The organism is Acinetobacter sp. WU_MDCI_Abxb74 (genome assembly GCF_025513915.1).
Classification (GTDB): Bacteria; Pseudomonadota; Gammaproteobacteria; order Pseudomonadales; family Moraxellaceae; genus Acinetobacter; species Acinetobacter calcoaceticus_C.
In genome coordinates this window covers 921,627-1,267,757 of sequence record NZ_JAHPRP010000001.1, presented here as the reverse complement: position 1 = coordinate 1,267,757, position 346,131 = coordinate 921,627, and the positions used below count along the sequence as shown (strand labels likewise).

Below are 346,131 nucleotides of genomic sequence, written 5' to 3'. Positions count from 1 at the left end.
GGCGAAATTGGTAGACGCACTGGATTTAGGTTCCAGCGCCGCAAGGTGTAAGAGTTCGAGTCTCTTCGCCCCCACCACTTTAAGTTAAATCTTAAAGTTTAATGTAGATGTTAATTCATCTATATTTTGGAAGAGGATTGGTGTAATGGTAGCATGACGGTCTCCAAAACCGTTCGTCAAGGTTCGAGTCCTTGATCCTCTGCCACATTTATTTTAAATAAATGTCCCAGATGGGGGCGTGGCGAAATTGGTAGACGCACTGGATTTAGGTTCCAGCGCCGCAAGGTGTAAGAGTTCGAGTCTCTTCGCCCCCACCATTAAAAGAAGCAAGACGATGTTCTTGCTTTTTTTATGATTAAATCATTAGCTATTTAATCGTACATATAGAGGATTGGTGTAATGGTAGCATGACGGTCTCCAAAACCGTTCGTCAAGGTTCGAGTCCTTGATCCTCTGCCAATGATTTAAAAAAAAGCTCCTTTTTAGGAGTTTTTTTATTGCCTAGATTTTTTAAAGCTCAAATTATTTCATGCCTTCGTTCATATTTTCATTCAGCCATTGAATAAGTTATGAGCGATTACCTTTCTGTTCCTTGATATTTTATCTAATCAGATCTAAGTCGTTGGTTAAGTAGAGAATATATTAATATTTTAGTTGCTCTATTAAGTTATTGTTTTTCTGTTTTTTATTATAATTTATAAAATTTTTTTAATAAAAAGCTTGAATAGAAATTTATTTCATGTATCATGCTCTTAACTAGAAAAAAGTCTTGTTAGTAAATCTTCTTTAAAGTATCGTAGTTTTAGTCATAATCCTTCGTTTTTTAAGATCTTAACTCAATTTGTTATTCTTTTTTCAAAGTTATGTTAGCGTCATTGTAAGATGATACTAAAATATTAGAAATCAGTAGGATATATCATGTCTAATACAGTAAGTGGTACAGTAAAATGGTTTAACGAAACTAAAGGTTTCGGTTTCATTCAACAAGATAATGGTCCAGATGTGTTTGCTCACTTCAAAGAAATTTCTGGCTCAGGTTTCAAAACTTTGCACGAAGGTCAACGTGTAACGTTTACTGTTACTCAAGGGCAAAAAGGCCCAAATGCTGTAAATATTATTCCACAATAATATTTCAGTAAGAAAAAAAGCACTATTTAGTGCTTTTTTTTATTTCAGTCTTTTAAAAGAAATTCTGTTGTTCTTTTAAATACTATAAAAGCCCTATTATAGAGGGCTTTTTTTATGTCTAATAGTTTGTATGTCTAATAAATCTTCGCGATCACTCATCGGTTGTTTTTAAAACATAGATTTAGTGTAGCTATAAAATATAAATGATCAGGAATAAATATGTGCTAGATTGAAAAATCTTTAGATAAAGAAATTTTATATTTCACGGAATTGTTAATGAACGTTAGACTGTGTTATGCCAGCCAACGAAACGAAAAAAATGAAGATTTATTACAAGATTTACGTGATATCCTGACAGAAGCTCGAAATTTCAATGATTTGAATCAAATTTGTGGTGTGCTCTATTATGCTGATGATGCTTTCTTTCAATGCCTAGAAGGTGAGCAAGAGTTAGTGGAACAATTATTTGAAAAAATTAAAAATGATCAAAGGCATTACAATGTTAAATGGCTGTGTACATATTCCATTGAGAAGAACTCTTTTCAACGTTGGTCAATGAAATATGTACAACGTAATACGAATATTGAATCTTTCTTTTTAAGTATGGGAGAAACTAGTTTTAATCCCATTCGTCTTGATGAGCAGAATTTAAAAATTTTCTTAAATGAATTATCAATTGCTGAGCAAAGCAAAATTAATACAGGTAAGAAAGTAGGTATGGTTAAGCGTGGGGTGAACCCTTTCTAGCTATCACCCCGATATGGATAGTCTTGAGTTTAGGAATCATTTTAGTCATAACAAGATATACAATGACTGAACTTGCGAGCATCCATATCACTTCTAAACTTTGGCTAATCACAAACATTGCCCAGTAAAAAAAGCTAAATAAAGCGAGACATAGTCCACTACCTTTGAAATACCAAGTAATAAATATTCCAAAAAGTGCTGAAGAGAGCAGAAGGTTGGTCGTCTCATTCATTCCTAAATAGTTAAAGAAAATAATCAGTAAGCATAAAGCTAACATTGATAGTAAATATACAAATATATTTTTTGCAATAAACATTTTTATATCCTATCTGATGATTAAAAAAATATCTTTCCTCTGCTTCCAGAGGAAAGATAGTACATATTAATTTTTTGAGATTCTTTTTCTATTATTAAGAATTTTTATATTAATAAAGATAATGTTACCGTTTCTCCAGATCTCTTCATTAATATTCAGCTTTCTATTTAATAGTAAAGAGTGCTTATATGTGCCGAAATTAATTATAAGAAAAACAATGAGTTAATTTGTAGGTTTTGACTTACATGGTTGTAAGAAATTGCCTACAATTGTATAAAATATAGACGAATTTTACAAAATAAAATTTACATTAAAACTTTATATATCAATTTGTTATTTGGTTTTATTGTTGAGATGGGTTTTACATAAATAACAAAAAGTAACATATGTTTTGAGCTATATATTTCTCAAAATAAAAAAGTATGAGTTCATTAAATGAATATTCAGTAAAAAGTTATTTTATGAAATTATCAGAATAAGTATTTATTAATATTAGAAAATTAATAATTAAAAGTTATATGCTCTAATTTATACATTAAAAATTAGATAGGATTGGTAACCATACAGAGATGAGTAGTGTTAGCGCCATCATTTTATTAAAAATATTCATATGCTTTGGTTTTGAAAATAATCGTTTGCTTAGCCTGCCAGCTAAAGCCCATGTGTAAAGACAAGGAATAGCTATAACTAAAAAAATGAAGGATAAAATTGAGATATTCACCCAGATATCTTGCCCCTGTTTTGTGTAGACACTAATCACTGCAAAAGCTATCATCCATGTTTTAGGATTAACTGCTTGCATAAAAAAGCCAGTAAGAAAACCAATCGGATCTTTTTCTTTGTCTTGCTCTAAATGAATAATAGGGTTGTAATTATATAATTTCCAAGCCAACGAGGTGAGCCAGATTAAACCAATGAGAGTCATAATTTTTTGAATAATTGGGTAAGCCAGAAGGGTTGAACCCAGCCCAATGCCAACGATGAGCACAAGTAGAGCAGCCCCGATGCAAGAACCTAAAATGACAGGAAATGTTTTAGAAATTTTATAACGGCTACTTAAATTTAAAATTATAAAATTAGTTGGGCCGGGAGTAATTGAGGCAACAATAGCAAATAATGAAAATGCAATAAGGTTTTCCATCTTGTCTGTTTTAGCGAATAGGGGGCTACAAGATGAAATAATTAAGATTTTTAATCTTGAAGATTTGTGCAAATTTTTCTATAGGCCGCAGGTGTTAAACCATAGCAGCGCTTAAACCACCGACTTAAATGACTTTGGTCAGCAAAGCATAAATCTGAAGCAACTTGTGCGGGAGATATGCTTCTGGCGAGTAAATCACGCGCTCGTGTAAGTCTAAGTTGAATGAGGTATTGATGAGGTGCCAAGTGAAAAGTTGCTTTAAAAATGCGGTGAATATGGTATCTGTCTAGGCCTATCATGCGAGCGATGTCTTCAAGTCCGATATCTTCAAATAGATGATCATGCAAAATATCTCGGATTTGGTATGCGATTCGAGGCGTGTGAGTATAAGACGATTGGTGAGCTTTTTTTAGCCATTTCCCTTGTGCGATATACTGAATAAGTAGGTCTAGACTATTATCTTTGACGATATTCATTTCTTTATAGTGCAGATGCTGGAATGCTTGAGAAGTAATAATAGCGAGTTGTTCATCTGATTTTAATGGTGCATCAATCACTAACTCGTAGTGATCAGGGCTATTATGAAATAAGCCTTGGATTCGTTGTTTTAACCAGTCTGGATGTAGGTATAGCATTTGATAGGTAAAGCCATCAGATGCAGGGGCATGTCCATCATGAACTTCTTCGGGTTCAAGCATAAAGACTTGCCCAGCATGACTATTAATTTGTTTTTTACGACAGTGAAACTGTTGAATTCCAGATTCAGTTACACCAATTAAATAACTCGAATGCCAGTGGGGATCATAAGCATGGCCAGTAAAATGGGCGCGGATTGTTTCAATACCTGTATTGGTATCTTTTGAAATGTCCACCCAGTTACCCATAACAATCTATCCATAAATTTTTAAGTTTAGCCCTTAGAACGGTACAAAAGAGGTAAGCGCAGTTCTAGAAGATTTGTGCAGAATCTTTAAGAAAGTCGAGCAATTTTTTGAACTCGATGCCATTTCATCTATGTATAAAATTTGCCAAGCAGGACACCAAACCAAATATCAAAGCACTCAGGCCAATAACTTGAAAGAAAGTTGATAAACTTGCATCAAAATATAGAACAGCGATACTTCCGAGAACAGCTGCAATAATCATTCTGATGGTACCAGCTAAGATAGGGCCTAATAATCGTTTTGAACCTTGGCCTGCAAAATAAAGAGCCATACCTATACCTATTGCTCCGTAAAAAGGCGCAACATGTTGCAAATAATTTGTTCCAGTCTGAAGAACAGATGGATCATAACTGAAAAAACCAAGCCAAATGGAAGGAAAAATACTAAAGAAAAGTCCTATTGAGCCAGTAATAAGAAATGTAATGAAAACCCCAACCCATGTGATATGGCGTGCTCTTTGAAATTGTCCAGCTCCATAATTAATACCTACCATGGTCATGATTGCTGAGCCGATACCGAACATAAGCGGAACTTGCACGTAGTCTAGTCGGGAAGCAATACCGTACCCAGCGATTGCATCAGAACCAAATTGACCAACTAAGGTTGTTATGATAACAACAGTTAAATTAAGTTGAATTATTCCAATAGCGGATAGTGAACCAATACCAAGAATATCTTTGAAGAACTGAAAATTAATAGGCGTGATCGATAATTTGATAATGCTATGCGTTGTTCGCATGTGCCTAATTAAGCATATGATGGCAAAAATATAATAACTTAAGACAGCGAGCCCAGCTCCAGCGACGCCAAATGCAGGAATGAATCCCCAACCAAAAATGAAAATAGGTGACAGGGGTAAAAGTAGTACTCCACCTAGAAGCGTTATGCGGGCCGGAGTTTTTGTATCACCTGCACCGCGTAATGCGGCTGAGAGTAGGGCTACAGCCCAGATGAGCGGTGAACCCATAAAAATAATATTGGAATATTTGAGGGCTGCATCTAAAGCTAAGCCACTAACGCCCATTAAGTGATATATCATCTGGGCTGAGGTAAGCATAACAATATTAAAAACTCCTCCCAAAATGCCAGCAAGAATTACACCATGCCAGACAAGGGATTGGGCATCTTCTGATCGACCCGCTCCAGAAGCCCGAGCAATTGCTGAAGCTAGTCCTCCACCAAATCCACCATTCGCTAGCATTTGCATGAGCATAAGAATTGGGAACACTACGGCTACGCCAGCTATTACATCCGTTCCTAGAGAGCTAACAAAATATGTTTCTAGTAATCCAATCAGGGTTTGTACAAGCAAAACAGTTATGGTGGGTAACGCCAGTTTTAGCATTACTTGGGGAATTGGTCCGTTTAAGATCGCATGATTTAAATCATGTGTATTTAACGGCTGGCGTACTGATTGTTCCCGCATAATAATTCTCGCTTTATAAACTGCTTGTCATAGAGGTAATAGGGTTCCTTCAAAATTTTTGAGGTTGCCAGCCGCTACCCAGTGATTTGTAAACTGCTACAGCAGCAAGGGCTGAATCAGTTTGTGCCTGTACTTTTCTATCTGAAAATTGCAAAGCCTTAGCTAAGACTGGTAAGACAACGAGAGTTTGAGACAACATATTTATTAAGTGGTTTGAACAATTGTTGGTTGTGACTATTTTGTCACATGGTCACAAATTGTCAGTAATAAATAGGTAGTTTTAAGCTGCCATTTTCAAAAAAAGGGCTAAATAAAAAAATATGAATCTGGATTTTTTAATTAGAAATTTATTGAGAAATAAGAAAGCAAAAAAGTATTACCTAAAGTAACGTGATAATGATTCAATTTTTTGATTTTAATATATAAAATATAATTTATGAAGCGCTCAAAGAAATTTTTATAGTGGTCAAACTTTATTTATATCCATTACTTTTACAGTAGAGACTTAAGCATCCACACTGATGTACTAATATTACTCTCTACTCTTGTGTTAAGAAGTTTGTCGCCTTAATGGGGGTGACTATTATTTAATTTGGTTACATTTTATTCGTTTCTTAAAAATTTACAAGGTGGGGATTTAATTATGCTTATGTCACCTTATTTCATTTACTGTAATATATTTAATCCTATTATTTTCGTTGATAAATTTAATAGACTGAGACCTGTGGGTTACAGAACTCAGTCTTTACAAGCCATTAAATCAAGCCAACTAACTTTGGGGTTTAGGCCATTTAAATATTTTTTTCAATATTAATAATTAGAACTTGTAGCCCATTTTTAAACCATATGCGATAGCGTAGTTATCTTTAAACTCTGCAACATAGTTTGTTGTATCGAATTGAGCGCTAGTCTGTAATTTAGCATCACCTAACCAGAAATATTTTACTCCACCAGAAATGAATGTTTGTGGTGTTGGGCTGAATTGAGCGCCTAAACCAAGATTCCAATAACCTTCTGTTGGTCCGAGTGCTGTCACAGGATTACCTGCACCAGAATCCCAACCTACTGAAATGTTCCCCATCCATTGATCATTTAATTTACGCCCTAAACCTACATTTGCGGACCATTGGTCATCACTATAGGCAGTTAGATCAAAGCCATTTGGTTTGCCAACGGACGGTCCTGCGATTTCTGAAGCTAAACCGAACGCATAAGGACGGATTGTAAAATCTTTCCAATTTACCCAGCGCATATTTGCAAATGCAATTGTATTTGCCATGATACCTGTTTGAAAATCTAGATTAACAGATTGGGGCGTAGTAATTTTTGTTTGCTCTAGCCCATTATTCATATTAATAAAAGTGCCAATATTTTGCCCTAATGTTGCAATGGAGCTTTCATTAATTGTCATTTTGTGATCAATTTCAGAGCGATAAGTAACAGATGCTTTTAATGCTATTTCTGGAATTTGATATGCAACGCCAGCCAGCCAACCGACGCCGCCAGTTTCTTTAATGTTGAGATTATATCCGCCAAAGCTGTTATTCCCACCGAAGGCTAAGCCACGAAATTTAGCATCGCCTTCAATTGTTTGGTAAACGGGACCTGCATAAAAATTAAAATTTTCAGTAGGTTGGTAGCCAAGCAACATTGAAATACTTTGTGTCTTTACTTCAACCTCAAGTGACTCTGTACCATTATGAAATAGTCCTAAGCCACCAGCCGCGATCGATGCAGTATCGGAAAGTGCGTAAGTAACATCGGCACCAAATGGTCTATCGTAAATTAAGCCAAAAGAGAAGTAGTCTGTTACTTGTAATTTTAGCGCAGCGCTAGGGAAGTAATAATCATCACCCATGTCGCTAATATTTGTATTTTGTAAACCAATAGTGCTTGGTGGTGTAGCATTTGGTGAATATCCATTACGTACTTTACCAGTAACGTTGGGATCTAATATCGAAATACCTGCTTCAAAGTAATTACCTGGTTGCAAGAATGAAGAGATAGACTGACCTGAACGATCTAGAGATGCAGCAAATGCCCCTGTCAGTGGTAAAGTTACTAAAATAATTGCTGTAGTTAATGTTTTTAATTTCATTTTACGTCTTTCCTTGAGGTGAAAATGTTTATGAGACATTTTGTGTTTATGTTTCCTAGAGCATTCGATTAACCGAAAATATTACTGTTGTAGGTATGAAGCTCATCCATTATTTAAGTTTCATCTCTGATCATCATTTAGTATGAGCACTAGCAATCAATAAGATGTGCAAACTCTAGCTAACTCTTGTTTAGGGCTATGAGTTAGCTAGCGAGGATTGGGTTGCAAAAAAAATGGAATAAATAGTTAGCCTGATGTGACTAAACCCCCATCACGGCAGCCATGATAGATTGATGTAACCAACGTGGAGTTGCCCAAGTCAGGATGGTAATTGCTTTATTGCCAAACCCTGGTACCACACTCATACGGCCTGCTTGAAGTGCTCGGATTCCCGCTTGAACCACAGGCTTGGGCTGCATCATGACCATTTTTAAGGCTGGCGTTAGCTTTTGTTTAGCTCCTGCCACAAATCCCGTATCTGACAGGCCGGGGCATAGTGCTGTAACGACGACGCCATCCTTTTTTAATTCTCGATGGAGTGCATCGGAAAACCTTAGTACATAGGCTTTAGCGGCGGAGTACACGGCAAAATTCTTAACGCCTTGATAAGAAAGCATACTGGCGACCATCAATATGCTTCCTTTTTTTCTGGCGCGCATGTCTTCGCCGAACAGGCGTGTCATTGCGGTCAAGCTACGGATGTCCAGATCGATCATTGCTAATGAATGATCAAGAGCCTCATCCAAGAATGGACCTTGCAATCCATGGCCTGCGTTGTTAATCAAAACGTCAACCACAATATCTCTTTCGCGTAGACGCTGATGTAACGCAGTAACTGCAGGAATAGAGGAAAGATCCACTTGTTCCACAATGACCTCAATATTGAAGTTCTGGCGTAACTCAGTAGCAAGGTTTTCAAGCTTATTTAGGGTGCGCGCTACTAGGATTAGTGATCTGCCTTGCTCAGCGTACTGCTTAGCGAACTCGACACCAAAACCGCTTGATGCACCAGTCACAAGGACCCAAGATTTACTTTTATCGGTCATCTCACTTACTCCGGTTTGCTATAACAATTTGAATTACTTTGCATTACTCTTCCTCATTTTGTGCTTTCAATCTGGATGACTAAATTTTAAAATCTTGAGGTTGCCAACCACCACCTAGTGATTTATAAACTGCTACAGCAGCAAGGGCTGAATCAGTTTGTGCCTGTACTTTTCTATCTGAAAATTGCAAAGCCTTTGAATCTGCTTGTAATACTTCTATTCGGCTGTTAATCCCTTTTTGATAGGCAATTAAAGCGATTTTTTGTGCATGCTTTAATGCATTTTCTCCATCTTGGAGAGCCATTAACTGTTCTTGCCGTTTAGACAAAGTTGATAATGAGTTTTCTACATCTTCCGCTGCATGTAAGACGGCTAATTGGTAGGCTGCGAGCTTTTCGGCTTCTTGGCCCTTGGCTAAGTGAATTTCTGCATTAATTCGACCAAAATCAAATAAGCGCCAACGTAAGCCTAATAAGCCAGCTGCCTGATTGGCACCACTTGAAAATAAGTTTCCACTTGCTGTGGTTGCACTACCTATCAAACCGCCTAAAGAGACCTTTGGGTAATATTCTGCAATCGCACTGCCAATGCGTGCATTTGATGCTGCCAGTTGTCTTTCAGCCATGATGAGATCTGGTCGTCTACGTAAAAGATCGCGAGGTGTTCCAGTTTCTGTAATCTGTGGAATAGCGGGAATTGGTTTTACTTCTGCTAGTTCTGCTCGGTGAGTTCCCGGTACGGTTCCAAGCATAACGTCGAGGGCATTCATGGCAATGTCTAGATTCATTCCAAGAACAGGAATAACAGCTTGAACTTGAGCAACATTCGCTTTAGCTTGTTTGACCTGAAATTCGGAAGCTAACCCTTTGCTGTATAAAAGATTAATCGTTGAAAGAAGTTGCTGTTGGGTTTTTAATTGTTGATGGACAATATCTAGTCGAGATTGTAAGCCACGAATATTAATATAGATATTTGCAGTTTGAGCTGCGACCATTAAACGGACGGCTGAGGCTCCTGCATTCGAAGCCTGATAGTTTGCTAGAGCACTTTCACGGTCTCTTCGAAGGCCTCCGAAAATATCTAATTCCCAAGTGGTACTGAGGTTTGCCTCATAAGAACTACCATGTCGGTCAAAATTAGGTATTGAATTTAAAACTTGCCCCAGTGGAGTTTCAACAGATTGGTAAACTTTAGCTGCTTGCGCGTCAACAGTACCTATTGGGCGTAAAGAAGCATTGGCTGCCGATAAGCCTGCTTGGGCTTGAGTTACACGGGTATATGCTTGGGTCAGATCAAGATTTTGTTTTAATGCTAATGTGACATATTGAGTAAGTTGAGGGTCATTAAAGCTCTTCCACCATACGGCAATATCAGCTTTGCTATTGTCATTTGATGAGTTTAAGGGGGCGCCAAGGTATTGCTCGGGTAGAGATATATGAGGGCGTTTATAATTAGGACCTACGGTACACGCAGTAAGAGTACTTACGATGATGGGTAGGAGAACGATAGATCTAGATAACATATTTCCCCCGAGGCGAGATTTTGAACAATAGTTTAATTGTGACTATAATACAATTTGGTCACTAGTTGTCAATATCATTTCGCAAGAGTTAAACTGCCACTTCCAGATAAAGGTTTAAATTGAAAATATGAGTAAAGAAAAGAGTAGTTATCCTGTTTCAAAGCGAGGACCAGAAGATCATGATGTAAGAGATCAAATTCTGAGTGCCGCTACAGAGCATTTCAGCCGATATGGGTATGAGAAAACTACAGTTTCTGATCTTGCAAAGTCTATAGGCTTTTCTAAAGCTTATATTTATAAATTTTTTGAATCTAAACAGGCAATTGGCGAAATGATATGTGCCAATTGTTTGCGTGAAATTGAAGATGAAGTTAATACAGCTATTAATGAAGCTGAATATCCAGCTGAAAAATTAAGAGTGTTATTTAAAGTAATTGTTGAAGCAAGCCTTCGTTTATTTTTTCAAGACCGCAAGCTCTATGAAATTGCCGTTTCTGCTGCTTCTGAGAAATGGGATGCTACAATCGCTTATGAAAATCGAATTCTTAAAGTAGTACAGAACATTATTCAAGAAGGTCGCCAATCAGGTGATTTTGAAAGAAAAACGCCAATTGATGAAGCAGTTAAGGCTATTTATTTAGTCATGAGACCTTACCTACACCCATTACTTTTACAACATAGCATTTCATATAACACGGATGCTCCAGTACTGCTTTCTAGTCTTGTACTGAGAAGTTTATCGCCATAATAAATTTGTGACTATTGACTAAATTGGTCACTTGATTAAAAATGAGTCTCCTGATTAATTTCTTCAAGGGGGGACTCTAATATGCGTTATCGTCGCCTTATTCCATTTGCTGCAATATATTTATTTCCTTTTTTCTTGCTAGGTTGTGCTGAAAATACACAATCTGACCCTCGTACTTCGGCACCCTTAGTACGAGTCGCAACTGTGCAAGAAGAAATTACTTCTGACTCAAGAGCATTTACAGGCACGATAGGCGCACGGGTAGAAAGTGATCTTGGTTTTCGTGTCTCTGGCAAAGTAATCAAACGGTTTGTTGAAGCTGGCCAGACTGTAAAACGCGGACAGTTACTGATGCGTATTGATCCGGCTGATTTGGAACTTGCTGCCAAAGCTCAGCAAGAAGCTGTAGGCGCAGCCAAAGCACGTGCTGAACAAGCAGAAAAAGATGAAGCTCGATATCGCGATTTGCGTGGAAGTGGAGCTATATCTGCTTCCGCCTATGATCAGATTAAGGCCGCAGCAGATACGGCGAGAGCACAGCTAAGTTCAACGCAAGCTCAAGCTAAAGTTGCATTAAATGCCAGTCACTATGCCGAATTAACAGCCGATGGTGATGGCACAATTATGGAAACACTGGTTGAACCGGGGCAAGTTGTAAGCGCGGGTCAAACAGTAATTCGTTTAGCTCATTCTGGTCAAAGAGAAGCGGTTATTCAGCTTCCTGAGACCTTACGCCCTGCAATAGGAGCTATTGGTCAAGCCACTCTCTTTGGTAAAGAAAATATAAGTGTCCCAGCTAAACTTAGACAGTTATCAAATACAGCAGATCAACTCACTCGTACTTTTGAAGCACGTTTTGTATTAGACGGAGATTTAGCAAATGCTCCTTTAGGTTCAACCGTTACTGTACGTATTGGAGCTCAAAATCAGAGTTCACAACATTTTTTACAAGTGCCCGTGGGTTCATTACTTGATAAAGGAAAGGGAGCTGGGGTATGGGTAATTAATGGAAAAACTCAGAAAGTAACATGGCGTTCTGTTGTTGTTAAACAGGTTGATGATGAATATGCCTATGTCACTGGCAATATTCAGAGTGGAGATCAAATTGTTGCTCTAGGTGCACATTTACTTCGAGAAGGCGAGTTAGTCCGTATTACATCACAGGCAAATAATCCTTCATTTGGGCATGAAGGAGGGCGCTCATGAGTGAGAAAGGTTTTAATCTGTCGGCTCTTGCTGTTCGGGAACGGGGTATCACGCTATTCCTGATTTTTCTGATTTCAATTGCAGGCATCGTTGCTTTTTTTAAGTTAGGTCGAGCTGAAGATCCAGCTTTTACAGTGAAGGTCATGACCATTGTGACTGCTTGGCCCGGTGCAACTGCCCAAGAAATGCAAGATCAAGTTGCTGAAAAAATCGAAAAACGGATGCAGGAGCTGCGTTGGTATGATCGAACAGAAACCTATACCAGACCAGGGCTGGCTTTTACCACACTGACCTTACTTGATAGTACGCCACCTTCTCAAGTTCAGGAGGAGTTTTATCAAGCGAGGAAGAAAGTAAATGATGAAATGAGCAATTTACCAGCTGGTGTAATTGGACCGCTGGTTAATGATGAATATGCAGATGTAACTTTTGCATTATTTGCTCTGAAGGCAAAAAATGAAGCACAAAGATTATTGGTGCGTGATGCAGAAACCATAAGACAGCAATTGCTCCATGTGCCTGGTGTAAAGAAGGTCAATATTATTGGTGAGCAATCTGAACGTATCTATATTGAATTTTCACATGAGCGCTTGGCAACATTAGGCGTAAATCCACAAGATGTATTTGCTGCACTTAATAATCAGAATGTACTTACTCCCGCGGGTTCCATTGAAACCAAAGGTCCTCAAGTTTTTGTCAGATTAGATGGTGCTTTCGACAAACTACAAAAGATTCGTGATACGCCGATAACTGCCCAAGGTCGTACTTTGAAATTGTCAGATATTGCGAGTGTTAAACGTGGTTCTGAAGATCCGGCAACTTTCATTATCCGCAATGGCGGTGAACCTACCTTACTGTTAGGGGTAGTCATGCGTGAAGGATGGAATGGATTAGATCTAGGTAAAGCCTTAGAGAACGAAGTTGGCTCAATCAATGAAGATTTACCTCTTGGCATTAGTTTGAATAAAGTCACTGATCAAGCGGTTAATATTAGCTCGTCAGTAGATGAGTTCATGCTTAAGTTCTTTGCAGCATTGCTTGTGGTAATGTTTGTAAGTTTTATCAGCATGGGATGGCGCGTTGGCGTTGTTGTTGCTATGGCTGTGCCACTTACATTAGCTATTGTTTTTGTGGTGATGTTGGCAACGGGTAAAAACTTTGACCGAATTACACTGGGCTCTCTTATTTTAGCCTTAGGACTCTTGGTTGATGACGCCATTATTGCCATTGAAATGATGGTCGTAAAAATGGAAGAGGGTTTTAGTCGTATCGCGGCGTCTGCTTATGCATGGAGCCACACGGCGGCACCAATGCTCTCTGGAACGCTGGTCACAGCGGTTGGATTTATGCCAAATGGCTTTGCTCGGTCTACGGCTGGTGAATATACCAGCAATATGTTTTGGATTGTCGGCATTGCACTTATTGCCTCATGGATTGTTGCTGTAGTTTTTACACCTTATTTGGGTGTGAAGATGTTACCTAATTTTAAAAAGGTCGAAGGTGGGCACAACGCAATTTATGACACTCCACGATATAACCGTTTCCGTCAAATTCTTGAACGTGTAATTGCTCGTAAATGGCTTGTTGCCGGCAGTGTTATCGGATTATTTATTTTGTCAGTAGGTGGAATGGCATTGGTGAAAAAACAATTTTTCCCAATCTCTGACCGTCCTGAAGTTCTTGTTGAAGTACAAATGCCTTATGGCACGTCCATTACACAGACTAGCGCTGCGACAGCCAAAGTTGAAGCTTGGTTAGCTAAGCAAAATGAAGCAAAGATTGTGACTTCGTATATTGGTCAAGGTGCACCTCGTTTTTATTTCTCAATGGGACCTGAGTTACCAGATCCATCTTTTGCCAAGGTTGTGATACGAACCGATACGCAAGAGGAACGTGAAGCCTTAAAACATCGTTTAAGACAAGCCATTTCGAATGGACTTGCTTCCGAAGCTCAGCTACGTGTCACACAACTTGTCTTTGGACCATATTCACCCTATCCAGTGGCTTACCGAGTTTCAGGTCCTGATCCAGAAAAATTACGTGTAATTGCAGCTCAGGTTCAGCATGTTATGAATGCCAGCCCAATGATGAGAACTGTAAATACCGACTGGGGAACACGTGTACCAGCACTTCATTTCACCTTGGAGCAAGACCGCTTACAAGCAGTTGGTCTGACATCAAGCTCAGTGGCACAGCAACTACAGTTTTTGTTAACAGGTATTCCGATTACCTCTGTGCGCGAAGATATTCGTACAGTACAAGTCGTTGCCCGTTCTGCAGGTGATATAAGACTGGATCCTGCAAAAATTGGTGATTTTACACTCACTGGGGCAAATGGGCAGCGTATTCCACTTGCACAAATTGGCAAGATCGAAGTACGGATGGAAGAACCTGTCATACGCCGTCGAGATCGGGTCCCAACCATTACTGTTCGGGGAGATATTGCTGAAGGGTTGCAACCACCAGATGTATCTACCGCAATTACCAAACAGCTTGAACCCGTTATGAAAAATCTACCGAAGGGTTATCGCATTATTGAAGCAGGTTCTATTGAAGAGTCGGGTAAAGCCACTAAAGCGATGCTTCCTATTTTCCCGATCATGTTGGCAATGACTCTGCTCATTATCATTCTTCAAGTGAGATCTATCGCTGCAATGATTATGGTGTTTCTCACCAGCCCGCTGGGATTAATCGGTGTGGTACCGACACTTCTTTTATTTCAGCAGCCATTTGGTATCAATGCATTGGTTGGGTTGATTGCATTGTCTGGAATTTTGATGCGCAACACACTCATTTTGATTGGGCAAATTCAACATAACAAACAATCTGGGCTAGATCCGTTTAATGCAGTTGTGGAGGCCACAGTACAACGTGCCAGACCCGTCATATTAACGGCCTTGGCTGCTATTTTGGCTTTCATTCCTCTGACTCATTCAGTGTTTTGGGGAACGCTGGCTTACACACTGATTGGTGGAACGCTTGCTGGAACGATTTTAACGTTAGTTTTCCTGCCGGCTATGTATTCAATCTGGTTCAAAATCGGAACTAAACCAGCGGTTTAATGATCAGATTTTTAAATTTAAAAATTATTGGAGTTCGTATGTCAAACTCACAAGTAGTGGTAATTACCGGTGTTTCATCAGGAATTGGTCAAGTCACAGCAGAAAAATTTGCTAAAAAAGGCCATAAAGTATTTGGAACAGTCAGAAATAAAGTAAAAGCCCAACCTATAGAAGGGGTTGAGCTCGTTGAAATGGATGTGTCTGATGAAGACTCTGTCCAGCTTGGGATTCATTCTATTATTGATAAGGCTGGGCGTATTGATATTTTAATTAATAATGCTGGAGCAAGCCTGATCGGTGCAGTAGAAGAAACCTCGATAAAAGAAGCAGAATTTTTATTTAATACGAATGTATTTAGTATTCTTCGTACCATACAAGCGGTATTGCCTTATATGCGAGTACAGCATTATGGAAGAATTATAAATATTAGTTCGGTATTGGGTTTTCTTCCTTCACCTTATATGGGGCTATATTCGGCAACCAAACATGCCGTTGAAGGGTTATCTGAATCTCTAGATCATGAACTTCGTCAATTTGGAATTCGCGTGACAGTTGTCCAACCTTCTTTCACTAAAACCAATCTGGATAAAAATGCGCCGTTGATAAGTGCAAAAATTCCTGAATATGACAATGAACGTAACTTAGCTACACAGGCCATATCGAATCAGATTAATCATGCCTCCCAACCGGATGGTGTTGCCGATACGATCGTTACAGCGGCACTGAATGATTGGCAAATGCGCCGTACACCATCTGGACAAGCATCTTTATTAACTAAGTTACGTCGCTTCATGCCAAGTGGCCCTGTTGATAAAAGCATTAGAAAAACTTTTGGTTTGAAATAACTTATTTTTATCTTATAAAAACTAAGCATAAATTTTATGCTTAGTTTTTATTATTTTGAGTCGCTATTTAATTTTTGATTTTTAAATTCTGCCCATTCAATAAGTGCTTCCATTGAAGGGCCTAGTGCTAACCCTATTTCAGTAAGTTCATATTCAACTTTAGGGGGGACTTGTGGATAGACGGTCCGTTTAATGATCCCATCCTGTTCTAATTGTTTAAGTTGCTGAATCAGCATTTTTTGATTAACGCCTTCGATAAGTTTTTCTAATGCAGAGAAACGTAGGGGTTGTTTTGCTGCAAAAAGTTGACAAAGGATAATTATTTTCCATTTTCCTTCAATAGCTTTAAGGGCTTCAGTGGTGATTTTTGCCCATACTAGCCGCTGTTGAGGATCTTCACAATTCCAGTCACGTTCTGCTTTCATACTTACCTTTTAGGAATATACTTACTTTTTTGTGTGTACTTCCTATTATCTCAGCTTGTCTTTAAACTTAAAAGTGTTAACTGTATTAAATTTCTAAAAAGGCTGATATATGAAAATAGGTATTATTGGTGTGGGTAATATTGGAAAGACCCTTGCACGTCTTTTAAAAGAAGCAGGCCATACTATATATGTTGCGAATTCTAGAGGTGTGGACGGTGTAAGAAAAATTGCGGATGAAATAAACGTAGAAGCAGTCGATATATATGGAGCTGTTAATTCTTCAGATGTTGTTATTTTATCAATTCCTCTCCCAGCTATAAAAGAATTGCCGGCAGATTTATTTTACTCAGCGCCTACAGATAAAATTATTATAGATACGAGTAATTATTATCCTGATTTCCGTGATCCGCATATTAAAGAAATTGATGATGGAATGACAGAAAGTGTTTGGGTATCTAAGCAGATTAATCGTCCTGTTATTAAAGCTTTTAATAATATTTTAGCTTATTCACTTGCAGAATTAGGCCAAGTTGAAGGAAGTAAAAATAGATTAGCGATAGCGGTTGCTGGAGATAGTGTACCTTCAAAAAATGTTGTTATGAGCCTTGTTAATGACATAGGTTTTGACCCTGTAGATGCAGGTAGTTTGGAGGATTCTTGGAGACAACAACCATGTACGCCAGCATATTGCTGTGATTATGATCAGCAAATGATGAGGAAAGGAGTCGCTATTGCTCAAAAAGGAGAGGCTCAAAAAAAACGTGATCGTTTACCTGAACTCTTCTCAAGCTTAGGGGCTAATCCAACGCATCAGGATATTGTGCAAATGAATCGAGACTTAAATCCAATAGTCGATTAAATTTTAAAGATTATGTTCTAAAACTTAATTTTAATAATATAAAGGCTTATTTTTTTATAATGATTAAATAAGCCTAATTTTTGGAATTAATAAAACTCCTTTATTTAATAGATTTGGTGGCAACTATCTAAGAATTAAAAACTTATTAGTCGTAAAGTTTTGAATAAATAAAGATTTTTTAAGAGGGCAGATTAATGCTTTTCGATTCATAATTCCATAAATTAAATAGACATATTCTTGCGATGAGCCAACTAATGCAAAAAGTTGATCTTGCTGATCAATACCAATAAGGATTTCATTGGTTAATTTTAACATATCAAAAGGTGAGGCATTCTTCTTGGCCTCAACAGATATATTGAAATTCTCAAATGTTTTCTTGATATCAAGTAAGGAATAATAAAAATTTTGCTGGTTTCGGTAAGCCTGTAAATAGATAGTAATATGTTCTATATCTATGGGTTTATTGTGCTTTGCAGCAATAGCTGAGGCAATAATAAAAGCAATATTTGAAGTATTTGAGTTTATTGAACTCATTTTTAATTTAGAAATAGAGTTCTGGATATTATTAGGTATATGTTTAACAGAAGCTGAGCACATATTTATTGACCTATAGACTGTAGTAGCTTGGGATGTATTCAGCCCTGCTAATAATGGTATAAAAATCATGAGTTGTTTTAATTTAAGCCTCATATTAAGCTTTATATGAAACTTTTTGCTTAACAAAATTTCAGGTTTCCGTAGCAGTTTTTAATACCTACCTGTCCAGAGTCAATAGGATTAATAATTAACTCTCTACCAACTAACCCTCCGAGTGCCTCCCCAAGTCCTACATCAATCCGCTGTTGTGTTTCGATATCCGTGAGTAAAACTTTAGGTAAGGAAAGCCACCATCCAGGTTGAGCGGCTACAGTATTGTCGAAAGTTCCTGTACTTATTTTTTGCCAACGGATGGCCTCTTTTTGTAAGGACAATGATGCGTCACTAGTAGGAATTGTTCCTGCTGCATCTTGGGCTAGTAAAATTTCATGGAAACCAGACAGAGGATAATCTTTTAATGTGGCATTACTGAGAGTTAAACCTAAAGGTAGATCTAAGATACCTAATACACTTAGTGGACCAGTTTTAGCTACTACATTATCCAGCGTTGCTGATGTAGCTCGGTTAAGAATAAGCTGTTTGTTATAATCATTAATATGTGCTTCTGTAGAGATCAATCCATTTGCAATCACTACATTCTTCAGAACAGTATTAGTAAGCGTTAAATTCAAATCACCAGATAAAGAGTTAATTCCTGCTGTGTCATCCGCTAATGTTGTTAAATCTGTATTTGATCCCAATCCAAGTTTGCCTAATATTCCTAATGCTCCAAGACGAAAGCCAACAATTTCTCGAGTAGAAGCACTGTTCGGCGATTTTATAGCAAACTCGATAAAAGGATTAGTAATAACGGCATCTGATCCTGCATAGCTACCATTTACGGGGAGGACACCTGCTAAACTAATATTTTCAATATCAATGTCACAACCCACTCCTTTAGTCCCACCGCAACCTAACTGTAAACGTTTAATATTTGCATTTAACTCTACTTGTGCTTCCATTCCGAGACGATAAAAACCTACATCTGTATTTGGATTACCATTTTGATTAGCTGCAATATTGGTTAGATTAAATAATGCTTGGCCCGTTACACCAGATAAACTTTTGTCATCTAAGCGATTAAGTTCGGCGTTTACAAGAGAACTGACCAACATCAATGGTATTGTAAATAACAAAGCCTGTTTTATACTTCTAAGATTGTTCATATCAGTTCCTTTGCTTAAAGATAATTAGGCTCAAGAGAAAAGTTAAAAATTTACTTTATGAGCCCAGTATCCTTTGCTTCACAGCCTTATTGTTTGAGTGTGATTCTAGGTAATTGTTTTGTTTAAGCATTCTTACTGAACAAAAATAGGATTTATCTTCTGGGGAGGATAAAACTACAGTAAAAGCATAATGTGTTCGGTGCACACATTATGCTTATAATATGTGCGCGGTGTCAACATGTCGTCTATACAATCTCAAAAGTCAAATTATCATCATGGAAATGTACGTGAAGAATTATTAAATGCAGGACTAGTTCACTTAAAAGATAATGATGCCGAGAGTCTTAGTTTTCGAGAAATGGCGAGACAAATTGGAGTAAGTGCCAATGCGGTATATCGGCATTTTGAAAACAAAGATAGCTTTCTGACAGCGCTGGCTGCAAAAGGGTTTCAGAGATTAGAAACGGAGCAAAGCCAAACGTTGCAATATGCTAATTCTCAGCCCGAGGCTTTGAAACTATTTGGTTTGGCCTATATCAACTTTGCAAAAAATAATCGAAACCTTTTCGCTTTGATGTTTAATCCTGAATTACAAAAGAATGAAGGACTTGAGTTAAAAGAAGCCGTAGATAGTACATATACTCAATTACATCAATTAACCGCTTCAATATTAGGTGTAGATGAAAATGATGCTCAAGTTGAAGTATTAGCAATGTTAAGTTGCAGCCTTGTGCATGGCCTGTCCCATCTTTTATTAGAAGGGCGCTTAGCTGAATCAGAAGAAAAAGCAAATAATTTAGTCTTATTAATTATGAATTTTGCGACGAGTTTGCTTGCTGAAGCTGGCGTGGATAAACATTAGAATATTGAATCTAAATTTATTTTTGTAGCCTAAAATTTCGTGGTGAGACGCCTTTCCAGCGTTTAAAAGCTCTGGAAAATGCTGAAACTTCAGAATAGCCCAATTGAATGGCCACTTCTTCAACGGTTAAATTGGTTGTTTTGAGTAGGTCTTCGGCTAAGTCTTTACGAATGTCGTCAATAAGCTGTTCATAGGTAATTCCTTCAATTGCAAGATGGCGTTGTAAGGTTCTAAGGTTGACCTTAAGATGTGCTGCCATTTCATCAATTTTAGGCATTTGAGAGGGTTGTAGGAGTAAAATATTCCTGACCTTTTGGCTGTAGCTGCCTAGAGAACTTCTTCGCGTCCAAAGCTGTTGGCATTCTTCTTCATATCGTGCACGAATAAATGGGTCTGCTTGAGGTAATGGTAAATCAAGCAAACGGCTTTCAAAAATAATGCAGCTACGCGGTTGATTAAATTGAATGGGATAACCTGCCAATTCGAGAAATTTATCGGCATACACAGGTGCAGGTAAAGCAACATTAATGCTCATTACAGGAAACTGGATAGGCAAGACATCTCGTTGAATTGATATAACAGTTATAAGATCTCTTTCAACCAGAAAACACGCTAAGTCATCAGGCAATTGACTATGGTCAAAAATCAGTAACGTATAGATACCTTCCTGAATAACTTCTAAATTGCAAAAAATGGAACTAAGTTGAAAGTATCGCATAGCAAAATATAAGGCTTCTTTCATGGTCTGACTGCTAAGAATGGCAAAACCCCACGCACCAAATGTCGTTGTATGGTGCCTTAGACCTGCTTCTATACTTAGAGGAAGTGTAGGGTCTAGCAATTTAAGTAAATTTCGAATCACTAAAAATTCTTGTTCTGCTTTTACCTCAAAGTGAGGTTGCGATAAATCATTTAAAGAAATATGTGTGTTTTCTATACAGACCTCAGGCGTTAGGCCATGTTGTTGACCCACCATAAGCAATATGCGAATAGCACTAAGACTACGAGGGAAATCCCAATATAATTGTATGGACATGCTTTAGGTGTCATCAAATGTCAAGTTTGTTAGTATAAAGTCATTCTGCTGATGTTCAAAACTTTATATCTTTTCGGATAAGGTCACATCCGATAGGGATATATAAAATGCTAAATGATAAAGATAGCAAACACGAAAGTTTAACGGCAGCCTTAAAAGCTTTATATGATCAAACTAAGGCAAAAGTTGGTGATGCAGACCTAGCACATATCAGAAATGTTGCCGCTTACTCTCAAGCTATTAAGGCGCGTAGTAATGAGTTGATCCAGCAAGGTGGAAAACCTAACGCCATAATGCGTGGCGCGATATTAGGTGCATTGCATACATTACTTGAGTTTTCTGAACTTGGTCATAACATCATGCATGGTAGTTATGATCATTTACCAAATGCAGGTTCTTTCCATTCTGAACGTTGGGTTTGGAATTTTATGGTGGATCCTTATGAATGGCGTGTGATGCACCATCAAAATCACCATCCTTTTACGAATATCGTTGGCATAGACCATGATTTGGGATACTCATTTTTACGTATTAAGCCAGGTCAGCCATGGTATGGACATCATACTCTGCAACTTCCACTGTTGTGGGGCTTATTATTAACAGCACCTAATCTTGTATTTTCTCTTTTTACTGGAGCATCAGCTGCTAAAACAGAAGGTCGTAAAGTATTTAGTCGAACAGCCATTGAACAAACTTTAAAACTGACAAAAAAATATATTGCCCAGCATTTTTGGAAAGATCCTCTTTCGGTCTCTCCTCATCGGATATTGCCGACATTTTTTGGTAATTATCTGAGTACAGTTTTGGGCTATGATTTGACGGTTGCAGTCTTATTTTTGGAACACCATTCACCCAATGTTGAATTATTTAGTGACCCGGGATTGAGTGAAACAGAAGAAGAATATTTTCGCCGTCAAATTTTAGCGACAAGTAATTTTACGCCTTATGCCCAACTTGATCATTATTTTAAAACATTGTTGGAAGAGGAGGTTGAATTTGATAATCCACCTGCATTTGATGTGTTTTATGGTGGATTGGACACGCACTTAGAGCATCATTTGTTTCCAGATTTACCATGTAATCGTCAACGAGAAATCCAGCCCTTTGTTAAAGAAATCTGTTTGCAGCATGGCTTGCCTTACAATGTTATGTCTCTTGAAGATGTTGTGCCAGAGATGATGGTCAATGTGCTCAAATTGGCGAGTCCTGTAGGCGAGCAAGAAAATGGAAATTTTTTAAAAATACTAAAAAATCCTAAGGAATTATTACGTCGAGTCGTATATGGAGCCCAATATAAACTGCCAGATAACATGACGTATTTAACTAAACCTCAGTTTTACAATGTACCTGTTAAGGTTTTAGCTGCGTTTCCGCAAGCAGGAAATCAGGCATTAATGATACGTTTTGAAAAACCTCAAGGATGGGAGAGCGTAACTTGGGAAGCTGGTGCATTTATTTCTGTACGGGTTGAAGTCGATGGTGCAAGTCTGGTTCGACAATATAGTTTGTTAAGAGATAGTCACGAGGCTGATCATTGTTTGGAAATTGCCGTCAAACGTGTAGAGGCGGGACGTGTTTCAAATTATATCAATGATCATATTAAGAAAAATTCACATATGATTTTGGTAGGAGTACCGCAGGCCTCTCCCGATTTTATAATGAAAGAAGTACCTAAACAGATCGTTTTTCTTGCGGGCGGTGTGGGTATTACACCAATTTTGAGTATGTTACGTAAGGCACGACGTGAAGCTCCACATAGTCAAGTTAAGTTACTTTATTTTAACCGTAATGAGAGATCTATTATTTTTGAACATGAATTACGTGAAGTTGCCAAGTTATCTGGTTTTGACGTGCATTTTATATGTAATGAGATAGACCCTAATTATCCGATTTCAGGGCAGATGTATCAGGCGAAACTAAGTACTGAATTACTAGCTAAAGTTGTTCCAGACATAACAGCACATGAAGTGTATGTTTGTGCTCCACCAAGATTTATTGCTGCCTCAAAATCTATGTTACTGGATTTAGGATTACCTGAAATCAAATTTCATACAGAGAGTTTTACCCCTCCCGTAGTTGAGAACCCAACGGATGGTAAAGATCATGTTATCCACTTTGCGCGGAGTGGTATTGATATTGTGGTTGATGGAGGAACGACGTTATTAGAAGCTGCACGTTTGGCTGGTGTTAATATTCCATCGGGATGTGAAAGAGGGTTATGCCGTGCTTGTGTCTGTAATAAGCTACAAGGCGTTACTACTTTAGATCAATACAAGGCACAACCAGATTTACGAATTACCACCTGTAACAGTTTGCCTCGTTCGGATAAGTTGGTTCTGGATATTTAACATCTTTGAATATGGAATTATTAATTTAAAGTTTAAGAGTTAATCACCTCAATAATAAAAACCAGCGTATGGCTTGCTACGCTGGTCTTCAATATTATTTAAACGAACTAAACTGAACGTTCACCTAACCAATGACTCATTTCTGGCCAGACTGAAGTAGGTGCTTGGCTTCCGGAAACAACACCCATGTGACCACCAGGCACGACTTTAAATGTTTTGTCTTGGCTGCTAATTAAATCCATGAGAGGTTTAACCGCTTCAGTGGTCACAATAATATCAGTACTACCACCCAGCGCTAACACCGAACATTTAATATCTTTTAGATAGGCTGTAAGTTCACCAAATTTCACTACACCATTCGATAGTTCATTATCAATCCAGAAACGAAGGATGATGTCACGCATGACTCCACCTGGATACGCCAGCATGTTATCGATAAATGAACTTGCGGTTGCATGGTCGACAATAAATTCTCGGTTATCGAGATTTTTAAAAAGTTCCCAATACGTTTTTAGATTTCCAATTGGATCGGTTAATTTAAAGCCTAGAGTGTTTTGCCATCCATGAATATGAAACGCCTTACTTGGCACATGGTGGCGAATACGAAACGGCGTATGTTTGCGAACCCATTGTGCAGGTTTGGTTAAGCTGCCATAGAGTTTACCCATATAACCAGCTTTATGTGTATCAATAGGGGAAGCTAAAATAATTAAGTTTTTAATATCTTTGTCTTTAAATAATGCGGTATAGCAGAGCGAAAGTGCACCACCCAAACTCCAACCATGTAAAGAAAGCTGTTGTTGACCACTGTGCGCGCGGACCTCTTTTAACATTTCAGGCATAAAGACTTTAATGTAGGTGCCGAAATTGTATTTTGCTTGATGTCGGGTGGGAATGCCCCAGTCAATTAAATAGACATCAAACCCTTGCTCCAAAAAGAATCGGACAAAACTACGCGTAGGAAACAAATCATAAATGAGCATGTTGACTGCTAACGGCGGAACAATAACTAGTGGTACGCGATGTTTTTGCGCAGAAGTATTCGTCTCATTTCTATAATGTCTTAAGCTAATAATTTCATGCTGATGAATCACATCAAATGGCGTTTTTCCTGACAAGGCAATTTGAGGACCTCTAAAAAATAGATCTGATGCATTGATCAGCATGTGAGGTATTTTTTGACCAGCACCTGTCTGAAGAGATTTTTTAATGGACTGTAGCTGTGGAACGTTCTTTCGAACTTTAAGCAATAAACTCATTGAATATAAAACCTATAAAGATGTTGCCCAGAGCAATAACGAGCTGGTCTTTTAAGGATATTAAATGGAATGACAGCTAAGTTCAGTGACTTAAAAGACAGGATTTTCTGTTTAAGGTATCAAGGGGTAATTATTTCTAATTAAGAATATTTAAGGTTAAATATTTGAAATTAATAATTAAATTAATTTTAGTGAATCATTTTATATAAAATATTTAAAAAATTAAGCTTTTTAAAAGAATGGTGAAAATTTATTGGTAGAGTAATTTTGTAAAGTTTGTTTGTGTTTTTTTTACATATTAAAAAATAAAATATAATTATTTTACAATCCTTTGGGAATGTAATTGGAAAGTAGTATATATGGAATTTGTATTTAATGGTTTTTATACACTAATTTCCGCGGTCATTGTCCTTTTATTGGGCCGCTTCCTTGTTAATCGAATTGATTTTTTAAAACGCTACAATATTCCAGAACCTGTAGCAGGCGGTTTAGTTGCTGCGGTCGTCTCGCTACTTGTCCATACCATATGGGGATATAGCATTGTTTTTAGTAGCGAATTACAAACCAGTTTTATGCTCGTATTCTTTGCTTCTATTGGCTTAAGTGCCAATTTTATGAAGCTTAAAGAAGGCGGCATGGCTTTGGTTATCTTCTTAGTCTGTGTAGCATCCTTCATTGTTGTGCAAAATGCGGTAGGCATGAGTCTTGCGACTTTGCTTGGCCTTGACCCACTTATTGGCTTGATTGCAGGTTCAATTACTTTAACAGGTGGTCATGGTACAGCAGGAGCTTGGGGTGAAATTTTAGAAACTCAGCATGGTATTCAGGGTGCTCTGGCTTTAGGTATGGCGAGTGCGACTTTTGGTTTGATTATTGGTGGTGTAATTGGTGGCCCATTAGCGAAATTACTCATTAATCGTTATAGCCTTGCACAACCAAAAACCAATGCTGAAATTCAACAGCGTGATGGTCATGTTGAGCAAAACTCTGATGACCTTGCTCCGTTTGAAAACCCACATCAAGTTCGTTTAATTACAGCCGACAATGCGATTACTACACTAGGTATGTTTGCAGCGTGTTTGGCATTTGCTGAATTTATGACAGGCTTTAGTAAGGGAACTTGGTTTGAGTTACCAACCTTTGTCTGGGCGCTGGGTGGCGGGGTAATTTTAAGAAACATCTTAGAAAGCGTGCTGAAAGTTGATATTTTCGACCGTGCGATTGATGTATTTGGTAACGCTTCATTGTCACTTTATTTAGCAATGGCATTGCTTTCATTAAAGCTTTGGCAGCTTGCAGATTTGGCTGGGCCTCTTGTTGTAATTTTGGGTGCTCAAACCATTACAATGGCGTTATATGCAGCATTTGTGACGTTCCGTGTAATGGGCAAAAACTATGATGCAGCGGTGTTGTCAGCAGGGCATTGTGGTTTTGGTATGGGGGCAACACCAACGGCGGTTGCAAATATGCAAGCCATTACTAACATGTATGGACCGTCACATAAGGCGTTTTTAATTGTTCCGCTTTGTGGTGCATTCTTTGTCGATTTAATTAATGCGACAGTCATTCAGCTGATGTTGAAATTCGTTGTTTAATCAAAAAAAGCCCGTAAGGGCTTTTTTTACGAGTGTTTATTTATGAATATTAAGATAAAGAGATATCTCGTTCATACATATAGGATCAATTTTTATTTTTAGGATGCTTTTTCTCAAAACTAATAATCGCCCTTAAACATGGTTTCACATAGAATAAATTGCAGATAAATAAAATGAGAAATGTATGAGCTCAGAAGCGCATTCAATTAGCTTGGTTGCTCCCGTGGTTTTATTGGCGGCTGCTGTAATTGCAGTTCCTATTTTTAAACGTATTGGTTTAGGTTCGGTATTAGGTTATTTAATTGCAGGCCTAATTATTGGCCCATTCGGTTTTGCTTTTTTTCAAGATTCTGCCGCAATTTTACATATTGCCGAGTTGGGAATTGTGATGTACCTATTTCTGATTGGTTTGGAAATGCAACCATCACATTTATGGAGCCTTAGACGCGAAATTTTTGGCCTTGGCACACTACAGATCATCATTTGCGCACTGGCTTTGACTGGCGTCGGACTGTTATTTGGTTTTACATGGCAAGTTGCTTTTATTGGTGCAGCAGGATTTGTATTAACGTCGACTGCTATTGTGATGCAGTTATTGGGCGATCGAGGTGACTTGACTCAACCTCGTGGGCAAAAAATTGTAGCCATCTTATTATTTGAAGATTTACTGATTGTACCATTGCTCGCTATTGTCGCTTTTATGGCGCCTAACCATGTTGTCGAAAGCACATCTGTACGTTTAGAAAATATAGGAATTGGTTTAATCGCAATTGCAGGTCTTATTGCGGCAGGTTATTGGTTACTTAATCCATTATTTAGGCTCTTGGCTGCGGCTAAAGCCCGAGAAGTCATGACTGCTGCCGCATTATTGGTGGTGTTGGGCGCGGCATTACTCATGCAAGTCAGCGGTTTGTCTATGGCGATGGGTGCATTCTTAGCGGGTGTGCTTTTATCTGAATCAACCTTTAGACATCAAATTGAAGCTGATATTGAACCATTCCGAGGAATCTTGTTGGGCCTGTTTTTCCTTGGGGTTGGCATGTCATTGGATTTATCAGTGGTTGCTCAAAACTGGCAGCTCATTGTCAGTGGTGTAGTTGCCCTAATGTTTGCCAAAGCGCTCATGATTTATATTGTCGCCCGAATAACGAAAAGCCCTCATACTGAAGCGTTGGACCGCGCCTTACTCATGGCTCAAGGTGGAGAATTTGCGTTTGTACTTTTCTCTGCCGCGCTAAGTGCTCAAGTTATTGACAGTACTATTAAATCTAACTTAACCGCTATTGTTGTGCTTTCAATGGTGTTGACTCCAATTGTCGGTATTATTTTTAAACGGTTTACTCAATTTAAAGCGAATGTTTCATTAGAAAACGTCAATATTGCCGAGGGTTTAAGCGGTAGCGTTTTAATGATTGGATTTGGGCGCTTTGGACAGGTCACCAGTCAATTATTATTGGCAAGAGGGGTAGATGTCACCATTATTGATAATAATACGGACATGATTCAAAACGCGGAAAAATTTGGTTTTAAAATTTATTATGGCGATGGCTGTCGTTTAGATATTTTGCATGCTTCTGGGGCTGCAACAGCACAAGCGATTGTGGTGTGTGTAGATAGTAAGGAAACGACCAATAGAATTGTAGAACTCGTCACTCATGAATTTCCTTTAGCGAAATTATTAGTCCGTTCATATGACCGCGAGCACTCACTGCATTTAGTCAAACAAAAAGTAGACTTTATGATCCGTGAAACATTTGAATCTGCGATTAAGTTTGGTGGTGTTATTTTACAAGAACTTGGTGTGGATGAAGACGAAGTAGAAAGAATTACCGAAGAAATTCGAGATCTTGATAATGAGCGCTTTGAAACTGAAATCGCAGCAGATGACGTAAATGCGGGAGTCGGTATGCAATATACACATACGCATCCCCGACCAACAGCGCCATTGATTCGCCCAAAACGGGAAGGGCAGATTTTAAATAAAAAAGATCGCTCAGATAACGATTCTTGATGAGTATAAAAATATCTATAAAAGTTCTGTTTAGAAGAACTTTTATAGAACAATAAACCCGATTCGACTACCAATAAACCATCTTAACTGAGTGAGATTAGATTTTTAGTCACATTATAAGCCCGACTACAAATGCTCTAAAGCTGTGCCTTTAACGGGGTTTCTACGCCAGTAATAAGGTTGTAAAAATCTAAGAAAAAGCTTCCACGGCGTGATCCAAGCGATGCGTCGGTTGGCTTTTTTATTTTGAATCATTTGTTTTGCTAAATAACTACAAACAATTTCTGGCGGGTCAATCACAAAGAAAAATAACCGTTTCATCTTTTTCCAGTTTTGGATATTTCCATTGGTCCACGACGAAACTAAAAGGTCTGTTGCAACCATGCCCGGGCTGAGTGTGCCAGTTAAAATGGGCGTCGATTTTGTTTCTTTATAAAGCGCTTTACTGAAATAACTTACAGCTCGTTTTGTAGTTGCATAAGGCGTCATGCCTGCACTCCATTCGCCGTTGCTTCCCCAACCTTCCATATTAAAGATTTGGCCATAACCTTGTTTAAGCATTCCCTTTAGAGCCACTTGTGAGCCCAACATCGTGCCTAAAATATTGGTTGAAACAGCCGCGTTTAACTCTTCTGGCTGAAGGTCAACAAAGTCTTTGGTTGGGTGGCAGCTTCCTGCATTATTCACCCAGACATTCACGTACCCAAAATGCTCAATTGCACCATCCCATAGGGTTTGCACATCAGAAATTTGAGTTACATCGCAACACAGACCAATGAATTTTTCTTTATTGAAATGAGTTCCTAAATGAGAAAGAGCATGGTTAAGATGCTCTGGATTTCGTCCAGCAATGACAACAGAACATCCAAGATCTAAAAAAGCATGGGCAAGGGCTAAACCTATACCTTTTGTACTGCCTGTAATGACCACACTGCAAACTTCAGTTTTGGGTAAACTCATTGCGCTCTCTATATAAAATCTTTAAAAATAGTTACATGAATGGCTGTAAGTTAATTTTGCTCACTTAATAAGATGAGATAGACAATAGATAAACTTATCATCGAAAGATTCATTACGATAGGGTTGTAGGGCAAGATCAGGGTAGAGGGTATTAAAAAACCAATTAAAAGAAGCAGTCCAAGCAAACCCAAAATACTTAAATAGTGAATATATTTATGTGCAGTAAAGAGAAAACATAAACCAAAAATAATTTCAGCTATTCCACTCGCATGGCCTGCAAGTTTTGCGTTTTCAAGTGATAGTCCTAGCCATTGCCATACAAAAATTTCATCAGAATTAAGAAATAGAAATTTTGGAACGAGACCTTGATAAAACCATAAAAAGGCCAGCACAAGGTTTATAAATTTGAAGATATTAATATTTTTCATGGAAATGAATTTAAGATTTTAAAATTTTCTTTAGATTAGGTTTGACCTATTATCTTTAGGTTTATTTATTTGTTCAAGCTATATGGATGAAATCAGCTAACTTAGGACTTTTGATCAATCTTGATATATTACGGAGTCAAGGAAAATAATTAACACGTAATATGTCTAAAATTTAGGGGCAAAAATGAAAAGAAAAAATACAAAAATTGGAGATGTATTTGCTGTTAAATTAGATAATGGATGTAAAAAATATTTTCAATTAGTAGGTTTTGACTTAACTCAATTAAATAGTGATGTAATTCGAGTATTTAAAACGGAATATTCTGCAAATACAGTCCCAGTTTTAACTGAAGTTATTAATAATGAGGTAGATTTCTATGCACATTGTATAACTGTTTTTGGTATTAAATTAGGTTTCTGGGAGAAAGTTGGGAACATGCCAGACGTTGGAAATATTGATGTGTTATTTCGTAGTAGCAGCGATAGTCCAAAAACAAAAATATCTAATAATTGGTGGATTTGGAAAGTTAATGAGCCACAGCAATATGTAGGAAAATTAGAAGGGGAAAACAAATTTGCAGAAATTGGGAGTGTTATACCACCAGATAGTATTGTTTATAGGATAAAAACAGATAGGTATGATTTCGTATATCCTGAATTTGAATAAAAAATGTACAATTTGTATTGTATTGATTTAAATTTTATTTTCATCTGGAAGGGCAAACATGACTGATTTTGAAAAGGATATTGAAGGTTGTTATTTGGGGGTAATTCCCATAAATATTTTAAAAGGACGATTAAACTTTAGAGATATTAGTGACTATCTATTCGCAAAAGAACTACTAAACATCGCAGAAAAATCAAAAAATAGCGATGCTGTACATGTTGCATTTCTTATATTTGATGAATATGAACTACAAGAAGATGATTTCGGCCTATTAGATATCTTTTTTCAGATTGGCATGATGCTCATGAAGATATCGTTTTTACAGTTAGTAGAATTAGAAATTGTAAGCTAGTGGAGTTTTTTAAAAACGCTATTAATTTTGTTCCAAGTTATATGATGGAAGATAACTTAAGGGTACTTGCTCGGAAAGCATTTTTTGGCTTAGGTACAAATATAAAATGTCCTAGGTCTCTGGAATATTTAAACCAGTATATTAACTCATCAGATACTATATTAAAAAAATTTGCTGAAGAGCAGCTTGTAATATTTTATAAAAATAATGGATTTTGATTGTCTAATTAAATGAAAAACAATAATTATTTAACCAATTTCTAGCCAATATCACATTGACACTCTAAACCCTGCCGATTATCCTTTGCCTGCTGGTCACATTGCCAGTGGGTTTTAGCAGACCCTTTATACACAAGAGTACTGAAGAGCTTGCTTTTTAGTACTGGATCCTCACGTCCCCCTTTTTCGCTATGGTAGGACGGAGGGGGACGCGCTTGCGCGTGCTGGGTCCTTGTGTACCAGTCTGCTAACCCCTTTCGTTCTGCCACCATTATTTAGCAGTAATCGTGGTAGTTCTTCTTTAATACACAAGGAGTCCGCCATGCGTACTATTTCTTCTTATTTTTTGGCCTTTGCCAAGCTCTCTCTATTCATACCGCTTAACTGGTCTTTAAAACGGTTTAAACATTTATAGGTTTAGCTTTTAGATCGTTACGACTAAAAAATCATATCAACAATAAAGCTTGAGATAGGTTAGCGCATCCTTTTTGTGCAGCTTTCGCATGCCTGTTTTTAGCACTCATTTTAAGAGTGACGGCATTTCTATCTCTTTTATATACAACAAAAATTTATCTTTGAGCAGAATGTTTATGCCAAATTTAGAAAATTCATTTAGAGCATTAAGAGTGCTCCACGCGGCAAGAGATCTATTTAATCAACATGGCTTTCATAAGGTCGGTGTCGACCGAATTATTGCTGAAGCCAGAATTTCAAAATCCACTTTTTATAATGATTTTCACTCTAAAGAAAGACTGATTGAAATGTGTTTGTTGGTTCAAAAAGAGCACTTAAAAGAAAAAGTGAGAGCGGTAAGGGAATCTCGTCAATATCCAGATTTGTCTCTTAAGCTTAGACAAATTTACCTTTTACATGCGGACTTAAAAGGTGCGTATTATCTGTTGTTTAAAGCGATTTTTGAAATTAAAAAGCTTTATCCAAACGCCTATCAAACCGCAATTCGCTATAGGCGATGGCTTAAAAATGAAATTTTCTGGGTTCTGCGAGAATCTAAAAAAAGGGCTACATATGAAGAATCGGATATTTTTGTATTTATGATTGATGGTGCGATTTTTGGTCTTTTAGGTTCAAGTCAAAATGAAGAACCTGATCAGTTGCTAGATTACTTTTTAAAGGTAAATGCTTAATAAGCTATTAAAACCCAAGCTATTTAGTTTGGCTTTTAACTAATTGAGTAACAATAAAAATATTCTAAACACCGAGTAATGTAATGCCATCATATTCATTCTCAGCTTTCTCAAGGAATTTTGTAATTTCTATAATCATGTTTAGTGCTTGTGGCTTAAAAAAACTGAAGTTACTTGCAAACAATTCTGTTTCTTCTTTGAAAATTAGCTTTAATGTTTTATCGTATGTATCTAACTGATTTATAAATGAATGAAGTTCATGTAAATCTTTTATAATATCTTTGAGGTTTTCAGAATTAATAAAAGTAATTCCCCAATGGAAAAACTTTTCTTTATCTCGATTAAAGAAATTTTCAACTAGTGAAAAAGCCACTTCATCAATAGCTATAGAGCCTACACAATCATTATTTCTTCTTAGATCCAAAGGTATAATTTGAATATTTAAAGAGCCTATTAAACCAGAAACGAATTTAACATCGAAATTAATTTTCATATTAAATGAGTGAATAATCTAAGTTTTATGTTTCTAAGATTAAACTATTTATATTCAAGAATTCTAGTTGATTAGATAAATATATTGAATGTAAAGCTGCACTGTAATTTTTTTAAAATTGAAAAGCTTTATCCAACCGCCCATAAGGTTGTAATTGACTATCGAAATTGGCTAATTCAAGAAATTTATAAACTACTTTTAACGCTAAAAGTTACGGCTTCAATTGAAGATGCTCACCTGTTTTTATTTGTGATTGATGGCGCTATGATTCAACTTTTAGGGGAAAAATCAGCTAGATGACCGAGATAGATTATTAAACTATTTTTTAACCATGATTAATTAAGAATTGGCGAATGAAAAGCTCCTTATTTAAGGCGCTTTTTTATGTCTTTTCTCTTATTTATATAATTTAATAAAGTAAATCGAAGAAATCGTATTTAATTTTCTCTTGAAGAAATGAGATTAGTTTGGCACATTGCTTAGAAGTAGAATTCTATGCAAGCGTTGTAGCAAGCAGTTCTGACACAGTAAAAATTATAAATTTCAGAGTATAACTATGCGGCTTAATAAATTAGCAGGTTGTGAGGAGTGCGATACAGTCTATCGTAGAACCCCGCTTGCTTATGGAAAAAGAGCTTATTGCGTATGCTGCGGTGCTGAACTCTATCGGCACACCAAACCTTTTTCAACATTGTTAGCTTTGATTTTAACTGCCTTAATCGTATTTATTATTGCCAATAGCTTTCCTATCGTAAAAATTGAATTACAGGGAAATACCTCTGAAACCACCTTACTTGGTGCGGTGTGGGTGATGTTTCATTATGATCGGGCTTTCGTGGGCTTACTCATCTTAATCACTACTTTTATTGTGCCGCTTTCTTATCTTTTATTACTTACCTATGTGTTGGGTACGGTGAGTATATTGAAGAAAAGGCCAACGTTTTTGGTGATGGCATTGCGGACACTTTTCTTTATGAGAGTGTGGGGAATGGTTGAGGTGTTCTTAATCGGAATTTTGGTCACACTTGTAAAGTTAGTGGGAATGGTATTGGTGATTCCCGAGATTGCTTTGTGGGCATTCGCAGTCTTAAGCATATTATTGGTCTATATTACTTCCATAAAGGTGAGCGATATATGGAACGAAATTGATAGGTCACTGCCATGAAAACAATAAAAAATGTGACCCAAGCAAAAAGCTCGCAACACGGATTGGGGGTTAAGCCATATCCACGAGCTAAAGATCTCTCATTAATTGTGTGTCATTGCTGTGGTGTCGTAAATTCTGCTCAAAATGAAAAAAGACGACGAGATAAAAGCCATCAAGTATTACGTTGTATTCGGTGTAATAGCGTGCTGCATTCACGCAAACCAGCAAGTTTAAATCGAACCTTTGCTTTGGTAGTGGCTGCAACCATCCTTTATATTCCAGCCAATGTACTTCCAATGACGGTGACTGACTCACTTTTAGGTAGTCAGCAAGATACGATCATGAGTGGGGTAATTTACTTCTGGCAAAGTGGAGACTATTTGGTTTCAGTGGTCATTTTCATGGCTAGTATTTTTATTCCAATGTTAAAGCTACTGATTTTGTATTTTTTATTATTTGCGGTATATCTACAGAAATCGGCAGGTTGGAAATTTTTACCCGAGCAATGCGTTAAGTTATATCGAATTGTCGAGTTTATCGGGCGCTGGTCAATGATTGATGTTTTTGTGGTGGCACTTTTAACAGCCCTCATTCAGATTCAATCGCTTGCTACAATTTTAGCAGGGCCGGGTTCGATTGCTTTTGGTGCGGTTGTGGTGTTAACCATGTTCGCATCTTTAAGTTTTGACCCACGTATTATTTGGGATAACTTCTACACATCTCAGAGTACAAACAAACCGTCTTCTGTTGCTTCTGAAAAAACAACAATTATTCAGGCAGAACATCCGCCGTTGAATAATGATTCTATTAATCCCAGTCAATAAAAGAACAATGAGTATGTCTGAAAATGAAATAACCACTGGTAACTCAGATCATCGTGATACAGATGTTGAACTGGATAGCATGAATGATTTGCCAGAACCCCAAGAAAAGAAAAGCCGGTGGAAGCCTTTATTAATTTGGCTTATTCCATTGATCGCGCTTTTAATCGCGCTGTCATTAGCTGTAAAAGCGCTATTGTCTCATGGCCCTACAATTGATGTGTCTTTTCGGACAGCCGAAGGGCTAGTCGCTGGTAAAACCACAGTTCGCTATAAACAGGTGGATATTGGTGTAGTACGGCAGATTGATCTTTCAGATGACCGTTCACACGTTATTGCCAGAATTGATTTGCGCAAAGGTGCGAGTAATTTTGCAGCGAAAGATTCACGATTTTGGGTGGTGCGACCGCGTATTGGGACGAGTGGGGTTTCAGGAATAGACACCTTATTGTCAGGTTCATATATTGAAGTGGATGGGGGGAAATCAGAAGAGGATAAGTTTGAATTTACTGGATTAGAAGTGCCGCCAGTCATATCCTCAGACGTTCCCGGAAAAGTATTTTTCTTAAATGCAGATGATCTTGGTTCGTTAGATATAGGTTCTCCAATTTATTATCGTCGAATTAATGTGGGGCAAATTACAGCTTATAAATTGTCTGATGACGGTAAAAATGTTGAACTACAAACGTTTATCCGCGCGCCGTATGACAAGTTTGTAACCACCGATGCACGTTTTTGGCAGGCGAGTGGGATTGATGTGACCTTAAATGCTTCAGGCTTTAATTTAGACACTCAATCTCTGGCAAGTATTGTCGCAGGTGGTATTGCTTTTGGATTCCCTGAAGGCTCGCATGCTACGATGGCAGCAAATCAGAGTCACTTTAATCTTTGGGACTCAAAATCTGATGCATTAAAAGAACCGGATGGTCAAGCTCGTGGTGTGATTATGTATTTTGATCATTCATTACGTGGGCTTACGGTCGGTGCACCAATTGATTTCATGGGTATTGAAATTGGTAATGTTAAATCAATAAATGCCGAGTTTTATGACCACTATAAACAGATTCGTATGCGTGTTGAGGCGGTCATTTATCCTTCACGTGTTGAAAATGGTCAGGCGCTTAATCCAAACAGTGAAATTTTTAAAGATTTTGTTGAACATGGATGGCGTGCTCAAATGAGAACCGGAAACCTTCTAACGGGTCAAAACTATATTGCGCTAGACAGGTTCCCTAAAGCCAAACCAGCCACATTACAAATCTTAGGTGATAACCGTGTGGTGATTCCGACAACGCCAACCGAACTGAGTGGCTTACAAGCACAAGTTTCTCAAATTGCAGATAAATTAACGAAATTCCCGTTAGTTGAAATTGGGCAAGATGTGCGTAAAACGCTTAACAATATGAACACAGCGATTGAGTCTACCGACAAGCTGGTTAAACAGTTAGACGGCAAAGTTGCACCTGGTTTACAAGCAACTTTAGACGATGTGCGTAAAACTGTACGGTCATCTGAATCTATTTTGTCGAGCGATGCGCCGTTGCAACAAGACGTACGCAAAGCATTGCAGCAAATGACACGTGCCGCTGCCTCTTTACAGTTAATGTCAGACTATATTGAACAACACCCTGAATCAATTATTCGTGGTAAGACACCAGAGACCGATGATGAAAAATAAAAACCATCTATCTTTTCAACTTCCTAAAGCAGCCAAATGGCTGCTTGGGAGTGGCTTGTTTTTAACGGCAGTTGCCATGACAGCATGTTCGAGTTCGCCAACGCCAAACTATTATACGATGTCCCCTAAAGTTACTCCGGTCACCAGCTCAACTGTGCAGGTGATTGAAGTATTGCCAGTTGGGATTCCAGACCGATTAGACCGTGCACCTTTGGTGCTACAAGACAGTAGCGGTAAGTCTACGGTGTTAAATAATGAGCGCTGGACATCGACCATGGGTACGCAATTACGCGATACCATGTCGGCAGGTTTACAACAAAAGCTAGGGGCAATTGACAGTTATAGCAGTGGGCTTGCTGGAAACAATCAACCGTTATATCGCGTTTCTACAGACTTTTCTCATTTTGATATTATAGATCACAACAATATTAATATTGCTGTGTCTTGGGTTGTGAAGCGTCAGATACCTCCAACTCAATTAGAGTCAACTAATGCAAAAGTAATCACTAATAGAGGAGCTCAGCTCAATTGTAGAATTGCTTTTAAACAGCCGATTGATCAAAAAGCTAAAAAAATGGAAGCCATTGTAAGTGCTTCAAGTGAGGCCATGAGCCAAATTATTAATATTGTTTCTTCTTCGATCGTGGCGCTAGATTCAAACAAAAAAGCGGTTATTAGCAATGGTGTTTGTTCGTAAAACGACTCGCTTTTAACCAACCCCTTTATTTGTGCAAAACAGATAAAGGGGTTTTTTATTTTAATTGCCTCGATAGGTTGAATAACCATAAGGGCTGAGTAGTAACGGAATATGGTAGTGATTTACACTTCCATCCACTTTAAAAATCACAGGGACTTCGGCAAAAAAAGTTTGTTGTTTGTTCTTTTTAAACCAGTCTTCAGTTTTAAAGGTAACTTTATAAACACCTTGCTCTAGTTTTTTATTTTCTGGATAGAGTGCACTAATACGGCCATTTGAGTCGGTCACTTGTTGGTTAAGTTTAATCCACTGGTTATTTGTGTTTTTTTCTAAAACCACTTCAACCTGAGAAGATGGCAAACCAGTTTCTAAATTTAAAACATGCACACTGAGTGGATTACTCTGTGCAAATGTAGCCGAAGCAATAAATAAAGAAGATAAGGCAATAAATGATTTAGACATGATGAATCCTTATGAATGAAAAATGGTTTCAATGGCTTTACTTGCACATAGATTGTCATTTTGAGCACCACCAGCACCCGCAACGCCAATCGCCCCGATCACTTGGTTCTCAAAACGAACAGGTATGCCACCTCCTAACAACAGTAAATTTGCCAGTGTGGTTAAATTTTTTGCATCGGGATTTTGGTTACTGTTTTGGCTTAAAACCAAGGTCGATGTTTTGGTAGATAGCGCCGTATAGGCCTTTTTCTCGGCAGCCATTAAATTATGTGGACCAACCAACTCATGCCGTTCGGCAGTTAAAGGGTTACCACCACGGTCAACAATAACGACTGCAATGTTTTGATTTAATTTTTTACATGCCTCTTTAGCACTGTCAGCTAGCATTCGTGCAGTTTTAAGATCTAATGAATAGACTTGATTCAAAGCAGGGGGCTGTGCAAAAGTACTATTACCCAATACCGCGGCTGTTAGCATCAGCCAGTTCAATTTGTTCATGATGATTGCCTCTATGTCGCTTTGAAAATCTTAAACAAATTGAATAATTCCAAGCATGACAATCACATTACAAAGTTGTCATCTTTCAAAAGAGTCTCTACAAAATGCGTATCCTTGTTATTGAAGACGAAATCAAAATCGCCACTTATTTGGTTAAAGGATTAAAAGAATCTGGATATCAAGCGGAGTGTGTTCATTTAGGGCTTCAAGGTTTAGAAATGCTAAAGAGAGATCAATATGACTTGCTTATTCTTGACGTGATGTTGCCTGACATAGACGGCTGGAGCGTATTACAAGTACTGCGCCAGTTCTCCAAAATTCCGGTTATTTTCTTAACGGCAAAAGATCAGGTGATGGATAGAGTCAAAGGTTTGGAATTGGGTGCGGATGATTACTTGGCTAAACCCTTTTCTTATATTGAACTATTAGCGCGTATTAAAAGCCTATTAAGAAGACAACAATATTTGCAGGAAAATGAACTGTCTATTAGTGATTTAAAAATGGACTTGGTCAGTCATAAAGTATGGCGTAATGGAAACCTGATTGAGCTGAGCAAAACTGAATTTAATTTGTTGCGTTACCTGTTACTCAATAAAGAGCAAATCGTGACGCGCAGACAAATTGGTTCCGAAGTCTGGAATATTAACTTTGATACCGATACTAATTTTATTGATGTGGCAGTACGCCGTTTACGAAGCAAAATTGATGAAGGGTATGAATTAAAGCTTATTCATACCATCCGTGGCTTGGGCTATAAAATTTCGGTTAGCTTATGAACTTTAAATTTCTACGTTCGCTTGAAGTCCGTATTACATTACTGGTCACGCTCTGTTCTGCCTTAATTTTATGTTCAGTCGGCTTTATGACCTATTTAGGTATTAACCAAATTTTATTAAAGCAGCAAGATAAAGCTTTAGCAGACAGAATTAATCGCTTGGAAATTTTGCTACAAGATAGCGAAAATGTAGAGCAAATCATTGCGCGGCCTAAGCTTTATCAAAACATGCTCGGCAACCAAGACAATTTGTTTCTGCTCATTCATAAAGATAAAACCTTAATTAATATCAATCCGCTCCATATTCAGTTACCTCAATTTGCAGAGCGTACAAGTCTCCAATTCCAAGACTTAGCTAGCAATGAATATCCAACGCGAATTGCGTGGAAAACCATAAAAATTAATAACGAGCCTTATCAGCTCATTGCAGGTAAACAATGGTCTGAGCGGATTAATATTATTTTACCTTTTCAAAAGAACCTTTTGATGTATGTGATAGGAGGTGTATTTGCAATCTTTGTGCTTTGTATTTTAGCGTGTCATCTGGGTTTAAGGTCGCTACAACAGCTTCGCAAGCAAACACACTCTATTAACGTAAATCAGCTCCAGAAAAGATTAAATCTCTTAAATTCACCTTTAGAAGTTGAGCTGCTTTCAAAAGATATAAATCACATGCTTGAGCGTATTGAAAAGGGCTATACCCAGCTCAACCGTTTTTCTGAAGATATTGCTCATGAGTTCCGTACGCCTTTAAATAATCTGATTGGGCAAACTGAAATTGCTTTAACTGGCGAACGCTCAGTTGAGCAATATGAAGATTTGCTGGTGTCTCATTTGGATGATTACCACAGATTAAAACGTATGATTGATAGCATGCTTTTTTTAGCAAGAGCCGATCAGAAAATGGTTCTTGTAAACAAACAAGAAATAAACGTCCAAGATGTTATAGATGGGCTATGCCAGATTTTTGAATATCAGGCCGAGGAACAAGAGTGTCATTTTAGTTTCAACTTAGAAGTCCAAAAGTTATTTGCAGATCCAGAGCTATTTCAAAGAGCAGTCTACAACCTTATTTTAAATGCGCTCGTACATGGTGGTGATAAGCGATCTATTTATATCGCCACTAGACATAAAATGACTGAGCATACGCAATGGGTGAGTCTGACTGTGGTAACGGGTGGTATTTCAATTGCTGATCATCAACTTGAGCATCTTTTTGAAAGATTCTACCAATGCCACTCAAGTCGAAGTGATGAGAACCAGACAGGTGGATTAGGTTTATCGATTGTCGCTTCAATTATGGATCTACATCATGGTCTATATCGGGTCTATAACACGCTCGAAGGGGTATATTTTGAGCTTGATTTTCCAATTGCAGGTGCCCCAAATAAATACAATTAAATCCTTATTAATGTTCCTTAATTTTTAAAATTCACACTTTGTTCACAACCCTCTGGCGTATGTTTAAACATATGAAATAAATAGAAGAGGGTCGTTATGAAATTATTATTTAAGTCACTTGTCATCAGTAGCAGTCTTGCAGCGGTTAGCTTAATGCTTCCTTTGAGCACCTTTGCTGACACAAATACGAAACCAGTGGCTGTTGAATCTATTGATATTAATAAATACGCAGGTAAGTGGTATGAGATTGCACATTTACCTATGTTTTTTCAGCGTAATTGTGTAGCCAATACAACTGCAAACTATTCCATTAACGCAGACAAAACCGTTGGTGTTTTAAATAGTTGTACCAACAAAGATGGCAAAATGATTTCATCTGAAGGTGTGGCCTATTCGCAAAATGAGGGCAACAGTAAATTAAAAGTGAGCTTTTTGCCTTCTGGTCTAAGATGGATTCCTTTTACAAAAGGCGATTACTGGGTACTAAGAGTTGACCAAGATTATCAGGTCGCTTTAGTCGGTGGTCCAAGCCAGAAATATTTATGGATTCTTTCTCGTAGTCCTCAAATTGATGAGGCGACATATCAGTCTTATCTGCAAACCGCAAAAAGCTATGGCTACGACGTTTCTAAACTCGTTAAGACAACACAGTCTAAATAGCGAAGCTACTGATTAGGAAGATTCTTATATTTATCTCTTAATCGAGTGAACTTCACATAAAATTCATTGCGCATTTTCTAAATTAGAACCAAAAGAAATGCTTTAGATCAGGAAGAATCAATGTCTAAATTTTTTCTGCGCTGGATCGATAGCTGGTCAGATTCAGAAAATGCGCAAGTGGGTACTTCTAGCGAATATGTCATTGAAAAGAAAATTCAATGGTTAAGAATAATTCCTTTTATTTTATTGCATATCGCTTGTTTAGCTATGTTTTGGGTGGGCGTATCTTGGTTTGCAGTTGTCTTCATGCTGGGTTTTTACTTTCTTCGCATGTTTGCAATTACTGCTTTTTTCCACCGCTATCTTTCACATAAAACTTTTCAAACATCACGTATTGTCCAGTTCATTTTTATACTGATCGGAACTATGAGTGCACAGCGTGGACCGTTATGGTGGGCAGCGCATCACCGTTATCACCATTACTTTACCGACACCGATCAGGATCCACATTCAGCGAAAGCAGGCTTTTGGTATTCCCATATAGGCTGGTTTTTAAATGAGCAGAATTTTGCTATTCGAAAAAAAGTGATTAAAGACTGGTTGAAATATCCTGAGCTGATTTGGCTTGACCGATTTAGTTTGCCTATTGTGATTTTTACAGCTTTGGCAATTTATGGTTTTGGTTCGTGGCTTGCGCAACATTTCCCTGAGTTCGGAACTAATGGCTTACAGCTTTTGGTGTGGGGATTTGTGATTTCTACCGTTCTCTTAACGCATGCAACCTTATGTATTAACTCACTCGCGCATCGTTATGGTTCACGAGAGTTTAATACCCCAGATGACAGCCGTAATAACTTTTTACTTTCTTTAATTACCTTAGGTGAGGGATGGCACAACAACCATCACTTTTACGCGGGTAGTGTGCGTCAAGGTTTTTATTGGTGGCAGATTGATATCACCTTTTATGTGCTCAAACTGATGTCTTTATTTGGTTTGGTGTGGGGACTAAAGCCAGTACCAGCGAAGGTCTATCAATATAAAAAGATTAAAGATCTACCGATAGAAAAAATTGAAAATGGGGAAGTGTTATGAAAATTGCCATTATTGGTTCGGGTATATCGGGACTTTATGCTGCATGGAAATTGTCAAAACAACATCAAGTTACCGTATATGAAAAAAATAGCTATTTAGGTGGTCATACTGACACTCATGAGCTGGATATAGAGGGCGCTAAAGTTGCGGTAGATAGTGGTTTTATTGTGTTTAATGACTACAACTATCCGTTATTTACCGACATGCTTAAAAATTTGGGAGTTGAAACTCAAAGCAGTGACATGAGTTTTTCGGTGAATAATCTGGTCAGTGGGCTTCAATATAACCCCTCAAAAAAATGGTCGCTCTTTGCCCGTCCGCAGAACTTTCTAAACCGTAAATTTCTACAAATGCTCTCAGATTTGCTGCGTTTTTATGATGATAATAAAAATATTGATGTAGCAGATTTTGACCCTAATTTATCTATTGAAGGCTATTTAGACCTACACAAATATAGCCATGAGTTCCGTTATGAGCATCTTTATCCGATGTGCGGGGCATTATGGTCGGCTCCGGTTGAGCAGGTAGGTCAGATCCCATATCGATTTGTCGTGAGCTTTTTTCAGCATCACCGCATGCTACAGCTAAAAGAGCGGCCACAATGGCAAACAGTCAAACACGGTTCAGCAAGTTATATACATGCTATTCAACAAAACTGTCCATCCATTGAGTGGAAATTTGCAGAAGTAAAAGGTGTGAGCCGTTCACAAGAAACTGTGTTTATCGAAACAACTGAAGGGCAAGCAGAATATGACTGGGTGATTTTCGCAAGCCATGCCGACGATAGCCTAAGTTTAATTAAAGATGCTTCATCTCTTGAACGAGAAATACTAAGTCAATTTAGCTATCAAGATAATCACATGGTGGTTCACCGTGACACTTCAATTATGCCTAAAAGTCGTTTGCAGTGGGCAAGTTGGCATGTACATGTAACACCAACATCGCAAGTTCAAAGCAATGAGTCTGACATACATTATGGTTTTACCTACTGGATGAATAATTTGCAGAATTTACCCTGCAATACTCAAGTTTTTTCTACTTTAAATCCGAATATGAAAATTAAAGCCGAAGACATCTTGGTTGAACGCCAATATCGTCATCCTGTATTTGATACTAAAGCGATTCAAACTCAATCTCGTTGGCAAGAAATTAACGGACAAAACAGAACTTCATTTTGTGGAGCGTATTGGGGCTGGGGTTTCCATGAGGATGGTGCCCGTAGTGCAGCACGTGTTGTAGAGCAAATTTTACACTTTTAAAAATAGGTAAGGAGCTTTTCAAATGTTATTAAATAAACTTGCTATAGCTCCTACAATTATTCGTCACCGACGCTATAGCCCCAAACAGCATCAATTCACATCGACCTTAAATTACTTATGGTTCGATCCAGATCAATTAAATGAGATTGCAAAAGATTGCTCACTTTGGTCAACCAATCATTGGAATGTCTTAGAACTATCCAAAAATGATTTTTTAAATATGTATCACGGGTCTATAAAGGAAAAAGTAGAAAAAGCGATACTGCAAAATAACAACTTACATATTAGACCAGACTGGCAAATCAGAGTATTGGCTTTACCTCGTTGTTTGGGTTTTCGGTTTAATTCGGTCGTATTTTATTTTGTTTTAAATAAAGCCGGAAAACCCGTATTTATTGTCAGTGAAATTACTAATACCCCATGGAATGAACGAAAAGTTTATATACATGACTGCTCAAAACAACAAAGAAATATGAGTGATTATCAGAGTTTCGATTTTCATTTTGAAAAATCATTTCATGTTTCGCCGTTTATGCCCATGCAGTTGACTTACCGCTGGCGATTTAGTTTTTCAGACCAGCAAAATGTCATTCACATGCAGCTCTTTGAAGAACAAAAACAAGTGTTTGATGCAACTATGCGGTTTGAACTTGTGCCCATCACATTTCCTTCACAGCAGTATCGATATGCTCTTATGAACAGCCTAGCCCCTTTTAAAATGTTGTTTTCAATATATTTAGAAGCATTTAAGTTGTGGCGAAAAAAAGTTCCATTTTATCGTCATCCTAAAAAGATCAAGGTAGATAAGACATGATAAAAACATTTCTTTATGGTGAAGATGACTCACTACCGTTACTGCTCAAGAGTCTTCTCAAACTACGTCATGGACAGATCACTTTTCAGGGCGCGTGGAGTGGTACGGTTGGCGAGGTTTCAGACTTACATGCTGTGATTGAAGTTCGCAATCCTTTGCTGATGGATCTCATTTTAAAAAATGGTGTTTTAGGAGCAGCTGAAGGCTATATCCGTGGTGATTGGAGCAGCGAACAACTTGTAGAGTTGGTTCAGATACTGGCACGTAATCGAGATGTATTAGACCAGTTTAACCAGAATGTTATTGCACAGGCGAGCCAGTTTTTTCTGAAGGGTTGGTATAAAAATAGAAAAAACTCTATAAGCGGGAGCCGTAAAAATATTGCTGAGCACTATGACTTAAGTAATGACTTTTTTAAATTATTTTTAGACCCGTCGTTAATGTATTCGAGCGCCGTTTTTGAAAGTGAAAACATGTCACTCGAAGACGCATCTGATTTTAAAAAAGAGCTCATCTGTAAAAAGTTAGATTTAAAACCAATGGATCATTTGGTTGAAATTGGAAGCGGTTGGGGCGGTTTTGCCATTTATGCAGCCCAACATTATGGCTGTAGAGTGACCACCATTACCATTTCACAAGCTCAATACGATGAAGCCGTTACTCGTGTAAGTGAAGCTGGGTTGGCACATCGAATTGATGTGCAATTAAAAGACTATCGCTTGCTCGAAGGAAAGTTCGATAAGTTAGTTTCAATTGAAATGGTTGAGGCCGTTGGCGCGCAATATTTATCAACATATTTTGATCAGTGCAAAGCGCTGTTAAAACCGAAAGGTTTGGCATTTATTCAAGCCATTACCATTGAAGATTTTCGTTATAAAAAAGCATTAAATACAGTCGATTATATTAAGCGTTATATTTTTCCTGGTAGCTTTATTCCTAGCGTGAGTGTATTGACTCAAACCGCCTCTGAAAGTGGTTTAAGGCTAAAGTATTTAAATGACATCGGTTTAAGTTATGCAAAAACAATTCATCACTGGCGAGCACGGTTTTTAATCGCACGGGAGGAAGTATTGGCTCTGGGTTTCGATGAAAACTTCATTCGCATGTGGGATTTCTATTTATGTTATTGCGAGGGTGGTTTTAAAGAAGGCGTGATAAGCAATGTTCACTTGTTGTTTGAAAGTAGCAATTACTAACTCGAACACATCAAGCAAGGAGACTGCTCATGTTTTGGAATTTACTGATTCTAGATTTAATGATCATGTTGCTGAGCTGGCTACTTGCCACTGCAAATGGTCGAGCTGGAATTGTAGATGCCGCATGGAGTTTCTGTCTGGCAGTAAACATTATTGTGTCTTCTTTACTCATTTCAGTTGCTCCAGTTGAAGTGCGACTTTTTGTCGGTATTTTTAGCGGCTTATGGTTTTTAAGATTATTTTGGCATCTTTTAAGACGTTATCAATCTGAACAAAAAGAAGATGGTCGTTACGCGAACATGCGTAAGTCGATGGGTAAGTTCCAGCACTTTGGCTTCTTCTTATTTTTTATCTTTCAAACCCTTTTGGTGCTTTTGTTCTTTTTTCCGATGTGGACGCTACTCAATGTAGAGGCAACTACATGGAGTGGCGGATATAAAATCGCTTTAGTGATTGCTGCTGTCATCATGGTGATTGCCTTTATTGGAGAGCAGCTCGCTGATCAGCAGTTATACCGATTTAAATTAAATCCAGAACATCATGGCAAAACGATGGATCAGGGTTTATGGCGTTATTCACGTCACCCAAATTATTTTTTTGAATGGTTACACTGGTTTGCCTATCCAATCATTGGTTTAGCTGCGGGCCAGTATTTATTGTGGATTTATCCGTTACTGATGTGGCTATTTTTATACTACGTCACGGGTATTCCATTTAGTGAAAAACAAGCAATTAAAAGCCGCGGTCAAAATTATCTTGATTATCAACAAAAAACATCAATGTTTATTCCGCGAAAACCCAAAAAATAGGTGCGCATATGGATTTTATTGTTCATCAGTCTTTAAAAATTGTTGAAAGTGGTGTGATTCCAGATCATGCAATTCGGGCAGCAATCCGTGCTTTAAGCAAAAAGCGCTTAATTCAAGAAGGGCGTTATGACCCTGAACAAGGGGCACAGCGCTATATGGATGTGCTTAATATGCTGAAACGGAGCGAAATCGCCGTTGAAACGGACAAGGCAAATGAGCAGCACTATGAATTGCCGACTGAGTTTTTTCAGGCAGTGCTTGGAAAAAGACTCAAATATAGTGCTTGCTATTTTCCGACTAAAACAACAACTTTAGATCAGGCAGAAGAGCTTGCACTTCAGCTTTACTGTGAAAGAGCACAACTTAAAAACGGCCAACATATTTTAGAGTTAGGCTGTGGATGGGGTTCTCTAACATTATGGATGGCAGAAAACTATCCGCGCTCACAGATTACTGCTGTTTCAAACTCTGCAACCCAGAAAAAGCATATTCTTGGGCAAGCTAAGTTGAAGGATTTAACGAATCTTGAAGTGCTCACATGTGATGTGAATGTGCTCGAATTAGACCAAGATCAATTTGATCGGGTTGTATCGGTTGAAATGTTTGAACACGTTCGTAACTATCAACGTCTTTTTGAGAAAATTCAGGGATGGTTGAAGGCAGATGGGCTACTTTGGTGTCATATTTTTTGCCATCGCTTTTTACATTATCCTTTTGAAGTAAAATCAGATTATGATTGGATGTCCAAGTATTTCTTTACTGGCGGTTTAATGCCTGCGACGTCAACTTTTTTGCATTTCCAAGAGCATTTAGAATTGGCTCAACAGTGGCAGTGGTCGGGTGAGCACTATATGAGAACCGCAAATGCTTGGCTTGATAATATGGATAATCAAGAAGTTGAATTGAAGCCTCTGTTTAAAAAAATCTATGGAAAAGATGCTAATATTTGGTGGCAACGTTGGCGTATTTTCTTCATGGCTTGTGCTGAGCTGTTTGGTTTTGAGCAAGGACAAGAATGGGTCATTGGTCACTTTTTATTTAGAAAGAGATCATTGTAATTTCTAGAGCCTACCTCGGCGATAAAGATATGATAAGAACTCGACATGATGGCAAATCTAGTCATCCATTAGCCAAAATGTTCAATCGATATTATTGGTTGCAGATTGGTCTGATTGCATTATCGATCGTGGTCGGGTTGGCTTGTAGTGCATGGGTCATTAAAGGCTCTTTACTTAAAACAGCTTTAGAACAGGAAATGGAGCATTACTGGTTACGCATAGAACGTGACCCAAATGCAGATTTACCGGATACGAAAAATTTATATGGATATCGGTGGAATACACAGGTCGCACCTCAACCATTTCGGGGCATGCATTTAGAGAGTGGGGTACATCGAATCTTTGTTGATGGTAAAGAGCGTATGACGGTCTATGGTGAGCGTAATGGTCAGCATGTTCTGTTGGTATTTGGCGAGAGCAATGTCAATAAGCTGATCTGGTTATTTGGATTGGCTCCGCTCATGTTTAGTTTGTCTGTGCTATATAGCTTTTTATGGTGGTCAAATCGAAAAGCCAGACGCTATTTTTCCCCAATTACACGTTTGGCAAATGCTTTGGAAAATATCGATTGGGCACATCAAGATACCCAAGCATCTCCTTTTAAAGATATTAATACCAATGGCAACATGGAAGCAGAATATCTCAAGCAAGCCTTGGAAAAATATCATCAAGTTTTAAGTGATTTTATTCGACGCGAAAGGGAGTTTACGGGAGATGTGAGCCATGAGCTGCGTACTCCACTCACTATTTTGAAGGGTAATGTGCAACTTTGTCAGGCTAGATATGGAGATGATAAAGCCTTAGTTCGTCTTCATAATACGATTGAGGATATGCAGTTATTAGTCGATACCTTATTGGCGATTGCACGTAATACAGTAAAAAGCTTACCGTCTGAGAAGAATTTTTTATCTAGAATTGTGAAGGATTTAGTCGAAAGTTTACAAGCAGTGAGTGAGAGTAAGGGAATACATATTCATATTCAACCCGACCTTTCTGAACAGCCGCGCTGGTTATATCCTTCTATGACTAAAATGGTTTTAAGCAATATTTTACGTAATGCATTGAACTATTCTCAAGGCTCACAAATCGATATTATTCAACAAAAAAACAGCCTGATTATTGCGGATAATGGAATTGGAATTTCTTTACCTAACGATGTTAAGGTTCAAGAGCTCAGCGATTCACAACTCTCTTTAAAGGCTAAAGGCCATGGAATTGGTTTGCAATTGGTGCAAAAGCTTTGCAAACAATTAGGATGGCGAGTGGAGTTGTTTGATCGGCAGTACTATTTAGCTACTCATCCTGAGTTGGACTTAGAACAGGCAACAGGTTTAATTGTTGTGGTCTATTTGAGCTAACTTACAGAACTGTCTAAAGCAATTTTTAAACCGACGCCTGCCACTGTATGTAATAGCTTAGGGTCAAAAGGTTTATCAACCATTTTTCTTAAGTTATATATGTGACTGCGTAATGCATCACTTTCAGGTTCTTCATCGCCCCATAACTCCATCATCAGTTCTTGTTTGGTCACCACTTTTGGAGATTGACGCATCAAAATTTTTAATAATTTAAATTGAATAGGCGGCAATTCGATATTATTTCCGGCACGAATAACTGTTTGGGTTGCGCTATCAAGAATTAAGTCATGAATCTGAATTTTATGATGAGTGACTTCGCCAGCTGCTCTTTTAATTAATGCACGAATCCGCATGACTAATTCATTAAAATCAAAGGGTTTAACCAAATAATCATCTGTTCCAGCGGTAAAACCTTTAAGCTTGTCATCTAAAGTATCTCTTGCTGTCAGCATAAGGACAGGAATATCAACACCTTGTTGGGTGCGGAGCCAGTTACATAGGTCATAACCTGAGCCGTCCGGTAAGTTTATATCGAGCAGCAAAAGATGATAATGCTGCGATTTGAGAAAAGTCCGTGCAGCATCTAAATTACGCGCATGATCGATGATATAACCATGCACTTCAAGAAATTCGCAGACGGTTGCTGCAAGTTCAAAATGGTCCTCAACCATGAGGATAAAATGATTACCCATAAGATTTTATTAAGCCATTAATTTAATAATTGTTGTTTCAATTTAGCATTAAATGGTTCGCTACCAAACCAGATTTTAAAATATTGATTTGCATTCGGATTGTTTAAAGAACCGAGTAGCTCCTGGTTTAATTTTAGTTCCAGTTTTTGATTTTCTTGCTGGTAATACAAACTATATAAGTCTCCATTTTTGATGGGTCTATAAAGTTCATTAATATGATTAAGCGGAGATTTTGCATCAAATCCACTAATATTCTTTTTCAAATAATGGGTTGCTGCACGTTTAAAAGCCCACTCGGGAATATCGCGGTTATAGCTAAAGTCCATTTTGATGCTTTGACTTTGCCAATTTTTTAAGCAATCTTCAGCAAAGTAACTGACATTTCCCACTTTTTTACTCGTGACCATCAAAGGTGCTGAACTGCATTTTTTCAGTTCAGCCGCATTCGCTTGAGATACGATCAAGATTCCCAGAAATATTAAGACTCGACTTTTTTGAACGGCAATATCCATTTATAGACTCCTCCAAAGATTGGTAAAGAACGGTAGAGACCATTCGCCGGATCCCAATAATCTTGCTGGAAAATAATTTTTTGCTGATCATTAATCTTAATTTGACTAATTCCATAAGAAGCCATGGTTTTTGAACGACCTAACATTTTAAAGTCATAGGTCATGTACCAATGGATATAGGCTGTATCTTGATGGTGAGTTGCACTAATGAGTTTTACAGTGACATTACTTACTCTGGCATTCATGCCTTCAAAATGTTTGATCAGATCTGTTTTCTGAGAGAACTGCGAGAGTGTGTCGTTAATATAAAGCTGATCAGCGTAGAGACTACCTGCATTGTTTACAAAAGAAGGAGTACCAAGTGTATTAAATGCGGCAACAAAACGATTGCCGATATCTAACGCCTGCTCGTCATTTAATGTTATTCCATTAATTTTTTGTTCAGCTTTGCCGTAGTCACCTGAGTAGCTAGGCACACTTTTACACGCTGTTAAACCTACCAAGGTAATCAGCCCGAGGGCTGTGGTTATAATTTTCATGTCTATATCCGAGCCAACTTTATAAGATTAAATTAAAGAGCTGGTCGTGAAGTTTGCGTGAATTCTTATGTTTTTAGATTGACGTTTAGAGGCTGGTTTTTTAGAAAGGGTTAGATATCATCTCTCTCAAAATATTTTTGAAATAATGCTTTAAAAATTTACAGTTCTTTCCTGAAAAAGATAACATCCATATTTAAGAAGTTAGACGAATTCACTTTTATAAAACCGAGTTTATTTAATAGGTTGTGGGCGGGCAAATTATTTTCTTCTGAGAAAGCGATAACATGCTTAAAGTTTCGATTTTTCATGTCTTCTAGTAACTTAAGTGAAGCTTCAACAATATAGCCTTTATTTCGTTCACTTTTAATAAGCCTAAAACCTAGTTCAGCTTCCGTTTGACCATTAACTTCACACGTTTCAAAACCACAATAACCAATAATTCTGTGTGTTTCTTTTAAGATGATAGCCATTTTGCCAAAATTGTAATTTTTATAATGTTCTAAAATTTCTAAAAATCGACGAGTTGCAGCTTCAGTAGACAAAGCACCGTAAGGCGAAAAGGCCATAAAATCTTTGTTTTGAAACATCTCAATCATGATGGATAAGTCTTTATCGAGGAATGGTTTTAAAATTAAGCGATCTGTCTCTAACATAGCGTTCTTATTAAATGGTTTGAAAAGTATTTTTATCTATAAAGATTTTTTTGGATAGCTCAAATGCTATTTTTGAAGGTTCTTCATTTGTTAAAAACCTTTGGCATTTTAAGTTTATATATAAAGGAAATCTGTTTCTAATTTTTTTTTCTTCACTCCATGAAGAGCAATTTAAATATTCTCTTTGTAGTTGTCTTCTTACAATTTCCTTCACGCAAATTTCAAGCTCGAAAGAAGGTAAAAGTAAAAAGGTCAAAGAACTTTCTTCAATCTGAGCTTTGATCTCATGATAACTATCCATAAGTTCATTTGGGTAAGTCATAAATCCTGATGAACATATAATTATGTTTATAAGATCAGGGTTTATAGTTGTTATTAGACTTCTATATAACTCAATGTTTTTAATAGCATATTCTTTATAACTATATTTAGTTATAAATTGAGAAATATCTCCTATTTTAAGCATAAAGTGCTCATCTAAATCATAATAAATAGCACCGAAATCTATAGCAAATTGTTTAGCAAGACTTGTTTTTCCAGCTCCACCTGGACCAATGAAATGTATAAGCAAGAGGCAACTTCCTTTATTAATTCAGCCTTATTTCACCAATAAATATAGTTTATGTTTTCACCAGAAATCTGTCTCATAGCCGCGATGAGCAATCTTTCAATTATCTTATCAAGAGCTAGATAATTTGGAGGAAAACTCTCTAACGTAATAACATCGGTACTTATTTCCCATAAGTTTTCTTTAACTCTCATACTCTTTTTTATTTGAATAGAATTTGTTTTTTGTTGAAGTAAATCAATACAATCATTTATTGGAGCTTCTACAAATCCTACGATCTCATTATCTTTCGGCTTGAGCTCGGATAAATCAATATTTAAAGGCAATAAAAAGATATGTTGAAATTCATTCGCAATGTAATTTTCTGCTATATGGCAAGCCGTTTGCCGAATTCAAATAGAAATTAATTGATTAAATCTCACATCAATTCCTAATTCTTCTTGGCATTCTCTTATGCCATCTTCAATGGTTTCACCTGCCTCATAGTGGCCGCCCAGAGATATCAAGAAAACTTTTTCTGTCGAAAGTATAGTTATCAGAATTTTTTAGCTGAAAATAAACATATTGAGTTGATGGGTTGTATACAAGGCAAGTAAAAACCCTATGCCATAGTCCCAATTGATGGGCTAATTTTTTATCAATAACGCCCATGTATTCGTAATTATCATTAAATATATCAATATCCATGCTATTTTTTAATCAACTATAAATTTTCAGAACATATTTTATGTGGTTTATAAGATAGAAATTAAAAGAAAGCAATTTTATTCTAGCTGCGCTTTACTCATAAGAGATATAGATAAGTTTTGAATAAATAGAAGGGTTAAATAATGAAAACAATTGGTTTATTAGGTGGAATGAGTTGGGAATCTACAGCGCTTTATTATCAACAAATTAACAAAATGGTTCACGGTAAATTAGGAAAATTACATTCTGCTAAGGTCATTATTAATAGTGTGGATTTTGAAGAAATCGCAGCCTTGCAAGCGAAGGGTTTATGGCAAGAAGCTGGCGCATATTTAGCTGAGCAAGCACAAAATTTAGAAAAAGCAGGGGCAGAGTGTATTTTGGTGTGTACGAACACCATGCATAAAATTGCATCGCAGATTGAGGATGCTATTACGGTTCCTTTCTTACACATCGCTGATGCAACGGCAAAAGAAATTGTGAGTCAAGACATTGGTAAAGTCGCACTGTTGGGAACAGCTTTTACAATGGAGCAAGATTTTTATAAAGCTCGATTACAGGAGCATGGAATTGACGTGATGATTCCAAATGAAGCCGACCGAAAGATAGTACATCGTATTATTTATGAAGAACTTTGTTTAGGTGTGATTAACCCAGATTCAAGGCAAAAATACGAGACTATTGTAGAGGCGCTTATAGCTGAAGGCGCAGAAGGAATTATCTTGGGTTGTACCGAAATTTGTATGTTGATTGGTGAGCTTAAATTCTCGGTTCCTTTATTTGATACAACTACCATTCATGCAAAAGAGGCAGTGAGTTTTAGCTTAAACGAAAATAAAAAGTCTAAAAGCGCCAATCTACGCATGACTGCTGGGAATATTCTTTAGCAATATTTCAAATATCCTTTGTCATTAATCGTTAAGCCTGTGTCGTCAAATGTAAAGTGGCACATATCCTACTTATTGTAGTTTGAGTTATTGCTGTTATAGGCACTTAATAAAAAACCAAAATATGGGATAGGACATGACGTTGACGAAAGCTATACGTTTCTATGGAACAGGAACGCCTGAAGTAATGCGCTATGAAGATGTAGAAGTAGGAGACCCAAAAGCTGGAGAAGTACGCCTACGCCATGTGGCAGTCGGTTTAAATTATGCCGATACATATTTTCGTAATGGAATATATAAAATTCCAATGCCTAATGGCATGGGTGTCGAGGCTTCTGGTGTTGTCGAAGCTTTAGGTGAAGGGGTCACTCAGCTTAAAGTGGGTGATCGGGTCACTTATACAGGTTTTTTAAATACTTTAGGTGCATATAGCACCCACCGTTTAATTTCAGCAGATGCGCTGATTAAATTACCCGAAGAAATTTCTTGTGAAACAGCGGCAGCCATGACCATGAGAGGATTGACCGCTGCTTATCTAATGCGCCGTATTTATGACTTTAAAGCTGGCGATTCAATTTTATTGCATGCAGCTGCAGGCGGTGTTGGGTTGATTGTTTCTCAGTGGGCTAAATTACTTGGCTTGACTGTTATTGGCACAACCTCTTCAGAAGAAAAAGCTGCCGTAGCTCGAGCTCATGGTTGTGATCATGTCATTAATTATAGCCATGAAAATGTTGCCGAACGTGTACGCGAGTTAACAGGTGGCGTTGGTGTAAATGTCGTTTTCGATAGTGTCGGTCAAGCCACTTTCATGAGCTCATTAGACTCCCTAAAACGCCGTGGTTTGCTGGTCTGCGTAGGTACGGCTTCGGGTCCAATTCCCGCTTTTGATCCGGTATTACTTGCCGTGAAAGGTTCGCTATTTGTGACACGTCCGGCTTTAGCCGATTACATTGTAGATCCTGCCGAGAAAAAAGAACTGGCAAATGAATTATTTGATCATGTTCGACATAGACGAATCAAAATTGAAATTAATCAGCGCTATGAGCTAAAGGATGCCGTGCAAGCTCATCGTGATTTAGAAGCACGTAAAACAATAGGTTCATCAATTTTTGTAATTTGAAGGGATTTCTTATGCAAATTGAACAGCTAACTTGCAATATTGGTGCAGAGTTAAGTGGCATAAAACTGTCTGATGCAATTTACGACGATGGTTTATTTTCTGAAATTCGTACCCAACTGCTTAAACATCGTGTTTTGTTTTTACGAGATCAGCATTTAACCCGTCAGGATCATGTCGCATTTGCAGAAAAATTCGGGCAATTAGAAGCTCATCCAGCGGTCAGGAGCCATCCTGATCATCCTGGTTTATTGCAGATTTATAAAAGCCCCGAAAGTCCAGTTGATCGTTATGAAAATTCTTGGCATAGCGATGCAAGCTGGCGCAAGGCCCCACCTATGGGATGTGTGCTGCATTGTGTTGAATGTCCACCTGTAGGTGGCGATACAATGTGGACAAATATGGTCATGGCCTATGAGTTTTTACCCAACGATATCAAGGATAAGATTGCAGACTTACGTGCGTACCACAGCATAGAAGCGAGTTTTGGCGCTGCGTTGCCACTTGAGAAGCGTTTGGAATTAAAAGAAAAGTTTCCCGATGCAGAGCATCCAGTGGTACGTACTCATCCTGAAACGGGCGAGAAAATTTTATACGTCAACGCGTTTACCACCCATTTCAGTAACTATCACACCAAAGAGCGAGTCAGATTTGGACAAGATGCCAATCCGGGCGCAGCTGAACTACTATGTTACTTAATTTCTCAAGCCTATATTCCAGAGTTTCAAGTGCGCTGGCGTTGGAAGCCTAACAGTATTGCAATCTGGGATAACCGCAGTACACAACACTATGCCGTGATGGACTATCCGCCATGTCATCGGAAAATGGAACGGGCCGGCATTATTGGTGACGTAACCTATTAAATCTACAGATTAAAAAATTCTATCTGATTGAAAATTCATAAAATATATAAGGAGATGCACATGCAATTCTTTGACGATTCTTTGCACCCAGAAAATATGGAAAAAGTGGTAATCACGGTTGCGCCGTATGGACCGGAATGGATGCCTGAAGACTTTCCCGAAGATATTCCTGTGACCATGGATGAGCAAATACAAAAAGCGGTCGAGTGTTATGAAGCGGGTGCTACGGTGCTGCATTTACATGTCCGTGAGCTTGATGGCAAAGGCTCTAAACGTCTCTCAAAATTTAATGAACTCATCGCAGGTGTTCGTGAAGCTGTGCCTGACATGATTATTCAGGTGGGTGGTTCGATTTCATTTGCACCAGAGAGTGAAGGTGAGGCGGCACTATGGCTAAGTGATGACACTCGACATATGTTGGCTGAACTTACACCAAAACCTGATCAGGTCACGGTAGCTATTAACACCACCCAAATGAATATTATGGAATTGCTCTATCCTGAATATTTAGAAGGGACTTCATTGGAACATCCAGCGACTCAGGCAGCCTATGCTGAGATGACCGTGCCAGCTGGTCCAGCATGGGTAACTGAACATATTAAGCGCTTGTGTAAAAACAATATTCAGCCACACTTTCAGTTAACGGGAATGCATGGTCTTGAAACCCTAGAACGTATGGTGCGTAAAGGGTTGTATATGGGGCCGTTAAACTTAACTTGGATTGGAATTGGTGGTGGTTTTGATGGTCCAAACCCATTTAATTTCTTTAATTTTATTCATCGCGTACCTGATGGGTGTACTTTGACATCCGAATCTCTGCTCAAAAATGTATTACCTTTTAACACCATGTCGATGGCAATGGGGTTACATGCTCGTGTAGGTAACGAAGATACGATTATTGATCATCACGGACGCCGTTTTTCCTCTGTAGAGCAAATTAAGCAAACCGTTCGGATTGCCCATGAATTAGGTCGTGAAATTGCATCAGGAAAAGAAGCTCGTGAAATTTACCGCATTGGGGTGCAATACAACAGTATCGAAGAAACCCTAATCGCAAATGGTATGGCACCCAACCGTAAAGCAGGGCACAAAGGCGTTCCTCAGCGTAACTAATGTAACAAGGTCTAATGGAATTTAGACCTTAATTGTAGTGCAGCTTATTTGTTTTGATTTTAAAGAAACAATGCTGCACTCGCTAAATAGAAATTATAAAAAATACAAGGAGGTCTTATGAATGCGCATCAGTATTCAGATCAGATGAGCGATGTTGATACGTCAATCAGTATACCTCGTCGTTATGCATGGCTTGTTTTTGCTTTAACTTTTGGTTTACTCATTTCAGATTACATGTCACGGCAAGTATTAAACGCAGTCTTTCCGTTGCTCAAAACTGAATGGTTACTCAGTGACAGCCAGCTAGGTTTGCTCAGTGGCATTGTCGCCTTAATGGTAGGTTTACTGACTCTGCCGTTATCTTTATTAGCAGACCGTTTTGGACGAGTTAAAAGCTTGGCCATTATGGCGGCATTATGGAGTTTGGCGACTTTAGGGTGTGCACTTGCTGAAAACTATGAGCAAATGTTTATTGCTCGTTTTATGGTTGGTGTAGGTGAGGCGGCCTATGGCAGTGTTGGTATTGCAGTGGTTGTAGCTGTTTTTCCAAGGGAAATGCGTGCAACACTTGCTAGTGCTTTTATGGCTGGCGGTGTATTCGGTTCATTTTTGGGTATGGCCTTAGGTGGTGTTCTCGCTCAGCACTTTGGCTGGCGTTGGGCTTTTGGCGCTATTGCTTTATTTGGCCTCATTTTAGCTTTTCTATATCCAGTTCTAGTCAAAGAAAAAAGAATAGCTTCTTCACATCAAAATAAGAATCGTAGCAAAACCAAGCACATTCAAAGTCCTTTAAAAACTTTATATTCAAGTCGTTCAGTCATTGCCACTTACATTGGTAGTGGGTTGCAACTATTTGTTGGTGGCACGGTGATTGTCTGGATGCCGAGTTATCTCAATCGCTATTACGGCATGAGTACTGACAAAGCAGGTGTAATGGCAGCAGTGATTGTACTCTGTAGTGCTGTAGGTACAATTCTATGCGGTATGTTATGTGATTATTTGGGCCGTAATTGTCCTGATCGTAAGGTTAGTTTAGCCATTACATACTGCTTGGTCAGTTGTGTGCTTTTATTAATTGCTTTTGCTGTGCCTGCGGGGCGCAGCCAGTTACTTCTAATTTGCCTTGGAATGTTTATTGCCCTAGGAACCAATGGTCCATCCAGTGCCATGGTAGCCAATCTCACACATAACTCAGTTCATGGCTCTGCGTTTGCAACGCTCACCTTAGCTAATAATTTTCTGGGTTTAGCGCTTGGTCCTTTGGTCGTTGGCAAAGTATCTGATGTGATCGGTTTACACAGCGCATTTCAGCTGATGCCATTGGTCAGTATTGCAGCCGCTGCCGTATTTTTTTATGCCAAACGCCATTATCACAAAGATATTGCACGCTTTGAACAGCAAGGAATGACTGAACTTAAAAATCATTCAGATAACCAAATACAAAAATGTAGGATGAATAATAAATGATGATTCGGCAATTACACATTGATGTATTTTTTGACTTTATTTGTCCTTGGTGTTTGATCGGAAAACGTCAGTTACTGATCGCTATAAATAGATTTTATCAGCTTCACCCTAGCGTCAAAGTTGTCGTGCATTGGCGAGGTGTTCAGCTCATACCAGACTTGGCAGTTGAAGGAGTGCCTTTTCAAACATTCTATTTGAAAAGATTAGGTAGCTTGACAGCAGTTCACATGAGACAGGAACAAGTCAATAAAGCCGCAAATAAAATTGGCCTCAAAATCGATTTTGAACAAATTAAACGCATGCCAAACACGGCTAAGGCTCATCGCTTATTTGATAAAGCTTTAAAGATCGGTACTCCTGAGCAGTGCAATATGCTGTTAGAACAGCTCTTTGCCGCATACTTTTATGATGGCTTAGACATCGGAAATACCACCACTTTATACAAAATCGCGAAACGTTGTGGCTTCCCACCTGAGCTAATCAAAAATTTACTTATTCAAGATCATCAAGATTTTATCTCTGCAAGTACAGGAGGTAATGGTGTGCCTTACTTTATTTTTGATCGGGCCTCTGCATTAGTTGGAGCGCAATCAGCAGATGCATTTTATCAAGCGATGCATGAGGCACTTGTTGTTCAGGGAGAATTAATGTGACTACTCGATTTGAAGTACCTCTAGACAAAATACCGAATTTAGGCGAACGGGCTTTTTTTAAAGTCGGAGATAAAACTCTTGCGCTATTTAATATTGCGACTCAATTTTATGCAATCGATGACAGTTGTCCTCATCAGGGCGCATCGCTATTTAGCGGACGTTTAGAAGGACGAGTAATTCAGTGCTGTGCCCATGGTCTACGCTTTGATTTAACAAATGGCTGTTTAGTTAATTCTTCTCAGCTCAAAGTTGCAACCTATCCCGTAGAAGTGATTGAGGAAAAAGTATTTATTGTGATGGGTTCTGGAGAAAATCATGGCTAGCTTAGTTTTGAAAAATTTTACCCAGCGCACACGAGAATTAGCACCGGGTTTTGTGGTCAGTTCAGTCGTTGCTGCGGCTGCCTGTTTTTTATCTGAGCACTATGGTGCCCCAGTCATGTTATTTGCCTTACTGCTAGGTATGAGTCTAAATTTTTTAGCAGCCGAAAGTAAATGTAAGGCTGGTATCGAATTCACCGCACGTACTGTGCTTCGAATGGGTATTGCCTTACTCGGCATGCGTATAACTTTAGGACAAATCACTGCACTAGGGTGGCAGCCTGTAGCCTTAGTCATAACTCTAGTTATTGTAACAATCGCCGTTTCAGTGATTGCTGCTAAAATTTTAGGTTTCCAAAGACTATTTGGTATGTTGACCGGTGGATCAACCGCAATTTGTGGTGCTTCAGCTGCGCTAGCATTGTCAGCTGCCTTTCCGAATCATCCCCAAAAAGAAAAAGCGACCTTGTTTACAGTCATTGGGGTCTCTGCACTTTCAACATTAGCAATGATTGTCTATCCAATGATTGCGAAGTGGTTAGAGTTATCGCCACAAGCTGCGGGTGTGTTTCTTGGCGCTACCATTCATGATGTAGCGCAAGTGGTGGGAGCTGGTTATAGCATGTCTACCGAAACAGGTGATACTGCGACTGTAGTTAAACTGATGCGTGTAGCAATGTTACTTCCAGTGATTGTTTGTGCAGCAATGATTACCCGCATGCAAGGTGCAGATACAATGGGGGAGCGTCCACCATTACTACCTTGGTTTGCAGTTGGCTTTTTAATACTCGCTTGTATTAACAGTACAGGATGGGTGCCAGTAATGATTCAAAATGGAATAAACGATTTATCACGCTGGTTTTTAGTCATCGCAATTAGTGCTTTGGGTATGAAAACTCAGTTGAAAGAATTGGCATCTGTCGGGATTAAACCAATTCTTCTCATGGTCGGTGAAAGCATATTTTTAGTGGTATTAGTTTTAGCCTTAATGCACTTTTGGTTTTAAGTTAATTTTAAATCTTTAGAGGAGGTTCTGGGTTATTCACAAAACTTCTTCTTTTATTTAAAGCTGTTTTGAATCAGTTCATCTTCTTTACTCTAAATACACCCGTGTTTAATTCAGTAGCGATTTGTTATGACTACGCCACATATTCGGTGACATCCCAAATTGATTAATGAACCAACGCGTAAAAGAGCTCGGCATCGAATAACCTAAAATATCAGACACTTGAGCGAGTGAATAATTTAGATTTTTTAAATAGCGCAATACGAGGTCTTTACGTACTTCATTGATTAAATCACTAAAACTCGTCTGTGCTTCTTCTAAGCGACGCTGTAAGGTCCGGACATGAAGACCATGTGTTTGAGCGACTTGATCAATCGTAGCGCGACCCATTGGTAAAAGAAGATAAATACTTTTACGAATATCAAAAATCATGGTTGATTCATTACTATTCTGTAAAATATCTAAATAACGCTGTGCATGGTTGGCCATAGCCAGATTTGCTTGAGGATTTGTTGTATCAAGTTCGGCCGCGGTACAAACAATGCCATTAAAGTCACTTCCAAATTCTAAGGCACAGCCAAAAATCCGTCGATGCAGGGTTAAATCGCTTGGTGGATTATGGGTGAAGTGAACACTTAATGGTCGCCATTTTTGCATCAGTAACGCTGCACAAAAACGATGGGTAATTCCTAAAGCAAGTTCAGTGGCTTGACGACTATATCCGCAAGTTGTGGTCACAACTTCTTCTCGAATAACCACCGTATCATCAATTTCTTCAATATATATTTCAAGTGAATTATTGAGTAAATTCCTATAACGAACAATCGTTTGTAAGGCATCTCGTAAAGTATGCTGATAATTTAGTAAAAGGCTAATTTCACCAAAATCTGCAATTTCGCGTTGCTCTGCCATATGTAAACCGAAAACATCGCAGCTACTCATTTGGGCTGAGTTCTCAAGCAAGGTAATGGCTTTATCTACAGGAATGCGTTGTTTAAGATCATTCAATTGAGCTTGACTAAGCCCAACACGTGATAATAAATGGTAGGGGTTTAGATCTAATTGTTGAGCAACTGCCAAATAATTTTTTAAAGAGGCGGTATGCGCAAGAGGTACCATTTTATTATCTCCTTGTTCTTAATCAGCCATATTCCTTACAGCTCATATCTAGTTATAACCAAAATATACACATTACAAAAGCTTTTATTTAAGAGCTTAATTGTTAAGTACGCATAATTTGAAACTTCTTCTCTTAAGTTAATTGTAATTACAAAAATTATTTTAATGAATTTAAGAAATTTTAAAAAGATGTGTCGTCAAATGAAAAGTCCGTGACGCCTTATGTACACCATTAACTGAAATGAGCCTTTATTGTGAATGGAGTTTTATAAAAATTCTTGTGCATCCTAGATGGCAAAATTCACAGGCGTCAAAATGGAAAAAATACAAACCAGAGCAACGACTTTAATTATTCCGGGGTTACGTGATCATGTTCCCGACCATTGGCAAACGATTTTAGAGACAAGACTAGCGAAGGTCCGCTCCGTACCACCTGCACAAACCAATAAACTCAATTGTGAAAATAGAGTTGCTGCTATACAAAAACAACTCGAACAAATACAAGGACCTGTCATTTTGGTTGCACACAGTGCGGGTGTTCTGATGACTATACACTGGGCTGCCAAATATCAACGACCAATTCAAGGTGCTCTATTTGTTGCTCCACCTGACTTAAACGAAAGTTGGCCTGAAAATTATCCGAGCCCAGCCGTACTTCATCAAGAAGGATGGAGCCCTTTACCTCAGCAAAAGTTACCTTTCCCTAGCATTTTGGTTGCAAGCACCAATGACCATTTAGCTCGCTATGAAGCTGTAAGTGATATGGCAGAAAAGTGGGGTAGTCAACTCGTAAATTTAGGTGAAGTGGGACATTTAAACCCTGCATCAGGTTTTGGTTATTGGCCTTTAGCTGAGCAATTTATTCAACAGTTAGATCAGGTGGAACAACCTGCGTAGTACGAAAAAACATCTGCTTATATAAACCATTTAAAAGCCAATGGATGGCTTTGAGTAATAAGCAATAAATAAGAAAAATCATATTTATAGGGAGATAATATGATGGGTCATTACGTTTATTTAAATCAAACAAACCAACATATTTTATATATTCAAAAAATAGGCATTTCATTAAGTCTGATTTTATTTATGTCTAAAGCGAATGCAGCTAGTTTTGATATTGATAAAGATTGGAAGTTCGATACAAAAACGACATTAAGCCTTGGTGCCAGTTGGAGTACACAAGATCCATCCGTTTCATTACTTTATCGGCCTGACGCAAACAAAATTGGTAAAGAAGGCTCAAGCATTGATGTGAATGGTGATGATGGGCGCATGAATTTTAGTAAATATGATGCCATTTCACAGATCATTAGAGGCATAACAGAAGTTAAGCTAAATGGAAAACAGCAGGGTGCGGTCATCAGTACTAAATACTGGTATGACCATGCCTATGAGACAGGAGAAGGAGACTTTAAACCCTTTAATGATTCAGCGTGGCCAAGGCTCTCAAAGTTCAAAGGAATTGATTTATGGAATGCCTATATATGGAAAGATTTTGAACTTAACGATGGACGAACCATAAATTTAAAATTAGGCAAACAGACTTTAAATTGGGGGAAATCTCAGTTTTTCCAAAATGGTTTAAATTCGGTGAGTGCATTTGATTTTGCTGCAATCAACCGACCGGCTGGTGATGCAAAAGAAAGAATCATTCCAACTGAAATGTTTTCATTCGATACAAGCATTAATAAAAATCTGAAAATAGAAGGATTCTATCAATTTAAATTTAGGCCTTCAGTTGTTGATGGCAGCGGGACTTTCTTTGAGATTTCAGACTTTGTTCCCGAAAACGCGGGACCAGTTCTGATTGCTGGAGGGGGTGATAAGTTATCTGATACGGCAGTGCGTTTAGGTAGTTATATTCCACGTGCAGAAAGTAGAAAAGCAAAGGACAATGGCCAATATGGTATTGCTTTAAAACAGACATTACCAAGTTTAAATAATGCTGAGTTAGGTATTTACTATGCGAACTACCATAGCCGTAATGCAAACTTTGATGGAACGGCAGTAACAGCGCGGGGGCCAGAGCATTTTAATACCGCAAGTTATTTTTCTATCTATCCTGAAAATATAAAAATGTTTGGATTAAGTCTGACTGGTAAAGTTGGCACAACAACAGTTTTCAGTGAATTAACACATAAGCCAAATCAACCTTTGCAATTAAACGGTACCGACATTGTCTATGCTCAAGTGTTATCGGATGGCACACCATTTTCCCCTCCAGGGGAAACTGTTGAATTAGGCCAATATATTCAAGGATATGTACGTTTACCTGTAACACAATTTTCGGTCGGAGCAACTGACAGCATATTTAATATTTTGGGCGCAAATTCGATGACATGGTCTACAGAGTTTGCCTTAAATCATATCGCAGATATTGGTAATCATCGGATTGGCCGGACAGGCGCATTTGGTCGTAGTGAGCTTTCAACAGGTGCTTATAATCCTGAAACAGGCCACTTTAAATGTACGCCGTATGGTACAGCTCATCTTACAAATGCAGAGATTGACAACTTAAATGAACGTTTTTGTAATAAAAATGGATTTTTTAATGAATGGTCATTTGGATATCGTTTACGTGGAGCATTAAGTTATCAAGATATTTTACCTTCTACAGTTATTACTCCAAGTCTTAGTTTCCGACATGACGTTTATGGTTTTAGTCAAAACTTTCAAGAAGGTCAAATGAGTGTAAGTGCGGCGTTATCTATAACTTACCAGCAAAAATATATAACAGAGATTGCCTATAATAACTTTTTTGGTTCTAATGAGTTTAGTACTATAGATGATCGAGATTTTATATCTTTAATATTTAGAGCTAATTTTTAGTTTAATTGTTTTCTTAAAAATTATAGAAAGCCCCTTTATAAATGAGATTTTAGAATGGAGAATAACTTTTGAAATTTAGATCAAAAATTGATTGGTGGCTTTTATTAATATTTATTGTTACTACTGCCATCATCGTTATGAAAATTTATGAAGCAAATCATAATTATTCTTTAGCTTCAAATTTTCCGCATTTCATTATTTATAGTTTAATTATTTTTATCATTTGGCTTCCAATTTTTAACACTTATTATGTCGTAGAAAACGACACATTAATTATTAAGAGCTTGGTATTTCGATGGAAAATTAATATTAATAATATTACCCAAATAGAACCTACTCATAATCCACTTTCATCTCCAGCGCTCTCATTAGATCGACTCAAAATTTATTATATGAAAAATGGAGAAATTACTTCAGTGATGATTTCACCAAAAGATAAAGAAGGTTTTTTTCAAGCAATAAACAAAAGACCTAATTAAAGCTTCTTGTTTAATTGCAGACATGAATTACGCTATTTCTTATTACGATAAAAATTAAATGGAGAAAAAAATGCTTTCCCGTTTTTTATTGCCAACTTTGGGCACGACTGTTGTAGTCGTACTTACAGGGTGTGCTTCATCGTCTCAATATCCAATAACTGATAGTTACGGTCCTGAACCAAAACTCCCAGAGCCGAAATCAAGTTTATTACCTACTGTAAATATAGCGCCAGCAAAAGGCTGGTCAGAAGGAGAGATGCCAACTCCTGCTCAAGGATTAAAAGTAAAAGCATTTGCTAAGGGGCTTGAGCACCCAAGGTGGATGCATGTTTTACCGAATGGTGATGTATTGGTAGCTGAAACTGATGCACCGCCTAAGCCCGATGATAGTAAAGGCATTAAAGGAAAAATTATGACCTTCGTGATGAGACGTGCAGGATCATCTCATCCAAGTGCTAACCGTATTAGTTTGCTTCGAGACACCAATGGAGACGGAGTAGCTGATCAAAAAACCGTATTTCTCAAAGATTTGAATTCCCCATTTGGTATGGCACTGGTAGGTAACAACCTGTACGTCGCCAATACCGATTCACTTATGCGTTTTCCTTATCAAGAGGACGAAACTCAAATTACAGCAAGTGGAACCAAAGTATTGGACCTACCGGGAGGACCTTTAAATCACCACTGGACCAAAAATATAATTGCTAACCCAGCAGGTACAAAGCTTTATATTACCGTCGGTTCTAACAGTAATGTTGCTGAAAATGGGCTAGACCAAGAAAAAGGTCGAGCACAAATTATGGAGTTTGATATTGCAAGTGGTCAGTCACGTCCATTTGCAACGGGACTGCGTAATCCAAATGGTATGGCTTGGCAACCTCAAAGCGGAAAACTCTGGACGGTTGTTAATGAGCGCGATGAAATTGGCAGTGATTTAGTCCCTGACTATATGACGTCAGTTCAAGATGGTGCTTTTTATGGTTGGCCTTATAGCTACTATGGTCAACATGTAGATGTACGAGTAAAACCACAAAATCCTGAAATGTTTGCGCGTGCAATTAAACCTGATTATGCACTGGGTAACCATACCGCTTCTTTAGGCCTTACATTTTACGCAGCCGAACTCATGCCACAATTTCGTGGTGGTGCATTGATTGGTCAGCATGGTTCATGGAACCGTAAACCGCATAGTGGTTATAAAGTAGTGTATGTGCCATTTAGAAGTGGTCAACCATCTGGGCCGCCTCAAGATATTTTGACTGGATTCCTCAGTGATAAAGATAAAGCTTATGGGCGGCCTGTTGGTGTAGAAATAGATTTCTCTGGCGCTATTTTAGTCGCAGATGATGTGGGCAATACGATTTGGCGCGTTTCACCAGTTGCTGAGACGACTTATGAGAGTCCAACCAAACAGCCAGTTAATAACACATTAGCTCACCCTTAAACTTAAGATTGCTTAAACATGGGTTTATTTTATGCAAATATTACGGTTATCTGATCACCCTCAGTATAAAGAAAAGGTTGCCCATTGGTTTTCCGAGAAGTGGCAAATACCTGCGGAGGCCTATCTTGACAGTATTCAGATTTCTATTAAGCAAAAGCATGTTATTCCACAATGGTATGCCGTTTTAGACGAAAATAATCGTTTAATAGCTGGTGCAGGAGTTATTGATAATGACTTCCATGAGCGTAAGGATTTAACACCAAATTTATGTGCTTTATTCGTGGAAGAAAAGTATAGAAATCAAAGTATTGCAAAGAAAATTCTAGATTTTGTACGTCAAGACTTAAGTAATTACGGCATCAAAAAACTTTATTTAATAACAGACCATACTGAATTTTATGAAAAATGTGGTTGGCAGTTTCTAACTATGGTGAAGGATGATGATGGAGAGATGTTACGTATGTATGTAGCAGATACTTTGCAATAGAATTCCAATATTTTTTAAGAGAAGCTTTCATATTGAAGGCTTTTCTATCTTTAAAAATGCTTTTACTACTTAACGTTTGAAATGCTAAGAGGTAAATATTATTGGACTTTAATGATTAACTTTTTAAAGTAAGACATAAAAATGATTAAATTCTATAAAACCATTAATATCTGTGTTGAAAGTTAGATTTAAAATTCAATTTTCAGATTATTGGGTTTGATCTCAGAAGTTAAAGTTCTTTCCAATTTATTATTAAATTTTGATAGCATTCGCGGCATACACAATAAGAACTGTTGATACGAATTATGACCGATCAATTAAGAGCAAAATTTGAAAATTTAGAACTTAACGCAGGTTTAGGGAAAATCAGCGCCTTTATTTCAATGTCATTAAGCTTGCTTTGCTTATTTGGTGCTTTATGTTTTTTGTTTCCCAGTGTATTAACGACACCAGAACTTCGTCCTCTTTACGCAAAGCACTATAATCTTTTCTATTATGGTCTGATCACTGGCATTGTGATTAGTGCTGGTTTTGGTGCATTTAGCGCGATTGTTCGTCAAAACCGATATGGGTTCTACGGGCTATGTTTTTCACTTGTGGCAGCAGTTTTGGGTTGCGGCGTAATTGAAGCACCCGTTTTACCAAGTGTACCGTTTTATGCAGGTATCGATTATTTTGTACTAACCCTATTCATTTTAGCGTTCATTTTTATTCCGCTTGAAGGCTTTTTTGCTAAAAATCCTGAACAAAAAATATTAAGAGTTGGCTGGGTGACCGATATGAAATATTTCATGGTCAGCCATGTTGGGATTCAACTATTCAGCTTTTTAACGGTTATGCCAATTCAATATTGGATTACGCACCTGCCTGATAACCCGATTGTACCTTATGTACAAGCTCAACCAATTTGGCTGCAATTTATTGAGCTACTAATTGTGGTTGATTTTACAGTGTATTGGTTGCACCGTGCTATGCATGAAGTTAATTTCTTATGGCGCTTTCATGCGATTCATCATTCGACTGAATATATGGATTGGTTAGCATCTTCTCGTTTGCATGTCATAGAAGTACTGATGACTCGCTTTATTGCGACTTTACCGATTTTCCTATTGGGTTTTCATACTTCAGCTGTTTTTGCTTATTTAGTTTTTATTTCGTTTCACGCTATTTTTATTCATTCCAATGTACGTTTTCGCTTTCCATATTTACGCTGGATTATTGCAACACCAGAATTCCACCATTGGCATCATTCTTCAGAAAAACCAGCTATTGATAAAAATTATGCTGCTTTTATCCCCCTCTATGATGTTATTTTTAAAACAGTCTATATGCCTAAACATTTGGCAAGTGTATATGGAACGGTTGGTTATAAAATCCCAAATAGTTTTGTAAAACAGTTTACTTGGCCTTTTAAAAAGTATGTAAAGCGGTTCTTAAAACCTTGGCGTGATCAGTAAAGTTAAAAAGCCTCAATAGAGGCTTTTTTGAAATCATTATTTGTTTTTAATATTTTTAAAAATCATTACAAGTGCAATCAGAGCAAGGCTAATAATTAAACTCATATAAATATTAGCACTGTTCATAAGTCCGATTTTACCCACAAAGTAGCCTGCAAGAATTGCCGGAATACTAAAAGCCAAATAGCTTTCAACAAAAAATGCAGCCATCAGACCAGCACGTTCTTCTGGTAACGCTAGAGGCATTACTGTGCGAATAGCACCCATAAAAGCGGTACCAAAACCCACTCCAGTAATAATAGAACCTAAAAATAAAACTACTGCGTTTGTAAAATTAATCGCTAAAAATAAAACGGTTGCCCCAATAATGATGGATAAGGTACCCGTCAGCAAAATACGAAAATTTGTAGATTTTCTAAGTGTCAAAATGCCTGCTGCACCTGAGAGTGCAAGCGCCATAAACATAATCCCGTTTAACCATGGAGAAGAGGTTTGAAAAATTTTTGCCAGCAAAGAGGGCATAAGTGATAAGAAAAAACCACTGACCATCCAAAGTGCAATGTTAATCGGACTAATACTTAATAAAGCACTTCTCGCTTGGTGAGGAATAGCCATGTTGGGTTTTAAAGAAGCAAGTGCGCCCGATCTTTTTTGTGCAGTTTCAGGGTTAAAAAAACTTAAAATGAGCTGAAATATAAAGAGGACACATAAAAGCTCAAAAACGAGCTGCAAAGGTTGAGCTGAGAATTGCAAAATAATACAAGTGATAAAGATACCAGCTGCCATACCGACCATTGGAGCAATACTATTAATCAGAGACCCTTGATGCTTACTGAAATCTAAAATGGCGGCGCCTATAGCAGAAACGGCAAGTCCGGTCGCGATACCTTGCAGACCACGAGCAATAAATAGCATAGAAACATCTGAGGCAAACAGGAAAAAGCTCATTGAAACAATTTGCAGAAAAATCGCCGAAAGAATGACAGGCCGACGTCCAATATAATCAGATAAAGAACCAATAATGAGTAAAGAGGCAAGTAAGGTAAATGCGTAGGTTGCAAAAATTAAGGTTAATGTGACAGGCGAGAATTGCCAAGCTTGCTGATACAAGCGATATAGAGGAGTGGGAGAGCTGGATGCGGCCATAAAGGTCATGAGTGTGACGGTGTTTAAGGTCAACGCAATTTTTGAATCTAGTCGAAAAACAGATCTAGACACTTTCGAACTTGAATTGTTCATATAAGATGAATAACATAAAAGCGAATATTTAGCTTTTATACATTATTTTTACACTAAAGCAAATCCTTAGCTTTAGTGTATTTTGTATATACAAATAATATTTTAATTATTTTTTTATTGAAGTAGAGCTGATTAATGGCAAAAGTTGTTACTGGGTTACGACCAGGTGGCCGTAGTGAAAGAATTCAAACTGCGGTACACCAAGCAGTCAAAGAGCTTCAAAAAACATTGGAGCAAAGCCAAATCACCATACCCATGATCGCTCATGAGGCAGGAGTAACACCTTCAACAATTTATCGCCGTTGGGGAGACATTAATCAGTTATTTTCAGATGTTGCTCTAAATGAACTCAAACCTGATATGGAGCCAAAAGATTTAGGTTCATTTCAACTTGATGTTACCGCATGGGTCGAACAGTATTTTGAAGAGTATTCTTCTGAAGTAGGACAGGTCTTACTACGTGATGTGTTATATGCAGCTGAATCTTCGAATGCCCGACAATGCGAAACCTTAATTATTCAACAACTCGATATTATTCAAGCTCGAGCAAGATTACGTCATGAACCAACCATTTCGAATCAAGAAATTATTGAAGCAGTCATTGCCCCTATGCTATTTCGAATCTTATTCACCGATCGTGCATTAGGCTTAGATTATGTCCATATTTTATTAGAGCGTTTATTTAAGAACTATCCCAATTTTAATTAATTTATAGCAACCTACTAGTCTAAATATTTAATAAGAAATAGTCGTTTTTCTTATAAAAAACTATATATCAATTTTTCTTATTATTTTTAAAATAAATTTTCATAATTTATAATTCATATGTTTTATATAAAATCATTTATTTAATAAATGGTTGGCTTGAGGTGGATAAATAAGTACTCATGGCGAGTTTTATCACTTTTTATGGTATGAAATTTTAATATAAATAATGACTTATTTAAAAAATTAACTATTTTTTCGATATTTAAAACTTAAAAATAAAAAGTATTCTATACAATTTAACGCATGATTTTTGAATTTGACATTTTTTAAATTTATAACACAGGGTGTTTTTTATTCTTTACAATGGCTTTTCCTTGTTAAAGCAGCTTGTGGTGCTTGCTTTATATTTTATTTTTTTATCCCCATCGAAAAGGTATTTAGATAATGGATTTCAATACCCTTGACCAAGAAACGGTACAGAAAAAACAGAAATTTCACCAAATTTTGTATGTACAGGTCATTTTTGCAATTATTTTGGGCATTTTAATTGGTCATTTTTACCCAGAACTTGGCGAGAGTTTAAAACCACTTGGTGATGCATTCATCAAGATTGTTAAGATGATTATTGCTCCCGTCATCTTTCTAACTGTTGTTACCGGTATTGCCAGTATGACAAACATGAGCCGAGTTGGCCGTGTGACTGGTAAGGCTATGCTCTATTTTCTGACCTTCTCAAGCTTGGCTCTTGTAGTTGGTATGATCGTGGCAAATATTATCCAACCAGGTAAAGGCCTTAACATTGATCCTGCTACCTTAGTCAACGACAAAGTAAATACTTATGTTGAAAAGGCGCACGCAACAAATATTACCGACTTCTTCATGAATATTATCCCGCAAACATTGGTCAGTCCTCTGGCTGGTGGCGAGATTTTACAGGTGTTATTTGTAGCGGTGCTATTTGGTATTTCTTTGGCTGCTCTGGGTGACCGAGCACGTCCAATTACAGATTTTTTAAATAACTTAACAGCTCCAGTCTTCTACTTGGTTGGTATGTTAATGAAGCTTGCCCCAATCGGTGCTTTTGGTGCAATGGCTTTCACGATCGGCGCATATGGAATTGAATCAATTGGTAATTTATTACTGTTAATCATGACGTTCTACATTACTGCTGTGTTATTTATTCTAGTAATTTTAGGTGCAGTAGCTCGTTATAACGGTTTTTCAATTATTCATTTAATTCGTTATATCAAAGATGAACTTTGGTTGGTTTTGGGAACAAGTTCTTCTGAAGCAGCTTTGCCATCTTTAATGGACAAAATGCAAAAAGCAGGTTGTGAAAAATCAGTTGTAGGTTTAGTCATTCCAACAGGTTATTCATTTAACCTTGATGGTACAAATATCTATATGACTATGGCGGCTCTATTTATTGCACAGGCCTGTAATGTAGATTTATCTATTAGTGAACAAGTTGCGTTACTTTTAGTCGCAATGGTAAGTTCTAAAGGAGCGGCAGGGGTAACGGGTGCAGGTTTTATTACTTTAGCTGCAACTTTATCGGTTGTACCAGCAGTTCCTGTTGCAGGTATGGCTTTAATTCTTGGTATTGACCGTTTTATGTCAGAGTGCCGTGCTTTAACAAACCTAATTGGTAATGCATGTGCGACAATTGTTGTGGCACGTTGGGATAAGGCTTTAGATAAAGATCTTCTTGATAAAGCATTAAAGAACCCTAAAGCAGATTAACCTTATAAAAAAATCTGTAGCTAAGGGCAATTTGGGAGAATAGCCCTGCTACAGATTTTTTGTTTAATGTCTAAAAATATATTTTAATTAAGCCATTCTAAAGTTCTACAACATTACTTATCTTTTAAGAAAGACAATATTGTAATTAAAATCAAGTCGTGAAAAATTATGCTTTTAAGTGATCCTCAAACTCTTCACCTAATTGCATCGCTAATGAATTACCTGCTAACTCACAGGTTACTAAACCATATTCTTTTTTAAAACTAAAAGTAAAACCTTTCCCGTCAGCAAGATTTTTAACTGAATACCCTAACTTTTCTAACCAAATACGAAACGCAATCAAATTTTTAGCTTTAACAACCTTTTTCACGTGAGAACTCCTTCTATCCGTGGCATTACATCTTATTTATTAATAGGGTTTTAATTAGATTTTTTAAAGGGGTAAAACTTTTTTTTATTTTGCAACTTGTAAAAAAAGTAAGATAAAGAAATAAAAGATTTCATTTTTACAAAATTATGAGCATGTTATATATCTAAAAAATAATAACTTTTTTGTTTAAAGTACTGTCTTTGTGAGTGTTTTGAAAAATTATAAATTTGATAATTTTTTAAAATAATAAACAAATAAAAAATAGAGTAAATGTAAAAAATAATTACAAGCAACATGTAATAAGCAAAAAGATACAGTTCTTAAAATGAAACTGTATCTTCTTTGAAAGCTTAATTTTAGAAATTATCTTTAAGCGCACGCAGGTGAGCGAAGTCTTCAACACTTTCTGCGCGAAGAAAGGGGTTGGTTGCTAATTCAAGTTCAATCGTGCTTGGTAATGTGATTAATTTTTGTTTACGTAGCTCACGGACTTCTTCAGCTCGTTCTGATAGGGCATGGTTGTGAGGTTCTACTGTTAAGGCAAATTCAGCATTTGAAAGCGTGTATTCGTGCGTGCAATAAACTTTTGTGGGGGTTGGTAAAGCTGCCAGACGACTCAGTGAGTGAAACATTTGTTCGGCTGTGCCTTCAAATAATCGACCACATCCCATTGCAAATAAGGTATCACCACAAAATACAGCCTCTAATTCTTCAATAAAATAGACAATGTGCCCTAAGGTATGGCCTGGGGTTGCAATAATCTCTACTTTTAAATCATTAAATTTTAGATGATCATCATGCTGTAAAGGGTGAGTAATTCCCGGAATTTTGGTGAGCTCATCACGTGGGCCATACACAGTAATATTTTGGGCAGCTGTTAAATCAGCAACACCACCAATATGGTCTTTATGCCAATGAGTAAGCCAGATTTGTTTTAAATTTAACTGATGATTTTGACAAAATTGAATTACCAGCTGTGCTTCTGTTGGATCGACTGCTACAGCTTCTTGGGTTTCAGTATCTTCTAAAATCCAGATATAGTTTTGGAGGGCATTCTGCACATCAATAAAATGAATTCTATAACGCATTGTTTTATCCTGAAACTAAATCCAAAGAGTAAATGAATAATTCTGATCATACCAGAAAATGGAATTGAGCCATGCACTCAACTGTTTTTAATAAAAGGGTTATATAAAACAAAAAAAAGCCCCCTAAAAGAGAGCTTTTTTGTATGGATGACTTAACGGAGCTTAGCGAGCCAGTTCCCTAGCGTTTGTACAATCTGTACTAATAACAGTAGGATAATCACTGTTAAAATCACAACGCTGGTATCAAAACGTTGATAACCATATGAAATCGCTAAATCACCAATTCCACCTGCACCAACTGCGCCAGCCATGGCGGTTGCACCAATAAGACTGATTGTTGCTGTGGTAAGGTTTAAAATCAGTGAGCTGCGTGCTTCAGGCAAAATAAAACGAGAGATAATTTGCCAAGGTGTAGCACCCATCGCTTGAGCGGATTCAATAATTCCTTCATTTACTTCAAGCAATGAAGTTTCAATCAGACGTCCCATATAAGGGCCAACATAAATAGTCAATGGAACAATAGCTGCCCATGTACCAATTGAAGTACCGACTAATAGCTTAGTAAGAGGAATTACTGCAATGAGTAAAATAATAAAAGGAAGAGAGCGTAAAGCATTTACAATTGGATTAAGTAAATGATAAATCACTTTATTGGGTAAAATGCCTTCTGGACGGGTAACTAATAAAATAATTCCCTGAATAAATCCCCAAATGCCGCCAAACAAAAGTGCGAAGAAAACCATATGAAAGGTTTCTTGCAAAGCTGTAACGAACTGATCAATAGAAAGGGAACTGTGCCAGAAAGGTTGAGTGAGTTCAGTTAACCACTGTACGATTAAATCTCTCATACTTGATCTCCTGATTGAACTACACCTACTTCATTTTGTTCTAAAAACTCAATAGCCTGCTTAATGAGCTGAGGATCACCTAAAAGCTGTACAAACATTTGACCAATGACTGTGCCATTAATTTCAGTCATGTTGGCAAATAAAATATTTAAGCTAATATCGAATTTTTTAATCAGTGACTGAATTACAGGTTCTTGAGCAGAACGCCCTAAAAACTGTAAACAGTAAATACTATGATGATGCTGGTTTTCGAGCTGATTTAAAATATTCACAGGCAACTGTTGATGTAAAACAGTTTGAATGAAGTTTTTAGTGGTTGGATGTTGAGGTTTACTAAAGATATCAATCGTTGAACCTTGTTCAATGACTTTACCTGCCTCCATCACAGCTACATGATCACAAATAGTTTCAATGACATCCATTTCATGGGTCACCATAACAATCGTGATTTTTTGCTCTTGATTAATTTTTTTGAGTAGCTCTAAAACTGACTTGGTTGTTTGCGGATCAAGGGCAGAGGTTGCCTCATCACACAAAAGAATTTTTGGATGATTTGCTAAAGCACGGGCAATACCGACACGTTGCTTTTGTCCGCCAGAAAGTTCATCTGGATAAGCATCTTTTTTATGCTTAAGATCAATGAACTCCAATAACTCATTTAAGCGCTTTTCACGTTCTACTTTATTGTAATTCAGTAGACGCATTGGCATTTCAATGTTTTCAGCAACCGTCTTGGTTTGTAGTAGATTGAAGTGCTGAAAAATCATGCCAATACTGGCACGTTCCTGACGTAATGAGCGTGCATCCAAAGCGGTGAAATCTTTCTGATTAATAATGATTTGACCTTCTGTTGGTCGCTCAAGTAGGTTGATCAGGCGGATTAAGGTACTTTTACCTGCACCACTATAGCCAATGATGCCAAAAATACTGCCCTCTGGAATCTCTAAATTGATTTGGTCGAGTGCGCGTATGGTTTGACTTTTGAGCTGATAGTGCTTTGAAATGTTTTTAAATTGAATCATATCGTCAGAAGCTATGCTGGAAAGAAAAAACAGGCAAAGAGAATTTGCCTGTTTCACGTTTCGGCTATTATATTACTATTTAGCTTCTGAGAGATAGCTGATTGGTTGATCTACGTCAACTTTTGTTCCACCAAAACGCTCTGTTACATACTTTTTAGCTGCTGCACTATGATATAGCTGTCCAACTTTTTGCAAAACAGCATCATTTTTACGTGAATCAGCAGTTGCAAGAACGTTGACATTAAGTCGTGTGCTTTGATCAACAGGCTCATAGAAAATAGAATCTTTGAGTGCGTTCAAACCACCTTCCATTGCTAAGGTGTTACCTAATACAACGGCATCAACTTCATCTTTAATACGTAATGCTGTTGCCATTTGGATTGGTTTGATATCGATCTTTTTACTATTTTCGATGATATCGTTTGGACTGCCTTGAGCCGGGTTAAAATCAGCTTTAAGTTTGATTAAGCCAGCTGTTTGTAATAAAAGTAAAGCACGAGCTTCGTTGGCAGCATCATTTGGGATTGCAATAATTGCACCCTCTGCGAGCTCATCAATTTTTTTGTGTTTACTTGAGTAAATACCCATTGGCTCAAGATATGTGGTAGAAACTGGCGCAATCTTATCTTGGTTTGATTTATTAAATGCAACAAGATATGAATAAGATTGGAAAGCATTCAGATCTACTTCTTTGTTTGCAATGGCTGCATTCATAGAAACATAGTCTGTAAAGTTTTTCACTTCTAACTTTAAGCCAGCAGCTTGGGTTTCAGGTAAAGTTGCGATATAGCGCCAAATATCAGCATCTGAACCTGTAGAGGCAATCACTACCGTTTGTACTTGGGAGCTATCATTGTTTTGTTGTGTCTGTGGAGAACCTTCTTGTTTACCACACGCTGCCAATAGTACTACTGACATACTTAAAAAAAGACTGATCAGCTTTTTCATTTAAAAAAGTCCTGATTGAAGAGATATAGAAAAATAAGTATTGATCTATATCTATATGAAATGGGAGGAGTTGGAATTACAACAGGTTTAAACTCTGATATCTTTTTCAGGGGTTCCATAATTTGCTTGCATACTTTGGTGGTAAGTGAGGGTAATTGTTTTATAAACAAAAAACTGTTTCCCCAAACAGTTAATCCCAAACAATAGCCAAATGAGTGTTCATAAATTTAGAACATTAGAAAAACTCTCTACAGTTATAATGTGTAGAGCAAGTCGCTATGAAAATTATTAAAACAGCAGTGTTTATTGACAGTTCCAACGTTATGCCAATCATATCAATAAAAGGGTGGTTGATATAGGGTGCTTCTTTTCTATTTATTGATATCTTTAAAAATATAATAAAGATTTATACGATTTTTTATATGGTTTCACATAATAGAAAAGCCTCTATATAGAGACTTTTCTATTAGAATTTTAAACTTGAAAGTTTTTAAGCTTTTTCACGTGCAATTGCGCGGTAGCCAATGTCGTTACGATATTGCATACCCGTAAAGGTAACTTGACCACATACTTCTAGTGCATTAATTTGTGCTTCAAGAACGCTATCGCCCAATGCCGTTACACAAAGAACTCGACCGCCAGAAGTCACGATATGACCATCTTCACGAGTTGCTGTGCCAGCATGGAAAATTTTAGTATCTTCAGGTGAGTGTCCGATACCTGAAATTACATCGCCTTTGCGTACGCTATCAGGATAGCCTTCTGCTGCGAGTACGATACCAATTGACTTGCGTTCATCCCATTCAGCTTCTTTTGGCAAATTACCAGCAATACCAGCTTCTACCAATTCAACAAGAGATGACTTTAAACGCATCATGATTGGTTGAGTTTCAGGGTCACCAAAACGACAGTTAAACTCGATCACACGTGGTTGACCTTGCTCGTCAATCATTAGACCGGCATATAAGAAACCAGTGTAAACATGTCCGTCAGCAGCCATACCTTCTACAGTTGGGTGCATGATTTCAGCCATAACGCGTTCAAAAATGTCAGAAGTTACAACTGGAGCAGGAGAGTAGGCACCCATACCGCCAGTGTTAGGACCTTGATCGCCTTCAAAAATACGCTTGTGGTCTTGTGAAGTTGCCATTGGTAAAATATTTTTACCATCAATCATACAAATGAAAGAAGCTTCTTCACCTGCAAGGAACTGTTCAATCACAACGCGTGAACCAGCATCACCAAATTTGTTGCCTGCAAGCATGTCATCAATTGCTGCAAAAGCTTCTTCGTTGGTCATTGCAACGATTACACCTTTACCAGCAGCAAGACCATCAGCTTTAATTACAATTGGTGCGCCATTTTTTTCAACATAAGCTTTAGCTGCATCTACTTCAGTGAAAACATCATAGAAAGCAGTTGGAATGTTGTGACGCTTTAAAAAGTGCTTAGCAAATGCTTTTGAACCTTCAAGCTGCGCTGCATATTGAGTAGGTCCCCAAATTTTTAAACCTGCTTCACGTGCAGCATCAACCACACCATTAACTAATGGTGCTTCTGGACCAACAATAATAAGATCAACATTATTTTCTTTAGCAAAAGCAATAATTGCTGAGTTGTCTAAAATATCAAGTTGAACATTAATACATTTATCTTCTGTTGCAGTTCCAGCATTACCTGGTGCAACAAAAACTTGAGTAACATTGGTATCTTGCGCAATTTTCCATGCCAAAGCATGTTCACGACCACCACTACCTAAAACTAAAATATTCATTTTTAATTTGTTCCTTAACTTTAATCCTTTTCATCCCCCTCTATCCCTCAAGGTGGAGAGTTAGCTCCATTATTGTGGAAAACCCTCCTGAATGAAAGGAGGGTTAGGGAGGACTAAATTTAAATTAGTGGCGGAAGTGGCGCATACCAGTGAAGACCATTGCAATACCAGCTTCATCAGCTGCTGCGATTACTTCTTCATCACGCATAGAACCACCTGGCTGAATAATGCATTTAATGCCAGCTTTAGCCGCATTATCAATTCCGTCACGGAACGGGAAGAATGCATCAGATGCCATTACAGCGCCTTCAACAACCAAACCAGCATGTTCAGCTTTAATGCCAGCAATACGAGCTGAGTTAACACGGCTCATTTGTCCTGCACCAACACCAATAGTTTGGCGGTTTTTTGCATAAACAATTGCATTTGATTTTACATATTTCGCAACTTTCCAAGCAAAGATGAGGTCATCAATTTCTTGTTCAGTTGGTGCGCATTTGGTTACTACTTTAAGATCATCTTTAGTAATCATACCTAAATCTTGATCTTGAACTAATAAACCACCATTAACACGTTTGTAGTCAAGTTGTGGTGCACGCGCGTCTATTGCAGGTAATTCACCACATACTAGAACACGTACGTTTTTCTTCGCGCCAGTAATTTCAAGCACGCCATCAGCAATACTTGGAGCAATAATTACTTCAACGAATTGACGCTCTACAATTGCTTGAGCAGTTGCAACATCTAACTCACGGTTAAACGCAATAATGCCGCCAAAAGCAGATTCTGGGTCAGTCGCATAAGCTAAATCGTAAGCAGCTTTAATGCCGTCTAAAGAAACAGCAACACCACAAGGGTTAGCATGTTTTACAATTACACAAGCAGGTTTCGCAAATGATTTAACACATTCAAGTGCGGCATCTGTGTCTGCAATGTTGTTATAAGACAATTCTTTGCCTTGTAACTGTTTTGCCGTAGAAACTGATGCTTCTTTTGCATTTTCTTCAACGTAAAATGCAGCAGATTGATGTGGGTTTTCACCGTAACGTAAATCTTGTGCTTTGTTCAATTGAGTATTGAACGTACGAGGGAATAAATCAGCTTCGCCTTCGGTCTTACCAACGCGAGCGCCTAGGTAAGAAGCGATCATGCCGTCATATTGGGCAGTATGTTCAAATGCTTTAACAGCTAAATCAAAACGTGTTTCATAAGAAAGTGAACCAGCAACTTTTAATTCAGTAATAACTGTATCGTAATCTGAAGCATTTACAACAATACCGACTGAAGCGTGGTTTTTAGCAGCAGCACGAACCATTGTTGGACCGCCGATGTCGATATTCTCGATAGCATCAGCAAGTGAACAGTCAGGTTTTGCAACTGTTGCAGCGAATGGATAAAGGTTCACAACAACAAGATCAATCGGATCGATGTTGTGTTCTTCCATTACTGCTTCGTCTAAACCGCGACGAGCGAGAATACCGCCATGAATTTTTGGATGTAATGTCTTAACACGACCATCCATCATTTCAGGGAAGCCAGTATGTTCAGATACTTCAACAACAGCGATATTATTATCTTTAAGCAACTTGTATGTGCCGCCTGTAGATAATAGTTCTACCCCTAAAGCTGCAAGGTTTTGAGCAAATTCGACAATTCCTGTCTTATCAGATACAGAAATCAAAGCACGTTTAATAGTCATGATGTTTAATTCAACAATTTCAAGTCTACGGATTAAAACCAATAAGCATAAAAAAATGCCCACGACGTCGTGAGCATTTTATCATTTATTCACTCATTAAACCGTGAGCTTTTAACTTTTTGCGTAAAGTGCCACGGTTGAGTCCAAGAATCTCGGCAGCACGGGTTTGATTACCACGTGTATATTCAAGAACTACAGATAAAAGAGGTTTCTCCATTTCTGCTAGCACCATGTCATATACCTGAGATGGTTGCTCACCTTGCAATTGTGCAAAATAATGGCGAACTGCGCGATCAACGTGGATGCGAAGAGCAACATCAGATTGTGCAGTAAAAATAGGAGATTTGCTATTCATGCGAGTTAATCCGAAAATCAAATACTAGCTTGGATAAAGTAGTATATAAATGTGGTCTAAAAATACGGAGTCCTGTTTTAGATCCTAAAACAGTGACTCTAAAACATAAGAACAATTAGCTTGCCATATTTCTTCGTATTGAATAAAAAATAAGCGTAACAATAGTTAAATATTTGTTACAGCCCCCTCAAAAACAAAAAAAGTTAGGCTATGTGCTTAAAGTAGAAAAGCACACATGCTTAACAGTATTTTTTTTGGATTGAGAGCGAGGAGTATATGAGTCAAAGCTTTCGTGGCGCGTATCATACCATTGTCTAGGAAAAAGTGAGCAAATTAACTGCATTTTTTTTTATTTTTTTTTCACTTTTTTTACATTTTAGGGGTGGACAATTTCTAATCGATAATTTAGTAAGCTTTTTTTGCTTCTGTTTAGCTCAAATTGGAATCGGAAAGGGGTGTTAGAGGGAATACGTTGAATACCCCGTAAGTTTTCAACAAGATATTGTTGAGGAGTCAATATAACTTCTTCTGTTTTTTTTGAGTCTGTTGCAAAACTCAACTTTAGGTTGGGAAGTTCAATACTTTTATCATTCTGATTAAGCAATATGCCTGAAAATTGCGTATGACTTGTGTCAACTTTGCGGAGTTTTAACTTTTCTATATAAATAAGTTGATATTGTTCGGCTGACTTATTGCAGTGCAGTGTTTCGCAAACATAATTAAATGCATGGCTGACGGTTGGGCTTGCATGCATGAGCTTAGGGTTAAACCAGAGAATTTGAAAAGTAAAAACTAAAATCAAAATAAGGTTAGCAGAGCTCCAGAGCGTGTAGTACAGCCAACTATGCTTTTTATTATTGTCTTGTTCTTGTGCGGATGTTTGTTCAGCTAAATTAAGATTGGGTAGTGCGTTAATAGGTTCGTTGTGAAAATAATTTAAATTGTTGAGATAAGTTAAAAGATCAATATTTGAGTTTTCAACTTTTTGATCAAAGATATCTAACACATGAGAATGCGTCATATATCTTGCTTGCATAGAACCATTGGCTAATGTAGATGAGTTAACCATGACTGGTTGTTCAATATTAACCAAATGGGTGAGGGCATTAAAATTAAAGTCACATTTAGGACAACAAACCATACCCTGAGCAACAGTCAATTGAGTAAGGGATACTTTATAAACTGTTAAGCACTTAGGGCAGCGGGTTTGTTTTTCATTCATGAGTTAAAATATTCTCAGTTTATTGTTTTGCGTTTTCCTGAAATGCGACACCAATTTTCTTCGCGTTTTTCGATATCTAATATATCAAAAAATTCAGAATAAACATCTGAAACATCAGCAACTTGCTCTTCAATCACACCAGCAAGCGCGAATTCACCATCAGATTTAAGCAATTTTGCAAACTCTGGTGCAAGTGCCATTAACGGACCTGCTAAAATATTTGCAACCAGAACATCTGCTTGTTGAGATCCGAATTCTTGATTAAATTCTTCAGGAAGGCCAACATATAGACGATCTAATACGCCATTAAGTTCAGCATTTTGTTTTGTTGCTAAAACAGCCTGAGGGTCAATATCAGTGGCATATACTTTTTTAGCGCCTAATAATAAAGCTGCTACACCTAAAATGCCTGAACCACAGCCATAATCAATAACGATTTTATCTTTAACGTCAGCTTTACCTAACCACTGTAAACATAAGAATGTACTTGCATGGTTACCTGTACCAAACGCAAGGCCTGGGTCTAACTTAATATTAGTTGCATCAGCTTCTGGTGGCTCTAGCCATTCAGGTACGATCCAGAACTTTTCCCCAATTTGAATTGGCTCGTAATAGTCCATCCATGAGCGTTCCCACACTTGATCTTCAAGCTCGGCATGGCGCATAGGGACATTTGGTAGCTGAGCTTTTAAGAAAGCTTCTAAAGTGTCGACATCAATAGGGTCTTGTTCGTCTTGTTGATAAATGCCGGTCACAATCACTTTATTCCATAAAGGTGTTTCACCTGGTAATGGTTCAAGTAAAGCCTGATCTTCAGCATCATCCAGAGTTACGCTTACCGCACCTAGAGACATTAAAAGTGTTTCTGTGAACTCAACTTGTGCTTGATCAACGGTAATGTGTATTTGTAACCACTTCACGAAAAGGACCTAAAAATTTTATTTAAAGGCGTATTGTAGCTGACTAGACGGTTTTAAAAAAGAAAGCGGCCCATCTTTAATGGGCCGACTTTAAAAATACTGAGAAGGTATAGCGGAAAATAAATTGCTTCTTCTATACCTTATGCCGAAACAAATTAAGGAGCAGGGGCTTTAAATTGTAACTTACCGTTTTCATTCGGTTGGCAAGTACCATTAAAAGTTACGCCATTATGGCTGTAAGATACCCATTCGCCTTGCTGCTTTTTAGCACATGCTCTAACTTGTTTTTGAGTTTCGGCTTTGCTCATGTCTGCAGCATGTGTAAAAGTTACGCCTGAAAAACAAAGTAGAGATGCAGTTAAGATTTTTAACATGGTCGATTTCATTTTGTATTCCTTCTTGTCGCGTTAATTTTAAAGTCATAGAAGTGCTGTACATTTTTTATTCTAAGATGAATTTGTTTTAATAACATTCACTTTGTATTGAATTCATGAAACAAAATGTCAAATCTTGTGGCGTACCGTAAATTATGTGAAGACGATTTTGTAATTATGTACATCAATAAGCAGATAATTTTGCTATAATGTTCCGTCTTTTTTTTTCTGGTGTTTTGTACTCATGCACTACCCTAAAGTTTATGATGTTATCGTTATCGGTGGCGGTCACGCAGGTACGGAAGCGGCCCTTGCTGCTGCGCGTATGGGACGACAGACTTTGCTTTTGACCCATAACATTGAGACTTTGGGTCAAATGAGTTGTAACCCAGCAATCGGTGGTATTGGTAAGTCACATTTAGTACGTGAAATTGATGCACTTGGCGGAGCAATGGCTTTAGCTGCCGATAAAGGTGGTATTCAGTTCCGTATTTTAAATTCACGTAAAGGTGCGGCAGTACGTGCAACACGTGCTCAAGCTGACCGCGTTCGCTATAAAGCTGCCATTCGTGAAACATTAGAAAATCAAGCAAATCTTGATATTTTCCAGCAAGCAGCTGATGACCTGATTGTTGAAGGCGATACTGTTAAAGGTGTTGTTACTCAAATGGGCGTTCGCTTTGACGCTAAAACAGTGGTGTTGACTACTGGTACATTCTTGGGTGGTGTAATCCACGTTGGTTTAGAAAAATCAAGCGGTGGTCGTGCGGGTGATCCACCTTCTATTGCACTTGCTCAGCGTTTACGTGAATTAAAATTACCTGTAGGTCGCTTAAAAACTGGTACACCACCACGTATTGATGCACGTTCGGTTGATTTTTCAGTCATGATTCCGCAGCCGGGTGATTTCCCATCTCCGGTTATGTCATTCATGGGTGATGCCTCTATGCACCCTGAACAAGTAAATTGTTATATCACGCATACCAATGAAAAAACTCATGACATTATTCGTGGCGGTTTAGACCGTTCACCAATGTATACCGGTGTTATTGAGGGTGTTGGTCCGCGTTATTGCCCTTCAATTGAAGACAAGATTCATCGTTTTGCAGATAAAGATTCACATCAGGTGTTTTTGGAACCAGAAGGTTTAGATACACACGAGCTTTATCCAAATGGTATTTCGACTTCGCTTCCATTTGATGTGCAGTTTGAGCTTGTTCGCTCTATTCGTGGTATGGAAAATGCCCATATTTTGCGTCCAGGCTACGCGATTGAATACGATTATTTCAATCCACAAGCTTTGAAATTTACTCTAGAAACTAAAGCTATTAGTGGTCTATATTTTGCTGGCCAAATTAATGGTACGACCGGTTATGAAGAGGCTGGTGCTCAAGGTTTACTTGCTGGTTTAAATGCTGCGCGCCGTGCGTGGGAGCAAGAAGAGTGGACACCTAAGCGTGACCAAGCTTATATGGGCGTATTGGTTGATGACCTCATCACTTTAGGTACTAAAGAACCATACCGTATGTTTACCTCACGTGCTGAATACCGTTTAATGTTACGTGAAGACAATGCGGATCAACGTTTAACTCCTGTTGGTCGTGAACTTGGGTTGGTTGATGACGTACGCTGGGCTGCTTATTGTGAAAAAATGGAAGCAGTTGAGCGTGAAACCTCTCGTTTACAGCATTTATGGGCTGCGCCGAATAACCCTATGGGTAAAAAGTTTGTTGAAATGACTGGCGCTGATTTGAGTAAAGAGTGTAGTGCAATTGATTTACTCAAACGCCCTAACATTAACTTTAGTCAAATTGCGGAACTTACTGGTTCTGAAGTGTCTGAACACGTTGGTGAGCAAATCGAGATTGCTGTGAAATATGAAGGTTATATTAACCGTCAGCATGAAGATGTGGCACAGTTAAAGCGTCTTGAAGAAACTAAAATTCCTACTGATTTTAATTATGATGTAGTGTCTGGTTTATCGCGTGAAATTACTCAGAAATTAAAAACGGTTCTTCCGGAAACATTAGCTCAAGCGAGCCGTATTCCTGGTGTTACACCAGCAGCAGTTCAACTTGTGATGATCACAATTCGTAAAAATAATATGATTAAGAAAACAGCTTAATCTTATAAATGTAAAAAAAGCCCAGTTAAGACTGGGCTTTTTTATTTTCTGTTCAAAAAATATATGGAAACTTCCTAAGGAAGAAAACAGATTTCACTTCCTTTTTTTCTTATTTCACATATTTCAAGCAGCCAGTTATATTGAATTCACGTTCAAACAAAGAGGGCTTTAACCATGACAATGAAATCAATTCGCTACAATGGATATGAAATGGCATGCCAATGCTTATGTTCAAAATAGCGCAAAAGAAAGAGCAGGTCAGTTTTGTAGGGGGAGAACACATTGATCTGAAAACAACTATAAATATAAGAGCCAATATAAAATTAAGAAAATTATAATTCAAAATCTAAAGAGAACCTTATGGTTCTCTTTTTTATATCTATTTATTCTCAAATTCAATTTCTCGTACAGCGTTGTGTACTTGAATTGGTTCGATATGCAGTAATTTCTTGCCAAAACTACGCAACCACCACACCAGTTGAGATGTAAAAGGTACGGTCGCTGTAACTTCTACAATATTTTCTTCAAGTGGGACTATCGTTTGGTCCTTACTTAACTGACTTTCATAGAAAGTTCTAGCAGTTTGCTCTGTCATGGTTAATGTGAGCTGAATTGACTCAGTTGGCTGTTTGTAGTCCACTCTAAAGCCTAAAGCGCCTGAATCAATATAATGATCAATATCAAAATTGACTGGATGCAGTGCTCGACTATCTAAGACTTTTGCTGATTTAAAACGGTGCAAGGCAAAAGTTTGAACTTCAGTTTTGTCATGTCGTGTGCAAATTAAATAAATTACTGCACCTTTTTGTACCAAAGCCAAAGGATTTAAAATATAAGTTTTATCCTCGCCCTGATTGACTCGTGCTCGATAAATACATTCTATTTGTTTGTCTTGGAGTAGACCTTCATAAATTGCCTGTTGAGCATTTCGGTCAACTACAGGCGGAATGAGAGGTTGGCTTGCTGGTACGATGCGTACTCGGTTAATCCATTGTCTAACATTATTTTGTGTAGAGAGGCTGCGTTTGGCTAAATCAAACCAAGGTCCCATCTCATCAAGCAGACTGGGTGGAAGTAAATGTTTAAGATGCTCCTCAACCATCATAAATGTGACTGCCTGAGAGCTAGTCATGTGCGGTAAGCTCTGAATAGGCGCATCGGATTGCCACCGCCAGCCCTGAGGTACAGCTTTATTACTTTCAATTGGAAAACGCTGAGCAATTTGATTTAAGTCACGTTGAATAGTCCTTAAACTGATATCAATACCTTCACGTTCAAGCATTTCCTGTAATTCTCTTGTTCCAATCCACTTGCCGGTAGGAAGTCGAGATAAGATCTGCCATTGGCGATATAAACTATTTGAAGTTTCTTTTTCTATTACAGACATAAGCGTAATACATCTATATCCAATTGCTTTGGTGTCAACACAATAAAAAATCTTTACAGATTTAGCAAGTTTGTCAGAATCGGTTTATAGGTCCTTTTCCAATTGATGTTAAGATTTAGACTAAGAAAGTTATAACAATGACTCCTATAAATATTACAGATATATAAGTGGCACTGAAATTGCTTATTTAAAAATGAAATATAGATAAATGATAAGACGAGGTGGTTATGTCAGAACAAGAGCATGAATTACATATAGATAATGATTTTTTTATACAAGAGCAGACAGCTACGACACTTATTACCCCAACCTCTTTTTTAGAACATATTTCTGTGCAGACGAACCTATTTGAGCAACTAAAATCACAGTTTTTTAATGAGATGCTGGATGATGTAACAGCTAATGGTGCGGCTTCTAAAAAAATTGAACAATGGTTGAGTATTCGTACTTTAGATGAGTTAAAAGAGTTAAATGTTCAAGCAAAACAGCATTTTCTTTATCATGGGATTACTTTTAATGTATATGGTGATAAAGAAGGTACAGAGCGAACAATTCCTTTTGACTTAATTCCAAGGGTGATTGAAAAAAAACAGTGGGAGAAAATAGCTTCGGGCTGTGCACAGCGCGTCAAAGCCTTAAATTACTTCCTAGATGATATTTATCATGGACAACATATTTTAAAAGAACAGCTTATTCCCGAAGAGCAAATCATGGGGAATGATGCTTTTCAGCCCCATATGCTTAAACACTCTCTGAAAGGTAAAATTTATTCACAAATTAGCGGAATTGATATTATCCGTGATGATGAAGGAGAATTTTTTGTATTGGAGGATAATTTAAGAACACCTTCTGGTGTGTCTTATATGATAGAAAGCCGAAATATTAGCCAAAAATTAATGCCGGAGCTATGCGCGGCCAATAATTTACAGGGAATTGAACATTACCCAAAACTTTTAAAAGAAATATTGCAGGAGAATTCACCTGCGGACCAACCTTTTGTCGTGGTACTAACACCAGGGCGTTTTAACAGTGCTTTTTATGAGCATGCTTTTCTAGCACGTGAAATGGATGTGCCACTGGTTACAAATCGGGATTTATTTGTAGAAAATGATCAAGTTTTTGTTAAAACGATTCGTGGCCGACAAAAAGTAGATGTTATTTATCGTCGACTAGATGATGATTTTCTAGATCCTTTAGCATTTAAGCCTGATAGTGCTTTAGGTGTGGCAGGTCTTATGTCTGCCTATTTGCAAAAAAATGTTGTTATTGCAAATGCGCCTGGAACAGGTGTGGCTGATGATAAATCTATTTATCCTTATGTGGATCAAATGATCCAATATTATTTAGGTGAAACACCAATTCTAAAAAACGTACCTACTTATCAATGCCGTAAAGATGAACACTTAGATTATGTACTTTCTAATCTGGATCAATTAGTCGTTAAAGAAGCACAGGGGTCAGGGGGCTATGGCATGCTAATTGGACCTCAAGCAAGTTCGTGTGAAATTGATGACTTTAGAAAAAAATTGATCGCCACACCTCATATGTACATTGCACAACCCACATTAGCCTTATCTGTGGCTCCAACTTTAACTACAGCAGGGGTGGCTGAACGTCACATTGACTTACGTCCATTTGTATTGAGTTCCCCTTATCGTACAGAAATAGTGCCGGGTGGCTTAACGCGAGTGGCCATGCAGGCTGGCTCTTTGGTCGTAAATTCTTCCCAAGGTGGTGGCATAAAAGATACATGGGTTGTCGAAACATTACATTCCTAATTGTGGGTTAAAGAGGAACTTTATGGTTTTACTCAATTCGAGTGCGCATCAAATATATTGGTTGGGTCGATATTTAATGCGAGTTAAATTTGCTGCCTCTCACTTACCCTTTACACAAGATGAGAAAGCAACAAAATTTGCAACAGCATTTGGTTTGGTAATAGAAAATGCTGAATTACTAAATCACTATATGTTAGACAAGAAGCAAACATTTTCGTTACTGAACCAATTCGTTATTGCTAAAGATAATGTTCAGGAACTAAGAGGTATATTGTCATCAAATGCTTATGCAGAATTAAATAATGTTATTAACACGCTTCAAGCCCAACCTGAGGCTTTGAGAAAAGCTGTTGAACAATGTACTCAAATATTAGAAGCAGAGAGTGAAGATGTTTGTTTATTTCTGCATTCAGGTCAAAAAATAGAGCAATTCGATATAGAGCTACGTTTTGGGCAAGATTTATCAGCCCTTGTGTCTGAGTTGGATGTCGTGGTGCAACGGCTTGCTGGCTTAGATTGGGAAAACATAGATCAAAATTGGCAGGTACTAAAGCATCAGCAAACGTGGGACGCTTATTATACTTTTACACAGCAGTTGGAAAATATGTTTGAGGTCTGATTATGAAATTGATGGTGAATCATCAAACGCATTATAGCTATACTGAAACAGCTCAGAACAGTATCCAGTATATTAAAATGATGCCTCAAACATCGCCGCATCAACATGTTATGAACTGGGCAATTAGCGTGCCAGGTGACAAAACGATAAAAAGGGACATATTCAACAACGTATGGATGACGGCTAGTCAGCGTTATCAATACCAACATCTTACGTTTATGGCCCAAGGAATCGTTGAACTTCAAAATGTAGAGCTGGGTTGTGTAAATTTATCTACACCTACAAATTTGTTTTTGCAGATGACAAGTGCAACCCGATGTGATTCAGAAATGTTGGACTTTGCCAAAAATATTGTGGTGGTCAAAGACCGACAGCATATTGCGTTATTAAGTGAATACATTTTGCAGAAAATACTCTATCAGCCTGAAAGTACTTCGGTTCAGACAACTGCAACTGAAGCATTTCACGCTGGGCAGGGTGTATGCCAAGATCATGCCCATGTTTTAATTGCGATGTGTCGTGCGCTACAATTACCAGCACGCTATGTCTCTGGTTATCTATTTGATCAAAACTATCCGCACCTTGCCAGTCACGCTTGGGCAGAAGTATTTTTAGAAAATCAGTGGTATTGTTTTGATGTAAGCAATCAGTTGTTTACACCCAAACATCATATCTACCTTGCAGTTGGACGTGATTATCTCGATGTTGCGCCTATTCGTGGTGTAAGAGAGCAAGGAGGAGTTGAGAACATGATGTCTGTGGTTCAAGTGTTGGCCTGTTGAATGTAAAGAGAATGAAATGACCTATTGTTGTGCGCTAAGATTGGAACAAGGTTTAGTGTTTATTAGTGACACTAGAACTAATGCAGGAGTTGATCATATTTCTGTGTTCCGAAAATTGCATACTTTCGGCGTTACTGGAGAGCGTTTCATGGCCTTGCAAACAGCAGGTAATTTAGCGACGACACAAGCTGTTATAGGTCATTTGCAAAATGCGCTCACTTTGCAGCAAGAGCCTAATTTATATAGTGTTAATACTATGTTTGAGGCAGCTGAATTAATTGGTAAAACCTTGAAAACTGTTCTAGAAGATATTAGTACAGATACTCAAGAACAAATGAATTATGCCTGTAGTATTTTGGTGGGTGGACAGATTAAAGGTGGCGACATGCAGCTTTATAATGTCTACCCGCAAGGTAATTTTATTTGCGCAACTACAGATACACCTTACTTTCAAATAGGTGAGAGTAAATATGGCAAACCTATTTTGGACCGTGCTTTATATTATGCAATGCCATTAGATGATGCATTACGTTGTAGCCTAATTTCTTTTGACTCAACCTTGCGCTCAAATGTTTCTGTTGGCTTGCCGCTCGATGCATTAGTTTATAATAAAGATAGTTTTGTTATTCCAGTCGGTAAACGAATTACTGAAGATGATCCGTATTTTTCACAGATTAGTAAACAATGGTCAGATACTTTGCGTCGCGGTTTACAGGAAATGCCAAAACCCACTGATGATTACTGGCGATAAAATTCTTAAAAGTTAATATAAAATCCAAGCATGCTTGGATTTTATATATATTTTATTTTTTAACTGCTTTTTCGAGTAGGGCGATTACTTAAGCGGCAGAGCAATTCATATCCTATTGTTCCATTTGCATCAGCAACATCATCCACTAGGCGGTGCTCACCCCAAAGTTCTACTTGAGTGCCTAATTTTACCTGCTTGCCTGTCACATCAATTGCAAGCATGTCCATACTAACTCGGCCTACAACTGCACAGAGCTGTTTATCAATAGTGACATAGTTTTGTTTAATATAAGCTCTTGGGTATCCGTCACCATAGCCAATAGAAACTATTGCAATATCCATTTTTTGTTGTGCACAGAAGGTTGAACCATAACCAACATGTTCTCCAGCTTGAATATGATTCAATGCAATCACTTCTGTTGAAAAAGTCATAACTGGTTTTAGGTCAAGATCATGGACTGTTTTATCTGCAAAAGGCGAAGCGCCGTAAAGCATAATGCCGGGACGAACATAGTCAAAATGTAATTCTGGCCATTTATAAATAGCAGCCGAATTACAGCAAGACGCTAAAACTGGGTCACAAGCTTGCTTAACCTGTAAAAATTGTTGTTTTTGTTGCTCATTGAGGGGATGATCCACATCTGCATTTGCGAAATGCATCGCCAATACACAAGTAAAGCCTTCAGCTTTTAAAGTTTTAATAACTTCAATAATTTCAGTAACTTTAAAACCTAAACGGTTCATACCACTATTGAGCTTAACCCAGACTTTTAAACCTTGAGCGATGTATTCTTGCTTATGTTTAATTAGCCATTCAAACTGCTGTTGATGGTGAATCACACATTCAAATTTTTGTTCAATTGCAATAGGCATTTCATCTTCAGAAAATGCCCCTTCAATTAAAGTAACAGGTTGCTGAAATCCAAGTTTACGAATTTCTAAGCCTTCTTGTAGGCAGGCGACACCAAAGGCATCTGAGGCATTTAAGGCTGCTAAACAGTCTTTGATTCCATGTCCGTAAGCATTAGCTTTCACCATACTTACAATTTTTGAATTTGCTGCGAGTTGTTTGACACGGTTTAAATTATATTGAAGCGCTTGGCGATCAATATAAACTGTTGCTTGGCGCACCCTCATTTACTCCTTTGGGCTAGAGATAGAGTTTATTCTTCATCATCGTATTGGCTGTAATACTCAGGAGAGAGATTACTAAATCGGGTATATTGACCTTCAAAGGCAAGGCGAACTGAACCAATTGGACCGTTACGCTGTTTACCAATAATAATTTCTGCGGTACCAGCTTCTTTCGACTCTTTGTTATAAACCTCATCACGGTAAATAAACATAATCAAGTCGGCATCCTGCTCGATCGCACCAGATTCACGTAAGTCTGACATTACTGGGCGCTTATTTGGTCGGTTTTCTAGACTTCGGTTGAGCTGGGAAAGTGCGATAACAGGACAGTGCATTTCTTTTGCTAATGCTTTCAAGCTACGTGAAATTTCTGAAATCTCGCCCACACGGTTATCACCCATGCCTGGAACTTTCATGAGCTGTAAATAATCGACCATGATACAGCCGATTTTACCATCATGCATTTTGGCAATGCGTCGAGCACGGGCACGAAGTTCCGTTGGAGGTAGAGCAGATGAGTCATCAATATACAAATGCATTTGTTGAAGCTGCAAAATTGTGCCAGTAACTTTGGTCCATTCATCAGCATCTAAGTTCCCCGAACGTAAATGTCCTTGGTGAACTTTACCCATTGCAGAAATAAGACGCATCGCAATTGAGTCCGCTGGCATCTCCATTGAGAATACCAGAGCGGGTAGTTTGTTATATTGTAGAACGCTTTCAACCAAATTCATGGCGAAAGTGGTTTTACCCATAGATGGACGTGCAGCAACAATAATTAAGTCACCAGCTTGCATACCTGAAGTTTTATTATCAAGCTCTAAGAAACCTGTGGTTAAACCTGTAATATTGCCATCTAGTTTTGATAATTCATCAAGTTTACTAATTACATCTGCGGTGACAGAGCTAATAGATTTAGGACCTGCATCTTTTTTATTGTTATTGTGCTGTTCGGCTAGAGAGAAAATATTAGTTTCTGCTAGATCTAGAATTTCACTAACACCTCGACCTTTTGTGTCATAAGCATTTTGTAAAATTTCAGTACTAACTTTAATCATACTACGAAGCGTAGAGAACTCTTTAATTTTAGTGGCATACGTTTCTAAGTTGTAGAAACTTGATGGGGAATCAGCCATAAGCTGCATTAAATATTCTTCGCCACCAATAGCATCAAGTAAATTTTGTTTTAAAAGCCAATCATTCACCAAGACAGCATCATAAGGTGAATTTTCTTGCGCTAATTTTTCGATTGCACGGTAAATATATTTATGACGGGTCGCATAAAAATCATTTTCTTTTAACATATCACTAACTTGCTCGAACGATTCGGCAACTGTCATTAGTGCAGCAAGTACAGCTTGCTCAATGGCTAAATTGTGAGGGGGAGTGCGAAACTCTTTAAGTTGCCCTGATTCACTCGTTTTATTTTCTGTTCGAGATGAAAGAGTTAAAGAAGTGGCATTCGCCTGAGACATAATTAGACCTGATGATAAAGAAAGGTGTATGCAAATAGCCTGTAAGGCCGAAGACTATCTTAAAACAAAACTAAATAAACTACCTAATTAAAAAACCAATTAAACTAAAGAACTGATCAGGAATTAATATATCTTATTTTAAAAATAGGGCACATAAAAAAAGAGCATGCAAAAGCATGCTCTTTTTTTGATGAGAAATTACTCAGATACGATAGTAACGAGAACTTCTGCAACAACATCATGATGCAATTGGATTGCGATGTTGAATTCACCAGTGTGACGAAGCGCGCCATTCGGTAAACGAACTTCTGCACGGTCAACTGTAAGACCAGCATTCGTTAAAGCGTCAGCGATGTCACGAGTACCGATAGAACCGAAGAGTTTACCTTCGTCACCAGCTTTAGCAGTGATAACGATGTTAACTTCATTCAATTGTTCAGCACGTGCTTGAGCAGCAGCTAAAATTTCAGCTTCTTGCTTTTCAAGTTCAGCGCGACGAGCTTCGAAAGCAGCAGTGTTAGCTTCAGTAGCTGCAACTGCTTTACCTTGAGGGATAAGGAAGTTACGGCCATAACCAGCTTTAACTGAAACTTTATCGCCTAATTTACCAAGGTTCTTAATGCGTTGTAATAAGATAACGTCCACAGATCACCTCACTTATGGTTGTCAGTGTACGGAATCAAAGACAAATAGCGAGCTTGTTTGATAGCAAGTGCTAATTGACGTTGATAACGAGCTTTAGTACCAGTGATACGGCTAGGAACAATTTTGCCGTTTTCAGTGATGTACTGTTTTAAAGTATCGATATCTTTGTAGTCGATGTACACAACATTCTCAGCTGTAAAGCGGCAGAACTTGCGACGACGGTAAAAACGTGCCATTGATGTTCTCCTTATTCAGCTTCTTGAGCAACTTGCTGTGCTTCTTCACGTTGAGCTTTACGCGCACGCTTTTCTTCAGCACTTTTAGCAAGCAATGACTCTTCAGTGATTGCGTGTTCACGACGGATGATAAGGCTACGAATGATCGCGTCATTATAACGGAATAATTCTTCTAGCTCATCAAGCGTAGTTTGACCACATTCAACATTCATAAGAATGTAGTGTGCTTTATGAATTTTGTTAATTGGGTAAGCCAATTGACGACGGCCCCAATCTTCTAAACGGTGAATTTGACCTTCAGCTTCTTTGATCTGAGAGATATAGCGTTCAACCATACCTACAACTTGATCGCTTTGATCTGGGTGTACTAAAAGTACGATTTCGTAATGACGCATTGTCAGCTCCTTACGGTTTAAACAGCCCCTAATAAATAAAAAATTAGAAGCAAGGAGTCATAACTTAAAAGTTATGTCGCAAAAATTGCGAAGGCTGAATTATAGGTAAAAGTTCGACTAAAAACAAATCTTTTGATGAGAAAAGTAAAATTTCTTTACTATTAATGAGGAAATCCTCCCTTATTTAAAAGAGAGGAAGATTTGGAGCAGGAGATTGATAGGTGAAACTAAAGCTTAAACTTAACAGGGTTATTAATATGACCGAGTAGAGGAAAAAACGTTTAGCCCAAAGTTGGTCATTTTCAGCTTTAAATCCAATAATTGATAAATAGAACCAATATGCTGTTAATGCATTAAAGGTTACTAGAAAGAATATATTGGTATAGCCAAAACAATACAAACCATTCAATACGGCTGCAAACAACAAGATATAAATGACACACTCTACTTTCGTGCGATAAATAGAACGTGCAACTGGCAGAATGGGGATTCCCGCATTTTTGTAATCGTCAAAACGATAAATAGCAATTGCCCATGAATGTGGCATTTGCCATAGCGCATAAGCCAAAAACAAAAGTAAGGCGGCTACATCAAAATGATGAGTTACTGCTGTATAACCAATAACAGGAGGACTCGCTCCGGAAATACTACCAATTACGGTTTGATGGATTGAGGTACGTTTTGTCCACAAACTATAAAAACCGACATAGACAATAAAACCAATTATTGCAAACAAAAAAGCGTAAGCATTTACACCGAACCACAAAATACTAAAACCGATAAGTCCCAGAACAAATGCATATATAAGTGCAACAGTGGGAGAGATAGTTTTTGTGACCAACGCACGATTTTGTGTACGCTGCATTTTGATATCGATGTCTTGGTCTATAACATTATTTACAACACAACCAGAAGCTACAACTAAAGTTGTTCCAATTAAGGTGAGTAGTAATAATAAGATGTCTATAGAGCCTTGGGCGGCTAAGAAAAAGCCGCCCAAGGTGGTAATGAAATTACCGAAGAGAATTCCTGGTTTAGTCAGGAATAGATATTTTTTCAACATGACAATCAGTTTAGATCATCATATTGTAGTGAAGGTAATTCATAATCCACACAGAACCGATTAAAAGCACCGCGATACATAAGATTGTGTAGATAAATGCGATCATATTCCAGCGTTGTTCAGATGATGTATTCATGTGTAGGAAATACACAAGTTGTACAAGAACCTGAGCAACAGCAGTGATGGCAATTACTGTAACTAAGATGCCACGACTGAAACCACCCGCCATCACCATCCCGAACGGGATGATGGTGAGGATAACAGACAGGACAAATCCAACAGTGTATTGCTTAAAGTTACCGTGTGACGCACCTGCGGCATTATGGTCATGACTACTCATTAGAGAACTCCCATTAAGTAAACGACGCTGAATACACAGATCCAAACGATGTCAAGGAAGTGCCAGAACAAGCTTAAGCAAGCTAGACGACGTGTATTCGGTAATGTCAAACCTTTAGTTTTGATTTGATACATCAACACCAACATCCACACTAAACCAGAAGTTACATGGATACCGTGTGTACCAACCAAAGTAAAGAACGATGATAAGAATGCACTGTGAGTTGGACCATGGCCTTCATGTACAAGGTGATGGAACTCATAGATTTCCATCCCGATGAACGTTGCACCAAAAAGGAATGTAATGAATAACCAAGTGATCACTTGATTTACATTCTTTTTATAAGATGCAAGTACAGCAAAACCGAAAGTTACCGATGAAATCAATAAGGCAAATGTTTCAGTTAACACATAGCCTAATGAGTCATGGAATAGGTCATATGCACTTGGAGTTCCTGGTGGAATATGACTGCTTAATACAGCGAACGCAATGAAGAGTGATCCGAAAAGAATCAAGTCACTCATCAAGTATGTCCAGAAACCAAAGACCGTTAAATCAGTATCATCATGTTCATGATGACCATCGTGGCCGTGGTTGTCGTGATGAAGTACTTCAGCCATTTCCTTAGTCCTTCTTCAAGTGTTTTTCAAGTAAAGCATAGCGTTCGTTTTCAATACGCTCAACTTCAGCAGCTGGAACGTAGTAATCAACATTCTTAGTGAATGAGCTTACGATCAAGCTAACAACAGCTGAAACGAATGAAACAACAACAAGCCACCAAATATGCCAGATGAGAGCAAAGCCAAGGATCGTAATGAACATTGCAATGACAAAACCAGCAGCACGATCAGTCGGCATGTGGATGTCTTCATATTTAGTGTTGCGTGCGTATGCTACGCCATTTTCTTTGTCAGTCCAGAAACGGTCAATACCGCTTGCATCTGGTTCATGCGCAAAGTTATAGAACGGAGCAGGGGAAGAGGTTGCCCATTCAAGCGTACGACCATCCCATGGATCACCTGTAAGGTCCATGTTGTCTTTACGTTGTAAGAAACCAACAATGATTTGCATTAAGAAACATGCAATACCAATCGCAACAAGAACAGCACCAAATAATGCAATTGCAAGGTAAGGATCCCATTCAGGGTTGTCATACGTATTCAAACGACGAGTCATACCCATGAAACCAAGGATATAAAGTGGCATGAATGCAAAATAGAAACCGAAGAACCAGAACCAGAACGCAGCTTTACCCCATGCTTCATTGAGCTTCCAACCAAACATTTTTGGCCAGTAGTAAATGATGCCGGCAAACATACCAAACACCACACCACCGATAATTACGTTATGGAAGTGAGCGATCAAGAATAATGAGTTGTGTACCAAGAAGTCCGCAGGTGGAACAGCCATAAGTACACCAGTTAAACCACCGATACCGAATGTTACAAGGAAGCCAAGAGTCCATAACATTGGAGTAGTAAAGGTGATGCGACCTTTATACATGGTGAATAACCAAGAGAAGATTTTCACACCAGTAGGAATCGCAATAACCATGGTCATGATACCGAAGAACGCGTTAACGTTCGCACCAGCACCCATGGTAAAGAAGTGGTGAAGCCATACAACGAACGCAAGAACAGTAATCGCGATAGTTGCATACACCATAGACTTATAACCGAACAACGCTTTACGAGAGAAGGTTGCAACGATTTCTGAGTATAGACCAAATGCTGGTAATACCAAGATGTATACTTCAGGGTGACCCCATGTCCAGATCAAGTTCACATAAAGCATTGGGCTACCGCCAAGCTCATTTGTGAAGAAATGGAAGCCGAAGTAACGGTCTAGAGTTAACATTGCAAGTGTGCCTGTTAATACAGGGAACGAAGCAATGATTAATACAGCCGTACAAAGTGAAGTCCACGTAAAAATAGGCATATCCATCAATTTCATGCCAGGTGCACGCATTTTGATGATGGTAACGAAGAAGTTAACACCAGATAAAAGCGTACCTAGACCAGAAACCTGAAGTGCCCAGATATAGTAGTCAACACCTACACCAGGAGAATATTGAATGCCAGACAGAGGAGGGTAAGCCATCCAGCCAGTCGCAGCAAACTCACCTAATACAAGTGAAAGCATCATCAAACCAGCAGCACCAGCGAATAACCAGAAGCTTAAAGAGTTCAATAATGGGAAAGCAACGTCACGAGCACCAATCTGTAAAGGTACAGAAATGTTCATCATACCAACAACGAGACCCATAGCTACGAAGAAGATCATAATTACACCGTGTGCGGTGAAGATCTGGTCGTAATGGTCTGGATGTAGATAACCTTCGCCGCCGCCTTTAGCGAGGAAAAGTTGTAGACGCATCATAATTGCATCGGCGAAACCACGCAAAAGCATGACCACAGATACAAGAATGTACATGATACCAATTTTTTTATGGTCTACCGTAATAAACCACTCATTCCACAAATATCCCCATTTTTTGAAATAGGTGATACCGCCAAGCACAACAATTGCACCAAGTGCCATAAGGACCATGGTGACAAGCACGATTGGCTCTGTCGGGATAGAGTCCCAACCCAGTTTACCAAAAATCATATCCATGTCTTATTCCCCTTGAGCAGCGTGTTCAGCTGTTGCATGCGCAGCAGAGTGGTCAACACCATGATAGTTACTCATATAATGGTTGATAATTGTTTCAAACAATTTTGGTTCAACTGAAGAGTAATAAGTCACAGGGTGTGGCTTAGTCGGGAACGGTTTCATAGCTTCAGCTTTAGCAAACGCTTCTTCATCACCAGCAGCTTTAGCACGATTTGCTAAATGCTCGATCTGATGCTTAGAGCGGTTACCATCACGTAAGGTTGCTAATTCAGCTTGGTCAAGCGTAGTTTTTTGAACTGCTTCTGGATTAATAGTAGAACCATTACCTGCTTTTACAGCTGCTACCCATTCGTTGAACTGTTGCTCTGTAACACTATGCGCCTTGAAACGCATTTGAGAGAAACCGTAACCTGAGTAGTTAGAAGAGAAACCACGATATACGCCAGTTTCATTTGCTAACAAATGAAGGTGAGTTTGCATACCTGCCATTGCATAAATCTGCCCGCCTAACTGTGGAATGAAGAATGAGTTCATTGTAAAGTTAGAGGTGATTTTAAAGCTTAACGGAGTTTTTTCAGGGAAACGTACTTCGTTAACAGTTGCAATGTTTTGTTCAGGATAAATGAAGATCCACTTAAACTGTTCTGCAACAACTTGAATGGTTAAAGGAGCTTTATCTGATTCTAAAGGACGGTATGGGTCATACTTGTGGGAACCCCACCAAGTTAACCAAGCTAAAATACCAATAATAATGACAGGGATACCCCATACTACAACTTCAATTGTAGTTGAGTGTGCCCATGTAGGTTTATAGTCTGCATCTTTATTTGACGCGCGATATTTCCAACCAAACCATAATGCCATGATGATTGAAGGAATCACCACAAGTAACATTAAATAGATCGCAGTCATCATAAGGTCACTTTGACCTTGACCAACTGGACCTTTAGAGTTTAGAAGTACCATATCACCACCACACCCAGTCAAAAGTGCGGCAAGCGTTGATAAAGACAATACAGCTAAAATCGTTTGTCTCATTTTACAACCTCGGTGAAGAGTCCCATTCCCTAATTAAATATGGGATAGCGATTAAAGTGTCGCATGATTGAGAACGCTAATCCTTAAATTTAGACTTCTCAATTATATGACACCGCTACGTTGTAGGGCATTATGCCTCATATCGACAAACTAAGCTATACATAAAGCAGGCTGAAATAATTGTTTTAAAACCCGATTTTTTTTGTAGGGTATCTATTTTATATAAAGCTTTTATTTAAATATCAACTCTCTATAGGAAAAAGGAGGCGGGGTGCCTCCTTTTTTTTTAGACCTTAAATGAATGAGTCATTCGCTATCATTTGATCACTTTTGTTCTTGCAATTTTGTCATGTAGCGCTTGTCGCTTTTGCCCTAATGCAAAAGCATAGTCAATAATTGTACTAATAGGCATAAACAGCAAGTTTAGTATGATGAAAACAATGCTTCTTAATAAGAAGATGCGAGTTAGATTAACTTTACCATTGCTCTCGGCATCTACAATTTTAATTCCAACAATTTTCTTACCTATACTCTGCCCAAACTTTGTTAAAAGAAAGGCTTGAATTGCAAGCATGATTACTACGTAAATAAGCATAGAATGCCAAGCTTCTATAGGAATTAAAGTGAAAAGCTGGTGTTGTAGTTCTGCTGCTTTAGTTGAAGCAACTTCAGTTGATTGCATTTGTTTTTGCAATTCAAATAATTGCTTATATTGAGATTCATTAAAGAAAAAAGAAGGAATTGCAGCTATTGGTAACCAAAGCAATAAATCAATAATTTTTGCCAAAGCTCGAGATGGAATAGAGGCAAGTTCGTGAATCTTAGGCTCTACACGAATTTGACGAATAGTTTCATTAGGGGAGCTGTTCGTGTTTATGACAGGTGCAGAATAACCGATAGGTTGATATACAAGTTTACCTTGGGTTAATTCTCCTAAAGCTTTCCACTCTGTCATGCCTTCATGCCAAGCTAAATCAGTTAACAAAATTTGTTGGCTAGCCAACATTTGATTTACTTGTTCTAAGGTGTAAGGCCCAGCTTGTTGATTATTACGTGCCAAGTAAATTTGCATAAATAAAAATTCTCTGTTCTAAAGATGAAAAAAGACCCACGGATGGGCCTTTTTTTATAACATATTAGATTTGCTTGATTTTTTCTTCAGCAAGGAAGAACCATGTATCTAAAACTGAGTCAGGGTTAAGAGAGACAGACTCAATACCTTGTTCCATTAACCATTTTGCAAGATCGGGATGGTCTGAAGGACCTTGACCACAGATACCTACATATTTACCCGCTTTACGGCAGGCATGGATCGCCATTGAAAGAAGCGCTTTAACTGCTGCATCACGTTCATCAAATAGGTGTGAAACAATACCTGAGTCACGGTCAAGACCTAGTGTTAACTGAGTTAAATCATTCGAACCGATAGAGAAACCATCGAAATGCTCGAGGAATTGTTCAGCTAATAGGGCGTTAGTTGGTAATTCACACATCATGATTACTTTTAAGCCGTTCTCACCGCGTCTCAAGCCATTTTGTGCTAGTAACTCAATAACGCGTTTTGCTTCAGATACAGTACGTACAAAAGGAATCATGATTTGAATATTGGTTAGACCCATTTCATCACGAGCTTTCTTAAGCGCACGGCATTCTAATTCGAAACAGTCACGGAAGTTCTCAGATACATAACGGCTTGCACCACGGAAACCGAGCATTGGGTTTTCTTCTTCAGGCTCGTATAACTTACCGCCAATCAAGTTTGCATATTCATTTGATTTGAAGTCAGACATACGAACAATAACAGGCTTGTCACCGAATGCAGCAGCAAGAGTCGCAATACCTTCAACCAATTTTTCAACATAGAAATCTACAGGTGAAGCATAACCCGCAGTACGAGTCAGAACCGCAGCACGAGTTTCACGAGGTAGACTATCAATATTGAGCAGGGCTTTAGGGTGCACGCCGATCATACGGTTAATAATGAACTCAAGACGAGCAAGACCAATACCTTCATTTGGAATTTGAGCAAAGTCAAACGCGCGGTCTGGGTTACCTACGTTCATCATAATTTTGAACGAAAGCTTAGGCATAGATTCAATTGAGTTACGTTGAACTTCAAAATCTAAAGCGCCTTCGTAAATGAAGCCAGTGTCACCTTCAGCACAAGAAACAGTTACTTCTTGACCATCAGTCAATACTTCTGTTGCGTTACCACAGCCTACAATAGCGGGTACACCAAGTTCACGTGCGATAATTGCCGCGTGACATGTACGACCACCACGGTTAGTAATAATTGCTGCAGCACGCTTCATTACCGGTTCCCAATCAGGGTCGGTCATATCTGATACAAGAACGTCGCCTTCTTGAACTTTGTCCATTTCTTTAATTGAGCTAATAATGCGGACTTTACCAGAACCAATACGTTGACCAATTGAACGACCTTCACAAAGAACAGTACCTCTTTGTTTAAGAAGATAGCGTTCCATTGTGCCTACATTTTGACGGCTTTTTACCGTTTCAGGACGAGCTTGAACAATATAGATTTGACCATCATCGCCATCTTTTGCCCATTCGATATCCATTGGCGCACCGTAGTGCTGCTCAATAATAAGCGCTTGTTTAGCTAGCTCTTGTAACTCATGATCATTTAAAGCAAATTGTTGACGCTCTTGTTTTTCAACATCAACAACGACAACCGATTTACCAGCAGAACCTTCTTCGCCATAAATCATTTTCTGGTGTTTTGATCCAAGGTTACGGCGTAAAACTGAATGTCTACCCGCATTTAATAATGGTTTAGATAAGTAAAATTCATCTGGGTTCACGGCACCCTGCACAACCATTTCACCTAAACCATAAGATGCTGTAATAAATACAACTTCACGGAAACCAGACTCGGTATCAAGGGTAAACATTACACCCGCAGCGCCAGTTTCAGAACGAACCATACGCTGAACGCCTGCAGAAAGTGCAACGACGTCATGGTCAAAACCTTGATGTACACGGTAAGAAATCGCACGGTCATTATATAAAGAAGCAAATACTTCTTTAATCGCAATAAGAACGTTATCAATACCGCGAATATTCAAGAAAGTTTCTTGCTGACCTGCGAATGAAGCATCTGGTAAATCTTCAGCAGTTGCAGATGAACGAACGGCAACCGCGATTTCTGGGTTGCCGTTAGAAAGTGTTGTAAAAGCGGCGCGAATTTCTTGTTCTAGGGTTGCAGTGAGTGGAGTCTCTACAATCCATTGACGAATTTTAGCACCTGTTTCTGCAAGAGCATTTACGTCATCAACATTGAGTTGAGCAAGTTCTGCTTGAATTCGAGCGTTAAGACCGCTTTGATCTAAGAACTCACGATAGGCATCAGCAGTAGTTGCAAAACCGCCAGGTACCGATACACCAGCATTTGATAAATGGCTGATCATTTCACCCAAAGATGAGTTTTTCCCACCTACGAGTTCGACATCGTGTTTCCCTAATTTTTCTAGACCGATTACGCGCGCTTCCAAAGTTTTCACTCCACTTTTGCAGTATTAATGTCTATCTTGGCATGAAATTATAAAAATAAAGTGCTTAGTTGAGAATTATACTAAGCGACAGTCATGTAAGATCAGTTTACTATAAAGATTATATAGTACTAAGACAAATGTTTAAGGAGAATTTTAATGTCAGAAAGTAAACAATTTAAGCGAAGCGTTTTTTTTATTTCTGATGGAACTGCAATTACTGCAGAGACTCTTGGACATTCGTTATTAGCACAATTTCCCAATGTAGATTTTGATATCCATATCATGCCGTATATTGCAACCGAAGAGGCGGCAATGGAGATTGTGGTTGAGATTAATCGATGCCAAACCAAAGATGGTTGTTTGCCTTTAGTATTTGATACTTTAGTTGATCCGCATGTACGAGAAATCATTAATACGGCTAAAGCAGTTAATCTTGATGTATTTGAAGGGCTAATCAGTAAGCTTGAGCAAGAGTTAGGAATCCCGCCGACAACTTTGGTTGGACAGACTCATGCGGTAACCGATTCTGAATCTTATAAAGCCCGTATTGATGCTGTTCATTTTGCGCTTGATAATGATGATGGAGCACGTACTCGTCATTATGATAAGGCGGATTTAATCTTAATTGGAGTTTCTCGTTCGGGTAAAACGCCGACCTCTATTTACTTATCGCTTCAATTCGGTATTCGTGTTGCAAACTATCCATTAACAGAAGAAGATTTGGACGATAACCGTTTGCCAGCAGTACTAAGACCACATCGTAGTAAATTGTTTGGTTTAATGATTGATGCTGAGCGATTAGTTGCGATTCGTAGTGAGCGTAAAGCTAATAGTCGTTATGCAAGTTTTAGCCAATGCCAAATGGAACTTAGAGCAATTGAAGGAATCTATATTTCAGAAGGCATTAAATATTTAAACGTGACTGAAATGTCGATTGAAGAAATTTCAACACGTGTTTTACAAATGACAGGATTAAAACGTCGTATTGGTTAATTTAATCAATTGCTTATTTTAACCATTCAATTTGTGTATATTAGTTTATAAATAAGTTGAATGGTTTTTTAAATATAAAATACAATAAAAATAAAAGTTTTAAATATAAAACTAAACATTATTAAATGTTTTTTATTGGTTATAAACCTGTAGTTCTTTTGCAACTCATTTGTAAATTTAAATAACACTATTGAAAAGAAGTGTATGTATTTTATTGTGCTGAAAAATAGTAATTATTTAATTTTACTAAATATTTTAAAAAAACAATCAAAAAAAATCCACATTTCAAAAATGTTAACTAGGTCACACTATTTTGATGTTGTGTGATTATTTATTTGTTTTTAATTATACTTTCCCACCTCGATATGGGACTATCCGATTATCAAAATGCTAAAAAAATGTGTTTTTTCATTGGTATACATCTTACCTCTCAATTTATATGCTGCTCAAGTGGACGAATTGAGAGAGCAGGCTATTCACACTTATAAAGCTGGACAAACTCACCAAGCAATATTTCAACTGGATCAATTGCTAAAAACTTATCCGCATGATCAAAAGTTGTTAGCTGATTATTTAGTTGTAATGTCAAATGAAAAAAAAGATCTATTAACTTTTTCTCAGCATTTAGCCAATATTAATTCGGTTACTTTTCCAGAATATGGACAGTTACCTTTAATACGTAATTTTCGTGATTTTAAACACTTTAAAAATGCGATTGATTGGTCGAATAAATTTAATATTCAAAAAACGCTTGATGGGCAGATTTTGTTAGCAGTTTTATATGCTGAAGCTCAAGATGCTGTAAATGCCAAAGCACAGTTAGCAAAAATTAATAGTAAAAATCTGAAGACTGATCAACTTGTGCAAATAGCCTATGCATATCGTCTTATCAATTTACCTGTAGATGCTTTATCTGCAATTGAGCAAGCATATAAGCAGCAGCCTAAGTCTTTTGCAGTTTTACAAGAATACAGTTATGACTTAGCGGCTGTGGGGGCTTATAACAAGGCTCAGCAGTTATTGCTTACCAGTGATAAAAATACACAAATAGAATCGTTACAACACTGGCTACAAGTCAGTGAGTATTCTCAACGTGTAAATAACGCTATTGCTCGTTATAAATATTTGAATCGGGAAGGAATGTCGGATAGTGAAGGCTTTGCTGAGCTTGATGCTGTGTTGAAGCAAGGTGAGCAAATGCAACCTTTGATTCAACCGTCAGACCCTAATTATTTAAGATTCCATTATGACTATATATATGCGTTAGATTTCCGTGGGCGTACTCGTACAGTACTGGATCAATTTACTAAACTAAATGTACCTTTAGAAAAACTACCTGCCTATATTCGTCATGCCATAGCTGATAGTTATTTGGCTGAAAGACAGCCACAACAAGCTGAGCTTGCTTTTAAAACCTTGCTTACTGAAAAAAACTATCCAGATATGACGGTATATACTGGACTGTACTACTCATATATTGAACAAGAAAAATATAAAGAAGCTGAACAATTTTTGGGTGAAGTTGATCGACTTGTTCCGATGTATAAATACAGTCAGGCAAAAGGGGTAGACAAAACAAGTCATCCCGACCGTGATGACTATATTACTTTACAGGGTATGCACTTAGCTTATGCAAATCATCTTGATCAAGCAGAAAAGCATTTTCAGAAACAAGTAGATTTGGCTCCTGCCAATGAAGGTTTAATTAATAATTTGGCTCGTGTCGAGCGTTGGAGAGATAAACCTCTACAGTCTAAGCAAACTATTTCTCGTTTAAATGGTTTAACACCAGTTTCCAAAGATACTCGAATTAACCAGATGCAAAATGCTCAGGCTTTAGGGGATATTCCAGAGTGGCGTAAAAATACTGAAAGTCTTTTGGAATATTATCCTGAAGATGGTGGGGTAATTAAAAGTCGAAAAGAGTTAGATGACCGCAATAGACCGACAATTTCTCACTCAACCACTTGGGGCCAAAGTAAGGCAGCCGATAGTAGCGATTCTGTAAGTGGGCAAAATGGTTTAAAAGACCGAGAAATGGAAACTCGTCTTAATAGCCCTTGGATTAAAGATAATTATCGTTTATTTGCTTGGCATCAAGATCGTTTCGGAGAGTACCGTTTTGGCGATGTACATGACCAGCGTTATGGTGTCGGTGCTGAGTGGCAAGCGAACCGTAAGGCGTTGTCAGCGATTTTATCGCAAAGTACAGATGGCGGGCAAGCAGGTGTTCGTCTTGATTGGTCTCAATGGTTAAACGACCACTGGCAATACCAATTGCAATATGACAGCCAAGCTAATATTCCATTACAAGCAATTGATGCTGGTGAGGATGGGCAAGCTTACCGTGCTGCTTTGACATGGCAAAAAGATGAGTCACGCCAAATTGGGGCGAGTTATGGCCTAGCGGATATTAGTGATGGTAATACACAACAAGAATTTTCAACTTTTTGGCGTGAACGATTATTTGATGCGCCGCACCATATTACTTACGGGACCGTTCGTGGATTTTATGGCAGCAATAGTCAAGATCAGACCGCTTACTTTAGTCCCAGCAATCATTACAGTGCTGAGTTGAATTTAAGCCATGACTGGGTAACTTGGCGAGAATATGAACGCTCATTTAAGCAGCATTTTGAGGCTGGAGTCGGACTTTATAAACAAGCAGATTATTCAGCTAGACCAACATACTCTTTGCAATATCAACATCAATGGCAGCTCTCACGGACTTGGCAGCTCAATTATGGAATTGGTTGGCAATACCATCCATATGATGGTCATGATGAACAACATACCTACGGTATTTTCGGATTTGAAGGGCGTTTTTAATGAATAATATGATGTCAAAAATGTTGAGCTGTGTGTTTGCTTCAATATTATTACCCGTACAATTTTCTCATGCCCGAATTGAAACTGAATTACCAAAAAATCATACGGTTTCTTTAACTTTCCATGATGTACGAGATGATGTGTTAAAGGAAGGTGACCGTGATGTTTATGCGATTCAGACCAATAATCTGGCACAGTTTTTAGATTGGCTTAGTCAATCTGACTGGAAGCCGATTCGTTTAAAAGACATTGAGGAGGCCCGCCGACAAGGTAAGGAGTTGCCGCATAACTCTATTCTACTTACTTTCGATGATGGGGCCTTGAGTAGTTATAGCCGAGTATTTCCATTACTTAAGCAATATGATATTCCGGCAGTTTTTGCTCTTCCAACCAGTTGGATGAATGGCAATACGCAGGCAGGTTATGAAGCCTATGGTCAAGGTAACTTGGTGAACTGGGCTCAAGTTCGTGAAATGCAAGCATCAGGGTTAGCTGAATTTGCAAGCCATAGTGACGATTTGCATCATGGCATATTAGCCAATCCTCAAGGTAATGAGCAGCCCGCTGCGACCTCGTATGCATATTTAAAATCTCAATCACGTTATGAAACGGATGCAGAATATCAACAACGTATTTTGCAAGATTTGAAGAAATCCTACGCCATTTTGAAAAAAGAAGTCGGTGTTAATCCCAAAGCAATTATTTGGCCTTATGGCGCTGTAAATGAGCAACTGGAAAAACTAGCGCAGCAAGCAGGCTTTGAGTTTTCTTTCAGTTTGGGTCGTGACGGTATGAATCGGGTGGGTGATTCAACATTTAAACGAAGCTTGGTAATAAATAACCCTACAGCTGAACAGCTCACTGAAGGCATGTTAAATATTTTGAACTTTGAAGAGTCGGATTTATTTAAACAGCCTCGTCACTTTGTGACTATGGATTTAAAGCAGTTAGCAGCTCCACAAAATACCCAAACAGATGAAAAATTAGGGCAGCTATTATCAAAACTGTATAGCTTAAAAAACAATGCTTTAATCTTAAAACCTTTGGAAGATAAAAATGGCGATGGGCAATATGATGTTGCTTATTTCCCTACAGATAAAATGCCTGTTCAACAAGATATTTTAAACCGTAGTTTATGGCAGGCTCAAACTCGTGCAGGCCAAGCGGTAATATTAGAGTTGCCGGCTTACCCTCAGAAAGATAAGCCATTTTTAGCAGTAGGTTTGGCAAAAGATATTGCACGCTTAAATAGTAATTTAAGTGGTATTCAGCTTAATGCGGGAACAGCTTTAAATTGCGAAATGCAAAAAGTAACTGTGCAAGAGGGTAGTTGTATTGAACAATCAAAACATCTAGCCCAACTTAGCCAACTTACCAAAAATGCTGTAAAGCCGTATTTAAATATGAGTAACCAAGGGCAATTTATTTTATTGCTTACTCCTGATTTAGATCATGTAGAAAACTTACCAGCGCTTTTAAAAACACTTTTATCACAACATGATTTGGTCAATTTAAAGTTCAATATGATTGGCAAGAAAAAACAATTTAATCAATTGTTAGCCCTATTAAATACGCTTAATGAAAAAGATAAGCAAAGAATAATGATGACTTTAGTATTGCCGGAAAACTCTCAAAAGACCAGTTGGGAAGAAGTACAGCAAGGGCTGTTTTCGATTCAGCGCATAGGAATTCAGAAATTTGGTATTGATGGCTATAATTTTGAAAAATCAAAAGATGTACATCAATATTTATATAATCCGATTAGTCTAAATGCTAGCCCTGTCATGTATCAGCCTTTTGCTGGATTAGTAGAGGGGAAAAAGTAATGAGAGTATTACTCGATATTCTATTTGCTTTTGCCTTTTTATATCCTTTACTCATGGCTTGGACATGGATGGTAGGGGGGCTTTGGTTTTTCTTTAAAAGGGAATACCGTGAACAAACACTCCCTGAGCCAACCAGTGAGGGGTGCAGTATTATTATTCCGTGTTTTAACGAAGAAGCCCAAGTGCGACAAACAATTCGTTATGCACTGCAAACAAAATATCCTAATTTTGAAGTGATCGCTGTCAATGATGGAAGTAGTGACAGGACCGCCGAAATCCTTGATGAATTGTCAGCGCAAGATTCACGACTTCGGGTTGTACACTTAGCAGAAAATCAGGGTAAGGCTGTAGCTTTAAGATCGGGGGTGCTGGTCAGTAAATACGAATATCTTGTTTGTATTGATGGGGATGCATTGTTACATCCACATGCAGTACTTTGGTTAATGCAGCCATTTATTAATTTCCCGCGAATTGGTGCTGTAACGGGGAATCCACGAATTTTAAACCGATCAAGTATTTTAGGAAAATTACAGGTTGGCGAATTTTCTTCGATTATTGGTTTAATTAAACGTGCACAGCGTACATATGGTCGTATTTTTACAGTGTCTGGTGTGATTGCCGCGTTTCGTAAAACAGCGCTCGTTCGCGTCGGTTTTTGGTCAGACGATAAAATTACCGAAGATATTGATATTTCTTGGAAGCTACAGCTGGACCATTGGGATATTCAGTATATTCCACAAGCGCTTTGTTATATCTATATGCCCGAGACATTTACAGGTCTATGGAAACAGCGCATTCGCTGGGCACAAGGTGGGGTAGAGGTTCTTTTAGAATATATTCCACAAATGTTTAAGTTACGCGTACGCCGTATGTGGCCAGTGATGATTGAAGCTCTAGTTAGCATTATTTGGTCTTATGTGATGATTCTGATATTCATTCTGTTTTTTACAGGGTTATTTATTGAATTACCTTTGCAATGGCAGATCAAAACACTGATGCCACAGTGGTATGGCGTGATATTAGGCGGCACATGTCTGATACAGTTTTTGGTGAGTTTGTGGATTGACCAGCGTTATGACCGTGGTCGCTTCTTTAGAAACTATTTCTGGGTTATTTGGTACCCGTTATTTTTCTGGTTACTTACTTTATTTACAAGCGTTGTTGCCGTACCAAAAACTTTATTTAACACTAAAAAACGTGCTCGCTGGGTCAGCCCAGACCGAGGCTTCCGTGGAGATAACCCATGAAACCTGAGGAAAACAAAGATATAGAAGAGTTAGATATTCCTGAATATATTGACCAGCCGGAATATGTGAAAAATAAAACAGCAAACTATACATTGCAAACTGTTGGGTGGTTTTGCTTAATGTGGTTACTTTTCCCATTGGTTTCACTGTTCTTATGGGTTTTTGAAGGCCACCTAATTTATGATTATGTCTGGGTCGATCATTTATCCGAAGTTAAGACCTTACTTCATTTAGCATTACTCATTGGGATTAGTGCCCTCATTTTGATTTTGTGGGCGAGTTATAACTGGATTAGATTTAGTGGTGAGGACCGACGGATGAAAGCGGCAAATAGTTCTGTTGAACTGTTAGCAGCTCAATTTTCAGTTAGTCCTGAGATCTTAAGTGAGTTGCAAAAGAAACAACGCATCATTTTACATTACGATGATCATGGCAATTTTCAAAAATATGAGTAAGTGATAAAAAAGCATGGCCTAAAAACCATGCTTTTTATTTTTATGCAGTTATTCTAATAATGATGTCGACAGGTTGTTCTATACCATCCATGCTGTGAATTGATGTATTGTTAACTTTAACAATGGGCCAAGTTTGTAACTTACAATTGGGTTTTTGGAGTGCAGCATAATAACTATCAGATTTAAAAAATACTTTTTTAGTCGTTGCAGTATTGGGTGTTAAAAGGCGCTTAAGCCATGTTTCACTAACTTGAGTGTCAAGAAAACGTAAGGCCAAAAGACTTTTTACTCGATTGTTAAATAATCTTCGATTTTTAATAATGAGTGGATGAGTAATTAATTTATTTGTGCCCATTTGACTGTGGGGCAAAATAAAATGAGGTGTAATTTGAAATACGGTCACAAATTTTGCTTGTTGGCAAATTTTTTCAAGATGGGTCACGGTATCTTGATTTGTACCAATAATAGCGACAGATGAATGTGAAAAATCAAATTCTTTAATTGAGGTAGATGGAATAACTTGACCAGCAAAGTCTTCAAAATCTTGAGACGTATTTTGAAAAATTACTGATTTTGAAGCGTTATTTTTAATATTAATACTCATTTTCCAAAAGTCCTTTTGGTTTTTCAATCATGATGTTTTTATCGTTTTAATATAAATAACCAAGCAGGAAGTTGGGGTAAAGTCTTTTCAGATAGATGGTCATCTCACACTTGAAATCAATTCAAGCGTGAGAAAGAGAAGCGGAGTTTTAATGTTCTGTTTTTACATTCATGAGTTGCGTAAAACTCTCTAGACGTTTTGTTGTGTCGTATATATCACAGGTAAAAATAAACTCATCAACATCGTATGTCGCTAAAAGCTTTTGTAAACCAGTGCGGACAGTCTCAACCGAGCCTATTTGTGCCATTGCATAGAAGTTTTCAACAGAAAGCTGTTCTGCTGTATTCCATAGTCCCTGCATTGATTCAACTGGCGGTTTAAGCTTTAAGCTTTCGCCACGAATTAAGCCTAATACACGTTGGTATGCACTTGTTGCTAAAAACTGTGCTTCTTCATCAGTATTTGCGACTACAACAGGTACACCCATAGACACGTAAGGTTTATCTAAATAAGCAGAAGGCTCAAAGTTCTCACGATAGAGTTGAATGGCTTGGCCTAGCATACGTGGTGCAAAATGCGATGCAAATGAGTAGGGTAGACCAAGTTTTGCAGCCAATTGTGCACTAAAAAGACTAGATCCAAGTAACCAAACAGGAACATGAGTATTTTGCCCTGGCGTTGCAATAATCTTTTGTCCTGCTTGAGGTGCATCAAAATATTTTAGAATTTCGACAACATCTTTTGGAAATTGATCTTCTGTTTCTTGATGCCCACGACGTAAAGCTCGCATGGTGAGTTGATCTGTACCCGGAGCACGACCTAAGCCAAGTTCAATACGATCTGGATATAAAGTAGCAAGTGTTCCAAATTGTTCTGCGACAACTAAAGGAGCGTGGTTAGGAAGCATAATGCCGCCTGAACCTAAACGAATATGTTGTGTATGTGCGGCAATAAAACCTAGCAATACTGCTGTAGCAGAACTCGCAATTCCATCCATGTTGTGATGTTCTGCAAGCCAGAAACGTTCATAACCTAGTTTCTCTGCATGTTGTGCTAATTCTAATGCGTGACGTAATGAAAATTCGATGGTTTTATCATTACGAATAGGAGCAAGTTCCAAAATTGAAAACTTGGTATCTTGAAGTGATCGCATGCGATATTCTCGAATAAGGATATATCGAAATACTACGATATATAAGGGTTAATGTATATCGTTTTTTTTCGATATTAGATTTTGTCTCTCAATAAAAAAGCACCCGAAGGTGCTTTTTATGCATGTACAAATTAGCGATTTTTATACCAGCCACGATGTAAACCATTGTCATGACGACGGTTACCACCTTTATAGTGACGACGGTCGCCATCGTCATATCTACGATCATCTCGATCATAACGACTACCACGGTCATAGCGATCATTGTAGTCACGATCTTCAGAAACTTTACGGCCTAGTGCTGAACCACCCGCCGCACCTACCGCCGCACCGATGTAGCCACCGTTGGTACCGCCCATGTTCTTACCGACTGTATAACCAGCACCGCCACCTAAAGCACCACCAAGGGCAGCTTCAGTACGATTACGACGGTCACTAGCCGCCGCCGCACCACCAGCACCACCTAAAGCAGCACCAATTGTTGCGCCTGTTGTACCACCCATGCTTTTACCAATTGCTGTACCAACAACACTACCTAACGCAGAGGTTGCAGCAACACGTGTACCATTATCTGCATGTGCAACCGTCACCATAGACGATGTTGCAATTAATGCACTAGCTAACCAAATATTCATTTTCATCTTGCAGCTCCATGCCCTTTTTACTGAGAAGGACAGTATTTTTATCTTGAGATAAATGTAATCAAAAATTTCGTGATAATTATGGAGAACCCCGAAGGCGATACGATAGTTTTGTGTCTGTTTGTATTGTTTGTATTAATCTATGGATAAATCATGAGCAAAAGAGAAAAGATGAATATTTATTGGTCCTAATAAAAAAGCACCCGAAGGTGCTTAGAATTATTTCATCAAATTTGATTAGTGATGACGACGGTGTTTTTTCTTCCAATGTTTAGAAGATCTGTCAGCATCGCGGTCTTTAGAAATCTTATTACCTAGAGCAGAACCACCCGCAGCACCTAAAGCAGCGCCAACGTAACCACCATTTGTACCGCCCATGCTTCTACCAACGGTATAACCAGCACCACCACCTAAACCACCGCCAATTGCAGATTCTGTACGGTGACGGCGGTCACTTGCAACTGCTGCACCACCAGCACCACCTAAAGCAGCACCAATTGTTGCGCCAGATGTACCACCCATGCTTTTACCAATTGCAGTACCAGCAACACTACCTAAAGCGGAAGCAGCTGCTACATGTGTTGTGTTATCAGCATGCGCTACAGTAACCATAGAAGTTGCTAAAACAGCGCTACATAACCAAGCATTTAATTTCATTTTTTACTCCGTGTCCTTAGCAGCAGGACCCTATATCTTTTGTTACGGCAAATGTAACAAAACACGTTTCTTAAAATATGGAGAACCATCAATTCATTATTGTAGTTTAGTGTCTGGTTTGTATGTTTTCTATTAAAATAGAATGTTTAATACTCATATAGATAAATATGAATCTCATTTAGTTTTATGAGTTTTTTACTGGCGATCTGAACATAGAAAGTTGATCAAAGCTCTTTTGGCAGAAGACATATGTTTATGTTGTGCGTACAGTAAAGAGAAGGGACGTGTGTGACCTGCATAAGCCTCAAGTAAAGGTTGTAATTTTCCTTGCCGAATTTTTTCATTAACGATAAATTCGTAACTCTGGCATATCCCTAATCCACTTTCAGCTAGAGAAACTACGCCTAAAATATCTTCTTTTACCAAAATCCGATTTGTTGGTGTCCACTGGATTTCGTGATCGCCATCTTTAAAGAACCATGGCGTTATCTTGCCACTACTTGGTAATTCAAAGGCAATACATTGGTGATGATTTAATTCTTCCAAGGTTTGAGGCACACCCACGCGTTTTAAATAATTAGGGGAGGCAACGAGTTGAAGAGGGGCAAGTTCCAGCGGTCTGGCCACAAGAGAGCTATTAGGGAGATGCCCTTGACGAATGGCTAAATCAAAACCTTCAGCAATTAAATCAACATTTCGGTTAGAGATGCTGATCTCAATTTGAATGTCCGGATATTGCAAAAGAAATTTTTCTAATAAGGGCGGTAAACGATAATGCCCATAAGTTGTGGGAACGCTTAATTTAATTTTTCCAGAAATTTGAAGTTGTTCACCTTGAATCACACGCTCTGCATGGTCGATTAGCTGAAAGGCGTGCTGCATTTTCTCATAATAAAGTTGACCTGCTTCGGTCAGGCTCAAATGACGAGTGGTCCTTCTAAAAAACTGGATACCCAACTTTTTCTCCAGCCGCGTAATTGTTCTACTAATAACTGAAGGCGTCGTGGACAAATAAATTGCAGCTGCACTAATAGAAAGCTTTTCAGCCACAATTAAAAACACTTCAACATCGGCAAGATGGTCAAATTGACGAGACATTTTGTCCTCAAACGCAAAAAAGATTTTCAAATGTGGTTGTTTATCTACCCCATTGGCAAAAATAGAATATATCCATCCAAAATATAAATCCAGCAAATGGTTGGAATGAAGGTTAAATGATGAAATCTCTAAATAAAATAATGCTTGCAATAGTTACCGCTTCAGCAGCATTAAGTGCAAATGCTGCCCATGTATTGATTGTATTGTCTGATGAAGGGCAGCTAGAGCTAAAAAATGGTCATATTTTTAAAACTGGTTTTTATTTAAATGAGTTAATGCAACCTACAAAAATGCTTTTAGATGCAGGGCACACAGTGACTTTCGCTACACCAAAAGGCAAAGCACCAACACTAGATGAGTCATCAAATAGTGTGATGTACTTTAACCAAGATGAAAAAGCACTAAAGCAGTACGTAGGCTTATTGCATGACCTTAAGTTAACGTCCCCTCAAGATTCTCCAATTTTGAGTCTATCTCGTATTGAGCAAATTGGTATTGATCAGTTTGATGCTATTTATATTCCAGGTGGACATGCACCTATGCAAGATTTGTTAAAAGATAAACAACTTGGGAAAGTTTTGACAGCTTTTCATAAAGCTAAAAAACCTACAGCTCTGGTTTGCCATGGTCCTATTGCGTTGATGTCAACGTTACCGAATGCTTCGGAAGTCGTTCAGCAACTTGAGCAAGGCAAAACCGTAAAAACTGGAGAGTGGATTTATAAAAATTATCGGATGACTGTAATTAGTAACCAAGAAGAAGAACAAGCGAAGGCTTTGTTAAAAGGTGGTGAAATGAAGTTCTATCCACAAACCGCATTACAGTCAATTGGTGGTAAATATCAAATTAATACGAATGCTTGGTCTCCAAATGTAGTGGTGGATCGTGAACTTATTACGGGACAAAATCCGGCCTCGGCTGTTCTGGTGGGTAAAACATTATTAGAAAAATTAAAATAAATAGTCAGGTAAAGAGGTTTTATGAATAAAGCCTCTATTGCCCGATTGGGAGAAAAAGGTGATGTATTATTTTTTATAGAAAAAGCTAAATTATAGGCTGGTAACAAATCCCATCTGAAATCATTATATTTATAAGTTGCCACTTACTGTGAAAGTTGATGAATTGGCTGATTATATATGTCATTTAAGCGGCATAATCTGTAAACTATGCGCTATTTTTACGATTTTGCTTATCTTCTATACTTACATAGCCATAGCATTTGATAAGCCTTTTGGACTTTTGAGATATTTCCTCTTATGAAAGCGTCACTCCGTTTACGACTTGATCAACTCTGTGATCGACATGAAGAACTTACCGCATTGCTTGCAGATGTGGAAGTGATCTCCGATAACAAACGTTTCCGTAAATTGTCTCGTGAACATAGTGATTTATCTGAAATTACAGAAGTTTGGGGCAAATACCGTCAAGCAGAAGAAGATATTGAAACTGCTGAAATGATGAAGTCTGACCCTGACTTTAAAGATATGGCAGAAGAAGAAATTCAAGCGAATAAAGAATTGCTTGGAGAATTAGAAAGCCAGCTCAATATTTTGATGATTCCAAAAGATCCAAATGATTCTAATGCAGCTTATTTAGAAATTCGCGCCGGAACGGGTGGTGATGAGGCTGCAATTTTCTCTGGTGACTTATTCCGCATGTACAGTAAATATGCCGAGACACAAAATTGGCGTATAGAAGTACTTTCTGAAAATGAAGGTGAGCATGGTGGCTTTAAAGAAGTCATTTGCCGTGTGGACGGTGATGGAGTATATGGTCGCTTGAAGTTTGAAAGTGGTGCACATCGTGTACAACGTGTGCCAGCAACTGAGTCACAAGGTCGTGTTCATACATCTGCTTGTACAGTTGCGATCTTGCCTGAAATTGATGTCGATACAAATGTCGAGATTAACCCAGCAGATTTGCGTATTGATACTTACCGTGCATCTGGTGCAGGTGGTCAGCACATTAATAAAACCGATTCAGCGGTACGTATTACTCACCTTCCAACAGGTACAGTTGTTGAATGTCAGGAAGAACGTTCACAGCATAAAAACAAAGCCAAAGCGATGGCATTATTAGTTTCTCGTTTAGAAAATGCGAAACGTGCAGCGGCTGATGCAGCAACGTCTGAAATGCGCCGTGATTTAGTGGGGTCTGGTGACCGTTCTGAACGTATCCGTACTTATAACTACCCACAAGGTCGTATGACTGATCACCGTATTAATCTAACTTTATATAAGTTAGATGCCATTATGGAAGGCGATTTAACTGAATTGCTTGATAGCTTACATCGTGAATATCAGGCAGATCAGCTTGCAATGCTTGCGCAGGAAAATGGCGGATAATGAATATTGCTCAAGCGCTTGCAATTCGTGGTGAGCCTGACAGTTATGAACGACAAGAAAATGCTTGGTTACTTGAGCATTTTCTAAAAATCAATTCACTTGAATTAAAGTTTAAACTTGACCAAGAGTTAACAGTTCAACAAGAGCAAGACTACTTGGCTGGGCTTGAGCGTATTAAAAATGGTGAACCTTTAGCTTATGTGACAGGTTCACAACCATTTTGGACACTCGATTTAAAAGTAACGTCTGATACCTTAGTGCCACGACCTGATACTGAGGTTTTAGTTGAAACCGTTTTAAATCTAAATTTGCCAAATAATGCAAATATTGTTGATTTGGGAACGGGGACAGGTGCAATTGCACTCGCTTTAGCAAGCGAACGCCCAGATTGGCAAGTAACGGCAACTGATATTTATGCGCCTACCTTAGAGGTCGCAAAAGAAAATGCGCAAATCCATGGATTAAAACAAGTGAATTTTGCTTGTGGTGCTTGGTTTGAAGCACTTGAGCCACAAAAGTTTGATTTAATCGTTTCCAATCCGCCATATATTGACCCTGAAGATGAACACATGCAGGCACTGGCAACAGAACCACGCCGTGCATTGGTTGCAGATCAGCAGGGTCTAGCTGATATTGAAATTATTATTGCCCAAGGAAAAAACTGGTTAAAACCACAAGGCTGGATTGCTCTGGAACATGGTTATGGTCAGGGACAGGCTGTTCGTACTATTTTTGCTGAGCATGGTTTTAGTGAAATTAAAACTATTCAGGACTACGGCCAAAATGATCGAGTCACTTTGGCTTGTTGGATTTAAAGTTATTTCTGTAGTGTATCACGCCAACGTAATAACCAGTTTTCTAGAAGTTTCATTAAGGTATCGGTTACTTTACCCAATAGGGCCAATAAAATAATGGCAATAATAACAATATCGGGACGGGATGTTTCTCGACCATCACTGAGTAAATAACCGATTCCTTGAGTGGCTGCAATCAATTCAGCTGCAATCATAAACATCCAAGATAAACTTAAGCTGTTACGTAAACCGGTTAAAATACCGGGAGATGCTGCTGGCAAAATAATAGATCATCCTCGCATGGGTTCGATTCTTTCTAAACTTAGTTATTTTGATTTATAAATCAGGTTGAAAGATAAAAGTTTAGAAGAAATTCTAAATAACTGTTTTTATAGTGATTATTGAATTTGAAGTAATGTGCTTATCTGAAATATTGAAGTTAAAAGATATAAATATCATAAGCTTAAGTATTAAAATTTTAAGCTTTGGTTCGATATATACATTATTGCTTGTGTGCAGTTAAATTATTTCGGTACGCACCTGGGCTGACGCCAGTCCATTTTTTAAAGGCACGGTGAAATGCGCTTGGGTCTTGGAAGCTTAAATCTCCACTAATATCTTGAATTGAATCGTTAGTTTTACTTAAACGTTCAACCGCAATATCACAGCGGATTTCATTTTTAATTTGCTGGTAACTGACGCCTTCATGTTTCAGTCGGCGTTGAACGGTTGCTTCAGAAATATTGAGCTGTTGTGCAACATCTTTAAGTTCGGGCCATTGTGCAGGATGAAGTTTCAATAAATGACGACGAATAAGAAGACTTAATGCATTTTCATTTTTAAAGCGAACTAAAAGATTTTGCGGAGTTTGCTCTAAGAAATCATAAAGTGCTTTTTTATCTTTTTTAATTTTAATATCTAAATAGTGAGCATCAAATTCAATTCGGTTTATCTCGGCATTAAATTGAATATCTCCACCAAAACGGATTAGATAGTCTTGAATATCTTGAGGTTGAGTACAACGTACTGAAATCTTGTTTAAGCCAATTCGTTGATCTACCAACCAGCACATAAGTCCATGCACCAATATTAAAAAAGTCGCATAGGTAAACATACGTTTGGGTTGTTCACGATCACGAATGACCAAATAGGCTTTTTGCTGATCCCGAATTAATTCACCCTGTAGATCATCTAGAATAAAGTTAAAAAACTTCAATATATCGTAAAGCGCCTTTTCTAAAGTTTCCGCCGTACTGACAAGTTTAGTCAATAATTTATAGCTACCTCGACGCATAGGGTGGCTGTCCATACCAAAAAACTCATCGTTCATGGCATTGGCAAGTTCTATCCATAGTTGCGCATATGTCGTAACGGGCACACGTGCCTTGGGAGACATCAGTAATTCGGCAGGAATTCCCGCTTTATTTAGAATTATTTGAGTATTTAGCCCTTTGGCATAAGCAGCACCCAGTGCTTCATGTACCAGTGCAATCGAAATAGTTCCTTTACTTAAAGAAGATTGGACAACCATGTCAAAGACTCATATTTTCTTCATATATTTCAAGTGAAATATTTCATATTTAAAATTTGGATTGATCAAAAGCTGCAAACATTTTGAGGCTTTTTGAAATTGTATCGGAAAACAACAACTTTTACTCTCACTACTAAGTTTAAAGAACATTTCTATAGGACATTACATAATGAAAATTCAAGGGAAGCATTTCGTGATTACAGGTGGTGGCTCTGGCTTAGGGGCTGCAACAGCTGAATATTTGGTGCAACAAGGTGCTTCAGTCACATTGGTAGACATGAATGTAGAAGCTGGTGAGCAGCAAATAAAAAAATTAGGATCAAAAGCTGACTTTGTAAAACTTGATGTAACCGATGAAGCTGCTGCTGAACAGTTCTTTAAGGATGTATTAGTAAAACATGGCAGTTTGCATGGTTTAGTTAACTGTGCGGGTATTGGCCCTTCTGCAAAAGTGATTGGCCGTGAAGGTGTACATGATTTAGGGTTATTTGCAAAGACTCTACAAATTAATGTTACAGGTACATTTAACATGCTGCGTTTTGCAGCGGATGCGATGAGTAAAAACACAGTTGAAGCAGGCGAAGAAGACCGCGGCGTAATTGTAAACACAGCCTCAGTTGCAGCATTTGATGGTCAAATTGGTCAGGCAGCGTATTCCGCATCTAAAGGTGCTATTGTGGCTATGACATTGCCAATTGCTCGTGAGCTTGCTCGCCATGCGATTCGCATTATGACCATTGCGCCGGGGATTATGGAAACCCCAATGCTTAAGGGCATGCCACAAAATGTTCAAGATGCTTTAGGACAAATGGTGCCATATCCATCTCGTTTAGGAAAACCAGAGGAATTTGCCCGTTTAGTTGGGCATATTGCTGAAAACTCATATTTAAATGGTGAGGTTATTCGTTTGGACGGCGCAATTCGTATGGCGGCAAAATAATAAAAATAAGGGTGTCTAAATATTAATTTTTTAAATAATAAATTTTGACAACAAAAAACCGCAATTGCTCTGCGGTTTTTTGCAATTGAAACGAAATCAACTTTTTGATGATTAAAGCTGAGCTTTCACTTGTTCGCCAATTAAATAAAAGGTACCACCCGCAATATAGTGCAGGCTTCGAAGTTCTTTCGGTGCGTCTTGAAAGTACCAATGTCCATCTTTAAAAACGCGGCTATCTGCCCAAGCACCCACAACAGAACCAATAAATAAATCATGAGCTGACTGATTGTGAGGTTCTGGAATAAGTTTACACACGAGCCATGCAATGCAACCTGATACAAGCGGGCTTGTAAGACCTTCTTGATAAAATAACTCAACCCCACAATGCTCAAGTTTTTGCGGGTCATCTAATTTACTAATTGTACCAAGTTGATGCGTCATATCGAGCTGCGCATAGCAGGGAACTTGTAGGGTGAAATAACCGCTTTGTTCAACAAGCTGACGAGTTTTAGTACTTTTATCGAGAACAACGGTTACTTTGGCTGGGGTGAGTTCTAATGCACATGCCCAAGCGGCTGCCATGACATTTCGGTCATCTCCATGTTGAGCAGAGACAAGTACAGTTGGGCCATGATTTAACAAACGATACGCTTTTTCTAACTCTACAGGTGCAATATATGATTGGGACATATTTAGCCTAAGTAATAAAGAAAATAGATATTTCTATTGTTGCAGAAAGCTTAAAAGAAGTAATGCGTTGGATAAAAGTTTAAAGAATAAAACGCTGTTTCTATTTTATGGCTTTCTTAATGCCCGACTTAATCATAAAATCATTTAGCCTCTAAGTGAAAGGATCAGTGCGTGACAGAGCTTCAAGATATCGATTTTGTAGAGTTAAGTGATGAAGAAATGCATCTCTATAGCCGTCAGATTTTACTTGATGGATGGGATATAGAAGCTCAGGAAAAACTCAAACTTGCCAATGTGCTGATTGTCGGGGCTGGTGGAATAGGTTGTAGCAGTGCAGAGCTACTAGCGCGAGCAGGGGTTGGGAAAATCACACTCATTGATGCAGATACTATTGAGATAAGTAATCTACAACGTCAAATTGCATTTGGTCATGAGGATATCGGGCGTTATAAAGCTGAAATTTTGGCTAAACGTTTACAGAAAATTAACCCTTATATCTGTGTTGAATACTATAACGAACGTTTAGACGCACATAACATTGATAGACTTGTTGAACACCAAGATGTGGTTTTAGATGGATGTGATAATTTTACAACCCGCTATTTAGTAAATGCAGCTTGTAAGAAGCATCAGGTCGCATTAATTAGTGCTTCAGCAATTGGTTTTCAGGCACAAATATTTATGGTTGAAGGAGATTCAGCGTGTTATGAATGTCTTTTTCCAAAAGAACAGCATAGCAACGAAGGCCTACGCTGTGCAGAGTCAGGCGTACTTGCTACTACTCCTGTAATGATAGCGTCATTACAAGCACATCACACTTTGTTGTATTTAGGGTTAAATCGTGTACCTTTAAAACAGAAACTTTTACTGTGGGATGGCTTGAACATGACACAACGTATTGTGAGTTTTGATAAAGATGTAAATTGCCCACTTTGTCAGGCAAGCTAATCAGTAAATGAGATAAAATTTGCTACACTCAACCTGAATGATTTGGTTTTGAAGAAATATGAAAAAAAATATTTTGTTTGATGGGTTACGTTCCGTTGCCCGCATTGGTGAAACAGCAGTGGTTGCGGCCAAAGCTGGAATTAAATATGCAACTGAAAAACCAAGTAATGCCAAACTCATGAGAGAGACCTTTGAGTCACTTGGCTCAACTTATATTAAGCTTGGTCAGTTTATTGCGAGTACACCATCGCTTTTCCCTCGTGAATATGTAGAAGAGTTTCAAGGTTGTTTAGACCAAACACCAACACTGCCATTTAGTTATGTTCAAGGTGTGCTTGCATCTGAGTTTGAAGGGCGCGATTTAAATCAGATTTTTAGCTATATCGATGAAAAACCATTAGCTTCTGCATCAATTGCTCAGGTTCATGCAGCTAAACTCACTACAGGCGAAGATGTTGTTATTAAAGTACAAAAGCCTGGTGTTGAAACCATTTTATATACTGACTTAAATGTGGTGCATTGGGCTGCCAAGCTGCTTGAACGTGTAGTACCTAAAATCAAATTTGCTGCACTTTCTGAAATTGTCGATGAAATTAAAAGCCGTATGGTTCGGGAAGTTGATTTCATTGAAGAAGCACAAAACTTAGATGATTTTGTTGAATATCTTAATATTTCGCAAAACCATGCTGCGACTGCGCCTAAAGTTTATCATCAGTTTTCTACACGCCGTGTTTTAACCATGCAGCGTTTATATGGTGTGTCTTTGACAGATTTTAGTGTTGTAAAACAATACGCCAAAGATCCATCACAAGTACTTATTACGGCAATGAATACGTGGTTCGGTAGTTTGATGTTATGTAAGAGTTTCCATGCAGACTTACATGCCGGAAACCTAATGTTGCTCGAAGATGGTCGAATTGGTTTTATTGACTTTGGTATTGTAGGGCAGCTAAACCCAGAAGTCTGGACAGCATGTATGGCCTTTATGGATGCATTGCAAAAAACAGATTATCAGGCCATGGCTGAAAACATGCTGAAAATGGGCATGACACATAACAAAGTTGATGTTGAAGTATTGGCACAAGATTTAGAGCGCTTATTTAACGGCGTATTAATGTCTGATCCTCAGCAAATTTTGGCATCCAATCCTGCCGATTTAAACGACATTATGATGGATATGGTAGGGGTTGGAGAACGCCACGGCATTAAATTCCCTCGAGATTTTGCTCTGTTATTTAAGCAAATGCTTTATTTCGATCGTTTTATGCGCGTACTCGCACCATATACCGATATTTATGCAGACCAGCGTTTGAAAATGGTTCAAAATATGGAACCTGCTTCGTTGTTAAAGCACTAAGGTCAGTTTAAATTTATGGATGCCATTATTATTGAAGGGTTAAAGGTTGAAACAGTCATTGGTTGTTTCAACTGGGAAAGACAAATCATTCAACCTTTAATGTTGGATTTAACCATCCATAATGATTTGAGCCGAGCTGCACAGTCTGACAAACTTGAAGATACTCTCAACTATGCACAGATTTGTGAAATATCGGCTCAGACCATTCAGCAAGCGAAACCTGAGTTAATCGAACATGCGGCTCAGCTTGTTTTAGAGTGCTTGTTTAATACTTTTCCAACGATTGAGTCAATTACTATTACTATTCGTAAACCTGCCATTATTGCAGAAGCTAATGCAGTAGGAATCCGTCTTGAACGTACCCGAAACAATTTTTGCGCTCGCGTTAGCGAGTAATCTAGACTCAGAACAACACTTTACTTTTGCTTATACGCAATTGGCAACATTGGGGAAAGTGCAGTTTTCATCGGTTTATCAAATTCCATGCCGAGATGGCATTGGAGATGATTACTGGAATTCGGCATGTCTATTAAAAAGTTCTTTAAATTCTTCACAAATCGAAGCTTTTTTAAAAAAACTTGAATTAGATTCAGGTCGTGTTCGCCCATCTCATCATATTTCACTCGATGTGGATTTGATTGCATGGGGAAGCGACCTAGACCATATGCAATTTAATTCTAAAAAATTACCATTGGCACTAGATGTAAAAATTCCTTTATATGAGCTTTGGCATTGTGAAAATTTGAAGACTGATGGAACGTTTTATCCAATCGTCAATTTTAAAGTTTAATATCTTTCAATTTAGATTTTACGCAAATTTTACGCGGGCTTTGAGTTCCTCAATAGAGAATTTACGAGCATTTTACCGATACTGAAATTCACTAAATTAGTGTTATTTCAGGACAATAAAGATGCTTATAAATTCTCAAATGCGCATCTTGCATCAGTCTGGCATTGTCTTATGCGGACTTAAAAAAAATGATATTTCTTCATTTCTCCTTATTTCCAGTTTGGCAAGTCAGGCCATGGGACATAGAGGAGAGTAATCATGCTAGAACTTATACTTGTTTTATTTATCGCTATTTTTCTAGCATGGTGTCTCAGTAAATATCTATCCAAAGTAATGGCAAATCAGCCGATATGGGGTGATGGATTATTTCGTTGGATTGAAAATCCTGTTTATCGCTTGTTAGGTGTATCTCCACAACAACAAATGAACTGGAAACAATATTCTCTAGCATTTGTTGTTAGCTGTATTTTTCTTGCAGTGGCTATCCTTGCTATTTTTATGACGCAAGCATGGCTACCCTTAAATCCTAACCATGCACCAAATATGAGTTGGGACTTAGCGTTACACACTGTTATTTCATTTTTAACAAACACCAACCAACAGCATTATTCTGGCCAAGCTCAATTATCTTATTTGTCGCAAATGACAGGTATTGTGGGCCTGCAAGTCATTACTCCAATGATGGGGCTGGCTTTGGTTGTCGCGACTTTAAGAGCGTTCTTTTATCAGCGTCCAAGCCATATTGCTGCGGACGTTGCCGAGCAGCCACATCAAATTTTAATTGGTAACTATTGGGCAGATGTAATTCGTCCTACAGTACGCTTTTTGCTTCCACTCTGTTTTGTCTGGTCATTATTGCTCAATAGCCAAGGTGTCCCGGCAACTTTTCAGGGTGGGCCAGAAGTACAACTTATTGATAAAGCCAACACTGTAGAAACTCAAAAAATTCCTTTGGGGCCAGTTGCACCGATGGTGGCTATTAAGCAATTGGGTAGTAACGGTGGTGGATGGTACGGTCCAAATAGTTCTGTGCCTTTAGAAAATCCAACACCACTTTCTAATCTGCTAGAAATGATTGCAATTTTACTCATTCCAATCACAGTAATTTTTATGGTTGGGCATTTTACTCAGCGTAAAAAGTTTGCTTACTTTGTCTTTGGTAGCATGCTTTTTATGTCGGTTATTTCAGGTGCAGCGGCTGTCTGGTCTGAGAGTATGTCATCTACAGCATCTCAACTTGCCGTAATGGAAGGTAAAGAACAACGATTTGGACCAGCCGCATCAGCAGTTTGGGCAGCTGTCACAACTCAAGTAAATAACGGTTCGGTCAATATGATGCATGATTCTTCTGCGCCGCTTACTGGTCTGGTTGAACTCATTAACATGCTGATTAATGCCATTTGGGGCGGTGTGGGCTGTGGTCTGCAACAGTTTATGATTTATCTATTACTTGCGGTATTTATTGCCGGTTTAATGACAGGCCGTACCCCTGAGTTGTTTGGGCGCAAGATTGAAGCTGCTGAAATTAAGTTACTCGCGATTATTATCTTGATTCAACCTCTCGTTATTCTTGCCTTTACTGCATTAACCCTCAGCATTCCGGGTCTATCAGGCATCAGCAATCCGGGACCGCATGGCATTAGCCAAGTGTTCTATGAATATATCTCTGCATTTGCCAACAACGGTTCAGGTTTTGAAGGCCTTGGAGATAACACCTTATGGTGGAACGTCACTTGTAGTATTGCCTTACTTTTAGGACGTTTCCCGACCTTAATTTTACCCTTAATGATTGCTACACGCTTAGCTGCAAAAAGAAAAGCACCTGAAACAGCAGGTAGTCTTCAGGTTGAAACTCCAACCTTTGCTTTAACGCTGATTACGATTGTTGTTCTGCTTACCTTATTACAATTTATGCCAGTTCTTGTCCTTGGGCCAATTGCCGATCAACTTTTGTTGGTTAAAGGTTAAGGAGGCGAGTGAAAATGAATACACAAACTCATGTAAATAATCATAAAAAAACCATGGCAGTACCAAATTTTGAAGTTTGGAAAAATGCATTTGTGAAATTGCTACCACAACATGCAATTAAAAATCCTGTCATGGCAATTGTATGGCTTGGGACAGTGGTTACTGCAATTAGTACGATTTTGGGTTACACCACACTGTTATTTGGTTTGGCAGTAACAGCTATCCTGTTCATTACCATTTTATTTGCCAACTATGCCGAAGCTGTTGCAGAGGCTAGAGGTCGTGGTCAGGCATCTTCATTACGTGCAGCAAGAGAAAACTTAACTGCTCGAAGACTCAATTCTTTGACCGACCGTCAAGCGACTCAAGTTGCAGCAACTGAACTTCATTTAAATGATTTTATTGAAGTTTATGCAGGTGAGCTTGTTCCAGCTGACGGTGAGATTGTAGAAGGTTTTGCCACCATTAATGAATCAGCAGTTACAGGTGAGTCTGCGCCTGTGTTACGTGAAGCTGGAACTGACCGTTCAGGTGTTATTGGAGGGACCAAGGTACTTACAGATCATATTATCGTTCAGGTTACTGCTGAGTCTGGCCAAAGTTTCTTGGACCGTATGATTGCTTTGGTTGAAGGTTCAAATCGTCAAAAAACACCGAATGAGATTGCACTTGGCTTTTTGTTAATGGTGATGACACTCACGTTTTTAATTGTCGTGATTAGCCTACCGTTTATTGCTAACTATTTGCATGTTGAACTTGATCCAGTGGTGCTCGTGGCGTTATTGGTCTGTCTAATTCCAACAACCATTGGGGGCTTATTGCCTGCGATTGGGATTGCGGGTATGAATCGTGCACTCAAAGCCAATGTCTTGGCAAAATCGGGTAAAGCTGTAGAAGTTGCTGGTGATATCGATGTGCTTTTACTCGATAAAACCGGAACCATTACCTATGGCGACCGTCAAGCGACATCATTTTATCCTTTAACTTCGGTAACTGAGTCGGAGTTGAGAGCTGCTGCTTGGGTAAGTTCACTTGCCGACCCGACACCAGAAGGGAAATCGATTATTAAGTTAGCAAAAGAGCAAGGCTTAAAACAGCAAGAACCTGAACAGGCTGAATTTATTTCTTTTAGTGCATCAACCCGAATTTCTGGTGTGAATTTGCCTCATGGTGATCAAATTCGTAAAGGTGCGTTAGATGCCATTTTGAAATTTGTCGATGAAGATTATTCTCAAGATTTAGAGTTAAAAGCACGTGTTGAACAAGTTGCCAAAAAAGGTGCAACACCATTGGTTGTGGCAAATCAACATCATGTATTGGGCGTGATTGAACTCTCAGATGTGATTAAACACGGCATTAAAGATCGTTTTGCTCGTTTAAGAGAAATGGGTATCAAAACCGTAATGGTCACAGGGGATAACCCGTTAACTGCTGCTGCGATTGCTGCTGAAGCTGGTGTAGATGACTATATTGCCGAAGCAAAACCTGAAGACAAATTGGCTTGTATTCGTACTGAACAACAGCAAGGCCGTTTAGTTGCGATGGTTGGTGATGGAACCAACGATGCACCTGCATTAGCTCAGGCTGATATTGGTTTAGCCATGAACTCTGGTACACAAGCTGCGAAAGAAGCAGGCAATATGGTTGATCTAGATTCAGACCCGACCAAACTGCTAGCTGTGGTTGAAATTGGGAAACAGCAGTTGATTACTCGTGGTGCTTTAACAACGTTTTCTTTAGCAAATGACGTGTCGAAATACTTTGCAATTTTGCCTGCATTATTCGCTGCAGCGATCCCACAAATGCAGGTTTTAAATGTGATGCATTTGGCGAGCCCAAGCAGTGCGATTTTATCGGCATTAATCTTTAACGCGATTATTATCCCGCTATTAATTCCAATTGCACTCCGAGGCGTGAAATTTAAACCTTCAACTGCAACTCAATTATTACGTCGAAATATGTTGATTTATGGTGTGGGTGGTGTGGTTCTACCATTTATTGCCATTAAAGCGATTGATGTTGTGATTGTTCAACTATTTGGTTTGTAATCTGGAGTTTGAAATGAAAACTTATGTACAAAATTCAGAAGCAAATTTGGGTCAGACCTTAAGAGCATCTTTAGGATTATTAATTTTTACCTTAGTCGGTTGTGGTGCTATTTATAGTACTATCGCTACTGGCGCTGGGCAGGTTTTATTCAACAATCAGGCCAATGGTAGTTTGATTGAAATAGATCACAAAGTTGTTGGGTCAACTTTAGTGGCTCAGCCATTTGTCGGGAATGAATATTTTCATCCACGTCCTTCGGCAGCCAATTACGATCCCATGGCAATGGCGGGTACAAACTTAGCTCGTACTAATCCTGAGTTACAAAAGCAAATTGACGCTCAGATACTCGCAGTGAAAAAGCAAGATCATACAGGCAATGCACCTATTCCAAGTGATTTGGTGACTAAATCGGGTAGTGGTATCGATCCACATATTAGCCCTGAATCTACTCAGTTACAGGTTCATCGAGTAGCTCAAGCGCGCCATTTAGACCCTAAAGTTGTGGAAGGGCTTTTGCAAAAACATATTGAACCTATGCAATTTGGTGTATTGGGACAAGCTCGTGTTAATGTATTAGAGCTCAATATTGCTTTAGATCAATTACAATCTACACATTAACTTAAAAATAAAATTGTTAGTTTACCGGATGATATCAAGTGCAAAGCAATCGCGAAAATCAGGCTGAAGCCTTATTAAACCACGTTAATAGATATCAAGCCGGTCGACTAACGGTCTTTTTAGGTGCGGCGCCTGGTGTTGGAAAAACCTATGCCATGCTTGCTCGTGCCAAAGAGCTGTTTCAACAAGGTACAGATGTTGTTGTGGGTATTGTTGAAACCCATGGAAGAATAGAAACTCTAAAAATTTTGGAAGGTTTGCCTCAGATTGCTAGAAAGGAAATGCAATATCAGGGGCATACTTTAGAAGAAATGGACTTAGATGCTATTTTACTTAGGCATCCCGAAATCGTTTTAGTTGATGAGTTAGCTCATCGAAACATACCAAATAGTCGTCATGAACGGCGTTGGCAAGATGTCAATGAATTATTAGATGCAGGTATTGACGTATTCACCACCATGAATATTCAGCATTTAGAAAGCCTAAATGATGTGGTGTACCAGATTACTGGCATTAGAGTAAATGAAACTGTACCAGATAGGGTATTTGATCGTATTCGAGACATACGTTTAATTGATTTGCCAGTCAGTGAACTTATTGAACGGCTCCATCAAGGAAAAGTCTATGTGCCCGATCAAGCAAATCTGGCTCTACAAGGTTTTTTTAGCGTTTCAAATTTAACAGCACTACGTGAACTAGCAATGCAATGTGTTGCTGAGCATGTCGATTCAGATTTAAAAGGGAGTTATGCTTCTAAAGGTTTGAAGTCTATATCGTTGCAAAATGAATTAATGATTGCGATAGATGGGCAAGGTTCTTCTGAGTATTTAGTACGGGCGGGTTGTCGTTTAGCAGAACGTTATGGTGCCGTTTGGACAGTAGTCAATGTTGCTAAAAGTTTAGGCACTCAGCAGACTTTAACAAACTCTGAAAGCTCATATAAGAAAGAATATATTGAAATTGATCGGGCGTTTGAACTAGCTCGGCAACTGGGTGGTCGGACAGAAGTTTTATACGGTCATCAAGTAGCATCAGTATTAATGGACGCTGCGGTAGATCGGGGAATCTCAAATCTGGTGATTGGCAAAAGTATTTCGCCGTGGTGGTTAAAGTTATTTAAGAAAAATTTAGCTCAACAATTATTGAATCAAAAAAACTCAATTGGTTTAACCATTTTGCATCCAGAACAGGGCACCAAAAAGACAACTCAGCTTGAAAAGCCGTCTTTTCTATCTTTAAAAGAAAGTATTTTTGTTTTAGCCGTTACCTGTGTCAGTATTTTTATAGCGCACTTTGCTGAAGTTTTATTAGGTATTGAAGACTTTTCTGTCATTTTCATTATTTCAGTTTTAATTGTCGCCACTAAAACCAGAATGCTCGCTGCGGTAGTGGCGGCTCTCATCTGTTTCTTGGCTTATAATTTTTTCTTTATTGCACCGCGTTTTACTTTTCAGATTTCAGCGCATCAAGGTGTAGTTACCGTTGTTGCTTTTTTTGCAGCAGCTTTAATTGCTGGGCGCTTGGCTTCTCAATTACGTCAGCAGGTTTTATCGTTAAAAGCTGCAAATGCTTATACGATGGTTATGCAAGACTTGGCGCGTAAACTTTCTCGTGCCGTTAACCTTGAAGAAGTTATGCAAACAGGACGTATGACCTTAGAAACACAACTTCAAACTAAAGTATGGATTTCTATTCAAGATAGAGTGATTTCATCTGACATAGAACTAAATGATAAAGAAAAAGTGGCAGCAGATTGGTGTTTGAAGCATCAACAACCATGTGGGCGTTTTACCGATACGCTTAGTCAATCAAACTGGTGGTTTTTACCACTTTTAGAACAAAAAAATAGCCTAGGTATTGTGGGAATTTACTTTAAAGATGAGGTGATTTCTTTAAATTTTGAGCAAAAGAAGCTGACTGAAAGCGTAATTGAATATATTGCGCAGGCAGCACTTCGAACCCAATTGGTTAATGAGCTTGAACAAGCAAAAGTAACCAGTGAAACAGAGCGCTTACGTTCTGCTTTATTATCTTCGGTATCGCATGATTTACGCTCACCACTTGCTTCTATTATTGGAGCCGCTGATACGCTTGCTCATTTTAAAGCTGATATGTCAGAGCAAGATCAACAAGATTTACTCGAAACCATTCATTTAGAAGGCGAGCGCTTAGACCGTTATATTCAAAATTTGCTTGATATGACACGTTTGGGGCATGAAGGCTTATCTCTAAAAAGAGACTGGATTGGTGTAGATGAATTAATTGGTTCGGCAACCCGCCGTTTGAAGCGTTATAAACCAGATACTCAAGTGTTGGTCGAATTACCTGAACAAGTAATTAGTTTGTATGTTCATCCAGCACTGGTAGAGCAAGCCATTTTTAATATTTTAGAAAATGCTGCAAACTTTTCACCTCCAGATGAACAAGTCATGATTCGGGCTTCTCTTTTGTTTGAAGATGAAGTGAAAATAGAAATTGAAGATAGGGGAACAGGCATTCCTGAAGAAGAAAGAAACCGCATTTTTGATATGTTTTATACTATGGAACGTGGAGACCGCGGAAAATTCGGTACAGGTTTAGGACTGACAATTGTGAAAGCGATTATTGGTGCTCATATGGGTACAATAGAAGCATTTTCAGGTCGCCAAAATAAAGGTACTTTAATTCAAATCAAACTACCCATTCATCCAGTAAAAGAATAAGTTGTAAAGTCATGATAAGTTCAGAAACATCGCCTGTAGAAACACGTATTGTGATTATTGATGATGAGCCGCAAATTCGTAAATTTTTAGACATTGCCTTAAGAACACAAAAATATAAAACCACTCTTTGTGAGACTGGTTACAAAGGTTTGGAGGCTTTGGCAACACAAGGTGCTGATTTAGTTATTTTAGATTTGGGTTTGCCAGATTTAGACGGTAAAGAAGTGCTTCAAGAGTTACGTAGTTGGTCGAATGTTCCTGTGATTGTGTTATCTGTACGCGCCGATGAATATGAAAAAGTTGCCTTGCTAGATGCGGGTGCAAATGACTACATGACCAAGCCCTTTAGTGTGCAAGAGCTGTTGGCGCGCATACGTGTCATTTTAAGAAGCCAACCCATTCAGCAAGAAGCTCATGTTTATGATGATGGCTACCTTAAAGTTGATATTACGCAGCGTTTAGTGTGGATTGAACAACAACCAATTACTTTAACTCGAAAAGAATTTCAACTGTTGACGCTGTTAATGCGCTATCAAGGACAGCTTTTAACACAGCCACAACTTTTAAAAGAATTATGGGGACCGACCCATCAGGAAGATACTCATTATTTACGTATTTTAGTGGGTAAGTTGCGCGGTAAACTTGGAGATAATGCAATTCAACCACGCTATATTGCTACTGAACCTGGTGTTGGATTACGTTTTTTAGCTCAACAGAAAAATCATTAGTTAGATATAAAAAAACCTTAGGGTATTTCTCCCTAAGGGTTTGCAAAGTGGTTTATAGTTTTTTTGCTTTTTTATTTATATATCCCAATGTTGTTCTGCTTCAGTCATTTGACTATAAATATTTTGATATTCAGCCTGTTTAACCGTGTACCAATGCTCTACAAAGTCTGCTCCTAAATATCCTTTTAAAATAAGACTTCCTTTAAATACTTTTAAGGCTTCTGGCTGATTATTGGCTAATAAAATGTGCTCATCTGGAAATTTTAAAAGATGTGCAGGTTTTGGTAGTGGTAATTTATGAGATAAGCCATAAGACACACCCGCTAAAATCGTAGCTGTAATTAAATAGGGGTTACAGTCGGCTCCAGCAACCCGATATTCTAAGCGTTGATTTTTTAAATCTGAGCATGGAATTCGAATTGCGACATTACGATTATTGGTACCCCAATTTGCTTCTAATGGCACATGGTGCCCAATTTTAAAACGTCTATAAGAATTAATATTAGGTGCTAAAATCGCCATAGATGCAGGCATTAATTCAATTAGGCCACTAATCGCGCTGAGTAATTTGGCGGGAAGCTCATCTTTTTCTACTTCTGAACTAAATATATTTTCATGGTACTGATTGAGCATGCTCATATGAAAATGCATGCCACTACCAGCCTTTGCCAAGTTGGGCTTTGCCATGAAACAGGCAGTTAAGTCATGTTTTCTTGCGACTTGTTTTACAATTCTTTTTAAGGCATTAATTTGATCGCAGAGCTTTAAAATATCATGAGTGTGTTGAAGGTTTAGTTCGTATTGTCCAGGTGATGACTCTGCAACAATAGCGGTAATTTCAATAGATTGTAGTAGCGCGGCTTTTTCAACTTCTTCTAAGACTTTTTGATAGTTATTTGGCGCATCTATGTCAAAACATTGGTTTTCCAAACATGTTTCAGTGTGATGGTTGGGTGAGAAAAGATAAAACTCCAGTTCAGCAGCCATAACAGGGAAATAATTGTTAGCATGTAACTGATTTAATAATTTTTTTAATATATTGCGTGGTTCATACCGACAATCTGAGCCAGCTTCTTCTTGCATTGTGAGGAAAAGCTGAGCATTCAATTCAGGGGATAAGGCACTTGGTTGTAAGCTGCCTAAAATGGGCAGACAAAGTCTGTCTGGTTCACCAATATATTTTCCTAGGCCTGTCTCTTCAATAACTTTTCCATCAAGACTCATTGCATAAACAGAAAGTGGAAAATAACATCCGTTGGAGAGATTTCTCAAACTTTTAACATCAATTCGTTTGCCACGAATATGTCCATTTAAATCATGTAGGCAAATATCAATATGTTGAGTATGAGGATATGAGTTTAAATATTCATCGACTTCTTTCAAAAATAAATCGGGTTGGAAAGTACCGGCTTGTGTTGGTGGAGTAAAATCGTCTGATATTTTAAAAGCCTTAAGGTGAGAGTCTTGTAAGTTTAAGTTTGGATAAATATGCGTACTCATTATAAAAACCTTGGTGGTTATTTAGCTAAAATCCTACCGCAAGCTGTGAGGTTAATAGCATAAAAAAAGAGTAAAATGATTAAAGAATGATTTTTAGAATATTTAGATTTTTTGTATGAATAATCAATTATTTGAGTCTAATTTTTATAATTAAAAATTTAAGTAAAATTAGCGTATAAGGGCAGTCTAAGAGTTAGCAAATTTCTTAGAATTTTATTTTTAAATTAAACAATATTAGTAATTATGACCTTTCAATTTGGTGAGATGGTCAAACTGATTTAAACTTAAAGTCTTATCCAGTGGGTCACTTTTTTTGAAGTCTTGAATAGAGCAAGGCCTTTTAGGGTATTTACTGGAATTTTATTTTTGCGTTTTTTTAAATTTATTTTTTGAGTTCTCTTAATATGAAAAATATCGGTTTAGCCATTCTAGCAATCAGCCTTTCAGGTTGTGCTGCAATGAGCGTAGAAGAATGTAAGACTGCGAATTGGTCATTAGTGGGTGAGAAAGATGGTTCAAAAGGTTCGTCGCCACGTTTAGATCAATATTACAAAGCATGTGGAAAAGCCAATATTGTTCCAGATCAAAAGTCATATGAACGTGGGTATAAAGAAGGTCTAGGATATTATTGCCAGCCAACAAATATTTTTTATAACGCTTTAGAGGGTAGTGGCAATATCAATGTGTGCCCAGTTGAGCAGCGTAATCGTTTAAGACCTTATTATCAGGCAGCTTCCGATTACTATAATGCAAAAAATGAGTATGACCGTTATGACGAAAAGTTTAAGCAATATTCTGACAGTGCTTACAACGAAAAATTGAAACCAGAAGAGCGCGAACGTTATCGTAAACTTTTAAGAGAATTACAAGTTGATCGTGACCGTATTAATCGAAACTATTGGAACTCAATTCGAGATATCGAGCGTTTCAAATATGATCATGGCTTAAAATAATATTTGAAAAGGATTGATCTGAACCAGATCAATCCTTTATTTTTTAAAGATAATAACTGGTTTTTGTCATGAGTTTTGAAATGGCTGTCATGGTAATTTTTACAGCATAAGGTAATTCAACGCCGCCTGCTTCCAGTGCAGTATGTCGATGATGTAATTCATCTTCATTCATTTGCTCTAAAATTTTACGAGAGCGTTCATCTTGAGCGGGTAACTGATTTAAATGATCCTGTAAATGAAGACTAACCTGACGTTCAGTTTCGGCCACAAAACCTAAACTATATTTATCACCTGCAATACCGGCAAGAGCACCCATACCATAAGAAAGACCATACCAAATTGGGTTTAATAAACTGGTATGACTATTTAGCTCTTTTAAACGAACTTCACACCAAGCTAAATGATCTTGTTCTTCAACTGCCGCTTGTTGCATTTCTTGACGTACATTCGGCAATTTCGCCGTTAATGCCTGACCATGATAAAGGGCTTGAGCACAGACTTCACCACTATGATTAACACGCATTAAACCCGCTACATGGCGAGCATCTTCTACCTCTAGTTTTGCTTCAACTGTTTCGGCTGGATTTTGGCGCTGCGCTGCTGTTGCACCCGGAACAAGACTACGTAATGCCTGATCAAAAGAGTTAATAAGTCGATCGATGCCTGTATATTGGCGCATAAATTAGTCCTCTAAAGAAAGGTGGGCTGTGGCAAGCATTGGTTTTAGTCGAGCTAGAAGCCAAATACTAAAGATTGCACTAAGTACAGCTGTAATAATAAAAAGTATTTTAATATCAATTTTTAAAACACTTAAGATTAAGATTGAAAAAATTGCAGAAGAAACCATAAAAACGGCATTTAAAATGTTATTCGCTGCTACAACACGAGCACGATGTGAACGTGGTGAATAAGCCTGCATCATGGCATAAAGAGGGACAATATAAAAACCGCCACTAATTCCCAGTAAAGTCACTGCTAACATGACATGATAGTAAACCCAGCCTTGGGTAAAAATATCTTTTAAAGTGAGTAATGCCCCAGTTCTTTCAGGTACAAAAGCTAAGCTAGCAGCAAGATATAATGCAAAAACAGTAAGACCTATTGCACCAATCGGTACCATTTTAATATTAATTTCTGAACCCCCAATTTTACGGCAAAGAAGAGATCCGACACCAATACCAACCGAAAAGAAAGTCAGCAAAAGGCTAACGACATTTTCTGAAGCGTGAAGGTTCTGTTGAGTGAGCTGTGGAATTTGCGTTAAATAAGTAGCGCCATAAAACCAGTACCATGAGTTACCTAATAAAATAGTGAATACTAAAGGTAAGCTTTTGGCATATTTAATTGTTTGAAAACTCGTACGAATAAAATTCCAGTCTATTTTTAAATCTGGTGCAGCAACTTTTTGCGGTAAGACAAATCGACTACACAAATAGCCTAAGCCAGCAATAATCACAACTGTAAGACTAATCCACAATAAATTTCCGTGTGATGATGCAATCACCGCACCACCTAAAATCATCCCAAATAAGATTGCCATTGAAGTGCCCGACTGAAACAGAGCATTACCGGACATCAACTCATGTGGTTTTAAAATTTCAGGCAAAATTGCATATTTGATAGGACCAAAAAATGTTGAATGTGTACCCATTAAGAATAAAGCAAGCAGAAGCAACCATAAGTGTCCCAATAAAAAACCGGCAGAGCCGATGAGCATAATGATGATTTCTAAAATTTTTATGCCGCGGACGAGTTGTGAACGCTCATATTTATCTGCAATTTGTCCGGCAGTGGCCGAAAAAAAGAAATAGGGCAAAATAAACAAGAGAGCCGCTAAATTATTAAGAGTACTAACAGGGGCAGATTGCTGCTGAATCAAACCATAAGTAATCACTAATAATAAAGATTGCTTAAAAACGTTATCATTTAATGCCCCGAAAAACTGGGTAAAAAACATCGGTACGAACCGACGTGATGTCATCAGGTGCTCATCTTGTTTCATCATGTGCAAACTTCATTGTGTTTTATAAAAAAATGTGACCGAGTGTTAATTTGCATCGAAAACCATGTATGATATTTTTAACGCTTGATTAAATGAAAAATCAATGGTTTTGAGTGAGTTTTACACTTACCTTGGTGCGTTTTATTAAAAATAAGTCTAGAGTTTTCTATGCCTTCTAAAATTAAGTTTAAACAGTCAACTCTCTCTCATTCTATGCATTTAATTTTAAAAATGCAGGGGATTCCTAAACTTATTTGTAGCAGCTTGTTGTTAACCGTTTGTGTAACGCCAAGTTTTGCTCAAACTTCTGTTGAGAGTAACTCTTCAACTTTAAATCAGACGATGTCTGATGCGTCAACTGAACAATTAGCGTCAGTGGATCAGCAAAATAATGTTCCAATAACAGATATTGCTACCCTTGTGACTCAAGCTCAGCAACAACAAGATAGCTTGGCTATATTGCAACAACAAGAACAATTTCCAAATCAAATTGACGAATTTAAGCCAATTACACTTGATAATCTTGAGGATTTGCCTGATTTGCCTGTCGATCAAAACATGGCAAATGAAATTTATAAAGTTGCTGAAGAAGCTAAAAGTGAAGCGCAAAACTTCCAAAATGGGACTCAAAAGCTACCTGAAGTAACGGTAAGTGATGCAACACAGTCTGAAATACAGGAAATTAAACAAGCACCTGTAAATATTGATCAGCTTATGCAAGAGATTAAATCTGATAGCCAGATTGTAGTCGAAGCCAATGAAACTGGAAAAACCTTACCAGAGTTAACTCCAGAGACCGATGCCCCGCCTGAACAAGCTGGTTTCTTTAAACGTATTTTAAATAAAGTGCGTCCGCCACGTGCAATTCCAATGGAACAAGTACCGCGTATTAGTGCAGAAGTAAGCGGTGCTTCAGATGTGCTGGCTAAAAACATTAAAGGTAAGTTATCGACATTCACCCAAGAATCATTCGAAGATTTTAATGCAGCTTTACCTCAACTCAGAACATTAAGTAATCAGGCTGCTCAAGCGGTTGGTTATTATAATGCTGAGTTTAAATTTGAAAAATTAAGCCCGAGTCGGGTTCGTGTTAACGTTACACCAAATGAACCAGTACGAATTAATGAACAAAATATTGAATTTACTGGTGCGGGTGAAAAACAACCCCAGTTTCAAGTTATTCGCTTAGTTCCTGATCAGGATGTAGGCGATATTTTTAACCATGGTTTATATGAAACTACGAAAACCCGAATTGTCAACGCAGCATCAGACAATGGTTATTTTGATGCTTTTTGGCGCTTACATGATGTAAAAGTAAGTCAGCCAGAAAATAAGGCTGATATTAACTTACGCTATGAAACAGGTGAGCGATACAAATTAGATAAGGTTGAGTTTCGTATGAGTGATCCATCGAAACCTTTACCGTTAAATTTGAATGTTTTAGAAAGTATGGCGCCTTGGAAAGATGGCGATGATTATGCTTTTTGGCGTGTCAATGTTTTAGCGAATAATCTAACCAACTCGCGTTATTTTAATTACACCTTAGTTGACTCAATCAAACCTGATCCAATTGAAAAACCACTTGAGTTACCACCAGATTTACAGGCTTTAGTTGACGAACAAAATATTGATGTTGATGAATCTAATTTACTTTCACCAGAAGAAAGACAACTTGCGAAAGCACGTCAATTAGCGACATCTAATAAAGAAGTGACACAAAATGTAATAGATGAAAAACAGTTTGCAGGAACACAAAATGTAAAAGGTGCAGAGGCTAAAATAGCGACTTTGCAAAGTGCTTCAGTTCAGCAAAATGAACAAGAAACTGAACAAGACCGCCTGCAAGCACAAGCACGTGAAACAAAAAGAATTCCAGTCATCGTGACCTTAAATGCAGACAGGCTAAATAGTTTAGAAACTGGTGTCGGTTACGGGACCGATACAGGCGCACGTTTACGTAGTCAGTATCGCCGTTCTATTGTGAATAAATATGGTCATTCTTTTGATGCCAACTTGGAAGTTTCTCAAATTCGTCAATCGATTGATGGGCGATATAGTATTCCTTATAAACACCCATTAAATGACTATTTTAATATCGTGGGCGGATATGAGCGTGAAACCCGTGATGATATTGGTCCAGATGTAAGTTTGTTAACCGAATCTGCTGTTGTTGGTGGTGAGCGTGTAATTAAACGCCCGTTAGGAAACTGGCAACATACCATTGGTGTTCGCTATCGTTTAGACCGTTTGACCCAACAGGGTGATGTTGATATTTCTGAATTACCAGATGCTTTTAAAACGGCTGCATCTGAGCAAGAAGCCTTATTATTTAGTTATGAAACGTCTAAAACCTCTAGTAATACACGTTTAAACCCAACGAAAGCTTTTAAACAAACCTATAAAGTAGAATTAGGTAGCGAGAGTTTACTGTCCGATGCCAATATGGCAATTGCAAGTGCAGGTTGGAGATTTATTTATTCTCTTGGTGAAAATGACGATCATCAATTCGTTGGAAGATCTGATCTTAGCTACATTTTTACCGATGATTTTGACAAAGTTCCGTACAATCTTAGATTCTTTACGGGTGGTGACCAAACCATTCGTGGCTTTGATTATAAGAGTCTTTCCCCAGAAGTAGATGGATATAAAATTGGGGGACAAGCTTTGGCTGTCGGTTCTTTAGAATATAACTATCAGTTTAAAGATGGTTGGCGAGCCGCCGTTTTCTCTGACTTTGGTAATGCCTATGATAAAGACTTTAGTAACCCAGCAGCTTATAGCGTTGGGGTCGGAATTCGCTGGAAATCTCCAATCGGACCAATCCGTTTAGATGTCGCTTCGGGTATTTCAGATGAAAACCATCCGATTCGTTTACATTTCTTTATAGGCCCACAACTTTAAAAATAAAATTTTATTAGGTTTATTTTATGGCGGATGTAGAACAGCAGCCAACTTCGGCACCTAGTTCACCTAAGAAGCGGCGCATTTTGCGTAGTTTCATGCTGACGATATTGATCATATTTTTATTATTAGCATCTTCGCTAGTGATCATGATGTCAACAGATCGCGGAAGTCGTTTTTTATTAGATCGGGTTTTAGAGGCTCAGAAAATAATTAAATATGAATATGAAGGCGGTAACTTACTGCGCGGAATTATTCTTAAGAATGTTTTGGTGCAATTAAAGGACGTTGATGTTTCATTAGATAGAGCTGACGTAGGTTTAGGGTGGCGCTCTTTATTATTAGAAAAAGAAGTACATTTAAGTCATGCAGATGTACGTAATTTACGTATTATTAATAAAACTCCGCCGTCTGGTAAAGCGTTTGAATTTAAGCCGATTAAGTTACCATTTGTTCTACGCGTTGATGAAGCCGATGTTGATCATTTAGAGATTAAGTTAGCGACCTCAGATGTAGATTTTCATGATGTTCATTTACAAGATGCGCTTTGGTCAGAGACCAAACTGGAATTTGAAAAATCTAGTATGGATATGGGCTATCTTTCTGTCCACAACGCAACAGGAAAAATGGACTTTAGTGGTAAATATCCATTAAATGCGACAGCAGATTTAAGAATCCCATCTCTAAAAAGTTTAAATATTCAAAATATTAAAGTCGCAGCTCGCGGAAGTTTAGATACTTTAAAAGCTGGTGTTGCAACAACAACTCCAGATTTGTTAACGGGTTGGGTGGTGTTACATCCTGTTCGTGATGAAGTTCCAATGCAAGGTGAGTTATTACTCAAAAATTATCACTTACCTTTATTGGTTGAACAAAAATTATTTGCAAAAAATGGTGTGATCAAGTTTCAAGGTGATATTAAACAACTTAATCTAGCGCTTGATACCGACTTAAAAGGTGAGAATTTACCTGAAGGTCAATACAACGCTTTAATGAATACTGACTTGGTTGATCAACTTAACATTACCGATTTTAATGGTCAGGTAATGAAAGGTGCTGTGAACCTTAAAGGTTTAGTGAACTGGAAAGACCATGTTACTTGGGATGTCAAAGGTCGTTTAGACCATATTAATCCTAAAGACAAAGCCATTCCTCAGGTTGTTCAAGACTTTTTACCGCCAAGTTTAGATGCTGCTGTTGCTTCAACCGGCTCTTTGGAAAAAGGTACTGAAGTATTTGCTAATGTTGATTTTGACCGTTACGAATCTTGGAAACTCAAGTTTAATCAGGCTCCAGAGAAAAATAATAAACCTCAACCAATGCTTATGAATGTAGCTTGGACGAAAATAGACCGTGCAATGCCTTATATTGGATGGTTAAGCAGTGATAATGGTCAGGTTGATTTAACATTACGTGATGGTCAGCAAGATATTAAAGTTGCTACAAAAGTATATCAGCATGAAAAAACCTTATTGCCAGCAGGGCAATATCTAGCCCATCTGAATGTTAAAGATAATGTTTTAAATGTTCCAAATTTTAGTTTTACTGCTGAAAAAGGTAGCTTAACTGGGCAGGCTAAAGTGTTGCTTCCTACTGAAAAACGTCAGTTGGTTTGGAACGCTTTGTTAAATGCAAAAGATTTTAATCCACAAAGTATTCATGCGGCAGCACCTGTTAATCTTTTAAATGGTTCGATTAAAGCAAATGGTTTTGCTAAACCAAACCAGCAGATCATTCAATTTGAGAAAATTGACTTAACTGGTCGACTGGCTCAAGCAGGTCAAGAGACGATAAGTTTGGGTGGAAAGAGTACAGCAGCATTATTATTTCATGATGTGAAAGCTGGTGGTGGTTTTAAAGGTTTTGCAGTTAATTATGATGGATCTTTAAAAGCCTTAAAACAGGCAAATGGTTTATTGAAGTTTTCTATAGCGGGCACACCAGATTTTATTCGAATTAACCAGTTACAACATGATGGGATAGCTGGAAAAATCTATGCCACAGGTTCTGTAAATTTAAAAGATCGCATTGCATGGGATATTAATAGTTCATTGGTACGTTTTAAACCCCAATATTTTACCTCAGCTGTAAAAGGCGAAATTTCAGGGAATCTGAAAACTCAAGGGGTTTGGTCAGACCATTTGAAACGAATTAATATTCAACAATTGAATCTTGCAGGCTTTTTAAATAATAAGCCTGTTCGAGGTAAGGGTAATTTATCTTTATTGATGGATTCTAATCAAAAAGGCTTTTTACCTCAGCAATTTGAAGCAAATAATTTATTTTTAGTGTATGGCCAGAATCAGCTACAAGCGACAGGTAATGCCCAAAATCTAAAAATCAAGCTCAATGCGCCCGCACTTTACGAGTTATATCCGGGTCTACGCGGTCGAGCTTATGGCGACCTGAATGTACAATCACAGCCACGTTTAAAAGCAACAGCAAATATCGCAGTAGATGATTTTGCTTTTAATACTTTAGTCAGCGTGAAGAGATTGAGTATTCAGGGTGAACTTCCAACATCGGAAACAACACCGACTCAATTAACCGCAAAATTAGATAATTTGCGTAGTGGAAATAGACAAATTCAGTCTGCCGAATTGAATTTAACCGGAACAAGAAAAGCGCATTTATTGAAAGTACTCGGCAATAATAGTATTTCCAAATTCTATGTTCAGTTGGCAGGTGGGTTTAACCAAAATAATGATTGGTTAGGCCAGATTCAGAAAGGAAGTTTTGATTCAAGACGCATTCGTTTGGCACAAAATCAAAATGCTCCAGTGATTTTTTCTTCTGCACGGTCTGAGCTATATGTAGGTCAACACTGCTGGCAAAGTGCGAATAGCCAGCTCTGTTTTGACCAGCCGGTACGGGTAAGTAAAGCACGCGGTAATATCTCGTTTGTAACTCAAAACATGGATTTAAGTGACTTCGCGGCATTTATGCCAGAAGGTTTAGCGATAACTGGGCAATTAAATGGTTATGCCAAGGCATCGTGGGTAAATGGAGGTAATCCAAAACTTGACGCACGTTTAATTACACGCAAAGGTGAAATTGGTTTAGCTGCTGAAGATCCACAAGACCCAGCAACCACTCTGGCTTATGATGAGTTGGGTGTTATTGCAAAAAGTGTATCTGAAGGACTTTTATTCCGTGTTGATGTGAAAACACCTGATATTGGTACGGGTTATGCGAACGTTATTATCAACCCATTCCAACCATCAATGCCAATGCATGGTGAGGTCGCTTTTAATGATGTTCAATTAAAAGTCTTGAAACCATTTATTCAAGATGTCCGCAAACTGAGTGGGACTTTAGCTTTGGCTGGTAAAGTCAACGGTACATTAACTCAGCCACAATTTACTGGTGAAATGCGTCTGAAAAATGGTGCAATCAGTATGATTTCGCTGCCAGTTAATTTAACGAATGTTCAGGTTTATTCGTCAATTCGTCAGGACATGGCAACAATTGATGGCGCGTTTAACAGCGGTCAAGGTGTAGGACTTTTAAAAGGTAGTTTTGAATGGAAAGATGCACCACGTCTTCAATTAAACCTCAAAGGTGATAATTTACTTGTACGTCAGGCCCCATTAATTACTGCAATTGCCAATCCAAACCTTACACTTGATATGTATCCTTTCGATAAGCGTTTAAGCTTAAAAGGGTCGGTAGATGTTCCTCGTGCACGTATTTCAATGCCGGAAACAACGACTCCAGTCATTAATACCTCATCAGATGTCCGCATAGTTCGCCAAGGCCAAGACCCGCTTGCAATTTTACGTGCTGCTAAACCTTGGGATATTCGAGCGGATATTGCTGTTAATATTGGAAACCAAGTGATATTCCAAGGCTTTAACAGTAATATTCCATTAGTTGGTCGTTTAAATTTAAGCCAACGTGGTTACGAGACTGCAATGAGAGCTAATGGAGCAATTGGTGTCAGTCAAAAAGTGAAAATTGAAGCTTATGGACAAAGTCTAGATTTGAACCGAGCGATTGCACGTTTTAATGGTCCTTTGGCAAATCCAACTTTAGATATAGATGCAAACAAAAATGTTCAGGGTAGTATGGTTGGAGTACGTGTTACAGGTACTGCGACATCTCCAAACATTCAGGTTTATAACGATGCAGGTCTATCTGAGCAAGAAGCATTGAACGCGCTCGTTACTGGGCGTATTAATGAAGGTTCGAGCGGTTTAAGTAATGCAGAAGGCTTTAAGTCTGATGTAAATAACACCATTGCCGCTGCGGGTATCAGTATGGGCTTGGGTGGTACACGAGCTTTAACTAACCAGATTGGACGTACTTTTGGTTTAAGTGGACTAGCTTTAGATGCACAAGGTACAGGGGATGATACGCAAGTAAGTTTAACGGGCTATATCACACCGGATCTGTTTATTCGTTATGGTGTCGGTGTGTTTACGCCAGTGAACAAGCTTACGTTGCGTTATCAAATGAACCGCCGTTTATATCTAGAAGCAAGTCAGTCTTTAGAAAGAGCGATCGATCTTTTCTATAACTGGCGCTTCTAAATGTATGAATTAAAAGCTCACTCCAAGTGGGCTTTTAATTTAATAACACCTTCATAAGATTTAAAAAATTGAATATTTATTATATGAACCATGGTTTGTTTTCAAAGGAACCAAATCTTGAATATGGTTCTGATTAAAGAAAATTCACTTGAAAATTGCTGTTTTATAAATTAGTTTTCAGAAACATTAAATGAAATTAGATTGATAATACCTTGTTGATAAGTGCAAATAAGGTGAATTTTTCAAGGAAATAAACGTGAAAATAGATACTTATATTGAAATAAAATATGGCAAGGACAACGATACAAATATTAAATATCGTGGGCTAATTCAAAAATTAACAGCAACATTGTCGTTGACGCTTTTATCATTTGGATGGTGCTCCACTGTAAATGCTGCACAGCAACAAATCGCTTTAGTAGGGACATGGACATCGATTCCTGATGCACCGCTTGTGCAAAAACCAAAACAAGCCAGTGAAGGTTTGTACCAGCTTCAAGTTAATAGCGATGGGACTTTAACTCCTGTTAAGGTGTTGAAAATGAAAAGTCCTTCTTGGATTGTGAAATCTAAAGATGGCCGTTTTGCATATACCACTAATGAAGAAAATGATGGAGCGGTAACTGCGTTATCAATTCAAAACGGAAAGGTGAAGGTGTTGAACACAGTGAATAGCCATGGTGGACATCCAACACACGCATCAATCAGTTTAGATGGTAAATTCCTGTTTGTGTCGAACTATTCGGCATTCGATAAAGGTCGTGGTGGGGTGGCTGTTGTGCCAATTTTGCCAAATGGCCATTTGGGTGAAATGGTTCAAAATATTGTTTTTAGCGAAGGTTCTGGTCATGTTAAAGGTCGTCAAGAGAGTGGTCATGCACATTCGACAACTTTCAGCCCAGATGGCAAGTATTTATATGCGAGCGATCTTGGAAATGACAAAGTCTATACCTTTCGTTATAACCCGAATAAGCCTCAACCACTCGAAGCGGATAGTAGTCGAGATGTGACCTTTACGCACGGTTCTGGCCCGCGCCATATGGTCTTTTCACCAAATGGCAAATATGCCTACATTACCGCAGAAATGCGAAGTGAAATTGTGACATTTAACGTACAAGATGGTCATTTGAAAAAAGTAGCTGAGCTAAAACTAATTCATGAGGACAAAACACCTGAATTTAAGAGTGCGAGTGGAATTATCCTCGGTCCAAATGGCAAATATGTGATTGCTGCCAATCGTGGTACAGACAACAAACTTTTGGTATTTAAAATTCAACAAAATGGATTGCTAGGTAAACCAACAGTTTATAAAGCGAATGGTATTGAACCACGGGCTTTCTCATTCGATGCATCTGGTAAATACCTATATGTGACAAACGTTTTTAGTAATAACATTAGTTTATTTCGCTTTGATGCAAAAAATGGCACCTTAAAACCTGCTGGTGATGCAGCAAAAATACCAACACCTACGGATATTAAATTTTTTAATTAACCCGAAACATTAAACTGACATTTCTAATGCTTGATATAAAAAGACCGAGGGTTTTCTATCTCGGTTTTTTTTATGGCAATTTTTGCAAAAATGATGATTTTCCGTATGATATCAACAGCAATAATTAGTGTAGTGAAATGATGAAAAAGATTTTATTGATTGCAATGAGTTTGTTCTTTGTCGGTTGTTCAGAAAAGAAGCCATTAACACCCGAAGAGCAGTGGCATGGCTTTTGTACTAGCGTAGGAAATGCGGCTAGAAGTATTGTTTTTGATCGCCAGCAAGCAATTGAAAAAGCTCAAGCAGTTGAGCATGCAAATAAAATTGAAGATGATGTTACGAAAAAGTTCATTCTTAATGTTATTGAAAAAGTTTATGCAATTCCAAAAGAAGAACTGACAAAAGATTCTCAAGCACTCCAAGAAAAAGTTAGAAAGCAAGCGATGGATGAGTGTTTGGCAACACCTCATGACAAAATGCCAAAATATAAATCGTTCTAATTGGGTAAGGTTATTGAATTTCCTCTCATCTGAGGCTATTCCGCTTAAAAATAGCCCAGATTTGGCTAATATGCTTATTATTTGTACATGGGTATTTAGATACAAAATAATGGGCATCACGGAGAAACACCCCGTTTTCATTAACTTTTACCTTGAACTCTAGTAAACTTTTGTAGTCCATATTACTTGTGAAGCTTTTTAAGAAAGCTGGAATTTGCAAGTAATTTTTCAAAAAAAGAGGAATGAACACCGTGCTAGAAGCTTACCGCCAACACGTTGAAGAACGTGCCGCACTCGGAGTCCCACCGAAGCCACTTGATGATGCTCAAACAGCTCAGCTTGTTGAACTATTAAAAAATCCACCAGCAGGCGAAGAAGCGTTTTTGGTTGATTTGCTTGAAAACCGTGTTCCTGCAGGTGTTGACCAAGCAGCTTACGTAAAGGCAGCGTTCTTGGCAGCGATTGCAAAAGGCGAAGCAACTTCATCACTCGTTTCTAAAGAGCGTGCAGTTTACTTACTTGGCACAATGCTTGGTGGTTATAACGTAGCACCACTCGTTGAGCTTCTTGACAATGCTGAACTTGCAGGCCTAGCTGCTGAAGCGTTAAAGAAAACACTTCTTGTATTTGATGCATTCCATGACGTAGCAGATAAAGCAAAAGCGGGTAATGCCAATGCTAAAGCTGTTTTACAATCTTGGGCAGACGCAGAATGGTTCACAAGCCGTCCTGACGTTCCAGAAGAAATTAAAATCACTGTGTTCAAAGTAACTGGTGAGACAAATACTGATGACTTGTCTCCAGCACAAGATGCTTGGAGCCGTCCAGATATCCCACTACACGCCAATGCAATGTTGAAAAACGAGCGTGATGGTATCAATCCTGAAAAACCAGGTGAAGTTGGCCCGTTAAACCAAATCAAAGAACTCATCGCGAAAGGCAACCAAGTTGCTTATGTGGGTGACGTTGTTGGTACAGGTTCTTCACGTAAATCTGCAACTAACTCTGTACTTTGGTTCTTCGGTGACGAACTTCCACACATTCCAAACAAAAAAGATGGTGGTGTGTGCTTAGGTTCTAAAATCGCTCCAATTTTCTTTAATACAATGGAAGACGCAGGTGCATTACCTGTAGAAATCGACGTTGCTAACATGAACATGGGCGACGAAGTAGTATTGAAAATTGACCATGCTGCTGCAAAAGTTACTGCTTTTAAAGATGGCGTACAAATTTCAGAAGCAGAACTTAAAACTCCAGTACTTTTAGACGAAGTACGTGCTGGTGGTCGTATTAACTTGATCATTGGTCGTGGTTTAACAACTAAAGCACGTGAAGAATTAGGTCTTGAACCTTCTACATTGTTCCGTACACCTGTACAACCTGCTGACACTGGCAAAGGCTTCACACAAGCTCAGAAAATGGTTGGCCGTGCATGTGGTTTAGCTGAAGGTCAAGGTATCCGTCCGGGTACTTACTGTGAACCTAAGATGACTACAGTGGGTTCTCAAGATACAACTGGTCCAATGACTCGTGACGAGTTAAAAGACTTAGCTTGCTTGGGCTTCTCTGCTGACTTGGTAATGCAGTCTTTCTGTCATACTGCTGCATATCCAAAACCAGTTGACGTAACTACTCACCATACATTACCTGACTTCATCATGAACCGTGGTGGTGTATCTTTACGTCCAGGTGACGGTATTATCCATTCGTGGTTAAACCGTATGTTACTTCCAGATACAGTAGGTACTGGCGGTGACTCACATACACGTTTCCCAATCGGTATTTCATTCCCAGCGGGTTCTGGCCTAGTTGCGTTCGCAGCTGCAACTGGTGTTATGCCACTTGATATGCCAGAGTCTGTACTTGTTAAGTTCAAAGGTAAAATGCAACCTGGTATCACTTTACGTGACCTTGTACATGCAATTCCTTACTACGCGATTCAAGCGGGTGACTTAACTGTAGAGAAGAAAGGTAAGAAAAACATCTTCTCTGGTCGTATCCTTGAGATCGATTTATCAGAAATGGAAAATGACTTGACTGTTGAGCAAGCATTCGAACTTTCTGATGCATCTGCTGAACGTTCTGCTGCTGGCTGTTCAATCACACTTTCTGAAGAGAAAGTGGCTGAATACTTACGTTCTAACATTACTATGTTGAAGTGGATGATTTCTGAAGGTTATGGCGATGCTCGTACTATGGCGCGCCGTGCTGAAAACATGCAGAAGTGGTTAGAAAACCCAAGCTTGTTAAAAGCTGATGCTGATGCTGAATACTTAAAAGTTTACGAAATCGATCTTGCTGACATTAAAGAACCAATTCTTTGCTGCCCGAACGATCCAGATGATGCGAAACTTCTTTCTGACGTTCAAGGCGACAAAATTGATGAAGTATTCATCGGTTCTTGTATGACTAACATTGGTCATTTCCGTGCAGCGGGTCAGTTACTTGACAAAGTACCAAGTGGTTCATTAACTACTCGTTTATGGTTGGCTCCACCAACACGTATGGACGAGCACCAATTAATGGAAGAAGGCTTGTATAACATCTATGGTCGTGCTGGTGCGCGTACAGAGATGCCAGGCTGTTCACTTTGTATGGGTAACCAAGCACGTGTAGCGCCGAACACAACATGTGTATCGACTTCTACTCGTAACTTCCCGAACCGTTTAGGTCAAGGTGCAAATGTTTACTTAGCTTCTGCTGAACTTGCATCTGTAGCTGCGGTTCTTGGTAAATTACCAAGCCCAGAAGAATATCAACAGTATGCGTCGCAAATCGACAGCGCATCTGCTGACATCTACAAATACTTAAACTTCGACAAGATGAGCGAATATACTAAAGAAGCTGATCAAGTTGATACTAAGAAAATTTCTGCTGCTCAATTGACTTAATGAGCTAGGAACAAGAAAAGCCCATCAGCTTTTCCCTAGCGCAAGAGCAAAGCTATGCTTTGCTTGAGCAAAAAGATAAAATAAGGGCTGATTAATCAGCCCTTATTTTTATAATAATGAAAAGCATTGTAAATATAGAAGATAATATTCTTGATTTAGAAAAAATTCTTTATAAAGAACAAAATCTTGAAGAGTTAAATAGCTTAATTCAAAAATTATTTTCTAGGATATTAAAAGCGTATCCTTATATAAAATTGCCAATGTTTTCTATAATTCCAACAAAGGATCTAGAATTTACTGTTTGGTATCAAAATCCAAATGCTATTACTGAGACCTTATTAATTAAGCAGAATAATTTCGAAGCATATATATGGAAAAGTTCTGATCAGAAATGGTATTTAGATGATTTGTATTCTGAACCGCATCAAATTGCCAAAAAAATAATAGAACGTATTCCTATGTTTCATTCTATTCCTGAAAATCCTAGAGAGGTAAAGTATCTATTGGAAATAGGGATAATACATTTTGATCCTAAATTCTTTCCAAAATTTTCTGAAATAAAACTTGAAGATACCCATGAGATTCTGACATGGGATGATCGTTTCTTATTGATAGGCACCCGACTCAATAACCTTAAAATCTATAGTCATGAAGAGTGGAAAGATTTGATTTATAGAGAAAACTACTATTTAGAGTAAGAGAATATTTTATGGCACTTGAACATAATTTTGTTTTATTAAATAAGAATAAGTACTCTTACGATGAATTTTGTGAGCTTGCTGGTAAGATTTATTATTTAAGTTTAGAGGAACACTCCTATTCGTAAGAAATGTCCCTCAACTTTAAGTCACCAATAACCCAATACTTTCCACCAAAGTCCGCCAATTACTACAAAAATAATGATATTAACCACGCCCATGACAAAGCCAGCTTTCCACCATTCACCAAGTGGGGTGTAGCCTGAGCCAAACACAACAGGGGAAGTTTCAGTCGCATAATGGGTTAATGTCATGAGGTTACTGCTATCATTAAAGCAAACAATATTGGCAGTGAACCGAGTGAAAGTTTCGCCGTACAAAGGACTGCAAACATTGCGGTAATATGTGCAGTTGTGCTAGCAAATATATAATGATTCAAAAATTCAAAATAACGAGTGGTTAGTACGAGTTTTCATTTCCAGGAAAAAGACGATTCTTTTAAAGTTAAGTATCTCTTAATTCAAGTGAAGATTGTTAAGTTTTATTTTAAAATTGTGGCTTTGAAAATGATATCAGAATTATAAATTCTCTATTATAGGTATCAGAGTAATAAATAGTATTTAGTATCGTTAATTTTAAAAAATTTCATAAATATATTTATTTAAATTAATATATCCTCATATTATTTTTTAGAAAATTTTAAAGATCAAAAAATAAATTATATATCTAGATTAAGCTATAAGTGGTATATAAATTATTAAATAAAATAATTTATATACATTGTTGGGTAAAAAATAGTCTTTCTGAGTTTTAATTTTTATTAAAAGTGTGAGTTGGTTCATAAGTTTATTTAAAAGTACTACATATATCATTTTTTAATTTGATCTATATAAAATTAAATATAGTACTAGAAGTTAACTGATGTTTTGTTTTAAAATAATTAAACGAACTTAAAAATAATTAAAAAAAATATAAGTATTTTATATAGGGAATTTGAGAATGTTAAAGACGGTAGTAGAATTTAAATTTAATGATTATCAACCAAATGAGCAAAAAATACACTCCAATGAAGGAGGTGTCTTAGTTCAAAAAACTGAAGATATTGCACAATATATTTTTAGTATATTGAAAAATAGATATCATTTAAATATCGAGCTATATAGTGAAAACTGGGGGTGGCAAATTGAGATTCCTTTGCCTGAAATAACCATGTATCTTGGAATCCGTGTCTATGAAGAATATAGCAATGGATTTACAATTTTTATTTCTCCAAATACACCTATTTTAAGAAAGTTTTTATTTAGAAAACTTGATATTACCCATCATATTATGGTACTGCAAAATTATATAAATATTATCTTAAAATCACACCCAGGGATCTATGATGTGTTGTGGTGGCAAGAAAATGAATTTCGATGTCTAGCAGCGATTTGAAGTGGGAAAAGTGAAAAATTTTAAATATTGAAGTGAGTGAAGGAAAATTTATTAAAGACTATATTGGTGAATAGAGGGCGAGAGCTTACTATATCTTCAATATCAAGTGGTCAGATCAATATGCAAAATTCAGCTTGGAAGGAATTGCGTAAGTTCTTCTATAATAATCTTCATAATCATGATTATGAAACTACGATAAGTAGATGTATTAATTATTTTTTAGTTGTTTTAATTGTTGGTAATGTCGCCGCTGTTCTATTAGAAACAGTAAATGATTTGTACACAAGTTATCATGCTTGGTTCGACTATTTTGAAGTTATTTCAATTGCAGTTTTTAGTATTGAATATTTATTAAGATTGTGGAGTGTTGCAGATAGGGATACGACACAATCTGCATGGAAAATTCGCTTGAACTGGATGAAAAGCGGGGAAGCAATTATTGATTTGATGGCAATTTTACCTGCTTATCTCAATTTCTTTGTACGAATTGATCTTCGTATGCTCAGAATATTACGGTTACTTCGCTTATTAAAATTGACACGGTATTTTATCTCCCTACAGATATTGTTATGTGTGATTAAACGTGAGAAAGGGTCTTTTCAGGCAGTTATCTTTATTTTAATTATTATGATTATTATGACTGCTTCAGGCATTTATGTGGTTGAAAATAAAGCTCAACCAGAAGCTTTTAGTTCAATCCCTAAATCTATGTGGTGGGCAGTGGTTACTTTAACTACAGTAGGTTATGGCGATGTGACCCCAGTCACCAGTTTAGGAAAGTTACTAGGCGCACTCATTACCATTTTGGGTGTTGGTATTGCAGCGTTACCTGCCGGTATTTTAGCATCTGGGCTTGCAAATGAACTTAATCAGCGTAATCAAAGACTAGAGCAAGAATTCCGTGAGTTACTTCAGGTACGAGGTATTGATATTTTACATGATGAAGTTGAAATTGAGCGGATCCGCCAAAAAGTAGGCCTGCCAAAAGAACAGGCGCATAATCTGATTATTCAAATTATGCGAGAAAAAGTATTAGAGCAAGAAGAGTCGGTTAGAGAGCAAAAATGTTATTGTCCTCACTGTGGCGGTAAGCTAACTGATTAGAAATAATAAGTTAGTATCTTCTTTGATTAAATTTTCTTACTTGCTTCCTCTACTGCAAATGCAATAAGTAAAATGATAAGACCACCGAGACTCAAAACAAAACCCACCCAGATTGGAGCGATCCAACCCATTTGATGACTGAGTACCCATCCACCTAGAAATGCACCTAATGCATTGGCCATATTAAAGGCAGAGTGATTGAGAGATGCTGCTAATGTTTGAGCATCTCCTGCTACATCCATTAGACGAGTTTGCAAAGCTCCGCCTAACCCCATTACAGTGAGACCAATCAAAAATAATGAGGCAATAGCAGTATAGATATTGCTCATTAAGAAACTGGCAACAACAAAAGCGATAGCTGAGCTAATGAGTACGCCTACAATCGTTTTGTTCAGGTTTTTATCTGCAAGCCATCCAGCTGCTAAGCCACCAATAACCATACCAGTACCCCAAATAGCTAAAGCGATAGGGACAATTTGGATATTCACTTGTGTATATTCAGTCAAAATAGGTGAGACATAGCTGTAAACAGAAAACATGCCTCCAAAACCGATGGCGCCTACCGCTAGTGTTAACCACATGTTGATATTTTTAAGGCCAGCTAATTCTGTTTTTATACTTGCTTTTGCTTGGACTGGGATATTAGGTACAAAGAAGCCAACAGCAATTAAAGTAAGAAAAGCAATGGTTGCTGAAAACTCAAAACCAGCTCTCCAGCCAAAATTTTGACCTAACCAAGTTGCCAGAGGTACACCAATCACAGTTGCAACTGTAAGACCCATCATCATTTGGGCAACAGCAGATGCTCTTCGCGATGGACCCGCTAGTTCAGCTGCAATTAATGCTCCGACTCCAAAATAAGCTCCGTGTGGTAAACCAGCAATGAAACGCGAGATTAAAACAGTTTCGGGGGTATGAGCTAAAGCGGTACAGGCATTTGCAATGCCATAAAAAAGCATTAAGCCGAGTAATAAATTTTTTCTAGGAACTTTGGCTCCAAGTATAGCGATGATGGGAGCACCAATCACTACCCCTAAAGCGTAGGCACTAATAAAGTGGCCAGCTTCTGGTACTGTAATTTTTAAGTTATTGGCAATTTCCTGAATCAGTCCCATTGCGACGAATTCGGTGGTTCCAATACAAAAACCACCTACAGCCAGTGAGAAAATTGCTAAAAAGAGTGAATAATGTTGATGTGCAGATAGAGGAGATTGCGGGGACGCCATAATAAATTAAGAAGAGACTCAAAAAAGGAAGTATAAGGGAAAAGAGTGCAGAATAATAAAAACAAAAATTAAGATCGCCGAGGCTAAGTACAAAAACAACCAGATAAGGGCGATCCAAACCATTTGGTTAAGAACTCAACCACTTTCTTTTTGAATAAAAGATCAGAGAATTTTAAACTTGAATATTAAATGGTAATAATAATGATTTTTATTTATGTATACTGTAGCTGCTATCTTTTGTCTGAAAACTTTCACCGTTGTGTACAACAGGATTTTGTAATAATGAATAAATTTTTAATACTTTCTCTTGCATTCGCATGTAGCTATAGCTTTGCTCATGAACCTTATGTAGCACCGTTAGCTTATAAAACTGAACAGACTCAAGTACCCGTAATTGCAGGTTATGCCGAAGAAGCATTAAATAGTGAATATGCTTTAAAGGATGCCAACCTTACCGTAATTACTCCTAAAAATGAGCTTAAGACCGTTAAGCCAGAAGCTTTACACAAGTCTGTAACTGTTTTTGATGTCGATTTGCCAGACGAGGGAACGTATATTCTTCAAACTCAAGCAAGTTATCCTTTAAGCTATGTGTATGACCAAAAAACATGGCATTTATTTTTTGATATGCCAGCTGATAAAGCCCCACCAAAAACAGAACGTGAATATTTGATCCCAGCTGACCTTAAAACAAAAACAATTAAAACAGAGCAAGTAACACGAGAGTGGACATTGCAAAGTTATCTTTCTAAAGGAAAAGTTTCAGATATTCAGCTTCCGAATACACCAATAAAAGTTAATTTTTCTGTACACCCAAACCTGATAAAAGCTGCTCAATCGATTAAGTTATCTGTAACTGAAAAAGGACAGCCTTTAGCTTATGCTGAAGTTAATTTAAGAGAAAAAGGCACAACCGATAAACAAGCACAGCCATTTAAGGCAGATAATAAAGGGCAAGTTGAGCTCAAATTTCCAAAAGCTGGTGAGTATTTATTGGAAGTAACAACACCCGTAGATTTAAAACTAAAGCCTAAAAATCAAAACTATACAATTGTTAGCTTAAATGTGTTGGCCCAATAACTTTTAGCGTTAATTAAAATTAGATCCAATACGGGTCTAATTTTAATTAGGGAGCAGAAATATATTCAATAACATAGGGAAGGGTTCTATCTCAATTTTAAAAATATAAGAATTCAACTAATAAAAAATAGTAAAATAAAATTCATGTTGAAGCTGACTAATTAATTTTGTGATAAGATGAATAGTATTCATTAGTAAGAATTTATCTAAAGTTGATCGATTTTTTGAAAAATAAAGATGAGATTAGAGCATTTATAGATAAATCTATTTTTCAAGCGTGGAACCATGTTAGAAATTCGTCATCTTAAAACCTTAGTTGCCTTGCGTGAACATGGTTCATTGGTCTCGGCAGCAAATGACCTTTGCTTAACGCCTTCTGCTATTTCTCATCAGTTAAAAGAATTAGACCATTGGTATGGGGTAGAGGTTGTTAATCGTCGTAGCAGACCTGTTAGTTTTTCTAATGTAGGGCAGCGCTTACTCAAGTTAGCCGATGACGTTTTGCCACAAATTCAGATTACTCACAGTGATATCACGCGTATTGTCCATGGGCAGACTGGCAGAATTATTTTTTCATCGGAATGCCACAGTTGTTTTGACTGGTTAATGCCGTTATTAAATCAATATCGACAGCAATATCCAGATGTTGACTTAGATTTTGCTTCAGGTTTTGAAGCAAATCCGCATGAACTTTTACAAAATGCAGAATTTGATTTGCTCATTACAGCAGATCCAATTGCATTAAAAGGAATTGAATATTTCCCAATTTTTGAATATGAATCACGTTTGGTATTATCAAACACGCATCCATTGGTACGTGCTGAAAATATTACAGTTCAAGAGTTAGCGGAAGAAGTTTTAATTACTTATCCAGTTGATAAGCATCGTTTAGATATTATGTCCAAACTTTTCATTCCTGCGAATATTCAGCCTAAACAAATAAGAACAACAGATTTAACTCAAATGCTTATTCAGCTTGTAGCAAGTGGTCGAGGCATTGCTGCATTGCCTGATTGGGTAGTGAATGAATATGAACAAAAGGGATGGGTCACAAGCCGCCGTTTAGATTGTGTTTCATCTACAGGCTTAAGACGAACTTTATATGCGGGCTATCGAACTGAAGAAAAAGAAAAAAGTTATTTTGAAGGTTTCTTGAAGCAATTGGAAAAGTTCTCTTTAAAACGAAACTCCTATTATTCTGGTTAAAGTAAATAATTTAGCCTAAGTATAAAAAGGTGCTTAATTGCACCTTTTTTAATATCGACACTTTATTTACCAATAAATAAGGAAAGTAAACCCGCTGCAATAAGAGGTCCGACTGGTACACCACGAAGTAAGGCCACGCCTGCAACTGTACCAATGAGTAAGCCTGCAACAACATCAGGCTGGCTTGACATCAGTTTTACTCCACGGCCGCCTAGCCAAGCGACTAACAAACCAATTGCGATAGCAACCAGCGATTTAATACTAATAAATGATTTTAAAATAGTCTCCCCACTGAGCTTTCCACTCGCAATGGGAGTGAGTACACCAATCGTTAAAATAAGAATTCCTAAATTAAGACCATGGGCTTGAATGTAAGGGAAGAACTCACTTAAAGGCGTGATTTTAACGACAATCAGTACACCCGCTGCAATGGTTACAGCCGCATTTTGACTTAATAAACCGCAGACGAGCAGAACTAGTAAAACAACTAAATTAACATCAAATTGGGCAAGCATGAGAAGCAGAAATGAAAGTAAATAAAATGGAATTGTATAATATTTAAGAGCCGTAATGTGAAAGCTTTAAAAGATACAGTCGATTTCAGATAGTATTTTTAATAAAAATTCATTGTATATCTCTCAATGATAAAGAGTTTTAGTTCTTGGTTACGCTTGGAAACAATGTTATATAAATTAACAAGTTAAAAGTTATGGTTTTAAAAAAATATGATATAAAAATAATCATTACTCATGAGTACAGGACATTTTTATGGATATTATAGATATCAAAATTAAAGATCAGTTTGATCAGATACATAATGCAAAAGCTCAACTAAAGAAAAATTTAGTTGAACATGAAAATGAATCTTTAAAATTAAGTCAGCGTATTGAGCATATTATTGTTGATAATGAAATTATTTTACCTACTACAGAATTGTTATTTGAAAGTGAGCAGAATGAAAATATTTATCGGGTCGTTGAAGAGTAGGGTGTGAATTGAATGAAGTAAATGCAAAGAGCTGCTCGTAGCGTTTAGTAAAAAGTGGAAACTACGTTAAAATGACGGCTTAGTTCTAATGAGAAAACTTCATGCTGCTGGAAAAAATTTTACAATCTCAAGGGTTTGGTTCACGTAAATATTGTCAGCAGTTAATAAAAAACGGATCTGTAAGTGTTGATGGAGAGGTTGCTGATGATCTAAAGAAGCAATTCTCTCCTGAAAATTTAGAGTTTTCTCTTTTTGGACAAACTTATCAATATAGAGAAAAAGTTTATATTGCTTTAAAAAAACCAAAAGGCTTTGAATGCTCACACCAACCTCAGCATCATCAAAGTGTTTTTAGTCTTTTACCTGACATTATGATTCATCGAGGTGTGCAGGCGATTGGTCGTTTAGATCAAGATACAACTGGTTTACTCTTAATTACCGATGATGGTAAATATCTTCAAGCTTTAACTCATCCTCGTAAACATGTTCCAAAGGTTTATCATGTTACGACTATAGACCCGGTCACGCCTGAGCAAATTGAAATGTTAGCTCAAGGGGTGAGCTTACATCAGGAAAAAGGTATTTTTGCTGCAACTGATGTAGAAATATTGGAAACTCATCAATTAACGATGACCATTCATCAAGGCGTTTATCACCAAGTCAAAAGAATGATTGCCGCTGTAGGAAACAAAGTAGAAGCGTTGCATCGCCATCAAATAGGGCAATTGGCTATACCTGAAATTGCAGAGGGAGAATGGATTTATTTATCTGAAGAGCAAAAACATCTCGCCCAAAATATTACTTAAGAAAGCAATGAAATGTTTGGAATTCACTGTCCCGAATAAAGCCCATTTGTTCATATAGGCGATGAGACTCATGGTTATTACTTTGAGTTTCTAAACTAATTCGCAAAGCATTTTCTTGTTTTGCAAATAAAATTGCTGTATCGATTAGCTGTTTAGCCGAACCTTGACGACGGAAAACGGGTGTAACATATACATCATCTAAAATATAGTAAGTTGAGCAAGCAACTGAAGAAAAACCTAAATAGAGTAAAATAAAACCTGTGATTTTATCGTCTTTAATATGAATGAAAAACACACTTTCTCTATTCTCAAAACGCTGCTTGAGAAAGTGAAGTGATTCTTTGAAATTAGAAGAGGCCCCATAAAATTGGCGGTATTCATCAAATAAAACGGCGAGTTGCTCTAAATCTTCAAAAGTCGCTCGTCTAACGATCATTTGGCACTCCTTGTAACTTATCATTATGTTTTTACAAAGAGAGCATAACGAAAAAAAGAGCTTTTTGACGTTAAAACTTGTTTATAAATGCAACAGTGTTAAATTTTGTCGCTTTCACCCAGAAGAGCATTTAGTTCTTCAAATAAATCTTCATGATCATCATCTTCAACTGAAGTTGATGAATTTTGGTTTAATGATGATACTTTCGCTTTTCTCAGCTTTAATAATTGTTCCATATTAATCGTCTGATTTTCAATTGCAAACGGAATGGATTTAGTTAATACGACCTGTTTAAAAAAAAGTCGTACCGCTTGGGCAGGGGTAATTCCCAATTGTTTAAAAACAGCAAACGCCTGTTTTTTCTCTTGGGAGTCCAGTCGAACCTGATAAACTTCTGTTTTTCGCATGAATAACAAAACCAAATGATTTTTAATTTTTAGAAATTTATTTTAAACCATTGCAATGTAATTTCAATGTTTTTCGGCATAAAATACAATCTTTTTGTCATTACGCTTACATTACAATGTCAGTTCAAACATGGAATTAAAAGACATTTCCTCTTTTGTTAGCGGATCTATAAATAAAATATGCTTAGCCAGAAGCTGCAATGGTTCTGAGAAATCATCTTCAGACTTGTGCTGAACCGTGGGATAAAATGGATCATTTTTAATCGGAATTTCTAAATAATTAAGATGTACACGAAGCTGGTGTTGCTTACCCGTAGTTGGCGTTAAACGGTATTTAGCCCAAGTCTGGTTGTGCTCAATAAGCTCAATATATGTTTGGCTATTTGCTTTAGCATTAGCCACAACTTGCATGGTGTAAAAAGGAGTACCTTTATCTAAATGCAAACATAGTGTTTGGGGGAGTTTTAATTCTTTTTTATAAGGAGCGATAGCGTGGTAAGTTTTATTGACTTGACGCTCTGCAAATAATTGTTGGTAAGCACCACGAGATTCAACCCGTTTGCAAAATAGAACAACCCCAGCAGTTTCACGGTCTAGTCTGTGTATGGGCGTTAAAAACTCATTACCTGTCTGTTTTTTAAGTCGAACTAATAATGTTTCTTGCACATATTGTCCAGTTGGACTAATTGTTAAAAAATGAGGTTTATCGACCACCAGTAAGTCATCATTTTCAAATAAAATTCGATGTTCGAAAGGAACATGGGGCTCATAGGCAAGAAATCGATAATAAAAAATATGCGTATTGCTTTGATATGGACTATCTAGTGTTAATTTTTGTCCATTTGCCTCATAAATAAGCCCATCTTGAAATCGTTGTTGCCACTCTTGTACTTTAATATGTTGAAAATGTTGGCATAGATACTCATAAATAGTTTGAGTATTTGTTTGTGCAGGAAGATAGACTTGGCTTGCGCTCACCCCATCAATCATGGGCGGTAGAAATTCGTTTGGACTAGACATAAAAAATGTAAATATGTAAGAGAATTGATATAAAAAAAGCCAACTTCTAGGGCTTGAGTAGGCTTTTAAGGCAGGGCAATGTTATCATATCGATTATTTTGAATCATGTTATGTGTGCTATGTCGTATTCATTGAAATTGGTCTTAAATCATGAAGAAGATACTGGGCGTCTAGCTCAAGCGTTGGCGCAACATGTTCAGTCGGGTGTGATTTATTTAATTGGAGATTTAGGTGCGGGTAAAACCACACTTACGCGCTATTTCTTACAGGCTTTAGGTCATAAAGGCTCGGTTAAAAGTCCAACCTATACGCTGGTTGAGCCGTATAAAATCAATGACAAAGAAATTTTTCATTTTGACTTATATCGTTTGAATGACCCTTATGAACTTGAATTAATGGGAATCCGTGATTATTTAGATGTCACAGACGCATTATTTTTATTTGAATGGCCATCAAAAGGTGGTGATGAAATTCCTCAGGCCGATATCATCATCGATATTCAAAAGTCAGAGGATGAGTTGAGTCGTTTTGTAACTTTAACTTTACCCACAGAACATTTGTATCAGACTTTGCAGGAACAGCTTCATGACTGATGAAAAGCTAACACAACGTCGTATCCATACACTAGACGCAGCGTTAGCCAACCAGATTGCTGCTGGTGAGGTGATTGAGCGTCCTTCATCTGTTGTTAAAGAATTATTAGAAAACTCTATTGATGCTGGTGCAACTGAGCTCATTGTACGGATCGCTCAAGGTGGTTCGACCCTCATAGAAATTATTGATAATGGGCATGGTATTCATTCTGAAGATTTGGCATTGGCCGTCATGCGCCATGCGACAAGTAAAATTAAAACTGCAGAAGATTTACACGCGATTGTAAGTTTGGGATTTCGCGGGGAGGCACTTGCTTCGATTGCCGCAGTTTCAAGATTGACATTGACCAGTAGCCAAGATGAAAGTGGTATTGGCCATCAGGTTGAAGTCAATGGCACAGCCTTTGATCATCAAGAAGTACAAGCTGTTGCTGCTCAAAAGGGAACTCACATACGTGTTCAGGACTTATTTTTTAATGTACCGGCACGCCGTAAATTTTTAAAGAAACCAACGACTGAATTTGGTCATATTGAAGAGATTGTTCGTCGTCTGGCTTTAACACATTTCGATATACGTTTTGTGCTTGAACATAATGATAATATTAGAATTAATTTACCTATAGCAGATAGCGGTGAATTACGTTTTCAGCGAGTACAGCAATTATTAGGTTCGCAATTTGTACAAAATGCATATTGGATGGATGCCGAAAGTATTAGCATGCGTTTATCGGGTTGGCTTGGCCATCCTTCAGATGCACGTGCGCAGGCTGATATGCAATATGTCTATGTAAATGGACGTATCGTCAAAGATAAAACGATTTCACATGCGCTACGTATGGCATATGACGGTATTTTACATGGACATCAACATTCATCTTATTTACTGTTTTTAGAAGTTGATCCTGAAAATATTGATGTGAATGTTCATCCTACAAAACATGAAATTCGGTTTTTAAATCAGAGAGAAGTGCATGAGTTTGTAAGGCATTATGCAAAAGAAACTCTGTCGCAATTTCAGACAGCGAACGCTGATTTAGCTCAAGCGATGAAAGTGGATGAAACCTCAGATTATTCTGTACAGCCTCAACCTAAATATCAGGAACAATTTACGCTGCATCGTGCAAATGAAGCTTTAAATCCAGATAATGAAGCGCGAGCTCAGAATGCACCGACAGAGCTATTAACTGATTTTAATGCTAGCCGCCCACAAACTGTTCATTATGCCGATCAAACGCCAAAATATAATGGATCTCCTCAGCTAAATAATGCGTTAAAGACATACTTGGCGCCACTGCGTGATCAGCCCGCTAACTTTTCCGTGAATGAAAATATTGAGCCAGTAACTAAGGTCGATGAATTTCCATTAGGCATCGCAATTGCCCAACTTCATGGAATTTATGTTTTAGCGCAAAATACAGAAGGGCTAATTATTGTTGATATGCATGCAGCGCATGAGCGAATTTTATTACAACAAATGAAAAATGCTTGGGACAAACCAGAGTTTTGGACGTCTCAGCAGTTGCTTATCCCTAAAGTCATTTCTATTAGCCGTATGCAGGCAGTGCGGGTGGAAGAGTTGAAACCTCAACTTGAGCGCTTAGGACTGGAAATTGATTTATATGGAGATGAGCAGATTATTGTTCGGGGAGTGCCAGCCATATTACAAAAAGCTGACTTTGAAAATCTTATTCCTGAACTTTTAAACGATTTAGATCCAAATGATGAAGCACAAGGATTACTTCAAAAAAGAGACGAGTTATTAGCTGGAATGGCATGCCATGGGGCAGTGCGTGCACATCGACAACTCAGTCTGTCTGAAATGAATGCTTTACTTCGCCAAATGGAACAAACCGAATTTGCCAGCCAATGTAACCATGGAAGGCCAACTTGGCGTGCATTTCCATTATCTCAATTAGATAAATTATTTGCTCGAGGAGAGTAGTTTTACATGTCAAATCAATTGCCCGTCATCAATTTAATGGGACCAACTGCGAGCGGGAAAACCGCTTTGGCATGTGAATTATATGAACGTGGAAATTTTGAGCTGATCTCTGTTGATTCTGCACTCGTTTATAAAGATATGGATATTGGTACTGCTAAGCCAACTCGTGAAGAACAAGCGCTATATCCTCATCATTTAATTGATATTATTACTCCTCTTGAAGTTTATTCAGCTGCTCAGTTTGTTGAAGATGCATGTAAGTTGATTGATGACATGCATTCACGTGGGAAAACTCCTATCTTAGTGGGAGGCACAATGTTGTACTTTAAGTCATTATTAGAAGGCCTATCGAGTAATTTACCAAGTGCAGATGCCCAAGTTAGAGCAGCAATTGAAGAAAAAGGTTTAAATGAAGGGTGGCAGGCTGTTTATGATGAGTTAGCTTCCGTTGATCCTGCTGCAGCTATAAAATTTAATGTGACTGATAAGCAAAGAATTATTCGAGCACTAGAGGTTTATAAGCTTACGGGTGAGCCAATTACTAAATTACAGGCTGAACAACCAAAAAACGTACCATATCGATACATATTTCATAATTATGCTTTACTTCCAGATCGGGTAGAATTACATCAACGCATTGAGCAAAGATTAAGCAAAATGTGGGAAATCGGTTTTTTGAGTGAAGTTGAAGCTCTAATTGAAAAATACGATTTAGATGAAAATTTACCCTCAATGCGTTCAGTGGGTTATCGACAAGCACTAGAATTTCTATTAAAAAGTGATATAAGTCTCAAAAGTAAACGTGAAATGGAGGATAAAGCTTTATTTGCAACACGACAACTTGCCAAACGTCAATATACGTGGTTACGTTCTTTGCAAGAAATACACGATTTTAAAACTTACTTGACGATAAAGCAGGCGAAAGAAGACTTGCGAAACTCTTATGGATAAAGCAAAATTTGCACACTGTCTTTTTATAATTTTTAGTTGAAAAATAAAGATAGTTTTTTTGCGCTGATTTAAAAAATTTTTTTGGAGTTAAAAATGTCTAAAGGTCAAACTTTACAAGATCCGTTCTTAAATTCTCTCCGTAAAGAACGTATCCCTGTTTCTATTTTCCTTGTGAACGGTATTAAATTACAGGGTCATATTGAATCATTTGACCAATATGTTGTTTTATTAAAAAATACTGTAAGTCAAATGGTATACAAACACGCGATTTCAACTGTTGTTCCAGCGCGTAACCCACGCCCAGCAGGCGCACAAGGTACCGGCTTCCCAGCACAAGGCGGCACTCAAGGTGGCTTTGGTGGTCAACCTACTGGTGGCTTCGGTGGCGGCGCTCAAGGCGGCTTCGGTGGCGCTCAAGGTGGCTTCGGTGGCGCTCAAGGCGGTTTCGGTGGTCAAGGCGGCTTCGGTGGTGCTCAAGGTGGCGGCTTCGGCGGTCAAGGCGGCTTCGGTGGTGCTCAAGGTGGCGGTTTCGGCGGTCAAGGCGGCTTCGGTGGTCATCAAGGTGGTTTTGACAACGACACTAAATTTGAAGATGGTCAAGAAGACGAAAATAATCGTTAATTGAAATCTAAAAAGAAACCAGTCAGATAATGACTGGTTTTTTTATGTTTATTTATAGGTGAATTCAAAATATTAAACTCATCAAAGGTCATGATTTGATCGTGGTGAATCATATATTTAAATAGATAGAGTTGTAAGTCATGTTATTGATATTGGCGGCTGCTTTAAGCAGCGTCTTGGTGTCTATTCTATTAAAAAATTTAAAGAAAAAAGGGTATCAACCACTACAGATGATTGCATGGAACTATGCAAGTGCAAGTCTATTTTGCTTTTGGTGGTTTAAACCTAATATTCAACAGGTTTCTATACAACATACACCTTGGTGGTTAATTGTTGCTTTAGGGGTAATTTTACCTTGTATATTCTTGTGTCTTGCTAAATCATTGGAGTATGCAGGAATTGTTAAAACGGAAATCGCACAACGTCTTTCTGTAGTACTTTCTTTATTAGCCGCTTATTTCTTTTTTCAAGAACAATTTAATACGTTAAAACTATGGGGTATAGGATTAGGTATTTTTGCAGTTTTACTGGTTTTATTTGGACAGCTAAGTTCCGCTTCAGGTCATCAATCTCGGAAATCAATTTTTGCTTTATTGAGCGTTTGGGTTGGCTATGCAGCAGTAGATATTTTATTAAAATACACAAGTAGTTTAGGTCTTCAATTTACACTTACTCTGAATCTTATTTTTATTACAGCTTTTATATTATCAATTTCATATTTATTTGTGCAGAAAACCCAAAAATGGCAGTTTAAAAGTGCTATAGCTGGGTTGGTGTTGGGGGTACTGAATTTCTCAAATATTGCTTTATATGTGAAAGCTCATATTCTTTTAAAGGATTCGCCCGCAATTGTTTTTGCAAGTATGAACATTCTTGTTGTGCTATTAGGAATTGCAAGTGGAATAATTTTATATAAAGAAAAATTAAAATGGCCTACCACCTTAGGTATTTTATTTGGGATAAGTGGCGTGATTTGTTTAGCTAAGGCAATGGCTTTATAGTTCAAGAGAGTTGAATCTCTTGAACTATTCTAATTTTATAAATAGGTAAAAATAACTTCATCTGGTAGGCGTGATTTAGGTAGTTTGGCATTAAAATCGTTTTCACTGCGATAACCTAGGGAAACAATGACTGAACTACGTAAGCCTTTCTCAGTTAAACCTAACTCAGTATTTAAAATCTCTTCATCAAAGCCACCCATGGGGGTTGCATCAATTCCTTCTAAACCCGCAGCAAAAAGAAGTTGCCCAAGAGCAATGAATGTTTGATTTTCCATCCATCCAAATAAATTTTTCTGCTCATTTCGATAGAACTCAACATACCCATGGCGAGTATCTTTTTGGCCTAATTTAGCTTTTTCATCTTTAAAACGACCACTTAAGTCATCTTGCTCAAGTAATTGATTTAAGTATTCAGATGAAATATCTGTTTTTGTGCAAAATACAAGTGTGTGTGATGACTCAAGTACTTTAGGACCATTGTAAGCATATTTACCTGTTAAGGCTTTCGCTATTCTTTCTTTAGCTGCAAGGTTATCCGCAACGAAAAAGTGCCAAGGCTGTATATTCACTGAAGAAGGTGAAAAACGTAAAATTTCTAATAATTTATTAATTTTTTCTTGAGGAATTTTCTTTTCAGAATCATACGCTTTTGTTGTATAGCGACTTTTAACAGAATTCAATAGGTCCATAGGTCTACTCCATATCAATCTTATGGCAATTGAGAGAATTTAATCTTTGTCATCATACGCTATTTTATTCAAAAACATTTCCTATGTAATTTGATAAAGAAATATAATGCTCATATAAAGTTTTAGTAATCTATTGAAAATGATTGATTTAATGCCACCTGAGGCAAAGAGTAAGTTGCGAGAAACTAGAATTGTTAAAGCCTTTATCATTCTTATATTTGTATTGAGTCTGCTTATTTTATATATTGAGTATCACGATCATGCACATATAAGCTGGAAATTTATATTTATTGCCAGCATGTGTGTGATTTACGATTCTGATTTAAATAAAAAAATTAAAGAATTGAAAGTTCAAATAAAAAGTGTCTAATTTCTAGCTAATAATTCCAGACAATCAATTCGAGCTGTTGCGTATTTGAAGATGGATCAATTTCTAAAATATAAGCCTGATCTTCACGCCAATCGCCAAGTACAATTCGTTGTTTAGCTTGCACCTGATGAATCGAGGGGCGGTGAGTATGCCCATGAATCAGTGTTTCTACATTTGCTAAAGCGGAAATAACGGCTTGCTCATTCACATCCATAATTTCATAGCTTTTTTGCTGTTTATCAGCGGAGCTTCTTTTGCGGAAGCCATTAACCAACTTAGTGCGAAAACTCAGTGGGGTACGGCGTAAAAGAGCAACTAAGAGAGGATTTCGGATAATCTTTTTAAATCTTTGATAGGAAACGTCATCTGTACATAATGCATCGCCGTGTTCTAGACGATATTGATGTCCTGCAATATTGAAGAAATAAATGTCAGGTAGTAAGACGCCATTAAATTTATTGAGGAAAACTTGATTAAGCGCAAAATCACGGTTACCGACTTGAAAGTAAACCCGATTCCCTTTTTGGTTAAAGACTTTTAAAGCTTCAACAATTTCATCAAGCCATGGTGCTGAATAGTCATCTCCAATCCAGGCATTAAACCAATCGCCTAAGATGTAGAGTTGAGTATTTCTATCTTGGTAATGCACCAATAAGTCTAAAAACCCTCGAACGAGTCGAGGGTGTTCAGGTGACAAATGTAAATCTGAGATAAACAGATAAGTCACAGCTTTATCCTAAAATTATTCAGAAATAATTTTAGCAGATTCGATTACAACGTTTTCTAAAGGAACATCAGCGTGATAACCGCGGTTACCAGTACGAACACCTTTGATCGCTTCAACAATGTCTAAACCTTCAACAACTTTACCAAATACAGCATAACCCCAACCTTGAGCAGTTTTAGAGGTATGGTTCAAGAAAGAGTTATTTTTCACGTTGATAAAGAATTGAGCAGACGCTGAGTGAGGAGCTTGAGTACGTGCCATTGCAATCGTACCTTCGTCGTTGCTTAAACCGTTATCAGCTTCATTTTCAATTGAATCACGTGTTGCTTTTTCTTTGAAGTTTTCATCCATACCGCCACCTTGGATCATGAAACCATCAATGACGCGGTGGAAAATAACGCCGTCATAAAAACCGTCACGTACATATTCTAAAAAATTTGCTACTGTTTTAGGTGCTTTTTCAGCATTCAATTCAAGAACAATACGACCTTTATTGGTGTTTAATTCGACTTGAGGAAAACTCATTACATTAATCTCCTAAACATGGGCTTATGACCATGGGTTTTTGGTTGAGAGAAGCATAAGCAAACTGTAAACTACAAGGCAAGTAAAAAACGTTAAAATCTTTGTTAAAAATGAAGATAGCGTTTAAATTTTTCGAAATTTTATCTACAAAGAAGTGATTGATACACTATGAAGCCTAATGATGTTGTCTCGAGCCTGCCAAATAACCCGACACCGAATACTCATGCCTCTGTCGATTCTGCGCAGCAAGAACAACAGGCTGGCTTAGATTTTGTTCGCCAAGTCATTACTGAAGACTTGGCTGCTGGTCGCGCAAAGCAAATCGTAACGCGTTTTCCACCAGAACCAAATGGCTATTTACATATTGGTCATGTAAAAGCGATTTGCCTAAACTTTGGTGTGGCTGAAGAGTTTGATGGTTTATGTAATTTACGTTTTGACGATACAAACCCTGATGCTGAAGAACAAGAGTATGTAGACGGTATTGCAAATGATGTGAAATGGCTTGGTTTTAACTGGAATGGTGAGCCTCGCTATGCATCAGGTTATTTTGATCAATTATATGCATGGGCTGTTCAATTGATTGAGCAAGGCGATGCTTATGTTGATTTACAGTCTCCAGAAGAAATTAAGTTAAACCGCGGTAGTTTTGTTGAACCTGGTAAAAATTCACCATACCGTGATGCATCTGTTGAAGAGAATCTCGCGCGTTTTGAAAAAATGCGCAGTGGTGAATTTAAAGAAGGTGAAGCTGTTCTGCGTGCCAAGATTGATATGGCAAGCCCAAATGTACATATGCGTGACCCAATTTTATATCGCGTATTGCATTCAGAGCATCACCAAACAGGTGACAAGTGGAAAATCTATCCAATGTATGACTACGCTCATCCATTGTCTGATGCTATTGAGGGGATTACTCACTCGCTTTGTACATTAGAGTTCCAAGATCACCGCCCGTTTTATGACTGGATTGTAGAAAAAGTAAAATCTGAAGCGGTTCCACATCAGTATGAATCTTCACGTTTAAATGTGGACTACACCATTACATCAAAACGTAAATTACGTAAATTGGTGGAAGGTGGTCATGTGAATGGTTGGGATGACCCACGTATGCCAACTGTAGTCGGTATGCGTCGTCGTGGCTTTACTGCTGAAGGTTTGCGTGAATTCTGTAAGCGCGTAGGTGTGTCAAAAACTGACGGTATTGTAGATGTTGCAATGCTTGAGTTCTGTATCCGTCAATCTTTGGAAAATACAGCTGCGCGTGGTATGGCTGTTTTAAGTCCACTTAAAGTGACTTTAACCAATTTACCGGAAGATATGGATCTTAAGCATGCTCGCCATCCAAACGTGGATATGGGTGATCGTGTAATTCCTTTAACCAAGGAAATCTATATTGACCGTAAAGACTTTGAGGAAGTTCCACCAAAGGGCTTCAAGCGCTTAATTCCTGATGGTGAAGTACGTTTACGTCATGCTTACGTGATTAAATGTGATGAAGTCATTAAGGATGCTAATGGTGAAGTGGTTGAGTTGAAATGTTCAATTGACCCTGAAACCTTAGGTAAAAACCCTGAAGGCCGTAAAGTAAAAGGCGTAATTCACTGGGTATCTGCGACTAAAGGCATTCCTGCTGAAGTACGTATTTACGATCGTTTGTTCACAGAAGCAGACCCTGAAACAGGTGATGATTTCTTGGCAAACCTAAATCCGGATTCGATGAAAGTGTTAGAAGCTGTCATTGAACCCGCTTTAGCACAAGCGAGTCCTGAAGATCGTTTCCAGTTTGAACGTGAAGGTTATTTCGTTGCTGATCAACATGATCATTCACCTGAAAAACCAGTGTTTAACCGTATTCTCGATTTGAAAGATAGCTTTAAGCCCGAGAAAAAGTAAGCCGAGTAACATGTTTTTGAGTAAATAGCAGATATAAAAAAGCCCAACTCAGTTGGGCTTTTTTATATTTATTTTCTTACCTATATTATTCTTTATTATGCTTTGGCAAATAAGCTAAGCTGGATTAACCACATAAAAATAAAGAACAATAATGATAAGAAGAATAAATGCTAGCGATAAATAAGTATTCACCGTGTTAAAGCTTTTAATAAATTTCAGGATTTCCATAGTAAATCAGCGTTTATTTTATGTTACAAAATGAATAAATTAATAATACACGGAAATTAATTATAAAGGGTCCCAAAGATAGATTAATAATCCATCTTTGGGTAAAAATTAAGCATTTGGTTTTATGGATATAATTTAATTAATATATTGAATTGAAGATTAATCACTATATCCAATTCGTTTAAGAAATTTTTGAATAACATCAAAAGCTGCTTGTTCGAGACTCTGAGCATATTGCTGATTTTGTTCGCGAAGTTTTGGAATTGAAATATTTGCATGGCGAAGTTCACATGTATGACCAATTAACCATTTTTCAAAATGTTCTTCAGTACTTTCAATGTGAAACTGTAAGGCAAGAATATTATTACCGACTTCAAATGCCTGATTGGTGTAAATATCAGAGCTTGCTAAGAGCACTGCATTTTCAGGAAGGTCGAAAGTATCGCCGTGCCAATGTAGAACATGAACATTATTAAGCAAACCAGATAAAACCTGATTAGCGCGTAGGCTTAAGCTCAGTGGACCCCAGCCAATTTCTTTTTGATGTCCTGCATATACTTTTGCACCAAGTGCATGAGCAATAAGCTGTGCACCTAGACAAATACCCAGAGTAGGTTTATCAGCTGCTAAACGTTGTTTGAGTAAAGCGATTTCATCTTTTAAGAATGGATAATCGTCAGTTTCATAAACGCCGATTGGGCCACCTAAAATAATGGTTAAACCTTCATGTACAAAAGCAGGGGTTAAATCATCAACACCCGCCTCAAAATAACGGACACGAAATCCAAGTTGATAAAAGACATCTTCTAATGAACCTAAGTCTTCGAAAGCAAGATGCTGAATGGCATAAATAGTTTTTGGGAAGGCGTTTGTTGTGCTCATACAAATGATTCATAGAAGATCAATATGTGGAGTATAGCGATAAATATAAAGAAGAGAATATCTGTATAAATCGCTAATACCCAGGAATTGATATTTTTCGTTGAAATAATGTTGTTATGCAAAGGATTATCTATTTATCAATAAATCCCTATACATATTCTATTGTTTAAAATAATAGCTTTTGAGTTGTCTCAAGGCCTATGTTTGAAAGTTGGTGTTCATCTTTTAAATTAACGCCTGAAAAGCCGAGCTGTTTTGATTTTTTCATTAATGCCATTAAACGTTGTACCGCAACAGGAATGCTTAATCCCGCCGAGCGAACATTGGAAATACAGTTGCGTTTGGCATCCAAACAGCCTGCATAGGCATTCCATGTGTAGTAAATACCCATACTATCGGGTGAGCTTAAACCTGGGCGTTCTCCAATAAGCATCACAAGCATAGATGCTTTAAAGATTTCAGCAACTTCATCACCTAAAGCAACCCGACTGCCTGTCGCAAGTGTAATTGGCGCAAGACTCCAGTTTTCTTGCTGAACTTGTTCACTCAGCGCTGTAATAAATCCCACAGCATTCGCTTCAATTGCTCTTGCAGAGAGTCCGTCACCTACAACAATACAAACATCGTACTGTTGTGGGTTTTCTGCATATTCCTTAATTAAGACATCTTTTGATTGGCTTGAAAGCTGACGCCCTAAATCTGGACGCTTAAGGTAAATTTCTTTATTAGCGGCATTACTTTGAACATGAAGACTTCTGAGCTGCTTTTGCTGTAACTGTTCAGATAAATATGAAACATCTAGATTTTGATAAACCGCATCTTTTGCTTGTGCATGGGACAACTGAAACTCAAGTAAGGCTCGTGTTGGAATACTACAACCTGCACGGCCCAGAGCAATACGGGCATCGGTAAACTGTTTGAGTTTTTCCCACTGATCTTGATGGGTAGAAGAGGGATATTGAATATCGCGATTAAGTTTCATGACGTTCTCCCTAGTTCATGAGCAGACGAGAGAATTGGTCAGGCATGTGATCTGCCCAACAAATTTGTGAATTCTGCTGTTTAAAAATACCTTGTTGTTCAAGCCAAGCAGAAAACTCAGGGGCTGGCTTTAATCCTAAAAGTTGTCTTAAGTAGAGGGCATCATGGAATGACGTCGTTTGATAGTTGAGCATGACATCGTCTGAACCCGGAATACCCATAATAAAGTTGATGCCCGCGGCGCCAAATAGGGTAAGCAGAACATCCATATCATTCTGGTCGGCATCGGCATGGTTGGTGTAACAAATGTCGCAGCCCATTGGCACACCAAGCAATTTACCGCAGAAGTGATCTTCTAGACCTGCGCGTATAATTTGTTTGCCGTTAAAAAGGTACTCTGGGCCAATAAAACCGACTACTGTATTTACTAAAAGCGGGTTATATTTTCGGGCTACGGCATAGGCACGAGTTTCCAATGTTTGCTGGTCAACGCCGTGATGTGCATTGCTTGATAAGGCGCTGCCTTGACCAGTTTCAAAGTACATAACATTTTGCCCAATGGTCCCGCGTTTGAGTGCGAGCGTGGCTTCATATCCTTCTTGTAGTAAGTCGAGCGATATTCCAAAACCCTCGTTGGCTTGTTGAGTGCCAGCAATTGACTGAAACATTAAATCAATCGGCACATTTTTTTCAGCGAGTTGAATACCTGAACTGATATGCGTGAGCACACAAGATTGGGTTGGAATTTGGTATTCCTGAATCACATGATCAAGCAATTTCAGTAGCTCTGACAAATTATGTAAGTTATCTGTCGCTGGGTTAATGCCAATCACGGCGTCACCATTGCCATACATCAAGCCATCTAAAATACTGGCGGAAATACCAAGAACATCGTCGGTAGGGTGATTGGGTTGCAAACGGGTAGAAAGATGTCCTTTTAAACCAATAGTGTTACGAAACTGGGTAATCACTTCACATTTGCTGGCTACATAAATCAAATCTTGATTGCGCATAATTTTGCTAACAGCAGCCACCATTTCTGGAGTTAAACCTGATGTTAATACTTTTAAGCTTTGTGCAGTTGCTTCTTCTCCAAGTAACCAATTCCGAAAATCGCCTACTGTAAAGTGTGAAATAGGGGCAAAGGCCGCCAGATCATGTTCATCAATAATTAGACGGGTAATTTCATCTGTTTCGTAATCGACAACAACTTCATTTAAGAAGGTCTTAAGGGGCACGTCGGCAAGTGCCATTTGTGCCGCAACATGTTCAGTTGCATCTCTGGCAGCTACACCAGCTAATTCGTCGCCTGAACGTAATGGCGTTGCTTTTGCCATTAAAGTTTTTAGGTCAGCAAAGTGATATTGCTGATTGGCGACAATATTGCGATAACTCATGATTGCATCCTTATCTGGTTTTATAGCTCTTGTTCAGCAGCTTTAATATTTGCAAACTCTTCTTCTGGTGTTCCTTTCACTAAATGATAGCGGCTGTAGAATAAAAAGTAAGCAATAAACACGATGTAAATAGCAGCAGCAATGAACCAGACTTTCGGGTTTACCACAAAACCTGCAATCACCGCAGCCGCTGCTAAAACTAATGCAATGCTTGAGGTGATAATGCCACCCAGTGTTTTATAGGGACGGGGCATGTCGGGTTTAGATAGGCGTAATTTGATGTGAGATAAGAGAATCAACACATAAGAAATGGTTGCCCCAAAAACGGCAATTAAAATCAGTGAATCGCCTTCTTTAGTAAGTGAAAGCAAGAACCCAATAATGCCCGGAATAATAATCGCAAGATAAGGTGCTTTATTTTTATTGGTTAATGAGAGTGAAGTCGGTAAATAGCCAGCTCGTGACAGTGCAAAAATTTGACGCGAATAGGCATAGATAATTGAAAAGAAACTTGCGATTAAACCTGCTAAACCCACAAAGTTTACAAAGGTCGCTAGCCATGTATTAGCTCCATAAACTTTAACCAGAGCATCTACGAGAGGAGCGCCTGAGTTTTGCAAAGTACTTGCACCAGCTGCGCCTGCACCCAAGAATAAAATAAGCATAGCAAACGCCGTTAATATGAGCATCGCACCTATTAAACCGCGTGGTAGAGACTTGGCTGGATCTTTCGCTTCTTCGGCTGCTAAAGGAACTCCCTCAACTGCAAGAAAAAACCAGATTGCAAAAGGAACCGCTGCCCATATACCTAAGTAACCATGAGGTAAAAAACGACTTGCGCCTACCCCTGTACCAACTGGAATATCTAACAGGTTTTGTGTATTAAAATGCGGAATCATTGCTGCAATAAAAACTACAAGAGCAACTGCTGCGACAAGCGTAATTGCAAACATGATTTTTAAGGCTTCACCAGCACCTTTCAGATGTATACCCATAAAAATGGCATAGCAGGCGAGGTAAATCATCCAGCCATTAATGCCAAATAAAGATTCACAATAACCACCAATAAATACGGCAATCGCCGCAGGAGCAATTGCATATTCAATTAAAATAGCTGTTCCTGTTAAATAGCCACCAAAAGGACCAAAAGCTGCGCGGGCAAAACTATAACCACCGCCCGCCGTAGGCATCATAGTGGACATTTCTGACATAGAAAGGCATAGGCACAGGTACATAAGCGCAGCAAGTGCAGTGGCAATAAACATACCACCCCAACCACCTTGGGCAATGCCAAAGTTCCAACCTGCAAAATCACCGGATATCACATAAGCTACGCCTAAACCAATCAGGAGTAACCAACCGACCGTGCCTTGTTTGAGTTGGCGTTGTGCAAAATATTCTGCTGATGAGACTTCAGTGCTGGAAGAAATGACCGAAGCTGTTTCTGGTTGATTCATACAATACTCCTTGGAGTTGGTTTGTATGAATCAATGCAAAAGCAATGCCTAAATGAAGCGATTTAAAGGTTTGATGATGGTTTTTTATTCCAAATGATAAAAACTCATGGTTTAACGAGATAAATAAAGAAGCCAGCAATCTAAATTACTGGCTTCTTACATAATTAATGATCTTACTTCTTTCTAGTGTTGATAGTCTGGTATCAACTTGGTGCGAAACTTAGAAGAAGCCCATAGGTTTAGTTGAATAACTCACCAACAAGTTTTTAGTTTGTTGATAATGATCTAACATCATCTTGTGGTTTTCACGGCCAATACCTGACTTTTTGTAGCCACCAAATGCAGCGTGAGCAGGGTAGATGTTATAGCAGTTTGTCCAGACACGACCAGCTTCAATCGCACGACCAGCACGATAAGAAATGTGTGCTGAACGTGACCAAACGCCTGCACCTAAACCATACATGGTGTCATTGGCAATTTTGATTGCATCGTCAAAGTCTTTGAATGTTGTCACAGCAAGCACAGGTCCAAAAATTTCTTCTTGGAAAATTTGCATGCTGTTGTGACCTTTAAAAATAGTCGGATCAACATAGAAACCATCGCCTACTTCTTTACGGCCACTACCGCCAAGTAAGAGTTCTGCACCTTCTTCACGGCCCGTATTAATACAACTTAAGATTTTCTCTTGTTGTTGTAGAGACGCTTGAGCACCAATCATGGTTTCAGTATCAAGTGGGTGACCCGTTTTAATACGTTTTACACGCTCGACAGCCATTTCCAAGAACTGATCAGCAATGCTCTCTTGTACTAAAGCACGAGAAGGGCAAGTACATACTTCACCTTGGTTCAAGGCAAACATTGCAAAACCTTCAAGCGTTTTTTCTAAGAAATCATCTTCTTTGTCCATGATATCTTCAAAGAAAAGATTTGGTGACTTACCGCCAAGTTCTAATGTCACTGGAATAATATTTTCGGTCGCATATTGCATGACCATTTGCCCAGTTTGGGTTGAACCTGTAAATGCAATTTTGGCAATACGTGGATTTGTGGCTAACGGGCGGCCAACTTCTGCACCGAAACCATTCACAATATTAAGCACACCCGGCGGTAAGATATCTTGGATGAGTTCAGCAACCAGCAAAATTCCTACTGGTGTTTGCTCTGCCGGTTTAATCACAACACAGTTACCCGCAGCTAAAGCAGGAGCAAGCTTCCATGCTGCCATTAAAATAGGGAAGTTCCATGGAATGATTTGACCCACGACACCTAGCGGTTCATGGAAGTGGTAAGCAATCGTATCTTCATCAATTTCAGAGATGCCGCCTTCTTGAGCGCGAATACATCCAGCGAAATAACGGAAATGGTCGATTGCAAGTGGAATGTCTGCTGCTAAAGTTTCACGTACTGCTTTACCGTTATCCCAAGTTTCTGCTACTGCTAACATTTCAAGATTTGCTTCTAAACGATCAGCAATTTTTAAAAGTATATTAGAGCGGACCGTTGGCGAGGCTTTATTCCATGTTGCTTTGGCTTTATGTGCTGCATCTAGAGCGAGTTCGATATCTTCGGCACTAGAGCGTGGAATACGGGTAAAAACTTTTCCATCAACAGGAGATACATTGTCAAAATAAGCACCTTTTACAGGTGCAACCCATTCACCGCCAATAAAATTTTCATATTGTGATTTGAATTGAACTTTTGAGCCCGATTGATTTGGATCGATATAGCGCATATAAATATTCCTTTGCTTTTTAGGACTAAAGACTAACAAGAACCCTGTCAGTAGGTACTTTCGTACTTTGTTTAATTAGGATATAAAGAAGAAGGTTGGAGAAAGGTTGGAATAGAAATGTGGATATATAAGGAACTTACAAATGTTCACAAAAAAGGATTTATTGCAGCAACGGACGTTGATTGATCAACTGCGTACGCAAAATAGTCTCTCTCCTCAAAATGCTGCCAAACTGGGTCAAAGTATTGCAAGTTCATGGGAACGGTCAGCCTCTGCTGCGATTCCTAAAGAGCGTTTTGCTGCCCCATTAGTCGAGAAAAAATCTGCTTCACAAAATGCTTTAGATATGGCCTTAACGCAATGTGCTGATGATTTACGCCATATTGCTGAGCAATCTTCAATGGTAATAGCCGTGGGGGATATTGGTAGTACGATCATTTGGACGGCAACAAGTGCGCAAATGCAAAGTGCTGCTGAGCGTGTTCACTTTGTGCAGGGCGGGCAATGGCGTGAAGAATTTGTTGGCACCAATGCATTGGCTTTGTCTTTAAAAACTCAACAATCAAGCTGTGTTTTTTCCAATGAACACTATATGGAATCAATTCATGATTGGGTGTGTTATGCCGCGCCAATTATCGATCCTTATTCAAAACAAACTCTAGGTGTCGTTGATTTATCGACGACTTGGAAAAATCATAATAGTTTGGGAATATTGGCTGCTGAACGTTGTGCTTCAATTATTCAATCTGCCTTGCTAGAGCAGCAGCGTCAACAATTAAATATTCGGGCATTTTCGACGCCACAAGTTAAATTTAATGGCAAAAGTTTGTTATTAACACCGCGTCAAATTGAGATTTTAACTATATTGGCCTTATGTCCGCATGGTTTAACTTTAGAGCATCTTTATCAGGCGCTCTATGGCGAACGTAAAGTCAGTATGGGTACGCTTAAAGCTGAAATGTCTCAACTTCGAGATATTTTGGGGGGCTTGCTTGGTTCACGTCCATATCGTTTGCTTGTTCATGTAGAAGCCGATTTTTTGCAAGCTGAACAAGCACTGGATGCAGGATATGCAGCCTCAGCTTTGCAGCTTTACACAGGTGTTTTTCTGGCAAAAACTGAAAGTCCGTTTTTATGTGCATGGCGTGACTGCCTCGAATCACGCCTAAGCGATGCAATTTTTAAAACCCAAGAAACAGATTTATTACTTAAGCATTTAGCTCATTTCCCCGAAGCAATTGATGCGGTAGAACGCCTTATGGAGTTAGTGCCGAGCGAACATCCTGCGCATCAACTGCTGGTGAAATACCTTGACTCGCCTAAGCTCAGTTAAGTGATTTTTTGATCCAGCCACTGGAATAATTGTTGATAGACTTGTTCCCGTACTGGCTGGGCCGAAAGGACTAAATCATGCAATCCATTGTGAATAGAGACAACGGAGACATCGCCTTTGATTTTTTTACCATGTTTTGCAATGTCTTTAACATCTAAAATTACATCACTTTGAGCCGCATCTACTCCCCATTTTTTAGGGTTTTTGGTTTGATGGGAATGCATAATCAGTGCGGGAACATTCAGTTTAACCCCGCGATGTATTTCTTTTTGTGCCGTATGAATTGCATGTAGAAAGCTGAGTTGAACAGTAGACGCAGACGTTGGTTTCCAGTCCAGATTAAAGTCCCATTCGCCTTTAAGTTCTTTATGAAGGCTCGCGGTGTACCATTTGTTCAGTTGGCTTGGGAATTTAACTTTTGGCAGATATTTTCCTACTCGGCTGAGCATTGGAATACCAAACTTTTTTTCGACCAAGCTTAAATTAAAGTCGTAAAACGGGCTGTTTGCCCACAGCGCTTTAATAAGAGGGTGGCTTGGGTTATGGGCAGCATAAAGCGTTGCTGTCAGACCGCCAGTTGAATGTCCTGCGAGCAAAACTTGTGTGTGCTTTTCTTTGGCAATGATATCTAATGCTTGAGTAATTTCGGCATCGTATTCATTTAAATCAAGCACATTATAGAAAATTTGATGGGGTAGCTTTGAACGGCCGTATTTTCTTAAATCTAGTGCGTAGAAGTCATAACCATGTGCATTGAATTGTTCAGCCATTTCAGTTTGAAAGAAATAATCTAAAAACCCATGAATATAAAGCACAGCTTTTTGAGTCGGTTGAGCAGCTTTCTTACGAACTAGGGTTGCTACAACTTTACCTTCATAATCATCAGGAAAGTTGAGTGTGAGCTGTTCGTAGCCAGTTCCTAAAATATCTGGGGCATATGTTTGAGTAGCTGAGGATGTATTCATTTTTATCGAGCTATTGTAATTAAGACATGCTGAGTATCCTTCAATGAAATGGGCGAATTGTCAATCAGGTTTAGAGGTTGGTTTGGAATAGAGGTTTTAAAAAAAGGGGAATACCGCTGGAGCTAAGTATTCCCCAAAAAGTAAGTCAATGGTTGGAGGGGTTTGACTTACTAGAGGGACATGCCATTACATCAGTATTAAAGTGCTGCTTTAAATATCTCCACAACTTGCGCATGATTTGCTTTACGAGGGTTGGTCAGCATACATGCATCTTTTTGAGCGTTATCGGCCATGACTGTAAGGTCTTCAGTTTTTACGCCTAACTCTGTTAAACCAGATGGAATGCCGATGGATGAAGACAGTTTACGGATGGCATCAATTGCAGCATACGCAGCTTCCATCACAGTCAGCCCATGAGTTTTTACACCCATTAACTCAGCGATTTTTGCGTAGCGATCTGGGCAGGCAATTAAGTTAAATTCGCACACGTGTGGTAATAAAATTGCATTACATACACCGTGAGGTAAGTTATAGAAACCGCCTAATTGATGCGCCATCGCGTGAACATAACCTAAAGATGCATTGTTAAATGCCATGCCTGCCAAGTACTGTGCGTAGCTCATGGCATCACGAGCTTCGATATTTTCACCATTTGCGACAGCAGGTTGTAGCCACTGACTAATCATGGTAATCGCTTTTTCTGCACAAGCATCGGTAATTGGGTTGGCCGCCGTAGACACATATGCTTCAACAGCATGAGTTAAAGCATCCATACCCGTTGCAGCTGTTAAACCAGCAGGTTTCGCAATCATGAGTTTCGGGTCATCAATTGCAATAAGTGGAGTACAACGCCAGTCGACAATTGCCATTTTTACGTGAGTGTCTGTATTGGTAATAATGCAGAAACGAGTCATTTCAGATGCAGTACCAGCTGTGGTGTTGATCGCAATCAGCGGCGTCATTGGCACCTTACTTTTATCGATACCTTCATAGTCACGAATATGACCACCACCAGCAGTAACTAAGCCAATCCCTTTTGCACAGTCATGAGACGAACCACCACCTAGCGAGACAATAAAGTCACAGCCATTGTCGTTATAGGCATTTACACCATTATGAACATTGACGTCTGTTGGGTTTGGTTCAGCACCCGAGAATATATGGCTAGCAACGCCTGCTTCAGTTAAATAGTTTGCAATAAGATCTGCGACACCAAATTTAAATAAGCCTTCATCGGTCACAATTAATGCTTTTTTTGCGCCGAGGTTTTGTGCCTTTGTACCAATTTCTTTAGCGCATCCTGGACCAAAGAGTGATACACAGGGAATATAAAAACCGTTTGTTTGATCTGCAATATTTTTAAAAGCCATGGAGTGATTCCTTCTTCCATAAATCCATTGTTTGTTATTACAGGTGAGCCTCACCATGGCCTTAGTATTGAGATCTAAAGATCATTTTCCTACCTACCAAAAACCTACCAAATATTATTTTGCTATTAATTATTGATTTATATTGGTTTTATAGAATTTTTTTCACATTCATTTAATTTTTTCGGGAAAATCGTTAAGCTATGGGCTGTTGAAGATGTACTTACGAGATTATGAAACAGGAAACTGCGCTTAAACTGCTTAAAGCAGGGGAAAATGTCTTTTTAACCGGCTCGGCTGGTGCAGGGAAAACTTATACACTCAATCAGTACATTCAATATTTAAAAGCACGTAAAGTGCCTGTGGCTATTACGGCGTCTACAGGTATTGCTGCAACACATATGAACGGTATGACCATTCATACATGGGCAGGCATCGGCATTAAAGATCAGTTAACTGACGATGACCTGAAACGTATGAAAGAGCGTAAATATCTCAAGGAACACCTTGAAAATGCGCAAGTTCTCGTCATCGATGAAATCTCGATGTTGCATGCAAAACAGCTTAATCTAGTGAATCAGGTTTTAAAATATTTTAAAGAAAGCGATGAAGCTTTTGGTGGTATTCAAGTCATTGTGGCCGGAGATTTCTTTCAGTTACCGCCAGTTGGACGTAATAGTGAAGCCAACCGTGACAAGTTCTGTTTTATGTCGGATGCATGGGTCGAAGCCAAATTTCGCGTATGTTATTTAACAGAACAACACCGTCAAGATGATGAAATTCTTAACCAGATTTTAAATGCCATTCGTGCGCAAAATATTCAATCAGATCATTTATACGCGTTACGTCAATCACGCTCGCATGATATTGGTGAGACCTTTACTCGTCTCTATACGCACAATATGGATGTCGATAATATCAATTATCAGCATTTAAATGAAATTGATAATGAAGGGCATCAGTTTAATGCAGTTTTAGATGGTAATGAAAAACTGGTAGAAACTTTAAAATCTTCAGTTCGTGCACCAGAAGAACTTACCTTAAAGAAACATGCAAAAGTCATGTTTGTAAAAAACAACTTTGATATGGGATATATCAACGGGAGTTTAGGTGAAGTCATTGGTTTTGAAGAAGATGATGAAAACGGTTTGCTACCAAAGGTAAAACTAACCGATGGCACGACATTGCTTGTTGCGCCTGAAACTTGGTCAGTTGAAAACGATGCAGGTAAAGTGATTGCCAGTTTCCAGCAAATTCCACTTCGTTTGGCATGGGCAATTACTATTCATAAAAGCCAAGGGATGACCTTAGAAGCTGCTGAAATTAACCTCATGAACACCTTTGAAAAAGGTCAGGGCTATGTGGCATTGTCGCGTTTAAAATCTTTGACCGGTTTGAAATTATTGGGTATTAACGAGCAAGCTTTAGAGTTAGACAGTTTGGCTGTAAAAGCCGATCGCCGTTTCCAAGAGCTTTCTAAAGAAGCGGAAGTTAATTTTTCTGATGTAGATTTAACGCCACAACACAAAGCCTTTATTCGTCACTGTGGCGGAACCTTAAATGAAACAGAAATTTCTCGTAATGAGAAAAAACTCTCAAAAGGTGCGAAACAAAATTACGCCTCGGCAACGTTAGATGAAACACGTGCCTTGTTTGAAGAAGGCTATGAAATTGAAGATATCGCCCATGAACGTGGCCTTACCCCAGCAACCATCATTAATCATTTGGCCCGACTTCATAAAGAGCAAAAACTGGATATTTCTGTTGCTCATCCTGGTGAAGAAGTGGTTGAAGAAATCCGTAAAATTTATAAGAAACTGAAAAAACGACAAAATCCAGATCATTTTTCTGATGACGGTTCGATCAAACTAAGACCAATCGTTGAAGCAACCAGTCCTCGAATGGGATATGATCAAGTTCGATTAGCTTTATTATTTATTGAGTAAAGTTTAATTACTTATTACATAAATTGAGGTGGCTATGCCGCACGTTGTAGTTGATTATTCAGATAACTTAACTGGATTAAATGCAAAACAATTACTTGAAGAAATTAATACCACGCTCATTGAAACAGAGTTGTTTAGCCAAGAAGATATTAAAAGCCGTGCACGTAAAGATGAAGTTTTTCTGATTGGCCAAGGGATTGATCAAGCTTATATTCATGTAAAAGCCTATATTTTGTCGGGAAGAAATGCAGAGCAAAAACAGCTGATAGGTGATCAGTTATTAACGGCACTCAGTAATAAAAATTATCTACAGCAAGGATTTAATAAAGAAATTCAATTGTGTGTTGAACTCATTGATATGCCAAGAGAAGATTACTTCAAGCAAGTTATATAATCTTAAAAAAAGCAATTTCGATCAAGAATAGAGATCAGCACTATGTAAAAGTAGTGCTATCGAATGAACAGACATAAATGTATGGCTGTATATACACAAAAGCTGCAACTGGTTTGCGATTATATTCAAAAACATTTAGATGAAGATTTAGATGTCGATCGATTGAGCCAGATTGCAGCCTTATCTAAGTTTCATTTTCATCGTATTTTTGCCATTCATATTGGTTTAAATGTGATGAAGTTTATTCAACTTTCTCGTTTAAAACGAGCCTCTTTTCAACTGGCTTTTGAACCCGATCTCAAGATTATTGATATTGCATTGCAAGCAGGGTTTGATAGTCCAGAGGCATTTACTCGTGCATTTAAGCGCTCATTTGATCAAACTCCTCGCGCTTTTAGAGATAAACCAGACTGGGAATCTTGGCACCAGAAGTTTATTTTTACACTTCCGAAAAGTGAGCTAAAAATGAATGTAAATATTGTTGAGCGACCTGCTGAAAAGATTGCCTATCTGTCCCATTTAGGAAGTCCAGATAAAGTTTTTGAAACTGCTGCACGTTTTATTGCTTGGCGTAAAGAAACAGGGTTATCACCTGTGGCGAAGTCTAGAACTTATGGTATTCCGTTTGCTGACCCTGAACAGACACCGTCTGATGAGTTTCGGTTTGATATCGCGGGTTCAATTGAAAAAATTGTGCCTGAAAATATTTACGGCGTACAAACAGGGGAAATTCCTGCGGGTCGTTATGCGACCATAAGACATTTGGGTAGCCATGACCAGATCAAAGAAAGTGTGTATTACATCTTTAAAAACTGGTTACCTGAGCAACCCGAAGAAGCAGGGGATTATCCAGTTTTCTTTCACTATCATAACTTTGTGCATGATGTGAAAGAATGTGATCTTATTACAGATATTTATTTACTTTTAAGATAATTCTTTACCATGGAAGGCATAACTTGCGGTTATGCCTTTAAACCTAACAGCTTTATATTTGCATATTGCTCAATCAGGTTGGCATCTAACATATGGATATAATCCATAAAAATGTTACTAAAACTTCCCATAGTTTGTGCCTGATTCGCTGCAAGTTTACCCGCGATTGCAAAATGCACATGGGCTGAAAGTGCTGCAATGGTTGGAGCCGTTACTGCACTATATGCAGCGATTAATGCGCCCAAAGCACAGCCAGTTGCTGTAATTTTAGGTTGTAAGGGGCTGCCGCCGTTAATTTGAATAACGACATCTAGTTCTTTAGATAAAATGTAATCTGACTCGCCTGAAATTGCGATACAGTCTGTATGTACTAATAGCGCGTAGGCCTGTCGATAGGCATCATCACTACTTAGGGTACTATCTACACCTTTAGATTGAACTTGATTTCCTGCAAGTGTACTGATTTCTGAAGCGTTACCACGAATTACGCTAGGCTTAAACTGTAAAAGTTCATCTGTCATTTGACTGCGCCAAGCTAAAATTGGTCCATAGCCCACTGGATCAAGCACCCATGGAATATCATTTAGCTGAGCTGTTTTAGCTGAGATCTGCATGGCTTGCATTTGCTCAGTGGTGGGCGTACCTAGGTTAATGCTCAAGGCTGATGAAATTTTGGTAAAACTTTCTGCTTCATAAGGGTTATCAATCATCGCAGGTGATGCGCCAGAGGCTAGTAATACATTGGCCGTATAGTTTGCAGCAACGCTATTGGTAATACATTGCACAAGAGGTGTTCTTGCCTGCATATTCTGCCAAGCTTCAATGACCTGTTCAATCAATCTAGATGTTGATGTCATATTATTATCCCTATTAAGCCAAAGTGATTATAAATTTAGTGGGTAAAATAGTGATCTTGATGCTTACATTTCTGGCAAATCAATGAAACATAATCTGCTGCATCATAGTCAACGCTTAAATCATTTGAACCACAATACATACAACGTTTGACAGAATAAAAATTTAAACGTGGTTCAATTCTTCGCCATGCTTTCCATACTGGCTGTACAAATATCTGTTCGTCGTAACCTAAGAAACGGTTAAGCAGAATGTGGCTCATTTTACTATAGGGAATATTGTGCGGACGAGGCAGCATTGACGTTTCCCACTTTTCGGTCACGGCTCTTTCGCGATATTGTTCTAAAGTCTTCTTTAATAGATTGGTATTAATAAATTTATCATTGCGAGTTTGCAAGGCTTTTTGCTTATAAAGATATTCAAGTGCAGTTTGTACAAGATAATAAATTTGTCCAATTGCCAATGAATCCATTAAACGATAACAAAAGCTTTGAAAATTTGAATTTCCAGCAATCTGGATGCCCCAAGTTCGACAATAGAATTGCATAAACTGAATAATTTCTTGATAGAGCACCTGAAAAAGTACGTCTTTCACTTCATCTGCACTACGAAAAGGAATACCAAAGCTTAAATTTTCATAAAACCAATTACGTAACTGTTGAGCCAAACTAAATAAACTTGGATCGCTGTAGCCATCTAAACGAATATTTAAATGAAAACATTGTGGGTCATCAGTTTGGTCATTTGCATTCAAAATGCCATCTTTATGCAACTGTTTAATTAAATAGCTCTGAAACATCCAGTTAGGCGTGATGTGATGGTATTTAATCTTATCCCAATGAATATATTCATCATGTGCGATGTCTTCACGGGCATATTCGTCTAAAAGACTTAGCAAGAACAGTTTATGTAAAAAGCTGAGCTGTTCCAGACTGCGTTGTGGCTGCTCTTTTGATTTGAATTGGCGTTGTTCTTGTAAGCGTGTTTGTTGTAAAAGCTTTTTCCGTTGTTTTGTACACGTTTCACAGTGGCAAGTCATTCTTTCATCTTTAAATATGCGGTGCTGACAATGACTGCATTCATGAAATTGAATGTCTTGTTCAAATTGCTCGGCATCTACCCAGTACATTGAAGCTTGGCAGAGAGGACAATGGCTACTTTCATCCAGTTGTTTCTGTAGAATTTGTAAGGCCATTTTGCTCCGAACATAAAATAAAAATGATGGGGCTATTATACACAGGCGCACTGTAGATGGCTGAGATTGCTAGTTTCGTTTGTTATTAAAATAAAAAGACCTAAAATTTATGTAGAGATTTTAGGTCTTTATTGAGAGTTAAATAGTTAATTAAACAGGGCACGGCAAGTTCTCATCGTTCTGTCCAAGTTTTTTGGCATTAATAAGTGCCTGCACTTTTTTACTTGGTAATTTTACTTTACCTAGTGCATCGTAGGTATTCACAATTGTCGTAACCTCCTGAGTCGTCATAGAAATACCTTCCGCAGATAAGAACACGGCAATCACATGGTGATCGAGTCCTGCTGAAGATAGATCATGAATAGCTTTAATATTTTCTAAACGATGAAAATGTGCTTTTAATTCCATGTTGACACCTCTTGCTCTTATTGAAATACCCATATTGGTCTAGTTGATTAGGCAAGAACCATGCCCAAAATGTAAGCTGACTCTAAAAAATGTTAAAAGCTAAAGGTGTTTTATTTTTATTGTATAGATTGCTTATATAAACAACGATTATCGTAAATTTGGTCTAATCTGTGCTAATAAAACAAGATTCTAATTTGAAATGTATAAATGAAGTCCCATTAATTTCATAAAGGTAATTAAATACAGTATGTATGACTTGGCGTATGATATTTCATGGCGACTCATACTACCGTTTAGACGAGTATATAAGGAATAAAGATGAATATTGCGGCGCAGCCTCCAGTTCAGGCAGATCAAACAGTTTATTTAAAAGATTATCAAAAACCTGCCTTCTTGGTTGAATCAATTAATCTAGATATTCAAGTATATGATGACAAAACAGTTGTTGATTCAACACTGGTCATGAAGCGCCAAACTGAGGGTGATCTGGTTTTGCTAGGCCGTGATCTTGAGCTGCAATCTGTTCAGCTAAATGGTCAAATTCTTACTTCTGCACAATATTCACTCGATAGTGAGCAACTGGTGATCACTGATGCACCAGATGAAGTCATTTTACAAATACAAGTCATTATTCATCCTGAAACGAATACTCAATTAGAAGGCTTATATAAAGCAGATGACTTGTTTGTGACACAGAACGAACCTGAAGGTTTCCGCAAAATCACATTCTATCCAGACCGTCCAGACGTACTTTCTGTATTTACTACACGTGTAGAAGCAGACAAAAAATATCCAGTGTTACTTGCCAATGGTAATTTGCTTGAAACGGGTGAGGTAGGTGAAAACCGCCACTTTGCAATCTGGCAAGACCCAACCAAAAAGCCAAGCTATTTGTTCGCTTGTGTCATTGGTGATTTAGCAGTTCTTAAAGATCGCTATACGACTTCTGAAGGGCGCGATGTTGCTTTAGAAATTTATGCAATTGAGAAAGACATTCCAAAATGCCATATCGCAATGGAAGCATTAAAGCATTCTATGCGTTGGGATGAAGAACACTATGGCCGCGCCTACGACCTCGACAACTATATGATTGTTGCGGTAAGTCAGTTCAATATGGGCGCAATGGAAAATAAAGGTTTAAATATCTTTAATACTTCATGCGTGCTTGCAGATGAAGAATACACAACTGATGCTGCAATTATGCGCGTACAGTCTGTGATTGCCCATGAATATTTCCATAACTGGACAGGTAACCGTATTACTTGCCGTGACTGGTTTCAGCTTTGCTTAAAAGAAGGCTTAACCGTATTCCGTGATCAGTCTTTCTCGGAAGATTTACAATCTGCTGCTGTTCAACGTATTGATGATGTAGCTGTACTTAAATCACATCAGTTCCCTGAAGATGCAGGTCCATTGTCGCACCCACCACGTCCAGATCACTTTGTCGAAATTAATAACTTCTATACAGCTACTGTTTATGAAAAAGGTGCGGAAATTAACCGCATGATGTCGACTTTGTTAGGTAAAGAAAAATACCGTCAGGGAACCGATGAATATTTCCGCCGTCATGATGGACAAGCCGTGACTGTAGAAGATTGGGTTGCCGCTTTAACTGCTGGCTCAGGTGTCGATTTATCTGCCTTTTTAACTTGGTATAACCAGCCAGGAACACCAAAGCTTGAAGCAAAAGGTGAATATGATGCAGCCGCTCAAACGTATCGTTTAAGCTTTAAACAGAGTTTAAAAGCGCATCCTAAATATCCAAATTTAAAAGCTGTGCCAATTCCTGTGGCGTTGGCACTGTTTAATGTTAAAACAGGTGAGCAATATACATTGCATAGCGAAAGCCTATTTGTAAACGATGTTAAAGATGGCGTGTATTTGTTTGACCAAGATGAGGCAACCATTGAGTTTACAGGCGTGACTGAACAACCAGTTGTGTCGCTACTCCGTAATTTCTCTGCACCAGTCAATCTTGTGTTTAATTATACTGATGACGAGTTAGCTTTCTTAATTCAGCATGAAACAAATGGCTTTAACCAATGGCAAGCAACGCAAACTTTGCTTGAACGTATTTTGTTAGAAGACCATTCTGCTGATGCTTATATTCAAGCTATTCAAAGCACTTTGCCAGAGCTGGTTAGTCGAGATCCGCTTTTAGCATCGCGTTTGTTTGATGTACCAAGCGAAGGTTATTTAGGTAGTCGTATAGACCAGAACTATGCACCATCCGATATTCATGTAAAACGTGAAGCCTTACTCAATCGTTTAGCTCAAGACTTGGGTTCATTCTGGAAAGATACATACCTCATACTTGACCCAGACCTGCAAAAAGAATTTTCTTTGGCCATGGGTGTGCGTGCGTTAAAGAATATTATGATGATGATGATGGCTCGTCAGGGGGATCAAACTGCATTTGAACTCGCACATGTGCAATACCAAAACACAGGTAATATGTCTGAACGCTTAGGAGCGTTACGTGTATTGGTTTGGCAAAATGCGCCTCAAGCTCAAGATGCGCTTGCTGATTTTTATGACCGTTTTAAAGATGAAGCTTTATCTTTAGATCAGTGGTTCATGATTCAGGCAGCAAACCCGAATGCAACAACAGAAACAATTGAGTACCTCACTCAACATACGGACTATGATTTAACAACTCCAAATCGCATTCGTGCGGTGAGTGGAGGGTTGTCAAATAACCCTGAAAACACGTGGGGTTTTGGTGTAGCTCACTTCATTAATCTTGCACAATATCTTGATGAAAAGAATCCGATTTTAGGGTCTCGTTTACTACAGGTATTGTCTCGTTGGTATACATTGGCAGAACCTCAGCGGACTCAAGTGCAACAGGCTTTGCAAGCATTACAGCCTAAAGTGAAGTCGAAAAACGTCTCTGAAACTTTAAATAGTATGTTGAGCATTTAATTAGGCTTAAATATAAAAATAAAGGTCTCGTAGGAGGCCTTTATTTTTATATATCTCTATAGAGATATTAAACTTAAAATAAATAAAAGTTTCCTTATAAATGGTTCCTCTCTAGCGCTAATGCTCATCATTTTATTTTTACTTAATTTATAATCTTTAATAGCGTATTTAAAATATATCTTTAAATGAGATAGGTAAAATTAAAAATTAGGTAGAATGACAATGTAAAAAATAACTAATGAACTTTGTAATTAGCCGTACTTTTATAAAATTAGCTAAATTTTTGACATATTTACTTAAATTTTACTTAATAAATTTTGTAAAGGGTTTATTTAAGTTATTAAAATCAAATGATTGGATTTTTTTAATGTTGGTTTTTGTAGTCATGAGGTTAATTTGAGTAATTATATTCTATTAATTGGAAATTAAAATAATAATAAGATCATACATTTTCATTGTTTTTATGTATGATGTTTAAAAATAGGGTAAAAAATAAACTTTAAAAGGAGCAGTCAAATAAAAATGATTGTAAGAATAAGTACCAAATTTTTATATCTATTAATTTTAACAATTTAATTTAAAAGGTTTTGACTATGAAAAAGATTTTTTTTCATTTATCAGTAATTGCTGTAGGACTATTTTCTCTCAATACAGCAAATGCTGCGACAGCAACAGGTACATTAACTGTTAGAGCTACAGTAACCAATAGTTGTGTCCTCAATACTTCCGCAACAGGCACCACGACAAATGCTGTTCTAGACTTTGGTACTTTAAGTTCTATTGCGAGTAATGTGGATGCTGATACGACAACGACTGGCGGCACACCAATCACAGTGTTATGTAATAACACTGTGCCATGGGCATTGTCATTCGATGGCGGCCAAAATGTTCTATCGACTCAACGCCGTATGATTGGCGGTGCCACAACTACTGAATACATTCCCTATAACCTTTTTTCTGACACAGGTCGATCAACAGCGATTGGCATCGCGACGACAGCTTACAGTGGAACGGGTGCAGGTAACGTTCAGACCGTGAATGTTTATGGCCGTATTCCTGCTGGGACGACTTTACCAAGTGCCGGTAGTTATGTTGATACAGTTACAGTGACAGTAACTTATTAACTTTTATAAATTAAATATGTTGTTAGCCCTTTTTGAAGGGCTAATATATTAAAAATAGAAATTCGAGTAAAACATGAAAAAAAATATCTTTATTATTGCAGGCTTAGTCTTGTCTTTATCTAGCACGGTTGATGCAGCTACAATTCGCCTTTCACCTGTAACTGTGGAACTTTTAAGTAATCAAAATGCATCTTCTTTAAGTCTTTATAATCAATCGAGTGAAAGTACTGATTTACAGGTACGTGTATTTGAATGGAATCAAAAGAATGGACAAGACCAACTCATACCTACCGATGAGATTGCTGTCAGCCCGCCATTTTTAAAATTAAAGCCTAATGATTCTTATAATCTACGTGTAGTCAGAATTAACCCTAAACCTGTTTCTGGCGAAAAAACCTACCGTATTATTATTGATGAGTTACCTAAGCCTGTAGATAGCCGTAAAGCTGATCAAGGTATAAATGTATTGCTACGTTCGTCATTACCTGTGTTTGTGGTGAATAAGGATGCAATAACCAAATTAAGTTGGAAAATTGATGCAAATCAAAAAGCACCATCTTTAAATATGAGTAATATCGGAAATCGACATGCACTTTTAAATAATTTAACGCTTGTAGATGCAACAGAAAATAAAAGTTATCCCATTCAAGTAAATACAGTAAATGGTTATATTCTTGCGGAACAGACACGCAGCTACACTATTAATAATTTTACATATCAGCCAAATCATAAATACAGTGTTTCTCTAACAGTGAATGGTAAGAAAATCACACTTTAAGAGGCTTATATGAAATATATTATAGGTGTCTTATGTGTTGCATATTTTCCTGTCCATTCTTTTGCTGAACAATTACAAGATAGTACAAATACTTCAGTTGCCAGTATTCCTAACTCTATAGGTAGCAAAAATAAAAATGCACAGGTAAACATGAATGATCTAGAGCCAGTTAATAATTTCACTCAGCTTTTTCTCAATGTTTCTATTAATGCTAATACTTTTGAAGATTTAGTTGTTGTAAAGCAATCTAAGGATGGGAAATTATATATCCGGCCCAATGAATTAAAAAAATTAAGAGTTAAAGTGGATGAGAATATTGCTGATACCCAGTGGGTAAGTCTTAATGAACTTAAAGGTGTTCAGTTTAAATATCTGGAAAATGAGCAGTCTCTAAACTTACAAGTTCCGTCGAATATGTTGACGGATTATTCAGTTGACTTAAATGGTCAACAGCTCACAAGCCCTCATTTACTCAAAATGAAACCCTTAAACGCTGCCATTCTGAACTATAGCCTCTATCACACCCTGACCAATGACGAGAATGTCTTCTCTGGTTCGGCAGAAGGGATCTTTAATAGCGCAATCGGTAACTTTTCATCAGGTGTTTTATATAACGGTAGTAATGAAAATAGTTATAGCCATGAAAAGTGGGTACGTCTGGAAAGTAAGTGGCAATATGTCGACCCTGAAAAGATCAGGATATATACCTTAGGAGACTTTATTTCCAATAGTTCGGATTGGGGAAATAGCGTACGTCTGGCAGGTTTTCAGTGGTCGAGTGCCTACACTCAACGAGGTGATATTGTCACCTCGGCATTACCGCAATTTTCTGGCTCGGCTACACTACCTTCGACTTTAGATTTATATGTCAACCAGCAAAAGATTTATTCAGGATTAGTGCCTTCAGGCCCGTTTGACGTTAAACAGCTCCCGTTTATTTCCGGAAATGAAGTCACACTTGTGACCACCGATGCAACAGGCCAGCAGAGCATTACCAAACAGGCTTACTATTTTTCATCTAAAATTTTAGCCAAAGGTATTAATGAATTTTCAGTAGATGTCGGGGTTCCACGCTATAACTTTGGGCTGTATTCAAACGATTATGATGATGCCACCTTCGCTTCGGGCGCGATTCGATACGGTTATAGTAACTCACTGACCTTAAGCGGTGGTGCAGAGGCTTCAACAGATGGGCTATCAAATCTGGGCACTGGCTTTGCCAAGAACCTGTTTGGTATTGGGGTAGTCAATGCTGATATTGCAGCGAGCCAGTATAAAGATGAAAACGGCTATTCTGCCTTAGTCGGTTTAGAAGGGCGTATTAGTAAGAATATTTCGTTTAATACCAGTTACCGCAAGGTATTCGATAACTACTTTGACCTTGCCCGTGTATCTCAAATTCGATATTTAAAAGACAACCAGACCGATGCTGAACCCAAAAACTATCTGAGCTACAGCGCACTGGCAGATGAGATTTTTAGAGCAGGGATTAACTATAATTTTTATGCAGGCTATGGGGCTTATCTAGGTTATAACCAGATTAAATTTAGTGATAACTCTTATAAGTTATTGTCTGCCAATTTAAGCGGAAGCCTGAACAAGAACTGGGGATTTTATACCTCAGCGTATAAAGATTATGAAAACCACAAAGACTATGGCATTTATTTTGCGCTGCGTTATACACCGTCTACCCGAGTTAATGCGATTACAAGTGTTTCTAGTGATAGCGGCAGGTTGAGTTATCGCCAAGAAATATTTGGTTTATCAGAACCACAAATCGGTGCATTTGGATGGGGTGGTTATGTTGAGCGTGATCAGGATGCCAATCAAAACAATGCATCGGTGTATGCCTCTTACCGTGCCCGTGCTGCTTACCTGACAGGGCGATATAACCGAATTGGAGAAAACGACCAAGTTGCAGTTTCAGCGACGGGATCGTTGGTTGCGGCAGCAGGACGGATTTTTGCGGCCAATGAAATTGGAGACGGCTACGCGGTCGTGACCAATGCTGGACCGCAAAGCCAAATTATAAATGGCGGAGTCAATTTAGGTATAACTGATAAGTCTGGAAGATTTCTGATTCCTAGTTTAATGCCATATAAAGAGAATCATATTTATTTAGATCCGTCGTATCTTCCTTTAAATTGGAGCGTTAAATCTACAGATCAAAAAACGGTGGTAGGTTATCGCCAAGGCACTCTGGTTGACTTTGGTGCTCATCAGGTCATTTCAGGATTAGTGAAACTTGTTGATCAGAACAACTCACCTTTATTGCCGGGTTATACAGTTCGAATTAATGGCCAAGAAGATGGTGTACTGGGTTACGACGGTGAAGTATTTATTCCAAACCTATTAAAGCAAAACAAACTTGAAGTCGATCTTCTGGATCATGGTTCATGCCAAGTTGACTTCACCTATAACAGTAATCAGTACTCAACTAAAAAATTGGGACCTTACGTATGTCGCTAAATATTATGAATAAGGCTCAAATAGAGAGCTACAAGAAATTTTCATTATTTTTAAAATACTTCATAGGTATGAGCTTATTTTATTTTGTTTATGCACTTTTTAGTCCTGCACAAGCCGCTTGTACAGTAAGCGGAACAACCAATAATACTTTTACCTACACGGCAGCAAATATTAATAATGATGCAACCGTAAACCTTTCAGGCACAATTACTTGCACGAATTTAGGACTTCCCCAGATTTCTAATTTCATGTGTATGAAAACCGTATTTACTGGAACCACAAATGCTCATAATAGTGTTTCATTACCTTATACCGTCACTGCAACTGTGGGTGGGGCTGGGTCTTCTAGCACAAACCAAACTTCGAATGTCTGGTACGGCCCAGTGAGAACCGTCGCTTCAAATAATATTATTAGTTACTCGGTGAATGTAAAAGTACCAGCACGAACGGGGTCGCTCATTGCATATCCTCAAGGGACATATACGGCTTCGGTTCGGTTGTATTGGGATATGGATCTTTTGGGTTTATCATGTGGTGATTTAATTGGTGGCTGGGATTCAGGCGATACGTTACTAACAGCAAACTTTGTGGTACCAAGTTTGTGTCAATTAAACTCAACTTCAACTGTAGATTTTGGCAATATTAATGATATTAGTACGACTAAGCGTGATTACACTGCGCAAGGGGCTGTAAATTCGACCTGTAATTATGGAACGCCATATAGCATTTATTTAGGAGATGGCAATAACCGTATAAGCGGTGGATTTAGGCGTATGACCAATGCTAATAATGAATATATTCCCTATCAGTTATATAAAGATTCTAACTATAGTACGGTGTGGGATGCTACAGGCGGTGTAACCGCAATTGGAGGTTCTGGAGGTGTTTCTAAAACAGGAACAGGTAGCGCTCAAACCACCACCGTTTATGGAAAGATTCCGCAAGGTACTTCCATCGCAAGTACACCAGGAAACTATTCGGATAGTGTTGTTGTTACAGTAACTTATTAATTTATCGAGTCTATACACGGTTCTATTTTTATAACATGGTTCCGTGTAATTTTAATTATATTCAGTGAAATTAGCCGAGCATAAAAAGATATAAATCAAATGATTTTAGTTTTTTGAAACTTGTTCGTCATTAAAAATAGTTTGACTTAAAAATGCATACTGTATATTTATTGATTGGTTCTAAAAAAGAACTAGTAAGTAAAATAGGCAATTAAAATAAAGGTAAAGAAATGTCGGATATTATTTTGCATCAATGGGAGATTTCCCCATTTTGTCAAAAAGTTTCAAGAATTTTGAAATTTAAAGGAATTTCATTTGAAATAGTTAACTATAACGGCATTTTAGGGGCTAAAGTTCCTTTACTCAGTAAAGTAGGTAAGGTCCCTGTAATTGACCATAATGGACAGCGGATACAAGACAGTACTCAAATTGCCCGTTACCTAGAAGAAACCTACCCAAACACCCCTCGACTTTATCCGGCAGATCCAAATCAAAAGGCACTTGCAGAGTTGTGGGAGGACTGGGCAGATGAATCTCTTTATTTTTATGAAGTCTATTTACGTGTAAATGATCCAGAAGCGTTAGATGAAGCAATTCGTATTAGCAGTATCGGTCGCCCAGCATATGAAAAGCCTATGGTAAAAGGATTTATTTTAGCTGAATTAAAAACACAGCTTTTCTTTCAGGGCCTTGGCCGAATGAAAGCTGAACATGTTGAAGCAGAGTTTAGAAGACACTTAGGCCGTATTGAACAAGTTTTATCACAAAGTGAATGGTTAGTTGGAGATTCACAGACAATTGCAGACATTGCTGTTGTCGCTCAACTCGGTGAAGTGATTCGTACAAGCAAAAAATTTCGTAAAGAAATTTTGGATCGTCCGTTTATTGCATTATGGTATAAAAAACAAACAGGGTGAAACGACTATGACTTTAGCAACACCAGATAAAAAATTAGATTGTGTAGTTGTTATTGGCGTTGGGGCATCACAAGGTATTGGTGCAGCCGTGAGCCATCGTTTTGCAAAAGAAGGTCTAAAAGTTTATGTCGCTGGGCGTACTTTCCAGAAAATTGAAACAGTGGCTGCCGAAATCCATTCGAAAGGTGGTAATGCTGTCGCATTTCGTTTGGATGCAGAGGATGTAAAGCAAGTACAAGCGTTGTTTGACACAATCACCAGTCAAAATGAGCGTATTACCGCTGTCATTCATAATGTGGGAGGGAATATTCCCTCAATTTTTTTACGTAGTCCGCTGTCATTTTTTACTCAAATGTGGCAATCCACTTTTTTATCAGCTTATTTAGTTTCTCAAAGCTGTCTAAAAATCTTTAAAGATCAAAACCACGGTACGCTTATTTTTACTGGGGCGAGTGCATCTTTGCGCGGGAAACCTTTTTTTGCAGCCTTTACGATGGGTAAATCTGCCTTAAGAGCTTATGCACTAAATTTAGCTCAAATCTATAAATCACAAGGCATACATATTGCTCATGTGATTATTGATGGAATGGTCGATGGCGATAGAGTGAATAAAGCATTATTTGGTTTGGGGCGTTTAGCCCGCCTTACACGTGGTACGGGTGGTCTCAATATTGAGGCAATTGCCGAAAACTATTGGATGCTTTACCAACAAATGCCTGAGCTTTGGACACATGAGTTAGATTTACGCCCTTATCAAGAAAAATTTTGAGAGACTAAAATGCTAAAAAAAATATATCAAAGGTTTCAAAAAAAGCAGGGCTGTGTGGTCATTGCTGGTCATGATTTACACCTGATTGAGCGTGACTTTGTAATTCTAGATAAAAATGCACAATTTCCATTACATCTTTATCAAGTTGTGAATGATTCAGCCGTAAAAAATATGCAAGTCCATTCTATAAATGATGGCGTGACAGCAGTTCATTTGAACTTGGTAAATACTGATCATTTCAAAAGTTTGATGCGTTATATTTCCAGCCAAAGACACACAATTGAACTCTGTGTGTTTCAGCCGAACTTTTCATCTTCGCCAAATATTGAGGCTTTATCTTTAGAAGAGATTGAACACCATTGGCAAACCACAGGTTTGAGTGCGGTGAGTGTCGCGCAAGCTGTGATTAAGCCAATGTTAAAACAACAGAGGGGCACGGTTATTTTTCTTGGAGCGCCATTTAGCAACTCGACTCATTATGATGTATTAAGCCAAAGCATGTTTGCGGGCGTTCGCGCTTTATCTCAGTCATTAGCAAGAGAGTTTCACCCTAAAGGCATTCATATCACCTATTGCATGGTTGAAAAATGGGATGGACAAAACCAGCACTTTATTTCATCTGTAAAACAAGTGTGCCAACACATCTATCACCAACCTGATTCGGCATGGAGCCAAGAACTTAGCCTATCTTGAAATTTTACTTTCGCATATTCTTAAAATACAGTACTGATCTGGAATGATGACAGAACAATAATTTCGATAGGTATTTACATGGCAAAAATTAAGAGCGCTCGGCAAGCGGTTAAAGTGGTTTGTACGTTGGCAGCTTTCATGAGTTTTTCTTCATTAGCGCAAGCATATCAATATGATCAAACTGCCCATTTAATTAACGAGCGTTTATCTTATATGAAGGATGTAGCGGGTTATAAAGCAGAGCAGCATTTGCCGATTGAAGATTTAATTCAAGAAAAGAAAGTTCTTGATCAATCTGTTTCCGAAGCTGAATCTTTTGGTTTAAATAGCGAAACAGTGAAGCCATTTATTGTGACTCAAATGAATGTTGCTAAGGCAATTCAGTACCGATATCGAGCAGACTGGTTGTCGAGTCCGGAAACCAATTGGAAGCCTCAGGATTTACCAGAAGTACGTCTAAAAATTAGTACGTTAAACACTGAACTTCTAAAGAATATTGCCGATCAACTTAAAAAAAATAATAACAAAGCACCTCATAGCTGTGGCTACATGTGGTCTGTTCAGCATCCTCAACTTAAAGAAGCGGATAAGAAGGCTTTATGTGTGGCATTAAATAAAATTAAGTTAAAAGAATGAATTTCATAAGGTTCATTAGAAATTGATTATTCAAGCAATATTTTGGGCTGAGCAACCCTGCATGTTTCTATATATCAAACTTTTCTGAATAGGAGTTTTGATGGATTAAAGAGCATTGTTTTAGTAAGTATGGTTAAACAGTGCTCTTTGCGGATCCAATAAGGGATTAACTTAAGAAAGCAGTAAAACTCTTGCATTTGAAACTTAAGTTATCATCTTCCACTTGTCTGATTTCATAATTAACATTTTCCCACTGATTTTTGTGCTTTTCGATAAGTAACGTCGGGAATTGTTGAAAATTATTTCTAAAACTATCATTCAGACTTAAATCTGAAATATGGTTAAAGCATACATTAAATTTAGGGGATGAAGGATCATGTAAATCCTTAGATAGAATCAAAACAAGGTTGTAGCAATTCATTATAGGATTATGTTCTAGCTTGAATGTATCTACATGATCAAAATTAAAAAAATTCCCATTCATTTCGTCTAGATCTAACATAATTATTCTTATTTTAAAGTATTTGATGAAATATATTATTAAGTAGTGGTTCATATTAACTAAAGATGAGCTAATAATGAGTTTTTAACTAAGTAATTAAATACTCTAATCTAATGAAAAACAATAATTATTTAACTGTTTTCTAGCCAATATCACATTGACACCTAAAACCTCTCCGATTATCCTTTGCCTGCTGGCCACATTGCCAGTCGGTTTTAGCAGACCGTTTTCATCTAGGACATCAAAAAAGCAATTTTTTGGTGTCGAACTCGTTCGTCTCCCTTCGTAGCGGTAGGACGGAGGAGGGACGCCTTCGGGCGTGCCGGTTCCTAGATGACTGGTCTGCTAACCCTTCTTCGTTCTGCCACCATAATCATTTAGCAGTGATTTGGTAGAACTTCTATTTCATCTAGGAGTCCGCCATGCGTACTAATTCTTCTTATTTCTTGGCCTTTGCCAAATTCTCTCTATTCATACCATTTAAACAGTTTTTAAAACGGTTTAATCGACTATAGGTTTTCTACACCTTTAGATCATTACGACTAAAAAATCATAGCAACAATAAAACCTGAGATAGGCGAACACACCACTTTTGTGTCGTTTTCACATGCCTGTTTTTAGCGCTCAATTTAAGAGTGACGGCATTCCTGTCTCTTTTACATACAACAAAAAATTATTTTAAACGGTATATCTATGCCAAATTTAGAAGCTTCATTTAGAGCACTACAAGTGCTCCACGCAGCAAAAGATTTATTTAATCAACATGGGTTTTACATCGGGATAGATCGAATTATTGAGGAAGCCAAAATCCCTAAAGCCACTTTTTATAATTACTTTCACTCTAAAGAAAAATTGGTTGAGATGTCTCTGACTTTTCAAAAAGACGCATTAAAACATGAGGTGTTTTCTATTATTCATTCGTACCAAGAACTTATGGTTTTCGATAAGTTAAAGAAAATCTACTTCTTACATGCAGATTTAGAAGGCTTTTATCGTTTGCTATTTAAAGCGATTTTTGAAATTGAAAAGCTTTATCCAGCGGCCTATAAACACGTCATTGACTACCGTAATTGGTTCATTAACGAAATTTATAAGCTGCTTTTAACCGTAAAAGTTACAGCCACAGTTGAAGATGCTTACATGTTTTTATTTGTGATTGATGGGGCAATGGTTCAGCTTTTAAGTGCAAACAAGATCGATGAAAGAGATAAGTTATTAGAATATTTTATGTCGATGTTCGTTTAGATTAATTAATACTCTAGTGTTTAATACCTATAAAAAAGCCCTCCGAAGAGGGCTTTTTTTTCAATTAAATTTAGCTTTAAAAGTCAAAAGATGTTTGTAGATAGAAAGTACGTGGCAGTCCTACATATTTACCGCCCGTAGAGTCTGTTGAGCGAGTAAAGTATTGCTTATCAAAGACGTTCTTGATTCCGCCAGCAATTTTTAAACCTTTAACTTGTGAACTTAAGTCATAAGAGGTACGTAGAGCAAAAGTGGTATAACCTGGAATGTCTCCGTATTTACCGTCCGCAGTTTCTTCTGTTTGATAGAAATCACTATCAGGAACATCTGGTGAATGCTGCTTAGACTGTGCAAACATATCAGCATTTAAAGACCATTTATCCATGGTATAACCTAACCCAACATTACCGACATGACGCGAGTAAAATGGTAGGTCTTTATCTTTAAACTGACCTGCTTCAGCTACTGCTTTGGTAAAAGTATAGTTGCTATATACTTTTAAGCCTTCTAGTGCATCGGATAATTGACCAAAATCGTAACTAATACCTGTTTCAATACCCTTATGGCTAGTCGCACCTAAATCTGTCCAGATTCCGTTATTGCCAGCATCACGTACCAATGAAAGCTCTTTATCAAAATCTAGATAGAACACGGTAAATTCGGCATTTAAACCGTTACCTAAATATTTGGTTCCAATTTCGTAGTTGTTAGACTTCTCTGGGTGTAAACCTTCAGTTGTAGCAGTTGCAGTCGTTCCTTCAAGACGAGCCAACTGGCTGTACTGTTGTGGACCAAACGATACGCCAGCATTAGCAAATATATTCCAGTTTTCATTTGCTGAGTACACGACAGACAAACTTGGTAAAAACTCATCTGAATCAATTTTTGGATAAACTGCGTTCGCTAGACCATTTTTATCATATCCAGTGAAACTATTATGGGTTTCAATTGATTCAAAGCGGACGCCGGGTGTGATCGTCCAACGACCGAGTTCTATACGGTTATCAACATATACCGCATGCGCTTTAGTACCACCCTCACTACTGCTACGTGGAGCAAAATCTGGAACTGCTGCACCTGAACCATAAGATGCGGTACGTCCGGCAAACTCAGAACTTTCTTCTTTTAAGTAGCGATAGCCAACTGTTACTTCATTTTGAGTATTACCAAGTTGATAAATACGTGAGTAACGCGGTTCAATTGCATAGACCTTGTAATCACGCGGAGCAGAATCAAGACGTTTTTGGCCATTCGCTAATACGGTCTCAAGATTACTTGTACGGAAAGAGTCAATGTAATAACTCAGAACTTCAAAATTATTTTTTTCATCTTTATGGCTATAACGTAAAGAGACATCTGTACGTCGACCTGCAAAATAGTTTTTTTCACCAGAAGACTGATAAGGGTTTTCAGCATACTGAGCCTGAGTTAAACCCTCTGGCATTTCGCCTCGACCTTCATAATGATGAAGATTTAAAGCAACTGAATCTTTATCATTAAATTGATAAGCTGACTTTAACATTACATCGTCAATATCAATCTTGTTGTTAGCTTCTCGATATCCATTTCCTTTAGTCCCTGAATATAAGAGAGCAAGGCCTAAACCGTTGTCTAGAGTTCCCCCAACAAAGAGATTAGGGCTAAGTTTTACTTGGTCCGTACCAGATGCATATTCTGAAGTTAAGCTAACAGTTCCACTAAAATCTTGTGGAATTGATCGAGTGGCAAAGTTAATAATTCCGCCTACGTTTTGAGGCCCAAAACGAACTGACCCAGCACCACGTACTACGTCAACTGATTCAATATTACCTATTGAAACGGGTGCTAAAGATAATTGTGGTTGTCCATAAGGAGCAAACGAAAGAGGAATACCATCGACAAGAACTGTTGAGCGTGGTGAAAGACGTGATGCTAAACCACGCACACCAATATTCAATGAAACGTCACTACCACCAGTTCCACTACTATCTTGTGCTTGAACTCCAGGAATTTGCTTTAGGGCTTCTCGAATTGAAGTCGCAGCCGTTTCATCTAAACGTTTGCGGTCAACAATAGTTCGAGCACCAGGGTGTTTGTGAACTGTTTCAGCATTTGCTTCTTCTAACCAGTTACCTTGCGCCTTAATAGTGATGGTTGGTAATGCGCTGGTAGCTGTATCTTCGGCATGTGCTGGAATTGCTAGATAAGTACAAGCAAGTCCGATCGCATAGCTAAGAGTAGAAACTTTGAACTTAAAATTTGGTTGTGAAAGAGCAGATGAGCGTTCCATGTTGATGTATCGAAGTCCTAAACGATAATTATAATCATTATAGCGAAAAAGTAACAAAATTTTATGAAAAGGTTTAATTTTTTCCTTGGAATTTTAAACAATTTCTAAAAAATGAGATTTGATATTAATTTAAAAAGTATGCTTATAATTTTTTATATAAAGAAAAAATTTTAGCAAGATTCAGGTGAACTGTATTTATGTAAAGCTTGCAGAGAGCTCATTGATATGCATACAACCCTCATTCTTAAAGACATTAGAAGTATAAAAGGGTTGGGGTACTTAAAATTAGGTTTTTCTAATAGTTGTAGGAAAAAATCAGCAATAAGTTGAGTTTGAAAGCTATTTGTGTGAAATTGAAAATAATTTAATAAATATTTTTAATAAAAATCAAAAGATTATTAATTTTTTTTGAACAATTGTTATAGTATTTTTATATTAAATTATTGTTTTAATAATCAATAATCATTATTATTCGCGCTAATATTTACATGAAGACACAAAATACATATGGAATTTATTAAGTCTCGCAAGAAGATTGCTAAATCAGCAATAGCCTCTTCATTATCAATTGTAGCTACAACTGCAATGGCTGCGCCAGAAAATTCTGTACCACTTCCATTAATTCATGTTCAAGCAGATGCAGAAGTTGCACAGAGCCTTAAAGTTGATAAATCGGCTAATTCTAAGTTCGTAGCACCTTTATTAAATACACCAAAATCAGTTTCGGTAATTTCTAAACAACTTATTGAAGATACGAAAGTAAATACATTAAGTGATGCACTTCGTACTGTACCAGGCATTACCTTAGGTGCTGGTGAAGGCGGTAACCCGAATGGTGATCGACCGTTTATTCGTGGTTATAACTCAGAAAGTTCAATGTATGTTGATGGTATTCGTAATGCATCATCACAAAACCGTGAAATGTTTGCGATTGAGCAAGTTGAAGTGACTAAAGGTTCTGCTTCTTCTATGGGCGGTGCAGGTTCTGTTGGTGGTAGCATCAATATGATTTCTAAAGTTGCTAAAAAAGGTGACTCTTTAGAAGGCTCTGTGCAAGCAGGTACCGATAACTACCAACGTATCACCTTAGATGGTAATAAAGACTTTGGTAATGGTACTGCTGCTCGCGTTGTCTTAATGGGACACAAAAATGAGAAAGCTGGGCAGAGTGATGGCGCTGAATACAAACGCGTAGGTATCGCGCCTAGTATTACATTTGGATTAGATACACCAACACGTGCGACCTTAAGTTACTACTATCTAAGATCAGATGACACTCCAGATTCAGGTGTTCCATATAATTATGATGCCTCTAAAAAAGCCACTGTTGGCAAGCCAGTAGATGTTAAACAAGGTATTTACTATGGTTTAAAAGGTCGTGATTTCCAAAAACAAGAAAATCACATTGGTACTTTTAAAGTAGAGCATGATTTAAATGAAAATCTTACTCTTGCTAACACCTTACTCTATAGCAAATCAAAAAATGATTACCTTTGGACTCAACCAGATGATTCAAAAGGTAATGTAGCAAACGGCAAAGTTTGGCGTCGTATCAACTCTCGAATTACAGACACTGATGTTTTCACTGACCAATTATCTTTAAGAGGTAAGTTTAATACTGGAGCTATCAAGCATAGTTTCAATATTGGCGCAGAATATAGTGATCAAGAGTCAGATAAAGGTAGCTACTCAACAACATATCCAGGTTATGCAGGCTCTACAACAGGCGGTTTTAATAGTGACTGTGCTATTAATGATGCATGGTGTACTTCATTAACTAATCCTAATTCTAAAGATGTGTGGTTAGGTGGCCGTATCGCCAATAAAGCAACAACGACAACGACTACAAAAAATACTTCTGTTTATCTATTGGATAATATTGAGTTTAATCCTCAATGGTTACTTGATTTAGGGGTTCGTTGGGATAAGTTTGATACTGAACAGGTTACAAATGCCACTGGAGCAAAAATTGAAAGTAATAAAGATTTTGTTACTTACAATACAGGCATAACTTTTAAACCTACTGAAAACGGTAGTATCTATGCAAGTTATGCAACTTCTGCCAACCCTGTAGGTGTTGATGGTGGGGACGGTTCTGAGTCAATTGGCCAAGCTTATATGGACCTTAAACCAGAAGAAAGCCAAACAATTGAACTTGGTACAAAGTGGAACGTTTTAAACGAAAAACTTAATTTGACTGCTGCCATTTTCCGTACAGAAAAACAAAATACTCGTATTCAAATTGATTCAAGCACTTATACCAATGGTGGTGATAGTAAAGTTGACGGTATTGAACTTTCAGCAAATGGTAATATCACTGATAAATGGGCTGTTAGTGCAGGGTATACGTACTTGGACAGTGAAAATACTGATCCAGGGCCAAGTTGTAGCCGTGCTGGTGTATGTACTCCTGAAAATGCAGCTAAAGGCAAGCAACTTCCAAACGTACCTAAAAACTCAGCATCATTGTGGACTACATATAAAGTCTTACCACAATTTACTTTAGGTGCTGGGGCTTTCTATGCTGACAAAGTATATGGTGATGCAGCTAATACAAAATGGGCTCCATCATATGTTCGCTATGACGCGATGGCTCGTTATGACGTTAACAAGAATGTTAACTTGCAACTTAACTTAAATAACTTATCTGATAAGCATTACTTTACTAAAGCGTATGCTTCACACTATGCAACTGAAGCAGAAGGACGTAGTGCAGTAGTATCAGTTAACTTCAAATACTAATAAGTTTAAAAAATTATTAGTCTTAAGAAGTAACCTAAAATAGCCTCAATTTGAGGCTATTTTATTAATTAGAGCTATTTTTAGAGGTATCGCCGTGATTCACCATATTCCTAATGTACTTAGTAAAGAACAAGTCCAGTTTTTCCGTCAAGAAATGGACAAAGTAGAATGGGTGAATGGAAAAGTCACTGCTGGTACACTTTCGGCTACGGTAAAACATAATCAGCAATTGCCTGAAGATCATCCTCTAACTCATCAATTGAGTAATATCATCCTTGATGCTTTAGGAAAACATCCATTATTCCTATCTGCTGCAATTCCACTAAATATCATACCGCCTTTATTTAATCGCTATGAAAATCATGAGTCGTTCGGTTTTCATGTAGATAATTCAATACGGCTAATACGTGGTAGTAATCAGCGTTTAAGAACAGATTTGTCTTGTACTATTTTTTTAAGCGAGCCTGAGGAATATGAAGGTGGCGAGTTAGTTGTTGAAGATACATATGGTTATCATGAAATTAAATTGCCTGCTGGTGACATGATTTTGTATCCATCTACTAGTCTACATGAAGTGACAGCTATTACTTCAGGCTGTCGTATAGCATCTTTTTTCTGGGTACAAAGTATGATTCGTGATGATGCAGAGCGACATATGTTATTTAATCTAGATCAAACTATTCAAAACTTACGTATGCAACTAGGTGATGATCACAAAGAAGTTTTGAACTTAACAAACACTTATCACAACTTAATCCGTAAGTGGGCTGATGTTTAAACAAGCAAGAAGAGTAGCTAAGTAGCGTAAATTATTTAATATGCTACTTATAGACATTTACTTCAATATTTAATGCTTTTTCATCAATTTTTTTCAACAAACATTCTAATAGTTCTTCTACTTTGTCATCATATTCGAAAGGATGAGATTTGCCAGTTTTTGTATTAATAAGATTTAAACTAATTTTATTAGAAGCTGGTCTATAAATTCCTCTATTACTTTTACCCAAAACAACTCTTTTAATTAATTTTCTATGTTCAAGTTCCGCTAAAGTACGATATGTAGTAGCTAGACTTATTTTTAGGTTTTTCTTTTGGGATAACAGATATATTTCTTCTGCGGTTATTCCTTTATCGTTCTCATGTAAAAAACGAAAAATAGCAACTCGCGAAGGCGTAGCTGATAAACCATTTTCAATTAACTCTTGATGATAATCCATTTAGTTCCTCTGCTAATGGCTTATTTGCATTTAAATTGATTACTAAGGCTTTTTTAGTAGTGGGTAAAAAAATCTATTTGAAAACCAATGATATTAATCTTTATTGTAAACCATTTGGTATAAAAAGTATTATGAGAAAAAGTAAAAATGCTGAATTCAAATGATAAAAGTTAGAAGCCGATTCTTTTTCGAAGAAAGCCATACCTAACATTAAATCTGAAACAGTATTTTTAGGGTTTTGGTACCAGAGGGATAATGGAGCGGGAGCCAGATTGATCGCTAATGCTTCATTGGTATTTTTTTGATCAACTAATGAGGGCAGTAAATTGATGAGTACTGATAAGCCAGCAGTGTAGGTTTGCAGATTAAATTGTTTTAAACATTTAATTAGTTCATCACGCCGAGCACTATAGGTTCTCTTTGTTCGTCTTGAATGTCTTAAAAAATGACCTGAATGCATAAACTCTTGAATTGAAAGTTGTAAATATAGTGATGGAGCTTATATTCCTCATATTCATGTGAAATCACCTTTTATATGCCTATGTGGTTGAGGATAATATTGAGTGTAAAGTGAATAGGGAGAAGCCAAAAATTTATCAGGCAGGTCAGAGCTGGTTTAGCTTGGGCTGAGTCAGTAACTAAAGTCTCGATAACCGGAGTGCCTGATGACGTATATCAGCTTGTCTATTCTGTATTTGATGAAAAAGAACTTGTAGATTTAACTATCGTTATTAGTCTTAGAAATCCGCCTCAAGCTGCAAAGTAATAGTTAGGTGAATATTAAACTAAATAAAAAGTCCTCTAGTGAGGGCTTCTAACTTATCTAAAAGAAGGTTGGCTTAAGATTTTGTAGACCTTTTCTTTGTATACATCATTGGAAATGGCACCTTTATCTCGCTGTTGTTTTAGTGATCTAAATTGCTGGCCACGAATTTCTCTTTGAATATTCACATTATCATGATTTCTAATGTAGTAAAGACTACGCTCATGATCACTCATATTGACTGTTTCTTCAGTAGAGTAGGACGGCTTAGCTTCATTTTCTTGATACTGTTTTGCAATTTCAAAAAAATCTACATTTTGATTATTGGTGGCAGAATTAGAAAAATCTTTCGGTTGCCCATTAAACTGATGGTTTTGAGAACTCACGTTCACTTCAAGAATGCTTTTATGCTTATTAAATTGAGGGTAATTATATTCTTGTTTCATTTGAAACGTATTTGTGTCAGAAAATACTGCGGGAGAAAAAAGACTAATATTTAAAAATAAAAAAGTTAATAACAATCTATTCATTTCTTTTGAAGTCCAATTGAAATTGAGTAAATCACTGTATTGTAACATTAAAGTTGGATTTTTAAAGGTTTAATTTTCAGAGTATTTGATCATTTGGTCAATAATATGATGAATGGACTGATTTGTGTGGAGTTCTATTGAGAGTTCCGCTCAAAAAAACTTTATATAAGATGAGATCTAATATTTTTAATTTTAGGATATTAGCTATTATCTAATTTTAATATCTGTCCCGTAACAGATTCTGCTTTTCATAATACTTCTTTTAAATTAATTGTTAAGTATTACTAAATAGTTTTGGTGTGACAACTACGATTCAATTTGTTAAATTGTGTGGTTTTTATAACAGTGGGCGAAATTTATGAAGACGTTTTTAGTTATATCTTTATTGGGTTTTGGGCTGATTGGCTGTGCTTCATCTACATATAATTCTCAAGAAAATTATTTAAATAAACCTCCAATTGTTCCAGAAAATAAAGCTTTTAATAGTTTTAAAACACCTGATCATGGAGTTTTTACAGATCAAGATATCTATAATATGCCAGAAAATTCAAACATGAATATCCGTTATGAAGCCCCTTTTTAAAGAAAAATAAATCATTAATCGAAGCAAAGGTAGATAAGGACGACTTACTACCTTTGCTGACTAGAGATAATCAATGATTAATGCCTCCTTCGGGTGGTTTTTTAAATTTTAAACTGTTAAATTTTAATTATTGAAAAAAGGTATTTTAAATGAAAAACTTCAGTATTATTGCTTCTTTATTTTTATTAGTTGGGTGTACGACTGGTCACAAACAGGTCATTCCTGTTCAAGTGACTGATAATAAAATTACTTCAGAGGCTGAGACATATAAAAAGCAATACCAAAAGAAAATTTATAAAATATGGGATATTCCAAAGTCTTCTACTGGCATGAGTGCAAGCGTTAAAGTATTTTTAACTGACAGTGGTGAAATTGAGCAAATCATCTTTTTAGATAAAGAAGAACAGAAATTTAAAACAAGTATTGAAAAAGCGATCTGGCGTGCAAGCCCCTTTGCTTTGCCTTCAAATCCTGAAGTAAGAAAACAAGCAAGAAAATTCAATATGAAATTTCAGGCGAAATAAATAAGTTCTTCTTAAGCATGAGGGGGGTGAATTTAGAATTGTTTAAGTATATAAATTTGTTCTCTAGCTTTATGAATACCGAAACTAGTTAGTTTAATCGCTATTAATATTTCCTTTAAAAGAAAAAGTAATCCCATTTTAGAGGGGTAAATGTATCTTAAAGTGTCAGTTACACAAATGATGATTGTTTGGTATTGAATGTATCCGTGAATTATTTAAGCATGGAGTGACACAAGTTAAGTAAAGGATGAATCTCATGATAGATGAAGAAAAACCCTTAAATTTTGACGATGATGAAGAGCCTCTTGAATTTGCTGATGAAGAATTTATCGATGATAAAAAAGAGGATGAATTATATAACAGTATTACAAAAGATGGCTCAAGTGTAGATCCCGCAGATGATGGCGAGCGGCACATTCGTCCTGAAGATGGGGATCCCATAGAAGTTGAAGAATAATTCAAAGCCCAATTCAATATTGGGCATTTTTAATAGGTTTGACTTTTATCTGAATAGTAGATATGCCCGAGGTTAATTAATCATTATCATTAATGACTCGAAAAATTAAGAACTACGCAATGAGTGTAGAGATGTATATTACGTTTTGAGTTATAGATAAAAACTAAGATCATAGGGCATTAAATGCAAAAAATATTGGATTATCTCCGCAAATTTTTTACTGCCAAGTCTCAGCAAGATGCAGCAACGGGTCACCTCATTGCTACGGCAACTGATAATAGCGATGAATTGATAGGCGTCGCCGTTGATGAGATGTCTCTTAGTTTAGGAGGAATAGATCTGATCTGTAATTTTGAAGGGTTAAAACTCAGAGCTTATGATGATGGTAATGGCGTATGGACTATTGGATATGGCACGACACGATATCCTAATGGTAAGCGTGTAAGTGAAGGAGATAGATGTACGCTTGAACAGGCTAAAGCTTATATGCAGCATGATTTAAAGATATTTGAACGTGCCGTAAATAGTTTTGTAAAAGTGCCTTTAAAACAGAATCAATTTGATGCATTAGTATCTCTAACTTATAACATTGGGGTAGATGCCTTTAAAAACTCGACTTTACTCAAAAAATTAAATTTAGGTGATTACAAAGAAGCTGCAAACCAGTTTGATGTCTGGGTAAATGCAGGCGGTAAGCGTTTGCAAGGACTGGTTAATCGCCGTGCAATCGAAAAGAAATTATTTTTATCATCAAAATAGTTGTCTCAATTTTTTATTAAACTTATCAAAAAGACATGAAAAAGCCTCGGATAGTCTGGGCTTTTTCATATATAAATTATTTGGATTAACTTTTATCGCCTAAAGTAATTCGGAGCCTGTTTAATGCTCCCATGAGTGAAATGCTGGTCGTTAACTCTACAATCTCTCTTTCACTAAAGTATTCGGTTAATTGAATTTTTACAGTTTCAATTTTTTCAGATAGAAAAGTGACGGCTTCTGCAAGTTCAAGAGTGAGAAGCTGCTTCTTTGAAAAGACATTCGAATGTTTATAGCCCGGAATTTTATCAATGACTTCTTGGCTTAGTCCCATATCCCTTAACTCCTGAGCATGAAAAGCGCAGCAGTAAGCACAGCCGTTGATTTGTGACACATATAACTCAGCTAAAGCAATTATTTGAGGATCAATGCCTGAGGTACGAATAGATGCATGTGCTGAGTACAAATGGTTAATCGTTTTTTTAGCAATTTCTTTATATTCCATAATATAGGCCAGTCTTTTTAAGATAAAAAACTATTATTTACTACGAAGTATAGATTGTAAATTAGGCACTATTTTGTTATATAGGTATATTTTTTATACTTAATTAATCAATGAAAGATAATATTTCTGGCTGTTCTGTAGAAGAGGCAATGACAGTATTAGGTGGTCGCTGGAGAATGTTAATTATTTCATTTCTCATCGAAAGACCTATGCGCTTTAATGAGCTAAGACGCGCAATACCTAATATTTCACAAAGAATGTTAACTTTAGAATTACGTTTTCTTGAAGAAGAAGGGTTTATTAACAGAGAAGTTTTTGCGGAAGTTCCTGTTAAGGTTGAGTATTCATTGACGGAAGATGGCAAGAAATTAAACAGTTTAGTTGATGTGCTAAAAGATGTTGGTTCTTGGCTAAAAATAAGATAATGCGGTTTATTTTATAGTTTTATTTAGGTTTTAGGTCAGGCCGAGATCATATGTCATTATTTTAACAGGATCATTTATACAAATTTTAGGCGTAAAAAAGCCTGATGCTACGAATCAGGCTTCAGTATTCATCAACAATAGGAGTTAATGAACAAGACCAATCTAACAGACCTGCGCTATAAAGGCAAACTAATGGTCGACCGGACAGTTCATATGAGCATAATTTTTCTCAAATTATAGGCATTAAAAAAGCCCTTGCTCGAAAGCGAAGGGCTTAGTCGTTCATTGATCTAGCAATGAACTATATAAGGCTCATCTCATACTAAGTTCAGTATATCTGAAATTAAAGCTACAAAGAAGAAAACTTTCTAACTATCTTCTTCATTCTATTTAAACTCAATTTATTCGTTCTTATTGCAACTTACATCTTTGATAAGTCAATACACAAAATTTGCACTTTGGTTTTTTGAGGGTGTGGTATTTGTGGGTGGGCTCAGATTAGATTGGCTTAGCAAGTAAAACCATAGCTCTCTGTAAATTATTCAAGATAAATTTCTGTACGAATCTATTGAAGAATGAGGGGGCTAGAGGTAGGCAAGGAAGTAGAGATGAATTTAATTAGATTAGAAGAACTTTCAATGGTGAGTAATGCTGTTTTGACACCCCAATTAAACAATTGGCCGTCTGTACTATCTACAAACGTGGGCGATGCTTCCTGTAAAAAGCATAAAGACAATTTTTTGGAACCGTCTGATAAAAAATTTTATAAAGAATGGCTGAAACAACAAAAGAAAATACTTAAAAGTATTCCGAGTAATGCTGTTTTACTCAGCATGAAAGATCCTATTTAGCTTAGACATTAGTTACGTTTTAAAATTTGCATTACAAGGATGAGCATTTAGCTAAATAACTTTACGTAGGTATGCTTGTTAGTCATAACTTGTTCTAGAGATACTGAAAATATAAATGAAAGCAAATGACATAAGGTGAAATAGGCAAATACAAAATAATAAAAAAGCATTTCCGTAGAGGTAAATTTTTATGGCTAATCTTCAGCAGAAAACACTTTTTGATATCTTGACTCAACATCAGGCTTATCTATATCGGGCATCTTCAAGATCAGTCAATGAACTTCTCAATTTATTTAATTCTGAAACGGTTAACATGCTTACTAAGTTAGGCAATTTGTTAGATGAGCTAAATGAAAAGGAAAAAGCCGCATTGGCTGGTGGAGTTTATTCAACCGCTAATTTAAGAAAGACACGTGCACTTATTTCTCAATGGTTTAATTTGATTAATGAAGCTGTTACTGACACTTTTACAATATCTGCTGTGGCATTGGCTTTCTATGAAGCTAGATATATGTCAAAAATTTTTGGGGGAAAACATAAAGAATTAAAAGGTGAGCAGCTCTATAAAGCTGCTAAACGTGTTCCTTTAGCAGGTGGAGCATTAGTTGATGAGTTACTCTCTAAAATTGCTGAGGTTGCTCGTCAAAGAGTTGAATATGCGATTCGGGATGGTCTTAACAATGCTGCTACAACCCCGCAAATTGTTCAGCGTATTCATGGAACCAAACGCCTTAAATATGAAGATGGGCTACTAAATAGTACCAAAGCTGATATTGAGCGAACTGTGCGTACGATTCGAAGCCATATATCTAATCAAGCATATTTAAACAGCTATAAACAATTAAAGTTTGAATATGTCAGATTTGTAAGTGTTCTTGACGGTAGAACATCGAAAACATGCGCTGCACTTGATGGTACGGTATGGCAGCTTGATGATCCGACAAAAAAAGTTCCTCCTTTGCATCCGCATTGCCGCAGTATTTTAGTTCCAACTCACGAGGATGGTCAGCTTATTGGAAGTCGAGTTTTCATTATGGATGAAAGAAAATTTAAGGATATTCCTAAAGATGAGCGTGAACAATTAACTGGTCAGCTAGATGCAAATACTTCTTTTAAAGAGTTTTTTAAGCTGACAGATAATTTCTTTCAAAAAGAATGGTTAGGGCCTAAAAGGTATCAACTATATAAAGAAGGACAATTCGACTTTGATAAGTTCTTTGATCCAGAAGGGCGGTTATATACGCTTGAGGAGCTTAAAGAACTTGATGAGCGAGCTTTTAAAGTGTTGGGATTGTGAGTTAGAGCACAAACATTTGGAAATAAGATTTTTATTTTTAATAAATTCTAGTTTTAACTAAACATACACACTTAAACAATTAGTTGAGAAAAGTTTCAGTAATTTCATCACATAGCATGTTAAGTTTTTCTCAATCATAAAAATTTAAAAGGGATGAAAAAATGAAATTTTCCTACCAAGATCTTGCTGGAAATAATGTTGAAGTAGAGTGTGAAAGTTATATTCATATACCCTCAGGAACAGCAATGAAATCTACAGAAGTTGGTAATTATCACCCTACTGAAAACTTCAATTTCTTTAAGAAAACTGAAGCTGATTCTGTACCCATCTATCGATTTGCTATTGACCGCAATTCTAATGTTTTTAATAGTGATGAACTTCCAGCATTAGCTCAAATTGGTAAAAACTGGAAAAATTTAGATTAAATTTATTACTTAAAATAAAGCCTTCAGTCGAGGGCTTTATTTTTTTTGAATACAAGCATTAAGCCTAGCAAAATTGCAATCATTCCTATTAAGCCTGCCAGCGGTAACTTATTTTTTAAAATTAAAAAATCTAAAATTGCAGTAACAATAGGAACCAGATAGAACAGGCTTGTCACATTTACAATATTGCCCTGATTTAAAAGCCGATAAAGTAAAAGCTGGGCTACTACAGAAATTAAGATTCCAAGAAATAAAATAGAAATAATCAGTTGTGAATTCCAATGTACTTCAAAATGTTCAAAAGGAACCAAAAACAGGCAGACTACCAGACTGACTATATATTGTAGCGGTAAGACATCTGTAGGGGCTTGTTGAATGTTCTTTTGCATGATGGCCCCAAAAGTCATACATAGGAGGGCAGTCAAGGCAAATAGCATTCCAATTGGGGCAATAAATGACATTGACAGGCTTTTCCACACTAAAAGTATGAGTCCGGCCAATGAAATGCATAAGCCCAAAAGTTTTTCTTTTGGCCAACTCTTTTCAATAAGACAAAGCGTTAAGATTGGCTGTATTCCCATAATTGTAGCCATTAAGCCAGGTGTGACCCCATACGCCATGGCTTTAAAGTAGCATATCGAATAACCAGCAATAATAAGAAGGCCAGTAAGCAGAACTTGTTTTCGAGTTCCATGTTTGGGTAAAAGTCTTTTTCTAAAAAGAGCAAGTACAAACAGAATAATTAAAGCAGTAGAAAAGCGCAGAATTAATAATGCTATGGGTGAGGCATTATCAAGGCCCCATCGAGTAAAAATTGCGGCACTACCCCAGAGTAAAACAAAAGCGGATGTTGCACTTTGTGATGCAAGCATCTGTTTATTTAGGCGCATAAAACCTTCTCCTAGTGCGTAATACCTAAGAAATACGAAATGATGAAATTGTTAGTAGGTGTTGCTATTACCGTGTGATTTAGACATTAATCAATTCACAGATAGTTTCTTTAACAAAAGTGAATTGTTTTACCTTTTTCTAAATTCAGTATGGAAGAGAGAATAAATAAAGAAAAGCGCATAATTCTTTTATATACTATTTGAAAATCGAATAGATACATTGTAATGAATATAAAAAACTTACAAATTGATTGGCTAAAGTGTTTTGTCACAGTAGTAGATACTGGTTCATTATCAAACGCGGCGCCTGAGTTATATCGTTCACAATCTGCTGTTAGCATGCAGTTAAAAAAATTAGAAGAAGCACTACATTGCCAACTTTTAATACGAACGCACAGACAAATTGAATTAACCTCTCAAGGGCAACTACTTTTAGGCTATGCACGCCGTATTCTCGATTTGCATGCAGAAGCACAAATGGCATTTCATGGAGATGAATTAACGGGTCGTATACGCCTTGGAGTGCCCGATGATTATGCTTCTAAATATTTAACACCCGTACTTAAGCGTTTTGCGCCGCGTTATGGAGGTGTTGAAATCGAGTTGATCTGTGAGCAATCGACTTCATTAATTCCACGAGTAGAGAGTGGTGATATAGATTTGGCTTTAATTTCGAGAGATAACGCTCGTCAAGGAACACTTTTATTTCATGAACCAATGGTATGGGTAGGCTCTCCACAATTTGAACTCTGGCGAGAAGACCCACTCCCAATTGCAGTTTATGAAAGTACGAGCCAAGCCAAAAAGAGTGCTATTCATTCTTTAGCATTACAAGGACGCCGTTATCGTGCTGTATACAATAGTTCAAGTTTAGCAGGTCAAATCGCAGCAGTTGAAAGTGGTTTAGCAATCGCCGTGTTCACGCAGTGTAGTGCACCTGAACACTTAACCATATTAGGTGCTGATCATGGCCTAGGACCTTTAGAGCCTATGGAGACTGCTGTTTATCGAAGTCGGTCATCCTTAGAGTCAAAAGCTGTAGATCACTTATATGAATTACTCATTAAAACGCTCAGACATTCTGTTAATGTTTAATCGCCAAATATTAAGTTGATATTTAAAAATAAAACGAAAGAGCTTTACATTTTTGCGTTAAATCTACAAAAAAGCCTAGAAACGTATGCTGAACGTAAAACTAATAAAAAGTATTTATTAACTCACTATCTGAATAATTTATGAGGTGAAATATGAAAAAAATTATGGCTACCTTAAGTTTAGCTGCCATTATTTCTTTAAGTGTGAGTGCTTGCCAAGGTGAAAATGATACAAAACAGCAAGATAAAACGACCACCCCTCATTCAATGGACAATGATTCATAACCCAGATGAATACCGAAGCCCATCGTAAGATGGGCTTTTTTATATCTTTTTATTATCATCTGAAAATGTGATTTGTAACTCACAATATTTATTTTTAATGGCACTGTTCAAAATATGTTGACTAGTATGGTTGGTTTTAAATATATTTATATTCAACACGGATCATTTTAAATATAACCCTATATTTAAAATAAATTGATTCAAATGCCATCAGATCAGAAATTTAACCTTTAAATTTGATTATAAAAATATTAATTAATCAAGGAGGTGGGTATGGATGCTAAATTTCATTCTGAAAATGAATATGGTTTTATTCTAGACATATTGAATACTTATGTTGTGGTAAAGAAGACATTAAAAAATGATCATTATCCTTATGATTCATTTGGTTATCTTCTTGCTCTTTATCAACCCCTAAAAGTCTATATTCCTCAGCTTCCACATCCGAAAATTTATATTGAGATTGGTGGAATTTCATATGATCGAATGATTGTTATGCAAACAACAGACGAGACAGAAGCCATGAATGTTTTATTGGATTTAGGACAACTCGTCGTTTAACAATTAAGAGATATTTTTAGTAGTCAGTTTAATTTACTTAAGGAAAACTCTTTCTTAAGTAAATTAACGACACAATAATACGCTATAAAATAGTTATCGGAAGAGAAAATTTAAAGAAATTATTTGGTATTTTTATTCATCCTCATTAAACAAAGACTCTAATAAGATACAAAAAATCACAAAAGCTAAATCTATAACTTTAAAAGAATTTGTTTATATAACTTATATAACTAAGAACACTAAAAGTAGGTCATGGTAATGAAAAAAATATTCTTAGCAACACTCACTGGGTTGGCTTTATTGAGTAGTAATGCGGTATTGGCTAAACCAGATACTGCTTTGTTAAAAGAAGCGACAAAAAATGTAGTCACGGTGTCTAAAGCAAAAACTTTAGCTGATGAGTCCGGTGTTACGTTAACAGGCACCATCGTAAAGCATATTGCTGGTGATCATTTTGAGTTTAAAGATGCTACGGGTTCAATTGTAATTGATATTGATGATGACTTGTGGAAGCCTCTACAATTAAAAGCTGGAGATAAAGTACGTGTTGTAGGAGAGGTGGATACACATAGAGTTAAGCCTACCGATATTGAAGTTTTTCAGATTGAGCGTGTTAAATAAAGCCAGATTATTTATATAAATATTGCTCAGCTCAAATAAAAAAGAAAACTCCTGTTCTGAGGAGTTTTCTTTTTAAAGATTAAAATTTTTAATTATTGTGTTGCATTAAATGCCTCATGATAGCTGACATACCCTTTAGCAATATTGCCCGAAAAGCTTAAGGCTTGGAAATACTCACTTGGCACATCAGGCAAAATGAGTTCGGGATAGGTTCTAAAACCAAATCGGCTGTAATATTTGGGGTCACCGAGTAAAACACATCCTTTTGCATCTAAGTTTTTTAATTTTTCTAGTGATTTATTCATCAAAAGTGAGCCAATACCAAGCCCTTGTTTATTTGGATGAACCGAAATAGGCCCTAAACCATACCATCCCATTTCCCCTGAACTTATTTGAACTGGAGAAATAGTAACATGCCCAACAATAGCGCTATCTTCAATCGCAACTAGTGAGACTGTAAGTTGTCCGTGGTTTCTTAAACTATTCACAATAAAATGCTCGGTATGACTCGTGTGCTCAGCATTTTGAAAAGCTGCTTCTGTTAGTTTTTCTATTGCTTCAATATCCTCATTTCGTTCATCACGAATCGTAATATTCATTCAAGATTCTTCCTTATTTATTGAACAATCATACGCTTTAATTTTTTAAATAAGTAAAACTATAATTTAGATTTCTAAGATACCTTATTTGTTACTAATTATAAAAAAACAACTACTACTTATGAAACTCATACATAAATTAAAATTTTATAAAAATTATTTTTAATATAATAATTTAAAAATATTTTGAGAGTTAGAAATTGAAAAAAATCATTAAAACTTTATTATTATCTACACTCATTTCAACTACATCCTTCACTATTTTAGCAAAAAATGTTGAGCAAAAAGTTAATTTTTTACAAGGTTCAACACATACCACATTAACTGGAAAATTTCAGGGTTATGATGATGTGAGATATAGGATTTATGCAAAGAATGGGCAAATATTGAAATTTAATATTAATAGTCTTAGTAATTTAGCCTATGTCAATATTTTTGCATCAGGCAAAAAACCGGATAAAGATAATGCATTATTAATTGGCTCAACTGTAGGATCAAAAGGAGAGCTTACTTTGCCAGTTGATGGCGATTATATTATTCAAGTTTATCAAATGCGTAATAGTGCTCGTAAAAATAAAACTGTGAAATATAGTCTAGATGTCGAAATATTAAATAAAGTAAAAAAATAATAGTTGATAAAATTTACTAGCTTTCACATGAGAGCTAGTAAATTTTAAAAATGGTATAGATACTCATTATTCGGTTAAAGAAAAGGACTCATGAATGCCACAACTTTCCACAAATGTTTGATCATGTGAAATGAGTAATACAGCACCTTCATAACTCTGAATAGCACTAGCTAATAATTCTCTAGATTCAATATCTAAATGATTTTCGGGTTCATCTAATAACAGGAGTTCAGGGGTAGGATGTATCTGGCTAAGTGCCAATAAAGCTACTTTGAGTTTTTCTCCACCACTTAGTTGTGATAAGAGATAAGTACTTTTATCACCGCGAATTCGAAGTTGACCTAATAAATTTCTCCATTCTAATTCTGAAAGCTCCTTATTCATGCGAGTTAAATTCTCAATAACAGTCATCTCATCACATAAAAAGCTAAAGTTTTGATCGAGATAAAAGCACTCTACAAATAATTGAATGCTGTCACAGGACTGATTCTTCTGTGCATTAATTGCTTTAAGTAGTGTTGATTTTCCAATACCATTTGGACCCGTTATGTGGATTTTTTGGGCTGCCTGTACAGCTAAATCTATGGGTTTGTGAGTTCCATATTTTAGTTTGAGTTTTTTAATTCGAAGAATTTCGCCAGTTTTTTTATGGAAAGTAGGGAAAACAAACTGTTGCGGCTTAACGGTTTCAAGACGCATTTTTTTGTCTTTTAAATCATTTTGACTATTTGAAATTTGTCGTTGGTGCTGAGATTGTATAGCCGCAATACTTTGACCTGCTTGTTCCTTTTTAAAATCGAGCAGAATTTTGGCTTGAGAATTTGATTCGCGTAATTTATTCCCAGCACGTTCACGTTTTTGAGCTTTCATTAATACTTCATGTTGCTTTTGCTTCATGTGTTTAACGTCGCGTTGGTTTTGTTGAATAGATTGCTCTAAAGCTGCTACATGGGTTTGATATTGCTCATCAAATTTCTCATAGTTTCCTGTTGTGTGATGTAAACCATGTTCATTTAAATGATAAATATGATCTACTTCATTCAACAAAGTTCGGTCATGACTAATGATAAGCGCACCTGCGGGGTGTTTCTTCAACTGATCAATTAACCATTTTCTAGATTCCTGATCTAGATGATTACTGGGTTCATCAAGCAGTAAATAATGATCTGATTTTAAAAATAAACAACTTAATGCCAATTTAGTTTTTTGACCTTCGCTTAGATTTTTAACTGGAAAGTCTAAATCAGTGGGCAAATGAGCAGACTCTAATAAGTTATTCCATAAGATGGGTAAATCCCATTTGCTTTCCAATAAATCATAATCATTGAAGCTGGCAACGCCTTGCTCAACTCTTTTAAAAGCTTGATAAATGTCTACGATATCTAATGCTTCGGCTATGGTCAGTCCTGTTAACCGATGCAATTGAGGTAAATATGCATGTTTTATATGCCACGATATTTGCCCAGATGTAAGAATTGAATCTAAGCTAAGCGTCTGATTTAACATTTGTATAAGCAAAGATTTGCCTTGCCCATTACGGCCAATTAAAGCCGCTATCTGGTTCGATTCAAGACTAAAATTTAATTGTTTAAACATAACTTTAGATGAAAATTCTAAAGTAAGTTGTGATATTACACATGCCTGCTGAGTCATAGAAAACCTCATAAATACAGGATGTACAAAATAGGAAAAAGTAGTTTTAAGCAGAGACGTTAAATCACAAAAAAAGTCTATTTTGCACATCAAAGAAAGAAAAAATGATGAGAAAAAAAGACTTACTTCATTGGCGTGACTCACGAAATTGGAAGAATAAGAAACTATTCTATCTGGGTTTTTAGCTAGTGTAAAATTTATACAATAGGTTTTATTAAAAAACCCAATCGTTGGATTGGGTCTTGTGCATCTAAAAAAGTTTATTCTTTTACAACCAATACCTGAATTTTGGTACTGTTTAAAACATCTTGAGCAAAACTACCCAAAATAAGCTTTTGGAAGCCTTTGCGTCCATGAGAACCAATCACGATCAAATCGGAACCTAAGCCTTCTACTGCTTTAAGGATGCCATCTGAAGAAATCTCACCTTGGATAATTTGAGTTTCAGCATCAACACCTTCTTCGGCACATAAAGCTTTTACTTTTGCGAGAGTTTTTTCTGCATTTGCGCGTGCTTCAACAAAATAATCTTTTACAACAGGTGAGATGTAATAAAAATCTACACCGCTAAAAGGATCTACCGCAACTAAGCTAATAGCAGTCAATTTACTTCCAAAAGCCTTTGCAATATGAGCTGCTTGTCTTGCTGCTGCTAATGAAATTTCAGAACCATCGACAGGTACAATAATATGTTGGTAATTCATAATGTTATTCCTCTTATTTACAGTTGTTATATGTATGAAGCATTTATTAATTAAAGATTAACATATTTCATTCTGGGTAGACATCTATTCGATTACAAGAAAGGAAAATTAAATAAAATTATTTTAAATCATATATTTGTATTTATTTTTCTATTGGTTGTGATGGTGTTTAAGCGGCATTGCTAAATAATCGATAATATTTACATGAAAATTACAAAAAATTATCGTTCATATTTCTGTCATATAGAAAACGTATAACAAAATAGTAAATTAAGGGGAGAGAGGAAGATGGCTGATTTAACAGCAAAGAAAGTTAATAAACTCATTGAAGAGTTTCGTCAAACAGGTAAAGAACCCGAAAAGTTAGTGATTGGCTATAAAACCTATGCCAGACTGATGACCGAAGATAAATTTGCAGAAAAAATTGTCCCTTCACTGGAAGACTCAAAAGAACGGTTATATAAAAATCTAAAAATTAAACTTATAACTGAAAAACATTACTTTGAAGTTAAATAAAATTTATGTGAAATGCATCACTTGTTATTAAAGTAAAGTAACACTTAAATAAGTTTAATAACATGTTCAATGTATAATGATACAAATTAATAGTGTAGCAAACATTTGAAAACAGCAATCGTTTATAAACTCGATAGAATAAAGTGCTTTTATTTTTAAGTAGTGGAATAAATTGAAATGCCAACAATTAGTGTAATTATATTTTATGTTTTAGCTATATTAGGCAGTATAGCTGTTATTTGTGGATTATTCAGTTTAAGTGTTTTTTTAGTTATTATTGGATTAGCTCTATTATTTGCAGCATTATTATTAAAAAAAGAATTTAAATTAGATATTTTATTCTGGAACTAGATATAATATGTATCCATATTTTTAGTTGTCTATAAAATTATTTCAATAGAACTGAAACGAAAAATTTCAGTTCTAAATAATTAAATTAGTTTTTATGATGAATATTGATGCAATAACGTTTTTTTGATCGAAATTATTACAATAAAATATAAAAGTAGAAAATTTTAAATTTATTTAAGTATTTAAAAATAAAAAAGTTTCATTTAGGATGAAAGTAAAATTGTAAAAGCGTTTGTAGCGATTAAACAATAACAAAGCGAGGTGAGCATGACTTATAAGTATGAGTATGCAGGGTTCTGGTTAAGATTTGGTGCAATGATTATTGATACTCTTATTCTTTTTTTGGCGGTTATTCCTGCGGCATGGATTTTTTATCAGGGGGATTATGATTTAGTCTTTGCCACAGGCTTAAGTATTAAGCCTCAAAATTATTGGTTCGATTTAATCGTGAACTATATATTTCCTTTATTGTATTCAATTTTATGTTGGCTGTATTTTGCAGGTACTCCAGGTAAACGATTGATGCGATTAAAAGTTTTAGATGAAAAAACAGGTAATAAGCTCACAGTCATGCAGAGTATTATTCGATATATTGGCTATATTCCATCAATTTTAGTCTTTGGTATTGGTCTTTTTTGGGTCGCATTTGATGCAAAAAAACAAGGATGGCATGACAAAATGGCAAAATCAGTGGTTGTAAGAGAGTTATAGGAAATAGACGAAAAGCGTTCATAGCATTGAAAATAGGGGCTATGAACGCTTTTTTATTAACTTTTTTTGACTTTAAGTTTTAAAATAAAATATACAACTACACCTACAATAAGTCCCCAAAAGGCTGAGCCAATACCGAAAAATTGAATGCCTGAAGCACTACATAAGAAGGTAAATAATGCAGCTTCACGGTCTTCAACTTGAGCGAAGGCAATTGCAATGTTGTGGCTGATCGTACCAAATAATGCAATACCTGCTAAAGCTACAATAAAAATATGTGGAAAAGATATCAGCAAACTTGTCAGTGTTGCAGCAAACAGGCCCATTAAAATATAGAAAAAACCACAACTCATGCCTGCAATATATCGTTTACTTGGGTCTGGGTGGACTTGATCGTCTAAGCTTACCGCTGCACTAATCGCAGCAATATTTACGCTATAACAACCAAAAGGTGCCAGTACAACTTGGGTTAAACCTGTCCAGCCAATCAGTTGATTAACATGCGGTTTATAGCCATAACTTTTGATCATGGCAATTCCGGGTAAATATTGCGAAGCCATGCTAATCACAAAAAGTGGCAGAGCTAATCCCAAAAGTGCTGACCAGCTAAAATCAGGACTAATCCAAACAGGTTTAGCCAAAGACCACTGAAGTGTAGGCATATGAAATTCTAAAAAGACAAGGCATAGGGCAATACCCGCAAGTGCCGTGAATACAATGCTATAGCGGGGCCATAATTTTTTTGTTATTACATAAATAACGAGCAAAGATAAAACGAATTCCCAATCATTTTGCAAACTGGCGAACAGGGAAATACCAAATTTGAGTAAAACACCTGCAAGCATGGCACTGGTTAAACTTTGAGGAATATATGAAAGTGCTTTTTGAAATATACCTGAAAAGCCTAAAATAGCAGTCAGTAAACCACCTATTAAAAAAGCACCAATCGCTTCATTTATGCTATAGCCACTACCTGTTGCCATAATTAAAGCGAGGCCAGCAGTTGACCAGGCTGTCGCTACAGGATATTTAAATTTCCAAGAAAGTATGAATCCTGATAAACCAATACCTAAGCCTAAAGCCCAAAACCATGAGGTGATTTGCTCGGGTGAAGCACCTAAAGCTTGAGCCGCCTGAATCACTAAAATGGCCGAAACACTAATACCGATTAAAAAAGTGATAAAACCAGCAAATACGGCTGGAATAGAGAAATCTTGAAGAATCTTTTGCATAGCTAAATGTTCTAAATCCCTGAAAAATTAATATGTTTCTGTCTTTGCTTTCAGCTAGGTAAATCTAACAATTTTTTTAAAGAAGGTGCTTTCTATTTTTGATTTGAAATAGAAATAATATTTTCGAAATATTGAATAATGCTATTATTCCTTTCATAAGTGATACTAAATTTGGGATATTGTTTTATGGAAGAGCAGACTGAAAATTTGACAGTGCTTGAACTTAAGATTATGCGCGCTTTACAAGAGAATGGACGTTTAAGTAATGCTGAACTGGCCAAACTTGTAGGCATAAGCACTTCATCTTGTTGGAATCATACACAGCGTCTTTTTAAAATAGGAGCAATTTTAGATGTGCGCGCTCGGATCAATCCGAGTATGGTGCAGCGTGATACGGTAGTACTAGTAGGCGTAGTTTTAGACCGCTCAACCCCTGATAGTTTTCAGGCATTTGAACAGGCGGCAGGTGATTTGGAGAATGTTCTAGAATGCTATCTGGTTGCCGGAGAAGTCGATTATTTTCTAAAAATTCGTGTTAAAGATTTAGCAGCTTTCAATCGATTTCATAGTGAAAAAATTATTGCCTTACCGGGAGTAAGGCAAGTCAGAACATTTTTTGTGCTCAATGAAGTTAAAACAGATGGCATGCTGGCGTTTTAGCAATTCATTATGTTTTAATTTTTATGGTTAAAAATTTATAGATTAAAGATTACTAGATTGTTGAGGTTGCCAGTTTTAAACCGAATCCAAAAAATAGAATCCCGACTAAAAAAATACTACTTGCTGCAATTTTATGGTTCTGTTTGAAAAAGGCTGAAAGTTTAATTCCAGAGAAGATTAATGCAGTTAAATAACTAAAGCTAATCACCTGTAAAATAATCGCTAAAATTAAAAAACTTAGTGCCGGATAGGCATAGTCGGGTTCAACAAATTGAACAAAGAAAGATAAGAAAAATAAAATCGCTTTAGGGTTGAGTAAACTAATACTTAATGCTGTTTTATAAGGATGAATTTTATCTAAAGCGGGTAAATCAGCCATTTCTGGTTGTGGTTGATTACGTTGTTTCCAGCGTTGAATACTACCTTGTAAGAGCTTAAAGCCTAAATAAGATAGATAAAGTGCACCTGTTAATTTAAGAATAACAAATATCCATGGGAATGCTTTTAATAAAGAAGCTGCCCCTAGTACGGTACATAGCATTAAAATAAGATCACCGGTAAAAATACCTAATGCACCCATATATCCAGTTTTAATGCCGTAACGTGAAGCAATTGACATTACATAAAGAGAATTGGGCCCCGGCAATAACACAATTAGGAACGTACCGATAATATATGTTGTTAAATCTGTTATACCGAACACGAGAAACCCAATAAAAAACCGATTTTTGCCATGATAACAAAAATCGGTGATTTTGTATGAAAAGTGCAGTTTTTTAAGGTTTAATTTCCGTATCAATTCCAAAAGATTGACGTAATAAAAAACTTAATTGGTCACGAGCTTTAATAAAGCCATCAACACCACCTTGTAAAAGCTGGAATGCCATTAAGTCATGATTAAGTTCGTCTTTAAAACTTTGTTCATCTTGAGCTGGTCTAGCAATAGCTTCTGCTTGCTTTGATTTGGTTGCATCAAGAGCTGCATCGACAGTCCGTGTATCCTGCTCGAGCTGGGTAAGTAAGCCTGGAGAGATCGTCAGTAAATCACAACCCGCCAATCCAAGAACCTGATCGACACTACGGAAGCTCGCACCCATCACTTGAGTTGGGATATTTTGTTGTTTGTAGTAGGTATAGATTTTTTTAACTGAAACCACGCCTGGGTCTTTTTCAATTGGGTAAGAATCGACACCTTCAGCCTTTTTGTACCAGTCTAGAATACGGCCTACAAATGGTGAAATTAAAGTTACTTTTGCATCTGCACAGGCTTGAGCTTGATGTAAACCGAAAAGCAGAGTGAGGTTACAAGCAATCCCTTCCGCTTCAAGAACTTTAGCAGCTTGAATACCTTCCCAAGTCGACGCGATTTTAATAAGAATACGTGACTGGTCAATTCCATAACCTTTGTAAAGTTCACATAATTCATGCGCTTTCTGAATGGTTGCTTCAGTGTTATATGAAAGAGCAGCATCAACTTCGGTAGAAACACGGCCTTCAATAAGCTTTAAAATTTCTACGCCAAACTTTACGGTTAAAATATCAATGGTTCGTTCAATCAGCTCATCGTTGCTATAGCCTTCTTCTTTGGCTTGATAATAAGCATCTTCAATGAGTTCTTTACTTTCTGGTTGTTCTGCTGCTGCTGTAATCAACGAAGGATTGGTCGTCGCATCTAGAGGGCGAAATTTACGAATTGCATCAAGGTCACTACTATCGGCAACAACGGTCGTTAATGTTTTTAATTGGTCAAGTGCTGTATGAGTCATTGATATTCAACATCTTCAATAAAAAATCTTATGTTTTCTTTATAGCACAAAGTATATTCATGCTGTCGATATATCAATTGTTATATTTCAAATAAAAACGTTTAGGTTATGCATCTAAATTTAAACAATATTAAGGTGCATGTTGTGTTCGTTGCTTTCGGATATATTCAATAAGAAATCTGGCTGCTGCACCAAGTTCACTTTCGCGGCTCCAGACCAAGTCGACATAATATTCAAATCTTGGAGTGAAATCTAATAAATCCAATACTTTAAGCTTGTTTTTTAATTCAGGATTTTCTTTAAACATTTCTTGCGGAAGAACTCCCCAACCTAGATTACGTAAAATCATTAAGCAAGCAGAGTGGTGGTTGTCTGTACGCCAGTAATGTTTTGAAAACAGTAATTCAGGTTTTAACGTCTCATCTCGACTTGCCACCACAATTTGCCGTGTGGTAAGGATTTGTTCGTAAGAAACCTGATTTTGGGTTGCAAGTGGGTGATTTTTTGCAATAACTGGAATTAAAGCCTCGCGTTTGAGCTCAACAAATTGTTCTCGGTTGTCCAGATGTTCACGTTCAAACATGAGTGCAAGTTGGGCTGAACCATCTAGTAACATTTGTAAAGCGTCTTCTTGAGGTGCCGAAACAATATTAATTTGGAGGTCAGGAAAACGACTCTCTAGCAGGCAAATATAGTCGGTCCAGTTAGTGTGTAGTAATTCAGAGACGATCACAATGGTTAAGTTAGCTTCTAAACCTGTGCTTAACGCATGGGCATGTTGTTTCCACTGGTTCATCTCAATTAAAAGCTGAGAAGTCTTTTCATATAAGACCCGTGCTTGATCAGTAGGAACGGGTTCACGGCCCTTACGATCAAATAAGGTTAAGTTCAGATCAATTTCTAAGTTGGCAATAGACATGCTTACAGCCGAAGGAACTTTTCCAAGTTTACGCGCTGCTGCTGAAAAGGAGCCTGTTTCAATCACTGCTTGAAACATGAGTAGTTGTTCTTGATTAATATTCATCTGTCAAAAAAACTGAAAGAACCTGATTGGATTAATCAACATTATAAAAATAAAATACGTCTTATCCAAGTATTATTGAGTATTTAAAAATGTTGATTTCCAAGAGAAGGCTCATTCATGCAATCAGTTATGAAGGAATTTTATTGGTCATCATTGCGATTGCATTAAGTTTTATTTTTGATATGCCTATGGACGTCACCGGCACACTCGGTGTGTTTATGGCAGTGGTTTCAGTTTTCTGGAATATGATTTTTAACCACTATTTTGAGAAAGTAGAGCATAAATATAATTGGGAAAGAACAATCCCTGTAAGGATTTTGCATGCGGTTGGTTTTGAAGGCGGTTTGCTGATTGCAACAGTGCCGATGATTGCTTATATGCTACAAATGAATGTCATTGATGCGCTTATTTTAGATATTGGTTTAACCTTATGTATTTTGGTCTATACCTTCATTTTCCAATGGTGTTATGACCATATCGAAGATAAGTTTTTCCCTGAAGCAAAAGCTGCCTCACTACACTAAATTTATAAATCCTAAAATGAAATAAGCACCCATTTGGGTGCTTATTTTTTGTAGTTAGATGTAGAAATTATTTCTCTACAATTGCAACTACACCTTCACCGCCAGCAGTACAGATAGAGATTAATGCGCGGCCTGAACCTTTTTGATTAATCAATTTAGCAGCAGTTGCTAAGATACGACCACCAGTTGCAGCAAATGGGTGACCTGCACCTAAAGATGAACCATTTACGTTCAGTTTAGAGCGGTCAATTGAACCTAAAGGTGCATCTAAGCCAAGACGTTCTTTACAGAATTTTTCGTCTTCCCATGCTTTAAGTGTCGACAATACTTGAGAGGCAAAGGCTTCATGAATTTCGTAGAAATCAAAATCTTGAAGTTTAAGGTTAGCGCGCTTAAGCATACGAGGTACTGCATAAGCAGGAGCCATCAATAAGCCTTCTTTAGGACCATTTTTACCAATGAAGTCCACAGCAGCGGTTTCAGAGAAAGAAAGGTAAGCTAAAACTTCATGACCGTTTTCTTTTGCCCATTCTTCAGAAGCAAGTAATACAACAGATGCGCCATCAGTTAACGGTGTTGAGTTACCCGCTGTCATGGTTGCAGTTTCGCCCTTACCGAAAACTGGCTTTAACTTAGCAAGTTTTTCAACTGTGCTGTCTGCACGTAAGTTGTTATCACGGTTTAGACCTAAGAATGGAGTGATTAAGTCGTCAAAGAAACCACGCTCATAAGCAGCAGCAAGTTTTTGATGGCTGCTTGCAGCGAGTTCGTCTTGAGCTTCGCGAGTAATACCCCATTCTAATGCAGTAATTGCTTGGTGTTCACCCATTGAAAGGCCAGTACGTGGTTCACCATTGCTTGGTGCATCAAGAAGCTTTTTAAAATCAATTTTTGTTAATGCTTTAAGACGGTCTTTACCAGTTTTCGCAACATTGAGCTCAAGCAAAACTTTACGTAGGCCATCACCAACAGCGATTGGGGCATCAGAAGTGGTGTCTACACCGCCTGCAATACCGACATCAATTTGACCAAGCGCAATTTTGTTTGCCACAACAAAAGCAGCTTGTAAACCTGTACCACAAGCAATTTGGATGTCATAAGCTGGTGTTTCAGGTGCAAGATCTGTGCTTAATACAACTTCACGAGTCATGTTGAAGTCACGGCTATGTTTTAAAACAGCACCAGCAACGACTTCGCCAATACGCTTACCTTGTAAGTTAAAGCGCTCAACCAGACCATTTAATGCTGCTGTCAACATGTCTGAATTTGACGCCTTAAAATAAGCGGTATTTGAACGTGCAAATGGAATTCGGTTGCCACCAATAATTGCAACGCGGCGAACAGTGTTTTGGCTCATGGTTTTATCCTGTGGAACAGAAGTTTTGGTTTTTGTTGCTTTTGGTGCTGCAGCTACATTATTAGAAGATGTAGAAGGGGGTGCAGAAGCTGCGCTCTTATTACGAGGGCTTCGTGCAGGTGCAGTCGTTGAACGAGTACGTGTCGTTTTTGGAGTATTAGTTGCTGCTTTAGGAGTTGTGCTGTTACGCTTAGCCGTGTTAGAAGCCGACTTTGATGTATTTGACACTTTTTCCTGAGCAGAATTCTCGACTGCTGGATTTTCTTGAGTTGTTTTGCTCATAAGGCTTTTCCAAGCATATTAACGATATTCTTATACGCTACCTTAACACAATTCAAATAGACCTGTATTGACTAGAATGACATTGTAGATAGCATTCAGGTCAAGACATCAAAAGATCAACTCAAGTATGATTTGGGATGACTCTAATGAACGACTGCTTTCATATTGTTTCTCCGCATTTCCTAACATAATGAAGCCTGTCGTAGAAAATCATTTTTTTGAGAGATAATAATCATGACTGATCAATACCAAGCATTTACACAATCTCCAATTGGTAAATTCGTTGTTAAAAATTTGGGTTTACCATCACCTGTAGCCTTAGAGCGTTTTGAAAATGCTCAGCCGGTAGTGAATGGGGCAGTATTGGTTGGCGCGGCGCCGTCAAGTGTATTGTCTGGTGCGATTGCACAAGTACTTAGCAATATTCATGCAGACAGCTATGTAGGCAATAATGTTGCATTACAACAAGAAGCTGCAAAAGTCGGTTTAAATTTACGTCCATTTAATGCGGGCGATAAAGAATCAAAATTCAAAGCAGTTGTATTTGATGCGTCTGGAATTCAAAACTCAGAACAGTTAAATGAGCTTTATAAATTCTTTAACCCGATCGCACGTCAAGTTGCAACTTCTGGCCGTGTGATTGTGATTGGTACAACACCAGAAACTGCAAAAACTGTAAAACAGGCAATTGCCCAACGTGCACTTGAAGGTTTTATCAAATCTGTAGGTAAAGAATTTAAAAAGGGTATTACTGCTCAAGTTGTCTATGTAGATGAAGGCGCTGCTGCGAACCTTGAGTCAACTTTACGCTTCTTACTTTCTCCGCGTTCTGCTTATGTGTCTGGTCAAGTTATTCGCGTTTCTAAAGCAGATGCTGTTGATGTAGATTGGGCAAAACCACTTGCAGGTAAAACTGCGTTGGTAACAGGTGCAAGCCGTGGTATTGGTGAAGCAATTGCGCATGTATTAGCACGTGATGGCGCACATGTCATTTGTTTAGATGTACCCCAACAACAAGCGGACCTTGATCGCGTAGCTGCTGACATTGGTGGTTCTACATTGGCAATTGATATTACAGCTGCTGATGCTGGTGAAAAAATTAAAACTGCTGCGGCAAAACAAGGCGGTTTAGATATTATCGTCCACAACGCGGGTATTACTCGTGACAAGACTTTGGCTAATATGAAGCCAGAGCTTTGGGATTTAGTAATTAACATTAACTTGTCTGCTGCTGAACGTGTAAATGACTACTTGCTAGAAAACGATGGTCTAAATGCAAATGGCCGTATTGTTTGCGTATCATCAATTAGTGGTATTGCTGGTAATCTTGGTCAAACAAACTATGCTGCGTCTAAAGCAGGTGTAATTGGCTTGGTGAAATTTACTGCACCTATCTTAAAAGATGGTATTACCATTAATGCGGTAGCGCCTGGTTTTATCGAAACACAAATGACCGCTGCGATTCCTTTTGCAATTCGTGAAGCTGGTCGCCGTATGAACTCAATGCAACAAGGCGGTTTACCTGTTGATGTAGCAGAAACGATTGCATGGTTTGCATCAACTGCTTCTACAGGCGTAAATGGCAACGTGGTTCGTGTATGTGGCCAAAGCTTGTTAGGCGCTTAAGCACTCTTAGTTAAAAACAGGGGGTGCTTGGGCATCCCTTTTTTATTCAAGAATCTATAAATTATAAAAGGTTAGGTATGAATACTCGTCATTTTAGCCAGCTACCAAAAGCGGCATTGGCTTATCCAAAAGTTGTGCAAGGTTTAATCTTTAAAAAGCCTAAAGGTCCCAAAATCTTGCCACAAGTTGAATACGTGGTAGATAGCCTTGAAATTTATCAGCCACATTTAAAAGCTTATAACGAAGTATGTGGCTTTAAAAATAATGGCTTTGTACCAGCAATTTATTTGGCTGTGCTGTCGCAAAGTTTGCAAATGCACATGATGACGGCAGAAGCATTCCCATTTCCAATTTTAGGCTTAGTCCATATTCGTAACCAGATTAAACAAACCAGACCGATTGGTATAATAGAAAAACTCACATTGTCATGCAAATTTGGGGAACTAAAACCGCATGATAAAGGTGTTCAGTTTGACTTTATTACCACGGCAAAAGTTGGAAATGAAGTTGTAATGGAAGGCGTGACAACCTATTTATCTCGTCAAAAGGTTGAGAAAAGAGCCAGCGAGAAAGCCAAAGAAGAGCAAACCCCAGCTTATGTACCTAAGGCAGAGTGGGAGATTTTAGAAAACACAGGCCGTCGCTATGCGAAAGTGTCGGGTGATTTCAACTTAATTCATATTCATGCCATTACTGCGAAAGCTTTTGGCTTTAAACAAGCAATTGCACATGGTATGTGGAGCAAAGCTAAAGCATTAGCGAATCTTGAACTACCAAATGCTTATGAAGCAGATGTGTGGTTTAAACTACCAATGTTCTTACCCTCAAAAGTTGAGTTTTTAACTGCAAATGCAGATAAAAAGACTGATTTCTTGATTCGTAATGTGAAATCTCAGAAACCGCATGTTGCAGGAACTGTAAAAGCATTATAAAAATATCAGCAGCTTCAACAAACGTTTAGGCTGCTTTAAGCAAAATAACAAAAAATGCAAGGAAACTCATGTGATTAAAGACATTTTATTGGCCGATACCCAGAACTATCACGGTATTTTAGATGAACGTTTTATTGATTTAGCTCACCAGTTCAGCCGCTTTCAAGATGCGCGAACAGATCAAGGGGGAGCTGCATTAGCAGTTTATTTTAGAGGCCAAAAAGTTGTCGATATTTACACGGGTCTTCAATCACAAACTGAAGCTTGGCAGCCAGAAACACTAGCAGTTAGTTACTCTACAGGGAAAGGTGTACTTGCTACTTTAGCGCATATTGTTGTAAGTGAAGGGTTCTTAGATTACGACAAACCGATTGCGAACTACTGGCCCGAATTTGCACAAAATGGTAAAGAGCAAATGACATTACGTCATATACTTAGCCATCAAAGCGGTATGTTTGATATTCGAAATACCATCGAAAGTGCGAGAGAAATGCTCGACTGGCCACATATGTTAGATATGGTCGTGGCTGTTAAACCAAGATTTGTCGCGGGAGAGGGTAATGCTTATCAGGCATTAACATTTGGTTGGCTTGTTGGTGGGGTGCTTGAAAAAGCAACTGGTCAGTCTTTAGCTCAACTCATGCAAAAATATCTGGTTGAACCATTGGATTTAGATGGGGCATATTTTGGTGTACCAGCAAGCGAATTAGATCGTGTAGCACGTTTAATTATTCAATCGAAACCAGAAACTAAACCTGTATCTGCGTCATCTGAGAAGAAGAAAAGCTTTAAACCACGTAAAAGTTCACTTTCAGAAAAAATGATTACATGGACGGGACAAAACCCTCAAGATTTTCAAGATGCCATGATTCCTAAAGGCATGAAGCATTTTAGCTTTTTTAGTGATGAAGGGTTGCAAACCGTTATTCCGGCAGCAAATGGCGCTTTCACTGCAAATAGTCTGGCAAAAATTTATGGAATGCTTGCAAACCAAGGGGAATGGGATGGGCAACAACTGATTCGTCCAGAGATATTTAAAGAATTGAGTACCATCCAAAGTTACGCACGTGATCGGGTTATGCCGATTCCAATGAATTGGCGTTTAGGTTATCACCGTATTATTACCATGGGTAAGCGTGCTAAAAATGGCTTTGGACATATTGGCTACAATGGTTCAGGTGCGTGGTGTGATCCTGAACGTGATCTTAGTTTTGCTTATACCCATAACTTTCAGATTGGTTCAATAACGGGTGACTATCGTTTGTGGGGGCTTACTCAAGAAGCTTTACGTTGCACCGACCAAATTTTAAAAGGTCGAAAAGGCTGGTTCTAAATTCTGTACTTTCAAACAGGCTGGTATTTCTAATAAATGCCAGCCAGTCTATCTAAAAAAGTTCTAGGCGAATGATAGTCTCGGTATGACGTTTAAAATCTTCTTCAGCTAAACCTTGTAATCCCAGTTTATAAATTCCTTCTAATCCACACACAAAAGCGATAAGCCGCCAAGCAATATCTGTCGAATTAGATATGTCTTTAAATTCGCCGTCCTTTTTTCCACTTTCAATTGCTTGAACAATCGTTTGATGCCAACTTTGCATAGCCAAATTATAAGCTTTTTGTATTTCTACATCTTGTTCAATCAAGAGTTCAGCTTCATTCCATAATCGTAAGTAGGGCTGAAGTTTATCTATATTTTCTGCACCTAATAAAATGAAGAGTCTTTGAAATTGACTATTTGTTTGTAAGGTTTGTTCAATTTCATCAAGCTGTTCCATAAGCTTTAAAAAAGCTTCAGCTTTTAAGTGAGATCCCGAAGAAAAGTGATGATGAACTTGTCCGGTAGACGTTTGTGCTTCTGTTGCGATTCTACGTACTGTCATGGCGGTAAAACCTTCAGCCAAAGCAACTTGCATGGCAGCTTGCAGAATCATTTCTCTGCGTTGATCGCGACTAAGATAAGCCATGTTTCTATCACCTGACTGAATTCGAGACAAACTACATTAAAACTTAAAGTTGGACAAGTGTCCAATTGTGTATATAATAACCGTGATTTGAACACATGTCCAAGTTTTGGATATCGAAGAGCGTTATGCAAAAGAAATGGTTAATCCTGACAATTATTGTCCTTATATATTTACCCGTCACAATTGATGCAACAGTTATGCATGTTGCGACTCCATCTTTAAGCGCAGCATTGAATTTAACTGCCAATCAGCTTTTATGGATCATTGATATTTATTCACTGATTATGGCGGGTTTGATTTTGCCGATGGGTGCACTCGGTGACCGTATTGGCTTTAAAAAATTATTATTCATTGGAACTGCAATTTTTGGAGTTGGTTCACTGGCAGCTGCTTTTTCACCAACAGCCTATGCCTTAATTGCTTCCCGTGCTCTTTTAGGGCTAGGGGCAGCCATGCTTATTCCTGCAACTTTATCGGGAATTCGAAATGCTTTTACCGAAGAAAAGCAAAGGAATTTTGCACTTGGCCTTTGGTCTACAGTAGGGGGCGGTGGTGCCGCTTTTGGTCCATTAGTTGGCGGTTTTTTACTAGAGCATTTCCATTGGGGAGCAGTATTCCTCATCAACATCCCAATTATTTTGGTTGTTCTGGTCATGATTGTCATAATCATTCCTAAGCAGGAAGAGAAAACCGATCAACCAATTAACTTAGGCCAAGCTTTAGTGCTGGTTGTGGCGATTTTAAGTCTGATCTATTCGATCAAATCGGCCATGTACAACTTCTCGGTACTCACAGTCGTGATGTTTGTGGTTGGGGTAAGTGCTTTAATTCACTTCATTCGTAGCCAAAAAAGAAGCACGACTCCAATGATTGATTTGGAGTTGTTTAAACATCCAGTTATTTCTACCAGTATTGTCATGGCCGTTGTTTCAATGATTGCTTTGGTTGGTTTTGAATTACTCTTGTCTCAAGAGTTGCAATTTGTGCATGGTTTTTCTCCCTTGCAAGCTGCTATGTTTATTATTCCATTTATGATTGCAATTAGTTTAGGTGGTCCATTAGCAGGAATCTGTTTAAATAAATGGGGACTTAGACTTGTATCTACTGTTGGGATTTTAATAAGTGGCTTTAGTCTTTGGGGACTTGCCCAGCTTAACTTTTCGACCGATCACTTTTTAGCATGGACGTGTATGGTCTTTTTAGGTTTTAGCATTGAGATTGCCTTACTCGCTTCGACTGCTGCGATTATGTCTTCTGTACCACCAAACAAAGCAAGTGCAGCAGGTGCGATTGAAGGTATGGCCTATGAGCTCGGTGCTGGTTTAGGTGTCGCTATTTTTGGTCTAATGTTGTCTTGGTTTTATAGTCGCTCAATTATTTTGCCAGAAGAACTCCCGATGAACTTAATTGAAAAAGCGAGTATTTCGATTGGTGAAACCATGCAATTAGCTTCTAAGCTTGAAAACCCTTTAGGAGAGCAATTAATTGCAGTTGCTCAGCAAGCTTTTAGCTATGCACATAGTTGGGTGCTTACAATTTCCGCTGTTTGTTTCTTCCTTTTAACTGTATTTGTCTGGTTTAGTTTTCCAAAGAAAGTGAGTTAATGATCTAAACAAGTTTAACAGTTGCGGAAAAAGAGAGAAAAATTTCTCTCTTTTTCTTGTTATAAATATAATTTTTAAATACACATAAATTGATAGAACTTTCCTTATCTCAATATTTTTAGTTATGTAATTCTCATAAAAAAATTATTGTTTAATAGGTTTCATATTTTTATTTCAAAATGATTTATTTTTCATATTATTGAAATTTAATAAAAAAATAATTGATCAAAAATTGACTGTAAAAAAATGGTTTGTTAATCTGCTATTCGAAAAATCTAAAAACAAATAAAAGAGGCTACTGTGAATTTAAAATTAAAAACATCACTCATTATCGGAGCAATTGTTGCATCTTCACTTGTATATGCCGCAACTGTACTTTCACCCAATCAGAATAATAATAGTGGATCAATTCCATCTGGTTATTCAGATTTAGAATTTTCTTTAGCAAATGGAAATTGGGTCAAAAATCTCTCTTTACCAGCAAGTGCTAATAATTTAGACAAAATTACGATTCGTTCTAGTGCGGCTTATAGCAGTTATTTAGATACTTCTAATACGAATATTCCGTTAGAAGTGTTGAAGATAAATAGCGGGGATGTTTACCAATTCATCTTTAATACTGCTCAAAATAAATGGATTGCTCAGTTAGCGACAGTGAGCCCTACCAATGGTACTAACTATGAAGTTGTACCATTAACAACTGCATCCATACAAAAAGTACTTATTCAAAATGACAAATGGGCACAAACCATTGCATTACCAAGTGATGTGCGCGATGGTACAACCGTACAAATTGTTTCCACAGCCAGTGCTGACTCCAATATAGATAAAGCAAATTTACTATTTCCAAGCAGTTTTTTATTAAAAAATGGGTCTGAATATTGGTTTAAATATTATTCTGCTTTAGGGAAATGGGTCCCAGAATATATAAAACCGCAGAAGTTAAATGTTCAGCAAATTGGAACATCTTTAGCAGCTGTAAATAGTCCACTTACAGAAGTTTCATTTGGCGATGCGAACTGGGTATCCAATTTTACTCTTCCTGCGACTGCAAATGATCGCGATAGAATTGTTATTAAATCTACGGCGACTTGGTCTGCAAAAATTAATAATACCAATATTAATAGCCAAGCAACTTTAACGCTAAAAACAGGCGATCAATATGAGTTTATGTATGTCAGTGATAAAGGGTATTGGCAGCTGATCTCTTCACCAACGAAGGTGATTGATTCATCGGCAACAATTCCTGCAATTTTACCGAATATGACTCAACCCGCTTTAAAGGTAAAACTTTCTACCACAAATTGGCAGCCAACCTTACAATTACCAGTTAAAGCTCAAGTCGGGGATAAGGTGGTTATTGCGTCAAATGCATCGGCTGATACCTATATTAATGCTGCCAATGGTTTGTCTTCGACCATTAAAAAGGGTGAAAATCGCCGTTTTATTTACATGGCTCAAGGCTGGTCAGTAGATAGTTATACGATTGATATGTTGTTGGTTTCTAGTCCAGAAGTAAATTCAATTTTAGGTGAAAGTGCTGCAAAACTTAGAATGATTGAAGGTGTCAATTTAACGAATTTAACTGCTGAAAATTCGAATGCACGTTTTTACTTAAGAGATGTGGGCTATTTAACTTATAAAATCCCTGCTGCAACTTTAAAAGAAGCTATTTCTTTTGGACGCGATGACACGACCGTACAAAATGAACGCAAACGCGTATTGGCTGATGGCGTTTATTATCAAGGCAATGAACCAGGCGATGGCGGTTGTGGCTGGGCATGGATTAATGCATCTTCATATAACATGATTGGTGCAAATGATATTGCTGGTTGTTCTTTTGCTGCGATGCGTCATGAGGTGGGACATAATCTTGGCCTATACCATAATGGTTCAACCAATATTGGTTCAGGCTTTGCTCATCCTTTAGGGAGTACTGCGATGGGAGGCAACAATATTAATTTTTACTCTAACCCGTATCTATATAACCCTAAATATGGTGTTCGTTTGGGTGAGGAAGGAAAAATTGATGCGGTCAGTGTCATTAACCTAAATGCACAGAAAATTTCTTTATATAACTAATCTCTATTTTTAGCCGTAAATAATGAAAAAAAATAAATTGTTAATAGGAACTGCTATCGCTTGTTTAGCGCTAGCAGTTCTCATCTGGCTCGCATTTTCACAGCAAAGTTCTTCTGCTTTAACGTCATCTGCAGATAACCAGAAAGGTGAAGTTAGCTTAAAGCGAGTTGAAAGTCAGAATGGTTTTACTCGTCAAAATACAATGAATTTGAGTCCGTCAGAGAAAGAAAGATTATCTAAGCAACAAATTGTTTTTAATGAAATAGAAAAGGATCAGCTGCCTTCTAATGTTAATTTTCCATTGATTAAAAATGGACAAGGTATGGTGATTAAGTATGATCCAAACGTGATTGAACTCAAAAAAGTAGGTGATACGGTTAAGTTTCAAATGTTGGAATATGGCATTAACCGCACAGGGAAAATTGTAGAGATCGAGCCTGTTGACCAAGATATTGTTCGGTGGACTGGGAAATTTGATCAGGGAGATCCAAATCAGAATTTCTTTACCATCACCCAAAGTCAAAAAGACCACTATACGATCATGCAAATTTTTACCGAAAAAGGAAATTATTCGGCTGAAATTAAAGATGGGGTTGGGCTGGTACAAACGATGGATGACGGAGTCACTGATCAGGAGTTACATCATGATCACCCTTAGTCAAATAAATGGTTTGGATGGGAAAAGAGTATAGTTCGCAGTTTATCTGTACGGATATGAGCTTTATGCGTTCACTCTCTTTTAAAAACAAAGTATGCTTATGCCTGTAACAAGGAGCATACATGTATCAAGTACTTGCTAGAAAATACCGTCCACGTAATTTCAATGAGTTAGTGGGGCAAAACCATGTTTCTCGTGCATTAAGCAGTGCATTGGAACGCGGTCGTCTACACCATGCTTATTTATTTACAGGAACGCGTGGTGTGGGGAAGACCACAATTGCACGTATTTTAGCCAAGTGTTTAAACTGTGAAACAGGTGTGACCTCTACACCATGTGAAGTCTGTGCAACTTGTAAGGCGGTAAATGAAGGCCGTTTTATTGACCTGATTGAAATTGATGCTGCTTCAAGAACAAAAGTAGAAGATACGCGTGAACTTTTAGATAACGTTCCTTATGCGCCAACGCAAGGGCGATTTAAAGTTTACCTGATTGACGAAGTACATATGTTATCTACGCATTCCTTTAATGCGCTATTAAAAACATTAGAAGAACCACCGGAACACGTTAAATTTTTATTTGCAACCACTGACCCACAAAAGCTACCAATTACGGTCATTTCACGTTGTTTGCAATTTACATTACGCCCTTTAGCTGTTGATGAAATTACAAAGCATCTTGGCGCAATTCTTGAAAAAGAACAGATTGTTACTGATCAAGATGCAATTTGGCAAATTGCCGAATCTGCTCAAGGTTCATTACGTGATGCATTATCTTTAACCGATCAGGCAATTGCCTATGGTCAGGGTGCTGTACAGCATCAAGATGTTAAAGAAATGCTTGGTCTAATTGACCGCACCATTATTTATGATTTGATTTTAGCGATTCATCAGAACCAACGTGAAAAAGTTAGTCAGCTTTTATTGCAATTTAGACATCAAGCGCTCGATGTTTCACTTGTGCTTGATCAGTTGATTTCAACATTGCATGAATTGGCAATTTTGCAATATCTGCCTGATTTGAGTTTGAAATATAGCGATGAAATCAATCGCAAAATCATGCAACTGTCCAAGCTGATTTCTGCTCAGGATTTACAACTGTATTATCAAATTGCATGTAAAGGGCGGTCTGACCTCCAACTTGCCGTGACGCAAGAACAAGGTTTTGAAATGTGCATTTTACGCTTATTGGCATTCCGTCCTTTAGCGCCAAATGAAATTATGGTTTCAGAGCCTGTTCAACAAAATCAGCAAGTTGTGTTGAATCCCCAAGTTCAACAAACAGCCCAAGATATTGCTCCTGTAAGTGCTGTTCAGCCAGTTGAAGTTATTAGTCAACCCGCTATAGTTGAACCTGAACCTGAACCTGAACCTGAACCTGAACCTGAACCTGAACCTGAACCTGAACCTGAACCTGAACCTGAACCTAATCAGGATTTAATGGTATTTGATCCAAGTCATCATGAGTTAATCGGATTTGAGTCAGCATCTGTTCAAGAAACAAGTAATGTTTTGGAGGAAGATTTTATTCCTGTACCAGAACAAAAGTCAGTACAAGTTCAGGCTGAAACCATCGCTAAAAATATTGAACCTGAACCAGCTTTTACTGCTGAGCCTATAGGTTTATTTGAAGCGCCTAGCACTGATTTTTCAATTACCCAAGATACGCCCGTTACTGATGATTTAGCCTTAGAATCTGTTGTCGAGCAACCGTTACTGGTGGAAACCTCAGATGCGATTGAGAAGGTTGCAGTTGTAAAAGAAATTAGTGCAACTGATAACGGGCAGCTTATGCCTCAAGACATTTTGAAGCTAACCACGCAAACCTTAGAAGGCGAGTGGACACTAGAAAAATGGGAATATTGGTTTAGAACTAGTCAACTTTCTCCAGCTGTTCAAGAGCTTGCTCAGCATGGCGTGATGACAGGTCAAATTGGTGGCAATACAGTTTTCCATATTCCTCAAGAATATGAAAATATGTTGACTCAATTACAACAAGGCCTTATTGATGCATTAAATGAGCAATGGCCTGATACCCAATTTACAGTTGAATATGGTGCTGTAAATACGGCTACACCATATATCATTCAAAGTGCGCGTAAAGAAAAAGCCTTTCAAAGAGCAGCTGAGTTATTACAACAGCAGCCAGTTATTAAAAGCCTCATAGAGACCTTTGATGGTGAATTACAAAATATTCAATTAAAGCCTTAACTTTTTAGTCCTGTGATGAGCTTGGAAATTATACAATTCTATGCTTTTTCACGGGATTGAAACATTCAGGTCACGTCACTGTCATTGTACTTTTCTATGTTAGCCATTTTAGATTCTAAATGGATTGAACATAGACATGAAAAAGCAGGGTGCAGGGGCTATTCCCTTTAAATATTCATATTTTTTATTGATCAGTGCACTTTTGCTGAGTGGTTGTAACGACTCAGCAAATGATAATTCAAATGCACCAGACACAGGTAAAAAGCCTGTAATGCGCTGTGCTCCATAAACTTAAATAATAAAAAGAACCTGATCATGATTACACGTCGTAAATTTTTAAATTACTCTTTAAATATGGGTTTTGGTGCTGCGGCATTGGCTGCTTTCCCATCTAGTATTCAAAAAGCTTTGGCAATTCCTGCAAACAATAAAACAGGCACAATTCAAGACGTCGAACACGTTATTATTTTAATGCAGGAAAACCGATCTTTTGACCATTATTTTGGTACGTTAAAAGGCATTCGAGGTTTTGCTGATCGTTTTACGATTCCTTTGCCAAGTGGCCGCCATGTCTGGGAGCAGCTTAGAAGTAATGGACAAGTTTTAACGCCATTTCATTTAGATGGCACAGCCAATAATGCACAGCGAGCAGATGGCACGCCTCATACGTGGAATGACAGTCAGTTGGCTTGGGACAATGGGCGTATGGCGAATTGGCCAGCCCATAAAACCGATATATCAATGGGCTATTTTAAAGAAAAAGAAATTCCATATCAGTTTGCGCTTGCAAATGCCTTTACGATTTGTGATGCCTATCATTGCTCTATGCACACTGGAACAGATGCGAACCGTTCTTATCATTTAACTGGTACAAATGGGGCAACACCTACCAAGCGTTCATTTGTAAATAATGAATGGGACTGGATTGATGGTAACCCAGCTACGACAGATCGTGGTTATACGTGGAAGACTTATGCAGAACGTTTGGAAGAAGCCGGTGTAAACTGGATTTGTTATCAAAATATGCCAGATGAATGGGGCGATAATATGCTTGGTGCATTCCGCTCATTTAGAAAGGCAAATATCGCATCTGGTTATCCGGTTGCAAGTGGTGGTGAACCAAACAAACCGTATGCCGATACAGGTCAAAAGTTACCATATAAAGCTTATGATGCTGCGACTGATAATGCCAAAAATCCATTATATAAGGGCATCGCAAATACTTTACCGGGCAATAAACCAGAAGAATATCTCGACGCTTTTAAACGAGACATTCATGAAGGGAAATTGCCACAAGTCTCTTGGATTAATGCGCCGTCAATTTACTGTGAACATCCAGACCCTTCAAGCCCAGTTCAAGGGGCGTGGTTTATTCAAGAAATTATTGATGCATTAACTGCTGTACCAGAAGTTTGGAGTAAAACAGCACTGATTATCAATTTTGATGAAAATGATGGCTATTTTGACCACGTACCATCCCCATCTGCACCATCACGACTTAAAAGCGGTCAATACGCAGGCAAGTCGACATTAAGCAGTGCCGATATGCAGGATGAATATTTTGATCATGCTGCACCAGAGGGAAGCCATTCTCAGCCTACACCTGATGGACAAGTTTATGGTCCGGGTCCTCGTGTACCGTTATATGTGATTTCTCCATGGAGCCGCGGTGGTTGGGTCAACTCGCAAGTTTTTGACCATACGTCCGTGCTGATGTTTTTAGAAAAACGATTTGGTGTAAAAGAGCCGAATATTAGTCCATACCGCCGTGCAGTGTGTGGTGATTTAACCAGCGCATTTAATTTTAAAACACCAAATGCAGATGTTCTACCACAGCTGAATGGAAAACAAACACGTTTACAAGCAGATGAGTTAAGAGAGCATCAAGAAGCCTTGCCTGCTGTTCCAGTACCAACAGATAGCAAATTACCGATTCAGCAAAGTGGTATACGTCTGTCACGCGCATTGCCTTATGAGCTGCATACGAGTGCACGTTGTAAAGCGGATGGTAAGGTGCAATTGATTTTCTCTAATACGGGGCAGCAAGCGGCGGTTTTTCATGTATATGACAAGCTCAATCTCGACCGTATTCCAAAGCGTTATATTGTCGAGCCGAATAAAACCTTAGATGATGAATGGGATGCTTTAAAAGATAACTTAGGTCGTTATGATTTATGGGTGTTAGGCCCAAATGGTTATCATCGTCACTTTAAAGGAGATACTCAACGTATTGTCGATAGTGGAATTAAACCTGAAATTCGAGTGTGTTATGACATCGCCAATGGTGATGTTTATGTAGAGCTGATGAATGATGGGACTAAGGATGCAATATTGACGGTAAAACCATGCGCATATCGACAGGATGCTCCATTACAACTGACCGTAAAAGCGGGTCAAATCGTTAAACAACACTGGGCTTTGGCTGAGGTTGGACATTGGTATGATTTTGAAATCACGAGTCAGAGTGATCCATATTATTACCGACGTTTTGCTGGCCGAGTTGAAACGGGTGAAGACTCTTTTAGTGATCCCGCAATGATGTAAGTTTAGGTGGGCAAAAAGAGCAGCTTATTTTCTTTTTGCCTCATTTTTTATAATAAAAATTTCTCTAAAACGTCACGAGTAGACTCAGAAATTGGAATCGTTTTTCGGGTTTCACGGTCAACAAACACATGTAAAAAATGTCCTTGGGCTGAAGCTTGTTGTTGACCTTGTTTAAAGATTGCCAATTCATAACGCAGTGAAGTGTTACCGATTTTACCAATCGCAACGCCTACTTGAATAATTTCTGGGAATGACAATTCTTGAAGAAAACTACAAGCTGAATCGACCACTAAGCCAATTGATTGTGATTGATGAATATCAAAACCTGTTTCTTGAATGAGTAAAGCATTTGCTGCTGTATCAAAATAGCTATAGTAAGTCACATTATTCACATGACCGTAGATATCGTTATCTGCCCATCGAGTTTGAATATCTAAAAAGAACTTAAATTGATCACGGGTTTTTAAAACGGGTTTAGTCATCAATGAATCGCCTGATAAATTGCCAAAGCAGCAGCTTCTGTCATGTCACGTGGGTTATTTTGCAGTAAGCGGGTTTGTAGCATGGCATCTTGCGCAAGCCTAGGTAAACTGGACTCTTCAATACCCAAATCTCTAAGTTTTAAAGTCAAACCACTGCGGTCTAAGTGGTTTTGCATATGATCAATAAACAAGTCACATAAACCGTCAGTGCTACCATTACTATATGGGTCTAGCCATTGCATAAGCTCTGCATAATATTGTTTGGCATTTGGCGTATTAAATTTTAAGACTTCAACCAATACTAAGGCATTGGTATGCCCATGCGATAAATGAAAATGCCCACCGAGTGGATAAGCCAAAGCATGCACAGCGGCAACTGGAGAATTAGCAAATGCCTGACCTGCAAGCATAGAACCGAAAAGCATGTTTTGTCGCGCTTCGAGGTCATTTCCATTCTTAAGCACTTTAGGCAAATTATGGTTCAGTAATTTCAAAGCATGTTTGGCTAAAATATCAGTATAAATATTCTTTTTATGTTTAGAGGTATATGCCTCAATGGCATGCACCATCGCATCAATACCCGTTGCAGCAGTAATATGAGCGGGTAAATTTTGAGTAAAGGTCGCGTCAAGAATTGCTGTATCGGCATAAAGCACTGGAGAGACAATTCCCATTTTAGTGGTTTCACCCGTTGTGACAATCGAAATTGGAGTGACTTCCGAGCCTGTACCCGCTGTAGTTGGAATTAAAATGAGCGGAAGACGAGTAGTTTTTATTTGATTTACGCCATACATGTCTTGCAAACTTTGAGTTTGGTCGGGGTGTGCCAACAAAGCAATTACTTTTGCAACATCTAAAGAACTACCACCACCAAAACCAATAATGGCATCTACATTTTGTTGTTTTGCATAATTGGCTGCATCTAATACCACTTGTTCCGGTGGGTCAGCCTGAACATCGGCATAAACGACATAATCAAGATTAAGCGTATCTAAAATTTGAAGAATGGGTAGGTGTAGCTGATTTTTGATCATTCCTGCATCGGTCACCAGTAATAATTTGCCGTAACCTTTTTGTGCTAAAACATTCTGTAATTCTTGTATAGAGCCTAAGCCTGAGATGATATTTGGAACGGTTTGCAATTGAAAATGGCTCATATACATTATTCCCTTATTTTTGAACATTATTGTTGAACGGTTCTATAAGACTCAATCTTTAAATAACTTAGCATAAGACACTCTAAAATAAAGTAGTTCTGAAGTGATTATATTTTATGTTGTACGAGCTAATCACTATTTTTACGGGGTTGGATTGGGATGGTAGGGGGCGATCACGCAAGATGTTTAAAAGCTCATCGGAAGGTGGGCTTTTTGTTATTTATACTGTTCGGTAGATTTTCCTGAAGGCTACTAATTCATATAATGCCCTAACAATTTATAATTTTATTTGGTTCAAAAAGTGAAAATTTCTAAAACTTTACTTAATCTTATTGGATGTACTTGTTTAATGCTGAGCTCCGCAGCAATGGCGAAAACTAGCTCTAGCGTCTATTCACCTAAAAAGGGTGTCATTTGTGACAAATATATCTGTGCTGACAAGAAGGGTGTATCTAAAAAACTTACAGCCAAATATTTAGGAACTAACAAAGCGAACAAAGCATTCTCTCAAGGCGATTTTGATACCTCAGCATTTACACTCTCAAACGGCGTATTCTGTGATACAAAAACAAAACTATGTCATGTCGACCGATACTTTGAAAATGGGCATCGTAGTAAAGTTGATAGAAAAATGACGGATAAACTTTTTAAATAAATAATTCTTGTCTTAGTTTTAAAAAAAAGCCCTTAATGATTGGACTTTTTTCTAGATGAATATTTTAAATTGAATTTTAATAAAACGATTATTAAATATTAAAAATGAATCTAAAAAGTTAGGTGATGAAAAAAATCTAATAAATTGTCTGATTACTTTTAGTGTTACTGGGTGTGTTTCCAATTAGCCTAAAGGTTACTTCATTAGAAGTAAAACCTAAAGATATTTATTTCATCCAGATGAGCCTAAAAGCTCAAAGGATAACCATTCATTTTATTATAGTGAAAATTAAATATTGATATTCCATAATAGAAGCTTTTTTAAAATTACCGCTTATCATTTTTTAATCAATGTTTATAAATGCTTAGCTATACTATTTGCTCAAATAAAAAAGGAAGATTACATGAATAAAATTATTTTGGGTTTATTAATCTGCAGTGGATTTTCAGTAAATATTTATGCTACCTGTACTTATAATTTTGATGCAACTCAAGCATCAAGTTGATGCGGTAAATGTAGCAGGAGGGAGACCGATTAAATTAATGTCTCCGATCAGTATTTCTGAGCAAAAAGGTACGGCAACAATTGGTTATATAGGAAGTACACCAGCTGACTAGATTGTAGCTTTAGGTAAAATGATAAGCCTACCTTCTATACAGACTACTTTAGTTGATAAGTCAGTAATAGGAACAAATATTGTTGCTGCAGAATTTATATTTGATGTTTTCAATATTAAAAACATTACATTAGGAGATAGCCATGAAGTTCAATAGTTAGCTTTTAATGTATCGGGAGCTTCTAATTTAAAGAATGAAATTAGTTTAGATCTTGATTATGGATTAATTAATAAAGATGCAAATTATGTTGATGGAAGCTATGTGACTCTCACGGGAGCAAGTACTAAAAGAGATACTTCTGGCTCAGTAGTTGCAAAGGAGCTTGATCGAAAGGTAATTCTTGTTACGGTACCAACAGATGGCAAAGTTAGGGTTGGACTTTATTTTAATCAGGTTAGTAAACAAATAGGTTATATCATCAATGGTACTAATTATGGATACCTTAACTTACTTGCTGAAAACTCTTTAAAAAGTATTGGATTTAAAGGGACAGGAATACAATCATCAAATGTCAACTCTAAATTTCTTGGTAAAATTATTGATAAAGCAAATATACAGTTTACCTATCCAACAGGTACCACTGATATTTGTGGCAGTACCATTTAAGAATTTTATTAAATTAGAAACCACTCATTTTAGTGGTTTTTTATGGGAGAAATTTATGGGGGGAAAGAAAAAAACGACTAGTTTTAGTTTTGATGTAGCTAAACAGGCAGAAGACAAAGTTAAGAAAATTACCATGAAAACTATATAATTATAGAAGTTAGTGATGCCAATAGTCACTTTTTAGGAGACGGGCTTCATATAAATTTAGCAGGTCTCGACAAGTTATGAAGAATTTCTATTTTATTCAAATCATTCAACGAATAATTTATTGATATAAAAGGCCCTGCAATTTGCAGGGTCTTTTTTAGAATCTGTTCTTTAAACTTAGAGCTGGTTTTTCTATTAGTTTCCAGCTTAATATAGCTAAAATTATTGTGACTATGAATGTAAGAAATATATAGATTGGTTCATGCAACAACCCAATGGTCACAAGAGTATTTACAACAAGCATATGATAAATATATATCCCATAAGAAATGTCATTGTGTTTTAACAACTTATCACTGAGATTTTTATGAGAAAATGCAAATGATAGAGTGACCAAAGAAAGCAAAGCTGTTGTAATTATTTGGAAAATGTTACTCATCTCATAAGCATGTGTCTCTTTACCTAAATACACTCCGAATATTAAAAAATAAACTACATAGATCGTGAACCAAACAATAAACTTATTCTCAATAAATTTAGATAATTTTGTCCAAAAAATATAGAAAGATGAACCGATCAAAAAATTAAAAAGATAAGGAATGATAGATACAAAACTTAATTTTTTAATAATATTTTCATCGAGCCCAGCAAAATAGAAGTTTGCAATAAGGGATAATATAAAAAGAAGAAGTAAAACAAATGCTCCTTTTAGTTTTTTCATAAGAAAAAATATAATGGGAACAAGAATGTAAAATTGAACTTCAACTGTAATTGTCCATAAAGCTCCATTGGGTGTACCTACACCCCAGAATTTTAAAATTTCTGGTGTATAAAACTGTAAAATTGTTAATTGACCAATTAACCATATATAAAAACTTGTATGTGTAAGTAGAGAAAATGAAGAGAAAAAAATGAGAAGTAAAACTGTAATAAATAAGCATACGTATAGAGCAGGATAAAGCCTTAATATTCGATTAATACTGTATTTTTTAATATCATGATTACGATCAAATGCCCAAAAGATAAGAAATCCACTGACAGTAAAGAATATTGGAACACCAGGAAAATATTGGAAAAATTTATCAAAAAATTCACGTAATAAACCATTTATTTTCAGGTGATTTAGACTATGCATATATACGACTTGACAGGCTGCTAGAAGTCGAATGAGGTCGAAATTATTAGTCCGGGGAATTGATAAGAGCATATCCGTATTGACTGTTGTTATTAAAATCGAAAGCAATTCTACAGGGCAGCTAAATCTTAGTCGTTGAGTTTTTTTATGTTTATGTTTTTGTTTGTATCAAAATATGTTTTCTTAAATTCATAATTAAGTCAGTTTAAGTATTTGTAATTTAAATATTAAGAAAAGAATATTATGCAAGATGTTCCTCTAAAATTTAGCTACTATTAAAGAAGCTTTAAAGTGCTTGGTACTGCTTGCTAACTATCACCAAGGCGATGTAAAAGGCGTTATCTTGTAAGACCATTGCTACATTGAAATCTGTGAACAAAAAAACTAATCAAGAACAATTTTTCTATAGTTGAATTGTTAACCAGATTACATTGTGAAGGCGTTAGTTCTTTTATTAAAAAATATGCTCATATGATTAATAACAATGTTAATTTGAGTGTTTGCCTTTAAGTCCTTTGAAGGGGCATTAACCTAATAAAAAAATAATATAAAAAAGTTATTCCTTTATGTAAAAGCCTTCTGATGAGGGCTTTATTATTTTCCTGAAAATTAGAAGATCAGCTACTTTGTCGACTGATTTATCAACTTTTAATCTATTGATAAACATTATTTTCCTTTTCAAGCCATGTGAGTTTTGACAAAATGCATCACGTCACAATGGTCAATTCAATTCTGACAATAATTTATAGTTTTGTTAGGATTTTGCATGCACCATATTTATTTCTATGTAATTCAAATATTTGGAAGTAATTTCTAATGGAAACACAATATAAGGTGTTATGTGTCTGTTTAGGAAATATTTGCCGTTCTCCCACGGCTGAAGTGGTTTTTAGACATTATTGTGATGCACATCAACTCAATATACTTGTCGATTCTGCTGGAACGAGTAATTATCATCCAAATAAAGCACCAGATCAGCGTAGTCAGCTGCACGCTAAAAAAAGAGGTTATGACTTATCTTCATTGCGTGCAAGACAGCTTTCAACTCAAGACTTTTTAGAGTTTGATTTAATTTTGGCAATGGATCATCAAAACTTTGATGATATTCATGACATGCTACAAAGTGCGGTTTCTCAGTTTGGTACACATCAAATTCGTGCAAAAGTAGCGTTAATGAGCGAGCATGATCCCCAATATCCACAACAAGCCTTGCCTGACCCTTATTATGGTGGCGCTGAGGGCTTTGAACGTGTACTCAATCAATGCGAGTCCAGTAGTTTGGCGTGGATAAATATTTTAAAAAAACAATTGAATGTTTAAGAATAGGTTTTTCAATACGATGCAAATTCAAAATCAGGTACAGCTTAAGCCATTCAATACTTTAAGTTTAGATGTAATAGTTTCTCACTATACCAAAGTTCAATCTATTGAAGATATTGAAGAAGCTTTATATTTTGCTGAGCAGCATCAGCTAAATGTACTTGTATTATCGGGCGGTAGTAACATGTTGTTGCCACAGCAGCTCAATGCGTTGGTTATTCATCTTGATATTCAAGGAATTGAAGTTTTATCGAACGATGATGATTTTGTTAGAGTTAATGTTGGTGCTGGCCAAGTCTGGCATGATTTCGTTTTATACAGCACTCAGCAAAATTGGTTTGGCTTACAAAATCTCGCACTTATTCCCGGATTAGTCGGTGCTTCGCCTGTACAAAATATTGGTGCTTATGGGGTAGAGGTGGGTGAGTTTATTGAGTCAGTACAAGTGTATGACCGTAAATTAAAAGAAACTCAGACAATTTTAGCGGCAGACTGCCATTTCGCCTATCGTCATAGCATTTTTAAAGATGATCCGAACCGTTACATTATCACGCATGTCACTTTTAAATTACTTAAACAGCCACATTTAAAACTTAACTATGGTGATTTGAAGCAAGCAGTTGGAGACAATCAGACTGCCGAGAACTTACAAAATCAAGTCATTCATATTCGTCAAAGTAAGTTACCTGATCCAAAAGAATATCCAAATGTGGGCAGTTTCTTTAAAAATCCGATTGTAAATCCGCAAGAGTTTGAGCGCTTAGTCACACAATTCTCAACAATTCCACATTATCCTCAAGCCAGTGGAAACGTTAAAATTGCAGCAGGCTGGTTAATTGATCAGGTGGGTTGGAAAGGTAAACAACTCGATATGGTGGGGATGTTTCATAAACAAGCGTTGGTTTTGGTCAATTATGCCAATGCATCTCTCACGGATGTAAAGAAAACTTATCAGGCTGTACAACATGATGTTGATCAGCGTTTCCATATTATGTTAGAACCAGAACCTGTGCTTTATAACAGTTTAGGTTTAATTGAAAATCATACGGAATAGTTTTATGCCACAAGTACACTTAATGGTACGTTTAGTACAAGTAGTCACAGCGCTATTTTTACTATTAGGCTGTTTCGTGGTTTTTTTATATTCGCCGTTTTATTCAAAATTAATTGTAGCTGGACTTAATTATTTTGTACCGGTTGATGTTAATCAAGTCGCCGCTGAAAGCCAGAGACAGGCTGCATTAAGTGAGCATGACAATTTAGAACCAGGTTCAAATCTATGGATTGCTCGTCAAGCATATTTAAAGCTGACTGAAAAAGCATTACGTGAAAAAAAGACAACTGATCTGACCTATATTCAAGAGAACTATAAAGCCTTGCAGCAAATTATTCTCTTAGAAGAAAAGGAACAAGATTTAGAGAAGGAAACAGCAACTGTAACTGTTCCTTTGGTCGTAAAAAAATCAGAAATTGATGCGGCAGATGAAGCAAGTAGCCCAGTTGACGAGTCATTTTTGATTAATAGCTCTGAAAATAAGGCACTTACAGAACAATATACAGAGTTCTTGGCAAGAAAGCCTGAAGTACCAGAGCATCAACAAGCTGTTAGTGAGCCTGAACAGAAAATTGAGTATGTCCGTAAAAACCCGATACCTATCCAGCCTAAAAAATTATCAGAACCTTATGCAATTGTTGTATTGGGTGGCGGATTAACCTTAGATAAAAATGGAAAAGATATTGTAGTTAATGGTTATACACGCTTGAGACTGGAAAAAACCTTAGAAGTTGAAAAACAAAATCAGCTTCCTATTGTACTGAGTGGTGTTGAAGCCCCTTATATGCAAACTTGGTTAAAAGAGCGTGGTGTTGATGCAAAATTACTAGAAAATCGAAGTATGAATACCTGTGAAAATACACGATTTAGTTCTTTATTGCTTCAGAAAAAAGGTGGAGCACCTACGGTCATGTTGGTGACAGATGAATACCATATGCCACGTACACGTCGACTATTTGCTTTAAATGGTATAGAAACGATTCCTGTTGTAGCTCCGATGCCAACACCACTTACACGCTGGCAACCAAGTGTACAAAATTACGATCATAGCCGCCGTGCGAATTATGAATTACTTGCGACAATTCGCGACATGTTGTTTGGTTCAAGCGATTGTCGAGAGGTACCTTAATGTCAGATATCCCGTTTCTCAATCCTGCTGTATTAAAACAATTAGATTTACCGGTCCCGAACCGTGATCTCACACCACAGGTTTTAAGTCCACTTAATTTAAATACACTAGAAGAACCATCTCGAGATTTACTGGCCTATCGCAAGTTGTATGGCCTACATTTACTTGAATGTGACCATTGGCAAGGCTATGTTCAAATGCCACTATTTCGCTTACATGTGCAAGTTTTCAAACCTAAAGTAGAAAAAATACAAGGTACTGTTTGCTTATTGCATGGCTATCTTGAGCATAGTGGTATTTATCAGCCCATCATCCGTGAAATTCTTGAACAAGGCTTTAGTGTTATTACCTATGATTTACCGGGGCATGGTTTGAGCAATGGTTCACCCGCAAGTATTCAAAATTTTGATCATTATCAACAAGTACTGATGGCGGTTTACCAATATGTCAAAAATGCAGATCAGTTGCCTAAACCTTGGGTGGGAATTGGTCAAAGTACGGGTGGGGCAATTTGGATGCATCATTTATTAGAATATGCTGAAAAACGCCAAGATCCGATTGTAGATAGAGTCTTATTACTTTCTCCTTTGATTCGTCCTGCAAAAACAGCATGGTGGCATAACCCAGTCGGGTTAGGCATTATTCGTCGTATTAAAAGACAGGTTCCGAGACACTTTAGACGCAATAATCATAATCCTGAATTTTTGCGTTTTATTCGTTTAAAAGATCCTTTACAGCCTCGAATGATGGGTATGGACTGGATTTTGGCAATGTCAAAATGGATGCAAGAAATGGAAGAGCGACCTGCTTGCCGTATTCCTGTCTGGCTTGCTCAAGGCGCTCTCGATCAGACTGTTGATTGGCGTTACAACATTGAATTTATTCGCCGTAAATTTAGGCTTCAAACACTATTAATGCTTGAAGAAGGTTCTCATCAATTAATTAATGAACGTGCCGATATACGTGCGGCTTTAACAGGGTTGATTCCGGCCTTTTTACATGCGAAGCCAAAGCATTTTTATTATTAAAAAAAATAATGCATCTATCCAATAATTCTGGATAGATGCATGACTTAATCTTTGTCGCTTTATTTTGAATTTTGATAAAGCTGCATAAAGTTTTTATAAACTGAAGATTGTTTTTGTGGACTATACATATTGCGTTCAATCGTTCCTTTATCTGTTTTGATTAAAACGTTTACATTTTGAGCATCTTTAAACTCTTGCAAGAATTTGCTTGGAATAATAAAGAATGTAGTTGAATGTTTAGGAACTAATCGGCTTACATTCGCTTTTTCAGTGGCTTGAGCGGGTTGATAATTAAATCGTTTCCCATCGATATCAAATATTAACTCGTTAATATCATAAAAGTTATAACTACTACTTAAATGAACATCTACGCGAAGCTGATCTTTTTGATTCTCGTTCCATTTAACGAGCATGCTAGGACATAATTCAGTTGGTAAACAGTTGAGCTGACCAGCTGTCTTTACTACTGTAGGAGCGGTTGCTTTATCTGTACCAAATTGTGTGGTGCTACAAGCCGTTGTCAGTAGACAAGAACTCAATAAGAGTAGAGATTTCTTCATCATATAAATTCCAAGACAGTATGTTTAATATTATTTATGTTAATGCCAATAAATTTTGGCATAAATTAACGAGTAGTTGGGCTTAAAAATAAAAAAGGTTTGGCAACTTTAAAGGAAGAAGTAGCATCACCTGCATAGATATGACTTTGATCGGGCCCTAAATCAAGTCTACGTGTTTTACCATCTTTAAAGTTAATCTTTTTTAAGTCGATCCAAAATACATTTGGGGATAGGGCAGATTCGAAAAAATAGAGCATCTGTTTATGATCGGCTACAGTTCGCCAACGAGTCGAAGAGATATTAGGTTCTTCTTGAGTATTTAGCCCATAGGGAACAGATGCATTTCGAATCACACTAAATACAGAGGCTTGAGCCTGTTTACTATCATCATTTTTAGGAATTGCATTAATATAAAATGATGCGCGTGCAAAGCGATCAGATGCTCGGTTTGTATCAGGAAGCATGATCGTTCCACCAATTTGTTTCCAATATTCGGCAAGTGCGAGTTGCTTATCGAAAGTAGGTGAGTTAGTCATGACTTGATAGTTACGACTATGGTGAATAGTCTGCTTTCCGTCAATATATTCAATAATTGCGCTATCACCTGTTTTGTCAGAAATAGATAAATGCAGAGTAGTAAGCCTTGATTCGCCTGGAACATTGTCGGTAACAATGGTGTAAGGTTCTTTTTCTAAGGCTTTGACAGCCTCATCTACAGTTGCAAAATTATCGAGTACATATTGTGCCCAAGCAGCAATGCTTAGTAATGGTTTATTAGTTTTTTTTACATCTGGATATTGAGATTCTACTAACCATAAAATATTGGCAACCAATCCAGCTTCATTCATGCCATCTGTTGTGGAAACTTCATAACCTGTAGCAATCACACTTCCATATTTAGATGTCCATTTTATTGAATTGGAACCTGCACTACCATCACGGGTAACCCCGCTTGGCATAATCCATAAATTTGTACCCGTATCAACTTTCCAGTCCATCGAACGAGCCGTAATAATATGTTGATTATTACCTAAATATACAGCACGTGTACAAGCAACAGTATAGCTACTTAAGCCTACCGCCAGTGCAACAAAAGAAGAGATGAATGTTTTTTTCAACATGATGGAATACCTTCTTGTTATAAGCATTAAAAATTTTTTATTAAATAAAATTAAAGTGTGTACGTTATTTATACTTTTATATTAGGTGAAAAATCTATTAAATACAAATCAAAAGGAGAGTAAAATTTAATCAAAAAATCACAAATTAGTTTTAAAGATGGAAGAGCATCACACTATAAATGTAATGCTCAAATGATAGGATTAATATAAATTAGAAATGATTAGCATCAGCCATATTCCACATACGATAATAGAAATTATCATCGTCATTATTAAGTTCAGATTGTAAAAGTTCACCTTCTTTTAAGAAAAAATGCAATTGAGCATAGTTCTTAATTTCACGATCATTTACTCGCTGAGCCAAATGATGGGCCTTAATATCCGAAGGATGGCGTAAACCAGCCGCAGCAATCATTTCTGACAAAGCATGCAAGGTATTTTTATGAAAGTTAAATACCCGTTCTGATTTGGTTGGTACATCAATTGCTTTTTGGCGGTCTTTATCTTGGGTTGCAACACCTACAGGGCATTGGTTAGTGTGACAGCTTTGTGCCTGAATACATCCAACAGCAAACATGAAACCACGTGCTGAGTTAACCCAATCTGCACCTAGTGCAAAAGTACTGGCAATATCAAATGCACTAATGATTTTACCACTAGCACCAATCTTAACTTGATCTCTTAGCCCTGCACCGACAAGTGTGTTATGGACAAAGCGTAAGCCTTCACGTAATGGTGTACCAATATTATCGCTAAACTCAATTGGCGCTGCACCTGTACCGCCTTCAGAACCGTCAACCACAATAAAGTCAGGAACAATTTTTGTTTCAAGCATTGCTTTAACAATACTCATAAATTGCCAAGGCTGACCAATACACAGTTTAAAACCAACTGGTTTACCGCCAGATAATGTGCGCAACTTCTGTAAGAAATGCATCATTTCAATTGGGGTAGAAAAACTAGAGTGCTTTGCAGGAGAAATACAGTCATGATCGCGCGAAACGCCGCGGATTTCGGCAATTTCTGCGGTAATTTTATGTTTAGGTAAAATACCGCCATGGCCCGGTTTTGCACCTTGGGAAAGCTTCAGTTCAATCATTTTGATCTGTGGTAATTGGGATTGTTTGGCAAACTTTTGCTCGTCAAATTTCCCATCTACGGTACGGCATCCAAAATAACCACTGGCAATTTGCCAAACAATATCACCGCCATTTTCTAGATGATAAGGGCTTAAACTACCTTCGCCAGTATCATGATAAAACCCACCTAACTGCGCACCTTTATTTAATGCGCGGATTGCATTTGCACTTAAACTACCAAAGCTCATGGCAGAAATGTTCATGATTGATGCGCTATAAGGTTGAAGGCATTGTGCATTACCAACCTGAATACGAAAGCTCTTTGGATCTGCTGGCGGGCAAGGGCTTATTGAGTGGACAATAAAGCGATAGTTTTCTTGATAAACGTCAATGATTGAACCAAAAGGCTTATCTGCATTTTCATTCTTAGCGCGTTGATAAACTAGACTTCTTTGCATACGCGAAAAAGGTAGGGCATCTTGATCCGCTTCAATAAAGTATTGACGAATTTCTGGGCGTATATCTTCAAACAAAAAACGGAAATGCCCCATAATTGGGTAGTTTCTTAAAATTGAATGTTTATTCTGCAAAACATCATAAAGGCCTAATAAGCTTAGTGCACCCGTGAGTACCCATAAACCGTTAAGTAGAGTATCTGAAATAAAATAATAGATACTATGAGGGGTATATACAGTGCGAAACCATGTAATGCTGAGTGCAGTAAAAATACATAAGAACCAGAGAGAATGGCGTGAAAAAAATGTATTGAGAAATTTATATCGAATGATTTGTGCTGGACTCGCCATATTGGAACAAATTCCTAATGTTTTACTGGCACATACCTTGCCAAGAAGCGAGTAAAACTACAAGTATGGAATTGTTAGTTTTAGGGGACAAGAAAGAGTACATTTAAAGGCTCGCTTGATTTAAAAATATATTTTTAAATAGAAAGTATTTTGACTATAAATAATATTTAATCTGAAGATTTTAGCATTAAGATAAATTATAAAATTAATGGATTTTATAAATGTTTAGTTGTACTGAAAAATATATTTTGTTAAATCAATTTATAAAAAACTATATATAAACTAAATGTAAATTTAGATTTATTTAAAAATAAGAGAATTATTTGAATGTTATTTTGTGTTTTGGAATACTTAATACTGCGCTATTTAATTGTTGTTTGCTAATATAAATAAATTGAAATAATATTTTTTATAGACATTACTACAACTATATAAGATTCTAAAAATTATTTAAGGACTGAAATGAATTGGAAATTATTAATATGCTCTATTCTTCTAACGGGAGTCTTTTTCTTAACTTTAATGTTCTATTTAGGTTTTGATTTAGATACTTTTAAAAAAGTCGTTCTAATACAAAGTTTGTTAGTAGCTGCGGCTATCATCTTAGTAGCTGCGGCTATCATCTTTGACTCTATGGAACGAAAGGATAATCCTATCTTTCCAAGATATATCATTTATCCCTTACTGGGTATTTTATTTGTTTTAGGGGTTACGCCTATTCTAGATTTTTTTGCTGAAAGATCCAAAGGATTTCATAGTTGGGATATTAGAAATATGTTTGTGATCAACTCTGGCAGTGCAGACTATCATTTTAGGAAACTGGCTTGGTATGGCAAAGCCTATATACAATTAGGTTTTGCTATAGTGGGTGGATTTCTCGGCTTGTTTTTTCATTTAATTTTTAGAAATAGTTAAGCTAATGCTACCTTCTTATGGTAGGTGAAAAGTTGTTTTAATTACTGAAAATTCTTAAAAAATCCTAGAACTGTTATAAGTTACTTAGATTTCTTATTCATAAAATATTGTTTTCTTATTCATTTAAAATATATAGAACAATCAGTAGTTTAGTTTTTGTTCTTGTTTTTTTGACCAAAGGTTAAAAAATTATAAATTACTAAAAGTGATGGTAAATTTTAACTAATGAAAAGCTATAATTTTTTTAGTAAAACTAATAAAAACTGAATAAAAGTATCGAAAATTCATATAAAAAGTGTAATAAACCATAAAAATTTTTCTAATTGAGAAATTCATCAGAAGTTGAACTATTAATTGATATTTAAAATGAAACTTATGTTAGTGTTTTTGTTGTTTTTTTGTATTATGCGCGGTCAGTAGAGTAAAAAAATAATGCTTTGAAAAAACAATCAGAAAAGCTAGTGATTGTGTTGGGGAAGGCTAGTTTTTACATCTATTAATTTTATTGGCGTAATGTAAAAAAGGTTTTTAACCATGAAAAAGTCTCTCATTTGTTTATCAGCAATTGCTATGGGTTTAATGTCTATCAATGCCGCAAATGCTGCAACTGCAACAGGCACCTTGACTGTTAAAGCAACAATTACGAATAGTTGTGTATTGAATACTTCAGCTACAGGTACAACAGCAAATGCAGTTTTAGATTTCGGTACTTTAAGTTCTCTTGCTAGCAACGTGGATGCAGACACCACAACAACGGGTGGTACTGCAATTAAAGTTTTATGTAACAACACTGTGCCATGGACTTTGGCTTTTGATGCTGGCAAAAATGCTCAAACGACTCAACGTCGTATGATTGGTGGCGCAACAAGCAACGAATATATCCCTTACAACCTCTTCTCTGACACTAATCGTGCAACAGCGATTGGTATTGCAACAACTGCATATAGCGGTACTGGTACTGGTGCGCCACAAGCAGTTAACGTATATGGCCGTATCCCTGCTGGGACGACTTTACCAAGCGCAGGTAGCTATGTTGACACCGTAACTGTAACAGTGACTTATTAATTTTTAATAAGTTTTATTGTGTCATTGCTAGCTCTTGATTGAGAGAGCTAGCCTAATTTGAGAAAAGTAGTTCTGGGCAAATCATGAGAAAAAATATCTTTGTTATTACAAGTTTATTGTTATTTTTGCCTAGTATGCTGAACGCTGCATCAATTCGTCTTTCGCCTGTAAGTGTTGAAATATTAAATGATCAATCGGCGTCCTCAATTAGCCTATATAACCAGTCAAATGAAAGCACTGATTTGCAGGTACGTGTATTTGAATGGCGCCAAAATGCTGGGCAAGATCAACTCATACCTACAGATGAGATTGCGGTTAGCCCCCCGTTTTTAAAATTACAACCTAATGATTCTTATAACTTACGTGTAGTTAGAATTAATCCAGCACCAGTTTCTGGTGAGCAAACATACCGTATTATTATTGATGAACTACCGAAACCGATTGATAACCGTAAAGCTGATCAAGGGATTAACGTACTACTACGTTCGTCATTGCCTTTATTTGTCGTAAATAAAGATGCAATTACTAAACTTACGTGGTCAATACAACAAGAACAAAATAATTCTTCTCTTATGATTAGCAATGTTGGCAATCGACACGCACTTTTAAATAATTTAACACTTGTTGATGTAACAGAAAATAAAAGCTATGCCATTAAAGTAAATACGGTGAATGGTTATATTCTTGCTGGCAAAGCAAAAAATTTTAATATTAGCCCTGATTTTAAATTTCAAGCGGATCATAAATATAATATTTCATTGAATATTAACGGTAAGCAAACATCTCTTTAAAGAGGCACATATGAAATATCTCGTAAGTGCCTTATGTGTTATGTACTTGCCGATTCATGCTTTTGCTGAATCATTGCAAGATAACACCAATATTGCTTTACCAAGTATTCCGGAAGTTACAAGCTCTTCTCATCAGGTGTTTAGTTCTGATAAGGCATATACACAGCTTTTCTTAAAGATTTCTATTAACTCGGATATTTCAACAGATTTAATATCGGTACGCCAAGATCAAGATGGAAAGCTATATATTCGTGCTCGTGACTTAAAAGTTTTAAGGGTAAAAATGGATGAACACACTCCAGATAGCCAATGGGTGTGTATTAATGAGCTAAAAGGAATCCAGTTTAGATATCTAGAGAATGAACAATCTCTAAACTTACAAGTTCCTTCAAGCATGTTGACGGATTATTCAGTTGACTTAAATGGTCAACAGCTCACAAGCCCTCATTTACTCAAAATGAAACCCTTAAACGCTGCCATTCTGAACTATAGCCTCTACCACACCCTGACCAATGACGAGAATGTCTTCTCTGGTTCGGCAGAAGGGATCTTTAATAGCGCAATCGGTAACTTTTCATCAGGCATTTTATACAACGGCAGTAATGAAAATAGTTATAGCCATGAAAAGTGGGTACGTCTGGAAAGTAAGTGGCAATATGTCGACCCTGAAAAGGTCAGGATATATACCTTAGGAGACTTTATTTCCAATAGTTCGGATTGGGGAAATAGCGTACGTCTGGCAGGTTTTCAGTGGTCGAGTGCCTACACTCAACGAGGTGATATTGTCACTTCGGCACTACCGCAATTTTCTGGCTCGGCTGCATTACCTTCGACTTTAGATTTATATGTCAACCAGCAAAAAATTTATTCAGGATTAGTGCCTTCAGGGCCGTTTGACGTTAAACAGCTCCCGTTTATTTCCGGAAATGAAGTCACACTTGTGACCACCGATGCAACGGGTCAGCAGAGCATTACCAAACAGGCTTACTATTTTTCATCTAAAATTTTAGCCAAAGGCATCAATGAATTTTCAGTAGATGTCGGGGTTCCACGTTATAACTTTGGACTGTATTCAAACGATTATGATGATGCCACCTTCGCTTCGGGTGCGATTCGATACGGTTATAGTAACTCACTGACCTTAAGCGGTGGTGCAGAAGCTTCAACGGATGGGCTATCAAATCTGGGCACTGGCTTTGCCAAGAATCTGTTTGGTATTGGGGTGGTCAATGCTGACATTGCAGCGAGCCAGTATAAAGATGAAAACGGCTATTCTGCCTTAATTGGTGTAGAGGGGCGGATTAGCAAGAATATTTCGTTTAATACCAGTTACCGCAAGGTATTTGATAACTACTTTGACCTTGCCCGTGTATCTCAAATTCGATATTTAAAAGACAACCAGACCGACGCTGAACCCAAAAACTATCTGAGCTACAGTGCGTTGGCAGATGAGATTTTTAGGGCTGGAATTAACTATAATTTTTATGAGGGGTATGGGGCTTATCTGGGCTATAACCAGATCAAATTTAGCGACAATTCTTATAAGTTATTGTCTGCCAATTTAAGTGGAAGCCTGAACAAGAACTGGGGATTTTATACCTCAGCGTATAAAGATTATGAAAACCACAAAGACTATGGTATTTACTTTGCGCTGCGTTATACACCATCTACCCGGGTTAATGCGATTACAAGTGTATCTAGTGAAAGTGGAAAAACAACGTATAGACAAGAAATAAATGGATTTAGTGACCCACAAATCGGTGCATTTGGATGGGGAGGTTATGTTGAGCGCGATCAGGATGCCAATCAAAACAATGCATCGGTGTATGCCTCTTACCGTGCCCGTGCTGCTTACCTGACAGGGCGATATAACCGAATTGGAGATAACGACCAAGTTGCAGTTTCAGCGACGGGATCATTGGTTGCGGCAGCTGGACGAATTTTTGCGGCCAATGAAATTGGAGATGGCTATGCGATCGTGACTAATGCTGGACCGCAAAGCCAAATTCTAAATGGTGGAGTCAATTTAGGAGCGACTGATCGAACTGGTCGATTCTTAATTTCAAATTTAAGACCCTATCAGCTTCATCATATCTATCTTGATCCATCATATTTACCTTTAGAATGGGATGTTACATCAACTAACCAAACAGCATTTGTAGGTTATCGCCAAGGCACTCTGGTTGACTTTGGTGCTCATCAAGTCATTTCTGGACTGGTAAAACTTGTTGATCAGAACAACTCATCTTTATTGCCGGGTTATACAGTTCGAATTAATGGCCAAGAAGATGGAGTACTGGGTTACGACGGTGAAGTATTTATTGCAAATCTATTAAAACAAAACAAACTTGAAGTCGATCTTCTGGATCATGGTTCATGCCAAGTTAATTTTGCGTATGAAAATAATCAATACAGTGCTAAAAAATTGGGGCCTTATGTATGTCAATAACTACTGCGAGCCATAGTTTTTGGATGAATAGTAAAAAGTTTTCATTGGCCATAAAGTATATTTTAGCACCTGTTCTGTTTTTTATATTATATGCATTTTTTAGCTCTGCACATGCGGCTTGTACGGTAACTGGAACCACTAATAGTACGTATACCTATACGGCTGCCACCATTAATAGTGATGCAAACATCAACTTTTCTGGCACGATTAGCTGTCTTGGTGGACGTACTACTCCTGAAATTTCAGCTTATATGTGTATGAAAACCGTATTTACGGGAACCACAAACACCAATAACAGTGTTTCATTGCCTTATACGGTCACTGCAACTGTAGGTGGCGCAGGTTCTTCTAGCACAAATCAGACCTCAAATGTTTGGTCTGGACCAGTGAGAACAGTCGCTTCAAATAATATTATTAATTACTCTGTAAATGTAAAAGTTCCAGCCCGCACTGGTTCTCTTATTGCGTACCCTAAAGGTACATATACTGGTACGGTTCAGCTTTTCTGGGATATGCAGGCAAGCTCTAGCACTGTTTGTGAAGGAAATAGTGGAGGCGGGTGGGACTCAGGTAATGCCACTATAACTGCTAATTATGTTATGCCAAGTTTGTGTCAATTAGATTCAACTTCAAATGTAGATTTCGGCAATATTAATGATATTGGCACAGCCACTCGTGATTACACAGCACAAGGCGCAGTGAATACGACTTGTAACAATGGAACACCATATAGCATTTATTTGGGGGATGGAAATAACCGTATTGTTGGCAGTTTTAGACGTATGACAAATGGTAGTAGTCAATACATTCCTTATCAGCTATATCAGAACTCGACTTATAGTACGGTATGGAACACAACTGGTGGTGTAACCGCAATTGGAGGCGCTGGGGGCGTATCTAAGACGGGATCGGGGAATGCTCAAAGTACAAATGTCTATGGAAAAATTCCGCAGGGTACAACTATTTCAACGACTCCAGGTAACTACTCAGACACTATAGTTGTTACAGTCACTTATTAATGATCTCTTGGAAGTTGATATTGAGTAAGTTTCTGGAGTTGGATTGGTAATGCAAATACCCAAGAGTTTTAGATTTGATATTTAAGCTAAGCTTAATTTGAACATTTAAAGAAAAGATAGATGTAAAAAGGTGATTAACGGTAATGTTGTTTTAGAATAAGTAAAAACAGAAAAAGACAAATTAAAAAAATAAGAAAAAACATCTGATGAATAAATACCTTATGAATATTAAATGTATTTTTACACAAGTTAACACATTGTACAAATTAAATTACAGTTCTCTTATCTTTATTTAATCTTTCTTATCAATAAAAAAAGATTTTAAGGGCAAAACTGGTTATTAATAAATTATTTATTTGTATTGGAAAACAAAGTGTTAAAATTGTAGGGTTAGGGTGTTTTGATATATACAACTATCTCGAATTTTAACCTATTGAAAATACCAAGGTTTACAACTTGTTCCAACCACTTACAATCCAAACTAGACTCGGTGGATTCTACTTCTTCTGCTATTGCTGAAGAACTTTTAGATACCGATGGGAACTGTGATACTGGCTTTACAACACCACTTTTATAACGTGCTTTAAATTTACTGAATAACTAAGGTAAAGCAGGTTGGCGAAATCTTGCAGTAGATGGGATTCATGGATCAGCAACAATAAATGCCCTTAAAGTGTACTTGTCCAAACGTGGTAAAGAGGGTGAGAAAGATTCTGGTACGTGTTTAATATCATGCAAGGTCAACGCTATATTGAAATTTGTGAGCATAATCCACGACAAGAACAATTCTTCTATGGCTGGACCGCTGCTAACCGAGTTTCCTTATGAAGGTTCTAGTCTTACTGTGTATTCTGCTTTGAGAATGTACATTTCAAGGTAAAGATAGAGACATGATAAGTAAGTAATGAGTCCTGCGGGAAATAGGACTCATATAATACAGAAGATTTTAATATTTTTTATCTAAACTTATTTCTTGGTGGCTATTGCTGCTAAGAGAAGTCCTCCAGTTAAAGCAATATGTTCTAAAACAATTTGGAAATCTTGAGTTCTCTGTGGTTCAGCTAATTCCCAAAAGGGGTGTCCAACAGGAATACAAAGTAAAGTGAAAACGGCAAGTATTCCTGCACCTAACCATGTAAGTCCTGCAAAATTTGAAATAAGTAGAATTGATCCTACAAGTTGAACGGCTATAGTTGCAAAAGCAAATAATTGAGGAAGCGGTAGATTCGCTCCAATCATTTCATTAACAACAGCATCAAAGTTAAAAACACCAAAAATACCAGCAATTAAAAAAAATGAAGATAAAACTATTCTTCCAATAACTAATGCGTAATTACTTGCTAAAGCATTTTGAATTAAGGATGCCATAAGAAGGTAATTCCTGTTCAGGGTTGATGGTAATGATCGTTACCATCATACTTTTGTACATGGTAATGTCAATAGCCATGGCACGCCTTTTATTTTGTAGGAAAGAATTGTGATAAGTGAAAGTAGCAAAACCAAGCAAATTGATAATAAAAATCGCCTTATAATTCAGACAGTAGGTGATATGTTTCTGGAGCATGGTTATTCAAGAGTCTCTATTAATGCAATTATTTCTAAGATAGGCGGATCTAAAAGGGACCTATATGCTCAGTTTGGAGATAAAGAAGGGCTTTTTAGGAGTGTGATTGCTGATGTATGCCAGCAAGTACTTGATCCACTAAAAGCTTTGCCTATAGAAGGTGGTTCTATTGAGCAAGCTCTCACTTCTTTTGGAAGAATATTTTTATCAGTACTTTTATCTTCACGCGTAATTGCTTTACAGAAACTGGTACTTTCCGAAGCGACTCGTTATCCCGAGTTTGCAAAGACATTCGTACAATTAGGCCCAGTTAGCGCATATACTTTAGCCGCAGATCTTTTAATGAGAAGAGCTGAAGTTGGGGAGATAAAAGTTTCAAAACCGAAAGTCATGGGTGCTTTATTTTGCGATATGCTCATCTCAGATCTACAATTCAAAATTATATCTGGTGAAATAGTTTCTGATAGCCAAATAGATGAACGTGTTGAGATGGCGGTTTCAACTTTTCTAAATGGTATAAAAAACTAAAGCTCTCTTTAGAGGGTTTTTCTTATTTCTGTCAACAATAATTCATTTACGTTCTAATCGAAATGATAGAATTGCGACGATCAGTAATTTGATGAGTAGTTTCTGCTTAAAAAGCATGCAGTCTACAAATTTTTTTAAATTGATTGGAAATTAAATTTGTAGACTGATTTGTAGATTAGTGAAGTGCAAAATACAGCATATCAGTACAAATGGATGCAACTTTAATTATAATTAACTATTTGAAAATGCAAGATAAAGCAACTTAATGCAACCACTTACAATCCAGACTAGACTCGGCGGATTCTACTTTTTCTATTATTCCATTGTTGGCACATTCATGCCTTATTGGAATTTATATCTTCAAGATCAGGGGTTTAACTATCAAGAAATTGGTGTTTTATCATCAATTGCCATTGTAACGCGTTTTTTTGCGCCTTTAGTTTGGGGATGGATTGCTGACAAATCTGGTAAAAGAATGCTACTAGTACGTTTGGCGACTTGGATGGAATCATGTATATGGTTGGCTATTTTTATAGTTCCAAATACCTTTCAATCTATTGCTTTACTCATGCTTATTTTTAGCTTCTTTCAAAATGCTATTTTAGCTCAATTTGAAGGAGTTACTTTATTTTGGTTGGGTGATCAAAAAGCTAAACTCTATGGCAAAATTCGTAAGTGGGGATCTGTTGGATTCATTGTAGGCGTTTTCGTTATTGGTGCACTTCTAGAAATAGTACCTATTTCGATGCTTCCGATTTTATTATTAATTATTGCTTCATTGGCATTTATTTGGTCTTTCACAATTCGAGAACCGGATGGTGCACCTACCTCACAAAAGCAGTTGGAGCCTTTACTTCCTGTACTTAAACGCCCGACAGTAGCTGCATTTTTTATAATTGAATTTATTTTACTTTTTTCACATGCACCTTTTTATAGTTTTTATAGTAATTTTCTAAAATCTTTGAATTTTAGTACGACTGAAATTGGATTTTTATGGGCTATGGGTGTTTTTGCAGAAATTTTTATGTTTTCAATTGCTCCAAAGGTTTTTCAACGTTTTTCATGGCGTAGTTTGGTGATTGTATGTTTGCTAGTGACGAGTATACGTTGGATGTTAGTTGCACTATTTTCGCATTACTTTGTTGGTCAAATTTTTGCGCAGTGTTTGCATGCTTTTAGTTTTGGTCTATTTCACTTAATTGCAATGCGAGTTATTTTTCAAAATTTCTCGGCTGGACAACAAGGGCGTGGACAAGCTCTTTACAGCACCATGTGGGGGTTGGGTGTGGCTTTTGGTAGTGTTCTGGCTGGGCATTTTTGGAAAATTTTTTCCGGTGAGCTCATCTTTATGTGTGCCAGCTTGGTTGTGCTCTTAGGTTTATGCTTTGTAATGTGGCTTCCTAAACACATCGATTCTTCAACGGCATAAGCTTGAGATAATGTAAAACAAGGCATTTATATTGAAAAAAGCAAGTAAATATAAAATTGTTTGATGACTTGTTGTAGCACGTTACAGTTGAAAAATATTGTTTTTATATGGTTATGAACCCGTGATTTTGTCAAAAAATATGCTAACTTAACTTCATGCGTTTAATGATTAATAAATCTATGAAAAATATTTATATTATTGGATTATTGTGGGCTTGTTCTGGTTTAGCTGTGGCAGAAACGGCTACTCAACAGCCAGCCGAACAACCCGTTCGGACTGCAAGTAATCCTAATGCTATACGTATTGTTACGCGTCCTGAAATTATGGGATTATGGGGAATGGAAATTCCAAATAATAAGAAATGTGTGGAGTATTATAACTTCCGTAGTAGTAATGATGTAGTGATCAAAAGTGGTCAAGAATGGTCATATGGCTTATATGAATATCAACCGTCCGATGATCCTAAAGAGCAGTTAGCTGCTTTAGTGATGCAAATAAAATTTGATAATAATAAAATGGATTGTTCTGGTCAGAAACAAGATCAAACAGGTGATGTTTCTCAGTATTTTGTACAATGGAAAAATGATCATACGATCAACTTCTGTTCAACCGCTAAGGGTGAGCAGTGTTTTGCGACTTTGCGTAGAGTACTACCATAAAGTAATAGATATAAAAAAAGCCTCTTATTTATAAGAGGCTTTTTTATTATGCAGTTTCAGCTTTCTTCTTTTCTTCCAATTGCTTTAGCAAGTGTTTTTCAAGGTAATGGATGTCCATTGCTTGAGAGCAGAAGCTCTTATCTTGCAAAATAAGATCTTTATGCAGAGGAATATTGGTTTTAATTCCTGTAAGGATCATTTCATCTAAAGCTTGACGCATACGTGCAATTGACGTTTCACGGTCTTTACCATGAGAAATCAGTTTGGCAATCATAGAGTCATAGTAAGGTGGAATGCTATATTCTGGATAGATATGAGAGTCTAAACGAATACCAGCACCGCCTGGTGCATAGAAACTTTCGATTTTACCTGGTGAAGGTAAGAAAGTTGTTGGGTCTTCAGCATTGATACGACATTCGATTGCATGTCCTTGAACTTTGATATCTTCTTGTTGAAGTTCTAGTCCTAGGCCGCCTGCAATACGTAGCTGTTGTTCAATAATGTCAACACCAGTCACCATTTCAGTAACAGGGTGCTCTACCTGAACACGAGTGTTCATTTCGATAAAGAAGAATTCACCGTCTTCAAATAAAAATTCAAACGTACCAGCACCGCGATATTGCATTAACTGACATGCATGAACACATGCTTCTAGAATATCAGCTCGAGCTTGTTCTGGTAGATTTGGTGCAGGCGCTTCTTCTAGCACTTTTTGATGACGACGTTGTAATGAACAGTCGCGGTCATATAAATGAATCGCATGGCCATTACCATCACCAAGAATTTGAACTTCGACATGGCGAGGTTTCTGTAAAAAACGCTCCATGTAAACTGTATCGTCACCAAACCACATTTCTGCATCGCGTTGTGCTGCTTGAACTGATTCAAGTAGTGTATCTACACGCTCAACAATACGCATACCACGTCCGCCACCACCAGATGCCGCTTTAACAATAAGCGGGAAGCCGATTTCTTTAGCTTCTGCCAAGGCATTGTGGATGGTCACAGCATGGTCGCAACCAGGTACAGTAGGTACACCAGCTTTTTTCATGGCAACAATCGCAGAAACTTTATTCCCCATAAGGCGAATATGTTCTGGGCGAGGGCCAATAAAAGTAAAACCTGAACTTTCTACAATTTCAGCAAATTCAGCATTTTCTGAAAGAAAACCATAGCCGGGATGAATAGCATCGGCACCGGTAATTTCTGCAGCAGTAATAATTGCCGGGATATTTAAATAGCTATCACTACTTGCACCCGGACCAATACATACTGCTTCATCAACAAAACGTAAATGCATCAAGTCCTTATCGGCATCTGAATAGATCCCAACAGTCTTGATTCCTAATGTTTTGCAAGCCCGGGTAATTCGTAAAGCGATTTCACCACGGTTTGCAATTAAAACTTTTTGCAACATAGACGTCCCCGAGGTAATTACGCGCGATAACGGAATAAAGGTTGACCGAATTGGATAACATCACCATTTTTCACTAAAATTTCTTCAACCACGCCACTTTGAGTTGCTTCAATTGGGTTCATGATTTTCATTGCTTCAATAATACCCAAAGTTTCACCAGCAGATACAGTTTGGCCTACTTTAACAAATGGTGCTTCACCTGGGCTTGGAGCAGCGTAGAACACACCAACCATTGGAGAAGGTTCAACTGCTCCACGTGGTGTTTTTGCTACTGGTGCTTCTGCAACAGAAGCTGCCGGAAGTGCTACACCAGCCGCAGCAACGACTGGATTACGGCGAGTTAAAGCGATTGATTGATCACCTTCTTTAACTTCAATCGCTTGCAAGTCAGACTCAATCATTAAATCGATGAGTTTCTTAATTTTGCGGATATCCATGGGCGACTATTCCTAAACTAGTTTGGGTTAGATGGTTGAATTTTTTCAATAGCGTAATCGAGTGCAAAGCTATAGCCTTTTGCACCTAGACCACAAATCACGCCAATTGCTTTATCAGATAAATATGAATGATGTCTGAATGCTTCTCTTGCATGAACATTCGACAAATGTACTTCAATAAATGGAATGGCAACGCCGAGTAGGGCATCGCGTAGGGCAACGGAAGTATGGGTGAGGGCCGCAGGATTAATAATAATAAGTTTTACGCCTTCGGTTTGTGCCTGATGAATACGGTCAACAATGGCACCTTCCCAATTGCTTTGAAAAGTATCTAATGTAATTGAAGCGTTTTGAGCTTGGATAACGAGTTGTTGGTTAATATCACCTAATGTAAGATGACCATATACTTCTGGTTCGCGTTTTCCCAGCAAATTCAAATTCGGTCCATGAATCACCAAAATGGTCGAACTCATTCAGATTGCTCCAGCTCTAAAGTTGCAAATATCCTTTGCAAGATGTCTGCAAAGTTTGCTTATTATGGCATAGGTTTCTACAATTTTTTTATAATTTGTTTTAATTGTCGCAGAAAGGGTATACCAAATTCGGCTTATATATTGTGAATTTTGCGATGATTTAGCAATGTTAAAAAATGACAAAATTTCAAGTAATTTAATGAAGCTTATTTTAAACTGAATTGACAAAAACAGTTCATGTATTTTGTGTAACGGTCATAGAATTCTCTCCAATTAAAAGTAGCTCATTCCATCGGGTTAGATAGTTTTTTGAACGGTGACATTGTTTCATATGCCAAGATGGGCTACGTGAATGATAGCCCACTTGTAAATAGTGACTACCGAATCGATTACGGACTGTACTTAGTGTTTTCATGAGTTGTTGTCTTTGCTGAATCAACTCAAGAGGTTGCCATAAATCATCAATGTGATGTTGACGGGCATGCAAACCACAAAATAAAACTCCAATCTTAATGTATTTTTTATTTTCTTTATATAAAACATCAATTTGTTGCATTGCTGCTTTAGTTATTATGCATAGATCATCTGTTGCATAATTTAAGCCAATCGCTTGAGATGAGGCTTTTTTATAAGGTGATTTATCTATTTTTTCATAAAGCATGACTTGAATGCAGGCACAGAGTTGCTCTTGTTTCATTAAACGGCGGTGAGCACGGTTGAGATGAAAGATAAGCGCTTGTTTAATAATCTCAAGGCTGGATAAAGCTTGAGCAAAACTGCGTGATGCTAAAATTCGTTTTGTTGAAATAGCGGGATCATCAAGTTGAATACAGGATTGGCCTTTTAGCTCACGAATGGTACGTGCCATAACCACAGAAAAAGCTTTTGCTAGATGATGTTCATTGGCAAAAGTTAAGTCTAGGCATGAATAAATTTCATAGCTTCGTAATTGTTTGACCAATTGGTAGCCAACTCCCCAAACTTCTTTGACCGAAGTGTGTTGCATGAGGTCTTCAAGAAGTAAGGGATCTAAGGTGGTAAAATTACAAATCCCATTAAAGCTTTTAATTTTTTTTGCATAGTGATTGGCTAACTTAGCTTGAGTTTTTGAATAGCCGATGCCAATACAGCAAGGTAAGCTTAACCATTTTTCTAAGGTTTTCACGACTTTGGCGCAATAAGAATGGATATCTAGAGATTGAAGATAAGGGGTCAGACGGATAAAGCATTCATCAATAGAATAAGCTTCTAAATCATCAGGGGAAAAAAATTCACCTAAAACTGAAAAAAAGCGACGTGACATTTCGGCATATAAAGTGTAGTTGCTTGAATAGACGTGTACGCCTGCTTGCAGAGCTTCTTTTTCAATTTGATACCATGGGATTGCCATTTTTATACCCAAGTCTTTTGCTTCTTCGCTGCGTGATACAACGCATCCATCGTTATTAGAAAGTACTACAACAGGCAAACCAATAAGTTTGGGGTTGAATAGTCGCTCACAGCTGACATAACAATTATTAATGTCTACAAGCGCATAAATTTCTCGATGTGAGATTTCCATTATGATTTCCCCTTAAAAATATTGGTAAAGCTACATGCATAAATTGAGTTTCACAGACACGATGTTGAAAAGTGTTGGTAGAAAGTTATATTTTGAATATGTAACAAAATCAAGTTAACAAAATTTCTGCTAGAAAGCTAGGGTAGTCCCGACAGTCGGCTTCAAGCCAATAAAGAAAAGAAGGTAAGACTTAAATAATTTTTAAATAAAAAAAGGAGACCGTAATAGATCTCCTTTTTTGTGACACATACTATGTAATTTTAATTACCATTTATGGCTATAAGAAACTTTAAGCGTTGCCCCATTTGCCACTAAATGGCTAGTGTTATCGCTAGTTCTTAATAATTGACTATAGAGAGGGTAGTACTTACGATTAAACATGTTTTCTAAACCAATCGTCACAGTGTCTTTCTTGTTAAGCGCAAAGCTACTGATTAAATCGGCTGTTGTGTAAGACTTCACATCATAGCGACCAAAACCATTTACACCATTTAAGCGGTAATCTTCTGAACCGAAGTAAGTTGCTTGTAGGCGGTTGGTCCAAGTTTCTGTTGGACTATAAGAAACGTAAGCTGTGAGTTTTAAAGGCGGTATACGGAAGCCCGTCATATCACGGTCTGTATCACTGCCTTGAGGTGTTTCGCGCCCCTTCATCCACGTTACACTACCACCAGTTCCCCAAACATTTGCATCATTAAGATAGTCAACAGTTGCTTCAACACCAGTTACTTTTTCTTTTGTTCTAGCAAGCACCAGACCATTGTTGAAAGATTGCACAGCCCCAAGATCAGATGTTGAGTGGAATACCGCTAAACTTGATGAGAAGTTATTGAAATTACCTTTCCAGCCCAGTTCGTAGTTATCAACTTTTACAGGTTCTAAAAATGATGAGCCAAGGTTAAAACCTTCACCAGCATTACGGATAATTAAACCTACATCAGGCAACTGAAAACCTTGGTTAAACGATGCATAGATCGAGTTTTGATCATTTGGAGAAAAGGTCACATTAGCATTGTATAACCATGCATCAGCTTTCACTTTTCCGCCTGGAACAGTGTAAGGGTTGGTCTTACCTAATTGTGATAATGGAACAAAACTATCAATTTGCGCATAGCTGTCTTCATAGCGTGTACCTGCTTCAGCTGACCATTGGTCATTAAAGCGGTGTTTTAACTGTATAAAACCGCCAACACTTTGCGTGGTGAGTTCGGGTAAATAAATGAGCTTGCCAGTTTTTACAAATTCTAGACCACCTGATTGATCATAAATTTGAGGGTCAAAAATATCTAAAGGCATTTCGCTTTTTTCACGGCTGAAGTCACCACCCCAAACCAATGATGTATCGCCTAAAAACTCAAGTGGTGTTGTAACAGTTAAGCGGCTACCGAGTACATTATTTTCTTGATAAATCTGGTCGACTTGTTTGCCACGGTTCGCATTTCCACGAGCATCAAATGGTGAAAAACGGGTAAAGAAGTCGCGGTAATAAATTTGAGCATCAACCTTATTACCCAATAAGTCTTTATTGGTATAGGTTAAATTGTATATTTGGTTTTCATTTTTATTTTGGTCTTTAAGCTTTAATCCTTTGATGGCTTTCGCTGGCACAGTTCCAGCTGGAGCTTTTTTTACACTTGGGTCAGATGCATAATCTGAGTCTTGCTCGGCATTATAGTAGTTTGCTGCGAATTGTAGGTATTGATTGTCATCAATGTGATAACCAAGCTTACCGCCTACGCTGTAGCCATCGGAATCATAAAGGTCGCCCTGACTTGGTTCAGGTGCAACACGATCACCACTTGCATCGTACGGACTACCAATACGTTGATAACCAAAGTCGAGTGCATAATCAAAAGCGTTAAAGCTGCCTGTGAAATATTGATGAATATCTCCGCTTAGGGCATTAGAACGGAAATTTGTTAAAGGTGTTTGAAGTCCAACTACAGTTTTTGCTGTAGGTTCGCCACCCGCAGCTTTCGTGGTAATTGAAATAATACCGCCGGCAGCACCGCCGCCATAAATTGCATTACTGCCTCGAATGACTTCAATGTTGGCAATACTTTCTGGGTCAATTGAGGAAAGTCCGCGTGAAGTATCTCGTGTTAAGTTCATCGGCACGCCATCAACCAAGATGAGGGCATTACGACCACGCAAAGTTTGACCGTAATCGGTAATAGTACGGCTTGAGTCAGACAGCCCCGGCACAGCTTTAGCTAAAACAGTCGCAATACTTCCAGATGAACCATTTCTTAAAAGTTCAATTTGTTTTTCATCTAGCTTAGTGACTTGCTTAGCAGAAGTAGAGAGCTCATCTGCACGTGAAGCGGAAATTGTAATTGTAGGGAGTGCTTCAGGCTTCTTTTCAACATCTGTTGTCTCAGAGGCTGAGGCTGCAAAAGCTGAATTTGAGAGAAAGATGGCTCCGCCAAGTGAGAGAAGTGGAATGATATTTTTTACTTCAGACTTTCTTGTAAAAAGTTTATTACTTTTTATCTTATTTCCCATTTTCTCGCCCTGAGAGTGATTTTAAATTGAGCGAATTATAAATGAGAATCATTGTAATTAACAACATTATTAATTGCTGAAAAAATAATATATTTGAAATTTATTCAATGAATTAGGGGAATAAGTATTTATTCCCCCAAAAAATTGAATAGTGATCAGATTTCTTTGAAGGCATTTAAGTGATTTTGATGGGCACGGCGAATAATGCTTCGGTCATCACCGAGTACAAAAAGCTGAACAGATTGTTGTTTCCAAGCTGTTATATCTTCTGGCTTTCGGGGAATTGCGCAGAAATGCTTATTGCTCATTTTAGTCTTTGCATACATCTCTTGGACTTTTTCTTTGACTTGAGGATGGCTGGTTTCCCACGGCATTCCCATAGACTGAGAAAGGTCAGCTGCACCTTCAAGAATAATATCAATGCCGTCAACTTTTAAAATCTCATCAAGATGTTCTAGGCCTTCCAAGCTTTCAATCATGGCAACTACAATGGTGTCATTTCTTGCCTGTTGAACAAAACTGGCTAAATCATCAATGCCATATCTATTTAATCTTGTCGAGTTAAGACCTCTTTGACCAAGCGGCATATAGTGGCAATAATTCACAGCTTCTCGTGCCTGCTGGGCATTTTCAATACGCGGAAAAACAATGCCTGTTACCCCTGCATCGAGCAGAGGTAGAACTAAATGGTTGGCATTTAAAGGAACTCTGACAAAAACATCAAGACTTATGGCTCTAGCGGCTAAAATCATGGTCTCGACTTGGGACGTACTAAATAAGGTATGTTCCAAGTCGATAATAATAAAATCATAGCCAGCCAAGGCCATTTGTTCGACATTAACTGGAGAAGCTACGGAACAAAATATTCCGTAGAGTGTCTCACCATTTTCTATTCGTTTCTTAAGAGAAATCGAATATTTATTCATATTCAATTTCCTTAATGAGGCTTAGTGGGTTTGGTGTGGTTTGCACTCTTAAGCGAATTTCCGGAAGGAAGCGGCGGCTTGCTAATTGTTCAATATCAATGGTGTCATCTGTAAAGTTGAACAATTCATATCGCTCGGCAAACTCTGGGTGAGCTTCTTTATACTGATTGATGATGGTTCTTAACATGGTCCAGAATTTAATTTCATCGAAGTCATAATGTTCATTTAAGAAAATCGCTAACTCTGCCAAATTTACAAACCAAAGCGCATCTTGAGTAAAGTCTCTTAACTCATTTGGAGAGTGGGTTTCCAAAAACGAGTTCGGGTTAATTTTTGCATGTTCTTTTGGCGCATCTTGTAAATTTGGTAGAAGGTCTGGCTCACGTAAAAGATGACGGCTAAAACGAATCCCATCGTGGAAATCTTTCAAGGCCGCTTTAACGGGTAAACCATTTTTATGAATCAGAACCATGTTCTGTGCATGTGACTCTAAAGCGAGGCCATGGCACCACAAAATATGCATGATAGGTAAATAAGCATTGGTGAGTAACTTTTCTAACCAGAACTCGATACCGTATTCTTGAATCCATTCATCAATTAGAGGCTTTTGGTCAATGTCGACTTGCATGAGGCCAGTTACAGGCGTAGCCGATTCACCTTCTTTTAAGTAGCTGTAAATACTTTCGCGCCAAATGCAGGCGAGTGCGCCGTATTGAATAGGTAAAGCAATCTGCTGGTTAACCGAAAGACCGCCAATCTCTCTTAGAATGACAGGCTTGCGATGCTTTTCTAAAATATGGTCTTGCTCGACAATGTTATAAAGCCAGTCACTCATTTTTGCCGCATTTTGAACGGTATGCGGTGCCAATACACGAGATGTAGAGGTATTGACCAAATTCATTGCCAACTTGAGAGAAAGCGCTGAGATATCACTAATATTCGATAAAGTTCTGATCGATTGCTGTGGTAAATAAGTTGGACCTTCAATATCTAACGGGATGATGAGTTGGTTGCTAATTGCATCTTGATAATATAATTCAATAATTTTATCCCACTGCCACGGATGAATTGGGGTGAGGATATATTCCTGAAAATCTACATTGTTATCTTTTAATTGATCACTAATTGCTTGTAGATCTTTTTCTGAAAAATGCTGTTTATAAAGCTGCTCTAAGTTAATCGTTTCGCTTAAAACTAATTTACACAGACTGTTATGAGTCGCGACCCATTTGACTGGAAAGCCTTCAGAAAGCTCAGGTGCATATTTTTGGTTTTCTTTTAAATCGAAGCCGATACGAGACTTAAAACTCGGATGATATAGGTGTGCATTGGTAATTCGTGCTTCTTGTTCTAGGTAAGGCAGGGTTCTTAAAGGTTGAGCAGGTGCTTGGCTTAAAGTCTGCGCATGTTTAACGTAAGTTAAATTGAGTTCATCATTAAAGTTTTGCCATTTAACTGGGTCAGCTTCAATAATATTTTTTAGATCGGCAAGTAGCATTTTTAAGTTAGGGCGAGTTTCAGCGCCCAAAGTAATATCAGAACGGACTAGGCTTAAAGGATCTAACTTAATTCGTTTAAAGCTGAAATGTCGTTTAGCGGCGCATGTATAGAAAACTGTATCTGAAATATAAAACTTGATCTGACCTTTAGAAAGTTCATATTTAAAGGTATTTTCAAAAATGAGCGCTTCTAATAATTGGCTCATCACGCGATTTTCTGCAAGAGTCTTATAGTTGGCTTGCTGTGTCGGCTGAAGAGGGCAAAGGGCTTCTGCGCCGCGATATTTATAAATAGGGTTTTCAACTTCAATCCAGATTGGATTGCCACCACTGTGGTAGAGCGTATTTAACATATTTGCCTTGATTGGTAGTGTGGGTGAATTAATTAATAAATCGCGGTAGTGCGGGCCTTTGGCGGTAAATTTTTCTTGTGTGAGCGTAAGGCGTGTGGCTTCCCAAAGTTCAGATTCTTCAATCACCGTAACTCGCGCAATTGCACTGATGAGATGCGCAATGTGATTGATCACGAGGTAATATTTTAAAAAGGTCCAAGCATCTTTTTGAGAGAACCAAACGGTACTATCTTCAGAAATAGATGAGTCATCTTCTATCATTTCTGGAACAATACTAATGCCTTCCATATCTCGAAGAATGAGGCGATGTGGATAGCCATTTTTAAATTCCATTAAACTGTTTTGCATATGGGCTTCTACGCTAATGCCTTTATTTGCAAACAGCTCAACTAATGGAATAAGCGAAACTTTAATGTATTGTTTCCACCAAAAAGTAATAAAGTCTTTAGCATCGTTCGATTGTAGATTTTGATTCGGTGCCGCTTGCTGAATAAAGCTTAAAAGCGGGATTTCATGGTTCTCATTTTCTTCGACCAAGCCACCGAGCATTCTGGTATTTTCTAGTACATCAGATGTAAGTCCAGCTCTATAAATAATGCCAAATGAACTCTCAAGCTCTGGAATTTTGACTGTTTTTGCCTCTAATTCCGGCAGAATCACAAGGTCTGGATATTGCTCATTAATCTTGTGATTAATAATAATTTTGCTTGCATCAATTGCTCGTTCCATTTCATCCATTGGATTATTACGAATGAAACTGGTAATTCGCACATCAATTGAGAGCTTTAAGAATAGGTTCGATTGAGGTAACCACACCGTGCGAACGGAGGAGGTTGGCCATACGGTTTGGCCTAATGCACCCAGATGTATGATTTCTTGACTGTCTAAATGTTTCTTTAAAGACGAGTGTTGAAGCAAGAAATTGGCTTGCCACGGGTGAGTCGGCATGAGCTCATAATTTGCTAAGTTCTCTTGCAAACGCTCTTTTGCAGTTTCTAAAACTTCGTTTTCAATACGATTAGATGGCTGCTCTTCGCTTACAAGCTTTTCGATTAAAGAAGAATGAACTGCAAAGTAGTGGAGTTGAAAACTTGTGCCTAACTCTGGGCTATACTTTTTCATGTCTTCTTTCGAAAAACCTAAATTGGCTTTCGAGGTCACATGAAAAGGGTGTCCATATAACATGCCTTGTTCAGTAGCTTGAAAACCACTCAGCTCTTTAGATGTTGTTAGGGATGGTTTATTTTCTAAAAAGAATTTTGTGTTCTCGATACTATTGGCAATATCGGAATAAAGGTTCTTGTTTTGGTTTTTGTCTTTGAATAGGTTATTTAACTCATCTGTAATGAGCTTCACTAACTTTTTAGGATCAGTTAGAGAGTCAAATGTATTGTCGCTTAAGTTTTGCAGAGCAAAGCCACGCTGATACCGATGATAGCCAGTGGTGGAGAAGTGTTGAACTGCTCCGTAAACAATCGTATTTGACGCATTAAATGTGTAAGAAAAATAGATTGAGTTAGGCTGCTCTGCATCTTGTGTGAATAAAGGAGAATCTTGAGCTGAGATAATGTGCTCTTCAAGATCTACTTTAAGTTCACGAAAGAAAGTATTCAGGTACTGTTCGAAAAGTTTATAAGACCATGCATTGGTTGTAATAATTGAGTTCATTCTTGTGCCTCTTCTAAAATTGTATCCATTAAGAATCTGTTCAAAATCACCACTAAGCCCGCACCGATAAAAAATAAAGAGGTGCAGATTAATGCGGCTGTAATATTGAAAAATGAGTAGGTAAGCGTGATGGTAATCGGACCAAAAAGTTGGCCTAAGACAAAAGCACTGTTAGAAATGCCAATCACTTTTCCTTGACTTTGAGTGCCAGCTTTTAGAGAAATCGTGTGTAAGATCGAAGGAATAAGCGCTGCAAAGCAAAAACCTTGTATGAGTCGTAATACGAGAATGAGCCAGAGATTGGACACCCATACCAACGCGAAAATCGTGATGCCACAAATTAAGGATGCATAAACGAAGTTATTAAAAGAATCTCCTTTATCATCATTTCTTTTTCCCCAATAGGTTGCCGCAATAAAAGCCGCTCCCCATGAAAGCGCATGGATTGTGCCCGTTAAGCTTGCAGCAGATAACGATGAGTGAATATTTTGGCTTATTTCACTAATGTATAAAACGAAGCAAGACACCAAACCAAACCCACCGGCTTGCACTAAGATGCCGGCACTTAGCCAAGAAAAAATTGTTCTATCAAAAAAGTCTGGAATTTTAGATTTTTCTTTGGTTTTTACAGCCTCAGTTTTAACTGGATTGGCTAATAAAAAGGATGCGATAACAATTAATGTAACTACAATAAATGCAGTAGCGTTGAGTAATAATTCAACTCGCCAGTGGTCCATAAATATACCGCCGAGTACCGGACCACACAGGCAAGCTAGCGCAACACTACTTTGTAGTTGTCCAAAAGCGGCACCTCGTTGTTGTTCATTAGAAAGATATGAAACATAGGCATTTAAAATGACTGAAAGACCGCAAAAACCGAGTAAGATCCGCGCAAAAATAAATACAAATAAATGCTGTGCGCTCGCCATGAGCAGTATTGAAATACAAAAACCAGCCAGTGAAAGTAACAAGGCTTTTTTATGGCCAAACGTATCCGCTAAATGACCAACAATTGGTGCTGTAAATAAACTGCCAATAGCCGGAGCTGCGAGTGCCAAACCTGCCCAGATAGTGGGAGCACTCATATGCGCCGTCAGTTTTTCCATATAAAGCGGCATGATCGGAATCAGCACCATGAGCCCGAAAGTGGAAAAAAACTGGCAGAGCAAAATAATGAAATGATCTAGGCGAGATGAGCGCATGATTTAGATATCCATGGTCTCATAGCTAGAAACAGATAAGCTGTGATAAGGGTTTGGCGTGGTTCCTATTTTGCTTGGCATTCCTGTTGAGTCGCTTTCTTGAGCGAGTAAAGGCGTAAGTAGCTGTTTGAATGGCCAAGTTTTATTGTCGAAAAGATAGGTTTGAATTTGGGATTTTGTGTGTTCTGAAATAGGCTGTGTTTCTACAAAATCATGAATAATGTCTTGAACCATTTCCCAGAAATCGCTTTCTGTACGATCTGTATATTTCAAGGTAGCTAAAGCAATTGGGTAGAGGTTAATTTGAATCCCTAATGTGATGAAGTAATTAAATAAGTCTTCATTTCTAGTAAAGATAAGATTGTTCGGCGTACTCGTGTCGATGGTATAGGTTGGAGGTGTAAAACCACTTTCTTCAATGGCTGTGGTACATATTCTTAAGGTATCGTGGTCACGTAAAATAAAGCATTTCAACTTATTATTTTCATAACACACCATGGTGTTTTGCCCGTGGCATTCAGGCATGATTCCTTTTGCCCAAAGTGTTAAGAATGTTTGAATAAAATGAACACTTAAGTCTTTTAGTAATGACCATTTATCACCTTCAACACCTAAAGTTTCCCAAGGGTCAACATACGTACAGCTTAAAGCTGACATGGTAATTGGGGTGACGTTTTTATCTTGGCAAAAGTCGGGTAGGTGCCTTACTTGGCAACCGATTACACCTAAATTTTTTACAATGTGCTCTTGTTTACCCAGTACCCACCAGTGAGTTTCATTACTCAAAAAGAGGTGATTTTTTAATAAAGGCGTTTCATTAATGACTTCATTTAAAAAATCATATGCTCTATGCCCATTCATTAAATAACGTCCGGGCATAGAACGGATCGCACCTAATGTTTTGGCATTCGTTGATAGTTTTAAATGCAGATTAGGGTTTGAGTTGTGAATAAGCGTTCTTAAAGATGAAGTCGGTAAACCAATTGTCGTGACATGGTTTAGGTCAATACCGCTATACTTATTTTCTTCAAATTTTAAATAGTGATGTTGAGTCTCTAATAAAGGAAGGGCTAAGTAGTCATCTGAAAGCTCGGCCATTTTTTCAGTAATATGTTTGTCCTCAGCTTCTGATAATAGAAGCTCTTTATGAGGAATCGAATCCATATTGTTGATCACGTCATCTTTCTTAAAAGCCCACCAATACACTTCAATTTCTTTTTGAGTTGTGAGTGGTGCGAGTTCACCTTTTGAGTGAGCGAACGGATGAAATGGACGATCAGCAACAAGAGAGAGCAATTCACTTTTAATTAAAGGCGAAGAAAATGAGAGTGCTGACTGTAAAATTTGAGGGATTTTTTCAGCCGTTACTAAGTTATCGAGCCAATAGTCAATTGCCTTTTGATGATGAGGTGAGGGCCACCAAGATGCTTTTGTTAAATAAGTAAAAACTTCAGAAATAGAAATTTTAGAAGTCATATTACTCAAGAGGTTGTGAAGCAAAACTTCGGGTTGAGTAACGCAGAAAGGATTTACACCATCTACTTTTAAACAGCTGAAATAGAGTTCCGATGCATGATTTAGAGTAATTGCCAAATAAGGCTTTTTATAGGAAATATGATCTCTAAAATTTCCATAATTCTCCATGTAAAGGGCATCTATCGTTTTTTGTAGTTGAGCTGTGTAAATCCGATCTAACATTTTAGTTATTCCTATTCTTATAAAAGTGGTAGAACCGTGCCAACGTTTTGTTCTTGTGCGGCATTGAAGAACCACTTAGCGCAAACAATATCGTCAATCGCCATGCCCATTGGGTTCAGCAAAATGATTTCATCTTCATGTTCGCGACCATTTTTATGGCCAATAATGATGTCGCCAAGTTCGGCATGCAGTTTTTCACGGCTGAATAAGCCATCTTCAACCAGTACGTTGATGACTTTCTTTTCTCGGTTTGATTGGTCCCAGTCATCTACAATCACTTTGTCAACTTTTAAGAACACTTCAGGTTCAATATCCATAATTGAAATATTGGAAACAAAGCAGCCCTTTTTAAGCCACTCAAACGGGATGTAAGGCTTATCTGAAACGGTACAGGTAATCAGCACATCTGCTTGCTGAATCGCAGACTTGGCACTGTCATGAATTTCAATTTCTAGATGTGGATATTCTGATAAGAACAATGCTTTGAGTTTTTCGGCAGCTTCAGGGTTCACATCAAATAAATGTATTTTTTTCACTTGAGCGTATTGTTCAAGTACAGTCTTAATCTGCATTTGAGCAATTGGTCCGCAGCCAATCACGGTAATGTCTGAAAAGTCTTTTTTCGCTAGATATTTAATCGAAACACCAGTAATTGCAGCAGTTCGCATTGCGCTAATTAAGCTGCCTTCCATCACTGCGACTGGGTAATTTGTTTCTGAATCATTCAGAACAATAAGCGCGCTGGCACGTGGAATATTGAATTTTTTAGGGTTATGTTGTCTTGAGCCAATCCATTTGATTCCAGCAATCGGGTCATTGCCGCCTAAATAACAAGGCATTGCAATAATACGGTCAGCAATATGATCTGCACCTTGCCAGCGGAGGTAAGGTTTTAAGGGTTGTACAAACTGTTTATTTGCATGCAGGGTTAAACCTTCGGTAATCGCTTCAATAAATGAATTGCTATGATTTGCGCCAAGATTTAATAAATCTGATTGACTCAGGTAACGAAGGGTAGCCAAATTGCTCATGAATATTTCCTAAGGAGAGGGTTAAACAACATTTTGTAAAGTAAGGTTTTCTTGACGTCGTAAGTTTCGATTGAAGTGACGTTTTTTGATCATTTCGAACCACTCATCTGCATAAACGAGATCTAGATAACGATCGCCGCGATCAGGCAGCAGCGTTAAGACACATGAACCTTCAGGAATGGTTGGAATGAGTTTTTTTATGGCTGAAATAGATGAGCCGCTTGAGCCGCCTGCAAAGATTCCTTCATGTTCAAGAAGTTCTCTGCAACCGACTGCCGATTCATAGTCATCCACATAAATGACATCATCAATTTCATCGGGAGAGAGTAGAGGGGGAACAGTACTTGCACCAATGCCCGGAATCTCGCGTGGACCAGAGGTACCACCAAACAAGACAGAGCCGACAATATCGACTGCAATCACTTTTAATTCGGGGAACTTTTCTTTAAGGCGGCGGGATACGCCCATAATCGTGCCAGAGGTACTTGCTCCAATCACGAGGTAATCAATTTTGCGATCTATTTGATTTATGATTTCTTCTGCTTCACCAAAATAGTGGCTTTTCCAGTTGTTTGGATTTGCGTATTGATTAATCCATACAGCATTTGGTAATTGTTCACATAGTCGCTTTACAGTATCAATTCTGGTTTTTAAATAGCCTCCATTTTGGTCTTTCTCAGAGACCATATGGATATTGGCTTTGTAGAGCTTCAACATTTGTAAGTTTGCTGAAGCAATTTTAGGGTCAATAACGGCAGTAAATTTTAACCCATATATTTTGCATGCCATTGCGAGTGCGATGGCCAAGTTCCCTGAAGAACTTTCAACAATATGACTATCTTTATTAATTGCTCCAGATTTTAGACCTTCCTGTAACATGAATAATGCTGGACGGTCTTTAATACTTCCTCCTGGGTTTAACAATTCCATTTTCGCAATCACTGAGATCGATTGATGCGTGAATAGCCTTGATAATTGTAATAGTGGCGTTTTACCTATGCAGTCGAGAATATTTTCATGGATCATGGTAGATCTTCTCAGGTTTTTATGTGATGTGAATGATAATGATTATTAATTAAATTATCATTACTATTTGTGACAAGATTGTTGCGGTTTGTAATATGAAATTGAGGGTATTTATAGGATTTTTCACTAATTTTTTTTAAGTAATTATTTGAATCGTAATGTTTATATTTTATAGATGAGTTAATTAATAAACTTTTTAAATATAAGTAGATAGGCAGGAAATTACTTTTTGCTAAAAAAATAATTTAATGAGCATATGGTTTTGCAAACTAAAAGTGTTTTAAAAAATTAAAGTGGAAACCTATTCTGATTAACCTAATTTGAATGCTTTTTTTTCTGTGTCTATTAAGATTTTTATAGGAAGGAATGATAGGCAGAAAGTGCAATTTGCACTGCTTGTTTAAATTATAAGAATGGTAGAACGAAATTGATCAAGTGGCAGTTATTGATATGAAAATGTCTGAAAATGATAAGTTTAGATGGCTATGATGAGTTCTATAAGCGCTATATTTTGAATGGATCAATTGAGTCTAGAAAGTATAGTAATGTGTGTTTCGCATTTTGTCTTATGGGTCTTTCAAGCTGTCTTTTTTATAAAAGACAGCTTTTTTTATGACTGATTAATTGAAAATGCTAGAAGTTATAATCGTTGTCTAGCTTGATTATAAGCCTCAAGGTTAATACATTGATGACTCAATGTATTGATTTGAGCTTGCTCTAACTGAAGGTCATCCCACTTTTGCATTTGTTGGAAGAGCCAATAAAAATCTTCTACTTTTGGAAGTGCGCTTTCTTTTACCAAATGACGCACAATATCTTGAATCATGTAGTATTTGTCGACATGCACCTCTTCTGAGCAATGAAAACGAACAATTCCAGACTCGACCAATAATTTTAAAATTGGAGCAAAGTCTTCTAGTTCACTCAATTCTTGTTGAGCTTTCATAATTGCAGCAGTGAGTGCAATTAATGTTTGTGGATGTTGTTCAGCCCATTCCTGTGTTACGGCTAAAACTTTATCAGCCACAGTAGGAATAACGTTCTGACTTGAACAGATCATTTTGCTTAAACCAAGAAGCTCGCCTTGAGTATTCCAAGGTTCACCTACACAAAAACCATCTATCACATGTTTATCTAGTGCTTCGACCATATACGGTGGTGGTAAGGTTTTGAGCTGGATTGATTGAGCGAGTTTTGGGTTTGCTAGAGCTAACCATTCTCTTAAACAATAATGATGAATGGAGTGTTTAAACACATGAGCTAAAGAAATGGAACGATCTTGTTCAAGATAATCCGCTACTTTTTGAGCCGTTACTTGAGCCGTATCATTTTCTTGAAGTTTAAGTTGATGCGTTAATTTCTGGCTTAAGCTGATAAATGCACGATTTTCACTCAAAACAAGTGAAGTTTGTAGCGGCGTACCAATTTGATCTGACCCGACTGCGGCTGCAGGTAACATTGCAGATAAGCAGTGGGCTGCATCTAATAAACCAAAAGCAAGACGGTCGCGAAGACTTGCCCAAGATGCTTCTTTAACTAATGTAACGTCTAAACCTACATCTTCAAAGAAACCTTGTTGTTTAGCCCAAAGCAACGCAAGACAATCAAGCAAAGGAATATAGCCGAGTTGTAATTGAGTCTTTTCTAATGTGCTCATTTATTCATCCTTTAGTTGATTGCCAAGTAATTTTTGGGCGTCAAGTAAACGCCGTGCCATTTCTCCAATCGTAATACGGTGGCTCATAGCATTTTTTCTGAGGAGCTGAAATGCTGTATCTTCAGGAAGGCCATGGAGTTGCATCAGTAAAACTTTGGCTTTTTCAACATCTTTGCGGTCAGCGAGTTTGGTTTGAGCTTCTTTTAAGTCACCTTCGAGTTTTTTGTGTTTTTTATATTGCTCAATTGAGATTTCTAAAATGGTATGTAAGCGGGCAGGATCGATGCCATCGACAATATAAGCAGTTACTCCTGCATCTATGGCTTGTTTAATTGTGTCTTTATCTGAATTTTTGGTGAACAGTACGGTAGGCAGATCATAACTACTGACACAGCTTTCGATAATGTCACGGTGAGGATGATCCATATCAAGCAAGATCACATCAGCTTGTAAATGTTCTATGCGAAAGATATTCAAATGGTCCAAAGTAAGGCAGGCGACCACTTCAAAATCATTTTCAAGCAGACTTTTTCTTATATAGTCGGCTCGCGCATGATCATCATCAATAAGGGCTATTTTGAGTTTTGGCATAAGTTCAGAAAATCAGGCTAAGAAAATGCGCCAATACGACGCGTTTTTGTTATCAGTTTTTTAAGCAAGATTAATGCCATCAAAAACTAAAGAAAAAATCAATATTTAATGGCACTTTAGCATGTTAAATGATCGGTCTGATCAATCTTGGTGCAAAAATACGGTTCATTTTGTAGCAAGGCGTATTTTTATTTAAACCATATAAGTGTGCAGTGATAGAGCAGGCGAAATCAGGTTTGTTTCTTTACTTACCTATTGAAAATTTATATCTATATGAAATTAAATATAAAAAATATTATTAGCTTAAATATTTAAAATATTGGCATGAAAAGTGCTTACTTAATTACAGGTCGAAGACGACCATGAGTTTTAAAGACGGCCAACGATGTCCGTTCTGATCGAGTTTGTGAGTGCAACCGTACACACAAAGAAGTTACGTTCAGTCGGAGTGAAGGTCATGTCTTTATTTTTATTGCATAAAAAAGTTACATCTGAATTATTTAATTTTTCAGTTTCAGCGATGCGAGCCTTCTCTATGAGGGGGCTCGCTTTTTTTATTTCTTTTTATGACTTTGCTGTGCATTGGGTGTCGTCAACGAGTGAAAAAAATTGGTTTCAAGCAGCTATACGCTTTGTGAGCTTGATTCGCTTCTCGGTAGAGCACAAAGCAAAAGAACAACGTCTATTTGAGAACGGAATAACGCAGCTTAAAAGCAACGTGATTTGAGGAGAAACACTATGAAATTGGTAATGATTGGTCATGGTATGGTGGGCCACAAATTCATCGAAGCCATTTTAGAAAAAGCAGATGATGAACTAGAAATCACTATCCTCGCGGAAGAACCTCGTATCGCGTATGACCGCGTACATTTAACTGAATATTTCTCAGGGAAATCGGCAAAAGATTTATCTTTGGCGCGTTTTGACTTTGCCGATGCACATGGCATTGACTTACGTCTAAATACAAAAGCAACTGCAATTGATACGGCTGCACAAACCGTAACAACCAACCATGGCGATGTGATTAGCTATGACAAATTGGTGTTGGCAACGGGTTCTTATGCCTTTGTTCCACCCATTCTGGGTAATGACCGTGAAAACTGTTTTGTTTACCGTACCATTGAAGACTTAGATGCGATTCGTGCAGCGAGTCTAAATGCAAAAACTGGTGTAGTCATCGGTGGTGGTTTGCTTGGTCTTGAAGCAGCTAAAGCATTACGTGACCTAGATTTGGAAACACACGTTGTTGAGTTTGCGCCACGTTTGATGGCCGTTCAAATTGATGACTTGGGTGGTAAAGTTCTACGCCGTAAAATTGAAGATTTGGGTGTAAAAGTTCACACGCAAAAAGCGACTCAATGCATTGAATGCGGCGATAATACGACACATGTCATGAAGTTTGCTGATGGTAGTGAACTTGAAGCAGATATCATTTTATTTTCGGCAGGCATTCGCCCACGTGATGAACTCGCACGTAACAGTGGGCTGGCAATTGGTGAACGTGGCGGTATCGTGATTAATGATTACTGTCAAACCTCAGATAACAACATTTACGCAATTGGTGAATGTGCGCTTTGGCAAAACAAAATCTATGGCTTGGTTGCACCGGGCTATGACATGGCACGTATTGCAGCAAAGCACATCTCAGATGAAGAATGTAACACTTTCGCTGGCGCGGACATGAGCACCAAGTTGAAGTTGATGGGTGTTGATGTTGCCTCTGTTGGTGATGCACATGCCATGACTCCAGGCGCATTAAGCTACTTCTATGCAGATGAGCATGCACTGGTTTATAAAAAGATTGTTGTAAATGCGGACAAAACTAAATTGCTTGGTGCAGTTTTGGTCGGCGATGCCAAAGAATATAACGACCTTTTACAAATGATGCTGAATGGTCTGGCGTTACCAGAAGTACCTGAAAGTTTAATCATGCCGGGCTTTGAACAATCAGCAGGTAAATCTGGTGGTAGCGGTGTAGATTTACTGCCAGACAGCGCAACCATCTGTTCATGTAACAACGTATCAAAAGCGGACATCTGCCAAGCAATTAGTGATGGTTCGACTTCTTTAGGTGCATTAAAGAAATGCACCAAAGCAGCAACTGCATGTGGTGGTTGTGCACCATTAGTGACTCAGGTTTTAAAGTCAGAGTTACAACGTCAAGGTGTAACCGTTAACAACCACATTTGCGAACATTTCCCGTACTCTCGTCAAGAGTTACATCACTTGGTTCGTGTTAATGAAATCAAAACTTTTGATGATTTGATTCACCAGCATGGCCACGGTTTGGGTTGTGATATTTGTAAACCGACTGCGGCAAATATTTTGGCATCTTGCTGGAATGATTTCGTACTTGAACCAAGTCATGCCGGTCTGCAAGACAGTAACGACTACTACTTGGGTAACATCCAAAAAGATGGTTCTTACTCGGTTGTACCACGTATGGCAGGCGGTGAAGTGACTCCTGATGGTTTGATTGCCATTGGTCAAATCGCGAAAAAATATAACCTTTATACCAAAATTACTGGCGGTCAACGTGTTGACATGTTCGGTGCGCAAGTTCACGAGCTTCCATTTATTTGGGAAGAGTTGAATGCTGCGGGTTTTGAGTCGGGTCATGCCTACGGTAAGTCATTACGTACTGTGAAATCTTGTGTCGGTAGCACTTGGTGCCGTTACGGTGTAGACAACTCTGTTGGTTTAGCGATTGAGCTTGAAAATCGCTACAAAGGTTTACGTTCACCACATAAATTAAAAATGGCGGTATCTGGCTGTACACGTGAGTGTGCCGAAGCACAAGGTAAAGACGTTGGTATTATCGCGACTGAAAAAGGTTGGAACCTTTACGTGTGTGGTAATGGTGGTATGAAACCGCGTCATGCAGAATTGCTTGCATCTGACCTCGATAAAACAACACTTATCCGTTATATCGACCGTTTCTATATGTTCTACATCCAAACCGCAGACCGTTTACAACGTACCAGTGTGTGGCGTGACAACATGGAAGGTGGGTTAGATTACCTTAAATCTGTGGTTGTTGATGACTCTCTTGGTTTAGCTGCTGAGCTTGAGCGCCGTATGGAACACATCATTGGAACCTACCAAGACGAATGGCGTACTGCGGTAGAAAATCCTGAAGTCCGTAAACGCTTCCAAACTTATATCAATGCAAGTGCCAATGAACAGGCCGATCCACACATCCAATTTACCACTGAACGTGGTCAAATCCGTCCATTATCAGACGTTGAGCGTTCAGAAGACCGTATTCCAATGGTTGAAGCATAAGAAGGAGAATTTCTATGAATATTGTACAAGACAAAAATATGCTTCCTGATGATCAATGGATTGATGTGTGTGCACTAGATGATTTAACCCCAAACACTGGCGCGGGCGCGCTAGTGGGTGATCAAGCAGTTGCAATCTTTAGAGTTGGACATGAAAAACGCGTTTATGTGTTAAGCAATAAAGATCCGTTTAGCCAAGCAAATGTCATGAGCCGCGGCATTATTGGTGATTTACAAGGCGAACGTGTGATTGCATCACCGATTTATAAACAACACTTTAGTTTGGCAACTGGTCGCTGTTTAGAAGATAAAGATCAAAAACTTTCAGTTTATCCAAGCAAAATTGTTGATGGTCGTGTTTTGATCAACCCCGTGCCACAAAAAACTTATATTACCAATACAGGTATCTCTCAAGACAAACTGAAATTGGTACTGATTGGCAATGGCTTAGCAGGTATGCGTTGCCTAGAAGATTTACTCGACATGGCGCCAGATCGTTATGAAGTCACGGTCATTGGTGAAGAACCTTGGGGTAACTACAACCGTATTATGTTATCTCCGGTTTTATCGGGTGAAAAAACCATTGAAGACATTATGCTGCACCCACCAAAGTGGTATAGCGACAAAGGCATCAAGTTTATTGCTGGTGACAAAGCTGTAAAAATTGATCGCCCACGTAAAGTGGTTTACACCGAAAAGGAACAAACAGTTGATTATGACCGTTTGATCCTGGCAACCGGTTCAGCGCCATTTATTCCACCAGTTCAAGGTGTCGATTTAAAAGGTGTTTTAACTTTCCGTGATATTTATGATGTTAACACCATGATTGAATACTGCGGTTCAAAAACCAATGCAGTGGTGATTGGTGGTGGTTTACTCGGTTTAGAAGCAGCTTACGGTTTAAAACAACGCGGTATGAATGTGACCGTGCTGCATTTAATGGACCGTATTATGGAGCGTCAACTCGACGGCCGTGCGAGTCAGTTACTACGTCACAGCATTGAACAAAAGGGCATTAATATTATTACCGAAGCCAATACAGAAGCATTGGTGGGTGATGAAAATGGTCATGTAAAACAAATTCGACTAAAAGACGGTACTGTTTTAGAGGCAGATCTTGTGGTCTTTGCAGTGGGAATCAGACCAAATATTAGCTTGGCGCAAAGTGCAGGTTTACGTTGTAACCGCGGCGTATTGGTGAATGACACCATGCAAACCTTTGACCCAAGTATTTACGCAGTTGGTGAGTGTATTGAACACCGTGGACAGACCTTTGGTTTGGTTGAACCATTATGGGGCCAAGCTTTTATCTGTGCGACACACTTGGCTGAGCACGGTAGCTTGACCTTTAAGGCGCCGACTGTACCGACTCAGTTAAAAGTCAGTGGTGTCGATGTATTCTCTGCGGGTAATTTTGAACCTAAAGATGATTATGAAGATATTATCCTGAACGATGAAAAACGCCAGATTTACAAACGCATTATTATTCAAAGCGATAAAGTGATTGGTGCAGTTTTGTTTGGTGATACTGAAGATGGCATGTGGTATGCAGAGTTAATTGCAGATCAAACCCCTGTTTCGTTATTCAGAAATAAACTGTTGTTTGGTCGAGATTTTGCATTAAAAAATGCAGGCTAAATAGGGAAAGGAGCAGTTATGAACAATATTCCAAGCGTTGAAATCGATAGCTCCGATCATGTTGCAAAAACAACCAAAACAACATGTCCATATTGTGGCGTTGGTTGCGGTGTCAGTGTACACGTTCAACAAAAACCTCAAGGGCCTGTAGTTCAAGTTGAGGGGGATGCAGAGCATCCTTCCAATTTTGGACGCTTATGCATTAAAGGTAGCCGTCTTGCGGACACATTAGGGTTAGAAACACGTGTTTTACAGCCAATGATGGGGCGTAAGTCTAATCGGACTGTAACTACATGGGATGAAGCAATTGATAAAATTGCCGATAAATTTCAGTCGTGTATCGACAAATACGGTCGTGACAGCATCGCCTTTTATGTTTCAGGACAGTTGCTTACCGAAGACTATTATGTTGTTAACAAGTTTGTAAAAGGCTATTTAGGTACAGCGAACATCGACACCAACTCAAGGTTATGTATGTCATCAGCAGTAGCTGGACATAAACGTAGCTTTGGTGAAGATCTTGTACCAGCAAGCTATGAAGATTTTGAACATGCAGATATGGTGGTATTGGTGGGTTCCAATACTGCATGGTGTCATCCGGTACTTTATCAACGGATTATGCAGGCAAAGAGCCAAAACCCAGATATGTTTGTGGTGGTGATTGACCCACGCTTTACCAGTACCTGTGAACAAGCCGATTTGCACTTGCCGATTTTACCGGGCCAAGATGTAGCCTTGTTTAATGGTCTATTTCAATACCTATATCAAAATGGTCATGTCGATCAAGCTTTTGTCGATGCTTACACCGAAGGCTTACAAGAAGTTTTGGCAAGCAGTCAACCAGAAATGGATATTGCATACGTTGCAAAACGTAGCGGCATCTCTTTAGACAAATTGCAGCAGTTCTTTGAGAAATTCGCTCAAACTGAAAAAGTGGTAACACTATTTTCAATGGGTGTAAATCAGTCAAGTCAGGGCGTAAATAAAGCCAATAGTATTATTAACTGTCATTTACTCACTGGAAAAATTGGCAAACTGGGCGCAGCACCATTTTCAATGACAGGGCAACCCAATGCGATGGGTGGTCGTGAAGTGGGCGGCTTGGCAAATATGCTGGCAGCTCACATGGACTTAGATAACCCACTGCATCAAAAAGTCGTGCAAACCTTTTGGGATAGCCCATTTATTGCGACCCAAGCGGGTTTAAAAGCAGTTGATTTGTTCCGTGCTGTTGAAGCTGGAAAAATTAAAGCAATCTGGATTATGGCAACTAATCCTGTTGTGAGTTTGCCTGATGCAGACCAAGTAAAACGTGCATTAGAAAAATGCGAGCTAGTCGTGGTGTCAGATATTTGTGCCGATACAGATACGACAGCATATGCTGATATTTTACTTCCTGCTTTGGGTTGGGGAGAAAAAGACGGTACTGTAACTAACTCTGAACGCCGTATTTCACGTCAACGAGCTTTTTTACCTGCTCCGGGTGAAGCAAAAGCAGACTGGTGGTCAGTCAGCCAAGTTGCGAAAAAATTAGGCTTTAATGGTTTTGACTTTGCGGGTGCAGGTGACATTTTTAATGAGCATGCCGCACTATCTGCACAAGATAATGTAGATATTGATGCACGTGAAGAAAGTAATACATTCCGTTATTTCAATCTGAAAGGTTTAACAGACCTAAGGGTAGCCGAATATGATGCTTTAGAACCGATTCAATGGCCAGTATGGAACAAAAACCAAGACATTAAAAAGGTTCAACAACTGTTTAGTAAGGGCCAGTTTAGCCATAAAAATGCAAAGGCAAAACTGATTCCAACCGTTGCTATTGATCCAGTTCATGCAGTTTCAGAAGACTATCCACTCATTTTGAATACGGGGCGTATTCGTGATCAGTGGCACACCATGACCCGTACTGGTTTGTCAGCAAACTTGACGAGTCACCGTGCGGAACCATTCTGTGAGATACATCCGAGTGATGCATTAAAGTTTGGTGTACGTGATCAAGGCTTGGTTGAAGTTCGTTCGAAATGGGGCAGTTGTGTTCTGCGTGTGACATTCTCATCGGGTGTACGTCGTGGGCAAATTTTCGCACCTATTCACTGGACTGAACAAGTTGCCTCCGATGCCCGTATTGGTAAAGTCGTTAACCCTGAAGTTGATGCAATTTCGGGCGAGCCTGAATTTAAGCATACACCTGTCACCATTCAACCGTTTTATACAGCATGGCAAGGCGTGTTATATATCCGTGAAGGTTTCGACTCTCATATTCAAGAATCGCTACATCACTGTGCATGGTGGACCAAGGTCAAAATGGTAAAAACCAACCGCTATGAACTTGCAGATCGCCAAACTTTTAATGATACTCAAAAGAACCTGAAAAGCTTTTTACCATTTGCAGATGAAACTTTTGAATGGTTAAGCATAGAAGATATTTCTTCTCAACTCAGCCACAGCATTATTTTGAAAGATGGCATTGTAATTGCAAGCTTATATATTGCACCGCCAGATTTATTGCCAGACCGTGACTGGGTGGCTAGTCTGTTTAAACGTGAACGTTTAAGTGCCTTACACCGCAAAGCTTTGCTAGCGGGTATGCCGATGTCGGCTACTAATAATGATGGGCCTTTAGTGTGTAGTTGTTTTAAAGTAGGTAAGAATAAAATTATTGAAGCGATAAAAACACAAAACATTACCCATGAAAAACAGGTCACTGCTTGTTTAAAAGCAGGTGGAAACTGTGGTTCATGTTTACCTGAAATCCGTGGCCTGATTAAAGCTTGTCAACAGGAGGTGGAAGTGTGAATAAGGGATATCCCGTAACTGATCTAGTCATTCTGGCGGGTGGACAAGCCCGCCGTATGAACGGTTTAAATAAGTTGTTGCAGCAATTTGATGGTGAAACACAACTTTTTAAAATTCACCAAAAATTAAAATTATCGGTGTCTGAAATTTGGGTTAACAGTCATCGTGACTATTCAATTTATCAGAGTATCGTGCCTGATATTCGTTGTTATCAAGATGATGCATCAGGTTTTTTAGGCCCGCTTATGGGGATGAAAAGTGCATGGTCGAATGTTGAGGCAGATTATGTTTTGTTCATTCCTTGTGATGTGACTTATGTGCCTACGCAAGTTGTTGCAAAATTACATCATGCGATACGCAAAAATAAACAAGCTCAAGCGGCCTATGTTTCAATCAATGGGGATGCGCTGTATCCATTTTGTTTATTAAAACGCGAAAGTCTGGCAACCATAGTTCAGCAAATTGAAAAACAACAATTGAGTTTGAAGGAATGCTTTAAATTATTGCATGCACAAGTTGCCGTATTTCAGAAACAAAACTTATTTTTTCATAGCATTAATTCGTTGGATGAACTCCAACAATATAAGCAAATCAAAGCATTTAAAGAGATTTTTACAACGAGTTAAGTGTTTATCATAAATTTAAAATTCATATTGATCGCATGGAATAACTGTTTTTTGATTTCTTGACTATTTGTTGGATAAGTTCTATTTTGGAACTTGATATTTCATTCCAGTGAAATATATAAAAATAAAGGAGTCAATAGGAATGGTAGAAGCACTGAAGCAAAATACAACAGATGTTACCGCATGTATTTTGTGTTCAAGAAATTGCGGGTTAAGTGTCGAAATTAAGGATAATCAGTTTACCAAAATCAAAGGCAATCCTGAGCATCCTTTCTCTCAAGGCTACATTTGTCAAAAGGCAGCAAGATTACAACACTATCAGCAGCATGCAGACCGCTTGACTACGCCGTTAAAACGTCAGCCAGATGGTTCTTTTCAAGAAATTAGTTGGGACAATGCTATACAAGAAATTGCCGAGCGCTTAGTTCATATTCGAGATAATTTTGGCGGGACTGCTTTTGCTTCCGTAGGCGGCGGTGGCCAAGGTAACCATCTCGGTGCAGCTTATGGGCGTCAACTTTTACTAGCCATGAAAAGTTATTACGTATACAACTCTCTTGCCCAAGAAAAAACGGGTGATTTCTGGCTGAATGGACGTTTATTTGGAAGTCAGGCCTGCCATACCACCGAAGATGTTGAATACGCTGACTACGTTCTGTTCATTGGTACAAATCCATTTCAAGCACATGGGATTCCAAATGCACGAGACACGCTAAAGCATATTAAAAAAGACCCTAACCGGACTATGGTGGTATTTGACCCGCGCGTTACCGAAACAGCCAAACAAGCAGATATCCATGTGCAATTAAAGCCTGGAACGGATGCTTTTTTAATGTCGGCCATGATTGCCATTATTATTAAAGAACAACTTTATGATGTGCAGTTTATTGAGCAGCATACGCATGGCTTTGAAGAGGTAAAAACAGCTTTTAACCGTGTCCCGATTGAAGAATATATTGCCAAAGCAGATGTACCAGTCGATTTGATTTATCAAGTGACTAGAGATTTTGCCAAGGCTAAAAGAGGCTGTCTGCGTATCGATTTAGGTATTCAGCATACTTTAAATACAACATTAAACGGATATTTAGAAAAACTACTGTATTTAGTGACTGGTCACTTTGGAAAACAAGGTACCAATAATTTGCATACCATGTTTATTCCAATTTTAAGTGATACCGATGAAAGAAAGCCGAAATATCGACGTAGTGTTTACCATAAAATGTTCCCGATTTCCGGATTTTTCCCACCAAATATTTTGCCGGATGAAGTATTAAAAGCAGGTGAAAAACGAATTCGCGCAATTTTTGTAGATAGCTGTAATCCTTTAATAACTTACCCCGATACACCTGCCTATGAAAAGGCATTTAAGGCGTTAGATTTATTGGTCGTGGTCGATGTTGCCATGACGGAAACGGCTAGGTTGGCAGATTATATTTTGCCTGCACATACTCAGTTTGAAAAATGGGAATTTACAGGTTTTAATCTTGAGTTTCCTAAAAATGGTTTTCATTTAAGACATCCTGTATTCACGGCTCAAAGCAATACTTTACCCGAAGCGGAAATTTACACGCGGTTGCTTGAGGCTATGCAGGTTATTCCTAAAAGCTTTCCATTGTTAGAAAAAATAGCTGCAATCGACTCGAAAAAAACAGCATATTTACCTTATCTGTCGGCTTTAGGCGTGACCTTCGCTCGGCATAAAAAATATATTCCTTTTGCAGCTTCAATCCTCTATCGCACTTTAGGTAAACATTTAGAAAACTCAGCTGCTTCAGTTGCATTTTTATTACCTCTGTCTATTCAATACGCTGTTTTACATACAAAAGCTGTTCGCCGTGCGGGCTATAAAGGTAATCCTTTAACCTTAGGTGTTCGCTTGTTTGATCAAATATTAAAGCAGAGGTCAGGCGTGGTGTTGTCGCAACATGAATATGAAGAAGTTTGGAAGCTCGTTGCCTATAAAGACAAAAAAATACGTCTGGCTATTCCCGAAATGTTAAATGAGTTGGCAAATTTAAAAAATCATCAATTTAGTATTGAAGAGTTTCCTTTCATCCTGTTGTCAGGTGAACGTCGTAGTTATAACGCCAATCAAATTTACCGCGACCCTGCATGGCGAAAAGTAGATGCAGAAGGGGCTTTGCGAATTCATCCTGAAGATGCGACAAACTTGAATGTAGCAGTAGGAGATCAACTCAAATGTATCTCACAACACGGAGAAATTCAGGTCACCGTAGATTTTGATGAAGGTATGAGAAAAGGTGTTGTTTCTCTTCCACATGGCTATGGCATGCGCTTTCAAGGTGGAGAGCCGATAGGACCACAATTAAATCTTCTGGTGTCTGCTGAACATTGTGATCCGTTGTCTAAAACCCCGTACCATAAATATGTACCCATCCGTTTAGAAAAATGCTAGAAATAATGTAGGGCATTTCAGAGATTAACGCCGCACTCATTTGATACAGCTTTAAAATTTAAGTTGAAAATAGTACGGCGATTAATCTAGCTGATGCCCAAAAAGTTATGGATGATAATTAGAATTGGAACAAATTTTGCATAAACAGCAGAGCACTATTGAAGAGCAATTTATTATTTTAATCGCCCATAAAAAGTGCCCGCAATATTTGAACTGTTCTCGACATGAGTGCAAATGATGAAACAATATCACTCTGAAACTGCGCCAATGCTTCTGCAAGATCAATATGGGCGCATCAAGCGGAAGTTACGTATTTCGGTAACGGATCGCTGCAATTTTAAGTGTGTATATTGCATGCCTGAACATCCTGAATGGCTAAACAAACAAGACCTGCTTAGTTTTGAAGCACTTTTTCAATTTTGCCATTTTATGGTGCAGCAAGGTATTGAAAGTATCCGTATTACGGGTGGCGAACCATTAATGCGTCAAGGTATTGTTCACTTTGTTCGTGATTTACAAGCTTTGAAAGTGTTAGGTTTAAAGCGGGTTTCAATGACCACCAATGGACACTATTTGGCTAAATATGCTCAGCAGTTAAAAGACGCGGGTTTAGATGATTTAAATATTAGTTTAGATAGTATTGATGCTATTCAGTTTAAAGAACTCACCAAGAAAAAATTAGAACCTGTTCTAGAGGGTATCCAAGCTGCTAAAGATGCTGGATTACCTTTTAAAATTAACTGTGTATTAATGAAAAATAAAAACAACGATCAGATATTACCGATGGTGAAGTGGTCAATTGCCAATCATATTCCTTTACGCTTTATTGAGTTTATGCCTCTTGATGGCGATGCACTTTGGTCGAGTAAAGATGTGGTGAGTGAAGCTGAAATATTACAAGTTTTGCAACCTCACTATTCAGTACAGGTCGTCGAACAAGAGCATGAACCAGCACGCCAATATTTGATTAACAATAGCTACGCTCTCGGAATTATTTCCACAATCACTCATTCATTTTGCCATCAATGTGACCGGATACGACTAACGGCGCAAGGTGAGTTATACAACTGTTTATTTGCACCGCAGGGGCTAAATATTAAACCCCAGCTTCAATCATTATTACGTGCAAATGACTCATCCGATCATGCGCTGCATATTCAACAGTTAACAGATATGGTTATGCCGTATATCTGGCATAAAGCTAAAGGTTTTTACGCCTTACAACATCAACAAGCCCGTAAAATCAGCATGCATATGCTTGGGGGATAAATGCAACAATCTATTCAAATTAAAATCGAAACGTTTGGTGCAATTGAAAAATTGCTTCCTCAAAATCTTTCGGTAGTTTTTCCTAGCCAGATTTTGGTTAAAGATGTATTAGATGAAATTGTTTCATTACATCCGGAATGTACACAAGCCATGGAAAAATGTGCATGTGCAATTGGTGATAATGTCATAACGCGTCAATCTGCTTTAAGTGAACCATGTACTTTGGTTTTATTATCGCCAGTTGCTGGAGGTTAAGTCATGCAAGATTTTGCACGTATACAAGAGCAGGCTTTAAGTTTAGATACTTTTGATCCTATCCAATCATTTCCTGAATGTGGTGGAATCGATATTTTTATAGGTACGGTTCGTAATCACCATGAGGGTAAAGCTGTTAAGGCGTTGAAATATACGTCATATAAGCCACTTTCTGAAAAAATGATACGTGAAATTGAACTGGAAATTGAGAAAAAGTATCAGGTATCTTATGTGCGGGTTATTCATCGGATTGGATATTTGGATGTAGGTGAAACAGCCATTATTGCGATTGCTTATGCAGCTCATCGCCGTGAAGCGTTTCAGGCATGTGAGGAAGCGGTTGAGCGGGTGAAACATGAAGTACCAGTTTTTAAAGAAGAGTTCTTTACAGATGGTACAAGTCACTACGTAGAAGGCTGCTGTATTCGCAAAGATGCACCGCAAGAACACAAGCATCACCATCATACCGGCCATGAACACCAACACTGAATATGCACGACTAGGATAAAAAATGAAAAACGTAGGAATGAAGCCGGAAAGTTATCGTGTTGCTGAAGCACAGGCAATTTTATATGCGCCACCACATTGTATTGAGCTATTAAGACAAGGGAATACTGAAAAGGGTGATGCATTAAAAACCGCACGTGTTGCAGGAATCTTGGCAGCCAAACGCACCGATGAGCTAATTCCTTTATGCCACCCGTTACCGATTTATCGTGCAGACGTTGAATATGAATTAGAGCATGATTTCGTAAAGATTATTACCGTAGTTGAGACCATTGGCCCTACTGGGGTTGAAATGGAAGCCTTAACGGCTGCAAGCCTTGCAGGTTTAACGATTTATGACATGTTAAAACCACATTGTGAGCCAGAAGAACTCTGGATGGATCAATGTAAACTGCTTAAGAAAAAGGGTGGAAAATCGCACTTTAAACGTGTACTTCGTCAACCCGTTTCGGCAGCGGTCATTGTGTTATCCGACACCGTTGCAGCCGGTAGAAAACCCGATACAGCCGGAAAATCTGTGGTTGAAACTTTAACTGAGGCAGGATTCGATCCGATTCATTACCAAATTTTGCCTGATGAAGCAGAAACTCTAAAAGATTTAGTGCTTGAGTTGAGCAAATCATATGCTTGCATTATGACGGTTGGTGGGACTGGAATTGGTAAGCGTGATATTACAGTCGATACATTAGAGCCACTTTTAGAACGTAAATTAGACGGCTTAATGGAAGCAGCGCGATCTTTTGGACAAAAACGCACGCCATATGCAGCAATGTCACGTGGAGTAGCAGGTTTTATTGACCGTTCTTTAGTGGTGACTTTACCGGGAAGCCGTGGTGGAGCAAGCGAATCAATGGCTGCTATTTTACCCGCCCTTGTTCATATTTTTGATGTTTGCCGTGATTTACCGCATCCAGGAGGTTATGAATAATGTCAGGTTGTGGTACAGAGGGTGGTTTAATTAGGGTAGATGAAGCACTTGAGCTAATTATTAAGCAACCAAAAAAGTTGGGTTCGATTAACCAAGTTCTTCAAAATAGCCTAAGTAGATATCTCGCTAAAGAAATTTATTCAGAAATTAATCTGCCAAGTTTTTCTCAAAGTGCGGTAGATGGTTATGCACTTTGTAGCCATGCTGAAGATTTGCAACAACAAAAATTTCAGGTTACAGGTGAGATTCGTGCGGGAAGCGAAAGCCATGACACCCTTAAAGAGGGTCAGGCTATTCGTATATTCACAGGCGGTAAAATTCCAGAAGGAACAACCCATGTTGCTCGGCAGGAAGTCGTATCGGTTCTTGCAGCACAGGAAATTTGCTTAACTGAGCATATACGTCCTCAAGCTGATATACGTTTTACCGGAGAGGAAATTCAAAAAGGTCAATTGCTTGCCCAAATTGGACAGTTTCTAAATATTGGAAGTTTGGCCGCCTTAAGTATGGCTGGTGTGCGAAAAGTTAAAATTTACCGTGCGCCGAAAGTTGTTGTTTTAGTGACTGGAGATGAAGTCGCCGAAACCGCAGAAGATCTTATCGATGGCAAAATTTTTGATGCAAATGGACCATTACTAAAAGCTTGGTTTGAAGATTATGGCTTAGATGTTGAATTGATTCATGTGGCAGATGAGGCAGAGCAAGTCATGCATTACTTTAATCAGTGCAAAGACAGTCATGATGTTATTATAACGACAGGTGGAGTCTCTGTTGGTGATTATGACTTTGTACGACCATGTGCTTTTGAGGTTGGTTTTGAACAAATCTTTTGGAAAGTAAAACAGAAGCCGGGAAAACCTCTATTTTTTGCTGAATATTCCCAGCCAGAAAGAGGCCATCATTGTTACTTGTTAGGCTTACCGGGTAATCCTGCTGCTGTATATGTGGCTATGCAGATATATGGTAAAGCCTTGTTAGATAGCTTGCAGGGGAATCAGGCGGGGCCAGAGTGGTTTAGTGCGATTTTGGAGCATGACTTAAAAGAAGATGCACGTGAACGTTTTTTGCGCATGTATGCTTATTTTGAAAATGGACAGCTTAAAATAAAAAGTCTGGCAAAACAGCAATCACATATGCTGAGTAACTTAATGCAGGCCAACTGTCTTGTTCGAATTCCAGCGGGTGTAAAACTAGAAGCGGGTTATATATTAAAAGGTATATTTATTTCAAATTAAGTATAAAGAAAGAGAAATATGGCTCATTACGCCGTGAATGAGTCATATTTATTCAGCAATTTTATATTTTCTATAATGAATAATTTTTATAAAAGTTAATAAGCATTTATTTTTTTAGAATCAATCTTGCATATATTGTGACAAGTGGTTTAGGGTATAAACTATAGAGCCATTGGGCTAAATAATATCGAGGAATGCATAAAGATGAAATGGGACGACATCGGTGATCAGCCTTGTTCGGTTGCTCGTATGCTATCAGTAATTGGCGATCGATGGACGATGCTAATACTACGTAATGCTTTTATGGGAATACGACGTTTTGATGACTTCCAGAAATCATTAGGTGTAACTCGTCATGTTCTTTCAGATCGTTTAAAACGCTTAGTTGAATATGAAATTTTAGTCAAAGCACCTTATTTTGATAGACAAGAGCGTTTTGAATATCGACTAACTGATAAAGGCTTTGAGCTTTATCCAATTATTCTGTCTATGGCGAATTGGGGCGATAAATGGATGGATCAAGGTTTGGGTAAGCCATTAGAATATCGTCATAAAACCTGTGGGCATAAATTTGAACCAGTTATGGTGTGTTCGGTGTGCCGTGAGCCTTTACATGCTAAGCAAGTACAAGTGTCAGCAGGACCGGGTTATTTTGCGTATATTCAACAAAAACAGAAACAAGCCTAATATTTTGCTCTATAAACTATGAAAACTCTTGCTGAATGGCATTGGTGAGAGTTTTATAGATGTGTTCGTGGTTTGACTGTGCCACATTAAAACGTATGAATTGACCAGCATTAGGTGCTTGGCTAAAAGCATTGCCTGGGGCAAGAATAACATTATGATTAATACAATATTTCGCAATTTTTGAAGCTTCTAAACCTTCAGGTAAATGACACCATACAAAAATTCCAGCTTGTGGCTTAATCCATGGTCTTATGCCAAGAGGTTCAAGTTTTGTGATGGTTTCATGCATGGCTTTTGCTAGACGTACTTTTAATAACTCTAAATGCTTGCGATAAGAGCCGTCTGTCAAGGCAGAGAGTAAAACCTCTGCGGAAACGCCGTTATGCGAGAAATTGGTGGCAATTTTTAAATCGGTGAGCTGATCAATCCATTCTGGTTTAGCAATAATATAACCACAACGAATAGACGCAGATAATGTTTTAGAGAAGCTTCCAATAAAAATGACGCGTGAAAGATTATCTAAAGCTGCAAGTCTAGGAGCGGGAGTATATTCAAAATCTGAGAAAATATCGTCTTCAACTACAATCAGATTAGATTGTTCAATCAGCTTTAACAATTGGTGTGCCGTAGATAGAGAAAGTGTGGCACCAGTTGGGTTGTGAATGCCTGAATTGGTGATATAGAGCCGAGGATTATATTTCTCTATGGTCTCTTTAAATGCTTCTAAATCTGGGCCATTTACGGTGTAGGGTACTCCAACCAATTTAACTTGATGAACTTTAAGCAAGGCATGAAAATTAAAATAACACGGGTCATCAATGATCACGACATCATCAGGCTTTAATAAAAACCGAAAAACCAAATCAATCGATTGCGTTCCCGAATCTGTTAAAAGTACTTGATTTAGATTTGCATCTATTCCTTTCGATTGAGCACGTCTTGCTAATAAATCGCGTAAAGCTGGTAATCCTAACGGGGTTGAATAACCCATTAAACAAGCGTCTGTCCCTCTTGCAGCAGCTCTTAATCCTTTGCGAATACTCTCTAAGGGCATCCAGTCATCGGGTAGCCAACCGCATCCAGGTTTAAAAACATCAGCTTTTGCTTCTAAAGATTGACGAGAGATCCATAACGGGTCTACGGAACGTTCTAATTGAGGGCTTAATTCACTTAAAGCTAGAGGTGCAAGTGGGCCAACAATATAAAAGCCTGAGCCAGTTCGCGATTCAATTTTTCCAAGCGCAATTAGTCTTTCATAGGCTTCAACAACTGTTGAAACAGAAAAGCCAAGATCCTTGGCTAACTTACGAACAGAAGGTAAGCGTGCTCCAGGCATCAAAGATCGGTTTTTTATTTGTTGTTCAATCTCTGAAATGACAATTTCAATTTTTGTTTTTGCCTGATTCACTTGTTTGTAATCCTAACTGTACTGGTCATAGATACATAACAGTTCTTTTAAATTGTACTGCTTTGTATCTGGTTTTATCACCTTAGCACAGCTTAAATTCTTCGTATAGTGATGGAGAAAATTATGAATAGGTTTATGAATGGCTGGGTGAATGGATTTATTGGGGTAGCTATTTTTGCCGGGTCTCTACCAGCAACACGTGTTGCTGTAATGGGATTTGAACCTGGGTTTTTAACGGCAGCACGTGCAGCAATTGCTGGTATTTTGGGGCTTATTCTTATTTTAGTTTTAAAACAAAAAAAGCCAGCCAAGCAAGATTGGTGGCCACTTGCCATTGTTGCTATAGGCGTAGTGATCGGGTTTCCTTTATTTACAGCGCTTGCCTTGCAATATATGAATGCAGCCCATTCAATTGTCTTTGTTAGTCTTTTGCCACTTGCAACTGCAATCTTTGCTGTGCTGAGAGGTGGAGAAAAACCGAATCAATTTTTCTGGATATTTGCAGTCTTGGGGAGTGCAGTTGTTTTCGCTTATATGTTTTTCCTTTCTGGTGATACATCACTTGGAATAGGGGACTTTTACATGTTGATGGCGATTATTTTCTGTGGTTTTGGCTATGCAGAAGGTGGTGTACTTTCAAGAAAAATCGGTGGGTGGCAAGTCATTTGTTGGGCGCTCATTCTGTCATTACCCTTCATGCTGTTCTTTACTATTTTTTATATGCCAGCTTCATTTCAGAGTGTGTCTACATCAGCTCTAGTCGGTCTTATGTATGTGTCTTTGTTTAGTATGCTGATTGGTTTCTTCTTTTGGTACAAAGGACTTGCCCAAGGCGGAATTGCTGCCATAAGCCAACTACAACTCTTACAGCCTTTAATGGGTCTAGCCATTGCGGCAATTTTATTGCACGAACATGTGAGCTGGTCCATGTTAGGAGTAACAGCAGCCACTATTTTATGTGTCGCTGCTGCTAAAAAGTTTGCTTAATTTTATAAACAATTTGCTGGTTTAGGAATGCCTGCCAAACGACTCAAATGACGGGCAACTAAACCAGTATTAAATTGTTGCTGTAAAACAGCATTATTAATGTCTGGACTTATGGTTTTCATAAGATATTTGATAAGTGGGCGAGTTGCTGGAGAATGCCCAAACTGTTGGTAAAACTGACGAACAGCAGCTAAAACTTCAAAATGCCAATCAGTTAATTCAAGATCAAGTGACTTAGCGAGTTCTTGTGCAACTTCAGGATTCCAGATCGTATAATCAACCAAATGACCATCTTGGTCTAATTCTAAATTCATGAAACTAGCCTAAATATATTATTTAAGAGAAATACAGCGATTAAATGTTAAAGCAAGATCTGCAAATTGAGCATAGTCGAGTACATTTATCTGAGTTAAATTATCTGTATCGAGTAAACCTTTTTCGACACTTAAGCACGAAACAGATTCAAACTGTTGAATAACCTGAGCTGAAAGCTGAGCAACAGAGTCGCCCATAAAAACAATCTGATCACCTACCTGATAAATATCACGCAATTCATCAATAATTTTAGGGGTATTGTGATAAGAAGACTGCACTAGATAAAGTGTTGATGGATTCATTAAATTTACACCTTCATCTACCAATATAGAACATGATCAAAAGATTGAATGAACTCAGTATTTAGCTGGACGAACTCAAGCTCTTGTTCAGTGTTGCGAACAAAAGGATGCTGCTGATTTTTGCTTTCAATAAGAATTGGGCTCAAATCATAAAACTCAAAGCTTTCGACCATATTTGAAGCCACTTTGAAGGCATGATGAAACTGGTTAAAGCTTAGATCATTTTGCAAAAGACTAAGAGCAGCATCTTTCAATAATACTTTGACTGGTGAGCCAAAGGTTGCTAAAACCATAGTAGCAGAAAGGCTTTCATTGATTTGAAGACTAGTTAAGTTGGCTTGGCTTAAAATAACGAGTACAGATTTCACACAATATACCTTTTAAAAGCAACAATCTAAGCAAACAAAGTAACTTAAAATTGAATAAGACGAGATGCTGACTGTACTGCATCAGCAAGTTCACCTAACCCGACGAGTTCAAAGTCTTTGGCAAGGTTGTGATGAGTCAGGTGATGGCGACTGGCATTTTCTGCATCGGTAATACCGCGAGCGAGGGCAGCACTCACACAAACAGGAAGTCGAATCGAGAGCTTTTGCCATTCATGCGTTAAATTACGCTGGTCGTCAGGAACCCATTGAAAATCATTAGCAACCTGCACGCCATCTTGGTAAAAGAATACACGAAAGTCTTCATTTTTACTTTTGAGTGCCTGAGCAAGTCCTAAAGCATGCCAAGCATGGATGGAAGTAGGAGCAGAGGTAATTAGTAGTAATGTACTCATTAAGAATTCACTATGGTCATACGTCTAAATGGGCGTAGATACATTAAGAGAAAGGTAAGTATACAATGATTTTAGTGACAGGTGGTTTAGGCTTTATCGGTTCACACATTGCTTTGAGTCTAATGGCTCAAGGGCAAGAGGTGGTAATCGTCGATAATTTGGCTAATTCGACCCTGCAAACGTTGGAACGGCTAGAGTTTATTTCTGGCATGTATGTTCCGTTTGTTAAACTTGATGTACGTAATACGCCCGCACTCAATAAGGTCTTCGAACAATATTCAATTGATGCGGTTATTCATACTGCAGGGTTTAAATCAATTGAAGAATCCAATCTTAAACCACTTGAATATTATAATGATAATGTCAGTTGCATCATGAGTTTGCTCCGTGCCATGCAACGTACGGGTGTTCGTCACTTTATTCAGCTGTCAAGCCTTGCTGCCTATGGAAAATCTGGTCTGCAATTAAGCGAAACAGACGAATTCAATTATGCTTACCCTAATCCTTACATTAAGTCTCAACAGATGATTGAAGAAATCATTCGTGATACTTATAAAATTGATCATGAGTGGAAAATTGCGATCTTGCGCTTATCTAACATTGTAGGTGCGTTTGAACATGGCGTACTCGGAGAATATGTCGCGCAGCTTCCCAAAAATATTGTGCCGCTTGCCATGCAAGTTGCAGCCATGCAACGTGATTTAATCGAATTACAAGACCAAGCAACCACTTCAGATCATACGACTGAGCGTAGTTTTCTACACGTTTTAGATGTGTGTGATGCTGTAAGTGCAAGCTTACATTGGCTGCGTAACCAAACGCATTGTTGTGAGGCATTTAACATTGCCCATGATCAAGTTCACTCTATTCGTCAATTATTAGATGAAATTTCACAGGTAACCCAAGCTGAAATTGCGACTCAACCTGCGATTTATAAGCATGTCGAGTTAGAGCAAGTTGGGGCAAATATAGAGAAAGCAAAAACATTATTGCAATGGGCGCCTAAACGATCATTAAAGCAAATGATTGAAGATGAATGGCGGTTCTATCAAAATACATTAAATGGAAGATGAGATAATGATTCTTATTTACAATAATGGAATGCTTGAGTACGATACTCATATTAACTAGCCAGAGCAAAACTTGCTTCAGCCCGTGAGTTCTTTTACCAGATAACTGAGGTTTCTATGCAAACACGAATTGAACATGACACTATGGGTGAGATTGAAGTTCCAAATGAAGCATTGTGGGGAGCACAGACTCAACGCAGCTTACAGAACTTTAAAATCGGGCAAGAACGATTACCACGTGCCATGATTCGAGCAATGGGGCTAGTAAAAAAGGCTGCTGCAATAACCAACGCTGAACTTGAACAGTTACCGCAAGATTTGAGCCAATATATTGTGGGCGCGGCTGAAGAAGTGATTGCAGGCAAGTGGGATTCTCAATTTCCTTTAGTTGTTTGGCAGACGGGTTCTGGTACGCAAAGTAACATGAACTGTAACGAAGTGATTGCAAATATTGCAAACCAGAAATTAGGTCAAGCGTTGGGTGCTCAGAAACCAGTACATCCCAATGATCATGTCAACCGTGCTCAATCAACAAACGATTCATTTCCAACGGCCATTCACGTGGCGGCAAGTTTGCAAATTAATGAATTACTCATTCCGGCAGTAGAACAACTTAAAGCGACTTTGCAAAAAAAATCTGATAAGTTTCAATCTATTGTTAAAATTGGCCGTACCCATTTACAAGATGCAACGCCATTAACATTGGGTCAAGAATTTAGTGGTTATGTCTCTCAGCTTGAGCATGGGATCGTACGCTTACAACAGGCATTAACTGGCTTATATGAATTACCATTGGGTGGCACTGCGGTCGGTACAGGGCTAAATGCACATCCTGACTATGCAGTGAAATCAGCTGCACAACTTGCCTTGCTTACAGGCTTACCGTTTGTGACTGCTCCAAATAAATTTGAAGCACTTGCGGGACGTGATGCTGCTGTTTTTGCATCTGGTGCCTTAAAAACGCTTGCAGTCAGTTTAAATAAGATTGCCAATGATATTCGATGGTTAGCAAGTGGGCCACGTTGTGGTTTCGGTGAAATCCGTATTCCAGAAAATGAACCTGGTTCAAGCATTATGCCGGGCAAAGTAAACCCGACACAAAGTGAAGCAATGACCATGGTCGTTGCGCAAGTGCTTGGAAATGATACGACTATTAATGTGGCCGGTGCTTCAGGTAACTTTGAATTAAACGTATTTATGCCTGTAATTGCTTACAACCTATTGCAGTCTATTCAATTGCTTGGTGATGCTTGTAATAGTTTTAATGATCACTGTGCGGTGGGAATTGAACCTAATCAGGATAAAATTGATCACTTCTTGCATAACTCTCTCATGTTGGTTACTGCTTTAAATCCAGTGATCGGTTATGAAAATTCTGCAAAAGTTGCAAAGACTGCTTATAAAGAAAATAAGACTTTAAAGCAGGTCGCTGTTGAGCTTGGTTTAGTTACGGCAGAGCAATTTGATGAAGTGGTTAAACCTGAAAAAATGGTTTCACCAAATAGTAAATAATCTCTTCTGATAGACTTTTTTATTTTCAAATACTTCTGTAATATTCGTAAGTTGCTAAGTACAACAAAAGTCCTGAATGATCAGCGCAAAAAATCATAAGGGGAAGGCCCGCTTGAAAAAGTGGGCTTTTTTTATATCTTGAAATACTAATGTCATATCTAGACTTTAGTTTTGCTACGTTATTTTATTTTAAGTCTAAGTAAATGAAAAAGACTAAATCAATAGTTGTTTTAGCAATCACAGCTTGTACGTTGTCTGGTTGTCTACAAATGTTTCCACCTTCTGTAGTGGAGGTGAATCCTGGTGTTTACCAACTTCATGCTCAAAGTAATGCATTTGGTTCAAGAGAAGCCTTGAGGTCAAAGTTAATCGGGAAAGCAGAAGAAATATGTAAAGACAAAGGGTTTGATGAGTTGGATAGCAATAACAAAATCGTAAATCATCATACTGTCTACAATTCAGGACTGCTAATTCCAGTAAATACCAAAGCAGCCGTTTTGAAAGTTAAATGTAAAGATTAATTTAAATAGAAGTTAGCCATGTGAGAGTTAGTTCTGCCAGACATATAACGGTATAAGAAACCCGACTAAGTATCGACTAATGGCGGGGTTTTTTATTATTAAGTATTTCTGTAATATTTATATATTAGTTTGGCGCTGAACGATTAGTGCTAGAAATCAAAAGAAGGGCGGATCTTTTTTCGCTAGCTTCATTTCTGCTTGAGAAGAGGAAGAGAGCTTTTTTATTATTTAAGAAAAAACATAATTTTTTAGATGGAATTTAAATAGTGATGTACACAATTAGATATGTTCATCGGAACAATATTTACTATATTGCTTCGAATATTGAAGGAAATTTTATTATTCTTGAGTCACTTGATTCAGAATTTCGTATGGGCCATCAAATTTCTTATGATGGTGAGCAGGTATTTAACCTTACTTTGAATGATGAAACTGATGCAGTCATTAAACTACAGAGTGATGAAAAAACAGCATACGAATACTTACTTTCGGTTAAATAAATTAGCTTTTGAGTATGAAGTATTTCTGTAAGAACTAATTAAGAGTAGAAGGTACTCTACAAAATAAAAAAGTTAAAAAGCTTTGTTTCTTTTGAAAAAGCTATGGTATGGTTAATCACACTTTAATTATGGTAGTTAAAACAAATGAACTGTTTATTGAATAAAATCACGACAACCACCACGACCTTTAAGGAAGGCTGCGTGTGATTTTTTATTAAAGTGACTTAATAAGATGACCAAACCCAGCCAATAATGGCTGGGTTAATTTTTCTCTGTTCATTATTGGTTTTACAGAGAAAGATTATGAAAAAATTCAGTAGTAACTCAAAATCGGCTTTACTCGTCATTGATATGCAAAATGGCCTATTTAATAGCCAGTCTAAGCCACATAATGCTCAACTTGTACTTTCAAATATTGTTAGCCTTATTGAATATTGCCGCTTGAATGATAGACCAATTATCTTTATTCGGCATGTCGGTGAGAGAGGCACACCATTAGATCCAAACGGCCCGAACACTCAACTGATCACAGACTTACCTTTTAATCCACATAAAGATACAGTCATTGAAAAAATGTACCCGAGCAGCTTTAAAAATACTGTTTTAAAAGAAGTGTTAGAGAAACTTGATGTTGATGAAATCATAATTACTGGAATGAAAACTGAGTATTGTATTGATACTACTGTTAGGACTGCTTCAGAGAATGGATATAAAGTGATATTAATCTCAGATGCACACACCACAACTGATTCAGTCGCTTTAAATGCTCTGCAAATAATTGATCATCATAACCAAGTTTTAAGCAATGCTTTTGCTCAGTTAAAGACGACAGCACAGTTTATTTCTTAAATTTAATTTAGACATAAAGTGAACAACTTTATTCAAAAAGTCTTATTAGCTGTATATCTATTACGGCATAAGAAGCCTTGCTAAAGACGAGTTGTTGGTAGAGTTTATAGCGATGGTAGGAATTGAACCTGTAGTAACAAAGAGCCCTTTTCGGAGGGCTTTTTATCAAGAGGGTGTAAGTTTCACTAATTAATGGCGAATTAGCGTTGAATAAGCTGTCATAATTGTTAAAATGCGCACCTTGTCCTGTTTTTATATTGTTTATTGTTTTGCATCCATTTTGCAAAATTAAATATAAAGTAATTGAAAACAGAAACTTAGCTAAGGATTTTTGAATGCTCTCTATTTATTTAACAGATACCGAACAACATGTGCAATTTAATGATTATCCCGGTGATCAGCCTGTTAAGTTTCTGTTAAATCTTAAAAAGATTTTCCCAAGTACAGGTGATCTGTTGTTGCCGGTTTTACCTGATGATAACGATCTAGAAAATGTAACGTGGGAATCAACTTCTGAAGATTTTGATGTCTTTAAAAAGCTATTAGCTGGATGGGGTGTTATTGAACTCCGTTTAAATGCAATTACGGCTTATAAAGATAAAAATTTTGCGAATGAGTTAGTGAAGCAAGCTCAAGCGAAACGTAAGAAAACAGCACAAAAAAATCATGAACTCTCTTTGGTTGCACTTGATTATATTTTTATGCACGAAGTTCACGCATTGATTGATTCAGAATTGGTCACGATTGGTGAGAAATTTTATTTACCAACCTTGCGTGAGCAATGGAAAGGTACAGTTTCAGACCCAGTGCTCAACGGAAAATTCTAATTAAACACAAAAGGTGAATTTATAAAGATTCACCTTTTTTATTTTTATAATTAAATTAATGGTTTATAACTTGATAATTACTGGTACAAAAGTTTACAAGAAAAGAATGCGTTTTTTTTAAAGTGGCAGATACATTGCTTATATAAATACAAAATTATTGCGGGAGAGAGGTTCGTAAGAACCCGCCGAAGGAGCAACAAGCCCGGAAACTCTCAGGCAGAAGGACTGTAATAATTAAAAAATCTGGAGAGAAGCTTAGATTTATAAGAATTGAAAATAATAACTTATAAATTATAAACTCACCGAAGGGGAAGATCTAAACGTTAAAAGGTAACGTTGGGGTCGAAACTCTCAGGTACCAATGACAGATGGGCTGTACTGATGAAATGTTTTGCATTTCTGAGGAGTCTGTTATGCCACATGTTATTGTGATAGGTGCGGGAATCACAGGGGTTACCTCTGCCTATGAATTATCGCAACTAGGTTATCAAGTCACAGTGATTGATCGACATTTATATCCTGCAATGGAAACATCATTTGCCAATGGAGGGCAATTATCGGCTTGTAATGCCGAAGTATGGAACCAAAAAGCCACTGTGGTTAAGGGCTTTAAATGGATGAGACAAAAAGATGCACCGCTATTGCTGAATCCTTCATTTAGTTTGCATAAGTATAGTTGGTTGGTTGAGTTCTTATCCCATATTAAAAATTATGAAGCTAATACGATCGAGACGGTCCGATTGGCATTGCTCGCCCGTAAGCGCTTGTTCGAAGTTGCAGAAAAAGAGCAACTTGACTTTGATTTGGAGAAACGTGGCATTCTTCACATGTATCATAGTAAGGCCGATTACGAGATTGCTAAACAAGTCAATAATGTATTGAACAAAGGTACATTGGAGCGCTATTCGGTTTCATCTGATGAAATGAAAACAATAGAGCCATCGTTAACGGGTGACTATTTTGGTGGCTATTACACGCCAAGTGATGCAACGGGAGATATTCATAAATATTCAACCTCTTTGGCTGAAAAGACTAAACAATATGGCGTTCAGTATAAATTTGGTCTGGAAGTCACAGATATTAAGTGTCATACAGACAAAGTGATCGTAAGTTGTCAGCCAAGTGCAGAGCATCCATATCTTGTTGAATCCGATAGCATCCAGATCGAAGGTGATGTGCTTGTGGTTTGTGGTGGTGTAGGGAGCTATCAACTTGCCGATATGATTGGTGAGCGTGTAAATGTTTATCCAGTAAAAGGCTATTCAATTACCGTGCAATTAAAAGATGAGCAAAGTGTGCAGAATGCACCGTGGGTCAGCTTACTAGATGAAAGTGCAAAAATCGTGACTTCTCGTTTAGGTAAAGATCGACTGCGTGTGGCGGGTACTGCGGAATTTAATGGTTACAACCGTGACATACGGGCTGATCGTATTCAACCATTAGTGAATTGGGTAAACCGTAATTTTGATATTTCAACTGAGCATGTGGTGCCTTGGGCGGGGCTAAGACCTATGATGCCAAATATGTTGCCTGTGGTGAAGCAGTCTAAACAACCTCGTATTTTCTATAATACCGGACATGGGCACTTAGGTTGGACTTTGTCTGCGGCAACTGCAGTTTTAGTCGGTCAGGATATTGCCCAGAAATATCCAGTCTAGAAAGTAAAAAGCCAGTGTTTAAACACTGGCTTTTATTTAACGTATTAATCATATAATCGGTAGATTCCGCTAAAACGCTCACAGCCTTTTTGTTGTGTTTTCACATTAAGTAAAGCTTTTTGAAAATTAAACTGATATTTACAGTTATGTTCATTGTCTAAAATTTCACTTTTTTGTTCAGGTGAACTATAGGCCATCAAAGAAATCGTTTGAGTTTCTTTGCGGTTATTTGGATTGCGATATGCGATTCCTTCAATCTTGATTTTATCCTTTGCAAGCTGATGGACCTGAATGTGAACAGGTTGTGTAGCTATACGTCCATTTTCAAACTTAAGATAATGTTGAGTAAGTGTTTGCTTAAGTGACGCATAAAAATTTAGGTCATCAGTACGTAAATCAAACTGTTGCTGAACGCATGTATTACTCTTGCATTGCTGAGTATGTTTAGACCATAACTTTTGTGTATCCTGTAAAAGCTGTAAGGGGGCATCAGTAACTAAATATGCAGAAAGATATTTATTATTGAGTTGCTTTCTCGATTCACTAAATGTTTTTGAGCAGATTTTAAGCTCAGTTCCAGAATTGGAGCAGTCTATTGATTCTGCAAAGACAAGAGATGAACATAAACAACTCAGTGTCACGGCAAAACTTAATCTTTTCAAATGATTCATATCAGTATTAGACAGCATGATCGCTTATACTTTCAGTCTACTTTGCTAGGTGTACTATAGCGAAACAGAAAGGCTGAATACAAGATTTCTTAAGTTTTTATGGAAGGTAATAGTTATATGGTTGCTCAAATTCGTATTGGACAGGGAATGGATGTGCATGCCTTTGAAGCAGGGGACTTCGTTACATTGGCTGGCATTCAAATTCCACATACACATGGCTTGAAAGCACACTCTGATGGTGATGTGGTACTTCATGCCCTATGTGATGCTTTGTTGGGCGCTTTGGCACTCGGAGATATTGGACAACATTTTCCTGACACTGACCCAGAATACAAAGGCGCAGACAGTCGAGTATTGTTAAAGCATGTTTACCAACTAATATTGGATCGTGGTTATCAGTTAAATAATGCTGATATTACGGTGGCGTGTGAGCGTCCCAAATTAGCTAAGCATAATTTGGAAATGCGTCAAAGCATTGCTGATGTTTTAAATGTAGATGTTAATCAAATCAGTATTAAAGCAACGACGACCGAAAAACTAGGGTTTACCGGTCGTCAAGAAGGTATTTTAGCTACAGCAACTGTTTTAGTCTCTCATCACACCAAGTGATCGGCCTGTTGTAAAGATTGTTGAAGCTCAATAGTTGCCTTACGTCCTTGTAGTTGTAAGGTAATACTATGAATAAGCCCTGTCCAAGTTTCATTAGGTTCCCAAGTTTCGTGGAGTAAATCTTGAGAAGTAGGCATGTCCATATTCATATAAAACTGTCTGTAAACATACATAAGGCAACTAGAGCGATCATTTTTAGTACAGTGAATCCAGACAATTTCATTCTGGACCAAATGATCAATGAGATCGAGTACCAATAAACATTGCTCTGCAGATGGCGTTTCCCAATCAATTGGAATGTGGATGTAATTTAAACCAATATCTAGGCAAATACGATCTTCATTCTCAATGTGGTTTGGTGCATTACTTAAAGCAAGGTTAATGACTATGCTACAACCATATTCTTTAATCAGTTTTAGTTGTTCGATTGATGGTTGAGCCGAACTAAATAAGTGCTCATGAATAACGGAAAAATTAGGGATTTGAGCTAATGATTGTTCAATAGTTGTCATGGTCGTACTCGGCAAGAGTAAGTTTGGCTTGTTGTGTTGAATGTTATACACGATTATATCTAAGAGATAAAATACAGCTTGCTTATATATTCATCAGCCTCAACAAGAATATTAAAAAAATTATAATAAATAAAAGAAGTCATTTAGAAAATAAAAAAACAGCACAATAAAAGTGCTGTTTTTTAGAAAGAAATTAAGCTTATTTCAGACGTTCATTTAATAAGAATTCCATCAAAGCTTTTTGTGCATGTAAACGGTTTTCCGCTTCATCCCAGACTACTGCATTTTTATGGTCGAGCATGGTTTCAGAAATTTCTTCGCCACGATGTGCAGGTAAACAATGCATGAATAAACATTCAGGATGAGCAAGTCCCATTAATTTCTCATTAACTTGAAAAGCAGCAAAGGCTCTTTCGCGAAGCTTCTGTTCTTCTTCTTGTCCCATGCTTGCCCATACATCTGTCACAATGAGGTCAGCATTTACGGCAGCATCTTCTGCATTGTCAAAAACTTCAACACAATGACCAAACTCTGCTAAAAATTCAGGTTTAGGCTCATATCCTTTCGGCGATGCAATTTTGAGTTTAAAGCCCATCATGTGTGCAGCTTCAATATATGAGTTACACATATTATTGCCATCACCAATCCAAGCAACGGTTTTGCCTTTAATGCTACCGCGGTGTTCAATATAAGTCTGTAAATCTGCAAGTAACTGGCAAGGATGATGGTCATCTGTTAAACCGTTAATAACAGGAACTTTTGAATATGATGCAAAACGTTCAATAATGTCATGACCGAAAGTACGAATCATCACAATATCAAGCATACTTGAAATTACACGTGCTGAGTCTTCAATTGGTTCACCACGACCTAATTGTGTGTCGCGAGGCGATAAGAAAATCGCACTACCACCAAATTGATTAATGCCTGCTTCAAAAGAGATACGTGTACGCGTGCTTGATTTCTCAAAAATCATTCCCAATACTTTACCAACAAAAGGTTGATATACCTGATTGTTATGCTGCATTTTTTTAAGCTCGCTTGCGCGTTCTAAAATGCGATTAAGTTCTAGAGTGGATAGATCACGTAAAGTCAGGAAATGTCTTAGAGCCATGTAGCTACTCCATAATAATTGTTATGAAATACAACAATTATCTGTTGTTGGCTGGGTGGATGTGGAAAAAAAGAAGTCTACTATACTATAAGCATTTTAAAATGCAAAAGAATTAGACTTTATGATGGCCTCTTAAGAAAACATCAACACAATAGTTAATATAATCAATTACTTCTTTTTCATTTGGTGGGAGTGGCATCCCCATAATCATGCGCCATTCAATATCACGTAAAACTCCAAAATACATTAATGAAGAATGGTCGGGAGATGTACAATGAATCTCGCCAGATTGATGGGAAATTAAAAGTGCTTGTGCAATCGTATTTTGTACATCTTGAGCACATTTTTCATATAGATATTGGCTTAAAGTGGCATTGCATTGAGTTTGTTCAATCACTAGGCGTAAAAAGGCAATATGTTCAGGCTGGATAATGTGAGTGTAGAAGCGAATGAGTGTGTGAATTAAATAGTCGCGTAATGAACTTTGAGAGGGGTGAAATGCTAGACAAATATCTTTAAAAAACATTTCACGGCGATAATCGCAAATTGCGGTAAATAAGCCATCTTTATTACCGAAATATTTATAGATAGAAGTTTTTGAACCTCCAGCATGATTAACAATGTCATCAAGAGAAACGGCATCATATCCTTTATCCAAAAACAGCTCGGTTGCACTTAGCAATAGAGCTAAGCGACGTTCTATACCTCTGCGTGTTTGGGGTTTTTCACATACTGAATGATGTGACTCAAGGACGGAATCGTGCATAAAATTTCATAACAACGGTTAACTTTGCTTGTTTAGTATAGCAAAACTATCTTTAAGGGTGGTCATCACTATTTTTTTAGATCATCTGCTGAACAGTAATCACTTTATTTAAAAAATAAATGAATAGAAAATATAAACTTAGAGTGAATTTTGAAAATATTTAATGATGTAACCTGATGTTCATTTTTAAATTTAATAAAAAATAAAGCGGCTAAGAATGTTTTAGCCGCTTTTAATTTAGGTACTAAGCTTTTTAGGCTTCAGTTTGGGTAACCTTATGTTCATCTTCTTCATCATCGTCAGCAGAATCCATTCCAAGTTCTTTTAACTTGCGAGTTAAGGTATTACGGCCCCAACCCAGTAATTCTGCTGCGTGGCGTTTACGCCCGCGAGTTTGCAGTAAGGCTGCATTAATTAAGGTGCGCTCAAACATTGGGGTCGCAATATCCAGAATCTTCATTTCACCATTTTTAAGTTTTTGAATCGCCCATTGGTTAAGTAGTTCATCCCAATGATGTAGTGAAATGCGCTCAAAAGAAGGTGCAGGTTGCCCTGATTCACTATTTTTTTGTAGTGGAACTTGTTTGAGTTCAGAAGGTAAATCTTCTGGATAAACTTCACGTCCGGTGATCATTACAGTTAACCAGCGACACGTGTTTTCAAGTTGTCGAACATTGCCGGGCCATGGCAACTGTTGCATATAATCTGTTGTCTCGGTACGTAAGATTTTTGGGCTCACGCCAAGTTCTTTACCTGCGCGTGCAAGAAAATGCTGAGCAAGCATTGGAATATCTTCGCTACGGTGCGCAAGTTTAGGAATGTGAATACGAATCACATTTAAGCGGTGATATAAGTCTTCACGGAATCGACCTTCATTCACCAGTTTTTCTAAATCCTGATGCGTTGCCGCAACGATTCGAACATCCACTTTAACTGGGATATGCCCACCTACACGATAAAATTCACCGTCGGCGAGCACACGAAGTAATCGAGTCTGTGTTTCAAATGGCATATCACCAATTTCATCAAGGAATAGTGTTCCGCCATTTGCTTGTTCAAAACGGCCTTGATGCTGAGTATTTGCACCTGTAAATGCACCTTTTTCATGACCAAATAACTCGGTTTCAATCAAGTCTTTTGGAATTGCTGCCATATTTAAAGCAATAAAAGGCTTGGCACGGCGAGGAGAATGCTTGTGTAAAGCATGCGCGACTAACTCTTTACCTGTACCTGATTCACCATTAATTAAAACAGTAATATGAGATTGAGATAAACGGCCGATAGCGCGGAAAACCTCCTGCATTGCAGGAGATTCACCAATAATTTCTGTTGATTGAAGAGGCGTAGCTGTTTTTGTCGCTTCTTGCTGTTGTAATTTGTTGATATGCAGGATTGCACGATTAACCAAGGCTAAGGCTTCATCAATATCAAATGGCTTTGGTAAATATTCAAAGGCGCCTGTTTGATAGCTTGAAACAGCAGACTCTAAATCGGAGTGTGCAGTCATAATAATGACAGGTAAATCTGGATGAGAGTTTTTGACTTTAGATAAGAAAGTTAAACCATCAATTCCAGGCATTCGAATGTCGGTTAAAATGACATCGGGCGCATCATGGTGTAAACGTTCAAGTGCAGTTTGAGCTTCTTCAAAATTAGTGACATCAAAACCTTCTTCTTTAAAGGTCTTTTCTAATACCCATCGCATGGCGCGATCATCATCAATAACCCATATTTTATTTCGCGACACGGTCTGACTCCCAAGGTAAATATAAGCTAAAAATAGTTTTTCCAGGAACAGATTGGCATTCAATCATTCCATTATGTTGATGCATAATATTCTGTGCAATACTCAGGCCAAGCCCAGTACCTTTTGCTCGTCCAGTAACCAATGGATAGAATACTGACTCTAAAATACTCTCCGGTATACCTGGTCCATTATCCTCAATATCGACCCGCACAGTAGATCGGTTCAGCACACCATTAATCGTGACAAGACGTTGTATGCGGGTACGTAGAATTAGCTCTGGTTCCTGATCTGTGAAAAATGACTTATTTTCCGTGATGGCTTGAATCGCATTTACACTAATGTTGAGCATCACCTGTATGAGTTGATCTCGATCAGCATGAACATCGGGTAAAGACAAATCGTAATCACGAATAATTTTAATTTTTTTCTTGGTTTGATTTGCAATAAGAGACCGTACCCGTTCTAACGGCTCATGCACATTAACATTCTCATAACTTGGCAGTTGTCTAGAACCTAACATGGTATCAGCTAAGTTGGTTAAACGATCTACTTCATTAATAATGACATCGGTGAATTCCGCATAAGTCTTATCATTTAAGCTGCGAGCGAGTAACTGGGTTGCTCCCCGAATACCTGCAAGTGGATTTTTAATTTCATGGGCAACGCCACGTACGAGCTGTCTAGCGACCTGATGTTGTTGAACAAGATTTTCTTCTTTTGAAATCTTTAACATGCGATCGATTGGATTGAGTTCGATCAACAATAATGGATGGTAGCTTTTACCTGCATTTAATTGAGAAACTGTGTAATCCACATGCAGGTCTTTAAAGTTGACATTAATGACAGCTTCTCGGCGCGTATAAGGTTGTCCGGTTTTTATGGTGTTCAATAAAGCTTCATGCGTATTAAAAGTATCGTCAGGGGCATGAAGTAAGTTTAAAACTGGTTGCCCTGAAGCACGCAGTAAACTTATATCAAATAGTGCTTCGCAAGCTGAATTTAAGTAAAAAATATTCAAATTACTGTCGATTAATAAAATCGCAGTAGTTAAATTGTCTACCAAGAGGCGATAGTCGATAGGGTTGTGTTGATCCATTAGCGAATCGTTCCTGTCTTAAAATAGCGCAATGGCATCTTCATTGGTTATCGGATTTTCACCGTTATAGAACATGAATGATGCAAAATATACGCCAACTTTGTTTATGGGTTATTTTAAAGTTTTAAGGTACTTAAAAACGCGCTGAAATCGCTCTTTATATCTTTTGATCAAAACAGATAGCTCAAATCTAGATAATAACATGATCTAAATTGGTGCAAAGGTGAGTTTTGGTGCAAATGTTGGTTGTATTTTGGTGCATTACACAAAGAGTAGGCTTTCCACCTATGCTTGAGACAAGAAAAGACATACAATACGCGCATTCAAGTGGAGCGCAGATTCATGAAGACCCCCAAAGTCGGTTTTGTTTCTTTAGGTTGTCCTAAGGCATTGGTAGATTCTGAACGAATTTTAACTCAGTTAAAGACTGAAGGTTATCAAGTAGCATCAGATTATGATGGTGCTGATTTAGTAGTTGTTAATACCTGTGGTTTTATTGAATCTGCGGTACAAGAGTCGCTAGATGCAATTGGCGAGGCCATTAGTGAAAATGGTCGAGTGATCGTTACTGGGTGTTTAGGTAAAGATGAAGATAAAATTCGTCAAATGCATCCAAACGTTTTAAAGGTTACTGGTGCAGCAGCTTATCAAGATGTGATGGAAGCTGTACATGAATATGTACCAGCACCACCTAAACATAATCCGTTTATTGATTTGGTTCCTGAACAGGGAATTCGCTTAACACCAAAGCATTATGCCTACTTAAAAATATCTGAAGGATGTAACCATCGTTGTACCTTCTGTATTATTCCAAGTATGCGTGGTGACTTGGTTTCTCGTCCAGTTGGTAGTGTATTAGAAGAAGCTGCGGCACTTAAAAGAGCGGGTGTTAAAGAAATCTTGGTTATTTCCCAAGATACATCAGCTTATGGCGTAGACACCAAGTACAAACTTGACTTCTGGAATGGTCAACCGGTTAAGACAAAATTCTTCGATATGTGTGAAGCACTAGGCCAATTAGGTATCTGGGTGCGTCTACACTATGTTTACCCATATCCACATGTGGATGCGGTAATTGATTTAATGGCACAAGGTAAAATCCTGCCATATCTAGATATTCCATTCCAACACGCAAGCCCACGTATTCTTAAGTTAATGAAGCGTCCGGCTCATAGTGAAAATACATTAGAAAAAATTAAATTATGGCGTGAAAAATGTCCTGATCTTGTGATCCGTTCTACTTTTGTGGTGGGTTTCCCAGGTGAAACTGAAGAGGACTTCCAGATTTTGCTAGATTGGTTAGTTGAAGCTCAACTTGATCGTGTAGGTTGCTTTACCTATTCACCAGTCGAAGGCGCAACGGCAAATGATTTGCCAGATCATGTGCCAGAAGAAATTAAACAAGAGCGTTACGAGCGTTTTATGCAAGTCCAGCAACAAATTTCTGCTGCCAGATTGCAAAAACGTATTGGTCAAACGATGACTGTATTAGTCGATAGTTTAGAAGATGAATATCCTGTTGCCGTTGCACGTTCTTATGCTGATGCTCCGGAAATTGACGGTAATGTGTTCGTAGAAGATATCGATAAGAACACTATTCAACCGGGCGATATGTTGGAAGTCGAAATTACCGATGCGGATGAATACGATTTATTTGCAAAGTTAATTAAAATTAAATCGGTTTAATCGAAATATATTTAAAGAGCATTCAGTTTAAGAGGTTTTGGAGCAAAGTCATGGCGGAAACAATTAGCCCTCGTTATTCACGTATTCTATTAAAATTATCTGGTGAGGCATTGTCAGGTAATAAAGATATGGGTATTGATGCCCAAGTTTTAGATCATATGTCCCTTTCAATTGCACACTTGGTTGGCTTAGGTGTACAAGTGGGTATTGTTGTGGGCGGCGGTAATTTGTACCGTGGTAGTCAGTTGCAAAAAGATGGCCTAGTTGGTCGTGTAACAGGCGATCAAATGGGTATGCTTGCAACTGTGATGAATGGCTTAGCTATGCGTGATGCTCTAGTTCGTCGTAATATCAGAACTCGTCTTATGTCTGCATTGCCAATTGGTACAGTGGTAGAGTCTTATTCAAGTCGTGATGCTATCCGTCATTTGAGTCAAGGTGAAGTTTGTGTTTTCGTTGCGGGTACAGGAAATCCATTTTTCACAACGGATACAGCAGCATGTTTACGCGGAATTGAAATTGAAGCGAATTTGATTTTAAAAGCGACTAAAGTAGATGGCGTTTATAATAAAGATCCAAGTAAATTTGAAGATGCTGTTAAATACGATCATTTAACCTTTGATCAGGTGTTAGATGAAAAACTTGGTGTTATGGATTTGACGGCTATTTGTTTATGTCGCGACCATAATGTGCCACTGCAAGTTTTTGATATGAATAAATCAGGTGCGTTATTGTCAGTAGTAATGGGTGAAAAAGAAGGGACGCGCGTTACTAAATAATGTACGTGTTACCGAAAGCTCTTTATACTAGCGCTAAATTAAATTTGTTAAATATATCTTTGAATAAATAAGTAAGGTAGATCATATGATTAACGATCTGAAAAAAGACAGCGAACAGCGTATGTTAAAAACTCTAGAGTCTTTGGAGCTAGGGTTTGCTAAAGTTCGAACTGGCCGTGCACACCCATCAATCTTAAATGGTGTGATGGTTCCTTACTACGGTTCTGATGTGCCTTTAAATCAAGTAGCAAACGTGGGTATCGAAGACTCACGTACACTTGTTGTTCAGCCATTTGAGCGTACAATGGTTTCAGCTATTGATAAGGCAATCCGTGAAAGTGATCTTGGTTTAAACCCAATTACAGCAGATGCAATTCGTGTACCTTTACCAGCATTAACTGAAGAAACACGCCGTGATATGCAAAAAGTTGCGCGTAATGAAGCAGAAAATGCAAAAGTTGCGATTCGTAATATCCGTCGTGATGTATTAGGTGATATTAAATCATTGCTAAAAGAAAAAGAAATTTCTGAAGATGACGAACGCCGTGCAGGTGATGATATTCAGAAAATTACTGACAAATATGTTGCAGAAGTGGACAAACGTCTTGCAGCGAAAGAAGCAGAATTGATGAAGGTCTAATTTTATGACCGATTCTGAAGAGTATCATCTTCCCAAGCATGTTGCCATCATCATGGATGGCAACAACCGCTTTGCAAAAAAAAATCAAATGCAAAAAGGTGATGGGCATCGGGAAGGTAAAAATGTTCTTGATCCTATTGTTGAACATTGTAAAAAAACTGGTATTCGTGCTCTAACTGTTTTCGCATTTTCAAGCGAAAATTGGAATCGACCGCAGTATGAAGTCGATCTGCTTATGAAACTTCTGGAAGAAAGTATTCATGAGCAAATACCTCGCATGAAGAAATTTAATATTGCTTTGCGTTTTATTGGTGATCGTTCTCGATTATCGTCACACTTAGTTGCCTTAATGGAAGATGCAGAGCAACAGACAGCACACCATGACACTATGACCCTAACCATTGCGATAAGCTATGGTGGGATGTGGGACATTGCAAATGCAGCAAAACAGGTTGCTCAAGCAGTTTCCCGTGGTGAGTTTGATGCTGATCAAATAAATGTTGATTTGTTCGAAAAATATGTCAGTCTAAACGATCTGCCAGCTGTGGACCTATTAATCCGCACAGGCGGAGATTATCGCATATCTAATTTCTTGTTATGGCAAGCAGCTTATGCGGAACTGTATTTTACGGAAGCTTTATGGCCAGAATTTACAGTAAAAGAGTTCGATCATGCATTGAATGTTTTTTCAGGGCGTGAACGTCGTTTTGGTAAAACATCTGAACAAATTCAGCAAGAGAAAATAGAGAATTTATAATGTTAGAGCGGATTGTTACCGCATTGGTACTTGTTGCAGTTGTTTTAGGCTGTATGTTTGCTACGCAATCACATTATCCAATGTTGGTTCTTATGATTGTTGCAGCAGGGGTTGCGGGGTATGAGTGGTATAAATTAATGCCTCGCGAAACTACAAATGCTGTAAAACCTAAAGCTTGGTGCTACGGTCTGCTTGTTGCATTTGTTTCAGGTGTTGCCCTGTTTTTCCACGATATTGCATTACTTTTGTGGTCTGCTTCAATTTTGACTTGGATTGTAAGTGTATATTGGGTCAAGTCATTTCCTGAATTTGATGGCTGGTATAACGCGACCTTATATGTGATTGGCATAATTTTAGTCTGCGCTGCGGTAACGTCAATTTTTGTAGTATGGCAAAGCTCACCATGGTGGCTAATGTATCTGTTCTTGCTCGTATGGGGTGCAGATAGTGGTGCTTACTTTGTGGGTCGAAAATTTGGGAAAAGAAAGTTAGCTCCGACTGTAAGTCCTAATAAATCAGTAGAAGGTTTGTACGGTGGTATTATTACGACTGTAATAATAATGGTAGTTGTGCAATATCATTATCTAAATTTAACTTTAATTCAGCAAATTCTGTTTCTTATATTGTCATTAATTACAGTATTTGGTTCAGTTTTAGGTGACTTATTTGAATCAATGATTAAACGTCGTGCCGGTATTAAAGATTCTGGTCGTGTTCTACCCGGTCATGGTGGTGTTTTAGATCGTATTGATTCTTTACTTGCTGCAGCCCCGATCTTTGCAACGGGAATGTATATATTAAAACTTATTGGTGTAGATTTATAGATGACACAATCTGTTTGCATATTAGGTGTAACCGGTTCCATTGGTCAAAGTACCTTAAAAATTTTAAATCAACATCCTGATAAGTATTCAGTGTTTGCAGTTTCAGCTCATACCCGAATTTCTGAGTTAGTTGAAATTTGTAAAGAGTTCCAACCAAAAGTAGTGGTTGTTCCTGAGCAAAAAGTTGCCGAATTAACAGCTCTATTTGCACATAATAAATTACAAAATATTGAAATTTTGGTTGATCAGCAAGGTCTGGTAAGCATTGCTTCACATCCAGATGTGGATGTTGTTATGGCTGCAATTGTTGGAGCGGCAGGGTTGTTGCCCACTTTAGCTGCTGTGAAAGCTGGTAAACGTGTATTATTAGCGAATAAAGAAGCTTTGGTTATGTCTGGTGAAATCATGATGCAAGCAGCACGTGATCATCAGGCATTGTTATTGCCAGTAGACTCCGAACACAATGCTATTTTTCAGTCATTACCTCATAATTATTTAGAAGCTGAAAGAAATGGACAACCACAGCAGGGCGTATCTAGAATTTTATTAACAGCCTCTGGCGGTCCTTTTTTAAACCATTCTTTAGAGCAATTAAAAGAAGTTACTCCTCAGCAAGCCTGTAAACATCCTAATTGGTCTATGGGACAAAAAATCTCAGTTGACTCAGCTACTCTTATGAACAAAGGACTAGAGTTGATTGAGGCATGCCATTTGTTTTCAATATCTGAACATTTTGTTACAGTTGTTGTCCACCCACAAAGTATTATTCATTCTATGGTGCAATATGTGGATGGTTCAACATTGGCGCAAATGGGTAATCCAGATATGTGTACGCCAATTGCACATGCTTTAGCATGGCCTGAGCGTTTACAGACGAGTGTTCCTGCTTTAAATTTATTTGAATATTCTCAGCTTAATTTTCAAGCTCCAGATATTCAAAAATTTCCAGCACTTAATTTGGCTCGTCAAGCAATGCGTGCGGGAGGTTTAGCACCTACTATTTTAAATGCTGCAAATGAAGTTGCTGTTGCTGCATTTTTAAAGCAACAGATCGGATTTACAAATATTCCACAAGTGGTAGAACATACTTTGCAAAAATTGGAAAATTCAGTTGCTGAAAACATTGAGTGTATTTTAGAGAAAGATGAAATAGCACGACATGTAGCACAGCAATATATATCAAGTATAGGAGGCTGAAATGAGCGCATTATTTATGATTGCAGCGGCGGCTCTTTTACTTGGTCCTTTAATTGCAATCCATGAGTTCGGCCATTATTGGGTTGCACGAAAATTAGGTGTTAAAGTTTTAGTATATTCCATTGGTTTTGGACCTACATTACTCAAATGGACATCAAAGAAATCCGGAATCAAATATCAACTTTCAGCTTTACCGTTGGGTGGCTATGTAAAAATGCTCGATGAGCGTGAAGGTAATGTTGCAGAGCAAGACTTGCCTTATGCATTTAACCGTCAAAAACCATGGAAACGTATAGCAATTGTTGCAGCTGGTCCTTTAATTAACTTAATTTTTGCTGTCTTACTTTTCTGGATTCTATTTTTACCTGCACAAGAACAACTAAACACTAGAGTAGGTAAAGTCATCCCAAACTCACCAGCAGCAGCTGCACAAATGCAAGTAGGTGACAAGGTTATTGCAGTTGATGGAAAAGAAACGCAAACTTGGGAAAAGCTTAACTTTGCTTTGATTGATCGTGTAGGTGAAACCGGCAATGTAAATATTGATGTAGACCGTGCTGGTACTGAGACAAATATTGTTTTACCAATTAAAGATTTCTTAAAAAATCAGAATGAATCGGCTTTAGATACATTAGGTTTTTTACCATATCGTCCCGTTATTCCAGCTGTTGTGACTGAATTGACTCAAGATGGAGCTGCAATTCGTCAAGGAATGAAAGTAGGTGACCGTATTGCTTCAATTAATGGTCAAGCAATGAAAGACTGGTTTGATGTTGTAGAAGTAGTACAACATTCTCCAGAGAAATTACTCAATATTGATGTGTTACGTAATGGTCAAGTGGTTCATTTGCAAGTCATGCCTCAAGGAAAACGGGACAACATGGGGCAAGTGAGCGGTGTTTTGGGCGTGAAAAGTGATGCAGGAAAAATTACAATTCCTGACGAATATAAGCAAACAATTCAATATACTCCAATAAAAGCTTTCGAGATGTCACTAGATAAAACTGGTCAAATCTCTAGCATGATATTGAGTTCAATAGTAAAAATGGTTAAGGGTTTAATTGGTTTAGAAAATTTATCTGGACCAATTACAATCGCAAAAGTAGCGGGACAAAGTGCAGAAATGGGATGGCAGACTTTTATCTCATTTATGGCTTTAATGAGTGTAAGTCTTGGAATTTTAAACTTATTACCAATTCCAATGCTAGATGGTGGACATCTGGTTTATTACATTATTGAAGCTATTCGTGGGAAGCCTGTTTCTGAACAAATACAAATGTTTGGTCTAAAAATTGGTATGGTACTGCTCGGTAGTATGATGCTTTTGGCTCTATTTAACGATTTTATGCGTTTGTAAACGTATATGGATTTATAACTTACTGGAAAAAACTGGCATGCGGCACACACATTTTTTAATGCCTTTGGCACTTGTTAGCGCTATGGCAGCGGTACAACAAGCATATGCAGCTGATGATTTCGTTGTTCGAGATATTCGCATAGATGGCTTAGTCCGTCTTACTCCTGCAAATGTTTATACCATGTTGCCAATCAACAGTGGCGATCGCGTTAATGAACCGATGATCGCAGAAGCAATTCGAACATTGTATGCCACTGGACTTTTTGACGATATTAAAGCATCAAAAGATAACGATACTTTAGTTTTTAATGTCGTAGAGCGCCCAATTATTTCAAAGCTTGAATTTAAGGGTAATAAACTTATTCCTAAAGAGGCATTGGAACAAGGCCTCAAAAAAATGGGAATTGCTGAAGGCGAAGTTTTCAAGAAATCGGCTTTACAAACAATTGAAACTGAATTAGAGCAGCAATATACCCAGCAGGGTCGTTACGATGCTGATGTAACCGTTGACACAATAGCTCGTCCAAATAACCGTGTTGAACTTAAATTAAATTTTAATGAAGGCACAGCCGCTAAAGTTTTTAATATCAATATTATTGGTAATACTGTTTTTAAAGACAGTGAAATTAAACAAGCCTTTGCAGTTAAAGAAAGTGGTTGGGCTTCTGTTGTAACGCGTAATGACCGTTATGCTAGAGAAAAAATGGCAGCGAGCCTTGAAGCTTTGCGCGCTATGTACCTTAATAAAGGTTATATTAATTTCCATATTAATAACTCACAGCTTAATATTAGTGAAGATAAAAAGAATATCTTTATTGAAGTTGCTGTAGATGAAGGCAGTCAATTTAAATTTGGACAAACCAAATTTTTGGGTGATGCACTTTATAAGCCGGAAGAATTACAAGCTTTAAAAATTTATAAAGATGGCGATACTTATTCTCAAGAAAAAGTAAATGCTGTTAAGCAGTTGTTATTGCGTAAATATGGTAATGCTGGTTATTACTTTGCAGATGTGAATATTGTTCCGCAAATTAATAACGATACAGGTGTTGTTGACTTAAATTACTATGTAAACCCAGGTCAGCAAGTCACTGTACGTCGTATTAACTTTACAGGTAATAGTAAAACTGCCGATGAAGTATTACGTCGCGAAATGCGTCAAATGGAAGGCGCTTTAGCCAGTAATGAAAAAATTGATCTGTCTAAAGTTCGTTTAGAACGTACGGGATTCTTTAAGACGGTTGATGTTAAACCCGTGCGTATTCCAAACTCACCAGATCAGGTGGATTTAAACGTAAATGTTGAAGAACAACACTCGGGAACTACAACATTAGCTGTAGGTTACTCACAAAGTGGGGGTATCACATTCCAAGCAGGTTTGAGTCAAACTAACTTTATGGGAACGGGTAACCGTGTTTCAATCGATTTGTCTCGTTCTGAAACTCAAGATTACTATAACTTAAGTGTTACCGATCCTTACTTTACAATTGACGGTGTAAGCCGCGGTTATAACGTTTATTATCGTAAAACCAAACTAAATGATGACTATAACGTTAATAACTACGTTACCGATAGTTTTGGTGGTAGTCTAAGTTTTGGTTATCCAATTGACGAAAACCAAAGTTTAAGTGCTTCTTTAGGTGTTGATAATACTAAAGTAACCACAGGTGCATATGTATCGACATATGTACGTGACTACTTGTTAAAAAATGGTGGAAAAACCACTTCAACAAATACTTACTGTCTCGTTGATCTTGTGAAAGATCCAGAAACAGGTTTATTAAAATGCCCAGATGATCAAATCTCTAAACCTTATGGAAATGCATTTGAGGGTGAATTCTTTACATACAACTTAAATTTGGGTTGGTCATATAACACATTAAACCGCCCAATTTTCCCAACTTCAGGTATGTCGCATCGTGTAGGTCTGGAAATTGGTTTACCTGGTAGTGATGTTGACTATCAAAAAGCAACTTATGATGCTCAGGCATTCTTCCCTATCGGTACTACAGGTTTTGTACTTCGTGGCTATGGTAAGCTGGGCTATGGTAATGATTTACCATTTTATAAAAACTTCTATGCTGGTGGTTATGGCTCTGTTCGTGGTTATGATAACAGTACCTTGGGTCCGAAATATTCAAGTGTAAATTTACAAGAAGAAGGTAAAGATGACTCTTCTCCGGAAGAAGTGGGTGGTAATGGTCTTGTACAATTTGGTACGGAGCTCGCTTTACCATTACCTTTCAAAGGAGATTGGACGCGTCAAGTGAGACCAGTTATTTTTGCTGAAGGTGGTCAGGTATTCGATACCAAGTGCGATGTTGGTTCTTATTCTATGCTTATGAATGGGCAGAAAATAGCTGATGCTAAAAAATACTGTGAAGATAACTATGGTTTCGATTTAGGTAATATGCGTTATAGCGTAGGTGTTGGCTTCACATGGATTACCATGATCGGACCATTATCTCTTAGCTATGCATTCCCTTTAAATGATAAGCCTGGTGATGAAACTAAAGAGATCCAGTTTGAAATCGGTCGTACTTTCTAAGTGCGACTTGACTAAACATGAAATAAGGACACAAATTTAAATGAAAAAATTAAATATATTAATGTTAGGACTAGGTCTGACAGTTTCGGCTATGACTAACGCTGCGGGCTATGGTGTTATTGATCTTGCTAAAGTTGTTGAAAGCAGTGCTTATTTGAAACAACAAAACGCAAGTTTAAATCAATCAGTTAAGCCAACCACAACTCGTCTTGAGCAATTAGGTAAAGAATTAGAAGGTCTTCAACGTCAAGCCCAAACTCAAGGGCAAAAAATGAAAGAAGATGATATTAAAAAGCTTCAGGCACAATATCAGACAAAACTCAATGAATTTAATTCGACTCAACAAGGTTTGCAGTCTAAAGTTCAAACTAGTTTGCAAGGAATGAATTCAACTTTTGAGAGTCGTGTGAAGCAAGCAGCTGAACAATTACGAAAAGAAAATAATCTTGACTTCATTTTGAATAAAAATTCAACTGTTGCCTATGACGCTAAGTATGATTTAACTGATAAAATGATACAAAAGGTTAATTCAATGAAATAAATTAATGAAAGTGCAACATTATCGTTTAGATGAACTGGCTCACTTAGTAAATGGTGAGCTAGTAGGTGCGGGTAGCCTTCAGTTTATAAACTTAGCAAGTTTAGAAAATGCTGAAACTCATCAGATTGCTTTCGTGAATGGCGAAAAGTATATAGATCAAGCAAAGACTAGCCGTGCAGGTGCGTACATTGTTACAAGCCTTATTAAAGAACAGCTTCCTGATAAACAAAATTTTATTATTGTTGATAATCCTTATTTAGCTTTTGCTATCCTTACCCATGTTTTTGATAAAAAAATTACATCGGTAGGTATAGAAAGTACGGCTCAAATTCATCCTTCTGCGATTGTTTCTGAAACAGCATATATTGGTCATTACGTCGTAATTGGCGAAAATTGTGTGGTCGGTGATAACACGATTATTCAGTCTCATACTCGACTGGATGATAATGTGGAAATTGGAAAAGATTGTTTTATTGATGCTCATGTCACTATTACTGGTGAATCTAAATTATTTGATCGTGTGCGAGTTCACGCAAGTACTGTAATTGGTAGTGAAGGCTTTGGCTTTGCACCATATCAAGGAAAGTGGCATCGCATTGCTCAATTGGGTTCAGTTATTATTGGTAATGATGTTCGCATTGGTTCAAATTGTAGTATTGATCGAGGTGCATTGGACAACACAATTTTGGAAGATGGGGTAATTATTGATAACCTTGTGCAAATCGCGCATAACGTTCATATTGGTTCAAATACAGCTATTGCTGCTAAATGTGGAATTGCTGGTAGTGTTAAAATTGGCAAAAACTGTATTCTAGCAGGGGCTTGCGGTGTATCAGGACACCTTTCTATTGCCGATAATGTGACTTTGACTGGAATGTCAATGGTCACAAAAAATATTTCTGAAGCTGGAACTTACTCTTCAGGAATTGGATTGTTTGAAAATAGTCATTGGAAAAAGACAATTGTACGTTTGCGACAATTAGCAGATGTGCCATTGACTCAAATCACTAAACGACTTGATCATATACAAGCTCAAATAGAGTCTCTTGAATCAACCTTTAATTTGCGTAAATAGAATATTATGACCGAGTCAACTACACCTAAATTTGCCATCCCTGAATTACCAATGCAGATTCAAACGATTCGTCAATATTTGCCGCATCGTTACCCATTCTTATTGGTTGATCGTGTGACTGAAGTTACTGACAATAGTATTGTTGGTTATAAGAATGTTTCTATCAATGAAGAGTTCTTACAGGGACATTTCCCAGAATATCCAATTATGCCTGGTGTTCTAATTGTTGAAGCATTAGCTCAGGTTTCAGGCGTTCTAGGTTTTATTATGAACAATGAAACGCCAAAACCAGGTTCTTTATTCCTGTTTGCTGGTGCGGAAAGAGTTAGATTTAAAAAACAAGTAGTTGCTGGCGACCAACTTGTATTAAAATCTGAATTAGTAATGCAAAAACGCGGTATCTACAAATATAATTGTACGGCTACCGTTGACGGTATTGTAGCAACAACCGCTGAAATTATGATTTCACACCAAAAAACAGAGCAGGCATGAGCAATCACGACTTAATTCATTCTACGGCCATTATTGATCCATCTGCAGTGATTGCTCCAGATGTCCAGATAGGACCTTATTGCGTTATCGGTCCAAATGTGACGATTGGTGCGGGTACTAAGCTACATTCACATGTGGTAGTGGGTGGTTTTACCAAAATTGGTCAAAATAATGAGATTTTCCAGTTCGCAAGTGTTGGTGAAGTTTGCCAAGACTTGAAATATCAAGGTGAAGAAACTTGGTTGGAGATTGGTGATCATAATTTAATTCGTGAGCATTGCAGTTTACATAGAGGAACTGTGCAAGATAATGCTTTAACTAAAATAGGAAGTCATAACCTATTGATGGTTAACACACATATTGCACATGATTGTATTATTGGTGACCATAATATTTTCGCCAATAATGTTGGTGTTGCTGGACACGTACACATAGGTGATCACATCATTATTGGTGGTAATTCTGGCATTCATCAATTCTGTAAAATCGATTCTTACAGTATGGTGGGTGGAGCATCACTAATCCTAAAGGATGTACCAGCTTACGTTATGGCTTCTGGTAATCCAGCCCATGCATTTGGTATAAATGTCGAAGGAATGCGCAGGAAGGGTTGGTCTAAAAATACAATTCAAGGTCTTCGAGAGGCTTATAAGTTAATTTTTAAATCAGGACTTACCTCTGTTCAAGCTGTTGAGCAGATTAAAAGTGATATTCTTCCAAACGTTCCAGAAGCTCAATTATTAATTGACTCTGTTGAACAGTCAGAACGTGGTATTGTTCGCTAAGAAAATATATTAAAAAAAGACACTGCATATTGCGGTGTCTTTTTTTCTTAAAATTATTATTTATTAAAAAACTTGGCTTCATCAGATTTTGGATACTGACTTAAGATTTTAGTTTTATATTGGTTTGCTGAAGCTGTATTTTTATCGACATCTTTAGCAATACTATAGAGTTGATAAAGAGCACGAGGAGCTTTACTAGAGTTTGGATATCGAGTTGCTACTACATCGTAGTTCTTTTTTGCGTCATTATAGTTTACCGGATCAGTTGCTAAATTAAATTCAGCTAACCAAAAATAAGCATTTCCCGTATAAACACTATTTGGGTGATTTTTGATAAAATTTTGCATTGGAGCGATAGCTTTTTTTGCGCCACCTTGCTTATAGGCGTCTAAAGCTACAGTGTAAGCTGCCTTTTCAAGTTCTACTGAGTTTGATTGATTTTGTGAAGGTGGTTGAGACGCTTCTGGTTGGGGTGGAGGTGTGGTGGAAGGGCTGCTTGTAGGGGTAGCATTTACCACTTTGTTATCTACTGTAGAGGCTTCTGTGTTTGCCGGAGCTGGAGTATCACTGTTTGCAGGATTATCTGATGGAACACTTTCTGGATCGACCTTCTGATTAAGTAGTTCTAAGCGTTGATCTAGGTCAGTATAACGATTAGATAAATCTTTTTTCAATTGTTCGATATCGTTTGATTGTTCTTCTAATTGCCCACGCAAGGTACGTACATCATTCTCTAATTGTTGGTTTTTTTGCATTAATTCCCAGTTTAAATTACCAGGTACTGAAACATTATTAGAAGAAGTGTTAGTTGAGCTACCACCGCTTTGGCTTAAACCGCGAGACTCGATTGGAATGTTGGCATAGAGAGAGGTAGTGCTCATTAAGGCAATAAATAATAAAGAATGCTTCATCAATCGCATGAGTATAAGTCCATAATTTTATGTAAAAGCCAACTTGAGAAAGGAATATATAAACTATTCACTTAACTATCTAAGATTTTAATTGGTCAATGCAATTAAAACAGCTAACAATATAAATGCAAGAATAGTTTACAATCTTCAAGCATATTTTATCCAAAATAAGATACAAGAAAGAATGTGTGAGAAAGATTTATAGAAATTTATGAATTTTTGCTGATGAATTAATCAATTGAAACAGAAACTTGCTTAAAACTGGGAAGAAGGCTTGCAACTCTTTTAAAAATCTCTATACTTTGTCTGGCAATGGTAGCCCCGCTGGTGGCTTCGCAATTGTACTCTGTGAACCCCGCCAGGACCGGAAGGTAGCAACGGTAGCAGATCTATGATGTGCCGAAGTTTTGCTAGTGGGGCTGCCACCATTGCTCTTAGTCCACTCTCCGTTGGACTGCTTTTATAATTACATCTAAATCAAATCCTCTATATTGTAAGAATCTAATCTGTTTTGCTTTAAGCTTTGGATCTTTTTCTACTTCTTCGCCAAATTTTTTCACTTTCAGTTGATACGCTTGTTCTATCCAATCAATATTGTGAATATCCTCTGCAATTAAATCATTTTCGATTTGTTTTGTTTTTAAAGCTTGCTTAATACGATTTGGCCCTTTGCCTTTCCGAATCTGGCTAGCAAGCATTTGTTCAGCAACACGTTGATCACTTTGATAATTCTTTTCAGATAATTCCTCAACAAGTTGTTTAACCTCTTCGGGATTTTGTGCATAACGAGTTAATTTTTCAGTAAGTTCTGCTTTGGAATAATCTCGACGAGTCAATAAAGCAAAAGCATAAGAGCGCAAACGTTGACCTGTAAGTAAAGCTCGTTGTTGAGACTGTTCTTCAGTTCTTTTGAACATAGTATTAGGATTCCCTTGTAAAAAAACGCCCCGAAGGGCGTTTTAAAGCTCATGAATAATTAAGATTCTAATAAAACATCAGCTTCTTCTTCATCTTCAACTTGAGCAGCATTAGTACCTGTTGTTAACAGTTGTTCACGGATATTACGTTCAATTTCTCCAGCCATTTGAGGATTCTCTTCAAAGTGGCGAATAACATTGTTCTTACCTTGACCAATTTTATTACCTTGATATGAATACCAAGCACCTGCTTTTTGTACGATATCTTGCTGTACAGCTAAATCTACAAGTTCGCCTAACTGGTTTGTGCCTTTACCATATAGGATTTGGAAAAGAGCTTCTCTGAAAGGAGGAGCCATTTTGTTTTTAACAACTTTAACTCGAGTTTCAGAGCCGACGATTTCATCGCCTTCTTTTACTTGACCAATACGGCGGATATCTAAACGTACAGAAGCATAGAACTTCAATGCGTTACCACCAGTCGTGGTCTCAGGGCTACCAAACATTACCCCAATCTTCATACGGATCTGGTTAATGAAAATAACCATACAGTTTGAGCGTTTGGCATTACCAGTAATTTTACGAAGTGCCTGACTCATTAGACGAGCTTGTAAGCCCATATGAGAGTCACCCATTTCGCCTTCAATTTCTGCTTTAGGGGTAAGTGCAGCAACTGAATCGACAACAATCATATCAATTGCGCCAGAGCGAACTAACATATCTGCAATTTCGAGAGCTTGTTCACCGTTATCAGGCTGTGATACAAGCAGGTTGTCAATGTCCACACCAAGTTTACGTGCATATTGTGGATCTAATGCATGCTCTGCATCGATAAATGCACAAGTACCGCCAGCTTTTTGACATTGTGCAATCGCTTGTAGAGTCATTGTGGTTTTACCAGAAGATTCTGGACCATAAATCTCGACAATACGGCCTTTTGGTAAACCACCAATCCCCAATGCAATATCTAAAGTCAAAGAGCCTGTAGATACAGCTTCAACAGCTTGAACAGTGTTGTCACCGAGACGCATCACCGTATTTTTGCCAAATTGTTTCTCAATTTGACTTAGCGCGGCTTGTAATGCTTTGCTTTTATTCTCATCCATCTCAAAAACCTCAATACTCTATGTTCATCACGTTTAACCCAAGTGGATGCATTGAATCTCAACTTGTTTCACTGGGTTAATAGTGACAGATTTTTTCTATAGCTTCTATGTGTTGTATGTGTGTGTGCGACACAACTCGACGTTTTTATTTATCATCGTATGACCAATTTTGATCATTCTCCTGTTTAAACCGAATAATTTGTCGACGATCCTTTTTAACCGGTCTGTGATCAGGTCGAGCTAGATTATGCAATTTTCGTTGGGATGCAATCAACTCCCGTCTAGCAATACTCACTTCGGTTTCTTCATAAAGTTGCTGTGCGACCGGAGCTGGACCACGTGTGTTTGAAAGGGCTTTTATCACAACTGTTTTTTTATCAAAACCTTGCTGAATAATAAGTTCCATTCCCACTCGAATTTCTTTGGAAACTTTTACACGCTCATTATTGTGATGTACTTTACCTCCTTCGATCGCCGCTTTAGCAATTGAACGAGTTTTAAAAAAACGAGCAACCCATAGCCACTTGTCGACACGCATGGTCTCTACAGCATCGTTTTCACGCAATTTTGACATCATTATCCTTTCTATCAATTTGATTCAATATAGACAGCAAATCTGTAAGCTGATCTAGTGCTTTATAGTCTAAATCTTGATGCTGTCTTATATCTTTTAGACTTGAGGGCTGTGAGATAGTAAACAAGTGTTTAATACCAAATTTTTCTGCCGTTTTTAATACGGGAGCCGTATCGTCAATAAAAATCGTGTCATCTGGATTGAAGAAGTGTAATTGTTGGAGCTCTTGCCAAAAATTAATATCTTCTTTGGCATAACCAACTTGTTCACTTGATATGATTACATCAAAGAAATGTTCAATTGCAATATTGTCGAGCTTTAAACGTAAGCTAGCGCGGTCAGCATTAGTCACCAGCCAACACGTGTATCCTTGTTCTTTAAGTTGTTGCAGAAGCTCAGTACAGCCAGAACGAGCTTGGATTTTAGATTGAAATTCTTGTTGTAATTTAAGTACATCAACTCCTACAGTTTTAGTCCAATAGGTTGATGAATACCAAACAAGAGTGTGCCTATGTGTTTGATAAAATTGATATAGCTTTTTTTGGCTCTCGGCAAGGGGGAGTTGATGTCTTTTCGCATGTCGTTCAGGAAGACATTCATTCCAAATGAAATCATCAAAAGCGAGATCTAAGAGGGTACCATCCATATCAAACATTATGATTTTAGACATATTTTTAAATATCTCCAAAATCATTTAAAACAAAATTTCTAAGACACATCAACCATATATCCTTTTAAAATCATAAATTAAACAAACTTATAAACACTCAAATTAATTTAAAGCTCTATTCATTAATTTTCTAAAATTTGTACAGATTAATAGGATGGAGAGGGAAGATAAAGGGTTTGAAATTATAACGCGGAAGTTTGCAAAACAAAAAATAATAATGAAACAGTTTTAGTAGAAAATTCTTTCGTTGGTTGGGCTAAAAAACATCACCATAATCTTATAAATTGGAAATATAAAAATTTATTTAAGGTTTTGCTTTATTATGGTTAAGTTCGCTTACATAGTATACGTATTGACAAACATTTTATAAATTGAAGAATACTTGTTTAAAGTTATATTTAAAAATATGTCTATAAGAACTTAGGGAAAACAATGAAAATTGGATTTATTGGCGGAACCAATGACGGTATCGTAATCAATGCTGCCGATGGCCTTGATACTTATAAACTTGACTGGCACTACAAAGCAGAAAAACACTGTGAATCACAATTTACATTAGGGCTTAATGGACCTGAGTATGATTATTACAATTTATTAATTCTAAGAAAAAATAAAGAGGCTAAACTTTTTTATGTGCTTACTACTATGGAGAAAGAGGAAATAGCCAATAAAATCCATGAATATTGGGAATGCTCGACCTGTGTTGGTTACGACTTTGATGAGTAAGCATTCCTGATTTCATATAGCACATGTGCTCTTAATTCATGGTCGAGAGGAACCTTAGGATGGTTAAAGCTCTTCACTTTCTGCATTCCCAGCCTTTCCATTACAGCTTGAGATGGTCTATTAAGAGTAGATGTGAATGACACGACCTTATCTAAATTGAGTACATTAAAAGCATAGTCTAAAACAGCTTTTGCTCCTTCAGTTGCATAACCTTGCTTCCAAAATTCTTTTGCAAGTCGCCAACCAATTTCCACGCATGGAGAGAAATCAAATTGTTCAGGTTGGTTGTGCAAACCAATAAATCCGATAAATTGATGGCTTTCTTTTAATTCTACTGCCCAAAACCCCCAACCATTTTCATCAATGAGAAGTGAAATTTTTTGTATTAAGTTAAGACTTTCTTGGGGTGTTAGAAGGTTTGGGAAAAATTGCATGACGTCTTGATCTAGGCCCATTTTGATAAAAGGCTCATAATCATTTTCTTTCCACTGTCTTAAAATTAAACGTTTAGTTTCGATCATAGGGTTGCTCTTGGATGGAAAATTTGAGATTAAAGTGGTTTTTGCACAATCTTCTGTAAAATGATTTTAGAGTTGATGCTGACTACACCTTTAATTTTATTTAAAGTATTAATAACAAAATGCGAAAAAGAATTTAGATCTTTAGTCGCAACGTGTAAAACATAATTAGATTCGCCCGTAATAATATAGGCATTAATCACTTCATCAAAATTTTTGATCTGACTTAAAAAAAAGTTGTGATCATTTTCTGTTAGTTGGGCAAGTTTAATTTCAACAATTGCCTCAATTTTTATGCCTAATTTTTCATAGTTAACTTTTGCCTGATATTTTTCAATCACTCCATTTGTCTCTAAAATTTTGACACGTCGATGACAAGCTGATGTTGAAAGATTAACGAGATCGGCGAGTTCTTGGTTACTTAATCGAGCGTTATCTTGCAAATGCCTTAAGATTTTTAGATCGGTTGCATCTATATTCATTTTCGAATTTCATCCGTATATTTTCGTTTTAATTAGAATTTTATACGGAAATTAAAGAATTTAATCAAATATTATCGAATAAATCGTAAGAATTGCCATGATAAAATTCAAACACAAAGGAAATGTTGAAATAGGTGAAATAACAAATGATTACTCATGAACAGTGCCTCTATTGGGATCGGGAAGATGAACTCAAAAAATTTAAAGATGAATTTGCGCTTCCAAAAGAAGTGATTTATTTAGATGGTAATTCTTTAGGCGCAAGACCAAAGAAATCATTAGATGTCGCTCAGCATATTATTTCCCAAGAATGGGGAGAGGATTTGATTAATAGCTGGAACAAAGCAGATTGGTGGGGATTGCCAACGAGATTAGGCGATAAAGTTGCAAGGCTAATTGGTGCGGAGCAGGGTGAAGTTGTCATTTCAGACTCAACCACCTTGAATTTATTTAAAGTCTTATCAGCAGCGGTAAAAATTCAAGCCGAAAAATTTCCAGAACGTAAAATTATTGTGGCGGAAAAAGATGCCTTCCCAACAGATATTTATATTATTGAGGGTTTCATTGATTTAATTCACCAAGGTTATCAAGTTGAATTGATTGATGGCCCAGATGATTTGTCACGTGTGTTAGAAAAAGATGTAGCAGTAGTTGTACTTTCTCATGTGAATTATCGAACTGGATATTTCTATGACATGGCATCTATTAATCAACAAATTCACGCTAAAGATGCTTTGATTATTTGGGATTTATGTCACTCAGTTGGTGCAGTTCCTATGGACTTAAATCAGAGTAATAGCGATTTTGCGATTGGTTGTACTTATAAATATTTAAATGGTGGTCCGGGTTCTCCAGCTTTGTTGTGGGTAAATCAAAAGCATCGTGACCAGTTCTGGCAGCCGTTATCGGGTTGGTGGAGTCACAAGAAACCATTTGATATGGCTCAGCACTATGAGCCAGCAAATAGTATTCGTCGTTACTTATGTGGAACTCAGCCCATCATTTCTATGAGTCTAATCGAATGTGGTGTCGATATTTTCTTGCAAGTGGATATGCAAAAAATACGTGAGAAATCTCTTAAATTGACTGACTTATTTATTCAACTCATCCAACAAGAATGTGCTCAGTTTGGTTTTGAGCTCATTACTCCTGTAAATCATCAATATCGTGGCAGCCATGTGAGTTATCGTCATGAATATGGCTATGAAATTATTCAGGCACTCATTGCCCGAGGCGTGATCGGTGATTATCGAGAGCCAGAAGTATTACGTTTTGGAATTACTCCGTTATATCTGGGTTTTGAAGATATCTGGAATGCCGTGCAGCATCTTAAGCAGATCATGCTGAATAGCGAATGGAAAAATGAGCGCTATTTGGTTAGATGCGAAGTGACCTGATATTTGGGAAGCAAAATCAGAAAAATGGCTAGGAGGGCCTATGAGCAGTTTTGATGAAATACAAAATAGAGAAGCAGGCTTACATAAGAAATTATCTGCAAAGCAAATGGGAATGATCGCAATTGGTGGAGCGATTGGTACTGGACTGTTTATGGGAAGCAAGTTTGCAATCAGCTTTGCTGGCCCAGCCGTTATTGTTAGTTATGCGATTGGTGGCCTAATTGCATTTGCTATCATGGCTTGTTTAGCTGAAATGACAGTTCAGCATCCAACTTCGGGTTCCTTCGGCGCCTATGCAGAACATTATATTAGTCCACTTGCAGGGTTTTTAGTCCGTTATTGCTATTGGGCATGCATTGTATTAGCAGTGGGCACAGAGATTACAGCAGTTGCTGACTATATGAAATTATGGTTCCCACATGTCGGTTCTTGGATCTGGATTGCTTTTTTCTCGGTTACCTTGCTGGTTGTAAATGCCTATAGCGTTAAGGCTTTTGGATTGGTTGAATATTGGTTTTCGACCATTAAAGTCTTCGCCATTATTGTATTTATTCTTTTGTCTATTGGCATATTGACTCAGAGTCATGAAGGAACAGGACAAGTCATTTCCAATTTAACTGAGCATGGCGGCTTTTTCCCCCATGGTTTTAGTGGGGTTTGGATTGGAGTCATTATTTCAATATTTAGCTATTTAAGTATCGAAATGATCGCTGTTGCGGCAGGTGAGGCTAAAGATCCGGAGCGAGCTGTTAAAACTGCCTTTAAAAGTACTGCAATTCGCTTAATCCTATTTTATTTACTGTCTTTATTTTTAATTGTGGCACTTGTTCCATGGACGGATTTAATTGGTACTGAAACGACTAGCCCTTTTGTAATGGTAATGAAAATTGTAGGTATTCCATATGCAGACAGTATTTTAAATTTCATTGTAATTGTCGCAGCTCTATCAGCTATGAACAGCATGCTCTATATCTCAACACGTATGTTGTTTAGCTTGTCGCGGGCTGGTGATGCCCCAAAGCTATTTGGACGTATTAGTAGCAATGGTGTGCCAGTTAACGCGCTGCTCTTATCTGCTGTTGGTATTGGTATTGCGAGCATCGTCTATACGATTAACCCAGCTTCAGCTTTTCCCATCATGATTGCGCTATCTATGTTTGGAGCATTATTTACGTGGGGTAGTATCTTTGTTACGCATATGTTTTTTAGAAGAAATATGACGCAACAAGGTTTGCAATTAAAGTTTAAAGTTCCAGCTAGTCGGTTTATTTCGTTGTTGGGATTAATCGCGATTTTAAGTATCACTATTACGACTTGGTTTACCAATGAATTTAAGTCAACTCTACAATTCGGTGTTCCTTTAATTGTTGTTCTTACGTTTTTCTATTATTTAAAACGCTCATCAGCCAAGCTTTCTTTGAGTGCTCATGAAGAATCGTTGAAGTGAGAAGCATATGAAACAATATGATAATTCGATTACTGTAGCTAATGAAGATGAGATACTGACTAGCTTTCAAATAAGAAGTTTAGTCAGCTATCAAGAATATAGACACATTCGAGATATTCAATATGGTGCTCATCCCCGATCTACGTTAGATTTATTTCCTGTAGAACAGACGAATAAAACCATTATTTTTATCCATGGTGGATATTGGCAGTGGTGTGAGAAATCAGATTTTGCTTTTATTGCGCCGTATATTTTAGAACAAAGAGCTCAATGTATTCTTCTAGAATATAACTTAGCTCCACAGAGTAAAATTGCAGATATTGTAACTCAAGTTTATCAAGCTCTCGATTTCATTGCAGGGCAAGATTGGATAACCGATGAGGTTGTGTTGGTTGGACACTCGGCAGGAGCCCATCTCGGCGCATTAACTTTAGACCATCCGCTCATATCTGAGATAGTCTTATTAAGTGGAATTTATGATTTAGAGCCAATACAAAAGACCCATTTAAATCATGCGCTAAATTTGACAAAAGAAGATATTTTGAAATATAGCCCTATTTATCATAAAGAGAGAATTCATATCCCTTGTAAAATCTTATGTGGAGAACTGGAACTCGAAGAATTGAAATGGCAAAGTCAGATCTATTTTGAAAGTAAAAGTAGCCAAGATCTGGATTTGGTTCAGTTTAAGCTTATTCCAGAGGTCAATCATTATTCAATTCTAGATTATTATTTTAAGTCGGAATTTATATAAGTAATTGAAAAATATATTATATAACCTCTATCTGTATAAAAAGGATTATATTCAAAATTTAATTGCCACCAAAATGTGAGCTCAATCACAACTAATCCTATTTTTTGCAGAAAGTACTAGTTGTTGTTGACCTGACTATTAAACTTAATTAGATTAAAAAGATAGTGCTTTCTCACTAGACGACAAAATGTTTAGCTGTTGTTTGGATGAGTTTCAAGTCCGTAGCTTCCCAAGATACGGACTTTTTTATTTTTTAATTATAAGTAAAATATAATAACTATTTATTATGATTTTTGATCATCTTAGAAGGTATTAAACTTTAATAGTTTTTATAAATTTTTAATGAATATTGTAAATATAAATTTAGAACTTACTGGCTGTAAATTTAGACTTATAAAATAAGTTTATAATATAATTTAAAAACAACTTCATAAATTTGTCATATTTTTTAGCTAAATTAAAGTTATAAAAACAAAAAACTATAACAAATACTGTTCTTTAATTTTAAATCCAGCCGACTCCTATGGGGTGGCTTTTTTATTTGAAAAAGAAGGAGCCTTTATGAAAGTACAATATTTTGAAGGTGGGATGTATGAACATATGTGTCCAGCTTGTGGGCATCTCCACTATATTCCGGTAGAGTATCCCTTTTCTAATGGACACCAGTGTACCTTTAATGGCAGCTTTGAGAAGCCAACATTTAATCCGGACATAAGTATTGTTGGTCGTTGTCATTATTTTATTAAAGAAGGGTTTATTGAATACGCTACGCATAGTAAACATCATTTAGCTGGACAAAGAGTAGAACTACCTGAACTGGAAAATAGATAAATGTTTTAATTATATAATATTTTTATTTATTTTTTTGAAGTAATATTTTTTTACGTATTTGATACTGAAGTTTTATAGTTAAAAAGTGTAAATCTCTTCTAGTTGCTGATTTATTTAAATTCTGAAATAATTTTATAAATAATTGTTTTATTGTGTGTTTATGGATGTTTGGAAATTTTTGCGAAGCTTCAATACTGTTGGAATATATCTTTCGATTTCTACTTTTATATTAGTGGTACTGATTATATATTTCTATATTTTAAATCCCTCATAAAATTTTATGCTGAAAAGCATGAGTCAAATTTTAATATTAAAGTTCTATATTTTTAGTTTATTTGAATTGGTTCACATTTTTGATTAAAAAAATATACTAGCGTTGTGAAAAATAAGATTTTGTGAAAATATAATTTGGTTTTACTACAGGAGAGTATAAGAAAAATTTCTTTCAAAAATATTTAAACCTTAAAGATAGTACAGATCATAACAAAAATGCCTGAAATAAAAGATATGGAGATTTTTCATGAAGTTTTGCCAAGTATCGGCTGTTTTCTTAACAATGGCCGCCGTCAATTTTGTCTATGCCGCAACCCCCACATCAAGCTCTATCTTAGATTCTTCGCAAATAAAAGGAATTATTAAAAACCAATATATTGTTATTCTTAATAAAGATGCTGGCCTACCTACAGTTTTTGCCCAGAATATTGCTAAGCAACATGGAGGCAAGATTCTACAGTCGTACGACACTGTACTTAAGGGTTTTGCAATTTATTTGCCAGATACAGCGGCTACTGCTTTTGTCGAAGCAATGAAAAAAAATCCACAAGTAATTTCTGTAGAAAACGATACAGTCATGAAAATTGATGCAACTACTCAGAGTAATCCGGATTGGGGGCTAGATCGGGTAGATCAAAAAGCTTTGCCTTTAAATTCTACATATTCTTATTCACAAACAGGTTCTGGCACGACAGCTTATATTGTTGATACAGGTATCTTGTCTAGCCATCAACAATTTTCTGGACGTGTACAAGCAGGTTATACGGCGATATCTGATGGGAAGGGCACAACTGACTGTAACGGGCATGGGACTCATGTCGCTGGTACGGTGGGGGGAAGTGCGTATGGAATTGCGAAGAATGTAAGTTTAGTTCCAGTTCGAATTTTAGGTTGTGATGGTTCTGGTGCCTCTAGTAACGTGATTGCTGGTTTAGATTGGATATTAAAAAATGGTAAAAAACCCGCTGTTGTAAATATGTCGTTAGGTGGAGATGCAAGTGCATCTTTAGACAGTGCAGTTGAAAATCTATTTAATAATGGTTATGTCATGGTGGTGGCAGCAGGAAACTCAAATACGGATGCATGTAACTCTTCGCCAGCAAGAGTGAGTAAGGCAATTACAGTCGCAGCTACAGATAATACTGATACACGGGCAAGTTATTCCAATTATGGCAGTTGTGTTGATATTTTCGCCCCAGGAAGTCAGATCAATTCTGCATGGATTGGTAGTAATACAGCAACTAAAGTGCTAAATGGAACTTCAATGGCTACTCCACATGTTGCTGGCGTGGTTGCTGAAATGTTGCAAAGTGCACCTACTGCAACACCTCAAACAATTTCAACTAATCTTGTAAATCAGGCGAGTAGTAATGTGGTAAAAAATCCATCTGGTAGTCCAAATCGTTTGTTATATAAGGCTCCTTAATAAAAAATGTAATCAGTAGATCGTAAAAAGGTCCCGAAGGACCTTTTTTAAATTTTAGCGTGAGTACCATATTTATCAATCATGATTGAACTGGCTTCATTTAAGCCGCGTACAGTAACTTTTATGCCATTTTTTTGAAATTTATTAACAACTGAATCAAGCATTGCTACTGAGGTCACATCCCAAATATGTGAGTGAGTTAAATCTATAATAACGTCTTGGATTTCTTCATTAAAGTTAAAACTTTGTAGAAACTTTTCAGAAGAACTAAAGAAAATCTGACCTCTTAAATCATATAAACGGGCTTCACCTTCAAAAGAAGCATTTACATGGATGTTATTTTCAAGTTTATTTGCTAAGAATAATGCCGAAAGTAATACACCAGTCAATACACCTAGCGCTAAGTTATGTGTGGCAACCACCACAGCAACAGTTGCGATCATAACGATATTGCTACTTTTAGGATTAGTTTTAAAGTGAGTTAGAGAACTCCACTCGAAAGTACTAATTGACACCATAATCATGACAGCCACAAGAGCAGCCATTGGAATAACCTTTAGCCAATCACTTAAAAATACAACTAAAATCAGTAAAAATATACCTGCACAGAAAGTAGATAAACGCGTACGACCACCTGATTTTACATTAATCATTGATTGGCCAATCATCGCACAACCCGCCATTCCCCCCATAAAACCTGTGGCAATATTCGCTATACCTTGACCTTTGCACTCTTGAAATTTATCGCTTGGAGTGTCCGTCATTTCGTCAACGATTGTTGCAGTCATCATTGATTCAAGTAAACCCACCGCAGCAAGGGCTAAAGAATAAGGAAGAATAATAAGGAGTGTTTCTAAATTAAAAGGAATATCCGGAATTAAAAAAATAGGTAAAGTATCTGGTAATGACCCCATATCACCAACCGTTCGAACATCCATACCTAGAAAAATGGCGAGTAGCGTGATAATAACAATACAAATAAGTGGGGAAGGAAAGAATTTTCCAATTTTGGGAATATAGGGGAATAAATAGATAATTCCTAAGCCGATTGCTACTAATAAGTAAACATGCCAAGTCACGTTTACTAACTCTGGTAATTGAGCCATAAAAATGAGGATGGCGAGGGCATTAACAAACCCAATAACAACCGATTTGGAAACAAAACGCATGAGTTTAGCGAGTTTAAAATATCCAGCTAAAATCTGTATGGCGCCGGTTAAAACTGTTGCTGCAAATAGGTATTGAAGTCCATGGTCTTTTACAAGTGTCGTCATGACTAGGGCCATGGCACCTGTAGCTGCCGAAATCATAGCGGGACGACCGCCAACAAATGAAATAATAACGGCAATACAAAAAGATGCGTATAAACCGACTTTTGGATCTACACCTGCAATAATTGAAAATGCGATTGCTTCGGGAATTAAAGCAAGACCAACAACAAGACCTGAAAGAATATCTGCACGGACATTAGAGAACCATTGTTCTCGGACATTCGATAACATGAGGGAATAGCCTATAGTTCTAAATTTTGAAAAGGCTAGTGATGTGATATATCAACACAAGCGATTACACCACATCACTAAACAATGATGAGTTATTTACAATGATAAGGGTAAATAAACTTAAGGTGGCGTAAGTGTCATGATGATAGAGAATTTGAGGCTTTTAAAAGTGGCGAAAGAATAACATAGGTTGTTAAAGTTGACTAACTTGAGCTTATTAAATCGGGTCGATAAAAGGGTTAATCGTAATTTTTCATTTCCGCTTTGGGCATCGAAGTAAATTCATTTAATGGCATGTCTAAGAAGAAGTCATGTGCTTCAGTATGCTTACAGGTCAACCAATCATTTCTAAGATGATCCGGTATTACAATAATTGAGCGTTTTTCATCATCAGGTTTATGAAATTGTTTCATGAAAGGATGTTGATCGGCATTAATGGTTAATAGCGACATCGATCTCACTTTCTGCTCATCAATTATCGTTTCTTCATAGATCGCAGCAAGTGTAAAAGGTTGCCCATCTTGACGGAATATGCCATACCAGTGCGCTTTTCCATTAATATATTTTGGTTCATAAATAGCTTCAACAGGAATAAGGGCAAATTGGTCATTTGACCACGCATGTTTAAACGAACGTTTTTGCTCTACAGTCTCCGTTCTTGCATTATAAGTTGCATACTTGAAAGAAATTTCTTTTGCATAGGGCGGAAGCATTCCAAATTTAGCTTTTCGCCATTCAACTTCATTTTGATGAGATAAAATGAGAGGGCAATCATCGCTAGGATAGACATCCATCTTATATTCAAAAGTTGGTTCAAATAAGTTTAATTGATTGGCATGAGTTTTCTTTATGGGTTTAAAATTTGCGCACATAAGGTATCCTTATATATAAAATATTCTTCAATTACAGCTTCTAACTTTTAACTTCTTTAGATGTATATTTTTATAATTAGAATTGTCTTTTTAGGTATTAATTTTTATCTATCAATTACTTCGTTAATAAATGTTTATTTAAAATTATGTTCATTTTAGAAAGTATTAAGATATAAAATTAATAGAGTAAGTATAAAAAAAGATCGACCTTAAGTTTAAGTTACTCATCTTAAAGGTAACCTTGTGTGAGTGTTCATCCATTTTGAATAGCTACTTTTATGCAACAGAGCCTTTCAGAAATTTAGATTTTAATAGATTCGTTATTCGTCATAATACAAATCATATAGAGAACTCATACAAACCCTTTATTAGAGGTTTGAAAATTCTCGGAAAATTTTGACAATTTATAAGGTGGACACATGAATAAACATTTATTGGCTAAAATTACTTTATTAGGTGCCGCTCAGCTACTTACACTCAACTCTGCATTTGCTGATATTCCTCTTACTCCATCTCAGTTTGCTAAAGCGAAAACAGAAAATTTTGACAAGAAAGTTATTCTCTCTAATTTAAATAAGCCACATGCTTTGTTGTGGGGGCCTGATAATCAAATTTGGTTAACTGAGCGGGCAACAGGCAAGATTCTAAGAGTTAATCCAGAGTCGGGTAGTGTAAAAACAGTTTTTCAAGTTCCTGAAATTGTAAATGATGCGGATGGACAAAATGGTTTATTAGGTTTTGCCTTCCATCCTGACTTTAAACATAATCCTTATATCTATGTTTCAGGCACATTTAAAAATCCGAAATCTACAGATAAAGAATTACCGAATCAAACGATTATTCGTCGATATACCTATAACAAGGCAACAGATAGTTTTGAAAAGCCTGTAGATTTATTAGCTGGATTACCTTCATCGAAAGACCATCAGTCGGGCCGTCTTGTCATTGGTCCAGACCAAAAGATTTACTATACGATTGGTGATCAGGGGCGTAACCAGCTTGCTTATTTATTCTTGCCAAACCAAGCACAACATACGCCGACTCAACAGGAACTGAGCGGCAAAGACTATCATGCCTATATGGGTAAAGTATTACGCTTAAATCTGGATGGAAGTATTCCAAAAGATAATCCAAGTTTTAATGGTGTAGTTAGTCATATTTATACGCTCGGTCATCGTAACCCACAGGGCTTAGCATTTACTCCAAATGGAAAACTACTGCAATCTGAACAGGGCCCAAACTCTGACGATGAAATTAATCTCATTGTTAAAGGTGGTAACTATGGTTGGCCAAATGTAGCGGGTTATAAAGATGACAGCGGTTATGCGTATGCAAATTATTCGGCAGCAACCAATAAAGCACAAATTAAAGATTTAGGACAAAATGGTTTAAAAGTAGCAGCAGGTGTTCCTGTGACTAAAGAGTCTGAATGGACTGGTAAAAACTTTGTGCCGCCGCTAAAAACCTTATATACCGTCCAAGATACCTATAACTATAATGACCCAACCTGTGGAGAGATGACCTACATTTGCTGGCCAACGGTTGCGCCGTCATCTGCTTATGTCTATAAGGGCGGCAAAAAAGCAATTTCTGGTTGGGAAAATACCTTATTGGTTCCATCTTTAAAGCGCGGTGTTATTTTCCGTATTAAGCTAGATCCAACCTATAGTGCGACTTATGATGATGCTGTACCGATGTTTAAGAGCAACAACCGTTATCGTGACGTGATTGCAAGTCCAGATGGGAATGTTTTATACGTGTTAACTGATACTGCCGGAAATGTCCAAAAAGATGATGGCTCTGTAACGAATACTCTAGAAAACCCAGGATCTCTGATTAGATTTACATATAAAGCTCAATAAAACAGGCTATTAAAAAACCGATCTACATAAGATCGGTTTTTTTCAGTTTAAGAAAAACTATTCAGTTACGACTAATACCGGTAAATGAATTTCTCCTAAAAGGGCTTGAGTCACACTTCCTAAAAAGAATTTTTTAAACCCTTTTCGACCATGAGAACCAATGACTAACAAGTCTGCTTTGAGTTCGGTAGCTGCTTTAATAATTTCTGTATGAATTGTTTGACCCTCAACAATTTTTGTTTCAACAGAAATTCCATGTTGGCTAAATTGCTCTTTTGCTTGGTCTAAAATACCCTGAATAGATGCTTTAGCTTTATTAAAATAATCCTGTGCTAATTCTGTACTATCAATGAATTCTACAGAAATAAAAGGATCTATCGTAAGCGCATATACTAGAGTCACTTTACTACCAAAGGCCTTAGCAAGACTTGCAGCGTGATTTACAGCAATGAGTGAAGTAGGAGAACCATCGACTGGAACCAAAATATGGTGGTAACTCATATATTGCTCCTTATTGTCTTTTGACAATGTTTATCTTAGAAGAAATTAAGTTTGTTATCGTTATGGTTATATTATCGCCAATTTTTATAATTTTATTGTTTATTTTTAGTGTGAATAAGTGAGCCGTAAATTCTCTTAAGCATTTATCTTAAGACATGATAATGACTTTCTAAATAAGGCTGATTTTGCTTAAGTATAGAGATAACTTGGTTAGCATCAACAGCAGATTCAAACAAAAATCCTTGGCCTATGTTGTATCCAAATTGACGAAGTAATTCTTCTTGTTCTGGGGTTTCGATGCCCTCTGCAATGAGCCCAAGTGACAGATTAGGGGCGAGTAACCCAATCGCTTGTACAATGGCATAGATAGATGGGTCATGTTGCATCTTTTGTATAAAACTACAATCCACTTTTAAACTGTCAATTGGATAGTCACGAATATGGGTAAGCGATGAAAAACCTGTACCAAAGTCGTCTAGTGCAATACGTACACCATGTTGTTTTAATTTATTGAGCGCTCGGATCACATAATCTGAACCTCGGTCACCCAGCATATGTTCAGTGACTTCTACTTCAATATAATGTGTTGGAATTTGAAATTGATTGATCTTTTTCAAAAGCCGTTCAGCATAGTTGTCTCTTAAGAACTCAACTGGTGCGGCATTGAGCGAAACAGGAAGAGGTTTAATATCTAGATCTATCCATTTTGCGATGTCACGTAAAACTTGATGCTGCATAGTTTCACCGATTTTACTCGCCAAGTTATAATCTTTAAAAGCCTCTGCGATTTGTGATGGATAACCTCTTTGAGCTGAAGTTGTATGCCATCGTAATAAAGCTTCAAAACCTACAACACGATGGGTTCTTAAGTCGACTTTGGGTTGATAGTAGGGCTGGATTGTATGATGGCGAATAAGCTGTCGCGCTAAATTAAGTTGAGATGCGACTGTTTCGGTCATTTGCATCATGCATGGATCATACATGCGAATACCGCCACGACCACGAGCTTTTAAGTCATGCAATGCCATATCTGCACAACTTAGTAGACCTGACTGATCTATAGCATCTTGGGGATAGATCGCACAACCAATACTCATACCGCCATTTAGAGCATTACCTAAATAGGTAATAGGCAGATTTAGCTGCTGAAGTAAAATGGCTGCTAGGTCGCGTACATCATTTTCAGATTTAAGGTTATTAATAATAACTGCAAACTCATCTCCACCCAGTCGTGCAACAAAACATCTTTCATCATCAACACAATGACTAAACCGTTTGGATAAGACTTTTAAAAGATGATCGCCTGCGCTATGTCCTAAAGTGTCATTAATATGCTTAAAATGATCAAGATCAATTAATAGTAAACCAACACTTGTTTGATTATCTTTTGAATATGCAAGAGTGCGTTTAAGCTGAAATTTAAATGAGCGCCGATTACATAATCCGGTCAGCTCATCTCGCTCACTCATATTTCTAAGCTGATTTTCTGTCAAATGCTGTTGAGTAACGTTACGTGATACACAAAGTATTTGTATGATTTCACCATTTTCCCGATGAATCGGGGTAAGCATATTATCCCAATATTCGGGGTCCTGATCTGGTAAACAGCTCATTCCAGCAAATCTGGCAACTTTGCCCTGAAGCGCTTTTTTTAAAGCGACGCGTCCACGTTTACGAATATGAGGTGGCAAAAGCTCAAGCCATTTCATACCAAATTTTGTTTCATCAACAGGAACACCCAAAGCGAGGCATCCTGATTTGTTCATATGAGAAACTGTGCCGTCTACATTTAATACTTTAATGCAATCCACACTGATATCTAACATTTGATTTTGTATTTCAATATTCTTTTGCAAGTTTTGTTGTTCTTGAATATCGTGATCAATATCTAAAAAGCTGACATACCATTCACTGACTAGAGAAGAGGCGCGATATTTGGATGTTTGAATAGAGAGCTTGCACCATCTATATTGATTACCACTTTGTAAAAGTCGGCATTTTAATTCTATTCTTTTTTGCAGGCGTATTGCTTCGAGCCATCTATTTTTGACTTCATCTAAATCGACAGGAGATATAAAATCCAACCATTGCTGAGGTAATGGAGAAAAAGTATCCTGCCAATATTCTGTACACTCTATATTGCAATATAATATCAAGCCATTTTCATCACTTACCCAAGTCGGTAGTGGAATTTGCTCAACAATAAAATGCTTTTGGGTGTTGTTCGACATTGAAGTCATAACATGCCTAGAAAGATTGTATGGGCGGGTAATCTATTTATCAGTCATTATTGTAATCTTTCTGTAGTAACCAAAACAGTAATAAATAAATCTCACCTGTCTTTTTTTTGTACTGAAAATGAGATGTTAAATAAATTATATACTTAATATTTAATTTATGTTTTTGTTATTTATTGATTTTTATTTGTGATAAGTTAAAAAAATATTTATGCTTATTTTTGTAAAAAACTTATTAAAACAGAAGCTTATAATTGACTTTAAAGACTTATTTTAATAAAACCAATGAAAATAAATTATAAAAATGATATGAAGTAATTTGCAATAACTAAAATTTTAATAAAACAAAATTTAACCATAATATATAAAGAGGGTAAGGTTTTAAAAATTCTGATTAAATACAATAACCATCATTAAGTTTACAAAAGTAATATAAAATAAAGGCTTATATTATCGTAAAATTGTTTTCATCAAGAAGGATATATATTTCCTTTTTGTGCATTTTATAGCCTACATTTTCCCCAAGATGTAGGTTTTTTTTATTCTTAATTTTTGTGTTTATAATCTCTAACTATTAAAAATAAAAAAAAGCCAAATGGCTTTTTTATACAGTTTCAGGTTTCTTCAATTCTTGTTGAATATAAAGATTCATATAATATTGTTCAATATAATCATCAGCATAGTTGTTTGCTAAGGTTTTTGTTGCCACTTGTTCATGTTTTAAATAGCAGTTTGATTCGAGGTCTTTTTCAAGTACCCACCATTGACGGTTAATACGACGTACTTGAAACTTGTCACTTTTGTATTTTCTTTTAGCCATTTTCAAAAATTTGCTATTCAGTTGTTGAAAGAGAATTTCTACTGGACTTAGAGGCTCAAGTCAACAGATGAGAAGTTAATTGATTATTTTATGTAGGGGAGTTGTTTCTATTAAGACCTAGATGAAGCATTAAAATAGAAAAAGCTCTCGTAAAGAGAGCTTAATTATTAGTATAAAACATCTGTTTCTCTTTTAACGAGAAAGATTCTTTAAAAGTAATTTTAAACTTTCCATCATTTTTTCTAATTGTAACGGAGTGATACCTTCGAAAGATTGTTCGAGTACCACGCTGGTTAGATCATTAATCTTATTGATCATTTCAGTACCTTTTTCTGTAAGTACTACGCGGGTGATTCGACCATCGGTCTGACAAGAATAAGTTTCAACCAAACCTTCATCTTTTAAACGATAAACAATCTTAGTAGTCGTCGACATTTTTGAAATAATCATATCTGAAAGTTCAGAAACACTCGCATGGGGCTTACTGCTTAAAGCCAACATAATGCGTCGACGTGAGTTATCTAAACCATATTTTTTTAAAGCATTATCAATATTTTGTACATACTGAGCATGTACTTGAGTAATCCAATAATATGGAAAATCTTCAAGAGTAAAAGATTCTGTTGTAGGTAAAAAACGCGCATACTTCTTTGTCATTGACTTTTCCCCATACCTTGGTGGATCGCATTTCTGGTGAACTATCTTTAATAGTTGAAAAATATAGTTTCATCAAGCAAGTTATATCAGGACTTTACTTGGTGAGCAAAATTTATATAGTTAAATTTAACAATGACATGGTTTAACGGTCCTTATCTTGATAAACATTTCTATACTTTGCATAA

The 346,131-nt window shown here is 37.6% G+C and carries 322 protein-coding genes, 3 tRNA genes, 1 other RNA gene, 8 pseudogenes and 1 riboswitch; of the genes and pseudogenes, 195 read left to right on the top strand and 139 right to left on the bottom strand.

What is annotated here, in order from left to right; all coding sequences use genetic code 11:
* Positions 1-131: 131 nt before the first annotated feature.
* From KTH84_RS06100 to KTH84_RS06080, 5 genes are all read left to right on the top strand, one after another.
* A tRNA-Trp gene (locus tag KTH84_RS06100) sits at positions 132-205 on the top strand.
* A 27-nt stretch (positions 206-232) separates the two neighbouring features.
* Positions 233-317, top strand: a tRNA-Leu gene (locus KTH84_RS06095).
* A 68-nt stretch (positions 318-385) separates the two neighbouring features.
* Positions 386-459 (top strand) — tRNA-Trp (locus KTH84_RS06090).
* Between the two features lie 459 nt (positions 460-918).
* Positions 919-1,128, top strand: a complete 210-nt coding sequence (locus KTH84_RS06085; RefSeq protein WP_003650775.1) for a cold-shock protein — start codon at positions 919-921, stop codon at positions 1,126-1,128.
* A 276-nt stretch (positions 1,129-1,404) separates the two neighbouring features.
* Positions 1,405-1,875 (top strand): AnBLUF65 family BLUF photoreceptors, encoded by a 471-nt coding sequence (locus KTH84_RS06080; RefSeq protein WP_133972593.1) that lies wholly within the window; start codon positions 1,405-1,407, stop codon positions 1,873-1,875.
* On the opposite strand, the gene KTH84_RS06075 is transcribed toward KTH84_RS06080, so the two are convergent.
* The 7 genes from KTH84_RS06075 to KTH84_RS06045 form a co-directional block, all read right to left on the bottom strand.
* Positions 1,850-2,191: a hypothetical protein gene (locus KTH84_RS06075; protein ID WP_042897118.1), complete on the bottom strand. Its 342-nt coding sequence runs from the start codon at positions 2,189-2,191 to the stop codon at positions 1,850-1,852. The two genes, KTH84_RS06080 and KTH84_RS06075, sit on opposite strands and share 26 nt — an antisense overlap.
* A 535-nt stretch (positions 2,192-2,726) precedes the next feature.
* The gene (locus KTH84_RS06070) at positions 2,727-3,332 is read right to left on the bottom strand and encodes a LysE family translocator (protein ID WP_262472460.1); all 606 of its coding nucleotides are present in this window, start codon (positions 3,330-3,332) and stop codon (positions 2,727-2,729) included.
* Between the two features lie 50 nt (positions 3,333-3,382).
* Positions 3,383-4,216, bottom strand: coding sequence for an AraC family transcriptional regulator (locus tag KTH84_RS06065; protein ID WP_262472459.1), 834 nt, complete (start codon positions 4,214-4,216; stop codon positions 3,383-3,385).
* 124 nt (positions 4,217-4,340) lie between these two features.
* A complete protein-coding gene (locus KTH84_RS06060) occupies positions 4,341-5,702 on the bottom strand; it encodes an MATE family efflux transporter (RefSeq protein ID WP_262472458.1) in 1,362 nt (453 codons plus the stop codon).
* An 817-nt stretch (positions 5,703-6,519) separates the two neighbouring features.
* Positions 6,520-7,800, bottom strand: a complete 1,281-nt coding sequence (locus KTH84_RS06055) for an OmpP1/FadL family transporter (RefSeq protein ID WP_262472457.1) — start codon at positions 7,798-7,800, stop codon at positions 6,520-6,522.
* 260 nt (positions 7,801-8,060) lie between these two features.
* On the bottom strand, positions 8,061-8,846 hold the full coding sequence (locus KTH84_RS06050) for an SDR family NAD(P)-dependent oxidoreductase (protein ID WP_016144885.1): 786 nt from the start codon (positions 8,844-8,846) through the stop codon (positions 8,061-8,063).
* A gap of 79 nt (positions 8,847-8,925) precedes the next feature.
* A complete protein-coding gene (locus KTH84_RS06045; RefSeq protein WP_262472454.1) occupies positions 8,926-10,368 on the bottom strand; it encodes an efflux transporter outer membrane subunit in 1,443 nt (480 codons plus the stop codon).
* A 127-nt stretch (positions 10,369-10,495) separates the two neighbouring features.
* Here KTH84_RS06045 and KTH84_RS06040 point away from each other — a divergent pair, with 127 nt between their 5' ends.
* The 4 genes from KTH84_RS06040 (at position 10,496) to KTH84_RS06025 (ending at position 16,229) form a co-directional block, all read left to right on the top strand.
* Positions 10,496-11,116, top strand: coding sequence for a TetR/AcrR family transcriptional regulator (locus tag KTH84_RS06040; RefSeq protein ID WP_202741607.1), 621 nt, complete (start codon positions 10,496-10,498; stop codon positions 11,114-11,116).
* A gap of 81 nt (positions 11,117-11,197) precedes the next feature.
* Positions 11,198-12,322: an efflux RND transporter periplasmic adaptor subunit gene (locus tag KTH84_RS06035; protein WP_262472453.1), complete on the top strand. Its 1,125-nt coding sequence runs from the start codon at positions 11,198-11,200 to the stop codon at positions 12,320-12,322.
* Complete coding sequence (locus KTH84_RS06030) at positions 12,319-15,384, top strand: efflux RND transporter permease subunit (protein WP_262472451.1); 3,066 nt, start codon at positions 12,319-12,321, stop codon at positions 15,382-15,384. The genes KTH84_RS06035 and KTH84_RS06030 overlap by 4 nt, the downstream gene beginning before the upstream one ends.
* 38 nt (positions 15,385-15,422) lie before the next feature.
* Positions 15,423-16,229: an oxidoreductase gene (locus KTH84_RS06025; RefSeq protein WP_262472449.1), complete on the top strand. Its 807-nt coding sequence runs from the start codon at positions 15,423-15,425 to the stop codon at positions 16,227-16,229.
* A 50-nt stretch (positions 16,230-16,279) separates the two neighbouring features.
* Here KTH84_RS06025 and KTH84_RS06020 read toward each other — a convergent pair whose 3' ends face one another.
* A complete protein-coding gene (locus KTH84_RS06020; protein WP_262472447.1) occupies positions 16,280-16,654 on the bottom strand; it encodes a winged helix-turn-helix transcriptional regulator in 375 nt (124 codons plus the stop codon).
* Between the two features lie 109 nt (positions 16,655-16,763).
* On the opposite strand from KTH84_RS06020, the gene KTH84_RS06015 reads away from it, so the two are divergent.
* The gene (locus KTH84_RS06015; protein ID WP_262472445.1) at positions 16,764-17,513 is read left to right on the top strand and encodes an NADPH-dependent F420 reductase; all 750 of its coding nucleotides are present in this window, start codon (positions 16,764-16,766) and stop codon (positions 17,511-17,513) included.
* A gap of 123 nt (positions 17,514-17,636) precedes the next feature.
* Here KTH84_RS06015 and KTH84_RS06010 read toward each other — a convergent pair whose 3' ends face one another.
* Together KTH84_RS06010 and KTH84_RS06005 are read right to left on the bottom strand one after the other, a co-directional pair.
* Positions 17,637-18,110 (bottom strand): hypothetical protein, encoded by a 474-nt coding sequence (locus KTH84_RS06010; RefSeq protein ID WP_262472443.1) that lies wholly within the window; start codon positions 18,108-18,110, stop codon positions 17,637-17,639.
* A gap of 119 nt (positions 18,111-18,229) precedes the next feature.
* A complete protein-coding gene (locus KTH84_RS06005; RefSeq protein ID WP_262472441.1) occupies positions 18,230-19,315 on the bottom strand; it encodes a hypothetical protein in 1,086 nt (361 codons plus the stop codon).
* A gap of 238 nt (positions 19,316-19,553) precedes the next feature.
* Here KTH84_RS06005 and KTH84_RS06000 point away from each other — a divergent pair, with 238 nt between their 5' ends.
* Positions 19,554-20,177: a TetR/AcrR family transcriptional regulator gene (locus tag KTH84_RS06000; RefSeq protein ID WP_042897102.1), complete on the top strand. Its 624-nt coding sequence runs from the start codon at positions 19,554-19,556 to the stop codon at positions 20,175-20,177.
* A 16-nt stretch (positions 20,178-20,193) separates the two neighbouring features.
* Here the strand turns inward: KTH84_RS06000 and KTH84_RS05995 are convergent, their stop codons facing one another.
* On the bottom strand, positions 20,194-21,213 hold the full coding sequence (locus KTH84_RS05995) for an AraC family transcriptional regulator (protein WP_262472440.1): 1,020 nt from the start codon (positions 21,211-21,213) through the stop codon (positions 20,194-20,196).
* Between the two features lie 107 nt (positions 21,214-21,320).
* On the opposite strand from KTH84_RS05995, the gene KTH84_RS05990 reads away from it, so the two are divergent.
* Complete coding sequence (locus KTH84_RS05990; protein WP_262472438.1) at positions 21,321-23,561, top strand: fatty acid desaturase; 2,241 nt, start codon at positions 21,321-21,323, stop codon at positions 23,559-23,561.
* A 107-nt stretch (positions 23,562-23,668) separates the two neighbouring features.
* On the opposite strand, the gene KTH84_RS05985 is transcribed toward KTH84_RS05990, so the two are convergent.
* Positions 23,669-24,820, bottom strand: a complete 1,152-nt coding sequence (locus tag KTH84_RS05985; protein ID WP_262472436.1) for an alpha/beta fold hydrolase — start codon at positions 24,818-24,820, stop codon at positions 23,669-23,671.
* Positions 24,821-25,179: 359 nt separating this feature from the next.
* Between KTH84_RS05985 and gltS the strand changes: the two genes are divergently transcribed.
* Entirely contained in the window at positions 25,180-26,415 is a 1,236-nt protein-coding gene (gene gltS / locus KTH84_RS05980) for a sodium/glutamate symporter (protein ID WP_133972622.1), read from the top strand.
* Between the two features lie 184 nt (positions 26,416-26,599).
* The gene (locus KTH84_RS05975) at positions 26,600-28,426 is read left to right on the top strand and encodes a monovalent cation:proton antiporter-2 (CPA2) family protein (protein ID WP_262472435.1); all 1,827 of its coding nucleotides are present in this window, start codon (positions 26,600-26,602) and stop codon (positions 28,424-28,426) included.
* A 126-nt stretch (positions 28,427-28,552) separates the two neighbouring features.
* Here KTH84_RS05975 and KTH84_RS05970 read toward each other — a convergent pair whose 3' ends face one another.
* Both KTH84_RS05970 and KTH84_RS05965 read right to left on the bottom strand, forming a co-directional pair.
* Entirely contained in the window at positions 28,553-29,386 is an 834-nt protein-coding gene (locus tag KTH84_RS05970) for an SDR family NAD(P)-dependent oxidoreductase (RefSeq protein WP_262472434.1), read from the bottom strand.
* 50 nt (positions 29,387-29,436) lie between these two features.
* Positions 29,437-29,814 (bottom strand): DoxX-like family protein, encoded by a 378-nt coding sequence (locus KTH84_RS05965; protein WP_127492474.1) that lies wholly within the window; start codon positions 29,812-29,814, stop codon positions 29,437-29,439.
* Positions 29,815-29,998: 184 nt separating this feature from the next.
* Here KTH84_RS05965 and KTH84_RS05960 point away from each other — a divergent pair, with 184 nt between their 5' ends.
* The 3 genes and pseudogenes from KTH84_RS05960 (at position 29,999) to KTH84_RS05950 (ending at position 32,196) form a co-directional block, all read left to right on the top strand.
* Positions 29,999-30,481 carry a hypothetical protein gene (locus KTH84_RS05960; protein ID WP_262472432.1) on the top strand — a complete coding sequence of 161 codons (483 nt, stop codon included), beginning with the start codon at positions 29,999-30,001 and terminating at the stop codon, positions 30,479-30,481.
* A 58-nt stretch (positions 30,482-30,539) separates the two neighbouring features.
* A pseudogene (locus KTH84_RS19005) lies at positions 30,540-31,051 on the top strand (hypothetical protein).
* A gap of 590 nt (positions 31,052-31,641) precedes the next feature.
* Positions 31,642-32,196, top strand: a complete 555-nt coding sequence (locus KTH84_RS05950) for a TetR/AcrR family transcriptional regulator (protein ID WP_262472429.1) — start codon at positions 31,642-31,644, stop codon at positions 32,194-32,196.
* A 64-nt stretch (positions 32,197-32,260) separates the two neighbouring features.
* Here KTH84_RS05950 and KTH84_RS05945 read toward each other — a convergent pair whose 3' ends face one another.
* A complete protein-coding gene (locus KTH84_RS05945) occupies positions 32,261-32,689 on the bottom strand; it encodes a hypothetical protein (protein ID WP_262472428.1) in 429 nt (142 codons plus the stop codon).
* A gap of 111 nt (positions 32,690-32,800) precedes the next feature.
* Between KTH84_RS05945 and KTH84_RS05940 the strand changes: the two are divergent.
* The 5 genes and pseudogenes from KTH84_RS05940 to KTH84_RS05920 all read left to right on the top strand — a co-directional run.
* A pseudogene (locus tag KTH84_RS05940) lies at positions 32,801-33,032 on the top strand (TetR family transcriptional regulator); the annotation flags it as partial.
* 213 nt (positions 33,033-33,245) lie between these two features.
* On the top strand, positions 33,246-33,854 hold the full coding sequence (locus tag KTH84_RS05935) for a paraquat-inducible protein A (RefSeq protein WP_262472426.1): 609 nt from the start codon (positions 33,246-33,248) through the stop codon (positions 33,852-33,854).
* Positions 33,851-34,660, top strand: a complete 810-nt coding sequence (locus KTH84_RS05930; RefSeq protein ID WP_262472424.1) for a paraquat-inducible protein A — start codon at positions 33,851-33,853, stop codon at positions 34,658-34,660. The genes KTH84_RS05935 and KTH84_RS05930 overlap by 4 nt, the downstream gene beginning before the upstream one ends.
* Before the next feature lie 7 nt (positions 34,661-34,667).
* On the top strand, positions 34,668-36,335 hold the full coding sequence (locus tag KTH84_RS05925) for an intermembrane transport protein PqiB (protein ID WP_262472423.1): 1,668 nt from the start codon (positions 34,668-34,670) through the stop codon (positions 36,333-36,335).
* Entirely contained in the window at positions 36,325-37,032 is a 708-nt protein-coding gene (locus KTH84_RS05920; RefSeq protein WP_262472422.1) for a membrane integrity-associated transporter subunit PqiC, read from the top strand. The genes KTH84_RS05925 and KTH84_RS05920 overlap by 11 nt, the downstream gene beginning before the upstream one ends.
* 60 nt (positions 37,033-37,092) lie before the next feature.
* Here the strand turns inward: KTH84_RS05920 and uraH are convergent, their stop codons facing one another.
* Together uraH and KTH84_RS05910 are read right to left on the bottom strand one after the other, a co-directional pair.
* The gene (gene uraH / locus KTH84_RS05915) at positions 37,093-37,494 is read right to left on the bottom strand and encodes a hydroxyisourate hydrolase (protein WP_133972642.1); all 402 of its coding nucleotides are present in this window, start codon (positions 37,492-37,494) and stop codon (positions 37,093-37,095) included.
* 9 nt (positions 37,495-37,503) lie between these two features.
* On the bottom strand, positions 37,504-37,971 hold the full coding sequence (locus tag KTH84_RS05910) for a GlcG/HbpS family heme-binding protein (protein WP_262472490.1): 468 nt from the start codon (positions 37,969-37,971) through the stop codon (positions 37,504-37,506).
* A gap of 125 nt (positions 37,972-38,096) precedes the next feature.
* Here KTH84_RS05910 and KTH84_RS05905 point away from each other — a divergent pair, with 125 nt between their 5' ends.
* The 10 genes from KTH84_RS05905 (at position 38,097) to KTH84_RS05860 (ending at position 48,414) form a co-directional block, all read left to right on the top strand.
* Complete coding sequence (locus tag KTH84_RS05905) at positions 38,097-38,768, top strand: heavy metal response regulator transcription factor (protein ID WP_133972644.1); 672 nt, start codon at positions 38,097-38,099, stop codon at positions 38,766-38,768.
* Positions 38,765-40,168: a heavy metal sensor histidine kinase gene (locus KTH84_RS05900; protein WP_262472420.1), complete on the top strand. Its 1,404-nt coding sequence runs from the start codon at positions 38,765-38,767 to the stop codon at positions 40,166-40,168. The genes KTH84_RS05905 and KTH84_RS05900 overlap by 4 nt, the downstream gene beginning before the upstream one ends.
* A gap of 96 nt (positions 40,169-40,264) precedes the next feature.
* Positions 40,265-40,828 carry a lipocalin family protein gene (locus tag KTH84_RS05895; protein WP_262472418.1) on the top strand — a complete coding sequence of 188 codons (564 nt, stop codon included), beginning with the start codon at positions 40,265-40,267 and terminating at the stop codon, positions 40,826-40,828.
* A 120-nt stretch (positions 40,829-40,948) separates the two neighbouring features.
* Positions 40,949-41,920: an acyl-CoA desaturase gene (locus KTH84_RS05890; RefSeq protein ID WP_262472417.1), complete on the top strand. Its 972-nt coding sequence runs from the start codon at positions 40,949-40,951 to the stop codon at positions 41,918-41,920.
* The gene (locus tag KTH84_RS05885; RefSeq protein WP_262472416.1) at positions 41,917-43,179 is read left to right on the top strand and encodes an NAD(P)/FAD-dependent oxidoreductase; all 1,263 of its coding nucleotides are present in this window, start codon (positions 41,917-41,919) and stop codon (positions 43,177-43,179) included. The genes KTH84_RS05890 and KTH84_RS05885 overlap by 4 nt, the downstream gene beginning before the upstream one ends.
* 22 nt (positions 43,180-43,201) lie before the next feature.
* A complete protein-coding gene (locus KTH84_RS05880; protein WP_262472415.1) occupies positions 43,202-43,993 on the top strand; it encodes a DUF1365 domain-containing protein in 792 nt (263 codons plus the stop codon).
* Positions 43,990-45,189, top strand: a complete 1,200-nt coding sequence (locus KTH84_RS05875) for an SAM-dependent methyltransferase (protein ID WP_262472414.1) — start codon at positions 43,990-43,992, stop codon at positions 45,187-45,189. The genes KTH84_RS05880 and KTH84_RS05875 overlap by 4 nt, the downstream gene beginning before the upstream one ends.
* A gap of 29 nt (positions 45,190-45,218) precedes the next feature.
* The gene (locus KTH84_RS05870) at positions 45,219-45,998 is read left to right on the top strand and encodes a DUF1295 domain-containing protein (RefSeq protein ID WP_262472413.1); all 780 of its coding nucleotides are present in this window, start codon (positions 45,219-45,221) and stop codon (positions 45,996-45,998) included.
* 8 nt (positions 45,999-46,006) lie between these two features.
* Positions 46,007-47,056, top strand: a complete 1,050-nt coding sequence (locus KTH84_RS05865) for an SAM-dependent methyltransferase (RefSeq protein ID WP_262472412.1) — start codon at positions 46,007-46,009, stop codon at positions 47,054-47,056.
* Between the two features lie 29 nt (positions 47,057-47,085).
* Entirely contained in the window at positions 47,086-48,414 is a 1,329-nt protein-coding gene (locus tag KTH84_RS05860) for a sensor histidine kinase (protein WP_262472411.1), read from the top strand.
* Here the strand turns inward: KTH84_RS05860 and KTH84_RS05855 are convergent.
* The 6 genes from KTH84_RS05855 to KTH84_RS19050 form a co-directional block, all read right to left on the bottom strand.
* Positions 48,411-49,106 (bottom strand): response regulator transcription factor, encoded by a 696-nt coding sequence (locus KTH84_RS05855; protein WP_262472410.1) that lies wholly within the window; start codon positions 49,104-49,106, stop codon positions 48,411-48,413. The genes KTH84_RS05860 and KTH84_RS05855 overlap by 4 nt on opposite strands.
* Positions 49,107-49,123: 17 nt before the next feature.
* Complete coding sequence (locus KTH84_RS05850; RefSeq protein ID WP_262472409.1) at positions 49,124-49,618, bottom strand: chalcone isomerase family protein; 495 nt, start codon at positions 49,616-49,618, stop codon at positions 49,124-49,126.
* Positions 49,585-50,157 (bottom strand): nuclear transport factor 2 family protein, encoded by a 573-nt coding sequence (locus tag KTH84_RS05845; RefSeq protein ID WP_262472408.1) that lies wholly within the window; start codon positions 50,155-50,157, stop codon positions 49,585-49,587. The genes KTH84_RS05850 and KTH84_RS05845 overlap by 34 nt, the downstream gene beginning before the upstream one ends.
* 158 nt (positions 50,158-50,315) lie before the next feature.
* Entirely contained in the window at positions 50,316-50,810 is a 495-nt protein-coding gene (locus KTH84_RS05840) for a GNAT family N-acetyltransferase (protein ID WP_133972668.1), read from the bottom strand.
* Positions 50,811-50,820: 10 nt separating this feature from the next.
* Positions 50,821-51,381: a shikimate kinase gene (locus KTH84_RS05835; RefSeq protein WP_262472407.1), complete on the bottom strand. Its 561-nt coding sequence runs from the start codon at positions 51,379-51,381 to the stop codon at positions 50,821-50,823.
* A 389-nt stretch (positions 51,382-51,770) separates the two neighbouring features.
* A complete protein-coding gene (locus tag KTH84_RS19050) occupies positions 51,771-51,884 on the bottom strand; it encodes an NUDIX domain-containing protein (RefSeq protein WP_336038603.1) in 114 nt (37 codons plus the stop codon).
* Positions 51,885-52,208: 324 nt separating this feature from the next.
* Here KTH84_RS19050 and KTH84_RS05830 point away from each other — a divergent pair, with 324 nt between their 5' ends.
* From KTH84_RS05830 to KTH84_RS05795, 8 genes are all read left to right on the top strand, one after another.
* Complete coding sequence (locus KTH84_RS05830) at positions 52,209-52,952, top strand: aspartate/glutamate racemase family protein (protein ID WP_262472405.1); 744 nt, start codon at positions 52,209-52,211, stop codon at positions 52,950-52,952.
* Positions 52,953-53,088: 136 nt separating this feature from the next.
* Positions 53,089-54,075 carry a quinone oxidoreductase family protein gene (locus KTH84_RS05825; RefSeq protein ID WP_262472403.1) on the top strand — a complete coding sequence of 329 codons (987 nt, stop codon included), beginning with the start codon at positions 53,089-53,091 and terminating at the stop codon, positions 54,073-54,075.
* An 11-nt stretch (positions 54,076-54,086) separates the two neighbouring features.
* Positions 54,087-54,935, top strand: a complete 849-nt coding sequence (locus KTH84_RS05820) for a TauD/TfdA dioxygenase family protein (protein ID WP_262472402.1) — start codon at positions 54,087-54,089, stop codon at positions 54,933-54,935.
* 60 nt (positions 54,936-54,995) lie between these two features.
* Positions 54,996-56,048, top strand: a complete 1,053-nt coding sequence (locus KTH84_RS05815) for a 3-keto-5-aminohexanoate cleavage protein (protein ID WP_262472401.1) — start codon at positions 54,996-54,998, stop codon at positions 56,046-56,048.
* A 117-nt stretch (positions 56,049-56,165) separates the two neighbouring features.
* Positions 56,166-57,515: an MFS transporter gene (locus KTH84_RS05810; protein WP_133972682.1), complete on the top strand. Its 1,350-nt coding sequence runs from the start codon at positions 56,166-56,168 to the stop codon at positions 57,513-57,515.
* Positions 57,512-58,168, top strand: a complete 657-nt coding sequence (locus KTH84_RS05805; RefSeq protein ID WP_262472400.1) for a DsbA family oxidoreductase — start codon at positions 57,512-57,514, stop codon at positions 58,166-58,168. Before KTH84_RS05810 ends, KTH84_RS05805 begins: the two co-directional genes overlap by 4 nt.
* Positions 58,165-58,491: a Rieske (2Fe-2S) protein gene (locus tag KTH84_RS05800; RefSeq protein ID WP_262472399.1), complete on the top strand. Its 327-nt coding sequence runs from the start codon at positions 58,165-58,167 to the stop codon at positions 58,489-58,491. The genes KTH84_RS05805 and KTH84_RS05800 overlap by 4 nt, the downstream gene beginning before the upstream one ends.
* On the top strand, positions 58,484-59,494 hold the full coding sequence (locus tag KTH84_RS05795; RefSeq protein ID WP_133972688.1) for a YeiH family protein: 1,011 nt from the start codon (positions 58,484-58,486) through the stop codon (positions 59,492-59,494). Before KTH84_RS05800 ends, KTH84_RS05795 begins: the two co-directional genes overlap by 8 nt.
* Positions 59,495-59,602: 108 nt before the next feature.
* On the opposite strand, the gene KTH84_RS05790 is transcribed toward KTH84_RS05795, so the two are convergent.
* On the bottom strand, positions 59,603-60,613 hold the full coding sequence (locus KTH84_RS05790) for an AraC family transcriptional regulator (protein ID WP_262472397.1): 1,011 nt from the start codon (positions 60,611-60,613) through the stop codon (positions 59,603-59,605).
* Between the two features lie 291 nt (positions 60,614-60,904).
* Between KTH84_RS05790 and KTH84_RS05785 the strand changes: the two genes are divergently transcribed.
* From KTH84_RS05785 to KTH84_RS05760, 6 genes are all read left to right on the top strand, one after another.
* Positions 60,905-61,510 (top strand): RBBP9/YdeN family alpha/beta hydrolase, encoded by a 606-nt coding sequence (locus KTH84_RS05785; RefSeq protein ID WP_262472396.1) that lies wholly within the window; start codon positions 60,905-60,907, stop codon positions 61,508-61,510.
* Positions 61,511-61,612: 102 nt separating this feature from the next.
* Positions 61,613-63,442 (top strand): DUF1302 domain-containing protein, encoded by a 1,830-nt coding sequence (locus KTH84_RS05780; RefSeq protein ID WP_262472489.1) that lies wholly within the window; start codon positions 61,613-61,615, stop codon positions 63,440-63,442.
* A gap of 68 nt (positions 63,443-63,510) precedes the next feature.
* Positions 63,511-63,921 (top strand): PH domain-containing protein, encoded by a 411-nt coding sequence (locus KTH84_RS05775; RefSeq protein WP_262472395.1) that lies wholly within the window; start codon positions 63,511-63,513, stop codon positions 63,919-63,921.
* A 70-nt stretch (positions 63,922-63,991) separates the two neighbouring features.
* Complete coding sequence (locus KTH84_RS05770; RefSeq protein WP_262472393.1) at positions 63,992-65,365, top strand: PQQ-dependent sugar dehydrogenase; 1,374 nt, start codon at positions 63,992-63,994, stop codon at positions 65,363-65,365.
* Positions 65,366-65,396: 31 nt separating this feature from the next.
* On the top strand, positions 65,397-65,852 hold the full coding sequence (locus KTH84_RS05765) for a GNAT family N-acetyltransferase (protein ID WP_262472392.1): 456 nt from the start codon (positions 65,397-65,399) through the stop codon (positions 65,850-65,852).
* Positions 65,853-66,157: 305 nt separating this feature from the next.
* Positions 66,158-67,309, top strand: coding sequence for a sterol desaturase family protein (locus tag KTH84_RS05760; RefSeq protein ID WP_080027417.1), 1,152 nt, complete (start codon positions 66,158-66,160; stop codon positions 67,307-67,309).
* Between the two features lie 36 nt (positions 67,310-67,345).
* Here the strand turns inward: KTH84_RS05760 and KTH84_RS05755 are convergent, their stop codons facing one another.
* On the bottom strand, positions 67,346-68,548 hold the full coding sequence (locus tag KTH84_RS05755) for an MFS transporter (RefSeq protein ID WP_262472390.1): 1,203 nt from the start codon (positions 68,546-68,548) through the stop codon (positions 67,346-67,348).
* Positions 68,549-68,683: 135 nt separating this feature from the next.
* Here KTH84_RS05755 and KTH84_RS05750 point away from each other — a divergent pair, with 135 nt between their 5' ends.
* Positions 68,684-69,256, top strand: a complete 573-nt coding sequence (locus tag KTH84_RS05750; protein WP_133972702.1) for a TetR/AcrR family transcriptional regulator — start codon at positions 68,684-68,686, stop codon at positions 69,254-69,256.
* A gap of 444 nt (positions 69,257-69,700) precedes the next feature.
* Positions 69,701-70,999: a dicarboxylate/amino acid:cation symporter gene (locus KTH84_RS05745; protein WP_262472389.1), complete on the top strand. Its 1,299-nt coding sequence runs from the start codon at positions 69,701-69,703 to the stop codon at positions 70,997-70,999.
* A 166-nt stretch (positions 71,000-71,165) separates the two neighbouring features.
* On the opposite strand, the gene KTH84_RS05740 is transcribed toward KTH84_RS05745, so the two are convergent.
* The 11 genes from KTH84_RS05740 to KTH84_RS05690 form a co-directional block, all read right to left on the bottom strand.
* Complete coding sequence (locus KTH84_RS05740; protein ID WP_003652518.1) at positions 71,166-71,369, bottom strand: hypothetical protein; 204 nt, start codon at positions 71,367-71,369, stop codon at positions 71,166-71,168.
* Between the two features lie 356 nt (positions 71,370-71,725).
* Entirely contained in the window at positions 71,726-72,457 is a 732-nt protein-coding gene (gene gloB, locus KTH84_RS05735; protein WP_133972706.1) for a hydroxyacylglutathione hydrolase, read from the bottom strand.
* Between the two features lie 152 nt (positions 72,458-72,609).
* Complete coding sequence (locus KTH84_RS05730) at positions 72,610-73,305, bottom strand: methionine ABC transporter permease (RefSeq protein WP_003652516.1); 696 nt, start codon at positions 73,303-73,305, stop codon at positions 72,610-72,612.
* Positions 73,302-74,327, bottom strand: coding sequence for a methionine ABC transporter ATP-binding protein (locus KTH84_RS05725; RefSeq protein WP_003652515.1), 1,026 nt, complete (start codon positions 74,325-74,327; stop codon positions 73,302-73,304). Before KTH84_RS05725 ends, KTH84_RS05730 begins: the two co-directional genes overlap by 4 nt.
* Before the next feature lie 75 nt (positions 74,328-74,402).
* Positions 74,403-75,275 carry a MetQ/NlpA family ABC transporter substrate-binding protein gene (locus KTH84_RS05720; RefSeq protein ID WP_133972708.1) on the bottom strand — a complete coding sequence of 291 codons (873 nt, stop codon included), beginning with the start codon at positions 75,273-75,275 and terminating at the stop codon, positions 74,403-74,405.
* Positions 75,276-75,765: 490 nt separating this feature from the next.
* The gene (gene purD, locus KTH84_RS05715; protein WP_262472388.1) at positions 75,766-77,049 is read right to left on the bottom strand and encodes a phosphoribosylamine--glycine ligase; all 1,284 of its coding nucleotides are present in this window, start codon (positions 77,047-77,049) and stop codon (positions 75,766-75,768) included.
* Between the two features lie 124 nt (positions 77,050-77,173).
* A complete protein-coding gene (gene purH / locus KTH84_RS05710; RefSeq protein WP_133972714.1) occupies positions 77,174-78,748 on the bottom strand; it encodes a bifunctional phosphoribosylaminoimidazolecarboxamide formyltransferase/IMP cyclohydrolase in 1,575 nt (524 codons plus the stop codon).
* An 85-nt stretch (positions 78,749-78,833) separates the two neighbouring features.
* Positions 78,834-79,103, bottom strand: a complete 270-nt coding sequence (gene fis, locus KTH84_RS05705; protein WP_001086304.1) for a DNA-binding transcriptional regulator Fis — start codon at positions 79,101-79,103, stop codon at positions 78,834-78,836.
* Positions 79,104-79,479: 376 nt separating this feature from the next.
* Entirely contained in the window at positions 79,480-80,325 is an 846-nt protein-coding gene (locus tag KTH84_RS05700) for a zinc-ribbon and DUF3426 domain-containing protein (RefSeq protein ID WP_202741642.1), read from the bottom strand.
* Positions 80,326-80,339: 14 nt separating this feature from the next.
* On the bottom strand, positions 80,340-81,245 hold the full coding sequence (gene prmA, locus KTH84_RS05695; protein ID WP_262472386.1) for a 50S ribosomal protein L11 methyltransferase: 906 nt from the start codon (positions 81,243-81,245) through the stop codon (positions 80,340-80,342).
* Between the two features lie 155 nt (positions 81,246-81,400).
* Entirely contained in the window at positions 81,401-81,631 is a 231-nt protein-coding gene (locus KTH84_RS05690; protein ID WP_133972720.1) for a hypothetical protein, read from the bottom strand.
* A 232-nt stretch (positions 81,632-81,863) separates the two neighbouring features.
* On the opposite strand from KTH84_RS05690, the gene mnmG reads away from it, so the two are divergent.
* Positions 81,864-83,744, top strand: coding sequence for a tRNA uridine-5-carboxymethylaminomethyl(34) synthesis enzyme MnmG (mnmG, locus tag KTH84_RS05685; RefSeq protein ID WP_262472384.1), 1,881 nt, complete (start codon positions 81,864-81,866; stop codon positions 83,742-83,744).
* A 379-nt stretch (positions 83,745-84,123) separates the two neighbouring features.
* Here the strand turns inward: mnmG and KTH84_RS05680 are convergent, their stop codons facing one another.
* Positions 84,124-85,131: a helix-turn-helix transcriptional regulator gene (locus tag KTH84_RS05680; protein WP_262472382.1), complete on the bottom strand. Its 1,008-nt coding sequence runs from the start codon at positions 85,129-85,131 to the stop codon at positions 84,124-84,126.
* 227 nt (positions 85,132-85,358) lie between these two features.
* Here KTH84_RS05680 and KTH84_RS05675 point away from each other — a divergent pair, with 227 nt between their 5' ends.
* Genes KTH84_RS05675 through KTH84_RS05660 form a run of 4 tightly spaced genes read left to right on the top strand, consistent with a single transcriptional unit; the run spans position 85,359 to position 89,061 of the window.
* On the top strand, positions 85,359-86,909 hold the full coding sequence (locus tag KTH84_RS05675; RefSeq protein WP_262472380.1) for a circularly permuted type 2 ATP-grasp protein: 1,551 nt from the start codon (positions 85,359-85,361) through the stop codon (positions 86,907-86,909).
* A 22-nt stretch (positions 86,910-86,931) separates the two neighbouring features.
* Positions 86,932-87,528 carry an alpha-E domain-containing protein gene (locus KTH84_RS05670; RefSeq protein WP_262472378.1) on the top strand — a complete coding sequence of 199 codons (597 nt, stop codon included), beginning with the start codon at positions 86,932-86,934 and terminating at the stop codon, positions 87,526-87,528.
* Between the two features lie 2 nt (positions 87,529-87,530).
* On the top strand, positions 87,531-88,310 hold the full coding sequence (locus KTH84_RS05665) for a transglutaminase domain-containing protein (protein WP_133972728.1): 780 nt from the start codon (positions 87,531-87,533) through the stop codon (positions 88,308-88,310).
* 16 nt (positions 88,311-88,326) lie between these two features.
* The gene (locus KTH84_RS05660) at positions 88,327-89,061 is read left to right on the top strand and encodes a proteasome-type protease (RefSeq protein ID WP_042897064.1); all 735 of its coding nucleotides are present in this window, start codon (positions 88,327-88,329) and stop codon (positions 89,059-89,061) included.
* A 59-nt stretch (positions 89,062-89,120) separates the two neighbouring features.
* Here KTH84_RS05660 and alr read toward each other — a convergent pair whose 3' ends face one another.
* The 12 genes from alr to ppsA all read right to left on the bottom strand — a co-directional run bounded on the left by alr (position 89,121) and on the right by ppsA (position 101,526).
* A complete protein-coding gene (alr, locus tag KTH84_RS05655; RefSeq protein WP_262472376.1) occupies positions 89,121-90,191 on the bottom strand; it encodes an alanine racemase in 1,071 nt (356 codons plus the stop codon).
* Positions 90,192-90,223: 32 nt separating this feature from the next.
* The gene (dnaB, locus tag KTH84_RS05650) at positions 90,224-91,669 is read right to left on the bottom strand and encodes a replicative DNA helicase (RefSeq protein ID WP_042897061.1); all 1,446 of its coding nucleotides are present in this window, start codon (positions 91,667-91,669) and stop codon (positions 90,224-90,226) included.
* Between the two features lie 198 nt (positions 91,670-91,867).
* A complete protein-coding gene (gene rplI, locus KTH84_RS05645) occupies positions 91,868-92,314 on the bottom strand; it encodes a 50S ribosomal protein L9 (RefSeq protein WP_004700828.1) in 447 nt (148 codons plus the stop codon).
* A gap of 8 nt (positions 92,315-92,322) precedes the next feature.
* On the bottom strand, positions 92,323-92,550 hold the full coding sequence (gene rpsR, locus KTH84_RS05640; protein WP_004791454.1) for a 30S ribosomal protein S18: 228 nt from the start codon (positions 92,548-92,550) through the stop codon (positions 92,323-92,325).
* An 11-nt stretch (positions 92,551-92,561) separates the two neighbouring features.
* On the bottom strand, positions 92,562-92,945 hold the full coding sequence (gene rpsF / locus KTH84_RS05635; protein WP_042897058.1) for a 30S ribosomal protein S6: 384 nt from the start codon (positions 92,943-92,945) through the stop codon (positions 92,562-92,564).
* Between the two features lie 184 nt (positions 92,946-93,129).
* Entirely contained in the window at positions 93,130-94,008 is an 879-nt protein-coding gene (gene cyoE, locus KTH84_RS05630; protein ID WP_202741662.1) for a heme o synthase, read from the bottom strand.
* Positions 94,009-94,018: 10 nt separating this feature from the next.
* A complete protein-coding gene (locus KTH84_RS05625) occupies positions 94,019-94,348 on the bottom strand; it encodes a cytochrome o ubiquinol oxidase subunit IV (protein WP_133972736.1) in 330 nt (109 codons plus the stop codon).
* Complete coding sequence (cyoC, locus tag KTH84_RS05620) at positions 94,348-94,968, bottom strand: cytochrome o ubiquinol oxidase subunit III (protein WP_016145819.1); 621 nt, start codon at positions 94,966-94,968, stop codon at positions 94,348-94,350. Before cyoC ends, KTH84_RS05625 begins: the two co-directional genes overlap by 1 nt.
* Positions 94,969-94,972: 4 nt before the next feature.
* A complete protein-coding gene (gene cyoB / locus KTH84_RS05615; RefSeq protein WP_133972738.1) occupies positions 94,973-96,964 on the bottom strand; it encodes a cytochrome o ubiquinol oxidase subunit I in 1,992 nt (663 codons plus the stop codon).
* Between the two features lie 3 nt (positions 96,965-96,967).
* Positions 96,968-98,002, bottom strand: a complete 1,035-nt coding sequence (gene cyoA, locus KTH84_RS05610) for a ubiquinol oxidase subunit II (protein WP_133972740.1) — start codon at positions 98,000-98,002, stop codon at positions 96,968-96,970.
* 316 nt (positions 98,003-98,318) lie between these two features.
* On the bottom strand, positions 98,319-99,074 hold the full coding sequence (locus KTH84_RS05605; protein WP_133972742.1) for an RDD family protein: 756 nt from the start codon (positions 99,072-99,074) through the stop codon (positions 98,319-98,321).
* Positions 99,075-99,138: 64 nt separating this feature from the next.
* Complete coding sequence (ppsA, locus tag KTH84_RS05600) at positions 99,139-101,526, bottom strand: phosphoenolpyruvate synthase (protein ID WP_171253681.1); 2,388 nt, start codon at positions 101,524-101,526, stop codon at positions 99,139-99,141.
* Between the two features lie 147 nt (positions 101,527-101,673).
* On the opposite strand from ppsA, the gene KTH84_RS05595 reads away from it, so the two are divergent.
* From KTH84_RS05595 to pgaD, 5 genes are all read left to right on the top strand, one after another.
* Positions 101,674-102,510, top strand: coding sequence for a pyruvate, water dikinase regulatory protein (locus tag KTH84_RS05595; RefSeq protein WP_133972744.1), 837 nt, complete (start codon positions 101,674-101,676; stop codon positions 102,508-102,510).
* 387 nt (positions 102,511-102,897) lie between these two features.
* Positions 102,898-105,339 carry a poly-beta-1,6 N-acetyl-D-glucosamine export porin PgaA gene (gene pgaA / locus KTH84_RS05590; RefSeq protein WP_262472372.1) on the top strand — a complete coding sequence of 814 codons (2,442 nt, stop codon included), beginning with the start codon at positions 102,898-102,900 and terminating at the stop codon, positions 105,337-105,339.
* Complete coding sequence (gene pgaB, locus KTH84_RS05585) at positions 105,339-107,165, top strand: poly-beta-1,6-N-acetyl-D-glucosamine N-deacetylase PgaB (RefSeq protein ID WP_262472371.1); 1,827 nt, start codon at positions 105,339-105,341, stop codon at positions 107,163-107,165. Before pgaA ends, pgaB begins: the two co-directional genes overlap by 1 nt.
* Positions 107,165-108,412, top strand: coding sequence for a poly-beta-1,6-N-acetyl-D-glucosamine synthase (gene pgaC, locus KTH84_RS05580; RefSeq protein WP_262472370.1), 1,248 nt, complete (start codon positions 107,165-107,167; stop codon positions 108,410-108,412). The genes pgaB and pgaC overlap by 1 nt, the downstream gene beginning before the upstream one ends.
* Positions 108,409-108,867: a poly-beta-1,6-N-acetyl-D-glucosamine biosynthesis protein PgaD gene (pgaD, locus tag KTH84_RS05575; RefSeq protein ID WP_133972752.1), complete on the top strand. Its 459-nt coding sequence runs from the start codon at positions 108,409-108,411 to the stop codon at positions 108,865-108,867. Before pgaC ends, pgaD begins: the two co-directional genes overlap by 4 nt.
* 40 nt (positions 108,868-108,907) lie before the next feature.
* Here pgaD and KTH84_RS05570 read toward each other — a convergent pair whose 3' ends face one another.
* The 5 genes from KTH84_RS05570 to KTH84_RS05550 form a co-directional block, all read right to left on the bottom strand.
* The gene (locus tag KTH84_RS05570) at positions 108,908-109,471 is read right to left on the bottom strand and encodes a flavoprotein (protein WP_133972754.1); all 564 of its coding nucleotides are present in this window, start codon (positions 109,469-109,471) and stop codon (positions 108,908-108,910) included.
* Between the two features lie 148 nt (positions 109,472-109,619).
* Complete coding sequence (locus KTH84_RS05565; protein WP_133972756.1) at positions 109,620-110,624, bottom strand: LLM class flavin-dependent oxidoreductase; 1,005 nt, start codon at positions 110,622-110,624, stop codon at positions 109,620-109,622.
* A gap of 131 nt (positions 110,625-110,755) precedes the next feature.
* Positions 110,756-111,265, bottom strand: coding sequence for a hypothetical protein (locus KTH84_RS05560; protein ID WP_133972758.1), 510 nt, complete (start codon positions 111,263-111,265; stop codon positions 110,756-110,758).
* A gap of 237 nt (positions 111,266-111,502) precedes the next feature.
* Positions 111,503-111,922, bottom strand: coding sequence for a glycine zipper domain-containing protein (locus KTH84_RS05555; RefSeq protein ID WP_005039626.1), 420 nt, complete (start codon positions 111,920-111,922; stop codon positions 111,503-111,505).
* Between the two features lie 195 nt (positions 111,923-112,117).
* The gene (locus KTH84_RS05550) at positions 112,118-113,020 is read right to left on the bottom strand and encodes a LysR family transcriptional regulator (protein ID WP_262472369.1); all 903 of its coding nucleotides are present in this window, start codon (positions 113,018-113,020) and stop codon (positions 112,118-112,120) included.
* Positions 113,021-113,139: 119 nt separating this feature from the next.
* Between KTH84_RS05550 and KTH84_RS05545 the strand changes: the two genes are divergently transcribed.
* The 3 genes from KTH84_RS05545 to prmC all read left to right on the top strand — a co-directional run bounded on the left by KTH84_RS05545 (position 113,140) and on the right by prmC (position 116,180).
* A complete protein-coding gene (locus KTH84_RS05545; protein WP_262472368.1) occupies positions 113,140-113,979 on the top strand; it encodes a type 1 glutamine amidotransferase domain-containing protein in 840 nt (279 codons plus the stop codon).
* 297 nt (positions 113,980-114,276) lie between these two features.
* The gene (prfA, locus tag KTH84_RS05540) at positions 114,277-115,365 is read left to right on the top strand and encodes a peptide chain release factor 1 (RefSeq protein WP_042897038.1); all 1,089 of its coding nucleotides are present in this window, start codon (positions 114,277-114,279) and stop codon (positions 115,363-115,365) included.
* On the top strand, positions 115,365-116,180 hold the full coding sequence (gene prmC, locus KTH84_RS05535) for a peptide chain release factor N(5)-glutamine methyltransferase (RefSeq protein ID WP_262472366.1): 816 nt from the start codon (positions 115,365-115,367) through the stop codon (positions 116,178-116,180). Before prfA ends, prmC begins: the two co-directional genes overlap by 1 nt.
* Positions 116,181-116,182: 2 nt before the next feature.
* Here the strand turns inward: prmC and KTH84_RS05530 are convergent.
* Both KTH84_RS05530 and KTH84_RS05525 read right to left on the bottom strand, forming a co-directional pair.
* Positions 116,183-116,449, bottom strand: a pseudogene (locus KTH84_RS05530) (ABC transporter permease); the annotation flags it as partial.
* Between the two features lie 212 nt (positions 116,450-116,661).
* Positions 116,662-117,690 (bottom strand): AraC family transcriptional regulator, encoded by a 1,029-nt coding sequence (locus KTH84_RS05525; RefSeq protein WP_262472365.1) that lies wholly within the window; start codon positions 117,688-117,690, stop codon positions 116,662-116,664.
* 169 nt (positions 117,691-117,859) lie between these two features.
* Between KTH84_RS05525 and KTH84_RS05520 the strand changes: the two genes are divergently transcribed.
* Positions 117,860-118,630, top strand: coding sequence for a 3-hydroxyacyl-CoA dehydrogenase (locus KTH84_RS05520; RefSeq protein WP_202741676.1), 771 nt, complete (start codon positions 117,860-117,862; stop codon positions 118,628-118,630).
* 111 nt (positions 118,631-118,741) lie between these two features.
* On the opposite strand, the gene KTH84_RS05515 is transcribed toward KTH84_RS05520, so the two are convergent.
* Positions 118,742-119,320 (bottom strand): flavin reductase family protein, encoded by a 579-nt coding sequence (locus KTH84_RS05515; protein WP_202741678.1) that lies wholly within the window; start codon positions 119,318-119,320, stop codon positions 118,742-118,744.
* Positions 119,321-119,491: 171 nt separating this feature from the next.
* On the opposite strand from KTH84_RS05515, the gene KTH84_RS05510 reads away from it, so the two are divergent.
* From KTH84_RS05510 to KTH84_RS05470, 9 genes are all read left to right on the top strand, one after another.
* Positions 119,492-120,268: a HesA/MoeB/ThiF family protein gene (locus tag KTH84_RS05510; RefSeq protein ID WP_262472364.1), complete on the top strand. Its 777-nt coding sequence runs from the start codon at positions 119,492-119,494 to the stop codon at positions 120,266-120,268.
* Between the two features lie 58 nt (positions 120,269-120,326).
* On the top strand, positions 120,327-121,625 hold the full coding sequence (locus tag KTH84_RS05505) for an ABC1 kinase family protein (protein WP_133972778.1): 1,299 nt from the start codon (positions 120,327-120,329) through the stop codon (positions 121,623-121,625).
* 15 nt (positions 121,626-121,640) lie between these two features.
* Complete coding sequence (folB, locus tag KTH84_RS05500) at positions 121,641-122,021, top strand: dihydroneopterin aldolase (RefSeq protein WP_133972780.1); 381 nt, start codon at positions 121,641-121,643, stop codon at positions 122,019-122,021.
* Positions 121,978-122,415 carry a 2-amino-4-hydroxy-6-hydroxymethyldihydropteridine diphosphokinase gene (locus KTH84_RS05495; protein ID WP_262472363.1) on the top strand — a complete coding sequence of 146 codons (438 nt, stop codon included), beginning with the start codon at positions 121,978-121,980 and terminating at the stop codon, positions 122,413-122,415. Before folB ends, KTH84_RS05495 begins: the two co-directional genes overlap by 44 nt.
* A 258-nt stretch (positions 122,416-122,673) precedes the next feature.
* Positions 122,674-124,383 carry a potassium-transporting ATPase subunit KdpA gene (kdpA, locus tag KTH84_RS05490; RefSeq protein ID WP_262472362.1) on the top strand — a complete coding sequence of 570 codons (1,710 nt, stop codon included), beginning with the start codon at positions 122,674-122,676 and terminating at the stop codon, positions 124,381-124,383.
* A gap of 8 nt (positions 124,384-124,391) precedes the next feature.
* Positions 124,392-126,431 (top strand): potassium-transporting ATPase subunit KdpB, encoded by a 2,040-nt coding sequence (gene kdpB, locus KTH84_RS05485; RefSeq protein ID WP_262472361.1) that lies wholly within the window; start codon positions 124,392-124,394, stop codon positions 126,429-126,431.
* Positions 126,432-126,444: 13 nt separating this feature from the next.
* Positions 126,445-127,050: a potassium-transporting ATPase subunit KdpC gene (gene kdpC, locus KTH84_RS05480; protein WP_262472360.1), complete on the top strand. Its 606-nt coding sequence runs from the start codon at positions 126,445-126,447 to the stop codon at positions 127,048-127,050.
* Between the two features lie 38 nt (positions 127,051-127,088).
* Positions 127,089-129,752, top strand: coding sequence for a sensor histidine kinase (locus tag KTH84_RS05475; RefSeq protein WP_262472359.1), 2,664 nt, complete (start codon positions 127,089-127,091; stop codon positions 129,750-129,752).
* 11 nt (positions 129,753-129,763) lie between these two features.
* Complete coding sequence (locus KTH84_RS05470) at positions 129,764-130,480, top strand: response regulator (RefSeq protein ID WP_262472358.1); 717 nt, start codon at positions 129,764-129,766, stop codon at positions 130,478-130,480.
* Positions 130,481-130,555: 75 nt separating this feature from the next.
* On the opposite strand, the gene KTH84_RS05465 is transcribed toward KTH84_RS05470, so the two are convergent.
* Positions 130,556-131,980 (bottom strand): glutamine synthetase family protein, encoded by a 1,425-nt coding sequence (locus tag KTH84_RS05465; protein ID WP_262472357.1) that lies wholly within the window; start codon positions 131,978-131,980, stop codon positions 130,556-130,558.
* Between the two features lie 404 nt (positions 131,981-132,384).
* On the opposite strand from KTH84_RS05465, the gene KTH84_RS05460 reads away from it, so the two are divergent.
* Positions 132,385-132,933 (top strand): DUF2799 domain-containing protein, encoded by a 549-nt coding sequence (locus tag KTH84_RS05460; protein ID WP_262472356.1) that lies wholly within the window; start codon positions 132,385-132,387, stop codon positions 132,931-132,933.
* A 43-nt stretch (positions 132,934-132,976) separates the two neighbouring features.
* On the opposite strand, the gene coq7 is transcribed toward KTH84_RS05460, so the two are convergent.
* Together coq7 and KTH84_RS05450 are read right to left on the bottom strand one after the other, a co-directional pair.
* Positions 132,977-133,612: a 2-polyprenyl-3-methyl-6-methoxy-1,4-benzoquinone monooxygenase gene (coq7, locus tag KTH84_RS05455; RefSeq protein WP_262472355.1), complete on the bottom strand. Its 636-nt coding sequence runs from the start codon at positions 133,610-133,612 to the stop codon at positions 132,977-132,979.
* Positions 133,613-133,615: 3 nt separating this feature from the next.
* On the bottom strand, positions 133,616-134,938 hold the full coding sequence (locus KTH84_RS05450; RefSeq protein ID WP_133972800.1) for an MFS transporter: 1,323 nt from the start codon (positions 134,936-134,938) through the stop codon (positions 133,616-133,618).
* 165 nt (positions 134,939-135,103) lie between these two features.
* Between KTH84_RS05450 and KTH84_RS19045 the strand changes: the two are divergent.
* From KTH84_RS19045 to KTH84_RS05420, 7 genes and pseudogenes are all read left to right on the top strand, one after another.
* Positions 135,104-136,685, top strand: a pseudogene (locus KTH84_RS19045) (POTRA domain-containing protein); the annotation flags it as partial.
* An 89-nt stretch (positions 136,686-136,774) separates the two neighbouring features.
* A pseudogene (locus KTH84_RS19040) lies at positions 136,775-137,836 on the top strand (autotransporter assembly complex protein TamA); the annotation flags it as partial.
* Positions 137,837-137,862: 26 nt separating this feature from the next.
* Complete coding sequence (locus KTH84_RS05440) at positions 137,863-142,368, top strand: translocation/assembly module TamB domain-containing protein (RefSeq protein WP_262472352.1); 4,506 nt, start codon at positions 137,863-137,865, stop codon at positions 142,366-142,368.
* Between the two features lie 256 nt (positions 142,369-142,624).
* Positions 142,625-143,860, top strand: coding sequence for a lactonase family protein (locus KTH84_RS05435; RefSeq protein WP_262472351.1), 1,236 nt, complete (start codon positions 142,625-142,627; stop codon positions 143,858-143,860).
* A gap of 137 nt (positions 143,861-143,997) precedes the next feature.
* Entirely contained in the window at positions 143,998-144,360 is a 363-nt protein-coding gene (locus KTH84_RS05430) for a hypothetical protein (protein WP_133972806.1), read from the top strand.
* A 251-nt stretch (positions 144,361-144,611) separates the two neighbouring features.
* Positions 144,612-147,251: a bifunctional aconitate hydratase 2/2-methylisocitrate dehydratase gene (locus tag KTH84_RS05425; RefSeq protein WP_042897255.1), complete on the top strand. Its 2,640-nt coding sequence runs from the start codon at positions 144,612-144,614 to the stop codon at positions 147,249-147,251.
* Positions 147,252-147,367: 116 nt separating this feature from the next.
* Positions 147,368-147,949 carry a hypothetical protein gene (locus KTH84_RS05420; RefSeq protein ID WP_262472350.1) on the top strand — a complete coding sequence of 194 codons (582 nt, stop codon included), beginning with the start codon at positions 147,368-147,370 and terminating at the stop codon, positions 147,947-147,949.
* 149 nt (positions 147,950-148,098) lie between these two features.
* Here the strand turns inward: KTH84_RS05420 and KTH84_RS05415 are convergent.
* Positions 148,099-148,382, bottom strand: a pseudogene (locus KTH84_RS05415) (anion permease); the annotation flags it as partial.
* 566 nt (positions 148,383-148,948) lie between these two features.
* Between KTH84_RS05415 and KTH84_RS05410 the strand changes: the two are divergent.
* Complete coding sequence (locus tag KTH84_RS05410; RefSeq protein ID WP_262472349.1) at positions 148,949-149,383, top strand: hypothetical protein; 435 nt, start codon at positions 148,949-148,951, stop codon at positions 149,381-149,383.
* 120 nt (positions 149,384-149,503) lie between these two features.
* A complete protein-coding gene (locus KTH84_RS05405) occupies positions 149,504-150,487 on the top strand; it encodes an ion transporter (protein WP_262472348.1) in 984 nt (327 codons plus the stop codon).
* 26 nt (positions 150,488-150,513) lie between these two features.
* On the opposite strand, the gene KTH84_RS05400 is transcribed toward KTH84_RS05405, so the two are convergent.
* Entirely contained in the window at positions 150,514-151,713 is a 1,200-nt protein-coding gene (locus KTH84_RS05400; protein WP_262472347.1) for an MFS transporter, read from the bottom strand.
* Between the two features lie 282 nt (positions 151,714-151,995).
* Between KTH84_RS05400 and KTH84_RS05395 the strand changes: the two genes are divergently transcribed.
* Both KTH84_RS05395 and KTH84_RS05390 read left to right on the top strand, forming a co-directional pair.
* Positions 151,996-152,793 (top strand): DUF4198 domain-containing protein, encoded by a 798-nt coding sequence (locus KTH84_RS05395; protein WP_262472346.1) that lies wholly within the window; start codon positions 151,996-151,998, stop codon positions 152,791-152,793.
* A gap of 285 nt (positions 152,794-153,078) precedes the next feature.
* Positions 153,079-153,999, top strand: coding sequence for a LysR family transcriptional regulator (locus KTH84_RS05390; RefSeq protein ID WP_042897004.1), 921 nt, complete (start codon positions 153,079-153,081; stop codon positions 153,997-153,999).
* A gap of 62 nt (positions 154,000-154,061) precedes the next feature.
* On the opposite strand, the gene KTH84_RS05385 is transcribed toward KTH84_RS05390, so the two are convergent.
* Complete coding sequence (locus tag KTH84_RS05385) at positions 154,062-154,514, bottom strand: DUF441 domain-containing protein (protein WP_042897001.1); 453 nt, start codon at positions 154,512-154,514, stop codon at positions 154,062-154,064.
* A gap of 253 nt (positions 154,515-154,767) precedes the next feature.
* On the opposite strand from KTH84_RS05385, the gene KTH84_RS05380 reads away from it, so the two are divergent.
* Together KTH84_RS05380 and KTH84_RS05375 are read left to right on the top strand one after the other, a co-directional pair.
* Entirely contained in the window at positions 154,768-154,986 is a 219-nt protein-coding gene (locus KTH84_RS05380; protein WP_202741727.1) for a hypothetical protein, read from the top strand.
* Positions 154,987-155,087: 101 nt separating this feature from the next.
* Positions 155,088-155,792 carry a pseudouridine synthase gene (locus tag KTH84_RS05375; RefSeq protein WP_262472344.1) on the top strand — a complete coding sequence of 235 codons (705 nt, stop codon included), beginning with the start codon at positions 155,088-155,090 and terminating at the stop codon, positions 155,790-155,792.
* Here KTH84_RS05375 and KTH84_RS05370 read toward each other — a convergent pair.
* The 3 genes from KTH84_RS05370 to KTH84_RS05360 form a co-directional block, all read right to left on the bottom strand.
* Entirely contained in the window at positions 155,785-156,228 is a 444-nt protein-coding gene (locus KTH84_RS05370) for a GNAT family N-acetyltransferase (RefSeq protein ID WP_042896999.1), read from the bottom strand. The genes KTH84_RS05375 and KTH84_RS05370 overlap by 8 nt on opposite strands.
* 98 nt (positions 156,229-156,326) lie before the next feature.
* Positions 156,327-156,635, bottom strand: coding sequence for a type II toxin-antitoxin system RelB/DinJ family antitoxin (locus KTH84_RS05365; protein ID WP_262472342.1), 309 nt, complete (start codon positions 156,633-156,635; stop codon positions 156,327-156,329).
* Between the two features lie 111 nt (positions 156,636-156,746).
* On the bottom strand, positions 156,747-157,655 hold the full coding sequence (locus KTH84_RS05360; RefSeq protein WP_262472340.1) for a pseudouridine synthase: 909 nt from the start codon (positions 157,653-157,655) through the stop codon (positions 156,747-156,749).
* 119 nt (positions 157,656-157,774) lie between these two features.
* Here KTH84_RS05360 and tsaE point away from each other — a divergent pair, with 119 nt between their 5' ends.
* The 5 genes from tsaE to KTH84_RS05335 all read left to right on the top strand — a co-directional run bounded on the left by tsaE (position 157,775) and on the right by KTH84_RS05335 (position 162,763).
* Positions 157,775-158,248: a tRNA (adenosine(37)-N6)-threonylcarbamoyltransferase complex ATPase subunit type 1 TsaE gene (tsaE, locus tag KTH84_RS05355; protein WP_133972824.1), complete on the top strand. Its 474-nt coding sequence runs from the start codon at positions 157,775-157,777 to the stop codon at positions 158,246-158,248.
* Positions 158,241-160,190: a DNA mismatch repair endonuclease MutL gene (mutL, locus tag KTH84_RS05350; RefSeq protein WP_262472338.1), complete on the top strand. Its 1,950-nt coding sequence runs from the start codon at positions 158,241-158,243 to the stop codon at positions 160,188-160,190. Before tsaE ends, mutL begins: the two co-directional genes overlap by 8 nt.
* Before the next feature lie 6 nt (positions 160,191-160,196).
* Entirely contained in the window at positions 160,197-161,141 is a 945-nt protein-coding gene (gene miaA, locus KTH84_RS05345) for a tRNA (adenosine(37)-N6)-dimethylallyltransferase MiaA (protein WP_262472337.1), read from the top strand.
* A 93-nt stretch (positions 161,142-161,234) separates the two neighbouring features.
* On the top strand, positions 161,235-161,762 hold the full coding sequence (gene hfq, locus KTH84_RS05340; RefSeq protein WP_197730998.1) for an RNA chaperone Hfq: 528 nt from the start codon (positions 161,235-161,237) through the stop codon (positions 161,760-161,762).
* 140 nt (positions 161,763-161,902) lie between these two features.
* On the top strand, positions 161,903-162,763 hold the full coding sequence (locus KTH84_RS05335) for a DMT family transporter (RefSeq protein ID WP_262472336.1): 861 nt from the start codon (positions 161,903-161,905) through the stop codon (positions 162,761-162,763).
* Positions 162,764-162,798: 35 nt separating this feature from the next.
* Here KTH84_RS05335 and nfsB read toward each other — a convergent pair whose 3' ends face one another.
* A complete protein-coding gene (nfsB, locus tag KTH84_RS05330; protein ID WP_202741737.1) occupies positions 162,799-163,452 on the bottom strand; it encodes an oxygen-insensitive NAD(P)H nitroreductase in 654 nt (217 codons plus the stop codon).
* 139 nt (positions 163,453-163,591) lie between these two features.
* Here nfsB and KTH84_RS05325 point away from each other — a divergent pair, with 139 nt between their 5' ends.
* The gene (locus KTH84_RS05325) at positions 163,592-163,822 is read left to right on the top strand and encodes a hypothetical protein (protein ID WP_227574822.1); all 231 of its coding nucleotides are present in this window, start codon (positions 163,592-163,594) and stop codon (positions 163,820-163,822) included.
* Between the two features lie 7 nt (positions 163,823-163,829).
* On the opposite strand, the gene KTH84_RS05320 is transcribed toward KTH84_RS05325, so the two are convergent.
* On the bottom strand, positions 163,830-164,549 hold the full coding sequence (locus tag KTH84_RS05320) for a UDP-2,3-diacylglucosamine diphosphatase (protein WP_262472333.1): 720 nt from the start codon (positions 164,547-164,549) through the stop codon (positions 163,830-163,832).
* A 15-nt stretch (positions 164,550-164,564) separates the two neighbouring features.
* Positions 164,565-165,074, bottom strand: coding sequence for a peptidylprolyl isomerase (locus tag KTH84_RS05315; RefSeq protein ID WP_003652397.1), 510 nt, complete (start codon positions 165,072-165,074; stop codon positions 164,565-164,567).
* 168 nt (positions 165,075-165,242) lie between these two features.
* On the opposite strand from KTH84_RS05315, the gene KTH84_RS05310 reads away from it, so the two are divergent.
* The gene (locus KTH84_RS05310; protein ID WP_262472332.1) at positions 165,243-166,970 is read left to right on the top strand and encodes a glutamine--tRNA ligase/YqeY domain fusion protein; all 1,728 of its coding nucleotides are present in this window, start codon (positions 165,243-165,245) and stop codon (positions 166,968-166,970) included.
* A gap of 114 nt (positions 166,971-167,084) precedes the next feature.
* On the opposite strand, the gene KTH84_RS05305 is transcribed toward KTH84_RS05310, so the two are convergent.
* The 6 genes from KTH84_RS05305 to KTH84_RS05280 form a co-directional block, all read right to left on the bottom strand.
* Positions 167,085-167,198, bottom strand: a complete 114-nt coding sequence (locus KTH84_RS05305; protein WP_080592263.1) for a hypothetical protein — start codon at positions 167,196-167,198, stop codon at positions 167,085-167,087.
* Between the two features lie 159 nt (positions 167,199-167,357).
* Positions 167,358-168,080, bottom strand: a complete 723-nt coding sequence (locus KTH84_RS05300) for a glutamine amidotransferase (protein WP_262472331.1) — start codon at positions 168,078-168,080, stop codon at positions 167,358-167,360.
* A 166-nt stretch (positions 168,081-168,246) separates the two neighbouring features.
* Positions 168,247-169,062, bottom strand: a complete 816-nt coding sequence (gene eutC, locus KTH84_RS05295; RefSeq protein WP_262472330.1) for an ethanolamine ammonia-lyase subunit EutC — start codon at positions 169,060-169,062, stop codon at positions 168,247-168,249.
* 10 nt (positions 169,063-169,072) lie between these two features.
* On the bottom strand, positions 169,073-170,458 hold the full coding sequence (locus KTH84_RS05290) for an ethanolamine ammonia-lyase subunit EutB (protein WP_262472328.1): 1,386 nt from the start codon (positions 170,456-170,458) through the stop codon (positions 169,073-169,075).
* A 20-nt stretch (positions 170,459-170,478) separates the two neighbouring features.
* Positions 170,479-171,915: an ethanolamine permease gene (gene eat / locus KTH84_RS05285; RefSeq protein ID WP_262472327.1), complete on the bottom strand. Its 1,437-nt coding sequence runs from the start codon at positions 171,913-171,915 to the stop codon at positions 170,479-170,481.
* Positions 171,916-172,135: 220 nt separating this feature from the next.
* Positions 172,136-173,647 (bottom strand): aldehyde dehydrogenase family protein, encoded by a 1,512-nt coding sequence (locus KTH84_RS05280; protein ID WP_262472326.1) that lies wholly within the window; start codon positions 173,645-173,647, stop codon positions 172,136-172,138.
* Positions 173,648-173,789: 142 nt separating this feature from the next.
* On the opposite strand from KTH84_RS05280, the gene KTH84_RS05275 reads away from it, so the two are divergent.
* Positions 173,790-174,980 (top strand): helix-turn-helix domain-containing protein, encoded by a 1,191-nt coding sequence (locus KTH84_RS05275; RefSeq protein ID WP_133972852.1) that lies wholly within the window; start codon positions 173,790-173,792, stop codon positions 174,978-174,980.
* Here KTH84_RS05275 and KTH84_RS05270 read toward each other — a convergent pair.
* Both KTH84_RS05270 and KTH84_RS05265 read right to left on the bottom strand, forming a co-directional pair.
* Positions 174,977-175,945: an alpha/beta hydrolase gene (locus KTH84_RS05270; RefSeq protein WP_262472324.1), complete on the bottom strand. Its 969-nt coding sequence runs from the start codon at positions 175,943-175,945 to the stop codon at positions 174,977-174,979. The genes KTH84_RS05275 and KTH84_RS05270 overlap by 4 nt on opposite strands.
* Before the next feature lie 197 nt (positions 175,946-176,142).
* Complete coding sequence (locus KTH84_RS05265) at positions 176,143-177,315, bottom strand: iron-containing alcohol dehydrogenase (protein WP_262472323.1); 1,173 nt, start codon at positions 177,313-177,315, stop codon at positions 176,143-176,145.
* A gap of 230 nt (positions 177,316-177,545) precedes the next feature.
* Here KTH84_RS05265 and KTH84_RS05260 point away from each other — a divergent pair, with 230 nt between their 5' ends.
* The 3 genes from KTH84_RS05260 (at position 177,546) to KTH84_RS05250 (ending at position 180,585) form a co-directional block, all read left to right on the top strand.
* On the top strand, positions 177,546-179,258 hold the full coding sequence (locus KTH84_RS05260; RefSeq protein WP_262472322.1) for an AAA family ATPase: 1,713 nt from the start codon (positions 177,546-177,548) through the stop codon (positions 179,256-179,258).
* A 34-nt stretch (positions 179,259-179,292) separates the two neighbouring features.
* Positions 179,293-179,652, top strand: a complete 360-nt coding sequence (locus KTH84_RS05255; RefSeq protein ID WP_262472321.1) for a 5-carboxymethyl-2-hydroxymuconate Delta-isomerase — start codon at positions 179,293-179,295, stop codon at positions 179,650-179,652.
* A gap of 81 nt (positions 179,653-179,733) precedes the next feature.
* On the top strand, positions 179,734-180,585 hold the full coding sequence (locus KTH84_RS05250; RefSeq protein ID WP_262472488.1) for a GyrI-like domain-containing protein: 852 nt from the start codon (positions 179,734-179,736) through the stop codon (positions 180,583-180,585).
* Between the two features lie 29 nt (positions 180,586-180,614).
* Here KTH84_RS05250 and thiM read toward each other — a convergent pair whose 3' ends face one another.
* From thiM to KTH84_RS05235, 3 genes are all read right to left on the bottom strand, one after another.
* Entirely contained in the window at positions 180,615-181,442 is an 828-nt protein-coding gene (gene thiM, locus KTH84_RS05245) for a hydroxyethylthiazole kinase (RefSeq protein WP_042896976.1), read from the bottom strand.
* Between the two features lie 35 nt (positions 181,443-181,477).
* Complete coding sequence (locus KTH84_RS05240; RefSeq protein WP_262472320.1) at positions 181,478-182,635, bottom strand: hypothetical protein; 1,158 nt, start codon at positions 182,633-182,635, stop codon at positions 181,478-181,480.
* A gap of 150 nt (positions 182,636-182,785) precedes the next feature.
* The gene (locus tag KTH84_RS05235; RefSeq protein WP_042896973.1) at positions 182,786-183,043 is read right to left on the bottom strand and encodes a hypothetical protein; all 258 of its coding nucleotides are present in this window, start codon (positions 183,041-183,043) and stop codon (positions 182,786-182,788) included.
* Between the two features lie 318 nt (positions 183,044-183,361).
* On the opposite strand from KTH84_RS05235, the gene pepN reads away from it, so the two are divergent.
* From pepN to KTH84_RS05185, 10 genes are all read left to right on the top strand, one after another.
* Positions 183,362-185,968, top strand: a complete 2,607-nt coding sequence (gene pepN, locus KTH84_RS05230) for an aminopeptidase N (protein WP_262472319.1) — start codon at positions 183,362-183,364, stop codon at positions 185,966-185,968.
* A 587-nt stretch (positions 185,969-186,555) separates the two neighbouring features.
* On the top strand, positions 186,556-187,092 hold the full coding sequence (locus KTH84_RS05225) for a spore coat U domain-containing protein (RefSeq protein WP_262472318.1): 537 nt from the start codon (positions 186,556-186,558) through the stop codon (positions 187,090-187,092).
* A gap of 73 nt (positions 187,093-187,165) precedes the next feature.
* Positions 187,166-187,870 (top strand): molecular chaperone, encoded by a 705-nt coding sequence (locus KTH84_RS05220; protein WP_262472317.1) that lies wholly within the window; start codon positions 187,166-187,168, stop codon positions 187,868-187,870.
* Between the two features lie 9 nt (positions 187,871-187,879).
* Entirely contained in the window at positions 187,880-190,339 is a 2,460-nt protein-coding gene (locus KTH84_RS05215) for a fimbria/pilus outer membrane usher protein (protein WP_262472316.1), read from the top strand.
* Positions 190,330-191,349 (top strand): spore coat U domain-containing protein, encoded by a 1,020-nt coding sequence (locus KTH84_RS05210; RefSeq protein ID WP_202741754.1) that lies wholly within the window; start codon positions 190,330-190,332, stop codon positions 191,347-191,349. Before KTH84_RS05215 ends, KTH84_RS05210 begins: the two co-directional genes overlap by 10 nt.
* Positions 191,350-191,579: 230 nt before the next feature.
* Positions 191,580-192,266 carry a glutathione S-transferase family protein gene (locus KTH84_RS05205; RefSeq protein ID WP_262472314.1) on the top strand — a complete coding sequence of 229 codons (687 nt, stop codon included), beginning with the start codon at positions 191,580-191,582 and terminating at the stop codon, positions 192,264-192,266.
* A gap of 7 nt (positions 192,267-192,273) precedes the next feature.
* A complete protein-coding gene (locus KTH84_RS05200; protein ID WP_262472313.1) occupies positions 192,274-193,035 on the top strand; it encodes an SDR family NAD(P)-dependent oxidoreductase in 762 nt (253 codons plus the stop codon).
* 9 nt (positions 193,036-193,044) lie between these two features.
* Positions 193,045-193,728 (top strand): SDR family NAD(P)-dependent oxidoreductase, encoded by a 684-nt coding sequence (locus KTH84_RS05195; protein ID WP_262472312.1) that lies wholly within the window; start codon positions 193,045-193,047, stop codon positions 193,726-193,728.
* 78 nt (positions 193,729-193,806) lie between these two features.
* Entirely contained in the window at positions 193,807-194,364 is a 558-nt protein-coding gene (locus tag KTH84_RS05190; protein WP_262472311.1) for a chorismate mutase, read from the top strand.
* 1,195 nt (positions 194,365-195,559) lie between these two features.
* Positions 195,560-196,111, top strand: coding sequence for a TetR/AcrR family transcriptional regulator (locus tag KTH84_RS05185; protein ID WP_133972887.1), 552 nt, complete (start codon positions 195,560-195,562; stop codon positions 196,109-196,111).
* Between the two features lie 76 nt (positions 196,112-196,187).
* Here KTH84_RS05185 and KTH84_RS05180 read toward each other — a convergent pair whose 3' ends face one another.
* Positions 196,188-198,380, bottom strand: coding sequence for a TonB-dependent receptor family protein (locus KTH84_RS05180; protein ID WP_133972888.1), 2,193 nt, complete (start codon positions 198,378-198,380; stop codon positions 196,188-196,190).
* A 507-nt stretch (positions 198,381-198,887) separates the two neighbouring features.
* Between KTH84_RS05180 and KTH84_RS05175 the strand changes: the two genes are divergently transcribed.
* Both KTH84_RS05175 and KTH84_RS05170 read left to right on the top strand, forming a co-directional pair.
* A complete protein-coding gene (locus KTH84_RS05175; RefSeq protein ID WP_262472310.1) occupies positions 198,888-201,122 on the top strand; it encodes a TonB-dependent receptor in 2,235 nt (744 codons plus the stop codon).
* Positions 201,123-201,216: 94 nt separating this feature from the next.
* Positions 201,217-201,900 carry a Fe2+-dependent dioxygenase gene (locus KTH84_RS05170; RefSeq protein WP_262472308.1) on the top strand — a complete coding sequence of 228 codons (684 nt, stop codon included), beginning with the start codon at positions 201,217-201,219 and terminating at the stop codon, positions 201,898-201,900.
* 43 nt (positions 201,901-201,943) lie between these two features.
* Here the strand turns inward: KTH84_RS05170 and KTH84_RS05165 are convergent, their stop codons facing one another.
* From KTH84_RS05165 to KTH84_RS05155, 3 genes are all read right to left on the bottom strand, one after another.
* Positions 201,944-202,339, bottom strand: coding sequence for a Fur family transcriptional regulator (locus KTH84_RS05165; RefSeq protein ID WP_133972893.1), 396 nt, complete (start codon positions 202,337-202,339; stop codon positions 201,944-201,946).
* 100 nt (positions 202,340-202,439) lie between these two features.
* Positions 202,440-202,799 carry a hypothetical protein gene (locus KTH84_RS05160; RefSeq protein ID WP_262472307.1) on the bottom strand — a complete coding sequence of 120 codons (360 nt, stop codon included), beginning with the start codon at positions 202,797-202,799 and terminating at the stop codon, positions 202,440-202,442.
* Positions 202,800-203,158: 359 nt separating this feature from the next.
* A complete protein-coding gene (locus KTH84_RS05155; RefSeq protein ID WP_262472306.1) occupies positions 203,159-203,680 on the bottom strand; it encodes a hypothetical protein in 522 nt (173 codons plus the stop codon).
* Between the two features lie 310 nt (positions 203,681-203,990).
* On the opposite strand from KTH84_RS05155, the gene KTH84_RS05150 reads away from it, so the two are divergent.
* From KTH84_RS05150 to KTH84_RS05135, 4 genes are all read left to right on the top strand, one after another.
* Positions 203,991-204,215, top strand: a complete 225-nt coding sequence (locus tag KTH84_RS05150) for a hypothetical protein (protein WP_262472305.1) — start codon at positions 203,991-203,993, stop codon at positions 204,213-204,215.
* 149 nt (positions 204,216-204,364) lie between these two features.
* Complete coding sequence (locus tag KTH84_RS05145) at positions 204,365-204,739, top strand: TonB C-terminal domain-containing protein (protein ID WP_133972899.1); 375 nt, start codon at positions 204,365-204,367, stop codon at positions 204,737-204,739.
* Positions 204,740-204,995: 256 nt separating this feature from the next.
* Positions 204,996-205,196 (top strand): hypothetical protein, encoded by a 201-nt coding sequence (locus KTH84_RS05140; protein WP_042896955.1) that lies wholly within the window; start codon positions 204,996-204,998, stop codon positions 205,194-205,196.
* A gap of 183 nt (positions 205,197-205,379) precedes the next feature.
* Positions 205,380-205,955: a lysozyme gene (locus KTH84_RS05135; protein ID WP_262472304.1), complete on the top strand. Its 576-nt coding sequence runs from the start codon at positions 205,380-205,382 to the stop codon at positions 205,953-205,955.
* A gap of 85 nt (positions 205,956-206,040) precedes the next feature.
* On the opposite strand, the gene KTH84_RS05130 is transcribed toward KTH84_RS05135, so the two are convergent.
* On the bottom strand, positions 206,041-206,457 hold the full coding sequence (locus KTH84_RS05130; RefSeq protein ID WP_262472303.1) for a carboxymuconolactone decarboxylase family protein: 417 nt from the start codon (positions 206,455-206,457) through the stop codon (positions 206,041-206,043).
* A 110-nt stretch (positions 206,458-206,567) separates the two neighbouring features.
* Between KTH84_RS05130 and KTH84_RS05125 the strand changes: the two genes are divergently transcribed.
* The 4 genes from KTH84_RS05125 (at position 206,568) to KTH84_RS05110 (ending at position 209,455) form a co-directional block, all read left to right on the top strand.
* Entirely contained in the window at positions 206,568-206,882 is a 315-nt protein-coding gene (locus KTH84_RS05125) for a winged helix-turn-helix transcriptional regulator (RefSeq protein WP_262472302.1), read from the top strand.
* 608 nt (positions 206,883-207,490) lie between these two features.
* Positions 207,491-207,733, top strand: coding sequence for a hypothetical protein (locus tag KTH84_RS05120; protein ID WP_262472301.1), 243 nt, complete (start codon positions 207,491-207,493; stop codon positions 207,731-207,733).
* A gap of 190 nt (positions 207,734-207,923) precedes the next feature.
* Positions 207,924-209,030 (top strand): minor capsid protein, encoded by a 1,107-nt coding sequence (locus KTH84_RS05115; protein WP_262472300.1) that lies wholly within the window; start codon positions 207,924-207,926, stop codon positions 209,028-209,030.
* Between the two features lie 161 nt (positions 209,031-209,191).
* A complete protein-coding gene (locus tag KTH84_RS05110) occupies positions 209,192-209,455 on the top strand; it encodes a hypothetical protein (RefSeq protein ID WP_042896951.1) in 264 nt (87 codons plus the stop codon).
* Between the two features lie 23 nt (positions 209,456-209,478).
* Here KTH84_RS05110 and KTH84_RS05105 read toward each other — a convergent pair whose 3' ends face one another.
* Positions 209,479-210,345 (bottom strand): DMT family transporter, encoded by an 867-nt coding sequence (locus KTH84_RS05105; RefSeq protein WP_133972909.1) that lies wholly within the window; start codon positions 210,343-210,345, stop codon positions 209,479-209,481.
* A 225-nt stretch (positions 210,346-210,570) separates the two neighbouring features.
* Here KTH84_RS05105 and KTH84_RS05100 point away from each other — a divergent pair, with 225 nt between their 5' ends.
* The 4 genes from KTH84_RS05100 (at position 210,571) to KTH84_RS05085 (ending at position 212,906) form a co-directional block, all read left to right on the top strand.
* Positions 210,571-211,440: a LysR family transcriptional regulator gene (locus KTH84_RS05100; RefSeq protein ID WP_133972911.1), complete on the top strand. Its 870-nt coding sequence runs from the start codon at positions 210,571-210,573 to the stop codon at positions 211,438-211,440.
* A gap of 152 nt (positions 211,441-211,592) precedes the next feature.
* Positions 211,593-211,724, top strand: a complete 132-nt coding sequence (locus tag KTH84_RS05095; RefSeq protein WP_133972913.1) for a hypothetical protein — start codon at positions 211,593-211,595, stop codon at positions 211,722-211,724.
* Between the two features lie 273 nt (positions 211,725-211,997).
* Positions 211,998-212,285: a hypothetical protein gene (locus KTH84_RS05090; protein WP_005039828.1), complete on the top strand. Its 288-nt coding sequence runs from the start codon at positions 211,998-212,000 to the stop codon at positions 212,283-212,285.
* A 258-nt stretch (positions 212,286-212,543) separates the two neighbouring features.
* Positions 212,544-212,906 carry a NirD/YgiW/YdeI family stress tolerance protein gene (locus tag KTH84_RS05085; protein WP_133972915.1) on the top strand — a complete coding sequence of 121 codons (363 nt, stop codon included), beginning with the start codon at positions 212,544-212,546 and terminating at the stop codon, positions 212,904-212,906.
* A gap of 92 nt (positions 212,907-212,998) precedes the next feature.
* Here KTH84_RS05085 and KTH84_RS05080 read toward each other — a convergent pair whose 3' ends face one another.
* On the bottom strand, positions 212,999-213,505 hold the full coding sequence (locus KTH84_RS05080) for a GNAT family N-acetyltransferase (protein WP_202741769.1): 507 nt from the start codon (positions 213,503-213,505) through the stop codon (positions 212,999-213,001).
* Positions 213,506-213,583: 78 nt separating this feature from the next.
* Between KTH84_RS05080 and KTH84_RS05075 the strand changes: the two are divergent.
* Positions 213,584-213,671 (top strand): annotated as a pseudogene (locus KTH84_RS05075) (hypothetical protein); the annotation flags it as partial.
* 34 nt (positions 213,672-213,705) lie between these two features.
* Positions 213,706-214,134: a DNA breaking-rejoining protein gene (locus KTH84_RS05070; RefSeq protein WP_262472298.1), complete on the top strand. Its 429-nt coding sequence runs from the start codon at positions 213,706-213,708 to the stop codon at positions 214,132-214,134.
* A gap of 66 nt (positions 214,135-214,200) precedes the next feature.
* Here KTH84_RS05070 and KTH84_RS05065 read toward each other — a convergent pair whose 3' ends face one another.
* On the bottom strand, positions 214,201-215,787 hold the full coding sequence (locus tag KTH84_RS05065; RefSeq protein ID WP_262472297.1) for an ATP-binding cassette domain-containing protein: 1,587 nt from the start codon (positions 215,785-215,787) through the stop codon (positions 214,201-214,203).
* 260 nt (positions 215,788-216,047) lie between these two features.
* Positions 216,048-216,491, bottom strand: a complete 444-nt coding sequence (locus KTH84_RS05060; RefSeq protein WP_202741771.1) for a universal stress protein — start codon at positions 216,489-216,491, stop codon at positions 216,048-216,050.
* Positions 216,492-216,779: 288 nt separating this feature from the next.
* Here KTH84_RS05060 and KTH84_RS05055 point away from each other — a divergent pair, with 288 nt between their 5' ends.
* From KTH84_RS05055 to KTH84_RS05045, 3 genes are all read left to right on the top strand, one after another.
* A complete protein-coding gene (locus KTH84_RS05055; protein WP_262472295.1) occupies positions 216,780-217,007 on the top strand; it encodes a hypothetical protein in 228 nt (75 codons plus the stop codon).
* A 177-nt stretch (positions 217,008-217,184) separates the two neighbouring features.
* Positions 217,185-217,358 (top strand): hypothetical protein, encoded by a 174-nt coding sequence (locus KTH84_RS05050; RefSeq protein WP_262472294.1) that lies wholly within the window; start codon positions 217,185-217,187, stop codon positions 217,356-217,358.
* Between the two features lie 267 nt (positions 217,359-217,625).
* Positions 217,626-218,069, top strand: coding sequence for an RDD family protein (locus tag KTH84_RS05045; RefSeq protein ID WP_262472292.1), 444 nt, complete (start codon positions 217,626-217,628; stop codon positions 218,067-218,069).
* A 56-nt stretch (positions 218,070-218,125) separates the two neighbouring features.
* On the opposite strand, the gene KTH84_RS05040 is transcribed toward KTH84_RS05045, so the two are convergent.
* The gene (locus KTH84_RS05040) at positions 218,126-219,301 is read right to left on the bottom strand and encodes a benzoate/H(+) symporter BenE family transporter (protein WP_262472290.1); all 1,176 of its coding nucleotides are present in this window, start codon (positions 219,299-219,301) and stop codon (positions 218,126-218,128) included.
* Positions 219,302-219,487: 186 nt separating this feature from the next.
* On the opposite strand from KTH84_RS05040, the gene KTH84_RS05035 reads away from it, so the two are divergent.
* A complete protein-coding gene (locus KTH84_RS05035) occupies positions 219,488-219,961 on the top strand; it encodes an Lrp/AsnC family transcriptional regulator (RefSeq protein ID WP_004643202.1) in 474 nt (157 codons plus the stop codon).
* 52 nt (positions 219,962-220,013) lie between these two features.
* On the opposite strand, the gene leuE is transcribed toward KTH84_RS05035, so the two are convergent.
* The 3 genes from leuE to KTH84_RS05020 all read right to left on the bottom strand — a co-directional run bounded on the left by leuE (position 220,014) and on the right by KTH84_RS05020 (position 222,751).
* Complete coding sequence (gene leuE / locus KTH84_RS05030; RefSeq protein WP_262472288.1) at positions 220,014-220,664, bottom strand: leucine efflux protein LeuE; 651 nt, start codon at positions 220,662-220,664, stop codon at positions 220,014-220,016.
* Positions 220,665-220,737: 73 nt separating this feature from the next.
* Positions 220,738-221,727 carry a transaldolase gene (gene tal, locus KTH84_RS05025; RefSeq protein WP_262472287.1) on the bottom strand — a complete coding sequence of 330 codons (990 nt, stop codon included), beginning with the start codon at positions 221,725-221,727 and terminating at the stop codon, positions 220,738-220,740.
* Positions 221,728-221,857: 130 nt separating this feature from the next.
* Positions 221,858-222,751 (bottom strand): LysR family transcriptional regulator, encoded by an 894-nt coding sequence (locus KTH84_RS05020; protein ID WP_262472285.1) that lies wholly within the window; start codon positions 222,749-222,751, stop codon positions 221,858-221,860.
* An 89-nt stretch (positions 222,752-222,840) separates the two neighbouring features.
* Between KTH84_RS05020 and aceI the strand changes: the two genes are divergently transcribed.
* Entirely contained in the window at positions 222,841-223,275 is a 435-nt protein-coding gene (aceI, locus tag KTH84_RS05015) for a chlorhexidine efflux PACE transporter AceI (protein ID WP_026057096.1), read from the top strand.
* 67 nt (positions 223,276-223,342) lie between these two features.
* Here the strand turns inward: aceI and KTH84_RS05010 are convergent, their stop codons facing one another.
* Positions 223,343-224,914 carry an acetyl-CoA C-acetyltransferase gene (locus KTH84_RS05010; protein ID WP_042896925.1) on the bottom strand — a complete coding sequence of 524 codons (1,572 nt, stop codon included), beginning with the start codon at positions 224,912-224,914 and terminating at the stop codon, positions 223,343-223,345.
* 234 nt (positions 224,915-225,148) lie between these two features.
* Between KTH84_RS05010 and KTH84_RS05005 the strand changes: the two genes are divergently transcribed.
* From KTH84_RS05005 to KTH84_RS04995, 3 genes are all read left to right on the top strand, one after another.
* The gene (locus tag KTH84_RS05005; RefSeq protein WP_262472282.1) at positions 225,149-226,540 is read left to right on the top strand and encodes a 3-oxoacyl-ACP reductase; all 1,392 of its coding nucleotides are present in this window, start codon (positions 225,149-225,151) and stop codon (positions 226,538-226,540) included.
* A 77-nt stretch (positions 226,541-226,617) separates the two neighbouring features.
* Entirely contained in the window at positions 226,618-227,472 is an 855-nt protein-coding gene (locus KTH84_RS05000) for a MaoC family dehydratase (protein ID WP_262472280.1), read from the top strand.
* 70 nt (positions 227,473-227,542) lie between these two features.
* Positions 227,543-228,805 carry a serine hydrolase domain-containing protein gene (locus KTH84_RS04995; protein WP_262472278.1) on the top strand — a complete coding sequence of 421 codons (1,263 nt, stop codon included), beginning with the start codon at positions 227,543-227,545 and terminating at the stop codon, positions 228,803-228,805.
* Between the two features lie 52 nt (positions 228,806-228,857).
* Here the strand turns inward: KTH84_RS04995 and KTH84_RS04990 are convergent, their stop codons facing one another.
* Complete coding sequence (locus tag KTH84_RS04990) at positions 228,858-229,436, bottom strand: TetR family transcriptional regulator (RefSeq protein WP_262472276.1); 579 nt, start codon at positions 229,434-229,436, stop codon at positions 228,858-228,860.
* 125 nt (positions 229,437-229,561) lie between these two features.
* Here KTH84_RS04990 and amvA point away from each other — a divergent pair, with 125 nt between their 5' ends.
* The 6 genes from amvA (at position 229,562) to KTH84_RS04960 (ending at position 238,534) form a co-directional block, all read left to right on the top strand.
* A complete protein-coding gene (gene amvA, locus KTH84_RS04985) occupies positions 229,562-231,040 on the top strand; it encodes a multidrug efflux MFS transporter AmvA (RefSeq protein ID WP_262472274.1) in 1,479 nt (492 codons plus the stop codon).
* Positions 231,041-231,340: 300 nt separating this feature from the next.
* Positions 231,341-233,122: a metalloendopeptidase CpaA gene (gene cpaA / locus KTH84_RS04980; protein WP_262472272.1), complete on the top strand. Its 1,782-nt coding sequence runs from the start codon at positions 231,341-231,343 to the stop codon at positions 233,120-233,122.
* Positions 233,123-233,144: 22 nt separating this feature from the next.
* Positions 233,145-233,780, top strand: coding sequence for a metalloprotease secretion chaperone CpaB (cpaB, locus tag KTH84_RS04975; protein ID WP_133972944.1), 636 nt, complete (start codon positions 233,145-233,147; stop codon positions 233,778-233,780).
* Between the two features lie 122 nt (positions 233,781-233,902).
* Entirely contained in the window at positions 233,903-235,990 is a 2,088-nt protein-coding gene (locus KTH84_RS04970; protein ID WP_262472270.1) for a DNA polymerase III subunit gamma/tau, read from the top strand.
* A 136-nt stretch (positions 235,991-236,126) separates the two neighbouring features.
* The gene (locus tag KTH84_RS04965) at positions 236,127-236,279 is read left to right on the top strand and encodes a hypothetical protein (RefSeq protein WP_262472268.1); all 153 of its coding nucleotides are present in this window, start codon (positions 236,127-236,129) and stop codon (positions 236,277-236,279) included.
* 26 nt (positions 236,280-236,305) lie between these two features.
* The gene (locus KTH84_RS04960) at positions 236,306-238,534 is read left to right on the top strand and encodes a phosphocholine-specific phospholipase C (protein WP_262472266.1); all 2,229 of its coding nucleotides are present in this window, start codon (positions 236,306-236,308) and stop codon (positions 238,532-238,534) included.
* 47 nt (positions 238,535-238,581) lie between these two features.
* On the opposite strand, the gene KTH84_RS04955 is transcribed toward KTH84_RS04960, so the two are convergent.
* Entirely contained in the window at positions 238,582-239,016 is a 435-nt protein-coding gene (locus KTH84_RS04955) for an acyl-CoA thioesterase (RefSeq protein ID WP_133972950.1), read from the bottom strand.
* On the bottom strand, positions 239,016-240,173 hold the full coding sequence (locus tag KTH84_RS04950; RefSeq protein ID WP_262472264.1) for an iron-containing alcohol dehydrogenase: 1,158 nt from the start codon (positions 240,171-240,173) through the stop codon (positions 239,016-239,018). The genes KTH84_RS04955 and KTH84_RS04950 overlap by 1 nt, the downstream gene beginning before the upstream one ends.
* 349 nt (positions 240,174-240,522) lie before the next feature.
* On the opposite strand from KTH84_RS04950, the gene KTH84_RS04945 reads away from it, so the two are divergent.
* The 3 genes from KTH84_RS04945 to KTH84_RS04935 all read left to right on the top strand — a co-directional run bounded on the left by KTH84_RS04945 (position 240,523) and on the right by KTH84_RS04935 (position 242,051).
* Positions 240,523-240,828, top strand: coding sequence for a YcgJ family protein (locus KTH84_RS04945; protein ID WP_133972954.1), 306 nt, complete (start codon positions 240,523-240,525; stop codon positions 240,826-240,828).
* Positions 240,829-241,286: 458 nt separating this feature from the next.
* On the top strand, positions 241,287-241,445 hold the full coding sequence (locus KTH84_RS04940; protein ID WP_227549236.1) for a hypothetical protein: 159 nt from the start codon (positions 241,287-241,289) through the stop codon (positions 241,443-241,445).
* A gap of 261 nt (positions 241,446-241,706) precedes the next feature.
* Positions 241,707-242,051, top strand: coding sequence for a DUF4882 family protein (locus KTH84_RS04935; RefSeq protein WP_227549237.1), 345 nt, complete (start codon positions 241,707-241,709; stop codon positions 242,049-242,051).
* Positions 242,052-242,355: 304 nt separating this feature from the next.
* Here KTH84_RS04935 and KTH84_RS04930 read toward each other — a convergent pair whose 3' ends face one another.
* A complete protein-coding gene (locus tag KTH84_RS04930) occupies positions 242,356-243,405 on the bottom strand; it encodes an acyltransferase family protein (protein ID WP_133972956.1) in 1,050 nt (349 codons plus the stop codon).
* Positions 243,406-244,149: 744 nt separating this feature from the next.
* Between KTH84_RS04930 and KTH84_RS04925 the strand changes: the two genes are divergently transcribed.
* The 4 genes from KTH84_RS04925 to KTH84_RS04910 are packed head-to-tail and all read left to right on the top strand — an operon-like array spanning position 244,150 to position 247,864.
* On the top strand, positions 244,150-244,653 hold the full coding sequence (locus tag KTH84_RS04925; RefSeq protein WP_262472255.1) for a low molecular weight protein-tyrosine-phosphatase: 504 nt from the start codon (positions 244,150-244,152) through the stop codon (positions 244,651-244,653).
* 19 nt (positions 244,654-244,672) lie between these two features.
* A complete protein-coding gene (gene murB, locus KTH84_RS04920) occupies positions 244,673-245,707 on the top strand; it encodes a UDP-N-acetylmuramate dehydrogenase (protein ID WP_262472254.1) in 1,035 nt (344 codons plus the stop codon).
* A 4-nt stretch (positions 245,708-245,711) separates the two neighbouring features.
* Complete coding sequence (locus tag KTH84_RS04915; protein WP_202741793.1) at positions 245,712-246,836, top strand: YdcF family protein; 1,125 nt, start codon at positions 245,712-245,714, stop codon at positions 246,834-246,836.
* Complete coding sequence (locus KTH84_RS04910; protein ID WP_202741794.1) at positions 246,836-247,864, top strand: alpha/beta hydrolase; 1,029 nt, start codon at positions 246,836-246,838, stop codon at positions 247,862-247,864. Before KTH84_RS04915 ends, KTH84_RS04910 begins: the two co-directional genes overlap by 1 nt.
* A gap of 59 nt (positions 247,865-247,923) precedes the next feature.
* On the opposite strand, the gene KTH84_RS04905 is transcribed toward KTH84_RS04910, so the two are convergent.
* From KTH84_RS04905 to KTH84_RS04895, 3 genes are all read right to left on the bottom strand, one after another.
* On the bottom strand, positions 247,924-248,427 hold the full coding sequence (locus KTH84_RS04905; protein WP_133972966.1) for a hypothetical protein: 504 nt from the start codon (positions 248,425-248,427) through the stop codon (positions 247,924-247,926).
* 62 nt (positions 248,428-248,489) lie between these two features.
* Positions 248,490-249,545, bottom strand: a complete 1,056-nt coding sequence (locus tag KTH84_RS04900; protein WP_262472251.1) for a linear amide C-N hydrolase — start codon at positions 249,543-249,545, stop codon at positions 248,490-248,492.
* 211 nt (positions 249,546-249,756) lie between these two features.
* Positions 249,757-251,430 carry an FMN-binding glutamate synthase family protein gene (locus tag KTH84_RS04895; protein WP_262472249.1) on the bottom strand — a complete coding sequence of 558 codons (1,674 nt, stop codon included), beginning with the start codon at positions 251,428-251,430 and terminating at the stop codon, positions 249,757-249,759.
* A gap of 462 nt (positions 251,431-251,892) precedes the next feature.
* Between KTH84_RS04895 and KTH84_RS04890 the strand changes: the two genes are divergently transcribed.
* The 6 genes and pseudogenes from KTH84_RS04890 to KTH84_RS04865 all read left to right on the top strand — a co-directional run.
* Positions 251,893-252,345 (top strand): hypothetical protein, encoded by a 453-nt coding sequence (locus KTH84_RS04890; RefSeq protein ID WP_262472247.1) that lies wholly within the window; start codon positions 251,893-251,895, stop codon positions 252,343-252,345.
* A 534-nt stretch (positions 252,346-252,879) separates the two neighbouring features.
* A complete protein-coding gene (locus KTH84_RS04885) occupies positions 252,880-253,410 on the top strand; it encodes a spore coat U domain-containing protein (protein WP_202741797.1) in 531 nt (176 codons plus the stop codon).
* Positions 253,411-253,493: 83 nt separating this feature from the next.
* A complete protein-coding gene (locus tag KTH84_RS04880; protein ID WP_262472245.1) occupies positions 253,494-254,201 on the top strand; it encodes a molecular chaperone in 708 nt (235 codons plus the stop codon).
* Positions 254,202-254,241: 40 nt separating this feature from the next.
* The gene (locus tag KTH84_RS04875) at positions 254,242-256,650 is read left to right on the top strand and encodes a fimbria/pilus outer membrane usher protein (protein ID WP_262472487.1); all 2,409 of its coding nucleotides are present in this window, start codon (positions 254,242-254,244) and stop codon (positions 256,648-256,650) included.
* A complete protein-coding gene (locus KTH84_RS04870) occupies positions 256,641-257,669 on the top strand; it encodes a spore coat U domain-containing protein (protein ID WP_410374395.1) in 1,029 nt (342 codons plus the stop codon). The genes KTH84_RS04875 and KTH84_RS04870 overlap by 10 nt, the downstream gene beginning before the upstream one ends.
* Before the next feature lie 490 nt (positions 257,670-258,159).
* A pseudogene (locus tag KTH84_RS04865) lies at positions 258,160-258,497 on the top strand (putative peptidoglycan-binding domain-containing protein); the annotation flags it as partial.
* Between the two features lie 138 nt (positions 258,498-258,635).
* On the opposite strand, the gene KTH84_RS04860 reads toward KTH84_RS04865, so the two are convergent.
* Complete coding sequence (locus KTH84_RS04860; RefSeq protein ID WP_262472243.1) at positions 258,636-259,037, bottom strand: DoxX family protein; 402 nt, start codon at positions 259,035-259,037, stop codon at positions 258,636-258,638.
* A gap of 109 nt (positions 259,038-259,146) precedes the next feature.
* On the opposite strand from KTH84_RS04860, the gene KTH84_RS04855 reads away from it, so the two are divergent.
* From KTH84_RS04855 to KTH84_RS04845, 3 genes are all read left to right on the top strand, one after another.
* Positions 259,147-259,761 (top strand): TetR/AcrR family transcriptional regulator, encoded by a 615-nt coding sequence (locus tag KTH84_RS04855; protein WP_133972979.1) that lies wholly within the window; start codon positions 259,147-259,149, stop codon positions 259,759-259,761.
* Between the two features lie 265 nt (positions 259,762-260,026).
* Positions 260,027-261,190, top strand: a complete 1,164-nt coding sequence (locus KTH84_RS04850; protein ID WP_262472241.1) for an MFS transporter — start codon at positions 260,027-260,029, stop codon at positions 261,188-261,190.
* A 155-nt stretch (positions 261,191-261,345) separates the two neighbouring features.
* Entirely contained in the window at positions 261,346-261,849 is a 504-nt protein-coding gene (locus KTH84_RS04845) for a hypothetical protein (protein WP_003652266.1), read from the top strand.
* 46 nt (positions 261,850-261,895) lie between these two features.
* Here KTH84_RS04845 and accC read toward each other — a convergent pair whose 3' ends face one another.
* From accC to sbnA, 11 genes are all read right to left on the bottom strand, one after another.
* Positions 261,896-263,266, bottom strand: a complete 1,371-nt coding sequence (gene accC, locus KTH84_RS04840; RefSeq protein ID WP_003652264.1) for an acetyl-CoA carboxylase biotin carboxylase subunit — start codon at positions 263,264-263,266, stop codon at positions 261,896-261,898.
* A 17-nt stretch (positions 263,267-263,283) separates the two neighbouring features.
* Positions 263,284-263,703: an acetyl-CoA carboxylase biotin carboxyl carrier protein gene (gene accB / locus KTH84_RS04835; RefSeq protein ID WP_042893985.1), complete on the bottom strand. Its 420-nt coding sequence runs from the start codon at positions 263,701-263,703 to the stop codon at positions 263,284-263,286.
* Positions 263,704-263,720: 17 nt separating this feature from the next.
* Positions 263,721-264,176 (bottom strand): type II 3-dehydroquinate dehydratase, encoded by a 456-nt coding sequence (gene aroQ / locus KTH84_RS04830; protein WP_004791768.1) that lies wholly within the window; start codon positions 264,174-264,176, stop codon positions 263,721-263,723.
* Positions 264,177-264,411: 235 nt separating this feature from the next.
* Positions 264,412-265,737, bottom strand: coding sequence for a Y-family DNA polymerase (locus KTH84_RS04825; RefSeq protein WP_133972985.1), 1,326 nt, complete (start codon positions 265,735-265,737; stop codon positions 264,412-264,414).
* Between the two features lie 264 nt (positions 265,738-266,001).
* Positions 266,002-268,242 carry a TonB-dependent receptor gene (locus KTH84_RS04820; RefSeq protein ID WP_262472236.1) on the bottom strand — a complete coding sequence of 747 codons (2,241 nt, stop codon included), beginning with the start codon at positions 268,240-268,242 and terminating at the stop codon, positions 266,002-266,004.
* A gap of 155 nt (positions 268,243-268,397) precedes the next feature.
* On the bottom strand, positions 268,398-269,168 hold the full coding sequence (locus tag KTH84_RS04815; protein ID WP_262472235.1) for an HpcH/HpaI aldolase family protein: 771 nt from the start codon (positions 269,166-269,168) through the stop codon (positions 268,398-268,400).
* Positions 269,161-272,688, bottom strand: coding sequence for an IucA/IucC family protein (locus KTH84_RS04810; RefSeq protein WP_262472234.1), 3,528 nt, complete (start codon positions 272,686-272,688; stop codon positions 269,161-269,163). Before KTH84_RS04810 ends, KTH84_RS04815 begins: the two co-directional genes overlap by 8 nt.
* Positions 272,685-273,890 carry an MFS transporter gene (locus KTH84_RS04805; RefSeq protein WP_262472233.1) on the bottom strand — a complete coding sequence of 402 codons (1,206 nt, stop codon included), beginning with the start codon at positions 273,888-273,890 and terminating at the stop codon, positions 272,685-272,687. The genes KTH84_RS04810 and KTH84_RS04805 overlap by 4 nt, the downstream gene beginning before the upstream one ends.
* Before the next feature lie 3 nt (positions 273,891-273,893).
* Complete coding sequence (locus tag KTH84_RS04800; protein ID WP_262472485.1) at positions 273,894-275,534, bottom strand: IucA/IucC family protein; 1,641 nt, start codon at positions 275,532-275,534, stop codon at positions 273,894-273,896.
* 71 nt (positions 275,535-275,605) lie between these two features.
* Complete coding sequence (sbnB, locus tag KTH84_RS04795; RefSeq protein ID WP_003652251.1) at positions 275,606-276,619, bottom strand: 2,3-diaminopropionate biosynthesis protein SbnB; 1,014 nt, start codon at positions 276,617-276,619, stop codon at positions 275,606-275,608.
* Between the two features lie 21 nt (positions 276,620-276,640).
* Positions 276,641-277,645, bottom strand: coding sequence for a 2,3-diaminopropionate biosynthesis protein SbnA (sbnA, locus tag KTH84_RS04790; protein WP_042894001.1), 1,005 nt, complete (start codon positions 277,643-277,645; stop codon positions 276,641-276,643).
* 515 nt (positions 277,646-278,160) lie between these two features.
* Between sbnA and KTH84_RS04785 the strand changes: the two genes are divergently transcribed.
* On the top strand, positions 278,161-278,265 hold the full coding sequence (locus KTH84_RS04785) for a hypothetical protein (protein WP_262472232.1): 105 nt from the start codon (positions 278,161-278,163) through the stop codon (positions 278,263-278,265).
* A gap of 20 nt (positions 278,266-278,285) precedes the next feature.
* Here the strand turns inward: KTH84_RS04785 and KTH84_RS04780 are convergent, their stop codons facing one another.
* Positions 278,286-279,302 (bottom strand): ABC transporter substrate-binding protein, encoded by a 1,017-nt coding sequence (locus KTH84_RS04780; protein WP_262472230.1) that lies wholly within the window; start codon positions 279,300-279,302, stop codon positions 278,286-278,288.
* Positions 279,303-279,893 carry an ANTAR domain-containing response regulator gene (locus KTH84_RS04775; protein ID WP_075431447.1) on the bottom strand — a complete coding sequence of 197 codons (591 nt, stop codon included), beginning with the start codon at positions 279,891-279,893 and terminating at the stop codon, positions 279,303-279,305.
* Between the two features lie 385 nt (positions 279,894-280,278).
* On the opposite strand from KTH84_RS04775, the gene KTH84_RS04770 reads away from it, so the two are divergent.
* The 12 genes from KTH84_RS04770 (at position 280,279) to KTH84_RS04715 (ending at position 295,537) form a co-directional block, all read left to right on the top strand.
* Positions 280,279-280,620 carry a hypothetical protein gene (locus KTH84_RS04770; protein WP_133972999.1) on the top strand — a complete coding sequence of 114 codons (342 nt, stop codon included), beginning with the start codon at positions 280,279-280,281 and terminating at the stop codon, positions 280,618-280,620.
* 11 nt (positions 280,621-280,631) lie between these two features.
* On the top strand, positions 280,632-283,178 hold the full coding sequence (gene nirB / locus KTH84_RS04765) for a nitrite reductase large subunit NirB (protein WP_262472228.1): 2,547 nt from the start codon (positions 280,632-280,634) through the stop codon (positions 283,176-283,178).
* Between the two features lie 14 nt (positions 283,179-283,192).
* Positions 283,193-284,815, top strand: a complete 1,623-nt coding sequence (gene nirD / locus KTH84_RS04760) for a nitrite reductase small subunit NirD (protein WP_262472226.1) — start codon at positions 283,193-283,195, stop codon at positions 284,813-284,815.
* Positions 284,816-284,833: 18 nt separating this feature from the next.
* Positions 284,834-287,614, top strand: coding sequence for a nitrate reductase (locus tag KTH84_RS04755; protein WP_262472224.1), 2,781 nt, complete (start codon positions 284,834-284,836; stop codon positions 287,612-287,614).
* Positions 287,611-288,240: a molybdenum cofactor guanylyltransferase gene (locus KTH84_RS04750; RefSeq protein WP_042894015.1), complete on the top strand. Its 630-nt coding sequence runs from the start codon at positions 287,611-287,613 to the stop codon at positions 288,238-288,240. Before KTH84_RS04755 ends, KTH84_RS04750 begins: the two co-directional genes overlap by 4 nt.
* A 142-nt stretch (positions 288,241-288,382) precedes the next feature.
* Complete coding sequence (locus KTH84_RS04745) at positions 288,383-290,656, top strand: molybdopterin-dependent oxidoreductase (protein WP_262472223.1); 2,274 nt, start codon at positions 288,383-288,385, stop codon at positions 290,654-290,656.
* A gap of 228 nt (positions 290,657-290,884) precedes the next feature.
* Complete coding sequence (gene moaA / locus KTH84_RS04740; protein ID WP_262472221.1) at positions 290,885-291,925, top strand: GTP 3',8-cyclase MoaA; 1,041 nt, start codon at positions 290,885-290,887, stop codon at positions 291,923-291,925.
* Positions 291,926-292,180 carry a MoaD/ThiS family protein gene (locus tag KTH84_RS04735; protein WP_262472220.1) on the top strand — a complete coding sequence of 85 codons (255 nt, stop codon included), beginning with the start codon at positions 291,926-291,928 and terminating at the stop codon, positions 292,178-292,180.
* 3 nt (positions 292,181-292,183) lie between these two features.
* Complete coding sequence (locus KTH84_RS04730) at positions 292,184-292,669, top strand: molybdenum cofactor biosynthesis protein MoaE (protein WP_133973011.1); 486 nt, start codon at positions 292,184-292,186, stop codon at positions 292,667-292,669.
* A gap of 22 nt (positions 292,670-292,691) precedes the next feature.
* Positions 292,692-293,615, top strand: a complete 924-nt coding sequence (gene moaCB, locus KTH84_RS04725; RefSeq protein ID WP_133973013.1) for a bifunctional molybdenum cofactor biosynthesis protein MoaC/MoaB — start codon at positions 292,692-292,694, stop codon at positions 293,613-293,615.
* Positions 293,615-294,850, top strand: a complete 1,236-nt coding sequence (locus KTH84_RS04720) for a molybdopterin molybdotransferase MoeA (protein WP_262472217.1) — start codon at positions 293,615-293,617, stop codon at positions 294,848-294,850. The genes moaCB and KTH84_RS04720 overlap by 1 nt, the downstream gene beginning before the upstream one ends.
* A gap of 204 nt (positions 294,851-295,054) precedes the next feature.
* On the top strand, positions 295,055-295,537 hold the full coding sequence (locus KTH84_RS04715; protein ID WP_042894021.1) for a winged helix-turn-helix transcriptional regulator: 483 nt from the start codon (positions 295,055-295,057) through the stop codon (positions 295,535-295,537).
* A 16-nt stretch (positions 295,538-295,553) separates the two neighbouring features.
* Here the strand turns inward: KTH84_RS04715 and KTH84_RS04710 are convergent, their stop codons facing one another.
* Entirely contained in the window at positions 295,554-296,945 is a 1,392-nt protein-coding gene (locus KTH84_RS04710) for a PLP-dependent aminotransferase family protein (RefSeq protein WP_262472215.1), read from the bottom strand.
* Between the two features lie 123 nt (positions 296,946-297,068).
* Here KTH84_RS04710 and KTH84_RS04705 point away from each other — a divergent pair, with 123 nt between their 5' ends.
* On the top strand, positions 297,069-297,932 hold the full coding sequence (locus tag KTH84_RS04705; protein WP_197731005.1) for a DMT family transporter: 864 nt from the start codon (positions 297,069-297,071) through the stop codon (positions 297,930-297,932).
* 2 nt (positions 297,933-297,934) lie between these two features.
* Here the strand turns inward: KTH84_RS04705 and KTH84_RS04700 are convergent, their stop codons facing one another.
* Genes KTH84_RS04700 through tusD form a run of 4 tightly spaced genes read right to left on the bottom strand, consistent with a single transcriptional unit; the run spans position 297,935 to position 299,330 of the window.
* Positions 297,935-298,246 (bottom strand): TusE/DsrC/DsvC family sulfur relay protein, encoded by a 312-nt coding sequence (locus KTH84_RS04700; protein ID WP_262472213.1) that lies wholly within the window; start codon positions 298,244-298,246, stop codon positions 297,935-297,937.
* 18 nt (positions 298,247-298,264) lie between these two features.
* Positions 298,265-298,549 (bottom strand): DsrH like protein, encoded by a 285-nt coding sequence (locus tag KTH84_RS04695; RefSeq protein WP_262472212.1) that lies wholly within the window; start codon positions 298,547-298,549, stop codon positions 298,265-298,267.
* A 17-nt stretch (positions 298,550-298,566) separates the two neighbouring features.
* A complete protein-coding gene (locus tag KTH84_RS04690; protein WP_042894026.1) occupies positions 298,567-298,917 on the bottom strand; it encodes a hypothetical protein in 351 nt (116 codons plus the stop codon).
* A 44-nt stretch (positions 298,918-298,961) separates the two neighbouring features.
* The gene (tusD, locus tag KTH84_RS04685; RefSeq protein WP_042894027.1) at positions 298,962-299,330 is read right to left on the bottom strand and encodes a sulfurtransferase complex subunit TusD; all 369 of its coding nucleotides are present in this window, start codon (positions 299,328-299,330) and stop codon (positions 298,962-298,964) included.
* A 65-nt stretch (positions 299,331-299,395) separates the two neighbouring features.
* On the opposite strand from tusD, the gene KTH84_RS04680 reads away from it, so the two are divergent.
* From KTH84_RS04680 to KTH84_RS04650, 7 genes are all read left to right on the top strand, one after another.
* A complete protein-coding gene (locus tag KTH84_RS04680) occupies positions 299,396-300,403 on the top strand; it encodes an NAD-dependent epimerase/dehydratase family protein (protein ID WP_133973026.1) in 1,008 nt (335 codons plus the stop codon).
* A gap of 114 nt (positions 300,404-300,517) precedes the next feature.
* Positions 300,518-301,912, top strand: a complete 1,395-nt coding sequence (fumC, locus tag KTH84_RS04675) for a class II fumarate hydratase (RefSeq protein ID WP_262472210.1) — start codon at positions 300,518-300,520, stop codon at positions 301,910-301,912.
* 203 nt (positions 301,913-302,115) lie between these two features.
* Positions 302,116-302,433, top strand: a complete 318-nt coding sequence (locus KTH84_RS04670; protein WP_262472208.1) for a hypothetical protein — start codon at positions 302,116-302,118, stop codon at positions 302,431-302,433.
* 269 nt (positions 302,434-302,702) lie between these two features.
* A complete protein-coding gene (locus tag KTH84_RS04665) occupies positions 302,703-302,933 on the top strand; it encodes a hypothetical protein (RefSeq protein ID WP_197731006.1) in 231 nt (76 codons plus the stop codon).
* A 303-nt stretch (positions 302,934-303,236) separates the two neighbouring features.
* On the top strand, positions 303,237-303,782 hold the full coding sequence (locus KTH84_RS04660; protein WP_133973030.1) for a cysteine hydrolase family protein: 546 nt from the start codon (positions 303,237-303,239) through the stop codon (positions 303,780-303,782).
* 335 nt (positions 303,783-304,117) lie between these two features.
* Positions 304,118-304,609: a hypothetical protein gene (locus tag KTH84_RS04655; protein WP_042894121.1), complete on the top strand. Its 492-nt coding sequence runs from the start codon at positions 304,118-304,120 to the stop codon at positions 304,607-304,609.
* 150 nt (positions 304,610-304,759) lie between these two features.
* Positions 304,760-304,847: riboswitch (glycine riboswitch) on the top strand.
* 175 nt (positions 304,848-305,022) lie between these two features.
* The gene (locus KTH84_RS04650; RefSeq protein ID WP_262472204.1) at positions 305,023-306,267 is read left to right on the top strand and encodes a D-amino acid dehydrogenase; all 1,245 of its coding nucleotides are present in this window, start codon (positions 305,023-305,025) and stop codon (positions 306,265-306,267) included.
* A gap of 44 nt (positions 306,268-306,311) precedes the next feature.
* Here the strand turns inward: KTH84_RS04650 and KTH84_RS04645 are convergent, their stop codons facing one another.
* On the bottom strand, positions 306,312-306,956 hold the full coding sequence (locus tag KTH84_RS04645; RefSeq protein ID WP_262472202.1) for a hypothetical protein: 645 nt from the start codon (positions 306,954-306,956) through the stop codon (positions 306,312-306,314).
* A gap of 99 nt (positions 306,957-307,055) precedes the next feature.
* On the opposite strand from KTH84_RS04645, the gene ispF reads away from it, so the two are divergent.
* Complete coding sequence (ispF, locus tag KTH84_RS04640) at positions 307,056-307,547, top strand: 2-C-methyl-D-erythritol 2,4-cyclodiphosphate synthase (protein WP_003652198.1); 492 nt, start codon at positions 307,056-307,058, stop codon at positions 307,545-307,547.
* Here the strand turns inward: ispF and KTH84_RS04635 are convergent.
* The 5 genes from KTH84_RS04635 to glnL all read right to left on the bottom strand — a co-directional run bounded on the left by KTH84_RS04635 (position 307,535) and on the right by glnL (position 312,782).
* A complete protein-coding gene (locus KTH84_RS04635; protein ID WP_042894227.1) occupies positions 307,535-308,059 on the bottom strand; it encodes a protein tyrosine phosphatase family protein in 525 nt (174 codons plus the stop codon). The genes ispF and KTH84_RS04635 overlap by 13 nt on opposite strands.
* A gap of 199 nt (positions 308,060-308,258) precedes the next feature.
* Positions 308,259-309,173, bottom strand: coding sequence for an ornithine carbamoyltransferase (gene argF, locus KTH84_RS04630; RefSeq protein WP_262472199.1), 915 nt, complete (start codon positions 309,171-309,173; stop codon positions 308,259-308,261).
* A gap of 112 nt (positions 309,174-309,285) precedes the next feature.
* The gene (locus tag KTH84_RS04625; RefSeq protein WP_133973038.1) at positions 309,286-309,939 is read right to left on the bottom strand and encodes a TetR/AcrR family transcriptional regulator; all 654 of its coding nucleotides are present in this window, start codon (positions 309,937-309,939) and stop codon (positions 309,286-309,288) included.
* Positions 309,940-310,192: 253 nt separating this feature from the next.
* Positions 310,193-311,686 (bottom strand): nitrogen regulation protein NR(I), encoded by a 1,494-nt coding sequence (glnG, locus tag KTH84_RS04620; protein ID WP_202741852.1) that lies wholly within the window; start codon positions 311,684-311,686, stop codon positions 310,193-310,195.
* Complete coding sequence (gene glnL / locus KTH84_RS04615) at positions 311,673-312,782, bottom strand: nitrogen regulation protein NR(II) (protein WP_262472196.1); 1,110 nt, start codon at positions 312,780-312,782, stop codon at positions 311,673-311,675. Before glnL ends, glnG begins: the two co-directional genes overlap by 14 nt.
* A 342-nt stretch (positions 312,783-313,124) precedes the next feature.
* Here glnL and rimO point away from each other — a divergent pair, with 342 nt between their 5' ends.
* The 12 genes from rimO (at position 313,125) to lpxA (ending at position 325,463) form a co-directional block, all read left to right on the top strand.
* Positions 313,125-314,468, top strand: coding sequence for a 30S ribosomal protein S12 methylthiotransferase RimO (rimO, locus tag KTH84_RS04605; RefSeq protein WP_042894136.1), 1,344 nt, complete (start codon positions 313,125-313,127; stop codon positions 314,466-314,468).
* Between the two features lie 50 nt (positions 314,469-314,518).
* On the top strand, positions 314,519-315,247 hold the full coding sequence (gene pyrH / locus KTH84_RS04600) for a UMP kinase (RefSeq protein ID WP_003652185.1): 729 nt from the start codon (positions 314,519-314,521) through the stop codon (positions 315,245-315,247).
* 85 nt (positions 315,248-315,332) lie between these two features.
* Positions 315,333-315,887 carry a ribosome recycling factor gene (gene frr, locus KTH84_RS04595; RefSeq protein ID WP_042894139.1) on the top strand — a complete coding sequence of 185 codons (555 nt, stop codon included), beginning with the start codon at positions 315,333-315,335 and terminating at the stop codon, positions 315,885-315,887.
* A 4-nt stretch (positions 315,888-315,891) separates the two neighbouring features.
* Positions 315,892-316,644, top strand: a complete 753-nt coding sequence (gene uppS / locus KTH84_RS04590; protein WP_133973044.1) for a polyprenyl diphosphate synthase — start codon at positions 315,892-315,894, stop codon at positions 316,642-316,644.
* Positions 316,644-317,468 (top strand): phosphatidate cytidylyltransferase, encoded by an 825-nt coding sequence (locus KTH84_RS04585; protein ID WP_202741859.1) that lies wholly within the window; start codon positions 316,644-316,646, stop codon positions 317,466-317,468. Before uppS ends, KTH84_RS04585 begins: the two co-directional genes overlap by 1 nt.
* Positions 317,469-318,665 carry a 1-deoxy-D-xylulose-5-phosphate reductoisomerase gene (gene ispC, locus KTH84_RS04580; RefSeq protein ID WP_262472192.1) on the top strand — a complete coding sequence of 399 codons (1,197 nt, stop codon included), beginning with the start codon at positions 317,469-317,471 and terminating at the stop codon, positions 318,663-318,665.
* A gap of 1 nt (position 318,666) precedes the next feature.
* Positions 318,667-320,022: an RIP metalloprotease RseP gene (gene rseP, locus KTH84_RS04575; RefSeq protein WP_262472191.1), complete on the top strand. Its 1,356-nt coding sequence runs from the start codon at positions 318,667-318,669 to the stop codon at positions 320,020-320,022.
* A 37-nt stretch (positions 320,023-320,059) separates the two neighbouring features.
* The gene (bamA, locus tag KTH84_RS04570; RefSeq protein WP_262472190.1) at positions 320,060-322,570 is read left to right on the top strand and encodes an outer membrane protein assembly factor BamA; all 2,511 of its coding nucleotides are present in this window, start codon (positions 320,060-320,062) and stop codon (positions 322,568-322,570) included.
* Between the two features lie 40 nt (positions 322,571-322,610).
* Positions 322,611-323,111, top strand: coding sequence for an OmpH family outer membrane protein (locus KTH84_RS04565; RefSeq protein ID WP_042894155.1), 501 nt, complete (start codon positions 322,611-322,613; stop codon positions 323,109-323,111).
* A 4-nt stretch (positions 323,112-323,115) separates the two neighbouring features.
* Positions 323,116-324,186, top strand: a complete 1,071-nt coding sequence (gene lpxD, locus KTH84_RS04560; protein ID WP_133973052.1) for a UDP-3-O-(3-hydroxymyristoyl)glucosamine N-acyltransferase — start codon at positions 323,116-323,118, stop codon at positions 324,184-324,186.
* A gap of 6 nt (positions 324,187-324,192) precedes the next feature.
* Positions 324,193-324,678, top strand: coding sequence for a 3-hydroxyacyl-ACP dehydratase FabZ (gene fabZ / locus KTH84_RS04555; protein ID WP_003652176.1), 486 nt, complete (start codon positions 324,193-324,195; stop codon positions 324,676-324,678).
* Positions 324,675-325,463 (top strand): acyl-ACP--UDP-N-acetylglucosamine O-acyltransferase, encoded by a 789-nt coding sequence (gene lpxA / locus KTH84_RS04550; protein ID WP_262472188.1) that lies wholly within the window; start codon positions 324,675-324,677, stop codon positions 325,461-325,463. Before fabZ ends, lpxA begins: the two co-directional genes overlap by 4 nt.
* Before the next feature lie 56 nt (positions 325,464-325,519).
* On the opposite strand, the gene KTH84_RS04545 is transcribed toward lpxA, so the two are convergent.
* Positions 325,520-326,383 (bottom strand): YbgF trimerization domain-containing protein, encoded by an 864-nt coding sequence (locus tag KTH84_RS04545; protein WP_262472186.1) that lies wholly within the window; start codon positions 326,381-326,383, stop codon positions 325,520-325,522.
* A 313-nt stretch (positions 326,384-326,696) separates the two neighbouring features.
* On the opposite strand from KTH84_RS04545, the gene ffs reads away from it, so the two are divergent.
* Positions 326,697-326,793: signal recognition particle sRNA small type (ffs, locus tag KTH84_RS04540), an RNA gene on the top strand.
* 15 nt (positions 326,794-326,808) lie between these two features.
* Here the strand turns inward: ffs and KTH84_RS04535 are convergent.
* The 4 genes from KTH84_RS04535 to KTH84_RS04520 all read right to left on the bottom strand — a co-directional run bounded on the left by KTH84_RS04535 (position 326,809) and on the right by KTH84_RS04520 (position 329,641).
* A complete protein-coding gene (locus KTH84_RS04535) occupies positions 326,809-327,291 on the bottom strand; it encodes a regulatory protein RecX (protein ID WP_262472184.1) in 483 nt (160 codons plus the stop codon).
* 59 nt (positions 327,292-327,350) lie between these two features.
* Positions 327,351-328,397 (bottom strand): recombinase RecA, encoded by a 1,047-nt coding sequence (recA, locus tag KTH84_RS04530; RefSeq protein WP_133973058.1) that lies wholly within the window; start codon positions 328,395-328,397, stop codon positions 327,351-327,353.
* A 145-nt stretch (positions 328,398-328,542) separates the two neighbouring features.
* A complete protein-coding gene (locus KTH84_RS04525) occupies positions 328,543-328,971 on the bottom strand; it encodes an RNA-binding S4 domain-containing protein (RefSeq protein ID WP_075431440.1) in 429 nt (142 codons plus the stop codon).
* Positions 328,955-329,641, bottom strand: a complete 687-nt coding sequence (locus tag KTH84_RS04520; protein WP_262472183.1) for an HAD-IA family hydrolase — start codon at positions 329,639-329,641, stop codon at positions 328,955-328,957. Before KTH84_RS04520 ends, KTH84_RS04525 begins: the two co-directional genes overlap by 17 nt.
* Positions 329,642-330,073: 432 nt before the next feature.
* Here KTH84_RS04520 and KTH84_RS04515 point away from each other — a divergent pair, with 432 nt between their 5' ends.
* Positions 330,074-330,367: a hypothetical protein gene (locus tag KTH84_RS04515; protein ID WP_133973244.1), complete on the top strand. Its 294-nt coding sequence runs from the start codon at positions 330,074-330,076 to the stop codon at positions 330,365-330,367.
* On the opposite strand, the gene KTH84_RS04510 is transcribed toward KTH84_RS04515, so the two are convergent.
* Together KTH84_RS04510 and gigD are read right to left on the bottom strand one after the other, a co-directional pair.
* Positions 330,349-330,888 (bottom strand): GNAT family N-acetyltransferase, encoded by a 540-nt coding sequence (locus KTH84_RS04510; protein ID WP_262472181.1) that lies wholly within the window; start codon positions 330,886-330,888, stop codon positions 330,349-330,351. The genes KTH84_RS04515 and KTH84_RS04510 overlap by 19 nt on opposite strands.
* 29 nt (positions 330,889-330,917) lie before the next feature.
* Complete coding sequence (gigD, locus tag KTH84_RS04505; protein ID WP_262472180.1) at positions 330,918-331,367, bottom strand: Lrp/AsnC family transcriptional regulator GigD; 450 nt, start codon at positions 331,365-331,367, stop codon at positions 330,918-330,920.
* A 146-nt stretch (positions 331,368-331,513) separates the two neighbouring features.
* On the opposite strand from gigD, the gene kynU reads away from it, so the two are divergent.
* From kynU to KTH84_RS04475, 6 genes are all read left to right on the top strand, one after another.
* Positions 331,514-332,764 carry a kynureninase gene (kynU, locus tag KTH84_RS04500; RefSeq protein WP_262472179.1) on the top strand — a complete coding sequence of 417 codons (1,251 nt, stop codon included), beginning with the start codon at positions 331,514-331,516 and terminating at the stop codon, positions 332,762-332,764.
* 40 nt (positions 332,765-332,804) lie between these two features.
* Positions 332,805-334,211 (top strand): amino acid permease, encoded by a 1,407-nt coding sequence (locus KTH84_RS04495; protein WP_133973250.1) that lies wholly within the window; start codon positions 332,805-332,807, stop codon positions 334,209-334,211.
* A gap of 7 nt (positions 334,212-334,218) precedes the next feature.
* Positions 334,219-334,965, top strand: a complete 747-nt coding sequence (locus KTH84_RS04490; protein ID WP_262472178.1) for an alpha/beta hydrolase — start codon at positions 334,219-334,221, stop codon at positions 334,963-334,965.
* A 561-nt stretch (positions 334,966-335,526) separates the two neighbouring features.
* A complete protein-coding gene (locus KTH84_RS04485; protein ID WP_262472177.1) occupies positions 335,527-335,796 on the top strand; it encodes a DUF6527 family protein in 270 nt (89 codons plus the stop codon).
* A gap of 160 nt (positions 335,797-335,956) precedes the next feature.
* Positions 335,957-336,070 (top strand): hypothetical protein, encoded by a 114-nt coding sequence (locus KTH84_RS04480; protein ID WP_262472176.1) that lies wholly within the window; start codon positions 335,957-335,959, stop codon positions 336,068-336,070.
* Positions 336,071-336,316: 246 nt separating this feature from the next.
* Positions 336,317-337,495 (top strand): S8 family peptidase, encoded by a 1,179-nt coding sequence (locus KTH84_RS04475; RefSeq protein WP_262472175.1) that lies wholly within the window; start codon positions 336,317-336,319, stop codon positions 337,493-337,495.
* Positions 337,496-337,542: 47 nt separating this feature from the next.
* On the opposite strand, the gene KTH84_RS04470 is transcribed toward KTH84_RS04475, so the two are convergent.
* Positions 337,543-338,997 (bottom strand): SulP family inorganic anion transporter, encoded by a 1,455-nt coding sequence (locus KTH84_RS04470; RefSeq protein ID WP_262472174.1) that lies wholly within the window; start codon positions 338,995-338,997, stop codon positions 337,543-337,545.
* A gap of 239 nt (positions 338,998-339,236) precedes the next feature.
* Positions 339,237-339,869 (bottom strand): SOS response-associated peptidase, encoded by a 633-nt coding sequence (locus tag KTH84_RS04465; protein WP_262472173.1) that lies wholly within the window; start codon positions 339,867-339,869, stop codon positions 339,237-339,239.
* Positions 339,870-340,288: 419 nt separating this feature from the next.
* Between KTH84_RS04465 and KTH84_RS04460 the strand changes: the two genes are divergently transcribed.
* Complete coding sequence (locus KTH84_RS04460; protein ID WP_133973262.1) at positions 340,289-341,731, top strand: glucose/sorbosone family PQQ-dependent dehydrogenase; 1,443 nt, start codon at positions 340,289-340,291, stop codon at positions 341,729-341,731.
* A 57-nt stretch (positions 341,732-341,788) separates the two neighbouring features.
* On the opposite strand, the gene KTH84_RS04455 is transcribed toward KTH84_RS04460, so the two are convergent.
* The 4 genes from KTH84_RS04455 to KTH84_RS04440 all read right to left on the bottom strand — a co-directional run bounded on the left by KTH84_RS04455 (position 341,789) and on the right by KTH84_RS04440 (position 345,946).
* The gene (locus KTH84_RS04455) at positions 341,789-342,232 is read right to left on the bottom strand and encodes a universal stress protein (RefSeq protein WP_133973264.1); all 444 of its coding nucleotides are present in this window, start codon (positions 342,230-342,232) and stop codon (positions 341,789-341,791) included.
* Positions 342,233-342,375: 143 nt separating this feature from the next.
* On the bottom strand, positions 342,376-344,472 hold the full coding sequence (locus KTH84_RS04450; protein WP_202741889.1) for an EAL domain-containing protein: 2,097 nt from the start codon (positions 344,470-344,472) through the stop codon (positions 342,376-342,378).
* Positions 344,473-345,073: 601 nt separating this feature from the next.
* Positions 345,074-345,289 (bottom strand): hypothetical protein, encoded by a 216-nt coding sequence (locus tag KTH84_RS04445; RefSeq protein ID WP_003652142.1) that lies wholly within the window; start codon positions 345,287-345,289, stop codon positions 345,074-345,076.
* Positions 345,290-345,481: 192 nt separating this feature from the next.
* Positions 345,482-345,946: a MarR family winged helix-turn-helix transcriptional regulator gene (locus KTH84_RS04440; protein WP_002121027.1), complete on the bottom strand. Its 465-nt coding sequence runs from the start codon at positions 345,944-345,946 to the stop codon at positions 345,482-345,484.
* Positions 345,947-346,131: the final 185 nt, after the last annotated feature.

Coding starts and splice junctions, on each gene's coding strand:
- KTH84_RS06085 (WP_003650775.1), top strand. CDS start 919: ATGTCTAATACAGTAAGTGGTACAGTAAAATGGTTTAACGAAACTAAA.
- KTH84_RS06080 (WP_133972593.1), top strand. CDS start 1,405: ATGAACGTTAGACTGTGTTATGCCAGCCAACGAAACGAAAAAAATGAA.
- KTH84_RS06075 (WP_042897118.1), bottom strand. CDS start 2,191: ATGTTTATTGCAAAAAATATATTTGTATATTTACTATCAATGTTAGCT.
- KTH84_RS06070 (WP_262472460.1), bottom strand. CDS start 3,332: ATGGAAAACCTTATTGCATTTTCATTATTTGCTATTGTTGCCTCAATT.
- KTH84_RS06065 (WP_262472459.1), bottom strand. CDS start 4,216: ATGGGTAACTGGGTGGACATTTCAAAAGATACCAATACAGGTATTGAA.
- KTH84_RS06060 (WP_262472458.1), bottom strand. CDS start 5,702: ATGCGGGAACAATCAGTACGCCAGCCGTTAAATACACATGATTTAAAT.
- KTH84_RS06055 (WP_262472457.1), bottom strand. CDS start 7,800: ATGAAATTAAAAACATTAACTACAGCAATTATTTTAGTAACTTTACCA.
- KTH84_RS06050 (WP_016144885.1), bottom strand. CDS start 8,846: ATGACCGATAAAAGTAAATCTTGGGTCCTTGTGACTGGTGCATCAAGC.
- KTH84_RS06045 (WP_262472454.1), bottom strand. CDS start 10,368: ATGTTATCTAGATCTATCGTTCTCCTACCCATCATCGTAAGTACTCTT.
- KTH84_RS06040 (WP_202741607.1), top strand. CDS start 10,496: ATGAGTAAAGAAAAGAGTAGTTATCCTGTTTCAAAGCGAGGACCAGAA.
- KTH84_RS06035 (WP_262472453.1), top strand. CDS start 11,198: ATGCGTTATCGTCGCCTTATTCCATTTGCTGCAATATATTTATTTCCT.
- KTH84_RS06030 (WP_262472451.1), top strand. CDS start 12,319: ATGAGTGAGAAAGGTTTTAATCTGTCGGCTCTTGCTGTTCGGGAACGG.
- KTH84_RS06025 (WP_262472449.1), top strand. CDS start 15,423: ATGTCAAACTCACAAGTAGTGGTAATTACCGGTGTTTCATCAGGAATT.
- KTH84_RS06020 (WP_262472447.1), bottom strand. CDS start 16,654: ATGAAAGCAGAACGTGACTGGAATTGTGAAGATCCTCAACAGCGGCTA.
- KTH84_RS06015 (WP_262472445.1), top strand. CDS start 16,764: ATGAAAATAGGTATTATTGGTGTGGGTAATATTGGAAAGACCCTTGCA.
- KTH84_RS06010 (WP_262472443.1), bottom strand. CDS start 18,110: ATGTGCTCAGCTTCTGTTAAACATATACCTAATAATATCCAGAACTCT.
- KTH84_RS06005 (WP_262472441.1), bottom strand. CDS start 19,315: ATGAACAATCTTAGAAGTATAAAACAGGCTTTGTTATTTACAATACCA.
- KTH84_RS06000 (WP_042897102.1), top strand. CDS start 19,554: ATGTCGTCTATACAATCTCAAAAGTCAAATTATCATCATGGAAATGTA.
- KTH84_RS05995 (WP_262472440.1), bottom strand. CDS start 21,213: ATGTCCATACAATTATATTGGGATTTCCCTCGTAGTCTTAGTGCTATT.
- KTH84_RS05990 (WP_262472438.1), top strand. CDS start 21,321: ATGCTAAATGATAAAGATAGCAAACACGAAAGTTTAACGGCAGCCTTA.
- KTH84_RS05985 (WP_262472436.1), bottom strand. CDS start 24,820: ATGAGTTTATTGCTTAAAGTTCGAAAGAACGTTCCACAGCTACAGTCC.
- gltS (WP_133972622.1), top strand. CDS start 25,180: ATGGAATTTGTATTTAATGGTTTTTATACACTAATTTCCGCGGTCATT.
- KTH84_RS05975 (WP_262472435.1), top strand. CDS start 26,600: ATGAGCTCAGAAGCGCATTCAATTAGCTTGGTTGCTCCCGTGGTTTTA.
- KTH84_RS05970 (WP_262472434.1), bottom strand. CDS start 29,386: ATGAGTTTACCCAAAACTGAAGTTTGCAGTGTGGTCATTACAGGCAGT.
- KTH84_RS05965 (WP_127492474.1), bottom strand. CDS start 29,814: ATGAAAAATATTAATATCTTCAAATTTATAAACCTTGTGCTGGCCTTT.
- KTH84_RS05960 (WP_262472432.1), top strand. CDS start 29,999: ATGAAAAGAAAAAATACAAAAATTGGAGATGTATTTGCTGTTAAATTA.
- KTH84_RS05950 (WP_262472429.1), top strand. CDS start 31,642: ATGCCAAATTTAGAAAATTCATTTAGAGCATTAAGAGTGCTCCACGCG.
- KTH84_RS05945 (WP_262472428.1), bottom strand. CDS start 32,689: ATGAAAATTAATTTCGATGTTAAATTCGTTTCTGGTTTAATAGGCTCT.
- KTH84_RS05935 (WP_262472426.1), top strand. CDS start 33,246: ATGCGGCTTAATAAATTAGCAGGTTGTGAGGAGTGCGATACAGTCTAT.
- KTH84_RS05930 (WP_262472424.1), top strand. CDS start 33,851: ATGAAAACAATAAAAAATGTGACCCAAGCAAAAAGCTCGCAACACGGA.
- KTH84_RS05925 (WP_262472423.1), top strand. CDS start 34,668: ATGAGTATGTCTGAAAATGAAATAACCACTGGTAACTCAGATCATCGT.
- KTH84_RS05920 (WP_262472422.1), top strand. CDS start 36,325: ATGAAAAATAAAAACCATCTATCTTTTCAACTTCCTAAAGCAGCCAAA.
- uraH (WP_133972642.1), bottom strand. CDS start 37,494: ATGTCTAAATCATTTATTGCCTTATCTTCTTTATTTATTGCTTCGGCT.
- KTH84_RS05910 (WP_262472490.1), bottom strand. CDS start 37,971: ATGCTAACAGCCGCGGTATTGGGTAATAGTACTTTTGCACAGCCCCCT.
- KTH84_RS05905 (WP_133972644.1), top strand. CDS start 38,097: ATGCGTATCCTTGTTATTGAAGACGAAATCAAAATCGCCACTTATTTG.
- KTH84_RS05900 (WP_262472420.1), top strand. CDS start 38,765: ATGAACTTTAAATTTCTACGTTCGCTTGAAGTCCGTATTACATTACTG.
- KTH84_RS05895 (WP_262472418.1), top strand. CDS start 40,265: ATGAAATTATTATTTAAGTCACTTGTCATCAGTAGCAGTCTTGCAGCG.
- KTH84_RS05890 (WP_262472417.1), top strand. CDS start 40,949: ATGTCTAAATTTTTTCTGCGCTGGATCGATAGCTGGTCAGATTCAGAA.
- KTH84_RS05885 (WP_262472416.1), top strand. CDS start 41,917: ATGAAAATTGCCATTATTGGTTCGGGTATATCGGGACTTTATGCTGCA.
- KTH84_RS05880 (WP_262472415.1), top strand. CDS start 43,202: ATGTTATTAAATAAACTTGCTATAGCTCCTACAATTATTCGTCACCGA.
- KTH84_RS05875 (WP_262472414.1), top strand. CDS start 43,990: ATGATAAAAACATTTCTTTATGGTGAAGATGACTCACTACCGTTACTG.
- KTH84_RS05870 (WP_262472413.1), top strand. CDS start 45,219: ATGTTTTGGAATTTACTGATTCTAGATTTAATGATCATGTTGCTGAGC.
- KTH84_RS05865 (WP_262472412.1), top strand. CDS start 46,007: ATGGATTTTATTGTTCATCAGTCTTTAAAAATTGTTGAAAGTGGTGTG.
- KTH84_RS05860 (WP_262472411.1), top strand. CDS start 47,086: ATGATAAGAACTCGACATGATGGCAAATCTAGTCATCCATTAGCCAAA.
- KTH84_RS05855 (WP_262472410.1), bottom strand. CDS start 49,106: ATGGGTAATCATTTTATCCTCATGGTTGAGGACCATTTTGAACTTGCA.
- KTH84_RS05850 (WP_262472409.1), bottom strand. CDS start 49,618: ATGGATATTGCCGTTCAAAAAAGTCGAGTCTTAATATTTCTGGGAATC.
- KTH84_RS05845 (WP_262472408.1), bottom strand. CDS start 50,157: ATGAAAATTATAACCACAGCCCTCGGGCTGATTACCTTGGTAGGTTTA.
- KTH84_RS05840 (WP_133972668.1), bottom strand. CDS start 50,810: ATGTTAGAGACAGATCGCTTAATTTTAAAACCATTCCTCGATAAAGAC.
- KTH84_RS05830 (WP_262472405.1), top strand. CDS start 52,209: ATGAAAACAATTGGTTTATTAGGTGGAATGAGTTGGGAATCTACAGCG.
- KTH84_RS05825 (WP_262472403.1), top strand. CDS start 53,089: ATGACGTTGACGAAAGCTATACGTTTCTATGGAACAGGAACGCCTGAA.
- KTH84_RS05820 (WP_262472402.1), top strand. CDS start 54,087: ATGCAAATTGAACAGCTAACTTGCAATATTGGTGCAGAGTTAAGTGGC.
- KTH84_RS05815 (WP_262472401.1), top strand. CDS start 54,996: ATGCAATTCTTTGACGATTCTTTGCACCCAGAAAATATGGAAAAAGTG.
- KTH84_RS05810 (WP_133972682.1), top strand. CDS start 56,166: ATGAATGCGCATCAGTATTCAGATCAGATGAGCGATGTTGATACGTCA.
- KTH84_RS05805 (WP_262472400.1), top strand. CDS start 57,512: ATGATGATTCGGCAATTACACATTGATGTATTTTTTGACTTTATTTGT.
- KTH84_RS05795 (WP_133972688.1), top strand. CDS start 58,484: ATGGCTAGCTTAGTTTTGAAAAATTTTACCCAGCGCACACGAGAATTA.
- KTH84_RS05790 (WP_262472397.1), bottom strand. CDS start 60,613: ATGGTACCTCTTGCGCATACCGCCTCTTTAAAAAATTATTTGGCAGTT.
- KTH84_RS05785 (WP_262472396.1), top strand. CDS start 60,905: ATGGCAAAATTCACAGGCGTCAAAATGGAAAAAATACAAACCAGAGCA.
- KTH84_RS05780 (WP_262472489.1), top strand. CDS start 61,613: ATGGGTCATTACGTTTATTTAAATCAAACAAACCAACATATTTTATAT.
- KTH84_RS05770 (WP_262472393.1), top strand. CDS start 63,992: ATGCTTTCCCGTTTTTTATTGCCAACTTTGGGCACGACTGTTGTAGTC.
- KTH84_RS05765 (WP_262472392.1), top strand. CDS start 65,397: ATGCAAATATTACGGTTATCTGATCACCCTCAGTATAAAGAAAAGGTT.
- KTH84_RS05760 (WP_080027417.1), top strand. CDS start 66,158: ATGACCGATCAATTAAGAGCAAAATTTGAAAATTTAGAACTTAACGCA.
- KTH84_RS05755 (WP_262472390.1), bottom strand. CDS start 68,548: ATGAACAATTCAAGTTCGAAAGTGTCTAGATCTGTTTTTCGACTAGAT.
- KTH84_RS05750 (WP_133972702.1), top strand. CDS start 68,684: ATGGCAAAAGTTGTTACTGGGTTACGACCAGGTGGCCGTAGTGAAAGA.
- KTH84_RS05745 (WP_262472389.1), top strand. CDS start 69,701: ATGGATTTCAATACCCTTGACCAAGAAACGGTACAGAAAAAACAGAAA.
- gloB (WP_133972706.1), bottom strand. CDS start 72,457: ATGCGTTATAGAATTCATTTTATTGATGTGCAGAATGCCCTCCAAAAC.
- KTH84_RS05730 (WP_003652516.1), bottom strand. CDS start 73,305: ATGAGAGATTTAATCGTACAGTGGTTAACTGAACTCACTCAACCTTTC.
- KTH84_RS05725 (WP_003652515.1), bottom strand. CDS start 74,327: ATGATTCAATTTAAAAACATTTCAAAGCACTATCAGCTCAAAAGTCAA.
- KTH84_RS05720 (WP_133972708.1), bottom strand. CDS start 75,275: ATGAAAAAGCTGATCAGTCTTTTTTTAAGTATGTCAGTAGTACTATTG.
- purD (WP_262472388.1), bottom strand. CDS start 77,049: ATGAATATTTTAGTTTTAGGTAGTGGTGGTCGTGAACATGCTTTGGCA.
- purH (WP_133972714.1), bottom strand. CDS start 78,748: ATGACTATTAAACGTGCTTTGATTTCTGTATCTGATAAGACAGGAATT.
- fis (WP_001086304.1), bottom strand. CDS start 79,103: ATGAATAGCAAATCTCCTATTTTTACTGCACAATCTGATGTTGCTCTT.
- KTH84_RS05700 (WP_202741642.1), bottom strand. CDS start 80,325: ATGAATGAAAAACAAACCCGCTGCCCTAAGTGCTTAACAGTTTATAAA.
- KTH84_RS05690 (WP_133972720.1), bottom strand. CDS start 81,631: ATGAAATCGACCATGTTAAAAATCTTAACTGCATCTCTACTTTGTTTT.
- mnmG (WP_262472384.1), top strand. CDS start 81,864: ATGCACTACCCTAAAGTTTATGATGTTATCGTTATCGGTGGCGGTCAC.
- KTH84_RS05680 (WP_262472382.1), bottom strand. CDS start 85,131: ATGTCTGTAATAGAAAAAGAAACTTCAAATAGTTTATATCGCCAATGG.
- KTH84_RS05675 (WP_262472380.1), top strand. CDS start 85,359: ATGTCAGAACAAGAGCATGAATTACATATAGATAATGATTTTTTTATA.
- KTH84_RS05670 (WP_262472378.1), top strand. CDS start 86,932: ATGGTTTTACTCAATTCGAGTGCGCATCAAATATATTGGTTGGGTCGA.
- KTH84_RS05665 (WP_133972728.1), top strand. CDS start 87,531: ATGAAATTGATGGTGAATCATCAAACGCATTATAGCTATACTGAAACA.
- KTH84_RS05660 (WP_042897064.1), top strand. CDS start 88,327: ATGACCTATTGTTGTGCGCTAAGATTGGAACAAGGTTTAGTGTTTATT.
- dnaB (WP_042897061.1), bottom strand. CDS start 91,669: ATGTCTCAGGCGAATGCCACTTCTTTAACTCTTTCATCTCGAACAGAA.
- rpsR (WP_004791454.1), bottom strand. CDS start 92,550: ATGGCACGTTTTTACCGTCGTCGCAAGTTCTGCCGCTTTACAGCTGAG.
- rpsF (WP_042897058.1), bottom strand. CDS start 92,945: ATGCGTCATTACGAAATCGTACTTTTAGTACACCCAGATCAAAGCGAT.
- cyoE (WP_202741662.1), bottom strand. CDS start 94,008: ATGTTGAAAAAATATCTATTCCTGACTAAACCAGGAATTCTCTTCGGT.
- KTH84_RS05625 (WP_133972736.1), bottom strand. CDS start 94,348: ATGAGTAGTCATGACCATAATGCCGCAGGTGCGTCACACGGTAACTTT.
- cyoC (WP_016145819.1), bottom strand. CDS start 94,968: ATGGCTGAAGTACTTCATCACGACAACCACGGCCACGATGGTCATCAT.
- cyoB (WP_133972738.1), bottom strand. CDS start 96,964: ATGGATATGATTTTTGGTAAACTGGGTTGGGACTCTATCCCGACAGAG.
- cyoA (WP_133972740.1), bottom strand. CDS start 98,002: ATGAGACAAACGATTTTAGCTGTATTGTCTTTATCAACGCTTGCCGCA.
- KTH84_RS05605 (WP_133972742.1), bottom strand. CDS start 99,074: ATGCAAATTTACTTGGCACGTAATAATCAACAAGCTGGGCCTTACACC.
- KTH84_RS05595 (WP_133972744.1), top strand. CDS start 101,674: ATGTCAGAAAGTAAACAATTTAAGCGAAGCGTTTTTTTTATTTCTGAT.
- pgaA (WP_262472372.1), top strand. CDS start 102,898: ATGCTAAAAAAATGTGTTTTTTCATTGGTATACATCTTACCTCTCAAT.
- pgaB (WP_262472371.1), top strand. CDS start 105,339: ATGAATAATATGATGTCAAAAATGTTGAGCTGTGTGTTTGCTTCAATA.
- pgaC (WP_262472370.1), top strand. CDS start 107,165: ATGAGAGTATTACTCGATATTCTATTTGCTTTTGCCTTTTTATATCCT.
- pgaD (WP_133972752.1), top strand. CDS start 108,409: ATGAAACCTGAGGAAAACAAAGATATAGAAGAGTTAGATATTCCTGAA.
- KTH84_RS05570 (WP_133972754.1), bottom strand. CDS start 109,471: ATGAGTATTAATATTAAAAATAACGCTTCAAAATCAGTAATTTTTCAA.
- KTH84_RS05565 (WP_133972756.1), bottom strand. CDS start 110,624: ATGCGATCACTTCAAGATACCAAGTTTTCAATTTTGGAACTTGCTCCT.
- KTH84_RS05560 (WP_133972758.1), bottom strand. CDS start 111,265: ATGAAAATGAATATTTGGTTAGCTAGTGCATTAATTGCAACATCGTCT.
- KTH84_RS05555 (WP_005039626.1), bottom strand. CDS start 111,922: ATGAAATTAAATGCTTGGTTATGTAGCGCTGTTTTAGCAACTTCTATG.
- KTH84_RS05550 (WP_262472369.1), bottom strand. CDS start 113,020: ATGTCTCGTCAATTTGACCATCTTGCCGATGTTGAAGTGTTTTTAATT.
- KTH84_RS05545 (WP_262472368.1), top strand. CDS start 113,140: ATGAAATCTCTAAATAAAATAATGCTTGCAATAGTTACCGCTTCAGCA.
- prfA (WP_042897038.1), top strand. CDS start 114,277: ATGAAAGCGTCACTCCGTTTACGACTTGATCAACTCTGTGATCGACAT.
- prmC (WP_262472366.1), top strand. CDS start 115,365: ATGAATATTGCTCAAGCGCTTGCAATTCGTGGTGAGCCTGACAGTTAT.
- KTH84_RS05525 (WP_262472365.1), bottom strand. CDS start 117,690: ATGGTTGTCCAATCTTCTTTAAGTAAAGGAACTATTTCGATTGCACTG.
- KTH84_RS05520 (WP_202741676.1), top strand. CDS start 117,860: ATGAAAATTCAAGGGAAGCATTTCGTGATTACAGGTGGTGGCTCTGGC.
- KTH84_RS05515 (WP_202741678.1), bottom strand. CDS start 119,320: ATGTCCCAATCATATATTGCACCTGTAGAGTTAGAAAAAGCGTATCGT.
- KTH84_RS05505 (WP_133972778.1), top strand. CDS start 120,327: ATGAAAAAAAATATTTTGTTTGATGGGTTACGTTCCGTTGCCCGCATT.
- folB (WP_133972780.1), top strand. CDS start 121,641: ATGGATGCCATTATTATTGAAGGGTTAAAGGTTGAAACAGTCATTGGT.
- kdpA (WP_262472362.1), top strand. CDS start 122,674: ATGCTAGAACTTATACTTGTTTTATTTATCGCTATTTTTCTAGCATGG.
- kdpC (WP_262472360.1), top strand. CDS start 126,445: ATGAAAACTTATGTACAAAATTCAGAAGCAAATTTGGGTCAGACCTTA.
- KTH84_RS05470 (WP_262472358.1), top strand. CDS start 129,764: ATGATAAGTTCAGAAACATCGCCTGTAGAAACACGTATTGTGATTATT.
- KTH84_RS05465 (WP_262472357.1), bottom strand. CDS start 131,980: ATGAGTACGCATATTTATCCAAACTTAAACTTACAAGACTCTCACCTT.
- KTH84_RS05460 (WP_262472356.1), top strand. CDS start 132,385: ATGAAAAATATCGGTTTAGCCATTCTAGCAATCAGCCTTTCAGGTTGT.
- coq7 (WP_262472355.1), bottom strand. CDS start 133,612: ATGCGCCAATATACAGGCATCGATCGACTTATTAACTCTTTTGATCAG.
- KTH84_RS05450 (WP_133972800.1), bottom strand. CDS start 134,938: ATGATGAAACAAGATGAGCACCTGATGACATCACGTCGGTTCGTACCG.
- KTH84_RS05440 (WP_262472352.1), top strand. CDS start 137,863: ATGGCGGATGTAGAACAGCAGCCAACTTCGGCACCTAGTTCACCTAAG.
- KTH84_RS05430 (WP_133972806.1), top strand. CDS start 143,998: ATGATGAAAAAGATTTTATTGATTGCAATGAGTTTGTTCTTTGTCGGT.
- KTH84_RS05420 (WP_262472350.1), top strand. CDS start 147,368: ATGAAAAGCATTGTAAATATAGAAGATAATATTCTTGATTTAGAAAAA.
- KTH84_RS05410 (WP_262472349.1), top strand. CDS start 148,949: ATGTTAAAGACGGTAGTAGAATTTAAATTTAATGATTATCAACCAAAT.
- KTH84_RS05405 (WP_262472348.1), top strand. CDS start 149,504: ATGCAAAATTCAGCTTGGAAGGAATTGCGTAAGTTCTTCTATAATAAT.
- KTH84_RS05400 (WP_262472347.1), bottom strand. CDS start 151,713: ATGGCGTCCCCGCAATCTCCTCTATCTGCACATCAACATTATTCACTC.
- KTH84_RS05395 (WP_262472346.1), top strand. CDS start 151,996: ATGAATAAATTTTTAATACTTTCTCTTGCATTCGCATGTAGCTATAGC.
- KTH84_RS05390 (WP_042897004.1), top strand. CDS start 153,079: ATGTTAGAAATTCGTCATCTTAAAACCTTAGTTGCCTTGCGTGAACAT.
- KTH84_RS05385 (WP_042897001.1), bottom strand. CDS start 154,514: ATGCTTGCCCAATTTGATGTTAATTTAGTTGTTTTACTAGTTCTGCTC.
- KTH84_RS05380 (WP_202741727.1), top strand. CDS start 154,768: ATGGATATTATAGATATCAAAATTAAAGATCAGTTTGATCAGATACAT.
- KTH84_RS05375 (WP_262472344.1), top strand. CDS start 155,088: ATGCTGCTGGAAAAAATTTTACAATCTCAAGGGTTTGGTTCACGTAAA.
- KTH84_RS05370 (WP_042896999.1), bottom strand. CDS start 156,228: ATGATCGTTAGACGAGCGACTTTTGAAGATTTAGAGCAACTCGCCGTT.
- KTH84_RS05365 (WP_262472342.1), bottom strand. CDS start 156,635: ATGCGAAAAACAGAAGTTTATCAGGTTCGACTGGACTCCCAAGAGAAA.
- KTH84_RS05360 (WP_262472340.1), bottom strand. CDS start 157,655: ATGTCTAGTCCAAACGAATTTCTACCGCCCATGATTGATGGGGTGAGC.
- tsaE (WP_133972824.1), top strand. CDS start 157,775: ATGTCGTATTCATTGAAATTGGTCTTAAATCATGAAGAAGATACTGGG.
- mutL (WP_262472338.1), top strand. CDS start 158,241: ATGACTGATGAAAAGCTAACACAACGTCGTATCCATACACTAGACGCA.
- miaA (WP_262472337.1), top strand. CDS start 160,197: ATGTCAAATCAATTGCCCGTCATCAATTTAATGGGACCAACTGCGAGC.
- hfq (WP_197730998.1), top strand. CDS start 161,235: ATGTCTAAAGGTCAAACTTTACAAGATCCGTTCTTAAATTCTCTCCGT.
- KTH84_RS05335 (WP_262472336.1), top strand. CDS start 161,903: ATGTTATTGATATTGGCGGCTGCTTTAAGCAGCGTCTTGGTGTCTATT.
- nfsB (WP_202741737.1), bottom strand. CDS start 163,452: ATGGACCTATTGAATTCTGTTAAAAGTCGCTATACAACAAAAGCGTAT.
- KTH84_RS05325 (WP_227574822.1), top strand. CDS start 163,592: ATGATTGATTTAATGCCACCTGAGGCAAAGAGTAAGTTGCGAGAAACT.
- KTH84_RS05315 (WP_003652397.1), bottom strand. CDS start 165,074: ATGAGTTTTCCTCAAGTCGAATTAAACACCAATAAAGGTCGTATTGTT.
- KTH84_RS05310 (WP_262472332.1), top strand. CDS start 165,243: ATGAAGCCTAATGATGTTGTCTCGAGCCTGCCAAATAACCCGACACCG.
- KTH84_RS05305 (WP_080592263.1), bottom strand. CDS start 167,198: ATGGAAATCCTGAAATTTATTAAAAGCTTTAACACGGTGAATACTTAT.
- KTH84_RS05300 (WP_262472331.1), bottom strand. CDS start 168,080: ATGAGCACAACAAACGCCTTCCCAAAAACTATTTATGCCATTCAGCAT.
- eutC (WP_262472330.1), bottom strand. CDS start 169,062: ATGAAACTTAATCGCGATATTCAATATCCCTCTTCTACCCATCAAGAT.
- KTH84_RS05290 (WP_262472328.1), bottom strand. CDS start 170,458: ATGAGTTATCGCAATATTGTCGCCAATCAGCAATATCACTTTGCTGAC.
- eat (WP_262472327.1), bottom strand. CDS start 171,915: ATGAATCAACCAGAAACAGCTTCGGTCATTTCTTCCAGCACTGAAGTC.
- KTH84_RS05280 (WP_262472326.1), bottom strand. CDS start 173,647: ATGCGCTATATCGATCCAAATCAATCGGGCTCAAAAGTTCAATTCAAA.
- KTH84_RS05275 (WP_133972852.1), top strand. CDS start 173,790: ATGTTCACAAAAAAGGATTTATTGCAGCAACGGACGTTGATTGATCAA.
- KTH84_RS05270 (WP_262472324.1), bottom strand. CDS start 175,945: ATGAATACATCCTCAGCTACTCAAACATATGCCCCAGATATTTTAGGA.
- KTH84_RS05265 (WP_262472323.1), bottom strand. CDS start 177,315: ATGGCTTTTAAAAATATTGCAGATCAAACAAACGGTTTTTATATTCCC.
- KTH84_RS05260 (WP_262472322.1), top strand. CDS start 177,546: ATGAAACAGGAAACTGCGCTTAAACTGCTTAAAGCAGGGGAAAATGTC.
- KTH84_RS05255 (WP_262472321.1), top strand. CDS start 179,293: ATGCCGCACGTTGTAGTTGATTATTCAGATAACTTAACTGGATTAAAT.
- KTH84_RS05250 (WP_262472488.1), top strand. CDS start 179,734: ATGGCTGTATATACACAAAAGCTGCAACTGGTTTGCGATTATATTCAA.
- thiM (WP_042896976.1), bottom strand. CDS start 181,442: ATGACATCAACATCTAGATTGATTGAACAGGTCATTGAAGCTTGGCAG.
- KTH84_RS05240 (WP_262472320.1), bottom strand. CDS start 182,635: ATGGCCTTACAAATTCTACAGAAACAACTGGATGAAAGTAGCCATTGT.
- KTH84_RS05235 (WP_042896973.1), bottom strand. CDS start 183,043: ATGGAATTAAAAGCACATTTTCATCGTTTAGAAAATATTAAAGCTATT.
- pepN (WP_262472319.1), top strand. CDS start 183,362: ATGAATATTGCGGCGCAGCCTCCAGTTCAGGCAGATCAAACAGTTTAT.
- KTH84_RS05220 (WP_262472317.1), top strand. CDS start 187,166: ATGAAAAAAAATATCTTTATTATTGCAGGCTTAGTCTTGTCTTTATCT.
- KTH84_RS05215 (WP_262472316.1), top strand. CDS start 187,880: ATGAAATATATTATAGGTGTCTTATGTGTTGCATATTTTCCTGTCCAT.
- KTH84_RS05210 (WP_202741754.1), top strand. CDS start 190,330: ATGTCGCTAAATATTATGAATAAGGCTCAAATAGAGAGCTACAAGAAA.
- KTH84_RS05205 (WP_262472314.1), top strand. CDS start 191,580: ATGTCGGATATTATTTTGCATCAATGGGAGATTTCCCCATTTTGTCAA.
- KTH84_RS05200 (WP_262472313.1), top strand. CDS start 192,274: ATGACTTTAGCAACACCAGATAAAAAATTAGATTGTGTAGTTGTTATT.
- KTH84_RS05195 (WP_262472312.1), top strand. CDS start 193,045: ATGCTAAAAAAAATATATCAAAGGTTTCAAAAAAAGCAGGGCTGTGTG.
- KTH84_RS05190 (WP_262472311.1), top strand. CDS start 193,807: ATGGCAAAAATTAAGAGCGCTCGGCAAGCGGTTAAAGTGGTTTGTACG.
- KTH84_RS05185 (WP_133972887.1), top strand. CDS start 195,560: ATGCCAAATTTAGAAGCTTCATTTAGAGCACTACAAGTGCTCCACGCA.
- KTH84_RS05180 (WP_133972888.1), bottom strand. CDS start 198,380: ATGGAACGCTCATCTGCTCTTTCACAACCAAATTTTAAGTTCAAAGTT.
- KTH84_RS05175 (WP_262472310.1), top strand. CDS start 198,888: ATGGAATTTATTAAGTCTCGCAAGAAGATTGCTAAATCAGCAATAGCC.
- KTH84_RS05165 (WP_133972893.1), bottom strand. CDS start 202,339: ATGGATTATCATCAAGAGTTAATTGAAAATGGTTTATCAGCTACGCCT.
- KTH84_RS05160 (WP_262472307.1), bottom strand. CDS start 202,799: ATGCATTCAGGTCATTTTTTAAGACATTCAAGACGAACAAAGAGAACC.
- KTH84_RS05155 (WP_262472306.1), bottom strand. CDS start 203,680: ATGTTACAATACAGTGATTTACTCAATTTCAATTGGACTTCAAAAGAA.
- KTH84_RS05150 (WP_262472305.1), top strand. CDS start 203,991: ATGAAGACGTTTTTAGTTATATCTTTATTGGGTTTTGGGCTGATTGGC.
- KTH84_RS05145 (WP_133972899.1), top strand. CDS start 204,365: ATGAAAAACTTCAGTATTATTGCTTCTTTATTTTTATTAGTTGGGTGT.
- KTH84_RS05140 (WP_042896955.1), top strand. CDS start 204,996: ATGATAGATGAAGAAAAACCCTTAAATTTTGACGATGATGAAGAGCCT.
- KTH84_RS05135 (WP_262472304.1), top strand. CDS start 205,380: ATGCAAAAAATATTGGATTATCTCCGCAAATTTTTTACTGCCAAGTCT.
- KTH84_RS05130 (WP_262472303.1), bottom strand. CDS start 206,457: ATGGAATATAAAGAAATTGCTAAAAAAACGATTAACCATTTGTACTCA.
- KTH84_RS05125 (WP_262472302.1), top strand. CDS start 206,568: ATGAAAGATAATATTTCTGGCTGTTCTGTAGAAGAGGCAATGACAGTA.
- KTH84_RS05120 (WP_262472301.1), top strand. CDS start 207,491: ATGAATTTAATTAGATTAGAAGAACTTTCAATGGTGAGTAATGCTGTT.
- KTH84_RS05115 (WP_262472300.1), top strand. CDS start 207,924: ATGGCTAATCTTCAGCAGAAAACACTTTTTGATATCTTGACTCAACAT.
- KTH84_RS05110 (WP_042896951.1), top strand. CDS start 209,192: ATGAAATTTTCCTACCAAGATCTTGCTGGAAATAATGTTGAAGTAGAG.
- KTH84_RS05105 (WP_133972909.1), bottom strand. CDS start 210,345: ATGCGCCTAAATAAACAGATGCTTGCATCACAAAGTGCAACATCCGCT.
- KTH84_RS05100 (WP_133972911.1), top strand. CDS start 210,571: ATGAATATAAAAAACTTACAAATTGATTGGCTAAAGTGTTTTGTCACA.
- KTH84_RS05095 (WP_133972913.1), top strand. CDS start 211,593: ATGAAAAAAATTATGGCTACCTTAAGTTTAGCTGCCATTATTTCTTTA.
- KTH84_RS05090 (WP_005039828.1), top strand. CDS start 211,998: ATGGATGCTAAATTTCATTCTGAAAATGAATATGGTTTTATTCTAGAC.
- KTH84_RS05085 (WP_133972915.1), top strand. CDS start 212,544: ATGAAAAAAATATTCTTAGCAACACTCACTGGGTTGGCTTTATTGAGT.
- KTH84_RS05080 (WP_202741769.1), bottom strand. CDS start 213,505: ATGAATATTACGATTCGTGATGAACGAAATGAGGATATTGAAGCAATA.
- KTH84_RS05065 (WP_262472297.1), bottom strand. CDS start 215,787: ATGACTCAGCAGGCATGTGTAATATCACAACTTACTTTAGAATTTTCA.
- KTH84_RS05060 (WP_202741771.1), bottom strand. CDS start 216,491: ATGAATTACCAACATATTATTGTACCTGTCGATGGTTCTGAAATTTCA.
- KTH84_RS05055 (WP_262472295.1), top strand. CDS start 216,780: ATGGCTGATTTAACAGCAAAGAAAGTTAATAAACTCATTGAAGAGTTT.
- KTH84_RS05050 (WP_262472294.1), top strand. CDS start 217,185: ATGCCAACAATTAGTGTAATTATATTTTATGTTTTAGCTATATTAGGC.
- KTH84_RS05045 (WP_262472292.1), top strand. CDS start 217,626: ATGACTTATAAGTATGAGTATGCAGGGTTCTGGTTAAGATTTGGTGCA.
- KTH84_RS05040 (WP_262472290.1), bottom strand. CDS start 219,301: ATGCAAAAGATTCTTCAAGATTTCTCTATTCCAGCCGTATTTGCTGGT.
- KTH84_RS05035 (WP_004643202.1), top strand. CDS start 219,488: ATGGAAGAGCAGACTGAAAATTTGACAGTGCTTGAACTTAAGATTATG.
- tal (WP_262472287.1), bottom strand. CDS start 221,727: ATGACTCATACAGCACTTGACCAATTAAAAACATTAACGACCGTTGTT.
- KTH84_RS05020 (WP_262472285.1), bottom strand. CDS start 222,751: ATGAATATTAATCAAGAACAACTACTCATGTTTCAAGCAGTGATTGAA.
- aceI (WP_026057096.1), top strand. CDS start 222,841: ATGTTGATTTCCAAGAGAAGGCTCATTCATGCAATCAGTTATGAAGGA.
- KTH84_RS05010 (WP_042896925.1), bottom strand. CDS start 224,914: ATGAGCAAAACAACTCAAGAAAATCCAGCAGTCGAGAATTCTGCTCAG.
- KTH84_RS05005 (WP_262472282.1), top strand. CDS start 225,149: ATGACTGATCAATACCAAGCATTTACACAATCTCCAATTGGTAAATTC.
- KTH84_RS05000 (WP_262472280.1), top strand. CDS start 226,618: ATGAATACTCGTCATTTTAGCCAGCTACCAAAAGCGGCATTGGCTTAT.
- KTH84_RS04990 (WP_262472276.1), bottom strand. CDS start 229,436: ATGGCTTATCTTAGTCGCGATCAACGCAGAGAAATGATTCTGCAAGCT.
- amvA (WP_262472274.1), top strand. CDS start 229,562: ATGCAAAAGAAATGGTTAATCCTGACAATTATTGTCCTTATATATTTA.
- cpaB (WP_133972944.1), top strand. CDS start 233,145: ATGAAAAAAAATAAATTGTTAATAGGAACTGCTATCGCTTGTTTAGCG.
- KTH84_RS04970 (WP_262472270.1), top strand. CDS start 233,903: ATGTATCAAGTACTTGCTAGAAAATACCGTCCACGTAATTTCAATGAG.
- KTH84_RS04965 (WP_262472268.1), top strand. CDS start 236,127: ATGAAAAAGCAGGGTGCAGGGGCTATTCCCTTTAAATATTCATATTTT.
- KTH84_RS04960 (WP_262472266.1), top strand. CDS start 236,306: ATGATTACACGTCGTAAATTTTTAAATTACTCTTTAAATATGGGTTTT.
- KTH84_RS04955 (WP_133972950.1), bottom strand. CDS start 239,016: ATGACTAAACCCGTTTTAAAAACCCGTGATCAATTTAAGTTCTTTTTA.
- KTH84_RS04950 (WP_262472264.1), bottom strand. CDS start 240,173: ATGAGCCATTTTCAATTGCAAACCGTTCCAAATATCATCTCAGGCTTA.
- KTH84_RS04945 (WP_133972954.1), top strand. CDS start 240,523: ATGCTGAGCTCCGCAGCAATGGCGAAAACTAGCTCTAGCGTCTATTCA.
- KTH84_RS04940 (WP_227549236.1), top strand. CDS start 241,287: ATGCTACCTGTACTTATAATTTTGATGCAACTCAAGCATCAAGTTGAT.
- KTH84_RS04930 (WP_133972956.1), bottom strand. CDS start 243,405: ATGCTCTTATCAATTCCCCGGACTAATAATTTCGACCTCATTCGACTT.
- KTH84_RS04925 (WP_262472255.1), top strand. CDS start 244,150: ATGGAAACACAATATAAGGTGTTATGTGTCTGTTTAGGAAATATTTGC.
- murB (WP_262472254.1), top strand. CDS start 244,673: ATGCAAATTCAAAATCAGGTACAGCTTAAGCCATTCAATACTTTAAGT.
- KTH84_RS04915 (WP_202741793.1), top strand. CDS start 245,712: ATGCCACAAGTACACTTAATGGTACGTTTAGTACAAGTAGTCACAGCG.
- KTH84_RS04910 (WP_202741794.1), top strand. CDS start 246,836: ATGTCAGATATCCCGTTTCTCAATCCTGCTGTATTAAAACAATTAGAT.
- KTH84_RS04905 (WP_133972966.1), bottom strand. CDS start 248,427: ATGATGAAGAAATCTCTACTCTTATTGAGTTCTTGTCTACTGACAACG.
- KTH84_RS04900 (WP_262472251.1), bottom strand. CDS start 249,545: ATGTTGAAAAAAACATTCATCTCTTCTTTTGTTGCACTGGCGGTAGGC.
- KTH84_RS04895 (WP_262472249.1), bottom strand. CDS start 251,430: ATGGCGAGTCCAGCACAAATCATTCGATATAAATTTCTCAATACATTT.
- KTH84_RS04890 (WP_262472247.1), top strand. CDS start 251,893: ATGAATTGGAAATTATTAATATGCTCTATTCTTCTAACGGGAGTCTTT.
- KTH84_RS04885 (WP_202741797.1), top strand. CDS start 252,880: ATGAAAAAGTCTCTCATTTGTTTATCAGCAATTGCTATGGGTTTAATG.
- KTH84_RS04880 (WP_262472245.1), top strand. CDS start 253,494: ATGAGAAAAAATATCTTTGTTATTACAAGTTTATTGTTATTTTTGCCT.
- KTH84_RS04875 (WP_262472487.1), top strand. CDS start 254,242: ATGTACTTGCCGATTCATGCTTTTGCTGAATCATTGCAAGATAACACC.
- KTH84_RS04870 (WP_410374395.1), top strand. CDS start 256,641: ATGTCAATAACTACTGCGAGCCATAGTTTTTGGATGAATAGTAAAAAG.
- KTH84_RS04860 (WP_262472243.1), bottom strand. CDS start 259,037: ATGGCATCCTTAATTCAAAATGCTTTAGCAAGTAATTACGCATTAGTT.
- KTH84_RS04850 (WP_262472241.1), top strand. CDS start 260,027: ATGCAACCACTTACAATCCAGACTAGACTCGGCGGATTCTACTTTTTC.
- KTH84_RS04845 (WP_003652266.1), top strand. CDS start 261,346: ATGCGTTTAATGATTAATAAATCTATGAAAAATATTTATATTATTGGA.
- accC (WP_003652264.1), bottom strand. CDS start 263,266: ATGTTGCAAAAAGTTTTAATTGCAAACCGTGGTGAAATCGCTTTACGA.
- accB (WP_042893985.1), bottom strand. CDS start 263,703: ATGGATATCCGCAAAATTAAGAAACTCATCGATTTAATGATTGAGTCT.
- aroQ (WP_004791768.1), bottom strand. CDS start 264,176: ATGAGTTCGACCATTTTGGTGATTCATGGACCGAATTTGAATTTGCTG.
- KTH84_RS04825 (WP_133972985.1), bottom strand. CDS start 265,737: ATGGAAATCTCACATCGAGAAATTTATGCGCTTGTAGACATTAATAAT.
- KTH84_RS04820 (WP_262472236.1), bottom strand. CDS start 268,242: ATGGGAAATAAGATAAAAAGTAATAAACTTTTTACAAGAAAGTCTGAA.
- KTH84_RS04815 (WP_262472235.1), bottom strand. CDS start 269,168: ATGAATAAATATTCGATTTCTCTTAAGAAACGAATAGAAAATGGTGAG.
- KTH84_RS04810 (WP_262472234.1), bottom strand. CDS start 272,688: ATGAACTCAATTATTACAACCAATGCATGGTCTTATAAACTTTTCGAA.
- KTH84_RS04805 (WP_262472233.1), bottom strand. CDS start 273,890: ATGCGCTCATCTCGCCTAGATCATTTCATTATTTTGCTCTGCCAGTTT.
- KTH84_RS04800 (WP_262472485.1), bottom strand. CDS start 275,534: ATGGAGAATTATGGAAATTTTAGAGATCATATTTCCTATAAAAAGCCT.
- sbnB (WP_003652251.1), bottom strand. CDS start 276,619: ATGAGCAATTTGGCTACCCTTCGTTACCTGAGTCAATCAGATTTATTA.
- sbnA (WP_042894001.1), bottom strand. CDS start 277,645: ATGATCCATGAAAATATTCTCGACTGCATAGGTAAAACGCCACTATTA.
- KTH84_RS04785 (WP_262472232.1), top strand. CDS start 278,161: ATGGATCAATTGAGTCTAGAAAGTATAGTAATGTGTGTTTCGCATTTT.
- KTH84_RS04780 (WP_262472230.1), bottom strand. CDS start 279,302: ATGAGCACATTAGAAAAGACTCAATTACAACTCGGCTATATTCCTTTG.
- KTH84_RS04775 (WP_075431447.1), bottom strand. CDS start 279,893: ATGCCAAAACTCAAAATAGCCCTTATTGATGATGATCATGCGCGAGCC.
- KTH84_RS04770 (WP_133972999.1), top strand. CDS start 280,279: ATGTCCGTTCTGATCGAGTTTGTGAGTGCAACCGTACACACAAAGAAG.
- nirB (WP_262472228.1), top strand. CDS start 280,632: ATGAAATTGGTAATGATTGGTCATGGTATGGTGGGCCACAAATTCATC.
- nirD (WP_262472226.1), top strand. CDS start 283,193: ATGAATATTGTACAAGACAAAAATATGCTTCCTGATGATCAATGGATT.
- KTH84_RS04755 (WP_262472224.1), top strand. CDS start 284,834: ATGAACAATATTCCAAGCGTTGAAATCGATAGCTCCGATCATGTTGCA.
- KTH84_RS04745 (WP_262472223.1), top strand. CDS start 288,383: ATGGTAGAAGCACTGAAGCAAAATACAACAGATGTTACCGCATGTATT.
- KTH84_RS04735 (WP_262472220.1), top strand. CDS start 291,926: ATGCAACAATCTATTCAAATTAAAATCGAAACGTTTGGTGCAATTGAA.
- KTH84_RS04730 (WP_133973011.1), top strand. CDS start 292,184: ATGCAAGATTTTGCACGTATACAAGAGCAGGCTTTAAGTTTAGATACT.
- moaCB (WP_133973013.1), top strand. CDS start 292,692: ATGAAAAACGTAGGAATGAAGCCGGAAAGTTATCGTGTTGCTGAAGCA.
- KTH84_RS04720 (WP_262472217.1), top strand. CDS start 293,615: ATGTCAGGTTGTGGTACAGAGGGTGGTTTAATTAGGGTAGATGAAGCA.
- KTH84_RS04715 (WP_042894021.1), top strand. CDS start 295,055: ATGAAATGGGACGACATCGGTGATCAGCCTTGTTCGGTTGCTCGTATG.
- KTH84_RS04705 (WP_197731005.1), top strand. CDS start 297,069: ATGAATAGGTTTATGAATGGCTGGGTGAATGGATTTATTGGGGTAGCT.
- KTH84_RS04700 (WP_262472213.1), bottom strand. CDS start 298,246: ATGAATTTAGAATTAGACCAAGATGGTCATTTGGTTGATTATACGATC.
- KTH84_RS04695 (WP_262472212.1), bottom strand. CDS start 298,549: ATGAATCCATCAACACTTTATCTAGTGCAGTCTTCTTATCACAATACC.
- tusD (WP_042894027.1), bottom strand. CDS start 299,330: ATGAGTACATTACTACTAATTACCTCTGCTCCTACTTCCATCCATGCT.
- KTH84_RS04680 (WP_133973026.1), top strand. CDS start 299,396: ATGATTTTAGTGACAGGTGGTTTAGGCTTTATCGGTTCACACATTGCT.
- fumC (WP_262472210.1), top strand. CDS start 300,518: ATGCAAACACGAATTGAACATGACACTATGGGTGAGATTGAAGTTCCA.
- KTH84_RS04670 (WP_262472208.1), top strand. CDS start 302,116: ATGAAAAAGACTAAATCAATAGTTGTTTTAGCAATCACAGCTTGTACG.
- KTH84_RS04665 (WP_197731006.1), top strand. CDS start 302,703: ATGTACACAATTAGATATGTTCATCGGAACAATATTTACTATATTGCT.
- KTH84_RS04660 (WP_133973030.1), top strand. CDS start 303,237: ATGAAAAAATTCAGTAGTAACTCAAAATCGGCTTTACTCGTCATTGAT.
- KTH84_RS04655 (WP_042894121.1), top strand. CDS start 304,118: ATGCTCTCTATTTATTTAACAGATACCGAACAACATGTGCAATTTAAT.
- KTH84_RS04650 (WP_262472204.1), top strand. CDS start 305,023: ATGCCACATGTTATTGTGATAGGTGCGGGAATCACAGGGGTTACCTCT.
- KTH84_RS04645 (WP_262472202.1), bottom strand. CDS start 306,956: ATGCTGTCTAATACTGATATGAATCATTTGAAAAGATTAAGTTTTGCC.
- ispF (WP_003652198.1), top strand. CDS start 307,056: ATGGTTGCTCAAATTCGTATTGGACAGGGAATGGATGTGCATGCCTTT.
- KTH84_RS04635 (WP_042894227.1), bottom strand. CDS start 308,059: ATGACAACTATTGAACAATCATTAGCTCAAATCCCTAATTTTTCCGTT.
- argF (WP_262472199.1), bottom strand. CDS start 309,173: ATGGCTCTAAGACATTTCCTGACTTTACGTGATCTATCCACTCTAGAA.
- KTH84_RS04625 (WP_133973038.1), bottom strand. CDS start 309,939: ATGCACGATTCCGTCCTTGAGTCACATCATTCAGTATGTGAAAAACCC.
- glnL (WP_262472196.1), bottom strand. CDS start 312,782: ATGGATCAACACAACCCTATCGACTATCGCCTCTTGGTAGACAATTTA.
- rimO (WP_042894136.1), top strand. CDS start 313,125: ATGAAGACCCCCAAAGTCGGTTTTGTTTCTTTAGGTTGTCCTAAGGCA.
- pyrH (WP_003652185.1), top strand. CDS start 314,519: ATGGCGGAAACAATTAGCCCTCGTTATTCACGTATTCTATTAAAATTA.
- frr (WP_042894139.1), top strand. CDS start 315,333: ATGATTAACGATCTGAAAAAAGACAGCGAACAGCGTATGTTAAAAACT.
- uppS (WP_133973044.1), top strand. CDS start 315,892: ATGACCGATTCTGAAGAGTATCATCTTCCCAAGCATGTTGCCATCATC.
- KTH84_RS04585 (WP_202741859.1), top strand. CDS start 316,644: ATGTTAGAGCGGATTGTTACCGCATTGGTACTTGTTGCAGTTGTTTTA.
- ispC (WP_262472192.1), top strand. CDS start 317,469: ATGACACAATCTGTTTGCATATTAGGTGTAACCGGTTCCATTGGTCAA.
- rseP (WP_262472191.1), top strand. CDS start 318,667: ATGAGCGCATTATTTATGATTGCAGCGGCGGCTCTTTTACTTGGTCCT.
- bamA (WP_262472190.1), top strand. CDS start 320,060: ATGCGGCACACACATTTTTTAATGCCTTTGGCACTTGTTAGCGCTATG.
- KTH84_RS04565 (WP_042894155.1), top strand. CDS start 322,611: ATGAAAAAATTAAATATATTAATGTTAGGACTAGGTCTGACAGTTTCG.
- lpxD (WP_133973052.1), top strand. CDS start 323,116: ATGAAAGTGCAACATTATCGTTTAGATGAACTGGCTCACTTAGTAAAT.
- fabZ (WP_003652176.1), top strand. CDS start 324,193: ATGACCGAGTCAACTACACCTAAATTTGCCATCCCTGAATTACCAATG.
- lpxA (WP_262472188.1), top strand. CDS start 324,675: ATGAGCAATCACGACTTAATTCATTCTACGGCCATTATTGATCCATCT.
- KTH84_RS04545 (WP_262472186.1), bottom strand. CDS start 326,383: ATGCGATTGATGAAGCATTCTTTATTATTTATTGCCTTAATGAGCACT.
- KTH84_RS04535 (WP_262472184.1), bottom strand. CDS start 327,291: ATGTTCAAAAGAACTGAAGAACAGTCTCAACAACGAGCTTTACTTACA.
- recA (WP_133973058.1), bottom strand. CDS start 328,397: ATGGATGAGAATAAAAGCAAAGCATTACAAGCCGCGCTAAGTCAAATT.
- KTH84_RS04525 (WP_075431440.1), bottom strand. CDS start 328,971: ATGTCAAAATTGCGTGAAAACGATGCTGTAGAGACCATGCGTGTCGAC.
- KTH84_RS04520 (WP_262472183.1), bottom strand. CDS start 329,641: ATGTCTAAAATCATAATGTTTGATATGGATGGTACCCTCTTAGATCTC.
- KTH84_RS04515 (WP_133973244.1), top strand. CDS start 330,074: ATGAAAATTGGATTTATTGGCGGAACCAATGACGGTATCGTAATCAAT.
- KTH84_RS04510 (WP_262472181.1), bottom strand. CDS start 330,888: ATGATCGAAACTAAACGTTTAATTTTAAGACAGTGGAAAGAAAATGAT.
- gigD (WP_262472180.1), bottom strand. CDS start 331,367: ATGAATATAGATGCAACCGATCTAAAAATCTTAAGGCATTTGCAAGAT.
- kynU (WP_262472179.1), top strand. CDS start 331,514: ATGATTACTCATGAACAGTGCCTCTATTGGGATCGGGAAGATGAACTC.
- KTH84_RS04495 (WP_133973250.1), top strand. CDS start 332,805: ATGAGCAGTTTTGATGAAATACAAAATAGAGAAGCAGGCTTACATAAG.
- KTH84_RS04490 (WP_262472178.1), top strand. CDS start 334,219: ATGAAACAATATGATAATTCGATTACTGTAGCTAATGAAGATGAGATA.
- KTH84_RS04485 (WP_262472177.1), top strand. CDS start 335,527: ATGAAAGTACAATATTTTGAAGGTGGGATGTATGAACATATGTGTCCA.
- KTH84_RS04480 (WP_262472176.1), top strand. CDS start 335,957: ATGGATGTTTGGAAATTTTTGCGAAGCTTCAATACTGTTGGAATATAT.
- KTH84_RS04475 (WP_262472175.1), top strand. CDS start 336,317: ATGAAGTTTTGCCAAGTATCGGCTGTTTTCTTAACAATGGCCGCCGTC.
- KTH84_RS04470 (WP_262472174.1), bottom strand. CDS start 338,997: ATGTTATCGAATGTCCGAGAACAATGGTTCTCTAATGTCCGTGCAGAT.
- KTH84_RS04465 (WP_262472173.1), bottom strand. CDS start 339,869: ATGTGCGCAAATTTTAAACCCATAAAGAAAACTCATGCCAATCAATTA.
- KTH84_RS04460 (WP_133973262.1), top strand. CDS start 340,289: ATGAATAAACATTTATTGGCTAAAATTACTTTATTAGGTGCCGCTCAG.
- KTH84_RS04455 (WP_133973264.1), bottom strand. CDS start 342,232: ATGAGTTACCACCATATTTTGGTTCCAGTCGATGGTTCTCCTACTTCA.
- KTH84_RS04450 (WP_202741889.1), bottom strand. CDS start 344,472: ATGACTTCAATGTCGAACAACACCCAAAAGCATTTTATTGTTGAGCAA.
- KTH84_RS04445 (WP_003652142.1), bottom strand. CDS start 345,289: ATGGCTAAAAGAAAATACAAAAGTGACAAGTTTCAAGTACGTCGTATT.
- KTH84_RS04440 (WP_002121027.1), bottom strand. CDS start 345,946: ATGACAAAGAAGTATGCGCGTTTTTTACCTACAACAGAATCTTTTACT.